350 protein-coding genes, 9 tRNA genes and 3 pseudogenes (1 of these 362 cut by a window edge) are annotated in these 447950 nt (G+C 72.8%); 195 read left to right on the top strand and 167 right to left on the bottom strand.

From position 1 onward, the window contains the following. Positions 1-195 precede the first annotated feature (195 nt). Entirely contained in the window at positions 196-1635 is a 1440-nt protein-coding gene (locus ACGF3H_RS04820; RefSeq protein WP_362500550.1) for a hypothetical protein, read from the bottom strand. A gap of 297 nt (positions 1636-1932) precedes the next feature. Between ACGF3H_RS04820 and ACGF3H_RS04815 the strand changes: the two genes are divergently transcribed. Both ACGF3H_RS04815 and ACGF3H_RS04810 read left to right on the top strand, forming a co-directional pair. Further along, positions 1933-2337 carry a hypothetical protein gene (locus tag ACGF3H_RS04815; RefSeq protein WP_362500551.1) on the top strand — a complete coding sequence of 135 codons (405 nt, stop codon included), beginning with the start codon at positions 1933-1935 and terminating at the stop codon, positions 2335-2337. Positions 2338-2412: 75 nt separating this feature from the next. After that, positions 2413-3282, top strand: coding sequence for a fused MFS/spermidine synthase (locus ACGF3H_RS04810; protein ID WP_362500552.1), 870 nt, complete (start codon positions 2413-2415; stop codon positions 3280-3282). A gap of 13 nt (positions 3283-3295) precedes the next feature. On the opposite strand, the gene ACGF3H_RS04805 is transcribed toward ACGF3H_RS04810, so the two are convergent. Beyond that, the gene (locus ACGF3H_RS04805; RefSeq protein WP_362500553.1) at positions 3296-3874 is read right to left on the bottom strand and encodes a hypothetical protein; all 579 of its coding nucleotides are present in this window, start codon (positions 3872-3874) and stop codon (positions 3296-3298) included. Positions 3875-4004: 130 nt separating this feature from the next. Here ACGF3H_RS04805 and ACGF3H_RS04800 point away from each other — a divergent pair, with 130 nt between their 5' ends. After that, positions 4005-4739 carry a response regulator transcription factor gene (locus tag ACGF3H_RS04800; protein WP_362500554.1) on the top strand — a complete coding sequence of 245 codons (735 nt, stop codon included), beginning with the start codon at positions 4005-4007 and terminating at the stop codon, positions 4737-4739. Beyond that, positions 4736-6157: a HAMP domain-containing sensor histidine kinase gene (locus ACGF3H_RS04795; protein WP_362500555.1), complete on the top strand. Its 1422-nt coding sequence runs from the start codon at positions 4736-4738 to the stop codon at positions 6155-6157. The genes ACGF3H_RS04800 and ACGF3H_RS04795 overlap by 4 nt, the downstream gene beginning before the upstream one ends. A gap of 81 nt (positions 6158-6238) precedes the next feature. Here the strand turns inward: ACGF3H_RS04795 and ACGF3H_RS04790 are convergent, their stop codons facing one another. After that, entirely contained in the window at positions 6239-7666 is a 1428-nt protein-coding gene (locus ACGF3H_RS04790; protein ID WP_362500556.1) for a GH1 family beta-glucosidase, read from the bottom strand. 737 nt (positions 7667-8403) lie between these two features. Continuing rightward, entirely contained in the window at positions 8404-9447 is a 1044-nt protein-coding gene (locus ACGF3H_RS04785) for a LacI family DNA-binding transcriptional regulator (protein WP_362500557.1), read from the bottom strand. Positions 9448-9940: 493 nt separating this feature from the next. On the opposite strand from ACGF3H_RS04785, the gene ACGF3H_RS04780 reads away from it, so the two are divergent. The 5 genes from ACGF3H_RS04780 to ACGF3H_RS04760 all read left to right on the top strand — a co-directional run bounded on the left by ACGF3H_RS04780 (position 9941) and on the right by ACGF3H_RS04760 (position 16652). Beyond that, complete coding sequence (locus ACGF3H_RS04780; protein ID WP_362500558.1) at positions 9941-11260, top strand: ABC transporter substrate-binding protein; 1320 nt, start codon at positions 9941-9943, stop codon at positions 11258-11260. Between the two features lie 597 nt (positions 11261-11857). After that, entirely contained in the window at positions 11858-12850 is a 993-nt protein-coding gene (locus ACGF3H_RS04775) for a carbohydrate ABC transporter permease (RefSeq protein ID WP_239766461.1), read from the top strand. Positions 12851-12864: 14 nt separating this feature from the next. Further along, entirely contained in the window at positions 12865-13791 is a 927-nt protein-coding gene (locus ACGF3H_RS04770; RefSeq protein ID WP_362500559.1) for a carbohydrate ABC transporter permease, read from the top strand. Positions 13792-13952: 161 nt separating this feature from the next. After that, a complete protein-coding gene (locus ACGF3H_RS04765; RefSeq protein ID WP_362500560.1) occupies positions 13953-15410 on the top strand; it encodes a GH1 family beta-glucosidase in 1458 nt (485 codons plus the stop codon). Positions 15411-15587: 177 nt separating this feature from the next. Then, positions 15588-16652, top strand: coding sequence for a LacI family DNA-binding transcriptional regulator (locus tag ACGF3H_RS04760; RefSeq protein ID WP_362500561.1), 1065 nt, complete (start codon positions 15588-15590; stop codon positions 16650-16652). 87 nt (positions 16653-16739) lie between these two features. Here ACGF3H_RS04760 and ACGF3H_RS04755 read toward each other — a convergent pair. The 4 genes from ACGF3H_RS04755 to ACGF3H_RS04740 form a co-directional block, all read right to left on the bottom strand. Continuing rightward, positions 16740-16812, bottom strand: a tRNA-His gene (locus ACGF3H_RS04755). A gap of 99 nt (positions 16813-16911) precedes the next feature. Beyond that, positions 16912-17514, bottom strand: coding sequence for an oligoribonuclease (orn, locus tag ACGF3H_RS04750; protein ID WP_362491804.1), 603 nt, complete (start codon positions 17512-17514; stop codon positions 16912-16914). Positions 17515-17949: 435 nt separating this feature from the next. After that, complete coding sequence (locus tag ACGF3H_RS04745; protein WP_362491807.1) at positions 17950-19149, bottom strand: helix-turn-helix domain-containing protein; 1200 nt, start codon at positions 19147-19149, stop codon at positions 17950-17952. Positions 19150-19535: 386 nt separating this feature from the next. Continuing rightward, a complete protein-coding gene (locus ACGF3H_RS04740) occupies positions 19536-19934 on the bottom strand; it encodes a hypothetical protein (RefSeq protein ID WP_362491810.1) in 399 nt (132 codons plus the stop codon). A gap of 305 nt (positions 19935-20239) precedes the next feature. Here ACGF3H_RS04740 and ACGF3H_RS04735 point away from each other — a divergent pair, with 305 nt between their 5' ends. Further along, entirely contained in the window at positions 20240-20767 is a 528-nt protein-coding gene (locus ACGF3H_RS04735) for a universal stress protein (RefSeq protein ID WP_362491813.1), read from the top strand. Positions 20768-20845: 78 nt separating this feature from the next. Here ACGF3H_RS04735 and glmS read toward each other — a convergent pair whose 3' ends face one another. From glmS to ACGF3H_RS04720, 3 genes are all read right to left on the bottom strand, one after another. After that, positions 20846-22663 carry a glutamine--fructose-6-phosphate transaminase (isomerizing) gene (glmS, locus tag ACGF3H_RS04730; RefSeq protein ID WP_362491816.1) on the bottom strand — a complete coding sequence of 606 codons (1818 nt, stop codon included), beginning with the start codon at positions 22661-22663 and terminating at the stop codon, positions 20846-20848. Positions 22664-22701: 38 nt separating this feature from the next. Beyond that, complete coding sequence (locus tag ACGF3H_RS04725; protein ID WP_351136572.1) at positions 22702-22959, bottom strand: hypothetical protein; 258 nt, start codon at positions 22957-22959, stop codon at positions 22702-22704. 64 nt (positions 22960-23023) lie between these two features. Beyond that, the gene (locus ACGF3H_RS04720) at positions 23024-23923 is read right to left on the bottom strand and encodes a DUF4429 domain-containing protein (protein WP_362491820.1); all 900 of its coding nucleotides are present in this window, start codon (positions 23921-23923) and stop codon (positions 23024-23026) included. Between the two features lie 77 nt (positions 23924-24000). Between ACGF3H_RS04720 and ACGF3H_RS04715 the strand changes: the two genes are divergently transcribed. Continuing rightward, positions 24001-25605: a beta-N-acetylhexosaminidase gene (locus ACGF3H_RS04715; RefSeq protein ID WP_362491823.1), complete on the top strand. Its 1605-nt coding sequence runs from the start codon at positions 24001-24003 to the stop codon at positions 25603-25605. Positions 25606-25672: 67 nt separating this feature from the next. Here the strand turns inward: ACGF3H_RS04715 and ACGF3H_RS04710 are convergent, their stop codons facing one another. The 10 genes from ACGF3H_RS04710 to ACGF3H_RS04665 form a co-directional block, all read right to left on the bottom strand. After that, complete coding sequence (locus ACGF3H_RS04710) at positions 25673-27442, bottom strand: IucA/IucC family siderophore biosynthesis protein (RefSeq protein WP_362491826.1); 1770 nt, start codon at positions 27440-27442, stop codon at positions 25673-25675. Further along, on the bottom strand, positions 27439-27990 hold the full coding sequence (locus tag ACGF3H_RS04705; RefSeq protein WP_362491829.1) for a GNAT family N-acetyltransferase: 552 nt from the start codon (positions 27988-27990) through the stop codon (positions 27439-27441). The genes ACGF3H_RS04710 and ACGF3H_RS04705 overlap by 4 nt, the downstream gene beginning before the upstream one ends. Continuing rightward, positions 27987-29270: a lysine N(6)-hydroxylase/L-ornithine N(5)-oxygenase family protein gene (locus ACGF3H_RS04700; protein WP_362491832.1), complete on the bottom strand. Its 1284-nt coding sequence runs from the start codon at positions 29268-29270 to the stop codon at positions 27987-27989. The genes ACGF3H_RS04705 and ACGF3H_RS04700 overlap by 4 nt, the downstream gene beginning before the upstream one ends. Further along, complete coding sequence (desA, locus tag ACGF3H_RS04695; protein WP_362491835.1) at positions 29254-30720, bottom strand: lysine decarboxylase DesA; 1467 nt, start codon at positions 30718-30720, stop codon at positions 29254-29256. Before desA ends, ACGF3H_RS04700 begins: the two co-directional genes overlap by 17 nt. A gap of 178 nt (positions 30721-30898) precedes the next feature. Further along, positions 30899-31789 (bottom strand): siderophore-interacting protein, encoded by an 891-nt coding sequence (locus tag ACGF3H_RS04690; protein WP_362491838.1) that lies wholly within the window; start codon positions 31787-31789, stop codon positions 30899-30901. A 31-nt stretch (positions 31790-31820) separates the two neighbouring features. Then, a complete protein-coding gene (locus tag ACGF3H_RS04685) occupies positions 31821-32867 on the bottom strand; it encodes an ABC transporter substrate-binding protein (protein ID WP_362491841.1) in 1047 nt (348 codons plus the stop codon). A gap of 120 nt (positions 32868-32987) precedes the next feature. Next, positions 32988-34148 (bottom strand): acyl-CoA dehydrogenase family protein, encoded by a 1161-nt coding sequence (locus ACGF3H_RS04680; RefSeq protein WP_362491844.1) that lies wholly within the window; start codon positions 34146-34148, stop codon positions 32988-32990. Between the two features lie 5 nt (positions 34149-34153). Further along, entirely contained in the window at positions 34154-35107 is a 954-nt protein-coding gene (locus tag ACGF3H_RS04675; protein ID WP_362491847.1) for a hydroxymethylglutaryl-CoA lyase, read from the bottom strand. Then, complete coding sequence (locus ACGF3H_RS04670; protein WP_362491850.1) at positions 35104-37125, bottom strand: acetyl-CoA carboxylase biotin carboxylase subunit; 2022 nt, start codon at positions 37123-37125, stop codon at positions 35104-35106. Before ACGF3H_RS04670 ends, ACGF3H_RS04675 begins: the two co-directional genes overlap by 4 nt. A gap of 38 nt (positions 37126-37163) precedes the next feature. Next, positions 37164-38780 carry a carboxyl transferase domain-containing protein gene (locus ACGF3H_RS04665; RefSeq protein WP_362491853.1) on the bottom strand — a complete coding sequence of 539 codons (1617 nt, stop codon included), beginning with the start codon at positions 38778-38780 and terminating at the stop codon, positions 37164-37166. Between the two features lie 97 nt (positions 38781-38877). Here ACGF3H_RS04665 and ACGF3H_RS04660 point away from each other — a divergent pair, with 97 nt between their 5' ends. From ACGF3H_RS04660 to ACGF3H_RS04650, 3 genes are all read left to right on the top strand, one after another. Next, complete coding sequence (locus tag ACGF3H_RS04660) at positions 38878-39492, top strand: TetR/AcrR family transcriptional regulator (protein ID WP_362491855.1); 615 nt, start codon at positions 38878-38880, stop codon at positions 39490-39492. A gap of 126 nt (positions 39493-39618) precedes the next feature. Next, the gene (locus tag ACGF3H_RS04655; protein WP_362491858.1) at positions 39619-40776 is read left to right on the top strand and encodes an acyl-CoA dehydrogenase family protein; all 1158 of its coding nucleotides are present in this window, start codon (positions 39619-39621) and stop codon (positions 40774-40776) included. A gap of 19 nt (positions 40777-40795) precedes the next feature. Beyond that, positions 40796-41668 (top strand): acyl-CoA thioesterase II, encoded by an 873-nt coding sequence (locus ACGF3H_RS04650; RefSeq protein WP_362491861.1) that lies wholly within the window; start codon positions 40796-40798, stop codon positions 41666-41668. 77 nt (positions 41669-41745) lie between these two features. Here ACGF3H_RS04650 and ACGF3H_RS04645 read toward each other — a convergent pair whose 3' ends face one another. From ACGF3H_RS04645 to ACGF3H_RS04635, 3 genes are all read right to left on the bottom strand, one after another. Beyond that, a complete protein-coding gene (locus tag ACGF3H_RS04645) occupies positions 41746-42537 on the bottom strand; it encodes a phosphatase (RefSeq protein ID WP_362491863.1) in 792 nt (263 codons plus the stop codon). Between the two features lie 351 nt (positions 42538-42888). Beyond that, positions 42889-47784 (bottom strand): helix-turn-helix domain-containing protein, encoded by a 4896-nt coding sequence (locus ACGF3H_RS04640; RefSeq protein WP_362491866.1) that lies wholly within the window; start codon positions 47782-47784, stop codon positions 42889-42891. Positions 47785-47834: 50 nt separating this feature from the next. Next, on the bottom strand, positions 47835-48128 hold the full coding sequence (locus ACGF3H_RS04635) for a trypco2 family protein (protein ID WP_362491869.1): 294 nt from the start codon (positions 48126-48128) through the stop codon (positions 47835-47837). Positions 48129-48218: 90 nt separating this feature from the next. Here ACGF3H_RS04635 and ACGF3H_RS04630 point away from each other — a divergent pair, with 90 nt between their 5' ends. Further along, the gene (locus ACGF3H_RS04630; protein ID WP_362491872.1) at positions 48219-49940 is read left to right on the top strand and encodes a hypothetical protein; all 1722 of its coding nucleotides are present in this window, start codon (positions 48219-48221) and stop codon (positions 49938-49940) included. 51 nt (positions 49941-49991) lie between these two features. Here the strand turns inward: ACGF3H_RS04630 and ACGF3H_RS04625 are convergent, their stop codons facing one another. Both ACGF3H_RS04625 and ACGF3H_RS04620 read right to left on the bottom strand, forming a co-directional pair. Next, positions 49992-50261: a hypothetical protein gene (locus ACGF3H_RS04625; RefSeq protein ID WP_362491874.1), complete on the bottom strand. Its 270-nt coding sequence runs from the start codon at positions 50259-50261 to the stop codon at positions 49992-49994. Positions 50262-50308: 47 nt separating this feature from the next. Beyond that, on the bottom strand, positions 50309-51778 hold the full coding sequence (locus ACGF3H_RS04620; RefSeq protein WP_362491877.1) for a helix-turn-helix domain-containing protein: 1470 nt from the start codon (positions 51776-51778) through the stop codon (positions 50309-50311). Between the two features lie 215 nt (positions 51779-51993). Between ACGF3H_RS04620 and ACGF3H_RS04615 the strand changes: the two genes are divergently transcribed. From ACGF3H_RS04615 to ACGF3H_RS04605, 3 genes are all read left to right on the top strand, one after another. Next, the gene (locus ACGF3H_RS04615) at positions 51994-53463 is read left to right on the top strand and encodes a sodium:solute symporter (protein ID WP_362491880.1); all 1470 of its coding nucleotides are present in this window, start codon (positions 51994-51996) and stop codon (positions 53461-53463) included. Between the two features lie 61 nt (positions 53464-53524). After that, a complete protein-coding gene (speB, locus tag ACGF3H_RS04610) occupies positions 53525-54496 on the top strand; it encodes an agmatinase (RefSeq protein ID WP_362491883.1) in 972 nt (323 codons plus the stop codon). Continuing rightward, positions 54493-56178: a thiamine pyrophosphate-binding protein gene (locus tag ACGF3H_RS04605; protein WP_362491886.1), complete on the top strand. Its 1686-nt coding sequence runs from the start codon at positions 54493-54495 to the stop codon at positions 56176-56178. Before speB ends, ACGF3H_RS04605 begins: the two co-directional genes overlap by 4 nt. A gap of 13 nt (positions 56179-56191) precedes the next feature. Here ACGF3H_RS04605 and ACGF3H_RS04600 read toward each other — a convergent pair whose 3' ends face one another. Then, a complete protein-coding gene (locus tag ACGF3H_RS04600; protein ID WP_362491889.1) occupies positions 56192-57031 on the bottom strand; it encodes a helix-turn-helix transcriptional regulator in 840 nt (279 codons plus the stop codon). A gap of 112 nt (positions 57032-57143) precedes the next feature. On the opposite strand from ACGF3H_RS04600, the gene ACGF3H_RS04595 reads away from it, so the two are divergent. Continuing rightward, positions 57144-57740 carry an NAD(P)H-dependent oxidoreductase gene (locus ACGF3H_RS04595; RefSeq protein WP_362491892.1) on the top strand — a complete coding sequence of 199 codons (597 nt, stop codon included), beginning with the start codon at positions 57144-57146 and terminating at the stop codon, positions 57738-57740. 17 nt (positions 57741-57757) lie between these two features. Here the strand turns inward: ACGF3H_RS04595 and ACGF3H_RS04590 are convergent, their stop codons facing one another. Next, positions 57758-58126 carry a hypothetical protein gene (locus ACGF3H_RS04590; protein WP_362491895.1) on the bottom strand — a complete coding sequence of 123 codons (369 nt, stop codon included), beginning with the start codon at positions 58124-58126 and terminating at the stop codon, positions 57758-57760. A 59-nt stretch (positions 58127-58185) separates the two neighbouring features. After that, entirely contained in the window at positions 58186-58998 is an 813-nt protein-coding gene (locus tag ACGF3H_RS04585) for an endonuclease (RefSeq protein ID WP_362491898.1), read from the bottom strand. Between the two features lie 213 nt (positions 58999-59211). Between ACGF3H_RS04585 and ACGF3H_RS04580 the strand changes: the two genes are divergently transcribed. The 4 genes from ACGF3H_RS04580 (at position 59212) to ACGF3H_RS04565 (ending at position 66322) form a co-directional block, all read left to right on the top strand. Continuing rightward, positions 59212-60498, top strand: coding sequence for a hypothetical protein (locus ACGF3H_RS04580; RefSeq protein WP_362491902.1), 1287 nt, complete (start codon positions 59212-59214; stop codon positions 60496-60498). A 101-nt stretch (positions 60499-60599) separates the two neighbouring features. After that, a complete protein-coding gene (locus ACGF3H_RS04575; RefSeq protein ID WP_362491905.1) occupies positions 60600-64319 on the top strand; it encodes an ABC transporter ATP-binding protein in 3720 nt (1239 codons plus the stop codon). 87 nt (positions 64320-64406) lie between these two features. Next, entirely contained in the window at positions 64407-64802 is a 396-nt protein-coding gene (locus tag ACGF3H_RS04570; protein WP_362492162.1) for a hypothetical protein, read from the top strand. Between the two features lie 95 nt (positions 64803-64897). After that, on the top strand, positions 64898-66322 hold the full coding sequence (locus tag ACGF3H_RS04565; RefSeq protein WP_362491909.1) for a S28 family serine protease: 1425 nt from the start codon (positions 64898-64900) through the stop codon (positions 66320-66322). Positions 66323-66372: 50 nt separating this feature from the next. Here the strand turns inward: ACGF3H_RS04565 and ACGF3H_RS04560 are convergent, their stop codons facing one another. The 3 genes from ACGF3H_RS04560 to ACGF3H_RS04550 form a co-directional block, all read right to left on the bottom strand. Next, positions 66373-67017 carry a hypothetical protein gene (locus ACGF3H_RS04560; protein ID WP_362491912.1) on the bottom strand — a complete coding sequence of 215 codons (645 nt, stop codon included), beginning with the start codon at positions 67015-67017 and terminating at the stop codon, positions 66373-66375. Between the two features lie 118 nt (positions 67018-67135). After that, positions 67136-68980 (bottom strand): glycoside hydrolase family 3 protein, encoded by a 1845-nt coding sequence (locus ACGF3H_RS04555; RefSeq protein ID WP_362491914.1) that lies wholly within the window; start codon positions 68978-68980, stop codon positions 67136-67138. Between the two features lie 365 nt (positions 68981-69345). Next, complete coding sequence (locus ACGF3H_RS04550) at positions 69346-70284, bottom strand: LysR family transcriptional regulator (protein WP_362491916.1); 939 nt, start codon at positions 70282-70284, stop codon at positions 69346-69348. A 113-nt stretch (positions 70285-70397) separates the two neighbouring features. On the opposite strand from ACGF3H_RS04550, the gene ACGF3H_RS04545 reads away from it, so the two are divergent. The 3 genes and pseudogenes from ACGF3H_RS04545 to ACGF3H_RS04535 all read left to right on the top strand — a co-directional run. After that, complete coding sequence (locus ACGF3H_RS04545; RefSeq protein ID WP_362491919.1) at positions 70398-71387, top strand: EamA family transporter; 990 nt, start codon at positions 70398-70400, stop codon at positions 71385-71387. Then, on the top strand, positions 71308-71949 hold the full coding sequence (locus ACGF3H_RS04540) for a GNAT family protein (protein ID WP_362491922.1): 642 nt from the start codon (positions 71308-71310) through the stop codon (positions 71947-71949). Before ACGF3H_RS04545 ends, ACGF3H_RS04540 begins: the two co-directional genes overlap by 80 nt. Positions 71950-72347: 398 nt before the next feature. Next, positions 72348-73205 (top strand): annotated as a pseudogene (locus ACGF3H_RS04535) (DUF2637 domain-containing protein); the annotation flags it as partial. A 134-nt stretch (positions 73206-73339) separates the two neighbouring features. Here ACGF3H_RS04535 and ACGF3H_RS04530 read toward each other — a convergent pair. Both ACGF3H_RS04530 and ACGF3H_RS04525 read right to left on the bottom strand, forming a co-directional pair. Further along, positions 73340-74140: a sugar phosphate isomerase/epimerase family protein gene (locus ACGF3H_RS04530; RefSeq protein ID WP_362491924.1), complete on the bottom strand. Its 801-nt coding sequence runs from the start codon at positions 74138-74140 to the stop codon at positions 73340-73342. A gap of 227 nt (positions 74141-74367) precedes the next feature. Next, positions 74368-75414 (bottom strand): LacI family DNA-binding transcriptional regulator, encoded by a 1047-nt coding sequence (locus ACGF3H_RS04525; protein WP_362491927.1) that lies wholly within the window; start codon positions 75412-75414, stop codon positions 74368-74370. A 248-nt stretch (positions 75415-75662) separates the two neighbouring features. Between ACGF3H_RS04525 and ACGF3H_RS04520 the strand changes: the two genes are divergently transcribed. The 4 genes and pseudogenes from ACGF3H_RS04520 (at position 75663) to ACGF3H_RS04505 (ending at position 79526) form a co-directional block, all read left to right on the top strand. Further along, positions 75663-76814, top strand: coding sequence for a Gfo/Idh/MocA family oxidoreductase (locus tag ACGF3H_RS04520; RefSeq protein WP_362491930.1), 1152 nt, complete (start codon positions 75663-75665; stop codon positions 76812-76814). Further along, the gene (locus ACGF3H_RS04515) at positions 76811-77962 is read left to right on the top strand and encodes a dihydrodipicolinate synthase family protein (protein WP_362491933.1); all 1152 of its coding nucleotides are present in this window, start codon (positions 76811-76813) and stop codon (positions 77960-77962) included. Before ACGF3H_RS04520 ends, ACGF3H_RS04515 begins: the two co-directional genes overlap by 4 nt. A 44-nt stretch (positions 77963-78006) precedes the next feature. Beyond that, positions 78007-78804: a sugar phosphate isomerase/epimerase family protein gene (locus ACGF3H_RS04510; protein WP_362492165.1), complete on the top strand. Its 798-nt coding sequence runs from the start codon at positions 78007-78009 to the stop codon at positions 78802-78804. A gap of 66 nt (positions 78805-78870) precedes the next feature. Beyond that, positions 78871-79526 (top strand): annotated as a pseudogene (locus ACGF3H_RS04505) (M15 family metallopeptidase). A 36-nt stretch (positions 79527-79562) separates the two neighbouring features. Here ACGF3H_RS04505 and ACGF3H_RS04500 read toward each other — a convergent pair. From ACGF3H_RS04500 to ACGF3H_RS04470, 7 genes are all read right to left on the bottom strand, one after another. Then, complete coding sequence (locus ACGF3H_RS04500) at positions 79563-80138, bottom strand: hypothetical protein (RefSeq protein ID WP_362491936.1); 576 nt, start codon at positions 80136-80138, stop codon at positions 79563-79565. 212 nt (positions 80139-80350) lie between these two features. Further along, complete coding sequence (rbsD, locus tag ACGF3H_RS04495; RefSeq protein ID WP_362491939.1) at positions 80351-80740, bottom strand: D-ribose pyranase; 390 nt, start codon at positions 80738-80740, stop codon at positions 80351-80353. Further along, entirely contained in the window at positions 80737-81642 is a 906-nt protein-coding gene (locus ACGF3H_RS04490; protein WP_362491941.1) for a ribokinase, read from the bottom strand. The genes rbsD and ACGF3H_RS04490 overlap by 4 nt, the downstream gene beginning before the upstream one ends. A gap of 159 nt (positions 81643-81801) precedes the next feature. Beyond that, positions 81802-83757 carry a substrate-binding domain-containing protein gene (locus tag ACGF3H_RS04485; RefSeq protein ID WP_362491944.1) on the bottom strand — a complete coding sequence of 652 codons (1956 nt, stop codon included), beginning with the start codon at positions 83755-83757 and terminating at the stop codon, positions 81802-81804. Next, positions 83747-85273 (bottom strand): sugar ABC transporter ATP-binding protein, encoded by a 1527-nt coding sequence (locus tag ACGF3H_RS04480; protein WP_362491947.1) that lies wholly within the window; start codon positions 85271-85273, stop codon positions 83747-83749. Before ACGF3H_RS04480 ends, ACGF3H_RS04485 begins: the two co-directional genes overlap by 11 nt. Then, positions 85270-86352 carry a LacI family DNA-binding transcriptional regulator gene (locus tag ACGF3H_RS04475; protein WP_362491949.1) on the bottom strand — a complete coding sequence of 361 codons (1083 nt, stop codon included), beginning with the start codon at positions 86350-86352 and terminating at the stop codon, positions 85270-85272. Before ACGF3H_RS04475 ends, ACGF3H_RS04480 begins: the two co-directional genes overlap by 4 nt. Before the next feature lie 181 nt (positions 86353-86533). Then, positions 86534-87019, bottom strand: coding sequence for a carboxymuconolactone decarboxylase family protein (locus ACGF3H_RS04470; RefSeq protein WP_362491953.1), 486 nt, complete (start codon positions 87017-87019; stop codon positions 86534-86536). A gap of 136 nt (positions 87020-87155) precedes the next feature. Between ACGF3H_RS04470 and ACGF3H_RS04465 the strand changes: the two genes are divergently transcribed. Beyond that, positions 87156-88142, top strand: a complete 987-nt coding sequence (locus ACGF3H_RS04465) for an RNA polymerase sigma-70 factor (RefSeq protein ID WP_393582642.1) — start codon at positions 87156-87158, stop codon at positions 88140-88142. Between the two features lie 38 nt (positions 88143-88180). On the opposite strand, the gene ACGF3H_RS04460 is transcribed toward ACGF3H_RS04465, so the two are convergent. Further along, positions 88181-88903, bottom strand: a complete 723-nt coding sequence (locus ACGF3H_RS04460; RefSeq protein ID WP_362491959.1) for a TetR/AcrR family transcriptional regulator — start codon at positions 88901-88903, stop codon at positions 88181-88183. A gap of 161 nt (positions 88904-89064) precedes the next feature. Here ACGF3H_RS04460 and ACGF3H_RS04455 point away from each other — a divergent pair, with 161 nt between their 5' ends. From ACGF3H_RS04455 to ACGF3H_RS04445, 3 genes are all read left to right on the top strand, one after another. Beyond that, entirely contained in the window at positions 89065-90582 is a 1518-nt protein-coding gene (locus tag ACGF3H_RS04455; RefSeq protein WP_362491960.1) for an APC family permease, read from the top strand. A gap of 104 nt (positions 90583-90686) precedes the next feature. Then, positions 90687-92369 (top strand): amidohydrolase family protein, encoded by a 1683-nt coding sequence (locus ACGF3H_RS04450; RefSeq protein ID WP_362491962.1) that lies wholly within the window; start codon positions 90687-90689, stop codon positions 92367-92369. 52 nt (positions 92370-92421) lie between these two features. Next, a complete protein-coding gene (locus ACGF3H_RS04445; RefSeq protein WP_362491966.1) occupies positions 92422-93039 on the top strand; it encodes a TOPRIM nucleotidyl transferase/hydrolase domain-containing protein in 618 nt (205 codons plus the stop codon). A 22-nt stretch (positions 93040-93061) separates the two neighbouring features. On the opposite strand, the gene ACGF3H_RS04440 is transcribed toward ACGF3H_RS04445, so the two are convergent. The 3 genes from ACGF3H_RS04440 to ACGF3H_RS04430 all read right to left on the bottom strand — a co-directional run bounded on the left by ACGF3H_RS04440 (position 93062) and on the right by ACGF3H_RS04430 (position 96857). After that, entirely contained in the window at positions 93062-94441 is a 1380-nt protein-coding gene (locus ACGF3H_RS04440) for an ankyrin repeat domain-containing protein (protein WP_362491969.1), read from the bottom strand. A 42-nt stretch (positions 94442-94483) separates the two neighbouring features. Beyond that, positions 94484-96382, bottom strand: a complete 1899-nt coding sequence (locus ACGF3H_RS04435) for a hypothetical protein (protein ID WP_362491971.1) — start codon at positions 96380-96382, stop codon at positions 94484-94486. A 64-nt stretch (positions 96383-96446) separates the two neighbouring features. Then, positions 96447-96857, bottom strand: a complete 411-nt coding sequence (locus ACGF3H_RS04430) for an ATP-binding protein (RefSeq protein WP_362491974.1) — start codon at positions 96855-96857, stop codon at positions 96447-96449. A gap of 221 nt (positions 96858-97078) precedes the next feature. Between ACGF3H_RS04430 and ACGF3H_RS04425 the strand changes: the two genes are divergently transcribed. The 4 genes from ACGF3H_RS04425 (at position 97079) to ACGF3H_RS04410 (ending at position 101949) form a co-directional block, all read left to right on the top strand. Then, positions 97079-97915 carry a Scr1 family TA system antitoxin-like transcriptional regulator gene (locus tag ACGF3H_RS04425; protein ID WP_362491976.1) on the top strand — a complete coding sequence of 279 codons (837 nt, stop codon included), beginning with the start codon at positions 97079-97081 and terminating at the stop codon, positions 97913-97915. Between the two features lie 8 nt (positions 97916-97923). Continuing rightward, entirely contained in the window at positions 97924-98109 is a 186-nt protein-coding gene (locus ACGF3H_RS04420) for a DUF397 domain-containing protein (protein WP_362492167.1), read from the top strand. Between the two features lie 42 nt (positions 98110-98151). Then, positions 98152-100407, top strand: a complete 2256-nt coding sequence (locus ACGF3H_RS04415; protein WP_362491979.1) for an ATP-dependent RecD-like DNA helicase — start codon at positions 98152-98154, stop codon at positions 100405-100407. A 243-nt stretch (positions 100408-100650) separates the two neighbouring features. Further along, on the top strand, positions 100651-101949 hold the full coding sequence (locus tag ACGF3H_RS04410) for a citrate synthase (protein WP_362491982.1): 1299 nt from the start codon (positions 100651-100653) through the stop codon (positions 101947-101949). Positions 101950-102618: 669 nt separating this feature from the next. Here ACGF3H_RS04410 and ACGF3H_RS04405 read toward each other — a convergent pair. Beyond that, entirely contained in the window at positions 102619-104868 is a 2250-nt protein-coding gene (locus ACGF3H_RS04405; RefSeq protein ID WP_362491984.1) for a heavy metal translocating P-type ATPase, read from the bottom strand. Positions 104869-104975: 107 nt separating this feature from the next. Next, a complete protein-coding gene (locus tag ACGF3H_RS04400; RefSeq protein ID WP_362491987.1) occupies positions 104976-105215 on the bottom strand; it encodes a heavy-metal-associated domain-containing protein in 240 nt (79 codons plus the stop codon). Positions 105216-105395: 180 nt separating this feature from the next. On the opposite strand from ACGF3H_RS04400, the gene ACGF3H_RS04395 reads away from it, so the two are divergent. Next, positions 105396-106433, top strand: coding sequence for a zinc-dependent alcohol dehydrogenase family protein (locus ACGF3H_RS04395; protein WP_362491990.1), 1038 nt, complete (start codon positions 105396-105398; stop codon positions 106431-106433). Here the strand turns inward: ACGF3H_RS04395 and ACGF3H_RS04390 are convergent. Then, on the bottom strand, positions 106420-107004 hold the full coding sequence (locus tag ACGF3H_RS04390; RefSeq protein ID WP_362491993.1) for a GNAT family protein: 585 nt from the start codon (positions 107002-107004) through the stop codon (positions 106420-106422). The two genes, ACGF3H_RS04395 and ACGF3H_RS04390, sit on opposite strands and share 14 nt — an antisense overlap. A gap of 50 nt (positions 107005-107054) precedes the next feature. After that, positions 107055-107246, bottom strand: coding sequence for an AlpA family transcriptional regulator (locus ACGF3H_RS04385; RefSeq protein WP_077801771.1), 192 nt, complete (start codon positions 107244-107246; stop codon positions 107055-107057). Positions 107247-107885: 639 nt separating this feature from the next. Here ACGF3H_RS04385 and mmsA (ACGF3H_RS04380) point away from each other — a divergent pair. After that, positions 107886-109388 (top strand): CoA-acylating methylmalonate-semialdehyde dehydrogenase, encoded by a 1503-nt coding sequence (gene mmsA / locus ACGF3H_RS04380; protein ID WP_362491996.1) that lies wholly within the window; start codon positions 107886-107888, stop codon positions 109386-109388. Positions 109389-109457: 69 nt separating this feature from the next. Here the strand turns inward: mmsA (ACGF3H_RS04380) and ACGF3H_RS04375 are convergent, their stop codons facing one another. Next, positions 109458-110315, bottom strand: coding sequence for a hypothetical protein (locus ACGF3H_RS04375; protein WP_362491999.1), 858 nt, complete (start codon positions 110313-110315; stop codon positions 109458-109460). A 342-nt stretch (positions 110316-110657) separates the two neighbouring features. Between ACGF3H_RS04375 and ACGF3H_RS04370 the strand changes: the two genes are divergently transcribed. From ACGF3H_RS04370 to ACGF3H_RS04355, 4 genes are all read left to right on the top strand, one after another. Next, positions 110658-112094, top strand: a complete 1437-nt coding sequence (locus tag ACGF3H_RS04370) for an APC family permease (RefSeq protein ID WP_362492001.1) — start codon at positions 110658-110660, stop codon at positions 112092-112094. A gap of 123 nt (positions 112095-112217) precedes the next feature. Beyond that, positions 112218-114869, top strand: a complete 2652-nt coding sequence (locus ACGF3H_RS04365) for a CocE/NonD family hydrolase (RefSeq protein ID WP_362492004.1) — start codon at positions 112218-112220, stop codon at positions 114867-114869. Next, the gene (locus tag ACGF3H_RS04360) at positions 114866-115750 is read left to right on the top strand and encodes an ABC transporter permease (RefSeq protein ID WP_362492007.1); all 885 of its coding nucleotides are present in this window, start codon (positions 114866-114868) and stop codon (positions 115748-115750) included. The genes ACGF3H_RS04365 and ACGF3H_RS04360 overlap by 4 nt, the downstream gene beginning before the upstream one ends. 243 nt (positions 115751-115993) lie before the next feature. Then, positions 115994-116884, top strand: coding sequence for a chaplin (locus ACGF3H_RS04355; protein WP_362492008.1), 891 nt, complete (start codon positions 115994-115996; stop codon positions 116882-116884). A 185-nt stretch (positions 116885-117069) separates the two neighbouring features. Here ACGF3H_RS04355 and ACGF3H_RS04350 read toward each other — a convergent pair whose 3' ends face one another. After that, positions 117070-118335, bottom strand: coding sequence for an NAD(P)-binding domain-containing protein (locus ACGF3H_RS04350; RefSeq protein ID WP_362492169.1), 1266 nt, complete (start codon positions 118333-118335; stop codon positions 117070-117072). Positions 118336-118337: 2 nt separating this feature from the next. Next, positions 118338-119600, bottom strand: a complete 1263-nt coding sequence (locus ACGF3H_RS04345; RefSeq protein WP_362492011.1) for an ATP-grasp domain-containing protein — start codon at positions 119598-119600, stop codon at positions 118338-118340. 176 nt (positions 119601-119776) lie between these two features. On the opposite strand from ACGF3H_RS04345, the gene ACGF3H_RS04340 reads away from it, so the two are divergent. Further along, positions 119777-121048, top strand: coding sequence for a glycosyl hydrolase (locus tag ACGF3H_RS04340; RefSeq protein ID WP_362492014.1), 1272 nt, complete (start codon positions 119777-119779; stop codon positions 121046-121048). 71 nt (positions 121049-121119) lie between these two features. Here ACGF3H_RS04340 and ACGF3H_RS04335 read toward each other — a convergent pair whose 3' ends face one another. Genes ACGF3H_RS04335 through ACGF3H_RS04300 form a run of 8 tightly spaced genes read right to left on the bottom strand, consistent with a single transcriptional unit; the run spans position 121120 to position 130563 of the window. Continuing rightward, positions 121120-121779, bottom strand: coding sequence for a lipopolysaccharide biosynthesis protein (locus tag ACGF3H_RS04335; protein WP_362492017.1), 660 nt, complete (start codon positions 121777-121779; stop codon positions 121120-121122). Next, positions 121776-122930, bottom strand: coding sequence for a glycosyltransferase (locus ACGF3H_RS04330; protein WP_362492019.1), 1155 nt, complete (start codon positions 122928-122930; stop codon positions 121776-121778). The genes ACGF3H_RS04335 and ACGF3H_RS04330 overlap by 4 nt, the downstream gene beginning before the upstream one ends. A 1-nt stretch (position 122931) precedes the next feature. Continuing rightward, positions 122932-123696, bottom strand: a complete 765-nt coding sequence (locus tag ACGF3H_RS04325; protein WP_362492021.1) for a polysaccharide deacetylase family protein — start codon at positions 123694-123696, stop codon at positions 122932-122934. Beyond that, on the bottom strand, positions 123680-125371 hold the full coding sequence (gene murJ, locus ACGF3H_RS04320; protein ID WP_362492024.1) for a lipid II flippase MurJ: 1692 nt from the start codon (positions 125369-125371) through the stop codon (positions 123680-123682). The genes ACGF3H_RS04325 and murJ overlap by 17 nt, the downstream gene beginning before the upstream one ends. Continuing rightward, the gene (locus ACGF3H_RS04315) at positions 125368-126711 is read right to left on the bottom strand and encodes an O-antigen ligase family protein (RefSeq protein ID WP_362492026.1); all 1344 of its coding nucleotides are present in this window, start codon (positions 126709-126711) and stop codon (positions 125368-125370) included. The genes murJ and ACGF3H_RS04315 overlap by 4 nt, the downstream gene beginning before the upstream one ends. 5 nt (positions 126712-126716) lie before the next feature. Next, positions 126717-128144: a sugar transferase gene (locus ACGF3H_RS04310; protein ID WP_362492027.1), complete on the bottom strand. Its 1428-nt coding sequence runs from the start codon at positions 128142-128144 to the stop codon at positions 126717-126719. Beyond that, on the bottom strand, positions 128141-129430 hold the full coding sequence (locus ACGF3H_RS04305; RefSeq protein WP_362492030.1) for a glycosyltransferase family 4 protein: 1290 nt from the start codon (positions 129428-129430) through the stop codon (positions 128141-128143). The genes ACGF3H_RS04310 and ACGF3H_RS04305 overlap by 4 nt, the downstream gene beginning before the upstream one ends. 50 nt (positions 129431-129480) lie before the next feature. Further along, the gene (locus tag ACGF3H_RS04300) at positions 129481-130563 is read right to left on the bottom strand and encodes a DUF3344 domain-containing protein (RefSeq protein WP_362492033.1); all 1083 of its coding nucleotides are present in this window, start codon (positions 130561-130563) and stop codon (positions 129481-129483) included. 316 nt (positions 130564-130879) lie between these two features. On the opposite strand from ACGF3H_RS04300, the gene ACGF3H_RS04295 reads away from it, so the two are divergent. The 8 genes from ACGF3H_RS04295 (at position 130880) to ACGF3H_RS04260 (ending at position 135545) form a co-directional block, all read left to right on the top strand. Then, complete coding sequence (locus ACGF3H_RS04295) at positions 130880-131641, top strand: hypothetical protein (protein WP_362492036.1); 762 nt, start codon at positions 130880-130882, stop codon at positions 131639-131641. A 147-nt stretch (positions 131642-131788) separates the two neighbouring features. After that, the gene (locus tag ACGF3H_RS04290) at positions 131789-132061 is read left to right on the top strand and encodes a hypothetical protein (protein WP_362492039.1); all 273 of its coding nucleotides are present in this window, start codon (positions 131789-131791) and stop codon (positions 132059-132061) included. A 234-nt stretch (positions 132062-132295) separates the two neighbouring features. Then, positions 132296-132814, top strand: coding sequence for a tyrosinase family oxidase copper chaperone (locus ACGF3H_RS04285; RefSeq protein ID WP_362492042.1), 519 nt, complete (start codon positions 132296-132298; stop codon positions 132812-132814). Next, positions 132798-133664, top strand: a complete 867-nt coding sequence (locus tag ACGF3H_RS04280) for a tyrosinase family protein (protein ID WP_362492045.1) — start codon at positions 132798-132800, stop codon at positions 133662-133664. Before ACGF3H_RS04285 ends, ACGF3H_RS04280 begins: the two co-directional genes overlap by 17 nt. Positions 133665-133898: 234 nt before the next feature. Further along, positions 133899-134156 (top strand): hypothetical protein, encoded by a 258-nt coding sequence (locus tag ACGF3H_RS04275; protein WP_362492047.1) that lies wholly within the window; start codon positions 133899-133901, stop codon positions 134154-134156. Between the two features lie 153 nt (positions 134157-134309). After that, the gene (locus ACGF3H_RS04270; protein WP_362492050.1) at positions 134310-134534 is read left to right on the top strand and encodes a hypothetical protein; all 225 of its coding nucleotides are present in this window, start codon (positions 134310-134312) and stop codon (positions 134532-134534) included. 391 nt (positions 134535-134925) lie between these two features. Then, positions 134926-135177, top strand: coding sequence for a hypothetical protein (locus ACGF3H_RS04265; RefSeq protein ID WP_362492052.1), 252 nt, complete (start codon positions 134926-134928; stop codon positions 135175-135177). Between the two features lie 143 nt (positions 135178-135320). Continuing rightward, positions 135321-135545, top strand: coding sequence for a hypothetical protein (locus ACGF3H_RS04260; RefSeq protein ID WP_362492054.1), 225 nt, complete (start codon positions 135321-135323; stop codon positions 135543-135545). A gap of 137 nt (positions 135546-135682) precedes the next feature. Here ACGF3H_RS04260 and ACGF3H_RS04255 read toward each other — a convergent pair whose 3' ends face one another. Beyond that, a complete protein-coding gene (locus tag ACGF3H_RS04255) occupies positions 135683-136657 on the bottom strand; it encodes an alpha/beta hydrolase (RefSeq protein ID WP_362492056.1) in 975 nt (324 codons plus the stop codon). A 198-nt stretch (positions 136658-136855) separates the two neighbouring features. On the opposite strand from ACGF3H_RS04255, the gene ACGF3H_RS04250 reads away from it, so the two are divergent. Next, positions 136856-137269, top strand: a complete 414-nt coding sequence (locus ACGF3H_RS04250; RefSeq protein WP_362492058.1) for a DUF5958 family protein — start codon at positions 136856-136858, stop codon at positions 137267-137269. Then, positions 137266-137769, top strand: a complete 504-nt coding sequence (locus ACGF3H_RS04245) for an HAD domain-containing protein (protein ID WP_362492060.1) — start codon at positions 137266-137268, stop codon at positions 137767-137769. The genes ACGF3H_RS04250 and ACGF3H_RS04245 overlap by 4 nt, the downstream gene beginning before the upstream one ends. Before the next feature lie 529 nt (positions 137770-138298). On the opposite strand, the gene ACGF3H_RS04240 is transcribed toward ACGF3H_RS04245, so the two are convergent. Beyond that, positions 138299-138371: transfer RNA gene (locus ACGF3H_RS04240), tRNA-Arg, on the bottom strand. A 320-nt stretch (positions 138372-138691) separates the two neighbouring features. On the opposite strand from ACGF3H_RS04240, the gene ACGF3H_RS04235 reads away from it, so the two are divergent. The 7 genes from ACGF3H_RS04235 (at position 138692) to ACGF3H_RS04205 (ending at position 148297) form a co-directional block, all read left to right on the top strand. Next, the gene (locus ACGF3H_RS04235) at positions 138692-140299 is read left to right on the top strand and encodes a dynamin family protein (RefSeq protein WP_362492062.1); all 1608 of its coding nucleotides are present in this window, start codon (positions 138692-138694) and stop codon (positions 140297-140299) included. Between the two features lie 3 nt (positions 140300-140302). Further along, positions 140303-142756 (top strand): GTPase, encoded by a 2454-nt coding sequence (locus tag ACGF3H_RS04230; RefSeq protein ID WP_362492065.1) that lies wholly within the window; start codon positions 140303-140305, stop codon positions 142754-142756. 199 nt (positions 142757-142955) lie between these two features. Next, a complete protein-coding gene (locus ACGF3H_RS04225) occupies positions 142956-143423 on the top strand; it encodes a single-stranded DNA-binding protein (protein ID WP_362492067.1) in 468 nt (155 codons plus the stop codon). A 260-nt stretch (positions 143424-143683) separates the two neighbouring features. Continuing rightward, positions 143684-145096: a Cys-Gln thioester bond-forming surface protein gene (locus ACGF3H_RS04220; RefSeq protein WP_362492069.1), complete on the top strand. Its 1413-nt coding sequence runs from the start codon at positions 143684-143686 to the stop codon at positions 145094-145096. A 433-nt stretch (positions 145097-145529) separates the two neighbouring features. Further along, on the top strand, positions 145530-147194 hold the full coding sequence (ettA, locus tag ACGF3H_RS04215) for an energy-dependent translational throttle protein EttA (protein WP_362492071.1): 1665 nt from the start codon (positions 145530-145532) through the stop codon (positions 147192-147194). 6 nt (positions 147195-147200) lie between these two features. Continuing rightward, complete coding sequence (locus tag ACGF3H_RS04210) at positions 147201-147632, top strand: thioesterase family protein (RefSeq protein WP_362492073.1); 432 nt, start codon at positions 147201-147203, stop codon at positions 147630-147632. Next, complete coding sequence (locus tag ACGF3H_RS04205) at positions 147629-148297, top strand: hypothetical protein (protein ID WP_362492075.1); 669 nt, start codon at positions 147629-147631, stop codon at positions 148295-148297. Before ACGF3H_RS04210 ends, ACGF3H_RS04205 begins: the two co-directional genes overlap by 4 nt. 13 nt (positions 148298-148310) lie before the next feature. On the opposite strand, the gene ACGF3H_RS04200 is transcribed toward ACGF3H_RS04205, so the two are convergent. The 4 genes from ACGF3H_RS04200 to ACGF3H_RS04185 all read right to left on the bottom strand — a co-directional run bounded on the left by ACGF3H_RS04200 (position 148311) and on the right by ACGF3H_RS04185 (position 156283). Then, on the bottom strand, positions 148311-149279 hold the full coding sequence (locus tag ACGF3H_RS04200) for an ABC transporter ATP-binding protein (RefSeq protein WP_362492078.1): 969 nt from the start codon (positions 149277-149279) through the stop codon (positions 148311-148313). Positions 149280-149508: 229 nt separating this feature from the next. Then, the gene (locus tag ACGF3H_RS04195) at positions 149509-152235 is read right to left on the bottom strand and encodes an FtsX-like permease family protein (RefSeq protein ID WP_362492081.1); all 2727 of its coding nucleotides are present in this window, start codon (positions 152233-152235) and stop codon (positions 149509-149511) included. Positions 152236-152362: 127 nt separating this feature from the next. Next, positions 152363-155623 (bottom strand): FtsX-like permease family protein, encoded by a 3261-nt coding sequence (locus ACGF3H_RS04190; RefSeq protein ID WP_362492083.1) that lies wholly within the window; start codon positions 155621-155623, stop codon positions 152363-152365. 246 nt (positions 155624-155869) lie between these two features. Beyond that, complete coding sequence (locus ACGF3H_RS04185) at positions 155870-156283, bottom strand: globin (protein WP_362492086.1); 414 nt, start codon at positions 156281-156283, stop codon at positions 155870-155872. A gap of 89 nt (positions 156284-156372) precedes the next feature. Between ACGF3H_RS04185 and ACGF3H_RS04180 the strand changes: the two genes are divergently transcribed. Then, entirely contained in the window at positions 156373-157347 is a 975-nt protein-coding gene (locus ACGF3H_RS04180; RefSeq protein WP_362492089.1) for a methyltransferase domain-containing protein, read from the top strand. A 15-nt stretch (positions 157348-157362) separates the two neighbouring features. On the opposite strand, the gene ACGF3H_RS04175 is transcribed toward ACGF3H_RS04180, so the two are convergent. The 11 genes from ACGF3H_RS04175 to ACGF3H_RS04125 all read right to left on the bottom strand — a co-directional run bounded on the left by ACGF3H_RS04175 (position 157363) and on the right by ACGF3H_RS04125 (position 173582). After that, the gene (locus ACGF3H_RS04175) at positions 157363-158967 is read right to left on the bottom strand and encodes an FHA domain-containing protein (protein WP_362492091.1); all 1605 of its coding nucleotides are present in this window, start codon (positions 158965-158967) and stop codon (positions 157363-157365) included. Between the two features lie 64 nt (positions 158968-159031). Further along, positions 159032-160378, bottom strand: coding sequence for a VWA domain-containing protein (locus ACGF3H_RS04170; RefSeq protein WP_362492094.1), 1347 nt, complete (start codon positions 160376-160378; stop codon positions 159032-159034). A gap of 131 nt (positions 160379-160509) precedes the next feature. Then, positions 160510-161898 (bottom strand): PP2C family serine/threonine-protein phosphatase, encoded by a 1389-nt coding sequence (locus ACGF3H_RS04165; RefSeq protein WP_362492096.1) that lies wholly within the window; start codon positions 161896-161898, stop codon positions 160510-160512. Positions 161899-161901: 3 nt separating this feature from the next. Continuing rightward, complete coding sequence (locus ACGF3H_RS04160) at positions 161902-164589, bottom strand: tetratricopeptide repeat protein (protein WP_362492099.1); 2688 nt, start codon at positions 164587-164589, stop codon at positions 161902-161904. 22 nt (positions 164590-164611) lie between these two features. Then, positions 164612-165943 carry a hypothetical protein gene (locus ACGF3H_RS04155; RefSeq protein WP_362492102.1) on the bottom strand — a complete coding sequence of 444 codons (1332 nt, stop codon included), beginning with the start codon at positions 165941-165943 and terminating at the stop codon, positions 164612-164614. Between the two features lie 59 nt (positions 165944-166002). Continuing rightward, the gene (locus ACGF3H_RS04150) at positions 166003-167046 is read right to left on the bottom strand and encodes a glutamate ABC transporter substrate-binding protein (RefSeq protein ID WP_362492105.1); all 1044 of its coding nucleotides are present in this window, start codon (positions 167044-167046) and stop codon (positions 166003-166005) included. 59 nt (positions 167047-167105) lie between these two features. Beyond that, on the bottom strand, positions 167106-168557 hold the full coding sequence (locus tag ACGF3H_RS04145; RefSeq protein WP_362492108.1) for a hypothetical protein: 1452 nt from the start codon (positions 168555-168557) through the stop codon (positions 167106-167108). A gap of 246 nt (positions 168558-168803) precedes the next feature. Beyond that, positions 168804-169775, bottom strand: coding sequence for a BadF/BadG/BcrA/BcrD ATPase family protein (locus ACGF3H_RS04140; protein WP_362492110.1), 972 nt, complete (start codon positions 169773-169775; stop codon positions 168804-168806). Next, on the bottom strand, positions 169766-171031 hold the full coding sequence (locus tag ACGF3H_RS04135; protein ID WP_362492113.1) for a 6-phospho-beta-glucosidase: 1266 nt from the start codon (positions 171029-171031) through the stop codon (positions 169766-169768). The genes ACGF3H_RS04140 and ACGF3H_RS04135 overlap by 10 nt, the downstream gene beginning before the upstream one ends. A gap of 75 nt (positions 171032-171106) precedes the next feature. After that, positions 171107-172318: an ROK family transcriptional regulator gene (locus tag ACGF3H_RS04130; protein ID WP_362492116.1), complete on the bottom strand. Its 1212-nt coding sequence runs from the start codon at positions 172316-172318 to the stop codon at positions 171107-171109. 160 nt (positions 172319-172478) lie between these two features. Next, a complete protein-coding gene (locus tag ACGF3H_RS04125) occupies positions 172479-173582 on the bottom strand; it encodes a mechanosensitive ion channel family protein (RefSeq protein WP_362492119.1) in 1104 nt (367 codons plus the stop codon). Between the two features lie 334 nt (positions 173583-173916). Here ACGF3H_RS04125 and ACGF3H_RS04120 point away from each other — a divergent pair, with 334 nt between their 5' ends. Continuing rightward, positions 173917-174453 (top strand): HNH endonuclease, encoded by a 537-nt coding sequence (locus tag ACGF3H_RS04120; RefSeq protein WP_359397602.1) that lies wholly within the window; start codon positions 173917-173919, stop codon positions 174451-174453. A 69-nt stretch (positions 174454-174522) separates the two neighbouring features. Here ACGF3H_RS04120 and ACGF3H_RS04115 read toward each other — a convergent pair whose 3' ends face one another. Genes ACGF3H_RS04115 through ACGF3H_RS04105 form a run of 3 tightly spaced genes read right to left on the bottom strand, consistent with a single transcriptional unit; the run spans position 174523 to position 177112 of the window. Next, positions 174523-175893 (bottom strand): FtsX-like permease family protein, encoded by a 1371-nt coding sequence (locus tag ACGF3H_RS04115; protein ID WP_362492122.1) that lies wholly within the window; start codon positions 175891-175893, stop codon positions 174523-174525. Then, a complete protein-coding gene (locus ACGF3H_RS04110; RefSeq protein WP_362492125.1) occupies positions 175890-176582 on the bottom strand; it encodes an ATP-binding cassette domain-containing protein in 693 nt (230 codons plus the stop codon). Before ACGF3H_RS04110 ends, ACGF3H_RS04115 begins: the two co-directional genes overlap by 4 nt. Then, positions 176579-177112, bottom strand: coding sequence for a PadR family transcriptional regulator (locus ACGF3H_RS04105; protein ID WP_362492128.1), 534 nt, complete (start codon positions 177110-177112; stop codon positions 176579-176581). Before ACGF3H_RS04105 ends, ACGF3H_RS04110 begins: the two co-directional genes overlap by 4 nt. A gap of 244 nt (positions 177113-177356) precedes the next feature. Between ACGF3H_RS04105 and ACGF3H_RS04100 the strand changes: the two genes are divergently transcribed. The 3 genes from ACGF3H_RS04100 to ACGF3H_RS04090 all read left to right on the top strand — a co-directional run bounded on the left by ACGF3H_RS04100 (position 177357) and on the right by ACGF3H_RS04090 (position 180108). Then, on the top strand, positions 177357-177671 hold the full coding sequence (locus ACGF3H_RS04100) for a hypothetical protein (protein ID WP_362492130.1): 315 nt from the start codon (positions 177357-177359) through the stop codon (positions 177669-177671). After that, positions 177672-179762, top strand: a complete 2091-nt coding sequence (gene malQ / locus ACGF3H_RS04095) for a 4-alpha-glucanotransferase (RefSeq protein WP_362492132.1) — start codon at positions 177672-177674, stop codon at positions 179760-179762. 70 nt (positions 179763-179832) lie between these two features. Beyond that, positions 179833-180108 carry a hypothetical protein gene (locus ACGF3H_RS04090; RefSeq protein ID WP_362492135.1) on the top strand — a complete coding sequence of 92 codons (276 nt, stop codon included), beginning with the start codon at positions 179833-179835 and terminating at the stop codon, positions 180106-180108. Positions 180109-180217: 109 nt separating this feature from the next. Here the strand turns inward: ACGF3H_RS04090 and ACGF3H_RS04085 are convergent, their stop codons facing one another. Beyond that, complete coding sequence (locus tag ACGF3H_RS04085; RefSeq protein ID WP_362492138.1) at positions 180218-180739, bottom strand: MarR family transcriptional regulator; 522 nt, start codon at positions 180737-180739, stop codon at positions 180218-180220. A 113-nt stretch (positions 180740-180852) separates the two neighbouring features. Between ACGF3H_RS04085 and ACGF3H_RS04080 the strand changes: the two genes are divergently transcribed. The 3 genes from ACGF3H_RS04080 to ACGF3H_RS04070 are packed head-to-tail and all read left to right on the top strand — an operon-like array spanning position 180853 to position 183750. Beyond that, entirely contained in the window at positions 180853-181863 is a 1011-nt protein-coding gene (locus ACGF3H_RS04080; RefSeq protein ID WP_362492141.1) for an EamA family transporter, read from the top strand. A 33-nt stretch (positions 181864-181896) separates the two neighbouring features. Then, the gene (locus tag ACGF3H_RS04075; RefSeq protein ID WP_362492144.1) at positions 181897-182838 is read left to right on the top strand and encodes a DMT family transporter; all 942 of its coding nucleotides are present in this window, start codon (positions 181897-181899) and stop codon (positions 182836-182838) included. Positions 182839-182847: 9 nt separating this feature from the next. Continuing rightward, positions 182848-183750, top strand: a complete 903-nt coding sequence (locus ACGF3H_RS04070) for a LysR family transcriptional regulator (protein WP_362492147.1) — start codon at positions 182848-182850, stop codon at positions 183748-183750. A gap of 51 nt (positions 183751-183801) precedes the next feature. On the opposite strand, the gene pepN (ACGF3H_RS04065) is transcribed toward ACGF3H_RS04070, so the two are convergent. Then, the gene (gene pepN, locus ACGF3H_RS04065; RefSeq protein WP_362492150.1) at positions 183802-186375 is read right to left on the bottom strand and encodes an aminopeptidase N; all 2574 of its coding nucleotides are present in this window, start codon (positions 186373-186375) and stop codon (positions 183802-183804) included. A 112-nt stretch (positions 186376-186487) separates the two neighbouring features. On the opposite strand from pepN (ACGF3H_RS04065), the gene ACGF3H_RS04060 reads away from it, so the two are divergent. After that, on the top strand, positions 186488-186964 hold the full coding sequence (locus ACGF3H_RS04060) for a DUF1203 domain-containing protein (RefSeq protein ID WP_362492152.1): 477 nt from the start codon (positions 186488-186490) through the stop codon (positions 186962-186964). Here ACGF3H_RS04060 and ACGF3H_RS04055 read toward each other — a convergent pair. Beyond that, entirely contained in the window at positions 186961-187977 is a 1017-nt protein-coding gene (locus tag ACGF3H_RS04055) for an aspartate-semialdehyde dehydrogenase (RefSeq protein WP_362492154.1), read from the bottom strand. The two genes, ACGF3H_RS04060 and ACGF3H_RS04055, sit on opposite strands and share 4 nt — an antisense overlap. 118 nt (positions 187978-188095) lie before the next feature. Next, the gene (locus tag ACGF3H_RS04050) at positions 188096-190384 is read right to left on the bottom strand and encodes a TerD family protein (protein ID WP_362492157.1); all 2289 of its coding nucleotides are present in this window, start codon (positions 190382-190384) and stop codon (positions 188096-188098) included. A 104-nt stretch (positions 190385-190488) separates the two neighbouring features. Between ACGF3H_RS04050 and ACGF3H_RS04045 the strand changes: the two genes are divergently transcribed. Beyond that, positions 190489-191025, top strand: a complete 537-nt coding sequence (locus ACGF3H_RS04045; RefSeq protein ID WP_393816452.1) for a sigma-70 family RNA polymerase sigma factor — start codon at positions 190489-190491, stop codon at positions 191023-191025. 1 nt (position 191026) lies between these two features. Then, entirely contained in the window at positions 191027-191761 is a 735-nt protein-coding gene (locus ACGF3H_RS04040; RefSeq protein WP_393816451.1) for a hypothetical protein, read from the top strand. A gap of 89 nt (positions 191762-191850) precedes the next feature. On the opposite strand, the gene ACGF3H_RS04035 is transcribed toward ACGF3H_RS04040, so the two are convergent. The 3 genes from ACGF3H_RS04035 to pepN (ACGF3H_RS04025) all read right to left on the bottom strand — a co-directional run bounded on the left by ACGF3H_RS04035 (position 191851) and on the right by pepN (ACGF3H_RS04025) (position 199384). Next, positions 191851-195150, bottom strand: coding sequence for a S8 family serine peptidase (locus ACGF3H_RS04035; protein ID WP_362488874.1), 3300 nt, complete (start codon positions 195148-195150; stop codon positions 191851-191853). Between the two features lie 295 nt (positions 195151-195445). Next, the gene (locus ACGF3H_RS04030) at positions 195446-196492 is read right to left on the bottom strand and encodes a hypothetical protein (protein ID WP_362488872.1); all 1047 of its coding nucleotides are present in this window, start codon (positions 196490-196492) and stop codon (positions 195446-195448) included. Positions 196493-196798: 306 nt separating this feature from the next. Beyond that, positions 196799-199384, bottom strand: a complete 2586-nt coding sequence (gene pepN, locus ACGF3H_RS04025; RefSeq protein ID WP_362488870.1) for an aminopeptidase N — start codon at positions 199382-199384, stop codon at positions 196799-196801. Between the two features lie 148 nt (positions 199385-199532). Here pepN (ACGF3H_RS04025) and ACGF3H_RS04020 point away from each other — a divergent pair, with 148 nt between their 5' ends. Then, positions 199533-200171: a DsbA family protein gene (locus tag ACGF3H_RS04020; RefSeq protein ID WP_362488868.1), complete on the top strand. Its 639-nt coding sequence runs from the start codon at positions 199533-199535 to the stop codon at positions 200169-200171. Between the two features lie 207 nt (positions 200172-200378). Beyond that, positions 200379-201164, top strand: coding sequence for an SAM-dependent methyltransferase (locus ACGF3H_RS04015; RefSeq protein WP_362488866.1), 786 nt, complete (start codon positions 200379-200381; stop codon positions 201162-201164). 131 nt (positions 201165-201295) lie between these two features. Here ACGF3H_RS04015 and ACGF3H_RS04010 read toward each other — a convergent pair whose 3' ends face one another. Next, the gene (locus tag ACGF3H_RS04010; protein WP_362488864.1) at positions 201296-201937 is read right to left on the bottom strand and encodes a superoxide dismutase; all 642 of its coding nucleotides are present in this window, start codon (positions 201935-201937) and stop codon (positions 201296-201298) included. Positions 201938-202388: 451 nt separating this feature from the next. Here ACGF3H_RS04010 and ACGF3H_RS04005 point away from each other — a divergent pair, with 451 nt between their 5' ends. The 4 genes from ACGF3H_RS04005 (at position 202389) to ACGF3H_RS03990 (ending at position 209228) form a co-directional block, all read left to right on the top strand. After that, positions 202389-205826, top strand: coding sequence for a hypothetical protein (locus tag ACGF3H_RS04005; protein ID WP_362488862.1), 3438 nt, complete (start codon positions 202389-202391; stop codon positions 205824-205826). Continuing rightward, complete coding sequence (locus ACGF3H_RS04000; protein ID WP_362488860.1) at positions 205823-206212, top strand: hypothetical protein; 390 nt, start codon at positions 205823-205825, stop codon at positions 206210-206212. Before ACGF3H_RS04005 ends, ACGF3H_RS04000 begins: the two co-directional genes overlap by 4 nt. Positions 206213-206479: 267 nt before the next feature. Continuing rightward, complete coding sequence (locus ACGF3H_RS03995; RefSeq protein WP_362488858.1) at positions 206480-206986, top strand: hypothetical protein; 507 nt, start codon at positions 206480-206482, stop codon at positions 206984-206986. A 34-nt stretch (positions 206987-207020) separates the two neighbouring features. Next, positions 207021-209228, top strand: coding sequence for a S1 family peptidase (locus ACGF3H_RS03990; protein ID WP_362488856.1), 2208 nt, complete (start codon positions 207021-207023; stop codon positions 209226-209228). 115 nt (positions 209229-209343) lie between these two features. Here ACGF3H_RS03990 and ACGF3H_RS03985 read toward each other — a convergent pair whose 3' ends face one another. Then, complete coding sequence (locus ACGF3H_RS03985; RefSeq protein ID WP_362488854.1) at positions 209344-210741, bottom strand: amino acid permease; 1398 nt, start codon at positions 210739-210741, stop codon at positions 209344-209346. A 401-nt stretch (positions 210742-211142) separates the two neighbouring features. On the opposite strand from ACGF3H_RS03985, the gene ACGF3H_RS03980 reads away from it, so the two are divergent. Further along, the gene (locus ACGF3H_RS03980) at positions 211143-211724 is read left to right on the top strand and encodes a biotin transporter BioY (RefSeq protein ID WP_362488852.1); all 582 of its coding nucleotides are present in this window, start codon (positions 211143-211145) and stop codon (positions 211722-211724) included. A 101-nt stretch (positions 211725-211825) separates the two neighbouring features. Here the strand turns inward: ACGF3H_RS03980 and ACGF3H_RS03975 are convergent, their stop codons facing one another. Next, a complete protein-coding gene (locus ACGF3H_RS03975; protein WP_362488850.1) occupies positions 211826-213253 on the bottom strand; it encodes an amino acid permease in 1428 nt (475 codons plus the stop codon). Between the two features lie 207 nt (positions 213254-213460). Between ACGF3H_RS03975 and ACGF3H_RS03970 the strand changes: the two genes are divergently transcribed. Both ACGF3H_RS03970 and ACGF3H_RS03965 read left to right on the top strand, forming a co-directional pair. Beyond that, positions 213461-213946 (top strand): ribose-5-phosphate isomerase, encoded by a 486-nt coding sequence (locus ACGF3H_RS03970; RefSeq protein WP_362488848.1) that lies wholly within the window; start codon positions 213461-213463, stop codon positions 213944-213946. 73 nt (positions 213947-214019) lie between these two features. Further along, complete coding sequence (locus ACGF3H_RS03965) at positions 214020-214844, top strand: DNA-formamidopyrimidine glycosylase family protein (protein WP_362488846.1); 825 nt, start codon at positions 214020-214022, stop codon at positions 214842-214844. 25 nt (positions 214845-214869) lie between these two features. On the opposite strand, the gene ACGF3H_RS03960 is transcribed toward ACGF3H_RS03965, so the two are convergent. After that, positions 214870-216147: a GNAT family N-acetyltransferase gene (locus tag ACGF3H_RS03960; RefSeq protein WP_362488844.1), complete on the bottom strand. Its 1278-nt coding sequence runs from the start codon at positions 216145-216147 to the stop codon at positions 214870-214872. 164 nt (positions 216148-216311) lie between these two features. Here ACGF3H_RS03960 and ACGF3H_RS03955 point away from each other — a divergent pair, with 164 nt between their 5' ends. Further along, the gene (locus tag ACGF3H_RS03955; RefSeq protein ID WP_362488842.1) at positions 216312-217499 is read left to right on the top strand and encodes a PP2C family protein-serine/threonine phosphatase; all 1188 of its coding nucleotides are present in this window, start codon (positions 216312-216314) and stop codon (positions 217497-217499) included. Between the two features lie 4 nt (positions 217500-217503). Continuing rightward, on the top strand, positions 217504-217992 hold the full coding sequence (locus ACGF3H_RS03950; protein ID WP_362488893.1) for an HD domain-containing protein: 489 nt from the start codon (positions 217504-217506) through the stop codon (positions 217990-217992). Here ACGF3H_RS03950 and ACGF3H_RS03945 read toward each other — a convergent pair. Next, on the bottom strand, positions 217989-219119 hold the full coding sequence (locus ACGF3H_RS03945) for an acyltransferase family protein (protein WP_362488840.1): 1131 nt from the start codon (positions 219117-219119) through the stop codon (positions 217989-217991). The two genes, ACGF3H_RS03950 and ACGF3H_RS03945, sit on opposite strands and share 4 nt — an antisense overlap. Positions 219120-219685: 566 nt before the next feature. Between ACGF3H_RS03945 and ACGF3H_RS03940 the strand changes: the two genes are divergently transcribed. Next, positions 219686-219880 (top strand): hypothetical protein, encoded by a 195-nt coding sequence (locus tag ACGF3H_RS03940; RefSeq protein WP_029393243.1) that lies wholly within the window; start codon positions 219686-219688, stop codon positions 219878-219880. A 90-nt stretch (positions 219881-219970) separates the two neighbouring features. On the opposite strand, the gene ACGF3H_RS03935 is transcribed toward ACGF3H_RS03940, so the two are convergent. Beyond that, a tRNA-Gly gene (locus ACGF3H_RS03935) sits at positions 219971-220041 on the bottom strand. 173 nt (positions 220042-220214) lie between these two features. Between ACGF3H_RS03935 and ACGF3H_RS03930 the strand changes: the two genes are divergently transcribed. The 5 genes from ACGF3H_RS03930 (at position 220215) to clpX (ending at position 225055) form a co-directional block, all read left to right on the top strand. Next, positions 220215-220291 (top strand) — tRNA-Pro (locus tag ACGF3H_RS03930). Between the two features lie 225 nt (positions 220292-220516). Next, positions 220517-221911, top strand: coding sequence for a trigger factor (tig, locus tag ACGF3H_RS03925; RefSeq protein WP_362488838.1), 1395 nt, complete (start codon positions 220517-220519; stop codon positions 221909-221911). Between the two features lie 330 nt (positions 221912-222241). Then, entirely contained in the window at positions 222242-222847 is a 606-nt protein-coding gene (locus tag ACGF3H_RS03920) for an ATP-dependent Clp protease proteolytic subunit (protein ID WP_362488891.1), read from the top strand. 49 nt (positions 222848-222896) lie between these two features. Beyond that, complete coding sequence (locus ACGF3H_RS03915) at positions 222897-223577, top strand: ATP-dependent Clp protease proteolytic subunit (protein WP_122620117.1); 681 nt, start codon at positions 222897-222899, stop codon at positions 223575-223577. Positions 223578-223768: 191 nt separating this feature from the next. Further along, positions 223769-225055 (top strand): ATP-dependent Clp protease ATP-binding subunit ClpX, encoded by a 1287-nt coding sequence (clpX, locus tag ACGF3H_RS03910; RefSeq protein WP_161162849.1) that lies wholly within the window; start codon positions 223769-223771, stop codon positions 225053-225055. 72 nt (positions 225056-225127) lie between these two features. On the opposite strand, the gene ACGF3H_RS03905 is transcribed toward clpX, so the two are convergent. Further along, complete coding sequence (locus ACGF3H_RS03905; RefSeq protein ID WP_362488835.1) at positions 225128-226096, bottom strand: hypothetical protein; 969 nt, start codon at positions 226094-226096, stop codon at positions 225128-225130. Between the two features lie 137 nt (positions 226097-226233). On the opposite strand from ACGF3H_RS03905, the gene ACGF3H_RS03900 reads away from it, so the two are divergent. From ACGF3H_RS03900 to obgE, 18 genes are all read left to right on the top strand, one after another. Further along, positions 226234-228858 (top strand): valine--tRNA ligase, encoded by a 2625-nt coding sequence (locus ACGF3H_RS03900; RefSeq protein ID WP_362488833.1) that lies wholly within the window; start codon positions 226234-226236, stop codon positions 228856-228858. Between the two features lie 159 nt (positions 228859-229017). Further along, a complete protein-coding gene (locus ACGF3H_RS03895) occupies positions 229018-230532 on the top strand; it encodes a folylpolyglutamate synthase/dihydrofolate synthase family protein (protein ID WP_362488831.1) in 1515 nt (504 codons plus the stop codon). A gap of 6 nt (positions 230533-230538) precedes the next feature. Then, a complete protein-coding gene (locus tag ACGF3H_RS03890; protein WP_362488829.1) occupies positions 230539-230895 on the top strand; it encodes a DUF4233 domain-containing protein in 357 nt (118 codons plus the stop codon). A 76-nt stretch (positions 230896-230971) separates the two neighbouring features. Continuing rightward, complete coding sequence (gene ndk, locus ACGF3H_RS03885) at positions 230972-231385, top strand: nucleoside-diphosphate kinase (protein ID WP_356558081.1); 414 nt, start codon at positions 230972-230974, stop codon at positions 231383-231385. A 318-nt stretch (positions 231386-231703) separates the two neighbouring features. Then, the gene (locus ACGF3H_RS03880) at positions 231704-232723 is read left to right on the top strand and encodes a rod shape-determining protein (protein ID WP_030381728.1); all 1020 of its coding nucleotides are present in this window, start codon (positions 231704-231706) and stop codon (positions 232721-232723) included. A gap of 198 nt (positions 232724-232921) precedes the next feature. Then, positions 232922-233884 carry a rod shape-determining protein MreC gene (gene mreC / locus ACGF3H_RS03875; RefSeq protein ID WP_362488827.1) on the top strand — a complete coding sequence of 321 codons (963 nt, stop codon included), beginning with the start codon at positions 232922-232924 and terminating at the stop codon, positions 233882-233884. 13 nt (positions 233885-233897) lie between these two features. After that, on the top strand, positions 233898-234569 hold the full coding sequence (gene mreD / locus ACGF3H_RS03870; RefSeq protein ID WP_350721303.1) for a rod shape-determining protein MreD: 672 nt from the start codon (positions 233898-233900) through the stop codon (positions 234567-234569). 104 nt (positions 234570-234673) lie between these two features. Beyond that, positions 234674-236923 carry a penicillin-binding protein 2 gene (gene mrdA / locus ACGF3H_RS03865; RefSeq protein WP_362488825.1) on the top strand — a complete coding sequence of 750 codons (2250 nt, stop codon included), beginning with the start codon at positions 234674-234676 and terminating at the stop codon, positions 236921-236923. Beyond that, on the top strand, positions 236920-238119 hold the full coding sequence (gene rodA, locus ACGF3H_RS03860; protein WP_362488823.1) for a rod shape-determining protein RodA: 1200 nt from the start codon (positions 236920-236922) through the stop codon (positions 238117-238119). The genes mrdA and rodA overlap by 4 nt, the downstream gene beginning before the upstream one ends. Before the next feature lie 64 nt (positions 238120-238183). Then, positions 238184-239683, top strand: coding sequence for a CYTH and CHAD domain-containing protein (locus ACGF3H_RS03855; protein ID WP_362488821.1), 1500 nt, complete (start codon positions 238184-238186; stop codon positions 239681-239683). Between the two features lie 71 nt (positions 239684-239754). Further along, on the top strand, positions 239755-241686 hold the full coding sequence (locus ACGF3H_RS03850) for a TIGR03960 family B12-binding radical SAM protein (RefSeq protein WP_362488819.1): 1932 nt from the start codon (positions 239755-239757) through the stop codon (positions 241684-241686). A 207-nt stretch (positions 241687-241893) separates the two neighbouring features. Next, positions 241894-243840 carry a trypsin-like serine protease gene (locus ACGF3H_RS03845; RefSeq protein WP_362488817.1) on the top strand — a complete coding sequence of 649 codons (1947 nt, stop codon included), beginning with the start codon at positions 241894-241896 and terminating at the stop codon, positions 243838-243840. Between the two features lie 38 nt (positions 243841-243878). Continuing rightward, positions 243879-245063, top strand: a complete 1185-nt coding sequence (locus tag ACGF3H_RS03840) for a hypothetical protein (protein WP_393816450.1) — start codon at positions 243879-243881, stop codon at positions 245061-245063. A 48-nt stretch (positions 245064-245111) separates the two neighbouring features. Beyond that, positions 245112-245891: a TIGR03936 family radical SAM-associated protein gene (locus ACGF3H_RS03835; protein ID WP_362488814.1), complete on the top strand. Its 780-nt coding sequence runs from the start codon at positions 245112-245114 to the stop codon at positions 245889-245891. A 273-nt stretch (positions 245892-246164) separates the two neighbouring features. After that, the gene (locus ACGF3H_RS03830) at positions 246165-250295 is read left to right on the top strand and encodes an Rne/Rng family ribonuclease (protein ID WP_362488812.1); all 4131 of its coding nucleotides are present in this window, start codon (positions 246165-246167) and stop codon (positions 250293-250295) included. A gap of 323 nt (positions 250296-250618) precedes the next feature. After that, positions 250619-250939, top strand: a complete 321-nt coding sequence (gene rplU, locus ACGF3H_RS03825; protein WP_004931419.1) for a 50S ribosomal protein L21 — start codon at positions 250619-250621, stop codon at positions 250937-250939. Positions 250940-250953: 14 nt separating this feature from the next. Then, positions 250954-251208, top strand: coding sequence for a 50S ribosomal protein L27 (gene rpmA / locus ACGF3H_RS03820; protein ID WP_003976205.1), 255 nt, complete (start codon positions 250954-250956; stop codon positions 251206-251208). A gap of 103 nt (positions 251209-251311) precedes the next feature. Continuing rightward, positions 251312-252748 carry a GTPase ObgE gene (obgE, locus tag ACGF3H_RS03815; protein ID WP_362488811.1) on the top strand — a complete coding sequence of 479 codons (1437 nt, stop codon included), beginning with the start codon at positions 251312-251314 and terminating at the stop codon, positions 252746-252748. Between the two features lie 109 nt (positions 252749-252857). Here the strand turns inward: obgE and ACGF3H_RS03810 are convergent, their stop codons facing one another. Genes ACGF3H_RS03810 through ACGF3H_RS03800 form a run of 3 tightly spaced genes read right to left on the bottom strand, consistent with a single transcriptional unit; the run spans position 252858 to position 259138 of the window. Then, a complete protein-coding gene (locus tag ACGF3H_RS03810) occupies positions 252858-254003 on the bottom strand; it encodes a glycosyltransferase family 4 protein (protein WP_362488810.1) in 1146 nt (381 codons plus the stop codon). After that, on the bottom strand, positions 254000-256873 hold the full coding sequence (locus ACGF3H_RS03805) for a CDP-glycerol glycerophosphotransferase family protein (RefSeq protein ID WP_362488808.1): 2874 nt from the start codon (positions 256871-256873) through the stop codon (positions 254000-254002). Before ACGF3H_RS03805 ends, ACGF3H_RS03810 begins: the two co-directional genes overlap by 4 nt. An 18-nt stretch (positions 256874-256891) precedes the next feature. Next, entirely contained in the window at positions 256892-259138 is a 2247-nt protein-coding gene (locus ACGF3H_RS03800; protein ID WP_362488806.1) for a bifunctional glycosyltransferase family 2 protein/CDP-glycerol:glycerophosphate glycerophosphotransferase, read from the bottom strand. Between the two features lie 330 nt (positions 259139-259468). Here ACGF3H_RS03800 and galE point away from each other — a divergent pair, with 330 nt between their 5' ends. From galE to ACGF3H_RS03770, 6 genes are all read left to right on the top strand, one after another. Then, complete coding sequence (gene galE, locus ACGF3H_RS03795; RefSeq protein WP_362488804.1) at positions 259469-260440, top strand: UDP-glucose 4-epimerase GalE; 972 nt, start codon at positions 259469-259471, stop codon at positions 260438-260440. Positions 260441-260693: 253 nt separating this feature from the next. Then, positions 260694-261797, top strand: coding sequence for a glutamate 5-kinase (proB, locus tag ACGF3H_RS03790; RefSeq protein ID WP_362488803.1), 1104 nt, complete (start codon positions 260694-260696; stop codon positions 261795-261797). Between the two features lie 113 nt (positions 261798-261910). After that, complete coding sequence (locus ACGF3H_RS03785; RefSeq protein WP_393582756.1) at positions 261911-262450, top strand: hypothetical protein; 540 nt, start codon at positions 261911-261913, stop codon at positions 262448-262450. Between the two features lie 72 nt (positions 262451-262522). Beyond that, positions 262523-263809 carry a glutamate-5-semialdehyde dehydrogenase gene (locus ACGF3H_RS03780; RefSeq protein WP_362488799.1) on the top strand — a complete coding sequence of 429 codons (1287 nt, stop codon included), beginning with the start codon at positions 262523-262525 and terminating at the stop codon, positions 263807-263809. Between the two features lie 131 nt (positions 263810-263940). Then, positions 263941-264510 (top strand): hypothetical protein, encoded by a 570-nt coding sequence (locus ACGF3H_RS03775; RefSeq protein WP_362488797.1) that lies wholly within the window; start codon positions 263941-263943, stop codon positions 264508-264510. Between the two features lie 85 nt (positions 264511-264595). Beyond that, entirely contained in the window at positions 264596-265663 is a 1068-nt protein-coding gene (locus tag ACGF3H_RS03770) for a hypothetical protein (protein ID WP_362488795.1), read from the top strand. Between the two features lie 9 nt (positions 265664-265672). Here the strand turns inward: ACGF3H_RS03770 and ACGF3H_RS03765 are convergent, their stop codons facing one another. Further along, the gene (locus ACGF3H_RS03765) at positions 265673-266800 is read right to left on the bottom strand and encodes a M48 family metallopeptidase (protein ID WP_362488793.1); all 1128 of its coding nucleotides are present in this window, start codon (positions 266798-266800) and stop codon (positions 265673-265675) included. A gap of 140 nt (positions 266801-266940) precedes the next feature. On the opposite strand from ACGF3H_RS03765, the gene ACGF3H_RS03760 reads away from it, so the two are divergent. From ACGF3H_RS03760 to ACGF3H_RS03715, 10 genes are all read left to right on the top strand, one after another. After that, positions 266941-267102 carry a hypothetical protein gene (locus ACGF3H_RS03760; RefSeq protein ID WP_362488791.1) on the top strand — a complete coding sequence of 54 codons (162 nt, stop codon included), beginning with the start codon at positions 266941-266943 and terminating at the stop codon, positions 267100-267102. 144 nt (positions 267103-267246) lie between these two features. Next, on the top strand, positions 267247-267411 hold the full coding sequence (locus tag ACGF3H_RS03755) for a hypothetical protein (RefSeq protein WP_094057638.1): 165 nt from the start codon (positions 267247-267249) through the stop codon (positions 267409-267411). A 50-nt stretch (positions 267412-267461) separates the two neighbouring features. Further along, positions 267462-268148 (top strand): nicotinate-nucleotide adenylyltransferase, encoded by a 687-nt coding sequence (nadD, locus tag ACGF3H_RS03750; protein WP_362488790.1) that lies wholly within the window; start codon positions 267462-267464, stop codon positions 268146-268148. A gap of 16 nt (positions 268149-268164) precedes the next feature. Beyond that, positions 268165-269928 carry an LCP family protein gene (locus ACGF3H_RS03745; protein ID WP_362488789.1) on the top strand — a complete coding sequence of 588 codons (1764 nt, stop codon included), beginning with the start codon at positions 268165-268167 and terminating at the stop codon, positions 269926-269928. Between the two features lie 85 nt (positions 269929-270013). Further along, positions 270014-270460 (top strand): ribosome silencing factor, encoded by a 447-nt coding sequence (gene rsfS / locus ACGF3H_RS03740; RefSeq protein ID WP_362488787.1) that lies wholly within the window; start codon positions 270014-270016, stop codon positions 270458-270460. Further along, complete coding sequence (locus ACGF3H_RS03735) at positions 270457-271128, top strand: histidine phosphatase family protein (protein ID WP_362488785.1); 672 nt, start codon at positions 270457-270459, stop codon at positions 271126-271128. Before rsfS ends, ACGF3H_RS03735 begins: the two co-directional genes overlap by 4 nt. A 119-nt stretch (positions 271129-271247) precedes the next feature. Then, positions 271248-271320, top strand: a tRNA-Ala gene (locus ACGF3H_RS03730). Positions 271321-271533: 213 nt separating this feature from the next. Further along, positions 271534-271707 carry a hypothetical protein gene (locus ACGF3H_RS03725; RefSeq protein ID WP_225635920.1) on the top strand — a complete coding sequence of 58 codons (174 nt, stop codon included), beginning with the start codon at positions 271534-271536 and terminating at the stop codon, positions 271705-271707. A gap of 3 nt (positions 271708-271710) precedes the next feature. Continuing rightward, positions 271711-271944, top strand: a complete 234-nt coding sequence (locus ACGF3H_RS03720) for a hypothetical protein (protein ID WP_003976229.1) — start codon at positions 271711-271713, stop codon at positions 271942-271944. A gap of 113 nt (positions 271945-272057) precedes the next feature. Then, positions 272058-272130: transfer RNA gene (locus tag ACGF3H_RS03715), tRNA-Ala, on the top strand. 55 nt (positions 272131-272185) lie between these two features. Here the strand turns inward: ACGF3H_RS03715 and ACGF3H_RS03710 are convergent. After that, entirely contained in the window at positions 272186-273796 is a 1611-nt protein-coding gene (locus ACGF3H_RS03710; RefSeq protein ID WP_362488783.1) for an NADH-ubiquinone oxidoreductase-F iron-sulfur binding region domain-containing protein, read from the bottom strand. Further along, positions 273793-275034: a cytochrome b/b6 domain-containing protein gene (locus ACGF3H_RS03705; protein WP_362488781.1), complete on the bottom strand. Its 1242-nt coding sequence runs from the start codon at positions 275032-275034 to the stop codon at positions 273793-273795. Before ACGF3H_RS03705 ends, ACGF3H_RS03710 begins: the two co-directional genes overlap by 4 nt. A 518-nt stretch (positions 275035-275552) precedes the next feature. Between ACGF3H_RS03705 and leuS the strand changes: the two genes are divergently transcribed. From leuS to ACGF3H_RS03660, 9 genes are all read left to right on the top strand, one after another. Next, entirely contained in the window at positions 275553-278432 is a 2880-nt protein-coding gene (leuS, locus tag ACGF3H_RS03700; protein ID WP_362488779.1) for a leucine--tRNA ligase, read from the top strand. Between the two features lie 147 nt (positions 278433-278579). Beyond that, the gene (locus ACGF3H_RS03695) at positions 278580-279317 is read left to right on the top strand and encodes a hypothetical protein (RefSeq protein WP_362488777.1); all 738 of its coding nucleotides are present in this window, start codon (positions 278580-278582) and stop codon (positions 279315-279317) included. A 93-nt stretch (positions 279318-279410) separates the two neighbouring features. After that, on the top strand, positions 279411-280256 hold the full coding sequence (locus ACGF3H_RS03690; protein ID WP_362488775.1) for a DegV family protein: 846 nt from the start codon (positions 279411-279413) through the stop codon (positions 280254-280256). A gap of 140 nt (positions 280257-280396) precedes the next feature. Next, on the top strand, positions 280397-281512 hold the full coding sequence (locus tag ACGF3H_RS03685; protein WP_362488773.1) for a ComEA family DNA-binding protein: 1116 nt from the start codon (positions 280397-280399) through the stop codon (positions 281510-281512). Continuing rightward, positions 281509-284205, top strand: coding sequence for a ComEC/Rec2 family competence protein (locus tag ACGF3H_RS03680; protein ID WP_393816449.1), 2697 nt, complete (start codon positions 281509-281511; stop codon positions 284203-284205). Before ACGF3H_RS03685 ends, ACGF3H_RS03680 begins: the two co-directional genes overlap by 4 nt. Before the next feature lie 4 nt (positions 284206-284209). After that, complete coding sequence (locus ACGF3H_RS03675) at positions 284210-285034, top strand: arylamine N-acetyltransferase (protein WP_362488769.1); 825 nt, start codon at positions 284210-284212, stop codon at positions 285032-285034. Positions 285035-285189: 155 nt separating this feature from the next. Then, positions 285190-285435 (top strand): hypothetical protein, encoded by a 246-nt coding sequence (locus ACGF3H_RS03670; protein WP_362488767.1) that lies wholly within the window; start codon positions 285190-285192, stop codon positions 285433-285435. A gap of 67 nt (positions 285436-285502) precedes the next feature. Then, positions 285503-286492 (top strand): DNA polymerase III subunit delta, encoded by a 990-nt coding sequence (gene holA / locus ACGF3H_RS03665; RefSeq protein WP_362488765.1) that lies wholly within the window; start codon positions 285503-285505, stop codon positions 286490-286492. A 104-nt stretch (positions 286493-286596) separates the two neighbouring features. Continuing rightward, positions 286597-286992: a nuclear transport factor 2 family protein gene (locus ACGF3H_RS03660; protein WP_362488762.1), complete on the top strand. Its 396-nt coding sequence runs from the start codon at positions 286597-286599 to the stop codon at positions 286990-286992. Between the two features lie 181 nt (positions 286993-287173). Here ACGF3H_RS03660 and rpsT read toward each other — a convergent pair whose 3' ends face one another. Continuing rightward, on the bottom strand, positions 287174-287440 hold the full coding sequence (gene rpsT, locus ACGF3H_RS03655; protein ID WP_362488760.1) for a 30S ribosomal protein S20: 267 nt from the start codon (positions 287438-287440) through the stop codon (positions 287174-287176). A gap of 251 nt (positions 287441-287691) precedes the next feature. Between rpsT and lepA the strand changes: the two genes are divergently transcribed. The 4 genes from lepA (at position 287692) to hemW (ending at position 295204) form a co-directional block, all read left to right on the top strand. Next, positions 287692-289560, top strand: a complete 1869-nt coding sequence (gene lepA, locus ACGF3H_RS03650) for a translation elongation factor 4 (protein WP_362488758.1) — start codon at positions 287692-287694, stop codon at positions 289558-289560. 281 nt (positions 289561-289841) lie between these two features. Beyond that, on the top strand, positions 289842-291719 hold the full coding sequence (locus tag ACGF3H_RS03645) for an AMP-dependent synthetase/ligase (RefSeq protein ID WP_362488756.1): 1878 nt from the start codon (positions 289842-289844) through the stop codon (positions 291717-291719). A gap of 194 nt (positions 291720-291913) precedes the next feature. Next, positions 291914-293944 (top strand): SpoIIE family protein phosphatase, encoded by a 2031-nt coding sequence (locus tag ACGF3H_RS03640; protein ID WP_362488754.1) that lies wholly within the window; start codon positions 291914-291916, stop codon positions 293942-293944. A gap of 27 nt (positions 293945-293971) precedes the next feature. Continuing rightward, positions 293972-295204, top strand: coding sequence for a radical SAM family heme chaperone HemW (gene hemW / locus ACGF3H_RS03635; protein ID WP_362488751.1), 1233 nt, complete (start codon positions 293972-293974; stop codon positions 295202-295204). A 119-nt stretch (positions 295205-295323) separates the two neighbouring features. Here the strand turns inward: hemW and ACGF3H_RS03630 are convergent, their stop codons facing one another. Both ACGF3H_RS03630 and ACGF3H_RS03625 read right to left on the bottom strand, forming a co-directional pair. Next, positions 295324-296121 (bottom strand): DUF3097 domain-containing protein, encoded by a 798-nt coding sequence (locus ACGF3H_RS03630; protein ID WP_362488749.1) that lies wholly within the window; start codon positions 296119-296121, stop codon positions 295324-295326. A gap of 34 nt (positions 296122-296155) precedes the next feature. After that, a complete protein-coding gene (locus tag ACGF3H_RS03625; RefSeq protein ID WP_362488747.1) occupies positions 296156-296881 on the bottom strand; it encodes an MBL fold metallo-hydrolase in 726 nt (241 codons plus the stop codon). Between the two features lie 163 nt (positions 296882-297044). Here ACGF3H_RS03625 and hrcA point away from each other — a divergent pair, with 163 nt between their 5' ends. The 4 genes from hrcA to ACGF3H_RS03605 all read left to right on the top strand — a co-directional run bounded on the left by hrcA (position 297045) and on the right by ACGF3H_RS03605 (position 301275). Continuing rightward, a complete protein-coding gene (gene hrcA, locus ACGF3H_RS03620) occupies positions 297045-298061 on the top strand; it encodes a heat-inducible transcriptional repressor HrcA (RefSeq protein WP_362488745.1) in 1017 nt (338 codons plus the stop codon). Then, on the top strand, positions 298062-299198 hold the full coding sequence (gene dnaJ / locus ACGF3H_RS03615) for a molecular chaperone DnaJ (protein ID WP_351017751.1): 1137 nt from the start codon (positions 298062-298064) through the stop codon (positions 299196-299198). 245 nt (positions 299199-299443) lie between these two features. Beyond that, positions 299444-300529: a nitronate monooxygenase gene (locus ACGF3H_RS03610; protein ID WP_362488743.1), complete on the top strand. Its 1086-nt coding sequence runs from the start codon at positions 299444-299446 to the stop codon at positions 300527-300529. Further along, complete coding sequence (locus ACGF3H_RS03605) at positions 300526-301275, top strand: 16S rRNA (uracil(1498)-N(3))-methyltransferase (protein WP_362488741.1); 750 nt, start codon at positions 300526-300528, stop codon at positions 301273-301275. The genes ACGF3H_RS03610 and ACGF3H_RS03605 overlap by 4 nt, the downstream gene beginning before the upstream one ends. Positions 301276-301282: 7 nt before the next feature. Here ACGF3H_RS03605 and ACGF3H_RS03600 read toward each other — a convergent pair whose 3' ends face one another. Next, complete coding sequence (locus tag ACGF3H_RS03600; RefSeq protein ID WP_362488739.1) at positions 301283-301669, bottom strand: hypothetical protein; 387 nt, start codon at positions 301667-301669, stop codon at positions 301283-301285. Positions 301670-301769: 100 nt separating this feature from the next. On the opposite strand from ACGF3H_RS03600, the gene ACGF3H_RS03595 reads away from it, so the two are divergent. The 5 genes from ACGF3H_RS03595 to ACGF3H_RS03575 all read left to right on the top strand — a co-directional run bounded on the left by ACGF3H_RS03595 (position 301770) and on the right by ACGF3H_RS03575 (position 308242). Then, positions 301770-302303, top strand: coding sequence for a hypothetical protein (locus tag ACGF3H_RS03595; protein WP_362488737.1), 534 nt, complete (start codon positions 301770-301772; stop codon positions 302301-302303). Between the two features lie 78 nt (positions 302304-302381). Next, positions 302382-305621, top strand: coding sequence for a S41 family peptidase (locus ACGF3H_RS03590; protein ID WP_362488735.1), 3240 nt, complete (start codon positions 302382-302384; stop codon positions 305619-305621). 327 nt (positions 305622-305948) lie between these two features. Beyond that, entirely contained in the window at positions 305949-306302 is a 354-nt protein-coding gene (locus ACGF3H_RS03585; protein ID WP_362488733.1) for a histidine triad nucleotide-binding protein, read from the top strand. Between the two features lie 15 nt (positions 306303-306317). Beyond that, positions 306318-307223 carry a ribonuclease Z gene (locus ACGF3H_RS03580; RefSeq protein ID WP_362488731.1) on the top strand — a complete coding sequence of 302 codons (906 nt, stop codon included), beginning with the start codon at positions 306318-306320 and terminating at the stop codon, positions 307221-307223. Between the two features lie 20 nt (positions 307224-307243). Further along, positions 307244-308242 carry an adenosine deaminase gene (locus tag ACGF3H_RS03575; RefSeq protein ID WP_362488729.1) on the top strand — a complete coding sequence of 333 codons (999 nt, stop codon included), beginning with the start codon at positions 307244-307246 and terminating at the stop codon, positions 308240-308242. Positions 308243-308261: 19 nt separating this feature from the next. Here ACGF3H_RS03575 and ACGF3H_RS03570 read toward each other — a convergent pair whose 3' ends face one another. Both ACGF3H_RS03570 and ACGF3H_RS03565 read right to left on the bottom strand, forming a co-directional pair. Beyond that, positions 308262-309611 (bottom strand): MFS transporter, encoded by a 1350-nt coding sequence (locus tag ACGF3H_RS03570; protein ID WP_362488727.1) that lies wholly within the window; start codon positions 309609-309611, stop codon positions 308262-308264. 173 nt (positions 309612-309784) lie between these two features. Further along, on the bottom strand, positions 309785-310579 hold the full coding sequence (locus ACGF3H_RS03565; RefSeq protein ID WP_362488725.1) for an IclR family transcriptional regulator: 795 nt from the start codon (positions 310577-310579) through the stop codon (positions 309785-309787). Between the two features lie 101 nt (positions 310580-310680). Here ACGF3H_RS03565 and ACGF3H_RS03560 point away from each other — a divergent pair, with 101 nt between their 5' ends. The 4 genes from ACGF3H_RS03560 (at position 310681) to ACGF3H_RS03545 (ending at position 315647) form a co-directional block, all read left to right on the top strand. Further along, the gene (locus ACGF3H_RS03560; protein ID WP_362488723.1) at positions 310681-311646 is read left to right on the top strand and encodes a 5-dehydro-4-deoxyglucarate dehydratase; all 966 of its coding nucleotides are present in this window, start codon (positions 310681-310683) and stop codon (positions 311644-311646) included. Then, on the top strand, positions 311643-312932 hold the full coding sequence (locus ACGF3H_RS03555; RefSeq protein ID WP_362488721.1) for a glucarate dehydratase family protein: 1290 nt from the start codon (positions 311643-311645) through the stop codon (positions 312930-312932). The genes ACGF3H_RS03560 and ACGF3H_RS03555 overlap by 4 nt, the downstream gene beginning before the upstream one ends. Before the next feature lie 63 nt (positions 312933-312995). Then, positions 312996-314381: an MFS transporter gene (locus ACGF3H_RS03550; protein WP_362488889.1), complete on the top strand. Its 1386-nt coding sequence runs from the start codon at positions 312996-312998 to the stop codon at positions 314379-314381. Positions 314382-314462: 81 nt separating this feature from the next. Beyond that, positions 314463-315647 (top strand): PfkB family carbohydrate kinase, encoded by a 1185-nt coding sequence (locus tag ACGF3H_RS03545; protein WP_362488719.1) that lies wholly within the window; start codon positions 314463-314465, stop codon positions 315645-315647. A 256-nt stretch (positions 315648-315903) separates the two neighbouring features. Here the strand turns inward: ACGF3H_RS03545 and era are convergent, their stop codons facing one another. Both era and ACGF3H_RS03535 read right to left on the bottom strand, forming a co-directional pair. Then, positions 315904-316857, bottom strand: a complete 954-nt coding sequence (gene era / locus ACGF3H_RS03540) for a GTPase Era (protein ID WP_362488717.1) — start codon at positions 316855-316857, stop codon at positions 315904-315906. Between the two features lie 146 nt (positions 316858-317003). Continuing rightward, a complete protein-coding gene (locus tag ACGF3H_RS03535; protein WP_362488715.1) occupies positions 317004-320147 on the bottom strand; it encodes a DNRLRE domain-containing protein in 3144 nt (1047 codons plus the stop codon). Positions 320148-320694: 547 nt separating this feature from the next. On the opposite strand from ACGF3H_RS03535, the gene ACGF3H_RS03530 reads away from it, so the two are divergent. Together ACGF3H_RS03530 and ACGF3H_RS03525 are read left to right on the top strand one after the other, a co-directional pair. Then, entirely contained in the window at positions 320695-328482 is a 7788-nt protein-coding gene (locus ACGF3H_RS03530) for a ricin-type beta-trefoil lectin domain protein (protein WP_362488887.1), read from the top strand. A 2-nt stretch (positions 328483-328484) separates the two neighbouring features. Then, positions 328485-329198 (top strand): SMI1/KNR4 family protein, encoded by a 714-nt coding sequence (locus tag ACGF3H_RS03525; RefSeq protein ID WP_362488714.1) that lies wholly within the window; start codon positions 328485-328487, stop codon positions 329196-329198. 70 nt (positions 329199-329268) lie between these two features. Here ACGF3H_RS03525 and ACGF3H_RS03520 read toward each other — a convergent pair whose 3' ends face one another. Further along, positions 329269-329622, bottom strand: coding sequence for a cytidine deaminase (locus ACGF3H_RS03520; RefSeq protein WP_362488713.1), 354 nt, complete (start codon positions 329620-329622; stop codon positions 329269-329271). A 29-nt stretch (positions 329623-329651) separates the two neighbouring features. After that, positions 329652-330473, bottom strand: a complete 822-nt coding sequence (locus tag ACGF3H_RS03515; RefSeq protein ID WP_362488884.1) for a helix-turn-helix transcriptional regulator — start codon at positions 330471-330473, stop codon at positions 329652-329654. A 147-nt stretch (positions 330474-330620) separates the two neighbouring features. Between ACGF3H_RS03515 and ACGF3H_RS03510 the strand changes: the two genes are divergently transcribed. Then, on the top strand, positions 330621-332069 hold the full coding sequence (locus ACGF3H_RS03510) for an MFS transporter (protein WP_362488711.1): 1449 nt from the start codon (positions 330621-330623) through the stop codon (positions 332067-332069). Here ACGF3H_RS03510 and ACGF3H_RS03505 read toward each other — a convergent pair. The 7 genes from ACGF3H_RS03505 to ACGF3H_RS03475 all read right to left on the bottom strand — a co-directional run bounded on the left by ACGF3H_RS03505 (position 332031) and on the right by ACGF3H_RS03475 (position 338148). Beyond that, positions 332031-332390 (bottom strand): MmcQ/YjbR family DNA-binding protein, encoded by a 360-nt coding sequence (locus tag ACGF3H_RS03505; protein WP_362488710.1) that lies wholly within the window; start codon positions 332388-332390, stop codon positions 332031-332033. The genes ACGF3H_RS03510 and ACGF3H_RS03505 overlap by 39 nt on opposite strands. Continuing rightward, on the bottom strand, positions 332387-333691 hold the full coding sequence (locus tag ACGF3H_RS03500; RefSeq protein ID WP_362488708.1) for a hemolysin family protein: 1305 nt from the start codon (positions 333689-333691) through the stop codon (positions 332387-332389). Before ACGF3H_RS03500 ends, ACGF3H_RS03505 begins: the two co-directional genes overlap by 4 nt. After that, a complete protein-coding gene (gene ybeY, locus ACGF3H_RS03495; RefSeq protein WP_077798791.1) occupies positions 333688-334185 on the bottom strand; it encodes an rRNA maturation RNase YbeY in 498 nt (165 codons plus the stop codon). Before ybeY ends, ACGF3H_RS03500 begins: the two co-directional genes overlap by 4 nt. A 12-nt stretch (positions 334186-334197) precedes the next feature. Beyond that, entirely contained in the window at positions 334198-335277 is a 1080-nt protein-coding gene (locus ACGF3H_RS03490; protein ID WP_362488706.1) for a PhoH family protein, read from the bottom strand. A gap of 141 nt (positions 335278-335418) precedes the next feature. Beyond that, positions 335419-336732: a GH1 family beta-glucosidase gene (locus ACGF3H_RS03485; RefSeq protein ID WP_362488704.1), complete on the bottom strand. Its 1314-nt coding sequence runs from the start codon at positions 336730-336732 to the stop codon at positions 335419-335421. Positions 336733-336789: 57 nt separating this feature from the next. Next, positions 336790-337056, bottom strand: coding sequence for a protealysin inhibitor emfourin (locus tag ACGF3H_RS03480; protein ID WP_362488702.1), 267 nt, complete (start codon positions 337054-337056; stop codon positions 336790-336792). 21 nt (positions 337057-337077) lie between these two features. Continuing rightward, the gene (locus ACGF3H_RS03475; protein ID WP_362488700.1) at positions 337078-338148 is read right to left on the bottom strand and encodes a M4 family metallopeptidase; all 1071 of its coding nucleotides are present in this window, start codon (positions 338146-338148) and stop codon (positions 337078-337080) included. A gap of 334 nt (positions 338149-338482) precedes the next feature. Here ACGF3H_RS03475 and leuA point away from each other — a divergent pair, with 334 nt between their 5' ends. Both leuA and ACGF3H_RS03465 read left to right on the top strand, forming a co-directional pair. Further along, positions 338483-340204, top strand: coding sequence for a 2-isopropylmalate synthase (leuA, locus tag ACGF3H_RS03470; protein WP_362488698.1), 1722 nt, complete (start codon positions 338483-338485; stop codon positions 340202-340204). A 184-nt stretch (positions 340205-340388) separates the two neighbouring features. Next, on the top strand, positions 340389-341084 hold the full coding sequence (locus ACGF3H_RS03465; RefSeq protein ID WP_362488696.1) for a TerB family tellurite resistance protein: 696 nt from the start codon (positions 340389-340391) through the stop codon (positions 341082-341084). 6 nt (positions 341085-341090) lie between these two features. Here ACGF3H_RS03465 and ACGF3H_RS03460 read toward each other — a convergent pair whose 3' ends face one another. Continuing rightward, positions 341091-341645: an N-acetyltransferase gene (locus ACGF3H_RS03460; RefSeq protein WP_362488695.1), complete on the bottom strand. Its 555-nt coding sequence runs from the start codon at positions 341643-341645 to the stop codon at positions 341091-341093. A gap of 323 nt (positions 341646-341968) precedes the next feature. Here ACGF3H_RS03460 and ACGF3H_RS03455 point away from each other — a divergent pair, with 323 nt between their 5' ends. The 6 genes from ACGF3H_RS03455 to ACGF3H_RS03430 all read left to right on the top strand — a co-directional run bounded on the left by ACGF3H_RS03455 (position 341969) and on the right by ACGF3H_RS03430 (position 348769). Further along, on the top strand, positions 341969-342718 hold the full coding sequence (locus ACGF3H_RS03455; protein ID WP_362488693.1) for an SCO2525 family SAM-dependent methyltransferase: 750 nt from the start codon (positions 341969-341971) through the stop codon (positions 342716-342718). 68 nt (positions 342719-342786) lie between these two features. Next, a complete protein-coding gene (locus ACGF3H_RS03450; protein ID WP_362488691.1) occupies positions 342787-344631 on the top strand; it encodes an SCO2524 family protein in 1845 nt (614 codons plus the stop codon). 2 nt (positions 344632-344633) lie between these two features. Further along, positions 344634-345551, top strand: a complete 918-nt coding sequence (locus ACGF3H_RS03445) for an SCO2523 family variant P-loop protein (RefSeq protein ID WP_189228532.1) — start codon at positions 344634-344636, stop codon at positions 345549-345551. Further along, positions 345548-346513: an SCO2522 family protein gene (locus tag ACGF3H_RS03440; protein WP_362488689.1), complete on the top strand. Its 966-nt coding sequence runs from the start codon at positions 345548-345550 to the stop codon at positions 346511-346513. Before ACGF3H_RS03445 ends, ACGF3H_RS03440 begins: the two co-directional genes overlap by 4 nt. A gap of 1 nt (position 346514) precedes the next feature. Beyond that, the gene (locus ACGF3H_RS03435) at positions 346515-347492 is read left to right on the top strand and encodes an SCO2521 family protein (protein ID WP_362488688.1); all 978 of its coding nucleotides are present in this window, start codon (positions 346515-346517) and stop codon (positions 347490-347492) included. A 71-nt stretch (positions 347493-347563) separates the two neighbouring features. Then, positions 347564-348769, top strand: a complete 1206-nt coding sequence (locus tag ACGF3H_RS03430) for a hypothetical protein (protein ID WP_362488686.1) — start codon at positions 347564-347566, stop codon at positions 348767-348769. Between the two features lie 26 nt (positions 348770-348795). Here ACGF3H_RS03430 and ACGF3H_RS03425 read toward each other — a convergent pair whose 3' ends face one another. The 3 genes from ACGF3H_RS03425 to ACGF3H_RS03415 all read right to left on the bottom strand — a co-directional run bounded on the left by ACGF3H_RS03425 (position 348796) and on the right by ACGF3H_RS03415 (position 351436). Continuing rightward, the gene (locus tag ACGF3H_RS03425) at positions 348796-350286 is read right to left on the bottom strand and encodes an alpha/beta fold hydrolase (RefSeq protein ID WP_362488684.1); all 1491 of its coding nucleotides are present in this window, start codon (positions 350284-350286) and stop codon (positions 348796-348798) included. Between the two features lie 65 nt (positions 350287-350351). Further along, positions 350352-350624, bottom strand: a complete 273-nt coding sequence (locus tag ACGF3H_RS03420; protein ID WP_362488682.1) for a DUF397 domain-containing protein — start codon at positions 350622-350624, stop codon at positions 350352-350354. Next, complete coding sequence (locus tag ACGF3H_RS03415; RefSeq protein ID WP_362488680.1) at positions 350606-351436, bottom strand: helix-turn-helix transcriptional regulator; 831 nt, start codon at positions 351434-351436, stop codon at positions 350606-350608. The genes ACGF3H_RS03420 and ACGF3H_RS03415 overlap by 19 nt, the downstream gene beginning before the upstream one ends. Before the next feature lie 318 nt (positions 351437-351754). On the opposite strand from ACGF3H_RS03415, the gene ACGF3H_RS03410 reads away from it, so the two are divergent. From ACGF3H_RS03410 to ACGF3H_RS03400, 3 genes are read left to right on the top strand one after another with little or no spacing between them, the layout of a single operon-like run. Then, the gene (locus ACGF3H_RS03410) at positions 351755-351970 is read left to right on the top strand and encodes a hypothetical protein (protein WP_362488676.1); all 216 of its coding nucleotides are present in this window, start codon (positions 351755-351757) and stop codon (positions 351968-351970) included. Positions 351971-351992: 22 nt separating this feature from the next. Then, complete coding sequence (gene recO, locus ACGF3H_RS03405) at positions 351993-352742, top strand: DNA repair protein RecO (RefSeq protein ID WP_362488675.1); 750 nt, start codon at positions 351993-351995, stop codon at positions 352740-352742. Between the two features lie 58 nt (positions 352743-352800). Then, complete coding sequence (locus ACGF3H_RS03400) at positions 352801-353652, top strand: isoprenyl transferase (RefSeq protein WP_362488673.1); 852 nt, start codon at positions 352801-352803, stop codon at positions 353650-353652. A 58-nt stretch (positions 353653-353710) separates the two neighbouring features. Here the strand turns inward: ACGF3H_RS03400 and ACGF3H_RS03395 are convergent, their stop codons facing one another. The 4 genes from ACGF3H_RS03395 to ACGF3H_RS03380 are packed head-to-tail and all read right to left on the bottom strand — an operon-like array spanning position 353711 to position 356878. Then, complete coding sequence (locus ACGF3H_RS03395) at positions 353711-354130, bottom strand: Fur family transcriptional regulator (RefSeq protein WP_077798770.1); 420 nt, start codon at positions 354128-354130, stop codon at positions 353711-353713. Between the two features lie 59 nt (positions 354131-354189). Continuing rightward, positions 354190-355092 (bottom strand): metal ABC transporter permease, encoded by a 903-nt coding sequence (locus ACGF3H_RS03390; protein WP_362488672.1) that lies wholly within the window; start codon positions 355090-355092, stop codon positions 354190-354192. Next, positions 355092-355859: a metal ABC transporter ATP-binding protein gene (locus ACGF3H_RS03385; RefSeq protein WP_362488670.1), complete on the bottom strand. Its 768-nt coding sequence runs from the start codon at positions 355857-355859 to the stop codon at positions 355092-355094. Before ACGF3H_RS03385 ends, ACGF3H_RS03390 begins: the two co-directional genes overlap by 1 nt. Before the next feature lie 38 nt (positions 355860-355897). Next, on the bottom strand, positions 355898-356878 hold the full coding sequence (locus ACGF3H_RS03380; RefSeq protein WP_362488668.1) for a metal ABC transporter solute-binding protein, Zn/Mn family: 981 nt from the start codon (positions 356876-356878) through the stop codon (positions 355898-355900). 150 nt (positions 356879-357028) lie between these two features. On the opposite strand from ACGF3H_RS03380, the gene ACGF3H_RS03375 reads away from it, so the two are divergent. After that, the gene (locus ACGF3H_RS03375) at positions 357029-358411 is read left to right on the top strand and encodes a glycine--tRNA ligase (protein WP_362488666.1); all 1383 of its coding nucleotides are present in this window, start codon (positions 357029-357031) and stop codon (positions 358409-358411) included. 102 nt (positions 358412-358513) lie between these two features. On the opposite strand, the gene ACGF3H_RS03370 is transcribed toward ACGF3H_RS03375, so the two are convergent. The 3 genes from ACGF3H_RS03370 to ACGF3H_RS03360 all read right to left on the bottom strand — a co-directional run bounded on the left by ACGF3H_RS03370 (position 358514) and on the right by ACGF3H_RS03360 (position 362370). Next, the gene (locus tag ACGF3H_RS03370; RefSeq protein ID WP_362488664.1) at positions 358514-359566 is read right to left on the bottom strand and encodes a chitinase; all 1053 of its coding nucleotides are present in this window, start codon (positions 359564-359566) and stop codon (positions 358514-358516) included. Between the two features lie 144 nt (positions 359567-359710). Then, positions 359711-360856, bottom strand: a complete 1146-nt coding sequence (locus ACGF3H_RS03365) for a serine hydrolase domain-containing protein (RefSeq protein ID WP_362488882.1) — start codon at positions 360854-360856, stop codon at positions 359711-359713. 83 nt (positions 360857-360939) lie between these two features. Beyond that, complete coding sequence (locus tag ACGF3H_RS03360; protein WP_362488663.1) at positions 360940-362370, bottom strand: MFS transporter; 1431 nt, start codon at positions 362368-362370, stop codon at positions 360940-360942. 101 nt (positions 362371-362471) lie between these two features. On the opposite strand from ACGF3H_RS03360, the gene ACGF3H_RS03355 reads away from it, so the two are divergent. Beyond that, positions 362472-363401: a helix-turn-helix domain-containing protein gene (locus tag ACGF3H_RS03355; RefSeq protein WP_362488661.1), complete on the top strand. Its 930-nt coding sequence runs from the start codon at positions 362472-362474 to the stop codon at positions 363399-363401. 240 nt (positions 363402-363641) lie between these two features. On the opposite strand, the gene ACGF3H_RS03350 is transcribed toward ACGF3H_RS03355, so the two are convergent. Both ACGF3H_RS03350 and ACGF3H_RS03345 read right to left on the bottom strand, forming a co-directional pair. After that, positions 363642-364703 (bottom strand): hypothetical protein, encoded by a 1062-nt coding sequence (locus ACGF3H_RS03350; protein ID WP_362488659.1) that lies wholly within the window; start codon positions 364701-364703, stop codon positions 363642-363644. Positions 364704-364721: 18 nt separating this feature from the next. Next, positions 364722-365096 (bottom strand): hypothetical protein, encoded by a 375-nt coding sequence (locus tag ACGF3H_RS03345; RefSeq protein WP_362488657.1) that lies wholly within the window; start codon positions 365094-365096, stop codon positions 364722-364724. 31 nt (positions 365097-365127) lie between these two features. On the opposite strand from ACGF3H_RS03345, the gene ACGF3H_RS03340 reads away from it, so the two are divergent. After that, complete coding sequence (locus ACGF3H_RS03340; RefSeq protein WP_362488655.1) at positions 365128-369483, top strand: cation-translocating P-type ATPase; 4356 nt, start codon at positions 365128-365130, stop codon at positions 369481-369483. 230 nt (positions 369484-369713) lie between these two features. On the opposite strand, the gene ACGF3H_RS03335 is transcribed toward ACGF3H_RS03340, so the two are convergent. After that, positions 369714-371153 (bottom strand): MFS transporter, encoded by a 1440-nt coding sequence (locus ACGF3H_RS03335; RefSeq protein ID WP_362488653.1) that lies wholly within the window; start codon positions 371151-371153, stop codon positions 369714-369716. Between the two features lie 105 nt (positions 371154-371258). Here ACGF3H_RS03335 and dusB point away from each other — a divergent pair, with 105 nt between their 5' ends. Then, on the top strand, positions 371259-372425 hold the full coding sequence (dusB, locus tag ACGF3H_RS03330; RefSeq protein ID WP_362488652.1) for a tRNA dihydrouridine synthase DusB: 1167 nt from the start codon (positions 371259-371261) through the stop codon (positions 372423-372425). A 31-nt stretch (positions 372426-372456) separates the two neighbouring features. On the opposite strand, the gene ACGF3H_RS03325 is transcribed toward dusB, so the two are convergent. Further along, on the bottom strand, positions 372457-374328 hold the full coding sequence (locus ACGF3H_RS03325; RefSeq protein ID WP_393816448.1) for a CDP-alcohol phosphatidyltransferase: 1872 nt from the start codon (positions 374326-374328) through the stop codon (positions 372457-372459). A gap of 551 nt (positions 374329-374879) precedes the next feature. On the opposite strand from ACGF3H_RS03325, the gene ppdK reads away from it, so the two are divergent. Together ppdK and ACGF3H_RS03315 are read left to right on the top strand one after the other, a co-directional pair. Next, positions 374880-377600: a pyruvate, phosphate dikinase gene (gene ppdK, locus ACGF3H_RS03320; protein WP_362488650.1), complete on the top strand. Its 2721-nt coding sequence runs from the start codon at positions 374880-374882 to the stop codon at positions 377598-377600. Between the two features lie 280 nt (positions 377601-377880). Further along, positions 377881-379083: an acyltransferase gene (locus ACGF3H_RS03315; RefSeq protein WP_362488648.1), complete on the top strand. Its 1203-nt coding sequence runs from the start codon at positions 377881-377883 to the stop codon at positions 379081-379083. A gap of 15 nt (positions 379084-379098) precedes the next feature. On the opposite strand, the gene ACGF3H_RS03310 is transcribed toward ACGF3H_RS03315, so the two are convergent. After that, positions 379099-379569, bottom strand: a complete 471-nt coding sequence (locus ACGF3H_RS03310; protein ID WP_362488646.1) for an excalibur calcium-binding domain-containing protein — start codon at positions 379567-379569, stop codon at positions 379099-379101. Positions 379570-379755: 186 nt separating this feature from the next. Here ACGF3H_RS03310 and ACGF3H_RS03305 point away from each other — a divergent pair, with 186 nt between their 5' ends. Further along, positions 379756-380688: an oxidoreductase gene (locus tag ACGF3H_RS03305; protein ID WP_362488644.1), complete on the top strand. Its 933-nt coding sequence runs from the start codon at positions 379756-379758 to the stop codon at positions 380686-380688. A gap of 3 nt (positions 380689-380691) precedes the next feature. Here the strand turns inward: ACGF3H_RS03305 and ACGF3H_RS03300 are convergent, their stop codons facing one another. The 6 genes from ACGF3H_RS03300 to ACGF3H_RS03275 form a co-directional block, all read right to left on the bottom strand. After that, positions 380692-381846: an alkaline phosphatase PhoX gene (locus ACGF3H_RS03300; protein WP_362488642.1), complete on the bottom strand. Its 1155-nt coding sequence runs from the start codon at positions 381844-381846 to the stop codon at positions 380692-380694. A gap of 158 nt (positions 381847-382004) precedes the next feature. Further along, positions 382005-382772: a glucose 1-dehydrogenase gene (locus tag ACGF3H_RS03295; protein ID WP_362488640.1), complete on the bottom strand. Its 768-nt coding sequence runs from the start codon at positions 382770-382772 to the stop codon at positions 382005-382007. A gap of 73 nt (positions 382773-382845) precedes the next feature. Then, complete coding sequence (locus tag ACGF3H_RS03290) at positions 382846-383430, bottom strand: helix-turn-helix domain-containing protein (RefSeq protein ID WP_362488638.1); 585 nt, start codon at positions 383428-383430, stop codon at positions 382846-382848. Positions 383431-383476: 46 nt separating this feature from the next. After that, a complete protein-coding gene (nirD, locus tag ACGF3H_RS03285; RefSeq protein WP_362488636.1) occupies positions 383477-383857 on the bottom strand; it encodes a nitrite reductase small subunit NirD in 381 nt (126 codons plus the stop codon). Further along, positions 383854-386463: a nitrite reductase large subunit NirB gene (gene nirB, locus ACGF3H_RS03280; RefSeq protein ID WP_362488634.1), complete on the bottom strand. Its 2610-nt coding sequence runs from the start codon at positions 386461-386463 to the stop codon at positions 383854-383856. Before nirB ends, nirD begins: the two co-directional genes overlap by 4 nt. Next, positions 386463-387680: an FAD-dependent oxidoreductase gene (locus tag ACGF3H_RS03275; protein WP_362488632.1), complete on the bottom strand. Its 1218-nt coding sequence runs from the start codon at positions 387678-387680 to the stop codon at positions 386463-386465. The genes nirB and ACGF3H_RS03275 overlap by 1 nt, the downstream gene beginning before the upstream one ends. A gap of 347 nt (positions 387681-388027) precedes the next feature. Here ACGF3H_RS03275 and ACGF3H_RS03270 point away from each other — a divergent pair, with 347 nt between their 5' ends. Beyond that, positions 388028-388810 carry a TSUP family transporter gene (locus ACGF3H_RS03270; protein WP_362488630.1) on the top strand — a complete coding sequence of 261 codons (783 nt, stop codon included), beginning with the start codon at positions 388028-388030 and terminating at the stop codon, positions 388808-388810. Between the two features lie 22 nt (positions 388811-388832). Here the strand turns inward: ACGF3H_RS03270 and ACGF3H_RS03265 are convergent, their stop codons facing one another. Continuing rightward, positions 388833-389750, bottom strand: a complete 918-nt coding sequence (locus ACGF3H_RS03265; RefSeq protein ID WP_362488628.1) for an NAD(P)-binding domain-containing protein — start codon at positions 389748-389750, stop codon at positions 388833-388835. A gap of 107 nt (positions 389751-389857) precedes the next feature. Between ACGF3H_RS03265 and ACGF3H_RS03260 the strand changes: the two genes are divergently transcribed. After that, positions 389858-390247, top strand: a complete 390-nt coding sequence (locus ACGF3H_RS03260; RefSeq protein WP_362488626.1) for a helix-turn-helix domain-containing protein — start codon at positions 389858-389860, stop codon at positions 390245-390247. On the opposite strand, the gene ACGF3H_RS03255 is transcribed toward ACGF3H_RS03260, so the two are convergent. Continuing rightward, positions 390185-390805, bottom strand: a complete 621-nt coding sequence (locus ACGF3H_RS03255; RefSeq protein ID WP_362488624.1) for a class F sortase — start codon at positions 390803-390805, stop codon at positions 390185-390187. The two genes, ACGF3H_RS03260 and ACGF3H_RS03255, sit on opposite strands and share 63 nt — an antisense overlap. 110 nt (positions 390806-390915) lie before the next feature. After that, entirely contained in the window at positions 390916-391446 is a 531-nt protein-coding gene (locus ACGF3H_RS03250) for a hypothetical protein (RefSeq protein WP_362488622.1), read from the bottom strand. 292 nt (positions 391447-391738) lie between these two features. On the opposite strand from ACGF3H_RS03250, the gene ACGF3H_RS03245 reads away from it, so the two are divergent. After that, positions 391739-392323 (top strand): NAD(P)H-dependent oxidoreductase, encoded by a 585-nt coding sequence (locus tag ACGF3H_RS03245; protein ID WP_362488620.1) that lies wholly within the window; start codon positions 391739-391741, stop codon positions 392321-392323. Between the two features lie 62 nt (positions 392324-392385). Here ACGF3H_RS03245 and ACGF3H_RS03240 read toward each other — a convergent pair whose 3' ends face one another. Further along, on the bottom strand, positions 392386-394029 hold the full coding sequence (locus ACGF3H_RS03240; protein ID WP_362488618.1) for a M4 family metallopeptidase: 1644 nt from the start codon (positions 394027-394029) through the stop codon (positions 392386-392388). Positions 394030-394152: 123 nt separating this feature from the next. Here ACGF3H_RS03240 and ACGF3H_RS03235 point away from each other — a divergent pair. Continuing rightward, a pseudogene (locus ACGF3H_RS03235) lies at positions 394153-394570 on the top strand (gamma-glutamylcyclotransferase family protein). An 18-nt stretch (positions 394571-394588) separates the two neighbouring features. Here the strand turns inward: ACGF3H_RS03235 and ACGF3H_RS03230 are convergent. The 3 genes from ACGF3H_RS03230 to ACGF3H_RS03220 form a co-directional block, all read right to left on the bottom strand. Next, positions 394589-396688, bottom strand: a complete 2100-nt coding sequence (locus ACGF3H_RS03230) for a molybdopterin oxidoreductase family protein (RefSeq protein ID WP_362488616.1) — start codon at positions 396686-396688, stop codon at positions 394589-394591. A 127-nt stretch (positions 396689-396815) separates the two neighbouring features. Then, positions 396816-397217 (bottom strand): DNA-binding protein, encoded by a 402-nt coding sequence (locus ACGF3H_RS03225; RefSeq protein WP_362488614.1) that lies wholly within the window; start codon positions 397215-397217, stop codon positions 396816-396818. Further along, complete coding sequence (locus ACGF3H_RS03220) at positions 397214-397462, bottom strand: hypothetical protein (protein WP_362488612.1); 249 nt, start codon at positions 397460-397462, stop codon at positions 397214-397216. The genes ACGF3H_RS03225 and ACGF3H_RS03220 overlap by 4 nt, the downstream gene beginning before the upstream one ends. Before the next feature lie 133 nt (positions 397463-397595). Between ACGF3H_RS03220 and ACGF3H_RS03215 the strand changes: the two genes are divergently transcribed. The 5 genes from ACGF3H_RS03215 (at position 397596) to ACGF3H_RS03195 (ending at position 404512) form a co-directional block, all read left to right on the top strand. After that, a complete protein-coding gene (locus ACGF3H_RS03215) occupies positions 397596-398375 on the top strand; it encodes a sirohydrochlorin chelatase (RefSeq protein WP_362488610.1) in 780 nt (259 codons plus the stop codon). Between the two features lie 138 nt (positions 398376-398513). Next, positions 398514-399794 (top strand): deoxyguanosinetriphosphate triphosphohydrolase, encoded by a 1281-nt coding sequence (locus tag ACGF3H_RS03210; protein ID WP_362488608.1) that lies wholly within the window; start codon positions 398514-398516, stop codon positions 399792-399794. A gap of 89 nt (positions 399795-399883) precedes the next feature. After that, positions 399884-401149 (top strand): FAD-dependent oxidoreductase, encoded by a 1266-nt coding sequence (locus tag ACGF3H_RS03205; RefSeq protein WP_362488606.1) that lies wholly within the window; start codon positions 399884-399886, stop codon positions 401147-401149. 29 nt (positions 401150-401178) lie between these two features. Continuing rightward, positions 401179-403098, top strand: a complete 1920-nt coding sequence (gene dnaG / locus ACGF3H_RS03200; RefSeq protein WP_393582876.1) for a DNA primase — start codon at positions 401179-401181, stop codon at positions 403096-403098. A gap of 106 nt (positions 403099-403204) precedes the next feature. Continuing rightward, a complete protein-coding gene (locus tag ACGF3H_RS03195) occupies positions 403205-404512 on the top strand; it encodes an RNA polymerase sigma factor (RefSeq protein WP_362488602.1) in 1308 nt (435 codons plus the stop codon). Between the two features lie 32 nt (positions 404513-404544). On the opposite strand, the gene ACGF3H_RS03190 is transcribed toward ACGF3H_RS03195, so the two are convergent. The 4 genes from ACGF3H_RS03190 to ACGF3H_RS03175 all read right to left on the bottom strand — a co-directional run bounded on the left by ACGF3H_RS03190 (position 404545) and on the right by ACGF3H_RS03175 (position 410150). Continuing rightward, positions 404545-406476, bottom strand: coding sequence for an ABC transporter ATP-binding protein (locus ACGF3H_RS03190; RefSeq protein ID WP_362488601.1), 1932 nt, complete (start codon positions 406474-406476; stop codon positions 404545-404547). Beyond that, positions 406476-408209 (bottom strand): ABC transporter ATP-binding protein, encoded by a 1734-nt coding sequence (locus tag ACGF3H_RS03185; RefSeq protein ID WP_362488599.1) that lies wholly within the window; start codon positions 408207-408209, stop codon positions 406476-406478. The genes ACGF3H_RS03190 and ACGF3H_RS03185 overlap by 1 nt, the downstream gene beginning before the upstream one ends. A 125-nt stretch (positions 408210-408334) precedes the next feature. After that, positions 408335-409789 carry an FGGY family carbohydrate kinase gene (locus ACGF3H_RS03180; RefSeq protein WP_362488597.1) on the bottom strand — a complete coding sequence of 485 codons (1455 nt, stop codon included), beginning with the start codon at positions 409787-409789 and terminating at the stop codon, positions 408335-408337. Between the two features lie 55 nt (positions 409790-409844). Then, positions 409845-410150: a YtxH domain-containing protein gene (locus ACGF3H_RS03175; RefSeq protein ID WP_362488595.1), complete on the bottom strand. Its 306-nt coding sequence runs from the start codon at positions 410148-410150 to the stop codon at positions 409845-409847. 147 nt (positions 410151-410297) lie between these two features. Here ACGF3H_RS03175 and ACGF3H_RS03170 point away from each other — a divergent pair. The 3 genes from ACGF3H_RS03170 to ACGF3H_RS03160 all read left to right on the top strand — a co-directional run bounded on the left by ACGF3H_RS03170 (position 410298) and on the right by ACGF3H_RS03160 (position 410731). Continuing rightward, positions 410298-410370, top strand: a tRNA-Asn gene (locus tag ACGF3H_RS03170). Positions 410371-410375: 5 nt separating this feature from the next. Then, positions 410376-410448: transfer RNA gene (locus ACGF3H_RS03165), tRNA-Asn, on the top strand. 209 nt (positions 410449-410657) lie between these two features. Beyond that, positions 410658-410731: transfer RNA gene (locus ACGF3H_RS03160), tRNA-Ile, on the top strand. Between the two features lie 63 nt (positions 410732-410794). On the opposite strand, the gene ACGF3H_RS03155 is transcribed toward ACGF3H_RS03160, so the two are convergent. From ACGF3H_RS03155 to ACGF3H_RS03140, 4 genes are all read right to left on the bottom strand, one after another. After that, positions 410795-410971, bottom strand: coding sequence for a hypothetical protein (locus ACGF3H_RS03155; protein ID WP_362488593.1), 177 nt, complete (start codon positions 410969-410971; stop codon positions 410795-410797). An 80-nt stretch (positions 410972-411051) separates the two neighbouring features. Then, positions 411052-411729 (bottom strand): ANTAR domain-containing protein, encoded by a 678-nt coding sequence (locus ACGF3H_RS03150; protein WP_362488591.1) that lies wholly within the window; start codon positions 411727-411729, stop codon positions 411052-411054. Between the two features lie 168 nt (positions 411730-411897). Continuing rightward, positions 411898-413319 carry a GAF domain-containing protein gene (locus tag ACGF3H_RS03145; protein WP_362488589.1) on the bottom strand — a complete coding sequence of 474 codons (1422 nt, stop codon included), beginning with the start codon at positions 413317-413319 and terminating at the stop codon, positions 411898-411900. A gap of 21 nt (positions 413320-413340) precedes the next feature. After that, the gene (locus tag ACGF3H_RS03140) at positions 413341-414378 is read right to left on the bottom strand and encodes a rod shape-determining protein (RefSeq protein WP_362488587.1); all 1038 of its coding nucleotides are present in this window, start codon (positions 414376-414378) and stop codon (positions 413341-413343) included. A 276-nt stretch (positions 414379-414654) separates the two neighbouring features. Here ACGF3H_RS03140 and ACGF3H_RS03135 point away from each other — a divergent pair, with 276 nt between their 5' ends. After that, positions 414655-418272 carry a S8 family serine peptidase gene (locus tag ACGF3H_RS03135; protein WP_362488585.1) on the top strand — a complete coding sequence of 1206 codons (3618 nt, stop codon included), beginning with the start codon at positions 414655-414657 and terminating at the stop codon, positions 418270-418272. Positions 418273-418504: 232 nt separating this feature from the next. Here ACGF3H_RS03135 and ACGF3H_RS03130 read toward each other — a convergent pair whose 3' ends face one another. After that, on the bottom strand, positions 418505-419869 hold the full coding sequence (locus ACGF3H_RS03130) for a carboxyl transferase domain-containing protein (protein ID WP_362488583.1): 1365 nt from the start codon (positions 419867-419869) through the stop codon (positions 418505-418507). Continuing rightward, positions 419862-421340 carry an acyl-CoA synthetase gene (locus ACGF3H_RS03125; RefSeq protein ID WP_362488581.1) on the bottom strand — a complete coding sequence of 493 codons (1479 nt, stop codon included), beginning with the start codon at positions 421338-421340 and terminating at the stop codon, positions 419862-419864. Before ACGF3H_RS03125 ends, ACGF3H_RS03130 begins: the two co-directional genes overlap by 8 nt. Positions 421341-421556: 216 nt before the next feature. Between ACGF3H_RS03125 and ACGF3H_RS03120 the strand changes: the two genes are divergently transcribed. Then, the gene (locus ACGF3H_RS03120; RefSeq protein ID WP_362488580.1) at positions 421557-422426 is read left to right on the top strand and encodes a hypothetical protein; all 870 of its coding nucleotides are present in this window, start codon (positions 421557-421559) and stop codon (positions 422424-422426) included. On the opposite strand, the gene ACGF3H_RS03115 is transcribed toward ACGF3H_RS03120, so the two are convergent. After that, positions 422410-423009: a hypothetical protein gene (locus ACGF3H_RS03115; protein ID WP_362488578.1), complete on the bottom strand. Its 600-nt coding sequence runs from the start codon at positions 423007-423009 to the stop codon at positions 422410-422412. The genes ACGF3H_RS03120 and ACGF3H_RS03115 overlap by 17 nt on opposite strands. A 162-nt stretch (positions 423010-423171) precedes the next feature. Here ACGF3H_RS03115 and ACGF3H_RS03110 point away from each other — a divergent pair, with 162 nt between their 5' ends. Together ACGF3H_RS03110 and ACGF3H_RS03105 are read left to right on the top strand one after the other, a co-directional pair. Further along, complete coding sequence (locus ACGF3H_RS03110; RefSeq protein WP_362488576.1) at positions 423172-423945, top strand: IclR family transcriptional regulator; 774 nt, start codon at positions 423172-423174, stop codon at positions 423943-423945. After that, positions 423942-424790, top strand: a complete 849-nt coding sequence (locus ACGF3H_RS03105) for an SMP-30/gluconolactonase/LRE family protein (RefSeq protein ID WP_362488574.1) — start codon at positions 423942-423944, stop codon at positions 424788-424790. The genes ACGF3H_RS03110 and ACGF3H_RS03105 overlap by 4 nt, the downstream gene beginning before the upstream one ends. A gap of 214 nt (positions 424791-425004) precedes the next feature. Here ACGF3H_RS03105 and ACGF3H_RS03100 read toward each other — a convergent pair whose 3' ends face one another. The 4 genes from ACGF3H_RS03100 to ACGF3H_RS03085 form a co-directional block, all read right to left on the bottom strand. Next, complete coding sequence (locus ACGF3H_RS03100) at positions 425005-426408, bottom strand: pyridine nucleotide-disulfide oxidoreductase (RefSeq protein ID WP_362488572.1); 1404 nt, start codon at positions 426406-426408, stop codon at positions 425005-425007. 55 nt (positions 426409-426463) lie between these two features. Beyond that, positions 426464-427648 carry an MAB_1171c family putative transporter gene (locus tag ACGF3H_RS03095; RefSeq protein WP_362488570.1) on the bottom strand — a complete coding sequence of 395 codons (1185 nt, stop codon included), beginning with the start codon at positions 427646-427648 and terminating at the stop codon, positions 426464-426466. A 63-nt stretch (positions 427649-427711) separates the two neighbouring features. Next, a complete protein-coding gene (locus tag ACGF3H_RS03090; protein WP_362488568.1) occupies positions 427712-428911 on the bottom strand; it encodes an MAB_1171c family putative transporter in 1200 nt (399 codons plus the stop codon). Continuing rightward, positions 428908-429420: a toxin gene (locus tag ACGF3H_RS03085; protein ID WP_393583273.1), complete on the bottom strand. Its 513-nt coding sequence runs from the start codon at positions 429418-429420 to the stop codon at positions 428908-428910. Before ACGF3H_RS03085 ends, ACGF3H_RS03090 begins: the two co-directional genes overlap by 4 nt. A 448-nt stretch (positions 429421-429868) precedes the next feature. On the opposite strand from ACGF3H_RS03085, the gene ACGF3H_RS03080 reads away from it, so the two are divergent. The 5 genes from ACGF3H_RS03080 to ACGF3H_RS03060 are packed head-to-tail and all read left to right on the top strand — an operon-like array spanning position 429869 to position 435616. Continuing rightward, positions 429869-431227: an extracellular solute-binding protein gene (locus ACGF3H_RS03080; RefSeq protein ID WP_362488564.1), complete on the top strand. Its 1359-nt coding sequence runs from the start codon at positions 429869-429871 to the stop codon at positions 431225-431227. Continuing rightward, a complete protein-coding gene (locus ACGF3H_RS03075) occupies positions 431224-432165 on the top strand; it encodes a sugar ABC transporter permease (protein ID WP_362488562.1) in 942 nt (313 codons plus the stop codon). The genes ACGF3H_RS03080 and ACGF3H_RS03075 overlap by 4 nt, the downstream gene beginning before the upstream one ends. Next, positions 432162-433025 (top strand): carbohydrate ABC transporter permease, encoded by an 864-nt coding sequence (locus ACGF3H_RS03070; RefSeq protein ID WP_362488560.1) that lies wholly within the window; start codon positions 432162-432164, stop codon positions 433023-433025. The genes ACGF3H_RS03075 and ACGF3H_RS03070 overlap by 4 nt, the downstream gene beginning before the upstream one ends. 23 nt (positions 433026-433048) lie before the next feature. After that, complete coding sequence (locus ACGF3H_RS03065; RefSeq protein ID WP_362488557.1) at positions 433049-434101, top strand: arabinan endo-1,5-alpha-L-arabinosidase; 1053 nt, start codon at positions 433049-433051, stop codon at positions 434099-434101. A gap of 9 nt (positions 434102-434110) precedes the next feature. Then, positions 434111-435616 carry an alpha-N-arabinofuranosidase gene (locus tag ACGF3H_RS03060; RefSeq protein WP_362488555.1) on the top strand — a complete coding sequence of 502 codons (1506 nt, stop codon included), beginning with the start codon at positions 434111-434113 and terminating at the stop codon, positions 435614-435616. A gap of 7 nt (positions 435617-435623) precedes the next feature. Here the strand turns inward: ACGF3H_RS03060 and ACGF3H_RS03055 are convergent, their stop codons facing one another. Then, the gene (locus ACGF3H_RS03055) at positions 435624-438371 is read right to left on the bottom strand and encodes a beta-galactosidase (RefSeq protein WP_362488553.1); all 2748 of its coding nucleotides are present in this window, start codon (positions 438369-438371) and stop codon (positions 435624-435626) included. Between the two features lie 97 nt (positions 438372-438468). Here ACGF3H_RS03055 and ACGF3H_RS03050 point away from each other — a divergent pair, with 97 nt between their 5' ends. Together ACGF3H_RS03050 and ACGF3H_RS03045 are read left to right on the top strand one after the other, a co-directional pair. After that, positions 438469-438927 carry an Rrf2 family transcriptional regulator gene (locus tag ACGF3H_RS03050; protein WP_318218418.1) on the top strand — a complete coding sequence of 153 codons (459 nt, stop codon included), beginning with the start codon at positions 438469-438471 and terminating at the stop codon, positions 438925-438927. A gap of 196 nt (positions 438928-439123) precedes the next feature. Further along, positions 439124-439774 carry a DUF4360 domain-containing protein gene (locus tag ACGF3H_RS03045; protein WP_362488550.1) on the top strand — a complete coding sequence of 217 codons (651 nt, stop codon included), beginning with the start codon at positions 439124-439126 and terminating at the stop codon, positions 439772-439774. A 24-nt stretch (positions 439775-439798) separates the two neighbouring features. Here the strand turns inward: ACGF3H_RS03045 and ACGF3H_RS03040 are convergent, their stop codons facing one another. After that, a complete protein-coding gene (locus tag ACGF3H_RS03040; RefSeq protein WP_362488548.1) occupies positions 439799-441349 on the bottom strand; it encodes a substrate-binding domain-containing protein in 1551 nt (516 codons plus the stop codon). A 243-nt stretch (positions 441350-441592) separates the two neighbouring features. On the opposite strand from ACGF3H_RS03040, the gene ACGF3H_RS03035 reads away from it, so the two are divergent. After that, entirely contained in the window at positions 441593-442561 is a 969-nt protein-coding gene (locus ACGF3H_RS03035; protein WP_362488546.1) for an arabinan endo-1,5-alpha-L-arabinosidase, read from the top strand. Between the two features lie 10 nt (positions 442562-442571). On the opposite strand, the gene ACGF3H_RS03030 is transcribed toward ACGF3H_RS03035, so the two are convergent. From ACGF3H_RS03030 to mmsA (ACGF3H_RS03015), 4 genes are all read right to left on the bottom strand, one after another. Continuing rightward, positions 442572-444266, bottom strand: a complete 1695-nt coding sequence (locus tag ACGF3H_RS03030; RefSeq protein ID WP_362488544.1) for a histidinol-phosphate transaminase — start codon at positions 444264-444266, stop codon at positions 442572-442574. Between the two features lie 143 nt (positions 444267-444409). Further along, positions 444410-445558 carry an aldose epimerase family protein gene (locus tag ACGF3H_RS03025; protein WP_362488542.1) on the bottom strand — a complete coding sequence of 383 codons (1149 nt, stop codon included), beginning with the start codon at positions 445556-445558 and terminating at the stop codon, positions 444410-444412. A 63-nt stretch (positions 445559-445621) separates the two neighbouring features. Next, complete coding sequence (mmsB, locus tag ACGF3H_RS03020) at positions 445622-446866, bottom strand: multiple monosaccharide ABC transporter permease (protein ID WP_362488540.1); 1245 nt, start codon at positions 446864-446866, stop codon at positions 445622-445624. Continuing rightward, a protein-coding gene (gene mmsA / locus ACGF3H_RS03015) for a multiple monosaccharide ABC transporter ATP-binding protein (RefSeq protein ID WP_362488538.1) crosses the window boundary here: on the bottom strand, positions 446863-447950 show its 3' portion. It continues 463 nt past the right edge of the window; the window shows 1088 of its 1551 coding nt (coding positions 464-1551); its start codon lies beyond the right edge, outside the window; its stop codon occupies positions 446863-446865. The genes mmsB and mmsA (ACGF3H_RS03015) overlap by 4 nt, the downstream gene beginning before the upstream one ends.

The raw sequence follows: 447950 nt of genomic DNA, 5'->3' as shown, positions 1-447950 counted from the left end.
CCACGCGACGCACCCGCTGCCCGCACCCACGCCGGGCACCCCGCAACGCCGGGCCACGCGACGCACCCGCTGCCCGCACCCACGCCGGGCACCCCGCAACGCCGGGCCACGCGACGCACCCGCTGCCCGCACCCACGCCGGGCACCCCGCCGGCGCCGGGCCACGCGACCCACCCCGCCCCGCGCCCTCGACGCGTCAGGCCGTCCGCGGCAGCGCCCCGTGCCGGTCCAGGAACGCCGACACCCCCGACGCCCGCCGATGCGGCAGCAGCACCCGTGCCGTCCCCGCCAGCATCGTCCGGATCCGCGACGACTGGACCTCGCCCAGCAGATCCAGCACCCGCATTCCCGCCCCCGCCGCCTCGTCGGGCCGCCCGCCGCGCGCCAGGTCGTCGGCCAGTTCCGCCGAGTACAGCGCGAGGTTCCGGGTGAAGTGCGGGTCCTGCAGTTCGGCCGCCCGGCGTGCGTGGCCGGCCGCCCGGCGCCAGTCGCCGAGCGTGGACCAGCACTGCGCCTCCAGCCCCTCCAGCTCCGCCTCCCCGTAGAAGCTCATCCACTCGGGGTCGGCCTCCGAGGGGCCCCGCTCGAAGAGGGCCTGCGCGCGGGTCAGCGCCTGTTCGCAGCCGACGCGGTCCGCCAGCCCCGCCCAGCCGCCCGCCTCGCGCAGCGCCAGCAGGGACATCAGCCGGGGCGACCCCAGCGACCGGGCGGCACGCTGCGCGGCCTGCGCCGCCCGTACCGCCTCGCGTGGCCGGCCGGCGTCCCTGGCGAGGAACGCCGTGTTGCAGAAGGCGTGCGCCTCCAGGCCCTCGTCGCCGTTCATCCGGGCGGTGGCGAGGGCCTCGGCGTAGTGGGAGCGCGCGTCGTCGAAGCGCCCCGAGTCATGAGCCAGCCAGCCCACCGAGATCGCCAGCTCCCCGGCGCCCGAACAGAGCCGGTCCGCCGTCGCCTGCCGGGTCGCACCGGCGTCCAGCAGGGCGTACGCGGCGCGCAGCGGGGCCGCCGCACGCCGGTAGAGGCCGTCGGCGCCGTGCCGGTCGTCGAGCAGCCGGATCCGGCGGACGGCCTCTTCGAGGGCTCCCGCGTCGCTCCGCCCGGCCCGGCGCACACCGCGCGGCGCCGCCATGGCATCGGTGCCGAACCCCAGGGGCCCCAGCGAGACGGCGGCCATGGTGGCGCCGCTCGTCATGAATGCGCGACGCAGCACGTCGCTCTCCTCGTTGTTGTCGTGCGTGTCGTACGGGTTGTGCGTGTCATACGGCTCACCCGCCTCACCTGTCTCATCCGTGGAACACGGCGGCAGGTCGAGGCGCGGCGGCAGCGCGTCCCCGTCCGTGCGCGCCCGGCGTCCGCGTACGGACGAGCGGGGCGCGAACCCCAGGTCGGTGAGCGTGCGGCCGGGGAACATGTGGAGGAACACCCGCTCGTACGCGTAGTTGGGGCAGCGGATCTCGCCCGCCTCCACGCGGCCGATGTAGCGCGCGTCGCAGCTGACCCGCTCGCCGATCTCGCGCGCGGCACGGCGCACCGCCGCCGCGAACTCGGCCGGCGAGCGCTGTCCGCGCAGGCGCCGGAAGGCGAGGTTCGGCCGCGGTGGCCGGTCGGGCTGGGCGGAGGTCACCGTCGACGACGCCATGGCCGGGTCCTCTCGTGCGAACCGTCGAACCACGCCGGAAAAGGTGTGGATTGCGGGGCTTCTCCCGTTTGCCGCACTGTTTCCGGCGAGCAAGAACGTACAGGCTGTGACTGAACCGCCACGCGCTGTTTGGCTACAAAACCGGATATCTCATCCGGGATCTGCCATGAAGTGCCATCCTTTGCGGCGGACTTGTGCCGTAGCTGTTGACGTTCCGCCGCGTTGAACCCTGTGGACCGGGAGGACCCCTGCTCCCGACCCGCTCGTCCGAGGAGGAGTTCCGTGGTGGAGGCCGGGATGAATGCCGACCGGAGCAGCGACTGCGCGGGAGCCCGCGACGCGGGTGACGACGGTGGCTGTGACGTCGTCACCGTGCCGACGCGGCAGGGCCTGGAGGCCGTCGACATTCTCAGGCGGGGGACCGGTGAGGCGGTGGGCCGCGTGCTCCACGACCTCGGCTGCGGCACCCTCGGCTTCCTGGTGCCCCCGGGGACCGCCGCCGCCTGGGACGTGCCGGGCAGCACCTGCACGGAGACCGACGGCCGGGGCGTGAAGCTCGACGTCGTTCCCGAACCCCCGGTGGAGGGATCGGACTGGCTGCTGCCGCCCGGCGACGCCGACCTCGCGACCGACCCCGCCGTCCTGCGGGCCGCGCTGGGGGAGGCGGCCCGGCTGATCGAGGCCGCGGACAGCTGCCGCTGAGCACGTCGCGCGGGTGCACGCCCCCCGGCGGGCGGGGCGGCGACGGGGCCGGCGGAGGCGTTCGATAATGGTCCGATGGGAAAGTCCAGGAACGCCCGCCGCGGGCGCGCAGCCGTGGAGAACGTCGTCGAGGACGTCGACGGCGGGCTCGCCGAGCTGATACCCGACCGGGAGCGGGCGCGGGCCTGGACGCTGCTGATCGATGGTGCCCCGCAGTCGCACGTCGACCTGGACGACCCGGCGTACCTGTCGTTCGAGTACCAGCGCCGCCTCGGGCACGTCATCGACCTGGCCGCCCCGCCCGGGAAGCCCGTCCACGCCGTGCACCTCGGCGGTGGTGCCCTCACCCTCGCCCGCTACGTCGCCGCCACCCGGCCCCGCTCCACCCAGCAGGTCGTCGAGCGGGACGCCGCCCTGGTCCGACTGGTCCGGCGCGAACTGCCGCTGGATCCCGGCGCCCGCATCCGGATCCGGTCCACCGACGCCCGCGCCGGCCTCGCCAAGGTGCCCGACGGCTGGGCGGACCTGGTCGTCGCGGACGTGTTCAGCGGGGCCCGCACCCCGGCGCACCTGACGTCCACCGAGTTCCTCGACGAGGTGCGGCGCGCGCTCGCCCCGGGCGGGGTGTACGCCGCCAACCTCGCCGACGGCCCGCCGCTCACCCACCTGCGAGGCCAGATCGCCACGGCCGCCGACCGCTTCCCCGAACTCGCCCTGATCGCCGACCCGGCCGTGCTGCGCGGCAGACGCTTCGGCAACGCGATCCTCGCCGCCTGCGACCGGCCGCTGCCGATCGCCGAACTCACCCGCCGCGCCGCCTCCGACCCGCACTCCGCGCGCGTGGAGCACGGCAAGACCCTGACCGACTTCGCCGGAGGCGCCCAGCCGGTGACGGACGCGGTGGCGGTGGCCTCACCGGCACCACCGGCCTCGGTCTTCCGGTGACCCGGCGGCCGGCTCAGTAGCTGCCGATCTCCACCCGCGGCGGGCCGTCGTGCCAGGTGCAGAACACCGACACCCGGTCCGCGCCCGAGGTGAACTCCACCCGGATCCACGACTCCGTCTTCCACACCTGCATCGACCAGCCCGCACCCGGAGTCGCCGACACCAGCGACGCGGACGACGTCCCGAGGTCGAACACCGCCCGCCCCCCGTCGGTCTCGTAGCTCCGTACCCGGCCGGAGGCGGTGGGGGATCGGTCCGGGGCGGCGGGAGCGGTGGCCGGCGCGCTCCGCGAAGGCGCCGCCGGACCCGTCTCGCGGGGCGTCCGGCTCGGCGTCGCCGACGGGCCGTCCGACGGGCCGTCCGACGGGCCGCCCGACGGACTGCCCGACGGCGAAGGGCGCTGGGTGGACGACGCCGACGGCTCCGAGTCGTGTGCGCCCCGCGCGGCCGCGTCCGCCGCCGTGACGGGCAGGGCGCGGGGCGCGTCGTAGGCCGTGCCCGCCATCACCGTGTGCACGCCCCACCACGACAGCGTGACCGCCGCGCCGGTGGCGAGCAGCCAGGCGAGTACGTGTACGAGTCCTCTGCGCATCGCGGCCATCCTGCCCCACGAGCCACACGCGTGTCGCCCGGACGGGTTGTCCACAGCCCTGCCCGGAGCCCCGTCCGGAGTTGTCCACAGGCCCGCACCGGCGCCCTCCGCATGGCGTACGGTGCCGCCCATGGCACGTGTGCTCGTGGTCGAGGACGACCAGTTCGTACGCTCGGCGCTCATCCGGCATCTGACCGACGCCTCGCACCTCGTGCGCAGCGTCGGCACCGCGCTGGAGGCGCTGCGCGAGGTCGCCCATTTCCGGTTCGACGTGGTGATCCTCGACCTCGGACTGCCCGACCTCGACGGTTCCGAGGCGCTGAAGATGCTGCGCGGCATCACCGACGTCCCCGTCATCGTCGCCACCGCCCGGGACGACGAGGCGGAGGTCGTCCGGCTGCTGAACGCGGGCGCGGACGACTACCTCACCAAGCCCTTCTCGGTCGAGCACCTGTCGGCCCGCATGGCGGCCGTACTGCGCCGCGCCCGCACCGGCACCGCGGAGGCACCGCCGTCCACGGTCCTGCGCGTCGGCGGCCTGACCGTCGACCCCCTGCGCCGCCAGGCCGACTTGGACGGCGTCCGACTCGACCTGACCCGGCGCGAGTTCGACCTGCTCGCCTTCCTCGCCGGCCGCCCCGGAGTGGTCGTCCCCCGCAAGGAGCTGCTCGCCGAGGTCTGGCAGCAGTCCTACGGCGACGACCAGACCATCGACGTCCATCTGTCCTGGCTGCGCCGGAAGCTGGGCGAGACCGCCGCCCGGCCCCGCTATCTGCACACCCTGCGCGGCGTCGGCGTGAAGCTCGAGCCGCCGGTCCCGGAGCCTCCGGTCGCGCAGCCTCCGGGAGCGGAGCCGCCGCGATGAGGTGGGCCCTGGTCAAGGTGTCGCTGGCGGTCACCGCCATGGTCGTGGTCGCCTTCGCCGTCCCGCTCGGACTCGTCATCCGCGAGATGGCCCGGGACCGCGCCCTCTCGAACGCCGAGCGGGAGGCCGCCGCCGTCGCCCCCGCCCTGTCCATCACCACCGACCGGGACCAGCTGGAACGCGTCGTCGCCTCCGCGGGCTCGGACGCCGGGATGTCCGTGCACATACCGGCGACCGGCGGCAAGGACGCCGGAAGCGGCGGCGGCACCGACATCGGCCGGCAGCGGGCCACCGACGAGGACATCGCCGCCGTGCGCGAGATGGGGCGCGCCTCCACCGCGGAGGTGCCCGGCGGTTCGACGCTGCTCCAGCCGGTCGCGCTCAGCTCCGGCGAGATCGCCGTCGTCGAGGTGTACGTCCCCGAGTCCGAGGTCACCAACGGCGTCGGCACGGCCTGGGCGGTGCTCGCGGCGGTCGGCGCCGCACTGGTCGTCGGCTCGGTCGCCGTCGCCGACCGGCTGGGCGTGCGCATGGTGCGCCCGGCGCGGAAGCTGGTGGAGGGCGCGCGCGAACTGGGGGAGGGCAAGCTGGGGGCCCGCGTGCCCGAGGAGGGCCCGACCGAACTGCGGCTCGCGGCGGCCGCGTTCAACTCCATGGCCGACCAGGTCGTCCAGCTCCTCGCCAACGAACGGGAGCTGGCCGCTGACCTGTCCCACCGCCTGCGCACCCCGCTGACCGTGCTGCGGCTCAACGCGGCCTCCCTCGGTGACGGTCCGGCCGCCGAGCAGACCCGGGCGGCGGTCGAGCAGCTGGAGCGCGAGGTCGACACCATCATCCGCACCGCCCGGGACGCCAAACCGCAGACGGCCGCGGCCGGCCCCGGCGCCGGGTGCGACGCGGCCGAGGTGGTCCGCGAGCGGATGGGCTTCTGGTCCGCGCTCGCCGAGGACGAGGGGCGCAAGTGGCGGGTGGCCGGCGCCGACCGGCCGGTGCGCATACCCGTGGCCCGCGCCGACCTGGCCGCCTCCCTCGACGCCCTGCTCGGCAACGTCTTCCGGCACACCGCCGAGGGCACCGCCTTCGCGGTCGACCTGCACAACGGCGAGGACGCGGTGATCGTGCTCGTTTCGGACGCGGGCCCCGGCATACCCGACCCCGAGGCGGCGATGGCCCGCGGCCGGGGCTCGGGCACCGACGGGTCGACCGGGCTCGGCCTGGACATCGTGCGCCGGCTCGCCGAGTCGACGGGCGGAGACGTACGCATCGGCTCGTCCGTGCTGGGCGGGACCGAGGTGCGGATCTGGATCCAGCTGGACGGGCGGACGGCACCGGCGCGGAGCGGGCACCGGGGCACCGTGCGACGCCGCCGGCAGCCCCGCCGGAGCTCCCCCTTCACCCGGTCCCGAACCCTGCCTTGAGCGCACCCCGAGGGCACGGGCCGCGGCGCCCCCCGTCAGACGCCGCGCCCCGTGCCCGGCCGCTCGCCCCGCCGGGCGGGTCTACTCGGCCGGGTCCAGCGGCGGGAGAGTTCCCGTGCGGGCCGCCCGCGCGTACCACAGGGCGCTGGCCTTGGGGATGCGCTCCTGGGAGGCGTAGTCGACGTAGACCGCGCCGAACCGCTTCTCGTAGCCGTAGGCCCACTCGAAGTTGTCCATCAGGGACCACAGGTAGTACCCGCGTACGTCCGCGCCGTCGGCGATGGCCCGGCGGACCGCCCGGAGGTGGCCGTCCAGGTAGGCGACCCGCTCCGGGTCGTGGACCGTGCCGTCAGCGGCGGGCTTGTCGTCGTAGGCGGCACCGTTCTCGCTGATGTACAGCGGCAGGCCGGGGGCCTCCCGGTGGTAGCGCATGATCAGCTCGTGCAGTCCGGTCGGGTCGACCGTCCAGCCCATCGCGGTGCGTTCGCCCGGCGGCTGGTGGAACGCCACGTCGTCCGCGGCCGGCCAGGGCGAGTGGTCGCTCACGCCGTGTCCGTCGGCGCGGGGGGCGCGGGAGTCCGCGTCGGCCGCCGACACCACGGTGGGCGTGTAGTAGTTGAGGCAGAACGCGTCCAGCGGCTGGCGGATCAGCCCGAGGTCGCCGTCCTGGACGTGCGACCAGTCGGTGACCCCGGCCGTCGCCTCGAGCAGCGTCTCCGGGTAGGCGCCGTGCAGGACCGGGCCGTGGAAGATCCCGCCGGACAGGTCGTCGATCCTCTGCGCCACCGCCAGGTCCGCGGGCTGCTGCGACAGCGGGCGGACGACCGAGGTGTTGAGGCTGATCGCCACCGAGTTGCGGGCCGGCATCACCGAACGCAGGGCCACCGCGCCCAGGCCGTGCGCCAGGTTCAGGTGGTGCGCGGCGCGCAGCGCGGCCACCGGGTCCGTACGTCCGGGCGCGTGCACCCCGGAGGCGTACCCCAGGAAGGCCGAGCACCAGGGCTCGTTGAGCGTGATCCACTGCTCCACGCGGTCGCCGAGCGCCTCGCCGACGATCTGCGCGTACTCGGCGAACCGGTACGCCGTGTCCCGTACCGGCCAGCCGCCCGCGTCCTCCAGCTCCTGCGGCAGGTCCCAGTGGTAGAGGGTGACGGCCGGCTTGATCCCGGCGGCCAGCAGCTCGTCGACCAGCCTGCGGTAGAAGTCCAGGCCGCGCTGGACGGCGGGGCCGCGGCCGGTGGGCTGCACCCGCGGCCAGGAGACGGAGAAGCGGTAGGCGCCCAGACCCAGTTCCGCCATCAGCGCCACGTCGTCGCGGTAGCGGTGGTAGTGGTCGACAGCGATGTCACCGGTGTCGCCACCGGCCGTCTTCCCCGGCGTATGGCTGAAGGTGTCCCAGATCGAGGGGGTGCGGCCGTCCTCCCGCACCGCGCCCTCGATCTGGTACGCCGAGGTCGCTGCGCCCCAGAGGAAGGCAGGAGGGAAGGAGACGTGTGTCGGTTCTGGCATGGAATCGCTCCCACGGGGTCGGGGCCCCCATTATGCATGGGAGCGCTCCCACAGCGAAACCCCCACCACCCGGCCGACTTCAGCGGGACGGGGGCCGCACGGTACCGGTCCGCGTCCGTACCCGGGGCCACCCCCAGCACGGGACCGCATCCGGCGCGGGGCGCACCTGTACCGGGCTGCACCCGCACCGGGCCGGGACCGTTCCCGGGTCACACTCGCACCGGGTCGGAACCTCCACGGGGCGCTCCCATACCGGGTCCCACCGCACCGGGCCGGGATCGTTGCCCGGTCACACTCGCACCGGGTCGGAACGTCTACGGGGCGCACCTGCACCGGGCCGCACCTGTACCGGGCCGGAACCGTTCCCGGGTCACACTCGCACCGGGCCGGGACCGTCCCTCCGGCCGCCCCCCGGGCAGGGCACCGAGCCGGGACCCCCCGGGCAGGGCACCGAGCCGGGACCCCCCCCGGGCAGGGCACCGAGCCGGGACCCCCCCCGGGCAGGGCACCGAGCCGGGACCGCCCCCTCCGGGCAGGGCACCGAGCCGGGCCCCCCCCGGGCAGGGCACCGAGCCGGGACCGCCCCCCCGGGCAGGGCACCGAGCCGGGACCGCCCCCCCCGGGGCAGGGCACCGAGCCGGGACCGCCCCCCGGGGCAGGCCCCCCAGCCGGGGCCGACTCCAACCGGGACCGTCCCCGGCCGGACCCCTCGGCCGTCCTCCCCCGGAGGGAATCGCTCAGGCCGACTCCCGCACGACGAGCCGCGTCGGCAGTACCACTCCCCGGTGTCCGGCGCCGCGGTCGGCGATCTCGTCCAGCAGCAGCCCCGCCATGGTGCGGCCCATCTCCTCCAGCGGCTGCCGGACGCTGGTCAGCGGCGGATCGACGTGCCGGGCCACGATGGAGTCGTCGAAGCCGATGACGGCCACGTCACCGGGCACCCGCCGACCCGCCGCGCGCAGCTCCAGCACGGCGCCCGAGGCCATCACGTCCGAGGCGGCGAAGACCGCGTCCAGGTCGGGGCGGCGCTCCAGCAGTTCCCGCATGGCCGCGCGTCCGCCCTCCTCGGTGAAGTCGCCGTTCGCGACCAGTTCCTCGGTGACGGCGCGACCGGCGTTGCGCAGGGCCTCGCGGTAACCGTCGAGCCGTTCCCGCGCCGCCTCCATGTCCAGCGGTCCGGTGATGGTGCCCACGGTCCGGCGGCCGCTCGCCAGCAGGTGCCGGACCGCGCTCCCGGCGCCGCCGCGGTTGTCCGCGCGGACGTGTCCCACCGGCTCCCGATCACCCCGCCGGCCGGCCAGCACGGTCGGGATGGCGAGCGCCTCCAGCTGGTCGGGCAGCGTGTCGTCGCTGTGCACCGCCACCATCAGCACCCCGTCCACGCGCTGCCCGGACAGGTACGGGGCGAGCCGGGCGTACTCCTTCTCGTCGTGGACCATGACCAGCAGCATGCGCATCCCGGCGTCCGCGAGCCCGGCGCTGACGCCCCGGATGATCTCCGAGAAGTACGGCTCGGAGAACAGCCGGGTCTGCGCGTCGGGGACCACCAGGGCCACGGAGTCGGTGCGCCGGGTGACCAGGGAACGGGCGGCCGGGTTGGGGACGTAGCCGAGTTCGGCGATCGCCCGCTCCACGGCCGCGCGGGAGCGGTCGCTGACCTTCGGGGAGCCGTTGATGACCCGGGAGACCGTGCCGCGGCCCACGCCGGCGCGCGCGGCCACCGCGTTCAGGGTCGGGCGCCGGACGTCCGCGGCGGCGGGCGGCTGTTCGGCAGGGCTCATCGTTCACCTTCCGGCGTTCGGTGGGGGACCGGCTTCATTCTCGCCCAGAAAGCGCGGACCCCGCCCGCACGACCCCCTCCGCGGGGCCTGGCGACTCCCAACTCGCCTGTGACCTGCGGGAATTCGGCATGGAGGCCACGGAAAACCGGCGGTCGGCGCCCAGCGGTGCGACACATTCCCGTGACGCGCGGAACACGCTTGCGCAACAACGCCGTTTTCAAGTCTTGACACCTGGGCCCGGCAGCAACGAGTCTTCGGGGCAAGCCGCGTGGGAGCGGTCCCACGGAGTTCCGGGGCCGGCTTCCGTACGGAACGAAGCACCATCGGCCCTTCCCTCCACCTCGCATGGCACACCGTTGACCAGCATCTTCGCACCGCTTGCCGCGTTGCTCTGGGCTGGCCGCTGCTCGAACCGAGAGGGCAGGTCCGGACCGTCGAACCCGGCGGTCTGATTCCTGAGGTCCCCGTTCCCACTGGAACAAGGAGTAGTGGAATGCGCATCACCCGAACCGGCGGCGTCCGTGGCCGCAGAGCAGCGGCCCTGACCACGTCGGTCCTGACGGCCTCGGCCCTGCTGCTGACCGCCTGCAGCAGCGACAGTGACTCGGACGCCTCGGAATCCGACGGGAAGATCGTCCTCAAGGTGGCCGACTACGGGCAGTTCGGCTACAAGGAAGCCGGCCTGTTCGAGAAGTACCAGCAGCTTCACCCGAACATCGAGGTGAAGGAAGAGACCACCGCCAACGAGCAGGACTACTACCCGAAGCTCCTTCAGCAGCTGAACTCGGGCAGTGGCCTGGGTGACGTCGTCGGCGTCGAAGTCGCCCGCATCAAGGAGGTCGTGGACACCCAGGCGGACAAGTTCACCGACCTCAAGGGCAGCATCGACACCGGCCAGTGGGTCGACTGGAAGGCCAAGCAGGCCACCAGCAAGGACGGTCAGGTCATCGGCGCCGGTACCGACATCGGCCCGATGTCGCTCTGCTACCGCAGGGACCTCTTCGAGAAGGCGGGCCTGCCGACCGACCGCGAGGAGGTCGCCAAGGCGGTCGCGGGCGGCTGGGAGGACTACATCCAGCTGGGTGAGCAGTACAAGGAGAAGGCGCCCGACGGCACCTACTTCATGGACTCCGCCAGCGCCATGTTCAACGGTGTCGTCAGCTCCTCCGAGAGCCAGTACTACGACGCCGACGGCAAGGCGATATACAAGGACAGCCCCTCGGTGCAGAAGGGCTGGGACCTCGCGGCCGAGGCCGCGGAGAAGAAGTTGAGCCAGGGTCTGCCGCAGTTCCAGGACCCGTGGAAGGCGGCGCTGCGCAAGGGCTCCGTGGCCACCGTCGTGTGCCCGGCCTGGATGTCCCTGCAGATCGAGAACTACTCCGGCAACGACTTCGCCGGCAAGTGGGACATCACGCGGGCGCCCGGCGCGACCGCGGCCAACTGGGGCGGTTCCTTCCTGACCGTGCCCAAGAGCGGCAAGCACGTCAAGGAGGCCACCGAGCTGGTCAAGTGGCTGACCGCGCCCGAGCAGCAGGCCGCCGTGTTCAAGGCCGTCGGTGTCTTCCCGTCCAACCAGGGCGCCTACGCGCTCGACGACGTGAAGAACGCGAAGCTCGAGTACTTCAACAACGCCCCCGTCGGCCAGATCTACGCCGAGGAGGCCAAGTCCATCCCGGTGGCCGTGCTCGGCCCGAAGGACGGCGTGATCAAGGACACGATCTCCACGCAGATCAACAACATGGAGCAGCGGGGCACCAAGCCCGACAAGGCCTGGGACGCGGCGGTCGAGACGATCGACAAGGCCATCGGCTGACCCGCGCCGGTGCGGGCGGACCAACCAGCCGCCCCGCACCGCTCGCACCGTGCGCACGGCGGGGGCCGTGGTGGTACGACGGCCCCCGCCCGCAGGCGCGGGTGGCGTCAGCAGCAGACCCGGCCGTCCGCGGCGGGTCTGCTGCGCGGCGTCGGGTCCGGCACCCGGGGCCGTGGGTGACGCACTGACCCGCCGGCGTCCGTCCGCCCGTCCGCCCGTGCGGACGGCGCGGCACGGCCGCGCCCCGCGGCACCGGCACCCCGCGGCGCCGCGCCGCACGACCCGCCCCCGGACACCCCCCCGGCCCGCTGCCCCGCCCCCACCTCGATCCCTCCGACCGGCACCAGCACCCGCCGCCCAGGCCGCCGCCCGGCGTCCGCCGCCCGGGCGGGCGCCCGCCACCGGTGATCCGGCACCACGCGCCGGGTCCGCGCCACCACCGGCCGCCCACACGCACCGCCGGCCGTCGTGCGGGCCGCCCGGCACCGTGCCGAACCGCGCGGGGAGGGACCGGCGGGCGCCCGGCCCGCCGCCCGACCTCCCGCCCCTACCCGGCCCGACCTCCCAGGCCCGACCTCCCAGGGAAGGACTCCCTCCGTGGCAACGACAACCCCCACCCGGGGTGCCAAGACTCCGCTCACCGGCGGCTCCGGCGCCGCGTCCCGAGGACGCAGCCCGTGGCGTTCGCGACTGTGGCGTCTCGACGACAAGGTGTCGCCGTACGCGTACATCGCCCCCTTCTTCCTCATCTTCGGCGCCTTCGGGCTCTACCCGCTCCTCTACACCGGCTGGATCGCCCTGCACCGGGTGGAGATGACGAGCCTCGACCAGTCCGAGTGGGTCGGCTTCGAGAACTTCGCCAAGATCCTCCAGGACTCCGAGTTCTGGACCGCCGTCTCCAACACCTTCATCATCGGCGTCATCTCGACCGTCCCGCAGCTGCTGGTCGCCCTGGGCCTGGCCCACCTGCTCAACTACAAGCTGCGCGCCAGCACCTTCTGGCGGACGATCATCCTCACGCCGTACGCCACCTCGGTGGCCACCGCGGCCCTCGTCTTCGCCCTGGTGTTCCGGGCCGACGGGGGACTCCTCAACTGGGTGCTGGGCTTCTTCGGCGCGGGCGACATCGACTGGGGCAACGGCCACTGGACGTCGAAGATCGCCATCTCGATCATCGTGATCTGGCGCTGGACCGGCTACAACGCCCTGATCTACCTGGCGGCCATGCAGGCCGTGCCGACCGACCTGTACGAGGCGGCGTCGATCGACGGCGCGTCGCGCTGGCAGCAGTTCCGCAAGGTGACCATCCCCGCGCTGCGGCCGACGATCCTGTTCACCATCGTCATCTCGACGATCGGCTCCATGCAGCTCTTCGGTGAGCCGCTGCTGCTGCAGGGCGGCACGCTCGGCGCCGTCGGCGGCAGCGAGCACCAGTACGAGACGCTCAGCATCTACCTCTTCAACTACGGCTGGAAGCTCCAGCACCTCGGCCCGGCCGCCGCCGTGGCCTGGGCCATGCTCGTCCTGCTGCTGCTCATCGCCCTGATCAACTGGATCGTCAGCCGGTTCGTGCGCAAGAGCGCGGCCTGACGGGAGCGACAACGATGACCACGACAAGTACTCCCTACAAGACCGCCCCGGACCCCGCCCCGGTGGCCGAGGTCCTCGGCTCGGGCGGCGGCAAGGGCCGCCGCCTGCGGATCGGCGCCGGCCAGCAGCTCAAGGGCGGCCCCTTCACCTACCTCGCGCTGGCCGTCGTCGGCCTGGGATCCCTCTTCCCGCTGTACTGGACGCTGGTGGCCGCCTCGCACGACCAGCAGCGGGTCCTCGACACCCCGCCGCCGTTCCTGCCCGGCGGCAGGCTGTTCAGCAACCTCGAAGCGGCCTGGGAACAGGCCAACCTCGGCAAGGCCATCGTCAACAGCGCCATCGTGGCCGGCTCCATCACCGCGGCCACGCTGTTCTTCTGCACGCTGGCCGGCTACGCCTTCGCCAAGATGCGCTTCCGCGGCCGGAACGTGCTGATGACCGCGGTCATCGCCACCCTCACCATCCCGCCGCAGCTCAGCGTCGTGCCGCTGTTCATGATGATGTCGGACATCGGCTGGAGCGGAGAGCTGGAGTCGGTGATCTTCCCGACCCTGGTCGGCGCCTTCGGTGTCTTCTTCATGCGCCAGTACCTCATCGAGGCCCTGCCGTACGAACTCATCGAGGCGGCCAAGGTGGACGGGGCGAACAACCTCCGCATCGTGTGGAACGTCGTCCTGCCCGCCGCCCGGCCCGCGATGATGGTGCTCGGCATGCTCACCTTCGTCCAGGCGTGGAACGACTTCTTCTGGCCCTTCCTCGCGCTGAACCAGGAGAACCCCACCATCCAGGTCGCGCTCGGTCAGCTCAGCGCCTCCTACACCCCCGACCAGAGCATCGTCATGGCCGGAGCGCTGATCAGCACCCTGCCGCTGCTGGTCGTCTTCGTCGTCTTCGGCAAGCAGATCGTCGGAGGCATCATGGCGGGCGCAGTCAAGGGCTGACCCCCGTTCGCCCCCTGCGCCGCCCGGCAGGGCCCGGCCCGCACCCGGGCCCTGCCGGACCCCGGGCCCCGGGCGCCCACCCCCGCGCCCACCCCGCCTTCCCCGCACCACCGGGCCGCACCGCCCGGCACCTCCTCACGCCATTTGGGAGCGCTCTCACCATGACCGCCGTACGACCCGAGACCCTCGCCCAGCCGGCCACCGCCACCTCCTTCCCGACGGGCTTCGTCTGGGGCGCCGCCACCGCCGCCTACCAGGTGGAGGGCGCCGCCGCCGAGGACGGCCGCACGCCCTCCATCTGGGACACCTTCAGCCACACCCCCGGCAAGGTCCGCAACGGCGACACCGGTGACATCGCCGCCGACCACTACCACCGCTACCGCGACGACGTGGCGCTGATGAAGGACCTCGGTCTGAAGGCGTACCGCTTCTCCGTCTCCTGGTCCCGGGTCCAGCCCACCGGCCGCGGTCCGGCCGTCGAACGCGGCCTGGACTTCTACCGCCGCCTCACCGACGAGCTCCTCGAGGCCGGCATCACCCCCGTGGCGACCCTCTACCACTGGGACCTGCCCCAGGAGCTGGAGGACGCCGGCGGCTGGCCGCAGCGCGACACCGCCGACCGTTTCGCCGAGTACGCCGCCATCATGGCCCGCGCCCTCGGCGACCGCGTCGGCGTGTGGACCACCCTCAACGAACCGTGGTGCAGCGCCTTCCTGGGCTACGGATCCGGCGTGCACGCCCCGGGCCGCACGGACCCGGCCGCGACCCTGCGCGCCGCCCACCACCTCAACCTGGCCCACGGCAAGGCGGTCGGCGTGCTGCGCGCGGCCCTGCCGTCGACGGCCCAGACCTCCATCACCCTCAACCTGCACCAGGTGCGCCCCCTGACCGACGCCCCCGAGGACGCGGAGGCGGCCCGCCGCATCGACGCGGTCGGCAACCGGATCTTCACCGGTCCCCTCCTCGACGGCGCCTACCCCGAGGACCTGATCGCCGACACCGCGCACCTCGTCGACTGGAACGAGCTGGTGAAGGACGGCGACCTGGCGGAGATCTCCCGCCCGGTCGACGTGCTCGGCGTCAACTACTACTCGCCGACCGTGGTCTCCCTGCCCGCCGACGGCGCGGCCACCACGAAGAACGACGGCCACGGCGCGAGCGACCACTCGCCGTGGACCGGCTCCGAGGACGTCGCCTTCCACCTCGCCAACGACGACGTCACCGCGATGAACTGGGCCATCGACGCGAACGGGCTGCACACCCTCCTCACCGGCCTGGCGAAGTCCCACCCCGGCCTGCCGCTGATGGTCACCGAGAACGGCGCCGCCTTCGACGACTACGTCTCGCCCGAGGGCCGGGTGAACGACCCGCAGCGCATCGCCTACCTCCGTTCCCACCTCGACGCCGTGCACCGGGCCGTCGCCGACGGCGCGGACGTCCGCGGCTACTTCCTGTGGTCCCTGCTGGACAACTTCGAGTGGTCCTACGGCTACTCGAAGCGCTTCGGCGCCGTCTACGTCGACTACGCCTCCCAGCGCCGCATCCCCAAGGCGAGTGCCCACTGGTACGCCGACGTGATCCGGCGCAACGCGCTGCCCGCCGCCGGCGAACTCGGCTGAGCCCGCGCCGCACGTCAGCCGCGAGGGCGCGACCGGTCCCCCCGGTCGCGCCCTCGCGGCTCTCCCACCGCACGGAGGGGGGAATTCCGCCCGCCGCGAGGCACGATGGGGGCGGGGAGTCACGGGCCGGGGCTGTTAGATTCCTGGCCGGACAGCAGCGAGGGAAGGGCGACGACCATGGCGGTCAACGGTGGGCGGAGCCGGGGCGTCAGACGCCCGACCCTCGAGGAGGTGGCCGCCCGGGCCGGCGTCGGCCGCGGCACGGTCTCCCGGGTCATCAACGGCTCGCCCCGGGTGAGCGACGCGACCCGGGCGGCCGTCGAGGCGGCCGTCGCGGAGCTCGGCTACGTCCCGAACACCGCCGCCCGCGCGCTCGCGGCCAACCGCACCGACGCGATCGCCCTGGTCGTCCCGGAGCCCGAGACCCGGTTCTTCGCCGAGCCCTACTTCTCGGACATGCTGCGCGGCGTCGGCGCGGAGATCACCGACACCGAGATGCAGCTGCTGCTGATCTTCGCGGGCAGTGACCGGGAGCGGCGGCGGCTCGCCCAGTACCTGGCCGCGCACCGGGTGGACGGCGTCCTGCTGGTCTCGGTACACGCCGACGACCCGCTGCCCGACATGCTGACCCAGCTGGAGATCCCCGCCGTGATCAGCGGCCCGCGCTCCGCGGCGGAGACGCTGGCGTCCGTGGACTCGGACAACTACGGCGGCGCCCGCTCGGCCGTCGAGCACCTGATGTCCCGGGGCCGCGGCCGCATAGCCCACATCACCGGCCACCTCGACGTCTACGGCGCCCAGCGGCGCGTGGACGGCTACCGCGACGCCCTGCGCGACGGCGGACTCGGCGACGCGGACGAGCTGATCGAGCCGGGCGACTTCACCGAGGAGGGGGGCCGGCGCGCGATGACGGAGCTGCTGCGCCGCTGCCCCGACCTGGACGCGGTCTTCGCCGCCTCGGACGTGACGGCGGCCGGTGCCCGCCAGGCGCTGCGCGAGGCCGGGCGGCGCATCCCGGACGACGTGGCGCTGGTCGGCTACGACGACTCGGCCATCGCCCGCCACCTCGACCCGCCGCTGACCAGCGTCCGGCAGCCCATCGAGGAGATGGGCCGCGCGATGATCGACCTGCTGCTGACCGAGATCGCGGACCGCCGTCCGGCGGGGACGCGGGGAGGGCAGGGAGGGCAGCGGCACCAGGTGGTGCTGGCGACGGAGCTGGTGGAACGCGCCTCGTCGTGAGTGCGGCGGCGCGGGCCCGCCCGCGCCGCCGCACTCAACGCAATCAGCCGGTGACCTTCTTCCGAAGGTCACCGGCTGATGACTCAGGGTGAGTGACGGGACTTGAACCCGCGGCATCCTGGACCACAACCAGGTGCTCTACCAGCTGAGCTACACCCACCATGGCCGGCAGTCGGAACCTCTTGCGGGGTTCCCCGACCGGCTGAGAAAAAGTGTACAGGGTCCGAAGGGGTGCTCGCGCCCGCCTTTCGCGGCGCCCCTACCGGGCGGTCACGACGTGCTTCGCGGCGATCGCCTTGGCGGTGTCGGAGTCGGGGCCGGGCTGCGGGACGAAGACGGCCTCACGGTAGTAGCGCAGCTCGGCGATGGACTCGCGGATGTCGGCGAGGGCGCGGTGGTTGCCGTTCTTCTCGGGACTGTTGAAGTACGCCCGCGGGTACCAGCGCCGGGCCAGCTCCTTGATCGAGGAGACGTCCACGATCCGGTAGTGGAGGTAGTCCTCCAGCGTCGGCATGTCCCGCAGCAGGAAGCCCCGGTCGGTGCCGACCGAGTTGCCGCACAGGGGTGCCTTACCGGGTTCCTTCACGTGCTCCCGTACGTACGCCATGACCTGCGCCTCGGCGTCCGCGAGCGTCGTGCCGCCGTCGAGCTCGGCGAGCAGGCCGGACGCGGTGTGCATCTCGCGCACCACCTGCGGCATCGTCTCCAGGGCCCGCTCCGGCGGACGGATGACGATGTCGACACCCTCGCCGAGCACGTTCAGCTCGGAGTCGGTGACGAGGGCGGCAACCTCGATGAGCGCGTCGTCGGACAGCGAGAGGCCGGTCATCTCGCAGTCGATCCACACCATGCGATCGTTCATGGGGCCACCCTACGGCGGGCGTCCGCCGGATGGGCCCCCGGTGTCGGTGTGGGCCTCGCTGGGGGCTGCCGCCCCCAGGCCCCCGCTTCGGCCTGGACGGCCTCGTCCTCAAACGCCGGACGGGCTGAGTGGGTCTGCCCGCCCGGCGCGGGGGAGGGCCGGACTCTGTTGCGGGGGAGAGCCGGACCCGGCACGGGGAGCCGAGTCCGGCATGGGGAGCCGAGTCCGGGCGTGGAGGACGGCGCCCCGGCATGGGGGAGGGCCGGACCCGGGCCTGGAGGACGGCGCCCCGGCATGGGGGAGAGTCAGACCCGGGCGTGGAGCAGGGCCGGACCCCCGCGTCAGGAGAGAGCCGGACCCCGGTGTGCGGGAGGGCCGGACGGCGCGGAAGCGCCGGGCGGGCTGTGGGCCCGGCCGGCGCTCCCGGAGGTCACGTCACGGTGCGCTGCGTTGGCCCGGCAGGCTGGCCGCGGCGGCCGGGACCGGGGTGCGGCGGGTCTGGAACGGGAGCTGGCTCTCCGCCGGGACGGGGGACGGCTGCGGGCCGCCCTCGTGCGGGGCGGGGGGCCGGGACGCTCCCGCCGTGCCGCCCTCCGCGTCCACCGGCCGGTCGCCCTGCGGGCGGCGGGCCCGGTAGGCGGCCCGGTAGGCGGCCGGGGACGAGCCGAGCTGGCGGCGGAAGTGGCCGCGCAGCGCCACCGGCGACCGGAAGCCGCAGCGGCCCGCGACCTCGTCCACCGAGTAGTCGGACGTCTCCAGCAGCCGCTGCGCCTGCAGCACCCGCTGCGTGATCAGCCACTGCAGCGGCGCGCTGCCGGTCAGCGAGCGGAACCGGCGGTCGAAGGTGCGCCGGCTCATGTACGCGCGGGCCGCCAGCGTCTCCACGTCGAACTGCTCGTGGAGGTGCTCCAGCGCCCAGGCGACGACCTCGGCCAGCGGGTCGGCGCCGATCTCCTCCGGTAAAGACCTGTCGAGGTAGCGCTCCTGACCGCCGCTGCGGCGCGGCGGGACCACCAGGCGGCGGGCCAGCGCGCCGGCCGCCTCGTTGCCGTGGTCCGTGCGCACGATGTGCAGGCACAGGTCGATGCCCGCCGCCGTGCCCGCCGACGTCAGGACGTCGCCGTCGTCCACGAACAGCTCGCGCGGGTCGACGTGCACCGACGGATAGCGCTTGGCCAGCGTCGGCGCGTACATCCAGTGGGTGGTGGCCGGACGGCCGTCGAGCAGGCCGGCCGCCGCCAGGACGAAGGCACCGGTGCACAGCCCGACGATGCGGGCGCCCTCCTCGTGCGCCCGGCGCAGGGCGTCGAGCGCCTCCTCCGGCGGCGGCGAGGTGATCGACCGCCAGGCCGGCACGACGACCGTGCCGGCCCGCGAGATCGCCTCGAGGCCCTGTGGCGCGGTGAGTTCGAGGCCCCCTGTGGTCCGCAGCGGGCCGTCCTCGCCGGCGCACACCAGGAGTCGGTAGCGCGGCACGCCGGCGTCCTGGCGGTCGATCCCGAACACCGACAGCGGTATGGAACTCTCGAAGATGGGACCGCCGCTGAACAGCAGCACCGCGACGATCTCCTTGCGGCGTCGCCCGGAGAGCTTCCGGGCCGCGGCGTCCGGCGCGGCAGTGGAGTCGTGGCTCATCCCGCTAAGCCCCCCTCGGTGGTCGCGGCGCCCTCAACCTTTCGGGTCTGTCGCTCCAACACGTTTCCCCTCGGTCCTGCACGAGTCCCCCGCCGTAGACAGTCAAGATCGAATCTACTGCGTCCCGTCGTACCGAGGTGGCCGGTTCGGCACTTGGGACATTGTCGACATGGCAACTTGGCGTGAAGCAGTCGATCACGAAGCGTCGCACTCCGGGGCGCCGCAGGGAAGTGCGCCTCGTGGCAGTGGCCAATCCACATAGGGTGCGCGGGGCCTCCGAGACCCTGTCCGTGCAGGTGGAACGGGGGTTGGGGGGCGATTCGGGCAGGGGAAGCGACCCCCCTGGAAGTTGGCTGAAAAGAAGCGGGCGCGTGCGCGGAAACCGGTCAACCGACCGGTGTGTTTTCCCCGGTGCGGCGACCGCCCCCGCGTCCGCCCCGTCCGCCCCGTCCGCCCCGGCGGTGCCCCCCGGCCCGGGGCGCGGCGCCCCGGTGGTTCCCGGCGCCCTCCCGGGTCTCCCCGGACTCCCCGGCCCCCTCGCGCACCAGGGCCGCGCCGCGCTCCGAGCGGCGCAGCAGCAGGCGGCAGGCGCCGGTGAGGGCGGCCAGTCCCACGGCGGTACCGGTCGCGCCGGCGAGGGAGGTGCCGTACCAGAGGAGCACGACCGGGACGAGGACGCAGCTGAAGACGGCCCAGCGGACCAGATCGGTGACACCGTCCCGCCCGGGCGCCGCCGGTCCGGGGGTGCCGGACGGCGGCTCGGCGGGCTGGTGCGGTCCGGACATGCGGGCTCCCTGGGGCTGGCTCATGGAGATCAACGTCCGTCCGGTCCGTCGGTCACGAGGGGGCCCCGGCCGGGTGCACGGGCAGTTGAATCCCGTGCAAACCGCCTGTACAGCGCAGCAACCATTGCGTTACGGGCGCCCCCTCGGGCATGCTCCGGGGAACCCGCGGCGGACCCGTCGCGGGATCTGGGCGAAGGAGGCGTGCCGCCGTACCCTTGGGGGTATGGGGTTGGGAAGACCGTTCCCGGACACAGCTCCGCCGCACACTGTTGCCCCCCATAGAGGATACAAACGCCGAGACAGCCATGGCCGGTCACGAATTCTTCGAACCCGCGGACCGCAAGCGGCCCGTCGCCGAACCTACGGCGGCCGAGCCCCTGGCGGCCGGAGAGCCACGCCAGTCGTGCGACCCAGCCTTCAAGCACGGCGTCGTCGTCGGCTTCGACGGCTCCACCTCCAGCGAGCGCGCTCTCGCGTACGCCATCGGCATGGCGTGCCGGCTCGGCTCCGGCCTGGTCATCGTGCACGTCGCCAACCGGCTGCCGACCACGGTGTGGGCCGGCTGCGAACCTCCCGTCTTCGTCGACGTGCCGGACCACCGCACCGAGGTGCTGGGCCTGGAGCTGGCGTGCGCGGACTACCTCACCGAGGTGCCCTGGATCCTCGTCGAGCGCGGCGGCGACATCTGCCACGAACTCGAGGAGGTGGGGCGGGAGTACGAGGCGGACGCGATCGTCGTCGGCTCCAGTCACGGCCTCGTGGGCCGGCTCTTCGGCTCCGTCGCGGGACGCCTCGCCAAGCGGGCGCAGCGGCCCGTGGTGGTCATTCCCTGACGGTCCGGCGGACCCGGGAGACACGCGGACGGCCCCGCACGCGCACGTGCGGGGCCGTCCGGCCGTCGGACCGGTGTACTACTCCACCGTGACGGACTTGGCGAGGTTGCGCGGCTTGTCGATGTCCCGGCCGAGGGCCAGCGCCGTGTGGTAGGCGAGGAGCTGGAGCGGGATGCCCATGAGGATCGGGTCGAGCTCGTCCTCGTTCTTCGGGACCACGATCGTGTGGTCCGCCTTCTCCTGCTCCTGGTGGGCGACGGCGAGGATCTGGCCGCTGCGGGCCTTGATCTCCTCCATGGCCGCGCGGTTCTTCTCCAGCAGGTCGTCGTCCGGCACGATCGCGACCGTCGGCAGGGCCGGTTCGATCAGGGCCAGCGGGCCGTGCTTCAGCTCGGAGGCCGGGTAGGCCTCGGCGTGGATGTAGGAGACCTCCTTGAGCTTCAGGGAGGCCTCGCGGGCGACCGGGTAGCCCCGGACGCGGCCGATGAAGAGCATCGAGCGGGCGTCGGCGTACTGCGCCGCCAGCTTCTTGATCTCCTCCTCCTGCTCCAGCATCTCGGAGATCTGCGCGGGCAGCTTGCGCAGGCCCTCGATGATCCGCTTGCCGTCGCGCACGGACAGGTCGCGGGTGCGGCCCAGGTGCAGGGCGAGCAGCGCGAAGGCGACGCAGGTGTTGGTGAAGCACTTGGTGGACACGACGCACACCTCGGGCCCGGCGTGCACGTACATGCCGCCGTCGGCCTCGCGGGCGATCGCCGAGCCGACCACGTTGACGATGCCGAGGACGCGGGCGCCCTTGCGCTTCAGCTCCTGCACGGCGGCCAGCACGTCGTACGTCTCACCGGACTGGGAGACGGCGATGTACAGGGTGTCGGGGTCGACGACCGCGTTGCGGTAACGGAACTCGGAGGCGGGCTCGGCGTCGGCGGGGATGCGGGCCAGCTCCTCGATCATCTGGGCGCCGATCTGGCCCGCGTGGTACGAGGTGCCGCAGCCGAGGATCTTCACGCGGCGCACGGCGCGCGCGTCGCGGGCGTCCAGGTTGAGGCCGCCGAGGTGCACGGTGGAGAAGCGGTCGTCGATCCGGCCGCGCAGCACGCGGTCCACGGCCTCGGCCTGCTCGTGGATCTCCTTGTGCATGTAGGTGTCGTGGCCGCCCATGTCGTAGGAGGCGGCCTCCCACTCCACGGTGGTGGGCTCGGACGTGGTGCGGGTGCCCTCGGTGGTGTAGGTGCGGAAGTCGTCGGCCTTGAGGGTGGCCATCTCGCCGTCGTCGAGGGTGACTATCTGCCGGGTGTGGGCGACCAGCGCGGCGATGTCGGAGGCGACGAACATCTCCTTCTCGCCGATGCCGAGGACGACCGGCGAGCCGTTGCGGGCGACGACGATGCGCTCGGGGAAGTCGGCGTGCATCACGGCGATGCCGTAGGTGCCCTCGATGACGCGGAGGGTCTCGCGGACCTTGTCCTCCAGCTTCTCCGCCTCGGAACGGGCGATGAGGTGGACGAGGACCTCGGTGTCGGTCTCGGAGAGGAACTCGACGCCGTCGGCCTCCAGCTTGCGGCGCAGGTCGGCGGCGTTGTCGATGATGCCGTTGTGCACGACGGCGACCTTGTTGTCGGCCGACATGTGCGGGTGGGCGTTCACGTCGGAGGGGGCGCCGTGGGTGGCCCAGCGGGTGTGGGCGATACCCGTGGTGCCCTTGAAGCGCGCCGGGACCTTGGCCTCCAGGTCGCGGACCCGGCCCTTGGCCTTGACCATCTTCAGGCCGGCCGTCTTCGGGGACGTGACGACGATGCCCGCCGAGTCGTAGCCGCGGTACTCCAGGCGCTGGAGGCCCTCGAGCAGCAGGGGCGCGACGTCACGCTTGCCGATGTATCCGACGATTCCGCACATATACCGTATTCCTCGCAGGTCTCGTGTCCCACGGCCTCTCAGCCGTAGACGATGCGGCGCAGCTGGCGGAGCGTCAGCTCCGGTGGTGCCACCGCGCGGTACTTCAGTTCCGCCGCGATCCGTTCGAAGATCGTCGCGTTCACCAGGCCCTGGGCCTGGAGCTCGCGGTGGCGGCGACGGACGTACTCCTCGGTCGTCTCGTCGAAGTAGGCGAGCACGTCCTGGATCACGCGCAGTGCCTCGCCCCGGTTGAGGGGGGTGGACCGCGTCAGATGATCAACGAGTTCGTCGTGCACCCGGTAGATCCTGGGGGACGGCCGACGCTTTCGCAAGAATCTTGCCCGATTTCGGGCAGGCTCCTTACATTCGCCGGAGAATCGCCTGCTTGGCGAGGGTGAACTCCTCGTCCGTCAGCACCCCGGAGCGGTGCAGCTCGCCCAGCTCCCGCAACCGCCGCAGCAGCGCGTCGTGGTCGTCCTCGGGAGCGGGAGCGGGAGCGGGAGCGGGTGCGGGAGCCCCGGCGGGCTCGGCCGGGCGCGCCTCCTCCAGGGCCGGCGCTCCCGCCGGGTGCGGGAGCCGGGCCTGGACGGCGGCGGCCACCAGGGCCATCAGCGGGTCCTTCTTGAAGCCCCACAACTCGACCGAATTCGGGTCGTACTTGGGCGGCACCTTGATCGGCGCCGCCCGCACGGTGAAGCGGAGGTGACCGTTCTCCAGGCCCATCGACGGCTGCCACTCCACGGCGGTGATGTCCGCGAGCGGCAGGGTGCGCGGCCCGCCGGCGGACTTCGCGTCCTCCGCCTGCCACTTCCACTCCAGCCGCACCCGCTCGCCGTCGAAACTCGCCGTGCCGTCCCCGGCGGACACCGAGAGCGGCACGGAGGGCCCCGCCAGCAGGTAGGCGTCCACCGGGTCGGACGGGACCTGCTCCAGCAGCAGGGCGTTGCGCACCTCGTCGGCCAGGTACTCGGCGACGCCGTACCGGTCGGAGTCCACGATCAGCTGGTACGGGTCGTGCGGCTCGGTCAGCCGGCCGCCGGTCGCGTGCAGCAGCGGGTCGGCACCGTCCCGCAGCCGCAGCCTGAGCCGCCCGGACTTCTTGCCCTGCTCGAACGATATGCCCGCCAACGCCCGCAGCGGGACGGTCAGTTCACCCAGCTCCCGGCGGAGCAGACCGACGTTCTTGTCACGTCCGGGCGTCAGCCGCAGGGTGTCGCCGTCGAAGACCCACGTTCCGTCCTTCTGGATGATTTCCGCCATGCGGAGATTGTTCCATCGCTTCTGTGCGGGGCGGTTGTACGGGAGAGTGGTCTATACCCATCGTGAAGGGAGAGCACGTGAGACGGCACCAACGGCACCGCGGAACGACTCCCCGCATCACCCGGCTGCTCGGGTCGCTGCTGCTCGTGGCGGCGGCAGGAGCCTTCACCGTCGGGGCGTCCCCGGCCCCGGAGGCGGCCCCGGTCCCCCTGGACCGGGTGATCCCCGCCCCGTCCTCGGCCGACCCCGGCGGATCCCCGTACCGCATCACCCGCGGCACCCACATCCGCGTCGACGACTCCCGCGAGGCGCGCCGCGTCGGTGACTACCTCGCGGACGTCCTGCGCCCCTCCACCGGCTATCGCCTGCCCGTCACCTCCCACGGCGACGGCGGCATCCGGCTGCGCCTGGCGAAGGGCCCCTACGGCGACGAGGGCTACCGCCTCGACAGCGGCCGGTCCGGCGTCACCGTCACCGCCGCGAAGCCCGCCGGCCTCTTCCACGGCGTCCAGACCCTGCGCCAACTGCTCCCCGCGGCCGTCGAGGAGAGGACGGCGCAGCCCGGCCCCTGGCTGGTCGCGGGCGGCACCGTCGAGGACACCCCGCGCTACGGCTGGCGCGGCGCCATGCTGGACGTCTCCCGGCACTTCTTCACCGTCGACGAGGTCAAGGGCTACATCGACCGGCTCGCCCTCTACAAGATCAACAAGCTGCACCTGCACCTCAGCGACGACCAGGGCTGGCGCATCGCCGTCGACTCCTGGCCGCGCCTGGCCGCCTACGGCGGCTCCACCGAGGTCGGCGGCGGCCCCGGCGGGTACTACACGAAGGACGACTACAAGGAGATCGTGCGGTACGCGGCCTCCCGGTACCTGGAGGTCGTCCCCGAGATCGACATGCCGGGCCACACCAACGCGGCCCTCGCCTCCTACGCCGAGCTGAACTGCGACGGCGTGGCGCCCCCGCTGTACACCGGCACCAGCGTCGGCTTCAGCTCACTGTGCGTCGACAAGGACATCACGTACGACTTCGTGGACGACGTGGTGCGCGAGCTGGCCGCGCTCACCCCGGGCCGCTACCTCCACATCGGCGGCGACGAGGCGCACTCCACGCCGCACGAGGACTACGTGAGGTTCATGGACCGGGTGCAGCCGATCGTCGCGAAGTACGGCAAGACGGTGGTCGGCTGGCACCAGCTGACCGGCGCCGCCCCGGCCGAGGGGGCGCTCGCCCAGTACTGGGGCCTGGACGGCACCAGCGCCGCCGAGAAGGCCCAGGTCGCCGAGGCCGCGCGGAACGGCACCGGACTGATCGTCTCGCCGGCCGACCGGACCTACCTCGACATGAAGTACACCAAGGACACCAAGCTGGGGCTGTCCTGGGCCGGTTACGTCGAGGTGCAGCGGTCCTACGACTGGGACCCGGGCGCCTATCTGCCGGGCGTGCCGGCCTCCGCGGTCCGCGGGGTCGAGGCGCCGCTGTGGGCGGAGACCCTGTCCGAGCCGGACCAGCTCGAGTACATGGCCTTCCCGAGGCTGCCGGGCGTCGCCGAGCTGGGCTGGTCCCCGGCGGCGACGCACGACTGGGACACCTACAAGGTGCGGCTGGCCGCGCAGGCGCCGCGCTGGGAGGCGCTGGGGATCGACTACTACCGGTCGCCCCAGGTGCCCTGGACGCCCTGACCCGGCGGCACGCGACGGGCGCCCCGGAGGACCGTCTCCGGGGCGCCCGCCCGTCCGTGCGGGGCCCTCAGAGGCCCGCGAGGGGATTCTTCAGGTTCCCGACCAGCTGCAGCGCGCCGGACGGGTCCGCCAGGTCCACCATCTGCCTGTTGTCGCGCAGCTGGAGCCGGTTGAGGCAGGACAGCGCGAACTCGGGTGCGAACATGTCGTACCGGGCGAACTTGTCCGCCAGCTCCGGCACCGACTCCTGGTACTCCCGGGTGACCTCCGCGACCGTCCGCCAGAAGTCGTCCTCCTCGACGACGCCCTCCTCGGCGAGGTTGGCGGCGAGGAAGCGGAAGAAGCAGTCGAAGACGTCCGTGAAGATCGACAGCAGCTTCTTGTCCTCGGGGACCTCCACGGCGATGCGCGAGACGGCCGGCGGCAGCACCGCGTCGGGGTCCATCACCGCGATCTCCTCGGCGATGTCCTTGTAGACCGCCCGCCGCACCACCCCGTCCTTCAGCACGAGGATCACGTTCTCGCCGTGCGGCATGTACACCAGGTCGTAGGCGTAGAAGCTGTGCAGCAGCGGGACGAAGTAGGCCCGCAGGTAGTGCCGCAGCCACTCGGTGGGCGCGAGGCCCGACCGTTCGATCAGCGCGCCCGCGAAGGACGCGCCCTCGTGGTCGACGTGGACGAGGGAGGCCATGGTGGCGAGCGTCTCGCCGTCCTGGAGCGACGGCACCGGGCTCTCCCGCCACAGCGCGGCCAGCATCTTGCGGTAGGGGGAGTAGCGGTCGGTGGCCTGCTCGTACTCCAGGTGCCGGTAGCCGACGGCCGCCCGCTCGCGGATGATGCTCAGCCCCGTCGACTTCAGCACCGGGTCGCCCTCGATGAGCTGGGCGAGCCAGTCGTTGATGGCCGGGGTGGCCTCCATGTACGCCGCCGACAGGCCGCGCATGAAGCCCATGTTGAGGACCGACAGGGCCGTCTTCACGTAGTGCTTCTCGGGGTGCGAGGCGTTGAAGAACGTGCGGATCGACTGCTGGGCCAGGTACTCGTCGTCGCCCTCGCCCAGGCACACCAGGTGCTGCCGGGCGACCTCGGCGGCGAAGGTGACGGTGAGCTTGTTCCACCACTGCCAGGGGTGGACCGGGATGAACAGGTAGTCGGCCGGGTCCAGGCCCTGCTCGCGCAGCACGCCGTGGAAGCGCTCGACGGTCTCCTCGCCCAGCTCGTCCCGTACGAAGGACTCGTACTCGATGCCGACGCCCGCCGTGAACGCCGCCCGCGAGCGGTGCGCGGCCAGCCACACCAGCCGGACGGGGCTCGCGGTCTCGGGCGCGTACGACAGGTAGTCGTGGATGCCGAAGCCGAGCCGCCCGTTGTTGGCGACGAAGCAGGGGTGGCCCTCGGTCATGCCGGTCTCGACGGCCTGGAAGCCGCTCCTCGCCAGCTCGGCGGAGGTGACCTGCGGCTTGGTGAGCTTGTAGCAGGTGCCGGAGAGGGTGGAGGAGATCTCCTCCAGGTAGACCGGCAGGATGTCGTCGCTCAGCCCCAGGGACTCCTTCAGCTCGATGAGGAAGTCCAGCGCGGCGAGCGGCAGGTCCGCCCCGTCGCGGTGGCGGGTGATCGAGCCGGCGTCCACCTGCCAGTGGTCCAGGGCGCGGACGGTGGCGGTGAAGCGGTACGCGGTCTTGCCGTCGTCGCTGCGGACGACGTACGCGTCCCCGTCCCGCTCGGGCGTGAGCAGCCGCTCGTGGGTGAACTCGGCCAGCGCCTTGCGGACCAGGAGGCGGTTGGCCTGCTCCCAGCGTTCGGGGGAGAGGTGGGTCACGGCGTCGGCGAGGCTCATGCGTGCACCGCCTTCTCGAACTGCTCGCGGGTGCAGAAGCTCAGCAGCGCCTTCTTCTCCGGCTTCTGGATCTCGCGCTCGGGCACGAATCCGACGGCCGCGTTCAGGGCGTGGACGGCCTTGTTGCCCACGTCCGGCTCGACGACGACGCGGGCGGTCGCCGGGTCGGCGAACAGCTCGGTCATCACGGCGGTGATCACGGCCCGGGTGAAGCCGTGCACGGGCCGGTCGGTGGGGGCGACCAGGAAGTGCATGCCGACGTCGCCGGGCTCCGGCTCGTACAGGCCGGTCAGCTCGCGGTGGGCCGGGTCGTACTTCTCCATCAGGAAGGCGGGGACGCCGTCGTGCAGGCCGAGGTACGCGTGGTGGTGCTCGTCGGCGGCTATCTCCATGTAGGCGCGTTCGACGTCCACCAGCGAGGCGTCCTGCATCATCCAGAACGCCGACTTGGGGTGGGTGACCCAGCTGTGCAGCAGGACGGCGTCCTTCAGCGGGTCGAGGGGACGCAGGGTGAGGGCGCCGATCTTCGCGGCGGTGGGGGTGCTCATACGGCGAACTCCTGGAACGCGATGGTCTTCTCGACCGGGTAGTACTCGGTGCCACCGAGCAGCTCTCGGATGATGCAGCTGTTGCGATAGGCACCCATGCCCAGATCGGGGCTGGTGATGCTGTGGGTGTGGACACCCGCGTTCTGCAGGAACACACCCTGGCCCGTGACGTCGACGGCGTAGTTGCGGGCGACGTCGAAGTTGCCCCGGGAGTCGTGGCGCAGCCGGTGGCGGACGGGCTTGAGGAACTCCGGCTCGGTGTACCTGTAGCCGGTGGCCAGGATCAGGCCGTCCGAGTCGATCTCGAAGTCCTTGCCCTGTTCCTCCTGCCGGAAGCCGAGCGTGTACGTGCCGTCGGCGTACCGGGCGCTGGTCAGCGCCGAGTTGGTGAGCAGCCGGGTGGGGACGGGGCCGCCGAGTCTCTTCTGGTAGAGCAGGTCGAATATCTCGTTGATCAGGTCGCCGTCGATGCCCTTGAACAGGCCCTTCTGCTCGGCCGTGAGGCGGTAGCGGGTCGTCTCGGGCAGCGCGTGGTAGTAGTCCACGTACTCCGGGGACGTCATCTCCAGCGTGAGCTTGGTGTACTCCAGCGGGAAGAAGCGCGGGGAGCGCGTCACCCAGTTCAGCCGGTACCCGTGGACGTCGATCTCGCCGAGCAGGTCGAGGTAGATCTCGGCGGCGGACTGGCCGCTGCCGACCAGCGTGATCGACTTCTTCCGCTGCAGCTCCGCCTTGTGCTGGACGTAGCGCGAGTTGTGCAGGAAGTCGCCGGCCAGACCGCGGCAGGCGTCCGGGATGTGCGGCGGGGTGCCGGTGCCGAGGACGAGACGGCGGGCGCGGTAGACGTCGCCGGACGTGGTGGCGACGGCGTACAGCTCGTCCGCCTCGTCGTACGTCACCTCGGTGACCGTCGTGGAGAAGCGGACGCTGCTCAGCTTGTTCGCGGCCCAGCGGCAGTAGTCGTCGTACTCGACGCGCAGCGGGTAGAAGTTCTCGCGGATGTAGAACGAGTACAGCCGGCCCTTCTCCTTCAGGTAGTTGAGGAAGGAGTAGGGGGACGTCGGGTCGGCGAGGGTGACCAGGTCCGACATGAACGGGGTCTGGAGGTGGGCGCCGTCCAGGAACATGCCGGCGTGCCACTCGAAGTCCGGCTTGGACTCCAGGAAGACGCCGTTCAGTTCGGCGATGGGCTCGGTGAGGCAGGCGAGGCCGAGGTTGAAGGGGCCGAGGCCGATCCCGACGAAGTCGTACGGGGCACTGGCTTCAGGAAGCGCGGTCAAGGGACTCTCCCAGGTACTGCTCGGCGTGGCCGGCGATCAGGTCGAGGACGGCGGCGATGTCGGCCGTGGTCGTCTCGGGGTTCAGCAGGGTGAACTTCAGGTAGTGGCGGCCGGCCACCTTGGTGCCCGCGACCACCGCGTCGCCGGAGGCGAACAGGGCCTTGCGGGCGTACAGGTTGGCGCGGTCGATCTCGGCGGGCTCGGTGACGGCCGCCGGGATGTAGCGGAAGACCAGCGTGGACAGGCTCGGCTCGACCACCACGTCGAAGCGCGGGTCGCCGGCGAGCAGCTGCCAGCCCTCGGCTGCGAGGTCGCACACCTCGTCGAAGAGTTCGCCGATGCCGTCGGCGCCCATCACGCGCAGCGTCATCCACAGCTTGAGGGCGTCGAAGCGGCGGGTGGTCTGGAGGGACTTGTCGACCTGGTTGGGGATGCGTTCGCGCACCATGCGGCGTGGGTTGAGGTACTCCGCGTGGTAGGTGGCGTGGCGCAGGGTGGCCGCGTCCCGGACCAGCAGGGCGGAGGAACTGACCGGCTGGAAGAAGGACTTGTGGTAGTCGACGGTGACGGAGTCGGCACGTTCGATGCCGGTCAGCCGGTCCCGGTACTTCAGGGAGGCGAGCAGTCCGCAGCCGTAGGCGGCGTCCACGTGCATCCACGTCCCGTACTGGGCGCAGAGCGCGGCGACCTCCGGCAGCGGGTCGATGGAGCCGAAGTCGGTGGTGCCGGCGGTGGCGACGACGGCCATGGGGACGAGACCGTCGGCGACGCAGCGCTCCAGCTCGCGGGCGAGGGCGACGGTCTGGAGGCGCTTGTCGTGGTCGACGGGGATCGCGACGACGGCGTCGGGGCCGAGGCCGAGCAGTTTCGCCGACTTCTGCACGCTGAAGTGGCTGACCTCGGAGGCGAAGATGCGCAGTTTCGCGAGCTCGGGTCCTCCTTCCCACCCGTCCCGCCCCGGCTTGGCCTCCTCGCGGGCCAGCAGCAGCGCCTGGAGGTTGGACTGCGTGCCGCCGGAGGTGAACACCCCGTCGGCGGCGGGACCGAGACCGACGCGGGCGGTCGTCCAGTCGATCAGTTTCCGCTCGATGAGCGTGCCGCCGGCCGACTGGTCCCAGGTGTCGAGGGAGGAGTTGACGGCGGTCAGGACCGCCTCGGCGAGCACGGCGGGGATGACGACCGGGCAGTTGAGGTGGGCGAGGTAGCGGGGGTGGTGGAAGTAGACGGCGTCGCGGAGGTAGACGTCCTCCAGCTCGTCGAGGACCGCGGCCGTGTCGTGCAGCGGCCGGTCGAGGTCGATCCCGTCGATGCGGGGGGCGAGGGCGTCGACCGTGATGCCGGTGAACGGCCGGTCGGTGGCGGCGAGTTTGGCGGCCACCCGCTCGACTCCTTGGGTCACGGAGTGGCGGTACTGCTCCGCGGTGGTGTCGTTGAGCAGGTGCGAGCGCATGTGGGGGTCCTCCGGTGGGGACGGTCCGAGAGGGACGGGAGAGGGCGGGGCCCGGACTTCGACTTAGGTTAGCCTAACCTAATTAGTGCCGATCAAACGCATGCCTGTGCGTGACGGCCGTCACTCCCGCCTCAACTGCTCGTCACGGACGGTGAGTCGAGGCGTGACGGACGGGTCGTCAGCCCTGTGCGCGGAGCTGTTCCTCCGTCAGTCCCTGCCGCCAGTAGCCGACGAAGGTGACGCGGCGCCGGTCGACGCCGCGCTCGCCCACGAAGTGACGGCGCAGTTCCTTGACGCGGCCGGACTCGCCGGCGATCCAGACGTAGGGGTGCCGGGCGGACGGCAGCCGGGCCGCGCGGAGCGCGGTGAGGGCGAGGCCGGCCGGGTCCCCGGCCTCCTCCCGGACCAGCCAGGTGATCTCTGCGTCCGCCGCGGTCCTCAGCTCCTGCACGTCCGCGGCGTGCGGCACCTCCAGCCACACGCGGGCGCGGGTGCCGGCCGGCAGGGACTCGAGGACGGCCGAGGCGGCCGGGAGGGCGGTCTCGTCGCCCCAGACGACCACCAGGTCGGTGTCCTCGGGCGCCCGGAAACGGATGGCCCGGTTGTCGGCGACCGCCGGGCCCAGCAGCAGGACCCGGTCGCCGGCGGCGGCACGGGCGGCCCAGCGGGAGGAGGGACCCGTCCGGTCCGCGGCGCCCGGCGCGTCCGGCGCGCCGGGCCCTCCGGGTCCGACGCCGTGCAGGACGAAGTCGATGTCGATCTCGACGGTGTTGCCCAGGGCGTCCCGGCGCAGGTCCCGCAGCGTGTAGGAGCGCATCACCGCCCGCACGTCGTCCGGGAGTTCACGCCATCCCTGCCACCATCCGTCGCCCAGCTCGACCGGCACCGCGGGCTCCGTCTGGCCGGGGTGCGGCAGGAACAGCGACAGCGACTGGTCGCGTCCGTCGGAACGGAAGCCGGCGAGGTCGGGCCCGGCGAAGGTGACCCGGGTCAGAGACGGGCCGAGCCGCCTCGTCCGTACGACCTGGAGGGAGAAGAAACGGAACGGGGCGGCTACGGCAGTCGTCACGGATGGCTCCTGCGAGTCGGAGTGGACGGGGTCAGCTGACCTTCTTCGCGTTCTCGATGGCCTCGGCGAGGTTGTCGAGCAGCGGCGTGCACTTGTCGTAGGACAGGATCGGCTCGGGGGAACGGGCGATGACCTGGCCGGCCTTGACCGCGGGGAGCTGCTTCCAGGTGCCCTCGGTGATGTCGGCGGGCTGGATGGTCGAGGAACGGTCGTCCATGATGATGACGTCGGCCGGGTACTTGTCGACGTTCTCCCAGCTCAGGCTCTCGAACCAGCCGCCGGTCGCCTTCTTGGCCTCCTCGGAGGGTTCGACGAAGTTCACGCCGAGGGCCTTGAAGTACTCGAGGTCGACGGACAGGTTGGTGCCGGAGACGTAGAACAGCTCCGGGCTCGCGGAGCCGGCCAGCACCTTGATCTCGGGCCTGGCCTTGGCGGCGGCACGCAGCCGGGCCGCCGCCTTGTCGAAGGCGGCCTTGGCGTCGGTGACCTTCTTGGCCTTCATGTCGGCGCCGAGCGACTCGGCCAGCTCCCACATGCGCTGGAGCGGCTGGGTGAGCTGGCGGTCGAAGACGGAGACCGCGACGCTGGGCGCCAGCTTGGCGATCTTGTCCTTGGAGTCCTCGGGGACGGACCACAGGGTGCCCGCGGTGTCGAACGTCGTGGTGGCGAGCAGCTCGGGCTGCAGGCCCACGTACTTCTCGACGTCGAGCTTGCCCCACTCGTTGCCGAGGACGGTGACCTTGCTGACGTCCATGTCGCCGGCCTGGACGTCGGGCTTGCCGTCCTTGGTCGTGGTGGGGCCGAAGACGCCCTTGACCTGGACGCCGTAGTCCCACAGCGCGGCGGCGACGCCGGTGAAGGCGACGATGTTCACCGGCACCTTGTCCAGCTTCACGGTGGTGCCGCGGTCGTCCTTGAACGTCCACGGGCCGGACTTCGCGGCACCCGTCCGCCCGTCCGAGCCGCCGCTCTTCGCGTCGTCGTCCCCACAGGCCGCGAGCACGGCACCGAGGCCGAGGGCGCCGCCGGCGGCGAGGATTCCGCGACGGGTCGGGTGGGCAGCTCTGGCGTTGGACATGGTGTGGGCCGCTTTCGAACGGGGCGGAACGTCCGCCGGACAGATCGGGGATAGGTTAGCCTAACCTCAGATCTTGTCCAGTGTCCGGGTGCACACCGCCCCGTCCGGCCGGCCCGTCGCTCAGCTCACCAGGCCCAGCTCCCGGGCGATCAGCATCCGCTGGACCTCGCTCGTGCCCTCGCCGATCTCCAGGATCTTGGCGTCGCGCCACATCCGCGCCACCGGGTACTCGTTCATGAAGCCGTAGCCGCCGTGGATCTGGGTGGCGTCCCGGGCGTTGTCCACCGCGACCGTCGACGAGTACAGCTTCGCCAGCGCCGCCTCCTTCTTGAAGGGCTCGCCCGACACCAGCCGGGAGGCCGCGTCCCGCCACGCGAGGCGGGCGGTGTGGGCCTTCATCTCCATGTCGGCGATCTTGAACTGGATCGACTGGTTGGCACCGATCGGCTTGCCGAAGGCGTGACGTTCCTTCGCGTAGGCGACGGACTCGTCCACGCAGCCCTGCGCGAGACCCGTGCCCAGCGCGGCGATGGCGATCCGGCCCTCGTCCAGGATGCGCAGGAACTGGGCGTAGCCACGGCCCTGTTCGCCCAGCAGGTTCTCCGCCGGGACCCGGACGTCCGCGAAGGACAGCTCACGCGTGTCCGAGGCGTTCCAGCCGACCTTGGAGTACGGCGCGGCCACCGTGAAGCCCGGCGTGCCGGACGGGACGATGATCGCCGAGATGAGCGGGCGGCCGTCCGGCTTGCGGCCCGTGACCGCCGTGACGGTCACCAGCCCCGTGATGTCGGTGCCCGAGTTGGTGATGAAGCACTTGGTGCCGTTGATCACCCACTCGTTCGTGTCGGCGTCCAGACGGGCCGTCGTCCGGGTCGCGCCCGCGTCCGAGCCGCCGTCGGGCTCGGTCAGGCCGAAGGCGCCCAGGATCTCGCCCGAGCACAGCCGGGGGAGCCAGGTCCGCTTCTGCTCCTCGGTGCCGAACAGGTGGATCGGCATCGCGCCCAGGGAGACACCCGCCTCCAGCGTGATGGCCACCGACGAGTCGACCCGGGCCAGCTCCTCCAGGGCGATGCCGAGCGCCAGGTAGTCACCGCCCATGCCGCCGTACTCCTCCGGGAACGGCAGGCCGAACAGGCCCATGCGGCCCATCTCGCGGACGATCTCGTACGGGAACTCGTGCCGCTCGTAGAAGTCGCCGATCTTGGGCGCCACGACGTCGTGGGCGAACTCCTCCACCGTCCGGCGCAGTTCCTCGAGTTCGGGGGAGAGCTTGTGGTCCATGGCTGTCACGACTCCTGGTGGGAGAGGGCACGAACGGTGCGGGACGGGCTGGGCCGTCCCAGGTGGGCGGCCATCCAGACGCTTGTGGCGACGAGACGGCCGAGGTCGACCCCGGTGTCGATGCCGAGGCCGCGCAGCATCCACACGAGGTCTTCGGTGGCGAGGTTGCCGGTGGCGGACTTCGCGTACGGGCAGCCGCCGAGGCCGCCCGCGGAGGCGTCGACCGTGGTGACGCCCCGCTGGAGCGCGGCCAGCGTGTTGGCCAGGGCCTGGCCGTAGGTGTCGTGGAAGTGGACGCCCAGCGCGGACACCGGGACGCCCGCCTCGGTCAGCGCGGTGAGCAGGGCCGTCACGTGGCCCGGGGTCGCCACGCCGATGGTGTCGCCGAGACTCAGCTCGTCGCAGCCCATGTCCAGCAGGGCCCGGCAGACCCGCACCACCTGGGGGACCGGGACCGGGCCCTCCCACGGGTCGCCGAAGCACATCGACAGGTATCCCCGTACGCGGACGTCGTCGCCCTGTGCCTTCGCCCGGGTCACCACCGGCTCGAACATGGCCAGCGCCTCGTCCACCGTGCGGTTGAGGTTCGCCTTGGCGAAGGACTCGGTGGCGCTGGCGAAGACCGCGACGCGGCGCGCGCCGAGCGCGAGGGCCCGGTCCAGGCCGCGCTCGTTGGGCACCAGCACCGGCAGCGACACCGGCAGGTCGGAGATCCGCGGGTACAGGTCCTCGGCGTCCGCCAGCTGGGGGACCCACTTGGGGTGGACGAAGCTCGTCGCCTCGACGGTGGTCAGGCCCGTGCCGGCCAGGCGGCGGATGAACTCCGCCTTGACGGCCGTGGGCACGGTCGCCTTCTCGTTCTGCAGTCCGTCGCGCGCGCCCACCTCGTGGATGCGGACGCGGGCGGGCAGGCCCTCGGCCGGTACGGCCATGGGCAGGCCCAGCTCCGGGGTGCTCATGCCGTCTCCTTCCCCTCGTCGGTGGGCGCGATGACCGCCAGCACCTGGTCCATGGCGACCGTCGTGCCGGGGGACACGTCCAGCTCGGTGACGGTGCCGGCGTGCGGGGCGGAGATGACGTGCTCCATCTTCATCGCCTCCACCACCAGCAGGCTCTGTCCGGCCGCGACCTCGTCGCCGACGGCGACCTTCACCACCGTCACCGTGCCCGGCATGGGCGCGGTGAGCGAGTCGGCGCCCGCGTGGGCGGCACGGGTCAGCGAGGCGGCGACCGGGTCGTGGTCGCGCACCTGCCAGGCGTCGCCGTCACGGCCCAGCCAGGTGCCGTCCGGCAGCGCGGCGAAGGTGTGGGTGACGCCGTCGAGCCGGAACGCGTACCGGTGCGCATCGCCCGACCGGGTGACCGGGGACGCGGGCAGGGGGTGCTCCGCGCCGTCCGGCAGCAGCTCGGTCCCGCCGTCCGGTGTGCTGCGCACCCGCACGGTGACCGGGTCCCGGCCCGGCACCCGCAGGTGGTGCGCGGTCCAGGCCCGCTCCCCGCCCAGGCGCCAGCCGTCCCCGGCGCCGAACGGGTCCGACCAGCCGGTGGTGTCCGCGGCCGGCCTCAGCGCCGCCTGGCGCAGCAGCGCCGCCGCCGCGTAGACCTCCGTCGGCACCTCGTCCGGGACGAGCGTGTCCACGTCCCGCTCCACCAGCCCGGTGTCCAGCTCACCCGCCACCACCGCCGGGTGCGCGAGGAGCCGGCGCAGGAACCCGGCGTTGGTCTGCACGCCGAGCGTCACCGTGTCCGCGAGGGCCGCCCGCAGCCTGCGCAGCGCGGTGGCGCGGTCGGGGCCGTAGGCGATCACCTTGGACAGCATCGGGTCGTAGAGGCTGCCGACCTCGGTGCCCTCGCTGAGCCCGGAGTCGGTGCGGATGCCGTCGCCCTGCGGTTCGTGGAGCCGCAGCACCGTGCCGCCGGAGGGGAGGAAGCCGCGCGAGGGGTCTTCCGCGCACAGCCGGGCCTCGATCGCGTGCCCGGTCAGCCGGACGTCCTCCTGCGCGAGCCCGAGCCGCTCGCCGGCCGCCACCCGCAGCTGCCACTCCACCAGGTCCAGGCCCGTGACCAGCTCGGTCACCGGGTGCTCCACCTGGAGGCGGGTGTTCATCTCCATGAAGTAGTACTGGGAGGGGTCGCCGCCGGGGACGATGAACTCCACCGTGCCCGCACCCCGGTAGCCGCAGGAGCGGGCCGCCTGCACGGCGGCCTCGCCCATCGCGGCCCGCGTGGCCTCGTCGAGGAGGACGCTCGGCGCCTCCTCGATGATCTTCTGGTGCCGGCGCTGGAGCGAGCACTCGCGTTCGCCCAGGTGCACGACGTTCCCGTGGCCGTCGGCGAGGACCTGGATCTCGATGTGCCGGGGCCGGTCGATCCACCGCTCCACCAGCAGCGTGTCGTCGCCGAAGGAGGCGCGGGCCTCCCGGCGGGCGGCGGCGATCTCGTCGGCGAGCACGGCGGCGTCCCGCACCAGCCGCATGCCCTTGCCGCCACCGCCCGCCGACGGCTTCAGCAGCACCGGCATGCCGATCTCGCGGGCGGCGTCGGCGAGCTGCGTGTCCGTCAGGCCGCTGCCGCTGGAGCCGGGCACCACCGGCACGCCGGCCGCCTTCACCGTCTCCTTGGCCCGGATCTTGTCGCCCATCAGGGCGATGGCGTCGGCGGACGGCCCGATGAAGACCAGCCCCGCCTCCTCGCAGGCCCGCGCGAAGCCGGCGTTCTCGGCGAGGAAGCCGTATCCGGGGTGCACGGCCTGCGCGCCCGTGCGGGCCGCCGCGTCCAGCAGCCGCTCCACGGACAGATAGCTCTCCGCCGCCGGTGGCGGGCCGATCCGCACCGCGGTGTCGGCCTCCCGGACGTGCCGGGCGTCCGCGTCGGCGTCGGAGAAGACCGCCACCGAGCGCACGCCCAGCGAGCGCAGTGTCCGGACGACACGGACGGCGATCTCACCCCGGTTGGCGACGAGCACGGTGTCGAACATGCGTGAAGCCTCGTGTGTGTTTCCCATGGGTCCCCTCCTCACATCCGGAAGACGCCGAACTGGGGGTCGCCCAGTGGCGCGTTGGCGCACGCGGTCAGGGCCAGCCCCAGCACCTGCCGGGTGTCGGCGGGCTCGATGACCCCGTCGTCCCACAGGCGGGCGGTCGCGTAGTAGGCGTTCCCCTGATGCTCGTACTGTGCGCGGATCGGCGCCTTGAACGCCTCTTCCTCCTCCGCGGGCCAGTCCTCCCCGCGGCCCTCCAGCTGGTCCCGCTTGACCGTGGCCAGCACCGAGGCGGCCTGCTCGCCGCCCATCACGGAGATCTTGGCGTTGGGCCACATCCACAGGAAGCGCGGCGAGTACGCCCGGCCGCACATCGAGTAGTTCCCCGCGCCGTACGACCCGCCGACCACGACCGTCAGCTTCGGCACGCGCGTGCAGGCCACCGCCGTCACCATCTTGGCGCCGTGCTTGGCGATGCCGCCCGCCTCGTAGTCCCTGCCGACCATGAAGCCGGAGATGTTCTGCAGGAAGACCAGCGGGATGCCGCGCTGGTCGCACAGCTCGATGAAGTGGGCGCCCTTCTGGGCCGACTCGGAGAAGAGGATGCCGTTGTTGGCGACGATCCCCACCGGGTGGCCGTGGATGCGGGCGAAGCCGGTCACGAGGGTCTGCCCGAACTCGGACTTGAACTCGGCGAACCGGGAGCCGTCCACCACCCGCGCGATGACCTCGCGGACGTCGTAGGGCGTGCGGGAGTCGACCGGCACCGCGCCGTACAGCCCCTGGGGGTCGGCCTTCGGCTCTACGGCGGGGCGCACCTCCCAGGGCAGCGCCCGGCGCGCGGGGAGGGTGGAGACGATGTTCCGGACGATGCGCAGCGCGTGCGCGTCGTCCTCGGCGAGGTGGTCGGTCACGCCGGACACGCGCGAGTGGACCTCGCCGCCGCCCAGCTCCTCCGCCGTGACCACCTCACCGGTGGCCGCCTTCACCAGCGGCGGGCCGCCCAGGAAGATCGTCCCCTGCTCGCGGACGATCACCGCCTCGTCGCTCATCGCCGGGACGTACGCGCCGCCGGCCGTGCAGGACCCGAGCACGGCGGCGATCTGGGGGATGCCGGCCCCCGACATCCGGGCCTGGTTGTAGAAGATCCGCCCGAAGTGCTCGCGGTCCGGGAAGACCTCGTCCTGCATCGGCAGGAACGCGCCGCCCGAGTCGACGAGGTAGAGGCACGGCAGCCGGTTCTCCAGCGCCACCTCCTGCGCCCTCAGGTGCTTCTTCACGGTCATCGGGTAGTACGTGCCGCCCTTGACCGTGGCGTCGTTGGCGACGATCACGCACTCCCGGCCGCTGACCCGGCCGATGCCGGCGATGACGCCGGCCGCCGGGGCCTGTCCGTCGTACAGTCCGTCGGCCGCGAGCGGCGCCAGCTCCAGGAACGGCGAGCCCGCGTCCAGCAGTGTGTCCACGCGGTCGCGCGGCAGCAGCTTGCCGCGCGCGGTGTGCCGGGCCCTGGCCCGCTCCCCGCCGCCGAGCCGGGCCGCGGCCAGCTTGGCGCGCAGCTCCTCCACGAGGACGCGGTGCGCCTCCTCGTTGGCCCGAAAGGCCTCCGACGCGGGATCGGCCGCGCTCGTCAGCTCCGGTGCCTCGTGCATCCTGCGGTCCCCTCACCCAGTGGTCGACCAGTTAATGAGCGTTAACGCATTTCCTTCAGGTTAACGACCGCTAACCTCCCTGTCTAGAATCGATCCCATGGCCACCAGAACCGACGCCCCCACCCGCCGCGAGCAGATCCTCAAGGAGGCCGCCCGGCTCTTCGCCGAGCGCGGCTTCCACGGTGTCGGCGTCGACGAGATAGGTGCCGCGGTCGGGATCAGCGGCCCCGGTCTCTACCGTCACTTCCCCGGCAAGGACGCGATGCTCGCCGAGCTGCTGGTCGGGATCAGCGGGCAGCTGCTGACCGGGGCGAAGCGGCGGCTGGCGGAGGCCGAGGGGGTGGCGGGGTCCGGCGGCGCGGGTCCCGAGGCGGTCCTCGACTCGCTCATCGAGGGGCACATCGACTTCGCGCTCGACGACCGCCCGCTCATCACCCTGCACGACCGCGAGCTGGACCGCCTCCGGGACGCCGACCGCAAGATGGTGCGCCAGTTGCAGCGGCAGTACGTGGAGCTGTGGGTCGGGGTGGTGCGGGAGGTGTATCCGGGCGTGGCGGAACCGAGCGCCCGCTCGGCCGTCCACTCGGTCTTCGGTCTCCTCAACTCCACCCCGCACCTGGGCCGCCCCGGCTCCCTCCCGGGCCGCGCGGTGACGGCGTCGCTGCTGCACCGGATGGCGCGGGGGGCGTTCGCGGCGGTGGGGGAGGCGTGAGGGTGAGCCGCCTCCGGTCCCCGGAGTGACGAGGGTTACCCGCCCCCCGCTCTGGACGCCTCTCCCTACCCGCCGGTACGGTGAAGTCTGAGCAAGCGCTTAGACACGTACCCTGGAGGTGGCGCCGTGCGCCGTACGGTGTTCAACGAGGACCACGAGGCGTTCCGGGAGACCCTCCGCGCCTTCATCGAGGCCGAGGTCGTCCCCGTCTACGACGAGTGGTTCGCCGCGGGCCAGGCGCCGCGCGAGTTCTACTACAAGCTCGGTGAGCTGGGCATCTTCGGCATCAACGTGCCCGAGGAGTTCGGCGGCGCCGGCATGGACAGCCACAAGTTCGAGGCCGTCCTCTACGAGGAGACCGCCCGCGCGGGCGTCCAGTTCGGCGGCTCCGGCGTGCACGTGCTGCTCGCCCTGCCCTACATCAACATGCTGGCCACGGACGAGCAGAAGAAGCGCTACCTGCCGAAGTTCGTCACCGGCGAGGAGATGTGGGCCATCGCGATGACGGAGCCGGGCACCGGCTCCGACCTCGCCGGCATGAAGTCCACCGCCAGGCTCTCCGAGGACGGCACCCACTACGTCCTCAACGGCGCCAAGACCTTCATCACCGGCGGCGTCCACGCCGACCGGGTCATCGTCTGCGCCCGCACCGCCGCCCCCACGGCCGAGGACCGCCGCCACGGCATCTCCCTGTTCGCCGTGGACACCAAGTCCGAGGGCTACTCGGTGGGCCGCAAGCTGGACAAGCTGGGCCTGCGCACCTCCGACACCGCCGAGCTCGCCTTCGTCGACGTCAAGGTCCCCGTCGAGGACCTGCTCGGCGAGGAGAACAAGGGCTTTTACTACCTCGGCCACAACCTGGCCTCCGAGCGCTGGGGCATCGCCTTCGGCGCCTACGCCCAGGCCAAGGCCGCCGTCCGGTTCGCCAAGCAGTACGTCCAGGACCGCACCGTCTTCGGCAAGCCGGTCGCCCACTTCCAGAACACCAAGTTCGAGCTGGCCGCCTGCCAGGCCGAGGTGGACGCCGCCGAGGCGGTCGTCGACCGTGCCACCGAGGCCCTGGACGCGGGCGAGCTGACCCCCGCCGAGGCCGCCTCCGCCAAGCTGTTCTGCACCGAGGTCGCGCACCGCGTCATCGACCGCTGCCTCCAGCTGCACGGCGGCTACGGCTACATGAACGAGTACCCGATCGCCCGCCTGTACGCGGACAACCGCGTCAACCGCATCTACGGCGGCACCAGCGAGATCATGAAGTCGATCATCGCGAAGAACATGGGCCTGTAGACCGCAGAGTCTCACGGACATGAGCGACGCACTCCAGTCCCTCCTCGATCTGCTCGACCTCGAGCGGATCGAGGAGGACATCTACCGCGGCCACTCCCGCTCCGCCGTCGTCCCCCGGGTCTTCGGCGGGCAGGTGGCCGCCCAGGCCCTGGTGGCGGCGGGGCGCACCGTCCCCGAGGACCGGTTCGCGCACTCCCTGCACGCGTACTTCCTGCGCCCCGGCGACCCCGGCGCGCCCATCGTCTACAACGTCGACCGCCTGCGCGACGGCCGCTCCTTCACCACCCGCCGGGTGGTGGCCGTCCAGCACGGCAAGCCGATCTTCGGCCTGTCGGCGTCCTTCCAGACGTACGAGGAGGGCCTGGAGCACCAGGCGCCGATGCCGCCCGCCCCGGACCCGGAGACCCTTCCCACGGGCGAGGAACGGCTGCGGAGCTACCCGCACCTGCCCGCCGACACCGTGGAACGGTTCCTGGAGGCCCGCGCGGCCGTCGACCTGCGGTACGTCGACGACCCGCCGTTCGGCGACTTCGGCACCCCGCGCGAGCCGCACTCCCAGGTGTGGTTCCGCACCAACGGCAAACTCGTGGACGACCCCCTGCTGCACGTCGTCCTCGCCACGTACGTCTCCGACATGACCCTCCTCGACTCGGTGCTGCTCGCGCACGGCCGGGGCGGCTGGGCCGTCGGGGACGTCGTCGGGGCCTCGCTGGACCACGCCATGTGGTTCCACCGGCCGTTCCGCGCCGACGAGTGGCTGCTGTACGACCAGCAGTCGCCGTCCGCGTCCGGCGGCCGGGGACTCGGCCAGGCCCGCATCTACACGCAGGACGGGCGGCTCGCCCTCTCGGTCATCCAGGAGGGCCTGGTCCGCGTCCCGCGGGAGCGCTGAGCGGCACACCGCACGGACGGGCGGCGGGCACCTCCACGGTGCCCGCCGCCTTCGTCATGCCGTGGCCGGGACCCGCGTCACCGGCCGAGCCCGGCCTCCGCCAGCAGGTACGCCGTCATCGGGTCGTAGTGGCGCGGGCTGACCACGTGGTCGTCCAGCGGCACGGTGACCTGCACGGTCCCCTCGGACTCGGCGAGGAACAGCGCCGGGTCGTTGCAGTCGGCGTAGCCCACGGAGTCGACACCGTGCTGACCGGCGTAACCGGCCCAGCCGTGGTCGGCGACGACCAGGTCGGGCAGCGGGCGGCCGGCGCGCTCCAGTCCCGTCAGGATGGCCTTCATCGGCTCCCCGGAGTGCGTGTGCCACAGCGAGGCGCCGTGCTCCAGGACGGCCACGTCCGCGAACTGCTGGACGTAACCCTCCTCGGTCGTCAGCCCCTCCGGGATCACGACGATCTCGCAGCCGGCGGTGCGCAGCGCGGCGGCGGTCGCGCGGTGCACGTCGAGCAGTCCGCCCGGGTGGCCGGTGGCGAACAGCACCCGCTGCCCGCCGTCGGCGGCCTTGCGCAGCCGCCCGGCCATGCGCTCCAGCGCGGCCACGGTCAGCTCGGGGTCGATGGTGTCCTGGCCGTACCGGTACTCCGGGTCGTCGTTGACGCCGACCCGCTCCGCCATCACCGCGAGCACGTCCTGCTCGTCGGTCCAGCGGTCGCCCAGCTCCAGGCCGAGCCAGTAGTTGCGGTCGCCGTTCGCCAGCTTCCGGTAGTGGGAGAGGTTGTTCTCGCGGGGGGTTGCGACGTCGCCCGCGATACGCGTCCTGACGAGGTGTTCGGCGAGTTCGGCGCGGCTGGGTGTCCCGGGTATCGGCATGGCTCCATTGTGTAGCAGCCCCCGGTGCGCGTCTGCGGAGTATCGCCCGCTGGGACGCGGCTCACCTGCTCGAGCAGATGAGTACAGGCGGACCGGGACCTCGAGAGCCGGCCGGAATCGGTGCAGCAGACACCGATCGGGCCGCCGGGGTTCAGCGCCTGTCACGCGATGACGTTCGGTATCGGCGCTTTCGTCCTCGGTCGGCGACGTCCCCAACCACCGCCCTCGCATCTGCGTCGCTCCTGGCCCGTGCCGTGACGGGCTTCCTGGCGGTCCCCTCGGGTGATGTCCCACCCATGGCGAGTACGGCAACGACCTCACGTTCCTCCCGGCCGCCGTACTGCTGACGGTTCATGCCGAACGACGCGCCTGCGCCCCACCCATCTCCTCGACGACAAGGTCGAACGCATGAGGATCGATCTCACGCAACACCCTCAGTCCGGTTGTCCAGGCCGGACCGGCCAGGACCTCGGCCATCAGCCCACGGGCACGATCCTGATCCACCGCCCCGGCCAGAGTGATCAGGATCTGCGCCGTACGATCCGGCTGCTCGACCGCCTCGGCCATGCCGGCGATCCGGTCCACCAACGCCGCCGCGGCATCCTGGCCACGACTACCGGCGATCGCCACCGCCAGCTCGGCAAAGGCGGGAAGCTGCTCATCCGGGTTCGTCACGCGGCCAAGCCGCTGCTCGGCCAGCGCGATGGCATCCGTCGCAACGTGCTGACGACCACGCCGGGACCTGGCCGGGGCGGTGGAGCCGGCGCGACCGCGGGGGGCGGACTTCGCCGTGACGGCCGGGACCCCACGGCTGCCGGAAGCAGGCTTCGCCGAAGAGGCAGACGTCCTTCGGCCACCGTCGGCAGGAGCCTCCCCCAGGACAGCGGAGGGGCCACGGCTGCCAGGGACGGATCTGGCACGGACAGCGGAGGACCCGCGGTTGCCAGGGGCGGACTCGGCCGCAACGGCGGGTTTCTCCTGATCACCTTCTGCCGCTGCCTTGACCAGGACGGCGAGGGCGCGGGCCAGGTGGTCGGCCGTCGGGACGTGCCGGCGGGCGACCGACAACGCATCGTCCAGTTCGCCGCTCTCCGCCAACGCCCGCACCAGCGCCACGTACGCCCGCGCCTTCTGGTCCGTCGCCTCGATGCCGGCGACCAGGCGCAAGGCCCGCGAGGTCTCGCCGCGCCGCACGTTCGCCACCGCCAGGTCGGCCAGCACCGCTGCCCGGTCCTGCCCGGCCGGTATGCGGTCGATCAGCCGCCTGGCCCGGCCCGGTCGATCGAGGTGCAGGTGAACCCGTACCAAGGACATGAGCAACCGGGTCTGCCGGGCGCCCGCCGGTACGCGGAGGGTCAACTCCTCCGCCTCGTCGGCCAGTTGTGCCGAGAGGTCGAATCTTCCCTGGTCGGCGGCCACCCTGGCGATGGCAAGCAACGCCTGCGCCTGCTGGTCCTTGGACTTGATGTTGCACAGCAGTCCTTTGGCCCGCTTCAACGACTCGCGAGCAGCAACGGCCTCGATCAGCTTCACCCAGACCTGGGCGCGCCTGTCGGCATGCGGGATCCTGCTCGCCACGGCCCTCGCCCGCTTCAACGCGCGAGCACCATCCACCCCTGTGGACGAGCGCTGGGCCGTACGCGTGCCCGTGCCCACAGGTGCGCCCTTACCGGCAGACGTGCCCGTACGCGAGGAGACCGTGTTCGCACCCGTGCCCGTGGGCACATTCGTGCGGGCCGACTGCTTCCGGGCGGAGGACGCGGACGGGTCCTTCGGACCCGCGGATCGCTTCTTCGGGGACGTGGCTCGGTCCTTCAGCTGCGTGGCGACGGCGGCGAGGGCCTGGGGTTGGGTGGTCCCGCCCAGCGAGAGGGCCAGGTGCTCGGCGCGGTCTGCCTCGCCCTGGGCGGCGAGGGCTTCGGCCACGGCCGTCAGCGCTCTTTCCCCCGCCTCGCCGGAGAGAGCGGAGCGGGCCAAGGACACGGCCTTGTCCGGGTCCTGCGCGGCGATCCGCCGAACCAGGTCGGTCACCACCCTGGCTCGGACGTCCGGCTGGGGGATCGCGCCGGCCAGGGTTTCGGCGAGCGACGGGTCCTCGACGGCCTCGGCGAGTGCCACCAGGGTTCGGGTGGACGCTGCCGGCTCGGCGGTACGGGCCCGTGTCTCCGCTTCCTGGGCCAGTGCGAGGGCCTGCGCGGTGTCGCCTCGGTCCAGCGCTGCCCCGCCCATCGCGACCAGGGCCTGTACGTGCCGGGTCCGGCCGTCGATCCCGCTTGCGACGTCCTCCGCTCGGGAATCGCCACACACCGCGTACGCTCGAGCCACGGCGACCATGGCTCGTTCCTCCTGACCCCGTCGTCCCGAGCTATGGGCAGCTTCGCCCTCCGCCGACTTGAGCTGTCGCGTCATGCCCGCCGTGACCTTGGCCCGCGCCGCCTCATCGCGCGACGCCTTGTCCTCGGCAGCCCAGCCAACGGGGTCGTCCACCGCGCCTCCTCGCATGCCGGACGCCGGGCTGATCGGTGCGCTGATGCCGGGCAGGAGGGCCTCGGCCTCTTCGGTGAGCTCGACTGCCCAGTCCACGTCACCGTTGACGGCGATGGCTTCCGCGACGATTGACAGGGCGCGGGCACGGAAGGCCAGGACGGGTACGGACGAGGCGAGGTCGATTGCCTTCGTGTGGTCGCCGTCGCGGGCGAGGGCGGCGGCCAAACTGGTGACCACCTGGCTTCGCTGGTACGGGCTGGGCAGGCTCGTGGCCAGGGCGTGGGCGCGCTGGAGGTCGCCGGTGCGGACGATGGCCTCGGCCAGCTTGGTGAGCGCCGTGCTCCGGTCGCCCGTGATCACCTCGGCCATCGCCTCCGCCTTGCTCAGGACGTCGCGTGCCAGGGCCGGGTCGCCGGTGGTGGTGGCGATGGCGCTGAGCGCCCGTACGCGATGGTCGGCGAGCGGAATGCGGTCGGCCAGGCGCTCCGCGCGTGCCGAATCGCCGCACAGCACCGCAGCCTCTACCAGGGCCGCCAGAATCGATGCCTGGCGTTGCGGGCCCGTCACCGCCCGAACGAGTTCCTCAGCCCGGTCCATCAACCGCGCGGCACGAGCCGGGTCCGCGCCGTTCACTCCTCCGGACCGGTCGGCCGAGCTGATCGGGTCCCGCCGGGTGAGGTCCCCCTCTGGCTGTCGTGTCGCGCCGACCGCTCTGGCGATGGCCGCCAAGGCCCACGCCTGCCGCTCCGGCTGCCCGACGGTCCCGGCAAGCGCCTCCGCCGCACCGAACAACCCACGGGCGGCCATGGCGTCCACCACACCGGCCAGCGCCCAGGATCGCCGGTCGGCCCGCGCGATGGTACGAGCGAGCCTCTCTCCCCGGTCCAGCTCACCCGAGTCCGCCAGGGCCTTGGCCACGGCCGTCAGGGCAGCGGCGCGGACGTCCGGGTCGGGGTGGGAGCGGGCCAGGGACTCGGCGCGGGTGGCACGGCCGAGCCGAACCCACAGGGCGAGCAGGTCGTCGGGCACCGTCGGGGCGGTGTTGCCGACCAGGTCGCGGGCGACGGCCAGCCGGGCGAGGGCGGGCAGGTCGGCACGGTCGCGGGCGACCCGCTGGGCGGCGGCGATCTCGCGGAGTACGGTCGCGTGTCCGCCGGGGAGGCGGGTCATGCGGTCGCGGCGGGCCGGGTCGAGGGCATGCTCCACCAGCAGGCCGCCGGTCAGCAGTGCCCCGTACGAGGTGAGCAGGTAGCGGGGCGTGTCCTCCGGCCATCCCTGCGAACGGTACGAGGCGGCCCAGTCGTGGATGCGGTCGCGGTAGGGGTCGAGGGGGCGAAGTGCGGCCTCGGCCGTCCTGAGCAGGGTCTCGTGCGCGTACCCGTAACTGTCGAAGGTGTCGTCGCCGCCAGCACCCCGGCCACTGCTGACAAGCCCGGCACCGCCGAACGCCTCGCCGCTGATCCGCGTGAACAGGCGGCTGTCGAGCAACGACGCCACCTCTGACGCCGGCATGCCCGTCAGTGCAGCGAGGTCGCGGGCGGTGAGGTCGCCGCCGGCGGCGGCGAGGAGGCCGAGCAGGTCGGCGTTGTGGTGGCCGCGCAGCCACAGCTCCAGCTCGATGCCGGCCTGGAGCTCCAGGCGGGCGGCGTACGGGGTGCGGGTGAGTGTCCTGACGAGGCCGCGGCGCAACGGGTGGTCGGCGGTGAGGCGCGGGTCGAAGTCGGGGCGTGGGCGGCTGGAGACGAGGACGCCGACGTCGGCGGGCGGGTTGAGGGGCAGTGAGCAGGCGACGCCGGGGTCCTCGTCGAGCCCGTCCACGACGAGGACGAGGCGTTCCCCGTCGTTGCGGCAGCGTTCGGCGGCCTTCTCCAGGTGGCTGTAGAGGTCGTTCGAAGTGCAGGGTTCGTCGGCGATGGCGGCGAGTTGCTCGCCCACTACCTGGTCGAAGGGATCCTGGCGGCCCCGGTGGTGTGCGGCGAAGTACGCGGCGACCCGGACGCCGGGCGGCGGGTCGAGCACGAAGGCGGACATCAGCGCGGTCTTGCCCGACCAAGGGTCGCCCTGCCACAGCAGGTACGGTTCGTCGCTCTCGCAGAAGGCGCGCAGCTCGGCGAGTTCACGGTCGCGGTCGCGGAGCCCGCCGGCCGGGGCCATGCTGCGGACCCGGGCCGCGTAGCCGCCGAGGTCGCGGCCGGATGGCGGGTTGACGCTCACGGGCCGGCCGTAGCCGATCTGTTCGCGCTGCTCGGGGGTCAGGTCCCAGTCGGCGGGCACCGCGGTCAGGTGGCCTGGTCCTTCGGACGGGTAGGACAGGTCGACGACGCCGACGAGCCGCTCGCGCACGAACACGGCGGCGCCCGACATGCCCTCCCAGGGCGTGGGTTCCTGCCGCAGCTCCGGCGGCGGGTCGTCGACGGTGACGTCCAGAGTTCCGGTGTAGAGGTTCGACAGGAGGTTGATGCCGCCGACGACGTGGCGGCTGTCCCGCCGGGAGTTCCTGAACTTGAACAGAGGGAAGCCGACCGCCTCGCAGGGCGTCCGGCCGCCGCGCCGCTCCACCAGCCCGTACGGGGTCGGCTCGACCTCGTCGTCGAGGTCGACGCGAAGCGCCGCGACCCGGCCGGTCTGCCAGAGCAGCCGGGCAGGCACCTTGCGCTCCGGGTCGTGGGGGAAACGCACATGGATGGTGTGGTGCCCCTCGATGACATGCCCGGCCGTGAGCACGACGTCCGTGGTGACCCGGTAGCCGGACCCGCGCATGCGTCCCCCGACGACCAGGTCGACGAGGACCTGTGCGATGCGCTCCCGTCTCAGTCTTCGTCCTCCCGTGCCATGCCGCCGATCTCGAAGGGGCGGCCACCGCGGGTGGGTTGCAGGGTGAGCGTGACCCGGTGGGTCTTGGCCTCGATGGCCTTGCCGTCGGCACCGGCCTCCACCACCCAGAACTTGACCCTGCCAGTGGCCGATGCCTCCTCGGTGACCATGAGGGTGACCTCCAACTCGATGGGGCCCAGGCCGAACTGGATCTGCTCACCCTCGGCCGAGCGGCTCGCGCGGTCGAGTTCGCGGCGCAACTCCCGCACCACAGAAGACAGTTCGAGCACCGTTCCTCCAAGTCCCGCTGGTGTCCGTGGCATTATGCCCATAGTCCTGCGATTTAACAGTCGGCACGGGAGGACGCCCTGAGCGCGCGAATGAGCCGAGTGGTCATCACCGAACCGATCGAGTCCGCCGCGCCCGTCACGATCGAGCTGCCGGAAAGTCCCGCCGATCACATCGCCGCATTCCTGGAGGCGTGGGGTGCTCAGGGGCTGTCGGTGGCGGACAGACGTTCCTCGATGCGGCTCGAGGCGGGGTCGTTGCCGGACGCGCTCATCTACTACGTCGTGCTGTCGGAGTTCGTGAACCGGTGGGTGGACGTCACGGTCAACCGGGTGCCGGTGGACTTCGAGCGCGTGTACGAGGAGAGCGGCAAGTTGCCCGACGCGGGAAGGCCGGCCGAGGTGCCGCCATGGGCGCAGGTGGGCGGCGACGACCCGGGGCACATGCCGCACGCGGTGGTGGGGAGCGCCGAGGATCTCGTCCCGGAGACGGTGTCGATGATCCGGTATGCGTACCGGCTGCGGATGGTGCCGCCGCCCGCCCGTACGAAGGCGGCGTTCGTCACGTTCGCCCGGGTGGCGGGGATCCGGCGCGGACGGCAGCGGAGGCTCCCCTTCCTCTCCACCGGCCGGGAGCCCGAGCCGCTCAACAAGAAGGGCGACGACCAGGGCGTCGATCTGGAGCGTCTCCGGCTGCAGGTGATCCCGCACCGCAAGGACGGCCCGCCCCCGACCGACGACGTCGTGCCGCCGCGCCGGGATCGGCGGCAGTACCGGAAGCTGTCCGAGGCGAACGCCGAGCCCGCCACGTCGGTGCTGACGCGGCTGGGCTGCTCGCAGGACGAGGAGTCGGGCGAGTGGACCTGTCCCCGTGCCGCGCGTCGGCCCGGTCACCCGCAGAAGCCGTCCGTCCGGGTGGAGAAGAACCGGGCCCGCTGCCGCAGGTGCGACGCCGCCCCGCTGACGTCCACCGGGCTGGTCGCGGCCACTCTGGACGTGACGCCGGACGAGGCCGCGTCCCTGATCCTCGAACCCGGCCGCGCGGCCATCCGCCCGGATCCGGCGCATCGGCGGCCGGAGCTGGTCGCACCGCCCCGTCCGGGCACGCTGGTCACCGCGTATGTGTCGGCGGGCAGGCCGGACCGGTTCGACTGCGTGATCTACGACGCGGGCGTCGGCCATCCGCGCGAGGCGACCATCTGGCGGCCCGACACCGCGAACCTGCCGGCGGACGTCGCGCCGCTGCACCTGCGGCCGGGCGACGTCGTGACCGCCCTGGTCATGGCGGCCGAGGGACGGACGTACGAGCTGTCGATCGACGCTCCCGAGCTGGCGGCGCGCGCGATCGCCTCGCAAGTGCCGGAGATCGTCGAGGGCGCGGTGGAGGTGGTGGCGGTCGCACGCAAGCCGGGCAGCCGCGCCAAGGTGGTGGTGGCGCCGACGGTGCCGAACCTCAACACGGTCGGCGTGTGTCTCGGCAAGCGCGACAACCACTACCACCTGCAGGCCGCGCACCGCGTGCTGAACCGGCACAGGTGGGACCGGTCCGACCGGACCTGGGAGAGGCTGGAGATCATCGCCTTCGCGGCGGACCGGCGCACCTATCTGACGAACGCGATGCGCCCGGTCATCGTGTCCGACGTGCGGATCCGCGGCAGGCAGGCGGTGGTGGCCGTGTCGGGCCCGCAGTACCGCGGCGGTGTCGGCCGGGGTGGGCTCAACGCAGAGCTGGCCGGGCACCTGACCGACCTGATGGTGCGCGTGGTCGCCGAGGGGGCGGACCTGGACGCGGAGATCCCGCGACGACGGCCGTAGGGCTGTGCCGCGCCTCGCGGCGGCGAGGTCGGCGAGGGGCGTTCCGTCGCCTTACTGGGGTGGAGGCAGCCGCGTACAGTCATGGGACGCGCTCATGCATTCGCTGAGCGCGGGCTGCTTGATCAGCTCGGTGCGACAGCGGGCGGCCCGGGCGACGACCGCGCGGCCGCCGAGCGCGATGACGGCCACCAGCAGCCCCGCGCGGTGGTAGCCGGCGATGAGGTCTCTCCCCCCGGTCTCGCAGTCGAGGAGACGCATGTCGTCCAGGCCGAGTGCGGGCACGCCGAGCGACAGCGGGCGGGAGTCGTGCCGGTCGCCCACGACGTGGGCAGCGGGGCGACGGCTCCGGGTCGGGCTCGGCGCCGGTGCTATGGCGTCCGCAGAGCGAACCACAGCTCCATCCGGACGTCCGGGTCGTCCAGGTCCGTGTCCAGAAGGGCCGCGCACCGGGCGATCCGCTGCCGGACCGTGTTGCGGTGCACGTCCAGGGCGACCGCCGTACGGTCCCAGCTGCCGTGCAGGGAGAGCCAGGTGCGCAGTGTCTCCACCAGGGCCGGGGACCGCTCCAGCGGCGCGAGGAGCGCGCGGGCGTGGGCGTCCGCTTCCGCCGGGGGGACCAGGTCGGTCAGCGCCGTCTGGCGGTCGCCGTGGCGGAGCAGCGGGGCGCGGGTGGCGCGGGCGCGGGCCAGGGCGCGGGCGGCCTGGGTGTCGGCGGCCGGCCAGTCCCGCGGGGCCGCCGTCGCGCTGACGCCGAGCGTCCAGCCCGGCACCCGCTCCACCGCCCGCCCGTCGGGCACCAGCACCCGGACCCGCTCGCCCGCGACGTCCACCAGGGACGAGCCGAGGGCGGCGCCCAGCGCGGAGGCGGCCACCGGGTCCGGCGCCGTCCGCCCCTCCGGCCTGCCGTGCACCACCCGCCACCTGTCCCCGCCGAGCAGCGGCGCCACCTCCGCGGGCGCCGCGCCCAGCAGCAGCCGCACCAGCGCGGACGAGCGGGCCGCGCCCGTGCCGCTCTGGTGCTCGCCGGTGAGCAGGGAGAGCAGCACCGCGGCGACCGAGGCGATGGTGTGGTCCCCGGACTCCCGCTGCGGGGCCGCGACCCCGAGCACGAAACCCTCGCCGGTGCCCAGGGCGTAGGCCGCGAGACGGGTACCAGCGACCGTGTCGGTGGCGGTCGTGGAGGCCCGGCTGGTGACGAACCGGGCCAGCTTCGCCAGGGCCCCGCGCACCTCGTCCGCCGGCTCCCGCCCCGCCGCGGCGATCTCGGCGCCCTCCGGCCCGTACAGCACCGCCCGGCCGTCGAGCCGCGTGGCCAGCCGGCGCAGCACCGACGGCACCGGATCCGGCCGGGAGGCCGCGGCGGCCAGTTGCCGCTGGGCCTCGGACACCCGCCGCAGCTCGGCCAGCCGCGCCCGCGCCATCAGCTGCCACACGGCACGGGCCACGCCGGAGAACGTCGTCTGCGGCGGCACCTCCACCAGCGGCAGCCCGTACGCCTCGCAGGCCGCGACCAGCGTTGGGGGCACCGTGTCGTGCACCGGCGCGACCCCGAAGCCGAGGGCGGCGCCGCCCGCCGCCACGATCCGGGCGACGTACGCGTCGAAGTAGCCCTCCGTCCCCGCCCCGGAGGGGATGTGCACGCCCGCCGTCAGCAGCAGCTCGCCGCCCAGCAGGTACGGGTAGGGGTCGGCCATCTCGGAGGTGTGCGCCCAGTGGACCGCCACCTCCGCCGCCGGGGGCCCGGTGATCTGGCGCAGGGCGAGGTCCTCGCGGGACAGCAGCGCCGCGAGGGGCACGGCGGGCGTGGGGGGAGCGACCGTCTCCTGCACGATGGACATTCCCTCCACTCCGTCGACTCCGAATGGATGGAACGTACACTTCGCAGCTGCTTTTCGGCCACCTAGTGTCGATCCGGACCGGAATCCCCACCGGGATCGGACCGGCTGCCGCGGGTACGGGCGGATGTCCCCGCGAGGCGCCGACCGGACAGTCCGTCCGGGACAACCCCCATCGGCACGACACGCCACCGACGAGTGCGCGAAGGAGGCCCCTCATGGCCGTCGACTACACAGTGATCGTCGTCTATCTCGCCGGCATGCTCGCCATGGGCTGGTGGGGCATGCGCCGCGCCAAGTCCAAGAGCGACTTCCTCGTCGCCGGGCGCCGGCTGGGCCCCACGATGTACTCGGGCACCATGGCGGCGATCGTCCTCGGCGGCGCGTCCACCATCGGCGGCGTCGGCCTCGGCTATCAGTACGGCCTCTCCGGCGCCTGGATGGTCGTCACCATCGGCCTCGGCCTGCTCGCCCTGTCGCTGTTCTTCTCCGCCCGCATCGCGCGCCTGAAGGTCTACACGGTCTCCGAGATGCTGGACCTGCGCTACGGCGGCAAGGCCGGCGTCATCTCCGGTCTCGTCATGTGGGCGTACACGCTGATGCTGGCCGTCACCTCCACCATCGCCTACGCCACGATCTTCGACGTCCTCTTCGACGTGAACCGCACCCTCGCGATCATCCTGGGCGGCACGATCGTCGTCGCGTACTCCACCCTCGGCGGCATGTGGTCCATCACGCTCACCGACATGGTGCAGTTCGTGGTGAAGACCATCGGCGTGCTGCTCCTGCTGCTGCCCATCGCCGTCGTCAAGGCGGGCGGCTTCGCCGAGATGAAGGCCCAGCTGCCGACCTCGTACTTCGACCCGCTCGGCGTCGGCGGCGAGACGATCTTCACCTACGTCCTGATCTACACCTTCGGCATGCTCATCGGGCAGGACATCTGGCAGCGCGTCTTCACCGCGGGCAGCGACCGCACCGCCAAGTGGGGCGGCACCGTCGCCGGCACCTACTGCCTCGTCTACGCCGTCGCCGGCGCGGTCATCGGCACCGCCGCCAAGGTCCTCTACCCCAAGCTCGGCAGCCCCGACGACGCCTTCGCCACCATCGTCAAGGACGAACTGCCCGTCGGTGTGCGCGGCCTGGTGCTGGCCGCCGCCCTGGCCGCGGTGATGTCCACCTCCTCCGGCGCCCTCATCGCCTGCGCCACCGTCGCCAACAACGACATCTGGTCCCGGCTGCGCGGCGTGATGCGCAAGAACGGCGAGGAACACGACGAGGTCAAGGGCAACCGCGCCTTCATCCTCGTCATGGGCGTCGCCGTCATCGTCACCGCCATCGCCCTGAACGACGTCGTCGAGGCGCTCACCGTCGCCTACAACCTCCTCGTCGGCGGCCTCCTCGTGCCCATCCTCGGCGGCCTGCTGTGGAAGCGCGGCACCGCACAGGGCGCCCTCGCCGCCGTCGCGGTCGGCGGCCTCGCGGTGGTCGGCCTCATGGCCGGCTACGGCATCCTCGCCAACGAACCCGTCTACTACGGCCTGCTGGCCTCCCTGGCCGTCTACGTCGTCGTCTCCCTGGCGACCCGGCCCACCGACGCGGCCGTCCTGGCCGCCTGGCGCGACCGCCTCGCCGGCCGCACCCCCGAAGCCCCCGAATCCGCCCCCGGACCGGTACCGGCCCACCAGTAGAGTCGTACCGAGCGGTACAGAGCAGTAAATACGCGAAGAAGCGTAAGAAGGAAGGCAATTCATGAGCAGCAACGAGACGCCCCGCGGCCCCGTCGACTCCTCCCGCGTCCCGCGGTACGCCGGGCCCGCGACCTTCGCCCGGCTGCCCCGCCTGGACGAGGTCGGCACCGCCGACGTCGCCGTGGTGGGCGTGCCGTTCGACTCCGGCGTCTCGTACCGGCCCGGTGCCCGGTTCGGCGGCAACGCCATCCGCGAGGCGTCCCGGCTGCTGCGCCCCTACAACCCGGCGCAGGACGCCTCCCCCTTCGCCCTCGCCCAGGTCGCCGACGGCGGCGACATAGCGGTGAACCCGTTCAACATCAACGAGGCCGTCGAGACGATCGAGGCCGCCGCCGACGACCTGCTCGGCACGGGCGCCCGCCTGATGACGCTGGGCGGCGACCACACCATCGCGCTGCCGCTGCTGCGCTCGGTCGCCAAGAAGCACGGCCCGGTCGCCCTGCTGCACTTCGACGCCCACCTGGACACCTGGGACACCTACTTCGGCGCCGAGTACACCCACGGCACGCCGTTCCGGCGCGCGGTCGAGGAGGGCATCCTCGACACGGAGGCGCTCTCCCACGTGGGCACCCGCGGCCCGCTGTACGGCAAGAAGGACCTGACCGACGACGAGAAGATGGGCTTCGGCATCGTCACCTCCGCCGACGTCTACCGCCGCGGCGCCGACGAGATCGCCGACCAGCTGCGCCGGCGCATCGGCGACCGCCCGCTGTACATCTCCATCGACATCGACTGCCTGGACCCGGCCCACGCGCCCGGCACCGGCACCCCCGAGGCCGGCGGCATGACCTCCCGCGAGCTGCTGGAGATCCTGCGCGGCCTGGCCTCCTGCAACCTGGTCTCGGCGGACGTCGTCGAGGTGGCCCCGGCCTACGACCACGCCGAGATCACGTCCGTCGCCGCGTCCCACACCGCGTACGAACTGACCACGATCATGTCCCGCCAGATCGCCCAGGAGAAGGCAGCGAAGTGACCCACGACCACGACCTGGTGCTGCGTCCGACCGCCGACCAGACGGAGGCGGCCCTCAATCCTCCCCCCGGCCGCAACGGCGGAGACCTGGTCGTGGAGACCCTGGCCGGGCTGGGCGCGACGACCGTCTTCGGCCTGCCCGGCCAGCACGCCCTCGGCATGTTCGACGCCCTGCGCCGCTCGGACCTGCGCTACATCGGCCTGCGGGTGGAGAACAACGCCGGTTTCGCGGCGGACGCCTACGGGCGGATCACCGGCGAGGCCGCGCCGCTGCTGCTGTCGACCGGCCCGGGAGCCCTCACCTCCCTGGCCGCGCTCCAGGAGGCGCGGGCGGCCTCGGCCCCCGTCCTGGCGATCGGCAGCCAGGTCCCGACGGCCGGGCTGGGCGGTGGCCGGCACGGCTATCTGCACGAACTCCCGGACCAGGCGGCCTCCTTCCGGGGCGTGGTGAAGTCCGTCCACACGGTCCGCAGCCAGTCCCAGATCCCGTCGGCGATCGCCGAGGCCTGGACGTCGGCGCTGACCGTCCCGCACGGCCCGGTGTGGGTGGAGATCCCGCAGGACGTCCTGCTGGCCGGGACGTCGATCCCGCAGGTCACCGGCGGCGACACCTTCCCCGAGGAGCTGCCCCCGCGCCCCGAGCTGACGGCGGTCGCCGCCGACCTGCTGACCCGCGCGCAGCGCCCCGCGATCATCGCGGGCGGGGGAGTGGTCCGCGCGGACGCCTCCGGCAAGCTGCGGCAGCTCGCGGAACGGCTCCAGGCCCCGGTCGTGACCACCTTCGGCGGCAAGGGCGCGTTCCCGTGGACGCACCCCCTCTCCCTCCAGTCCTGGCTGGAGGACCGCCACACGACCGACTTCCTGGAGGACGCGGACGTCCTGCTGGTGGTCGGCTCGGGCCTCGGCGAACTCTCCTCGAACTACCACACGTTCGCACCGCGCGGCCGGGTGATCCAGATCGAGGCCGACCTCGGCAAGCTGGAGTCCAACCACCCGGCCCTGGGCATCCACGCCGACGCCCGCCTCGCCCTCCAGGCCCTGCTGGAGACGGTGGCGGAGCGGCACGACCCGACGGCCCCGGAGCGGGTGCGGGCCCTGCTGGACAAGGTCGGCGCACGCATCGCCTCCCAGGAACTCACCCTGGAGCAGGACGTCCTGGCGGCCGTGCGCAGGGCCCTGCCGGCCGACGCCCCCTCCTTCTGGGACATGACGATCCTGGCCTACTGGGCCTGGTCGGCCTTCGACGCGAAGTCCCCCAACACCATGCACTCGGCCCAGGGCGCCGGCGGCCTCGGCTACGGCTTCCCGGCGGCCCTGGGAGCGGCGGCCGCCGACCCCACCCGCCCGGTGCTGGCGGTCTCGGGGGACGGCGGCGCCCTGTACTCCATCGCCGAACTGGCCACCGCCCGCCAGTACGGCCTGAACGTCACGTGGCTGATCGTCGACGACGGCGGCTACGGCATCCTGCGCGAGTACATGACGGACGCCTTCGGGCAGCCGACGGCGACGGAACTGACCCGCCCGGACTACGTGGCCCTGGCCGAGTCCTTCGGCGTGCCGGGGGTGCGGACGTCCCCGGAGACCCTGGAGGCGGACCTGGCGAAGGCCCTGGCCGCCCCCGGCCCCTCGGTGGTCGTGCTCCCGGCCGTGCTCCGCATGTTCGCCCCGACGCACCTGGGCTGAACGGACGCCGGTACTAGGAGATGGCCCGCAGCCGGCCGTGCCCACGCGCGCCGCGCAGCCGTTCGACGGCAAGGGCCGTCTCCTCGTCCGCGGGCAGCAGGACGAGCAACTGCTGCGCGTCCGCGGGCAGGTCGAGCGACTCGCGGCGCAGCCGGAGCCCGCAGCCGGACGGGTGGTCGAGCCGCAGTACTCCGCGCGGCGGCACCACGTGCCGGTTCAGGCGCCCGGTGAAGTCGGGACCTGCGACGGGCGCGAGCTCCGCGATCAGCCACTCCGCGTTCTCGATCGTCGGGCCGAGCCACAGGTCGAAGGCCTGCTCGTCGGCGACGTCGTCCCACGAGGCGAAGAACGTCCTGGCGCGGGCGTCGGTGAAGACGTAGCGGGTGAGGTTCGGTTGCTCCGCATCCAGGAGCCCCGAGCCGTCCGCCACGGCCGCGAAGGCGTCGGTCCACGCGAGCAGGTCGCCCAGCCGGTTGGTCACCACGGCGATGCCCGGTTCGAGGAGGCGCAGGGTGTCCAGGACGGACGGGCGGACCTCCCGGCGCGGCGGCTCGGCCCGTGCGTGGGCGGTGCACTCCCCGCCGGTGATCTTCGCGAGGTAGCGCAGGTGGCCGCGTTCGGCCGGGTCGAGGGAGAGGGCGTCGGCGAGCGCGTTCAGCACGGCGACCGAGGGATTGCGGTCCCGGCCCTGCTCGATGCGGGTGAGGTACTCGACGCTGACCCCGGCCCGCGTGGCGACGTCCGAACGCCGCAGCCCCGGCGACCTGCGACGGCCGTGATCGGGCAGCCCCAGTGATTCGGGCTGGATGCTGTCGCGCCTGGTCCGGAGGAAGTCCCCCAACGGTGTCCCCATGCCTGGAGCTTAGGGCGCCGCCGGCCGCCCCGGCGGAGCTCAGGGTGGCCCTGCCGGGGCCAGCCTGATCGCAGTCTGGCTGCGCCCGCACCGGGGATCGACAGTGGAGGGCATGGAGAACACCAAGCACAGGCTCGTGGTCGTCGTCGGAAGTGTCCGTGAGGGACGGTTCGGTCCCGTGGTCGGCTCGTGGGTCGCCGAACAGGCCCGCGAACACGGCGGGTTCGAGGTCGAGGTCGTCGACCTGGCCGACATCGACATCCCGCTCGCCCTGCCCGCGGCGCCGCCGAAGTACGCCGGTGACGACTACCCCCGCCCGGCCGGCATGGCGGCCCTCACGGCGGCCCTGGACAGCTCGGACGCGTTCATCGTGGTCACGCCCGAGTACAACCACAGCTACCCGGCGTCCCTGAAGGCCGCCATCGACTGGCACTTCACCCAGTGGACGGCCAAGCCGGTCGCCTTCGTCAGCTACGGCGGCGCGGCGGGCGGCCGGCACGCGGTGCTGCACCTGGAGAACGTGCTGACCGAACTGCACGCGGTGACCATCCGCGACGGTCTCGCCTTCCCGAACTACTTCACCGCCTGGCAGGACGGACGGCCGCTCGACCCCGAGGCCTCCGGCTACGCGAAGACCCTGCTGGAGCAGCTGGCCTGGTGGGCGGGGGCGCTCCGCGCGGCCCGCGAGGCCGCCCCCTACCCGGCGTGAGGCAACCGCCGACCGCGTCACCTCAGCAGGTCGCCGAACTCCTTCCGGTCTTGGGCGAGTCGCTCGGCGTAGCCCGTGGAGAAGGCCGCCTGCTCCCCGGGGCTCATGGTGTCCTGGGGCAGGCGGGACGGCGGCAGGAGGTCCGGCAGCTCGCGGTAGACGGCCGCCGCGGCCTTCCAGCGTTCACCTCCCCGGCCTCTCGCCCGTACGAGATGGGACGCCAGGCGGGACAGCTCCTCGTCCAGCAACCGCGCCGGGACCTTCTTCGCGAGGAACTGCCCGGGTTCGGGAGGCGATCCCTGCGACGTGGCGAGGAGTCGCAGCGTCCAGAGTGCCGCCAGCAGTCGTCCCGCCCGTGTGTGATCGCTCGGTGTCGCGTCAGCCATGAGGAAGTCTGCCCAGGTTCCGGCACGGGCCACCGTGGAGCCCGGTACCGGTGCCCGGCCTACCAGATCGCCTCCACCCACTCCGGGTGGTCGACGAACGGGTTGCGGTTGTGCTGGTAGGTGTCGTAGATGACCTGGTTGCGGTGCTCCTCGAAGGCGTCCGGCGGGTCCTCGTCGTTCCACGCCTTCAGTACGGCCAGCTTGCCGATGTACGGGTTGCTGCCGTTGTTGACGCTGCTGTTGACCTCCAGGTCGGCCCAGCCGTCGCCGCCCTCGTAGCGCACCGCCATGTAGAAGATCATGCGGGCCACGTCGCCCTTGACCGCGTCCCGGGGCTCGAAGGAGTCGGAGTCGGTGAGGCTGCCGCCGCCGTTGCTCACGGCGCTGCCGCCGTTGTCGAAGTCCTTGTTGCCCCGGACGCCGTTGACCTGGACGTCCTCGGGGCGCAGGTGGTGCAGGTCGGTGCCGGGCCCGGTGGAGGTGCCGAAGTCGCCGTGCGACTTGGCCCAGACGTGCTCGCGGTTCCAGTCGCCGGTGTTCCCGCCGTTCAGGGACTTGCCGCGGGAGATGCCGGAGTAGAGCAGGACCACGTTGTCGCTGTTGGCCGGGTCCTGGTCGGTGACCTTCAGCGCGTCCCAGACGGCCGAGTACGAGATCTTCGTCTGGTTGCTGACGATCGTGTGGAGGGAGGCCTTGAGGCCGGTCCCCGTCTTGCCGATCGCGTTCTTGTAGTACGTCGCGTCGTAGTCGTTCGCGGTGGCCGTGGCGGGGGTCGCGGTCAGCGACGGGGCGGCGAGACCGGCGAGGACGGCGGCCGCGGCGAGCGCCCCCGCTTTCCGGCGCCTGCCTGCGGATGTGCGTATCGCGAGCATGTGGGGTGTCCGATCTACGCGGGGTCTACGCGGGTTGACGACTGGGTGATACCGCAGACAGTGACATGGACATGCGATCGGCGGCGTGAAGGGAAGGTGGCGATTGCGTGTCGAGCACCCGGCCTCCCGGGCGGACCCCCGCCGACGGGGCGTCAGGTCCGCCGCGGGCATAGTGATCGTCGCCCGTGCACGGATGCGACAGGAGGCGGCGACGTGGAGCTGGTCAGGGAGCTGGGAGACCCGGGGCGGCGGAAGGCCGCGCGTGAGGCCCTGACGGCGCTCGGAGCGGCGGCGGTGCCGCCCCTGCTGCGCGAGATGCTCGACGCGTCCTCGCCGGTGGACTGGTTCCAGATCAAGCTGCTCCTGCACGCCATCGGCCCGGCGGCCTACGACGACGTGCTCGCCGCCCTGGAGACGGCACCCGAGGGGGAGCCGCGGCGGCGCGCGGGCGCGGCGTTCAGCGGTCTGGGCACGGTCGAGCGCTACACCGAGGCCCTGGCCCACCCCTCGGCGGCCGTCCGCGAGGCCGCCGCCTTCGGCATCCAGTCCGCGTGCTCGGTGGCGTACGGCCGCACCCCCGGGTACCGGGGCGACCTCGGCCCGGTGGTCGAGGCGCTCGTCCCGCTCGTCGCCGACCCCGACCCGGGCGTGGCCCAGCGCGCCCGCTGGGTGCTGCCGATGCTGGGGGACGCCGTCCTGGAACCGCTCCGGCGGGTGCGGCGCGAGGGCCCCGGGGCGCTGCGGGCGCGTGCCCTCGCGGTGCTGGCCGCGGCCGGCGGCGAGGAGGCCCTGTCCGAGCGGGACCGGGCGGCCGTCGCCCGGCTGATCCGGATCAAGGCGCTCGACGACCGGGCCGAGCCCCTGGAGAACTGCTCCACCTCGTGGCTGGCGGTCCCCGGCGGCGACCGGGCCGGGATCGCCGAGGTGCTGGGCCTGTCCGGTGAACGGCTCGCCACGTTCGCGCTCGGGTACAGCGTCGTCACCCACGACAGCGAGGACTGGCCCGACCACCGCCGCGTCTACGTCACCCCCGAGGTGGACGGCTGGACGCTGGTGCTGGGGCCCTGGTGCAACCCCGTCGACCCGGACCGCGCCGACGGGGTGCTCGACGCCCTCACCGCGCTGAGCAGCCGCTACGGCCGCGCCCAGGCGTACCACTTCGGCGAGCACGGCGGCGGCTCGGGCTGGGCGCTGGCCGAGGACGGGGCCGTGGTCCGCCGCCTCGACGCCTCCACCTGGGGCGAGGAACCGCTCCCCGAGCTGGGCGAGCCGCTCCCCGAGGAGCTCGCGCTGCACGCCGCCTGGGCCGAGGAGGACGACGAGGACGCCGAGTGGGAGGACACCACCCCCTACATGGCACCGGACCTCGCGCTCCGGCTGGGCGCGACGAACCCCTTCGCCCTGGGCCCGCACACCACGCTCCGCGGCCGGGGCGTCGTCGCCCTCACCCCGCTCGCGGCCGAGGAGGGCGTCCCGGGGACGGGGGCGTACCGCCTCTGATCGCGCCGCCCGAATGTTGCGGCGGGATGAAATCCCCGCTCGCCCGCGTTGGTGCCTTGCGGTAGATCAGGTGAGCAGGACGACCGACCGGAGGACACCGCGTGGACGCGCAACGGGGATGGGCACGACGACTGGCGGGGTACGCCTGGCGGTACCCCAAGGACGTCGTCCTCGCCCTCGGGGCCTCCCTCGGCGGCATGGCCGTCATGGCCCTCGTCCCGCTGATCACCAAGGTGATCATCGACGACGTCATCGGCGACGGAACCCGGGACATGGCCACCTGGGCCGGTGTCCTGACCGGCGCCGCGCTCGCCGTCTACGGCCTCACCTACGTGCGCCGCTACTACGGCGGCCGGCTCGCCCTCGACGTGCAGCACGACCTGCGCACGGACATGTACGACACGATCACCGGGCTCGACGGGCGGCGGCAGGACGAGCTGTCCACCGGCCAGGTGGTCGGGCGGGCGACGAGCGACCTCCAGCTGATCCAGGGGCTGCTGTTCATGCTCCCGATGACCATCGGGAACGTCCTGCTCTTCCTGATCTCCCTGGTGATCATGGCGTGGCTGTCGCTGCCGCTGACGCTCGTCGCCGTCGCCGTCGCGCCCGCCCTGTGGTTCATCGCCCGCCGCAGCCGCACCCGCCTGCACCCCGCCACCTGGTACGCCCAGGCCCAGGCCGCCGCCGTCGCGGGCGTGGTCGACGGGTCGGTGAGCGGCGTCCGCGTGGTCAAGGGCTTCGGGCAGGAGGAGCAGGAGACCGGGAAGCTCCGTGAGGTCGGCCGCCGGCTGTTCGCCGGGCGGCTGCGGACGGTCAAGCTGAACGCCACCTACACCCCCGCCCTCCAGGCCGTCCCCGCGCTCGGACAGGTCGCCATGCTCGCCCTCGGCGGCTGGCTGGCGGTGCGCGGGCACATCACCCTCGGCACGTTCGTCGCCTTCTCCACCTATCTGGCCCAGCTCGTCGGTCCGGTCCGGATGCTCGCCATGGTCCTCACCGTCGGGCAGCAGGCCCGCGCCGGCACCGAACGCGTCCTGGAGCTGATCGACACCGAGCCGTCCCTGACCGACGGCACGAGGGAACTCGCGGCCGACGCTCCCGCCACCGTCGAGTTCGACGACGTGTCGTTCGGCTACGACCCCGGCCGGCCCGTCCTCGACGGTCTCTCCTTCGAGATCCGGCCCGGTGAGACCCTCGCCGTCGTCGGCTCCTCCGGCTCCGGCAAGTCCACCGTCTCCCTGCTGCTGCCGCGCTTCTACGACGTCACGCGCGGCGCCGTCCTCGTCGGCGGCCACGACGTGCGCGAGCTGACCCTGGACTCGCTGCGGGCCGCGATCGGGCTCGTGCCCGAGGACTCCTTCCTCTTCTCCGACACCGTGCGCGCCAACATCGCCTACGGCCGTCCCGACGCCACCGACGAGCAGATCGAGACCGCCGCCCGCGCCGCGCAGGCCCACCGGTTCATCACCGAGCTGCCCGACGGCTACGACACCACCGTCGGCGAGCACGGCCTGACCCTCTCCGGCGGACAGCGCCAGCGCGTCGCCCTCGCCCGCGCGATCCTCACCGACCCCCGGCTGCTGGTCCTGGACGACGCGACGTCCGCCGTGGACGCCCGCGTCGAGCACGAGATCCACGAGGCGCTCGCCCAGGTCATGCGGGGCCGCACGACCCTGCTGATCGCCCACCGCCGCTCCACCCTCGGCCTCGCCGACCGCATCGCCGTCCTCGACCACGGCCGCCTCGCCGACATCGGCACCCACGAGGAGCTCCAGGAACGCTCGGCGCTCTACCGCCGCCTGCTCACCGACCCGGACGAGCTCGGCGGCGTCTCGCCCGGCCACGCCCGCCCCGCCGAGGAGCCGGAGGACACCTCCGTCCGGGACGAGCTGGACGCCGAGTTCGACGCCGAGCGCGGCGTCACCCCGCGGCTGTGGACCGGCGACCGGGCCCCCAAGGACACCGCCCTCGCCGGCACCCCGGCCACGCCCGAGCTGCTCGCCCAGGTCGACGCCCTGCCCCCGGCCACCGACGCCCCGGACGTCGACGAGGCCCGTGCCGTGCTGCCGGAGCGGTCGTACGGCCTGCGCCGCCTCCTGCACGGCTTCGGGCGCCCCCTGCTCGTCAGCCTCGCCCTGGTCGCCGTCGACGCCGGCATGGGCCTGCTGCTGCCGGTCCTGATCCGGCACGGCATCGACGACGGCGTCACCCGGCTCGCCCTCGGCGCGGTCTGGGCGGCCGCGCTGCTTGGCCTGCTCGCCGTGCTCGCCCAGTGGGCGGCGCAGACCGGCGAGATCCGCATGACCGGACGCACGGGCGAGCGGATCCTGTACGCGCTGCGCCTGAAGATCTTCGCCCAGCTCCAGCGGCTCGGCCTTGACTACTACGAGCGCGAGCTGACCGGCCGGATCATGACCCGGATGACCACGGACGTCGACGCGCTGTCGACCTTCCTCCAGACGGGCCTGGTCACCGCCTTCGTCTCGGTCGTCACCTTCTTCGGCATCATGGTCGCCCTGCTGGTGATCGACATCCAGCTCGCCCTGGTCGTCTTCGCCACGCTGCCGCCGCTGATCATCGGCACGTTCTTCTTCCGCCGGGCCAGCGTCAAGGCGTACGAGCTGGCCCGCGAGCGGGTGTCGGTGGTCAACGCCGACCTCCAGGAGTCGGTGGCCGGGCTGCGGATCGTGCAGGCGTTCCGGCGCGAGCGCGACGGCGGCCGCCGGTTCGCCGAGCGCAGCGACAGCTACCGGCAGGCCCGCATCCGCGGCCAGTGGCTGATCTCGGTCTACTTCCCGTTCGTGCAGCTGCTGTCCTCGGCGGCGGCCGTCGCCGTGCTGATCGTCGGCGGCACCCGGATCGACGACGCCACGCTGACCACCGGCGCGCTGGTGGCCTACCTGCTCTACATCGACCTGTTCTTCGCGCCCGTCCAGCAGCTCTCCCAGGTCTTCGACGGCTACCAGCAGGCGACCGTCTCCCTCGGCCGGATCCAGGAGCTGCTGCGCGAGCCCACCTCCACCGAGGCCGCCGACGAGCCGCTGGACGTGCCGTCCCTGCGGGGCGAGATCGCCTTCGAGGACGTGCGCTTCCGGTACGGCGACGAGGAGGAGGCACTCACCGGCATCGACCTGCGCATTCCCGCCGGACAGACCGTCGCGTTCGTCGGCGAGACCGGCGCGGGCAAGTCGACCCTGGTCAAGCTGGTCGCCCGGTTCTACGACCCGACGGCGGGGCGGGTGACCGCGGACGGACGGGACCTGCGCGACCTCGACCTCACCTCCTACCGGCACCGCCTCGGCGTCGTCCCGCAGGAGGCGTACCTCTTCCCCGGCACCGTCCGGGACGCCATCGCTTACGGGCGTCCCGAGGCCACCGACGCCGAGGTGGAGGCGGCGGCCCGTGCGGTCGGCGCCCACGAGATGATCGCCACCCTGGAGGGCGGCTACCTCCACGAGGTCGCCGAGCGGGGACGCAACCTCTCCGCCGGGCAGCGCCAGCTGATCGCGCTGGCCCGCGCCGAACTGGTCGACCCGGACGTCCTGCTCCTCGACGAGGCCACCGCGGCCCTGGACCTGGCCACGGAGGCGCAGGTCAACCAGGCCACCGACCGGCTGGCGGGCCGCCGTACGACCCTCGTGGTGGCCCACCGGCTCACCACGGCCGCCCGCGCGGACCGGGTCGTCGTCATGGACCACGGACGGGTCGTCGAGGACGGCACGCACGACGAACTGCTGGCGCTCGACGGACGGTACGCGCGGCTGTGGCGGACCTTCATCGGGGCGGCCGGACCGGAGGAGCCGGTCGGCGCGTCCCGCTGACGGCCCCGCGCACTCGCGCAACCATTCGACCCGGACCGTGCGTCCGTACATCCGTACGTCAGTGATCGCCGTACGGAAGGGGCCGTGGTGGGCAGGGGTGGTGCCGGACTGCGCCGGCGGCTGGCGGCCGGCGCGGCCGTGCTGACCACGGCGGGACTCCTCGCGGTGGCGGCTCCCCACGACGCGCGGGCGGCCGCGGCGCCGTGCGCGGGCCGCAAGGTCCGCACGCTGCCGTTCGCCACCGGGTCCGTGCTCGTCTACAAGCGCGGCGGCTACGTGTGCGCCGTCACCGTCCCCCAGAGGACCGGCCCGAAGCGGAGGATGAACGTCAGCGTGCAGGCGCGCGGCGGCCGGCCGGTCGTCGACGCGGGGCGCTACACCTACCGGGCCGGGCCGGTGACCGTGCACGCCGGACAGCGGTGCGTGTGGGTGCGGGGCGGGGTGGAGCGGGGCGCCGTCAGCTCCGGCTGGATCCTCTGCTGAGACCGGACCGCGCCGGCCATTTCCTCATCTCCCCTGGTGTACGGGTGTGTTGCTCCGATAGCTTCCGGCGCACATCTGTTTCACAGGGAGGGTGCATGCGCAAGGCGCTCAGATGGCTGCTGGCGCTCGTGGTGCTCATAGGCACCGTCAGCACGGCGGGCGCGGCCACCGCCGCCGAGCCGAAGGCCGTCGACATCAAGGACCGGCTGCTGTCCATACCGGGCATGAGCCTGATCGAGGAGAAGCCGTACACCGGCTACCGCTTCTTCGTCCTGAACTACACACAGCCGGTCGACCACCGGTACCCGTCCAAGGGCACGTTCCAGCAGCGGATCACCGTGCTGCACAAGGACGTGAGCCGCCCGACGGTCTTCTACACCGGCGGCTACAACGTCTCCACGTCCCCGAGCCGGCGCGAGCCGACCCAGATCGTGGACGGCAACCAGGTCTCCATGGAGTACCGCTACTTCACCCCGTCCCGGCCGCAGCCGGCCGACTGGTCGAAGCTGGACATCTGGCAGGCGGCCAGCGACCAGCACCGCATCTTCCAGGCGCTCAAGCCGCTCTACTCCGAGAACTGGCTCTCCACGGGCGGCTCCAAGGGGGGCATGACCGCCACCTACTACGAGCGTTTCTACCCGCGCGACATGGACGGCGTCGTCGCCTACGTCGCCCCCAACGACGTGGTGAACAAGGAGGACTCGGCCTACGACCGCTTCTTCCTGACCGTCGGCACCAAGGAGTGCCGCGACCGCCTGAACGGCGTGCAGCGCGAGGCGCTGGTGCGCCGGGCACCGCTGGAGAAGAAGTACGCGGCGTACGCGGCCGAGAACGGCTACACCTTCGACACCATCGGCAGCCTGGACCGCGCCTACGAGGCCGTCGTCCTGGACTACGTGTGGGGCTTCTGGCAGTACAGCACCCTCGCCGACTGCGCGGACATCCCCGCCGACGCGCGGAACGCCACCGACGAGGCGATCTGGGACTCGGTGGACACCATCTCCGGCTTCTCCGCCTACACCGACCAGGGCCTGGAGACGTACACGCCGTACTACTACCAGGCGGGCACCCAGCTGGGCGCGCCGACGATCCACTTCCCGCACATCGAGAAGAAGTACATCCGCTACGGCTACCAGCCGCCGCGCAACTTCGTGCCCCGGTCCATCCCGATGAGGTTCGAGCCGTGGGCCATGCGGGACGTCGACACCTGGGTGCGGCACAACGCCAGCCACATGCTGTTCGTGTACGGGCAGAACGACCCGTGGGGCGCCGAGCGGTTCCGCCTCGGCCACGGCGCGCGTGACTCCTACGTCATGACCGCCCCCGGCATGAACCACGGCGCCAACGTCGCCGGCCTGGTGCCCGAGCAGAAGGCCCTGGCCACCGCCCGCATCCTCGAGTGGGCCGGCGTCGCCTCCGCCACCGTCCAGGAGAACCCGTCGGCGGCCAGGCCGCTCGCGGCGTTCGACGCCAAGCTGGACAAGCGGGACGTGCGGCACGAGTCGGCGCTGCGTCCGTAACCCCGCCCGGCGAAGCGGCAGCCGCGTCCGGCCGCCGTGGGCGCCGACGCTCACAGCGGCCGGGCGCAGCCGACCGGGCGTTCGCCGGCACCGAGCCGGACGAACAGGGCGGTCCCGGCCGGGCACTGCGCCCGGCGGGCGACCGCCCCGACCAGCTTGTACCGGGGTCTGCGCCCGCCCGCGCCGTCGCAGGCGGTCTCGCGGACCTTCCCGCCCCCGGCGTCCTGGACGCAGTCGCCGACGATGGTGCGCGGCCCGCCCCCGCCCCCCGGGTCACCGGGGTGCGGGGGCTGGAGCGACCGCATGCAGGCGTAACCCTGCGACACGGCCCCGTCCCCGTCCTCGTCGGCGGAGGGCCGCTGCTCGCTGATGTGCAGGACGAAGTCGGTGGTCGCCGGGCAGGGCGGCCCGCCCGACGCCTTCCCGTCGTGCCGGGCCACGACCCGGGCCGCCGCCCGCTCCCCGGCGCACGGCACCTCGGTGAAGCTGACCGTCCCGAACGAGCTGCACTCGTCGACCGCCAGGAACACCGCGCCGTACCCGGACGGCCGGGTGACCGCGGCCGGCGGTGTGCCGTCGCCGAGCCGCCCACTGGTCCCCGTCCCGCCGGGCGACGGGCTCTGACAGCCCGCCAGCAGCCCGGCGAGCAGCGCCGGGAGCGTGCACAGCACGCCCGTGAACCGTCTCCCACGCATCGCCGTCCCCCCGGGGTCCCCCGTCCAGCGTGACCCGCCGCAGCGGGCGCACGCCAGACGCGCGGGGTGCTTTGCGCACGGTGCCGGTCCGCGCTCCCGGCGCGTGGCGTACGCCGTGCTACGCCCGGTACGACAGGCCGTGCCCGAGCGGGTAGAGGACCGTCGCCGGATCGTCCGCCCGCACCACCGGCACGGGCAGCTTCCCGCGCGGCCGCACCCGCCCGGCGATGACCCGGGCCGCCGCCCGCACCTCGACGTCCGTCCACGAGTACGCGGCCAGGACGGCGGGGACGCCGGGGAGCTGGGCCACGTCGTACGGATTGCGGATGGCGACCGCCACCACCGGCTTCCCGGTCGCCAGCAGCCGGTTGACCAGCGTGCGCTGGCTGCTGCCCGCGGTGACGTTGTACGTGGCGACCACCACCGCGTCCGCGTCCCCGGCGGCGGCGACCGCCCGGTCGATGACCGCGGCCGACGGCGCGGTGCCCGTGGACAGCGCGGTGGTCGTGAAGCCGAGTTCGCCCAGCGCGCCCGCGAGCGTGGTGGTCGGCGGGCCCGTCGTGCCCGACGGGGAGGCGGGGTCGGCGCCGACGACGAGCAGCTTCGGCGTCCGGCGGCGGGAGAGCGGCAGCAGGTTCCGCTCGTTGACCAGCAGGGTGGTGCTCCGCTCGGCGATCCGGTCGGCGGCGGCCAGGTGTCCCCGGGTGCCGACCGTGCGGTCGACGTCCCGGCTCCCGGTGTAGGCGTCCTCGAAGAGGCCCAGCTTGGCCTTCAGCCGCAGCACGCGCAGGATCGATTCGTCGAGCCGTGCCTCGGTCAGCTCGCCCTCGCGCACGGCCGTGAGGACCGCGTTCCACGCGAGGTCCAGGTCCGGCGGGTTGAGGAGCTGGTCGACGCCCGCCTTCAGCGCCAGCACCGGCACCCGTTCGTCGCCGTACTTCGTCCGTACGCCCTCCATGCCGAGGGAGTCGGTGACCACGACCCCGTCGTAGCCGAGCTCCTCGCGCAGGATGCCGGTGAGGATCGGGCGGGAGAGGGTGGCCGGGTCGCCGGAGCCGTCGAGCGCCGGGACCACGAGGTGGGCGGTCATGATCGAGTCGATGCCGGCCGCGATCGCCGCGCGGAACGGCGGCGCGTCCAGCTCCTCCCACTGCTCACGGCTGTGCGTGATGACCGGCAGACCGGTGTGGCTGTCGGTGGCCGTGTCCCCGTGCCCGGGGAAGTGCTTGGCGCACGCCGCGACACCGGAGCTCTGATATCCCGTCACCTCGGCGGCCACCAGCCCGGCCACCGCCGCGGGGTCGGCGCCGAAGGAGCGCACGCCGATCACCGGGTTGGCCGGGTTGACGTTCACGTCGGCGTCGGGGGCGTAGTCCTGCCGGATGCCCATAGCGCGCAGCTCGGCGCCCGCGATCCGTCCGAGGGTACGGGCGTCGGACCGCGAGCCGTTCGCGCCGACGGCCATCGCGCCGGGGAAGAGGGTCGCCGGTTCGCCCACGCGGGCCACTATCCCGTGCTCCTGGTCCGTGGAGATGAGCACCGGCAGCCCGCGCGGCAGCGACAGGGACGCCTTCTGGATGCCGTTGGACAGGGAGGCGATCTGCTGCGGATCGCGCGTGTTGTGCGCCCAGGCGAAGTAGATGATGCCGCCCACCCGGTACTTCGCGACGAGTTCGGCGGCCGTGCGGACGCCGATCTCCTTGAGGTTGGCGTCGATGTCGGCCTGGTCGGGGGCGGTGGCGGAATGGCCGTAGACCCGCATCACGAAGAGCTGGCCGACCTTCTCCTCGAGCGTCATGCCGGAGACGACGGCGCGGAGCCTGTCGTCGTCGGGCCGGCGCCGGCCGGCGTACGCGGTGCCGCCTGCCGCGAGCACCGCGGTGACGCCCGCGGTGGCCGCGAGGACGGTACGCCTGGAGGGTCGTGCGGTGCTTCCCGGGCCGGCCGTGCTGCTGTCTTGCACGTGCGCTCCTTCCGGAGTGATCCGCTGCGGAATCGCTGGAGAGCTGCTGAAGGAAACTTCCAAGGAGTCACCAATATCCGGGAAGTTTCTGCCAGTCAAGGGAGTGCACACGAGTCGCCCCACGGGCCGGGGGAGGGAGGGCCGCGCCCTGGGGGCCGCCGCCGGCGCGCAGGGAGGGGGGCGCGCCGACGGCGGCGTGCTGCCGGCCGCGGTGCGGAGGAGAGGGTGGTCGGCGATCGCAGCCGGCGGCGAGGCCGACACCGCACCGTGGAGACTCTTCCGGCAACGTGCGTGTTGGACGAGCGGGACCCGGACCGGGTTCCCGCTCCGGGCCCCGGTTCCCCCAGCCGGCGCCGAGGGGGGGGTCAGCGGGCCGGCCGGACCGAGGACGGGCCGGCGTGCGCGGAGACGGCCGGCCAGTGCGCGCGCAGGGCCTGCACGGTCTCCGCGATCGCCGGACGCCGCGCGGCCCCCGTGCGCCACAGCGCGTACAGCCGCCGCACGGGCATCGGGTCCAGCGGCACCTCCACCACCCCGGCGGGCAGCGGGCCACGCCCCAGCCGGGGGATCACCGCGATGCCGAGCCCGGCGGCGACCAGGGCGACCAGCGTCGGGTTCTCGTCGGCCTGGTGCACGATGTCCGGCTCGTGCCCGGCCGTCCGCAGGGTGCGCACCAGCCAGTCGTGGCAGACCCGGCCGGGCGGCTGGCAGATCCAGCGCTGCCCGCCCAGCTCCTGACGCCGTACGGCCCCCCGCCCCGCGAAGGGGTGCCCCTCGGGGACGAGCAGGTCGCACAGGTCCTCGCCGATCGGCGCCTGCTCCACGCCGGCCGGGGCGGGCAGCGGCGCGATGTCCCAGTCGTGGGCGACGACGAGGTCGACGGCGCCCTTTGCCACCAGGTCCACGGACAGGTGCGGGTCGGCCTCGCTGAGCCGGGTGTCGAGCGCGGGGTGCCGCGCCGCCAGGTCGGCCAGCACCGGCGGCAGCAGTCCGCGCGCCGCCGACGGGAACGCGGCGATGGTCAGCCGCCCCGCGGGTACCCCGCGCCGCTCCTCCAGTTCGGTCTCCGTGCGCTCCACGATGGCCATCAGCTCGCGTGCGGCGGCGGCCAGTTGACGGGCCTCGTCGGTGAGCCGCACGCCGCGGCCCTTCCGCTCCAGGAGCACGGTCCTGGTCTCCCGCTCCAGCTTGGCGATCTGCTGGGAGACGGCGGACGGAGTGAAGCCGAGCGCGGCGGCGGCCGCCCCGACGGTGCCGTGCACGGAGACGGCGTGCAGGGCACGCAGGCGCTGCAGGTCGAGCATGTCGGCTCCCGGGCGTGAAGAGGTGGCGACGCTTCATGAGTTAGCGATGCTTCATCCAACCATGCAGCAATCTTCGCTGGTGCTACACGGTCCGGCGGGGCGATCCTCGACGCATGCGACCTTCCCACCTCGCTCTCGGCGTGCTCGTCGCCGCCGTCTGGGGCGTCAACTTCACGGTCATCGAGATCGGCCTCGACCACTTCCCGCCCCTGCTCTTCTCCGCCCTGCGCTTCCTGGCGGCGGCCCTGCCCGCCGTCTTCTTCGTCGGCCGCCCCAAGGTGGCCTGGAAGTGGATCGTCGCGGTGGGCCTGGTGCTCGGCGTGGCGAAGTTCGGCCTGGTCTTCGTCGGCATGGACGCGGGCATGCCGGCGGGCCTGTCGTCGCTGGTGCTCCAGATCCAGGCGGTGTTCACGGCCGTGATCGCGGCGGCGGTACTGGGCGAACGCCCCACCGGCGTCCGGGTGCTGGGCATGCTGGTGGCCTGCGCCGGCATCGGCGTGGCGGCCGTCGACGAGGGGACCTCCGGCCCGCTGGGCGCCTTCGCGATGGTGGTGGGCGCGGCGGCCGCCTGGGGCGTGTCCAACGTCCTGACCCGCAAGGCATCCCCGCCCGACGCACTGAACTTCATGGTGTGGGTCTCCACCGTCCCCGTCCTGCCGCTCCTCGCCCTGTCCCTGCTGACGGAGGGCCCCTCCCGGGACCTGGCGGCCCTGCGCGGCCTGGACTGGCAGGGCGCGGGCACACTGCTGTTCGTCGCCTGGATCTCCACCGTCTTCGGCTTCGGCGCCTGGGGCTGGCTGCTGCGCCGCCACCCCGCCTCGACGGTCGCGCCGTTCTCCCTCCTGGTCCCCGTCTTCGGGATGACGTCGGCGGCGCTCTTCCTGGGCGAGCCGGTGACCCCGCTGCGGTGGTGCGCGGGAGCCCTGCTGGTGGGCGGGGTGGCACTGACCTCGGTGACCCTCCGCCCACGCCGCCGGGAAAACCCGTTCGACGGCAGCGCGCCCGGGCGGAAGAATCCGGCCGGTGACGTTCACGCTGAAGGCACCGGTCCTCGAAGGCACGTCGGTACGGCTGGAGCCGCTGGGCCCGCAGCACGCCGCTGATCTCGCCCTGGCGGCGGAGGAGGAGCGCGGCACCTACGCGTACACCTGGGTGCCCCGGGCCGAGGAGGTCGGCGCGTACCTCGACGCACAGGCGGCCCGGGCGGCCACGGGACGGCTGGCGCCCTTCGCGCAGATCTCCCTCGCCACGGGACGGGCGGTCGGCGCCACCGCGTACTGGGAGCCCCGGTCGTGGCTGACGGAGGACCGGCTCGACGCCGTCGAGGTCGGGTTCACGTGGCTGGCGCGCTCCGCGCAGGGCACCGGTATCAACGCCGAGGCCAAGCTGCTCCTGTTCCGGCACGCCTTCGAGGTCTGGGAGGTCTCGCGGGTCGACCTGAAGACGGACGCCCGCAACAGCCGCTCCCGCGCGGCCATCGAGTCGGTCGGCGCCCGCTTCGAGGGCGTCCTGCGCAACTGGTCCCGCTCCTGGGCGCCGGGCGAGGAGGGGCGGCTGCGCGACTCCGCGGTCTACTCGGTCACGGCGGCGGAGTGGCCCGGGTGCCGGGCACGGCTGGAGAGCCGGGTCGCGTCCCGCGTACGCCGCACCCTCCACCGTGCGTGAATACGTTCCGGGGACGCCGGACGGATCGGAACGACGGACGGATCGAAACGACAGCAGAATGAAATGACAGGAGGATCGAAAGCCGGGCGGACGGTCGGGCGGACACCCCGACAGGCTACTTGTCTGGATAATCCTTCACTCGTTTGCCGCGCATCCGGATGAGCCGGCCGCCGTTAGTGAGGGCATGACCAAGGTAACTGGGGGGAAGTGTCTCCCTTGGGCTTCCGAGCGGAAGAACACGGCGGGGGACCAGGGCGGGAAAACCGTCGCACTCAGGGAAACCGAGCCGATTCTGCGGGACTTCCTGAATGTCATGGGCGAGCTCCAGGAAGACCTCGCCGGACGGTGGGCCGCGATGCGGGAACGGCCCGTCTTCTCGCGGGCCGAGTGACCGGGCCGTGCACGAAGAAGAACTGTATTACGGACCGGAATTCTCCCCCTACGCGGCTCCTCACCCCGAGGCGGGCCACGGCCGTCACCGGGCTCCCGACGACGACCTCTCGATGCCCCTGCCGGACATGTCCTGGGACCCGGCCGAGGAACTGGCCTTCATGCTCCAGGACGCCCTCGAGGAGCAGCTCCCCGAGCCCCCCTCCGCCCGGGACGAGACACCCGCCGCGGCCCCGGCACCGGGCAGCCCCCTGCAGAACCTGCAGGAGATCACGGCCGAGCTGCCCCCGCTGAGAGCGACCGCCCGCAGCCACCGCAAGGTGCGGGTGCGCCGCGGCCCGCGAGGACTCCAGGCGGTCAGCTACGTCATCGCCGCCGCCATCACCGTCATCGCCTCCGCGGTCAGCCTCTTCGGGGGCATGGTCGCCTACGACCCCCTGCGCGTCGTCGCCCTGACCCGCCTGCAGACGGGCGCCGTGTCGTGGTGGCCGCTGCTCGTCTACGGGCCCTGGCTCGCGGCGTCCCTGTCGGTCCTGCGGGCCGCGCTGCACCAGCGCCGGGCCGTCCACTCCTGGTGCGTCGTCCTGGCGTTCTCGCTCATCGCGATGCTCCTGTGCGTGGCCGCCCAGACGCCCCGGACCGTCGTCGACGTCGCCGCCGCGGCCCTGCCGAGCCTGGCGTCCCTGACCTGCTTCCAGCAGCTCGTACGTCAGATCACCCTGACCCGCCCGCCCCGGCGCGCCACACCCCGGCACCGCCTGCGGTCCCCGTCCCCGGAGGGGGCCGGCGCGGCGCGGACGCCCGATCCGGCACCGGACCGGGCCGCCGGTACCCAGGGCGCGCGGCGCGACGGCTCCCGGCCCGGCGACGGTCACCGGCCGCAGGCGGCCCAGCCGCAGGAGCCCGCACCGAAGACGTACGTGATCAGCGACAACCGGCCGCTGCGGAACCAGGCGCAGCACTCGACCGGCCCGTTCCCGCAGCCCCGGCGCGGCGGTCGTCAGGCCGACTCGTTGAGCAGCCGCTCCAGGTGACGGCGGCCCTCGTCCAGCAGTCCGGGCAGCGGGGCCGCCGCCTCGTACCACCGCTTCTCGTACTCCCAGCACAGCCAGCCGTCCCAGCCCTCGCGGGAGAGCACCTCCACGCACTCGGCCAGCGGCAGCACTCCCGCGCCCAGCGGCAGCGGGGTGGTGTCGTCGACGGAGGCGATGTCCTTGACCTGGACGTAGCCGAGGTGCGGGGACAGCGCCGCGTAGGTCTCCGTGGGCTGTTCGCCGCCCAGCCAGGTGTGCATGACGTCCCACAGGGCACCGACCTGCCGGTGGCCGACCAGGCCGAGCACGCGCATCGCGTCGGCGCCGGTGCGGTGCGAGTCGTGGGTCTCCAGCAGGATGCGCACGCCCGCGTCGGTGGCGTACTCGGCGGCCGTGCCCAAGCGCCGGGCGGCCGTCGCGTCGGCCTCCTCGGGGCTCTGGCCGGTGCCGCCGCCGGGGAAGACCCGCACGTACGGGGCGCCCAGGTCGCGGGCCAGGTCGAGCAGGTCGCGGATCTCGGCGACGACGGCGTCGTCGTCACCGGGCGCGGCGACCCGCGCGTACCCCGCGACGCCGAGCACCTCGACGCCGGCCGCCTTGAACGCGGCGGCGGCGTCGGCCCGTTCACCGGGGGAGAGGCCGGGGTTGACCGGCTCCTCGGGGTGGGCGCGCAGTTCGACGCCGTGGTATCCGTGGGCGGTCGCGAGCCGCAGCACGTCGGGCAACGGCAGTCCGGGCAGTCCGAGAGTGGAGAACGCCAGCTTCATGCCCGGGGACCCTACCCGCGATCGCCTCACGGATTCCCCCTCCGACGAGGTGTCGCGCCCAGCCTGTCCGGAGTTCGAGGACGTTGCCTCTCAGCGGGCGGAACGGCGACTAGCAGCCCGTCCGGCGTCTGAGGACGAGGCCGTCCGGGCCGAAGCGGGGCCCGGGGGTGGCAGTCCCCGGACGACGCCCGCACGGACGCCGGCGCAGCACCCGGGAAACGGCACCGTCACTTCCGCGGAACCCCGGAGGACCCCCGCACCATCAACTCCCCCCGCACCGTGGCGATCTCCCCGGGCGGCGCCTCCTCGCGCCCCATCGCGATCCGCCCCGCCCGCGCCCCCGCCTCCGCCAGCGGCAGCCGGACCGTCGTCAGCGCGGGCACCGCGTCGATGCTGAACGGCAGGTCGTCGAAGCCGGCCACCGACACGTCCGCCGGGATCCGCAGCCCGGAGTCCCGCAGCGCCGCGCACGCGCCCAGCGCCACGGTGTCGTTCGCGGCGACGACCGCGGTCAGGGACGGGTCCCTGCGCAGGAGTTCCAGCGTGGCCTCGTAGCCGGACCGCCGGTCGTAGCGTCCGTGGACCGTCCAGCGGGCGTCCTCCTCGATGCCGTGCGCGGCGAGCGCCGCCCGGTGTCCCTCCAGCCGGTGCCGCGTGGTGGTCCGCTCCTCGGGGCCCGCGATGTAGCCGAGCCGCCGGTGCCCGAGCCCGATCAGATGCTCGGTCAGCTCCCGGCCGCCCCCGCGGTTGTCGAAGGTCAGCGCGATGGCCCCGGTCCCCGGCGCCGGCGGCCGCCCGCACAGCACCACCCGCGTCCCGGCCTCCGACAGCTTCCGCAGCTTCGTCGCCACCGCCGCCTGGTGCGCCGCGTCCTCCATCGCCCCGCCGGTCAGCACGACGGCCGCGGCGCGCTGCCGCTGCAGCAGCGTGAGGTAGGTCAGCTCGCGCTCCGGGGCGCCGCCGGTGTTGCAGACCACGGCGAGTCTCTCGCCGCCGGCTCTGCCGCCCGGCCCGCCGATCTCGGACTGGATCGCACCGGCCATCACGCCGAAGAAGGGGTCGGCGATGTCGTTGACCAGGATCCCCACCAGGTCGGACGTCGCGGCCGCCAGGGCGCTCGCGGGGCCGTTGAGCACGTAGTCCAGCTCGTCGACCGCCTTGAGCACGCGCTCCCGGGTGGAGGCGGCCACGGGATAGTTCCCGTTCAGCACGCGCGACACCGTCGCGGGGGAGACCTGGGCGCGGGCCGCCACGTCCGCCAGTGTCACCGTCATGTCCTCGTCCTCCGGTCGCGCTCTCGTCGTACGCCTTCGTACACGGGCCCGGGTCCGGCCCGGTTCCGTGCCGACCTTACGGCCACCGCCCGTCGTTGTTCGCCCCCTCGAACAACTCGCCCGGGCCCACGGTCTTGTCCGGACCACCGTCCACAGGTTAGCTTCATAGCGAATAGAAAGCGCTTGCTGTGACGCCTGTCCCGAGCTTCGGCGTATGCGGCGCGCGGACCGCGTACGAAGGGAACGACGTGACACGCAAGACGGTGCGTATCGCCATGAACGGTGTGACCGGACGCATGGGCTACCGGCAGCACCTCGTCCGCTCCATCCTGGCCATCCGCGAGCAGGGCGGCCTCGACCTCGGGGGCGGCACCGTGCTGTGGCCGGAGCCGGTCCTGGTCGGCCGCCGCGAGCACGCGCTCAGGGAGCTGGCCGAGCGGCACGGGCTGGAGCACGTCTCGACGGACGTGGACGAGGTCCTCGCCGACGAGAGCGTCGAGATCTACTTCGACGCCCAGGTCACCTCGGCCCGCGAGGAGGCGATCAAGAAGGCGATCGCCGCGGGCAAGCACATCTACACCGAGAAGCCGACCGCCACCGGCCTGGACGGCGCCCTGGAGCTCGCGCGCCTGGCGAACGGCGCCGGCATCAAGCACGGCGTCGTCCAGGACAAGCTGTTCCTCCCCGGCCTGCTCAAGCTCAAGCGCCTCATCGACGGCGGCTTCTTCGGCCGGATCCTGTCCGTGCGCGGCGAGTTCGGCTACTGGGTCTTCGAGGGCGACTGGCAGTCCGCCCAGCGCCCCTCGTGGAACTACCGCGCCGAGGACGGCGGCGGCATCGTCGTCGACATGTTCCCGCACTGGGAGTACGTCCTCCACGAGCTGTTCGGCCGCGTGACGTCCGTCCAGGCCCTGACCGCCACCCACGTCCCGCAGCGCTGGGACGAGAACGGCAAGCCCTACGACGCCACCGCCGACGACGCCGCGTACGGCGTCTTCGAGCTCGACGGCGGCGTGATCGCGCAGATCAACTCGTCCTGGGCGGTCCGCGTCAACCGCGACGAACTGGTGGAGTTCCAGGTCGACGGCACCGAGGGCTCCGCGGTCGCGGGCCTGCGCAACTGCCGCGTCCAGCACCGCTCCGCCACCCCGAAGCCGGTCTGGAACCCGGACATCCCCGCCACCGAGGTCTTCCGCGACCAGTGGCAGGAGGTCCCGGACAACGGCGAGTTCGACAACGGCTTCAAGGCCCAGTGGGAGCTGTTCCTGCGCCACGTCTACGCCGACGCCCCCTACCACTGGGACCTGCTGGCCGGCGCCCGCGGCGTCCAGCTCGCCGAACTGGGCCTGAAGTCCTCGGCCGAGGGCCGCCGTCTCGACGTACCGGAGATCGCGCTGTGACCCTCCACCTGCCCGACGCGAACGGCACCCTGCGTGCCTACGAGCCCCGCTCCGAGCCACTGGCCGTATCCGCGGGAAGCGCTTTCACCTCCCGTACGGTCTTCTCCGCGGCGCACGTCGTCGCCGACCCGTACGCGGACACCACGCCGGACGGGCCCGCCGCCGTCGACTGGGACGCCACCCTGGCCTTCCGCCGCCACCTGTGGTCCCACGGGCTCGGCGTCGCCGAGGCGATGGACACCGCCCAGCGCGGCATGGGCCTGGACTGGGCCGGCGCGGCCGAGCTGATCCGCCGGTCCGCCGCCGAGGCGAAGGCGTGCGGTGGCCGCATCGCCTGCGGCGTCGGCACGGACCAGCTCACCGCCGGCTCCCTCGCCGAGGTCCGGGCGGCCTACGAGGAACAGCTCGCGGTGGTGGAGGAGTCGGGCGCCCAGGCCATCCTCATGGCCTCCCGCGCCCTCGCCGCCACGGCCCGTGGACCCGAGGACTACCTGGAGGTCTACGGCCACCTGCTGCGCCAGTCCGCCGAGCCGGTGATCCTGCACTGGCTGGGCCCGATGTTCGACCCGGCGCTCGAGGGCTACTGGGGCTCGTCCGACCTGGACACGGCCACGGACGTCTTCCTGGAGGTCATCGCGGCCCACCCCGACAAGGTCGACGGCATCAAGGTCTCCCTCCTCGACGCCCAGCGCGAGGTCGACCTGCGCCGCCGCCTGCCGCAGGGCGTGCGCTGCTACACGGGGGACGACTTCAACTACCCCGAGCTGATCGCCGGTGACGACCAGGGCTTCAGCCACGCCCTGCTCGGCATCTTCGACCCGCTGGGCCCGCTGGCGGCCGAGGCGGTCCGCGTCCTGGACACCGGGAACACGGAGGGTTTCCGCGCCCTCCTCGACCCCACGGTCCCCCTGTCCCGCCACCTCTTCCAGGCCCCCACCCGCTTCTACAAGACGGGCGTGGTCCTCCTGGCCTGGCTGGCGGGTCACCAGAGCCACTTCACGATGGTGGGCGGCCTCCAGTCGGCCCGCTCCCTGCCGCACTTCGCCCGCGCCTACGAACTCGCCGACGGACTGGGCCTGTTCCCGGACCCGAAGCTGGCGGAGGAGCGCATGCGGTCCCTGCTCGGTCTGTACGGAGTGAACCAGTGAGCGACGACGACAAGCCGGACCTGTCCCGCTTCAGCATCAACCAGATGACGGTCAAGCAGCTGTCCCTGCCCGAACTGACCGCGGCCTGCCGCGACCTGGGCATCGGCAACGTCGGCCTGTGGCGCGAGCCGGTGCAGGCGTACGGCGTCGAGGCGGCGGCCAAGCTGGTCCGCGACGCGGGCCTGTCCGTCACCACCCTGTGCCGGGGCGGCTTCCTGACGGCGACCGACCCGGACGAGCGCGCCCGGGCCCTGGCGGACAACCGCCGCGCGGTCGACGAGGCGGCCGTCCTCGGCACCGACACGCTGGTCCTGGTCTCGGGCGGCCTGCCGGCCGGCTCGAAGGACCTGCGCGGAGCCCGCGAACGCATCGCGGACGCCCTGGCGGAGCTCGGCCCCTACGCCGAACGGCACGGCGTACGCCTCGCCATCGAGCCGCTGCACCCGATGTTCGCCTCCGACCGCTGCGTGGTCTCCACCCTCACCCAGGCCCTGGACCTCGCCGAACGCTTCCCCGCCCACCAGGTCGGCGTCACGGTCGACACGTACCACATCTGGTGGGACGACCAGGCGCCCGCCCAGATCGCCCGGGCCGGCGCGGGAGGCCGCATCCACACCTTCCAGCTCGCCGACTGGACGACCCCCCTCCCGGAGGGCGTCCTCAACGGCCGCGGCCAGATCGGCGACGGCGCGGTCGACATGCGCGAGTGGAAGTCCTACGTGGAGGCGGCGGGCTACACGGGCCCCATCGAGGTCGAGCTCTTCAACGACGCCCTGTGGGCGAGGGACGGCCGCGAGGTCCTGGCGGAGACGGCGGCTCGGTTCGCCGAACACGCGGCGTAGAGGAGGATGTTCGGATCGTCCGGGCGCCGTCCGGACGATCCGAACACCCCGCGGGATGATCAGGCCATGACCGAAGTCGTACTGATGTCTGATCCGAAGGTCGCGGCCGTGCCTGTGCGGGAGTGCGGCGAACAGCTCGTGGACGTCCGCGGGGACGGCCGCCTGCTGGTCGACGAACGCAAGCGGCAGGACTCCGCCGATGCCTTCGCCCACCTGCGGGCGGGCGTGCTCCGCCGGCTCGTCGAGGCGCAGGACCAGCTGCCCGGCGGCATGCGGCTGCTGTTCGTCGAGGGCTACCGCCCGCCTGCCTCCAACGGCACTACTTCGACTCGTACGCCGACGAACTGCGTGCCGGTCACCCGGACTGGTCCGCGGAGACGATCCGTTCGGCGGCCAGCCGCTACGTGTCCCCGCCGGAGATCGCCCCGCACAGCGCGGGAGCAGCCGTCGACCTGACGCTCGCCGATGCCGACGGCCGCGAACTCGACCTGGGCACCCGTATGAACGCGACACCGGAGGAGAGCGCCGGCGCCTGCTACACGGACGCGGACACCATCGGCGAGGAGGCCCGGACCCTCCGCACCGTCCTGGGCACGGCGCTCGGCACCGTCGGCCTGGTCGACTACCCGACGGAGTGGTGGCACTGGTCCTACGGGGACCGGTACTGGGCGCTGATGTCCGGAGCCCCGGCCGCCCTCTACGGAGCGACGGATCTCGACTGACCGGGTCACCCCACGGCCGGCGCCGAGCGACCTGGATCAGTCCTCCCAGAATGCCCAGAACACCCCGATCTCCGCGTCCGACAGGGCGATGAGGCCGCAGTCGGTGGTGTGGACGGAGAGGCAGTCCCACATCGCCTCGGGATTCAGGAGATCGGCGGCGGGGTCGTCCTGGGCGGCCGACGCGTTGGTGTAGAAGCGGGCCTCCGGGCCGAAGCGCGAGAGGACCCGGCGGGAAGACCCGAAAAGGCTGTCCCTGCGTCGCTCGAAGTCCGGGATGCCGGCGGCCTGGTACCAGTCGCCCTGCAGCGCGACCAGCAGTTGGCCTGCCGACTCCCGTGCGACCTCGTGCAGACACTCCCCGAGCTGTTCCGGGCCCCACGGCACGAAGGGCGATCCGATGCCGCTGCGGTTCTCGTCGTCCTCGGGGGCGTGGTTCAGCGAGGGCCACTTCCTCGGGTCGCTGCTCCGGAGCGCCATGACCGTGGCAGCGCCCCGGCGCCAGTCCTCGTGGCGCCTCGGTCCCACCTGGGCGAAGGTCCAGCCGCCGCCGAAGAGGTCGAGCAGTGCGGCTCGCCAGGAATCGGCATCGAGAGCGGGTTCTTGCAGCGGCATGGCACGGGACTCCTGTCGGTGGCTGCCACGGAGGGCCGTCCGGAAAAAATCTTCGCCGACGCGTACAACCCTCCCCCCACCCCGCCGGTCGTACTGGGCATCAGGACGCCTGCGGGGGGAGATCCGGGGGGATCGCGGGGGGACTGAGGGGGAGGGGAATCCGGGAGGGTCCGGTCGATGACCGGGCCCTCCCGAAGGGTCCGCGGCCCAGGTCAGAAGAAGACCCCGCACCGCAGCAGCACGTTCGCGTACGGGCGGGCCTCGCCGGTGCGGACCACCAGGCGGGTGCCCGCCGAGAGGGCCTTCAGGCGTTCGTGCGGGACCAGGGACAGGTCGGGGCAGCGGGCGTCCAGCAGCGCCGCTGCCTCCGGATTCGCGTCCCGCACCTCCGTCGCCGCCGTCGCGCCCTCGATCACCAGCTCGGCCAGCAGGCCGTCCAGCACCTCGGCGAAGGACGGCACCCCCGCGCGGAAGGCCAGGTCGACGACGCGCGGGCCGTCGGGGATGGGCATGCCCACGTCGCAGACCAGCACGCCGTCGCCGTGGCCCAGTTCGGCCAGGGCACCGGCGAGGTGGCGGTTGAGTATCCCGGCCCGCTTCACAGCGCCTCGACCTCCGCCGCCGTCGGGTACGACACCTGCGCCCCCGCCTTCGTGACCGCGGCCGCGCCCACCCGGGCCGCGTAGGCCGCCGCCTCGGCGAGCGACGCGCCGGTGCCGAGCCGCCAGGCCAGCGCCGCCGTGAACGCGTCACCGGCGCCCGTGGTGTCCACGGCGTCCACCTTCACGGACGGGACACGACGCACGCCCTCCGCCGCGGAGGCGACCAGCGCGCCGTCGGCGCCCAGGGTCACGACCACCGAACGCGGCCCCTTGGCCAGCAGGAGCCCGGCCCAGTCCTCCGGGCGCTCGCTCACGCACGCGTCGCCGAGGATCACCCTCGCCTCGTGCTCGTTGACGATCAGCGGGTCGCAGGCCGCCAGGACCTCCTGCGGAAGCGGCTGCGGCGGCGACGGGTTCAGCACGAAGCGGCTGCCCGGCGCCAGGCTCCGGACCACCTCCACCACCGTGTCCAGCGGGACCTCCAGCTGCGTCGACACGACCCGGGAGGCGTGGAAGAGGCTGGACGCGGCCCGGACGTCGCCCGGGGTCAGGCGGCCGTTGGCGCCCGGCGAGACCACGATGCTGTTGTCCCCCGACGGGTCGACGGTGATCAGCGCGACGCCGGTCGGGGCGCCGCCCACCAGCACGCCGACCGTGTCGACACCGGCCGCGCGCTGCGAGTCGAGCAGCAGCCGCCCGTAGGAGTCGTCACCGACCCGGGCCAGCAGGGCCGTGCGGGCGCCGAGCCGGGCGGCGGCCACCGCCTGGTTCGCGCCCTTGCCGCCCGGATGGACCGCCAGGTCGGAGCCGAGCACCGTCTCGCCGGCACCCGGCCGCCGGTCGACACCGATCACCAGGTCGGCGTTGGCCGACCCCACGACCAGCAGGTCGTAGTCGTACATGGTTCGCTCCCCGATCCGAGTGAGATGCGCGTGAGTCCGAGTGAGATGCGCGTGAGTCCGTGTGAGTCCGAGTGAGTCCGAGTGACCACCGATGACAACGAGCGAGGCGGGCGGACGGTCGCCGGGACCGCCCGCCCGCGCACACTCCGTGCGCCCGTGTCAGCCCTCGAAGCCGGCCACGTTCTCCTTGGTGACCACCTTCACCGGCACCTTCACCGTCTTCTCCACCTTCTTGCCCTCGGCCGCCCGCAGCGCGTTCCGTACGGCGATCCTGCCCAGCTCCTTCGGCTGCTGAGCGACGGAGGCGTACAGCGTGCCCGCCTCGACCGCCTTCAGCCCGTCCGGCGTGCCGTCGAAGCCGACGACCTGGACCGACGTGCCGGCCTTGGAGCCGAGCGCCTTGATCGCGCCGAGCGCCATCTCGTCGTTCTCCGCGAAGACGGCGTCGACGTCGGGGTGCGCCTGGAGCAGGTTCGTCATCACGTCCAGGCCCTTGGTGCGGTCGAAGTCCGCGGGCTGCCTGGCGACGACCTCGATGCCCGGGTAGGCCTTGAGACCGGCCGCGAAGCCCGCCCCGCGCTCCCGGCTGGCGGAGGTGCCGGCCTGGCCCTGGAGGATGACGATCGTGCCCTTGCCGCCGAGCTTCTCGGCGAGCGCCTCGGCACCCAGCCGGCCTCCCTCGACGTTGTCGGAGGCGACCAGCGCCGCCGTGTCCGCCTTGTTGACGCCGCGGTCCACGGCGACGACGGGGATGTCGGCCTTGTTCGCGCCGCGCACCGCGGGACCGGCGGCGTCGGAGTCCACCGGGTTGACGATGACGGAGGAGAGCGAGCCGCTGGTGAAGTTCTGCAGCTGGTTGGCCTGCTGCGAGGCGTCGTTCTGCGCGTCGGTGACCGTCAGGTCCACGCCCAGCTTCTTCGCCTCCTCCTGCGCACCCGCCCGGATCTGCACGAAGAACGGGTTGTTGAGCGTCGACAGCGACAGGCCGATCTTCTGCGACGTGCCCGCCGAGGAGCCGTTGTGCAGCAGCGAGGTCGCGCCGACGACCGCCACGGCGACGACGGCCGCGACCACGTAGGTGAGTGCCTGCTTGCCCCGGCCCCCGTCACCGGACGCCCCGGCCGCCGGAGTGGTCGCGCCCGCCTTGCGGCGCAGCGTGTCCAGCAGCACCGCCAGCGCGATGACGACACCGATGACGACCTGCTGCCAGAACGCGGAGACGGACAGCAGGTTGAGGCCGTTGCGCAGCACCGCGAGGATCAGCGCGCCGATGAGCGTGCCCGACGCCTTGCCGGTGCCGCCCGCGAGCGACGCGCCGCCGATGACGACGGCGGCGATGGCGTCCAGCTCGTAGCCCTGCGCGGCCTGCGGCTGCGCGGAGGCCAGCCGGGAGGCGAGCACGATGCCCGCCGCGGCGGCGAACAGGCCGGAGAAGGCGTAGATGGCCAGCTTCTGCCGCTTCACGCGCAGGCCGGACAGCCGCGCGGCCTCCTCGTTGCCGCCGATGGCGTACATGGACCGGCCGATGTAGGTCCGGCCGAGGACGAACGCCGTGATCAGACCCATCACGATCATCACGAGCACCGGCACGGGCAGCCAGCCGCCGAGCGTGTCGCCCAGGTGGGAGACCGAGTCGGGGAAGGCGATCGGCGAGCCCTGCGAGATGACCAGCGACAGACCGCGGCCCACCGACAGCATCGCGAGCGTGGCGATGAACGGCGGCAGCTTCCCGTACGAGATGAGGAAACCGTTCACCAGGCCGCAGGCGATGCCCGTCGCGACGGCCAGCACCACCGCGAGCACGACCGGCATCCCGGCCTCGGTGGCGCTCCACGCCAGCACGGTGGCCGACAGCGCGGCGACCGAGCCGACGGACAGGTCGATGCCCGCCGAGACGATGACGAAGGTGACGCCGAAGGCGAGGATCGCGGTCACGGCGGCCTGCACGCCGACGTTGAGCAGGTTGTCGGCGGTCAGGAAGTCGCCGGACAGCGCCGACATCGCGACGACGAGGACGATCAGCGCGGTCAGCGCGCCGTTGTCGAGCAGCAGGCGGCGCAGGCCGCCCGTGGCGCCCTGCGCGCCCGGCTTGCTCTTGAGCGTGTCAGTGGCCACGGGAGGCCTCCGTTCCGTTGGTGTGCGTGCTGACGGCGAGCGCCATCACGGCGTCCTGGGTGGCCTGCTCGGCGGGGAGTTCGCCCGCGACCCGGCCCTGTGCCATGACCACGACCCGGTCGCTCATGCCGAGCACCTCCGGCAGATCGCTGGAGATCATGAGCACGGCGGCACCGGCGGCCGTCAGTTCGTTGATGAGCTGGTAGATCTCGACCTTGGCGCCGACGTCGATGCCGCGGGTCGGCTCGTCGAGGATCAGCACCTTGGTGTTCGCCAGCAGCCACTTGCCGATGACGACCTTCTGCTGGTTGCCGCCGGACAGGGTCCGCACGTGCTGGCCGAGCCCGGCCATCCGCACGCCGAGCTGCCCGGCGATCCGCCCGGCCGCCTCGTGCTGTCCCTTGAGGTCGACGAGTCCCGCCCGGGAGGTGGACCTCAGCGTCACCAGGCCGAGGTTCTCCTCGACGGAGGCGTCGAGGACGAGCCCCTGCCCCTTGCGGTCCTCGGGGACGAGCCCGATCCCGGCCGCCATCGCGGCGTTCACGTCGTGGCGGCGCAGCGGCGCGCCCGCGACGTGCACGGTCCCGGCGTCGTACGGGTCGGCGCCGAACACGGCACGCACCACCTCGGTGCGCCCGGCGCCGACGAGGCCGGCGATGCCGACGACCTCGCCGGCCCGCACCTCGAAGCCGACGTCGTGGAAGACGCCGTCCCGGGTCAGGCCCTCGACCTTGAGCAACGCCTCACCGGCGGCGCCGCGCTCGCGCGGGTACTGCTGCTCGATCGACCGCCCGACCATGAGCCGCACCAGTTCGTCCTCGGGCGTGGAGGCGGGCACCTGCCCGACGCTGCGCCCGTCCCGGATGACGGTGACCCGGTCGCCGAGGGCGGCGATCTCCTCCAGGTGGTGGGTGATGAAGACGATGCCGACACCGTCCTCGCGCAGCCGCCGCACGATGGCGAACAGCTTCTCGACCTCCTCGGAGGTGAGCACGGCGGTCGGCTCGTCCATGATGAGCACGCGCGCGTCCAGGCTGAGCGCCTTGGCGATCTCGACCATCTGGAGCCGTGCGATGCCGAGTTCACGCACCCGCGCGCGCGGGGAGACGTCGACCCCCACCCGCTCCAGCAGCACCTCGGCGTCGGCGTCCATCCTCTTCCGGTCGATCATCCCGAGCCGGCGCGGCTGGCGCCCCAGGAAGATGTTCTCGGCGACGGTCAGATCGGGGACGAGGTTGAACTCCTGGTAGATCGTGGCGATCCCGAGCCGCTCGGAGTCCTGCGCACCGTTGATGCGCACCTCCTCGCCGCCGGCCAGGATCCGCCCGGAGTCGGGCGTGTAGGCGCCGGAGAGCATCTTGATCAGCGTGCTCTTGCCCGCGCCGTTCTCGCCGAGGAGCACGTGCACCTCGCCCCGGCGCAGGTCGAAGTCGACGCTGTCGAGCGCCACGACACCGGGGAAGGTCTTGCGGATGCCCTCGATGCGCAGCAACTCGTCGGGATCGCGGCTGCTCACGGCGTACTCCTTCGTACGGGGGAGGGGGACGGGTCCTGCGGGGACAGGGAAAGGCCGGGCGAGGACGGGGACGGGCCGGGCGGGGTGGAGGGCTCGCCGCACGAGCGGCGTACGACGAGCCGCGCCGGCAGGGTGACGGACTCGCCGGTCCCTCCCTCGATGCGGTCGACCAGCGCGCGCACGGCCGCCCGCCCGAGGTCGCCCGTGGGCTGGGCGATCGCGGTGACCGGCGGATCGGTGTGCACGAACCAGCGGATGTCGTCGAACGCGGCGAGCGCGATGTCGTCGGGGACGCGCATCCCCCGCGCGCGTACGGCGTCCAGTGCGCCGAGCGCCATCAGGTTGTCGGCGGCGAAGACGGCGTCGGGCGGTTCGGGCAGGTCGAGGAAGCCCTCGGTGACCCGGCGTCCGCTGTCGGCCTGGAAGTCGCCCTGGCCGATGCAGTCGTCGGGCAGGGGGAGTCCGTACGCGGCGAGCGCCTCGCGGAAGGCGTCCACGCGCTCGCGGCCGGTCGTGGTGGCCGCGGGCCCGGCGATGATGGCGAGCCGCCGGTGTCCGAGCCCGTGCAGGTGCGCGACCAGGTCCCGTACCGCCGCGCGCCCGTCCGACCGCACCACGGGCACGTCCACGCCGGGGATCCAGCGGTCGACGAAGACCATGGGAGTCCCGGCGCGCGCGGCGTCCAGCATGCGGGGGGAGCCGCCGTCGGTGGGGGAGACGAGCAGCCCGTCGATACGGCGGTCCAGCAGCGTCGTGACGTGGTGGTCCTGGAGGTCGGGCCGCTCGTCGGCGTTGCCGATGATGACGCTGTAGCCGAGCGCGCGGGCCTCTTCCTCGACGGAGCGGGCCAGTTCGGTGAAGTACGGGTTCAGCACGTCGCTGATGACCAGGCCGAGGGTGCGGGTCTGCGCGGTGCGCAGCGACCGGGCGACGGCGTTCGGGCGGTAGCCCAGCGCCTCGACGGCGGCCAGGACGCGCGTGCGGGCGTCCGGGCTGACGGACGGGTGGCCGTTGAGGACGCGCGAGACCGTCGCGACGGACACGCCCGCCTCGGCGGCGACGTCCTTGATGCTCGCCATCGTCGTTCCACCTCCTCGTGGAATCGATTACACGGAGGATTGGAATCGATTACACGGGCGGATGGCAAGGGGGTGGAGGGTGGCTGAAATCCAATCGTGACCGAGTCGAGGTTCTGGCCCGACATGCGGTGGCCCGGCCCGGGATCGGAGGATCCCGGGCCGGGCCGGCGCGGCGGTGCGGTCAGTCCATCGCGGCGGCGAACATGCCGGCCTCGTAGGAGCCGCCCTTCTGGTGGGTGATCACGGCGAGCCGGTTGGCCGCGTTGATCATGGCGACCAGGCAGATCAGGGCGGCGAGCTGGTCGTCGTCGTAGTGCTTGCGCGCCAGGGCCCAGGTCTCGTCGGACACCCCCTCGTGGGCGTCGGCGAGCCGGGTGCCCTCCTCGGTGAGTGCCAGCGCGGCCTGCTCGGCCTCGGTGAACACGGTCGACTCGCGCCAGGCGGCTACCAGGGCGAGCCTGACCGCCGTCTCGCCGGCGGCCGCGGCCTCCTTGGTGTGCATGTCGATGCAGTGACCGCAGCCGTTGATCTGGCTGGCGCGCAGTGACACCAGTTCCTGCGTCGACTGCGGCAGCGGCGACTGGTGGAGCAGTTGGGCGACGCCGGCGAATCGCTTGGCGAACCGGCCGGCGAGCTCGTTCTCGAACAGGTTGAATCGGGTGTCCATGGTCTCGTCCTCATCTCGTGCTCGTACGGAACGAACACAAGATGCCGACGCCCCGGACCGTGTGACAGGGCCACCATGTGACGTATGCCACTGCGTGCGGGTGTCACAGGACGGCGGTGACCGGCGTCCTGTGCGCATGACACCGTCGCAGGCGAACGAGCGGGAGCTGCTGGTCATGAGCGAGGACGAGGACCGAGAGGAACAGGGCGGCGAGGCGGGGACCGAGCGGCTCGACGGGCGGCGCCCGGACGTCGCCACGGACGCCTTCGTCACCCATCGCAACCTGCTCTTCACCGTCGCCTACGAGATGCTCGGCTCGGCCGCCGACGCCGAGGACGTGCTCCAGGAGACCTGGCTGCGGTGGGCGGGGGTCGACCTCGCCGAGGTGCGCGACCCGCGCGCGTACCTGGTGCGGATCACCACCCGGCAGGCGCTGACCCGGCTGCGCACGCTCGGCCGCCGCAAGGAGTCCTACGTCGGCTCCTGGCTGCCCGAGCCGCTGCTCACCACGCCCGACGTGGCCGAGGACGTCGAGCTCGCCGACAGCGTCTCGATGGCGATGATGCTGGTCCTGGAGACGCTCACGCCGACCGAGCGGGCGGTGTTCGTGCTCCGCGAGGTCTTCGACCTGGGCTACGACGAGATCGCCGAGGCCGTCGACAAGAGCCCGGCCGCCGTCCGCCAGACCGCGCACCGGGCACGCGCGCACGTCGCGGCACGCCGGCCGCGCGGGGTCGTCTCGCCGACGGAGACCCGGGACGCGCTCGACGCGTTCCAGCGGGCGGTCCGTACGGGCGACCTTCAGCAGCTGCTCGACATCCTCGCGCCGGACGTCGTCCTGCTGGGCGACGGCGGCGGCATCAAGCAGGCCGTCCTGCGGCCGATCACGGGGGCCGACAAGGTGGCCCGTCTCGTGATCGGCGGGCTGATGAAGCAGGGCGATGCCGTGTCCATGGGCGCGGCCCAGGTCAACGGCTACCCGGCCCTGGTCGTGCGGCTCGACGGCGAGCTGGACACCGTGATGGCGGTGCGCTTCGACGAGGGGCGCATCACCGGGCTCTACGCCGTGCGCAACCCCGAGAAGCTGAGCGGCATGCGGCGGGAGACCGTCCTGCACCGCTGAGGAGCCGTCACGGGGGCGCATGGGGGACGCCGGCGCGCTCAGCCGCCGATGCCCCCGGCGGCGCCCCGCCGCCCCTGCGGTGCCCGCGCCGCCAGCGCCTCCAGCATCAGATCCACCGCCTCCTCGAAGGAGCTCTCCGCCATCGCGGACAGCCCGTCGCCCGCCGCGGTCAGCGCCGGGTACGACCGAGGGTCGAGGCCGGCGTACACGGCCCGCCAGGCCGTTCGGTCGGCCTCACGCTGCTGCCCGGGCAGTGCCTGGAAGGCCGCCTCCGTGGCCGCGTGACTGAGCACGGTGTCGATGAACGCCAGGTAGAGCCGCGCCGCCGGGGCGGGCTCGAAGCCCGCGGACAGCAGCAGGCCGATCCCCGTGTCGACGGCCCGGATCTCGTGGGGGCGGCGGGTCACCCGGTACGACGCCATGGCCGCAGCGCGGGGGTGGGCGAGGTACCCGGCGCGGACCCGCAGGGCCATCTCCCGCAACGAGGCCACCCAGTCGTCCCCGGGCACGAACCCGGCCATGGCGTCGCCGATGATCCGGTCGGCGATGGCGAGCACCAGATCGTCGGTGTCGTGGAAGTAGCGGTACAGGGCGCTCGGATCACAGCCCAGGGCGGTGCCGAGCCGGCGCACGCTGAGCGCGTCGGGGCCGTGCTGGCCGATCAGCCGCAGGGCGGTCCCGACGATCAGGTCCTCCGACAGCAGAACCCCGGAGCGAGTGGGCCGCCGCCGGCGGCGCTCCTGCGGAACACGGGACGTCATGGCGGGCTCCCTCGCTTGCCGGCCCGCCGCCCTCCGGCCGGCTCTTCCGCAGTGAACGACCGCCCGTGCCTTATGTCAACAGCATTGACGCAATGCGGCGCCGGTTGTTCCATCACCTTGCCGCGCGGCTCTTCCCCGTCCCGCCTCCCGAGGAGCCCTCCATGCCATCCGTGCCGCCCCCGACCACCGCACCCCCTGCCCGCCCCGCCGCCCTGAAGCGCTCCCTCGGCGTCGTCGACGGTGTCGCCCTCGCGGCCTCCAGCACGGCCGCCACCACCAGCATCGCCATCGGCATGGGTACGGTCGCCTCCGTCGTCGGCCTCCAGGCGCCCGCCCTCCTGCTGCTGGCGTTCCTGCCGGTGCTCGGCATCGCACTCGCCTACTCCCGCCTCAACCGCTCCGAGCCGAACTGCGGCAACGGCTACGTGTGGGTCGGCACGTCCCTCAGCCCCTGGCTGGGCTTCCTGACCGGCTGGGTCACCGTGGTCGGCTCGATCGTCTTCTGCGCCTACACCAGCGCGGTCATGGGCTCGGTCCTGCTGATCCTCGCCAACAGGGCCGGTGCGCACAGCCTCGCCGGATTCGCCCTGGACCCGACGTCCACGGGCACCAGTACGGCGGTCGGCCTGGTGGTCCTGCTCGTCCTCGCCGTCCTGACCGTGACCGGCACCCGCGTCGCCACCCGCTTCCAGTTCGGCCTGCTGGTCTTCGAGTACGCGGTGCTGCTGACCCTCTGCGGCTGGGCGCTGGTCACCGGCGAGCACGCCTTCTCGCTCTCCTGGTTCAACCCGTTCGCGATACCCGACGGCACCGCCTTCGCCCAGGGCATGGTCCTGGCGGTGTTCTTCTTCTGGGGCTGGGACGCGGCCTTCAGCGTCACCGAGGAGACCAGAAGCCCCGGCGACTCAGCCCGGGGAGGCCTCATCGCCCTCTTCGCCATGCTGGGGCTGTTCCTCTTCGCCTCGGTCGCCTTCCAGCGGGAGATGAGCCTGGGCGAGCTGATCCACAACGGTCCCCAGGCCCTGCCCTACCTCGGGGAGAAGCTGGCCGCCGAGCCCTGGGCCACGGTGCCCGTGATCGCGCTGCTGTGCTCCGCCGTCGCCTCCGTCCAGGCGTCGCTGATCCCCATGGCCCGCGGACTGCTCGCCATGGGCCGCGACCGCACCATGGGACCCCTGTGGACGCGGGTCCACCCCCGGTACGGCACCCCCGCCGCCGGAACGGTCGTCCTCGTCGCCGTCGCCGCGGTGACCGCCGTGCTCGCCGTCGCCATCCCCGAGCTGAGCGACATGCTGCTGGCCGCCGTCAGCGCCATCGGCCTGGTCGTCGCCCTGTACTACGGCCTCACCGCGCTGGCCTGCGCCGTCCGCTTCCGGGCCGCGCTGCGCGAGGGACCGCGTGAGGCGCTGCTCGCCGTCGGCGTGCCCGCCGCGTCCAGCCTGGTCCTGCTGGGGCTCGGCGGCTACCTCGGATACTCGTACCTGACCATGAGCGACCACTTCGAACTCAGCCCGGACAACGGCTGGTTCATGTTCTCGCTGCCCGCCGGCATCGTCCTGGCCGGACTCGTCATGGCCGCCGTGGCCAAGTACGGGCGGCGCTCCCCGTACTTCACCACCGGCCGCGGCACCGACGCGGAATCCCTGGCCGCCCTGCCGACGGACCGCGAGACGGTCTGACGCCCCCGCCTGCCCCTCACCTCCCCCGCAATGCCCCGTCTGTCCCTCACCCTCCGATCCCCCCCCGCCCCTCACCCTCCTGCGATCCCCGGAGTTCACACCCCATGTCACACGCCCAGCCCACCACTTCCGCCGGTGCCGGACCCGCCGATCTCGTACTCACCGGAGGACCGGTGCACACCGTCGACCCCGCCCGCAGCCGCGCCACCTCCGTGGCCGTGCGCGGCGGGCGGATCGCGGCCGTCGGCCACGACGAGGTGCGCGAGCTGATCGGGCCGCGCACCGAGGTCGTCGACCTGGCGGGCAAGCTGCTGCTGCCCGGCTTCCAGGACGCCCACGTCCACCCCCAGGGCGCCGGCCTCGAACTCGGCCTGTGCCACCTCGGCGACACCACCGACCCGGACGAGTACCTGCGCCGGATCAGGGCGTACGCCGACGAACACCCCGACGCCGAGTGGATCACCGGCGGCGGCTGGTCGATGGAGGCGTTCCCCGGCGGTACGCCCACCGCCGCGCTCCTCGACGCCGTCGTCCCCGACCGGCCCGTGTTCCTGCCCAACCGCGACCACCACGGCGCCTGGGTCAACAGCAGGGCGCTGGAGCGCGCGGGCATCGACGCCCGCACCCCCGACCCCGCCGACGGCCGGATCGAACGCGACGCCGCGGGGAACCCCACCGGCATGCTCCAGGAGGGCGCGGCCCATCTGGTGGGCGCTCTGGTCCCCGATCCCACGCCGGACGAACAGCTCGCCGCACTCCTGCGCGCCCAGGCCGTCCTGCACGCGCACGGCGTCACCGCCTGGCAGGACGCCATCGTCGGCGCCTACACCAACATGACCGACCCGGCCCCCGCCTACCGGGCGGCCCTCGACCGGGACCTCCTCACGGCCCGCGTCGTCGGCGCCCTGTGGTGGGACCGCGAGCGGGGCGCGGAGCAGATCCCCGAACTCGTGGCCCGCCGCGAGGAGCTGACCCGCGGCCGCTTCCGCGCCACCACCGTGAAGGTCATGCAGGACGGCATCGCCGAGAACCACACCGCGGCCATGCTCGACCCGTACCTCACGGGCTGCGGCTGCGCCTCGGACAACAGCGGCATCAGCTTCGTCGCACCGGCGGACCTCAGGAAGTACGTGACGGAACTCGACGCGGCCGGTTTCCAGGTGCACTTCCACGCCCTCGGCGACCGGGCGGTGCGCGAGGCGCTCGACGCCGTAGAGGCGGCCCGCGAGGCCAACGGGTGGCGGGACACCCGTCACCACCTGGCCCACCTCCAGGTCGTGCACCCCGCCGACGTCCCCCGCTTCCGCGCCCTGGGCGCCACCGCCAACCTCCAGATGCTGTGGGCCGCCCACGAACCGCAGATGGACGAACTGACCCTGCCCTTCCTGGGCGCCGAACGCGGCACGCGCCAGTACCCGTTCGGCGATCTGCTGCGGGCCGGCGCGACGCTGGCCGCGGGCAGCGACTGGCCGGTCAGCAGCCCCGACCCGCTCCAGGCCGTCCACGTCGCCGTCAACCGCATCGCCCCGGAGGCGCCCGAGGGCACTCCGGTCTTCCTCCCCGAGCAGCGCCTCGACCTGGGCACCGCCGTCGCCGCGTACACGGCGGGCAGTGCCTACGCCAACCACCTGGACGACATCACCGGCAGCATCACGGTCGGCAAGGCGGCCGACCTGGTCGTCCTCGACCGCGACCCGTTCGCCGCGCCGCCCGAGGAGATCGCCGACGCCCGTGTCCTGGAGACCTTCGTGGCGGGCCGGCGCGTGCACGCGGCCGCGGACGCGTAGGCGCGGCGAAAACCGCTACCGCGGTGGCCACGAAGGACGCAGACTCGGGTCCATGGCGGACATGGAGGCGTTCCGGGACGCGGTCACCGCGTGGGCGGCCGGCGGCCCCGGCGAGCCCGCGCGCGAGCTGGCCGGGCGCCTGGACGTCCGGACGGCCGTCCTGCTGGAGGGCCTGAGCGACGCGGCCGCGGTCGACGCGCTGACCGGGCGCCGGGGCCGGGACCTGGCCGCGGAGGGGATCTGCGTCCTCCCCATGGGCGGTGCGATGAACGTCGGCCGCTTCGCCGCGCTCCTCGGCCCGGCCGGCCTGGACCTCCGCCTCACGGGCCTGTGCGACGAACGGGAACGGGGCTACTACGAGCGCGCCCTGGACCGTGCGAACGCGGCGCCGCAGGACCTCTTCGTCTGCGCGGCCGACCTGGAGGACGAGCTGATCCGCGCGCTGGGCGTGCCCCGGGTGACGGCACTGGTCGAGGCGGAGGGCGATCTCCGTCCCCTGCGGACCTTCCTCCAGCAACCCGCGCAGCGCGACCGTACGCCGGAACAGCGCCTGCGCCGCTTCCTCGGCACCAAGAAGGGCCGCAAGATCCACTACGGCCGTGTCCTGGTGGAGGCCCTCACCCCCGACGCCGTCCCCGCCCCGCTGGCGGGCCTGCTCGCGCACCTCTGACGGCACCGCCGCGCCGCCGGCGTCACCCGGAGGCCGGATGCTCCTTGTCCCACTTCCACTGCCAGAGCCTGGACCACCGGTGGTCCTCCTCGAACCCGTCACCCAGGGGCCCGACCCGCTCGACGGCGTCGGCGGTGCGCGGGTCGTCGCGCAGGGCGAGGCCGTAGGCGGCTTCCAGGCGGGTGATCTGGTCGTCCTCGTCCAGCAGCGCGAACAGGGCGTCGGCGACAGCGGGCGTACGGTCCCGGCAGGAGGCCAGCAGCACGGCGGCCTCGCCCCGCAGTCCGGCGTCCGGGTCCTCGGCGAGCATCAGCAACGCCCTTACGGCCGGGCCGAGCAGAGGGTCGTCGCCCACGGCGACCCGGCAGGCCTGGAACCGCACGGTGGCGTCCGGGTCACGGACGAGGGCGAGCAGCGCGGCCCGGCCCGGGGGAGTCAGGGTGCCCTCGCCCGGGTGGAGGAGCGCGGGCACCTGCTGCCGCACCCGGACGTCGGGATGCCCGGCGTGGCGCAGCCCGGCGGCCTCCAGGCCGGGGTGCTCGTACTCGCCGAAGGCGTCGAGCACCTTGGCGAGCATCCCGGGGTCGGTCTCCTCCTCGGCCCAGGCGGACAGGAAGTCACCCTCCGCGTCCGCGTACGGGGAGTCGTGCACGACGACGCCCCGCGTCCGGAGGAAGTCGGCCACGAAGCGACGGTGCGCGAGGTCGGGGTGGTGGCGGTGGGCGACCACGGCCGACCAGGTCGCGAAACTGCGGCGGTGGAGAAGGACCAGGGTCACCTGCCACCAGGTGGCATCGTCCTCGTCCGGCCGGTGCGCGGCTCGGGCGATCAGCTCGTCGACGGGGGTCAGGACGCGGAAGGCCCACTCCAGCGCGGTGAGGATGCCGGCGTGCCCGTCCCGCACGACGAGACCGCCGAGCGACACCTGGTCGATCCGTTGGTAGGCGTCCGCGTCGTCCGGAACGCGGACCGTCTCGGCCGGTCCCGACGCACCCGTACGGCGCCGCAACTCCTCGGCGGCGCCCGTCTCGTGCCAGCTCCGGGCGAGGTCGAGCAGCCGCTCGCGCGTCTTGGCCGGCAACCGCAGCCGGGGCTCGCGGCCGAGTACGGCGGCGGCGACGGCCGGCGAGCCCCCGTCGACGGCCCGCCACAGCGGCGTCGTCCCGTCGGGCAGCACCCGGTCGGGGTCGGCTCCGCCGTCGACCAGCGCGTCGGCGACGGCGGAGTCGTACGCGCCGACGGCCGCGCACAGCACGGGCAGCCCGTCGGGTCCCCCCGTGTCGGGATCGGCCCCCTCACCGAGCAGCGCCCGCACGGCGGACTCGTCCCCTGCCCGCACGGCCGCCACGAGTCGCCCGTCGAGCGAACCTCCCCGCATGACCACCAGCCCCCTTCCGTCCACGGGGCCGAGCCTGTGGGGCAGGCCGCTGCGGAGGCAAGTCGATCACCGCGCCGGGGAGCGGAGCGTCGGGTCGCCTTGGTGGAGGGAGAGCAGGCGCCAGGCGACCGCGCGGAGTTCCTCGTCCTCGTGGTCCTCCGAGAAGGGTGTGGCACTGAGCAGGCGGCGCGGGGAGAAGGCGCAGGCCCGCAGGGCGGGGCGCAGTTCCTCGGGCGTCCGGCCGATGGCGGCGAGGGCCTTGAGGGCGTGCAGGCCGACCGGGCTGGGACCGGCCAGCTCGGTCAGGACGGGGACGGCGCGCTCCGGGGAGCCGGTGATCCAGTGGTGCGCGTCGGCGGCGGCCGCCCGTGTCCACTCGTACCGGGCCGCCAGCATCGGTTCGACGAGGGGGAGCAGAGGCGCGGCGGCACAGCCGAGGGGCTGGAGACGGCCCAGATGCCAGTGGACCGGGCCCTGCGCCGTCGTGAGCAGGTCCTCGAAGGTGCGCAGGGCGGAGGCGGCGTCACCGGTCAGCCGGTAGTGGGCGACGGCCGCCGCGGCTCGCAGCGAGGCGTCGCTGCTCTGCTCGGCCTCCCGCAGGGCGGCTGCGACGTCCCCGTTCAGGACGCCGTCCAGGCCGAGCTGCCGGGCCGCCGCGACGGGCGCGCGGCGGGTCCGTAGACAGTCCACCAGTTCGGGCCGGGCCTGCCGCGCGGAAGCACCCAGGTGTGCCAGCGCGGCGATCAGGGCGTTGGCCGCGTTCCCCGTGGCGCCCGCCGACAATTGCTCGCGGATCACGGCGGTGAGCTCGTCGCCCGCCTCCGGGAAGTCCGCCGCCGCGGCTCGGACCGCCTCGGGATCGGGACGGCGCGAGAGCACATCGAGGGCGCGCGGGTCACGCGACCGGACGAGGGCGAGAAGCGCCGGCCGGGCGGTCTCCTCGCCGCTGCGGGCGTAGTCGTGGAGCGTGTCCCGGAGTTCCCCGCCGGGCTCGGGCACGTGGCCGACCCAACGGCCGATGACGCCGAGCGTATGGGCGAGTGAGCGGGTGTCCCGCTGGTGCGGCAGGGCGGCGAGCAGGAGATCCAGCACCTCGGGTTCCCGGTCGCGCCAGATGCCGGCGACCTCCTGGGCCAGCCAGGACCCGCGCGAGCCGAGGTCTCCCGCGTCGATCCAGTGGGCGGCCACGGCGAGGGCGGCGTCCGGGTCGTCGGTCAGCAGCTCGGTGAGGTGGGTGTCCGGGGAGTCGGTGCCCGGCCACGGGAAGCCGTCGTCCCCCGGGTCCGGTTCGGCCCCGTCCTCGGCGATGACCTCCACCACCTCCGGCGGGTACGGCGGGCCGGACCGCTCGGCGGCGAGCGTGGCCGCCGCCAGCCTGACCTCGGGCCACGGACTGTCGAAGGGCAGCGGCTCCCGCCCGCTCCTGTTCAGCACGACCAGGGCGTCCGCCCGCACCGCCGGGACCGGATCACCGGTGTACAGCTCGCCGACCCGCTCCTCCATCGAGGCCCGCGGCTCGGTGGGCAGGACGTCCGCCACGGCCGCGACCACGCGGAGCGCGGCCCGGCGCACCGACCGCTCGGTGTCCGTCAGGCAGGGCAGCAGCTCGGGGAGCACCCGGGCCAGCTCCGTGCAGACCTCGGCGACGGAACTGTGCGGCCAGTGCGGCGACTCGGTGTCCGAGGGGGCGTGGTCGGCGAGCGTCGCGAGCAGCATCAGCAGGTCGGTGCGCCTGCCGGGGAGCTGCCGGGCGGCGTGCGCGAGGAAGGGCACGGCGGGTGCCGACGCCGAGTACACCGTGCCCTGATGATGGATGTTCCCGTAGAGCTCGTGGATCGCCTCGTCCACGGTCTCCTCGTCACCCTGGTACAGCGCCCTGATCAGCTCGGGGACGTCCTCGGCCGAGCCGTAGGCGTGGGACAGGGACTGCCATCGGACGTCGTCCAGTTCGGCCGGGGACTTCATGGTCGGCGCTCCTTCGCTGATCAAGTGAGCCGACCCTACTGACGGGCACCGACAGCGCCGGCCTTCACGCAGCGGTGAGCTCGCACCACACGTATTTTCCCCGGCCGCCCTGCCGGGCCAGCGGCTGCCATCCCCACACGTCGGCACAGGCTCGCACCAACGCCAGCCCCCGCCCGTCCTCCGCCTGGGCCTCCGCCTCGAACGGCCGGGGCGGCAGGGGCGGTTCGGGGTCCCCGTCCCACGCCCCGATCCGCAACGTCCCCGGAGGCGACCAGCGCACGCGGAGTGCGGCGGGCCCCTTAGTGTGCCGTACGGCGTTGGAGACCAGCTCCGTGGCGAGGAGTTCGGCGACGTCGACGAGGCGGATCAGCCCGTGCATGGTGAGGATCAGGCGGAGGGTGCGGCGGCTGACGGTGACGGCACGGAGGTCGTTGGGGATGTGGAGGGAGTACTCCCACGGTTCGTTTTCGGGCATGCGGAACTCCGGTGTGTGGGTGAGGGGTTCAGGACGGGCCAGGTGTCATTGCCGCGGCCGTCATGGCAGGACGGAGCGGTGCGCTTCCGGTGACCCGGTGCCGCACGGTGTGCGTCGCGTCACTGACGGTAGACCTTAAAGTTTCGGCGCGGCAAGCCGATCCCGTAATCTGACCCCCGAACGAGTCGCGCCGTCCGGCGTGTTGGGACAAGGAGCGGTCGATGCCCACGAGACGCGAACCCACGGCGCGGCAGCTGCGCCTGGCGGTGGAACTTCGCCGGCTCCGCGAGGCGGCAGGACTCACCGCTCGGCAGGCCGCAGCCATGCTCGGCGTGAGCAACGTCCAGATCAGCCAGATCGAGGCGGGGCTGTCGGGGGTGAGTGAGGAGCGGCTCCGACGCCTGGCTTCTCACTACGCCTGCACCGACGAGACCTTCGTTGCCGCGCTCGTCACCATGGCCACCGACCGGACACGCGGTTGGTGGGAGGAGTACCGAGGGCTCCTGCCCACTTCGTTCCTGGACCTCGCCGAACTGGATCACCACGCGACGTTTCTGCGAGAGGTGGCGATCCTGTACGTGCCGGGCCTGCTGCAGACGGAGGAGTACGCCCGGGCAGTGTTTTCCGCCCGAGTCCCCGAACTGACCTCCGAGGAGCTTGACCTGCGTGTCCGTCATCGACTGAGGCGTCAGCAGATCAGGCTCCCGTACGAGCTCGTGATTCACGAAGCCGCCCTGCGTTTCAGGGTCAGCGACCGCGTTGCCTCCCGGGCTCAACTCGGCAAGCTTCTGGAGCTCTCGGAAGCGGACGATGTCACCGTGCGTGTCATTCCCTTTGATCTGGACGGCTTCGCCAGGGCAGCCAGCTCCATGACCTACGTGGGCGGCCCTGTTCCCAGGCTGGACACGGTGGTGCGTGACGTGCCCCATGGCTCCGCCTTCATCGACTCCGAAGCACAGCTCAGCGCTTTTCGAACGCGCTTCCGTAAGGTGGAAGCCGTGGCACTCGACCCCGGACGGTCGCGTGATTTCATCAGCAGGCTGGCGAAGGAGCTGTGAGGCACTCCATGGACAACTGGCGGAAGTCCTCTTACTCGGGCCCCGACGACGGAAACAACTGCGTCGAGATCGCGACCCGCGCCCACGAGGTCGCCGTCCGCGACAGCAAGGCCCCCGCGCACGGGACGCTCGTCGTCCCGGCCGAGGCCTTCAGGGTCTTCGTCCGGGCCCTCAAGACGACGGCGATGCCGTAACGCGCCGCAGGCGCTGTCACACCCCACCGGTACCGTCGCCCCATGTCCAACCAGCCCTCCGCCGCGCCCGGTGAACGGCGGCTCGCCACTCTCGAAGGCGTCCTGGAACGCATCACGTACGCCAACGAGGAGAACGGGTACACCGTCGCCCGCGTCGACACCGGCAGAGGTGCCGGTGATCTGCTGACCGTCGTCGGTGCGCTGCTCGGTGCGCAGGTGGGGGAGTCGCTGCGGATGGAGGGCCGCTGGGGGTCGCACCCCCAGTACGGCAAGCAGTTCCACGTCGAGAACTACACGACCGTCCTGCCCGCCACCGTCCAGGGCATCCGGCGCTATCTCGGCTCCGGGCTCGTCAAGGGCATCGGGCCGGTCTTCGCCGACCGCATCACGCAGCACTTCGGCATCGACACCCTCACCGTCATCGAGGAGGAGCCCAAGCGGCTCATCGAGGTGCCCGGCCTCGGCCCCAAGCGGACGAAGAAGATCGCCGACGCCTGGGAGGAGCAGAAGGCGATCAAGGAGGTCATGCTCTTCCTCCAGACCGTCGAGGTGTCGACGTCGATCGCCGTCCGCATCTACAAGAAGTACGGCGACGCCTCCATCTCCGTCGTGAAGAACCAGCCCTACCGCCTCGCCGCCGACGTGTGGGGCATCGGCTTCCTCACCGCCGACAAGATCGCCCAGTCCGTCGGTATCCCGCACGACAGCCCCGACCGGGTGAAGGCGGGACTGCAGTACGCGCTGTCGCAGGCCACCGACCAGGGGCACTGCTATCTCCCCGAGGAGAAGCTGATCGCCGACGCGGTCAAGCTGCTCCAGGTGGACACCGGCCTGGTCATCGAGTGCCTCGCCGAGCTCGCCGCCGAGCCGGAGGAGGACGGGGAGGACCCCGGCGTCGTACGGGAGAAGGTCCCCGACCCGGAGGGCGGCGAGCCCGTCACCGCGGTCTACCTCGTGCCCTTCCACCGCGCCGAGCTGGCCCTCGCCGGACAGCTTCGGCGCCTCCTGCGCACCGACGAGGACCGGATGCCCGCCTTCCGGGACGTGGCCTGGGACAAGGCGCTCGGCTGGCTCCGGCAGCGCACGGGCGCCGACCTCGCCCCCGAGCAGGAGGCCGCCGTCAAGCTGGCGCTGACCGAGAAGGTCGCCGTCCTCACCGGCGGACCCGGCTGCGGCAAGTCCTTCACGGTCCGGTCGATCGTCGAGCTGGCCCGCGCCAAGAAGGCCAGGGTCGTCCTCGCCGCCCCGACCGGCCGCGCCGCGAAGCGCCTCGCCGAGCTGACCGGCGCCGAGGCGTCGACCGTGCACCGCCTGCTGGAGCTCAAGCCGGGCGGTGACGCCGCCTACGACCGAGACCGGCCCCTCGACGCCGACCTGGTCGTGGTCGACGAGGCGTCCATGCTGGACCTGCTGCTCGCCAACAAGCTGGTGAAGGCCGTGCCGCCCGGGGCGCACCTGCTCTTCGTCGGGGACGTCGACCAGCTGCCCAGCGTGGGTGCGGGGGAGGTGCTGAGGGACCTGCTGGCGCCCGGCAGCCCCGTCCCCGCCGTCCGCCTCACCCGTGTCTTCCGGCAGGCCCAGCAGTCCGGTGTGGTGACCAACGCGCACCGGATCAACGCCGGGCAGCACCCCGTCACCGACGGCATGAAGGACTTCTTCCTCTTCGTCGAGGACGACACGGAGGAGGCGGGCCGGCTCACGGTGGACGTGGCGGCCCGGCGGATCCCGGCCAGGTTCGGGCTCGATCCGCGCCGCGACGTCCAGGTCCTCGCCCCCATGCACCGCGGGCCCGCCGGCGCCGGCACGCTGAACGGACTGCTCCAGCAGGCCGTCACCCCGGGCCGCCCCGACCTCCCCGAGAAGCGCTTCGGCGGCCGGGTGTTCCGCGTCGGCGACAAGGTCACCCAGATCCGCAACAATTACGAGAAGGGCGAGAACGGTGTCTTCAACGGCACCGTCGGCGTGGTCACCTCGCTCGACCCGGTGGACCAGCGCCTCACCGTCCTGACGGACGAGGACGAGGAGGTCCCGTACGAATTCGACGAACTGGACGAACTGGCCCACGCCTACGCGGTGACCATCCACCGCTCCCAGGGCAGCGAGTACCCGGCGGTGGTGATCCCCGTGACCACCGGCGCCTGGATGATGCTCCAGCGGAACCTGCTGTACACGGCGGTCACCCGGGCCAAGAAGCTGGTCGTGCTCGTCGGCTCGCGCAAGGCGATCGGGCAGGCGGTGCGCACGGTCTCCGCCGGGCGGCGCTGTACGGCGCTCGACTTCCGGCTCGCGGGCTCCTGACCCGCAAGCTCCACGCCCCGGCGCCACCCTGCCAGGAAAAAAATGATCGATCAAACGAGTCGCAAAGGTCACAGAGCACTTCCGGAACCACGGGAGAGGGGGCAGGATGGGCAAGTTGGCGGCACTCAGTGCCGCCGATAGGCCCGATGGTCGACCCCGAGTGCACTCTCCTGAGCCAAGTGGGGGATGGTAGAGACAGTCAGGGCACCTCGAAGATGAGGCACTACGTCGGTGAGGGAAGACGTGAGCGAGCACACCAACAACTCGGTAGTACTGCGGTACGGCGACGGCGAGTACACCTACCCGGTGATCGACAGCACCGTCGGTGACAAGGGCTTCGACATCGGGAAGCTCCGCGCCCAGACCGGTCTGGTGACACTGGACAGCGGCTACGGCAACACCGCCGCCTACAAATCCGCCATTACGTACCTGGACGGCGAGGCGGGCATCCTCCGGTACCGCGGCTACCCGATCGAGCAGCTCGCGGAGCGCTCCTCCTTCGTGGAGGTCGCCTACCTGCTGATCAACGGCGAGCTGCCCACCGTCGACCAGCTGTCCGCGTTCAAGGACGAGATCACGCAGCACACCCTGCTGCACGAGGACGTCAAGAACTTCTACAAGGGCTTCCCGCGCGACGCCCACCCGATGGCCATGCTGTCGTCGGTCGTCTCGGCGCTGTCCACGTTCTACCAGGACAGCCACAACCCGTTCGACGAGCGTCAGCGCAACCTCTCGACGATCCGGCTGCTCGCCAAGCTCCCGACGATCGCGGCGTACGCGTACAAGAAGTCGATCGGCCACCCGTTCGTCTACCCGCGCAACGACCTCGGCTACGTCGAGAACTTCCTGCGCATGACCTTCTCCGTCCCGGCGCAGGAGTACGAGCTCGACCCGACGGTCGTCGCCGCCCTGGACAAGCTGCTGATCCTGCACGCGGACCACGAGCAGAACTGTTCGACCTCCACCGTCCGCCTGGTCGGCTCCTCGCAGGCGAACATGTTCGCCTCCATCTCGGCCGGCATCAACGCCCTGTGGGGCCCGCTGCACGGCGGCGCCAACCAGTCGGTGCTGGAGATGCTGGAGGGCATCCGCGACGCGGGCGGCGACGTCGACTCCTTCATCCGCAAGGTGAAGAACAAGGAGGACGGCGTCCGCCTGATGGGCTTCGGCCACCGGGTCTACAAGAACTTCGACCCGCGCGCCAAGATCATCAAGGCCGCCGCGCACGACGTGCTCTCCGCCCTCGGCAAGTCCGACGAGCTGCTGGACATCGCCCTGAAGCTGGAGGAGCACGCGCTCTCCGACGACTACTTCGTCTCGCGCAGCCTCTACCCGAACGTCGACTTCTACACCGGCCTGATCTACCGGGCCATGGGCTTCCCGACCGAGATGTTCACGGTCCTGTTCGCCCTCGGCCGCCTGCCGGGCTGGATCGCCCAGTGGCACGAAATGATCAAGGAGCCGGGTTCCCGCATCGGCCGTCCGCGACAGATCTACACGGGCGTCGTCGAGCGCGACTTCGTGCCCGTCGAGGAGCGCTGACACCTGCCGGTGGGGGTGCCCTGCGCCTACTGAGAGGCCGTCGCTGAGGGGTGTGGGCGACTGCGGGCCGGCTGTGGCTGGTCGCGCCCGCGCGGCGGAGCCGCATGTCGGCACCGCCCCGCGCCCCTTCGGGCGCTTGCGGTTCCCCGCGCCCCTTCGGGCGGTTGCGCAACCGTAGAAAAAAAGAAGGCGCCCTGGCGCCGGTCCCCCCACGGGCCGACGACCAGGGCGCCTTCCCATGTCCCGGTGCGGATTCCCCCCACGGGATCCGGCCGGGCGTCTGTGAGGACAGCGCCTGAATCGCTGTGAAACGTGCTGCGGACATCCTGCGGTCTGCCGGGACAGCGCACGCCCGGGAGGGCCGCTCAAAGCTTCCCGGTGTACGTGTCCCGGCAACGCATCTCTGGGAAAGTCCCCCAAGACATCCCCAGATGCCAGGTGGCGCCCCCCAAGACGCTGCCTGACATCGCCAACTTAGACCCTCGAACCCCTTCGATGGTTACGTTCGCGTCACTGTGATCTGCGTCTCTTGCATATGTCCGTTAACTACGCAAGAGCCTCGATACGCCGAACGAGACCAGCGTAAGGAATATGCGCGAGCCTTGTGAAGAGCTTATGTGAGGTACGTGCCGGACTCCAGAGGCACTTCGCCACAGTCCGGACCCGTCGTCAGCGAAACGTGCGCAGCCGGAGACTGTTGGTGACGACGAACACCGAGGAGAACGCCATCGCCGCGCCCGCGATCATCGGGTTCAGCAGCCCCGCGGCGGCCAGCGGCAGCGCGGCCACGTTGTAGCCGAAGGCCCACACGAGATTGCCCTTGATCGTCGCGAGGGTCCGCCGGGACAGCCGGATCGCGTCCGCCGCCACCCGCAGGTCCCCGCGCACCAGCGTCAGGTCGCCCGCCTCGATCGCCGCGTCCGTCCCCGTGCCCATCGCCAGCCCCAGATCGGCCGTGGCGAGCGCGGCCGCGTCGTTGACGCCGTCCCCGACCATGGCGACCGTGCGGCCCTCCGCCTGCAGCCGCCGGACCGCCGCGACCTTGTCCTCGGGCAGCACCTCCGCGATCACCTCGTCGATCCCGACGGACCGGGCGACCGACTCGGCGACCCGCCGGTTGTCGCCGGTCAGCAGCACGGGCGCGAGGCCCAGCCGACGCAGCTCGGCGACCGCCTCGGCACTCGTCTCCTTCACGGCGTCCGCGACGGCGACGACACCCCGTGCCACCCCGTCCCAGCCGACCACGACGGCCGTACGTCCGCCTCTCTCGGCCTCGTCCCTGGCGCGGGCCACCTCGTCCGGGAGGTCGTCGTAGAGGCGCCCCACGGCCACCTCACGGCCCTCCACGCGCCCGCGCACGCCGCGCCCCGGGACGTTCTCGAAGTCCGCCACCTCCGGCAGCGCACCGGCCCGCTCCTCGGCGCCGGCCGCGACCGCGCGGGCCACGGGGTGCTCGGAGGCGTGCTCGACGGCGCCCGCCAGCCGCAGCAGCTGCTTCTCGTCGGTGCCCTCGGCGGCGTACACCTCGTGCAGGGTCATGCGGCCGGTGGTGACGGTGCCGGTCTTGTCCAGGACCACCGTGTCGACGCGGCGCGTGGACTCCAGCACCTCCGGGCCCTTGATCAGGATCCCGAGCTGCGCACCGCGCCCGGTGCCGACCAGCAGCGCGGTCGGCGTGGCGAGGCCGAGCGCGCACGGGCAGGCGATGATCAGGACGGCGACGGCGGCGGTGAACGCGGCGACCGTGTCACCGGTGGCACCCAGCCATCCCCCGAAGGTGGCGGCCGCGATCAGCAGGACGACGGGCACGAAGACGCCGGAGATCCGGTCGGCGAGCCGCTGCACCTCGGCCTTGCCGCTCTGCGCGTCCTCCACCAGCTTCGCCATCCGCGCGAGCTGCGTGTCCGCCCCGACCCGCGTCGCCTCCACCACCAGCCGGCCCCCGGCGTTGACCGTGGCGCCGGTGACGGTGTCGCCGACGGCCACGTCCACCGGCACCGACTCGCCGGTCAGCAGGGAGGCGTCCACGGCGCTCGTGCCCTCGGTCACGGTGCCGTCGGTGGCGATCTTCTCGCCGGGCCGGACGACGAACCGGTCGCCGACGGCCAGCCGGGACACGGGCACGCGCACTTCCCGGCCCTCGCGCAGCACCGCCACGTCCTTGGCGCCCAGCTCCATCAGGGCCCGCAGCGCGGCGCCGGCCCGGCGCTTGGAGCGGGCCTCCAGCCAGCGGCCGAGGAGCAGGAAGGCGGTGACCCCGGCGGCGGCCTCCAGGTAGATGGCGGAGGCGCCGTCGGCGCGGGAGACCGTGAGGTCGAAGCCGTGCCGCATGCCCGGCATGCCCGCGTCCCCGAGGAACAGCGCCCACAGCGACCAGCCGAACGCGGCCAGCGTGCCGAGCGAGACCAGCGTGTCCATGGTGGCCGCGCCGTGCCGGACGTTGGTCCAGGTGGCGCGGTGGAAGGGGAGCCCGCCCCAGACGACGACGGGTGCGGCCAGGGTGAGCGAGAGCCACTGCCAGTTGTCGAACTGGAGCGCCGGGACCATGGCGAGCAGGACGACGGGGGCGGCGAGGACGGCCGACACGACGAGGCGGCGGCGCAGCGCCGACAGCTCGGGGTCGTCGTCCTCCTGCCGCGCTTGCGTCCCGTCGGCCGGCTCCGGGGGCGGCGCGGGTTCCTCGGCGGTGTAGCCGGTCCTGACGACGGTGGCGACGAGGTCGGCCACGGGGATGGTCACCGGGTAGGTGATGCGGGCCTTCTCCGTCGCGTAGTTCACCGTGGCGCTCACGCCGTCCATGCGGTTGAGCTTCTTCTCGACGCGGGCCGCGCAGGAGGCGCAGGTCATCCCGCCGATGAGCAGCTCGACCTCGGCGAGGTCCGGCTCGGTGGCCGTGGGGGTGTCCGCGGTGGTGGTCATGTCCGGGCTCCAGGAGGCCGACCGGGCCGGGCGCGGCCGGCCCGTGAGCCGGTGGGGACGGCCCGGTCGGCGGGGCGGTGGATGCTGCTGGGCGAGGGGAGGTGGGCTCAGGCCTTGCCGGCGAGTTCGAAGCCGGCCTCGTCCACGGCGGCGCGCACCGCCTCGTCGTCGAGCGGGGCCTCGGAGACGACGGTGACCTCACCGGTCGCGGCGACGGCCTGCACCGAGGCGACGCCGGGGATCTCGGAGATCTCGCCGGAGACGGCGCCCTCGCAGTGTCCGCAGCTCATGCCGCTCACCTTGTAGACGGTGGTGACGGAACCCTGGGTGTCGGTCTGGGCGGTCATGTCGTACTCCTCGTCGGGCCGTGCGTGCGGGGGTCGGGTACCCGTGATGTCGCGGGTACCCGCGGGTACCGTGGTCCAGCGCCGGACCACGCACCTCCCACTGTACCCCTAGGGGGTATGAATGCCGCTCAGCCTCCCGCACGGTGGAGGGATTGCCGTACACGGAAGTGAGGACAGCGGATGCGCGCGGTGGTGTTCGAGAGGTTCGGGGAGCCCGCCGAGGTGCGTGAGGTGCCCGATCCGGCGCCCGCACCGCACGGCGTGGTGGTCCGCGTCGAGGCGACCGGACTGTGCCGCAGCGACTGGCACGGCTGGCAGGGCCACGACCCGGACATCACGCTGCCGCACGTGCCGGGTCACGAACTCGCCGGTGTCGTCGAGGCGGCCGGCGACCGGGTGACCGGGTGGCGGCCCGGCGACCGGGTCACCGTGCCCTTCGTCTGCGCCTGCGGAAGCTGCGCCGCGTGCGCGGCCGGCGACCAGCAGGTGTGCGAAGCGCAGACCCAGCCGGGCTTCACCCACTGGGGCTCCTTCGCGCGGTACGTGGCGCTCGACCACGCCGACGTCAACCTCGTCGCCGTCCCCGAGGACATGTCGTACGCGACCGCCGCCTCCCTCGGTTGCCGGTTCGCCACCGCGTTCCGGGCCGTGGTCCAGCAGGGCCGGGTCGCGGCGGGGGAGTGGGTCGCGGTGCACGGCTGCGGCGGGGTGGGCCTGTCGGCGGTGATGATCGCCGCCGCCTCCGGCGCACGCGTCGTCGCCGTCGACGTGTCGCCCCGGGCGCTGGAGCTGGCGCGGGCGTTCGGCGCGGCCGCGTGCGTGGACGCCGGCCGGCACGAGGACACGGCGGCGGCCGTCCGCGACCTGACCGGCGGCGGCGCCCACCTCTCCCTCGACGCCCTCGGCTCGCCCGTCACCTGCGCCGCGTCCGTGAACGGCCTGCGCCGCCGCGGCCGCCACGTCCAGGTCGGCCTGCTGCCCTCGCCGACCGGCACCACCCCGGTCCCGATGGCCCGCGCCGTCGCCCTCGAACTCGAACTGCTCGGCAGCCACGGCATGGCCGCGCACACCTACCCGCCGATGCTGGAGCTGGTCCGCACCGGCGTGCTCCGCCCCGACCGGCTGGTGACCTCCACCATCGGGCTGGACGCCGTACCGGCCGCCCTGGCGGCGATGGGGACGGCACCCGGCGCGGGAGTGACGGTCATCGAGCCGTGACGTCCGCCTCCTCGGGGCGCCCGCCGTGGACGGCCCACTCCCGGTCCAGGACGGCCATGACCACCTCGTCCACCCACTCCCCGTCACGCCACGCCGCCTCCCGGCGCACGCCCTCCACCACGAAGCCGGCCTTCTCGTAGACGCGCAGCGCCCGGTGGTTGTTGCCGTAGACCTCGAGCTGGACCCGGTGCAACCCGGCCTGCTCGAAGCCGTGCCCCACGATCAGCCGGGTCGCCTCGGTGCCGACGCCCCGGCCGCGCCCCCGCGGCCCGATCAGCGTGCGGAAGGTGCAGGAACGGTTCACCGGGTCCCACTCGTACAGCACGACCTCGCCGAGGAGTTCGCCGTCGGCGGGGTCGGTGACGGCGAGGTCGAGGCGGTCGGGCCGCGCGCCGCGCGAGCCGTACCAGTCGCGGAGCCGCTCCGGGGTGAGGGCGCTGTCCGGCGGGAACGTGAAGCGGACGACCTCGGGGTCGTTGACGATCTCCCACATGTGCTCGGCGTCGGCCTCGGTGAACGGCCGCAGTACGGTTCTGTCACCGGTCAGGACCGGTTTCACGGAGAAGTCCATGGGCGGCACTGTGCCCCACGAGGCCGTGGGGCACAGAACGGTTTTCCGCCCTACCGCCCCCGGTTGCGCGGCCGGGACGCCACCCAGGCCCGGACCGTGTCCGCGTACCAGTAGGGCTTCCCGCCCTCCACGTGGTCGGGCGGGGGCAGCAGACCGTGCTTGCGGTACGACCGCACGGTGTCCGGCTGGACCCGGATGTGGGCCGCGATGTCCTTGTAGGACCAGAGCCTTCGGTCGGTCACGTCACGCACCTCCCCGCGCGCACCGCGGCGGCGGCCGGGGACGGCTGCCGGGGGGAGCCGGGTGCTGCGCTGGCGATCACCAAGCCTGTGCCGGGTGAACGACGCCCGGGGGCGGGTGGTCAGGCCCCGTTCCCGGGTGTGACCGAAGGCCCGCGTGCTCGTGACACCCGTGACACGGAGGAGGTGTTTGTGACACGAGTGCCGCAAAGGCGTTCCCCGGGGTTCGTGCGCGGAGGGTTGACCCAGGCGCGCGGGGGCCCCGGGAACGAGCGGGCGACCCGCCACCCGGAGTATGTCGTCCGAATGTCCGGACAAAACATTGACAGGCTCGGTGCGCGGGGCTAGAAACCGGGGGGAGACGCCTCCGGCGCGGGAAGGCCGCTTCGCCCTGGCAGGAGCGAAGGGCGCGCGACGACTCCCCGCCCGCCCCGGCCCCGCGCCGGAGGTTCCGCCGTACTGCCCCACGTGTCCACTCGGACACCCAAACCGCATACACAGTGTCGGGCGCGCGTCCGGGCGCCCGGCTGCTGAGATGGACCCATGGCCGTGACCGCGACCCGACCGTCGCCGGCGCGGCCCGTGAGCTGGACGAACGGCACGCTACGACCCGTCGCCGCCGATGTGAAGGAGTTCTCGGTCATGACGAACATCGTCAACCACTGGATCGGCGGCAAGACCGCCGAAGGCGCCTCGGGCACGTACGGGCCGGTGACCGACCCGGCGACCGGTGAGGTCACCACCAAGGTGGCCTTCGCCTCGGTGGACGAGGTGGACGCCGCCGTCGCCGCCGCCCAGGAGGCGTACCTGACCTGGGGGCAGTCCTCGCTGGCGCAGCGGACCTCGATCCTCTTCAGGTTCCGGGCGCTGCTGGACGCCCACCGCGACGAGATCGCCGACCTGATCACCGCCGAGCACGGCAAGGTGCACTCCGACGCGCTCGGCGAGGTCGCGCGCGGCCTGGAGATCGTCGACCTGGCGTGCGGCATCACCGTGCAGCTCAAGGGCGAGCTGTCGACGCAGGTCGCCACCCGTGTCGACGTGTCCTCCATCCGGCAGCCGCTCGGCGTCGTCGCGGGCATCACGCCGTTCAACTTCCCCGCCATGGTGCCGATGTGGATGTTCCCCATCGCCATCGCCTGCGGCAACACCTTCGTGCTCAAGCCGAGCGAGAAGGACCCGTCGGCCGCCGTGAAGATCGCCGAGCTGCTCTCCGAGGCCGGCCTGCCGGACGGCGTCTTCAACGTCGTGCACGGCGACAAGGTGGCCGTGGACCGCCTGCTGGAGCACCCGGACGTCAAGGCCGTCTCCTTCGTCGGCTCCACGCCGATCGCCCGCTACATCCACACCACCGCCTCCGCCAACGGCAAGCGCGTCCAGGCGCTGGGCGGCGCCAAGAACCACATGCTGGTGCTGCCGGACGCGGACCTCGACGCGGCGGCCGACGCCGCGGTGAGCGCGGCCTACGGCTCGGCGGGCGAGCGCTGCATGGCGATCTCCGCGGTCGTCGCGGTCGGCGCCGTCGGCGACGAGCTGGTGGAGAAGATCCGCGAGCGCGCCGAGAAGATCAAGATCGGTCCGGGCAACGACCCGGCGTCCGAGATGGGCCCGCTGATCACCAAGGCGCACCGCGACAAGGTGGCGTCCTACGTCGCGGGCGCGGCGGCCGAGGGCTGCGAGGTCGTCCTCGACGGCACCGGCTACACCGTCGACGGCCACGAGGACGGCCACTGGATCGGCATCTCCCTGCTGGACCGGGTGCCGACCACGGCCAAGGCGTACCAGGACGAGATCTTCGGCCCGGTGCTGTGCGTGCTGCGCGCCGACACCTACGAGGAGGGCCTGGCCCTCATCAACGCCTCGCCGTTCGGCAACGGCACCGCGATCTTCACCCGGGACGGCGGCGCGGCCCGCCGCTTCCAGCTGGAGGTCGAGGCCGGCATGGTCGGCGTGAACGTCCCGATCCCGGTCCCCGTGGGCTACCACTCCTTCGGCGGCTGGAAGGACTCCCTCTTCGGCGACCACCACATCTACGGCAACGACGGCACGCACTTCTACACCCGCGGCAAGGTCGTCACCACCCGCTGGCCGGACCCGGCCGACGCCCCGGCGGGCGTGGACCTGGGCTTCCCCCGCAACCACTGAGGCGAAGCCCCGGAGAAACACGCGGTGCCCCGTCCCACCCGTGCGGGACGGGGCACCGCCGTGCCCGGGTCAGCCCTGCTGCTGCGCCTTCACCTCGTCGGTCAGGTCGCCGGTCTGGTCGGCGGGCGGGGCCACGATGTCCTTGGTGGCGCCGAACTTGTCGAAGTCCATGGTCACCGTCATGGCGCCGAACTCCTGCTTCAGGCGCACCGGCAGGTCCTTGTCGCCCACCCAGATGTCCATGGTGACGGAGCCGCTGCCCGCACCGGAGCCGAGCAGGCTGTCCTCGCCGCCGAGGGCCTCCTCGAACTTGCCCAGGTCGTCCTGGTCGAGCACGGCCCGGTAGTGCGTCGTGGGCTTGCCGTTGACGTTCTCCTTGCCGAGGTCGTCGACGTCGCTCGCGTACTTGAGACCCTTCATCGAGTCCGCCGGGCTGCCGCCCCCGCCGCCCCCGCTGAAGGCGGCGGCGCCCGACTCGCCGAACACGGCCGACCCGTCGATCTTCATCCACTCCTTGCCCGCGAGCGGGCCGGCGGGCTGCGGGTCGATGTCGTAGTAGTACGCGCCGTCCACGAACAGCGTGCGCACCGTCGGGGAGTCCGTGAGCTCCTGCATCTGGGCGGCCTCGGCGTCCATCTCGACGTCGAGCGCGTAACCGTCGCCCCAGGAGTACGTGCCGTCCATCGCGATGGGCTCGCCCGTGCCCAGGTCGGTCGTCGTCCTGACCTCCGCCGAGCCCAGCTCCTCGGTGCGGTCGGTGGCCCGGGTGAGGGCCGCCATGACGGCGTCCGCCTGGTCCACGGCCTTCGTCGCCGCCTTGTCCGCGGTCTCGGCGGCGTTCTTCGCGCCCTCCGCACCGCACGCGGACGTCGCCACGATCGTCGCCGCCGTCAGCCCCACCCAGACCGCCGTGTACCTCAGCTTCATAAGTCCCCACCCGTTGCCGTGATCCTGTGATTCACCTGTGCCGGGGACTCTACCGGGCACCTCCGACAGCGTCCGGATACCGGAAGGCCGCACGTTTTTTCACCGGTCCGGCTGCGGTTCCCGTACGCCTCAACGGGCCCCAGCAGACGGCCTGTGATGCGCTTTCCCGTCGTTCCATCGACATCGGTCAACGAATTCCGTAGGCAAACAGCCATTGACGTGCTGTTTCCGTCGGGGTTCTATCGTGCGCCGGGAGCGGACGAGAACCACGTACGACCAAGCCGCCGGAGGCGATAGCGCTCCCGCCCGAACCGCACAGCACGAGTCGATCGGAACCGCTCCATGACCGACACGCTCCGCCCCGCCCAGACCGCCACCGCAGCGCCCCCGGACCGGCCGGACCACCCGGAGTCCCGGACGCTCAAGCGTTCCATCGGGGTCGTCGGCGGCACTCTCCTGACGCTCTCGTGCGTGACCCCCGCCTCCACGCTGTTCGTGGTCGTGCCCGACCTGTTCGGCTCGCTCGGCACCGCCACCGCCCTGACGATCGCCATCGGCTCCCTCCTCTGCATCGCCGTGGCGTTCTGCTACTCGGAGCTGGGCACCATGATCCCCAGCGCCGGCGGCGAGTACGCCATGGTGTCGACCATGGCCGGACGGCTGGCGGGCTGGCTGGTCTTCGTGCTGTCCCTGCTGGTCGTCATGATCGTCCCGCCGGTGATCGCGATGGGCACCGCCGACTACCTCGAACCGATCGTGCACCTCGACCCGTCGGCCGCGGGCGCGGGCGTCATGGTGCTCGCCACCCTGGCCGGTCTGCTCGACCTGCGGGCCAACGCCTGGATCACCGGCGTCTTCCTGGTCCTGGAGGTCATCGCCGCGGCCGTCGTCGCGGTGCTGGGCTTCACCCACGGCGAGCGCGGCCTCGGCAGCCTCGCCTCGATGGAGGTGGCCGGCGCCGACGGCCACGCGGACGCCGTGACCGCCATGCTGGTCGTCTCCGGGCTCGCCATCGCCCTGTTCATCACCCAGGGCTTCTCCACCGCCGTCTACCTCTCCGAGGAGCTGGAGAACCCGCGCCGCAACGTCGCCCGCACGGTGCTCGCCACCCTCGCCATCTCCACCGTGATCATCCTGGTGCCGGTCGTCGCCATCACCCTGGGCGCCTCGGACCTCGCCGAACTGACCGGCGGCGACATCGGCTCCATGGTCACCGCCTGGTCCGACTCGGCCGTCGGCACCTTCGTCAGCCTCTGCGTGGCCCTCGCCATCATCAACGCCGGCATCGTGATGGTCATCCAGAACTCGCGCGTGCTGTTCGCCTCCGCCCGCGACAAGGCGTGGCCCCAGCCGGTGAACAGCCTCTTCGCCAAGCTCGGCCGGTTCGGCTCCCCCTGGGTCTCCACCCTCGCGGTCGGCGTGCCCGGCGCGCTGCTCTGCTTCGTCAACCTCGACACCCTGTACGGCGTCACCGGCGTCTCGGTGACCGGCATGTACCTGCTGGTCGCGATCGCCGCCCTGCTGTGCCGGCGCGGCGACCACCGGCACACGCAGGCGTGGCGCATGCCCCTGTGGCCCGCCGTGCCCGTCCTGCTGATCGTGGTCCTCGCCTACATCCTGACCCAGCAGGAGACGAGTTACCTGCTGTGGACCGGCGGCATCACCGCCGTCGCCACCCTGTACTGGGCCCTGTACCTGCGCCCGCGCCGCGACACCCGCTGGCTGGTGACCCTCCCGGAGGACGCCCGCGACGAGGTCCGGGAGCCCGCCGGGGCGTGAGCCGGGCCGCGTGCGCGTACCGCGTCCGCGGTAGGCGGCGGGGACCCGTACGCCCGTGGGAGGGGCGGCGGTTCACTCCCCGGAGGGCCGCCCATGCCGGTGCCGGACCGTACCGTGGGACGCATGGATCTTCGACTGCCCCGCATGCGGGGGCTGCTGCGGCGGCCGCGGCGGACGCTCTCCGCCGCGGCCGCCGTCGTCGTGCTCGCCGGCGCGGGGACGTGGACGGCGGTCGCCTCCGACGACCCGCCCCCGGTACGACGCACCGACACGATGATGTCCGTGGGCGACGGGGTGCGGCTCGACACCTCCTACTTCACGGCCGGTTCCGGCGGCCGCCGCCCCGCCGTCCTGCTCGCGCACGGCTTCGGCGGCAGCAAGGCCGACCTGCGGCAGCAGGCGGAGAGCCTCGCCCGGGACGGGTACGCGGTGCTGACCTGGTCGGCACGCGGCTTCGGCAGGTCCACGGGGAAGATCGGCCTCAACGACCCGGACGGCGAGGTCGCCGACGTCTCCCGGCTCATCGACTGGCTGGCCCGGCAGCCGCAGGTGCGGCTCGACAGGGCCGGCGACCCGCGGGTGGGCCTGGCCGGCGCCTCCTACGGCGGTGCGGTCGCGCTGCTCGCCGCCGGCCACGACGACCGCGTGGACGCCGTCGCCCCCTCCATCACCTACTGGAACCTCGCGGACGCGCTGTTCCCCGACGGCGTCTTCAAGAAGCTGTGGGCGGGCGTCTTCGTCAACACCGGCGGCGGCTGCGAGCGTTTCGAGGACGCGCTGTGCCGGATGTACCAGCGGGTCGCCGAGTCCGGGGTGCCGGACCCGGAGGCCGTGAAGCTGCTGAGCGGACGCAGCCCGCAGGCCGTGGGCGACCGCATCGACGTCCCCACCCTGCTGACCCAGGGCCAGACCGACTCCCTGTTCCCCCTCGACCAGGCCGACGCCGCGGCCCGGGCGATCCGCGCGAACGGCGCGCCCGTCGACGTCGACTGGATCGCGGGCGGGCACGACGGCGGCGACCTGGAGACCGACCGCGTCCAGGCGCGCGTGCACGCCTGGTTCGACCGCTACCTGAAGGACGACGCGGGCACCGCCACCGGCCCCGCCTTCCGGGTCACCCGCACCGGCGGCGTCGACTCCACCGACGGACAGGCCCAGTTGCGGGGCGCGAGCGCGGACCGGTACCCCGGCCTGGCCGGCGGTCCCGCCTCCGTGCCCCTGAGCGGACGCGAGCAGCACTTCGCCAACCCGCCCGGCGCCAACCCGCCGGCCGTCTCCGCGCTGCCCGGCATCGGCGGCGCGGCCGGGCTCGGCCGGCTGTCCTCCCTCGGCCTGGGCGTCTCCCTGGACTTCCCCGGCCAGTACGCCGCCTTCCAGTCGGCCCCGCTGACCGAGGACCTGCGCATCACCGGCTCCCCGACGGCGACCGTCCACGTCCGCTCCACCTCCGACGACGCCGTCCTCTTCGCCAAGGTCTACGACGTCGGCCCCGGCGGCACCGCCCCGGTGCTCCCCGCCCAGCTCGTCACGCCCGTCCGCGTCGAGGGCGCGAAGGCGGGCAAGGACGTCACCCTCACCCTCCCGGCGATCGACCACGAGGTGGAGAAGGGCCACCGGCTGCGCCTCGTCCTCGCCTCCACCGACCTCGGCTACGCCTCCCCGGCCGCCCCGGCGACGTACACCGTCTCCCTCGCGGGCGGCCTGGAGGTGCCGACGGCGCCCGGCGTCACCACGGCCGCGGCCCCGCTGCCCGCCTGGGTGTGGTGGCTGCCGCTCGCCGGTCTCGCCGTCGCCCTGGCCCTGCTGCTGACCGGCCGCCGCCGCACCGCCACGCCCGCCCCGGACCCCGCGCTCGCCGAGGTCCCGCTCCGGATCACCGGCCTCACCAAGCGCTACGCCGGTGCGGCCGACCGGTACGCGGTGCGGGAGCTGTCCTTCCGCGTCGAGCAGGGCCAGGTCCTCGGCCTGCTCGGCCCCAACGGCGCCGGCAAGACGACCACCCTGCGCATGCTGATGGGCCTGATCACGCCGGACGAGGGCGAGATCCGCCTCTTCGGCCAGGCCGTACGGCCCGGCGCCCCCGTGCTGTCCCGGGTCGGCGCCTTCGTCGAGGGCGCCGGCTTCCTGCCGCACCTGTCCGGCCGGGAGAACCTGGAGCTGTACTGGCGGGCCACCGGCCGCCCGCCCGAGAACGCCCACCTGGACGAGGCCCTGGAGATCGCCGGCCTCGGCGACGCGCTGGCCCGCGCGGTGCGCACCTACTCGCAGGGCATGCGCCAGCGCCTGGCCATCGCCCAGGCCATGCTGGGCCTGCCCGACCTGCTCATCCTGGACGAGCCGACCAACGGCCTCGACCCGCCCCAGATCCGCGAGATGCGCGAGGTGATGATCCGGTACGCGGCCGCCGGGCGCACCGTCATCGTCTCCAGCCACCTGCTCGCCGAGGTCGAGCAGTCCTGCACCCACCTGGTGGTGATGGACCGCGGACGCCTGGTCCAGGCCGGCCCCGTCGCCGAGATCACCGGCTCCGGCGACACCCTCCTCGTCGGCACCGACCTCCCCGTGGAGGAACCGGTCGTGGAGAAGATCGCCGCGCTCCCGGGAGTGGCCTCCGTGGTGCACACCGACGACGGGCTCCTGGTCCGCCTCGGCACCGACGGCACGGCGCCCCGCCTCGTGGCCGAACTGGTCCGGCTGGAGGTGCCGGTGGCCTCGGTCGGCCCGCACCGCCGCCTGGAGGACGCCTTCCTCACCCTGATCGGAGGTTCCGCATGAGCGCGCTCACCGAGCGGACCCGGCGGCCCGCCGAGCCGGCCGGGTCCGCGGACGACTACCGGCCGGGCCGCACCCTGCCCCTGCGGGTGGAGCTGCTGCGCCAGCTGAAGCGGCGCCGCACCCTGGTCATGGGCGCCGTCCTCGCCGCCCTGCCGTTCGTCCTGGCCGTGGCCTTCGCGATCGGCGGCGAGCCGGACGGCCCCGGGGACCGCATCACCCTGATGGACACGGCCACCGCCTCCGGCGCCAACTTCGCCGCGGTCAGCCTCTTCGTCTCGGCGGGCTTCCTGCTGGTCGTCCCGGTCGCCCTGTTCTGCGGGGACACCGTGGCCTCCGAGGCGAGCTGGTCCTCCCTGCGCTACCTGCTCGCCGCGCCGGTCCCGCGCGCCCGGCTGCTGGCGTCCAAGCTCGCCGTCGGACTGGGGCTCAGCCTCGCCGCGATGGTGCTGCTGCCGCTGGTCGCGCTCGCCGTGGGCACGGTCGCCTACGGCTGGGGTCCGCTGGCGATCCCGACGGGCGGCTCGCTCGCCCCGGGGACGGCCGCGCTGCGCCTCGTGGTGGTCGTGGCGTACATCTTCGTCTCCCAACTGGTCACCGCCGGGCTGGCGTTCTGGCTGTCCACCCGCACCGACGCCCCGCTCGGCGCGGTCGGCGGCGCGGTGGGCCTGACCATTGTCGGCAACGTCCTGGACGCCGTGACCGCCCTCGGCCACTGGCGTGACTTCCTGCCCGCGCACTGGCAGTTCGCCTGGGCGGACGCCGTCCAGCCGCACCCCGAGTGGTCCGGCATGATCCAGGGCACCGCGGTCTCCGTGACGTACGCGCTCGTCCTGTTCGCGCTGGCATTCAGGGGATTCGCCCGTAAGGACGTGGTGTCCTGAGCGGCCGCGCGCCGCCCCGTTTTCTTTCCGGAAATTTTTGAATACTGCGCGGTCCAACCGGGTGAACCTGCGCAACCGATTCTCACGCGCCGGGTTTATGAAGCAGTAGGCATGCGACGCCGAGAAAGGAACGCGCAGTGCCGAGAAGGCAATGGGCGCCGAGGTCGTCGCCTGCTCCATCCGCGGTACACGGGCCTTTCCCGCAGGAATTCGCGCAGTACTTCAAGCAGGAAGATCACCACATTGCGACAGACCCTGAGCAGGGGAGTGTTCGCGGCGGCCGCCGCCACGGGCATTCTGTCCCTGTCCGGCACCCCGGCACTCGCTGACAGCATCGCGGTGGGAGCCACCGACGAGGCTTCCGGTCTGCTGTCCGGGAACAACGTTCAGGCGCCCATCGACGTGCCGGTGAACGTGTGCGGCAACACCGTCGGTGTGCTCGCGGCGTTCAACGACGCGTACGGCAACGCCTGCGGCAACGTCTCGCACGCGGGCCGGTCCGGCTCCGCCGCCGGCGCCCGGGCGGTGGGCAGCACCGAGGAGGCGTCCGGGATCGCGTCCGGGAACAACGTCCAGGCGCCGATCCACGTCCCGGTGAACGTGTGCGGCAACACCGTCGACGCGCTCGCGGCGTTCAACGACGCGCACGACAACACGTGCGGCAACGTCTCCCACGGGGGCTCGAAGGCCACCTCCTCCGACAGCCGCTCCGGTGACGGCGCGCGGGCCGTGGGACACACCGAGGACTCCTACGGGATCGCGTCCGGGAACAACATCCAGGCGCCCCTCCACGTGCCGCTGAACGTGTGCGGCAACACCGTCGACGTGCTGGCGCTCCTCAACGACACGTACGGCAACTCGTGCGAGAACGCCTCGTACGGCTCCGAGCCGGGCTACGGCACCGAGGAAGTGACGCCTCCGGCGCCCGAGACGCCCCCGACGAGCACGCCCACCGCTCCTCCCGTGCGCACCGTCGACGCGCCGCCCTCGGTCGGCGTCGAGGAGCCCGGCGACACGCCCCACCTGGCCGAGACCGGCAGCGCCGGCATGCTGACGGCCTCGGTCGCCGGTGCCGCGCTGCTCGGTGGCGGAGCGATGCTGTACCGCCGCGGTCGCGTCGCCGCCCGCCGCTAGCGGCTCCCGGGTGCCGGACGCGAACCGTCCGGCACCCGCTGTCCTCCCCGGCGAACGCCCCCGGACCGACCCGGGTCACCCCATCAGGTGGCCGGGCGGACCGGGGGCGTTCCGCCGTGCCGGGGCCGTCGTGAACCCCGCCCGGCGGCGAACGCCCCCGGTCCGCCGCCGGGCGGTACCCGCCGTCAGTGACTCACCGGCGACGGCGACGCGCTGCGGCCGGCCACTCCGGGGACGGGGACCGTCGCGCGGGCCGGGGTCGTCCTGAGCCGGCGCCGCACCCCCTGCACCAGGGTCCTCGCCGTGAACGTCGCACCGTGGACGAAACGCATGGCGGGACCGAAACCGGAGGCCGTCACCAGGCCCGCCAGGAACAGGCCCGGGTGCGACGACTCGAACTCCCGGCCGGTCGCCGGGGAACCGTCGGGCAGCACCGCCAGCGTGCCGCACAGGTCGGCGGCGAGCATGCCCATCCGGTCGCAGCGCGGCTTGAACCCCGTGGCGGCGATGACGTGCTCGGTCTCCAGGGTGCGCACGACGCCGTCGCGGGTCACCGTGTCCAGCCGCACGCCGCCCGGCACCGCGAGGGCCGCCGAGACCTCGTGGCCCGGCATCAGCTCCACCGCGCGCTCCACCCGGTCCCGCACCCACCACGCGCCCGCGGGCCCGAGGGCCGTCGCCGCGATCCGGGTCCGGGTCGCCACCGGCAGCCGCCTGAAGACGCCCGGGCGCTCGGAGTAGAACCAGTTCCGCCAGCCGGGACCGAGCCCGCTGTGCGGCGACCGCACCGTCTGCGTCCAGGGGCGCTCCCAGGGCGGCGGCACGTCGTTCCAGCGCACCTGCTCCGCCCGTGCCAGCACCCGCACCCGGGTGCCCTGTTCGGCGAGCAGCGCCGCGGTCTCCAGCGCCGCCTGACCACCGCCGATCACCGTCACGTCCTTGCCGCGGAACGGCGCGAGGTCGCTGTGCTGGCTGCTGTGCGTCACCAGCGACGGGTGCAGCCCGCGCAGCGCCGGCGGCACCTCGATGAACGGCATCACGCCCACCGCCATCGCCACCGTCCGCGCGTGCAGCATCTCCCCGTCCTCGGTGACCACGGTGAAGCCACCGGGGCCGGACGACACCCGCGCCACCATGCGCTCGTCCACCTCCGGCACGGCGTGACGGGCGAACCACAGGCCGTACGACGCGAACTCCTCCACCGGGATGGGCTGCGCGTGACGTGCCGTCAGCCCCTTCTCGGCGCAGTACGCGTCCAGGCGCCAGCGTCCGTGCGGGTCGGACAGGTTGGACGCCCAGGGCTCCGACTTCAGGTACATGCCCCCGGGCATGTGGTCCCGCCAGGACGCCATGGGCCGGCCGAGCACGCGCAGGTTCAGCCCGGCGGCCGCGGCGTGGGACGCGATCGACAGACCGTACGGACCCGCGCCCACCACCAGAAGGTCGTACATCATCACTTGCTCGCTTTCTCGTTGTCGGTCAGGGAGGACGAGGCCGCCCTGGGGATCGGAGGTGCTGCCGGTGAAGTCCGGGCCGGCGCCGACGGACGCAGCCGCTCTCGCAGCCGGCCCGCGACATGACGGCCCCACAGGGACCACATGGCCCGCCCGGGTGCGGGGTCGTCCCGGGCGTACCAGGCCAGTTCGCGACCGTCCGGGGCCGGTCGCAGGGCGGTCAGCGGGGCGTAGTTCTCCACCACGAACGCCCGTCCGGCCAGGGGGGAACCCTGGGGCAGCGGACGTCCCGTCAGGTCGAGGTGCTGGGCCCGTACGACGTCCAGGCCCGCGCTGTCGGCGAAGAGCCGGAACTGGGCGCCGGGGCGCGGATTGAAGTCGAGCAGGTGGTAGCGGCCCGTCGTGCCGCAGCGGCGGAAGTCGAGGTCGAAGATGCCCCGGTAGCCCAGCTCACCGGTGAGCCGCTCGGCCAGCGTCCGCACCTCGGGGTTGGGCGTCCAGCGGCCCACCGCGGTCAGGCCCGCTCCGCGCGGCCACGCCAGCTGCTTGCGGCCCGGTCCGCCCGCGCGCACGGCACCCGAGCCGTCGGCGTAGCCGTGGACGAACCAGTCCCGGTCGGGCCCCGGCGGCAGATAGGCCTGGAGCAGCAGCGGGCTGCCCGCCTCCGCGGTGCGCAGGTACAGCTCCCGTGCCTGCTCCGGGGACCGCACCAGCTGCGTGCTGCGCAGCCCGCTGCCGGCCGGCAGCAGCCAGGGACGGCTCCACTTCGCCACCACGGGCACGCCGAGCCGCCGCACGTCGTCGGCGGCCCGCGCCGGGCCGTCCGGCACCAGCGTCAGCGGGTGCGGCACGCCCGCGGCGGCGCACACGGCGGCCAGTTCGCCCTTGTCGGCGACGCGTTCGGCCAGCGTGCCCGGCATCGCGGGCAGCAGGTAGGAGGGGGCGAGGGCGTCGCGCAGGCGGGCCACGGCGATCGCGCTCGCGTCGTCCATCGGGATCAGGACGGCGGGTGACGGCACTTCACCGGCGACCCGGCGCAGCACGGCGAGGATGTCGTCCGCGGACGCTCCCGGAAGCGGCGGCGGGTGCATGCGCCGTACGTAACGCGACTTGTTGACGGGGCTTCCGGCCGAGTCGGCGACGACGTGCACCTCCACTCCCGCCCTGCCGAGGGAACGCACGGCGCCCAGCGTTCCGTGGTGAAAGGGATTCGGGTCGATCCGTAGCAGCACCGCGGGGACCCGGGTGTCGAGCAACGACATGAAGTCTCGCTTTCTTCTGGTGATGTCCGGGCCTTTCACCCGCACGGGGGAGTTCGGCACTCGAAAGCCCCAAGGGCAGTGGCGCCCCGGAATGTCCTGTGCCTGAATTCATATGACTGTTCGTCAATAGCGAGAACAGCCGCAGAGGTCGGACGAGAGCGAGGAGAGGGGCAGGCATGGCTCCACAGCACAAGCGGATCCGGTTCGGCAGGCTGGCCGTGGGCGCGGTGGCGGTGGCCGCGTCGGCCGTCCTGGCGTCCGGTCCCGCGGCCGGGGTGGGGGTGGTGCGCGGCACTGATCCACCCGTCCCGCCGCCCGCCCCGACGGTGCCCGCCGGCCTGCTCCCGGCCGCTGCCGAACCGTCGGCGACGCCCTCGGCGGTCACCCCGGCACGGCGACCGGAGGTGCCGGCGTTCGGCGCCTTCCTCGCCTCCGACGCCCGCGGTGTGGCCCGCATGAAGCAGCTCAGCCACTGGCTCGGCGGCGCCGAGCTCCGCGTCGGCCACACCTACCTGCCCGGCAACCGCTGGCAGGACATCGAGGGGGACATCCGCTTCCTCGAGTCGTGGGCGCACTGGCGCAACGCGGAGGACGACCGGATGCTCGTCCTCAACGTGCCCATGCAGGAGCGCAACGAGGAGGGCGTCTCCGACGGCGAGGTCCGGCAGCTGCTGCGGCGGGGCGCGGCCGGGGAGTTCGACCACCACTTCCGTGCCCTGGCCGAGCGGCTGGTCCGGCTGAAGGTGCCGGACACGGTCCTGGTGCTCGGCTGGGAGATGAACGGCGTCACCTACACCCACCGGTGCGGGCCGGATCCCGAGGCCTGGAAGAAGTACTGGAACAGGATCGTCACCACCATGCGCTCGGTGCCGGGCCAGAAGTTCCGGTTCGACTTCACACCGAGCCGCGGCCGGGACGCCCTGCCCTGGACCGAGTGCTACCCGGGCGACGACACGGTCGACGTCATCGGCATGGACTCCTACGACCAGCCGTCCGGCATGTCCTTCGACGAGCAGGTGAAGGAGCCCTACGGACTCCAGGCGCACGTGGACTTCGCGAAGGCCCACCGCAAACCCATTTCCTACCCGGAGTGGGGGCTCTTCCGGAACGGCGACAACCCCGAGTACATGCGGCGCATGCTGGAGTGGATCGCCGAGCACAAGCCGCTGTACAACACGCTGACCGACTACTGCCCGCACGGTGTCTGGCAGTGCGCGGCCAACCCGGACGCCTCCCGCGTCTACCGGTCCGTCGTCTCGCGCCTCGCCGACGGGACGACGCCCACCGCTCCGTCCGTGCCCGAGCCCAGCGCGCCCGACCCCACGCCGACCGCGCCCACCGCGCCGCGGCCCCCGCAGGGGTGCTCGCCGCTGGACCTGGGCAGTTGGGTGGAGTACTGGCTCGGGGGCAAGCTCTGCCTCCGCTTCGAGTGGTGGTCGGGCGACTAGCGCGCCCGCCCCGGCCGGTGGCGGCCGGCCCGTGCCCGGGTCCGCCGCCACCGCCGGGCACCGCACCGCCGTCACCGCTGCCCGTGCACGTCGGCGGCCGGGGCCGGGCCGGGCACCGACGGGACGGGGGCGGAGCCGTCGTCCTCCCGGCGGTTGCGCCGCGGCCGTGCCAGCAGCGCCAGCCCGCCCAGCAGCCCGCCCGCGCTCGCGCCCACCAGGGTGGTCACCGTCGTCGACGCCGACGTCGGGCTGCTCGGCTTCACCGCGCGGGAGAACTGCACGAGCCGCACCTGGGTGCTGCCCTTGGAGTGGTCCGCGTGCTGGGTCAGCGCCCGGGAGACCGCGTTGGCCATGTCGACGGCCAGGGCGGGCCGCGTGGACGTGGCCGAGACGGCGACCATGGGCGCGTCGGGCGAGGTCGCGGTGCGCACCTTGTCCTGCAGCGTGCGCACCGGTACACCCGCCCACACCTGGGCGTCCCCCAGCACCGCGAGCTGGGTGGCCACGCGGCCGTACGCCTGCGCGAAACCGCGGGCGGCCTCCGGGGTGGACTTCGACGTCGGCACGGCGACGACATAGCTGGTGGCCGTATAGGTGGCCGGTGTGAAGAGGCCGTAGGCGCCGCCGAGCAGGGTGCCGGCGAGGGCGCCCGCCGCGAGGACGGACCAGGACGGCAGCTTCTTGACACGCGCCGCGGACGGGAAGCTCCGGCGGGTCGGAGTGTCGGTCATGACGGGCTTGCTCCGAGGGGTGAGAGGGCCGACGGCGAACGGGAGACCGCTGCCGCGTAGACGTCGACGAGGCGGGCTGTGCTGCGGGTGATGCTGTAGCGGTGCGCGACGTCCGGGACGGTGCGGGGCCCGGCGCCCGCCGCGCTGACCTCGGCGATCGCGCGGGCGTACGCGCCGGGACCGCCCCGCACGCGCCGGGCGCCGGCGGTGGCCGACGGCGGCAGGTCCTCGATCGCCGGGCAGGAGGCGTAGAGCACGGGCAGGCCCGAGGCCAGCGCCTCCACGGCCGCCAGGCCGAAGGCCTCGTCCGGCGACGGGGACGCGAACAGGTCCATCGCGGAGGTGAGCGAGGGCAGGTCGGGGCCCGCGGAGCCGTCGGGGAGGTAGGGGCGCTCGCCGGTGAACAGGACCCGCCCGGACACGCCGGCCTCGTGTGCCGTGCGGCGCAGGAGGTGCTCGTCGGGGCCCCCGCCCACCAGCAGCAGCCAGTGGTCCTCCGGCAGCCGGGCGAGCGCCTGGACGAGGACGTCGAACCGCTTCCCCCGGGCGAGCCGGCCGACGCCGCCGACGACGAACGCGTCCTGGGGAAGGCCGAGACGCCGGCGGCAGCGTGCCCGCCGTTCCGGGTCGAAGCGGAAGCGGTCCAGCTCGATGCCGTTGGGGACGACCTCGATGCGGGGAGCGGGCACGCCCCAGTGCTTCAGCCGGTGGGCCACCGCCGAGGAGACGGCGACCGTCTTCGAGCCGAGCCGCTCACTGGCGAGGTACAGCCCGCGCACCCCGGCGGTGAGCCTGCGGCCCTCCATCTGGGAGTCGCCCAGCGAGTGCTCGGTGGCGACGACGGCGCGGACCCCGGCGAGGCGCGCGGCGAGGCGGCCGTACACGCAGGCCCGGTACAGGTGGGTGTGGACCAGGTCGTAACCGCCGGCGCGGATCAGCCGGACCAGCCGGGGGAGCGCGGTCAGGTCCCGGTTGCCGGACATGCCCAGATGCACGACGCGGACCCCGTCGGCGGTGAGACCCTCGGCGACCGGGCCGGGGTTGGTGAGCGTGACGACGTCGCACTCGACGGGCAGATGACGGAGCAGCAGGCGCAGTTGCTGCTCGGCCCCGCCGACGCCGAGGCCGGTGATGATGTGCAGGGCCCTCATCTCACAGGCCTTCCACGGGGCGCCGGCGCAACCGGTGCAGCCGGTGCTTGAGGTACAGCCGCCACGCCGTGTCGTTCTGGCCGACGTGGACGCGGGGCAGGGCGTGCGGACCGGTCAGCGGGCCGGGGTCGATGGCGCAGGCGTAGGTGTATCCGGCGTCGCGCACCGCCTCGACGGCGCGGGCGTCGATCGTGCCGTACGGGTAGCAGAAGCCGTCGGGCCGGACACCGGTCAGCTCCGCCAGCCGCTCGCGGCTCTCGACGACCTCGGTCTTCAGCTCCAGGTCGTCCGCCCGGGTGAGGTCGACGTGGGTCAGCCCGTGCGAGCCGATCTCCACCCCCTGCGCGGCGGCCTGCCGGATGCCGTCGGCGCTGAGCAGCGGCTTGCGGGGGCCCAGCGGGTCCCAGGCGTTGTCGCCGCCGAGCCGTCCGGGCAGCACGAAGAGGGTGGCGCCGCAGTTCCACCGGCGCAGCAGCGGCAGGGCGGTGGTGACGAAGTCGGCGTATCCGTCGTCGAAGGTGAGCCCGACCAGGCCCTGCCCCGCGCCGCGGGCGCGGGCGGCGAGCAGGTCGGCCACGGACACGCCCCGCAGCCCCCGGCGGCGCAGCCACGCCAGCTGCCTGCCGAGCCGCTCGGGCGTGACGGTGATGCGGTACGGATCGTCCGAGCAGTCGCCCACCGAGTGGTACATGGCGACCCAGGGGAGCGGGCCGGGACGCGGGGCGGCGGGTCTGGCGGACGGGACGGAGTCAACGGATGCGGCCATGGGTGAGCTTTCGTGTGACGGTGCGTACGGAACGCACGGCGGATGTGGAACCCCGGACCCCCGAGGCCCAGGCGAGCGGGACGAAAACGGCGACCACGGTCAGGCAGCCGGCCGCGAGGCCCCCCAGCGGGGAGTCGGACCGGCTCGCGGCGAACGCCCCGGTGACGGTCGCGGCGGCCGCCGCGAGCACCGGCCCGCTCAGCTGGGCCAGGACCTGCCGGACCCGGACCGTGACACCGTGCGGGCCGCTCCGGCCCGTTCGCAGCCCGGCGAGCAGCAGGCCGGCCGTGACGGTGATGCCGAAGGCGTTGGCGGCGGCGATCCCCGCCACCCCCCAGTGGCCCACCGTGACGGCGCCGATCAGGGACGTCACGCCGATGCCCGCGGCCATCACGCCGACGGGGTACCAGCTGGGCCGGCCCGCCGAGAAGTACGAGCGGATCAGGGCGCCCACCAGCGTCTGGCCCAGCAGCCCGAGGGCGTACACCCGCATGACGTCCGCCGTCGCCACGGTGTCACCCGCGGTGAAGGCGCCCCGCTGGAAGAGCAGTTCGACCATCTGCGGAGCACAGGCGATCACCGCGCACATGCCCATCAGCACCACGCAGGAGGTGAGCACCAGGTCCCGCTCCACCCGGCTGCGGGCCCGTTCGGTGTCGCCGTCCGCGAGCGCCCGCGCCACCACGGGGAAGGTGACCGTGATCACCATCAGGGACAGCGTCATGGGGATCTGGGCCACCTTCTGCGCGTAGTTCAGGTGCGAGATGGCCCCGGCGGGCAGGGAGGAGGCGAGGAAGCGCTCGACGAGGACCTGCGACTGGCGGCACAGGGCGAAGAGCAGCACGGCGGCGACCAGGGCGAACCGCATCGGCCGCTCCTCGGCCTCCTCGCCCGCCCCGGACCCGTGCGACGCCGGTACGCGTGACGTCAGCTGCCGCCACAGGGAGGGCAGTTGCACCGCCACCATCAGGCAGCCGCCCGCCGCGACACCCGCCGCCGCGGAGCGCACGCCCCACCGGGCGCCGAAAAGGAACATCGCCGCGACGATGCCGGTGTTGTAGGCGACGTAGATCGCCGCGGGCGCGAAGAAGCGGCGGTGCGCCCGCAGCGCGGCGCTGCAGTACCCGGCGAGCCCGAAGGCCAGCAGGCTGATCGCCGTGAGCCGGGTGCAGTCGACGGCGAGGCGGGGGTCGGGCAGTCCGGGCGCCAGGGCCCGGACCAGCAAGGGGGCCGCACCGGCGACCAGCGCGGCCACCGCGGCGAGGGCCAGGCACAGCCGGGGCAGGGTGGCGGCGACCAGGGCCCGGACCGGGTCCCCCGCGGCGCCACGGGCGCGGCGGGCCAGCGCCAGGCTGAACGCCGGGATCAGCACCAGCGCCAGCCCGTCCTCGATCAGCAGCGTGGCGGACAGCTCCGGCACGGTCCACGCGACGAGGAAGGCGTCCGTGTCGCTCCCGGCCCCGAACAGCCGGGCCAGTGACTGGTCGCGCACCAGGCCGAGCAGGGAGCCGGCGATGGACAACGACGCCGTGACGAGCGTCGCCCGGGCGAGGAACTTCCGGGAGGCCGACGCCTGGTCGGCGCCGGCCTGCACCGACGTGGCCGCCCGCGCCGCGGGCACGGGCGCCGCCTCGTCGGTCTCGGACCCGGGAATCTGTGAAGGCATGACGGTCATCGGGCCACCGCCTCCTCGACGCGCTCGCGGACCCCACCGGGTGACAGGGCGTCCCGCCGCTCGCCGCCGGCCAGCGCCCACCAGGCGGCGAGCCCCAGGGCCATCGCGGTCACCACGGTCGAGGGGCCGCCGATGTCGCCGTACAGGAAGTCGGTCAGCACCCAGACCAGCAGCCCGCAGGCCACCAGCGCGCAGTCGAGTCCCGGCCCCCCGCGGCGGACGCGCAGCAGCCGGCGCACCCCGCACAGCAGCAGGGCCAGCCAGCCTCCGGCGAGGGTGAGCAGTCCGACCAGCCCCTGCTCGCTCAGGACCAGCAGGTACATGTTGTGCGGCGACAGCAGCGCCTGCTTGTGGTACTCGGCTCCGGCGCCCTCGATGTCGCTGCCCGACGACAGGGCCAGCGTGGCGTGCCCGTCGCGGTACTCGGGGAAGTTCTTCAGGCCCACGCCGGTCAGCGGGTGGTCGCGCCACATCCCGGTGGCCGACGACCACAGGGTGTACCGGTCGACGACGGACTGGTCGGGGGCGTCGGTGACCTGCGCGATGCTGTCGATCCGCTCCTGCAGCTGCGCGGTGCCGACGCCGAACCCGCCCACCAGGACCACGCCCGCGGCGGCCAGGGCGGCGGCCACCTTCAGCGCGCGGCGCAGCCCGGCCAGCGCCAGTTGCACGGCGCACGTCAGGACGGTCGCGATCCAGGCGCCCCGGCTGAAGGACACCGCGAGCGGGGCGAGCAGCACGAGCGCGCAGCCCGTGGCGGCCGCCCGCTGCCACACCGGTGCCCGGCCCAGCGCGATCCCGGCGGCGCAGACCAGGCCGAGGGCGACCACGGACGCCATGCCCATCACGTCCTGGGCGCCGAACGTGCCGACCGCCCGGATGTCCTCGCCCTGGTAGGAGGCGCCGGTCCGGGTGACGTACTGGTGGACTCCGACGGCGCCCTCGCACAGGGCGAGGCCCACGAACGTCCAGGCCAGCACCCGGAAGTCGCGGCGGTCCCGGAGCAGCAACAGCACCGCCGCCGGGACCAGCACGAAGATCTGCAGATAGCGGGCCATGCCGGCCAGCCCGGCCGCGGGCGAGGACGCCCCCAGCGCGGCGAGCGCGATCCCCACCACCGGCAGGCCGAGCACCAGGGCCGCGGCGGGTGACAGCGGGCGCCGTCCCTCCCGCAGCAGACGGACCACGCAGTACCCCACCACCAGCCCGGAGCACACGTCGGCGGGCCCCGCGCCGTGCCCGGCGGGCGACAGCGCCGGCAGGGCGAGCACCGCCGCCAGGGGCAGGACCGGTCCGAGCACGGCGGCCCGGCGCGGAAGCGGTGCGAGAGGGTGGCTCACGTCGGTCAGCTCCCCGTCGGACGGACCAGCGTGGCCGCGGTGCGCAGCAGGATGCAGATGTCCCGCCACAGCGACCAGTCGTCGATGTAGGCGTTGTCGAACCGGCAGCGGTCCTCGATCGAGGTGTCGCCGCGCAGCCCGTGGACCTGGGCGAGGCCGGTGATGCCGGTCCGCATGCGGTGCCGGGCCGCGTAACCGGGGTGCGCTCCGCTGAACTGAGCGACGAAGTAGGCGCGTTCGGGGCGCGGCCCGACCAGGCTCATGTCGCCGCGCAGCACGTTCCACAGCTGGAGGAGCTCGTCGAGCGAGGTGCGCCGCAACATGCGGCAGAAGCGGCTCATCTCGTTCTCGTTGGCCACGCTCCACCGCGTCGCCGACTCGTGCTCGTTCACCGGGCGGTGCGTGCGGAACTTCAGCAGCGTGAACGGCTTCCCGTCCCTGCCGATCCGCTCCTGCCGGAACACCACGCCCGGGCCCTCACCGAGGCGCAGGACCGCGGCACACGCCAGCAGCAGCGGGCTGACCAGCAGCAGCAGCGTGCCCGACACGACGATGTCGAGCATCCGCTTGCCCGCGCCGCCGTGCCGCGCCGGGGACAGGTCCAGCCGCCGGCAGGCGAACCCGGCCAGCCGTTCCCCCGTGGTGTACGTGGGGGAGTCGGCGTCGAGCTCCCAGATCACGCAGCCCGACTCGGCCAGCGTGCGCAGCAGCGGCGCCTGTTCAGCGCGGACCGAGGGATGCACGGCCAGCACCGCGCGCACCCCGTTCTGGATGACCGCCCGTTCGACCTCCTCGCCGGTCCGCAGCACCGGGATCCCCTCGACGCCCTCCGGCTGATCGGCGACCACGCCCACGGGCCGCACACCGCACCGCGGGTGGCGCAGCAGAGCGGCGGCCACACGGTGTGCGGTCGCCGGCGGGCCCACCACGAGCGCGGCGCGCGGATGGCGCAGCAGTGCCGCGCGCCGCCGCCCGTGCACGGCCGCGCGCAGTGCGCAGCACGCCCCGGCCTGCAGGACGACGCCCGTCAGCACCGTGCCGGCGGACAGGGCGTCCTCCGGCCGGTACGCCGCCCAGAGCGCCGTGGGCACCAGCCAGGCGACGGCGGTGCGGCCGCACACGGCGGGCAGTTCCTCCAGCAGCCCCGGCACCGGCGGCCGGGTGTCGCGGGCGCGCAGCAGGAGGGACACGACGACCAGCAGGGTGGCCAGCAGCGTCTGGCGCTGGGTGCCGGCGAGCGCCAGCGCGCCCAGCACGGCGGCGCCGAGGTCCGCGAGGAGCAGCGGGACCGGCGAGGCGTCGGGCGCCGGGGACCGCGGGGCGGAGATCCGCGGACCGGCCGAGGCGCCGAGCGGCGGCATGACGGAGACGGGTGAGAAGCCGTGCTCCCGTGGCGTTACACCGGGGGAGGACACGGTACGTTCGGCAGTCACGAGTGGATGGACTCCCTGTGCTCGGTGGACTCGACGTCCTGTGTTGTCGGGTCCGCCTCGGAGTCCCGGCCCGTGCCGAGCGGTCGGCCCCGCTCGACGCCGTGGGAGGTGGCGCGCTCGATCGCTGCGAACGGGCGCGCACCGGGTGAGGCGGGCCATGGGCCGAGAAGGTCGCGGTAGACGTCCGCGACGGCCTCGGTGGTGTGTCGTACGTCGTGGAGGGACAGCACGTGCCGGCGGCCCCGGACGCCGAGCGACTCGCGCAGCGGCGCGTCGAGCAGCAGTCCGGTGATGGCCGCGGCCAGCTCCTCCGGGTTCTCCGGCGGGATCACGCACCGGGCGGTGAGGGCGGGCGGCAGGCTCTCGCGGGCGCCGTCGACGTCCGTGACCAGCACCGGCACGCCGCAGGCCATCGCCTCCAGCGGGGCCAGTGCCATGCCCTCCCAGCGGGACGGCAGGACGGCGAGATCGGCGGCCTGGTACCAGACGGAGGTGTCGGCGACGGCACCGGTGAACAGCACGGACCCGGGGGCTTCCTGCCGCAGCCGGTCGCGGTCCGGTCCGTCGCCGACCAGGACGAGCCGGGCGTCGGGCACCCGCCGCACGACGGTGTCCCACGCCCGCAGCAGGACGTCCTGCCCCTTCTGCGGGCACAGCCGCCCCACACAGACCACGAGGGGAGCCGCGGGGCCGACGCCCGCGAGCGGTGCGAGCCCGGCCCGCACGGTGCCGGCCGCGGCGGGGCGGTAGCGCTCGGGATCGATGCCGTTGGGCACGACCGCCCACCTGCCGGTGATCCCGGCCCGGACGCCGGTCGCGCGCTCCGCCTCGCTCACGCACAGCATCCGCGTGGCCCAGCGTGCCCCCCACCGCTCCCAGCGGAGCGCGAGGGCCGCGGTGCTCCCGCCGACCGCCTCGAACGACCAGGCGTGCGGCTGGAAGACCGTCGGGATCCGTCCGCGCACCGCGAGCCGGCCGGCGAGCCCCGCCTTCGCGCTGTGCGCGTGCACCAGGTCGGGGCGTACGTCGTCGATCAGGCGCGCGAGACGCCGTACCTCGCGCAGGAGCGAGGGCCCCGGTGACCGCGTCGCCTGCCAGGGCCGGACGTCCGCCCCGTCCGCCCGCAGCCGGGCGGTGAGCGCGCTGTCGGGGCAGACCGCCGTGACCTCCAGCCCGTCCGCCAGCTGGGCCCGGACGAGGTCCGTCACGACACGCGCGACCCCGCCCTCCACGGGTTGGGTGAGGTGCAGGACCCGGGGCGGACGGCCACGGGGTGACGGGGCCACGGACACGGGTTCCTCGCTGACGCAGGTGCTCGGGACGGGAGGCGGAGCGTTCACTGCCGGGCGTCGACCGCGGCGAAGAGCGCGCCGGCCCACGCCCCGTCCCGTGGGGAGGCGAGGCGGACGGTCGCCTCGTCACCGGCGTTCGGCAGACCTCCCGCGAGATCGAACACGTCGGAGTCGTAGCCGAGGTTGTTCGCGTAGGCGGGCGTACGGGCGGGGGCGTGCCCCGCGGGCCCCGTGATGGTGGAGTTCAGGACGTCGTCGGCGGGGTTGCCGGGGCCGCTGAGCGCGACGGTGCCGGACCCGCTGGTCACGGTGAGCGCGTCGCCTTCGCTGCCGCGGTCGCCGTCGTAGGCCACCAGGCCCACGCTGCCTCCGGCGTTCGCGGGGAAGCGCGAGTCCCGCAGCCGCAGCTCCGCCGCCTGGGCCCACAGCGGCACGAAGCCGTCCCAGAGCGCGAGGTGCCGCAGCGGTTCCTTCGCGTTCTCGTACGCCACGACCAGGGTCCAGCCACCCCAGGCACCGGCCGTCGACCGGCCGGCGGCCACGTTGATCTGCGCCACGGTGTACAGACCCGGTCCGCTGTCCCGCACCAGCCCCGTCACGTCCGCCGAGGCCTGGAAGGCGTCCACCGTGTCGGTCACGCGGTGCCCGACGAGGGTGTCCGCGAGGAGCTCCTTGTACGCGCCGCCCGGTTCGGCGATCAGCACCCGGCCGTTGTCCTCGGACGGCTTCTGCTCACCCACGCGCAGGTTGCCGCCCCAGTACAGGCGCGCGTACGTCACCCGCGAACCGGCGGGCAGGCGGACCTCCGCCCGGGAGGAGTTGTAGGTGTTCGGGTCGTCGTCGACGTCGACGTACGACATGTCGAACGCGCCGTTCACCCCCTGCGCGCCCCCCTGTACGTCCCGGCACGAGGACGCCTGGGCCCGGCAGGTGGCGGAGGTGTTGGCGGCGCGCACGATGCCGCCGTGCTGGAGTGCGCGGTAGCGCTCGGAGAAGGCGAGGCTGTCGGCCTCCGGGGAGGGCGCCGCCGGCGCGGCGGCCGCGAGGCCGCAGGGTGCCCACATCACGGCGAGGGAGAAGACGCCCACAGCCGCATGGCGAAGCATCTGACCCAGGGATTGACGCATGACCGTCGGTGCCTTTCGGAACAGGGTGGCGGTGGCAGTCGGCGGTGACGAGTGCGATGCGGCCGCCCATGAGGATGCTCAGGAGGTCGCAACTCTAGTCACCAAACGGACAAACTCCCTGAAATTCAGCGAAAGCGGCAAGTGTGTTGGAATCGTGAAGCCCTGTTGCGGGAACGGACGGGCCTGCCCTCCCGCCCGGCCGGGGACGCGACGGGGTGGCAGGCGTGTGGCACCGAATGGCGCATCCCCGGTTGCGGAGGTGTCCGGGCGCTTTCACGGTGGGTTGCAAGATCCGAAGCCTGAGAAAGGAACCTCCATGCGCGCTCTGCCCGTCCGGCTCGTCGCCCCCGGCGTCCTGTGTGCCGCCCTTCTCACCGGTGTCACCGGCGTCGCCGGCCCGGCGGCCTCGGCGGCCGACACGGCCCCCGAGCGTCACCGCGCGACGTCCTCCGCCGCACTGCTCGAGCAGGTCGAGGCCGTCGACGCCGACGAGCACGGACTCACCCCGGTGGTCGACCTGCTGAAGGCCGCACTGGAGGCGGACGGTGCCAGGCTGTCCTCGGCGGAGGTCCGCAAGCTGGGCGACGCGGCGAAGGACGCACTGGCGAAGGCGGCCGCCGACGACCCGGCGGCCACGACCGCGACCACCGCCCCGGCCGAGCCGTCCTCGTCGGCCACGTCGACGAACGACACGGTGGTGACCGTCGTCGGCGACGACCTCACCGACGAGGACCTGACCACCCTGCGGGAGGCCGTCGACAACCTCCTCGAACTCCTCCTGTCCGGCACCACGACGAGCACGGACACGGCCACGGACGCCGACGCGGCCACCGGGACCGAGGCGGCGACGGAGACCGACGCGGACACGAACGCCACTCAGGCGCCCTCCCTGATCGGCGACCTGCTGGGCCGCGCGGAGAAACTGGTCGCCGCACTGCTCGGCACCGGGACCACCCAGGCGACGACCCTGCCCGCACCGGCCGGCCTCGTCCGGGCGCCCATCCTCCCCGGGCTCGCGCTCCCGGGAGTCACGCTCCCCGGAGTCGCGCCGCTGACGTCGCTGCTGATGCCGGCCTAGCCACCGAAAGAGCCTCGAAGTCCGCGAAAGACTTTCATATGAGGACTTGTCAATCTTCTGCTCCACGGTTTCCGCTCCGGCCCGGGGTCGTTAGGCACGGCGACACACACTTCCCCTCCGGTGACCCGCGTTGCCGAAGAAAGGAACATGATGAAGTCCCTGAAGGCTGCCGCCGTCCTTGCCGGATCCCTGATCGCCGCCGGCGTCGCCGGCCCCGCGTTCGCCGGTGAGACCGAGCTGGCGTCCACCGGCCTCGACACGGGCCTGCGCACCGCGCTTCCCTTCGAGGTGATGGAGCAGGACTCGGCGCCCCTGCTCGAGACCGGCAAGGAAGGCCCGCTGCTGCACACGACGAAGGACGCGGCGGCCGCAGTGAACGAGGCCAAGCCGGTGCGCGGCGACCTCGGGCTGCACGCCTGACACCGAGCCGCCCCGAAGCCGGCCCCCGGTACGTGTGGGGGCCGGCTTTCGTCTGCCACCGTCGGTGGTGTCCCTGCCGTACGGACGTCGTCGGCCCGGTCCGTGGCGGGTGCCCCGAGTGCTCGCCCGGTGACAACGCCCGCCGGATTCACGCCCTGAGCCGTACGGCGGGTGACCGCCTGCCGCGTCGGTCGGTTACCGCTACCGACAACCCCACGGACGAGGGAGTGGACCATGACGACCGACATGGGCGGGGCACCGGAGCGTGCCGAGGACCGGAACGAAGCGCCGGGCCCCGCGCGACCCCGGCGGACGGGCAGAACGCGGCGGGACCTGGCACGCGGTCTGCGGGCCGGCGCACTCGCCGCCGCCCTGGCCCCGGCGCTCACCGCCTTCCGCTCCGCGCGCCCCCGGCAGCTGTCCGGGAGCGACCGCCGCGCCACCGGATTCGACGTGACCCACCGCGGACGCCACATCAAGGGTGTCCCGAGCTCCGCCTCCGGCACCGCCGGGGACGGTCAGTGGCACGTCACCGTCGACGGCCGCCCCCTGCACCTGATGCGCCGCGCCGACGGCACCTGGCTGAGCATGCTCGACCACTACTGCTCGTACCCCACACCGCTGGAGGCCGCCCGCGCCGCCGTCGACGCGCTCGGCCCCGGCCGGCAGCTCCGCGACGCCCCGGCCTCGGCACCGACGGGCGCGGGACGGGCGCACGATCACGCGGGGGGCCGGCATGGCGTACGTGCGTAAGGACGCCGCCACGCTCACCCGCGCCGAGAAGCGACGGTTCGTCAACGCCCTGCTGGAGGTCAAACGACGCGGCGAGTACGACGAGTTCGTGCGGACGCACATCACGTACTTCGCCTCCGACGGCGAACGCGGACTGCGCGCCGCGCACATGACCCCCTCCTTCCTCCCCTGGCACCGGCGGCTCCTGCTCGACATGGAGGACGCCCTGCGCCGCGTGGACTCCTCGGTCACCCTCCCGTACTGGGACTGGACCCGCGACCGCACGACCACGTCCGCGCCCTGGACGGCGGACCTGATGGGCGGCAACGGGCGGAGCTCCGACAGCAGGGTGATGACCGGCCCGTTCGCCCACGGGGAAGGCCACTGGACCATCAAGGTGGGCGTGACCGACGGGGAGTACCTCACCCGGGACCTCGGCCGCCGGGGAGCCCCGATCGCCCTGCCCGGCAAGAGCGACCTCGAGTGGGCGCTGAAGGACCCCGCCTACGACGTGGCGCCCTGGGACTCGACGGTCACGAAGGGCTTCCGCAACAAGCTGGAGGGCTGGGGCACGGGCCGTGGCAGCGCCTCCTGGCGCAACCACAACCGGGTGCACCGCTGGATCGGCGGCGACATGCTCGGCGGCGCCTCCGTCAACGACCCCGTCTTCTGGCTGCACCACGCCTTCGTCGACCTGCAGTGGCACCGCTGGCAGCGCCGGCACGGCAAGGCCCGCTACCTCCCCGCGACACCCCCGGGCTCCGGCGACACGCAGCACGGCCGCGTCGTGGCCCGCCACGAGAAGCTGCCGCCGTGGGACGTGACGCCGGGCGAGCTGGAGGACGTCAGCCGGATCTACCGGTACGCGTGAGCCGACGGGGACCGGGGCGCCGGACGGACGGCCCGGCCGGCCCCCGTCGTGGCAGACCGACACGTCTGGGCGTTCGCCCGACCGGCAGTCCCGCAAGGCCTGTGAAGTGCACCTTTACAAAAAAGTCACGCGTTGGGGCGGTTCGACTGTCAAAAGCCGCGAATGTCCCCTATGTTGAACACTGTCAGTGACCAGTCCAGCACGGACTGTGTCGACAGGAGAAACGGAGAGGTAATGCGTAAGTACCAGAAGGCCGCGGTCGTCCTGGCCATGCTCGGCAGCGCCGGTTTCCTCGGCACGGGTGTCAGCTACGCCGGTGGCGACCACCCCTCGATCGACAGCAAGCAGAGCCAGAACTGCACGGGCGAGGTCAACAACCAGCAGGCCCTCGTCGGCCTGCAGGACACCAACGTTGCCGCCAACCTGCTCCTCGCGGTCGGCAACCCGGCGGCCGGCAACACCGCCGTGACCTGCTCCCAGGCCTTTGGCTGAGGATCACTGATCAGGTGATCTGAGTGAGTCTCGGGGCTCGAACCCAGTTGTTCGAGCCCCGGGACTTCTCGTCTTGCGGGCCTTTTTCAGTCGTTCCGCGACTCTGCCGCCCCGGGGGGGGCGGAGGGTCGACCGTATAAGGAAAACAGGTAGATGCTCACTTCGAAGAAGATCGCGGCGACGATGGCGGCCGGAATCCTGGGCGGCTTCGCGCTGGTGGGTTTCGGTGCCGTATCGGCATCCGCCGACGCGGGTGTCGACAAGTGCGCCAAGGACGGTGACGGCATCCACTGTGTGCAGTCGCAGACCTGCGCCGGCGGGACCCAGGTCGACTGCACCAGCGTGGCCGTCATCGAGGGCAGGAAGACGGAGTTCTGACGTCCGAAGAGCCGACCCGGCTCAGACGTGTGCCGCTCGGGTCTCTTCGCACAGCGGAGAATGGCCGGGACCCCACACCGGGTCCCGGCCATCGGTGTGTTTCCGGCCTTCTTCGCCGGCACCCGACCGCGACCGGGGCGGGCGCGGGGTGTGGCGCCGTCCGCTCGGACACGCGGCCGTGAGAGGCGGGGGTGACGGCCGGGTTCGGCCATCTGTGGAGCTCCCCGAGGCTCACGCCTCGCCTTGTCTGCCCATGACCTGCCTTGTCCCAAGAAACTTACGCATATGGGTGTTTCAGCTACGACAGTCCACCAGTCGTCGCCTATAGTCATGACTGTCGGTGAGCGACCCAACACGGGGCGTACACGACTGAAACAGGAACGGAGAGGTAATGCGTAAGTACCAGAAGGCCGCGGTCGTCCTGGCCATGCTCGGCAGCGCCGGTTTCCTCGGCGCCGGTGTCAGCCACGCCGGTGAGGGCCCGTCCCTCGAGAGCAAGCAGACCCAGAACTGCACGGGCGAGGTCAACAACCAGCAGGCCCTGATCGGCCTGCAGGACACCAACGTTGCCCTCAACCTCCTGGGTGTCGGCAACCCGTCGGCGGGCAACACGGCCGTGACCTGCTCCCAGGACTTTGGCTGAGGATCACTGACCAAGTGATCTGTCTCGGGGCTCGAACCCAGTCGTTCGAGCCCCGAGGCTTCTCGGCTTGTGGGCCGATTCAGTCGTTCCGCGACTCTGCCGCCGCAGGGGCGGAGGGTCGATCGCATAAGGAAAACAGGTAGATGCTCACTTCGAAGAAGATCGCAGCGACGATGGCGGCCGGAATCCTGGGCGGCTTCGCCCTGATGGGTTTCGGTGCCGTACCGGCGTCCGCCGACGAGGGTGTCGACAAGTGCGTCAAGGACGGCGACGGCATCCACTGCGTGCAGTCGCAGACCTGCGCCGGCGGAGGGCAGGTCGACTGCACCAGCGTCGTCGTCATCGAGGGCAGGAAGACGGAGTCCTGACGTCCGAAGGGCCGATCGAGGCGCCCCTGTTCACGTCGGCATCCGCCGCTCAGACATGTGTCGCTTAGGTCTATTCGCGCAGCGGAGAATGGCCGGGACCCCACGCCGGGTCCCGGCCATCGATGTGTCCGGCCCTCTCAGCGGGGCCCCGGCGCGGGAGCGGGGCCGGTGCTCAGCGCCTCCACCGCGTTGCAGTACGGCAGGTCGTCGACGACGCAGTCGGTGATGAACCGGCCGATCAGCTCCGCGGACTCCTGTCGGCGTTCGACCGTGACCAGGTGGTCCGCCTCCTTGACGGTCGTGAAGAGCGCCGAAGGCATCGTCGCGGCGAGTTCACGCCCCATCTCGGGGGTGCACAGGGTGTCGTACTCCCCCGTGAACACCAGGGTCGGCACGGCGGGGACCGGCAGGGGCCGGTAACAGCCGTGCGACACCAGCCTCGTGTTGTGCTCGACCGCCTTCTCGATCTCGTCCGGCGTCTGGTTCACGAACTGCTGCTGGAGGAGGCGCGCCACGGCCGCGTGCTTGCGGACCCGTCCGGCCTCCGGATTCGACATGAACAGCCGCACCAGCCCGGCGGCGGCCTCGTCGATGTCGCCGGCTTCGAGCGTCCGCGACAGACGCGGTACGGCATCGGTGTAGATCTCGGGAAGTCGCCTCGCCGCGCCGCAGAAGACGATGCGACGGACGTACTCGGGATGGAGCTGCGCGAAGCGGAGACCGACGACCTCACCGAAGCAGCCCCCGAACAGGTTCACGCGCGGCATGCCGAGGGTCTCCAGCATGTGCGCGACCGCGCCGGCGAGGAAGTCGATGCCGTAACGGGCGGGTACGAAGTCCGAGGTGCCGTAACCGGGAAGGTCCACGGTGACCATCGTGCACAGCGGCGACAGCCACTTCTCGTGTCCCTGCCAGGAGTACCTGTTCTGCGACGAGCCGCCGAGCAGTACCAGGGGCTCCGTCCGGGGGGCGTCCTGATGGACGATCCGGCACGTGTACCGGAAGCCCTCGAAGACGAGGTCCCGTTCCTCTGCGTCTTCCGGTACCGGAGAGGCGGACCCGTGACCCTGCGGGCTCGGTGAGTCCTGAGTGCTGATGAAGGTGGTGCGCATGGACGGCTCCGCGACGAATGGAACGACAGCGAACCAGTCCATGATGGCCAACATCATCAGTGATCGACCGTAACCACTCATTTGTGGGCGATCCTGTGAAGACGTGTACGAATAGGGCGCCTCTCGTGGCGCGGCCCGGTGTGTTCGCGAGAGGACGGCGCGGGGCGGGAGTGCGCGCGGCGAGGAGAAGCGGCGACCATGGGAAGCCTCCCGGAGGACGACCAACGCAAGGTCCTGCACGCACTGGTGCTGTTCGGCGGGCAGGCACCCGCCCGCCAGGAGGACGTACCGGAGAGCATCGCACGCTCCGGCATCCGCCCCACTCGGGCGCCGGCGGTGACGCTCACGAAGTGGCGCTTCGGAATGGGCACGATTCCGGCCCACGAACTCACCAAGTCCTTCCGCCCGCTCGTCGCCCCTTTCAGCATTGCCGACACCCGCAGGCGGAGGCTGCACTGTGCCGGCGGATGTGGTCATGCGTGGCACAACCGTGCGCCTGGTGGTCGTCGTCGGTCGTCATCGGCCACTGTCGAGCGACCCCGGGCGGCCCCGAGACGGCCCAGCGATGGAGGAGCCGTCCTCCTACTGCACCGGGCTATCGTGCCGTTGTGACAAGCGCGACGGAGCGTCCCCTCCTTTTCCTCGACGTTGACGGACCACTGATCCCGTTCGGGTCGTCGTCCGGTCGCCCTCAGGACGCTGTCACGGACGCCTCGGGAAACCCGCTGCTGACGCGACTCGACCCTGGGCTCGGATCTCGCCTCACAGCCCTGGGATGCCAACTCGTGTGGGCCACGACCTGGATGGAGGAGGCGAACGAGGTCGTCTCCCCACGCCTCGGACTGCCCAGGCTGCCCCTGGTGGAGTGGTCGGCCTCTCACGCCGACGAGGACCCGCGTGGCCTGCACTGGAAAACCCAGCACCTCGTCGAGTGGGCCGATGGGCGACCGTTCATCTGGGTCGACGACGAGATCAGTGCCATGGATCGTCTGTGGGTCGATGCCAGTCGTTCCGGGCCGTCACTGCTTCATCGCGTCGACCCGGTCAAGGGCCTCACGGACATCGACTTCACCGCGCTCACCGACTGGCTCCGACGCGTCGTACCGAGGTGAGCACCGCTTGAGGAGTTCGGTCTGACAGCGCTGTCGTTGATGTCAGCCTTGGATGTCACCTCACATCGGCTGAGTCACTTGCGACGCTTGCGTGTCTTCGCCTTGCGTTCGGCTTCCTTGCGTTTCTCGATGGTGTACGACGACCACTCTCCACGGTGCAGGTGGCATCGCGACGCACCGACCATCGCCAGCCGCCGGCACCGAGTGCCCTTCTCTGTGAGTGCTCCACACCTGGACTGCGTACGAGCCACGTCTCCCACCCCCGGTCTCGACCGTCGTGCGGACCATTGCAGGATTGCCGGGCGCATGTCCTCTGTGGAAGGCGCACTGCTCCGCGCAGTGGCGCACGGTGACCCAAGGAGGTTGCTCGGGGCGCACGATTTCCCCCGGCCACCCGCGAAAACCCGGTGACAGCCGGACAGCCCCGCCCGCGCTTGATCGTCAGAAGGGCGTCCGGGGCTTCGTCGTGGTGGCTGGTATCCGGCCTGACCAGCAAAAAAGCCCTCCCCGACGGGAGGGCAGAGATGGGCGCCCCCGGCAGGACTCGAACCTGCGGCCAAGCGCTTAGAAGGCGCCTGCTCTATCCACTGAGCTACGGGGGCCTGGTGTGGTGGCCTCGGCCGTGGTGACCGGTTCGGGTCGGTCCACGACGTTGCCGGGGACAAGGATAGGGCTCCCGGTTCCGTGTCCCTGACGCTTCGCCTCCGTGGCTCGATGTGGAGGTTCGGTGAAGCGGAACCGATAATCGCAGGCAGGTACGAATCGTGCATCGCTTTTGGCGTCTCGCGCACCGGGTGTTGTGCACTCGTTATGCCTCGACTGTGCTCGCGTCCCAGTAGTCCCTTCCGTCCGTAGTGTCCGGTCGGCGCGCAGACATGCTCATATGCTTCAGAATTCCCCTAAAATTGGGCATTCTTCCCATGTGGTGACCTTGGACGTACGGCCTCAGCTGCTCGACGCACTTTCCGCCCTGCGCGACCGTGTCGCGGCCGCACGCTTCCCGCTGCCCCTCGCCGGGGCTCCACGCGCGCGTGCCAACCGCGACGAACTGCTCGCCCAGCTCGACGACTACCTCGTGCCCCGGCTGAGAGATCCCGAAGCGCCGCTGCTCGCCGTCGTGGGCGGCTCCACCGGCGCCGGGAAGTCCACGCTGGTGAACTCGCTGGTGGGCCGGCGGGTCAGCGAGGCGGGCGTCCTGCGGCCCACGACCCGGACGCCGGTGCTGGTGTGCCACCCGGAGGACCACCACTGGTTCAGCGGCATGCGCGTGCTGCCCGACCTCACGCGCGTGTGGGTGCCCCACCATGCCCCGGACGACGATCTGCTCCTGCCCGGCGAGAACCCCACCCGCGTGCTGCGCGTCGAGACCGCGGACACCCTGCCGCCCGGCCTCGCCCTCCTGGACGCACCCGACATCGACTCCCTCGTCTCCGACAACCGCTTCCTGGCCGCCGAACTGATCTGTGCCGCCGACATCTGGGTGATGGTCACCACCGCCGCCCGGTACGCCGACGCCGTGCCCTGGCAACTCCTGCGCGCCGCCAAGGAGTACGACGTCACGCTGGTCACCGTGCTGGACCGGGTGCCCCACCAGGTGGTCGCCGAGGTGTCACGGCAGTACGCGGCGCTGCTCACCAAGGCGGGGCTCGGTCACGTTCCCCGCTTCACCGTTCCCGAACTGCCCGAGTCGGCCTGGGGCGGCGGGTTGCTGCCGGCCAGTGCCGTGGCGCCGCTGCGGTCCTGGCTCGTCCACCGTGCCCAGGACCTCACGGCCCGGCACGACGCCATGGCCCGTACGGCCTACGGGGTCCTCGACTCCCTCAAGGCCCGGATGCCCGAACTGGCCAGCGCCACCGCCGCGCAGTACGCGGCCGCGCTGCGGCTCACCGCGGCCGTCGACGGGGCGTACGACGCCGAGCACGCGCGCGTGCGGAGGCGGCTGCAGGCGGGGGCCGTGCTCGCCGGGGACGCCCTGAAGCGGTGGCGGGCCTTCCCGCTCGACTGCTCTCCCGGTGAACTCCTCGACTCGCTGGTGGAGAGCCTCGGCGCGCTGCTGCTGTGCGCCGTCACCGCCGCCGACGAACACGTCGACGAAGCGTGGCGGCGCGAGCCCGCGGCGGGCGCCCCCGAACTCACGAACCGCCCGTGGTCGCCGGAGAGCGCCGAGCACCGGATCGGGATGTCGGTACGGCGGTGGCGGCGCGAGCTGGAGGAGTACGCCGACGAGGAGGTCCGCCGGCTCGACCGCAGCCAGGCACCGGACCCGGACATGGTCGCCGCGCTCGTCGCCACCGCGCTGCTGGGCGGCAGGCGGGCGCGCAGCGCCGGGGAGGGGCTCGCCGAACGCGTCGGCGCCCATGGCGCGCTGCGGCTGCGCGACCGGGGCAGACGGCTGCTCAACGACCACATGGACCGCGTCATGCACACGGAGCGCGAGCGCCGGCTGGCTCCGCTCGACGCGCTGGAGGTCCACCCCGAGCCGCAGGCCGAACTCATCGCCGCGCTGTCCGTACTGCAGAAGGAGAGGTGACCGGTGACCGCCGTCACTGACCAGGACCCCACCGAGCACACCGACCACACGGAGGAAGCGGACCCCCTGAGCGGCCGGGAGGACCGTAGCGGCCTCGGCAGGAAACGGGATGTCGAGGAGCGCGTCCGCGAGAAGAGCGCCGGTGAGCGGCGCGCCGGGGAGGACCGTGCCGCTGAGAACGCGGGACGGGGCGAGCGCGCCCGCGACGACGAGCGTGAGCGTGCGGGGGGTGATGAGGGCGAACGCGCGGCCGGCGGTGTGCGCGAGCGTGCGGGGCGTGCCGAGGGCGGGCGTCCGGCCGGCGGTGGAGGCGAGGGCGAGCGCGGACGGAGCGGCGGCAGCGAGGACGCGCGGAGTGGAGGGAGCGAGCGGGCGGCGCGTGATGACGGTGAGCGCACCCGCGAGTCCCGTTCCCACGCGCGCGTGGCCGACGACGCCGCCCCTCGGCGTACGGACGGCAAGGAGCGCACGGACGGACAGGCACGGGCTGACCGCAAGGAGCCTAGGGACGGGGAGGGGCGGGCGGACCGCAACGAGCGTACGGAGGGGGAGGGGCGGGCGGACCGCAAGGAGCGTACGGACGGACAGGCGCGTACGGACGGACAGGGGCGGGCTGACCGTACGGAGCGCGCGGACAGTGAGGAGCCCACGGACGGCAAGGAGCGGGTGGGCGGCGCGCCGGGCGGTGTGTCGGACGGAGCCGGGGCCCGGGGTGAGGAGGAGGCCTGGGGCGACGGGCTCATCGCGCGGCGGGCGGACGAGCCGGCCGGCGGGGAGCAGTACAGCGCCGCGCCGGGCAGGCCGGCGAGTTCCTCCTCCCTGATGCCCCTGGCCTACGACGGTCACCTCAGGTCGCGGCTGGACGCGCTGCGCGAACTGGTGGGGCTCTCCCGCACCCGGCTCGACGGCGGGACGCTGGCCGAGGCGGGACGGGTCCTCGACGAGGCCGCCGCGCGGCGCAGGCTCTCCGGGCAGCACACGGTCGTCGCCATCGCGGGCGCGACCGGCAGCGGCAAGTCGCAGCTGTTCAACACGCTGGCCGGGGTGACGATCTCCGAGACGGGCGTCCGCCGGCCCACCACCGCCGCTCCCATCGCGTGCAGTTGGAGCGACGGGGCGGCCAGCCTGCTGGACCGGCTCGGCATCCCCGGACGGCTGCGCCGCCGGCCGCTCCAGCACCCGGACGCCGATTCGCCGCTGCGCGGGCTGGTCCTGATCGACCTGCCCGACCACGACTCCGCGGCCGTGCAGCACCGCGAGCAGGTGGACCGCATCCTGGGTCTCGTCGACGCCGTCGTCTGGGTCGTCGACCCGGAGAAGTACGCCGACGCCGTGCTCCACGAGCGCTACCTGCGGCCCATGGCAGGTCATGCGGAGGTCACCTTCGTCGTCCTCAACCAGGTCGACCGGCTGCCCGGGGAGGCCGCCGAACAGGTCCTCGACGACCTGCGGCGCCTGCTCGACGAGGACGGCATCGCGCTGGGGGAGTACGGCGAACCCGGCGCGACCGTGCTCGCGGTGTCCGCGCTCACCGGGGAGGGCATGGGCGAACTGCGCGAGACGCTCGGCCAGTTCGTCGCCGAGCGGCAGGCTCCGGCACGCCGCATCGCGGCCGACGTGGACGCCGCCGCCGGGCGGCTGCGGCCCCTGTACGTCACCGGGCGGCGCACCGGGCTCAGCGAGGAGGCCCGGGAGGAGTTCGCGGACCGGCTCGCCGACGCGGTGGGCGCCACCGCGGCGGGCGACGCGGCCGAGCGCGCCTGGCTGCGCAACGCCAACCGGGCCTGCGGCACGCCCTGGCTGCGGCTGTGGCGCTGGTACCAGGAGCGGCGCGAACCCTCCACGGGACGGCTGCCGCTGCGCGCCCAGGCGGACGAGGAGGCCACGGCCCGGCAGCGCGTCGAGCAGGCGGTGCGTACGGTGTCCGACCGGGCGTCGGCCGGGCTGCCGGCGCCCTGGGCGCAGGCGATGCGCGAGGCGGCCGTCCGCGGCGCCCAGGGACTGCCCGAGGCGCTCGACGAGCTGGCGGTGAGGCAGGGACTGCCGACGGGGCGCCCGCCGCGGCCCGGGTGGTGGCCGGTGGCCGTGCTGGCCCAGGCGGCCATGACCCTGCTCCAGGTGGTGGGCGGCCTGTGGCTGCTCGGTCAGATCATCGGCTTCATGTCGCCGAACCTGGGCGTGCCGGTGCTGCTGATGGTGTCCGGCATCGTCGGTGGCCCCGTCATCGAGTGGAGCTGCCGCATGGCGGCACGCGGACCGGCGCGGCGCTACGGCCACGAAGCGGAACGCCGGTTGCGGGAGGCGGCCGCCGGGTGCGGCCGGGCCCGGGTGCTGGATCCGCTGGCGGCGGAGCTGCTGCGGTACCGGGAGGTGCGGGAGCAGTACGGGCGCGTCGCGGGGACCGGCATGGGCACCGGGGTGGGGGCCGGCGTGGTGGTGGGGGCCCGGATGAGGTAGCGAAGGGGGCCTGCCGGGAGCCCTCACCCCTTCGGGTGGCGGGGTTCTCCACAGGCGGGGGACGGTCCACAGCGCTCTGCGGACCCGGACCGGGCGGAGGCAGTCTGGCCTCACGGCGATCGCGGCGGAAGCGGTCGCCGGCAGGCAGACGCAGCAGCCGTACGGGCCGGGCCCGTACGCGTGGAGGGAGGGACTCGCGATGAACGAGACCATGATCTGTGCCGTGGGCAACGTGGCGACGCAGCCGGTGTTCCGGGACCTGGCGAGCGGGCCGTCGGCGCGGTTCCGGCTGGCGGTCACCGCGCGCTACTGGGACCGCGAGAAGAACGCGTGGACGGACGGCCACACCAACTTCTTCACGGTGTGGGCCAACCGGCAGCTCGCCGTCAACGCGTCGGCGTCGCTGGCCGTGGGTGAACCCGTCGTCGTGCACGGCCGGTTGAAGGTGCGCACCGACGTGCGCGAGGGGCAGAACTGGACCTCGGCGGACATCGACGCGGTGGCGATCGGGCACGACCTCTCACGGGGGACGGCGGCGTTCCGGCGCACCAACAGGGCCGAGACGGTCGCCTCCCCGCCGCGGCCGGAGCCCAACTGGGAGACGTCCCCGGAGGATTCGGCGCCCGCCGGTGCCGAACAGCGGGCGGAGCCCGTCGCGGTGCCGTGACACCGGCGGCCCCGCGGAGGTGACCGAAGTGCGGCTTATCGGCGAAAGCGCGTAGATCAACACGGGTGGATTTGTCGATAAGCCCTGCTCGCAAGGGTGTCGGCCATAACGATTCCGAGTCGGATCACTGTTCGGACCAACATCATCGAGGGGCGCGGCGCGCCAGGTCCTTAGGATGCCGAACATGTCCTACGGGGCTGCTGATTCTGCTGGTGGGACCGTGCCCCCACGCCAACGGGTCCTGCTCGAAGGGGAATTTGGTGTTTTCTTCGCTCTCTGTCCTGTCCCTGCCCGGCCGGGGAACGGCGGCGCGACTCGCCGCCACGGTGCTGGTCTCCGCGCTCGCCGCAGCCGGCGTGACCGCGGGTGCCGCCCCGGCGGCGGCCCAGGGGAAGGCGCAGGGCCAGGGCGGGGCGGCGGCCACCATAGGCAGCCTGAAGACGTACGGCACCGCCGTCATACACGGGGCCGCCGGTGACCAGGAGGTGTCGGCCGGTCTGTTCGAGATGTCCGTCGACGGCGGCGGCATGCTGCAGACCTACTGCGTCGACATCCAGAACCCGACGCAGAAGGACGCCAAGTACCACGAGACGCCGTGGAGCGGGACCTCGCTGGGCACCAACAAGAACGCCGGCCGGATCCGCTGGATCCTGCAGAACTCCTACCCCCAGGTCAACAACCTCGCCGCGCTGGCGAAGAAGGCCGGGGTGCGCGGCGGGCTCTCCGAGCAGGACGCGGCGGCCGGCACGCAGGTGGCCATCTGGCGCTACTCGGACGACGTGGACGTCGAGGCCGCCGACCCGCAGGCCGAGCGGCTCGCGGACTACCTGGAGAAGCACGCCCGGGACCTGACCGAGCCGGCGGCGTCGCTCACGCTGGACCCGCCCGCGGTCTCCGGGCACGCGGGCGAGCGGCTCGGCCCGGTCACGGTGCACACGAACGCCGTCAGCGCGACGCTCACGACACCGGCGGACACCACCACGGCCGGGGCGCGGTTCGTCGACGAGAAAGGCAAGCCCGTCACGCAGGTGACCGACGGCACCCGGATCTTCGTCGACGTGCCGAAGGACACCGCCGCGGACACCGTCGCGCTGACCGTCCAGGCCTCGACCACCGTGCCGGTCGGCCGCGCCTTCGCCTCCGAGAGCCGCAGCCAGACGCAGATCCTGGCCGGGTCCAGCGAATCGACGGTGGCGGCGACGGCGAGCGCCACCTGGGCGGGCCAGGGTGCGATACCCGCGCTGTTCGGGGCGAAGAACTGCGCCAAGGGCGGCCTGGACATCACCGCGGTCAACAAGGGCGACGAGGCGTTCACCTTCGAGCTGCTGGACAGCGAGTACGTCATCGCGGCGGGCGAGACCCGGACGGTCACGGTCCCGCTGCCGGAGGACCGGGCCTACGACTTCGCCGTCCGCGGCCCCGCCGGCTTCGAGCAGCGCTTCACCGGCGTCCTCGACTGCCGCACCCAGAGCAGCCCGGTCGAGAAGACCACCCACACCCTCGGCCGGCCGGCCCCCGCCGCGGTGGTCGACCCCGTCCCCGACACCGACCTCGCCCGGACCGGCAGCTCCGACGCGACGCCCCTGATCGGCGGCACCGCCATCGGCCTGGTCGTGATCGGCGGCGCGGTCCTGCTGTTCGTCCGCAGGAGGAACGAGGGCGGGGAGAGCTGACCGCGCGGGGCGGCACGGGGTGAGCACCGCCGCCCGCCCGCCCGCCGCCGCCCGCCCCGCCGCCTGCCGCCCGCCCCGCCCCGCCGCCTGCCGCCCGCCCGGCCGACGGACCCGGGCCCGCCGCCCGCCCGCCTGGCCGACGGATCCGCGTGGCGCCGTCAGTAGCGGTGGCCGGGCCGGTGCGGGTCCGTCCAGCGGGCCTCGTCGGTGACTCCGGCCAGCCGTATCCGGTCCTGCGGGTCCGCCGGAGCGCCCGACTCGCGAAGCCACGCCGCGCCATGGCCGAGGAGCCGACGTCACCCTGTCTCCGCCGTCGGGCCACGAAAGGCCAGGTCAGGGCAGCGGGAGGGAACGCGTTTCCGCCCAGGGGTGGCGGTACGGCAAGATGGGGTGTATCTGCCCACTGCCTGATTAAGCTGCCGGACGGTTTCTCTTGGCTGAGTTCATTTACACCATGCGCAAGGCGCGCAAAGCGCACGGCGACAAGGTGATCCTCGACGACGTCACCCTGAACTTCCTGCCCGGGGCGAAGATCGGTGTCGTCGGCCCGAACGGTGCCGGTAAGTCGACCGTTCTGAAGATCATGGCCGGTCTCGAGCAGCCGTCGAACGGTGACGCGTTCCTGTCGCCCGGCTACACGGTGGGCATCCTGCTGCAGGAGCCCCCGCTGAACGAGGAGAAGACCGTCCTGGAGAACGTCCAGGAGGGTGTCGCCGAGGTCAAGGGCAAGCTCGACCGGTTCAACGAGATCGCCGAGCAGATGGCGACCGACTACTCGGACGCGCTGCTGGAGGAGATGGGCAAGCTCCAGGAGGAGCTGGACCACGCCAACGCGTGGGACCTCGACGCCCAGCTCGAGCAGGCCATGGACGCGCTCGGCTGCCCGCCCGGGGACTGGCCCGTGGCCAACCTCTCCGGTGGTGAGAAGCGCCGCGTCGCGCTCTGCAAGCTGCTGCTGGAGGCGCCCGACCTGCTCCTCCTCGACGAGCCGACGAACCACCTCGACGCCGAGTCGGTGAACTGGCTGGAGCAGCACCTCGCCAAGTACGAGGGCACCGTCGTGGCCGTGACCCACGACCGGTACTTCCTGGACAACGTCGCCGGCTGGATCTGCGAGGTCGACCGCGGCCGCCTGCACGGCTACGAGGGCAACTACTCCAAGTACCTGGAGACCAAGGCCGCCCGCCTCAAGGTCGAGGGCCAGAAGGACGCCAAGCGGCAGAAGCGCCTCAAGGACGAGCTGGAGTGGGTGCGCTCCAACGCCAAGGGCCGGCAGGCCAAGTCCAAGGCGCGCCTCGCCCGCTACGAGGAGATGGCCGCCGAGGCCGACAAGATGCGGAAGCTGGACTTCGAGGAGATCCAGATCCCGCCGGGCCCGCGTCTGGGCAGCATCGTCGTCGAGGTGAACAACCTCTCCAAGGCCTTCGGCGAGAAGGTCCTCATCGACGACCTCAGCTTCACCCTGCCGCGCAACGGCATCGTCGGTGTCATCGGCCCCAACGGCGCCGGCAAGACCACCCTGTTCAAGATGATCCAGGGCTTCGAGGAGCCGGACTCCGGTTCCATCAAGGTCGGCGAGACCGTCAAGATCTCGTACGTCGACCAGAGTCGCGAGAACATCGACCCGAAGAAGACGCTGTGGGCCGTCGTCTCCGACGAGCTGGACTACATCAACGTCGGCCAGGTCGAGATGCCGAGCCGCGCCTACGTCTCCGCCTTCGGGTTCAAGGGACCGGACCAGCAGAAGCCGGCCGGGGTGCTCTCCGGCGGTGAGCGCAACCGCCTCAACCTCGCGCTCACCCTCAAGCAGGGCGGCAACCTGCTGCTCCTCGACGAGCCGACCAACGACCTCGACGTCGAGACCCTCAGCAGCCTGGAGAACGCGCTGCTGGAGTTCCCGGGCTGCGCCGTGGTCGTCTCCCACGACCGGTGGTTCCTCGACCGCGTGGCCACGCACATCCTCGCCTACGAGGGTGAGTCCAAGTGGTTCTGGTTCGAGGGCAACTTCGAGTCGTACGAGAAGAACAAGATCGAGCGGCTCGGCCCGGACGCGGCGCGTCCGCACCGTGCCACCTACAAGAAGCTGACCCGGGGCTGATCGATCTTGCGGCACATCTACCGCTGCCCGCTGCGCTGGGCGGACATGGACGCGTACGGCCACGTCAACAACGTGGTCTTCCTCCGCTACCTGGAGGAGGCCCGTATCGACTTCCTGTTCCGCCCGGACAAGGACTTCCAGCAGGGGTCGGTGGTGGCGCGCCACGAGATCGACTACAAGCGGCAGCTCGTCCACCGGCACGCGCCCGTGGACATCGAGCTGTGGGTCACCGAGATCAGGGCGGCGTCCTTCACACTCACCTACGAGGTGAAGGACGGCGACCAGATCTACGTCCGCGCGTCCACGGTGATCGTGCCGTTCGACTTCCAGGCGCAGCGGCCCCGCCGGATCACCGCGGAGGAACGGGAGTTCCTCCAGGAGTACACGGACGACGAGAGCGAGAAGGCCGACGACGAGGAGGAGGCCGTCGCCGCATGACGGTCCTCCACCTCGCGGACGAGGGGGAGGCCGCCGACCTCGCGGCCTTCCTCTCCCGCCTGCTCCACTACGACCGCGGCGCCGCCGTACGCCTCCAGGCGCACGGCACGGCGCTCGCCGTCTTCGGCCGGCCGCCCTCCTTCGAGGTGCTGGCCGTGCGGGCGGTACGGCTGGCCAAGCCGTACGAGAACGGGCTCGACGTCACCGTGTCCGCCGGTGAGCTCCTCGAATCGGTGGACGAACCGGCGGCCACCGCTGCCGTGCCCGGCGCGGTCACCGGGCCGCCGTGGGCCGGCGTGCTGCCCCCGCGCGGCGGCTGGCGGCCCGAGCCGGGCCTGCCGTCCCCGGACGCGCTGCGCGCCCTCGTCTCCGCGGCCGTCGCCGAGTTCAAGTCACGGATCGGGGAACTGGCCCCCGAGAAGCGCACCCGGGCCGAGTTCGACCGGATCGGCCGGGAGATATGGTCCCGGACGGTCGCCGACACCGGACTCCCGGTGCGGGCCGTGCACGCGGCCCAGTCGCTGGGCTTCCTGCGGCCCGCGGACCCGGCCGGGGACGGGCCCGCGCTGGTCTCCTCGGGCGCGTGGCTGCGGCTGCGCACCCCGTACGGTTCCGTCGCCCTGCGCCGGGCGGGCACCGGCGCGCTGGGCCTCAGCGTGCGCTGAGCCGCGCGCGGGGTCAGGGGCGTCCGCTGTCGTCCGGCCATACGGCGATGTGGTCGGGCTCCAGTTCCAGGGCGACGCGGTCGCGCATGCCGAGGGCCCGTGTGTACTCGGCCGGCAGCTGGAGGCGGCCGGCCCGGTCGAGCATGGCGTATTCCCTGGCCACCACCGTCTCGTGGCCGGTCGCCGCGTCCACCTCGCTGCGCCGCAGGACCTCCGTGGAGGTGCGGCCGTCGCGGATGGCGACCGTGCGGCGGACCTCGCCGGCCACCGCCTGGTCGTGGGTGACGATGACGATGGTGGTGCCGAGCCGTTCGTTCGCGGTGCGGAAGGCGGCGAAGATCTGTTCCGCCGTGTGGGAGTCCAGCTCGCCGGTGGGCTCGTCGGCGAGCAGGACCGCGGGGTCGTTGGCCAGGGCCACGGCGATGGCGACGCGCTGCTGCTGGCCGCCCGACATCTGGTGCGGACGGCGGTCCCGGCAGTCGGCGACCTCCAGCAGCTCCAGCAGTTCCAGGGCGCGTTCGGAGCGGGCCCGCCGGGCCGCGCGGCCCCGGCCGCGGGTGCCCGCGAGCTGTAGGGGCAGGGCGACGTTCTGGGCCGCCGTCAGGTAGGGCAGGAGATTGCGCGCCGTCTGCTGCCACACGAAGCCGACCACCTCACGGCGGTAGGAGAGGCGGTCCTTCGCGGTCATCGTGAGCAGGTCCCGGCCGGCGACGCGGGCCGCGCCGGCGGTCGGGGTGTCCAGCCCGGCGAGGATGTTCATCAGCGTCGACTTGCCGCTGCCGGAGGCACCGACCAGGGCCATCAGCTCACCCTCCCCGACCAGCAGGTCGAGGCCCTGCAGGGCCTGTACCTCGACGCCGTCCGCGGTGAAGATGCGGACCAGGCGGTCGCAGGTGATGAGGGCGTCGTGGCCGTAGGCGGGGCGGTCACGGGAGGCGGTGGCACGGTCGGCCAGGTCGGCGAGGGTGGGATTCGTCGTCATCGGGGCCTCCTCGGCGGCAGCTGCCCTGGGTCTCTCCGGTCCGGGCGACACGGATGGTGCAGGTGATTCTTGCGGGGCCTGTGGCGGGGCCCGCCAGACTGCGTGTGGTGCATGGGCCGACTCGGGCGGTTCCTGTGGTGGCTGCTGCAACAGCAACTGCTGTGGCTGGTTCGACGCAAGGGGGTGCGGTGGCGCGGGGGCCGCGAGTGCCGGGCCCGGCCGGGGCCGTTCATCCGGAGTCACCCGCCCGCAGCTCCGTGACCGACCCGCGTCGGCCCGACCACCAGGCCTGCACCGCCGCGGCCCCCACCGCGACCACCAGCACCGCGACCGTCGGCACCGCCAGCGACCACGGGTCCGTGCGCAGCGCGGCCCGGGCCTCCGGGGACGACGCCGTCGCCAGCGCGATCGTCGTCACGTCGACGCCGGGGGAGAGCAGCCGGACGGCCGCCCAGCCGGTCAGCGCCCCGCCCGCCGCCGCCAGGGCGGCCTGGGGGAGGGACTCCAGGACGAGCAGGCGCCGGCCCTGGGACCGGGTGAGGCCCATGGTGCGCAGGCGGGCGAGCAGCGCTGCCCGCTCGGGCGCGGCGCGCAGCAGGGACAGCAGCAGGGCGAGCACGGCGTAACCGGCGCCGGCCGCCACGGCCGCCGTGTAGACGCGTTCGGCACCGGACTGCAGGGGTGAGTCGACGTACCGGGCCCGCTCCTGCGCCCGCAGGAGCACGGAGCCGGCGTCACCGGTCGCCCGGCGCAGCGCGCCCCCGTCGATCCGGTCGCCGGTCAGCAGCAGCGCCGCCGGACGGGCCGCCTCCGCGGACAGCCCGGCCCGGTCCACGACCACGAACTCGTCGCCGGAGACGGCCGGGGTGAGGTCGCGTACGAGGGCGATCCGCAGGACGACGGCGGTGCCGTCCTCCATGCGGACCCGGAACGGCTCGGTGCCGAACCGCTCGGCGGCCGTGGGCGAGGCCAGTGCCCGCAGGGGCTCCTCCTGGCCGCCCGGCTGCTTCAGGTCGTCCGCGTCGAAGGCCCCCAGATCCGTACGCGCCGCCAGCTCCGCGTAGGCGGCGGGGTCGACGCCCGCCACCGGCAGCGTCTGGCGGCCGTTGCTGGTCCTGGCCTCGTAGGCGATGCTGACCTCGGCCAGCCCGGCCACCCCCGGGGTGCGGCGGACCCGCTCGGTCAGGGCGGACGGCAGCGGGCCGGTCCCCTCCACCCGGGCGTCGGCGCCGGTGGTGAGCAGGGCGGCCCGGTCCCGGGTGTCCGCCACGCCGGTCAGGACCGAGCCGCCGAAGGCCGCCGTGGTGAGCGCGGTCAGCAGCGCGAGGAGGGGCAGCACCGCCGGGACGGACGTCCGGCCCGCGCGGGCCAGCGCCAGGTGCCCCACCGCGCCGCGCAGCCGCCCGGCACGGCGGGCCAGCCGGCGCAGCGGCAGGGGATAGACGCGCACCAGGACCAGTGCGGCGATCACCCCGACCAGCACCGGCGCGAGCGACACCAGGTCGTCGGCCGAGCTCGCCGCGCCGCGTCGGCGCAGCGTCTCGACCGCGGCCACGGCCAGGACGACGGCCGTGGCTTCGGCGACCGTACGGCGCCGGGACGGGCGGACCGACGCCACGTCGTGCCGGCCGTCGTGGACCCGGACGGTGCGGTGGGCGACGGCGGCCCGCAGGGGCAGCGCGGCACAGCCGACGACGGTGACCGCGACGGCGGCCGCGACGGCCGGGACGGCACGGGGGCCGGGGAGGGCGAGCAGCGCGGCGGCGAGGCCGAGGGCGCCCGCGGGCACCGCCGCCACCGACGTCTCGGCCAGCAGCCGCCCCACCAGTCCCCGCAGCGACGCGCCCCGGGCACGCAGCAGGGCGAGTTCCGCGCGGCGCCGGTCGGCGGCGAGGCCGGCCGCCATCAGCAGGACCACGCCGGCGACCGTGCCGGTGCCGACCGCGGCGACCGTGACCAGCGGGCCGATGCCCGAGCGCAGCCGGTCGAAGGCGGTGAACACCTCGTCCAGGTCGGTGCTCACGTCCACGTCCGGGGCGACGGCCGACCGCAGCTCACGCAGCCCCGGCCCGGACTCCAGCGCGGCGACGGACGAGGTCAGCCGGTCCAGTCGGTGGGCGTGCAGCGCGCCGGTGGCCGGCGCGAACTGCCAGTAGCGCTCGGGGGACCCCGTCGTGGTCAGCAGGACGGGGCCCGCGTCGGGGGCGAGCAGCAGGGTGCCGACCCAGTACGTGTCGGTGTCCGCGCCGGGCGGCCCCGGCACCTTCTCCAGCGAGGGGGTGCGCAGCCCGGGCCGGGTGGCCCAGTAGGCGCCGTCGGGGTCGCGCGGGGCGAGGACTCCGGTGACGCGGACGGCGAGAGGGGCGCCTCCCACGCGGGGCACGTGGATGACCGCACCGGGCTCGATGTGCAGGGCCTCGGCCGTCTCGGCGGTGACGGCGGCCTCGACCTGCCCGGTGGCCGCGGTGACGGGGGCGCCGGACCGCGGCAGCCGGCCGGTGCGCAGCCGGGCGTGGTCGCCGAGACCGTCCTGGGCGGCGAGGTGGACCTGCGGGGCCACCCCGCTGGGCCGGGGCAGCCAGGGCTCCGCGACCTCGATGCTCTCGGTGGTGCGCACCCCGTACGCCGACTGCGCCCGGTCGACGGGGAGCCGGCCGGCCACGATGCCGAGGGCGCTGTCGTAGCGCTCGCGCAGCGCGCCGGGACGCATGTCCCGCTGCCACTGCTCCAGGTCGGCGCCGGCATCGGGCCGCGCGGTGGTCAGCACCACGCCGGTCCGGTCGGGGCGGGCCTGCCGGAGGTCGTGGTGCAGGCTCGCGTCCGCGTACCGGTCCAGCGCCCTCGGGAAGGCGGCGGCCAGGCACGCGGTGAGCGCGACGAGCAGCGCCAGCGCGCAGGCGGCACCGGGGGCGGTGCGCAGCCGGGTCCGCACCCACGGGGCGGCGACGGGGTTCACGTCCGCCCACCTCCTCGTCCCACGACGAGCGGACCGTGCCCCCGTGACGGGCGCCGTGCGTTCACCTGTACCGGGCGAGGGCGGTGGGGCGGCTGCACATCGGCCGACCCCAGCGTGCGCGGTGTCGTCACCGGGTCTCGCCTCCCTGTTCCCTGAGGGCCGACGCCGGGTCCGCCCGGCGCAGGGCGAGGACCGCCGTCACCAGCAGGGGGGTGACCGCCACGGCGGCCAGGAGGACGGCGACGCGGCCCACGGGCAGGTCGACGAGCACGGCCGGCACCGGACGGGCGGCCTCCGGGGTCAGCACGATCAGGGGGATCACCGCCCGGGCCAGCACGGCACCCAGCGCCGTGCCCACCAACAGCGCCAGCACCACCAGCACGCCCTGCTCGACGGCGACCGCGCGGGCCAGCCGGCGGCGCGGGGCGCCCAGGGCGCGCAGCACCGCGAACTCGGCGCCCCGCTCCCGAAGCGACCCCGTCGCGCTCACCGCGAACCCGACGGCCGCCAGCGCCGCCGCCACCCCGGCCGCCGCGGTGAACGCCGTTCCGGGGCCCGCGCCGAACGGGTCGTCGCGCAACTGCCCGGCCAGCTCGTCCCGCGCCACGACCTGGGCCGGATCGACGTCCGGGGAGGCGCGCAGGGCGGCGGCCACCCCGGCCGCCTCACCCGGCGCCGTCCGCAGCCACCACTCGGTGGGCGTGAGGCTCTCGCCGTACCGGGCCTGCAGCACCCGGTTCACCGACCGCAGGTCGACCAGCAGGGCACCGCCGTCCCGCTCGGGGGCGCCCGTCGCGGCGGCGGTCGGCAGGGCGCGGACCGCGTGCACGATCCGCACGGTGACGGTCCGGCCGTCCAGCGCGATGTCCACCGGCTGCCCGGCGCGGGCCCCCGCGGAGTCCAGGAAGCGGTCGGTCGCCACGGCCGTGGGCTGTGGTGGCGCGGGCTGCTCGGCGTCCAGCCGGACAGTCAGCGACGCCGACTCCCAGGGCATGTCGGCCGGGACGTACCCGGTGCCGTACTCGATCACCGGCGGCCCGGATGCCCGCAGCCGGGGCCGGGTCGGGCTGGTGGGCGCGTCCGGGGGCGAGACCTGGCCGGCGCCGCGTGCGGAGGCCGTCCACGAGCGGGGCAGGGCCAGCTGCCGCACGGTGCCGTCGGCCGCCGTGGCGGTCAGCGCCTCCAGGGCGAAGCGGTGCTGCTGCGCGCGGCCGCTCGGCTGGGCCATGACCAGCTCCAGGCCGGTCACGGTCAGCGGGCCGGACGAGACGGCGAGCCGAAGGGTGTGACGGCGGCCGTCGGCGTCCAGCACGCCGGCCGGCAGCCGGTACGGCACGCCGTGAGCGTCCTGCACGGTGACGGTCACGTTCGCCGTGGTGCCCGTGTCCCCGCCGGCGCCCGCCAGACCCAGGGCCGCCGTCAGGCCCAGTCGCGCGGTGCCCTCCGGCACCCTCGCGCCCGCCGCCTCGCCCTCGGGCCCGAGAGGGGCCAGCAGTGACCGCGCGGGCACGGGGGACAGGTCGGGACGCAGCAGCATCGTGTCCACGGCGCCCGCCGTGTCCATCGCCAGCACCGTGGCCGTCCGGTCGCCCGACATCTGCAGCGTCGTGCGGGCGGCGGGGACCGCCTCCCGGACGCCCGGGACCGCCGCGTACGTCTCCGTGCGGCCCAGGCCCGCAGTGCCGGTACCGAGTACCCGCACCGGAGCGCCGGCGCGGAAGTCCGCCTGGTCGTCCTGCGAACGGTCCCAGGAGGCGCCCTGGCCGACGGCCAGCATGCCCAGCGCCGTGGCCAGGACGAGCAGCAGCACCGGGCCGGCCCCGCGCATCGGGCGGCGGCTGAGCTGCCAGCCCGCCAGCGCCGACGCCAGCCCGCGCCCGCCGGCCGCGCGGCGCTCGGCGAGCCGCGCCACCGGGGGCAGCAGGCGCAGCGTCAGCACGGTGCCGGCCAGCAGCGCCAGCGCGGGCGCCGCGACCAGCAACGGGTCGATGCCCAGGGAGCCGCTGTCGTCGCCGGTCACCGCGCCCGAGGTCTGCCGGGACAGCTGCCAGTAGGCCGCACCGGCCAGCACCAGCAGGCCGACGTCCGCACCCGCCCGCAGCGGCGCGGGCAGCGGCCGGCTCCGGCCGCCGGAGGCCAGGGAGGCGGTCAGCGCGGGCAGGGTCACCGCCAGCGCGCACCCCAGGGCGGCCACTGCGGCGACCAGCCACACCCCGGCCTCGCCGGCGACGGGCACCTCGAGCCGCAGCCCGATCCGGGCCAGCGCACCCTGCCCGGCCAGCAGCCGCGTCAGCGGACCGGCGAGCAGCGGCGCGCAGACCAACGCCGGCACGGCCAGCAGCAGTGCCTCCAGCGCGGCGAGCGATCCGAGCCGCGCCCGGGAGGCACCCCGCGCCCGCAGGAACCGCAGTTCGCCCGCGCGTTCGGCGCTCAGCAGCCGGGCCACCAGCAGCAGCGCGCAGCCCGCCAGCAGGGCCAGCTGGAGCGCCACGACGAGGAGCGTCGAGCGGGACACCAGCAGGGAACGGTCGAGCCGGTCCAGCACCTCGGGCAGGGACGTGGTCGCGGCCGTCGTACCGCTGAGGACGGGCCGGCCGCGCAGCCACGCCATCCCGTCCCGGGCCGATGCGCGCAGTGCGTCCGTGCGGTCGGCGGTCACCGTGGAGAAGTCCGCCGTCGCCAGCCACCCGGACGGTCCGGCGCTCACCCGGCCGCCGGTCAGCGCACCGGGGGCGGCGAGCAGCGGCCCGTACGTGGTGAAGCCGCCCTGCTGGACCCCGCGCCCGCCCAGGTCGTCCAGGTCCCAGTACGGGGACGCGGCGTCGGCCGGCCGGTACAGGCCGGTGACCTCGATCCGCACCGCCGGGCCGTCGAACCGGTCGGTGAGGGTGAGGCGGGTGCCGGTCCGCACGCCGAGGCGCTCGGCGGCGGCCGCCGGCAGCGCGGCCTCGGTCACCGGGCCGCCCTCCCGCGGCATCCGTCCCCCGGTGATCCGGACCTGCGACGGGTCGAGCGCCGCGAAGTACGTCAGGTCCGGGTTGTCGCCGGACCGCTCTCCGCGCGGCCGCGGGGTGCCCGGCAGGGCGTACGGGCCCGACCGCACCAGGGTGCGGACGGTGACCGGCAGCCCGCCGAAGGTGTCCCGGGCGCCCTCGCGCACGGTGGCGTCGGCGTCCGCGCGCCCGCCCTCGGGCACGTCCGCCTTGACGATCAGCGCGGTGTCGGCGGCGTCGCGCGGATCGGCGAGGGCGTGCCGCAGGGAGGCGTCGCCGATGGCGCCCGAGTAGGCGGCCAGCGTCGCCAGCACCGCCGTGGTCAGCAGGACGGTGAGCAGTGCGGCGGCGAGCAGCAGGCGGTGCGCCCGCGCGCGCAGCAGCACGAACCGCATCAGTCCCCCGCTCCCCACCGGCCGCCCCCGGCCCCGTTGTCCAGACCTCTCGGCGATGCTGTCAGAGGGGATACGGCAGGGGTAACCGTTCGAGGGGTGGACTTGACCGGATCGTGACTGGATTCCGGCGATGCGGGACCGGAATCCGCTCATCATCGAACACCGGGATCAGTGCTCCCGGTGCATCAGCTCCCTGGCGCACCGAACCCGGTGCACCGAACCCCGGTGCATCAACCCCCTGGTGCGTCAGCCCTGGGTGTTCACCATCGAGGCCGCCGCGTACGTCAGGTACTTCCACAGCGTCTGCTCGTGCTCCTCGGGCAGACCGAGCTCGTCGAGGGCCACCCGCATGTGCTTCAGCCACGCGTCGTGCGCCGCGCGGTCCACGGTGAAGGGGGCGTGCCGCATCCGCAGGCGGGGATGGCCGCGCCGGTCGCTGTACGTCGTCGGGCCGCCCCAGTACTGCATCAGGAAGAGCGTGAAACGCTCCTCCGCCGGGCCCAGGTCCTCCTCGGGGTACATCGGCCGCAGGACCGGATCCTGGGCGACCCCCTCGTAGAAACGGTGGACGAGCCGGCGGAAGGTCTCCTCCCCGCCGACCTGCTCGTAGAAGGTCTGCTCCTGAAGCGTGCCGCGCCGAATCTCATTCACGCCGTCCATGGTCTCAGACGGGGCGGCATAGGCCTCGGGACTTAGGACCTCCCGCCCGCGGAGCACCCACGGCGGCCGCCGGGCCCTACTGTGGAGGCATGGGCGGGCACCGGGACCTGGCAGGCCTCGCCGCCTCCGCGCGGGCGGAGCTGGTGCGCGAGATCGAGCTGAGCGGCGCCTGGGCGGCCGACCCGGTCTGGCGGGAGGCCTTCGAGGCGGTGCCGCGCCACCTCTTCGTACCCTCCTACTTCGTCGGCGTCCGGGGCGGCTACGAGCGCAGGTGGGGCGAGCACCCCGACCCCGCGGCCCGCGAGCGCTGGGTGCGCGGCGCGTACGCAGACGTCCCGCTCGCCACCCGGCTGCGCGACGGCGAGCTGCTCTCCTCCAGCAGCCAGCCGTCGCTGATGGCGATGATGCTGGTGGAGCTGGACGTGACGGACGGCGACCGGGTCCTGGAGATCGGCGCCGGCACCGGCTACAACGCCGCCCTGCTGGCCCACCGGCTCGGCGACGACGACCTGGTCACCACCGTCGACCTGGACCCCGACATCACCGAGTCGGCCCGCCGTCACCTGACCGCCGCGGGCTACCACCCGGCCGTCGTCACCGGTGACGGGGCGCGCGGGGTGCCCGAACGCGCCCCCTTCGACCGGGTCATCGCCACCTGCGCGCTGCCGACGGTCCCGCGGGCCTGGCTCGCCCAGTGCCGGCCCGGCGGACGCATCCTGGCGCCGCTCGCCACCGGTCTGGTCGCGCTGACCGTCCGCGACGCCGGGCACGCCGAGGGGCACTTCCTGCACACGCCGGCCTACTTCGTGCCGCTGCGCGGCACCGGGCGGACCGAGCCGGAGCGGCCGGGCCTCGGCGGGGTGCCGCGCCGGGCCCGCGACGACGACCTGTTCCGGTTCCTGCTGGCCCTGACCCGGGGGAGCCTCGACCCGCAGGAGGCGTACGCGCTGTGGGAGCGCGAGGACGCCCCACGGCGCGAGCGCTACGGCATCACCGTCCGCGGCGAGCGGGCCTGGGCCTGGCTGGACGACCCCGAGGGTCCGTACGCCTGGTCCTTCGCCTGACGGCCCGGGCCTGCCTCAGCCGCGGCGGACCGTGATCGTCGTCCAGGCGCCGACGTGCACCCGGTCGCCGTCCTGGAGCGGCACCGGCACGAAGGGCTGGATCGGCTCCTCGCCGCCGTTGACCGTCGTGCCGTTCGTCGAGTTCTGGTCGACGACCGCCCAGCCGCCGTCCGGCTGCTGCACCAGCATCGCGTGCTGGTGCGAGACGCCCGGGTCCTCCGGCGGCACCGCGAGATCGATGTCCGGGGTGTCGCCGGTGGAGTGCCGGCGGCGGCCGATCGTGATCTGGTTGCCGGTGAGCGTGCGCTGCTGCTCCGGCGAGTACGCGGGCAGGTTCAGGCCGGCGGCCTCGGGGCCGGAGCGCTGCATCATCGCCATGAAGTACTCGCGGTCCGGACCGATGGTCGCCGTCCAGGTCGCCGGCTGCTGGGGACCCGGCGGGAAACCGTGGCCGGGAGGGGCCTGGGTGGCACCGGGCTGCGGGTAGCCGTAGCCGCCGCCGGGGCCGCCGGGGCCGCCGGGGCCACCAGGACCGCCGGGGCCGCCCGGGCCGTGCGGGCCGGGACCGGCAGGGCCTCCCGGGCCACCGGGACCACCGGGGCCGGACGGCGGGGAGAGCACCCAGTCGTCGTCACCGCCGCCGAAGGACGGACCACCGCCCTGCTGCGGGCGGCCGGTCTCCTGCGGGTAGCCGGGCGGGGCCGGCGGCGCGGACTGCTGGAACGCCTGCGGAGGGCCGCCGGGACCGCCGGGGCCACCAGGACGTCCGGGGCCTGCCGGGCCACCAGGCCCGGGCGGGGGCGGGACGGGGCCGGGCGGCGGCGGGACCGGGCGCGACGGGTCGGCACCGAAACCGGGCGGGGCCGGCGGACCGGCAGGACCGCCCTGGCCCGCGGGACCGGGGTAGCCGTAACCGGACGGGCCACCCTGGCCACCGGGACCGGGGTAGCCGGCGGGGCCGTTCGGGCCGCCGGGACCGTGCGGGCCGGGGCCGTTCGGACCACCCGGTCCGTGCGGACCGGGACCACCGGGACCACCGGGACCTGCCTGGCCGCCCTGGCCGGGACCACTGGGCATGCCGGGGCCGCCCGGGCCGTGCGGGCCGGGCACGCCGGGGCCTGCCTGGCCGCCCGGGCCCGACGGGTCGCCGCCGAAGGGCGGGCCCGGCGGGATGGGCTCGGCGGGCCGGTTCATCTGGGACGGGCGGGAGCCCTGGTAGTCGTACGCGTCACCGCCGCCGTAGGACGGTCCGCCCGGCGGCTGCGGGAACCGGGGCCCCGGGCCGGGCGCCGGCGGGCGCGGGGCCGCCGGGGTGTACGAGGTGGCGGTGTTGGTGAGGAAGTTCCACCGGCACTCCTCGCAGAACGGCGCACCGCCCTCGCGGGGCGTGCGGCACTGCGGGCACAGCTGCGGTTCCGCGGCGGGGCCGCCCGGACCACCCGGACCACCCGGACCACCCGAACCGCCCTGACCACCGGGACCGGCGGGCGGCGGGAAGCCGTAGCCCCCGCCCGGGGGCGGTGGCGGGGGAGGGGGCGGCACGGCACCGGCCATGCGGTGACCGCAGACCTCGCACCAGTCGTCGGAACCCGACTGGTGTCCGTTCGGGCAGGTCGGCATGTCGGAGCTTCCCCCTCTTGCGGAGCTTGTCGCTGTGTAGTCCTGCGGTACTGCGTTCACTGCGTCACTTCTTCACGCGAACCGTCTTCGTCGACCGGGTCTCGAGAGTCATCTCGTCGGCCTCCTCGACCTTCGCCTTCAGTCGCACAGTACCTGCCACCGCGTCGACCACGTCCACCACCTTCGCAAGCAGTTTCGCCGTATCCGCGTTTCCGGAGGCTCCGGCCAGCTGGACGGCGCGGCCCAGTTTGGCCGTTGCTCCGTCGATGTCTCCCGCTTTGCGCAGATCCAGTCCCTGCTGGATGACTTGTGCCAGTTCGGCCTGCCCGGTGTAGTGGGCGACCTGGGGGTTGATCGACGTGGACGCGGCTACGTCGTCCGTCCACACGGCGCGGACGAGTCCCTGGGCGCCGAGGTTCCGCACCGTTCCCCCGGGCTCGGGGACGACCAGGGAGACGCGGGCCGCCAGCATCTCCCGGCCGATGTCCGCGGCCGGCACCTCCACGCAGACGTGGTAGTCGCGGGACTCGTCGCCCCAGGACCCGATGGGGTAGTCCCCGGCACGCGGCCCGGCCTCGGTGCGGCGGTCGGTGAGCTCCTCGACGGTGGGGGCGACCTGCTTGACGAACCTCACCGTGGTGCCGACGGGGGTCCACAGGCGCAGGGCCACGTCGGCGACCTCCTTGCCCATGGCCGTCTCCATCATCCGCGTGAAGTCGGCGGCGAGGCCCGCCGGGTCGGCGACGATGTCGGCGGTGCCGAGAAGGGCGGAGGCGATCCCTGTGACTTCTTTCACTTCCCAGTCGATGCCCACGCCACGGGCGTCACAGGTGAACCGCCCGGCGCAGGCGTCGAGCGCCGCCTTCAGGTCCTCGGGCGACTCGTGCTCGTTACGGCCGTCGGTGAGCAGGATGCCGTGCCGGATGGCGACGTCGGCCGTGGACAACAGCCGGTCGGCCAGCCGCAGCCAGGTGCCGATGGCCGTGCCGCCGCCCGCGCTCAGCCTGCGCAGCGCCTGCTTGGCCTGCTCCCGGGTGGTGGCGTCGGCGACCGCGAGGCGGCCGTTGCCGGGATAGACCTCCGAGGCCACGTGCGTGCCGCCGACCACGGTGAAGTGCACGCCGTCGCGCAGGGTGTCGATCGCGGCGGCCGTCGCGTCCCGGGCGTTGCGCATCTTGGCCGGCGGGTAGTCCATCGAGCCCGAGCAGTCGACCATCAGCGCCACGGCGGCGGTCGGCCCCCGGCCCGGCGCGTACAGATGGGGCGCGGCCACCGCGCTGCCCACGGTGCCGCCGCCGGTCGCGGTGACCGTGACGATCGCGTTGACCTCGCGCCCGCCCTCGGGCAGATACTCGTTCTGGTAGACGTCCACCGAGAACTGCGGCACGTTCGGCTTCGAGAAATTGGCCATGCCGGATCGCATCCCCCTCTACGTCCCCCACGGTGGTGGGGTGATGGCTGGTGGCGCGGACCGCCCCCTGCGGTCCGCGAGGCCGCCCCGCCGCCTGCCGGGCCGGGCGTGCGTGGCCCGGCCGCGCGGCCTCAGCCGGATCCTGCCCCCGCGGGCGGGGCGGGGAACGGCACGACGGCCACTGTTACGTTGTCGTGGCCACCGCCGTCCAGGGCGTGGCCGACCAGGACCCGGGCGCTGTGCAGCGGGCGCGCGGCGGCGTCGAGGGGCACGGCGCGGGCCATCTCCTCGGCCGACTCGGCGTAGTTCCACAGGCCGTCCGTGCAGACCACGACGACGCCCGGGCGGTCCGGCTTGAACGACGCGGTGTGCGGCTCCAGTTCGTAGGCGTCGGCGCCGAGCCAGCCGGTGATCGCGTGGGCGCGCTCGTCGGCGTACGCCTCGGCCTCGTTCATCAGGCCCGCGGCGACCATCTGCGCGGCCCAGGAGTCGTCCTCGGTGAGCCGGGCCGGAGGAGTGCTGCGGTCGACCGGCACCCAGTAGACGCGGCTGTCGCCGACCCAGCCGACGACCAGCAGGCCCGAGGTGACCACGGCGCCGACGAGGGTGCAGGCCGGGGCGTTCTGGTGGGGTGCCTGCTCGCGGGCCGTGGCGGGCTCGTCGGCCAGCGCGTTGACGGCGTGCGAGGCCGCGACGATCGCGTCGTGCATGGCCTGTTGCGGGTGCGTGCCGCGCGGCAGGACCGCGAGCAGCGACTCGCCGGCCGCGCGGGACGCGGCGAGGGAGGCGTCGTCCGGGCGGGTCGCGGAGGAGACGCCGTCGCACACGATCGCCACGGTCGCGGGTGTCCCGTCGGGCAGCGCGGTGTGGCCGACGCAGAAGGCGTCCTCGTTGCGGTGGTGACGCAGGCCGCGGTCGCTGACCGCGGCGACGGGGCCCGACTCCTGCTCCATGTGGTCGCGTTCGCGGGGCTGGGCGTGCCCGCAGTTCTCGCAGTAGCCGTCGTCGTCGACGCGTCCCGCGCTGCAGGCCACGCACACCCTGCCGGCAGCGGCCGGGGCGACCGGTGCGGGGGCGGGCCCGGGGGACGGCACGACGGCGGGGGCCGACCGCGGGTCGGGTGCCTGCAGCGGGTACTCGTCGGGCTCGCCCGGACGGTCGAACCGCACACCGGAGGCAGCCGGTTCGGCCTCCGGCCCTCCCGCCGCGGCCGGCGCGGCCGGTGGCGGCGGTGCGGCGGCGGGTGGTGGCGCGGCCGGCCGGGGCGGGGGCAGCGGGGAATCCGCCGCGTCCGGGTCCGGCACGCCGGCCGGCGCGTGCGCGCCCCGGCCGTCGCCGTCGGGCGGCGACGAAGGGGCGGGCACCGCGCCGTTCACGGCGATCGTCGGGCTCTCCTCGGGCCGCGCGGGCACGGCGGACAGGTCGTATCCGCACGCGCCGCAGAAACGGTCGCCCGACTCGAGCGGTTCCTCGCAGCTCGGGCACTTCGACACAGCGGCCTGCTGGGGCATCTGCGACATCAACTACACCCACGTCCGGGGGCGGTAACGATTGGCACGTTCCACCAGGTCGATCCTCTCCTCGCCGCCCCGCGCCAGCCGGGCCAGCGTGCGGTACGAACGCTCCAGGCCGAAACGCAGACCGCGTTCGTCCAGACCGCTGCCGAGCACTGCCCGTTCCCCGGCGGCGTGGGGAACGGAACCCCGGCCCCCGGAGAGTACCCAGTCCAGGGCACAGCCGAGGACCTCGACCGACAACTGCTCGCGGCGCGCAGGGTCCAGACCGTACACGTCCAGCGCCTCGACCTGCCGCGCGGCCGCGGCCAGGTCGTCCAGGAACACCGCGTCGCCCGGGGCCGCCGTGCGCCGGCGCAGCCGTGCCCGGACGGCCGCCACGCGCGCGGCCGTGCAGTGGACGGACGACTCCGGCACCGACTCCAGCGTCCGTACGGCACCGGACCGGTCGCCGCCCGCCAACTGGACCCGGGCCAGGCCGAACGCGGCGCTGACATGGCTCGGGTCGGCCGACCACACCAGGCGGTAGTACTCCGCTGCGTTGTCGAGCTGACCCAGCACCTCCGCGCACAGGCCGAGCGCCAGCTTGGGCGCGATCTCGCCCGGGAAGGCGTCGTAGACGGCGTCGAAGGCGAGCGCGGCGCCCTCGCGGTCGCCGGTCACCAGCGAGGCCAGCCCCCGGTACCAGACCACCCGCCAGTCGTCGGGCCGCTCGTCCTCCAGGGCGCCCAGGGCCTCCAGCGCGCCGGGCGCGTCGCCCTGCTCCAGCCGGGCCCGTATCTCCCGCAGCCGGGTCTCGGCCGACGGCGCCGGCGCGGCGCCGAGCGCGGTCAGCAGCTCACCCGGCGCGGAGGCCACCAGGCCCGCCAGGAAACCGGCGTTGGGGTCCCCGGGGTCGACCCGCGGGACGGGCAGGGCGAGGGCCGCGGCGGGGGCGTCGACGGGCTCGACCAGACCGGAGGCGTCGGCCTCTACGCTGCCGACGGCGCTCACGGCACCCGGCAGCGCGGCGCTCGCGCCCGCTCCGGGGGGCAGGGCGGCGGCGACGCCCGTCCCGGCGTGCGGTGCGGCGCCCGCGACCGTCCCGCCGGGCGCCCCGACGGCCGGTCCGCCGCCGGGCAGCGCGGGACCGCCGCCCCCGCCACCCGCCGGCGGCGCGGACGAGGCGCCGGCACCGCGTCTGCGCGAGCCGGTCACCCGGGCTCCCAGCGGCGACACCTCGCCGTCCAGCCGGGGGAACAACTCCGTGTCCGTGACGCGCACCTCGGGCCCGAACAGCGTGGACAGCGCGGGCCGGGCGCGGCCGGTCTGGAGCGAGACCACCTCGCGCAGCACGCCCGTCAGCTGCTCCGCCATCTCCTGCGCGGAGGCGAACCGGCGGGCCGGGTCGGGATCGGTGGCGCGCACCAGGAGCCGGTAGAACGACTCGTACTGCCGGAACACCTCGATGGTGTCGGGGTCCGGCAGGGAGTCGGCGTAGACGGTGGTGTAGCCCTGGAAGTCGAACGTCAGCACCGCGAGGGTACGGCCGACGGTGTACAGGTCGGAGGCGACCGAGGGGCCGACGTCGGCGACCTCCGGCGCCTGGTAGCCCACCGTGCCGTAGATCGCCGACTCGTCGTCGTCCATGCGGCGCACCGCGCCCATGTCGATCAGCTTGAGCTGGTCCTCGGTCTGGATGGCGTTGTCGACCTTGAAGTCGCAGTACAGCAGGTTGCGGCTGTGCAGGTGGCCGAGCGCCTCCAGCGCCTCGATGCCGTACGCGCACGCCTGCTCCACCGGCAGCGGGTCGCGGCGCCCCTCGGGCGTGCGGCGGGCGTTGGCGATCTCCTTGAGGGACTTGCCGCCCACGTACTCCATGACGATGTAGCCGTCGAGGGAACCGGTGCGCTGGTCGAGGTGCTCGACGAAGTTGTAGATCCGCACGATGTTGGCGTGCTCGATCTCGGCGAGGAAGCGCCGCTCGGAGATCGCCGCCGCCATCGCGTCCTGGTCACCGGTGTCCAGCAGGCCCTTGAGGACCACCCAGCGGTCGGAGACGGCCCGGTCGACGGCGAGGTAGATCCAGCCGAGCCCGCCGTGCGCGAGGCAGCCCACCACCTCGTACTGGCCGTGCACGACGTCCCCGGACCTCAGCTTGGGCACGAAGGAGTACGGGTGGCCGCACTTGGTGCAGAAGCCCTCCGTACGGCCGGGCCGGTCCCCGCGCGCCCGCCCGACCGGCGCCCCGCAGTCCGCGCGCGAGCAGAAGCGCTTGCGCTCGGGCACCTCGGCGTGGTCCAGCACCATCGCGCGCGGGTCGGGCCGCGGGATCGCCGGGACCTCCACCAGGCCTGCGCCGAGCCGCCCCCGGGCGGACGAACCGGCCGGTGTGCCCGAGCTGCGCACCGACACCGAACGGCCCGTGGACCGGCCCGACACGGACTGCGAGAGCCGCCCCGACACCGAGCGCCGGGACTTCGACGACTGCGACGACGTCCGCGCGCTGCGGCCGCTGGAGCGCGCGCTCCCGGTGCCCGCCGAGCCGCGCGAGCCCCGCCCGCCGCCGGTGACCCCGGTCGGCGTCGTGCCCACCGTGCCGTTGGACGCGACGACCGGCGCGAGTCCGCAGGTGTCGCAGTACAGTTCGCCGCCGCCCATGTCCTCGTAGGACCCGCCGCAGCCGGGACGCTGACAGGTCCGCTGCTCCTGGCTCATGCCGTCGCCTCCCCGTTGTCGCTCATGCGCCGGGCCCCGGCCCGTCCACCGGCCCGCCCTGCCCGGGCACGCGCGGCGCGGAGCCCAGCAGTTCGGCCGCCGCGTGCTGGTAGCGCAGGACGGCCTGCTCGGCGACGCGCAGGTCGCAGGGCGCGCTCCACAGCATGCGGCGCGCCTTCTCGTACTTCTCGGCCAGCTCGGGGTCCTCCGCGAAGCCCAGCCGGGCGACCTTCGCCTTGTACGCGTCCAGCCGGCCGCGCAGCTCGGCGCGGACCGCGAGCGGCGCGGTGACCGCCGTCAACGACTCGCGGGCCCGCAGCAGTTCGTCTTCGGCCTTCTCCTCCAGGGCCTCCAGGAGGGGGGACAGGCGGTGCCACTGGGCGTGCCTGCGGTACTCGGCGGCCGTCGCCAGCTGCTCCTGGAGCACGGTCGGCGGCCCGCTGACCACCGGCACCTCCGTCGCGGCGATCTTCGCCAGCACCTCGCCGCGCGCGGTGCGGGCCTCGGCGAGCGTGCGGTCCGCGCGGGAGAGCACGTCCCGCAGCCGCACGATCCGCTGTTCGGCGTCCTGGCGGACGGCCAGCACCGCGTCGATCTCGCGGCGCACGTCCTCCAGGGCGCGCGCCTCCCGGTCGTAGACCGTGGTGTCCGGCCGGCCGCCGCCCGGCGCCGAACTGCCCTCGGTGGGCACCCAGAAGGCCAGCGGGTCGGACACCACCCGTTCTCGCAGCCTCGTCAGGGTGCGGGTGATCCGTTCCAGGTCGTCACCGGCCGGGTGCTCGCCGGGACGCACCCCCACCGAGTGCGCGAGCCGGCGGGTGCGCTGGAGCTCGGCGGCGAGTAAATCGATGCGCGCGGGCAGCGCCGACCACACCGCGTCGGCGGCGACCACCAGGTCGAGGGAGGACGCGTAGAGCTGGTTCATCCGGTCCACCAGCGTGACCAGCGAGTACCGCTCGGCGAGCCGGCCCGGACCGCCGGACGGGGTGGGCGCGTTCGCGGCGGCGGAGCTGCCGGCCACGGTGACCGCCTCGCCCCGCAGCAGCTCCGTCAGTTCCGCCAGGTCCTCGCGGCTGGACCAGCGGCGCCGGGAGCGGATCTCCCGGGCGGTGCGCAGCGCGCCCGCGTACGCGTCGAAGTAGGACCACAGCAGGGTGATCGACGCCTCCGCGGCGGTCCAGCGCTCCTGGGTCACTCCCGTGAGCTCGGCGCCCTCCAGGAGTCTGCGGCCCGCGTGGTCCTGCAGGGCCAGCAGCGAGGTCTCGATCGCCTCGTGCTCCGCGCCGAGCCGCGCCAGCGCACGGTCCACCTCGTCCCGGTCCATCACCGGCCCGGTGGGTCCCGTGTCGCCCATCGATCACCTTTCGCTGTTGCGGACTCGTGCGTGCTCTGCTGCCGTGGCGCGGCGGCCGGTCAGCTCCCGCCCCGGTACTCGGGGGCCGGCGGTTCCGACGTGCGGGAGTCGTCGCCCATGGTCTCCGACAGCCACTGCCCGTACGAGTGCTGCCAGCCCCTGGCCTTGTCGGCGCGCCACTCCACGAGGGTCCGGTTGACCCGGCGTACCAGATCGTCGGCGTCCTTCTTCATCGCCACGCCGTAGTACTCGGTGGTGAAGGGGTCGCCCTTCAGTTCGACCGTGGGGTCCTGGGCGGCCTGGCTCGCGGCGAGCGCGCCGTCGGTGACCACCGCGTCGACCTCGCCGAGCTGGAGCCGCACCAGGCAGTCGAGCTGGTTGGGGACGGTGGTGCCGAGGTCGGCACCGGCCGCCGCCCTGCCCTCCGCCTGGTCCTTCTTCAGCGTGCTCAGCGCGGTCGAACCCGCCGCCGTGCAGATCTTCTTGCCGGCGAGCGTGTCGTCGTACCCGGTGATGTCCGAGGACTTGGGGGCGAGTAGCTGCTGGCCGGTCCTGAAGTAGGGGGCGGAGAAGGCGACGTCGGCCAGCCGGTCGCAGTTGATGGTCATGGTGCGGACCACCATGTCGACGCGGCCGTCCTGGATCGCCGGGATCCGCTGGTCGGTGGGTATCGCCTTGAACTGCACCGCGTCCGGGTCGCCGAGGATGTCCTGGGCGATGCGGTGCACCAGGTCGATGTCGAAGCCCTCCAGCTCGGCGTCGCCGCCCCTGTTCGGGTCGCGGTAGCCCCAGCGGTAGCTGTTCTGGTCGACGCCGACGATCAGCTTGCGCTTGGCGCCCTCGCGGCTGCGGATCGCCTCGATGGTGGGGCCGTCCGCGTCGTCCGGGGACAGGGTCTGCTTCTCCGGGTCCGTGCACTCCTCGGCGGCGCGTGCCTGGCGGCCCTGGGCGGCGCCCCGGCCGCCGGTGCCGGCGGTGCCCTCACCGTGCGAGCGGACCACCGGCAGGAGCAGGGCGAAGAGCAGCGCCAGGGCGCAGGCGAACGCCATCGCACCCACCCCGCCCCAGCCCTTCAGGGCGGTCCGCAGTCGTCGCGCACCCATTCTCACGCCGCCTCTCACCGCCACTCCTTCCCACCCGCTCACCGGGCCCTGGCCCCGCCTCACCGGTACTCCGACAGCCTGCGGCCGATGCCCAGCAGCGCGCCGGCCGCGCCCAGGACGGCGAGGGCGGCGGAGCCCTCGGGCAGCAGGCCCATCGCGTCCAGGCCGTCGCCCGCCGCCCGTTCGAACTCGTCCTTCTCGTGGTCGAGGGCGTCGGCCAGTGAGGCGTCGACGCCGTCGAAGCACTCGACCGTGGCGCCCTTGCCGCCGATCACCAGGTCAAGGGCCTGCTGGTAGTTGCCGTTCTCGTCCTGCTCACGGGCCGACGCGTGGCGCTTCTTCCACTCCGTCATGTTGTCGTCCGCCGCGGCGACCGGCCGGGCGCCCGCCGCGTCGTCGGCGAGCCGCCGTGCCTCCGCCAGGCCCTTGCCGAGGACGGCCATGTTCTTCTCGAAGTCGAAGTCGTAGGCGTCGTAGGTCTCGTCGCCGACCTTCGTCGTCTCCGCGCCGCGCGCCACCAGCGTGAGGTTCTCGTCGCCGCGCGCCTTGAGGGAGGCGATGCGGGCCTCGTGCAGCGCGTTCAGGGAGCGCACGCCGTGGTGGTAGGAGTCGTTCAGGTCGGACCGGGCGACGCTGTGGCCGACGACCAGCCAGAGCAGGACGACCGTCGCGGCGGTCGTGGCGGCGACCAGGCCGTGGTTGAGGACCCGGTTGGTGCGCCGGTAGTCGCGGTGCTGCGCCCAGCCCAGGGCCGCGAGCGCGAGGACGCCGAGGGCGATCGCCGCCCAGGGGTACGGCTCGGCGTCGGCGTAGTCGCCGCTCAGCCGCTGGTTCTCCCGGGTGTAGAGGTCCTCCGCCGCCGGGAGCATCTCCTTCTGCATCTTCTCGTTGGCGTAGCGCAGGTAGGCGCCGCCGACGGGGAAGCCCTGCCGGTTGTAGGTGCGGGCCCGCTCGATCAGGCCCTTGTACTCGGGCAGCAGGCGGTTCAGCCGGGTGATGGTCGTGGCGGCGGGGGAGTCGGCGCCGGAGTTGGCGGCGGCCTCCACGAGCCCCTCGGCGGCCGTGCGGACGCCCTTCTCGTACCGGTCGCGGGAGGCCTTCGTCTCCTGGCCGCCGGCCAGGAACCCGCTGGACGCCGCGGTGTTGGCGTCGGCGAGGGAGCGGTAGATGCCGGCGGCGGCGGAGCTGAGCGGCTGGCTGCGGTTCAGCACGTCGTCGGCGGCCGCGGACCGCTCGTTCGTCTGCCAGGCGGTGACGGCGCCGAAGGCGAGGACGAGCACGGCGAGCAGGGCGCCGATGATGCGCAGCCGGCCGGGTTCGGTGGTGGCGGCGGCGCGCAGGCGGTCCACGCCCTCGGCGAACGCGGTGCGGCGGGGCGCCGGCGGCGGGGACCCGGGCGGGGCGGCGCCGCCCGCACGCTGCTGGGGCAGGGGCCGCGGCGGTACCGCGGGCAGCGGGGGCACGCCCGCGCCCGGCGGCGGCGCCGCGCTGCTCGTCGGCGGTCGAGTCACTCTGACCTCCCCCATGGTCATCCGTCGCCGCAAGTATCGCGCCCCGCACCGGGATTCGCACCGGCCTTCACCCGATCTTGATCGGATCGCGGGTTTTCGCACCCTTGTCACGGCGTCGGTCGACCGGCGGAACCGCCCTCAGCCCCTGCCCATGAATACGCGTTCGGACCCCGTTCGGTTCCCCGCGGTGCCTCGGCGCCGCCGGGCGTCCACAGGCGCGCGGTTCAGGGGTGCTCCCAGGTGCCCTCAGGCGCCGTAGTGCGCCCGCAGCCGTTCCTGCGCCCCCGGGGCCGCTCCCGTCCGGTCCAGCCCCAGCAGCGCCGCGCCCAGCACCGGGGGCGCGGTCACCACCCGCGGCACGGCCTTGGGCGCCCGGGCCGCCAGCAACGCGCGCACGCGGTCGTCGAGCAGGGGGTGACGGGCGGCCAGGACGCTGCCGCCCAGCAGGACGGGCACCGGTTCGTCCAGCAGGCCGAGCCGGGTCAGCGCGACGGTGGCCATCGCCACCACCTCGTCCGCCTGCCGGTCGACGAGCGACCGGGCCACGGGGTCGCCGTCGGCCGCGGTGGTGAACAGGACGGGGGCCAGCTCGTGTCGCCGTTCCGGCGCGATGTGCCGCAGGTGCAGGGCCTCGACGAGGGCGTACGTCGAGCGGAGCCCGAAGTGCGCCGGGAGGGTCCGGGACAGCGCGGTGGGCTCGCCCCGCCCGTCCTCCGCGCGCGCCGCGTGCCACAGCGCCTCCTCGGCCAGCGCCCAGCCGCCGCCCCAGTCGCCGGAGATCCGGCCCAGGGCCGGGAAGCGGGCGGTGCGGCCGTCGGGGAGCATGCCCACGCAGTTGACGCCGGCGCCGCACACGACGGCGACCCCGCGCGGCTCGGTGACACCGGCCCGCAGGATCGCGAAGGTGTCGTTGCGCACCTCCACGGTCGTGCCCCACGCGCGCGCGTGCAGCGCGGCGGACAGTTCCTCCTCCTCGACGGGCAGATCGGCGTTGGCCAGGCACGCCGAGACGTGGTCGACGCCGGTGATCCCGGCCGCGGCGAACGCCCGCGTCACCGCCTCGGCGAGGGCGTCCACCGCCGGCCCGGTGCCCACGGCGGGCGGACGGAAGCCGCCGCCGCGTGCCGTGCCGAGCACCTGACCGTCCGCCGCCACGACCGCCACGTCCGTCTTGCTGTTGCCCGCGTCCACGGCGAGCACGCTCGCGCTCAGGCCCACGCCAGGTGCTCCCGGTTGTGCGCGACCAGCCGGTCGGTGAGCTGCTCGGCGTAGGCGTACTGCCCGACGAGGGGGTGGGCGAGCAGGGCCCGGAACACCCGCTCACGGCCGCCGCGCAGGGCCGCCTCCAGGGCCAGGTCCTCGTAGGCCGTCACGTTCGCCATCAGGCCCGCGTACAGCGGGTCCACGGCCGGGACGGCCAGCGGTGCCGCGCCGTCGCGGCCCACCGCGGCCTGCACCTCGATCACCGCGTCGTCCGGCAGGAAGGGCAGCGTGCCCCCGTTGAGGGTGTTCACCACCTGGTACGGGGAGCCGGTGCCGCCGAGCAGCGCCGCCGCCAGGTCCACCGCCGCCTCCGAGTAGTAGGCGCCGCCGCGCTTGGCCAGCAGCGCCGGTTTCTCGTCCAGGGCGGGATCGGCGTACATCTCCAGCAGCCGCCGCTCCATCGCCGCGACCTCGGCGGCCCGGGACGGCTTGTGGCGCGACTCCTCGACGACCTCGTCGTGCGCGTAGTAGTAGCGCAGATAGTAGGACGGGACGACGCCCAGGCGGTCCAGGAGCGGCCGGGGCAGGCGGAGGTCGGCGGCGACGGCGTCGCCGTGCTCGGCCAGCAGCCGGGGCAGGACGTCCTCGCCCCGCGGGCCGCCGAGGCGGACGCCGGTCTCCCAGGTGAGGTGGTTGAGGCCCACGTGGTCCAGGTGGACGTCGGCGGGCGCCGTGCCCAGCAGCGCGGCGAACTTGCGCTGGAGTCCGATCGCCACGTTGCACAGGCCGACCGCCCGGTGCCCGGCCCGGAGCAGGGCGCGGGTGACGATGCCGACCGGGTTGGTGAAGTCGATGATCCAGGCGTCCGGGTTGGTCCGGCGCACCCGCTCGGCGATGTCCAGCACCACCGGCACCGTGCGCAGCGCCTTGGCCAGGCCCCCCGCGCCGGTGGTCTCCTGGCCGACGCAGCCGCACTCCAGCGGCCACGTCTCGTCCCGCTCGCGGGCCGCCTGGCCGCCGACGCGCAGCTGGAGCAGGACCGCGTCGGCGCCGTCGACGGCCGCGTCCAGGTCCGAGGTGGTCACGACGCGGCCGCCGTGGCCCTGCCGGGCGAGGATGCGGCGCGCCAGTCCGCCGACCAGGTCGAGCCGGTCCGCGGCCGGGTCGGCCAGGACCAGCTCCTCGACCGGCAGGGTCTCCCGCAACCGGGCGAAGCCGTCGACGAGTTCGGGCGTGTAGGTCGAACCGCCGCCGACCACGGTGAGTTTCATTCGGTCATCAACCCTTTGCTCCAGTCGGCGAAGGACTCCGGCCCGTGGGACGGGGTCCGGGGGGCGGTGCGGGTGTCAGCGCGAGGTGTCGAAGACCTCGTCGCGGGTGGTCGCGAGCGCGCTCTCCAGCGCGCCGCGCAGGACGGGGTGTGCGGTGACGGAGCCGAGGACGAGCCGCGGCCGGGACGCGGCCAGTTCCGCCAGCTCGTCCCGGACGAGGCCGCACAGCACCTCGCCGCCCGCACTGAGCGTCGTGCCGCTGAGGACGACCAGTTCGGGGTCGAGGACGGAGACGAGGGAGGCCAGACCGGTCGCCAGGCGGGTCGCGTACGCCCGCAGCAGCCGGCGGTGCGGCTCGTCCCCGGCGCCGGCCGCGCGGGCGAGGAGGGCGGCGGCGGCCTCCGGGGGCGGACCGGCGGGTACGGGGGTGACGCCGAGTTCGCGGGCGAGCGGCGGCACCGCCTGGGAACCGGCGAGCTCCTGGAAGCCGCCGCTGTTGGTCCGGGCGACCTGGCGCACCAGCGGCGCGCCCGGCACCGGCAGGAAGCCGACCTCGCCGGCACCGCCGGTCCAGCCGCGGTGCAGCCGGCCGCCGAGGACCAGGGCGGCGCCGAGCCCCTCCTGGTTCCACAGCAGGACGAAGTCCTCGTGGCCCCGGGCCGCGCCCAGGCGCTGCTCGGCTAGGGCGACGAGGTTCACGTCGTTCTCGTACTCGACCGGCATCGGCAGGGCGGCGGCGAGCTCCTCCAGCAGGCCGGGGGAGTGCCAGCCGGGCAGATGGGCGGCGTAGCGCAGCCGCCCGGTGTTCGGGTCGAAGGCGCCCGGCGTGCCGATGACCACGCGGCGGACGTCGCCCCGGACGAGCCCGGCGGCCCTCACCGCGCCGTCGAGCGCGTCGGTGACCTGCCGGGCGACGGAGACGCCGGGGCGCCGGTGCGGGGTGGGCAGCTCGTACCGGCCGACGGTGCGGCCGGTGATGTCGGCGACGGCGGCGAGGACGCGGGCCCGGGTGACGTCGAGTCCGGCGGCGTACCCGGCGGCCGGGTCGACCTCGTAGAGCCGGGCCCCGGGACCCGGGCGGCCCTCCGTGGTGCCGCCGGCCAGCACCAGCCCCGCGGCCTCCAGGCGGGCCAGCAGCTGGGAGGCGGTCGGCTTGGACAGGCCGGTGAGCGTGCCGATCCGGGTGCGGGACAGCGGTCCGTGCTCCAGCAGGAGGTCCAGGGCGGCCCGGTCGTTCATGGCGCGCAGGACGCGCGGGGTGCCCGGCGTGCCGGCGGTACCCGCCATGAGCCCTCCCGAACTGTAAGGAAACTTTCCTGTCGAACGAGGAACGTAGGCCCGCCCCAGGGAGCCGTCAAGACGCCGCGCTCGGCCGGACCGCCCGCGCACGAAGCCCCCGGGGCGACGCGGTCGTCACCTCCGGGGGCCGGAGAAGGGGCGGGGCCGGCTACTTGGTGGTGCTCGGCGGGGTGATCGGGGAGGCGGCCATCGACTGCGGTGACACGGTGCTCGCGTACGCCGACGGCGCCGCGACGCCCGCCGCCGGGTCGGGGGCCACCGCGGTGCCGTCCACCGGGACCGTGGCGCCGCCCACGATCGGGATGTCGGCCGCGTCGAAGGCCCGCTTGACGCGCCAGCGCAGCTCGCGCTCGACGGTGAGCGACTTGCCCGGCATGGTCTTGGCCGAGACGCGCACGACCATGGAGTCCAGCAGGACGCTGTCCAGGCCGAGCACCTCGATCGGGCCCCAGAGCATCTCGTTCCAGGGCTCCTCCTTGCTCATCCGCTCGGCGACGCCGTCGATGGTCTCCTTCACCTTGTCCAGGTCCTCGCCGGAGCGGACGGTCACGTCCACGCCGGCCGTCGACCAGCCCTGGGACAGGTTGCCGATGCGCTTGACCTCGCCGTTGCGGACGTACCAGATCTCGCCGTCGGCGCCGCGCAGCTTGGTCACGCGCAGCCCGACCTCGATGACCTCGCCGGACGCCACGCCCGCGTCGATGGTGTCGCCGACGCCGTACTGGTCCTCCAGGATCATGAAGACGCCGGAGAGGAAGTCGGTGACCAGGTTGCGGGCACCGAAGCCGATCGCGACGCCCGCGACACCGGCCGAGGCCAGCAGCGGGGCCAGGTTGATCTGGAAGGTGCCGAGGACCATCAGGGCCGCGGTGCCCAGGATGAGGAAGCTGGCCACCGAACGCAGCACCGAGCCGATGGCCTGCGACCGCTGCCGGCGGCGCTCGGCGTTCACCAGCAGCCCGCCCAGCGCGGTGCCGTCGACGGCACCGGCGGTGCGGTTCATGCGGTCTATCAGCTTGGTGATCCCCCGCCGGACCACCGCCCGCAGCACCGTCGCGATCACCAGGATCAGCAGCACGCGCAGCCCGATCGCGAGCCACGTCGACCAGTTCTGCTCCACCCAGCTCGCCGCGTTCGTGGCGTGTTCCTGGGCGTCCTGGAGCGTGGGCACCCCCGGGGCCGTCGTGGAGGGCGACGGCGACGGTGACGGGGACGGACCGGCGGCCGACGGAACGGCGGCGGACAGGGACACGGCGGATACCTCCAGGTGCGGCGGCCCGTCCCGCGGCGCGGACGGCCGGGCGACAGCGGTCCAAGGGTCTGGTCCAAGGTCACGGGAAGGTCACCGGACGGGCAGGACAACCACACTAACGGGGCACGATGTGGGGATCGGCGCGAAGTGCCGAGGAGAGACCGTGCTCACCCGCGCTTGAACTGGTCAGGCTCCGGGGGATGCATCGGGTGTGGTCGAAAACACTCCCAGCCCGTTACCGGGACATGGTGGCGCGTCCACCAGGCATGAGGGGAGACTGACTACGGATCGTCCCGGCGCGAGCCACGCGCCGCCGGCGTACAAGGAGGCATCCGTGCCGCATGTCCTGGTTCTCAACGCGTCGTACGAGCCACTCGGCGTCGTACCGCTCCGCCGCGCGCTCGTCCTCGTCCTCGAGAACAAGGCCGTGTGCCTCGAGGAGTCCGGCGCCTTCCTGCACAGCGCGACCGTCACCGTTCCCGCACCCAGCGTGGTCCGGCTCAAGCGATTCGTGCGGGTCCCCTACCGGGGGCCCGTTCCTCTCACCAGGCGGGCGCTCTTCGCGCGCGACGGAGGCCGGTGCATGTACTGCGGCGGGGTCGCCACCAGCGTCGACCACGTCGTCCCCCGCAGCCGCGGGGGGCAGCACGTCTGGGACAACGTGGTGGCGTCCTGCCGCCGCTGCAACCACGTCAAGGCCGACCGGCACCTCGGCGAGATCGGCTGGCGCCTGCGCCACAAGCCGGCCCCGCCCACCGGTCTGGCCTGGCGCATCATCGGCACGGGCCACCGCGACCCGCGCTGGCTCCCGTACCTCCAGCCGTACGGAGCGGACGACGCGCTGGCCCGCATCGACGGCATCTCGGCCTGACGGCCGGGGGCGCGGGCGACCGTTCGGCCACTCGGCGGAAAGTCTCCCGCGCCCCCGGCCGTCAGGGCGTCACGCGTACCGCAGCTCTCCGGGACTCACCGAGCGGCCCAGCAGGGGCAGGGCCGTCGCCGCGGCGAGCAGGCACGCCGCGTACACCGCGGGGGCGGCCAGCAGGGCCGTCCACGGCACCGAGCCGGCTCCGGTCAGCGCCGCGTACCAGGTGCCGACCGCCATGCCCCCGGCGCAGGCCAGCAGCAGGGCGGGTGCGAGGGGGAGGGCGGTCTCCAGGAGGAGGGCACGGCCGAGGACCGCGCGCGGGACGCCGGCGGCCGCCTGGGCGGCCAGCGTCCGGCGCCGGGTGGCCACGGACTCCGCGGTGCCCACGGCGAGGCCGGACAGGGCGATCGCGAGGGCGACGAGGAGCGCGGCGCCGGTCAGGTCCAGGCCGGTGGTGTAGTACGCCGTGTCGGCCGCCCACGGCCTGTCGGACCGCAGCTCGGTGAGGAACGCGTGCCGGATGCACAGGAAGGCCGTCGCGGCGACCGTCACCACCAGGAGGGCCGCGTGCGTGCGGGCCGGCGCCCACGGGTCGTCGCGCAGCCGCTCCGCGGCGATCAGCGGCGCCGCGCTCCGGGCCCGCCCGGCGATCAGCCGCCCGATGCGCCGAGACGCCGCCCCCGCCAGCCACACGGCACCCGCGCCGAGCGCGAGGACGAGGCAGAACACCGTCAGCGGCGTCTCCCAGTGCAGCCGGTTGCCGGAGCCGCGGCGGCCGGTGTCCATGGCGAACGGCGCCACGGCGGCCAGCAGAGCCAGAGCGGCCAGGAACAGCAGCCCCGGTCCCCGCCCCGTGACCGGCCGCACCCGGCGGACCCGGCCCAGCGGCGACGCCACCACCCGGCGCAGCGCCAGCGCGCCCGCCGCCGCGCCGAGCACCGGCACGCCGACGGCGACCAGCGCGACACCCGCCCAGGTCACCGCGTTCGGCCCGCTCCACAGCCGCAGCAGCGCGAGCACCGAGCCGGTGGTCGCGACCGCCGAGCCCACCAGACAGGCCAGCCCGGTCTCCAGGGCCGCGATCCGCCGCACCTGCCACGGCGTCGCCCCGGCCAGCCGCAGCCCGGCCAGGCGCCGGTCGCGGTGGACGGCGCCGATCCGGGTGCACTGCCCGAGGAAGGCCAGCACGGGCACCAGCAACAGCAGCAGGCCGGCGATCACCCCGGAACGGGTGCCGGGGTCGCTCAGCAGGCCGTGGAGGGCGGACACGGTGTGGACGCCGTCGACGGACGCCAGGGCGACGGCCGCGAGCGCGAAGCCTGTCGCGAGTGCCGCCCCCGCCCCCGTGAGCGTGATCCGCCACCACTCCCGGCGGTCGGAGCCGCGCAGCAGCTGCCGGGCCAGCCGGACATCGGAGAACAGCGGGGAACCGACCGCGCTCACGCCGTCACCCCCAGCGCCGCCACGGCACCGTCCCGCACCTGGACCTCGCGGTCGGCGTACGCCGCCACCTGCGCGTCGTGCGTGACGAGCAGCACGGCCGTGCCCGCTGCCCGGGCCGCGTGCGTCAGTGCCGCCATCAGCTGCTCGCTCGCCAGTGAGTCCAGCGCCCCGGTCGGCTCGTCCGCGAAGACCACCCTCGGCCCGGTGACCAGCGCGCGCGCCAGTGCCGCACGCTGGGCCTGGCCGCCACTCAGCTCGCCCGGCCGCAGCTCCCCCTGCCCGGCCGCCCCGAACCGCTCCAGCCACTCGCCGGCCCGCGCCCGCGCCTCGGCGCGTCCGGTGCCCGCCAGCATCAGGGGCAGTGCCACGTTGTCCAGGGCCGTCAGCTCGGGGATCAGCTGACCGAACTGGAAGACCACGCCGAAGTCGGTGCGCCGCAGCTCGCTCAGCCGCTTCTCCGGCAGCCGCTCCAGCCGCTGCCCGTCGTACGTGACCGAGCCGGCGTCCGGCCGGACGATTCCGGCCAGGCAGTGCAGCAGCGTCGACTTCCCGCTGCCGCTGGCCCCGGTGACGGCGAGGATCTCACCGGCCCGCAGTTCGACACCGGCGCCGCGCAGGGCCCGCGTCCTGCCGTGTGCCTTGACCAGACCGGTGGCCGCCAGCAGCGGCCCCGTCTCCCCGTACGTCATGTCGCGCGAACCTCCGCGGTCAGGGTGGTGAGCCGGGCCGCCGTCGTGGTCATCCAACGGAGGTCGGCATCGAGGTGGTTGAGGGCGTAGTCGGCCGAGAGCACGGTCGTCAGGTCCGCGCCCGGAGCGGTCTTGACCGCCGTGAGCTCCCGCATCCGCCGCATGTGGGCGGCGCGCTGGGCCAGCAGGTAGGCGTCCGCGTCGGCGCCGGTGAGGATCGAGACGAGAAGCTTGACGAAGATCTCGTTCGTGACGAAGGGGGCCGGCGGCGCGATCTCCGCCGCCCAGCGCGTCAGTTCCCGCGCGCCCTCGTCCGTCACCCGGTACGCCGTCCGTTCCGGTCCGCCGTCCGACGCGGTGCCGTCGACCTCCGCGAGGCCGTCCCGGACCAGGCGCTGCAGCGTCGTGTAGACCTGCCCGTAGGCCAGCGGACGGGCTTGCGGCAAGCGTTCGTCGTGGCGCCGCTTCAGGTCGTAGCCATGGCTCGGGCCCGAGGCGAGCAGGCCCAGCAGGAGGTGACGGGTGCTCATGGAGATCAGTATTCACCAGATACATGTACTGAGTGAATAGCGAGAGGGGTGGCAATCGGGCCGCGATCCGGCTCAAGCTCGAACGCGTGACGGGCGCAGAGTGAATTCGCCCGGTTCCTGACCTTATAGCCGGGGCAGAATGTGACCAGGGACACGTTGTCCGGCCCGGGGTGTCTGTCCGCGCGCCGACTGGGTAGGGCTGCCGTAACCCGTCAGAAGCGTGCTCGACACAAAGGAGATCTCCGTGGCTGCATTGGCGCCCCTGCTGCTCCCGGCCCCTTCCAAACCCGTGGCGGAGCCGTCCACACCCTGGGCGGAGCCCTCCGCCGACTCCGGCACCCCGCACTACTGCGTCTTCGGCGCCACCGGCAGCTGCGCCGAGACCCCGCTCACCAGCGAGCCGCCGCTGCCCGACGCCGAGCCCCTCACCAGCGAGTCGCCGTTCGCCGACGCCGTACCGCTGACCAGCGAGTCCTCCCCCGAGCTCACGGCCGATGTGCCGGAGCACGGCGGCCCCTCCTTCGCCGTACCGGAATCCACCCGGTCGCAGAGGCCGTAGATGGCAGCTGCCCGGCCGGCCGAGCCGCCCAGCGAGGACCTGTCCCGGCTCGCCGCCCTGCACGGCGTCGCCACCTCCTACAGCCCGTCCCCGGACCGCACCGTCGCGGCCTCGGTCACCGCTGTCACCCTCGCCCTGTCCGCCCTAGGCGTCGACACCGGCGGCCCCGGAGCGGTGCGCGCCGCCCTCGCCGCCCGCGAGGAGGAACTGCGCGAGCGCCTGCTGCCGCCCACCGTGGTCGCCCGCACCGGCGGAGGCACCCCCGCCGCGCTCACCGCGCTGCCCGAGGGCACCGCCCTGCGTGTCGAGACCGAGCAGGGCGAGATCCGCGCCGACGCCGGGCAGCTGCCCGCCGGGTACCACCGGCTGACCGCCACCGCTCCCGACGGCCGTACCGCCCGGGCCCACCTGATCGTCGCCCCCGACCGGCTGCCCGCCCCGGCCGGACGCTCCTACGGGCTCCTCGTCCAGCTCTACTCCCTCCTGTCCCGCCGCTCCTGGGGCATGGGCGACCTCGGTGACCTCGGGGAACTGGCGGCCTGGGCCGGACGCGCCCTCGGCGCCGGATTCGTCCAGGTCAACCCGCTGCACGCGGCCGTGCCCGGCGCCCCCACCGACCCCTCGCCCTACCGGCCCTCCTCCCGGCGCTTCCCGGACCCCGTCCACCTGCGGGTCGAGGCCGTGCCCGAGTTCGCGTACGTCCCCGGTCCCGACCGCGTGCGCGTCCTCCAGGAGCGGGCCGGGCGGCTGCGGGACGCCGTCCTGGAGAAGGGCGCCCTCATCGACCGGGACGCCGTGTGGGAGCTCAAGCGCGACGCCCTCGAACTGCTCCGCGAGGTCCCCCTCGGACCCGGCCGCCGCGCCGCCTACCGCGACTACCTCGCCGAACAGGGCACGGCCCTGGAGGACCACGCCACCTGGTGCGCGCTCGCCGAGGTGCACGGCTCCGACTGGCGCCGCTGGCCCGAGGGGCTGCGGGACCCCCGCTCGGCCGAGACCGCCCGCGCCCGCGGCGAGCTGAGGGACCGCGTCGACTTCCACTCCCGTCTCGCCTGGCTCACCGACACCCAGCTCACCGCCGCCCAGGACGCCGCCCGCGCGGCCGGCATGCCCATCGGCATCGTGCACGACCTCGCGGTGGGCGTGCACCCGCAGGGCGCCGACGCCTGGGCCCAGCAGGACCACTTCGCCGCCGGCATGTCGGTCGGCGCACCGCCCGACGCCTTCAACGCCCGCGGCCAGGACTGGGGCCTGCCGCCGTGGCGCCCCGACCGCCTCGCCGACTCCGGGTACGCGCCCTTCCGGCGCCTGCTGCGCGGCCTGTTCCGGTACGCGGGTGCCCTGCGCATCGACCACGTCATGGGGCTGTTCCGGCTCTGGTGGGTCCCCGAGGGCCACCCGCCCACCGAGGGCACCTACGTCCGCTACGACGCCGAGGCCATGCTCGCCGTCCTCGTCCTGGAGGCCACGCGGGCCGGTGCCGTCGTCATCGGCGAGGACCTCGGCACCGTGGAACCGGGCGTGCGCGAGACCCTGCGCGAACACGGCGTGCTCGGCACGTCGGTGCTCTGGTTCGAGCGGGACTGGGCGGGCGACGGCCGGCCCCTGCCCCCCGAACAGTGGCGGGCCGACTGCCTGGCCACCGCCACCACCCACGACCTGCCGTCCACCGCCGCCCGGCTCACCGGCGACCACGTCGAACTCCGCGACCGCCTCGGCCTGCTCACCCGCCCGCTGGAGCAGGAGCGGGCCGAGGCGGCGGCGGACACCGCGGAGTGGCTCGGCCTGCTCGCCCGCCTCGATCTGCTGCCCGGCGCCGGCGGCGGCACCGACACCTCCTCGGAGGAGGCCGAGATCCAGGCCGTCCACCGCTTCCTGCTGCGCACCCCGGCCCGCATGGTCGGCCTCTGGCTGCCCGACACCGTCGGCGACCGCCGCCCGCAGAACCTCCCCGGCACCTGGGACCAGTACCCCAACTGGCGGCTGCCCGTCGCCGACGCCGAGGGCCGGCCGGTGACCCTGGAGGAACTGGCGGCATCGCCGCGCCTGCACGCCCTGATCGAGGTGATGCGGGCCCGCTCCGCGCGCTGAACGGGACGCCGGGGGCCCCGTACGGCACCCCGGGCGCGCGCCCCGTTCGGCCGTTCGCTAACTTTGCACCGTGGACAAGAAGAACGCCCTGCGCGCCGGCGCCCTGGCAGCCGGTACGACGCTGATGATGCTGCTCATGTCGTCCCCCGCGCTCGCGCTGACCCGCGACGACGGCGACGACCCCGGCACGGGCCTGAGCGTCATCGAGACGCTGGGCCTCTACGTCCTGCTCCCGCTCGGCCTGTTCGTGGTCATCGCGGGTCTGGTCATGGTCCTGGACAGGTCCCAGGAGAAGCACCGCGTGACCAGCCGCAACGTCAAGACGAGGGCCAACGCCAAGGCCTGACGGCCCACCACCGCTCGACGGAGGGCGCCGGCCCCGCCGTACGCACGCGCATCAGCCGTACGTACGCGGGACCGGCGCCCTCGCGGCGTTTCCGGCGGGGTTCCGCCCGCTACTTCTCGGTGCCGGCGAGGAGTTCGCGCAGCAGGTCGGCCAGGAGGCCGGCGCGGTCGGCACCGAGAGCGGACAGCGCCTCGCTCTGGACGGCGAGACCGGCGCCGACCGCCTCGTCGATCAGCTCCAGCCCCTTCTCGGTGAGCGTGACCCGCAGGCCCCGGCGGTCGTGCGGGTCGGGGGAGCGGCGCAGCAGCCCGGCCCGCTCGAGCTTGTCGAGGCGGCCGGTCATGCCGCCGGTGGTGAGCATCAGCGTGGCCGACAGCTGCCGGGGGGAGAGGGCGTAGGGCTCACCGGAGCGGCGCAGCGTGGCCAGCACGTCGAACTCGCCCCGGGAGATCCCGTAGGGCGTGTACGCCTTCTCCATCCGGTCGCCCATCGCGCGCGAGAGCCGGAAGACGCGGCCGAACACCTCCATGGCGGCCGTGTCCAGGTCCGGCCGCACCGCGGCCCACTGGTCGATGATCGCGTCGACGGGGTCCTCGTGCCGTGGGGGCCGGGTCCGGGGGCTCTCAGTCATGGCACGAGTATCGGCGGCCGTCCGGTCGCCCGCAAGAAAGTGGCTTGACGGAAACTTGCTTAGCGCTAAGCTACATTCAACTGAGCTACTTCGTCGCTACGAAGGGTGCCTCCATGGCCACCGGTCGCCCCGCCCTCATCGCGCTCACCGCCCTCGCCCCCGTCTCCTGGGGCACCACCTACGCCGTCACCACCGAGTTCCTGCCGCCCGACCGCCCCCTGTTCACGGGGCTGATGCGCGCCCTGCCCGCCGGTCTGCTGCTGCTCGCCCTGGCCCGGGTGCTGCCGCGCGGCGTCTGGTGGGTGAAGGCGGCGGTGCTGGGCGCGCTGAACATCGGGGCCTTCTTCCCGCTGCTGTTCCTGTCCGCCTACCGTCTGCCGGGTGGCATGGCCGCCGCCGTCGGCTCGGTCGGCCCGCTCTTCGTCGTCGGGCTCTCGGCGCTGATGCTGGGCCAACGGCCGACGGCCCGGGCGGTGCTCACCGGCCTCGTCGCCGCGTCCGGCGTCAGCCTGGTCGTGCTGAAGGCGGCGGGGGCCCTGGACCCGCTCGGCGTGCTGGCGGCCCTCGCCTCCACCGCGTCGATGTCCACCGGCACCGTCCTCACCAAGCGGTGGGGGCGCCCCGACGGCGTCGGCCCGCTCGCCCTCACCGGCTGGCAGCTGACCGCGGGCGGCCTGCTCATCGCGCCGCTCGCCCTCCTGGTCGAGGGGGCGCCGCCCGCACTGGACGGCCCGGCGGTCGGCGGCTACCTCTACCTCGCGCTGGCGAACACGGCGGTGGCGTACTGGCTGTGGTTCCGCGGCATCGGCCGGCTCTCCGCCACCCAGGTCACCTTCCTCGGCCCGCTCTCCCCGCTGACCGCCGCCGTGGTCGGCTGGGCGGTGCTGGGACAGGCCCTGACGCTGCTGCAGACGGTGGGCATGGCACTGGCGTTCGGCGCGACCGTCGCGGGCCAGCTCACGTCGGGCAGGCGGACCCGACAGACCCCGCAGACCCGGCAGGCTCAGCCGGACCGGCAGAGCACGCAGGCCGGGCGGGCCGAACAGGTCAGACCTTTCAGTTCTCCTTCAAGGAACGGTCGAGAAGATTCGATGGACCTGACGGGTCCGGCCCTGCGACGGTAGCGGCACCAGGCTCCCGACCCGGAAAGGACCTTCGTGGCCGTCGCCGACCGCCGCCCTATCGCCCACCCCGCCGAAACCGCTGCCGACACCACCTCCGGCCGGCCGAGGACGACGACTCCCGCCGCCCTCGGCCTCGCGCTCGCCGTCCTCGCGACCCTCGTCTGGTCCGGCAGCTTCGTCACCTCCCGCGCCCTCGGCGACAGCGTCCCGCCCGTCCAGCACGCCTTCTGGCGCTGGGTGGTGGCCCTCGCCGTCGTCGCCCCCTTCGGCGCCCGGCGGGCCTGGCGGCAGCGCGAGCTGATCCGCCGCCACCTCGGCTTCACGGTCCTCGCCTCGCTGCTCGGCGTCACCGTCTACAACACGCTCGTCAACCAGGCCGGCGTCACCACCCCCGCAGCCAACATGGGCATGATCATGGCCGCGTCCCCCGTGCTGATGGCGGTCCACGAGCGGGCCGGCGGCGTCCGGCTCGGCGCCCGCCGCATCGCCGGACTGCTCGTCGCGTGCGCGGGCGTGCTGCGGCTCGTCGGCGGCGGGGCGTCCTTCTCGGCCGGCGACCTGTGGATGATCGCCGCCGCCTGCTGCTTCGGGTCGTACAGCGCGCTGCTGCGCCGCCGGCCCGCCGGTCTCGACGGCACCGCGTTCCTCTTCACCACCTTCCTGTTCGGCACGCTCATGCTGCTGCCCGCGCAGGGCGTCAGCCTCGCCGTCCAGGGCGGTTTCACCCCGACGGCCGGCACCGTCCTGCCCCTCCTCTACGTCGGCGTCGCCTCGTCGGCCGTGGCCTTCTTCGCCTGGAACAAGGCGATCTCCCTCATCGGCCCCTCCCGCGCGGGCGTCGTCTACTACCTCCAGCCGGTGTGCGTCGCCCTGCTGTCCTGGGTGCTGCTGGCCGAACCGACCGGCTGGGCGCAGGCCGGGTGCATGGCGCTGATCCTGGGAGGCGTCGTCCTCGGCGCGGGGGCGCGCCGGTAGGTTGCCGCCATGGCCGAATGGGACCTCCGCAAGCTGCAGATCCTGCGGACGCTGCGGGAGAGGGGCACGGTGACCGCGACGGCCGAGGCGCTGCACATGACGCCGTCGGCCGTGTCCCAGCAGCTGACCAACCTCTCCCGGCAGCTCGGCGTGGAGCTGCTCCGGGCGCACGGCAGGCGGGTCCGGCTGACGGACGCGGCCCGGCTCGTGCTCGGGCACGCCGAGGCGGTGTTCGAGCAACTGGAGCGTGCCGACGCCGACCTGACGGCCTTTCTGCACGGGGATGCCGGGGAGGTGCGGGTCGGTGCCTTCTCCACCGCCGTGCCCGCCCTCGTCGTACCGGCCGTCACCGCGCTGCGGGCGACGCACCCCGGCATCACGGTGCGGGTGCGGGAGGCGGAGGCGCAGGAGGCGTACGAGCTGCTGGCCGCCCAGGACGTCGACCTCGCCCTGTCCCTGGCGGCCCAGGCGCCCACCGCCGGCGACCCCCGCTTCACCAGCGTGCCGCTGCTCGCCGACCCGCTGGACGTCGCCCTGCCCCGCGACCACCCGCTCGCGACCGCGGCCGGGCTGCGGCTGGCCGACCTCGCCGCCGAGCCGTGGATCTTCGGCGGCAGCGGGCCCTGGTCCGACATCACCCGGACGGCCTGCGAGACGGCCGGCTTCCGTCCGTACCAGGCCCACACGGCGGCGGGCTGGACGGCGATCCTCGCGATGGTCGAGGCGGGCATGGGCGTGGCCCTGGTGCCGCGGATGGCGGCCGGACCGCGGGACGGGGTGGTGATGCGCGACCTGCGCGCGGACCGCCCGGTCCGGCACGTGGTGGCGGCGGTGCGCAGGGGCGCGGGGGAGGGCGCGGCCGTCGGCACCGTCCTCGGGGCCCTGCGCACGGCGGCGGACGCGCGGGTCTGAACACGCCGGGGCGCCCGGTGCGGCACCGGACGCCCCCTGTGCATGTCCTGCCTACTCGGCCGCGGCGGCGTCCGCCGCCTGGGCCTTCAGGGCGCGTTCCACGCCCGAGCGGGACTCCGAGACCAGCCGGCGCAGGGCCGCGTTGGGCCCCGCGGAGGCCAGCCAGGCGTCCGTGCGGTCCAGGGTCTCCTGGGTCACCTGCACCGCCGGGTACAGGCCGATCGCGATCTGCTGGGCCATCTCGTGCGAACGGGACTCCCAGACGCCCTTCAGCGCCTCGAAGTACCGCTCCGTGTACGGCGCCAGCAGCTCGCGCTGGTCGGTCTGGACGAAGCCGGCGATGACCGCCTCCTGCACGGCGTTCGGCAGCTTGTCGGACTCCACGACCGACTCCCAGGCCTCCGCCTTGGCCGCCTCGGTCGGGCGGGCGGCCCGCGCGGTGGCGGCGTGGCGCTCACCGGCGGCGGTCCTGTCCCGCTCGTACTCGGCCGCGATCTCCGACCCTCCGAACCGGCCCACGGCCGCGAGCCGCTGCACGAACGCCCAGCGCAGCTCGGTGTCGACGGCCAGGCCCTCGATCGTCTGCCTGCCGTCGAGCAGCGCGTCGAGCAGGTCCAGCTGCTCCGGCGTCCTGGCCGTCGCCGCGAACGCCCGCGCCCAGGCCAGCTGGTGGTCGCTGCCCGCCTCGGCGGCCCGCAGGTGGGCCAGCGTGGCCTCGGTCCAGCGGGTGAGCAGCGTCTCGCGGGCGGTGGGGGCGGCGTACTGGTCGATGGCCAGCTTCACCTGGCGGTGCAGCGACTGCACGACGCCGATGTCGGACTCCTTGCCGATGCCCGACAGCACCAGCGACAGGTAGTCGCGGGTGGCGAGTTCCGCGTCCCGGGTCATGTCCCACGCCGACGCCCAGCACAGGGCGCGCGGCAGCGACTCGGTGAAGTCGCCGAGGTGCTCGGTGACCACCGCGAGGGACTGCTCGTCCAGGCGGACCTTGGCGTACGACAGGTCGTCGTCGTTGAGCAGCACCACCGCCGGGCGGCGCTTGCCGACGAGCTGCGGCACGGCCGTCAGCTCGCCGTCCACGTCCAGCTCGACCCGGTCGCCCCGCACCAGCTTGCCGCTCGCGTCGAGGTCGTAGGCGCCGATCGCGATGCGGTGCGGGCGCAGGGTCGGCTCGCCCTTCGCTCCGGCCGGCAGCGCCGGGGCCTCCTGGCGGATCGCGAAGGAGGTGACGACACCCTCGGCGTCCGTCTCGATCTCCGGGCGCAGCACGTTGATGCCGGCCGTCTCCAGCCACGCCTTCGACCAGGTCTTCAGGTCGCGGCCGGAGGTCTCCTCCAGCGCGCCCAGCAGGTCGGACAGGCGGGTGTTGCCGAACGCGTGCCGCTTGAAGTACGCCTGCACGCCCTTGAAGAACGCCTCTTCACCGACGTACGCGACGAGCTGCTTGAGCACGCTCGCGCCCTTGGCGTACGTGATGCCGTCGAAGTTGACGAGCACGTCGTCCAGGTCGCTGATGTCCGCCATGATCGGGTGCGTGGACGGCAGCTGGTCCTGCCGGTACGCCCAGGTCTTCATCTGGTTCGCGAACGTCGTCCACGAGTGCGGCCACTTCGAGCCCGGCGCGGCGGCCTGGCAGGCGGCCTCGGCGTAGGTGGCGAACGACTCGTTCAGCCACAGGTCGTTCCACCACTCCATGGTGACCAGGTCGCCGAACCACATGTGCGCCAGCTCGTGCAGGATCGTCGCGGCCCGCACCTCGTACGCGGCGTCCGTCACCTTCGAACGGAACACGTACTGGTCGCGGATGGTCACCGCGCCCGCGTTCTCCATCGCGCCCGCGTTGAACTCGGGCACGAAGAGCTGGTCGTACTTCTTGAACGGATACTGGTAGTCGAACTTCTCCTGGAACCAGTCGAAGCCCTGCCGGGTCACCTCGAAGATGGCGTCCGCGTCGAGGTGCTCGGCCAGCGAGGGCCGGCAGTAGATGCCGAGCGGCACGGACTGGCCGTCCTTCTCGTACACGCTGTGCACCGAGTGGTACGGGCCGACGATCAGCGCCGTGACGTACGACGAGATGCGCGGGGTCGGCTCGAACTCCCAGACGTCGTCCTTCGGCTCGGGCGTGGGCGAGTTGGAGATGACCGACCAGCCCTCGGGCGCCTTCACGGTGAACTGGAACGTCGCCTTCAGGTCCGGCTGCTCGAAGCTCGCGAAGACGCGGCGCGCGTCCGGCACCTCGAACTGCGTGTAGAGGTACGCCTGGTCGTCCACCGGGTCGACGAACCGGTGGAGGCCCTCGCCGGTGTTGGTGTACGCGCAGTCGGCGACCACGCGGAGGACGTTGCGGCCCTCCAGCAGGCCCGGCAGGGCGATGCGGGAGTCCTGGAACACCTCGTCCGGGTCGAGCGCGTCGCCGTTGAGGGTCACCTCGTGGACGGCCGGCGCGACCAGGTCGATGAAGGACTCGGCGCCGGTCTCCGCGACGTCGAAGCGCACCGTGGTCACGGACCGGTAGGTGCCGCCCTCCTGCGCGCCGGTGAGATCGAGATCGATCTCGTACGAGTCAACGGTCAGCAGCTTCGCCCGCTGCTGCGCCTCTTCGCGAGTCAGGTTTGTGCCAGGCACGCGGTCATCTCCTCGTTATGTGTGGGTTGCGCCATCCTTCCACGTGACCCGCACGGAACGCGATGTCCGTTTCCCGCCGGTCGGCGGGCCGCCCGCGCGCGAGCCTGGTGCCATGAGCAGCCACACCGCGCGTCCCATCGCACCGGACGTCCTGAAGGAACTACGCGCCGCCGACGACGCGGGCCGCGTCCCCGTCCCCGTGACCGACCACGAGGGCCACACGCCCCTGCGCTGCTGCCTGCGCCACAGCCGCCCCGGCGAGACGATCACTCTGGTGTCCTACGCCCCGCTGCGCCGCTGGGCGGCGGCGACGGGCGCCGACCCGGGCCCGTACGACGAGCAGGGGCCGGTCTTCGTCCACGCCGAGGAGTGCGCGGGACCGGAGACGGACGGCCTCCCCTTCACCGACTCGCACCGCACCCTGCGCCGCTACTCCGCCGAGGGGAACATCCTGGGCGGGCGGCTGGTCGAGGAGCCCGGCGCCTTCGGACCCGCCCTCCGGGAAGCGTTCGACGACCCGGCCGTGGCGTTCGTCCACGTCCGGGCCGTCGAGTACGGCTGCTTCCTCTACGAGGTCGGGCGGGGCTAGCCCTTCAGCTCCGCCGCGACCAGCTCCGCGATCTGCACCGCGTTCAGGGCGGCGCCCTTGCGCAGGTTGTCGTTGGAGACGAACAGGGCGAGGCCGTTCTCGACGGTCTCGTCCTGGCGGATGCGGCCCACGTACGACGGGTCCTGGCCGGCGGCCTGGAGCGGGGTCGGCACCTCGGTCAGCGCCACGCCGGGGGCACCGGCCAGCAGCTCCTTGGCGCGCTCGACGCTGATCGGGCGGGCGAAGCGGGCGTTGATCTGGAGGGAGTGGCCGCTGAAGACGGGCACGCGCACGCAGGTGCCGGAGACCTTCAGCTCCGGGATCTCCAGGATCTTGCGGGACTCGTTGCGGAGCTTCTGCTCCTCGTCCGTCTCGTGCAGACCGTCGTCGACGATCGAGCCGGCCAGCGGCAGCACGTTGTACGCGATCGGCGCCACGTACTTCTCCGGCTTCGGGAACTCGGCCGCCGATCCGTCGTGGGTGAGCTTCGGGGCGTCCTCGCCGACCTTCTTGACCTGCTCGAACAGCTCGTCCACGCCGGCCAGGCCGGAACCGGACACCGCCTGGTAGGTGGCGACGACCAGCGCCTCGAGGCCCGCCTCGGCGTGCAGCGGACGCAGCACGGGCATCGCGGCCATCGTGGTGCAGTTCGGGTTGGCGATGATGCCCTTGGGGCGGTCGGCGATCGCGTGCGGGTTCACCTCGGAGACCACGAGGGGGACCTCGGGGTCGCGGCGCCAGGCGGAGGAGTTGTCGATCACGACCGGGCCCTGGGCGGCGACCTTCTCGGCCAGCGCCTTGGAGGTGGCGCCGCCCGCGGAGAACAGCACGATGTCCAGCCCGGAGTAGTCGGCGGTGGCCGCGTCCTCCACCGTCACACCGTCCAGCTCCTTGCCGGCCGAACGGGCCGAGGCGAACAGGCGCAGCTCGGTGACCGGGAAGTCGCGCTCCGTGAGGATCCTGCGCATGACCGTGCCGACCTGACCGGTGGCTCCGACGATTCCGACCCTCACGGTGACTCCTTCTGGTGACGTGCGTGCACCCGGCCGGGCGGGCGGGGCCCTTCCATCATGTGCGGAATCCCGGTCGGTGTGTCCAATCGTTTGCCCGAGGGGCGGACGGGCAACCCTCTCAGCTCCGCTTTTCGATCACCCAGTCGCCGATCGCACGTACGTGGTATATCCCTTCCGAGATGTGATACGGGCCGGAAGTTGCGGTGACCTTCCGCCGCGGGAAGAGGTTTTCGTCCAGCTGGTACAGGTGCTGGAGACCGTCCGTGGACACGTACGTCACCTCGGTGGCGGGCCCGGTGTGACGTACGACTCCATAGGCGGTGCCCTGGGTCCGCCGGTCCAGCAGGGGGGCCTCGGTCAGGGCCGTCGGCTCCAGCCGCCACTTCGTGGACTCGGGGCAGAGGACGAGGACGAAGCAGGTGCCGCCCGGGTCGACCCAGAGGGGGCCGAGGGCGGGCCGGTGCCGGTTGCTGACGTCGGCGATGATCACCGACTTCCCGTACGGGTGGTTCCAGGCGCGCGCCACCAGCACGCCGTCCTTCTTCCTGGAGACCCGCCGGACGGTCATCAGCGTCGGCGGTCCCTGGTAGCGCAGCACGGTGGTGCCCCTGCCCTCGACCGCGCCGGTGATCAGCGGCGCCTGCTCCTCGGGCAGCAGCTCGAAGCTCCACGGCCCGGAGTGCTTGACCCGCACGGTCCGCTCGGCGGCTCCCCCGCCGAAGACCAGCGAGGTGCCCCGGACGCCATGGGCGTGGGTGTTCAGCCAGTCGGTCTCGTCGCCGAACTCGTCGACCGAACGCGCCTCGACGCCGTAGCTGTACTCGGCGTCCTTGAACTCGTACCGCACCAGCGACGGCCGGCCCGGACGGGGACCGACCAGCGTGATCTTCTTGTCACCCGTGCCCTCGTACACGCCGGACGCACGCCGCCCGGACCGGCTGGGGGTCTTCTCCGGCTCGACGGTGAGCTCCCACTGGTGCCGGCTCTTGTCGATCACGAGCAGCAGCGGGCCCTCGGGGAGCTTGACGGTCTCCTTGACCCGGCGGCCGTTCCAGGCGTGGACGAGCTCCTCGGAGGGGCGCCTGAGGTCGTAGAAGGTCTCACCCGTGTGCTGGTTGAGCTGGAACCAGCCGCTGTTGCGGTCCGTCGCCCGCACCTTCACCTCGGCCGGGGGGCCCGTGTGGAGGAAGACCTCGCGACCGCTGCCCTCGATGGTGCCGGCGCCGAGCCGGCGGGCCGCCGACAGGGGCAGGACGGTGAGCTCCCACTGCCCGGAGTGGCGCACCTTCAGCTTCAGCGGGCCGCCCTTGCGCGGCGGCACGAGCAGGGCACGGCCGTAGTGGTCGGGCAGGTCGTTGCAGAAGACGTCGTCCTCGCGGCCGGGGATCTCGACGTGGAGGAAGTGGTACTGCTGCACCTTCGCCTCCAGGATCACCGGTCCGGAGTCCACCGGGAACGGCAGGTCCACGGTGATCGTCCGGGACTTCTCGCCGGTGAAGGTGAGCGGCTCGAACTCGAAGGGCTCGCCCTGCCAGGACGGGGTGTCGCCGCCCAGGACGGTGACGCCGGAGGGAACGGGCTCCGCCCCGGCCGCGGGCACGAAGGGGGCGGGCGCGGAGGGCGCGGGCACGGAGGGTGTCGGCGCGAAGGGTGCGGGCGCGGAGGGTGCGGGCGCGGAGGGCGCGGAGGGCGCGGAGGGCGCGGGCGCGGAGGGTGCGGGCACCGAGGGCGTCGTCGAGGGCGCGGGCAGACCGGGCGCGGCGCCCCCCGCCGGCGCCACCCCCGACTTGCCCACGCCCGTCAGCGGCACGGGCCCGGAGACCGGCGCGGCGGCGGCCGGCGCCACCGGGGGAACCGCCTGGGCCGCCGGGGCCGCCGCGGGCTCCGCGACCACCACCCCGAAGTCCGTCGCCAGCCCCGCCAGTCCCGAGTCGTAGCCCTGGCCCACCGCGCGGAACCTCCACGCGCCGTCGCGCCGGTAGAGCTCCCCGAGCACGAAGGCCGTCTCGCTGGACGCGTCCGTCACGTCGTAGTGCGCCAGCACCGTGCCGTCGGGCGCCACCACCTGCGCGTACAGGCCGGGGACCTGCCCGAACACCCCGTCGTCGCAGGACCCGGCGATCAACACCCGCTGGACGGCCGGTTCGATCCGCGGCAGGTCCAGCTCCAGCCACTCGGCGAGCTGCCCGCCGCCCTCCCCGGTGCCCACGTGCCGCACCGTGCCGGACGGATGCGCGGGCTGGCCGTGGAAGACGATGTCCGCGTCGCCGCGCACCGCGCCGGTCGCGTCGAGCAGCAGGGCGGCGGCCTCCACGGCGGGCACCCCCGGCACCCGGTTCCGGCCCACGGCGACCCGCAACGGAGCGGTGGGAACAGGGGCGTTGGCGCCCTTGGTGATGTGCGTCATGGGCACATCGTGACAGTGAAGACGGTGTGAAGAAAAGATCTTCGTCCGGAGCCGAACGTTCCGCCGTGGCCGCGCGTCCTAGGGGAAACGCCGCGAGGGGAGGGGTGGCTGTGCTGCGCGGAAGAGGCCGCCGCGGTCATGGGGACGCTGTACGGGACGACCCCCTGGACGCGGCCCAGGAACGCCGGGTGCGGGCGGTGCTCGCGCTCGGCGGCGTGCCGCAGGCGGACCTGCGGGACGGGGTGCAGCAGGTCCGCCTGCGGCTGCTGGAACGGGCGGCGCGCGGACACGAGGCACCGCGGGACGTGTCCGCGTGGGCGGCGGTCGTCGCCTCCAACCTGGCCATGGACTGGCACCGGGCCCGGCGCCGGCAGGACCGGCTCGGCGAGCGCCTGGCGGCGCTGCGGCAGTCCGACCAGCCGTCGGGGGAGGACACCAGCGTCCTGTCCCTCGCCGTCGCCCAGGGCCTGGACGGGCTCCCCGACACGCAGCGGCAGGTCGTGGTCCTGCGCTTCTACGCCGACCTGCCCGTGCGCGCCATCGCCGACGAGCTCGGCGTCCCGGAGGGCACGGTCAAGAGCCGGCTGCACACGGCGGTACGGGCACTGCGGGCCCGCCTGCACGAGGACGAGGTGGTGTGAGATGGCCGCCGAACAGCACCCCGGTGGGCCCGACGCGCTGATGGCGGCGATCACGGGCGAGCCGCTGCCGCCGGGCTCCGACGCGGACGTCCAGGAGGCGCACCGCTCGGCGACGGCCGACGTGGCGCTGCTGCGGGAGCAGTTGGCGTTCCTCGGGCAGGCCCTGGGCGAGCCGCCCCCGGCACCGGAGGCCGTCCGGCCGGCACCCGTGGCCCGTCCGCGCCCCCGGCGCCGTCCGCTGCGCCTCGCGCTGGGCACGCTCGCCGCGGCCTGCGCCGGTGCGGTGGTCGTCGGCCTCGGATGGCTGGTGGTGCAGGGCCCGGGCGGCAGCACCGACGACGCGGCGGCCGACAGCGCCGCGTCGGGCGCCGAGCGGGGCGGCCCGGCTCCCGGGGCGAAGACCGGTGCCGGATTCGGCACCCCCCGCTACCTCGCCTGTGCCCGTCTGGTCGCCGAGGGCACGGTGACCGCCGCCGAGCCCGTGCCGGGGGCCGCGCGGCACCGGATCACGCTCCGGGTGACCCGCACGTACACACCGCCGGAGGGCACCGGACGGAGCACCTTCGTGCTGGACGACACCACCGCCCGGCTCGCCCCCGGCGACCAGGTGCTGATCGGCGTCCCGGGTGACCGGCCCGCCCCGGACGCCGTGATCACCGGCGCGGCGGACATCGCCACCGCCCGGGCCCAGGTGACCGCCTCCCTGCCCGAGTCCCGCACCCTCACCTGCGACTGAGGGAACGGACGACGGACGACGGACGGCGAAGGGGGCGGGCGCTCCGCGGAGCGCCCGCCCCCTCGGGGACTGCCGTGTGCCGTACCGGACTACGGCACGACCTTGCCGATCCGTACGCTGCCGAGGCCCGCGACCGTGCCGCGCGCGTTCACCAGCTGGACCTGGCCGAAGAACTCACGGCCCTCCGGAGCGGCGGCCAGCGCGGTCGCGCTGCCCGAGACCGTCGCCGACTCGCCCGTGCCGAGCTCCACCGGCGCCGAGTCGTCCACGGTGACCGAGCCGAGGGACGCGGCGAAGTACACGTCCCGGTAGTCGTACTCGGTGGTGCCGGACGGCACCGAGTAGCCCGCGACCTCCACGGTGTACGTACCGGCGGCCGGGGCCGGGATCGACACCGACTCCTCCGAGTCGCCGTCGGCGGACTGGCCGGCGACGTCGCCGTCCTCGTCGTAGACCGTCAGGTCCAGGTCGGAGGCCGCGTCGGAGACGCCCCCGATGGCGACGTCGAGCGACGCGGCGCCCTCGGGCACCTCGACCGTGGTCGTCCGCGTCTCACCCTGCGCGATCGTCGGGCGGGACGTCTCGGCCGAGCCGAGCGGGCCGCCGACCAGCTTGCCCTCGAGGGCGGCGTACTGGTTCGTCACCGTCCAGGTGACGGTGGCCGGGGTGCCCACCCGGGCCTCGGGCACGGTCACGACCGCCGGGTCGAAGACGGCACCGAGGACGTCGACGTCCAGCGTGTACGGGTTGTCCAGCAGCGGCGAGGTGCGCCGCGACTCGACCTCGATCTCCCAGACGCCGGGCTGCGGGTCGGCGTACGCGCGCACGTCCGGTCGGCAGCCGTTGCCGTCGAGGTAGTTGTTGTAGCACTTCGGCGTGGAGGTGTCGTCGACCGCGACGCCGTAGGGGTGGATGGCGATGAACCGGGTCTGGCTCTTGTCCTTCAGTCCGCCGATCGCCACCTCGAGCGTCTTCGCGCCCTCGGGGACGGTCACGAAGTACGACTGGGTGCTGTTGCGCTGCACCGAGTTCTTCGCGGAGAAGGAGTACTTCAGCGGCGTGGAGACCACGACCGTGGTGAGGACCTGCTTGTCGACGCCCTCGGTGCGCGGGTCGTCGACCTCCAGGATCGCGCTCTTGAGACCAGCGGAGTCCGGCCGCGCCTCGACCTTGACGGTCACCGGCTCGTCGAGCGGCAGCTTCACCTCGTCGGAGCCGACGATCCGGAAGGTGCGCCCGGCGTTGTTCTCGAAGTGCAGCTCGTGCCGGATCGCCTTGTCGGCGCCGGACGTACGGGTCAGCGTGATCTCGTACGTCTTCTTCTGGCCCGCCTTCAGGCCGCCCTCGCGGTCGTACAGGCCGGTGCCGTAGCCCGGGGTCTTGAGGAACTGGTCGATCGCGGTGTCGACCGGCGCCTTCACCGTGTAGTCGTGCGCGGTCGCGCCGCGCTCGATGGCGCGCCAGGCGTCGGGCACGTTGACCAGGCCCGCGCCCTCCTCGTACGCCTGCACGCCCTTGATGTGGTCGGCGGTTGAGGTCAGCGCGGTGCGCAGCTTCGCCGGGGTGAGGTCGATGCCCTCGCGCTTGGCGGCGGACAGCAGCAGCGCGGCCGCGCCGGCGGCCTGCGGGGAGGCCATCGAGGTGCCCTGGAGCATGCCGTACCCGGCGGGCAGCTGGTAGCCCGCCTCCGGGACGGGGGCGCCGGGCATCCAGGTCTGGATGCTGTTGATCGCGGCGCCGGGCGCGGTGAGCGTCGGGGTGAACCCGCCGTCCTCGCGCGGGCCGCGGGAGGAGAACGGCATCATCGCGTACTTCGTCCGCACCGCGGAGCCGTAGTTGGCGGCCCAGGTCTCGCGGGAGATGGACGCGCCGACCGAGATGACCTTGTCGGCGAGGCCCGGGTCGCCGATGGTGTTGGCGCCGGGGCCCTCGTTGCCCGCGGAGATCACGAGCTGGACGCCGTAGGTGTCGATGAGGCGCGTGTAGAGCTCGGCGCGTGCGTTGTTGCCGTCGTTCAGCGCCGGGAGGCCGCCGATCGACATGTTCACGATGTCGACGCCGCGCTTGGCGACGAGGTCGATCATGCCCTCGGTGAGCGCGACGTTGGTGCAGCCGCCGGACCAGGAGCAGGCCCGCGAGGAGACGATCTTCGCGCCCGGTGCCGCGCCGTTCATCTTCCCGCCGAACAGCCCGTTGGCGGCGGTGAGGCCGGCCACGTGGGTGCCGTGCTCGGACTCGATGACGCCGATGTTGACGAAGTCGGCCTTGGCGCCCGCGCCGTTGTAGACGACGTCCTTGCGGATCTCGACCACGAACGGCTGGCGCTCGGCCACGTCCGTCTTCGGGTCGTCGGTGCCGAAGTAACCGACCTGGAAACCGTCCTTGTACGGCTTCATCGGGGTGTCGTCGGTGAAGTCGTGGTTGTTGTTCAGGTCGACGCGGACCGTGCCGGCCTGCGCGTCGTACAGGACGCCCCAGGAGTCGGTGGTGTCGCCGTCCCGGTTGGCGTCGCCCTTGGCGTCGCCGCCGGCGGTGACGGACTCGCGGAAGACGTTGACCCGGTAGGAGCCCGCGGGCGCCGTCCAGCTCTGGCCGCCGTAGGTGAAGGCGGGGCCGGAGGCCGCGGTGTCCATGCGCCGCCAGGTGGCGTCCCCGTCGACGACCGGGTCGGTCGCGGTGACCCAGTCGACGATCTTGCGCTCGCCGGTGGTGGTCTTCTGCAGCGCCGGGTGGGCGAGGTCCACGCCCGAGTCGAGGATGCCGATGGTGACGCCGCGGCCGTCCGCCTTCGGGTTCTTCTTCACGAAGTCGACGGCGCCCGTCTCGAAGGACGGGTTGTACGGGTTCTCGGCGGGCGTGTTCCGGTTCGGCGCCGGGTGGGCGCGGCCCTTGGTGGCGGCGCCCCGGGCCGTGTCCGCGCTCGGCGTCGGGTCGTCCAGCGGGATCTCGTCGCGCAGGTCGATGCCGTGCACGGAGGAGAGCTTCGCGGCCGCCGCGATGGCCGCGTCCGCCTCGGCGGTGGGGACGGTGGCCCGGACGTAGCCGAGCTTGTCGTCGGTGCGGCCCACGGCGCCGCCGCCGACGGCGTCCAGCTCCGCGGCGACCTGCTCGGTCTGGCCGGGCGCGGTGGCGACCATCATCGTGACGGTCTTCGTACCGTCGGCCTTCGCCTCGGCGAGCCGGTCCGCGTCGTCCGAACCGAGCTTGTCGTGCGCGGACTTGACGGAGGCGTCGGCCGGCGCGGCGGTCCCGGTGCCCGGACCGTCGGCCGCGAGGGCCAGGGGCATCGGCCCGGCCGCGGAGAGCGCGGCGACGAGACCGGCGGCCGCGGCCATGCGGGCCGCGCGTCTCGCGCCCGGTATCGGTTCGCGCTGGGAGGTGTGGGTCATCTGCATCCCTTGGTGGTGAAGGAACGAGCGTGTACGACCGGGGTCGATCGGCTCTGGCCGAAGCAGTCCGGAATGCGATCCCGGACGACCGCTCAGCTTTACGCAAGGGATCGCTGTTTGGGGAGAGTTGTCCGTGACGTCAGGGAGCCATGGCGTACTTCCGCCATACGCCATCGGGGACGTAAGGGACGGCGTGTGACAATCCCGCGGACACCCGCCGACACGAGGAGGGACCGGCGGGCAGTCGCGCCCGCCGGTCCCTCCTCTCCCCTCCTGGTACGGCCCCGGTCCGTCACTACCGGGGCAGCACCACGACGCAGGCGGCGGGTTCCCTGTCCTCGGCCGTCGTCAACGCCGTTCGGACCACGGCCGCCTGGTGTGCCGGCGACTCCCGCAGCTTGCGCGGCGTGACGTGCACGACCGTGATGCCCAGACGTTCCAAGTGCTCGCGCTTGCGGGCGTATTCCGACCACAGCGCGTCGTCGTCCTGGCGGTGGGCGCGGGTGTCCAGCTCCAGGGCCACCGCCTGCTCCGGCCAGTAGGCGTCCAGGCCGCCGAGGTGGGGGCCGCCGGGCAGTCGCAGGTCGACGTTCCACACCGGGTCCGGCAGCCCGTGCTCGCGCACCATCCGGTACAGGCGCTGCTCCGCGATCGCCCGTCCCTCGGCCACCAGCGAGTCCACGGCGTCCACCACGTGCGGCCGGCCCAGCAGCCGTGCCCGGTTCAGCTCCCGTACCACCGCCGCGGGTTCGCAGTGCCCCCCGCGCACCGCCTCCGTGAGCAGCCGGCGGACGACGCCGGCGTCCTGCAGTCCCGCCACCGCGTCGGCCAGGGCGCGCGCCACCGGCGCCACCGGCACCCCGGTGACCTGCACGGCGGCGGGCAGCGCGGCCGTGCGCACGATCCGCGCGCAGCCCGTCGAGCGCAGCCGGCGCATCCTCGGCACCAGGACGTCGAAGGCGTCCAGGGACGGCAGCGGGGGAGCGCCGGAGAAGCCGTGCAGGGTCAGCGCGGCCAGGCCCGTGATCACGGCCTCCGCGTAGCCGGGGTCCGGCGTCCCCTCCGTGCCGGGCTGGACCGGCACGGAGGGGAGACCGGCGGGACGCTCCCGGGCCGCGTACAGCAGCACGGCGTGCAGCCGCTCGTCGCTGGTGGGCGCGCCCGGATGGAGCAGGACGACGTTCGGCAGCAGCCGCTGCCAGGGCCCGCCGGGACGGCACTGCTCGTCGACCTCGGCGGCCGGGACACCGTGCGCCCGCAACTGGGCGACCGTCATCGGACGGCGCCGGCCGTCGGCCGGCTGGTGGAGGGGGCGGGGGGAGAGCGGGGTGTTGTGCGTCATGACCGGGGACTTCCCGCGCCCGATCCGCCCTTTAACCGCTGTTACACGCCCATCGCCGAATCCGGACAGGCCCGTCCTCAAGGACGGGTGTTCGGATGCCGAAAAGCCCTGGTCCGCGACCGTGCGGACCAGGGGTTACGGCTGCCATTGACCGGATTCCGTAACGATGACGGAGCGCCCAATCATTGGCCAGAGCTAGGTGCTCCCCGACGCCGGGCCGGCGGGTGCGCCCCGAAGGGGCGCGGGGAACCGCCAGACCAGCCGCAGAGCACCCGCGGACAGCGGACGACCTGCGGGAGCTTCCCCTCACCGACCGCCGGCGGCAGCCGCGTCGCACGCCTGTCCCCGCAGCGCCCGGGCCAGGTCGTCGCGGGCCTCCAGCACCAGCCGGCGCAGCGCGGGCGCGGCCTTCTCGTGGGCGGACAGCCAGGCGTCCGTGGCGTCGAGCGTCTCCTGCGAGTCGCGCAGGGACGGGAACAGGCCCCGGACCACGTCCATGCCGATCTGGATCGACCGCTCGCTCCACACCCGCTCGATCGACGCGAAGTACTTCTCCGCGTACGGCGCGATCAGCTCGCGCTGCGAGGCCTGCGCGAAGCCCGCGATGGTCGCCTCCACCAGGGCGTTCGACAGCGCGTCCGACTCCACGACCTGCGCCCAGGCCTGCGCCTTCACCGCCGCCGACGGACGGGCGGCCAGGCAGCGCACCTGGTGCCGCTTGCCGGAGGCCGTGTCGTCCCGGGCCAGCTCGGCCGCCAGCACGCCCTCGTCGGCCTCGCCGTGCGCGGTGAGCGGCTCCAGGAACACCCAGCGCAGCTCCTGGTCCACGTCCAGCCCGTCGATCTTCTCCGTGCCCTCCAGCAGACCGCGCAGCAGCCGCAGTTCCGCCTCGTCGGAGGCGACCGTCGCGAAGAACCGCGCCCACGCCAGCTGCTGCTCGCTGCCCGGCGCCGCGTCGCGCAGTTCCCGCAGCGCGCCCTCGCCCAGCAGCCGCCCGCAGTCCTCGCGCCCGTCGGGGGCCACGTAGTGCACCAGCGCCGAGGCGGCCCAGGCGTGCAGCATCTGGAGCACGCCGATGTCGGACTCGCGCCCCGCGAACCGCAGCACGAGCCCGGCGAAGTCCCGCGCCGGCAGCAGCGCGTCCCGCGTCATGTTCCACAGCGCCGACCAGCACAGGGCACGGGCCAGCGGGTCGGTCAGGGCCCCCAGGTGCTCGCGCAGCGTCGCCAGCGAGGTCTCGTCGAAGCGGGTCTTGCAGTACGTCAGGTCGTCGTCGTTGACGAGGACCAGCTCGGGCGCCTCGGCCCCGGCCAGCTCCGCCACCACCGTGCGCGGCCCGTCGACGTCCACCTCGGCGCGCGCGTACCGCTCGAGGGCGCCCTCACCGGTACGCCGGTACAGGCCCACCGCCACCCGGTGCGGGCGCAGTTCGGGGTGCGACTCGGCGGCCTCCTGCACGACGGCCAGCTCGTCGACGCGGCCCTCGGCGCTCAGCAGCACCTGCGGGGTCAGCGCGTTGACGCCGGCCGTCTGCAGCCAGGACCGCGCCCAGGCCGCCATGTCCCGCCCGCTGGTCTCCTCCAGGACCGACAGCAGGTCGCCGAGCCGGGTGTTGCCGTACGCGTGCCGCTTGAAGTAGCGCCGCGCGCCCTCCATGAAGGCGTCCTGCCCGACGTACGCCACCAGCTGCTTGAGCACACTCGCGCCCTTGGCGTACGTGATGCCGTCGAAGTTGAGCTTGGCGTCCTCCAGGTCACGGATGTCGGCCGTGATCGGATGCGTCGAGGGCAGCTGGTCCGCGCGGTACGCCCACGCCTTGCGGCGGTTGGCGAACGTGATCCAGGCGTCCTTGAACCGGGTGGCGCCGACGTTGGCGAACGCGCCCATGAAGTCCGCGAAGGACTCCTTCAGCCACAGGTCGTCCCACCACTCCATGGTGACCAGGTCGCCGAACCACATGTGCGCCATCTCGTGCAGGATCGTGTTGGCGCGGCCCTCGTACGACGCCCGCGTCACCTTCCCGCGGAAGATGTACTCCTCCCGGAAGGTCACCATCCCCGGGTTCTCCATCGCGCCGAGGTTGTACTCGGGCACGAACGCCTGGTCGTACTTCCCGAAGGGGTACGGGTAGTCGAAGTGGTCGTGGAAGAAGTCCAGGCCCTGCTTGGTGACGAGGAAGACGTCGTCGGCGTCGAAGTGCGGCGCGAGACCCTTGCGGCACATCGCGCCGAGCGGGATCTCCAGCCGCGTGCCGTCCTCGAACACGCGCTCGTAGGAGTCCGTGACGTAGTGGTACGGCCCCGCGACCACGCACGTGATGTACGTCGAGATCGGCTTCGTCTCCGCGAACCGCCACACGCCGTCGGCGCGCTCACCGGCGCCGTTGCTCCACACCGTCCACGCCTCGGGGGCCCGCACCTCGAAGCGGAACGGGGCCTTGAGGTCGGGCTGCTCGAAGCAGGCCATGACCCGGCGCGAGTCGGCCGGCTCGTACTGGGTGTACAGGTACACCTCGCCGTCCTCGGGGTCGACGAAGCGGTGCAGGCCCTCGCCGGTGCGGGAGTACGCGCACTGGGCGTCGACGACCAGCTCGTTGTCGGCGGCCAGGTCCTCCAGGACGATCCGGGCCCCGTCGAAGACCTCGCTCGGGTCGAGGTCCCGCCCGTTCAGGGACACGGCGGTCACGCTCGGTGCGATCAGGTCGGCGAAGCTGCTCGCGCCGGGCTCGTTGCAGCGGAAGCGGATCGTGGTGACCGAACGGAAGGTGCGCGGCCCCTCGCCCTGCGCGTCGCCGAGGGCCGAGCGCACGTCGAGGGACACCTCGTAGCCGTCGACGGACAGCAGGGCGGCCCGCTCCCGGGCCTCGTCGCGGGACAGATTCTCACCGGGCACGGGCGGCACTCCCTCGGGTGGTGTTCAGTATGCGGACAGCACTGATCCTGCCATGTGCCCCTGACACGCGGCAGCCGGGAATGGCCGAGGTCAGCTCTTGCGTTGCCCGGGAAGAACGCTCGGCCGCGCACGCCCCACGAGGAGAGACATGTCGGACAAGACTCCCGTCGACTTCTGGTTCGACCCGCTGTGCCCCTGGGCCTGGATGACCTCCCGCTGGGTCCTCGAGGTCGAGAAGGTGCGGGACATCAAGGTCCGCTGGCACCTGATGAGTCTCGCCGTCCTCAACGAGGACAAGCTCGACACGCTGCCCGAGGACTACCGCGACATGCTGGAGAACAAGGCCTGGGGCCCGGTGCGGATCGTCATCGCGGCCCAGGAGGAGCACGGCTCCGAGGTCCTCGGCGACCTGTACACCGCGCTCGGCACCCGCATCCACAACCAGGGCGAGGGCCTGGGCAAGGAGACGATCGCCGCCGCACTGAAGGACGTGGGCCTGCCCGAGTCCCTCATGGACCACTGGGACGACACCCCCTACGAGCCCCAGCTGCGCGCCTCCCACAAGGAGGGCATCGACAAGGTCGGCCAGGAGGTCGGCACCCCGGTCATCGCCGTCCCCGGCGCCGACGGCGAGCAGCTCGCCTTCTTCGGCCCGGTCGTCACCCCGGCTCCCAAGGGCGAGGAAGCCGCCAAGCTCTGGGACGGCACCCTCGCGGTCGCCTCCGTCCCCGGCTTCTACGAGATCAAGCGCACCCGCACCAAGGGCCCGGACTTCAGCAACCTGTAGTGCGGAAGGACTCCGGCAGACCGAGACCGGGCCTCCGGCCGGACCAGGACCGCACCCGCTCGCATCCGGCGCGGGTGCGGCGCCGGCAGGTGCCCAGGCCGGCCCCGGGCACCTGATCCGCCGCGCGCAAAGGCGGCGATCCGGCCCGCGGACTCCTCCCGCGGGGGACCATGGAGACCCCCCACCACTGGAGGCGAGTCCCACCCCATGACGGAGATCGACACCTCTGTGCCGCACTCGGCCCGGATCTGGAACTACTGGCTGGGCGGCAAGGACAACTACCCGGTGGACGAGGCGGCCGGCGACGCCTACACCGCCGTCTTCCCCGGCATCGTGACCATCGCCCGCAGCAGCCGCGCCTTCCTCGGCCGCAGCATCCGGTACCTGGTGCGGGAGGCGGGCGTCCGGCAGTTCCTGGACGTCGGCACCGGACTGCCGACGGTCGACAACACCCACGAGGTCGCCCAGCGCCACGCCCCCGAGGCACGGATCGTCTACGTCGACAACGACCCGCTGGTCCTCGCCCATGCCCGCGCCCTGCTCACCTCCACCCCCGAGGGCGTCACCTCCTACGAGGACCTCAGCCTCTTCGAGCCGGACCGCGTCCTGGAGGCCGCCGGCCGGACCCTGGACCTGACCCGCCCCACCGCCCTGATCCTCAGCGGCATCCTCGGCCACGTCGCCGACCACGACCGGGCCCGCGACCTGGTCCGCCGCCTGATGGCCGGCCTGCCCTCCGGCAGCCACCTCTGCGTCAACGACGGGTCGCGGGGCACCGACCCGGACTACGAGGCGGCCCAGGACGGCTACAACGAGACCGGCGCCGTCCCGTACTTCCTGCGGCCCGTCGAGCAGATCGAGGCCTACTTCGAGGGCCTCGACCTGGTCGACCCCGGCGTGGTGTCCGTCCCGCTGTGGCGCCCGGACCCGTCCCCCGACGGCACGGCCCCGCGGCCCGTCGGCCAGCACGGCGGAGTCGGCCGCAAGCCCTGACCCACGTCCGGCGGGCACAGGGACACAGGAAGCCCCCGCGAGTCACGTCCTCGCGGGGGCTTCCCTCATTCCGCCTGCCGCCGTGAAGGGTGAGAAGACGATCACGAGGCAGGACGTCGGTGCTCAGGCGCTCACGGCGCCAGCAGCAGCGTGTTCGTCCGGGACCTGGCCGCCTCGTACCGCTTGGCCACGTCCTGCCAGTTGACGACGGCCCACATGGCGTCGATGAAGTCGACCTTCTGGTTCTTGTACTGCAGGTAGAAGGCGTGCTCCCAGGCGTCGAAGACCAGGATCGGGGTGGAACCCTGGCCCACGTTGCCCTGGTGGTCGTAGACCTGCTCGACGATCAGGCGCCCGCTCAGCGGCTCGTACGCCAGCACGCCCCAGCCGGAGCCCTGCGTGGTCGCGGCGGCCTTGGTGAGCTGCGCCTTGAAGCCCGCGAAGGAGCCGAACGACTCGGCGATCGCGTCCGCGAGCTCGCCCGTGCCGTCCTTCTCCAGCGGCTCGCCGCCGCCGTCACCGGTCATGTTGTGCCAGTAGATGGAGTGCAGGATGTGGCCGGACAGGTGGAAGGCCAGGTTCTTCTCCAGCCCGTTGACCGACCCCCACGACTCCTTGTCCCGCGCCTCGGCGAGCTGCTCCAGGGTGTCGTTGGCGCCCTTCACGTAGGCCGCGTGGTGCTTGTCGTGGTGCAGCTCGATGATCTCGGGGCTGATCACGGGGGCCAGCGCGGAGTAGTCGTACGGCAGTTCAGGAAGCGTGTAGACGGGCATGGCGGATCCCCTCCGGCCTGTTATTGCAAACAGCTTGCAAGTGCACGCTAGCAGCAAGAGGGGGTCCGGGGGCGTCCGAGGGCCGGCCGGGCGTGCCGCCGGGGGCCGCCCGGGCGTGCCGCCGGGGGGTCGCCCGGGCCGAGCGGGACACCGGCACCGGAGGGGCCTGCCTCCGAATCGGTCCACGAGTTCTTCACCGAGATCACTACAACCCTTTCCGGTTGTGGTGCACATCACAACTAATACCTGACGGTTACCCGATATCTGCCCGGTTTCTGCGATGGACGAGCCCGCCGACCCCCGGCTTCGATAAGGAACTTGCATTCAGGGGGGCGGCAGATTTCCCCTCGTAATCGAGAAGGGAGTCGTGGTGTCACCATCACGACGAATATTCAGCAGACGTCAGTCTCTGGCCATTTTCGGCGGAATTGCGGCAGGTACCGCCCTGCCTTTGGGGGCATTCGGAACCCGTCCCGCGTACGCGGCGGGCACGGCGGCGGCCGAAACCGGTACGGGGCTGCCCGCCACCGACCGCGGAAAGGTCGTGCAGGCATACCGGACCGGTGGCCGCGCGGTGCGCACGGCCGCGGCGGCGGCGCTCGTGGGCAGTGCGGACGACGTGGCCACCTTCCTCGGTGAGAGGCTGCCCGCGGCCACGGCCGAGGACAACCGGTTCACGCTCACCGAGGCCCTGGTCACCGCGGGCAAGGCCACGCGTGCCGGCATCGGCCAGGCGCTGTCCGGCGGGGACGCGGCGGTCGCCGCCTATCTGGAGGGCGGTTTCGCGGCCGCCGTGACCGAAGACCTCCAAGTGGGCGTGACCACGGTCAACGCGCACGGCGGCAAGGCCGTGCAGCGCGAGTCCTCCGAGGCGCTCGCGGCCGGCACGGACTTCGCGCTGCGGGCCTTCCTCAGCACCGGCCAGTACGACGCCCTCCACGAGGACCGGCGCGTCCAGGTGACCTCCATCCTCGTGACCGCCTCGCCCCAGGTGCGGGAGTACGCGGAGCGGGCGCTCGACGACGGATCCCCGCGGGCGATCCAGTGGTTCCTGACGACGGGGCAGTACATCGCCCGGGCGCGGGACGAGGAGACGGCGGAGATCCAGCAGCTGGTCAAGATCGTGGAGTCGGAGGGCCGGCTCGCCGAGCGCAAGACCGACGAAGCGGTCCAGCTGTCCGAGCAGGCGGTCGAGGCCGCCGACAAGGCCAAGACGGCCGCGCTGGAGGCGAAGGCCGAGGCGCAGGCCGCGGAGCAGGACGTGCAGCGCTCGGCCAAGGCCGCGAACAAGGCGGCACGGGCCGCCCAGGGTGCCGCGGCCGCCGCGTCGACCGCGGTGTCCGCCTCGCGTACCGCGCAGGCCGCGGCCCGGCGTTCCGTGGCCGCCGCGAACGCCGCCTCGGCAGCCGCCGCAGCCGCGGGCCGCGCCGCGTCGCGTGCCTACCACGCCGCGATCAGCGCCTCCAAGAACGCCAACATGGCGGATGCCGCCAACCAGGCGGCGCAGGCGGCGCGGGCCATGGTCGACTGGGTGCGCTCCGTGGCCGCGAAGGCCACGCTCGCGGCCCTCGCCTCCGACGCGGCCGAGGCCGCGGGCAACGCCGCCGCGGGAGCCGCGGTCAACTCGGCCGCCGCCGCGCGCGCGTCCGCCGACGCGGCCGTGTCCGCCGGTGCCGCGCGGTCCGAGGCCGCCGAGGCGCAGCGCCAGGCCTCCGTCGCGGAGGCCGCCGCCGGCCGGGCCACGGCGGCCGCGAGCCGGGCCTCGACCCTGTCCCGCAGGTCGGCCGCCGCCGCGCGCACCGCGTCCGCCGCCGCCGACAGCGCGGCCGACCACGCGGAGAAGGCTGCCGCCGCCGCCGAGGAAGCGGCCCGCAACGCCGGCAAGGCCGTGGACTACGCCAACCGCTCCACCGCCGCCGCGGACGCCGCCGTGGACGCCGCGACCAAGGCGTACGACGCCGTCACCGAGGCGCGTGAGGTCGAGCAGGAGGCCCGAGAGGCGGAGATCGCCCGGCTGAACGAGGAGACCGAGGAAGCGATCGAGGTCGCCCGGCAGCAGCGGAGCGAGGAGACCGACCGCCTGGAGCGCGCCAACCGGGAGCGCACGCAGGAGGCGCGGCTGTCCGAGGAACTCGTCGCGCTGATCACCGCCATGGAGGCGGCGCTCGCGGACGGCCGGACCGGGGAGGCCGTGAGCAAGGGGCGGCAGGCCGCCGTCCGGCTGCTCGACGGGCCGGGGACGTGGACCCGGGAGGCCGCCGCGTACGCGCTGGCCGGAGTGGACGAGGACGTCCTGCGCTGGATCGAGGCCGACCGGCTCATCGCCCTGCAGCAGGACAACGCGGAGTTCGTCGCATCCACCGCCGCGATCTCCACGCAGAACGTGGCCGAGGCGGCCGCGGCGGCGCTGGAGACCGAGGACGCCGCCGCCATCAAGACCTTCCTGGAGAAGGGCGCGGTCGAGGCGGCCAGGGACGACAACGAGGTCGAGATCACCACGCTCCTCGCGGACCCGTCCACCGGCACCGCCGTACGGCGTGCCGCCGAGGCCGCCCTGACGGACGGCTCCGCCGAGGCGCTGCACACCTTCCTGCACGTGACGCGCGCCGCGGCCGTCCACGAGGACGACAAGGTCGCGGCCACCACGCTCCTGGCGAACGGCGGCCCGTACGTCCAGGCCGCGGCGAAGGTCGCCCTCGAAGGCGACACGCACATGCTGCGCCAGTTCATCGGCACGACGCAGCACGAGTTCGCGCGGATCGACCACGACTACGCCACGCACGTCAGCGCCATCCGTGCGGCGATCGCGCGGGCGGCCAAGGTCGCCCAGGACGCTCTGGAGGACGCGGCACGCGCCTCCGAGGCCGCGGCGCTCGCACGCCAGGCCGCCGACAAGGCGACCGAGTGGTCCAACAAGGCCGAGGGCTGGGCCAAGGACGCCAAGGCCTCCGCCGAGGAGGCCCGGCAGAACGCGGAGGCCGCGGAAGCCTCCGCGGACGCCGCCGCCAAGTCGGCGCAGACCGCGGCGAACGCGGCCGCGGCGGCCCGCAAGGCGAGCAGCGTGGCGCGGGACGCGGCGAACCGTGCCGTGCGCTCCGCCGAGACGGCGGCGTCCTACGCCGCGGACGCGCAGGCCTCCGCCACGCGTGCCCGGCAGGCCGAGCTCGCGGCGGGCAAGTCCTACGCCGAGGCGGCCGTGGCCGCGACCGAGGCGTGGGTCGAGGTGGTCAAGGCCGCGATCAAGCAGGCGATCCAGGACTCGATCAACAACTCGAAGGTGCCGATCGACGGCGAGACCGGGCTTCCCGAGGGCGCCGAGAGCTGCCTGACACCGTTCGGGGACCCCATCGAGCACCGCAACAACACCAACCCGTGGGAGCTGGGATGGAGCTGGCTCACCGGCAGCGGTCCCGGAACGCAGTGCTTCGGTCCGAACGACGAGTTCACCCGCATCTACCGCGAGCACGCGCACACGAAGGGGACGCTCGACTACTTCCTCAGGGAGTGGCAGCGGACCGGGAAGTACGAGTTGGGGCACACCTACCTGTACGACTACGCGCTCAGCGGCCCCGAAGGGGTGGGCAAGTACCTCACGGACTACGGGACCCTCACCACGGGCGGGCTCACCGGCAACCTCGCGTACACGTTCCTGGGCTCGCACCAGGTCCGTATGACGCCCATCCGGGAGAACGCGGACGGGTCGGTCACCTGGCGCTACACCGCGTACAACGAGTCGGACATCGAGTCGGCGACGCACCCCCCGGTCATCGGGTACACCGAATGGTGGAGCGACACCGTGGGCGCGTTCGTGGACAAGGTCGTCGGTGACGAGGGGCCGATGTCGCCCAAGACCCAGGTGATCGAGTTCGACGTTACGCTGGGCCCGTGACACGCAAGAGGGCGAGCGAACGGCGGCTCTTCGCCGTACTCGCCGCTTCGGCGGTGCTCGTCTCGGGGTGCTCGGGGGCGATCGACCCGGAGAAGCTGCCCGGTGTGTACCGCTCCGCGGACGGCGGGCGGATCGAGCTCTCGGCGACGGGCACGTTCTCGGCCACCGACGTCACGACGAGCGAGGGTGCGGAGCCGGTCGATTTCCGTGGCAGCTGGAATTACGAGGCTCCGGGAACGTCGAGTGATTTCGTGTACCTGGGGGTCGAGGACGGCGGGCTCGGCAGGACCGCCGGAATCCAGCTCTATGTAGACGATCAGGACACGCTGTATTTCCAGTCCGATCCGGACGGGCCGGTCACGCAGGAGCTCCACAAGACGAGCTGAGTGGTCCGACGACGCAGGGCGGAAAGGGCGCGAGGTTCTCCTTCGCGCCCTTTTCCTCTTCTTCCCGGCACCTCTCGGCGGGCCGCATGACGAGCTATTGCGAAGTCGTTATGGAGATCGCTACAACCCTTCTCTGGTGTGATGCGGATCACGATCCATACCCACCGGATATTCGGTTTCCGTCCGTTTCAGGTATTGGACGCGCTCGCCAAGTGCCCGCTTCGATGAGGGGCTTGAACCTGAGGGCTGTCGAGTTTGAGGACTGTGATGAAGCCACGCAGCGCATTTGTGCGCATTCTGGGTGCCGCGGCCACCGCCGGCGCCCTGGCATGGGCCGTACTGGCCCAGGGCGGCGCGGGTGCCGCCACCGTGTCCGCCACCGACGTCGTCGCCGACGGCACGCCCGGCTACGCCTTCGAGGACTACAACTACCCGAACGCCGAAAGGATCCTGGCCGAGCAGAACGTCGTCCTCAAGCGCGGCGACGGCCACATCGTGCTCGCCGACTGCGCCGGCGAGGGCAACCTCCTGCGGTTCCTCGCGCGCGACCACGAGGACGTCTGCTTCGAGGTCACCGCCGACGAGGGCTTCCTGACCCTCGAACTGCCCGCGGTGCACGGGGTGAAGACGGACGACTCCACCAACACCCACCTCGAGATGACTGCCGAGGGCGACCAGGTCGCGTACGACATACCCGCTGACACGTGGAAGGGCGTCGGCGAGTCCGTCGACGGCCGCGAGCACGTCCTGGTCGAGATCCGCGTCAACAACTAGCCCGGGTCGCCCCGGGAATGAGGAAACCACTCGTATGTCTTCCATCAGACGTCCCCGTCTGGCCGCGCTCGGCGCGGTCGTGGCCGCCGGGTCGCTCGCGCTGAGCGCGGCACCCGCCGTCGCCATCACCGGCGGCACGCCGGTCGCCGGCTCGGACACCACCCATGCCTACACCGCACAGATCACCATCGGCGACCACGACCGCGGCTGCTCCGCCGTCCTCGTCGACGCCGAATGGCTGCTCACCGCGGCCAGCTGCTTCGCCGAGAACCCGGCCGCCTCGCTCGCCGTCCCGGCCGGCGTCCCCGCCAAGGCGACCACCGCCGTCATCGGCCGCTCCGACCTCTCCGGCACGCAGGGCGCCGAGCGCCGCGTCGTCGAGATCGTGCCGCGCACGGACCGCGACGTGGTCCTGGCCCGCCTCAACCGGCCCGTCACCGACGTGGCCCCCGCCCAGCTCGCCACCACCGCGCCCGCGGCCGGTGCGGAGCTGACCTTCGCCGGCTACGGCCGTACGAAGACCGAGTGGGCGCCGCTCCAGCTGCACACCGGCACCTACACCGTCGACTCCACCGCGGCCACCTCCGCGGGTGTCACCGGCAAGGGCGGCGCGGCCGCCTGCATGGGCGACACCGGCGGCCCGGTCGTCTCCGGGGGCAAGCTCGTCGGCCTCAACAGCCAGTCCTTCCAGGGCGGCTGCCTCGGCACCGACGAGACCCAGACCTCCACCGCGGGCGTCATCGCGCGCGTCGACGACCTCGCCTCCTGGATCGACGCGGCGGTCGGCGCGACCCGCATCGTCGACTTCAACGGCGACGCCGTCGAGGACATCGCCATCGGCGACCCGATGGCCACGGTCGGCGGCGACACCACCGCGGGTCTCGTCCGCGTCGTCCACGGCGGCGGCAAGGGCACCGCCGAGATCACCCAGGACCTCGACTGGGTGCCCGGCGGCACCGAGGCCGGTGACCACTTCGGCAACCACCTCGCGACCGTCGACTACAACGAGGACGGTTACACCGACCTCGTCGTCTCCGCGTCCGAGGAGAACGTCGGCACCGCGGTCGACGCCGGCTTCGTCGACATCCTGTTCGGAGGCAAGAACGGCCTCGGCAGCGGCCCGGCCACCCGCCACTTCGAGCAGGGCTCCGGCAACGGCTCCATCAAGGGCTCCGCCCCGGAGACCGGCGACCGCATGGGCGCCTCCCTCGCCGCGGGCACCACCGCCGCAGGCGAGCCGTGGGTCCTGATCGGCACGCCGGGCGAGGCGCTCGGCTCGCTCGCCAAGGCGGGCGCCGCCTTCTACGTGCACGGCGACACCAACATCGCCATCAACCAGGACACGGCGGACGTCCCCGGCGCGGCCGAGGCCAACGACGCCTTCGGCACGTCCGTCGCGGGCGACTCCAACTTCATCGCCATCGGCGCCCCCGGTGACGCCATCGGCGGTGACGCGAACGCCGGCAACCTGGCCGTGCTCAGCCACAAGCTGGACGCCGCCGGACGGCCCACCGTGGTCGCGGGCCTGGACCAGGACAACGAGAAGATCAGCGGCGCCGCCGAAGCCGGCGACAAGTTCGGTCAGGCCCTCGCGCTGGTCGCCTACCGCCCGTCCGGTGCGGCCACGGCGACCGACTCGATCCTCGCCATCGGCGCGCCCGGCGAGGCCCTCGCCCCCGAGACCGGCGCCGCGCAGGCGGCCGGCGCGGGCAACGTCGTCCTCGTGCACTTCGGTGCCAACGGCACCTGGGACTACCTGCACGCGCTCAACCAGGGCTCCGCGACCGACGACCGCTCCGGCACCATCGAGGCCGGCGACTCCGTGGGCGCCGCCCTCAGCGCGGTCAACACCGCTCCCCGTAAGGTCGGCTCGGCCGCCACCCTGAAGATCGCCGTGGGCTCCCCCGGCGAGGACCTCGCGGGCTTCACCGACGCCGGTGCCATCCACACCTTCTCGCTGATGGACTCAGCAGGCGCCAACGACCTGTGGATCGAGGCCGGCGACGGCGACGGCATCCCCGGCTCCCCGGGTGAGGGCGAGAAGCTGGGCACGAGCATCCTCTTCACGCCGCGGAACCTCTACGCCGGTATGCCCTACGGGCCCGCCGCCACCGGAGCCCTGCACGTCCTGCCCTTCCCGAACGCCGTGCCGGGCGGTACGAGCCTGCCCGCCACCACGTACCAGCCGGGCCAGGGCGGACTCCCGGCCAACGGCGACTACTTCGGCTACTCCGTCGGGTAACGGCTGCCGCCGTACGCCATGAGCCCCCGAACCGTCCGGTGACGCTGCCGGTCGGTTCGGGGGCAGGCTCCTCGCGGCCCCGCCGGGCTTCGGCTCGGCGGGGCCGCGAGGGTGACTAGGACGACAGGGTCTGGGCGCGCGCCCGCCGCCGCTGCCAGGCGTAGCCGACCGCGGCCAGGACCAGCGTCATCCCGCCCGTCGAGTACAGCTGCACCCGCGTGTCCGGCTCGCGGGCCATCAGCACGAACACCGTGGCCATGCCCGCCAGCGCCACCCAGGTCAGCCACGGGAACGCCCACATGCGCACCACCAGCTTCTCCGGCGCCTCCCGCTCCAGACGGCGCCGCAGCCGCAGCTGGGAGACGGCGATGAAGATCCAGACGACCAGGATGACCGCGCCGATCATGTTCAGCAGCCAGGAGAAGACGTCGTCCGGCCGCCAGTAGCTGAGCAGCACGCAGCCGAAGCCGAAGAGCGAGGAGACGAGGACCGCGATCCGCGGCACCCCGCCCGAGACCCGGCCCAGCACCTTGGGGCCCTGGCCGCGCTCGACCAGCGAGTAGCCGATGCGCGAGGCACCGTAGATGTTGGCGTTCATCGCGCTCAGCAGCGCGACCAGCACGACGACGTTCATCAGCTGGCCGGCGCCCGGGATGCCCAGCTCGTCGAGGGCGGCGACGTACGGGCCCTTCGCCACGACCTCCTCGGAGTCCCAGGGCACCAGGGTGACGATCACGGCCATCGAGCCGATGTAGAACAGCGCGATCCGCCACATCGCCGTGCGCACGGCGCTCGCCACGCCCTTGACCGGGTTCTCCGACTCGGCCGCGGCGATGGTGACCGTCTCCAGGCCGCCGTAGGCGAACACCGAGGCGAGCAGGCCGATGATCAGGCCGTTGCCGCCGTTCGGCAGGAAGTCGTCCAGGTGGGAGGTCCCGGGGGAGTCGGTGCCGGGCAGGACGCCGGCGATCGCCAGGACGCCGAGCACCAGGAACAGCGAGATCGCGCCGACCTTGAGGGTGGCGAACCAGAACTCGAACTCGCCGAAGTTCTTCACGGCGGCCAGGTTCGTCCCGCAGAACACCACCATGAACAGCGCCACCCACGCCCACTCGGGCGTGCCCGGCAGCCAGCCGTGCACGATCTGCGCCGCACCGATGCCCTCCAGGCCGACGGCCGTGCACAGCAGCACCCAGAACGACCAGCCCGCGGTGAAGCCGGCCCAGGGCCCGATCGCCCGCTCGGCGTGGGCGGAGAAGGAGCCCGACGAGGGATACGCGGCGGACATCTCGCCCAGCATCCGCATCACCAGCATCACGAGGAGACCGGAGAGGGTGTAGGCGACGACGATCGACGGCCCGGCGGCGGCGATGCCGGCACCGGAGCCGACGAACAGCCCCGCGCCGATCACCCCGCCGAGGGCGATCATCGACAGGTGGCGCTGCTTGAGGCCGTGCGAGAGGGAGGCGTCGTCCGAGAGCGGCGGCGCCTCGGTCGTGGTGCTGTCGGGCATCTGGCGGCTCGTCCAATGCGTGGGGGACGGGGGTAAAAACGCCCACAGTCTGGGCGGTGCCGCCACCCTGCGACAGCGGCTGCCCATCATGCGGACGGCCACGATACGGAACGTGACAGTCCAGTAGCTCGCCGGCGTACCGGTCCCGCGGTGGCTCCCCGGCCTCCCGCGGCCCCGCGTGCTTTGGCGGGATCCCACAGCCGGCACCCGCCGCCACGGGTGACGCCCGCCTCCCCACCTCAGTGACCGGTATCACCTCGGAACGCGTGTGCCCGGTGCTCTTTGTCGGGAGCCCACCAAGCTGCCGATCCAGCCTTTGTCGAGCGCTGCTCGTGATCGGCTCCGGCCCGCTGGGATAGCGTCGCGGTGTCCCGACATGTCCACACCACCGCGGAGTCCCCATGAGCACCGCTGCCGTCCCCGCCCGCACCGGGCAGGTCCTCGCCGACCTCATCCCTTCCTCCCGAGTCCGGGACGTCGCGCTCGTGGCGGGCGGTGCCGTGCTCACCGGCATCGCCGCCCAGATCGCGGTGCCCGTCCCCGGCTCCCCGGTGCCGGTGACCGGCCAGACCTTCGCGGCGCTCCTCGTCGGCACCTCCCTCGGCGCCGGCCGCGGCCTGCTGTCCCTCGCGCTGTACGCGCTGGTGGGCATGGCGGGCGTGCCGTGGTTCGCGGAGGGCGGCTCCGGCACCGGCGCCCCGTCCCTCGGCTACGTCTTCGGCATGCTGCTCGCCGCCACCGTCGTGGGCGCCCTCGCCCGCCGCGGCGCCGACCGTTCGATGCTGCGCACGGCCGGCACGATGGTGCTGGGCGAGGCGATCATCTACGCCGTGGGCGTCCCGTACCTCGCCCTGGCCGCCGACATGTCTTTCGGCGCCGCCGTCGCGGCCGGCCTCACGCCGTTCCTGATCGGCGACGCCCTCAAGGCCGCCTTGGCCATGGGCGTGCTGCCGGCCGCCTGGAAGCTGGCCGGCAAGCGGTGACGCCGTAGCAGCCGACGCGCGAAGAGGCTCGCCGGGTCGTACCGCGACCCGGCGAGCCTCTTCGTTGTTCTCCCACCCGTACGGCGACGGGTTCGCCGACGTCAGCTCCTGCGGGCGACGATCCGCTGCTTCACGACGGCGATGACGAGCACGATCGCCGCGACGAGCAGCGTCAGCAGCACCGTCGTGCGCCCGTCGTGCTCGGTGTCGGTCAGCATGTAGCCCAGCACGAAGACGATGACCCCGGCGGTCACCCAGGTCAGGTACGGGTACAGCCACATCCGCACGACCAGCTTCTCCGGCGCCTCGGCCTGGATGATCTTCCGCAGCCGCAGCTGCGAGAAGCAGATGACCAGCCAGACGAAGAGCGCCACGGCGCCCGACGAGTTGAGCAGGAAGAGGAACACCGTGTCGGGGAACTTGTAGTTGAAGAAGACCGCGACGAAGCCGAAGACGACGGAGGAGAGGATCGCCGTCTGCGGCACCCCGCGCCGGGTGGTGCGGGCGAACGCCTTCGGCGCGTCACCGCGCTGACCGAGCGAGAAGGCCATGCGGGACGCCGTGTACAGCCCGGAGTTGAGGCAGGACAGCACGGACGTCAGCACGATGAAGTTCATGACCTCGCCGGCGTTCGGGATCCCGAGGGAGTCCAGGGCGGCTACGTAGGAGCCGAGGTCGACGATCGACTGGGAGTCCCACGGCAGCAGGGTCACGACGACGAAGATCGACCCGAGGTAGAAGACGGCGATGCGCCAGATGATGCTGTTGGTCGCCTTGGTCACGGCCCGCTGCGGGTCCTCGGACTCACCGGCGGCCAGGGTGGGGATCTCGCTGCCCATGAAGGAGAAGACGACCAGCAGCACGCCGGTGAGGATGGCTCCGGGCCCGTTCGGCAGGAACCCGCCGTGCTCGGTCAGATTGGACAGTCCCGCCTGGTCGCTGTCGACCCCCGGCAGCACGCCGAAGACGGCCAGCCCGCCGACGACGATGAACGCGGCGATCGCCACGACCTTGATGCCGGCGAACCAGAACTCGAACTCGCCGTAGGAACCGACGGAGGCAAGGTTGGTGGCGGTCAGCACCACCATCACGATGAGGGCCCAGCCCCACTGGGGCACGGCCGGTATCCATCCTTCGAGGATCTTGGCCCCGGCGGTCGCCTCCACGGCCAGCACGACGACCCAGAAGAACCAGTAGAGCCAGCCGATGGAGAAGCCGGCCCAGGGCCCGAGCGCCCGGTCGGCGTGGGCGGAGAAGGAGCCGGACGTCGGATTGGCGGCGGACATCTCGCCGAGCATCCGCATCACGAACACCACGAGGGTGCCCACGAGGGCGTACGACAGGAGAATGCCGGGTCCGGCCGTGGCGATACCGGAACTGGATCCCACGAACAGCCCGGCCCCGATGACACCGCCAATGGCGATCATCGAAAGGTGGCGGTTCTTGAGTCCGGCCTGGAGCCCGGTCCCGGGGTCTCCGGGCTCTCCGGGGCCGTTCCCGGCCTTGGTCAGGGTCGGCTGCGAAGTCATGGGGTGTTTTTCCTTTGCGCCGGTCGAGCATTTACCCGTACGAGCGGTGTACGAGCCGGACCAGTGAAACGGAGGCCAACGAATTCGGGAACCTTTGATTCCGGATCGTTATCTGAGCTTCCCCTGAGCTTTCATGGTTTCCCCTCCCTCTTTGCGCAGTCGACACCCGGCGCTGCTTCCCCGTGGCCCGCGTGTCACACTCGACGCATGCGCGTGTATCTCGGCTCCGACCATGCGGGCTACGAACTCAAGAACCACCTCGTCGAGTGGCTCGAAGCGGCGGGCCACGAGCCCGTCGACTGCGGCCCGCACATCTACGACGCCCAGGACGACTACCCGCCCTTCTGCCTCCGTGCGGCCGAGCGGACGGCCGCGGACCCCGACGCCCTCGGCATCGTGATCGGCGGCTCGGGCAACGGCGAGCAGATCGCGGCGAACAAGGTCAAGGGCGTCCGTGCGGCGCTGGCCTGGAGCGAGGAGACGGCGTCCCTCGGCCGCCAGCACAACAACGCCAACGTCGTGGCCGTCGGCGCCCGCATGCACTCGCAGGAGGAGGCGACGAAGTTCGTCGAGACCTTCCTCGCGACCCCGTTCTCCGGCGACGAGCGCCACATCCGCCGCATCGACATGCTGTCGTCCTACGAGACGACGGGCGACCTCCCGCCCATCCCCCCGCACCACCCGCAGCAGTAACGCCACCACCCGACCGCCCTTCCCCCGCCGCGCGAGCACGGGGGAGGACGCGGGCACTCCGGAAGGACCCCCCGTGCCAGAGGGGCACACGATCCACAGGCTGGCCCAGGACTACGCCACCGCCTTCGCCGGCACGGCAGTGCACGTCACCAGCCCCCAGGGCAAGTTCTCCGACGCCGCAGCCCTCCTCACCGGCACGGAACTCACCCGCACCGAGGCCCACGGCAAGCACCTCTTCCTCGGCTTCGGCGCCGCCGGGACCGACTGGGTCCACATCCATCTCGGCCTCTTCGGCAAGGTCACCTTCGGCGGGACCCCCGCGCCCCCGCCCACGGACACCGTCCGCCTCCGCCTCGTCAACGACACCGCGTACGTCGACCTCCGCGGCCCCACCACCTGCGCCCTGATCACGGACCCCGAGAAGCAGGCCGTGCACGACCGCCTCGGCCCGGACCCGCTCCGCCCCCCGGGCGACGGCAACGACCCCCGCACCGCCTACGCCCGGATCTCCCGCAGCCGCACCAGCATCGCCGCCCTGCTCATGGACCAGAAGGTCGTCGCCGGCGTCGGCAACGTCTACCGCGCCGAGGTCCTCTTCCGGCACGGCATCGACCCGTACCGCCCCGGCAGGGACATCACCCCGGCCGAGTGGGACGCGATCTGGCACGACCTCGTCGAGCTCATGCGCGAGGGCGTTCGCACCAACCGCATCGACACCGTCCGCCCCGAGCACACCCCGGAGGCCATGGGCCGCCCGCCCCGCGTCGACGACCACGGCGGCGAGGTCTACGTCTACCGCCGGACCGGCGGCCCCTGCCACCTGTGCGGCGACGCCGTCCGCACCGCCGGCCTCGCCGCCCGCAACCTCTTCTGGTGCCCGACCTGCCAGAAGAACTGACCGCTACCCGCGGCAGCCGTCGCCGTCAGAACCCGTGCGGCAGCCACGGCGCCACGTCCGAGGCGAACCCCACCGACGCCTCCGCCAGCGCACCGGACCGCAGCTCCCGCACCCGCCCGGCCGCGCCCAGCGAGCCCAGGGACACGCCCCCGAGGTAGGCCGCCCCCAGCTCCCGCACGGACAGGGCGACATCCGCCGCGTCGGACGTACGCTCGCAGGACGCCCCCTTCGCGTCCCCCGTCAGCCGCCAACGCCCCTCGTTCCAGGGGCAGAAGGCGTCCTCGACCTCGAACACGACGTCCACCGGGGCCTGGTACGTACGAGCCGCCAGCGCGGCCCCCACATCCACCAGCCGCACGTACAGCCCGTCCCGCAACTGCGGCCGGCACCGCCGGATGTCGGACACCTGGTACTGCCACGCCTCGTCGACCGGCCGCCCGCGCATGGCCAGCTTCGTCGTCAGGTCGATGCCGAACAGGAAGCGCCACAGCGCCGTCCGGGTCGCGGCGTCCAGTCCGGCCAGGTCCTGCAGGACCACCGTGCCGTCGGGCCCCCCGGGCCCCCAGTCCGCCCGCACCCGGAACCGCGCGTACCCCGTGACCTCCCCGTCGCGCCGGGCCACCACGCACTGCAGCGGCGACGCGCCGTCCCGGGAGCTCTCCGGGTCCAGCAGCCCCAGCCGCTCCCACCCGGGCCGCCGCTCGAGCATCCCCGGCCGCCCGGGCACCAGCCGTGCGTACACCGCCTCGCACACGTCGAGGACGTCCGCCGGCTCGGCGTACCGCAGCCGTACGTCATCCGTCCCGTCCGGCACCGACAGGCGGACCCGGTCCGTCTCGATCTCGGCGTTCACCTGGAAGGTCGCGGCGCCGTAGCCGAACCGGCCGTAGATCGCCGGTTCCGAGGCCGTCAGCACGGCCAGCGGCTCGCCCCAGGACCGTACGTCGTCCAGCTGCCGCCGCATCATCGACGTCAGCACACCCCGGCGCCGGTGCGTGGCGGCGACGCCCACCATGGTGACCCCGGCGGCGGGCACCGGGGCACCGCCGGGCACGGTCATCCGGAACGCGAACGCGCCCGCCGTCCCGACGCACTCGTCGCCGTCCCAGACGCCGATGGAGCGGTCGCACTGCGTCAGCTCCCGGTACAGTGCCAGTTCCTCGGCCGGTTCCGGGACGCCGCCGAAGGCACGGAGCAGCGTTCCGTACCAGGTGTCCCACTCGTGCGGTCGCAGAACGCGCAGCCCGCTCGTCGCGTCGAACCCACCGCTGTCGCCGGCCCGGCCGGTGCCGTCATTGCCCATGGACCCATGCCTACCAGGGGGCCGCGAGGACGGGCGAGGGAATTTCCGCCAGGTTGCGGCGCGACGGCCGTTCGTGAAGTTCACTGTGAAGTCCGGCCTCGGACGGGGGACAAGCGGGACCTCCCGTGCCAAGCGACCGGTCCGATGGATAGGGTCCCGAACTAATGGCAGCAGGACGACAGCGGCGCGCGGAAGCCGAGACGTTCACGGCACGGTGGAACAAGCAGTGGCACCGGGCCCGCGTCGGCGTGCGCCGGTCCGCCGTCGACTACTTCCGCGGCGACGGCTCGGACTGGGTCGCGCTCGCCGGACTCCTGCTGATGATCCCCGTGATCGCGGCCACCACGATGGTGAACTCCGTGTGGTGCGCACCGGCCGCGCTGGTGCTGCCCATCGTCGCGGGCGGCCTGCTGCTGCGCCCGGCGAGCCTGCTCGGTCTGTACGCGGCGGCGGCCACCGCCCTGATCGTGGAATCGGTGCAGCTGGGCCCCTACACCGAGGGCCCCTCCCGGGTCACCCCCGGTGTGGTCCTCGTCGTCGCGGCCTGCGGCTTCTTCGGGCTGCTGATCGCCCAGTTCCGCAGCCGGGTCGGTGTGCCCTGGCGGCGCGGCGGCACCATGCTCTTCGACCTGCGCGAACGCATCCGCGTCCAGAGCAAGCTGCCCCAGCTGCCGCCGGGCTGGCACCGGGAGATGGCACTGCGCCCGGCCGGCGGCCAGTCCTTCTCCGGCGACTTCGTGGTCGCGGCCCGCACCAACGGCGGCCGGACCCTGGAGGTCGTCCTCACCGACGTGTCCGGCAAGGGCATGGACGCGGGCTCCCGCGCCCTGCTGCTGTCGGGCGCCTTCGGCGGACTGCTCGGCAGCCTCCCCCCGCACGCCTTCCTGCCGGCCGCCAACGGCTACCTGCTCCGCCAGGACTGGGACGAGGGCTTCGCCACCTCCATCCACCTCGTCCTCGACCTCGACTCCGGCGACTACGAGCTGTACTCCGCCGGCCACCCGCCGGGCCTCCAGCTCAGCGCGGGCACCGGCCGCTGGGAGGAGAAGTCCGCCGAGGGGCCGCTGCTGGGCGTGTACGACGGTGCCCAGTTCGACCCGGTGAAGGGCTCGCTGCGTCCCGGAGACGTGTTGATGCTGTTCACGGACGGTCTGGTGGAGACCTCCGACCGCGACATCGCCGAGGGCATCGACCGCCTCACCGGCGAGGCCGACCGCTATGTCGCCGGCGGTTTCCACGGTGCCGCCTGGCACCTGATCGAGGCGGTCGCCAAGGACGTCAACGACGACCGGGCGCTCCTGCTGATCTGCCGGGAGGGCCCGACGGCCCAGTCGGCGACGGCGGCGGACTGACACACTGGCCCCCGTGACTCCCACCCCGTCGCCCGTCCCCGGGCCCGCAGGCCCGCTCTCCCTGGCCGAGGTCGAGGCCCTCGCCCGTGCCGCCCACGCGGGGCAGACCGACAAGGCCGGACGGCCGTACGCCGAGCACCTGCTGGCCGTCGCCGAGGGCGTCCGGCGACGCGGCGGGGACGACGAGCAGATCGCCGCGGCCTGGCTGCACGACGCGGTCGAGGACGACGCCCTGTCGGAGCGCAGGCTGCACGAGACCGCGCTGAGCGCGCGGACGAAGGACATCGTCCTCGCGCTCACCAGACGCACGGGGGAGTCCGCCGAGACGTACGCCGCGCGCATCCTCGCCACGCCCGGCGCGCTGCTGGTCAAGGAGGCGGACCTGGCGCACAACGCGGACCCGGCGCGGCTGTCGGTCCTCGACGGGGCGACCCGCACCCGGCTGACCGAGAAGTACGCCGGGATGCGCGCACTCCTCGGCCTGGGCGGTTAGGCCGGTACTTTCTCGCGCTGCTCCTCGGCCTTCCGGCGTTCCCCGCGCGCGGGCGGGGGCACGACGGCCTCCGGCCTGAACGCCCACGTCATCCCCGGTTCCATCACGCACCGGAAGACGCGCCGTACGGGGGCGGTGCACAGCAGCGTGACGGCGGCCGCCGCCAGGACCGTCACGGCGATCTCACCGAGCGGCCGGTGCAGCGCGGGCCGGTCGAACAGGCCGGTGTAGTAGCCGGTCTTGATCAGGAAGCCGTGCAGCAGATAGCCGTACAGCGTGCCCGTGCCCAGCGCGGTGAACCAGGTGCGCCTGCCCGGCACCCAGGAGAAGAAGCAGGCCGTCAGCAGCACCGAGCAGCCGAAGAGCGCGAGCACCATGACCGGCCCGGTCCACCACGGGGCGCCCATCTCCTGCGCGGACGCGTTGCGGTAGACCCAGCCGAGGTCCATGTGCGGCGACACCCACCAGCCGGCCAGCAGCGCGGCCGCGAACACCGGCACCGACGCGATCCGCACCGAACGGCACCGCACCAGACGGAAGTGCTCGGGCCTCAGGCACAGGCCCAGCACGAAGCACGGCAGGAACTGCAGCAGCCGCTGCATGTCCAGGTCGTCACCGACCTCCGGCGCCATCGAGGCCAGCATGGCGATGCCGAGGGCGACGGGCAGCGGGTGGCGGAGCGTCTTCCACAGCGGGGTGGTCAGACGCCAGACGAACAGCGCGCACAGGAACCATGTGAGGTACCAGGGGTCCAGCAGGCTGATCACGTGCTGCGGATCGTGCCCGGCGAAGCGCTGGAAGAGCGCGTAGGCGGTCTCGAAGACGACGTACGGCACGGCGACGCCGGTGATCAGCCGTCTGACCCGGTCGGGACGCATGTCGAAACTGCGGGAGAAGTACCCGGAGATGACGACGAACGCCGGCATGTGGAAGACGTAGACCACCGTGTACAGCGTCTCCAGGACCCGGCTGTCGTCGTTGAGCGGGTCCCAGGAGTGGCCCATGGCCACCAGCACGATCGCCAGGTACTTGGCGTTGTCGAAGAACGCGTCGCGTCGCGCGCCGGACGGGGCCGTACCCGTCGTCGACCTCGCTGCGTTTGTTGGGGACGAGGCAGCGTTGAACATCTGAGGCACCCTAGCGTTGTCCGAGTGATCTCGTAAAACCTTCCGCGCCCGCCCCGCATTCGGCCCCACGAGCCTTTTCGCGACTACCCGCAATTCCGGGAGAGTTGACCCTCCGAATTGCGTGACAGGCCCCACAGTCCCCGGCGTCCCCTGAGGTCACGGGACGCCCAACACGTCCGTAATGTCAGGACTCTTCGGCATCAAAGCGGGCACGGACCCGCCGGGGACTCCGCTGGAAGCGCCGCGTCCGATCTCATCCGGTGTCCGCGCGCGGAGCCCTCGATGTGCCGGTGAAGACAATTCGACATACCTGCGAACGTGTTGTGCGGGCATCGAAACGAAACGGTTCTAATTCCTCGTGCGAGTGTCGCCTCGAATTCCTGTGCGGAGCGCGCCCGCAAGGTGTTCCGGCGTGCGCGGGGGAGCGCGCCGGGCCGTACGCCGGCCGGACGATGTGTCACCTGCCGCATGACGGGGCCCGGTTGGTGGCACGATGGTTCTGGCGGGGGTGCGCGGGGTCGCATCCCCGGGCCGGGAGAGCCAACCGACCTAGGGTGTGATCAGTTGTGGCCATTTCACTGTCAGTGGTGCTGCTGTTGGCGATCATCCTGGTGGTGTTGCTGCGAGGGGGCTCCATCAAGGCGGGCCCGGCGATCGTCGCGGTCCTCTTCGGCTTCTTCCTGGCCTCGACCGGCATGGCCGACGACATCCAGCGGTTCCTGGACTCGATAGCGGACACGATCAACTCCATCCAGTTCTAGGGCGCGCCCCGCCGCACTCCCGGTGCGCCCCCGCGCGCACAAAGGCCTCCGGCCCGGTCCCTGTGGGGGACCGGGCCGGAGGCCTCTCGGAGCGGGCGACGGGAATCGAACCCGCGTAGCCAGTTTGGAAGACTGGGGCTCTACCATTGAGCTACGCCCGCACAGTGCGCACCGCAGGTCGGCGACCGCGGTACTGGAGGCATCGTAGCGGGTCGTGCCCCCTCCCCGCACACCCCTTCCCTCCGGCAGCGGCGTCCGCGCCCCGCGGGAAACGCACGGGAAAAGACGGCGGACCCGGGCACCCGGGGGCATGTACCCTACGTGTCGCACCAGACGGGGTGTGGCGCAGCTTGGTAGCGCGTCCGCTTTGGGAGCGGAAGGCCGTGGGTTCAAATCCCGCCACCCCGACCACCCACCCGCCGGTCACTCGTGATCATCGGCGGGCCGTGGGCGCATCACCCGCGGGTCACCGGTGGCGATCGTGAGTGATCGCCTTTTGGGACGTGTAGTCGCTGCCGTTACTATGCAAGCTGCACGCCCGTGTGTCTCAGAGTCTGCAGTCTCCGGGCGGCGAAATCCGCCGGACGCCCTCCGCGCCGGCAGAACCCAAGAAGTCAGCCACAAGGAGACCGAACCGTGAAGAGCGCCGTGGAGACCCTGAACCCGACTCGGGTTCGGCTCACTGTCGAGGTGCCCTTCGAGGAGCTCAAGGACAGCCTCGACGCGGCGTACAAGAAGATCAACCAGCAGGTCACGGTGAAGGGCTTCCGCAAGGGCAAGATCCCGGCCCGGGTCATCGACCAGCGGTTCGGCCGCGGTGCGGTCCTGGAGGAGGCGGTCAACGACGCGCTTCCGAAGTTCTACACCGACGCGGTCAACGAGGCCGAGCTGAACCCGCTCGGCCAGCCCGAGGTCGACATCACGGAGCTGAAGGACGGCGAGACGCTGAACTTCACCGCCGAGGTCGACGTCCGCCCGACCGTCGAGATCCCGGACTACTCCGGCATTGAGGTCGAGGTCGACGCCGTCGAGGTCAGCGACGAGGACGTCGAGAAGTCGGTCGAGCAGCTGCGCGAGCGCTTCGCCTCCACCTCCCCGGTGGAGCGCGCCGCCGAGGACGGCGACGTCGTCACCATCGACCTGCAGGCCAAGGTCGACGGCGAGGTCCTCGAGGACGGCGTCGCCGACGGCGTCTCCTACACCATCGGCTCCGGCGAGCTGCTGGACGGCATCGACGACGCCGTGAAGGGCCTGGAGGCCGGGGCCGAGGCCACCTTCACCTCCGAGCTCAAGGGCGGCTCGGCGGCCGGCAAGGAGGCCGAGGTCACCGTCAAGGTCACCCAGGTCGCCAAGCGGGAGCTGCCCGAGCTGGACGACGACTTCGCGCAGCTCGCGTCGGAGTTCGACACGCTGGACGAGCTCAAGGCCGACAGCCGCAAGCGCCTGGCCAACATGAAGCAGTACGACCAGGCCACCCAGGCCCAGGAGCGCGTGCTGGACAAGCTGCTCGAGCTGGTCGAGGTCCCGGTCCCCGAGAAGCTCCTCGAGGACGAGATCAACACCCGCAAGCACAACCTCGAGCACCACCAGCTCGGCCAGATGGGCCTCACCCTCGACAAGTACCTGGAGCTCCAGGGCAAGACCGCCGAGGAGTTCGACACCGAGACCCGCGAGGCCGCGGTCAAGGGCATCAAGACCCAGTTCGTCCTCGACGAGCTGGTCAAGCAGGAGAAGCTCAACGTCAGCCAGGAGGAGCTCACCGAGCACCTCATGCGGCGTGCGGCCTCCTCCGGCATGTCCCCCGACCAGTTCGCCCAGGCCGTGGTCGAGCAGGGCCAGGTCCCGCTCCTCGTCGGCGAGGTCGCCCGCGGCAAGGCCCTGGCCGCCGTGGTCGAGAAGGCCACGGTCAAGGACACCAACGGCGAGGTCGTCGACCTGGACGACGAGGAGGAGGAGACGGAGGCCGCCGAGGCCGCCGCCGAGACCGCCGAGTCGGACGCCGAGAAGGCCGAGGAGAAGACCGAGGGCTGATCCCCTCGCGTCTCCCCAGACGGACGCAGAACGGGCCCCGGACGATTTCGTGCCGGGGCCCGTTCCGCATGCGGCGGGACGGCCCGCCAGGGGCGCGGGGAACTGCGCGAGCGGCCGTGAAGAAGCCGCACCCGGCGACGCACCGGCACCCTCACGGCGCTACGCCCCCGGCGAACACCCGCAGAACCGGGATGGCGCCGCAGCCCCCCCGCGTTAGGGTCCATGAATACGAGGGCAGGGGAGTCCCCGAAAGCGGCTCCAGCCCCGCAGGGAAACGTGAGACGGCCCGGCGCCGTCGTAAGACGAGCAGGTGGATACGTGACGAATCTGATGCCCTCAGCCGCCGGCGAGCCCTCCATCGGTGGTGGCCTCGGCGACCAGGTCTACAACCGGCTGCTCGGCGAGCGGATCATCTTCCTCGGCCAGCCCGTGGACGACGACATTGCCAACAAGATCACCGCGCAGCTGCTGCTCCTTGCCGCCGACCCGGACAAGGACATCTTCCTGTACATCAACAGCCCGGGCGGTTCGATCACGGCCGGCATGGCGATCTACGACACCATGCAGTACATCAAGAACGACGTGGTGACGATCGCGATGGGCCTCGCGGCCTCGATGGGACAGTTCCTGCTCAGCGCGGGCACGCCCGGCAAGCGCTTCGCCCTGCCGAACGCCGAGATCCTGATCCACCAGCCCTCCGCCGGCCTGGCCGGTTCGGCCTCGGACATCAAGATCCACGCCGAGCGGCTGCTGCACACCAAGAAGCGCATGGCCGAGCTCACGGCCCAGCACACCGGCCAGACGATCGAGCAGATCACCCGCGACTCGGACCGCGACCGCTGGTTCGACGCCTTCGAGGCCAAGGAGTACGGCCTCGTCGACGACGTGATCACCACGGCCGCCGGCATGCCGGGCGGCGGCGGCACGGGCGCCTGAGCCCCTCCCGCCCCGAGCCGACCGCCTCAGCCTCTTCCCAGGAGACACTGTGAACGACTTCCCCGGCAGCGGCCTGTACGACCGCTCACGCGCCGAGTACACCGGCCCGTCCGCCGAGTCCCGCTACGTCATCCCGCGCTTCGTCGAGCGCACCTCGCAGGGCGTGCGCGAGTACGACCCGTACGCGAAGCTCTTCGAGGAGCGCGTGATCTTCCTCGGCGTGCAGATCGACGACGCGTCCGCCAATGACGTCATGGCCCAGCTGCTGTGCCTGGAGTCGATGGACCCGGACCGCGACATCTCGGTCTACATCAACAGCCCCGGCGGCTCCTTCACGGCGCTCACCGCGATCTACGACACGATGCAGTACGTGAAGCCGGACATCCAGACGGTCTGCATGGGCCAGGCGGCCTCCGCCGCGGCCGTCCTGCTGGCCGCCGGCACGCCGGGCAAGCGCATGGCGCTGCCGAACGCCCGCGTCCTGATCCACCAGCCGTACAGCGAGACGGGCCGCGGTCAGGTCTCCGACCTGGAGATCGCCGCCAACGAGATCCTGCGCATGCGCTCGCAGCTGGAGGAGATGCTGGCCAAGCACTCCACCACGCCGGTCGAGAAGATCCGCGAGGACATCGAGCGCGACAAGATCCTCACGGCCGAGGACGCGCTGAGCTACGGCCTGATCGACCAGATCATCACCACCCGGAAGATGGACAACTCCTCCCTGCGCTAGGCGGGAGGCTGTAACGTCTGCCGCCCCTTGGCACGGTTTGGCGCGGTTCACGTCAAAGCGAACCGTGCCAAGGGGGGCCCGGACGGGGGGCCCGGCAAGGTACCGTCGGACATAAGGCAGCACCAGGAGTCAGCCGGCCGTCGACGTCGCGTCGACGACCTGGAGTCTCCCAGGCGAAGGGGAAGCACACCGTGGCACGCATCGGTGACGGCGGCGATCTGCTCAAGTGCTCGTTCTGCGGGAAGAGCCAGAAGCAGGTCAAGAAGCTCATCGCAGGGCCCGGTGTCTACATCTGCGACGAGTGCATCGATCTCTGCAACGAGATCATCGAGGAAGAGCTCGCCGAGACCAGCGAGGTGCGCTGGGAGGAGCTCCCCAAGCCCCGTGAGATCTACGAGTTCCTCGAGGGCTACGTGGTGGGCCAGGAGGCGGCCAAGAAGGCCCTCTCCGTCGCGGTGTACAACCACTACAAGCGCGTCCAGGCCGGCGAGAACGGCGGCGCCCAGGGTCGCGAGGACGCCATCGAGCTGGCGAAGTCCAACATCCTGCTGCTGGGCCCCACGGGCTCCGGCAAGACCCTCCTCGCCCAGACCCTCGCCCGCATGCTGAACGTCCCGTTCGCGATCGCCGACGCCACGGCGCTCACCGAGGCGGGGTACGTCGGCGAGGACGTCGAGAACATCCTGCTGAAGCTGATCCAGGCCGCCGACTACGACGTCAAGAAGGCCGAGACCGGCATCATCTACATCGACGAGATCGACAAGGTCGCCCGGAAGAGCGAGAACCCGTCGATCACGCGCGACGTCAGCGGCGAGGGCGTCCAGCAGGCCCTGCTGAAGATCCTGGAGGGCACCACCGCCTCCGTCCCGCCCCAGGGCGGCCGCAAGCACCCGCACCAGGAGTTCATCCAGATCGACACGACGAACGTGCTGTTCATCGTGGGCGGTGCCTTCGCGGGCCTGGAGAAGATCATCGAGGGCCGGGCCGGCGCCAAGGGCATCGGATTCGGCGCCCAGATCCGCTCCAAGCGGGAGATCGAGTCCAAGGACCAGTTCGAGCAGGTCATGCCGGAGGACCTGGTGAAGTTCGGGATGATCCCCGAGTTCATCGGCCGCCTCCCCGTCATCACCTCGGTCCACAACCTCGACCGCGAGGCCCTGCTGCAGATCCTGGTCGAGCCGCGCAACGCGCTGGTGAAGCAGTACCAGCGCCTGTTCGAACTCGACGGCGTGGAGCTGGACTTCGAGCGCGAGGCCCTGGAGGCCATCGCCGACCAGGCCATCCTCCGCCAGACCGGCGCCCGCGGCCTGCGCGCCATCATGGAGGAGGTCCTCCAGGGCGTGATGTACGAGGTGCCGTCCCGCAAGGACGTCGCCCGCGTCGTCATCACGGCCGACGTGGTCCTCTCCAACGTCAACCCGACGCTCATCCCCCGCGATTCGCGGGGCCGCGGCCCGGGCGAGCAGAAGACGGCGTAGCCGTCGCCGACACGCATACGGAAGGGGCCCGGTCGACCGACCGGGCCCCTTCCGTATGCGTTACGCGCCGCGTCAGGCCTTGACGCGGATCTCCTTGCGGAGCTTGGCGGCGATCTCGGCCGCCGCCTCCGGGTCGGAGCTCTTGCCGGAGGCGATGTCCATCAGGTTCATCGGCATGACGAAGCCGAGCGTGCTGTGGTCACCCCAGGCGCAGTACGTCATGTTCATCGACTTCGGCTCGTACTCACCGCCGTCGGAGTTGTCGACCTTGGCCTCCTGGCACTTGAGGACAGCGCCCTCCAGAGCGGAGGGCTTGTACTCCTTCGGCTCACCGACCATGGTGACCTTCTCGCCGTCCTCGTCCTTCTGGCTCTCGGACTTCATGTGGGCGAGCATCGCGTCGACGGTCTTCTCGGGGTCGTCGATCGTGCCGTAGACACCCCCGAACATGAGCTGCTTGCTCGCCAGCGGGTTGTCCTCGTTCTTCGACTCCCAGGAGGCGCTGACGTCCGTCGCGCCCTTCACGCCCCACTTCTCAGCGTCCTTCATGTCGCTGTCCGTCATGGTGTTGGAGTCGCTCTCGGCCTTCTTGTACTCACCGAGCACCGTGGCGGGAGTCGTCAGCTTGTGGGGGCCGTCGTCGGCGATGTCGCCGGCGCCGCCACCGCTGCTGCCACCGAACACGAAGTACGCGCCCACGCCGATCGCCGCCACGACCGCGACCGCGCCGATGATCAGGCCCGTCTTCTTCTTGCCGCCGGCCGGCGCCGGGGGCTGGGGCATGCCGTAGGGCTGCTGGCCGTAGGGTGCCTGCGGCGGCACGCCGCCCTGCGCGGGCTGCTGCGGGTAGCCGTAGCCCTGCTGCGGGCCGGGCGCCTGCTGCGGGTAGCCGTAACCCGGCTGGGCGGGGGGCGTCTGCTGGGGGTAGCCGTAGCCGGGCTGGGGGGCCTGCGGCTGCTGCTGGCCGTACGGTCCCGGCTGGCCGTACGGTCCGGGCTGCTGGGGCTGCCCGCCGTACGGGCCCGGCTGGTTGTGACTCATTGCGGGGTTCCCCTCCAGATGCTTACGTGATGCTGACATCCTGACGCAGACCTGGCGTGCGCAGGTCACCGGGGGCTCGCACCGTTACGAAGGAAAGACGTTTCGGGACAGGCCCGTGACGCCCTTAAACTGAGCGGGTGACCGAGAACGCTCAGCAGCAGCCACCAGCGCCCGACACCGAACTGCCGACGACCTATGCGCCGGCCGACGTAGAGGGGCCGCTGTACGAGCGCTGGGTAGAGCGGGGCTACTTCGAGGCGGACGCCGAGAGCGACAAGCCGCCGTTCACCGTCGTCATCCCGCCGCCGAACGTCACGGGCAGCCTGCACCTCGGGCACGCCTTCGAGCACACGCTCATCGACGCCCTGACGCGCCGCAAGCGCATGCAGGGCTTCGAGACGCTGTGGCAGCCCGGCATGGACCACGCCGGCATCGCCACGCAGAACGTCGTCGAGCGCGAACTCGCCAAGGAGGGCAAGTCCCGCCACGACCTGGGCCGGGAGGCCTTCGTCGAGCGGGTCTGGAAGTGGAAGGGCGAGTCCGGCGGGCAGATCTCCGGCCAGATGCGCCGCCTCGGCGACGGCGTCGCCTGGTCGCGTGAGCGCTTCACCATGGACGAGGGCCTCTCGCAGGCCGTCCAGACCATCTTCAAGCGGCTCTACGACGACGAGCTGATCTACCGCGCCGAGCGCATCATCAACTGGTGCCCGCGCTGCCTGACCGCGATCTCCGACATCGAGGTCGAGTACCAGGACGACGACGGCGAGCTCGTCTCCATGAAGTACGGGGACGGGGACGACACCATCGTCGTCGCCACCACCCGTGCCGAGACGATGCTCGGTGACACCGCCGTCGCCGTCCACCCCGAGGACGAGCGCTACAAGCACCTCGTCGGCAAGCTCATCAAGCTGCCGCTGACCGACCGTTCCATCCCGGTCGTCGCGGACGAGCACGTCGACCCCGAGTTCGGCACGGGCGCCGTCAAGGTGACGCCCGCCCACGACCCGAACGACTTCGAGATCGGCCAGCGGCACGACCTGCCGTCCATCGCCGTGATGGACGAGCACGCCGTCATCACCGCCCACGGCCCCTTCCAGGGCCTGGACCGTCTCGAGGCGCGCTCCGCCATCGTCGCCGCGCTGCGCGCCGAGGGCCGGATCGTCGCCGAGAAGCGGCCCTACGTCCACTCCGTCGGCCACTGCTCGCGCTGCAAGACCACCATCGAGCCGCGCCTGTCCATGCAGTGGTGGGTCAAGGTCGGCCCGCTGGCCAAGGCCGCCGGTGACGCCGTCCGCGAGGGCAAGGTCAAGATCCATCCGCAGGAGATGGAGAAGCGGTACTTCGACTGGGTCGACAACCTCCACGACTGGTGCATCTCGCGGCAGTTGTGGTGGGGCCACCGCATCCCCGTCTGGTACGGGCCGAACGGCGAGGTCGTCTGCGTCGGACCGGACGACGAGGCGCCGACGGGCGAGGGCTGGCACCAGGACACCGACGTCCTCGACACCTGGTTCTCCTCCGGCCTGTGGCCCTTCTCCACGCTGGGCTGGCCCGAACAGACCGAGTCGCTCGCGAAGTTCTACCCGAACTCGGTCCTGGTCACCGGCTACGACATCCTCTTCTTCTGGGTCGCCCGGATGATGATGTTCGGCCTCTACGCGATGGACGGCACCCCGCCGTTCCACACCATCGCCCTGCACGGCATGGTCCGCGACCAGTTCGGCAAGAAGATGTCGAAGTCCTTCGGCAACGCGGTCAACCCGCTGGACTGGATGGACAAGTACGGCTCCGACGCCCTGCGCTTCACGCTGGCGCGCGGTGCCAACCCGGGCGTGGACGTCCCGATCGGCGAGGACTGGGTCCAGGGCTCGCGGAACTTCGCCAACAAGATCTGGAACGCGACGCGCTTCGCGCTGATGAACGGCGCGACGGTGGACGGCCCGCTGCCGGACCCGTCGGCGATGTCCGCCACCGACCGGTGGATCCTGTCGCGGCTGAACTCGGTCGTCGCCGAGGTGGACGCGTACTACGACGACTTCCAGTTCGCGAAGCTGTCGGACGCGCTGTTCCACTTCGCGTGGGACGAGGTCTTCGACTGGTACGTCGAGCTGTCCAAGACCACCTTCCAGGCGGGCGGCGAGGCCGCCGGGGTCTCCCAGCGCGTTCTCGGCGAGGTCCTGGACGTCACGTTGCGGCTGCTGCACCCCGTCGTCCCCTTCGTCACCGAGACGCTGTGGACCACGCTCACGGGCGGCGAGTCCGTCGTCGTCGCCGCGTGGCCGGCCGACAGCGGCTTCCGGGACGCGGACGCCGAGCGGGAGATCGAGACGGTCCAGTCCGTCATCACCGAGGTGCGGCGCTTCCGTGCCGACCAGGGCCTGCAGCCGGGACAGCGGGTTCCGGCCCGGCTGACGGTGGAGGGTACGGCGCTCGCGCCGCACGAGGCGGCGATCCGGCAGCTGCTGCGGCTCCAGCCGGAGGGGGAGTCCTTCACGGCGACGGCGACGCTGCCGGTCGCGGGGGCCGAGGTCGCGCTGGACCTGTCCGGGGTCATCGACTTCGCGGCGGAGCGCAAGCGGCTGGCGAAGGACCTCGCGGCTGCGGAGAAGGAGAAGGCGCAGGCCAACGCCAAGCTCGGCAACGAGGCGTTCCTCGCGAAGGCGCCGGACCACGTCGTGGACAAGATCCGCGGGCGGCTGGCGAAGGCGGACGAGGACATCGCCCGTATCCAGACTCAGCTGGAGAAGCTGCCGCCGGCGTAGGCGCCAAGACGGAATGAAGGCTCCCGGTGCCCTTGCAGGCACCGGGAGCCTTCACGTACCCCAGAGGCGCGGGGAACTGCGCGACCGGCCGCGACGGATCCGCACGCGCTGTACGACCTCAGCCGCCCCACCGTCGGAGACCTCCGTAGACTGGTGTCCGTGAGCGACATCCCCGGCGAGAACGACCAGCCCGACCCCCTGGACTCCTTCGACGAGATCATCGGCGCGGAGACCACCCGCGACCCCGATCTCGCCGTCATCGAGGCAGGCAGCCGCACCCTGCGCACCCAGGGAGGTCCCCCGCAGGCGGACGTTCCAGGGCGGCCCGAGGATCCCGAGGTGGACGCGGCGCTGCGCGGTGTCGAGGCGGAGCTCGCGACCCGTTGGGGCGAGACCAAGCTGGAGCCGTCCGTCGCCCGGATCGCCGCGCTGATGGACGTGCTGGGCGAGCCGCAGCGCTCGTACCCGTCCATCCACATCACCGGCACCAACGGCAAGACCTCCACCGCCCGCATGATCGAGGCCCTGCTCGGCGCCTTCGAGCTGCGCACCGGGCGGTACACCTCGCCGCACGTGCAGTCGATCACCGAGCGGATCAGCCTGGACGGGGCGCCGGTCTCCGCCGAGCGGTTCATCGAGACGTACCAGGACATCAAGCCGTACGTCGAGATGGTGGACGCCCAGCAGGAGTACCGGCTGTCCTTCTTCGAGGTGCTGACCGGCATGGCGTACGCCGCCTTCGCCGACGCCCCCGTCGACGTGGCCGTCGTCGAGGTGGGGATGGGCGGCTCCTGGGACGCCACCAACGTCATCGACGGGGACGTCGCCGTGGTCACCCCCATCGACCTGGACCACACCGACCGGCTCGGTGAGACGCCCGGGGAGATCGCGACCGAGAAGGCCGGCATCGTCAAGCAGGACGCCACCGTGGTCCTGGCCCAGCAGCCCGTGGACGCGGCGCAGGTGCTGCTGAAGAAGGCCGTGGACGTGAACGCCACGGTGGCGCGCGAAGGGCTGGAGTTCGGCGTCGTCGCCCGCGAGGTCGCCGTCGGCGGGCAGATGGTGACCCTGCGCGGACTGGGCGGTGAGTACACCGAGGTCTACCTGCCGCTGCACGGCGCCCACCAGGCGCACAACGCCGCGGTGGCGCTGGCCGCCGTCGAGGCGTTCTTCGGCGTCGGCGCGCAGCGTCCCGAGCCGCTGGACATCGACACGGTGCGCAAGGCGTTCGCCGCCGTCGCCTCACCGGGGCGGATGGAGGTCGTACGGCGCTCGCCCACCGTGGTGCTGGACGCCGCGCACAATCCGGCGGGCGCCCGGGTCACCGCGGAGGCGGTGGGGGAGGCCTTCCAGTTCAGCCGGCTCATCGGCGTGGTCGGTGCCAGCGGCGACAAGAACGTGCGCGGGCTGCTGGAGGCGTTCGAGCCGGTCTTCGCCGAGGTCGTCGTCACCCAGAACTCCAGCCACCGCGCGATGGACGCCGACGAGCTGGCCGCGATCGCCGTCGAGGTGTTCGGCGAGGACCGCGTCCAGGTCGAGCCGCGGCTGCCGGACGCCCTGGAGGCCGCGATCACGCTGGCCGAGGAGGAGGGCGAGTTCGCCGGCGGCGGTGTGCTCGTCACCGGTTCAGTCATCACCGTCGGCGAGGCCCGGCTGCTGCTGGGGAAGGGCTGAGAAAGCGTGCGTACCCTCTGTGCATCGACCCTGATCGGCGAGTTCTTCCTGATCGGCTTCGCCGGGCTGGTCGCGATGAAGGATCCCGACCTGACCATGGGCACCGTGTGGACGGTCAGCGGTGTCGCGATGTTCCTGTGCGTGGTGCTGTGCGGCGTGGTGACCCGGCCGGGCGGTGTCGCCTTCGGCTGGGCCCTGCAGATCGCCCTGATCGCCTCCGGCTTCGTCGTGCCGACGATGTTCTTCATGGGTGCGGTCTTCGCGGCGCTGTGGTGGGCGTCGGTGCACTACGGGCGGAAGATCGACGAGGCGAAGGCGAGGTTCGCGGCGCAGGCCGACGCCTCCGCGCCTGACGCTGCGTGACGGCCGCCGCGACACGCCCGGTAACCTCAGTCCTCACCTCGTTCAACCGCACACTCGTACATTCCAAGGAGCCCTCGTGACCCAGCGCACCCTCGTCCTCCTCAAGCCCGACGCCGTCCGTCGTGGCCTGACCGGCGAGATCATCAGCCGTATCGAGCGCAAGGCCGGCTGGCAGATCACCGCGCTGGAGCTGCGCACCCTGGACACCGAGACGCTGGAGCAGCACTACGGCGAGCACAAGGGCAAGCCGTTCTACGAGCCGCTGGTCGCCTTCATGTCCTCCGGTCCGGTCGTGGCCATGGTCGTCGAGGGCGAGCGGGTCATCGAGGGCGTGCGCGCCCTGGCCGGCCCGACCGACCCGATCGCCGCGGCCCCCGGCTCCATCCGCGGGGACTTCGGTGTCATCGTCCGGGAGAACCTGATCCACGCCTCCGACTCCGAGGAGTCGGCCGAGCGCGAGCTGAAGATCTTCTTCCCGGGCCGGGTCTGAGCCGTCCCCGGGACACGCCGGACGATCTTTTTTCTGACGGAACGTCAGCCGAATGGCCGCGGGCCGACCGGGGCGGTCGCGTAAAAGCGACCGCCCTGTGGCATATGCGCGCCTGATCGGGGGAACGGATCCCACCGTTGGCCCGTCTCCACAAGCGAGGCGATGCGCCATCTGCTGACAATGGCGAAGACCCTCGCGCAGTGTTCGCGAAAGCGCGTCTACGATGGAAGCCTCCACGCGTCACTGCACCCACCTCGCCGACCTGAAAAGCCCTCAAAAGCTCCCGGGAAGGCCAGTCGAATCCTGATGGGGAACTCAATGTCGTTCATCGGCCGTGACATGGCTGTCGACCTCGGGACCGCCAACACGCTGGTGTACGTCAGGGGTCGCGGGATCGTACTCAACGAGCCGTCCGTCGTCGCGATCAACACCAACACCGGTGGCATCCTCGCGGTCGGCGCCGAAGCGAAGAAGATGATCGGACGCACGCCCGGCAACATCGTTGCCGTGCGTCCGCTGAAGGACGGCGTGATCGCCGACTTCGAGATCACCGAGCGGATGCTCCGCTACTTCATCCTGAAGATCCACAAGCGGCGTTATCTGGCTCGTCCGCGGGTCGTCGTCTGTGTGCCCTCGGGCATCACCGGCGTCGAGCGCCGCGCCGTCATCGAGGCGTCGTCCCAGGCCGGCGCCCGTCAGGTGCACATCATCGAGGAGCCCATGGCCGCGGCCATCGGTTCCGGCCTGCCGGTCCACGAGGCCACGGGCAACATGGTGGTCGACATCGGCGGCGGTACCACGGAGGTCGCGGTCATCTCGCTCGGCGGCATCGTCACCGCCCAGTCCATCCGCGTCGCGGGTGACGAGCTGGACAACGCGATCATCCAGCACGTGAAGAAGGAGTACAGCCTTCTGCTGGGTGAGCGCACGGCCGAACAGATCAAGATCACGATCGGCTCCGCGTACGACCTCGACTCCGACGAGCACACCGAAATCCGCGGCCGGGACCTCGTGTCCGGACTGCCCAAGACCGTCGTCATCTCGGCCGCCGAAGTGCGCAAGGCGATCGAGGAGCCCGTCAACGCGATCGTCGACGCGGTCAAGACGACCCTCGACAAGTGTCCGCCGGAGCTGTCCGGCGACATCATGGACCGGGGCATCGTGCTGACCGGCGGCGGCGCGCTGCTGCGCGGTCTCGACGAGCGGCTGCGCCGGGAGACCGGCATGCCGATCCACATCGCCGAGGACCCGCTGGACAGCGTGGCGCTCGGCTCCGGGAAGTGCGTCGAGGAGTTCGAGGCGCTCCAGCAGGTGCTGGACGCCCAGCCCCGCCGATGACGTCACACTTCGGTTCCGCCGTACGAGACGTTCTCCTCTCGTACGGCGGATCGTTGATATAGAGACGTAAGACAAAGGGACACGAGACGCCCACAGTGCCCGGACCGGACGAGACGGGCGTCCGCCTTGGATCCCTCGAATTCCTGAACACCGCAACGTAATTCCCGAATTCCGACGAGGAAGGCACGGCCGCCGCACGTGAGGGACACGAAAGAGAGCCGGCTGCTCCTGGTGCTGCTGATCGCCGTCGCGTTCGCGCTGATCACGGTGGACATCCGCGGCGGGGAGGATTCACCGGTCGACGGCGCCCGGCAGGCCGCGGCCACCGTCTTCGGTCCGATCGAGAACGGGGTGTCGTCCGCGGTCGACCCGGTCGGCAACGCGGTCTCCGCGATCCGCGACTCGGGTGACCGGCACGACCGGCTCGCCGAACTGGAGACGCAGAACGCGGCCCTCAAGGCGAAGCTCGGCAGCGACGAACGCGGCCGCAGCCGCCTCAAGCAGCTCGACAAGATGCTGGGCCTGGCCGGCGCCGGCCAGTACGGCATCAAGGGCGCCCAGGTCATCGCCATAGGAGCGGCCCAGGGCTTCTCCTGGACCATCACGATCGACGCCGGCGCCAACGACGGCATCGAGCGGGACATGACCGTCCTCAACGGCGACGGCCTGGTCGGGCGCGTCACCACCGTCGGCCCCAACACGGCCACCGTGCTGCTCGCCAACGACCCCGACTTCACCGTCGGCACCCGCATGGAGGCCGGTGACGAACTCGGCTTCGCCTCCGGGCAGGGCGACCGTCCGCTGCGCGTCGAACTCCTCAACGGCAAGGCCGACGTGAAGAAGGGCGACCGCCTCGTCACCTTCGGCTCCCAGGCCGACAAGCCCTTCGTGCCCGGCGTCCCGGTCGGCACCGTCAGCCGCGTCGACCCCTCCGGCGGCGACCTGACCCGCACCCTCTACGTCACGCCGTTCGCCTCCTTCACCAAGCTCGACATCGTCGGCGTCGTCGTCCAGGCCCCGGCGAAGGACCCGCGCGACACGGTGCTCCCGGACAAGCCCCAGCCGAAGCCCACGCCCACCGTGACGGTGACCGTGACCCCGTCCGCCGAGGCGCCCGACGGCCAGGCGCAGCCCGAGCAGCCCGAACAGACCGAGCAGTAGGAGCTTTCGTCCCATGCGCGTCAACCGGATCCTGCTGTCCGTCTCCCTGGTCGTCGTCGCCCTGGTCATCCAGGTCTGCGTCCTCGCCCGCCTCCACCTGCCCGGCGCCGTCCCCGACCTGGTACTGCTCACCGTCCTCGGCCTGGCCCTGGTCTACGGGCACGTCGGCGGCGCCCTCGTAGGCTTCGGCGCCGGACTCCTCGCCGACCTCGCCCCGCCCGCCGACCACGCCGCCGGCCGCTACGCGCTGGTGCTCTGCGTCATCGGATACCTGGCCGGCCTCGCCAAACCGGACAACGGCCGGCTCCGGTCGGCCACCGGCCCGATGGTCGTGGTCGTCGCCGCCGCCGTCGGCACCACCCTGCTCTACGCCGGCGTCGGCGCCCTCGTCGGCGACACCGCCGCCCGCCACGTGGGACTGCCCGGCCTGCTGTTCACGGCCGCCCTGTACGACCTGCTGCTGGCGCCCTTCGTGGTGCCCGGCATCATGGCGCTCGCCCGCCGTGCCGAGAACGACCCGCTCGCCGAGGCCGGCTCCACCGCCCAGGCCACGGACATCTCCTCCGGCTGGCTCTCCTCGGGCACCGGACTGCGCATCGGGCAGCAGCGCGGAGGACTGCGGGTGAAGGCGGCGCGGGCCCGGGTGGCCCGGGCCGGACGCATCAAGGGGGTCAAGCGGCTGTGACGACGCGGCAGCACACCACGCAGAGCACGCACTTCGCGAGGGGGAGGCAGTGACCCACTCCCACCCGTCGCCCACCACCACCCTCAACGGAGCGGGCCGCGCCCATGACTAACATTCCGGAGACGGGCCGGAACACCCGCGTTCAGACCCGGCTCGTCGTCATCCAGATCCTGGTCCTCTCCCTCCTCGGCACGCTCGGCGGCCGGCTCTGGTACCTGCAGATCCGCCAGGGCGACGAGTACGCCAAGGAAGCCTCCGGCAACCACGTCCAGCAGGTCGTCCAGCCCGCCACCCGCGGCTCGATCCTGGACGCGCGCGGCGTGGCGCTCGCCGACAACGAGACCCGGCTCGTCGTCTCCGCCTCCCGCACCGACCTGCTGAAGATGAGGGACGACGGCAAGGCCGTCCTCACCAAGCTCGCCGGCGTCCTGGGCATGCAGCCCCAGGAGGTCATGGACAAGGTCCGGCTGTGCGACGCCAAGACGCCCCAGCCCTGCTGGAACGGCTCGCCCTACCAGCCGATCCCCGTCACCGACGAGGCCACCCCCAAGCAGGCCCTGCAGATCCGCGAGCGCGCCGAGGACTTCCCCGGCATCACCGCCGAACCCATGGCCGTCCGCCGCTACGCGGCCCCCGGCAAGTCCAACACCGCCCAGGTCCTCGGGTACCTCTCCCCGGTCACCGACGAGGAGATCCAGAAGGCCCAGGACACCGACTCGCCCTTCCTGCGCTCGGACCAGGTCGGCCGCTCCGGACTGGAGCGCCAGTACGACAAGGCGCTGCGCGGCAAGGCCGGCGTGACCCGCTACGAGGTCGACAACCTCGGCCGTGTCATCGGCGAGGCCGAGTCCGACTCGGGCGTGCCCGGCTCCAACCTCGTCACCAGCATCGACTCCCGCGTCCAGCGCGTCGCCGAGTACGAGCTGAACGAGGCCATGAAGACCGCCCGCAAGGAGATGGACCGCAACACCGGCCGCACCTACGAGGCCGACGCCGGTGCCGTCGTGGTGATGGAGGCCAAGACCGGCCGCGTCGTCGCCATGGCCTCCAACCCGACGTACGACCCGAACGCCTGGGTCGGCGGCATCTCCGCCAAGGACTACAAGAAGCTCACCGGCAAGGACTCCAACTACCCCCTCCTCAACCGGGCCACCCAGGGCCAGGCGGCCCCCGGCTCGATCTTCAAGGTGGTCTCCTCGGCCGCCGCGGTGGAGGCCGGGTACGACTTCGACGGCAGCTACCCCTGCTCCAGCTCCTACTCCGTCGGGGGACAGGTCTTCAAGAACTTCGAGTCGGCCGACAACGGCTCGATCAGCATCGGCCGCGCCCTCGAGCTCTCCTGCGACACCGTCTACTACCGGCTCGCGCACGAGCAGTGGAAGAAGGACGGCGGGATGAACCCGAAGAACCCCAACGACTACTTCTACAAGGCGGCGCACCAGTTCGGCCTCGGCAAGGAGACCGGCATCGACCTGCCGAACGAGGTCACCGGCCGCGTCCCCGACCGCCAGTGGAAGCAGGACTACTGGAAGGCCAACAAGGACGCCTGGTGCAAGACGGGCAAGAAGGACGGCTCCTACGTCGAGCGGATCTCGTACGAGAACTGCCTCGAGGGCAACAAGATGCGCGCCGGTGACTCGATCAACTACTCCATCGGCCAGGGCGACACCCTCGTGACCCCCATCCAGATGGCCACCATCTACGCGGCCATCTCCAACGGCGGCACCCTGTGGAACCCGACCATCGGCAAGGCGGTCGTCAGCCCCGACGGCAAGCAGGTCGACGAGATCCGGCCCCAGTCGCACGGCAAGCTGCCGATAAGCGAGACCACGCTGGCCAAGATGGACGACGCCCTCGCCGGCGTCGCCACCCGCGGTACCGCCGCCTGGCGGTTCGGCGGCTGGCCGCAGGACGAGATCCCGATGCACGCCAAGACGGGTACCGCCGAGGTCTACGGCAAGCAGACCACCTCGTGGTTCGCCACGTACACCAAGGACTACGCGATCGTCATGACGATCTCCCAGGGCGGCACCGGCTCCGGCGCCTCGGGTCCCGCCGTCCGCAACATCTACGACGCCCTGTACGGCGTCTCGGACGACGGGAAGATCGACAGCAAGAAGGCGCTGCTGCCCCAGCCGGCCAACAGCCTGCCGAAGATCAGGACGGACGGCACCATCACCTCCCCGAAGGTCTCCAAGGACCCGGTGAAGGACCTCCAGCCCACCGAGAAGGCCACGGAGGAGGGCGGCGACGCCCCCGCCGGACAGCAGGACCAGGACCAGCAGGCGACCGTGAACCCGCCCGACACCGGGAACCGGCAGACCCGCAGGCGGAAGCGGAGGACACGCGCATGACCGGAGCCAACAGCTTCCAGGTCTCCGGATACGGACCCGAGCGGGCCGGCTGGACGCGCCTGTTCGCCCGCGACTCCCTCGCCCGCCGGCTCGACTGGCCGATACTGCTGGCGGGCGTCGCCCTGTCCCTGCTGGGCTCGCTGCTCGTCTACTCCGCCACCCGCAACCGCACCGAGCTCAACCAGGGCGACCCGTACTACTTCCTGACCCGGCACCTGCTGAACACCGGCATCGGGCTCGCCCTGATGGTCGCCACCGTCTGGCTCGGCCACCGCGCCCTGCGCACGGTCGTGCCGCTCCTGTACGGCGCCTCCGTCTTCCTGATCCTGCTGGTGCTCACGCCGCTCGGCTCGACCATCAACGGCGCCCACTCCTGGATCAAGCTCCCCGGCGGCTTCTCCCTCCAGCCCTCCGAGTTCGTGAAGATCACGATCATCCTGGGCATGGCGATGCTGCTGGCCGCCCGGGTGGACGCGGGAGACCGGCCCTACCCCGACCACCGGACCGTGCTCCAGGCCCTCGGCCTGGCCACCGTGCCCATGCTGATCGTGATGCTCATGCCCGACCTCGGGTCGGTCATGGTCATGGTCATCATCGTGCTGGGCGTCCTCCTCGCCTCCGGCGCCTCCAACCGGTGGGTCTTCGGACTGCTCGGCACCGGCACGCTCGGCGCGCTCGCCGTGTGGCAGCTCGGCGTCCTGGACGACTACCAGATCGCCCGGTTCGCGGCCTTCGCCAACCCCGAGCTCGACCCCGCCGGCGTCGGCTACAACACCAACCAGGCACGCATCGCCATCGGCTCCGGCGGCCTCACCGGCTCCGGCCTCTTCCACGGCTCGCAGACCACGGGCCGCTTCGTGCCCGAACAGCAGACCGACTTCGTCTTCACCGTGGCCGGCGAGGAACTCGGCTTCCTCGGCGCGGGCCTCATCGTCCTGCTGCTCGGCGTGGTGCTCTGGCGCGCCTGCCGCATCGCCCGGGACACGACCGACCTGTACGGCACGGTCGTCGCCGCCGGAATCGTCGCCTGGTTCGCCTTCCAGGCCTTCGAGAACATCGGCATGACCCTGGGCATCATGCCGGTCACCGGCCTGCCCCTGCCCTTCGTCTCGTACGGCGGCTCGTCGATGTTCGCCGTCTGGATAGCGGTCGGGCTCCTGCAGTCGATCACCGTCCAGCGGCCCATGTCGGCGTGAGCCCCGCCGCCGCGGGACCGGAACGCGCCGTTTCCGGCCCCGCGACGGCGGCTACACGACGTACATGACGAAGACACGGCGGGAGACCGAGCGGAAGTACGAGGCCGACCACGACGGCCTTCCCGACCTCACCGGCCTGCCCGGCGTCGCCGGCGTGGCCGACGCGGGCGTCACCCACCTCGACGCCACCTACTACGACACCGCCGACGAACGCCTCGCCGCCGACGGCATCACCCTGCGCCGCCGCACCGGCGGCGACGACGCCGGCTGGCACCTCAAGCTGCCCGTCGCCCCCGGCGTCCGCGACGAGATCCAGGCGCCCCTCGGCGAGGACGTCCCCGAGGTCCTCCGCGCGCTGGTCCGTTCACGCGTCCGCGGCAGCGCCCTGCTGCCCGTCGTCCGACTGCGCACCACCCGGGACGCACGGCGCCTGACCGGTGCCGGCGGCGAGGTGCTGGCCGAGGCGAGCACCGACACCGTGACCGCCGAGCGGCTCGGCCGGACGGGCGCGACCGCCCACTGGACCGAGATCGAGGTGGAACTGGCCGAGGACGGCGGCCCCGCGCTCCTGGACCGGGTCGAGGAACGGCTCCGCGCGGCGGGCGTGAGGCCCTCGGCATCACCGTCGAAGCTGGCCAGGGCCCTGGCGGAGACCGGCGGGACCCGCCCCCGGACCGCCGGCCGCGCCCAGCCCGTGGCCGCCGGCGACCACGTCCTCGCCTACCTGCGCACCCAGCGCGACGCCATCGTCGCCCAGGACCCCGCCGTCCGCCGGGACGTCCCCGACTCGGTCCACCGGATGCGCGTGGCCACCCGCCGGATGCGCGCCACCTTCCGCAGCTTCCCCGAGATCCTGGACCGCGCCGTCACCGACCCCGTCGCGACGGAACTCAAGTGGCTGGCCCGTGAACTGGGCGCCGAACGCGACCAGGAAGTCCTCGCCGAACGGCTGACCGGAGCCCTGGACGGACTGCCGGACACCGTCCCCACCGGCCCGGCGCACCGACGGCTCGCCGCCTGGGCCGACGCCCGGCACCACCGGGACCACGGCCGCCTCGTCGCCGTGCTGGACTCCGCCCGCCACCTCGCGCTGCTCGACGCGGTCGACGCCCTCCTCGCCGAACCGCCCCTGTGCCCGGACGCCGCCCGCAAACCGCGCAAGGTGCTCACCGGGGCCGTGCGCAAGGACGTGGCGAAGGTGTCCCGCCGCGTCACCGGCGCCCTGGCGCTGCCGCCCGGACCGGAACGCGACACGGCCCTGCACGAGGCCCGCAAGAAGGCCAAGCGCGCCCGGTACGCGGCCGAGGCCGCGGCTCCGGCGCTCGGCGGGCCCGCCCGCTCCGTGACCAAGGCCATGAAGTCGCTCACCCAGCTGCTCGGCGACCACCAGGACAGCGTCATGGCCCGCCGCGCCCTGCCGGAGCTGTCCGCCGTGGCCCACGCGGCCGGGGAGGACACGTTCCCCTACGGACTGCTGTACGGCAGGGAGGAGCACCGGGCGACGGCCGGGGAGGAGCGGCTGGCCGGACGCTGGAGGAAGATCCACGCCAAGGCGTCCCTCTGAGCGTACGGGGGACCCGTCCGGCCGGGTTACGCTGAATGGTCACCCCAGCCAGCACACGAAGGTTCCGTGAGATGCCTGCCGAAGCCGCCGAGTCTGTGTTTCCGCAGCTCGAAGCTCTGCTCCCGCACGTGCAGAAGCCGATCCAGTACGTCGGCGGAGAGCTGAACTCCACGGTCAAGCCCTGGGACAGCTGTGACGTCCGCTGGGCCCTGATGTACCCGGACGCGTACGAGGTCGGCCTGCCCAACCAGGGCGTCATGATCCTGTACGAGGTACTGAACGAGCAGCAGGGCGTCCTCGCCGAGCGCACCTACAGCGTGTGGCCGGACCTGGAGGAGCTGATGCGGGAGCACGCCGTCCCGCAGTTCACCGTCGACAGCCACCGCCCGGTCAAGGCCTTCGACGTGTTCGGCCTCTCCTTCTCCACCGAGCTCGGCTACACGAACATGCTCGCCGCCCTCGACCTGGCCGGCATCCCGCTGGAGGCCAAGGACCGCGGCATCGACGACCCGGTCGTGCTGGCCGGCGGACACGCCGCGTTCAACCCCGAGCCGATCGCCGACTTCATCGACTGCGCCGTGATCGGCGACGGCGAGCAGGCCGTCCTGGAGATCACCGCGATCGTCCGCGCCTGGAAGGCCGAGGGCCGCCCCGGCGGCCGCGAGGAGCTCCTGCTGCGCCTCGCGAAGACGGGCGGGGTGTACGTCCCCGGCTTCTACGACGTCGAGTACCTGCCCGATGGCCGTATCGCCCGCGTCGTGCCGAACCGCTCGGGCGTGCCGTGGCGCGTCTCCAAGCACACGGTCATGGACCTCGACGAGTGGCCCTACCCCAAGCAGCCCCTCGTCCCGCTCGCCGAGACCGTCCACGAGCGCATGTCCGTGGAGATCTTCCGCGGCTGCACCCGGGGCTGCCGCTTCTGCCAGGCCGGCATGATCACCCGCCCGGTGCGCGAGCGCTCCATCACCGGCATCGGCGACATGGTCGAGAAGGGCCTGAAGGCCACCGGTTTCGAGGAGGTCGGCCTGCTGTCGCTGTCCTCCGCGGACCACTCGGAGATCGGTGACGTCGCCAAGGGCCTCGCGGACCGGTACGAGGAGGACAAGATCGGCCTGTCCCTCCCGTCGACCCGCGTGGACGCCTTCAACGTCGACCTGGCCAACGAACTGACGAGGAACGGCCGCCGCTCCGGCCTCACCTTCGCCCCCGAGGGCGGCTCCGAGCGCATGCGCAAGGTCATCAACAAGATGGTCTCGGAGGAGGACCTGATCCGGACCGTCGCCACCGCCTACGGCAACGGCTGGCGTCAGGTGAAGCTGTACTTCATGTGCGGCCTGCCGACCGAGACCGACGACGACGTCCTCCAGATCGCCGACATGGCCACCCGCGTGATCGCCAAGGGCCGCGAGGTCTCCGGCTCCAACGACATCCGCTGCACGGTCTCGATCGGCGGCTTCGTCCCCAAGCCCCACACCCCCTTCCAGTGGGCGCCGCAGCTGTCGGCCGAGCAGACGGACGAGCGCCTGGCCAAGCTGCGCGACAAGATCCGCGGCGACAAGAAGTACGGCCGCTCCATCGGCTTCCGCTACCACGACGGCAAGCCCGGCATCGTCGAGGGCCTCCTGTCCCGCGGCGACCGGCGCACCGGCGCGATCATCCGCGCCGTCTACGACGACGGCGGCCGCTTCGACGGCTGGCGCGAGCACTTCTCCTACGACCGCTGGATGGCGTGCGCCGACAAGGCCCTCGCGCCCTTCGGCGTGGACGTCGACTGGTACACCACGCGCGAGCGCTCCTACGAGGAGGTCCTGCCCTGGGACCACCTCGACTCGGGCCTCGACAAGGACTGGCTGTGGGAGGACTGGCAGGACGCCCTCGACGAGACCGAGGTCGAGGACTGCCGCTGGACCCCGTGCTTCGACTGCGGTGTGTGCCCCGCGATGGACACGGAGATCCAGATCGGCCCGACCGGCAAGAAGCTGCTGCCGCTGACGGTCAAGTAGGGCCCGTCGGCCCTGGGTCGAGCGAGGTGACGGACGTCACGAGAGATGTGTGACGTACAGTCAGTTTGCGCTGTTTGGACCTGTGGCGAGATCACCAGGCGCGGTCTTGGATGACCAGGGGCGCGGTCCTTCGATCACCGGAGACGGTTCGGCGGACCGCGGCCCCGAGTCATGACGGCCGGATCGAACCCTAGGACTGCGACAGCGATGACGTCACCTGGCAAGACTGCCCCTTCCCCCCGTCCGAGACGCGGCGCCGCTCTGCGCGCCGCCGCGGTCCGGACCGCGGCGCTGCTCGGCGCGGCCCCGCTGCTCGCCCTGGCCGCCGCCCCGACCCATGCGGTCGTCGGCGCACCCGCCCAGGGAACCGGCTACGGCTTCACCGCCCGGCTGCTGGTGGGTGACTACCAGCGAGGCTGCTCGGGCTCCCTGATCTCTCCCGAGTGGATGCTCACGGCCGCCAGCTGCTTCGCCGACGACCCGGCCGCCGGGCTCACGGTCCCGGCCGGGCCGCCCCGGCTGAAGACCGTCGCGACCCTGGGCGGCGGACAGACCCGGGACGTGGTGGAACTCGTTCCGCACGGCGACCGCGACCTCGTACTGGCCCGCCTCGCGCAGCCCGTGACCGGCGTGACGCCCGTCGGCGTCGCCGACGCCGCGCCCGCCGTCGGCCAGGACCTCACCGTGGCCGGTCACGGCCGCACGGCGCAGGAGTGGGCGCCCCTCGGCGCGCACACCGGGACCTTCTCCGTCGCCTCCGTCGACGGGGGCGACCTCGTCATGAGCGGGAGCGGCGGCGCCGCGGTCTGCCAGGGCGACGCCGGCGGCCCCGTCGTCCGTACCGTCGACGGCCGGCCGGAGCTCGTCGCCGTCAGCAGCCGTTCGAACCAGGTGGGCTGTTTCGGCGTCGACACCCCGGAGGGAGTCGCCGGCAGCGCGGTCGGTGCCCGGGTCGACGACGTGCGCGACTGGATCACCGCCCACGCGGTGCCGACCCCCGCCTCCGACTTCGGCCGTGACGGCCGCAGCGATGTCGGTGTCCTGTACGACAACGGCGCCAACGCCACCGGCGGGTTCAACGCGTCGCTGTGGTCGTTCACCAGCACGGGCTCGGGCTTCGGCGCACCGCAACGGAAGTGGGACAGCGCCGACTTCGGGAGCTGGAACGCGAGCCGCTCCAAGGCGTTCTCCGGCGACTTCGACGGTGACGGCCGCACCGACGTCGGTGTGCTGTACGACAGCGGCGCGCGGCCGGACGGCACCGGCAACCGCACGGCGCTGTGGACGTTCACCAGCACGGGCTCGGGCTTCGGCAAGCCGGTCAAGGTGTGGGACAGCGCGGACGGCGGGAGCTGGACGTGGAGCCGTTCCGAGGTGGTCAGCGGTGACTTCGACGGTGACGGCCGTGACGACGTCGGTGTGCTGTACGACTACGGCGCGCGGGCGGACGGCGGCGGGAACCGCACGGGCCTGCTGACGTTCAGGAGCACGGGCTCCGGCTTCGCCAAGCCGGTGCTGGCCTGGGACAGCGCGGACGGCGGCAGTTGGACGTGGGCCAGTTCGAAGCCGGTGTCCGGGGACTTCGACGGCGACGGCCGCACCGACGTCGGTGTGCTGTACGACAGCGGCGCGCGGCCGGACGGCACCGGCAACCGCACGGCCCTGTGGACGCTGACGAGCACGGGCTCGGGCTTCGCCAAGCCGGTCAAGGCGTGGGACAGCGCGGACGGCGGCAGTTGGAACTGGGCCAGTTCGAAGCCGGTGTCCGGTGACTTCGACGGTGACGGCCGTACGGACGTCGGTGTGCTGTACGACTACGGGGCGCGGGCGGACGGTGGCGGGAACCGCACCGGGCTGTGGACGTTCAGGAGCACGGGTTCGGGCTTCGCCAAGCCGGTGCTGGCCTGGGACAGCGCGGTCGGCGGCAGTTGGAACTGGGCCAGTTCGAAGCCGGTGTCCGGTGACTTCGACGGTGACGGCCGCACGGACGTCGGTGTGCTGTACGACTACGGCGTGCGGGCGGACGGTGGTGGGAACCGCACCGGGCTGTGGACGCTGACGAGCACGGGTCCGGGCTTCGGCAAGCCGGTCAAGGTGTGGGACAGCGCGGACGGCGGCAGCAGCTGGACCTGGGCGCGCAGTGACCTGACCTGACCGGGATCCGACCCCGCCCCTTCGGCGTCCATGGAGGTATGGACCTCGAGAAACGGTCCCCCGACGGGGATCCGCAGCAGCAGCCCCGTACGCCCGGCGCCGAAGGGTGTCTCACCGTCGCGATCCGGATCCCGGTCCGGATCGTCGTCCTGGTCCTGGTCGTACCGGTCCGCCTGGTGTGGGACGCGCTCGTCGTCGGCGGGCGCTTCCTGCGGGACACCGTGCTGCGGCCCCTCGGACGGGCCCTGCTGGTGTGGCCGGCCGTCGGGATGTGGCGATACGTCGTCGTGCCGGCGGCCCGCGCCATCGCCTGGCTCGGCAACGTCCTCCTCGTCGTTCCGGCGACCTGGCTGTACCGGTGGGTCCTGACGCCTGTCGGGCGCGCTCTCCTGTGGTCGGTCAGGGGCGGGGGTGCCGTGCTCGCCGCGGTGGGCCGGGGTCTGTACGCGGCCGGTGCCTGGCTCGGGCGGTGTCTCGTCGTCGTGCCCGTGACCTGGCTGTACGCGTGGGTCCTGACGCCTGTCGGGCGCGCTCTCCTGTGGTCGGTCAGGGGCGGGGGTGCCGTGCTCGCCGCGGTGGGCCGGGGTCTGTACGCGGCCGGTGCCTGGCTCGGGCGGTGTCTCGTCGTCGTGCCCGCGACCTGGCTGTACCGGTGGGTCCTGACGCCCGTCGGGCGCGCGATCGCCTGGTGCGGCAGGGGGATCGCCTGGTGTCTGCGCATGGTCGTCACCGGAGTCGGTGCCGCGCTGTACTGGACCGCCCGGATCCTGCTGGTGCTGCCCGCGCTCGCCCTCTGGCGGTGGGTGCTGGCGCCCGTCGGCCGGGGCCTCGCCGTCGTCGCGCGGGAGGTCGGGGCGGCCCTCGGGCACGCCTGGCGGATCGCGGGCCACGTCTCGCTCGCCGTCGGCCGTTTCCTCGGCACCGTCTTCCGCCTGCTCGTCGGCGATCCGGCGCGCTGGGTGTACCGGACCCTCCTGACCCCGGCGGGGCACGTCGTGCGGGACGCGGTCTGGCGGCCCGCCGCCGAGGCCTCGCGCGCCGTGGGCCGGGCCGTGCGGCAGGCGCTGGCCGATGTCCGCGGCTCGGTGCGGCGGGCCCGTGCCGACGTGCGGCGGGCGCTGTTCGGGGAGCCGGTGAAGGAGCCGCCGGTGGCCCGGCGGGAACCATCCGCGGCCGGGGCACGTACTCTTGGTAGCAGTACGACCGCTCTCACGAAGGACTGAACGACACTGGGCAAGCGACAGCCCGAAGGCCCGCCGCCCGTACCCGCGGTGCAGCGCATCCGACTGCGTTACACCAAGCGCGGCCGCCTCCGGTTCACCAGCCACCGTGACTTCCAGCGCGCCTTCGAGCGTGCGCTGCGCCGCGCCGAGGTGCCCATGGCGTACTCGGCGGGGTTCACCCCGCACCCGAAGGTGTCGTACGCCAATGCCGCACCCACCGGCACGGGCAGTGAAGCGGAATACCTGGAGATCGCGCTCACCGAGGCGCGTGACCCGGAGCAGTTGAGGCTGCTCCTCGACGAGTCGCTGCCCGCCGGGCTCGACGTCGTCGAGGCGGTCGAGGCCCGTACCTCCGGGCTCGCCGACCGGCTGACGGCTTCCGTGTGGGAGCTGCGGCTGGACGGCGTGGAGTCCGCCGACGCCGAGCGCGCCGTGGCGGCCTTCACCTCGGCCGGGACCGTCGAGGTCCAGCGCCGGACCAAGAACGGCGTCCGTACCTTCGACGCACGCTCCGCCGTCGTGACCCTCGAGAACGCGACCACCACCCGTGATACGCCGGCTGATAGGCCGACCGACCGGCCCTGTGCGATACTGCGGCTGGTTGTTCGGCACGTGACGCCTGCCGTACGACCCGACGACGTCCTGTCCGGTCTCCGCGCCGTGGCCGACCTGGCGCCGCCGGTCCCCGCAGCGGTGACCAGGCTGGCGCAGGGGCTGTTCGATGAAGAGACCGGCGCGGTGACCGACCCGCTCGCGCCCGACCGCGAGGCAGCAACGCCCGAGCCGCAACCGGCCGCCGCTGCTGCCGCCGCGAAGGCGTCGGCGTAAGGAAGGTCCCGCACAAGGACGAGCGTCGTAGCGCCGCCCTCGAACTCGGGAGCCACCTGGGTCGGGCAGCGCACCGACCACAAGACTTTCGCCAGGCCGTGCACGACAAGGGGTACGGAACCGGCGAGACAAGACACGGAGAGCTCCCGAGCGGCGCCCGCGCCCCGGACGGCGGCGACGCGCATCGCGCGAGCCGCGGACGTCACCGGCGGTCGACACGGTCGATCCCGGACCGGGTGCGGCGCCCGGGAGCCTGACGGGAGAAACCCCCGCATGCTCGAACCGACCGAATCCGCAGAGTCCGCGACGTCCTCGACGGACTCCGAGCCGAACACCCCCAGCGACACCCTGCCGCCGCGTCGTCGGCGCAGGGCCGCGTCCCGCCCGGCGGGACCGCCGTCCGGCGCCTCCGGCCCGGAGGCCGGGACCGTCACGCCGGCCGAGACGCCCGCCGCGGCCGAGGAGCCGGAAGAGGCAGCCGCCGAGACGCCCGAAACAGTCGCGGAGCCGCGGTCCGCCGGCCGTCCGCGCCGCCGTGCCGTGCGCCGTGCCTCCGCGCCCGCCGGGTCCCCGGCCTCGGCCGAGGCGGCCGAGGCGGCCGAGACCGTCGTTCCCGTCGCGCCCGCCGCCGAGACGCCGGCCGAGCCGGAGCCCGCCGCCACCGACACCACCGGGGACGCCGCTCCCCGCCGTACCCGTCGCCGTGCCACCCGCACGGTGACCTCGCCCACCGCCGACGCGCCCGCCCCCGAGGCGGAGACCCCCGTCGCGACCCCGGAGCCCGCCCCCGTGGAGGAGGCCGCCGAGAGCGCCGAGGACGCCGCTCCGCGGCGTACGCGCCGGCGTGCCACGCGGCGTGTGTCCGCTCCCGCCGGTGAGCCCGCGGCCGCCGAGCCGGCCGAGCCCGCGACCGAGGCCGGTGAGGCTGCTGCGGCCCCCGAGACCGCTCCGGCCGCCGCCGCCCCCGTGGAAGAGGCCGCCGAGGACGCCGCCCCGCGGCGTACGCGCCGGCGTGCCACGCGGCGTGTGTCCGCCCCCGCCGGTGAGCCCGCGGCCGCCGAGCCGGCCGAGACCGCGGCCGAGGACTCGGGCGAGCCCGCGCAGGCCGCCGCCCCGGACACCGCCGCCCCCGAAGCCGCCCGGAGCGCCGAGCCCGCCGCGCCCGTCGAGGAGGCCGCTCCGCGCCGTGCGCGTCGCCGGTCCGCCCGCAAGGCCGCCGGTGGCTTCGCCGAGCCCGCGCGGAGCGCCGCCGGGTCCGACGAGGCGGACGCCCCGAAGCGTCCGGCGCGTCCGGCCGTCGCCGTGTTCCAGGCGCCCGTGTTCGCGGAGCCCAGGTTCCAGACGCCCGAGCGGGCCGCGGCGGAGGCCGCCGCCGAGGCCGCCGAGGCCGAGCCCGAGCAGACGGCCCGGGAGACCGAGGCCGAGGAGTTCCCGGAGGAGACCGCCGGGTCGCGTCGCCGCCGCCGGCGCCGTACCGCGGGCCCGGAGGAGACCACCGAGGACCGCACGCCCGCCCGGGCCGCCGCCGAGGAGCCGGACGCCGACGCCGAGACCGAGGGCGACGAGGCGGGCGACGACCACGGTGACGACGCCGAGGGCTCCGAGGAGTACGGCTCGCGTCGCCGTCGTCGCCGGGGCGGCCGCCGCCGTCGCCGGGGCGACCTGGCCGAGGGCTCCGACGAGTCCACGGACGAGGACGGCGAGCACACCGCCGCCGAGCAGGCCGCCCAGGACGCCGAGGACACCGCCGAGCAGGCGGAGGAGGACGCCGAGGAGGGCGAGGACGCCACCGGCGAGAACGCCGGCTCCAGCAGCAGCCGTCGCCGCCGTCGCCGTCGCCGCCGCGCCGGGGACGCCTCCGGCGAGGCCGACACGTCCTCCGACGACCCCGAGCGCACCGTCGTCAAGGTCCGCGAGCCGCGCCCCGCGCGGGAGAAGAGCGAGCCGTCCGACGAGGTGCAGTCCATCAAGGGCTCCACCCGCCTGGAGGCCAAGAAGCAGCGCCGCCGCGAGGGCCGCGAGCAGGGCCGCCGGCGCGTGCCGATCATCACCGAGGCCGAGTTCCTGGCCCGCCGCGAGGCCGTCGAGCGCGTCATGGTCGTCCGCCAGCACGGCGAGCGCACGCAGATCGGCGTCCTCGAGGACGGGGTGCTCGTCGAGCACTACGTCAACAAGGAGCAGGCCACCTCGTACGTCGGCAACGTCTACCTCGGCAAGGTGCAGAACGTGCTGCCGTCGATGGAGGCCGCCTTCATCGACATCGGCAAGGGCCGCAACGCCGTCCTGTACGCCGGTGAGGTCAACTTCGAGGCGCTGGGCATGGGCCACGGCCCCCGCCGCATCGAGTCCGCCCTCAAGTCCGGCCAGTCCGTCCTCGTGCAGGTCACCAAGGACCCGATCGGCCACAAGGGCGCCCGCCTGACCAGCCAGGTCTCCCTCCCCGGCCGCTACCTGGTCTACGTGCCCGAGGGCTCGATGACCGGCATCAGCCGCAAGCTGCCCGACACCGAGCGGTCCCGGCTGAAGACCATCCTCAAGCGGATCGTCCCCGAGGACGCGGGCGTCATCGTGCGCACCGCGGCCGAGGGCGCCAGCGAGGACGAGCTGCGCCGCGACGTCGAGCGGCTCCAGGCGCAGTGGGAGGAGATCCAGAAGAAGGCCAAGAACGGCAACGCGCCGACGCTGCTGTACGGCGAGCCGGACATGACCGTCCGGGTCGTGCGGGACATCTTCAACGAGGACTTCTCCAAGGTCGTCGTCAGCGGCGACGACGCCTGGCAGACCATCCACGGTTACGTGTCCCACGTGGCCCCGGACCTCGCCGACCGGCTGTCCAGGTGGACCTCCGAGGTCGACGTCTTCGCCACCTACCGGATCGACGAGCAGCTCGCCAAGGCGCTGGACCGCAAGGTCTGGCTGCCCAGCGGCGGTTCGCTGGTGATCGACCGGACCGAGGCGATGGTCGTCGTCGACGTCAACACCGGCAAGTTCACCGGTCAGGGCGGCAACCTCGAGGAGACGGTCACCAGGAACAACCTGGAGGCGGCCGAGGAGATCGTGCGCCAGCTGAGGCTGCGCGACCTCGGCGGCATCATCGTCATCGACTTCATCGACATGGTGCTGGAGTCCAACCGGGACCTGGTGCTGCGGCGCCTGCTGGAGTGCCTGGGCCGGGACCGGACCAAGCACCAGGTCGCCGAGGTGACCTCGCTGGGCCTGGTGCAGATGACCCGCAAGCGGGTCGGCCAGGGCCTGCTGGAGTCGTTCTCGGAGACCTGCGTCCACTGCAACGGCCGTGGCGTCATCGTCCACCTCGACCAGCCGTCCTCCGCCGCCGGCGGCGGAGGCAAGCGCCGCAAGCGGGCGCGTGCGGGTGCCGGTGAGCACGACCACGAGGCCGTGGCCGGCATCGAGACGGCGCCGACGGCGGAGCAGGAGGCGGACACCGAGTCCGAGTCCGAGGTCGCCGCCGAGGTGGCCGAGCCGGTATCGCTGCCGGCGCCCGAGTTCACCCCGGACGAGGAGCTGTACAGCAGCGCCGCCGAGGCCGAGGCCGCCGCCACGCGCGGTCGTGGCCGGCGTCGGGCGAGCCGGCGGGCGTCCGCCCCGGCGGGTGCCCCGAAGGCGCCGAAGGGCGAAGCCGCGCAGGCCGAGGCGCCGGCGCCGACCGCGCAGGACGTCACGGTCGCGGAGGAGATCGAGCGCCCGGTCGTGCACGAGCCGGCCGCCGAGGTGCTGGCCGAGCCCGCGGCCGTCGAGGACGCGGTGTCCGGCGCCACGGCCCCGGCCGCCCCGGAGGAGGCTCCGGCCGCCGACGAGGCGGCGCCCAAGGGCCGTACGCGCCGTCGGGCCACCCGGAAGGTGTCCGCACCGGCCGGCTCGCCCGCGGGTGCCGAGGCCGCCGTGCTGACGGTCCCCGAGACCGCGCAGCCCGAGCCGGCGCCGCAGGCACCGGCCGAGGCACCGGCGGCCGAGGAGGCCGCGCCGGCCGCCGAGAGCGCCGCGCCGGCCCGTCCGCGCCGTCGGGCGGTGCGCAAGCCCACCACCTCGACCGCGTCCGAGGAGGCGGCCGTCGTGGTCGTCCCGTCGGCCCCGGCGGAGGCGGAGACGCAGGCGGAGCCCGAGGCGGCCGAGGCGCAGGCCGTGGACGCGTCCGGCGACGAGTCCGCGCCGGCCAAGAAGGCGGCGGCCCGCAAGACGGCCAAGAAGGCGACGGCGAAGAAGGCCGCCACCAAGAAGACCGCGGCCAAGAAGACGACGACCGCGAAGAAGGCCACGGCCAAGAAGGCGGCCAAGACGACGACCGCCAAGAAGGCCACGACCAAGAAGACGGCGTCGAAGAAGACCGCGGCGGCCGAGCAGGCGGCGCCGTCCTCGGTCACGGCCGCCACCGACGAGGGCTGATCCCGGTCCCTGTTGCACCACGTGTGGCCCTGCCCCTCCGGGCGGGGCCACACGCCTGTGCGGGGGCCTGTCACGGCGTCCACGGGCCTCGCGGGCCGGCCGTCCGGCGGCCCCGCGCCGGTGGCCGGGGGCCCGGTTTGACCCCTGTCGCGTGTCCCCGTAATCTTGACCGTCGGCGTGTCGACTGACGCGTCACATCCCCGTAAACCTCTTCCTTCCGGATGCGGCCGTGACCGGCCACGACCGGGAGAGGCCGGCTCCGGCGTGCCGCCGGGCGGCTGGACTGCGGGGGTGCCGTTCCCGAGCGAGAGAGTGAGATCCGCGTGTACGCCATCGTGCGCAGCGGTGGCCGCCAGCACAAGGTTGCTGTCGGCGACATCGTTGAGGTTGACAAGATTTCCACCGCCAAGGTCGGCGACACGGTCGAGCTCTCGACCCTGCTCGTGGTCGACGGCGACGCTGTGACCAGCGACCCGTGGGTGCTGGCCGGCATCAAGGTCCAGGCCGAGGTCGTGGACCACCACAAGGGCCAGAAGATCGACATTCTGCGCTACAAGAACAAGACCGGCTACCGCCGTCGTCAGGGCCACCGCCAGCAGTACACGGCGATCAAGGTCACTGAGATCCCCGCGGCTGCGAAGTAAGGGACTGAGGAGAGATGGCACACAAGAAGGGCGCATCGTCCACCCGTAACGGTCGTGACTCCAACGCTCAGCGCCTCGGCGTGAAGCGCTTCGGTGGTCAGGCCGTCAACGCGGGCGAGATCCTGGTCCGCCAGCGCGGCACCCACTTCCACCCGGGTGCGGGCGTCGGCCGTGGCGGCGACGACACGCTGTTCGCGCTGCAGGCCGGTGCGGTGCAGTTCGGCACCCACCGTGGCCGCAAGGTCGTGAACATCGTTCCGGTCGCCTGATCGGACACTTGCGCGAGGCGGACCTCACTTCCCGGACGGGAAGCGGGTCCGCCTTTCGCGTGTTACCCAAGAGACAACCCCGTAGTAACTGGAGGCACATTCCATGACCACCTTCGTGGACCGCGTCGAGCTGCATGTCGCCGCGGGTAACGGAGGCCACGGCTGTGCCTCCGTCCACCGTGAGAAGTTCAAGCCGCTCGGCGGACCGGACGGCGGCAACGGCGGCCGTGGCGGCGACGTGATCCTCACCGTGGACCAGTCGGTGACCACGCTCCTCGACTACCACCACTCCCCGCACCGCAAGGCCACCAACGGCAAGCCCGGCGAAGGCGGCAACCGCTCCGGCAAGGACGGCCAGGACCTCGTCCTGCCCGTGCCCGACGGCACGGTGGTCCTCGACCGGGCGGGCAACGTCCTCGCCGACCTGGTCGGCCACGGCACGTCCTACGTCGCGGCCCAGGGCGGTCGCGGCGGCCTCGGCAACGCGGCGCTGGCCTCCGCCCGCCGCAAGGCCCCCGGCTTCGCGCTGCTCGGCGAGCCCGGCGACCTCCAGGACATCCACCTGGAGCTGAAGACCGTCGCCGACGTGGCGCTGGTCGGCTACCCGAGCGCCGGCAAGTCCTCGCTGATCTCCGTGCTCAGCGCGGCCAAGCCGAAGATCGCCGACTACCCCTTCACGACGCTCGTGCCGAACCTGGGCGTGGTGACGGCCGGCGAGACCGTCTACACCATCGCGGACGTCCCCGGACTCATCCCCGGCGCCAGCCAGGGCAAGGGCCTCGGCCTGGAGTTCCTGCGGCACGTGGAGCGGTGCAGCGTGCTGGTGCACGTCCTGGACACGGCGACGCTGGAGTCCGACCGAGACCCGGTCTCCGACCTGGACATCATCGAGGCGGAGCTGCGCGAGTACGGCGGCCTCGACAACCGGCCCCGCATCGTCGTCCTCAACAAGATCGACGTGCCCGACGGCAAGGACCTCGCCGAGATGGTCCGGCCGGACCTCGAGGCGCGCGGCTACCGGGTCTTCGAGGTGTCGGCGGTGGCCCACATCGGGCTGCGGGAGCTGTCCTTCGCGCTGGCCGAGCTGGTGGCGAGGGCGCGTGCCGCCCGGCCGAAGGAGGAGGCCACGCGCATCGTCATCCGGCCCAAGGCCGTGGACGACGCGGGCTTCACCGTCACCCGCGAGGAGGACGGACTGTTCCGGGTGCGCGGCGAGAAGCCCGAACGCTGGGTGCGCCAGACCGACTTCAACAACGACGAGGCCGTCGGCTACCTCTCCGACCGGCTCAACCGCCTCGGTGTCGAGGAGCGGTTGGTCAAGGCGGGTGCCCGCCGCGGCGACGGCGTGGCCATCGGCCCCGAGGACAACGCGGTCGTGTTCGACTGGGAGCCGTCGATGACGGCGGGCGCCGAGATGCTCGGCCGCCGCGGCGAGGACCACCGCTTCGAGGCACCCCGCCCCGCCGCCCAGCGGCGCCGGGACCGGGACGCCGAACGCGACGAGGCGCAGCGCGAGTTCGACGGCTTCGAGCCGTTCTGACGGACGCGCCCGTCCGACCCGCGCGTCCGGCAAAGCGCGCACACGACACAGGAGGCGAGGACCGGCCCGGTCCTCGCCTCCTGTGTCGTACGGCCGTACGGGCGGCTGCTCAGCGCTCCAGGAACGCGAACAGCTCCTCCCACTGATCGGTGATGGCCGACGGCGAGTAGCGCTGCACGTTGGCCCGCGCCTTCTCGCCCATCGTGTCCCGCAGCTCGGCGTCCTCCATCAGCCGGCCCAGCTGCCGCGCCAGCTCCGTGGTGTTGCCGGGCCGGGCGAGGAGCCCGTCCTCCCCGTCCTGGACGATCTGGCGGACACCGGGGGCGCAGTCGAAGGCGGCACAGGGCACCGCGCAGGCCATCGCCTCGAGCAGGGCCAGCGGGAAGCCCTCGCCGCGGGAGGACTGGACGAACACGGAGGCCCCGTGCAGCGCGGCCACGACGTCGTCGGTCTGGCCGGCCCACTCCACCGAGCCGTCCAGGCCGAGCTCCGTGCACTGCCGCTTCAGGGCCTGCTCGTCGGGCCCGGAACCGTAGATGCGCAGCCGCCACCCGGGGTGCTTGGGCGCCGCCTCGGCCCAGGTGTCGAGCAGCATGTCGATGCCCTTCTGGTGACCGAGGCGGCCGATGCTCGCGACCACCTTCTCGGTGCGCCGGGAAGGCGTGTCGGGCATCATCGGCAGCGGGTTCGGCATGAAGCCCACGTTGTTCAGGCCGCGGCCCACCCACAGGTCGGCGTCCTCCTGGGTCAGCAGGAGCAGCCGGTCCACGTCCTTGTAGTACTTCTGGACGCGACCGAAGCGGGAAGAGCCCTTGGAGTACTCGAAGGACTCGTGGCTCATGCCGATCACCGGGTGACCGGCGGTGTCGGCGACGGCCACCCACTCCATGGCCCACACCTGGGTCACGACGATCATGGCGCCCGGGCGGGCGGCCCGGAAGAGGCGCGACAGCCGCTCGGTCGCCTCCCGCATGCCCGCCTCACGGGCGGCCTCCCGGCGCCGGGCCGCGAGGTTGGCCCGGTCACGGAGGTTGCGGGCCTGCCAGCGGCCCGGCGGGCGCTCCTCGTAGAGCGTCACCGTGTCGAAGGGAGGGTTGTCCCCGAGGTCCATCGGCACCTCGGGCGGGGCGATGCCCACGATGGTCACGCGGTGCCCGCGCTCGGCGAGCAGCCGGGCCATCAGCGCCTGCCAGCGGGCCACGCCGCCGAGTTCGTTGACCTCGTTGGCCACGAAGATGATGTCGCGCTTGGTCATCGGGCTTCTCCCTCGGGACCGAAGAAGCGGTCGACGATCCGGGCGGCGGCGTCGCCCCGGTCGTACTCACCGTACTGCGTCATGAATTCCTTGATCCGTCCCTCGCAGCCTGACGCGAGGGCGTCCAGGTCGGACAGCACGTCGAAGAGTTCCTCCGCCGTGCCCGCCAGCGGCCCGGGAGCCTGCTCGGACAGGTCGAAGTAGGTGCCGCGGCTGTTCTCCACGTACTCCTCCCAGTCGTAGGTGAAGAACACCATGGGCCGCTGGAGGAGGGCGTAGTCGAACATCACCGACGAGTAGTCCGTGATCAGCACGTCCGACAGCAGCATGACCGGGGTGATGTCGGGTTCCTCGCTGACGTTGATCACCCGGCCGGCGACCGACGGCGGCAGCGTGACGTTGTTGAGGTAGTGGGTGCGGATGAGCAGGGTGAACCGGTCACCGAAGCGGTCCGCGAACTCCTCGACGTCGAACGGGAACTCGAACTTGCGGACCTTGCCGCCCTGCGCCCGGAACGTCGGCGCGTAGAGGACGACCGGCAGGTCGCGCCGGATGCCCAGCCGCTCGGCGAGCTCCTCCGCGGCCGGGTCGACGGTCGCCGACTCACGAGCCCGCACCAGGGCGTCGTTGCGCGGGTAGCCCGTGCGCAGCAGCTTCTCCTCGGGGATCCGGTAGGCCCGGGCCAGCGTCTTCTCGTCGTGCTTGCCGCGCACCACGAAGTGGTCGAAGCGGTCGATCGCCCGCTGGTAGGCCTGCTGCTCGTGCTCGGGCATGATCCGGTACTGCGGCTCGTCGAAGCCCATGCGCTTGAGCGCGGAGCCGTGCCACGTCTGGATGTACGTCGTCTCCGGCCGCTTGCTGAGCTTCAGCGGGAAACCCTGGTTGTCGATCCAGAACTCGGCCTGCGCCAGCGCCCTGAGGTACGGCCACGACCAGCGGCGCACCAGCTCCGCGTCCTGCGGGAAACCGGTGGGGCGGCTGCCCGCGTACGACCAGATGGGCTTGATCGGCACACCGCGGCGGCGCAGCTCCTCGTAGATGGCGCGGGGGCTGTCGCTGTACTGCTTGCCGAGGTGGCTCTCGAAGACGACGGTGCCCTTGCGCACGGGCAGCACGCGGATCATGCGCTCGAAGGTCTCGATCTTGCGCGGGCCCGAGTTGAGGTCCTTGCGCACCGAGGCGACCTTGCGCACCACCTTCTTCGCCACCTGGGCGGGCGGGCTCTGCATGTTGCGCTGCACGAGCGTCGACGTGCGCTGCGCGAGCCGCCCGTGCTGGGCCAGCCGGAAGGCGAGGTGGCCGTTGGCCGAGGCGTGCGGCCGGATGCGGTCGGCCATCATGCGGCCCAGCCGGGGCCGGATGCGGATCTCGCCCGCGCCCTCCAGGTCGGTGCGGCCGACGGTGAGCCGGCTCGTGGTGCGCTCGCCGTCGACCGTGAGGTGCATGCGCACGTCCCACACGTCGTCGACGATGCCCACGGGGCGCAGCTTGCTCGCCAGCGGCACCGTGGCCTGCCAGGTGACGGAGTCGCCGTCGTGGCGCAGCGTCCCCACCGGGAAGCTGAACGACTGCAGGCTCTTGCGGCGGGCGCGGAACTCCAGCTCCGCCTCCAGACGGGCACCGGGAGGGATCACGCCGAGCGGGTTGACCAGGGCACCCGCGAGGGTCACCCCGGCGGGCTGCTCCGCGTACCGGGTCACCGCGTTGCGCAGGCTGAGACGCTGCACCGGCCTGGCGTGGTAACCGAGGTCGGTCACGTCGAGCACGGCGCGGCCCATCGGGTCGTCCAGGTGCTCCGCGCACCAGTAGACGCGGCCGTCGCGCTCCAGCAGCGGGCTGGAGACCTTGTTCTTGTTGATGAGCGTGTCGATGGCCGGCATGAGGTGTTCCCAGTCCTCCTGCAGCAGCAGGTAGGCACAGAGCCGGTGGATCGGGGACAGCTCCGCGTAGGCCTCCTCGGGGAAGTCCTTGATGTAGCCGTTGGCCATCTCGGCGAAGTGGTGCCGGTAGTCGTCGTCCAGGAAGGGCAGGTCCCGGAGGTAGAGGATCAGGTCGTGCTTGAGGAACTTCGTGTCCTTGTGCAGCTTCAGCTCGTCGTGGCCCTGCTCGGCGAGGATGCGGTCGATCCTGCGGTGGATCTCCAGCCGGTCGGCGAAGTTGTTGATCTCGTGCCGGCGGTTGCTGATCGACTTCTCTTCGGTCTTCTCGACGACGTTCCAGTGGTAGACCGTGTTCGGGATCAGGGTGATCCGCGACGCGGCCAGGTACGCCTGGGCGGAGAAGAGCAGGTCCTCGTAGTGGATGCCACGGGGGAAGGTCAGGCCGCTCTCGACGAGGAACTCGCGCCGGTAGCACTTGTTCGTGGACAGCGTGTCGAAGACCAGGAGGTCCGGGATCTCCGCGATCGAGTCGAAGGTGCGGGTCTGCCGGTACAGCCACTGGTACCACTTGGCCGTCTTGCCCGTCCGGCTGTCGGTGTGGACGCGCAGGCACAGGCCGGACACGAGGTCCGCGCCGGTGCGCTCGGCGGCGTCCAGCATGTTGCGGCAGGCGTTCACCTCGAGAGTGTCGTCACTGTCGAGGAACATCACATAACGGCCGCGCGCGATGGCGATGCCCTGGTTGCGGGGCTCGCCGCAGCCGCCGCTGTTCTCGGCCAGCTGGATGGCCCGCACCCGGTCGGAGGCGGCCGCCAGCCGCTGCGCGACCTCGAAGGAGCCGTCGGTGGAGTGGTCGTCGGCGACGATGACCTCGACGTTCTGCAGGGTTTGGTCGAGGACCGACTGCACCGCGGTCGGAAGACGGTCCGCGTCGTTGTAGACGATGACGACGACACTGATGTCGGGCGTTCTGTCGTGGCGCTGGGACACAGCAGCAGCTACCTCTGGTTAAAGAACGGATATCGGGTCGGACGCGGCGACGTCCGGGCCGGGTGACGGAGCAGGCACCCGCTCGTCCAACGGCACGATCGGCGGCAGGTCTGCGAGCGGCTCACCGAGGAAGACGTGCCGGACTACGCGTTCGGCTGCGTGCCCGTCGTCGAAGTCACAGAATCGTTGCCGGAAACGGGACCGGGCCTCGGTGGCCCGGGCGTCGCGCCAGCCCTCGGAGCAGAGCAGGTCGGTCAGTTCCTCCTGCGTCGTGGCGACGGCACCCGGAGGCTGCCGCAGCACGTCGAAGTAGGTACCGCGGACCACGGAGTAGGTGTCCCAGTCGTCGGCGAAGACGACTATGGGACGGTCCAGGTTGGCGTAGTCGAACATGGCCGACGAGTAGTCGGTGATCAGGCCGTCGGAGGCGAGGTACAGCCGCTCCACCGACGGGTGCGCCGACACGTCGACGATCCGTCCGGCGGACTGCAGCTCGGCGAGCCGGGAGGACCCGCCGTAGAAGTAGTGGCCCCGCACCAGCAGAGTGACGTCCGGCCCCAGCCGTTCGGCCAGCCGCTCCAGGTCCAGGCGGGGCACGAACCCGCTCTGGTACTCGCGGTGCGTGGGCGCGTAGAGGAACGCCGTGGTGCCCTCGCGCAGCCCCAGCTCCTCGCGGGCCGCGCGCACGTCGTCGGCACCGGCGGTGAGCAGGATGTCGTTGCGCGGGTAGCCGGTCTCCAGCGTGGTGTACGCGCTGGGGTAGACCCGCTCCCACACGCTGGTCGAGAAACGGTTGGAGCTGATGCTGAAGTCCCAGCGGTCGCAGCGCTTCAGGAGCTTGGCGAAGTCCATCTTGGTGGACGCCGGGTACTTCTGCTGGTCCAGGCCCATGGTCTTGAGCGGGGTGCCGTGGTGGGTCTGCACATGGATCTGGCCCTCCCGCTTCACCACCGAGTCGCCGAAGTTCACGTTGTTGACGAGGTACTTGGCGCGCGCCACGGCGGCCCAGTAGGCCCGTGAGCCCACCCGTACGTACTCCACGCCCTCGGGCACCTGCTTCACCGCGTCCGGCCGCACGGCCCACACCCGGCGGATGTGCGGGGCCAGACGGCCCAGTTCGGCGTCGATGGCCGCGGGGTTGCAGGAGACGCTGCGGCTCCAGTAGGCGGAGAAGACCGCGAGGTTCTCGTCGAGCGGCAGTCGCAGCTGCGACCGGTGGAAGACGTCCATCGCGCCGCGCTTGGACCGGGTGAGCGTGCGGCGCGTGCGGCCGCGGACGCTCTGGCGCACCCGCAGCGCGGTCAGCGCGCTCGCCATGACCGGATACGTGTCGCGCTGCAGCAGCATGTACTTGTGACGGCGACGGCCGGCCGGCGGCTCGAAGCCCCGGGGCAGGCGCGCGCGGTAGTCGGCGGCGGCCTGGTGGAAGAACTCCGCACGGGCGTCACGCGGCAGCCGGCCCGGACGCTCCAGGATGGTCAGGTAGTGGTCGACCATCTTGCGGAACAACGGCCCGCGCCACCGGTCGAGTTCCGGGTGCGCGTCGAGGAAGTCGAAGACGCGCCGGTACTGCTCGAAGACGTCGAAGTGCTTGCGGCTGACCGTCTTGAGGATGTTGCCGCCCTCGCGGCGCTGCCGGTAGAAGACGCAGACCCGGTCCAGTACGGCGATCCGCTCGGCGGTGATCATCGAGGAGAACGTCCAGGGGGCGTCCTCGTAGTACCCGGGCGGGAAGGTGAAGCCGGACCGGGTGACGAAGTCGCGGCGGTACGCCTTGTTCCAGACGATCTGCAGCAGGTCGAGCAGGTGGGGGCGGTCGGCGAGGGAGAAGCTGCCGGGGCCGTCCTGCGCCAGCAGGTCCGCCCGCGCGTTGCGGCGGACGCTGCCGTCCCAGTAGGTGCGGGCGTAGTCGTAGACCAGGATCTCGGGATTCCCGGTGGCCTCGAGACGGTCCGCAATGGCCTTGAGGGCTCCGTCGGACAGCGTGTCGTCGCTGTCCAGGAAGAGCACGTATTCGCCCCGCGCCTTTTCCAGTCCCGCGTTGCGCGCGCGTCCCAGGCCGACATTCTCCGTGAGATGAATCACATGAATGCGGTCGTCGCGTTGCGCGTATTCGTCGAGGATGGCGCCCGATCCGTCCGGCGAGCAGTCGTCGACCGCGACGATCTCGAAGTCCGTGTAGTCCTGCCCCAGCACGGAGTCGAGGCACTCGGGGAGATACCCCCGCACCTTGTACACGGGAACGACGAGAGAGAGCTTGGGCATCCTTACAACCTGTTCCGGAGACTGGACCACGGGAGCGCGGGCTGGGGCCGGAGCGCGCTCCGGGCGTCGGTGGCCCGAGCGCGCCGCCGCATCAGCGTAAAGGATTCACATGAAGTTTCCGTGGGCACGGTGGTCTGCCGACGTGGGCCGCGCACCGCACGGAATGCGGGGCGGCGGCGGGGTGGTCCGGCCGGTCGGTGTCAGGTTTGAACTTCCTCACGTTCGGTTTGTATGCACCCTTTCCTCGCTACTGTCCTTTGTGCCCGACTCGATTTTCCGTTGCGCACGGACGAGTCTGCATCTCGAGACGGAAATCAGGGAGGCATGAGGATGAGCTGGCTGGTCACGGGCGGAGCCGGATACATCGGTGCGCATGTGGTGCGTGCGCTGGTCGAAGGCGGCGAGAGCGTGGTCGTGTACGACGACCTGTCCACCGGTTCCGCCGAGCGGGTACCCACCGGAGTGCCGCTGGTGGTCGGCAGCGTGCTGGACGCTCCCCTCCTGGAGAGCACGATGCGCGACCACGCCGTGACCGGTGTGGTGCACATCGCGGCCAAGAAGCAGGTGGGGGAGTCGGTCGAGCAGCCGCTCCACTACTACCGCGAGAACGTCACGGGTCTGCAGACGCTGCTGGAGGCCATGACGTCCTGCGGCGCCGACCGTCTCGTCTTCTCCTCGTCGGCCGCGGTGTACGGCATGCCGGACGTGGACCTCGTCACCGAGGACACGCCCTGTCTGCCGATGAGCCCCTACGGCGAGAGCAAGCTGGTCGGCGAGTGGCTGATCAACGCCACCGCCCGGGCCCACGGCATCCGCACCGCCAGCCTGCGCTACTTCAACGTGGCCGGCGCGGCCGGTCCCGAGCTGGCCGACACCGGCGTCTACAACCTGATCCCCATGGTCTTCGAGCGCCTGGAGGCGGGCGAGGCCCCGCGCGTCTTCGGTGACGACTACGCCACGCCCGACGGCACCTGCGTCCGGGACTACATCCACGTCCAGGACATCGCCTCCGCGCACCTCGCGGCCGCCCGGCGCCTGACGGACGCCCCGCAGGGCACGGCGCTCACCCTCAACATCGGGCGCGGCGAGGGCAGTTCGGTCCAGGAGATGGTGGACCGCATCCTCAAGGTCGCCGGCCGGGAGGACGTCGCCCCCCTGGTGACGGAGCGCAGGCCCGGCGACCCGGCCCGCGTCGTGGCCTCGGCCGACCGTGCCCGGGAGGAGCTGGGCTGGACCGCCCGTCACGACCTGGACGACATGATCGAGTCCGCCTGGCAGGGCTGGCGCCACCGGCACGGCTGAGCGTGCGGGGCGCCTCCGGGCGGCGGCGGCTTCCCGCGCCGGGGGTTCGTCCGGTCGCGCGCGTGCGGGGTGTGCCGGCCTCCCGTTCGCGGCGCGCGGTGTGCCGTCCCGGCCGGGTGTCGCGGGGGGCTGTCCGGAGCCTGGACCGGGGCGCGGCGGGCGATCCGCTTCGCGTAGATTGCCTGGCGGGCGTCCGAACCGGCGCCGCGGACGCGAGAGGGCGGACGGCACAGTGGCAGGGGCAAGGCAAGCCGTGGGCGAGGCCCGCAGGATCGTCGTCAAGGTCGGTTCCTCCTCGCTGACCACAGCGGCGGGCGGCCTGGACGCCGACCGCGTCGACGCGCTCGTCGACGTCCTCGCCAAGGTGCGGGGCGCCGACAAGGAGGTCGTCCTCGTCTCCTCCGGTGCCATCGCAGCCGGCCTCGCCCCGTTGGGCCTGCGCCGCCGCCCGAGGGACCTGGCCCGGCAGCAGGCCGCCGCCAGCGTCGGACAGGGCCTGCTGGTGGCCCGCTACACCGCCTCCTTCGCCCGCTACGGCGTCCGCGTCGGCCAGGTGCTCCTGACGACCGACGACATGAGCCGCCGCTCCCAGCACCGCAACGCCTCCCGCACCCTCGACAAGCTCCTCGCGATGGGTGCCTTCCCGATCGTCAACGAGAACGACACCGTCGCCACCGACGAGATCCGCTTCGGCGACAACGACCGGCTCGCCGCCCTCGTCGCCCACCTGGTCCGCGCCGACCTGCTGGTGCTGCTGTCCGACGTCGACGGCGTCTACGACGGCGACCCGAGCAGACCGGGCACCTCGCGGATAGCGGAGGTGCGGGGCCCGGCCGACCTCGCCGACGTCGAGATCGGCAGCGCCGGCAAGGCCGGGGTCGGCACCGGCGGCATGGTCACCAAGGTCGAGGCGGCCCGGATCGCCGCCGCCGCCGGCATCCCCGTGGTGCTGACCAGCGCGGTCCACGCCGCCGACGCCCTGGCCGGCGGGGACACCGGCACCTATTTCCACGCCACCGGCAAGCGCTCCACCGACCGGCTGCTGTGGCTCCAGCACGCCTCCGCCCCGCGCGGCGCGCTCGTGCTCGACGACGGAGCGGTGCGCGCGGTCGTGCAGGGCCGCAAGTCGCTGCTGCCGGCCGGCATCGCCGGCGTCGAGGGCGAGTTCGCCGCGGGCGACCCGGTGGAGCTGCGGAACGGCGAGGGGCACGCGGTGGCCCGGGGGCTCGTCGGCTTCGACGCCAAGGAGATCCCCCGGCTGATCGGCCGCTCCACCCGGGAACTGGCGCGCGAGCTCGGACCGGCGTACGAACGCGAGGTCGTACACAGGGACGATCTGGTGATCCTGCACCCGTAATGGGCCGATACGTCCCCGAATCGGTGGTGGACGTTCCGTAAAACCGGCACAGGATCTCTTGGGGCCTGCTCAACTTTCCTCAGGACAAGCCCGGCCGACCACCGGGCCCAGCCGTGTGCGTGAAGGAGGCCGTCGTGAGCGGAGTGCGCCCTGGCACGCCGGCGTCCCGCGGTGGTACCGGCTCCCGGGGCGGTACCGGACCGCGCGGCGCCACCGGCGCCCGTGGCGGCGGCGCCCGCCCGGCCGGCGAGGAACGCGCCCTCACGAGCGTCGCGGCCGGCGACCGGTACCGGGGCGAGGAACCGGCCCACACCCCGCGCCTGTGGCACGTCACCCTCAGCGTCTCCGGCGCCCGCGCCCCGCTCCCGGAGGTGCGCCGCGCCCTGGAGCAGCTCGCCCACGACCACCCCTTCCTGCTGACCAGCCGGTACGCCGACGACCACGCCGAGATCCGGTACTGGGAGGAGGCCCGCGACCTGCACGACGCCGCGGCCGTCGCCCTGCGCCTGTGGGGCGAGCACCGGCAGACCGCGGGGCTGCCGCCCTGGGAGATCGTCGGGCTCGAGGTCATCGACCGGTCGACCTACCACCAGCGCATCGCCGCGGGGTACGGTCCCGCGCCGGCGACCCCGGTCGGCGTTCACCCGTTTTGACCCCGTCCGTCGCATGTCTCGCGGTGTGGGACGGCCGGTGAAGGGCCCCGTCCGGCCTACTACGCTTCCCCCATGACCACGCTCTCGCCGTACGACTCGATGTCCCCGGTCACCCGGGCCGCCTACCGGGCCAAGGCCGCCGCGGCCGACCTCGCGCCGCTGCCGCGGGCCGCGAAGGACGACGCGCTGCTCGCCGTCGCGGACGCGCTGGAGGTCCGTACGAGCGAGATCGTGGAGGCCAACGCCGAGGACGTGGCCAAGGCCCGCGCCGCCGGGACCAGCGAGGCCCTCATCGACCGGCTCACGCTGACCCCGGAGCGGGTCCGCGCCATCGCCTCCGACGTGCGGGACGTCGTCGCGCTGCCCGACCCGGTCGGCGAGGTCGTGCGCGGCTCCACCCTCCCCAACGGCATCGACCTGCGCCAGGTCCGCGTACCGCTCGGCGTGGTCGGCATCATCTACGAGGGCCGGCCCAACGTCACCGTCGACGCCGCCGCCCTGTGCCTGAAGTCCGGCAACGCCGTCCTGCTGCGCGGCTCGTCCTCCGCCTACCGGTCGAACACCGCCCTCGTCCGCGTCGTCCGCGACGCCGTCGGCGGGGCCGGGCTGCCGGCCGACGCCGTGCAGCTGGTGCCCGGCGAGAGCCGGGACAGCGTGCGCGAGCTGATGCGGGCCCGCGGCCTGGTCGACGTGCTCATCCCGCGCGGCGGCGCCTCGCTGATCAACACGGTCGTCCAGGAGTCCACCGTCCCGGTCATCGAGACCGGCACCGGAAACTGCCACGTCTACGTCGACGCGCAGGCCGACCTCGACATGGCCGTCGACATCCTGATCAACTCCAAGGCGCAGCGCGTCAGCGTCTGCAACGCGGCCGAGACCCTCCTCGTCCACCAGGACATCGCCGCCGAGTTCCTGCCCCGCGCGTTGGACGCCCTCGCCGAGGCCGGCGTCACCGTGCACGCCGACGAGCGGGTGATGGCGCACGCCAAGGACACCGAGGCGACCGTGGTGGAGGCCACGCCGGAGGACTGGGAGACCGAGTACCTCTCCTACGACATCGCCGCGGCGGTCGTCGACTCCCTCGACAAGGCCGTCGAGCACATCCGGCTGTGGACCTCCGGCCACACCGAGGCCATCGTGACGACCTCGCAGCAGGCCGCCCGCCGCTTCACCCAGCTGGTCGACTCCACCACCGTCGCCGTGAACACCTCCACCCGGTTCACCGACGGCGGCCAGTTCGGCTTCGGCGCGGAGATCGGCATCTCCACGCAGAAGCTGCACGCCCGGGGCCCGATGGGCCTGCCGGAGCTGACCAGCACCAAGTACATCGTCACCGGCGACGGGCACGTGCGGCGCTGAGCGTACGCCTGGGGCATATGTGAGTGGCATGCGCCGCACCGGGCGCCGTTGATCCGAACGGGGCATCTCACCCACCGGATGAATTTCCCCACCGTCTGCCCAAATCGACCCCCCAGGTCTACTCTGGATCCGTGCCGGAGGACGTGGGGGGTAGGCCGTTCCCTGACGGCTGGGAGCCCGACGACGAACACGACCGCGGGGTGTCGGACGAAGAGTTCGCCTCCGTGGTCTTCGACGAGGCCTTCGTACAGGCGGCCGCGGTGCACGAGCCGACCGCCGTCGAGCGCCTCCTGGCAGCCGCGGAGGCCAGAGCCGCGGCCACCGAGGCCGAGGCGGCCCGCCGCGGCCGTTCCCGGGCCGAGCGCTACGACGACGGGTACGGCGATTTCGGCCATGATCCCGACCTCGACGACCCGGACGACGACCGCGACCTCCTCGACCGGCCGTACGGCGCACCGCCGGCCTCCGGCAAGCAGGTCCGCTGGCACCGTCCCGTCGCCTGGATGCTCGCCCTGGTCATGGGCGTCGGCATGGTCGCGCTGGCCTTCGCGGCCGTCTACCGCGGCGCATCCTCGGGCAGCAGCCCGGAGCAGGTGCCGCCGCCCGCCTCGACGGGACCCGAGCGGGGCGGCAGGGTGACCCCCTCGGTCTCCGCCGACTACTCCGGGCCCCCGGTCCCGGTGATCCCGCGCAGCCCCTGACCTGCCGGTCCGGCGGCCCGAACCTGTCCCAACTTGACCTGCGCCACCGCGTTTACGCGACTCTCCGCAGACCTACCCTGAAGGTATGGCAGGGCCTGGCGACCCGCCCGGAGGGACGCCCGAGGGCGCCCCCGGAGGCGGAGAGGACGAGTACCGATCCGTCGTCTTCGACGAGTCGTTCGTCCGCGCTGCCCGCCTCCAGGAGTTCTCCGCCCGGGAGCGCATCGCCGACCACGCCCCCGCCGTGCGCCGCCGCCCGCCGCTGCGCCGCGGCCTGTCCCGGCAGGTGCTGATCCTCTTCGTGCTGATCACCGTCGCCTTCGGCACCGCGATCTACATGGGCGTACGGCACCCCTACCAGAGTCCCGCCGCACGGCAGCCGACCGAGCAGGTACGGATGACCGTCGTCCCGCTCGCCCCCCGGGGCAAGGTCCCCGGCGCGGGCGATCCCGCGTACCTGTACGCGCACAGCCCGGCCGCCCACTTCGCGGCGGGGGCCGAGGGCGTGCCGCTGCCGGGCGCCCGGCGCACCGCGCACTTCTCGGACGACCAGGTGCTGAACGCGCTGACCACCGCCAAGAACTACATCGTCCGCTCGGCACTCGACCCGGCGGTGCTCGGCGGCGACGACGTCCGCTCGGTGCGGGTGCTGCTCGACCCCGACCAGCTCGGCCAGTTCGACGAGAGCTTCGCCCACCCCGCGGCCGACGGCCGGCACGCGCCCACCGGGTGGCTGGTGCGCTTCGACCCCTCCCGGGCCGAGCTGGCGGGCGACGAGATCAAGGCGCGGGGCAGTCTGACGGTGGCGGAGAGCGACGCCTCCACCCTCGAGGTCACCGCCGACCACACCCTCGTCTACGCGCTGCGGCCCGCCGGGGACGCGCGGGCCGAGGCCTCGCTGTTCACCGTCCGGCGCGAGCTGCACTTCCGCTTCGACCGGGACGACCTGCGCCTGCACCAGACCCAGCTGGTGGCCTCCTCCGTGCAGGCGGGGCCGCTGTCGTGCGCCGAGGACTCGGCGAACCACCTGCGCCCGCTGCTCGCGGGCCAGGCCGCCAGGGCCGGCGGCCCCGCCGGCACCGACCCGTACCGCACCGGCGGCGCCGCGGCCCTGTGCGGCACCCTGGCGACGGGCGCCCAGCCGGCGGTCTGAGCGGCGGGCTCAGGCGCCGTCGCGCGGCGGACGGTCGTCCGGCGCCCCCGGGCCGCCCGGCCCCGCGGAGCCGTCAGCGCCGTGCGCGCCGTTCGCGCCCTTCGTGAAGCCGCCGAAGCCCCGCCGCATCCGGTCGCCCAGGTCGCCGGCGCCGCCCGCGATGTCGCTCACCAGCTTCATCAGCGGGTCCTTGGAATCGCGCACATGGGTGGCGTAGCCGGCCGCCGACTCGCGGAAGGAGTCCCGGACCGAGGCGTCCTTGTCCTCCTCGCGGCGCGGGTAGTGGCCGTCCATGATCCGCTGGAAGTCCCGGGACGCCTCCCACTTCTTCAGCTCGGCGGCCCGCACCGTGCTGAACGGGTGCGTGCGGGGCAGCACGTTCAGGATCTTCAGCACGGAGTCGCGCAGGTCGCCCCCGGCCTCGTACTCGTCGGCCTGCTCCAGGAACGCGTCCACGTTCATCTCGTGCAGGTGGTTCCCGCCCGCGATCTTCATCAGGCCCCGCATCGACGCCTGGAGGTCCTGGCCGACCAGCAGCCCCGCGCGGTCGGCGGACAGCTCCGACTTGCGGAACCACTCGCGCAGCGCGGTCACGACCGCCATGATCGCCACGTTGCCCAGCGGGATCCAGGCGACGCGGACGGCGAGGGACGTCAGGAAGAGCAGGACGGTCCGGTACACCGAGTGGCCGGACAGCGCGTGGCCGACCTCGTGCCCGACGACCGCCCGCATCTCCTCCTCGTCCAGCAGTTCCACGAGCCCCGTGGTGACGACGATGATCGGCTCGTCCAGGCCGATGCACATCGCGTTCGGGACCGGGTCCTGGTTGACGTACATCGGCGGGACCTTCTCCAGGTCCAGGATGTAGCAGGCGTCGCGCAGCATGTCGTGCAGATGGGCGAACTGCCGGTCCGAGACGCGCACCGAGTCGGACAGGAACAGCAGGCGCAGGCTCCGCTCGGGCAGCAGGCCGCTCAGGGCCTTGAACACCGTGTCGAAGCCGCTCAGCTTGCGCAACGCCACCAGGGCACTGCGGTCGGCCGGATGCTCGTACGCACGCGAGGAGATCCCCGGGAAGCGCCTGCGCTGCCTGCCCGGCACCCTCTCGTGCCCGTTGTGCTGGTGGCCGTCGGACATGTCTTCCCCCATGTGCGTCTGTGGGCCTGTGCGTGGGAAGGCCCTTTGCGAACCCTTGTGCGGCCCTTTGCGCCCCCGGAGCCGAGCCCAGCCTAGGCGGAGATACCGTGGACGGGCAGTACAGCGAAGGAGTCACCGTCATGGACCACACCCCCCACACCGCCTGGCTCGCCGAGGCGGCGACCGCGGCCGAGCAGCAAGGGGCGGGCAATCTGCTCCGGGTCGTCCTGATCGTGATGGTGCTGGGCTGTGTGCTGACCGCGTGGTTCCTGCTGCGGGGGTACAAGCGGAAGGACGACTGAGGCGGGCGGAAGGTTCCCCGGCCACGGCCGCCCAGGGCCGCGGCCGTCCCCAACGGCGGAGTCGGCGTGATCGTCCGCGGCGGGCCCGCATACGATGAGCCGCGACGTCTTTATCCCGCCCACACCGGATAGGTCCTGCCGAAGATGAGCTTCCACAGCACTGCTGCCCAGTTGGTCACTCTCGCTGCCGAGGGCGAGGAGCACGGCGGCAACCACGAGAGCCTCAGCCCCTACCTCACCGGCGGCGCCGCGCTGTTCATCCTGCTGCTCCTGCTGTGGATCACCACGCGCTTCAACCGCGACCGCTGAGCGCGAGGGGGGAGCGGGGGGCCTGGACCGGGCCGGTAGGGTCTGCACGCATGGGAGAGCAGGACATGCCTACCGGTCCGGCGCACGACGCGGCGAGGGGCACACAGGACCGCTCGTTGCCCGCCCCGGGCAACGGCGCGGCGCGATCGGGCAAGCGCCGCCTCGGCGTCATGGGCGGCACCTTCGACCCGATCCACCACGGGCACCTGGTCGCGGCCAGCGAGGTCGCCGCGCAGTTCCACCTCGACGAGGTCGTCTTCGTCCCCACCGGGCAGCCCTGGCAGAAGAGCCACCGCGTGGTCTCCGCGGCCGAGGACCGCTACCTGATGACGGTCGTCGCCACCGTCGAGAACCCGCAGTTCTCGGTCAGCCGCATCGACATCGACCGCGGCGGCCCCACCTACACCGTGGACACCCTGCGGGACCTGCGCGCGCTCAACCCGGACACGGACCTGTTCTTCATCACCGGCGCCGACGCCCTCGCCCAGATCCTCACCTGGCGCGACAGCGACGAGCTGTTCTCCCTCGCGCACTTCATCGGCGTCACCCGGCCCGGCCACACACTGACGGACGCCGGGCTTCCCAAGGGCGGTGTCTCGCTGGTCGAGGTCCCCGCCCTCGCCATCTCCTCCACCGACTGCCGTGCGAGAGTCGCCAAGGGCGACCCCGTCTGGTACCTGGTGCCCGACGGAGTCGTGCGCTACATCGACAAGCGCCAGCTGTACCGCGGCGACTGAGCCGAGAGGGGCACCGGTGAACGACCCATACGACGCGGGCTACGGCAACGGCCAGGCCGACCCGTACGAGCTCGTCGGTTACGACGAGTACGGCCGGCCGGTGCACCGCCAGGCCCAGGACCCGGGCGGGCCCGGGCAGCAGCAGACGTACGACCCCTACGCACAGCAGCAGTACGGGCAGCAGCAGTACGCGCAGCAGCAGGACCAGTACGGGCAGGGCTACGGCTACGACCCGTACGCCGCCGGCGCCCCGCAGACCGCCACGCCGTACGACCCCTACCCCGCCCAGGGCGGCCAGGACACCGGGCAGCAGCCGCCCGTCCCCGACGCCGGACACGGCCCGTACGGCGGCCACGGCCACGCCGGACAGCCCTCGTACGACCCGTACGGCCGGGCCGCGGCGAGCGGCCGGCAGCCGCTCGTCACCGAGCAGACCGCCTACATTCCGCAGCAGGCCGGTCCGCCCGAGGCGCCGGACCCGGAGGCCCCCGGCGAACCGGAGCGGGAGTACAGGACCGAGCAGTTCGCCTTCGTCGAGGAGCCGACCGACGACTCCGAGGACGTCATCGACTGGCTCAAGTTCACCGAGAACCGCACCGAGCGCCGTGAGGAGGCCCGGCGCCGCGCCCGCACGCGCGTCGTCGCCCTGGTCGTCGTCCTGGCCCTCGTCGCCGTCGGCGGCGTCGGCTACCTCTGGTACGCCGGGAAGCTGCCCGGCCTGTCCTCGTCGGACTCCGAGACGGGCGGCACGACGGCCGCGGGCGCCCAGAAACGCGACGTGATCGCCGTCCACCTGCACGACACCGCGGGCGGCGGCACCTCCACGGCGCTGCTCGTCGACAACACCACCACCGAGCGGGGCACCGCCGTACTGCTGCCCAACTCGCTGGCCCTGACCGGCGACGACGGAACCACCACCACGCTCGCCAAGTCCGTCGGCGACGACGGCCCCGACGCCACCCGGACCGCGCTCGACTCGGCCCTCGGCACCGACATCGAGGGCAGCTGGCGGCTGGACACCCCGTTCCTGCAGATCCTGGTGGACCTGGTCGGCAACATCGAGATCGACACCGACACCGATGTGCCCGACCCGGCCGCCAAGGACAAGGGCACGGCGCCCCTCGTGCACAAGGGACCCAAGCAGACCCTCAGCGGCAAGGCGGCCGTCGCCTACGCCACCCACCGCGGCACCGGGGAGTCCGCCGACGCCCAGCTCCAGCGGTTCGGCCAGGTCCTGCACGGCGTGCTGCGCAAGATGTCCTCCGATCCGCAGGCCGCGACGACCACGGTCCAGACGCTGGGCCTGGTCCTCGACCCGCCGCTCACCGAGAGCGACCTGGGCTCGTTCCTCGCCGGGCTCTCCGAACGCGCGAAGGGCGGCGACTTCGGCACCACGCTGCTGCCCGTCGGGAGCGACGGCCGGCTCAGCGCCGAGACCGGCGACAGTGTCGTCAAGGACATCCTGGGCGGCACCGCCAAGAGCCCCGACGAGGACGCGGCCGTCAGCGTCGCCGTCCGCAACGCCACCGGCGTGGAGGACCGCACCGGCAAGGCCCGCGTCTCCCTCCTCAACGGCGGCTTCACCTTCGTGGAGGGCGGCACCGCCTCCGGCACCGAGGCCACGTCGCAGGTCCTGTACGCGGAGGCCGCCGACAAGGAGAACGCCGTCCAGGTCGCCAAGACCCTGGGCCTGCCCGACGGGTCCGTCACCCAGGGCAAGGTCGCGGCGAACGCCGACGTCTCGGTGGTCCTCGGCCAGGACTACGAGCCGGCGGCGTAGGCCGGACACCGGCGTCGTCCCGTGGGGCACCGTCGGCGGTCGTGAGACCCTTGAGGTCAACCGACCGCCGACCGAAAGCCACGCAGTGACCGCGACCGACCGCTCCATCGAACTCATCAACGCCGCCGCGCAGGCGGCAGCCGACAAGCTCGCGCACGATGTCATCGCCTACGACGTCAGCGACGTGCTGTCGATCACGGATGCCTTTCTGCTGGCCTCCGCCCCCAACGACCGCCAGGTCAAGTCGATCGTCGACGAGATCGAGGAGCGGCTGAACAAGGAACTCGGCGCCAAGCCGGTCCGCCGCGAGGGCGACCGCGAGGCCCGCTGGGTCCTGCTCGACTACGTCGACATCGTCGTCCACGTCCAGCACAGCGAGGAGCGCGTCTTCTACGCGCTGGAGCGCCTGTGGAAGGACTGCCCCGAGCTGGAGCTGCCCGCCGACGCCAAGGAGACCCGCGGCAAGGCGGAGGAGCACGCCCGGCTCCAGGCCGCCGAGGAGGCGACGGAGACCGACGGGGACTGGCGATGAGCGCCACCGGTGAGGCGACGGCCGGGAAGGCGGGCCGCGGCAGGCGCGTCATCCTGTGGCGGCACGGCCAGACCTCGTGGAACGTGGAGCGCCGCTTCCAGGGCTCCACGGACGTCGAGCTCACCGGGACCGGCGTCGCCCAGGCCCGCCGCGCCGCCCGGCTGCTGGTCGGCCTGGGACCCGACGCGATCGTCGCCTCCGACCTCAGCCGCGCCGCGAACACGGCCGCCGAGCTCGCCGCGCTCACCGGCCTCGAGGTGACCCTCGAGGAGGGCCTGCGGGAGACCTACGCGGGCGTCTGGCAGGGCCTGACGCACGAGGAGATCATCGCCCGGTACGGCGAGGAGTACGCGGCGTGGAAGCGCGGGGAGCCCGTCCGCCGCGGCGGCGGTGAGCTCGAGACCGAGGTGGCCGACCGGGCCGCCCCGGTGGTGCTCCGGCACGCCGAGAAGCTCCCCGAGGACGGCACCCTCGTCGTGGTCAGCCACGGCGGCACCATCCGCACCACCATCGGACGCCTCCTCGGACTGGAGCCGCGCAGCTGGGAGAGTCTCGGCGGCCTGACCAACTGCTGCTGGTCCGTCCTGGGCGAGGGCGCCCGCGGCTGGCGGCTGCTGGAACACAACGCCGGCACGCTGCCGGAACCGGTGCTCGGCGACGACGACTGAGCGGCGGGCGGCGGGCCGGGAACCCGGATTTCACTTTCCGGCAGGTCGCAGGCTAAAGTTCTTCTTGTTCGCCCCGCCGAGCGGGGCGAAACCCACACGGCATCGCCGAGTGGCAGCAAGGGGCTATAGCTCAGTTGGTAGAGCGCCTGCATGGCATGCAGGAGGTCAGGAGTTCAATTCTCCTTAGCTCCACAGCCCACGGACGAATCCCGTCCCCCTCGGGGGGCGGGATTTTTCGTTGCGCCCGCGGTTGAGCAGCAGCGCCCCCGGGGGCGTATACCCCCGTGAGGCGCGGCGAGGGCTCCGTGTCCGGACCGGTACCGAGGCGTCGCTGACCGTGTTGGCCCGGTCGTGGCAGAATCAAACGGCCGGAAGGGGACCGCGGCCCGACGGGAGGGAGTGGCGATGCCTGCGAGCATCCTCGAGGAGGTCGGTCACCTCCTCGGTGGAGCGGTGACACGGAACGTGGCCACCCGTCTCAGCTGCCCTTCCTGCGGTTCCGCGCACGTTGCCCAGGTCCTCGGTGACAACGGCGGCATCTCCTACGTGTGCACGGCCTGCGGCCACAGCTGGAGCTGACCGATGGGTGCACACAGGCGGAAGTGCGACTGGTGCGGCAGCGGCACCCCGATCGTCCGGGACATGGAGCCGGTCAACCCGGACTACCAGTACTGGTGCGAGGAGTGCGCGCGGGCGCTGATCATAAAGGGCGACCCGATCGAGACGTACCGCGAACTCGAGGGCGAGCCGATCTACGGCCGGCTCCTGGAGGAGCACTGCACGCTCAAGCGGTTCTACTCGTTCGTGACGGCGTAACGGCCGTCACAACAGGGCAAAACGGGCAAACTGGAAACGATTTGGTGTTTGGCCCGGTGGACCGTGTAATGTTGGCGTCGCCGCCGGGGAAACCGGGCGGAACGCAGGAACAAGGGGCTATAGCTCAGTTGGTAGAGCGCCTGCATGGCATGCAGGAGGTCAGGAGTTCAATTCTCCTTAGCTCCACAGGGAAACCCCCCGGATCACCGATCCGGGGGGTTTGTTCGTGTCCGGCCTCCGCTCAGCGTCCGAGCGCCCGGCGGCCCCGGCCCTGGGAGAGCACCGGCAGATTGGCGCGCGAGGCGGGAGCCTGCGCACGGGTGTCCTCCTCGATGCGCAGGGCGAGCGCCGGGCAGCGGCGCACCGCGCGCACCGCCTTGTCCTCCGCGAAGCGCGGCACGTCCGCCTGTGCCACCGTCGGGAAGCCGTCGGCGCCGAGCTCGAAGACCTCGGGGAGGATGTCCGCGCACAGGCCGTGGCCCCGGCACAGCGTCCAGTCGACGTAGATCTTCTGGCGGCTGGGGCCGTTCTCCTCCCCGCCGCCCGGGACGCCCGTCGGGGACGCGCCGCCCTCGAAGAGCGGCAGGACGCCCTCCACGGGCCGCCCACAGCCGTTGCCGAGGACGTGGGCGGCGAGGTCGTCCGTGAAGGCCTTGACGGTCGACTCCAGGAACATCGCCGAACCGTCGGGGTGCGAGCAGGCGCCGCGCCGCTTGACGTTCCTGGCGACCTGCTTGAGCGCCTCCAGGGCGGCCGGTCCGCCGCCGTTCAGGATGTCCTCCATGCCGCGCGCCGCGGCCGGCAGACCCAGGTAGCAGGGGCCGCACTGGCCGGCGCTCTCCTGTGCCAGCCATTGCGCCACCCGCAGCGACTCGCCCAGCGGGCAGGTGTTCTGACCGATCGGCAGGATCGCGCCCGCGCCGAGCGAGCCGCCCACCTGCTGGAGCGAGTTGCGGGAGACGACCGCCTCGTCGACGGTCGCCGCGTCGATCCACTTGCCGTGGTAGCCGCCGGTCAGCACGCCCTGCGGCACCGGCGGGGCGCCGGCCAGCTGGAGGACGTAGCGCAGGGGCACGCCGGTGGGCACCTCGATCACCATCGGGCGGGCCACCGCGCCGGAGACCGTGAGCATGACGGTGCCCGGCTCGTCGTACAGGCCGGTGTTGCCGTAGCGCTCGGGGCCGATGCGGGCGGCGATCGCCAGCTGGGCGAAGGTCTCGGCGTTGGACAACAGCGTCGGGGCGCCGCCGACGCCGCTCCTCGACGCGCTGACCTTGCGGCCGGGCGGGATCGCCGGGCCGCCGTCGATGGAGCGGATCAGCGAGGCCGCGGCACCGGTGACCATCCGCACCGGATTGCGCTGCACCCGGGCGCGCAGGGCGGAACGGCGCCCGTTGCTCAGGCCGCGTTCGGCGAGGGCGGCCTCCATGGAGCGCTGCGTGGACTCCCGGGTCACCCCGATGACGAGGGTGCGGGCGCCCATGGCCTCGGCGCACAGCAGCGCGCCGTCCAGGATCAGGTGCGGGGCACGGTTGATCAGCACCGTGTCCTTGCGGCAGGCCGGTTCGTCCTCGCTGCCGTTGACGACGACGACCGGCCGCACGCCGCGCTTGATCGCCGCTTCGGCGACCGAGCGCAGCTTCTTGTGGAAGGGGAAGCCCGCGCCGCCGCGGCCCCTGAGGTTGATGCGTTCGGCGAGCTGGGCGAGCTGCTCGCCGCCCAGGGGTTCGAGTGGCCCGTGCACCTTGAGGTGCATGGGCAGATCCAGTCTTTCGACAAGGTCGAAGCCCGACGTGAGCTGGGGAAGCCCGACCACGCGGACTTCGGGGACGTCGGGCAGGGCCTCGTTCACCAAGAGCCTCCGGAAGGCGTGTTCCAGGGTTCGCCGGAACCCGGTGCGTCGAAGTCGCGGGACCTGGGGGACGCACCGGGGGTCGGTTCAGTGGCGGGACCGCTGTTGTACGTGTCGTGCGGGTAGTACGTGCCGTAGGGGTCGTTTGTCTCACCGGTGTCGTACACGTCACTCCCGGCGTGCCGGGGCGTGCCCGGATTGCCGTAGGCCGGGATGGTGTGTCCGGTGTCCTGGAACGGGTCGTAGGCGGACGGAGGTGCCTCGCCGACCGGGGGCGGCGACGGTACCGGCCAGCTGCCCGAGGTGCCGGCGCCGCTGTCGACGAGGGGCATCGCCTCGGTGGGCCGCAGGTCCGGCGGCAGCTCGGCCTGCACGGTCCGGTCGGCGGTCAGGGGCCGCTGCCGCGCCCGGGAGGAGCCGGAGACGGCACGGTAGGCCGCGGCGAAGCCGCTCGGCGGCTCCTGGGCCGGGGGAGCGAGGCGTTCCGCGGGCTCGTACAGCGGTGCGGTCGGGTACGCCCCGCGCGGTGCGGGGGCCTCGCGGCTCTCGCGGCCCGGCCGTGCGGCGCCGGCCGTCGCCCGGGTCCGGAGCTCCGCCGCCTCCTCCCGGACCGCCCGGCCCTCCGTCCCGAGGAACCCGGCGATCCTGTCGGCGACCCGGCGCTTGACCGGGCGGGGGGCCGCGCGCAGCGCCAGGGCCGCCATGACGCCCAGCAGCGAGAGTCCGTACAGGACCGTGAAGAGCGGCTTCGCCGCGCGACCCGCGTAGAGCCCGTGCAGCAGTGCGGCGCACCAGGCCGGGTAGGCCAGCATGTGCATGGCCCGCCAGCGGGCGGCCACCGGGGCGGGTGAGGCGAAGCGGTTGCGGAGGGCACCGGTGACGCCCACGAAGATCATGAGCATGCTGGCCAGGGTGCCGAGGCCGATCAGGACAGCCCTGCCGCCGAACTCCTCGTCCTCCGTCGCCAGGAGCCCGAACGGGATCACCGCGGCGACCCACGTGGTGTGGTCCAGCACCAGCTTGACCACGATGTGGATCAGGAGGAACACGACGGAGGCGACGGCGGTGCTCCGGTGCACCGCCTGGGCCAGGATGCGCCGGCGGGCGTCGAGGACGATCCGGTCCTGGGCGACCAGACCCCAGATCACCGAGCAGCTCAGGAGGACGAGGGAGAGGACGCCGGCGCCGAAGTTCAGGAACTGGGCGAAGGTGTCGTCCGCCGTGCTGTCGTTCGTCACCGCGGCACACCTCCGCGCGTCACGGCGGCGGGGGACGGGGACGGACTGTCACCACGGGGGTCGTGCAGGGGAGGGTTCATGGGGGCAACTCCGAAGCGGTTCGGGAAGGCGGTCCCGCAGCCGCACTCTAGGTCGCGCCGTACTCACGAGTATGAGGTTTGAGTTATTGCGTTGTTATCAAATGACAATGCGCTCGTTGTGATGCCCCTTAGTGGTCGTTACGCGAAGTAACCTTTGACCTTGGTTCAGGTTTCGCGCGGATCCGGGCGGCATTCCGGGCCGCCGGGAAGCCCGTCGCGGCCAGATCGGCGACTGCGGTACCCTGACGCCATGCGTGCCGTACGCCTTCTGCTTAGCGAGCCGCGCTGATCAGTCCCGACCCCGGTCGTAGCCCGGTGGCCGGAATCGGCGCGGCGTCCCCTCCTGTGCGAGGGGATTTTTCATTTCCCGGCAATCGCAGCCGCTGGTCATGAATGTCGCAGCCGCTGGCAGAGACGATCGATGGAGCTTTGAGGATCATGAGCGAGACGAACCCCGCGGCGACCGCCCCCGTGACGGCGGACGCCGCGCCGCACCGCTACACGGCTGCCATGGCCGCCGAGATCGAGGCACGCTGGCAGGACTTCTGGGACGCCGAGGGGACGTACGCCGCGCCGAACCCCAAGGGTGACCTGGCGGGCGACCCGGAGCTGGTCGCCAGGCCCAAGAAGTTCATCATGGACATGTTCCCGTACCCCTCCGGTGCGGGCCTGCACGTCGGCCACCCCCTGGGCTACATCGCCACCGACGTCTTCGCCCGCTTCCAGCGGATGACCGGCCACAACGTCCTGCACACGCTGGGCTTCGACGCCTTCGGCCTGCCCGCCGAGCAGTACGCCGTGCAGACCGGCACCCACCCGCGGGTGTCGACCGAGGCCAACATGGAGAACATGAAGTCCCAGCTGCGCCGGCTGGGCCTGGGCCACGACAAGCGCCGGTCGTTCGCCACGATCGACCCCGAGTACTACAAGTGGACCCAGTGGATCTTCCTGCAGATCTTCAACTCCTGGTACGACGACGAGGCGAAGAAGGCCCGTCCGATCAGCGAGCTGGTCGCGCAGTTCGACTCCGGTGAGCGGGCGGTGCCCGGCGGGCGCACCTGGAGCACGCTGAGCGAGGCCGAGCGCGCCGACGTCCTGGGCGAGTACCGCCTGGCCTACGCCTCCGACGCGCCCGTCAACTGGTGCCCCGGCCTGGGCACCGTGCTGGCCAACGAGGAGGTCACCGCCGACGGCCGTTCCGAGCGCGGCAACTTCCCCGTCTTCAAGTCCAAGCTGCGCCAGTGGAACATGCGCATCACCGCCTACGCCGACCGGCTGCTGGAGGACCTGGACGCGCTGGACTGGCCCGAGGCCATCAAGCTGCAGCAGCGCAACTGGATCGGCCGCTCCGAGGGCGCCCGCGTGGACTTCCCCGTCGACGGCGAGCGCATCACCGTCTTCACCACCCGCCCCGACACCCTGTTCGGCGCGACCTACATGGTGCTGGCGCCCGAGCACCCGCTGGTCGAGAAGTTCACCCCGGACGCCTGGCCCGAGGGCACCCACCAGGTGTGGACCGGCGGTCACGCGACCCCCGCCGAGGCCGTCGCCGCCTACCGCGCGCAGGCCGCCTCGAAGTCGGACGTCGAGCGCCAGGCCGAGGCCAAGGACAAGACGGGCGTCTTCATCGGCGCGTACGCGACCAACCCGGTCAACGGCGAGCAGGTCCCGGTCTTCATCGCCGACTACGTCCTGATGGGCTACGGCACCGGCGCGATCATGGCCGTGCCGGCCGGTGACCAGCGCGACTTCGAGTTCGCCCGCGCCTTCGAGCTGCCGATCCGCTGCATCGTCGAGCCGACCGACGGCCGCGGCACCGACACCTCGACGTGGGAGGACGCCTTCGCCTCGTACGACGCGAAGATCATCAACTCCACGAACGACGCGGTCTCCCTGGACGGCCTGGGCGTCGTCGACGCCAAGGCCCGCATCACCGAGTGGCTGGAGCGCACCGGCACCGGCGAGGGCACCGTCAACTTCCGCCTGCGCGACTGGCTGTTCAGCCGCCAGCGCTACTGGGGCGAGCCCTTCCCGATCGTCTACGACGAGAACGGCATCGCCCACGCCCTGCCCGAGTCGATGCTGCCGCTGGAGCTGCCCGAGGTCGAGGACTACTCCCCGCGCACCTTCGACCCGGACGACGCCGACACCCGGCCCGAGACGCCGCTGTCGCGCAACGAGGACTGGGTCAACGTCACCCTGGACCTGGGCGACGGCCCGAAGAAGTACCGCCGCGAGACCAACACCATGCCCAACTGGGCCGGTTCCTGCTGGTACGAGCTGCGCTACCTGGACCCGCACAACGGCGAGCGGCTGGTCGACCCCGAGATCGAGCAGTACTGGATGGGTCCGCGCGAGGGCCTGCCGCACGGCGGCGTCGACCTGTACGTCGGCGGCGCCGAGCACGCCGTGCTGCACCTGCTGTACGCGCGCTTCTGGTCCAAGGTCCTGTTCGACCTGGGGCACGTGTCGTCGGCCGAGCCGTTCCACAAGCTGTTCAACCAGGGCATGATCCAGGCCTACGTCTACCGCGACAGCCGCGGCATCGCCGTGCCGGCCGCCGAGGTGGAGGAGCGCGACGGCGCCTACTGGTACCAGGGCGAGAAGGTCTCCCGGCTGCTGGGCAAGATGGGCAAGTCCCTGAAGAACGCGGTCACCCCGGACGAGATCTGCGCCGAGTACGGCGCCGACACGCTGCGCCTGTACGAGATGGCGATGGGCCCGCTGGACGTCTCCCGGCCGTGGGACACCCGCGCGGTCGTCGGCCAGTTCCGGCTGCTGCAGCGGCTGTGGCGCAACGTCGTCGACGAGGACAGCGGCGAGGTCACCGTCGTGGACGCCGAGCCCGACGAGGACACGCTGCGGGCGCTGCACAAGGCGATCGACGGGGTGCGCCAGGACCTGGAGGGCATGCGGTTCAACACCGCCATCGCCAAGGTCACCGAGCTGAACAACCACCTGACGAAGGCGGGCGGCCCCATCGCGCGCTCGGTCGCCGAGCCGCTGGTGCTGATGGTGGCGCCGCTGGCCCCGCACATCGCCGAGGAGCTGTGGCGCAGGCTGGGCCACACCGGCTCGGTCGTCCACCGGGACTTCCCGGTCGCCGACCCGGCGTACGTCGTGGACGAGACCGTGACCTGCGTCGTGCAGATCAAGGGCAAGGTCAAGGCGCGGCTGGAGGTCGCCCCGTCCATCTCCGACGAGGAGCTGGAGAAGGTGGCGCTGGCCGACGAGAAGGTCGTGGCCGCGCTGGACGGGGCCGGGATCCGCAAGGTCGTCGTGCGGGCACCGAAGCTGGTGAACATCGTCCCGGCGTGACCGGCTGACGGCTCGGGGTGGTCCCCTACGGGCAGGTTCGGGGTTCTGTCGGAACCCTGGGCCTGCCCGCTGCGTTTACCGTGGAAGAGCGGCGCGGCCGGCGCCGTGGCCCCCGGTGGGCGGCCGGACCGTTCGAGGAGGAGCTTCGTGGAAGCAGTGATCACCGTCATCGCCCTGCTCTTCCTGCTCGCCGTCGTGCTGGGCGTCTACGCCACCGTGAAGGCGGTCGGCGCCGCCAAGCGCAGCGTGGACCGCGGCATCACCCAGGCCCGCCGGAGGGTCGAGGACCACACACTGCGGGCGAAGTCCCTCGTCCAGGCCGGGCCGGCGGCGGAGCTCGCGCAGCTGCGGCTGACGCTGCGCACGTCGATGCGGGCCACGCAGGACGCGCTCCACGCGGGCGTGGCCGAGGACGAGTCCCTCAAGGAGTCCCTCGCCCTCTTCGAGCGGCTCAGCGCGCACGGCTTCGAACTGGACGGCGAGCTCAGGCGGCTGGAGACCGAGCCGGACCGGGCCACGCTCGCCGAGCGCCTGCCCGCGCTGCGCGAGCGCACCGAGCGCATCACGCGGTCCGCGGAGTCCCTGCGCTGGGCGGCCCGCGACCGCGCCCGCCGCTTCGCGGACGACGACCTCGACTCGCTCAGCGCCCAGATCGACGTGGAGGCCGGTGCCCTGCGGCACTGGACGGAGACCGAGCCGTCCGCCGCGCCGCCGTCCTGGCCCCAGGCTCCGGCCGACGACGCCCCGGCCGCCCGGCAGAGTTGGCCCGAGCCGCCGCGGCAGGACGAGGCCTCCCAGGAGTCGGCCCGGCCCGCCATCACCCCGCCCGGACCCCGGCCCGTGCACCCCTGGCAGAAGCAGGCCCGCCCGGAGAACACGGCCTGACCGGGGCCCCGACCCCGCTCGACGGCGCCCGGTGTCGCCCGGTCGTCGGGGCCGGTCTGCCGTATGGGCACTACGCCAGGTAACCTCCAGCTCATGTCCCGCCATGTCGCGATCGTCACGGATTCAACGGCCTACCTCCCGGCCACGACGATGGAGCGGCACCGCATCACCGCGGTACCCCTGACGGTGGTCCTGGGAGACCGGGCCCTGGAGGAGGGCACCGAGATCTCGACCCGTTCGCTGGCACAGGCCCTGCAGAAGCGACGCCCGGTCACCACCTCACGCCCCGGCCCCGAGCTCTTCGCCGAGACCTACCGGAAGATCGCCGAGTCGGGTGCCGACGGCATCGTTTCCCTCCACCTGTCCGCCGAGCTCTCGGGCACCTACGACGCCGCGGTCGTCGCCGCGCGCGAGGCGCCGGTCCCGGTGCGGGTCGTGGACACCGGAATGATCGCGATGGCCCTCGGGTTCTGCGCGCTCGCCGCGGCCGGGACGGCGGAGACGGGCGGCACGGTGGACGAAGCCGTCACGGCGGCGGAGAAGCGCGCCGCGGGCACGGCCGCCTTTTTCTACGTCGACACCCTCGACTATCTGCGCCGCGGCGGCCGGATCGGGGCGGCACAGGCGCTGTTCGGTTCCGCGCTCGCGGTGAAGCCGCTGCTCCAGCTGAGCGGCGGCCGGATCGAACCGCTGGAGAAGGTGCGGACGGCGTCGAAGGCGATCGCCCGCCTGGAGGAGATCGTCGCCGAGCGTGCGGGCAGCGCTCCGGTCGACATCGCCGTCCACCATCTCGCCGCCCCCGACCGGGCGTCGGCGCTGGCGGACCGCCTGCGGGAGAGGGTGCCGGGGCTGGCCGACCTGCATGTGAGCGAGGTCGGCGCGGTGATCGGGGCGCACACCGGGCCCGGGTTGCTGGGAGTCGTGGTCTCGTCGCGGTAGCGGCCGGGCGGGTCGAACCGCCGTCGCCGCGCCGTCCTCCGTCACCCGTGTGGGTGGGGGAGATATCCACAACCCGATGACGGTCCACGGATCTCGACCATGATCATCTCGGGTCGGACGACGTGTCCGATGCTCGGCGCATGGCTCTTCGATCACGCACCCGCACAGCAGCCCCGAGCAGCGGACCGGGCCGTGGACCGGCGTCCGACGGCCGCACCCGCCCGGACCGGCGCCGCCCGCACCCTCGCGGCCGGGCACGGCACCGTCACGCGCCGCAGGAGGAAGTCCGCCGGCGCGCGGAGGCACTCTTCGCCGGACGAGCGGGACGAGCCGTAGGTGCCGAACGTGCCGAGCGCGCCGAACCCGCCGGGAAGTGGCGGGAGTCGGGGACGGGGCCGCCCGGCGGTCCGGCCGCCGACGCTGCGGACCGGCCCCCGGGGGTCAGGGCCGGCGCCGGGTCCGTCGGGTTCGCTGCGCCGGCGGGGTGCGGCGAACCGGCCGACACCGCCGCGCCGACGTGGCGGGAGCGGGTCGGGCCCGCGCTGCGCGAGCGGATGCCGGTGTGGCTGCAGAACCGGTGCGCGATGGAGCGGCGCAGCGTGGCCGCGCTCGCGGCACTGCTCGTCGTCGCCGCGGTCCTCGCCGTGCAGCACTTCTGGGCCGGCCGCACCGAGACGGTGGCGGCCCCGGACGTGGTGCGGGCCGTCGCGGCTCACGGCACGCAGGGGCAGGGCGGTGCCCCGGCCGGCGAAGGCACGGCGAACGGTCCGCGCCGGTCCACGGCGACGCCCTCGGCCGGGGCCGAGATCGTCGTGGACGTCGGCGGCAAGGTCCGAGAGCCGGGGATCCACCGCCTGCCGGCCGGGTCCCGGGTCGAGGACGCCCTGCGGGCGGCCGGAGGCGTGCGGCCGGGTACGAAGACCGACGGACTGAACCGGGCGCGCTTCCTGGTGGACGGCGAACAGGTGATCGTCGGCGCGCCCGTGCCTCCCGGCGCGGCGACAGGCGCGGGCGGCCCGGTGCCGGGTGGCCCGGCCGGCCCGGTGGCGGGCGCGGCCCCGGCGGCCCCGGTCTCCCTCAGCACGGCGACCGTGGACCAGCTCGAGACACTGCCGGGCGTCGGCCCGGTCCTCGCCCAGCACATCGTCGACTACCGCACGCAGCACGGCGGTTTCCGGTCGGTGGACGAGTTGCGGGAGGTCAACGGCATCGGCGAGCGCCGCTTCGCCGATCTGCGCGACCTCGTCCGGCCATGAGCACGTCGACGGGGGCGCCCGCCGCCGCCCGCGCTGCGGTGCACGCCGCGTCCGGGCATCGGCTCGGTGCCGCTCGTCCCCGGCAGGAAGGGCCCACGGACCTGCGGCTCGTGCCGCCCGCGGCGGCTGCCTGGGCAACGGCGGCACTGACGCTGGACGCGGCGCCGGAGTGGTCCCTCGGCGTGGTGCTCGGTTGCCTGGCGACGGCCGGCGCCCTGCTGCTGGGGACGCGGGGGCGCGCCGCTCGCGGGTGGGCGCCGGTGTCGGTCGCCGCCGTGTTCCTTTGCGTGGCCGCGTCCGCCGCCTCGGCGGCGCTGCACGGAGCGGACCTGCGCCGGGGCCCCGTGCCCGCACTGGCCCGGCAGTACGCGACCGTGACCGCCGAGGTGGAGATCACCGCGGACCCCCGGCTCACCCGGCCCCGCGTTCGCGGGGACCGCATGACGCCGCCGGCCGTGGTGATCGAGGCCGACGTACGCCGGGTCGAGCAGGCCGACGGAAGGACGGTGTCGACGCGTGCGCCGGTGCTGGTGATGGTCGACGCCGCTGAGGGCGCTGCCGGGAGCGGTGACCGTGGTGCTGGTGCTGGTGCTGGTGCTGGTGCTGGTGCTGGTGCCGGAGGCCGAGGCGGAGGCGGTGCAGGTGCCGGGGGCGGTGACCGTGTCTCCGGTGCGGGGCCGGCTGCCGGACCCTGGCTCGCCCTGCTGCCGACCACGCGGTTGCGCGTCGTCGCGCGGACGGCGCCTCCCCGGGTGAGCGGCGACCGGGTCGCCGCCGTGCTGCGGGTGCGCGGCCGGGAGGCACCGGACGTGGTGGCCGGGCCGTCCGGGCCGCAGCGGCTGGCCGGGCGGCTGCGCGCCGGACTGCGGGAGGCGACCGACGGGCTGCCGGCGGACGCGCGGGCGCTGCTGCCCGGCCTGGTCGTCGGGGACACCTCCCGCGTCACCCCCGACCTGGACGAGGCGTTCAAGGAGACCGACCTCGCGCACACACTGGCGGTGTCCGGCGCCAACTTCACCATTCTGCTCGCCCTGCTGCTCGGACCGCCGGGGCTCGCCCAGCACAGCGAGCGCCGGGGCCTGGCGCCCCGCCTCGGCATCTCCCTGCGCGCCACCGCCCTGCTGGGCGGGGTGCTGGCGCTCGGCTTCGTCATCGTGTGCCGGCCCGACCCGAGCGTGCTGCGGGCCGCCGCCTGCGGCTCCGTCGCCCTGCTCGCCCTCGCGACCGGACGCCGCAGGTCCCTGATCCCGGCGCTGGCGACGGCCGTCCTGCTGCTGGTGCTGTACGACCCGTGGCTGGCCCGGAGTTACGGCTTCCTGCTCTCCGTGCTGGCCACCGGCGCCCTGCTCACGCTCGCGCCCCGGTGGAGCGCGGCGCTGCGCCGACGCCGGGTCCCTCCCCGGCTCGCCGAGGCGCTGGCGGCGGCGGGGGCCGCGCAGGCCCTGTGCGCACCGGTGGTCGCCGTGCTGTCGGCCCGGGTGAGCCTGGTGGCGGTGCCGTGCAACCTGCTCGTGGAGTTCGCGGTGGCGCCGGCCACGGTGCTGGGTTTCGCGGCCCTGGCGACGGCCCCGTTGTCGATGCCGGTGGCCAAGGGGTGTGCCTGGTGCGCGGGTTGGCCGGCCGAGTGGATCGCGAGGATCGCCCGGGCCGGGGCCGCGCTGCCCGGAGCGGGGGTGGACTGGCCGGGCGGCTGGACGGGGGCGGCGCTGCTCGCCGTCGCCACGGTGGGCGTGCTGCTCGCCGGCCGGCGGTTGCTGAGGCATCCGTGGTGGTGCGGTGTCTGCGTACTGCTGCTGGTGCTGGCGGTGGTGCAACCGGGGCCGCTGCCACGGGTGATCACGGGGTGGCCGCCGCCGGGCTGGCGGATGGTGATGTGCGACGTGGGGCAGGGGGACGCCATGGTGCTCGCGGCCGGCCCGGGCACGGGAGTGGTCGTGGACGCCGGACCCGATCCGGCGCTCGTCGACCGCTGTCTGCGCTCGCTCGGCATCACCAGGGTCCCGCTGGTGGTACTGACCCACTTCCACGCCGACCACGTGGCCGGACTGCCCGGGGTGCTGCGGGGACGTCCGGTGGGCGCGATCGAGACGACGGGGCTCGAGGAACCCGCGGACCAGGCCGAATTCGTCCGCAGAGAGGCGGCGGCACGACGGATCCCCGTGCGGCAGGCCGCCGCCGGTGAAGAGCGGAGGACCGGTCCGCTGTCCTGGAAGGTGGTCTGGCCACCGCCACCGCCACCGCCACCGCCACCGCCGCCGACGCCGGGGCGGGGCGCGGCGCCGGGCGCGCCGACGGCCCCGGCACCGGGCCCACCGGCGAGCACGGACGGCCCCAACGACGCCAGCGTCACCCTGCTGGTGCGGACGGCCGGGCTGCGCCTGCTGCTGCTCGGCGACCTCGAACCCCCGGCCCAGCGGGAGCTGGCGCGGTCGCCGGCGGCAGCGGAGCTGGCGGGTGTCGACGTGCTCAAGGTGGCCCACCACGGCTCCGCCCACCAGGACCCGGACCTGCTGCGGCGGGTGGCACCGCGCCTGGCGCTGATCAGCTGCGGCGAGGACAACACGTACGGGCACCCGGCGCCCGCCACGGTCGCGGCACTGCGGGCCGGCGGCGCGGCGGTACTGCGCACGGACCGGGACGGAGCGCTGGCGGTCACCGGCACCGGTGAGGCGCTGCGGGTGGCGGGAGACTGAGGGCATGGACAAACCACAGATCGACGCCTACCTCCAGCGGCTGGGAGCCGAGCACCCGGCACGGCCCACCGTCGACGCCCTGCGCGACCTGCAGCTGCGCCATCTGCGGACGGTGCCTTTCGAGAACCTGTCCGTCCACCTGGGCGAGGAGATCGTGCTGGAGCAGGAGCGGCTGCTGGACAAGGTCGTGGGCGCCCGGCGCGGCGGTTTCTGTTACGAGCTCAACGGTCTGTTCGGCGCGTTGCTCGGTTCGCTCGGGTACGGGGTCACGCTGCTCGCGGCCCGGGTGTACGGGGACGGAGGCGTGCTCGGGATTCCGTACGACCATCTGGCGCTGCTCGTGCGGACGGTGGACGGGGGCGACTGGCTGGCGGACGTCGGGTTCGGGGCGCACAGCCACGGTCCGCTGGAGTACGGGGAGCGGGGCGAGCAGAAGGACCCCGGCGGGACGTTCCGGATCGCCGGAGCCGGTCCGGACGCGGCCGGGGCGCGTGGCGGCGGCTCGGGGGCCGACCTGGACGTGGACGTGCTGTGCGACGGGAAGCCCGTGTACCGGGTGGAGCCGCGTCCGAGGGTGCTCGGCGACTTCGTGTCCGGCGCGTGGTGGCACAGCACCTCGCCCCGGTCGCACTTCCTGAAGGCGCCGGTGTGCTCACGGCTCACGGAGGACGGCGGACGGATCACGCTCAGCGGGCGCAGGCTGACGACGACGGCCGCCGACGGGGGACGGGAGGCACGCGAACTGGAGACGGACGAAGAGGTCCTGGCTGCGTACCGGGACTTCTTCGGCATCCACCTCGACCGGGTGCCGGCCCTGCCCAGCCACTAGAGGTCGCGGGCCGGGCACGAACGAGGGTGCGTGCCGGGCTCGAATGCGGGGGCGGGCCGGGCACGGGGCAGGGAGGCGGGCGGTCCGGCGTACCGTTCCCGGGCCGGGCCCCACCTGGCGGTCCGCTCGTCGTGCCGTGTCCGACAATGGGGCGTGTGAGTGACGTGAGACATGTCCTGGTGCTGCCCGACCGTGACGCCGCGGAAGAGGTGGCCCGGGAACTGGGGGAGAGGTTCGGGCTCGCCGAGGAGCCGCAGCTCGTGCGGGACGCCCTGGCCGGCGAGGACGACGCCGAGGACGCCCAGTGGCTGGTCGTCCTGCGGGACGAGGGCGAACGGCTGGACCCCGGTGCGCTCGACGAGTTCGCGCGCGAGTGGGACGGCTGGCGCGAGGAGCCGTAGCCGCCGGGACCGCGGCGGAGCACGGGACGGGGGCTCGCTGTCGGTGGTGCGTGCGATGCTTGTCGCGATGGCCAGGAAGACTGCGAACGACGACCCTCTCGCCCCGGTGACCCTCGCCGTGGGCCAGGAGGACCTCCTGCTCGACCGTGCCGTGCAGGAGGTGGTGGCCGCCGCGAAGGCCGCCGACGCCGACACGGACGTCCGCGACCTCACTCCCGACCTGCTGCAGCCCGGCACACTTGCCGAGCTCACCAGCCCCTCGCTCTTCGCCGAGCGCAAGGTCGTGGTCGTGCGCAACGCGCAGGACCTGTCCGCCGACACGGTCAAGGACGTCAAGGCGTACCTGGGCGCACCCGCCGAGGAGATCACCCTCGTCCTGCTGCACGCGGGCGGCGCCAAGGGCAAGGGCCTGCTGGACGCCGCGCGCAAGGCGGGGGCGCGCGAGGTGGCGTGCGCCAAGATGACCAAGCCCGCGGACCGGCTGGCGTTCGTGCGGGCGGAGTTCCGTACCGCCGGGCGGTCGGCCACCCCCGAGGCGTGCCAGGCGCTGGTCGACGCCATCGGCAGCGACCTGCGGGAGCTGGCGTCGGCGGTGTCCCAGCTGGCCGCGGACGTCGAGGGGACGATCGACGAGGCGGTCGTCGGGCGGTACTACACCGGACGCGCCGAGGCCTCCAGCTTCACGGTCGCCGACCGGGCGGTCGAGGGACGGGCGGCGGAGGCACTGGAGGCGCTGCGCTGGTCGCTGGCGACCGGAGTGGCGCCGGTGCTGATCACCAGTGCGCTCGCCCAGGGTGTGCGGGCCATCGGCAAGCTGTCGTCCGCGCGCGGCGGACGCCCCGCCGACCTCGCCCGCGAGCTGGGGATGCCGCCGTGGAAGATCGACCGCGTCCGGCAGCAGATGCGCGGCTGGACGCCGGACGGCGTCTCCGTGGCCCTGCGCGCGGTGGCCGAGGCGGACGCCGGGGTAAAGGGCGGCAGCGACGACCCGGAGTACGCGCTGGAGAAGGCCGTGGTGACCATCGCGCGGGCGGCGCGGTCGAGGGGACGGTCGTAGCCCCGGACGCACGGGTGCTGATCGAGTCGCTCCGGCGATCTCCGAAGAGGACAATGAGATGCGTCAGCCATGGAACGCCCAGGTATGGAGAGGTGGCGAGCGTGATGGCTGAACACGCGAACGCACGGCTGGTCCGCAAGGGCTACGAAGCCTTCGTCCAGGGGGACATGGAGTCCCTGCGCACGATGCTGGCGGCGGACGTCACGCACCACGTGCCGGGGACCGGCGTACTGGCCGGTGACTACAAGGGCCAGGACGAGGTCATCGACATGTACCGGCGGCTCGGTGAGGAGACCGGCGGGACGTTCAGGGTCGAGCTGCGGCAGGTCCTGGTCGACGGCCGGGGGCACGCGGTGACCCTGCACCACCTCACGGCCGACCGGCAGGGCAAGCACCTGGACGCGGACGGAGGCATCGTCTTCCGGATCGTCGGCGACAAGTTGACGGACCTGGACGAGTGCATCGCGGACATCGACGCGATGAACGACTTCTGGTCCTAGACGATGCCGAAGGCCCCGGTGTCCGTCCTGGGGAGGACGGGCACCGGGGCCTTCGGATCAAGCTCGGGGACCCATGCCCGCGTGGCGAACGCAGGCCGCGCACGGGTCCGGGGTGCCGGCCGGGAGCGGATGAGAGAGGGCCCGCTCTGGGTCCGTCCGGCGATCAGACCAGATGTGAGGTTCAGCCCTGGAGGGCGCCGACCTTCTGCGCCAGCGCCGACTTCTTGTTGGCGGCCTGGTTCTTGTGGATGACGCCCTTGGAGACGGCCTTGTCGAGCTGACGCGCGGCGACGCGCTGGTACTCGGTGGCCTTCTCGACGTCGCCCGCGGCAGCGGCCTCACGAGCCTTGCGGATCGCGGTCTTCAGAGAGGACTTGACGGCCTTGTTGCGCAGCCGGGCCTTCTCGTTGGTCTTGTTCCGCTTGATCTGGGACTTGATGTTCGCCACGAATGAGCCTTTTCAGGTTCAGGCACGGGGCCGCACGGGTCCCGGGCCGGTGATTTCTTGAGGTGTGCCTCGCGCTGAGAGGGCATGAGACACAGCCCCCCACACTACCAGCGGCCCGATGACTGGCCCAAACCCGTCCCCAACCCCTCCCAAACCCCTCCATGGTCCCCGCCCGTGGGACCATGGAGGCTACGTAACGATCCGACCCGAGACCGCAGACACTGCGGACGCCTCAAGAATCAGGACCCTGCGTGCCCGCGATCCCTAGCCATGTGCCCGAGCCGAGCCGTACCGACCCGGCTCTGATCCGCAATTTCTGCATCATCGCGCACATCGACCACGGCAAGTCCACGCTCGCCGACCGGATGCTCCAGCTGACCGGTGTGGTCGAGCAGCGGCAGATGCGCGCCCAGTACCTCGACCGCATGGACATCGAGCGCGAGCGCGGCATCACGATCAAGTCCCAGGCGGTGCGGTTGCCGTGGGCCCCCACCCACGACAAGAGCGACACGCACATCCTCAACATGATCGACACCCCCGGGCACGTCGACTTCACCTACGAGGTCTCGCGGTCGCTCGCCGCGTGCGAAGGCACGATCCTCCTCGTCGACGCCGCCCAGGGCATCGAGGCGCAGACCCTCGCCAACCTGTACCTGGCGATGGAGAACGACCTCACGATCATCCCCGTGCTGAACAAGATCGACCTGCCGGCCGCGCAGCCCGAGAAGTTCGCCGAGGAGCTCGCCAACCTGGTCGGCTGCGACCCCGACGACGTGCTCAAGGTCTCCGCGAAGACCGGTCTCGGCGTCGACGCGCTGCTGGACAAGGTCGTCGCCGAGATCCCCGCCCCGGTCGGCGTCAAGGACGCCCCCGCCCGTGCGATGATCTTCGACTCGGTCTACGACTCCTACCGCGGCGTCGTGACGTACGTCCGTGTCATCGACGGCCAGCTCAACAAGCGCGAGCGCATCCGGATGATGTCCACCGGCGCCACGCACGAGCTGCTGGAGATCGGCACCAACTCGCCGGAGATGCTCTCCGCCGACGGTCTCGGCGTCGGCGAGGTGGGGTACCTGATCACCGGCGTGAAGGACGTCCGCCAGTCCAAGGTCGGCGACACCGTCACCACCCAGCACAAGGGCGCCGAGGAGGCGCTCGGCGGTTACAAGGACCCGCGGCCGATGGTCTTCTCCGGCCTGTATCCGCTGGACGGCTCGGACTACCCCCTGCTGCGCGAGGCCCTCGACAAGCTCCAGCTCAACGACGCCGCCCTCGTCTACGAGCCGGAGACCTCCGCCGCCCTCGGTTTCGGCTTCCGCGTCGGCTTCCTCGGCCTGCTCCACCTCGACGTGATCCGCGAGCGGCTGGAGCGCGAGTTCGGGCTCGACCTGATCGCCACCGCCCCCAACGTGGTCTACCGCGTGGTCATGGAGGACGGCACCGAGCACACCGTCACCAACCCGAGCGAGTTCCCCGAGGGCAAGATCAACGAGGTGTACGAGCCGGTCGTGCGCGCCACGATCCTCGCGCCGACCGAGTTCATCGGGGCGATCATGGAGCTGTGCCAGACGCGGCGCGGCACCCTGCTCGGCATGGACTACCTCTCCGAGGACCGCGTCGAGATCCGCTACACCCTCCCGCTCGCGGAGATCGTCTTCGACTTCTTCGACCAGCTGAAGTCCAAGACCCGCGGGTACGCGTCGCTGGACTACGAGCCCACCGGCGAGCAGACCTCCAGCCTGGTCAAGGTCGACATCCTGCTGCACGGCGACAAGGTGGACGCCTTCTCGGCGATCACGCACAAGGACGCGGCGTACGCGTACGGCGTGCGGCTCGTCGCCAAGCTGCGCGAGCTGATCCCGCGGCAGGCCTTCGAGGTGCCCATCCAGGCCGCCATCGGCTCCCGGGTCATCGCCCGCGAGACCATCCGCGCCATCCGCAAGGACGTCCTCGCCAAGTGCTACGGCGGTGACATCTCCCGCAAGCGGAAGCTGCTGGAGAAGCAGAAGGAAGGAAAGAAGCGGATGAAGATGGTGGGTTCCGTGGAGGTTCCGCAGGAAGCCTTCATCGCCGTCCTCTCCAGCGATGACAGCGCGGGGTCGGCCAAGCCCAAGAAGTAACCGCGCCACTTCCCGTGACAACGGGCAAAACAGACACGAAGGGGCTCGCCGTGCGAAAGTGCGGCGGGCCCCTTCGCATGTCACGGGCGGGCCTTTGTGTGAAGTGACAGGGCGCGGAGTCTTACGCGGGGGCCGGTCGCCCTTTACTCTGATGCCTGCCCCATAGTTACTCGCGAGTTAAACAACGGCCGGAAACGGTCGTGCGAGCACCCCGAACACCGCCCGAGAGTGAATCCAGCCGCACCTGAGCCAGCCGCACCGTCGCGGGCCCGGAGGATGTCGTGAGCGACACACAGACACTGATCGAGAACCGTCCGCCCTCCGTGGCGGGACTCTTCCTGGAGCGTGTGGCGGCCACGCCGGACGCCGAGGCCTACCGCTACCCGGTCCCACCGGCCTCCGGCGAGGGCCCGGACGACTGGAAGTCGCTCACCTGGACACAGGCCGCCGAGCGGGTCTACGCGATCGCGGCCGGACTGATCGAGCTCGGCGTGCAGCCCGAGCAGCGCGTGGCGCTGGCCTCCTCCACGCGGCTGGAGTGGATCCTCGCCGACCTCGGCATCATGTGCGCCGGCGCCGCGACGACCACCGTCTACCCGCAGACCAACGCGGAGGAGTCGGCGTACATCCTGTCCGACTCGGAGAGCCGGGTGCTGGTCGCGGAGGACGCCGCCCAGCTCGCCAAGGCCAGGGAGAAACGGGCCGAGCTGCCCGACCTCACCCACGTGGTGGTGATCGACCCGGCCGGCGCGGACACCGGCGAGGACTGGGTCCTCACCCTCGAGGAACTGGAGCGCCGGGGCGCGGCCCGTCTGGAGAAGGACCCGCAGCTCATCAAGGAGCGGGTCGGCGCGCTCACCAAGGACCAGCTCGCCACCCTCATCTACACCTCCGGCACCACCGGCCGGCCCAAGGGCGTCCGCCTCCCGCACGACAACTGGTCGTACATGGCGAAGGCGATCGCCGCGACCGGCCTGGTCACCAAGGACGACGTGCAGTACCTGTGGCTGCCGCTCGCGCACGTCTTCGGCAAGGTCCTCACCTCCGGCCAGATCGAGGCCGGTCACGTCACCGCCGTCGACGGCCGCGTCGACAAGATCATCGAAAACCTGCCGGTCGTCCAGCCGACCTACATGGCGGCCGTCCCGCGCATCTTCGAGAAGGTCTACAACGGCGTCGCCGCCAAGGCCCGCGCGGGCGGCGGGGCGAAGTACAAGATCTTCCAGTGGGCCGCCGGCATCGCCCGGGAGTACGCCAAGGTCACCCAGGACAACTTCAAGCGCACCGGCACCGCGAGCGCCCCCACCGGCCTGCGCACCAAGCACGCCGTCGCCGACCGGCTCGTCTACGCCAAGATCCGCGAGGCCTTCGGCGGCCGGCTGCGGGCCTGCGTCTCCGGCTCGGCCGCCCTCGCGCCCGAGATCGGCTACTTCTTCGCCGGTGCCGGCATCCACATCCTGGAGGGCTACGGCCTCACCGAGTCCTCCGCCGCCTCCTTCGTGAACCCCGGCGAGGCCTACCGCACCGGCACGGTCGGCAAGCCGCTGCCCGGCACCGAGGTGCGCATCGCCGACGACGGCGAGGTCCTGCTGCGCGGCCCCGGCATCATGGAGGGCTACCACAAGCTGCCCGAGAAGACCGCCGAGGTGCTGGAGTCCGACGGCTGGTTCCACACCGGCGACATCGGCGAGCTCTCGCCCGACGGCTACCTGCGCATCACCGACCGCAAGAAGGACCTGATCAAGACGTCCGGCGGCAAGTACATCGCGCCCGCCGAGGTCGAGGGACAGTTCAAGGCGGTGTGCCCGTACGTCTCCAACATCCTGGTGCACGGCGCCGACCGGAACTTCTGCACGGCCCTCATCGCCCTCGACGAGGCCGCGATCACGGAGTGGGCGAAGGAGAACGGCCTGGAGGGCAAGCCGTACGCGGACATCGTCGCGGCACCGGGGACGGTCGAGATGGTCGACGGCTACGTCAAGCAGCTCAACGAGGGTCTCCAGCGCTGGCAGACCATCAAGAAGTTCCGCCTGCTGCCCCGCGACCTCGACGTGGAGCACGGCGAGATCACCCCGAGCCTGAAACTGAAGCGGCCGGTGGTGGAGCGCGAGTACAAGCACCTGATCGAGGAGATGTACGAGGGCTCGCGCGAGGCGTAGTGCCCGGACGGCACGGTGCTCACGGCCGGATGTTCGAACCTGTCCGTCTTCCGGCCGTGTTCGGGCATTCGCGTAGCACGGTTATCACCCATGGCGGCTCACTTCGGTAACTCCACGCGTCCGAGCGGGTCCGGTCTGTCACTCTGTCGGCAACGACTGCGAAGTATTCGCACGAACTGCCCAGGGAGCCGTCCATGGGGGCCATTCCGACGCAACGGGAGACCGTCTCCTGTGCCGGCGGGGCGTCCGCGCCCGCCGGCGAGGTGTCCGCCCGGGAGTGCGCGCGGGCGCACGTGACCCTGCTCGGCAGTTCCCTCGCGCCGGGCGCCGCCCGTGCGACGGTGCGGGCCGCGCTCGCCGACTGGGCCGCGCCCGGCCTGCCCGGGGCGCAGCACCTGACCGGCCACCTCGTCGCCGACGCGCTGGTGGTCGTCAGCGAGCTGGTCACCAACGCCGTCGTGCACGCCGGGACCGACGTCGAGGTGGTCTGCCGGCTGGAGGAGACGGGCGCGCTCGTCGTCGAGGTCACCGACCACCACCCCGCCCGTACGCCGAGGGGCGGCGACCGGGAGACACCGGACGAGACCCCCGAGTACGGGCGCGGCCTCGGTCTCGTCGCCGCGCTCTCGGAGGCCTGGGGCATCACCTACCGGCCGGGCACCAAGACGGTGTGGGCCCGGCTGACCGCGGCGAGCGGCGAGGCCGCCGAACGGGGCGAGGCGCACGCCGGAGAGCGGGGCCCGCGACGCGGTGCGCGATCAGCCGCCGGCGCGGAGCCCCCGGCGAGCCCCGGCGACCCCGCGGGCACCGTGTGCGCGGCCGACGGCGCGGACGGGCCGGAGAGGCCGCGCTGGCCGGACTGGGGGGACGGCACGGCCGGGCCCGGACGGCGCGGCGTCCACGACCGGGAGTGGCTGGGCCGCGGCGCCCTGTCCTTCCTCGCCGAGGCCTCCGACCTGCTGGCCGGACAGCTGGACGAGGACCTGGTCGCCTCCCTCACCGGACAGCTGATCGTGCCCCGCCTCGCCGACTGGTGCGCCGTGTGGCTCGACGACGAGTCCCTGGGCCGGGGAGCCTGGGGCGACGACGGCGGAGCGGCCGTCGGAGCGCGGCTGGCCCGCGTCTGGCACAGCAGCGAGAGCCGCGTCGACGACCTGTGGCTCGCCCTGGAGAAGGACCCTCCCCGCGCCCGCGACCCGTGGCGGTCCGGACCCGTCGCCCATCCCTGGCCGGGCGACGCCCTCGGCCCGCACGCCGCGCACGGCGCCGCGCTCGCCTACCGCCTGGTCGCCGGCGGCCGGCCGCTGGGCACCCTGGTCATCGGGCGGGCCGGCACCGCCCGCTTCCCCGACGAGATCAGCGGCCTGGTCGAGGACCTCAGCCGCCGGGTGGCGCTCGCCATCGGCGCCGCCCGCCAGTACGCCCGCCAGGCCACCATCAGCGCCGTCCTCCAGCGCGGCCTGCTCCCCGGCGCCGTCGCCGAGATCCCGGGAGTGCGCAGCGCCCTCGTCTACGAACCGTGCGACAAGGGCGGACCCAGCGGCGACTTCTACGACCTCTTCCCGGCCGGCGACGGCCGCTGGTGCTTCACCGTCGGCGACGTCCAGGGCAAGGGCCCCGAGGCCGCCGTCGTCATCGGGCTCGCCCGGCCCTGGCTGCGGCTGCTGGCCCGCGAGGGGTACGGCGTCCCCGACGTCCTCGACCGCCTCAACCAGCTGCTCCTCGACGACGCCACCGAGGCCGCGGACGCCGCCGCCCGCGCCCTCATCGCCGCCGGCGGCCGTCCGGTTGCCCCGGGCGACGGACCGCAGACCCGCTTCCTGTCCCTCCTGTACGGCGAACTCGTCCCGGTCGGCGACGGCGTCGTCCGCTGCACCCTCGCCTCCGCCGGCCACCCGCTGCCGCTGCTGCTCTCGCCCGACGGCTCCGTCCGTACGGTCGCCGAGCCGGGAACCCTCCTCGGCGTCCTGGAGGACGCGACGTACACCAGCGAGACCTTCGAGCTGCGCTCCGGCGAGACCCTGCTGTGCGTCACGGACGGCGTCACCGAGCGGCGCAGCGGCTCCCGCCAGTTCGACGACGGCGACGGCCTCGCGGCGGCGCTCGCCGGGTGCGCGGGGCTGGACGCCGGGCTGGTCGCCGAGCGCATCCGGCGGCTGGTGCACGAGTTCGGCGCCCGTCCCCCGGAGGACGACCTGGCACTGCTGGTGCTCCAGGCGGAGTAACCGCGGCGGTACGGGACAATGGAACGCATGCCCTCCGCACTCCCCGACGGCGAGCCCGTCCCCGCCGACGGTGCCCTGCCCGCGTCCGCGCTCGCCGGGGCCGCCGACCGCCCCCTCGGCTTCTACCTGCACGTCCCGTACTGCGCGACCCGCTGCGGCTACTGCGACTTCAACACCTACACCGCGACCGAGCTGCGCGGCACCGGCGGCGTCCTCGCCTCCCGCGACAACTACGCCGAGACCCTCGTCGACGAGGTCCGCCTGGCCCGCAAGGTGCTCGGCGACGACCCCCGCGAGGTCCGCACGGTCTTCGTCGGCGGCGGCACGCCCACCCTGCTGGCCGCCGGTGACCTGGTGCGGATGCTGGGCGCGATCCGCGACGAGTTCGGCCTGGCACCGGACGCGGAGGTGACGACCGAGGCCAATCCGGAGTCGGTCGACCCGGCCTACCTCGCCACCCTGCGCGAGGGAGGCTTCAACCGGATCTCCTTCGGCATGCAGAGCGCGAAGCAGCACGTCCTGCAGATCCTCGACCGCACCCACACCCCCGGCCGCCCCGAGGCGTGCGTCGCCGAGGCCCGCGCGGCCGGCTTCGACCACGTCAACCTCGACCTGATCTACGGCACCCCGGGCGAGTCCGACGACGACTGGCGGGCCTCGCTGGACGCGGCGCTCGGCGCCGGACCCGACCACGTCTCGGCGTACGCGCTGATCGTCGAGGAGGGCACGCAGCTCGCCCGGCGCATCCGGCGCGGCGAGGTCCCGATGACCGACGACGACGTGCACGCCGACCGGTACCTGATCGCCGAGGAGACGCTGTCCGCGGCCGGCTTCGACTGGTACGAGGTGTCGAACTGGGCGACCTCCGACGCGGGGCGGTGCCTGCACAACGAGCTGTACTGGCGGGGGGCCGACTGGTGGGGGGCCGGCCCGGGGGCGCACTCGCACGTGGGCGGGGTGCGGTGGTGGAATGTGAAGCACCCGGGGGCGTACGCGGCCGCCCTCGCCGGGGGCCGCTCGCCCGGCGCGGGCCGGGAACTGCTGTCGGACGAGGACCGGCGCGTCGAGCGGATCCTGCTGGAGCTGCGGCTGCGGGAGGGCGTACCGCTGTCCCTGCTGCGCCCGGCGGGCCTGGAGGCGTCCCGGCGGGCCCTGTCCGAGGGGCTGCTGGACCGGGCCCCGTACGACGACGGCCGCGCGGTTCTCACCTTGCGCGGACGGCTGCTTGCGGACGCGGTGGTGCGGGACCTGGTGGACTGACCCTGGTTCCCTCTCGCCCCCGCCGCCCCTTCCCGTCCCGACCCGGGGGCGCCGCCCCCGGACCCCCGCTCCTCAAGCGCCGGAGGGGCTGAGATCAGCCCGTCCGGCGCTTACGGTTCTCAGGCCGTCACGAAGTCGATCAGTTCTTCCACGCGGCCCAGCAGTTCCGGCTGGAGGTCCTTGTAGGACCGCACCCGGCCCAGGATGTGCTGCCAGGCGGCACCCGTGTTCTCCGGCCAGCCCAGCGCGCGGCACACCCCCGTCTTCCAGTCCTGGCCGCGCGGCACCCGCGGCCAGGAGGCGATGCCCAGGGAGGACGGCTTCACCGCCTCCCAGATGTCGATGTACGGGTGCCCCACGACCAGCGCGTGCTCGCTCGTCACCGCCTCCGCGATCCGCCACTCCTTCGACCCCGGCACGAGGTGGTCCACCAGGACACCCAGCCGCGCGTCCGCGCCCGGCGCGAAGTCGGCGACGACGGACGGGAGGTCGTCGACCCCCTCCAGGTACTCGACGACGACGCCCTCGACGCGCAGGTCGTCGCCCCAGACCTTCTCGACCAGTTCGGCGTCGTGCCGCCCCTCGACGTAGATGCGCCCGGCCCGCGCCACCCGCGCGCGGGCGCCGGGGACGGCCACCGAGCCCGATGCGGTGCGGGTGGGCCGTACCGGGCCCGCGGCGGGCCTGACCAGGGTCACCACCCGCCCCTCCAGCAGGAAGCCGCGCGGCTCCATCGGGAACACCCGGTGCTTGCCGAAGCGGTCCTCCAGCGTCACCGTGCCCGCCTCGCAGCGGATCACCGCGCCGCAGAAGCCGGTGCCGGGCTCCTCGACCACCAGACCGGGGTCGGCCGGCACCTCGGGCACCGGCTGCGGCTTCTTCCACGGCGGGGTCAGGTCGGCGGAGTACTGGCGCATTCTGCCGACGATACGAGGAACGCGCCGACCGTGATCAGCGCGACACGCCGAAGCGGGCGGCCAGCGCGTCTCGTTGGGCCCGCACGAACGCCGCGTCCACCACCGCGCCGTGACCGGGAACGTACCGCGCGTCCTCGCCGCCCAGGTCGAGCAGCCGGTCCAGCGCGGCCGGCCAGTGCGACGGCACGGCGTCGGGGCCAGCCTGGGGCTCGCCGGACTCCTCGACCAGGTCGCCGCAGAACACGGTCTCCGGGTCGCCCGGTACCAGGACCGCGAGGTCGTGACCGGTGTGGCCGGGGCCCACGTTGGCCAGCAGCACCTGAAGGCCGCCGCCCAGGTCGAGCGTCCACTCGCCGCACACCTCGTGGCGCACCGCGACGAGGGCGTCCACGGCCTCCTCCGCGAGCCGGGCGTCCAGGCCCTCGGCCACCGCGTCCGCCCGCAGCGCCTCCCGGCCGTCCGTCAGGAGCGCGGCCGTGCCCACCGCCCCGAACACCTCCGCGCCCGCGAACGCCGGAGCGCCGAGGACGTGGTCGAAGTGCGGGTGGGTCAGAGCGAGATGTGTCACACGCTGTCCCGCGAGCTCCTGGGCCGCCACGCGCAACCGCGCGCCCTCGGCGAGGCTCGACCCGGCGTCGACCAACAGTGCCGCGTCCCCGCCGACGACCAGCCCCGCCGTGCAGTCCCACACCGGCAGGCGGCACCGCCCCACCCCGGCCGCCAGCCGCTCCCACCCCAGGTCTTCCCAAGTCACCGTCACAACGGCGACGCTAGCGCCGGGACGGTCCCCCGGCACGACGGCGGCGCCCCGGCCTTGCCGGGGGCGTACCCCACGGCCGTACACTGGGCCGGGGAAGTCTGGCACTCGTACACGGTGAGTGCCAGGGAGAACACCGGGCGGACGGCTTCTGGAGGTGTGCGCGATGCTCAGTGAACGCAGGCTGAAGGTGCTGCGCGCGATCGTCCAGGACTACGTCGGCACCGAGGAGCCCGTCGGCTCCAAGGCCCTCACCGAGCGGCACAACCTCGGCGTCTCGCCGGCCACCGTGCGCAACGACATGGCGGCCCTGGAGGACGAGGGCTTCATCGCCCAGCCGCACACCAGCGCGGGGCGGATCCCGACCGACAAGGGCTACCGGCTCTTCGTCGACAAGCTGGCCGGCGTCAAGCCGATGACCGCGCCCGAGCGGCGCGCCATCCAGAACTTCCTGGAGGGCGCCGTCGACCTCGACGACGTGGTGGCCCGCACGGTGCGGCTGCTCGCGCAGCTGACCCGGCAGGTCGCCGTCGTGCAGTACCCCTCGCTGACCCGCTCGACCGTGCGGCACGTGGAGTTGCTCTCCCTGGCGCCCGCGCGCCTGATGCTCGTGCTGATCACGGACACCGGGCGGGTCGAGCAGCGCATGGTCGACTGCCCGGCGCCCTTCGGGGAGTCGTCCCTCGCGGATCTGCGCGCGCGGCTCAACAGCCGGGTCGCCGGCCGCCGGTTCTCGGACGTCCCGAGCCTGGTCGAGGATCTGCCGGAGGCGTTCGAGGCCGAGGACCGCGGTACGGTCTCCACCGTGCTCTCCACCCTGCTGGAGACACTGGTCGAGGAGAACGAGGAGCGGCTGATGATCGGCGGCACCGCCAATCTCACCCGCTTCGGGCACGACTTCCCCCTCATGATCCGGCCCGTCCTGGAGGCCCTCGAGGAGCAGGTCGTGCTCCTCAAGCTGCTCGGCGAGGCGAAGGATCCGGGCGTGACCGTCCGTATCGGTCATGAGAACGCCCACGAAGGACTCAACTCCACGTCCGTCGTGTCGGTGGGCTACGGTTCGGGCGGCGAGGCGGTTGCCAAGCTCGGCGTGGTCGGACCGACCCGCATGGACTACCCGGGAACGATGGGAGCGGTACGCGCAGTGGCACGGTACGTCGGACAGATCCTGGCGGAGTCGTAGGTGGCCACGGACTACTACGCCGTACTCGGCGTACGCCGCGACGCGTCCCAGGACGAGATCAAGAAGGCGTTCCGGAGGCTCGCCCGCGAGCTGCACCCGGACGTCAACCCCGATCCGAAGACCCAGGAGCGGTTCAAGGAGATCAACGCCGCCTACGAGGTGCTGTCGGACCCGCAGAAGAAGCAGGTCTACGACCTCGGCGGCGACCCGCTGTCCCAGGCCGGCGGCGGTGGCGCGGGCGGCTTCGGCGCGGGTGGCTTCGGGAACTTCTCGGACATCATGGACGCGTTCTTCGGCACGGCGTCGCAGCGCGGTCCGCGCTCGCGCACCCGCCGGGGCCAGGACGCGATGATCCGCATCGAGGTCGAGCTGGACGAGGCGGCCTTCGGCACGACCAAGGACATCCAGGTCGACACGGCGGTCGTCTGCAACACCTGCAACGGCGAGGGCGCGGCCCCCGGCACCACGGCCCAGACGTGCGACATGTGCCGTGGCCGCGGTGAGGTGTCGCAGGTCACCCGGTCCTTCCTGGGCCAGGTCATGACCTCCCGGCCCTGCCCCCAGTGCCAGGGCTTCGGCACCGTCGTCCCGACCCCGTGCCCCGAGTGCGCGGGCGACGGCCGGGTCCGCTCCCGGCGCACGCTGACCGTGAAGATCCCGGCCGGTGTGGACAACGGCACGCGGATCCAGCTCGCGGGCGAGGGCGAGGTCGGCCCCGGCGGCGGCCCCGCCGGCGACCTGTACGTCGAGATCCACGAGCTGCCGCACTCGACCTTCCAGCGCCGCGGTGACGACCTGCACTGCACGGTCACCATCCCGATGACGGCGGCGGCCCTCGGCACGAAGGTGCCGCTGGAGACCCTGGACGGCATGGAGGAGGTCGACATCCGCCCGGGCACCCAGTCGGGTCAGTCGATCCCGCTGCACGGGCGCGGCGTCACGCATCTGCGCGGCGGCGGCCGGGGCGACCTCATCGTCCACGTCGAGGTCACGACCCCGACCAAGCTCGACCCCGAGCAGGAACGCGTCCTGCGCGAGCTGGCCAAGCTCCGCGGCGAGGAACGGCCCCAGGGCCAGTTCCAGCCGGGTCAGCAGGGGCTCTTCTCCCGCCTGAAGGACGCCTTCAACGGGCGCTGACTAGTTGGGCGGGGTCGAGTGGTCCTCTGCCGGGGGGCCGGGGGTCGTCCCCCGGGTGGACACAGTCAGCCGGGTCAGCAGGGGCTGTTCTCCCGCCTGAAGGACGCCTTCAACGGGCGCTGACCGACGTTTCGGTGAGCGTCGGCACGGGCCGTCGGCACGGGCTTCGTGGCGCCAGTGCTCCTGGCCTGTGCAGACGGAAGCCCGGATTCGGACTTGTGCGGAGGACGTGACAACATGCGCTCATGTCCTCCGCACTGACCGATCTTTTCCCCTACCCGATCGTGCAGGCGCCCATGGCGGGCGGCGTCTCCGTGCCGCAGCTGGCCGCCGCGGTCGGCGAGGCGGGAGGGCTGGGATTCCTGGCCGCCGGGTACAAGACCGCGGACGGGATGTACCAGGAGATCAAGCAGGTGCGGGGGCTGACCTCCCGCCCGTTCGGCGTCAACCTCTTCATGCCGCAGCCGGAGACGGCCGACCCCTCGGCCGTCGGCGTCTACGCCCACCAGCTGGCCGGCGAGGCCGCCTGGTACGAGACCGAGCTCGGCGATCCCGACTGCGGCCGGGACGACGGCTACGACACCAAGCTCGCGGTGCTGCTGGACAACCCGGTGCCCGTCGTGTCGTTCCACTTCGGCGTGCCGAGCCGCGAGGTCGTCGACTCGCTCCACCGCGTCGGCACGTTCACCCTGGTCACGGCGACCACCGCGGACGAGGCCCGGGCCGTCGAGCAGTCCGGCGCCGACGCGGTGATCGCGCAGGGCGTCGAGGCCGGCGGGCACCAGGGCACCCACCGCGACAACCCGGAGACCGGCGGCGCCGGCATCGGGCTGCTGTCGCTGGTCGCCCAGGTCCGGGAGGCGGTGAGCCTGCCCGTCGTCGCCGCCGGCGGCATCATGCGCGGCGCCCAGATCGCCGCGGTGCTGGCGGCCGGCGCGAGCGCGGCCCAGCTGGGCACCGCGTTCCTCGCCACCCCCGAGTCCGGTGCGCACGCCCTGCACAAGCAGGCGCTGACCAACCCGCTGTTCGTCCGCACCGAACTGACCCGCGCCTTCTCCGGCCGGCCCGCCCGCGGCCTGGTCAACCGCTTCCTGCGCGAGCACGGCCCGTACGCCCCCGCCGCCTACCCGGAGGTGCATCACCTCACCTCGCCGCTGCGCAAGGCCGCGGCGAAGGCGGGTGACGCGCAGGGCATGGCGCTGTGGGCGGGGCAGGGCCACCGGCTGGCCCGGGAGCTGCCCGCGGGACAGCTGGTGGAGGTGCTGGCCGCCGAGATCGCGTCCGCGGGGACGGCGTTGTCGCAGTACGTGACGGGAGGTACGGGCCGATGACGGCTCCGGTGTTCGTGGTCGACTCGCTCGGCCCTGGGGACCTGCCCGGCGGTGAGCACGTCCTCGACGGTCCCGAGGGACGGCACGCCGTCTCCGTGAAGCGGCTGCGGCCCGGCGAGGACGTCGTCCTCACCGACGGGCGCGGACGGTGGGCCGAGGGTGTGGTGAAGGCCGCCGAGGGCAAGGACCGCCTGGTCGTGACCGGCCTGGACAGCGTCCACGAGGAGCCGCCGGGGCAGCCCAGGATCACCGTCGTCCAGGCGCTGCCCAAGGGCGACCGCGGAGAGCTGGCCGTCGAGACGATGACCGAGGTCGGGGTCGACGGGATCGTGCCGTGGGCGGCGTCCCGCTGCATCACCCAGTGGAAGGGCGACCGCGGTCTCAAGGCGCTCGGCAAGTGGCGGGCGACGGCCCGGGAGGCCGGCAAGCAGTCCCGCCGGGTCCGCTTCCCCGACGTCGCGGACGCGGCGACGAGCAAGCAGGTTGCCTCACTTCTGGCCGACGCGGCCTTCGCCGCCGTGCTCCACGAGAGCGGCGACGAGCCGCTGGCCGCCGCCGAACTCCCCACCTCGGGCGACATCGTGCTGGTCGTCGGCCCCGAAGGGGGCGTGTCCCCGGAGGAGTTGGAGCTGTTCGCGCAGGCGGGCGCCAAGCCGTACCGTCTGGGCCGCAGCGTCCTGCGCACCTCCACCGCGGGCACCGCCGCCACCGCCGTCCTCCTGGCCCGTACCGGCCGCTGGTCCTGACGGCCCGTCAGGCGGCCTGCTCGTCGAGCGCCGACGCCACCGCCGGGAAGAGCTCCCAGCCGTCCAGCTCCACCGGGCGCCCTCCGGCGCCGGGCAGCAGACCGCGCCGCCCGGCCTCGTCCACGAAGGCCCGTACGACACCGGGTTCGCGCAGGTTGAGCAGGTTGCCGCGGCCGTCGCCCGCGCAGCCCTCGAACCAGGGATGCCCCTCGGTGGTGTACCGGCCCGAGCCCGGTCCGCCCGCGAGGAAGACGAACCGGACGCGGACGCCGTCGCGGTACAGCGTGAGGGCGTCGCGCCAGACGCCGCCGCGGCCCTTCTTCTGCCGGTGGCTCCAGAGGTACGCCGTCCGGTCGTCCACGACGAGCCTGCGCTGCCTGCGGTCGTTGCCCATGTGCGGAAACGGTAGTGAGGAGTGGCCGTATGCGCCCTACCGCCGTCCCCGCACCGGTGGCACGATGCCCTCCATGGGGGCATTGAGGCGGATTTGGCGCATGCCGAGCGTCAGCAGCGGTCCGGCCACGCGGGGCGCCCGGCGCATGGTGCCGGTGGCCGTCGGCGCGGTGGTCGCCGTCGGTGGACTCGTCGCCTGCGACCCGGGCGGACTCGGCTCCGCGTCGGTGGCGTACACGACCGACCGGACCGTGACGCACGAACTGGACAGGCGCGACGCGGGCGTGCGGTGGCTCAACTGCACCGCCTCCTTCGAGGGCGACGGCGCCACCGCCTCGGCGGGCGAGGACACCGTCGCCTCCGTCGACTGCGAGGGCAGGACGGACGACGGCGAGGACATCACCGTCCACGGCAAGGTGACCCGGGTCGTCAACGGCGCCTGTGTGCGCGGCGATCTGACCGCCGAGGTGGGCGGCAAGGAGTGGTTCCACGTCAAGGGGCTGGGGAACTGCGACGCCAGGACCACCCCGCCCGCGAACCGGCCCGGCCAGGACCGGCCGGGCCCCACGGTCACCGTCACCCGGACCGTCTGGTGCCCGGACGATCCGCACTGCCGGCCCGTCGAGGGCAAGTAGCGCGCCCGTCGCCCTCCCACGCGCCCGGCGAGAAGTGATCCAAACCCCTGTCGATCGACCCCCGCCCCTGCATAGGCTGTGAGGGTGACTCAGCCCGCAGCGCCTGCCTACCTCCGCTTTCCGCACCCGCACGGCGAGTTGGTCGCCTTCACCGCCGAGGACGACGTGTGGCTCGCCCCGCTCGACGGCGGCCGGGCCTGGCGGGTCAGCGCCGACAACATGCCGGTGAACCACCCGCGCATCTCGCCCGACGGCACCACCGTCGCCTGGACCTCGACCCGCGACGGCGCCCCCGAGGTGCACATCGCACCCGTCGACGGCGGCCCGGCGAAACGCCTCACGCACTGGGGCAGCCCGCGGACCCAGGTGCGCGGCTGGACCCCGGACGGACAGGTCCTCGCGCTCAGCACCTACGGCCAGGCCAGTCTGCGCCGCAGCTGGGCCCGTGCCGTCCCGCTCGACGGCGGACCCGCCGCCACCCTGCCGTACGGACCCGTCGGCGACGTCGCGTACGGCCCGCACACCGTGCTGCTGTCCGCGCCCATGGGCCGCGAGGCCGCCTGGTGGAAGCGGTACCGTGGCGGCACGGCGGGCAAGCTGTGGATCGACGCCGAGGACGACGGCGAGTTCGTCCCGCTGCACGGCGACCTCGACGGCAACATCGAGTACCCGTTCTGGGTCGGCGAGCGGATCGCCTTCCTCTCCGACCACGAGGGCACCGGCGCGCTCTACTCCTCCCTCGCCGACGGCTCCGACCTGCGCCGCCACACGCCCCTCGGGGGCACCTCCCGCTCGGGCGATGCCGAGAGCGGGGGAGGCTTCTACGCCCGGCACGCCGCGACCGACGGCACCCGCGTCGTCTACTCGTCCGCCGGGGAACTGTGGACGCTGGACGACCTGGACGGCGCCGAGCCCCGCCGGCTCGACATCCGGCTCGGCGGTTCGCGCGCCGACCTCCAGGCGTACCCGGTCGACGCCGCCCGCTGGTTCGGCTCCGCGTCCCCCGACCACACCGCCCGCGGCAGCGCCGTGGCCGTGCGCGGCGGGGTCCACTGGGTCACCCACCGCTCCGGTCCGGCCCGCGCCCTCGCGGCGACGCCGGGTGTGCGCACCCGGCTGCCGCGCACCTTCCGCGCCGACGGCGAGGAGTGGGTGGTGTGGGTGACGGACGCCGAGGGCGACGACGCCCTGGAGTTCGCGCCGTCCACCGGCCTCGCGCCCGGCGCCACCCCGCGCCGCCTCGCCGCCGGACAGCTCGGCCGGGTCCTGGGCCTGGCCATGGCCCCCGACGGCAGCCGGGCCGCCGTCGCCTCGCACGACGGGCGCGTCCTGCTCGTCGAGCGCGAGACCGGCGAGGTCCGCGAGGTGGACCGCAGCGAGGACGGCGACGCCTCCGGACTCGTCTTCTCGCCCGACTCCGCCTGGCTCGCCTGGTCCCACCCCGGCCCCGAACCGCTGCGGCAGCTCAAACTCGCCAACACCACCGACCTGTCGGTGAGCGAGGCGACCCCGCTGCGCTTCCGGGACTACTCGCCCGCCTTCACCCTGGACGGCAAGCACCTCGCCTTCCTCTCCACCCGCTCCTTCGACCCGGTCTACGACGAGCACGTCTTCGACCTGGCCTTCGTCGAGGGCGCCCGCCCGTACCTGATCACGCTGGCCGCGACCACCCCGTCGCCCTTCGGCCCGCAGCGCCACGGCCGCCCCTTCGAGACCCCGGACCGCGAGGAGACCCCCGACAGCGAGGGCACCCCGACCACCCGGATCGACATCGAGGGCCTCGCCGACCGCATCGTGCCCTTCCCGGTGGAGGCCGCCCGCTACTCCCGGCTGCGCGCCGCGAAGGACGGCGTCCTGTGGCTGCGCCACCCCGTCATCGGCGTCCTCGGCGCCTCCCGCGCCAACCCGGACGACCCCGACCCGCACACCGAGCTGGAGCGCTACGACCTCGCCCAGCAGCGCGTCGAGCACCTCGCGGGCGACGCCGACCACTTCGAGGTCAGCGGCGACGGCAAGCGGGTGCTGCTGTGGACCGACGGACGCCTCAAGGTCGTCCCCAGCGACCGGCGGGCCTCCGGCGACGAGGACAGCGACACCAACATCACCGTCGACCTGGGCCGGGTCCGGCAGACCGTCGACCCCGCCGCCGAGTGGCGCCAGATGTTCGACGAGACCGGCCGCATCATGCGGGACAACTTCTGGCGGCCCGACATGAACGGCGTCGACTGGGACGGCGTCCTCGACCGCTACCGCCCCGTCCTGGACCGCCTCGCCACCCACGACGACCTGGTCGACCTCCTGTGGGAGGTGCACGGCGAGCTCGGCACCTCGCACGCCTACGTCACCCCGCGCGGCGGCCACGGCGGCGGCGCCCCGCAGGGCCTGCTCGGCGCCGACCTCTCCCGCCACGAGGACGGCACCTGGCGCATCGACCGCGTCCTGCCCTCGGAGACCTCCGACCCGCACGCCCGCTCCCCGCTCGCCGCGCCCGGCGTCGCGGTGCGCGCCGGTGACGCGATCGTCGCGGTCGCCGGGCAGCCCGTCGACCCGGTCACCGGGCCCGGCCCGCTGCTCGTCGGCACGGCCGGCAAGCCGGTCGAGCTGACCGTCTCCCCGGCCGGCGGCGGCGAGCTGCGGCACGCCGTGGTCGTCCCCCTCGCCGACGAGGAGCCCCTGCGCTACCACGCCTGGGTCGCCGACCGCCGCGCCCACGTCCACGAGAGGTCCGGCGGCCGGCTCGGCTACCTGCACGTGCCCGACATGGTCGGTTCCGGCTGGGCCCAGCTCCACCGCGACCTGCGCGTGGAGGTGGCCCGCGAGGGCCTGGTCGTCGACGTCCGCGAGAACCGCGGCGGGCACACCTCCCAGCTCGTCGTGGAGAAGCTGGCCCGGCGCATCGTCGGCTGGGACCTGCCGCGCGGCATGCGGCCGACCAGCTATCCGCAGGACGCGCCCCGCGGCCCGGTCGTCGCCGTCGCCAACGAGTTCTCCGGCTCCGACGGCGACATCGTCAACGCCGCGATCAGGGCACTGGGCATCGGGCCGGTCGTCGGCACCCGCACCTGGGGCGGGGTCGTCGGCATCGACAGCCGCTACCGGCTGGTCGACGGAACGCTGATCACGCAGCCGAAGTACGCGTTCTGGCTGGAGGGCTACGGGTGGGGGGTGGAGAACCACGGCGTCGACCCGGACGTCGAGGTCCCGCAGCGCCCGCAGGACCACGCGGCGGGCCGCGACCCGCAACTGGACGAGGCGATCAGGCTCGCGCTGGCGGCACTGGAAGAATCCCCGGCGAAGACACCGCCGCCCCTGCCTTGACCTGCGGCGCCTGCCGCCGAAGCAGCGGGCTGTCGTGAACCTGCGGCGCCTGCCGCCGAAGCTGCGGGCAGTCGTGCCGCTTGGGGCGGCACGGGTGGGCGCAGGCGGCACCCCGTGCCGCCGGGCCGCGCTCCCCACCCCGGGGCGACACGGGCGCCGTGCACCTGGTGGGCCCCGGGTGGGTGCGCCCGCCGGCGCTTGCCGGGTGCCGCCGCGCCCATCCGTACCGCCCCAGCGGCACGACTGCCCGCAGCAATGGCGGCACGACCGCCCCCGGTTGCGCGGATACCATGCCCCCTAGAAGATCACCGGCGTGAGGAGAGCCAAGTGGCTGGCGAACCCCAGGACGACTGCCTGTTCTGCAAGATCGTCGCGGGTCAGATCCCGGCGACGATCGTCCGCGAGACGGACACCACCGTCGCCTTCCGCGACATCAACCCCCAGGCGCCGACCCACGTCCTGGTGATCCCCAAGGCGCACTACCGCGACGCCGCCGCCCTCGCCGCCGGCGCCCCGGAGCTCGCCGCGGACGTGCTGCGCGAGACCCAGGCCGTCGCCGACGACGAGAAGCTGGAGAGCTACCGCATCGTCTTCAACACCGGCACCGGCGCCGGCCAGACCGTCTGGCACGCGCACGGCCACGTCCTCGGCGGCCGCGGCCTCGAATGGCCCCCCGGATAACCCGGCCGCACCACGATGTCCGTACGTGAACTCGTCGTCCTCGGCACCGCCAGCCAGGTCCCGACCCGACACCGCAACCACAACGGCTACCTGCTGCGCTGGGACGGCGAGGGCATCCTGTTCGACCCCGGCGAGGGCACGCAGCGCCAGATGCTGCGCGCCGGGGTCGCCGCCCACGACCTGAACCGGATCTGCGTCACGCACTTCCACGGCGACCACAGCCTCGGTCTCGCCGGCGTCGTCCAGCGCATCAACCTGGACCGGGTCCCGCACGAGATCACCGCGCACTACCCGCGCTCCGGGCAGCGCTTCTTCGACCGCCTGCGGTACGCCACCGCCTACCGCGAGACGGTCGGCATCACCGAGGCGCCGGTCGACGCGGACGGGCCGCTGGCCCTCACCCCGGCGTACACCCTGGACGCCCGCAGGCTCTCCCACCCCGTCGAGTCGTACGGCTACCGGCTCACCGAGCCGGACGGCCTGCGCATGCTGCCCGACCGTCTGGCCGCGCACGGCATCAAGGGCCCCGACGTGGGCCGCATCCAGCGCGAGGGCGTGCTGGACGGGGTGTCGCTGGACGAGGTCAGCGAGGTCCGCCGCGGCCAGCGGTTCGCGTTCGTCATGGACACCCGGCTCTGCCCGGGGGTGCACGAGCTGGCGCAGGGCTGCGACCTGCTGGTCATCGAGTCGACGTTCCTGGACGAGGACGGGGAACTCGCCGCCGACCACGGCCACCTCACCGCCGGGCAGGCCGCCCGGGTCGCCCGGGACGCGGGCGTGCGGCACCTGGTCCTCACCCACTTCAGCCAGCGCTACCCGGACCCGGAGGAGTTCCGGCGGCAGGCACGGGCCGCCGGCTACGACGGCGAGCTGACCGTGGCCCACGACCTGCTGAGAGTCCCGGTTCCGAAACGTCGGTGAAGTCGCCGTACGATGCTCTGATGCCCCTGCCCATAGCGGAACTGCACCTCCATATCGAAGGCACCCTGGAGCCGGAGCTGGCCTTCGAGCTGGCCGCCCGCAACGGTGTCGCCCTGCCCTACGCGGACACGGACGCCCTGCGCGAGGCGTACCGGTTCGAGGACCTGCAGTCCTTCCTGAATCTGTACTACGAGCTCATGGCCGTCCTGCGCACCGAGCGGGACTTCGAGGACCTGGCCGACGCCTACCTGGCCCGCGCCGCCGCGCAGGGCGTACGGCACGCTGAGATCTTCTTCGACCCGCAGGCGCACCTCGCCCGGGGCGTGGAGATGGGCACGGTCGTGGAGGGCCTGTGGCGGGCGCTGGGCCGCAGCCGGGAGAACCACGGCGTCTCCACCCGGCTGATCATGTGCTTCCTGCGCGACGAGGCCGCCGAGTCGGCCCTCGCGACCCTCGACGCGGCGAAGCCGTACCTGGACCGCATCACCGGCGTCGGCCTGGACTCCGCCGAGGTCGGCCACCCGCCGGTGAAGTTCCGCGAGGTGTACGAGGCCGCCGCCGCCCTCGGGCTGCGCCGCGTCGCGCACGCGGGCGAGGAGGGGCCGCCGGCGTACGTCACCGAGGCCCTGGATGTGCTGGGCGTCGAGCGGATCGACCACGGTCTGCGCTCGATGGAGGACCCGGCGCTGGTCGAGCGGCTGGTGCGCGACCGCGTTCCGCTGACCCTGTGCCCGCTGTCCAACGTGCGGCTCCGCACGGTCGACACCCTCGCCGACCACCCGCTGCCCGCCATGCTCGAAGCCGGGCTGATGTGCACGGTGAACTCCGACGACCCCGCCTACTTCGGCGGCTACGCGGGCGACAACGTCGACGCCGTGCGCGCCGCGCTCGGCCTCACCGACGAGCGGCTGCGGGAGCTGGCCCGCAACTCCTTCCTCGCCTCCTTCCTGGAGGACGACGAGGAGCTGCGGGCGCGCTGCCTGGCCGAGGTGGAGGCGTACGAGTTCCCCACGGCGTAGGCCGTCCCCGGCCCCGGACTCAGCCCGTCCCGGACCCCGGTGTGGCCGCTGCCGCCCGGGGTCCCGCCGTGTCGTAGGCGCGCTGCACCGGCACGGCCTGCGCGTCGACGTCGATCTCCACGACCGGCTGTTCCAGGGCGCCGACCTCGGGCACGGCACCACTGGGCGTACCGGTGGCGGCGGCGACCAGGGCGGCCGGGGTGCCGCCGCGGCGGCGGATCGCGCCGGGCACCAGCGGGCGCCCGCCGGTGTGCAGGGCGACGGCCGTCATCGGCACGGCGGCCAGGAGCAGACCGGCGCCGAGGACCAGGCCCATGCCCCCGTAGCCGGCCTGCGCCGAGAGCACACTGCCGGTCAGCGGCCCGGCCGCCGTGCCCAGCGAGGACGCCGATCCGACGAGCACCGCCCACCGGCCGCGCGGGTCGAGCGAGGCGGCGAGGCCGATCAGGTACGACAGGACGACCGGGTACAGGGTGTTCCAGGCGATCTCCCCGGTCGCGAAGGTCCCGGGCGTGGTCGCGGACGCGCTCACCGCGATGCAGCCCGCGATCAGCACCGTGCCCGCCCCGATGGGCATCGCCCGGCCCAGCCGCGGGCCGAGTGCGCCGGCCACCAGCACGCCGACCAGCCCCGCGCCCAGGGCGACGGCGAAGACGACCCCGAGCGCGGCGTCGCCCAGGCCCGCCTGCGTGAGCCCGATCCGGCCGCTGACGCCCCACAGGGAGTTCTGCGCGAGGGACCAGCACAGCACGGTGGCGGCGAGGACCAGCCCCGAGCGGCGGCGGGGGAGCGGAGTGATGGGGTCCGTGTCGTGCGCGGCCGGCGAGGTGGCCGTCCCGCCCGGCAGCCGGGCGGTCAGCGGCCACACCGCGAGGGCGGTCAGCGCGATCGCGGCCAGCGGCAGGCCGTGCGCCCGGCCGAGGTGCGGCACCGTCAGATACACCGCGCCGGCCAGCGCGGACACGGTCAGCAGGCCCAGCGTGGAGGCCCGGTGGGGGTCGCGCTCGGCGGCGATCCGGGTGGCGGCGACCGTGGTGGCGGTGCCCGACCCGAAGCCGCCGAGGACCGCGCCGGCGACGACGGCCGGGACGGCGGTGGTGAGCGCGGCGGAGCCGTAGCCGACGACGGCCAGGACGAGCCCGAGGCGGGCCAGCGTCCGGGCGCCGATCCGCTGCACCCGGGAGGCGAGCAGGAAGCCCGCGGTCGCCGAGCTCAGCAGCAGCGCGCTGCCGACGGCGCCCGCCTGGGTGGCGGTCAGCGGCAGGCCGGTGTCCAGTCTGCCGACGGTGGTGGGGAGCAGGTAGGGAGGCAGGTACCCGGCCGTGAAAAGGGCGACGAGGGGCCAGGGAGTGGTGCGGGGGGCGAACACGGGCGTTCCCAGGGCATGCGAAAGGAAGGCGGGAGGGGGAGGGGCGACGACCGTCGACGGACAGGAACGCGCGCGCAATTTGTATCAAGCGCGGGGAGGCGGAAAACAGGCGAGGGGGTGTGATCCGAACCACACTGGCGTTTGGGGTTCCGGCACCCGGGTAGGAGGGCGCGTCACCGCCAGTGGACCGAGCCGCCTCCGGCCGGAATCGTCGCCTCCACCTTGGCCCGGATCTCCCGCATCACCGCGACGATCCGCGCCTCGTGATCCGGCGTCAGGCGGGCCACCGGCACCGAGCAGCTGATCGCGTCCAGGGCCGGGACCTCGTAGCGCAGCGCGAAGCCGAAGCCGACGATCCCCGCCACGCCCTCCTCGCGGTCGACGGAGTACCCGCGCTCGCGGATCTCCGCGAGGTCGGCCGCCAGGGACGCCCGGTCGGCGTGGGTGTTCGGGGTCAGCACCTCGTACGGGCCCTCGGGCAGGTCCGTGTCCGGCCGCTCCGCCAGCAGCGCCTTGCCGAGGGCGCCCACGTGGGCGGGCAGCCGGCGCCCCACCCTGCTGATGGTGCGCAGGTACTCGTGCGACTCCCGGGTCGCCAGATAGGCCACGTCGTGCCCGTCGAGCCGCCCCAGGTGGATCGTCTCGCCCAGGGCCTCGGACGCCTCGTCGAGATACGGCCGCACCACCCGCACCCGGGGGTCGGAGTCGAGGTAGCTGGTGCCGGTGAGCAGGGCGTGGATGCCGATGCCGTACAGCGAGCCGGTGACGTCGGTGCGCACCCAGCCGCGCGAGATCAGGGTCTGGAGCAGCGCGTACATCGAGCTGCGCGGCACGCCCAGTTCGTCCGCCAGCTCCTGGAGCCGGGCCGGGCGGTCCCCGCGCGCGGCCAGCACCTCCAGCAGCTCCACGGTGCGCGCCGCCGACTTCACCTCACGGACGCCGCCCGCCGCGCCTGCTGTCTCCGACATGTGCCGATCGTAAACGGGCGCCGCCGACCCATTGACGCCTGACGTGCGCCTCTCTAGTCTCCATCTTCATACGTGGACGGCATCTACATACGGAGACAGCGATGACGAGCGTGGGTTCCGCAACCGGCACCGGCCCCGGAACGGCCGTGGTCCGGCGGTTGCGGGAGGGCATGGCGGACAGGGTGCTGTCCTTTCCCCTGACGAGCTTCCGCGACGACGGGTCGTTCGACCCCGACGGCTACCGGGCCTACGTCGCCGAGCGCGTCGCCGCCGGACCCGGCGCGGTCTTCCCCGCCTGCGGCACCGGCGAGTTCTTCTCCCTCGACGAGGACGAGTACCGCCGGGCCGTCACCATCGCCGTCGAGGAGACGGCCGGCCGGGTGCCCGTGGTCGCCGGCGCCGGATACGGCTGGGCGCAGGCCCTCCGGTTCGCCCGCATCGCCGAGGACGCCGGCGCCGACGCCCTCCTCGTCATGCCGCACTACCTCACCGCCGCCCCGCAGGAGGGCCTCGTCGCCCAGCTCGAGCGGATCGCCGCCGGCACCCGGCTCCCGCTGATCGCCTACCAGCGCGGCCAGGTCACCTACACCGCCGAGTCGGTCCGGCGCATCGCCCGCATCCCCGGCGTCGTCGGCCTCAAGGACGGCCACGGCGACCTCGACCGCCTCCAGCGCATGGTGCTCGCCGCCCCCGAGGACTTCCTGTTCTTCAACGGCGCCGCCACCGCCGAGGTGCAGGCCCGCGCCTACGCCGCCGTCGGCGTCCCCGCCTACTCCTCCGCCGTGCACGCCTTCGCCCCCGAGATCGCGAACGCCTTCCTCGCCGCCCTGCGCGACGGCGACAGCGGCACCGTCGACAAGCTGCTGCGCGACTTCTACGTCCCCCTCGTCGAACTGCGCGACCGCGTCCCCGGCTACGCCGTGTCCCTCGTGAAGGCCGCGGCCCGGCTGCGCGGCTGCCCCGTCGGCCCCGTGCGCGCCCCGCTCACCGACCCGTCGGCCGCCGACCTGGCCGAACTCAAGACCCTGCTCACCGCCGGACTCGCCCTCGTAGGAGCCGCCCTGTGAACCTCACCATCACCGACGTCCGCCTGACGCCGATCCTCGTCGCCGATCCGCCCCTGCTCAACACCCAGGGCGTCCACCAGCCGTACACCCCCCGCCTGATCGTCGAGGTGGAGACCGCCGACGGGATCACCGGCGTCGGCGAGACCTACGGCGACGCCAAGTACCTCGAACTGGCCCGCCCGTTCGCCGACAAGCTGCTGGGACGCCGGGTGAGCGACCTCAACGGCCTGTTCACCACGGCCGACGAGGTCGCCGTCGACTCCTCCCGGGTCTCCGGCCAGGTCGACGTCGGCGGCCTGCGCGGCGTCCAGACCGCCGACAAGCTGCGCCTCTCCGTCGTCTCCGGCTTCGAGGTCGCCTGCCTCGACGCCCTCGGCAAGGCGCTCGGCCTGCCCGTGCACGCGCTGCTGGGCGGCAAGGTCCGCGACGCCGTCGAGTACAGCGCCTACCTGTTCTACAAGTGGGCCGGCCACCCCGAGGGCGTGGCGTGCGAGAAGGACGACTGGGGCGCCGCCCTCGACCCGGCGGGCGTCGTCGCACAGGCCCGCACCTTCACCGAGCGGTACGGCTTCACGTCCTTCAAGCTCAAGGGCGGCGTCTTCCCGCCCGAGGAGGAGATCGCCGCGATCAAGGCGCTCGCCGAGGCCTTCCCCGGCCACCCCCTCCGCCTCGACCCCAACGGTGCCTGGTCCGTGGAGACCTCCCTGAAGGTCGCCGCGGAGCTCGGGGACGTCCTGGAGTACCTGGAGGACCCCGCGCTCGGCACGCCGGCCATGGCCGAGGTCGCCGCGAAGACCGGGGTGCCGCTCGCGACCAACATGTGCGTGACGACGTTCGCCGAGATCCGGGAGGCGTTCACCAAGGGCGCCGTCCAGGTCGTGCTCTCCGACCACCACTACTGGGGCGGGCTGCGCAACACCCAGCAACTCGCGGCCGTCTGCCGCACCTTCGGCGTCGGCGTCTCGATGCACTCCAACACCCACCTGGGCATCAGCCTCGCCGCCATGACCCACGTGGCGGCCACCGTCCCGAACCTCCACCACGCCTGCGACTCCCACTACCCCTGGCAGTCCGAGGACGTGCTCACCGAGCGGCTCACCTTCGACGGCGGCAAGGTCACCGTCTCCGACGCCCCCGGCCTCGGCGTCGAACTCGACCGTGACCGGCTGGAGTTCCTCCACCGCCGCTGGCTCGACGACGACGGCACGCTCCGCGACCGCGACGACGCGGCGGCGATGCGGGTCGCCGACCCGCAGTGGGTCACCCCGTCCGTGCCGCGCTGGTGAGACCCGCTTTCTCCCCCTTCCCTGCCACGACCGGAGCCGCTCGTGTCCGCAGTACTCCCCGAGGTGCATCCCCCCGCCGTACAGTCCGCCGTCCGCAAGATCTTCCGCCGCGTGGTCCCCCTCTTCTTCGTCATGTTCGTGGCGAACTACATGGACCGCGTCAACCTGGGCTTCGCCCAGGACGAACTGAGGGCCGACGTGGGGCTGTCGGCCGCCGCGTTCGGACTCGGCGCCGGCATCTTCTTCATCGCGTACGCCATCTTCGAGGTCCCCTCCAACATCCTCATGGAGCGGTTCGGGCCCAAGGTGTGGCTCACCCGCATCATGATCAGCTGGGGTGTCGTCGCCACCGCGATGGCCTTCGTCGACAGCGTGGAGATGTTCTACGCCCTGCGCTTCCTGCTCGGCGTCGCCGAGGCCGGCTTCTTCCCGGCCGTCATCTACTACTTCAGCCGCTGGCTGCCCGACTCCCACCGGGGCCGCGCCACCTCGGTCTTCCTGATGGGCTCCGGCACGGCGACCGTCGTCGTCGGCCCCGTCTCCGGCGCGCTGCTGGAGATGCACGGCATCTGGGGGCACTCCGGCTGGCAGTGGATGTTCTTCGTGGAGGGCGTCTTCTCCGTCGTCCTGGGCTTCGTCGTCTACCGCTTCCTGGACTCCGGGGTCGAGCAGGCGACCTGGCTGACCGACGAGGAGAAGACCGGCCTGATCGCGGTCATCGACGCCGAGCAGGACGAGCGGGACGCGCGGCGCGGCGAGAAGGCGGCGAAGATCTCCCGCTGGAAGCTCCTCGCCGATCCGCAGATGCTGCTCTTCCTGTGGATCTACTTCGCCATCAACGTCGCCCTGTACGCGGTGACCTTCTGGCTGCCGTCGATCGTGGACGACATCGGCGGGCTGAGCGACTTCCAGGTGGGGCTGCTGACGTCCGTGCCGTGGCTGTGCGCGATCGGCGCCCTCTACGTCAGCGGGCGGATCTCGGACCGCATCGGCAAGCGCCGGCCCGTCCTGGTCACGCTGCTCGTCCTCGGCGGCTGCGGCACCCTGCTGGCCGTGTTCGTCTCGCCCTGGGCCGGTCTGGGCGCGCTGTGCGTGGCCGCGATGGGCTTCAAACCGGCCTCCCCGGTCTTCTGGACCATCCCCCAGAGCTATCTCGACGCCCGGGCCGCCGCCCCCGGCATCGCGCTGATCAACTCCATCGGCAACCTCGGCGGGTTCGTCGCCCCCACGGCCTTCGGGATCATCGAGGACACGACCGGTTCCACCAAGGGCGGCCTGGTCGGACTCACCGTCGTCGGCTTCCTGGCCGCGGTCAGCGTGCTGCTGGTGCGGGGCGGCGGCCGCAACGACCGGGTCCGCACCCGGGCGGCGAAGACACCGGCCGCCACGGCACCGGAGGCGACCCCCGGCGCGGCCCGGACCGCGCACCCCGGGCCCGCGACGGCCTGACACCCACCGGCGTGCACGCCACCGGGTTGTCGGCGCCGTGGTGCACACTGGCCTGATCCGCACCATGCCAGGGAGCGCACCGTGACAGCGTCCACCGTGTCCGCGGCGTCCGACGGGACCGTCATGACCGCCGTGTCCGCCGACGAGAGAACACACCGCCACCCGACGGACGAGGGGGCGCTCCGGCACCCGCAGGCCGACCCCCTGGCCGCCCTGCGCACCGCGCAGGACCCGCCCTGGGACGTGTATCTCACTGGCACCGTCTTCCTCGACGTCATCTTCACCGGGCTCGACTCCGCCCCGGTGCGCGGGACCGAGTCCTGGGCGCGCGGGATGGGGTCGAGCCCGGGCGGCGTGGCCAACATGGCGACCGCGCTGGCCCGTCTCGGCCTGCGCACCTCGCTGGCGGCGGCCTTCGGCGACGACCACTACGGCGACTACTGCTGGGACGCGCTCGCCCAGGGCGAGGGCATCGACCTGACGCCCTCGCGCACCGTGCCCGGCTGGCACTCGCCGGTCACGGTCTCCATGGCGTACGAGGGGGAGCGCACGATGGTCTCCCACGGCCACGAGCCGCCGCCGGAGGAGCCGTCCCCCGCCTGCCCGCCCCGTGCGCGGGCCGCCGTCGCCTCCCTCACGCCCGGCGTCAGAGCCCCGTGGATCGCGCAGGCCGCCGCGCAGGGCACCCGCATCTTCGCCGACGTCGGCTGGGACGACACCGGCGCGTGGGACCTGGCCGGGCTGGCCGACCTCGCGCACTGCGAGGCGTTCCTGCCGAACGCGGAGGAGGCCATGCGCTACACGGGCGCCACCAGTCCCCGCGCCGCCGCGCACGCCCTGACCGAGCACGTGCCGCTCGCGGTGGTCACCCTCGGCGCGGAGGGCGCCTACGCGGTGGACCGGAGGACGGGGGAGAGCGCCGAGGTCCCGGCCATCGCCGTGGAGGCCCTGGACCCGACCGGCGCGGGGGACGTCTTCGTCGCCGGGTTCGTCACCGGCACCCTGGCCGGCTGGCCGCTCGCCGACCGCCTCGCCTTCGCGGGCCTGACCGCCGCCCTCTCCGTCCAGGAGTTCGGCGGCTCCCTGTCGGCGCCGGGCTGGTCGGAGATCGCGACCTGGTGGCGCAAGGTCCAGTCGGTGGAGGGGCAGGACCCGACGGCCCTGAGCCGGTACGCGTTCCTGGCGGACCTGGTCCCGGACGAACCGGTCAGGCCCTGGCCCCTGCGGCGCGCGGTCCCCACCATCGGCTTCCGCCGCCCGACCTGATCAGAACCCGAGCCGTCGCAGCTGCTTGGGGTCGCGCTGCCAGTCCTTGGCGACCTTCACGTGCAGGTCCAGGCTGTGTCGACGTGCGGCTACCGCCGCGTGGCGGGCGGGGGTCCTGCCGGGGCCCCTCAGAACCCGAGCCGCCGCAGCTGCTTGGGGTCGCGCTGCCAGTCCTTGGCGACCTTCACGTGCAGGTCCAGGCTGTGTCGACGTGCGGCTACCGCCGCGTGGCGGACGGGGGTCCTGCCGGGGCCCCTCAGAACCCGAGCCGCCGCAGCTGCTTGGGGTCGCGCTGCCAGTCCTTGGCGACCTTCACGTGCAGGTCCAAGAAGACGGGGGTCCCCAGCAGGGCCTCGATCTGCTTGCGGGACTTGATGCCGACGTCCTTCAGGCGCTTGCCCTTGGGGCCGATGATGATGCCCTTCTGGCTGGGGCGCTCGATGAAGACGTTGGCGTGGATGTCGAGGAGCGGCTTGTCGGCGGGGCGGTCCTCGCGCGGGAGCATCTCCTCCACGACCACCGCGATGGAGTGCGGCAGCTCGTCGCGCACGCCCTCCAGCGCGGCCTCGCGGATCAGCTCGGCCACCATGACCTGCTCGGGCTCGTCGGTGAGGTCGCCCTCCGGGTAGAGGGCGGGGCCCTCCGGCAGCAGCGGGACCAGCAGGTCACCGAGGAGGTCGACCTGCTGGTTCGCGGTGGCCGACACCGGGACGATCTCCGCCCAGGTGATGCCCAGCTCCTCGCCGAGCCGGTCGATCGCGATGAGCTGCTCGGCCAGCGTCTTGCCGTCGACCAGGTCCGTCTTCGTGACGATCGCGACCTTCGGCGTCTTCTTGATCCCCGCCAGTTCCTTGGCGATGAAGCGGTCGCCCGGCCCGAGCTTCTCGTTCGCCGGCAGGCAGAAGCCGATCACGTCCACCTCGGCCCACGTCGTGCGCACGACGTCGTTCAGCCGCTCGCCCAGCAGCGTGCGCGGCTTGTGCAGCCCCGGGGTGTCCACCAGGATCAGCTGGGCCTCCGGGCGGTGCACGATGCCACGCACGGTGTGCCGCGTGGTCTGCGGACGGTTCGAGGTGATCGCCACCTTCTGCCCGACCAGAGCGTTCGTGAGGGTGGACTTGCCCGCGTTGGGGCGGCCCACGAAGCAGGCGAAGCCGGCCCGGTGGACAGCCTCGGCCGGCTTTTCGGATGACTGGGTACGCACGCTCATGGCGCCCATTGTCCCTGATCCCCGGAGCCCCGCCGTACCACGGCCGTCCGTGCCTGTCCGGCCGGCGACCCGGAGGGACGGCCGAGCCCCGACCGCCTCCCGAGGGGAGAGAGGGCCGGGGCTCGGCGGGTGAGGTGCCGGCGGTGTCAGCCGAAGGCCTTGACCGCGTTCCAGTCCACGGACAGGACGATCTTCACGGGTGCGCCCGTGTTGGTCCGGGACGGGTGGTAGATCCGCGTCTGGCCGTCGGAACGCAGGCGTGCCCAGATGTCGGGGATGCCGTCGCCGCTGACGTCGGGGATGCCGATGGCCGTCGGTACGTTGCTGTCCGTCCAGGACGTGCCGTAGGACACGTCGCCGTTCAGGGAGCCGGTGGCCAGCTTGAGCGAGACCAGGTCGACGCTGCCGCTGACCGGGCCGGGCCTGCCGTGCCGGACGTACATGTTGCCGTTGTCCAGGTTGCGCCAGAGCAGGTCCGGGGTCTTGTCGCCGTTGATGTCGGCGACGTTGACGATCTCCCGGCGCGCCCAGGCGTCGTCGTTCATCAGCGTGGCCGTCTGGAAGGAGGCACCGGTGTAGCCGGACAGCGTCCAGAACTCCGCGCCGGCCCGCAGGACCAGATCGGGGTGCCGGTCGCCGGTGATGTCGCCGACCGCCTTGATCTGCGTCCAGGTCGACGGGGCCGGGACGCCCGCCGGAAGCCGGATGCTCAGCCGCTCGCTCACGTCGAAGCTGCCGTAGCCGTCACCCGGGTAGAGCCAGAACCTGCCGTCGGGGGTGACGGCGAACAGGTCGGTGGCGCCGTCGCCGGGATAGGCGTCCGCGTAGTGGGTGATCAGCGATGCCTTGCCGGTCGCCGCGTCGTACCAGTGGCCGGCGGGGTGCAGCTTCGTCTCGCCGGACTTCTCGTCCTTGGTGTAGGCGGCTCCCAGGCAGCCGTACAGCTCGCCGCCCTCGTTGCCCACGCAGTTGAACAGGTTGCCGTTGGCGTCCACCATCAGCAGGTCGGGAATCCCGTCACCGCCGGTGTCACCGGGCGCGTCGGCCGTGTCCCGAGGCGGCACGTAGAAGGCGTAGTCGGCCCGGACACTGCGGTTGCCGTGCGCGTCGTAGGCGTACACGTTGAGCCAGTTCGGGCCGGCGTGCGGCGGCTTCAGCGCGGGGACGGTGGCCTTGCCGGAGGCGTCCGCCGTGACGTAGACCCAGTCCAGGCCCTCGACCGCGTACTGGAACTTCGCGGCGCCCGGGGACGTGAAGGTCACCGAGCCCGTCGAGCCGAACTTGACCGTGGACCAGGTGTTGCCGTTGGACGTGGCCTCCAGGAAGACCGGGCTCTCGACCTCGGGCTGCGGGGGAGCGCTGCCGTCGACGGTCAGCCGGCAGGGTTCGGTGCCGGGCGGGAAGTACGTGGAGACCGCGTTCGAGGAGTCGACGGCCCGCACGTCCCACGAGTAGGTCGTCTTGTCGTCGAGGGGCAGGGTGGCGGGGATGACCTGGCGTGCGGTGCCGCTGGAGTCCGGCTTCACGCTGTAGGTCTTCACCGTGCCGCCGGTCTTCCAGAAGCGGAACTCGAGCGCTTCGAGGTTGCCGTCCGCGTCCTTGGCGTTCGCGGACAGGGTGACGTTGGTCTTGCCGATGGTCACGCCCCCGCCCGGCCCGGGGGAGCAGTTGCCGCCCGGGGACGACTTGCCGCCGGTGGGCTCGCTCGGCTTGCGGTTGTAGTCGACGGTCAGCGTCGCCGAGGTGGCCCGGAACTTGCGCCAGGTCTGGGTGTCGGACTCGGTGGTGGCCCGCATGCCGAAGGTGATGTTCGACCAGCCGTTGTCGGCGCCCTTCTGGGCGGCGGCGTCCACGTCGAAGGACTCGTACTCGTCCTTGCAGTCGCTGGAGTAGCCGTGGGCGAAGGAATGCTTGTCGAGCAGCGTGGCCCAGCTGGGCTGCTTGTTCCACGTGGTACCGGAGGAGATCGCCCCGGTCAGGTAGAACTGGTACTGGCGCTCGACGCAGGACCAGGAGTGGTTGTTGAGCACCTTGAACTTCGCGTCGGATACCGTCGCTCCCTTCAGGCTGCTGCTGAACTTCATGCGCCAGAAGGAGCGGGCGGTGCCGTTCGTCTCGTTCTCGTGGCCGACCCGGGCGTCCGAGGTGCCGGAGCTGAAGTTGGTCCCGTTCCAGAAGTTGCTGTTCGGGTACGGCTTGTACGCCACCGTCCACGCCTGCCAGGGCCCGTTGAGGGTCGGGTCCACGAACACCGGGAAGCGGGTGTCCGCGCCCGAGAGCAGGTCCGAGTCGCCCAGGCCGAGGTCCATCCGGGCCGAGCCCGTCCGGTCGCCTGCCAGCCGCACCGGCAGCTGCGTCTGGCGCGCACCGGGCTCGATGCCGCTCAGCCCGGACAGCTTCAGCACGTCGGCCGGCGTGGCGACCGACGTACGGCGTTCGCCCGCGGGGAGTTCGGGGTCGCGCCCGCTGGAGTCCCAGGCGAACGGCGTAGGAACGGAGCCGATCTCCTTGCCGGAGTCGTCGAGCACCATGACGCGGCCGCCGTCCCCGGCGTACTGGAACACAGCCGTCCGGGAGCGCAGTCCGTAGGAGACCTCCGCCAGCGCCTTGCTGCGCGCGGCCTCGCGGTTCTTCACGATGAGCAGCTGGGCGAACCCGCCCTCCTCCCGGGCCACCAGGAGCAGGTCGACGCCCTTCAGCACCTCCGGGTACAGGGCCCGGGGGCCGTCCAGCACCGGCTCGGGCAGCTCGCCCGGCCAGGTGTAGGCGACGGTGTGGCCGTCGATGTCCAGCTCTGCCAGCACGGTCTCCCGCTCGGCCGAGCCGTCGACCAGCGGCAGCCGCGCGTAGGAGCGGTCGGCGCGGTCCTTGCCGGAGGTGCCGCTGGAGAAGCGCACCGGCATCGCGGGGTTGACCGGACGGACGCCGAGGGTGTCGCCGGCCTTCCCGGTACGTCGCAGCCGGTTGTCGATCGGTGCCCACGCCCCCTCGGCGTTCTTGGCTCGCCTGGGCAGCGCGGTCATCTCGGTGCGCATCCGGCCGTCGGGCAGCGCCCAGGTCTGCGAGGTGGGTGTGGTCGCCGTGTCGACGAGCACCTGCCTGCGGGTGCGACGGGCCTCGGACGCGGCGGCGGCCTCGTCGCGGGGACCGATGGCCGCAGGCTCGGCCTTGGCCGGCCGGTTCGCCTGAGGGCCCGGCGAGTCGTCGGGCAGCCACCAGGGCAACAGGGTTGCGGTCAGGGCGGCCAGGACGAGGCCGAGAGTGAGGGCCAGTCTGGTGCGCGTGCGCACGAGGGGGCTGAGGAAACGGGGCGGCGCGGACACGGCGGTGGTCACTCCCGTGTGGACCAGGCGGATGGGGGCAGCACGGACAGCCCCGAACGGCGGGCCGCGGGGCATGGGCGCGCACACGATCACACGTTCCGCACGTGCCGTCCACGTATGAAGAATTTATGAATTTGTGATGCTCGTTCCGTGACCGCGCGCCGTGGAGACGACGGTGTCGCATGTACGGCTTTTGATCACCTGTTGTGCGGCGATGAGCAGGGTTTTTCGCCATAGATCTGAACGGTCGCGAGAAGTCACGTTCTGATGCGACATCAGGCGTGTCGGCTATCACAGGAGTTGGGGCAATTGTCGATTTGTCGATCTTGAAGGCTGTGGCGCTCCTGACAGAGGGTGCGGGCACATTCGTTTGCCTGGGTGGGAGTCGACGCGCATGCGTGCTCAGAGTCCGCTGTCCTGGCTGGGGCGTAGACGCCCGGCCCTGACGGAGTCACAACGACGGCGTCGTCGGCACGGCCGAGCGGCGACCGTCCTTCTGTTGTCCTCGTCGTTGATGGTCACGACCCTCAACGCCGAGGCGTGGGCGGTGCCGGGTCCCGGCATGAGCCGCCAGGGATCGGTCGACCTCCCCGACCTGCCGAAGAACACCTTCCTCGAAGGGGACGAGGAGGCGGAGAAGAACCTCACGACCGCCCCCGTGGTGCCCGTCGACCCGTACGCGCCGAAGGCCGTGACCCCCTGGGCCGACGGCAGCGGCACCGCCACCCTCGGCCCGGACGCCGAGGCCGGCACCACGGTCCCGGTCTCGGGAGGCCTGCCCGTCGCCGTCGGCGTGCCCGAGGGCACCGACCCCGCTGCCGTCGCCGGCGAGTGGAAGGTCGACCTGGCCGCGCCCGCCGCGTCCCAGGAAGCCGGTGTCTCCGGCCTGATCATGCAGGTCACCCCGCCGGCCACGGCCGACCCGGCCGCGCAGGTGGCGCTCGCCGTCGACACCACCTCCTTCGCCGACCTCTACGGCCCGCAGGCCGCCGACCGGTTCGGCCTGGTCCTGCTGCCCGAATGCGTCCTGACCGCCCCCGACAGCGGCGACTGCGCCGCCGGGGGCGGCACCCAGACCATGTCGGGCAAGGCCGACGGCAAGGCCGAGCGGCTGTCCAGCACGGTCGAGGTGGTGCCGGCTAAGGAGGCGCCCACCAAGGCCAAGGCACCCGCGAATGCCACCACCCACAAGATCCTCACCGGTTCCGTGCCGGTCGCCGACCTGCTCGGCGGCGACGCGGCCGCCCGCCCGGTCCCGGAGTCCGGAGCCGGGGCCGCCCCGAAGCCGTCCGGCGCTTTGGCCCGCACGGCCTCCGCCCGCACCGGCGCCCTCCAGGCGGTCGACGCCTCCGGCCCGCAGGTGATCGGCGCCATGGACACCGGTGCCTCGGCCGCCGGCGACTTCACCGCCACACCGCTGCTGTCCTCGGGTTCCTGGTCGGCGGGAGCCTCCTCCGGCGCCTTCACCTACGGCTACGACGTCCAGGTCCCGGAGACCGCGGGCGGACTGATGCCGAAGATCTCGCTGGGCTACTCCTCGCAGTCCGTGGACGGACGCACCTCCGCCACCAACAACCAGGCCTCCTGGATCGGCGACGGCTGGGACTACAACCCGGGCTCCATCACCCGCACCTACGCGAACTGCCGCGAGGACTCCAAGAAGGCCGGGTCGAACAACGCCACCCACCGCACGGCGGACCTGTGCTGGGGTTCCGACAACGCCACCCTCTCGCTCGGCGGCACGACCACCGAGCTGGTGTGGGACAAGGACCAGGGCAAGTGGTTCACCGCCAACGGTGACGGCTCCAGGATCGAGCGGATCGAGGACCCCGACACCAAGAACGGCGCCAGGAACGGCGAGTACTGGGTCGTCACCACCCGCGACGGCACCCGCTACCACTTCGGGCTGAACACGCTGCCGGGCCACACCGAGGGCCAGCCGGTCACCGACTCGGTGCTGACCGTGCCGGTCTACGGCAACCACCCGGGCGAGGACTGCTACAAGGCCGGTGACTGGGCGGGCTCCGGATGCGAGCAGGCCTGGCGCTGGAGCCTCGACTACGTCGAGGACGTCCACGGCAACGCGATGTCCCTGTGGTGGAAGAGCGAGCAGAACTACTACGCCCGCAACTTCAACTTCAAGGCCCCCGTCGTCTACGACCGCGGCGGATACCTGACCCGCATCGACTACGGCCAGCGCAAGGACAGCATCTTCTCGAAGCCCGCGCCGGCCCGCGTCGACTTCACGGTCGACGAACGCTGCTTCACCGAGGGCTCGCTCACCTGCTCCGAGGAGAACTTCACCGACAAGGACCCGGGCAAGTACCGCATCTGGTACGACACTCCGGGCGACCTGCGGTGCTCCTTTGGCAAGCCCTGCTGGAACGCCGGCCCCTCCTTCTGGAGCCGCATGCTCCTGAAGGAGATCCAGACCTCCGCCCAGCGGCGCACCGACACCGACGCCCGCCAGGTCGTCGACCGGTACGCGCTCGAGCAGAGCTTCCCGGTCCTGAAGACCGGCCCGAACACCGCCCTGTGGCTGGAGTCGATCCAGCGCACCGGCTTCGGCCGCAACGGATCCTCCGACGCCAGCGTCGAACTCAACGCGGTGCGCTTCGAGTCCAACGCGGACGACATGCCCAACCGGGTCATGCGCCCGAACGACCCCCGCCCCGGCTTCTCCCGCCTGCGCATCGCGCGCGTCATCAACGAGTACGGCGGCGAGACCGTCGTCACCTACAAGCCGACCGCGGGCGACTGCGCCACCGGCACCGGGCTGCCCGGCAAGTCGGACACCGCCGCGCTGAAGTCCAACACCCGCCTGTGCTACCCGCAGTTCTGGAGCCCCGATCCCGAGGCCGAGGAGATCGACTGGTTCCACAAGTACGTCGTCGACTCCATCGAGGAACTGCCCAACGTCGACGGCTCCTTCGGCACCCGCACGGCCTACGCGTACAAGAACGCCGGCTGGAAGCTGGCCGAGTCGGAGTTCACCAAGAAGTCCACCCGCACGTACTCCCAGTTCGCCGGGTTCGAACAGACCACGGTGATCACCGGCGCCGACGAACCGTCCATCGGCAGCAAGAAGTCCAAGGCAGTCACTCGCTACTTCCGCGGCATGGGCGACACCGTCCCGGTCAAGGACATCACCGGCGCCGAGATAGCCAAGGACCGCGAGCCCTTCGCCGGGCGCATCGCCGAGGAGCTGACCTACACCAACGCCTCCGACGCCGACACCGACTGGCTCTCGCGCAGCGTCACCGTCCCCGCCGCCACCGAACTGGCTCGGCGCGACCGCGACGACGGCCTGAGCCCGCTGCGCGCCTGGCGCGTCACGGAGCCCAGGGAGATCGCGTACACCAAGTCCTCCGGCACCGGCGATGACGACCGCACCCAGCGGGTCGTCGAGACGAAGACGGAGTACGAGTCGACGTACGGCCTGCCCACCCAGGTCGAGTCCCTGGGCGACACGGGCAAGACGGGCGACGAGTCCTGCACCCGCAGCGACTACCTCCACCACCCCGGCAAGAACCTCATCGGCCTGACCAAGCAGGTCCTGGTCTCCCCCACCACCTGCGCGAACGCCGACTTCGCCGACCTGTCCACGCTGAGCGGAGCCACCCGTACCGCCTACGACGCCACGGACTACGGCACCGCGCTGGCCGGCACGACCCGCGGCCTGGCCACCCAGACCTGGTCCCTCAACGGCGCAGGCACCGGCTTTCAGACCAACGGCACCAGCCAGTTCGACGCCGTCGGCCGGGTCGTCAAGCAGACCGACCCGGACGGCAAGTCCGGCACGATCACGTACGCCCCGGCCACCGGGCAGGTCTTCGAGGTCACCGAGACCAACGCCGCCGGCCACACCCAGAAGACGGTGCTGGAGCCCGGCCGCTCCACGACCCTGAAGACCACCGACGCCAACGGCCACACCAGCGAGGCCAAGTACGACCCGCTGGGCCGCCTCCTGGAGGCGTGGGGCCCGGGCCGCACCCCGTCCGGCTCGTCCGTGCCGGACCTCAAGGTCGTCTACACCGTCCCCAAGTACGACCCGGAGAACCCGGACCGCAAGCCCCCGTTCGTCACCAGCTACACCCGCGGTCACAACGACCGCGTGGAGACCTCCGTCACCCTCTACGACGGCCTCGGCCGCGAACGGCAGACGCAGGAGGAGGCGGACGGCGGCGGTCACCTGATCACCGACACGCTCTACAACAGCTCCGGCGAGATCTGGCAGACCAACAACGCCTACCTCACCCACGAGGCCAAGACCGGCGAGCTGTTCACCCCGCTCGCCGACACCGCCGTCCCCAACATCACCCGCTACACCTACGACGGCCTCGGCCGCGTGGTGGAGGAGACGCCGGTCCTCAAGGTCATGGACCCGGAGACCGGGGAGGCCACCTCGCAACCGGTGCCGGCCAAGGCGACCCGCTACGAGTACGGCCAGGACTGGTCCAAGGTGATCAACCCGGCCGGGACCTCCTCCTACCGCGTCTACACCGACGCGCTCGGCCGCACCTCCCGCGTGGACACCTTCAACTCGGCGCCCAGCGGCTTCACGTCGATGCGGTACGCGTACGACAACCGCGGCCAGCTGGTGAAGGCGACCAACTCCGCCGACCCCACGCACCCCTACACGTGGACCTACGACAACCGCGGCCGGCAGACCAGCGCCACCGACCCGGACACGGGCACCACCCGCACCACCTACGACCACCGCGACCGGACGCTGACCACCACCAACGCCCGCGGCGTCACCGTCTGGAACGGCTACGACATCCTGTCCCGCCCGACCCAGCAGCGCCTGGACAACTCCACCGGCAAGCTGCTCTCCGACCTGGGCTACGACTCGGCCCCGGGCGGCAAGGGCATGCCGGCCACCGCCACCCGCTACACCGATGGCGAGGCCTACACCCAGCGCGTCGACGGCTACACCAAGGACTACGACCCGACCTCCACGACGCTGACCCTGCCGCAGTCGCTGGCCGACACCTGGGGCCTGAAGACCTCCTACACCTACGGCTACACCTACGACGACACCGGCGCCCTCAAGGAATCCACGCTGCCGGCCGTCGGCCGCCTCGGCGCCGAGAAGCTCGTCGTCCGCTACAACAAGTACGGCAAGCCCCTCTCGGTCTCCGGCAAGGACTGGTACGGCGCCGAGACCGTCTACGACTCCTACGGCCAGGTACTGCGCTCGACGCTGGGCGCCCAGCCGTACCGGGTGTGGACGCAGAGCTCGTACGACGAGTCCACCGGCGAACTGAAGGACCAGTCGGTCTACCGCGAGCAGACCGGTGACCAGAGCGTCGTCGCCGGCAACCTCGTCTCCAACCGCTCCTACACCTACGACCCGTCCGGCAACGTCACCTCGATCCGCGAGCACTCCGACGGCATCGCCGAGCGCCAGTGCTTCGCCTACGACCCGCTCGGCCAGCTGAAGACGGCCTGGACCGCCAAGGACCAGACCGCCTGCGCCGGCCCGAAGAAGACCGACGGCACGCTCGACGTGGCCGCGGGCAAGGACGGCTCCGGCTACTGGCAGGAGTACGAGTACGACCTGGTCGGCAACCGCACCAAGCTGACCGAGAAGGACCTCACCGGCGCCACCGCCAAGGACGCCACGACCACCTACTCCTACGGCAAGGCCGACGGCACCCAGCCGCACACGCTGACCAAGGTGTCGAAGTCCTACACCACGCCGCAGGGCGCGCAGGTCAAGGCCGAGGCGGAGCGCCTGTACGAGCTGACCGGCGAGACCAAGTCGGTCACCTCCCTGGAGAACGGCGACAAGCAGGACCTGACCTGGACCTACGACGGCAAGATCGACCGCATCAAGGGTCAGGGCACCGGCGGTGAGACCCCGTACGTGGGTCTGGCCGACAAGTGCCTCGACCTCAGGAGCGGCACGGCTGCGGCCGCGCAGCCCATCCAGCTGTACGCGTGCAACGCCACCACGGCCCAGAACTGGCGCTTCGCCCCGACCCCCGGAGCGGCCCAGACCGACCCGGACCGGGGCACCCTGGTCGTCCACGACGACTGGTGCCTGCAGCCCGCCGGCAACACCGCCGGCTCCGCCGTCCAGCTCCAGAAGTGCAACGGCTCGGCCGCCCAGGAACTCAAGCGCAACGCCTCCGGCCAGCTGACGCATGTCGCGTCAGGCCTGTGCGTCGCGGTCAAGGACGCGAACTCGGCGGACTCGACCCCGGTCGTGCTCGCCGCCTGCGCCGCCGGCAAGGCCGAGCAGCAGTGGTCCGCGCAGAACGACACCCGCTACATCTACGGGCCCGACGGCTCGCAGCTGCTGCGGATCAAGGACAAGCAGGCCACCCTCTACCTGGGCGAGGCCGAGGTCACCGTCCGGCCGGGCGGCGCCCTGGTCCACACCCAGCGCACCTACTCGGTGCCCGGCGGCGCGGTCATGCGCTACGCCAACGGCAACGGCAGCGAGGCTCTGGTCGCGCTCGCCGGCGACCACCAGGGCAGCACCTACGCCGAGGTCGCCCTCTACGGCGACATGGCGGTCCGTATCCGCAAGCAGGACCCGTTCGGCAACCAGCGGGGCACCGGCGCGATCGGTAACGACCTTCAGACCCACTCCGGGTTCCTCGGTGCCACCCGCGACGACTCCTCCGGCTACCAGCCGCTGGGCGCCCGGCTCTACGACCCGGTCGTCGGGCGCTTCCTGTCCGCGGACCCGGTACTGGACCTGAACGACCTGCTTCAGTCCAACGGCTACTCCTACGCCCACAACAACCCGGTGACGATGTCCGACCCGACGGGTCTGGCCATCTCTCTGAGCGCCTCCGAGAAGGCTGCGGCCCTCGCGGGAGCGGGCCTGTCGGCGGCGGAGGTCTCGCAGGCGCAGGCCACCATGGGCAAGTCCCTGACCTCGGTGATCCTCGGCGCGGCCTGGAGCACGCTGAGTGACTTCATCGGCCTCAGCGACGCCATGGCCTGCTTCGGCGGTGACATGTGGTCCTGCGCCGGCATGGTCCTCGGGGCGATCCCGTGGTTCAAGGCCGGCAAGATCCCCGGCGTCCTCAAGGCCATCGACCGCACCATCGACGCCATCCAGGCCTTCCGCAAGGCCAAGAAGGCGGCCGAGGCCGTGCTCAGGGCCGCGAAGATGGCCGAGGCGGCGGCGCTGAAGGCCAAGAAGGCGGCGATCGCGAAGGCGAAGAAGGAAGCCGCGCAACGCGCCAAGAAGAAGGCGGCGGAACAGGCGAAGAGAACCGCCGACAGGGCGGCGGCCCAGGCCAAGAAGACCGGCAACGCGGTACAGAAGCGGGCCCAGGCCAAGGCGGCCCCGAAGGTGTCGTCCGTCAGTAAGGCATCGGGCGGCGGCAAGAAGGCGGCGTCCAAGCCCGGCGGCAACTCCGGCGGCTCCTCCCGCAGCAAGGGCGGCAGCAGCGGAAGCGGCGGCTCGGGCAAGGCCGACGGCGGCGGATCGTGCCCGGTCAGCAACAGCTTCGTGCCGGGCACCCGCGTCCTGATGGCCGACGGCACCACGAAGCCGATCGAGCAGGTGAAGGCCGGCGACAAGGTCGTCGCCACCGACCCGAAGACCGGTGAGCGCCGGATCGAGACGGTCACCGCCGAAATCAAGGGCGAGGGCCTGAAGCACCTGGTCAAGGTCACGATCGACACCGACGGCAAGGCGGGCACGAAGACCGCCGACGTCACGGCGACCGACGGCCACCCCTTCTGGGTCCCGGAACTGGACAAGTGGCTCGACGCCACCGACCTCCGCCCGGGCCAGTGGCTCCAGACCAGCGCGGGCGCGTACGTCCAGGTCGCCGCGGTGGAACGTTGGACCAGTACGGGGGCGACGGTCCACAACCTGACGGTCGGGAACACCCACACGTACTTCGTGCTCGCCGGGAATCAGCCGGTCCTGGTTCACAACTGCACCGGGGGCTACGACGCCTCCGGCGCGGCGTGCGACTGCCCGAGTCCGCGCCCGGCGGTGTGGGAGATCGACGCGATCCAGCACCCGGACAGTGCCATCCACGCTGCCGAAGAGGGCGGCGAGGGCATGATGGTCACCCTGGACCGACCGGGTGCCGAAGCTCGGCGGGCAGATAACCTGCGTGGTATTGCGACAAGTCCTGGGCAGGACCGCGACGAGTTCCCTCCCGCCATGTTCAAGGAGGGCAGGGGAGCTCACGTGAAGCACATCGGGGCAGGAGACAACAGAGGTGCCGGATCTTCGATGAAGAATCAGTTGGTGGACATACCGGACGGTGGCCGGGTGATGGTCACGATCGTCAGCCTCGGCTACATTCTGGGGCGCTGACAGTGGACCGTTTGCTGAAGCTCTCAGGCCCTGCGCTCTCGGACGAGCAGCCCGCCCCGGAGGACTGGTCCTCACTGGGATCCGTCGGTGCGGAGCTGCACCAGCTGTTGACGCGGCGCAATGGTTTCTACGCCTTCGAATCCGCCCTGCACGTCTTTCCGTCGGCTGTGGAGGTGCGGGGAACGCGTTCCTTCGGCGACTGGAACGAAGGGCGGCGCTGGCTGGACTGCTACGGAGCGCTCCGGCCCGAGTTGTCCTTCTTCGCCGAGGACGTCTTCGGCGGCCAGTTCGGCACCGACGGGAAGGGCGTCTACGCGTTCAATCCCGAAACGGCCGCCCTGACACCCGTCGGGGACTCCTTGGCCGACTGGGCGCACCGGGTGCTGGACGACTACGCGTACCTGACCGGGTATCCGGTGGCTCATGAATGGCAGTCGCTGCACGGGGCTCTCCCCGCCGGACACAGATTGATCCCGCGGATTCCGTTCGTGTTCGGCGGGACGTACTCAGCCGAGAACATGGTCCTCGTGGAGTCCACCGCAGCCATGCGGTACTCGGGTGGGATCGCCCTCTCCATCTCGAAAATGTCGGACGGAGTGCAGCTGAAGTTCGATCCCTCGGTGGTGGGACGGTTGCGTTGTGCCGCGGACCGTCCGGAAGGCCTGGGGATGTGCCGTTGTTTCGAGCAGTGCGGCACCGACGGCGTTTCGCTCTAGTCTCGCCCGGTCGGCTGGAGGTCTCCCCACGAGACCTCCGGCCGACCGGCAGTTCGAGAGACCTGGAGCGTCAGCCCGCGCTGACCGTCCCCCGCACCGTCCCGTCCGGCGCGGCCACCAGCACCGGTGTCCCCGCCCCGCCGAGGTCACGCACCGCCGCCAGGTCCTCGGCCGACGCCGACTGCGCCTCGGTCACCACGGCCGCCGCCTCCAGCGACGTCGCGCCGGACGCCACCGCCATCGCCACCGCCGTCCGCAGGGCGCTGAGCTCCAGGGACTCCAGGGCGACGGTCCCGGCGACGTACGTACGGCCGGTCTCGTCGCGCACGGCCGCGCCCTCGGGGACGCCGTTGCGGGCGCGAGCGGAGCGGGCCAGGGTGACGATCTTGCGGTCCTCGGGGTCGAGGTCGGTGGTGTCGGTCATGGTCAGAGCATACGGAGGCACCGGGCCGGTCATCCCGCCACCGGGTACATCGCCCCGCGCCGCCCCTGGGGCGACGCCAGCCACTCCAGCTTCGCGGCGGTGTTCGCCTCGTCCAGCGGAGTGTGCAGGACGATCGTCAGGTCGGGCCGTGCGGGCACCTTCAGCGCCGTCGACTCCACGCACAGCAGACCGACCAGCGGATGCTCCAGCTCCTTGCGGATCTGCCCGGCGTCCTCGATGTCCCGCTCCTCCCACATGCGGACGAAATCATCGCTCTCGTCCCGCACCTGGGCCAGGACCGCCTGGAACCCCTCGTCGTCGGGGCTGGCCGAGCACGCCGCGCGGAACTGGGCGACGACCGTACGGGCGTTGCGTTCCCAGCTCTGCGAACGGGCGCGGTACAGCGGGTCCGTGAAGAAGTCGACCAGGCAGTTCTGCGTGGCGTCGGGGCGCATGCCCAGCACGATCGCCGCCGCGTCGTTGTACATCACGCAGTTGTAGTACCGGTCCATGATGTGGGCCGGATACGGCATCCACGTGTCGATCAGCCGCCGCAGCCCCTCGCACATGTCCCGCTTGGCGGGCTCCACCTCGGGCGCGGGCGGGTTGAGCCCGGCCAGCAGGTACAGGTGCCGGCGTTCGGCGTTGCTCAGCCGCAGCACGCGGCCGACCGCGTCCAGCACCTGCGGGGAGACGGAGATGTCCCTGCCCTGCTCCAGCCACTGGTACCAGGAGGCGCCCACCCCGGCGAGCACGGCGACCTCCTCACGGCGCAGCCCCGGCGTGCGGCGACGCCCCCCGCCGTCCGGCAGCCCGGCCTCGGCCGGTGTCACCCGCGCGCGGCGGCTCATCAGGAACTCCCGCAGTTCGCTCCGCCGATGGGTCTTGAGCCCGGTTCCCGTCACGTGCCGATTCCCCCCTGATTCCGGCTGGTGGTGCCACCACCAGGACAACCGCCCGCTCCCCACGATCATTCCGGCGCCCGCAGGCTCTTGTCCATGGCGATCGACACCTCCACCTCCACCCCGCCGGTGCCCGCCGGCACGACGGCCGCTCCCCGGCTCTCGGCCCGCGACCGGCTCGTCCTGTTCGTGCTCTGCGCCGCCCAGTTCATGGTCGCGCTCGACTTCTCCGTCCTGAACGTCGCGCTGCCCGTCCTCGGCGCGGACCTCGGCATGGACCAGTCGGCCCTCCAGTGGGCGGTCACGGCGTTCGCGCTGCCGTCCGGCGGCTTCCTGCTGCTCTTCGGCCGCATGGGCGACCTCTACGGCCGCCGCCGGCTGTTCCTCGCCGGCCTCGCGCTCTTCGGCGCCGCCTCGCTGCTGGCGACCTTCGCCTGGGACCCGGCCTCCTTCCTCGCCGGACGCGCCCTGCAGGGCCTCGGCGCGGCGGCCATCGTGCCGACCGGCATGTCCCTGCTGACGACGACCTTCCCGGAGGGCCCGGCCCGCGACCGCGCCCTCGGCATCTCCGGCACCCTGCTCTCGCTCGGCTTCACCGTCGGCATGGTGGCCGGCGGAGTCCTGACCGACCTGCTGAGCTGGCGCTCCACCATGGGCCTGCTGGCGCTGTTCGCCCTGGTCGTGCTGCCGCTCGCGCCGGGCCTGCTCCCCGAGTCGCGCACCCCCGACCGCCCCCGCCTGGACGTGCCCGGCGCGGTCACCGTCACCGGCGGCCTGCTCGCCCTGATCTACGCCCTGTCGACGGCCGCCGAGCACGGCTTCGGCCGCGCCGACGTCCTCGTCACCCTCGTCGCGGGCCTGCTGCTCCTGGCCGCCTTCGCGGCCGTCGAGTCCCGCTCCGCGGCCCCGCTGGTCTCCCTGCCGATGCTGCGCCGCCGCACGGTGGCCTGGGGCAACCTGGGCGGACTGGTGACCTTCTCGATGATGTCCACGGTGATCTTCGTGCTCACCCTGTACCTCCAGGAGGTCCTGCACCTGACCGCCTTCGAGACCGGCCTGGTCTTCGGCGTGCAGGGCGTGCTGTCGGTGGTGGCCGGAACGTACGCGCCCCGCGTCATCGGCCGCTTCGGCGCCCGCCGCACCCTGGTCGGCGCGCTCGCCGGGCAGGGCGCCCTGGGACTGCCCCTGCTGGCACTGGGGGAGGGCGGCTGGTCGGTGTTCCTGGCCACGGCCGCCGTCTCCCTGGCCAGCATGTGCCACCTGGGTGCGATCATCTCCTACGGCCTCACCGTGACCTCCGGCGTCCCCGACGAGGAGCAGGGTCTGGCGACCGGCCTGGTCACCTCCACGCAGCAGGTCGGCATCACCGTCGGCATCCCGCTGCTGGGCGTGCTGGCCACCACCTCCGCGGACCTGCGCTCCGGTGTGCACACGGTGCTGGTCCTGGACGCGGCGATCGTTCTCGCGGCGGCCGCCCTGATCGCGGCCGGACTGCGCCCCCGCCGCTCAGGGACGGTCGAGGCGGAGCCGCTCGGCGCGCGGTAGACCGGCGACGACCAGGTCGTACGAGTCCTCGACCAGCTCCCGGACGACGCGGTCCGGGAGCTCGCCGTCGGCGGTCACCGTGTTCCAGTGCCGCTTGTTCATGTGCCAGCCGGGCACGATCAGGCCCGCGTGCTCGGAGCGCAGCCGGATCGCGTCCTCCGGGTCGCACTTGAGGTTGACCGTGAGGGGGAGCGCGTCGAGCGCGGTCAGGGCGAACATCTTCCCCAGCACCTTGAAGACCGAGGTCTCCGGATTGAAGGGGAAGTCCTCCACGGCCGCGTTGAAGGACAGGCAGAGCGCGCGCAGTTCCCCGGGAGTCACTCCGCCACCTCTCCGGCACCGGACTTCTCCGGGGCCACCGGCTCCGCCAGCACCGTCACGATCTTGTTCCGGCGGCCCGCGGCGGCCTCCGCCGTCAGCCGCAGCTCGCGGCCGTCGGGCAGCTCGACGATCGACGTGGCCCCGGCGATCGGCACCCGGCCGAGCGCCTTCGCCAGCAGGCCGCCGACGGTCTCCACGTCCTCGTCGTCGAACTCCTCCAGCCCGTACAGCTCGCCCAGGTCCCCGATGTCCAGGCGGGAGGTGACCCGGAAGCGGTCCTCGCCCAGCTCCTCGACGGGCGGCAGCTCACGGTCGTACTCGTCGGTGATCTCGCCGACGATCTCCTCGAGGACGTCCTCGATGGTGACGATGCCGGCCGTGCCGCCGTACTCGTCGATGACGACGGCGACGTGGTTGTGCTCCTTCTGCATCTCGCGCAGCAGGTCACCGGCGTTCTTGGTGTCGGGCACGAAGAACGCCGGGCGCATCGCCGTGGACACCAGGTCGCCCTCCGCGTCCCGGCTGATGTGCGTCTTGCGCACGAGGTCCTTCAGGTACACGATCCCGACGATGTCGTCCTCGCCGTCACCGGTGACCGGTATCCGGGAGAAACCGGAGCGCAGGGCGAGGGTGAGGGCCTGGCGGATGGTCTTGTACCGCTCGATGACGACCAGGTCGGTGCGCGGCACCATGACCTCCCGCACGAGCGTGTCGCCCAGCTCGAACACCGAATGCACCATGCGGCGCTCCTCGGCCTCGATCAGCGACTCCTTCTCGGCGAGGTCGACCAGCGCCCGCAGCTCCGCCTCGGAGGCGAAGGGGCCGCGGCGGAAGCCCTTGCCGGGGGTGAGCGCGTTGCCCAGCAGGATGAGCAGCGACGGGATCGGGCCCATGACCCGGCCCAGCGGCACCAGGACGTACGCCGCCGCGGTCGCCGTGTTCAGCGGGTGCTGGCGGCCGATGGTGCGCGGGGACACCCCGACGGCCACGTACGACACCAGCACCATCACCGCGATGGCGATCACCAGCGCCTCGCCGGTGCCGTCGAACTCCTTCAGGCAGGCGTAGGTGACCAGCGCGGCGGCGGCCATCTCGCAGGCCACGCGGACCAGCAGGGCGACGTTGAGGTAGCGCGTCGGGTCGGCGGCGACCTTGGCCAGCCTGGCGCTGCCGCGCCGCCCGGAGCGCACCGCTTCCTCGGCGCGGAAGCTGGACACCCGCGCCAGGCCCGCCTCCGCGCACGCGGCGAGCCAGGCGACGACGACCAGGGCGACGGCGCCGGCGACGAGCGGGAGGCTCATGAGACGGTCGGGGCCGGGGACGGGCCGGTCAGGCCCTTCTCCGCACGCCAGCCGTCCACGATGGCGGCCTGCAGGCCGAACATCTCGGCCTTCTCGTCGGGCTCCTCGTGGTCGTAGCCGAGCAGGTGCAGCACCCCGTGGACGGTGAGCAGCTGGAGCTCCTCGTCCATGGAGTGCTGTGTCGGTGCCTCCTTGCCCTGCTTCTCGGCGACCTCGGGGCAGAGCACGATGTCGCCGAGCAGGCCCTGCGGGGGCTCGTCGTCGTCCTTCGACGGCGGACGCAGCTCGTCCATCGGGAAGGACATGACGTCCGTCGGACCTGGCAGGTCCATCCACTGGATGTGGAGCTGCTCCATGGCGTCGGCGTCCACGACGATCACCGAGAGCTCGGAGAGCGGGTGGATGCGCATCCGTGCGAGCGCGTAGCGGGCGATGTCGAGGATCGCCTGCTCGTCGACCTCGGTTCCTGACTCGTTGTTGACGTCGATCGACATGGTCGTGCTGGTCTACTTCCCCTTGGCCTTGGCACCGCGCCCCGGGGCGTGGCCGCCCTTGTGGGCGCCGTTCTCGGTGCCGTTCCTGCTGTCGTACTGCTCGTAGGCGTCGACGATACGGCCCACCAGCTTGTGCCGGACGACGTCCTGGGACGTCAGCCGGGAGAAGTGGACGTCCTCGACGCCCTCCAGGATCTCCTGCACCTGCCGCAGACCCGACTTGGTCCCGCCGGGCAGGTCGACCTGCGTCACGTCACCGGTGATCACGATCTTCGAGTCGAAGCCGAGCCGGGTCAGGAACATCTTCATCTGTTCGGGGCTCGTGTTCTGGGCCTCGTCCAGGATGATGAAGGCGTCGTTGAGGGTCCGGCCGCGCATGTACGCCAGCGGCGCGACCTCGATCGTCCCGGCCGCCATCAGCCGCGGGATCGAGTCCGGGTCGAGCATGTCGTGCAGCGCGTCGTACAGCGGGCGCAGGTAGGGGTCGATCTTCTCGTAGAGCGTGCCCGGCAGGAAGCCCAGCCGCTCGCCGGCCTCGACCGCCGGACGGGTCAGGATGATGCGGTTGACCTGCTTGGACTGCAGGGCCTGCACCGCCTTGGCCATCGCCAGGTAGGTCTTGCCGGTGCCAGCCGGGCCGATGCCGAAGACGATGGTGTGCTTGTCGATCGCGTCGACGTACCGCTTCTGGTTCAGCGTCTTGGGGCGGATCGTGCGGCCGCGCGAGGACAGGATGTTCTGCGTGAGCACCTCGGCCGGGGTCTCCTGGCCGTCGCTCTCCCCGTTCTCGCTCGCCCTGAGCATGGCGATCGAGCGTTCCACTGCGTCCTCCGTCATCGGCTGCCCCGTGCGCAGCACCAGCATCATCTCGTCGAACACGCGCTGGACCAGGGCGACCTCATGGGCGTCGCCGACCGCGCTGATCTCGTTTCCCCGGACGTGGATGTCGGCCGCCGGGAAGGCCGTCTCGATCACGCGCAGAAGGGCGTCGCCGGATCCCAGTACGGTCACCATGGGGTGCTGGGCGGGGACGGTGAACTGTGCTCTCGCCTGCCCCTGCGCGGGGGTGTGAGCTGAGGGTGTCTGAGTCATGGGCCGGCGCTCGAGGCCTGCACGTCCTCCTCTGCGGCGTGCGCCGCGTGACGGGTGAGTCTGCTGTCTCCAGCGTACGACTCCCCGCCGACAGCACCCAGGTCTTTTATCCCACCGGCCCGGGGGTATGCCCGCGGGCGGTCACCGCTGGGCGCGGATCAGGTCCCGGAACCAGCGGTACGACGTCTTGGGCGTCCGCGCCTGGGTGGCGAAGTCGACGTGCACCAGCCCGAACCGGCGGGCGTAGCCCTCCGCCCACTCGAAGTTGTCCAGCAGCGACCACACGAAGTAGCCGCGCACGTCCACGCCCGCCTCCAGCGCCCGGTGCAGGGCGCGGACGTGACCGTCGAGGTAGGAGACGCGGTCGTGGTCGTCGAGGCCCTCGTAGGAGCAGCCGTTCTCCGTGATGACGACCGGCGGCAGCCGGTCGCCGTACCGGTCGCGCAGACCGGTGAGCAGCTCGGTGAGCCCCTCGGGGACCACGGGCCAGCCGAAGTCCGTCAGCGGCCGGTCCTCGATCGCGCGCACCGAGAACGGCAGCCCGGACGGCAGCCGCACCCCGCCCCACTCGCTCTCCGTGCCCTGCGGGGCGCCCACCCGCGCCGGGGCGTAGTAGTTCACGCCGTACCGGTCCAGCGGCTCGGCGATCACCTCCAGGTCGGCGTCGATCCGTCCGGCGGAGCCCGGCATCAGCTCGCCGACGCCCTCCGGGTACCGGCCCAGCAGCAGGGGGTCGGCGAACAGGCGGTTCAGCAGGACGTCGTAGAAGTCCGCGGCCTCCCGGTCGGCCGGCTCGTCCGAGGCGGGCCAGGTCGGTCCGTGCGAGTTGGCGATCCCGACGTCGCCCGCGCCGACCGCGCGCAGGGCCCGCACCGCGAGCCCGTGCGCGAGGAGCTGGTGGTGCGCCACCGGGAGCGCGTCGAACAGCAGTTCCCGGCCGGGGGCGTGCGTGCCCAGGGCGTGGCCGAGGAGGGTGTGCTCGGCGGGTTCGTTGAGGGTGAGCCAGCTGCCGACCCGGTCGCCGAGCCGCCGCGCGACGGCCGACACGTACTCCGCGAACCGGTACGCCGTGTCCCGTTCGAGCCAGTCCAGTTCCGCCGGGAGGTCCCAGTGGAAGAGGGTCGGCAGCGGGCGGACGCCCGCCGCGCACAGCTCGTCGACCAGGCGGTCGTAGAAGTCGAGGCCGCCGGGGGAGTCCACCCGGGGCCAGGAGACCGAGAACCGGTACGCGTCCACGCCCAGGCCGGCGAGCAGGGCCACGTCCTCGCGGTAGCGGTGGTAGTGGTCGCAGGCCACCGCCGCCGTCGAGCCGTCCTTGATCCGGCCGGGCTCGGCCGTGAAGGCGTCCCACACGGACGGCCCCCGCAGATCGGCCGCCCCCTCGATCTGGTGCGCGGACGTGGACACGCCCCACAGGAAGCCGTCCGGGAAGCGCGGCATCGCGTCAGTCGCCATGCGCGGATCATCCGTACCCCCGGTAACGGAAGTCAACGCCCTTGCGCGCCACGCGCGTTACGCGCCCTCCTTCAGCACCCGCGAGATCAGCCGGCGCTGCTCGTCCGTCAGCCGGGGATCGGCCGCGTACACCGTCTTCCCGTCCACGGTGATCTGGTAGCTGAACCCGTCCGGCACCCCGACGGGCGGCGTGGCCCGCCCGTCGGCGACCGCCCGCTCGGCCAGGGCGTGCCACTCCTCCGCGTCGGGGCGTCCCGCGGTCTCGATCTCCGCGTGGCGTTCGACGCCCGCGAAGCCTCCTGTGCGCCTCACCTGAATCCGCATGGGACCGTGTCTAGTACGGAACTACAGCGTGCGCACCCCGACCTGTTCCCAGCCCTTGCGCACCGCCTCCAGTTCGTCCGCGTCGCCGTAGCGCTCCCGGGCGGCCTTCACCGTCAGCGTCGCGAAGTCCGTGAACGACGCGTCCTCCTGCAGCTCGCCCCCGGTCAGCACGTCGTACCAGACCTGTCCGGCCCGCTCCCAGGCGTTGCCGCCCAGCTCCGTGGCGACGAGGTAGAAGGCGTGGTTGGGGATGCCGGAGTTGATGTGCACGCCGCCGTTGTCGCGGCCGGTGCGCACGTAGTCGTCCATCGTGGCGGGCTGCGGGTCCTTGCCGAGGACGTCGTCGTCGTACGCCGTGCCCGGCGCCTTCATCGAGCGCAGCGCCTCCCCGGTCACGCGCGGGGCGAGCAGCCCGGCGCCGATCAGCCAGTCGGCCTCGGCGGCGGTCTGGCCGAGCGAGTACTGCTTGATGAGGGAGCCGAAGACGTCCGACACCGACTCGTTCAGCGCGCCGGGCTGGCCGTAGTACGTCAGGTTGGCGGTGTGCTGCGTGACGCCGTGGGCCAGCTCGTGGCCGATCACGTCCACGGGGATGGTGAAGTCGAGGAAGATCTCCCCGTCCCCGTCGCCGAAGACCATCTGCTCGCCGTTCCAGAAGGCGTTGTTGTACTCGCGGTCGTAGTGCACGGTCGCGTCCAGCGGCAGTCCGGCACCGTCGATGGAGTCGCGCCGGTACGCCCTGAGGAACAGCTCGAAGGTGGCGCCGAGCCCCGCGTAGGCGCGGTTGACGGTGGCGTCCTGGCCGGGCTCGTCGCCCTCGCCGCGCACCTTGCGGCCGGGCAGGTCGGTGCCGTGCCGGGCGTCGAAGACCGTGCGGTGGGGCCTGCCCGCCTCGGCGCCGGCGCGCGGGGTCACGGTGGGGGCGCCGACGACGGTGGTCAGACCGCGGCGGGTGCGCTCGGCGGCGTCGCGCTGGATGGTGCGGCGCGCGGGCCCGGCGAGCACGGGGTCCTCGTTCCGGGCGAGCTTGTCGAGGACGTGGGGCGGCACGATGGTGCAGAAGACGGGCTCGAAGCCCCCGTTGGTCGTCATGCCCGGAACCATCGCACTGCGTGACTTCCCTGTCACTACAAGCAACCATGATCGGTGAAATGCGACGCCAAGCGGGCCCGGTGAGCAGCCGGAAGTGGTATACGGCACTTTTTGTCCTGGTTCCCTCCGTGATCCCGCATACTGATACGGACCCGCGTGACCGGCGTGGCTCGGCTAAGGTGCTGGGCATCATGCGTTTCGGGCTGCTTCTCCTTAGCTGCCGCGGCGAGGGCCTGTAAGAGGCCGACTCCCTCCCCGCGGTGCTTGGTGTTGCGCGTCGGCCGTCCTTCCGGACACGCGGACACCGCGGACATCACGAGGAGCCCACGCGATCATGGCCAACCGCCAGCAGCCCAGTTCCATGCCGACCACCAAGTACCGCGGCTACGAGCAGGTCGACATCCCCGACCGCACCTGGCCCGACCGGCGCATCACCCAGGCCCCCCGCTGGCTCTCCACCGACCTGCGCGACGGCAACCAGGCCCTGATCGACCCCATGTCGCCCGCCCGCAAGCGCGCGATGTTCGACCTGCTGGTCAAGATGGGCTACAAGGAGATCGAGGTCGGCTTCCCCGCCTCCGGCCAGACCGACTACGACTTCGTACGGTCGATCATCGAGGACCCGGACGCCATCCCGGACGACGTCACCATCTCCGTGCTGACCCAGGCCCGCGAGGACCTGATCGAGCGCACGGTGGAGTCCCTGAAGGGCGCCAAGCGCGCCACCGTCCACCTGTACAACGCCACCGCCCCCGTCTTCCGCCGCGTCGTCTTCCGCGGCTCCAAGGACGACATCAAGCAGATCGCGGTCGACGGCACCCGCCTGGTCATGGAGTACGCCGAGAAGCTGCTGGGCCCCGAGACCGAGTTCGGCTACCAGTACAGCCCGGAGATCTTCACCGACACCGAGCTGGACTTCGCCCTGGAGGTCTGCGAGGCGGTGATGGACACCTACCAGCCCGGTCCGGGCCGCGAGATCATCCTCAACCTGCCCGCCACGGTGGAGCGTTCGACGCCGTCCACGCACGCGGACCGCTTCGAGTGGATGGGCCGCAACCTGTCCCGCCGCGAGTACGTGTGCCTGTCCGTCCACCCGCACAACGACCGCGGCACGGCGGTCGCCGCGGCCGAGCTGGCGGTCATGGCCGGCGCCGACCGCGTCGAGGGCTGCCTGTTCGGCCAGGGCGAGCGCACCGGCAACGTCGACCTGGTCACCCTGGGCATGAACCTGTTCTCCCAGGGCGTCGACCCGCAGATCGACTTCTCCGACATCGACGAGATCCGTCGCACGTGGGAGTACTGCAACCAGATGGAGGTCCACCCGCGCCACCCGTACGTGGGCGACCTGGTCTACACGTCCTTCTCCGGCTCCCACCAGGACGCCATCAAGAAGGGCTTCGACGCCATGGAGGCCGACGCGCGGGCCAAGGGCGTCACCGTCGACGACATCGAGTGGGCCGTCCCGTACCTGCCCATCGACCCCAAGGACGTCGGCCGCTCCTACGAGGCGGTCATCCGCGTCAACTCGCAGTCGGGCAAGGGCGGCATCGCCTACGTCCTGAAGAACGACCACAAGCTGGAACTGCCGCGCCGGATGCAGATCGAGTTCTCGAAGATCATCCAGGCGAAGACGGACGCCGAGGGCGGCGAGATCACGCCGACGGCGATCTGGGACGTCTTCCAGGACGAGTACCTGCCCAACCCGGAGAACCCCTGGGGCCGCATCCAGGTCAGGAACGGCCAGACCACGACCGACCGCGACGGCATCGACACGCTCACCGTCGAGGCCACGGTCGACGGCGAGGAGACCACCCTGGTCGGCTCCGGCAACGGCCCGATCTCGGCGTTCTTCCACGCCCTGCAGGGCGTCGGCATCGACGTCCGCCTGCTGGACTACCAGGAGCACACGATGAGCGAGGGCGCCTCCGCGCAGGCCGCCTCGTACATCGAGTGCGCCATCGGCGACAAGGTCCTGTGGGGCATCGGAATCGACGCGAACACCACGCGCGCCTCGCTGAAGGCGGTCGTCTCCGCCGTCAACCGGGCGGCTCGCTGACCAGCCGAATCGGTGACAGGAGGCCCCGCACGCCGGATCACGGCGGGCGGGGCCCCGTCGTATACCGGCCATCTCCACACCGAGGTCACGGAAAGGTCTCGTCCCGGGTGCTGACTCCACGTCGGTGATGTGGCTAACATCACGCCAGCGCGGCGATGCTGCCGCGCGGTTACGGAGGTGCGACGTGCTGCCTGGACGGGGACGAGACGACCGAGCTGCCCGGCTGCCGCGCATCCTGGGCACCCGCACCGCATGGACGCCCGTCGGCGACGGCGAGTTCTTCTGCCCCGGCTGCGGGGGCGACCGCAACTACCAGCGCCTCACCGGCCGCCGCCGCTTCACGCTGCTCGGGGTGCCCGTGCTGCCGCGCGGCGAGTCGGCGCCGACCGTGGAGTGCGCGGCCTGCCGCCGCCACTACGGCACCGACGTCCTCGACCACCCGACCACCACCCGCTTCTCCGCGATGCTCCGCGACGCCGTCCACACCGTCGCCCTCGCGGTGCTCGCCGCGGGCGGCACCTGCTCCCGCACGTCCCTGGAGACGGCGGTCGCCGCGGTGCGCGCGGCCGGCTTCGAGGACTGCACCGAGGAGCAGCTCGCCGCGCTGGTCGAGGCGCTCGAGGCCGACACCGGGCGGGTGCGCGACGAGCCCTGCGTGCCGGGCCTGGCCATAGAGCTGCACGAGGCGCTGGACCCGCTGGCCCCGCACCTCGCCGCCGTCGGCCGTGAGTCGATCCTCCTCCAGGGTGCCCGCATCGCCCTGGCCGACGGCCCCTACACACCCGCCGAGCGCGACGCCCTGGCGACGGTCGGCGCGGCGCTGACCATCTGCTCCGACGACGTGACCCGGCTGCTGGAGTCGGCGGGCACCCCTTCCTGACGCCGCTCAGCGGTCCCCGGTGAGGTCCAGGCGCAGCACGTGCCGGTCCATGCCGGGCCCGAAGTAGTCGCGGCGCAGCCCGGCCTCGGGCTCCTCGGGGGCGAAGCCGAGGGAGCGGTAGAGCAGGATGGCGGCGTGGTTGGCGGGTTCCACGGTGAGGCGGACCCGCTCTATGCCGTCCCGGCGCAGCCGGGCCAGTATCTCCGTCATCAGTTCCCGGCCGAGTCCGTGCCGGCGGCGGTCCCGGGTCACGCACAGCCCCAGGATCCAGCTGTCCCTGCCGAGCGCCGGGGTCGTCGTCGCGGCCAGCACATAACCGCGCAGCCGGCCCCCGCCGCCGTCGAGGACCAGGAAGTGCTCCGCGTACATGTCGAAGAGCTGGCGCAGCAGGAAACCCGGATAGGCGACCTCCTGGAAGACCTCCTCGTCGAGTCGTCGCAGTTCGGGCAGGTCGGACTCGCGCGCCGTCCGCAGGACCGGCGGCAGGGCGTCCGGGAACGGCCTCCGCTGCGTGAGGTGCTCGTGGCGGTCCAGGGCGCGTTCCAGTGGTTCGGCGGTCATGCCACCCCCAGTCAGGATGTGCGGACGTCAACTCGACGGACGCCGGAGCCACACTCGATGGAATGAGGGGTCCCGCTGGCGGCCGGTGCTCCTTCTGGCTAGAGTGAGCGCCCAACTCCCGCTGTGCAAGGGAGAGTTAGGGTGTGCAACGGTGCGCCTGACGTGCGCCCGGGAGTGAGGACTGGCGGGTTCCCGGCTGTCCGGATGCGCCGTGGCGTCCTATCTTGCGAACAAGGAGACGCCTCTCTACCGGTCGGCGTCCACAGGACCGCGCGCGGGCGCACGGCCCTGTCCACAAGCGAACGGAACGCGGCAGGGTGACTATGGACCGTAATGCCGACGCGCCTTGGTCGAAATTCGATCCCGAGGTGTATGTCGACAACAACTACCGGACCCCGCTCGAAGTCGACCGGCTGATCGTGCGCCTGATGCGCGACCACTTCAGCCGCTGCTTCGCCGGGGCCGTACCGGATTCCGTCCGGGGTGTCGACGTCGGTGCCGGTGCGAACCTCTACCCCGCCCTGTCCATGCTGCCCTGGTGCGAGAAGATCCTCCTCCTCGAGTACGCCGGCCCGAACGTCGAGTACCTGAAGAGGCAGACCTCCGCCCAGGGATACGACACGGCCTGGGACGCCTTCTGGGAGGAGCTCCGGCAGGCCCCCGCCTACCGCGACCTGGAGCCGAGGACCCGCTTCAGCGACATCGTCCGGGTGGAGCGCGGCAACCTCTTCGACCTCGACGGGCAGCGCCGCTGGGACCTCGGCACGATGTTCTTCGTCGCCGACTCCATGTCCGAGTGCCCCGAGGAGTTCCAGCGGGGCGTGCGGTGCTTCATGAACGCGCTGAACGAGGGAGCCCCCTTCGCCGCCGCCTTCATGAAGGAGTCGGTCGGCTACCAGGTGGGAGAACACCAGTACCCGGCCTACCGGGTGAACGAGGAGCGGGCCCGGGAGAGCCTGAGCCCCTTCTGCAAGGAACTGGAGATCCACGACCTGCACCACGTGGTGCGGCCGGGACACGAGGGAATTCTCCTCGCCCTGGGGCAGCGGAACGCGGAGATTGCCGCCCCCTGAGAACGGGGACCATCTCCGAGCACGCGGTCCGCACACAGGGCAACGAGATCTGTACGAGGGGTACGGGGATGCAGATCAAGCCACGCCAGCACCTGCTGGACATCTGGCAGGCCATGGCCCGCCATTCGTTCGACGACGGCAAGCTGGTCCAGGGGCCCACCGACGGGCTGAGCAGCGTCGCGGACGCCGAGCGGCTGCTCTGCCTGCTGTATCCGGCGACCGAGGTGCCCGCCTTCCGCCTCGACCAGCCCGACACGACCGAACGGGACGTGCTGCGCGCCCTGGAGCGGGTCGGCACCCGGCTGGAGATCCCCGCCAATCTGATCACCGCGCTCGCCCAGTTCATGCGCACCCACACCGGACCGGACGACAGCCCCACCTTCGCCGGCGGGCACTACTTCAAACCGGCCGACCCCCAGGGGCAGATCACCCACGAACAGAGCCAGCTGGGCGTGGTGGACTCCTACTCCATGTCCGTCACGCTCTCCCTCGCCACCCTCGGGTACCTCAAGGTCTACGAGACCACCACCACCCGCCCCGAGGTCCTCAGGGCGATCGCCGAGCTGCGCGAGGCCACGAACGCCCGGCTGACCTCCGCCATGATCAGCCTGCTGCGCTCCTTCACCGTCAACGTCTTCGACGCCGAGTCCGAACAGGGCCGCAGGCTGATCCAGGTCATCGGCCAGGGCAAGCAGTCCGACCGGATCGCCCTCCAGCAGTTCTCCCGGAGATTACGGCCCCTGCGCGCCACCATCATCGAGAGCCTCACCCGCGGCATCCAGTTCGACGAGGGCATCCGGGACGAGAGCCAGCTCTTCGAGTGCGGCTGGGCCTGGGGCATCGTCCAGGACGCGCCCAAGGTCACCGACCTGGACGAGCAGGTGCCCGGCCAGCCCGACGGCATCGCCGACCGGCTGCCCTACGTGTACTTCACCGTCGTCGCCCTCGACGGCATCCAGGACCTGTTCTCCGAGCGCACCCTCACCCTCGGTCTGCTCGACGCCGACCAGCAGAAGCTCGCCGAGGCGCTGCGCCTGCGCTGGGAACTCAGCCAGCAGTACTGGTCCGCCATCGCCCGCTTCGGCACCGAACGCTGGCCGCTGGAGGACCTGCCCTGGCAGACCACCGGCCTGAGGCTGGAGTCCGAGTACTTCTCCCTCACCGTCGCCGCCATCCTCGTGCACGACCTGGTCCGCCGGAAGGCCACCGACGACGACCTCACCCGCACCGTCGCCATCATGGAACGCCTCGCCGACCGCGGCCGCGTCTCCAGCCGGATGACCCGCGACGACCCCACCATCCGACTGCACAACCCCGGGGTCACCATGCCACTCGCCGGATCCGAGCGCTCCGGCAGCCTCCTGCTGTGGCGGATGACCGACTTCTCCGCACAGCTCCTCAAGCGGATCATCCAGCTCGCCGAACTCTCCCGGAACATCGGCGCCCAGGACCGGCTGCTCCGCCTCGCCGAGCAGACCTTCGAACACCTGTGGAACCGGCGGATAGAGGACGACGACGGCGCCGGACTCTGGGACAACGTCCGGGCCGTCTACCCCGACGCGCACGACGCCGAACTGCGCATGTCCTGGAGCATCACCGAGCGCGTCACCGAATGCCTCGTCGCCGCCCGCAACCTGTACGAACAGCAGCCCATCCGCAGCCCCGAACTCGCCGAACTGGCCCGGGAACTGCTCAGCGAGGCCACCCACCTGTTCGGCAAGGAACAGCTGGAGGCGTCCGCCGCCGCCGACGGAAGCAGAGCCCGGGCGATGCGCAGCATCGAGAGCCGTCTCGACCACGCCCGCAGCCTCGTCGACGAACGGCCCGCCACCGCCTTCGCACTCGCCCTCCCCGTCCTCCAGGAACTCGACACCCTGGCCCAGGCCAGGGGCGCCGCCGCACAGGAGGTGTGAGCGTGCTCGTCTTCGCCGCCTCCGACAAGGGGGGCACCGGCCGCTCGGTGACCAGCGCCAACCTGGCCTACCAGCGCGCCCTCACCGGGGACCACGTGGCCTACGTGGACTTCGACTTCGGCTCGCCCACGGCCGCCGCCGTCTTCGACGTGCCCGGCGCCATGCGCGGCACCGAGGAACGCGGACTCCACTCCTACCTGGAGGGCGAGACCGCCGAACCCGCCAGGATCGACGTCTGGCGGCAGACCGAGCACCCCCTGCTGCGCTCCCGCCCCAACCAGTCCGGACGGCTGGTCCTGTTCCCCGGCGACGCGGGCGGCGGCGAGTTCGCCACCGGCGAGGACGCCCTCGAACGCTGCGTCGACCTGCTGCTGCGCCTCAACGGCGAGTTCGACCTGATCGTCGTGGACCTCAGCGCCGGCCGCAGCTACGCCGTCGACATGGTCCTCGCGGCGACCGCCCACCCCCGGATGCAGTTCGTCCCCTTCCGCTGGCTGGTCTTCCACCGCTGGACCCGCCAGCACGTGATCGCCGCCTCCGGACTGGTCCACGCCGAGCACGGCATCATCCGCGGCGGCGTCGAACGCGGCCACGACGAGGAGGCACTGCGCGCCGCCACCCGCTTCGTGCGAGCCGCCGTACCCGACCCCGAGTCGCCGCTGTGGTCCCAGGGCTCGCCCGCCCAGGCCGCCTGGATGCAGGCCTGCGACGAGGCGCTGCGCCGGCTCGCCGCCGAGCACCGCATCGGCGACAGCGTCGTCCTCGGCATCGTGCCGCTGGAACCCATACTCCAGTGGCGCGAGCAGCTGATCACCGAGGAGGACGTGCTCTCCACCCAGATCGCCAACAAGGAGACGCTGGAGGCGCTGGAGGAGATCGCCCGGCGCCTGACGGACGACACGTACTGGGGGCGGCCGTGACGGAGACCGGGTTCCGCGAGACCGCCGCCGAGCCGCGCACCGAGTCGGTTCCGCTGGCCCATCTCTCCCTGGAGCTGGGCCACCTCTACATGGAGGACTTCGAGGCCGGCCCCGAGCGGCTGCGGGACCACTTCACCCAGGTCCGCCCCTGGGTGGAGGCCGCCCGCGCCGCCGCCGTCGCCCGCGCCGGCGGCAAACGCGCCCGGATCAGCACCTGCTTCCTCATCGACGACTACTTCACGCGCTTCTCCACCCCCGCCGAGGTCGTCCCCATGCTCCTGGCGGAGGCCGACCGGGCCGGGCTGACCGTCGACTACCTGGCCCGCGAGTCCGGCTGCGCCGTCACCGGCAAGGTGCCCGTCGCCGAGGCGGTGGCCGGCCGCATCGTCGAGTCGCCGCCGCCCGGCAGCTACGGCATGCGGCCGCCCACCGCGCAGACCGGCTGGCTGGCCAACGGGGAGCGCAGCCCCGTCGCCCGCGCCCCGCAGGCGATGAAACGCGCCGCCGCCTGGCAGCCGCCCCGGGAGACCGCGGCCCGCCGCCACTCCGTCTTCCTGGACGTCGAGCTCTGGAGCGACGACCCCGACGGGCAGCGCACCTGGTCCTGCCCCTTCCTCGCCGCGGTGTGGCAGCTCGCCCGCCTCGGCCTGCTGCGCAACCAGGGCGAGGCCGTCCTCGTGCCCCAGCCGCACACCACCACCGGCTTCCCCGACGACTGGGACGATCTGCCTTCGCTGCTGCGGCTCAACCCCCGGGCCGACCCGTTCGCCGCCTACCGCACCTGCTCGGTGCTGCCGACCCGGTTCCTGCCCGTCGAGCACGCCGTCCGCGTCATCCTGGACCAGATCGAGGTCGACCCCCAGGCGCTGGACCAGGTCGCCCGGCGGTCCGCCGCCGAGCGGGCCGCCGTCCCCGACTCGGTGGCCGACCGTCTCTCCTACGTCTACTACGCGGGGCTCTGACATGGCGCCGCGGAAGGTCGCGCCCGCCTCCGTACTCGCGTGCGGAGAGGTCCGCACCTGCCTGCTGCCCACCCGGCAGGCCCTCGACATCCGGGCGGCGGCCCAGCTCCTGGGCCTGCGCGCCGACGAACGCGTCCTGCTCTCCGAGCGCCCCAACCTCTACGCGCGTTCCCCCGACACCCTCACCGGCGTCGACTGCCACCTCCCCAGCGCCAACGGTGCCCGGATCCGCGCGGTCGGCACGGTCGTCGCGCGGGCCGCGCTCACCGAGGGCCGGCTCCTGCAGACCTCCGCCCACTTCCACGTCCCCGCCGCCGGCCCCGACCAGCGACGGCCCTGGGGCCACTACCTGGTGCGCCCCGGCGTGGTCGAGCCGCTCGGCAGGCTGCCCCGCGAGGCGGTCGCACAGGGCGTGCTCGGCGGCGGACGGCACGGCGACCTCGACGTGGGACTGGTCGCCGACGGACTGCTCACCCGGCTGCTGCGCCACCCCCTCCTCGACCACCGGCCGCCCCTGCGCTCCCGGCCCACCCGGCTGCGCTGGGCGGCCCTGCCCGCCGCACCGGGCGAGGGCCCGACGATCGAACGCTTCACGCTCGCCGAGGACGAACTGCGCACCGTCCTGCTGCGGGTGCCCGAGGACACCGCCGGCGGCGACCTCGCCGCCCTGTGCGACGACCTCGCCCTGCACGACTGGCTGCTCACCACCCTGGTCCGGATGCTCGACGGCATCCGCCTGGGCGCGGGTCCGGAACACGGCTCCGCCGTCGTCGAGGCACTGCGCCCCGCCGTCAACCACCTGCTGCACCTGTGGATGCCGCGCGCCCGGGTGCCCCAGGAGCTGGCCGCGCTGTGGGAACCCCTGGAGGAGCGGCCCGGCTTCACCCGTCAGTGGAGGACGCTGGTGCAGCGCATCCGCGACCAGTTGACGCTGCACGCGATCCCCTCGGCCCACCGGGAGGTGGAGCCGGCGTCCTGAGCGGACGGCACGACCTCCCACGCACATCCCCGCCCCGATCCGACGCGTATCCCAACGGGGGGAGAAGCGAGATGAGCACGGCACAGTCACCCCAGCCCGACGACACGGAGGTCCCGCCGGGCCGTTCGAGCGGCCCGGCGTTCCCCGGCCTGACGAGCGAGTCCCCATGGCCGCGCCGCCTGCTGGTCGGCCTGCTCCTCGGCGCCCTGGCCTGGGGCGTCACCGCGCTGCTGAGCCCGGACAGCGGCCCGCTGCGGCAGTTCGCCACCGCCGCGCTGTGCGCCGTCGCCGCGGTGCTCGTCCCGTACGTCCACGGCCTGGGCCGGCGGGCCGACGAGGTGCGTACGGCGGAACGGGACAGCCACGACCAGCGGGTGGAGGAGCACACCCGGCTGGTGGAGGAGCACACCCGGCTGGTGGAGGAGCACACCCGCCGGGTGGAGAGCGCGCTGGCCGAGCACGCCGCCGCCGTCCGTGACGGCCTGAACCAGTACGACGACGAGCTGCGGACCGGCCTGGTCCGGCACACCGAGGACGTGAAACAGCTCGTCGAGAACCACCTCGTCCAGGCGGGCCACGGCACCGAGCAGCCCTATCCTCCGCTCGACCGGGCCCGCATCGAGGGCGTGCCCGAACTGGCCAAGAGCTTCGCCGAGGTCCTCGCCCCCGGACCCTCGATCCTCTACACCTTCGTACGCCTGGAGATGACGCGGGTCGTCGGCTACATGGCGGACCTCACCAACCTGACCGCGGAGTGCCCCGGCGAGAACCACGACTGGATGCTCGCCCTCACCCGCGCCGCCGAGCAGTCCATCTGCGCCACCAGCACCTCCGTCGACCGCGAGTTCTGGAACAGCGAGCCCGCCAGCCGCTACCTGGAGGCCCAGCAGGACGCCGTCGACGAGCAGGGCGTGACGGTGCGCCGGCTGTTCCTGCTGGAGAGCGCGCGCGAGCTCGACGACCGGCTGCTGCGGCTGTGCGAGGAGCAGGAACTGCGGCACATCGAGGTCCGTGCGGCGGTCCTGCCCGAACTGCCGCCGCACCTCCAGCGCGGCACCACCAACGACTTCATCGTCTTCGACGAGGAGGTGTCCTTCGAGATCGAGCAGGATCTGCGCGACGTGAACGTGCGGACCCGGCTCATCGCCCGCCAGGACCACGTACGGGACCGGATGAAGCGCTTCAAGGAGCTGTGGGAGGCGAGCATGAGCCTGCGCGAGCTGGAGGTGCGGGTCGACGCCGAGGAGGACGGCAACTGGATGGTCGACCGGGCCTGAACCGGCCCGGTCACGCCGGGCGGCCGTCAGGCGCAGTAGGTGTCCGTGCCCGGCCGCTGCCCGGTCGCCAGGAAGCGGGAGACCGTGCGGTCGCCGCAGGCGTTGCCGTTGGCGAGGTAGGCGTCGTGCCCGGTGGAGTTCACCGTCACCATGACCGCACGCCGGCCGAACGCCTCCCGGAGCTTGCGGGCGCCGCCGAGCGGGGTGGCGACGTCCCGCTCGTTCTGCACGAGCAGGATGTTCGACGGCCCCCGGCCGGTGATCCGCACGGGCGCCTCGCGCGGCGGGAACGGCCAGGCGGCGCACGGCATCGCGTTGCGGGGCATGCCGGCGGTGAGCGGGTACTTCGCGCGGCTCTCGGCGACGTCCTTCTGGTACACGGCGGCCGAGGTGGGCCAGGCGACATCGTTGCAGAGGACTCCGGCGCCGACGGCGGCGACGTTCTGCAGGACGGCCTCGGGCGGCGCCGCCGGCGCGGGCGGCACGGTGCCCTGCTCGGCGGCCCGCATCAGCTTGGCGAGCGTGGGGTAGCGGCTGGGGGAGTAGAGGCTGTCCAGCATGGTCTGGCGCAGCACGTTGCCGTTGAGTTCCTCCGGGTTGGCGCCGGGCCAGGGGATCGGTTCCCGGTCGAGGCGGGCGGCCAGCCGCAGGAACAGCGGCCGGACGTCGGCGGCCCTGCTCGCGACGCGGTCCGGGTTGTCCGGCTCGGACGCCCACGCGGCGAAGTCCGGGAAGGTGTCCTCCACGCCCTGCTCGTGCCCGGCCAGCCAGGCGCGGGCGACGCGGGCGGGGTCGGGGTTGTCGTTGCTGTCCAGCACGATGCGGTCGGTGCGGTGCGGGAACAGCTGCGCGTACACGGCTCCGACGTACGTCCCGTACGACACCCCCCACGCGGACAGCCTGCGCTCGCCGAGCGCCGCGCGGAGGCGGTCGATGTCGCGGGCCTCGTTGGCGGTGGTGAGGTGCCCGATCAGTTCGCCGCCGTTCGCGGCGCAGGCGTCGGCCATGCGGCGGGCGGTGGCCATGTTCCCGTCCACCGAGCCGTCGGCGGCGGGCCAGGGACGGAGTCTGGAGGTGGCGAGGTCGCCGTGGTCCAGCCCGCAGTCGACGGGCGTGGACGGGGCGAGCCCGCGCGGGGCGAAGCCGACGAGGTCGTAGGCGTCCCGGACGTCCTGCGGCAGTTTCTGCCCCTTCCCCGAGGGGTCGTTCAGGCTGGAGCCGCCCGGTCCGCCGGGGATCAGCAGCAGGGTGCCGCGCCGTGCGCCGGGATGCTCGCTCGGGATGCGCGAGACGGCGATGTCGATGCGGGGGCTGTCGGGGTCGGCGTAGTCCATGGGCACCTGGAGGGTGGCGCACTGCTGGCGGGGGTCGATGCCGGAACCCTCGCAGGCGGTCCAGGCGAGGCCCGCGGAGGGGCTCGCGGCCAGGGAGGCGGTCACGGGGGCGGTGACGGCCAGGAGGGCGGTGGAGACGCCGACGATGGCGGCGTTGCGGATGGTGCGCGTGCGCTGCGTCATGTGAGGAGCCTCGCGGATCGGCGTGCGCCGCCCCATCCGGGCAACAACCTGAAACGCCTTGGGGTTTACCCCAGCAGACCCCTGACGAACGCCCCCCAGGCGGCCGGCCCGACGAGGACCACGGACCCGTCGCCCACCTTGCTGTCCCGCACGGGCACGACCCCGGGGACGCCGTGGGCGACCTCGACGCAGTCTCCGCCGCTGCCGTTGCTGTAGCTGCTCTTGCGCCAGCGGGCGGCGCCGGGGAAGTCGTATGCGACCTCGACGCAGTTGCCGCCGTCGCCGTTGCTGTAGGGGCTCCTGCGCCAGCGGGCGCCGCTCAGGTCGTACTCACGCATCGTCTGAAGTCCTCAGCCGCCGATTGGACCAGGGCGAGGGACGCCTCCGGCGACAGCGCGGCGCCCCTGAGCAGATCGTAGGCTCGGCGTGCCCGCTTCACCACCGCCGGGTCGTCCAGGAGGCTTCCCGAAAACGACGTCTCTGTATAAGCGGTGGGCGGCGCGTCCTCGAACTCCATGAGGCGCAGGGATCCGTTGTTGGCGGGTGCTCCCGCCGAGAACGGGAACACCTGGAGCAGCACCTTCCGCTGGCCGGCCAGCGTAGCCAGGTTCTCCAGAGCCTGTGCCGTCACCTTGGGGCCGCCGACGGTGACGCGGAGCACGGCTTCGTGCACGACGACCCAGTACACCGGCCTTGTAGCGTCGTCCAGAATCCGTGACCGCTCCATACGGGCGGTGACCCGGTCTTCGACGTACTCGTCGGTCGCGAAGGGATGCGTGGCCAAAGTGAGCGCCCTCGCGTAGTCCGGTGTCTGAAGGAGTCCCGGGACGACGGACGGCTCGAAGTCGAGGATGGCCACGGCCATCCGCTCCAGCTCCACCACCCCCGCGAAGTAATCCGCATACCGCGGGTCATCGATCAGCTTCCGGCACAGTCGCTCGAAAATACCGTCGGTTTGCAGTACCCCGTCGATCCGCTGTGCCACGTCCAACTGTGGTTTGCGAATCGCCTGTTCGAACTGGCCGATGTAGCCGCCGGACACGAATACGCGTGACCCCAGCTCCACTTGGGTGATCCCGGCGTCCTCCCGACGCCGCTTGAGTTCCGTGCCGAAGAACTCCCAGGCCGCCTGCCGTGAACCATTGGCCATGACCAAACCCCCTGCGCTGACCTGCACTTGTAGTGCACAGACTCCTGCTGAGTGTAGGTGCGGAAGGGCATGCTGGAGGTGCGAAGAGTGAAACAGGAAACAGGAGGGGAACACGGTGGAGCCAACACACTCGGCGCACTGCGCCGAAGAAGCGGAGGACACGGTGAAAGAATTGCGCGCGGCACTCGTGAAGGCCGGAATTTCCCTGCCGTCACTCGGGATCGACCCGGTGAGTCTCGCACGGGAGGCACCTTGTCCACTCATCGAATTGGGGCGATGTTCCGTGGAGACCGCGCGGCGGCTCGCGGCGGTGCTGCGATGATGCCGGCGATCGGTTCCTACGCGGTCGACACCCGCACCGGACGGGTCGGCATCGTCATGGGGCACGAGGGCCCGTACGTCCAGCTGCGGCCGTTCGGCGGGGGCCGCGAGTGGGACGCCGAGCCGGGTGACGTACGCCACGCCACCCCGGCCGAGCGGCTCAGCGCGGCGACCGCGTACACCAACGCACGAAGTCGTGGCGAGGTGCCTTGAGGCATGCGCGAGAATGGACCCCATGAGTCTGTTCCGCGACGACGGCATCGTGCTGCGCACCCAGAAGCTGGGTGAGGCGGACCGGATCATCACCTTGCTCACGCGCGGTCACGGACGCGTACGCGCCGTGGCGCGTGGGGTGCGGCGCACGAAGTCGAAGTTCGGGGCGCGGCTGGAGCCGTTCTCGCACGTGGACGTGCAGTTCTTCTCGAAGGGCAGCGAGCTGGTCGGGCGCGGGCTGCCGCTGTGCACGCAGAGCGAGACCATCGCGCCGTACGGCGGCGGGATCGTCACGGACTACGGCCGGTACACCGCCGGGACGGCCATGCTGGAGACCGCCGAGCGGTTCACGGACCACGAGGGCGAGCCGGCCGTGCAGCAGTACCTGCTGCTGGTCGGTGCGCTGCGCACCCTCGCCCGGGGCGAGCACGCGCCGAACCTGGTCCTGGACGCGTTCCTGCTGCGTTCCCTCGCCGTGAACGGGTACGCGCCGACCTTCGGGGACTGCGCGAAGTGCGGCATGCCGGGACCCAACCGGTTCTTCTCGGTCGGATCGGGCGGTTCCGTCTGCGCCGACTGCCGGGTGCCCGGCAGCGTCGTACCCTCGCCACAGGCCCTCGAACTGCTCGGCGCGCTGCTCACGGGAGACTGGGGGACCGCGGACGCCTGCGAGGCGCGGTACGTCCGGGAGGGAAGCGGGCTGGTGTCCGCGTACCTGCACTGGCACCTGGAGCGCGGCCTGCGTTCCCTGCGGTACGTCGAGAAGTCCTAGACGGTCCTGGACACAGGCCGAGCACGACACAGGCAGAGCACGAGGAGACGAGAGACACATGGCCGTACGCGGTTTCCTGGGGCGTCAGCGCCGGGAGTACAGGACGCCGGAGCCGCACCCGTCCGGCGCGCGGCCGCCGAAGCTCGGCGAGCTGGTGCCGGAGCATGTGGCGATCGTCATGGACGGCAACGGACGCTGGGCCAAGGAGCGCGGGCTGCCGCGCACCGAGGGGCACAAGGTCGGTGCCGAGCAGGTCATGGACGTCCTGCAGGGAGCGATCGAGATCGGCGTCGGGAACATCTCCCTGTACGCCTTCTCCACCGAGAACTGGAAGCGCTCGCCGGAGGAGGTGCGCTTCCTGATGAACTTCAACCGCGACTTCATCCGCAAGTCCCGCGACACCCTCGACGAGCTCGGGGTGAGGGTGCGCTGGGCGGGGCGGATGCCCAGGCTGTGGAAGTCGGTGGCCAAGGAGCTCCAGGTCGCCCAGGAGCAGACCAAGGACAACGACCGGCTCACGCTGTACTTCTGCATGAACTACGGCGGCCGCGCGGAGATCGCCGACGCGGCGCAGGCCCTCGCCGAGGACGTGCGGGCCGGGAAGCTCGACCCGTCCAAGGTCAACGAGAAGACCCTCGCGAAGTACCTGTACTACCCGGACATGCCGGACGTGGACGTGTTCCTGCGGCCGAGCGGGGAGCAGCGGACGTCCAACTACCTGATCTGGCAGAGCGCGTACGCCGAGATGGTCTTCCAGGACGTGCTGTGGCCGGACTTCGACCGGCGTGACCTGTGGCGCGCGTGCCTGGAGTTCGCCTCCCGGGACCGCCGCTTCGGCGGCGCGATCCCCAACGAGGAACTGCTGGCCATGGAGGGCCGGACGGAAGGCTCCAGCCCGTCCGGCGTCTGAGGACGAGGCCGTCAGGCCGATGAGGGGGCCCGGGGCTCGGCCCCGGGCCCTCGGCGGCTCAGCCGCCGGAGGCACTCGCGCAGTCCGCGCAGGTGCCGAAGATCTCCACGGTGTGCGCCACGTTGACGTAGCCGTGCTCGGCGGCGATGGCCTCCGCCCACTTCTCCACCGCGGGGCCCTCGACCTCGACCGCCTTGCCGCAGACCCGGCACACCAGGTGGTGATGGTGGTCGTCGCTGGAGCAGCGGCGGTAGACGGACTCGCCCTCCGCGGTGCGCAGGACGTCGACCTCGCCGGCGTCGGCGAGGGACTGCAGGGTGCGGTAGACCGTGGTGAGCCCCACCGAGTCGCCCTTGTGTTTGAGCATGTCGTGGAGCTCCTGCGCGCTGCGGAACTCCTCGACCTCCTGGAGGGCCGCCGCCACGGCGGCCCGCTGCCGGGTGGCGCGGCCCTTCACGGGCGGTCCAGCGGTCGTCACGGGGTGCCTCCTCACGTCTGCACTGCCGGGGCCATTGTGCCAGCCCGGGCTGTCAGCGGTCAGGCTCCGACTTCGTCGCCGGACCCCCGGGAGGCCGGAATCCTGCACTCTGCCGGGTCCCCGGCGGACCGGGCGAGGGCGGCCGCCCGCGCGCGTCGCCGGGCCAGGGGGGTGGCCAGCGCGGTCAGCACGACGAACGCTCCGATGGTGAGGAGCACGATGGTCGCGCCGGGCGGCACGTCCTGGTAGTAGGACGTCACCGTGCCGCCGATGGTCACGGTCACGCCGATCGCGACGGCGATCGCGAAGGTCGCGGCGAAGCTGCGGCTGAGCTGCTGGGCGGCGGCCACCGGGACCACCATCAGCGCGGACACCAGCAGCAGGCCGACGACGCGCATCGCGACCGTCACCGTGACCGCGGCCGTGACCGCGGTCAGCAGGTTCAGCGCGCGCACCGGCAGGCCGGTGACCCGGGCGAACTCCTCGTCCTGGCTGACCGCGAACAGCTGGCGGCGCAGCCCCAGCGTGACCAGGACCACGAAGGCGGCCAGGACGCAGATCGCGGTCACGTCGGACTCGGAGACCGTCGACAGCGAGCCGAACAGGTACGAGGTGAGGTTGGCGTTGGAGCCCGTCGGCGCGAGGTTGATGAACATCACGCCGCCGGCCATGCCGCCGTAGAAGAGCATGGCGAGGGCGATGTCGCCGCGGGTGCGGCCGTACCAGCGGATCAGCTCCATGAGCACGGCGCCGAGGACGGAGACCAGGGTCGCCATCCACACCGGGGACCAGGAGAGCAGGAAGCCGAGGCCGACGCCGGTCATGGCCACGTGGCCGATGCCGTCGCCCATGAGGGCCTGGCGGCGCTGGACGAGGTAGATGCCGACGGCGGGGGCGGTGATGCCGACCAGGACGGCCGCCAGCAGCGCCCGCTGCATGAAGGCGTAGTTCAGGAGTTCCATCAGCTCAGCAGTCCCGTGCGGATCGGTTCGGCGCCCGCGGGTGCGTGCGGGTGTACGTGGTCGTGGCCGGGCAGCGCGTGCTGACCGACGGCCTCCGGGGGCGGGCCGTCGTGCAGGACGCAGCCGTCGCGCAGGACGACGGCCCGGTCGATCAGGGGCTCCAGCGGGCCCAGCTCGTGCAGGACGAGGAGGACGGTGGTGCCGGCCGCGACCTGCTCGCGCAGCGTGGCGGCGAGGACCTCCTGGCTGGCCAGGTCGACGCCCGCCATCGGCTCGTCCATGATCAGCAGCTCGGGTTCGGAGGCGAGCGCGCGGGCGATCAGCACCCGCTGGTGCTGGCCGCCGGAGAGGGCGTTCACGGAGTCCTTGGCCCGGTCCGCCATACCGACCAGGTCGAGGGCCCGGCGCACCGCCTCGTGGTCGGCCCTGCGCAGCACGCCGAAGCGGGCGCGCGAGAGCCGGCCGGAGGAGACGACCTCGGTCACCGTGGCGGGCACGCCGCCCGCGGCCGTGGTGCGCTGCGGGACGTAGCCCACGCGGGCCCAGTCGCGGAACCGGCGCCGCGGGGTGCCGAACAGCTCGATCTCGCCGGCGACGGGCGCCACCTGGCCGATGATCGTGCGCACGGCCGTGGACTTGCCCGAGCCGTTGGCGCCGAGCAGGGCCACGACCTCGCCGCGGCGCACGGTGAGGTCGATGCCGCGCAGGACGGGGCGCGAGCCGAGGTCGGCGCGGACGCCGCGCAGTGAGATGACGGACTCGGTCATGCCGTCCTCCGTTCGGTCGGTCCGGTCTGTCCGGTCGGTCACTTGGCACCCAGGGCCGTCTGGAGGGCCTTGAGATTGGCCTCCATGACCTGGAAGTAGTCGTCGCCCCGGGACCGGCCGGTGATGCCCTCGAGCGGGTCGAGGACGTCGGTCCTGAGGTTCGCGTCCTTGGCGACGGTCTTCGCGGTCCTGTCGCTGACGAGCGTCTCGTAGAAGACGGTGGAGACGCCGTCGGCGGCGGCCATCTTCTCGAGGTCCTTGATCCGGGCGGCGCTGGGCTCGGACTCGGGGTCGAGGCCGCTGATGGCCTCCTCGGTGAGGCCGTAGCGCTCGGCGAGGTAGCCGAAGGCGGCGTGCGTGGTGATGAAGACCTTGGTCTTCGTGTCCTTCAGCCCCGTCTCGAACGCCGTGTTCAGGTCGCCGAGCCTCTTGACCAGGGCCGCGGTGTTCTTCCCGTAGTCGGCGGCGTGGTCGGGGTCGGCCTTCTCGAAGGCCTTGCCGACACCCTCGGCGACCTCGGCGTACTTCACCGGGTCGAGCCAGATGTGGGGGTCCTTGCCGCCGGTCTCCCCGCCGTGGTCGTGGCCGTCCTCCTCGGCCGCGTGGTCGTGCTCGGCCGCGTGGCCGCCGACCTCGTTGCCGTGCTCCTCCAGGGAGGTCAGGGAGGCGGCGTCGATCTTCGTCCCGATCCCGGACTGGGTGACGGCCTCGTCGACGGCGGGCTGCAGGCCCGCTAGGTAGAGCGCCGCGTCGGACTCCTCGAGCTGCGCCCGCTGCTTGGTGCTGACCTCGAGGTCGTGCGGCTCCTGGCCGGGACCGGTGAGGCTGGTGACGTTGACGTGGTCCCCGCCGATCTGCTCGGCGAGGAAGGCCATCGGGTAGAACGACGCGACGACGTCGAACTTGTCCGTGTTGCCCGCCGCCACGCTGTCGCCGGAGCAGGCCGAGAGGGTGCCCAGACCGAGTGCGGTGGCCGCGGTGACCGCTATGCCGGATATGCGGCGTCGTCGTACGTTCATGACACTCATTTTCAACAAATCTGGAAACCGTTGTCAACAAGCTCTCGAACGGCCCCCGATTTGGCCGGGGGGCGTCCCGCGCCGGTAACCTGAGGCAATTCTCTGGAAGCATCTCGCTTCGTCGCCCGTCGTCGTAATGAAGAGAGCACCGTGGCCGCCGACAAGATCGACACCATCGTCAGCCTGAGCAAGCGCCGTGGCTTCGTATTCCCCTGCAGTGAGATCTACGGCGGCCAGCGCGCCGCCTGGGACTACGGTCCGCTGGGTGTCGAGCTCAAGGAGAACCTCAAGCGCCAGTGGTGGCGCTACATGGTGACCTCGCGCGAGGACGTCGTCGGTCTCGACTCCTCCGTGATCCTGGCCCCCGAGGTCTGGGTCGCCTCCGGTCACGTCGCCACCTTCACGGACCCGCTGACCGAGTGCACCTCCTGCCACAAGCGGTTCCGCGCGGACCACCTGGAGGAGGCGTACGAGGAGAAGAAGGGCCACGCCCCCGAGAACGGCCTCGCCGACCTCAACTGCCCCAACTGCGGCAACAAGGGCACCTTCACCGAGCCCAAGCAGTTCTCCGGTCTGCTCTCCACCCACCTCGGCCCGACCCAGGACAGCGGCTCCGTCGCCTACCTGCGGCCCGAGACCGCCCAGGGCATCTTCACCAACTTCGCCCAGGTGCAGACCACCTCGCGCCGCAAGCCGCCGTTCGGCATCGCCCAGATGGGCAAGTCCTTCCGCAACGAGATCACGCCCGGCAACTTCATCTTCCGCACCCGCGAGTTCGAGCAGATGGAGATGGAGTTCTTCGTCAAGCCGGGCGAGGACGAGAAGTGGCAGGAGTACTGGATGGAGCAGCGCTGGAACTGGTACACCGGCCTCGGCATGCGTGAAGAGAACATGCGCTGGTACGAGCACCCCAAGGAGAAGCTCTCCCACTACTCCAAGCGCACCGCCGACATCGAGTACCGCTTCCAGTTCGGCGGCAGCGAGTGGGGCGAGCTCGAGGGTGTCGCCAACCGCACCGACTACGACCTCGGCGCGCACTCCAAGGCCTCCGGCCAGGACCTCTCCTACTTCGACCAGGAGGCCGGCGAGCGCTGGACGCCGTACGTCATCGAGCCGGCGGCCGGTGTCGGCCGGGCGATGCTCGCCTTCCTGCTCGACGCGTTCGTCGAGGACGAGGCGCCCAACGCCAAGGGCAAGATGGAGAAGCGCACCGTGCTGCGCCTCGACCCGCGCCTGGCGCCGGTGAAGGTCGCGGTGCTGCCGCTGTCCCGCAACCCGGAGCTGTCGCCGAAGGCGAAGGGGCTCGCGCAGGCGCTGCGGCAGAACTGGAACATCGAGTTCGACGACGCCGGTGCGATCGGGCGCCGCTACCGTCGCCAGGACGAGATCGGTACGCCGTTCTGCGTCACCGTCGACTTCGACACGCTGGACGACAACGCGGTGACCGTCCGGGAGCGGGACACCATGAAGCAGGAGCGCGTGTCGCTGGACCAGATCGAGGGCTACCTCGCCGCTCGGCTGGTCGGCTGCTGACGTTCGTCCGGTCGAGGCAGCAGGGGGCTCCGCCCCCCTGGACCCCCGGCCTTCGCCCACCCTCCGTCCGACTCGGTCGGCCGGAGGGTGGGCGTTGTCACGTCAGCGGCGCTGCAGGGACCTCACGTTGTCGCCGAAGGACCAGTTCTTCGAGCCGTCCCAGTTGAGGGACCAGGTCATCAGGCCCTTGAGGGCGCCGTTGTAGTGGTTCCAGGCCTGGGCGACCTGGGACGGGGTCATGTACCCGCCGCCCGCGCCCGGTTGGGCGGGCAGGCCCGGGGCCTGCTTGTCGTAGGGGACGCGGATCGTGGTGCCCTGGACGACCAGGCCCTTGTTCAGGCAGTCGGTCTGCGCGGTGAAGCCCTGCACGGTGCCGGCGGCGTAGGAGTCGCCGGAGCAGCCGTACATGCTGCCGTTGTAGTACTGCATGTTCAGCCACCACAGGCGGCCGTTGTCGGCGTACTTCTTGATGACGGGCAGGTACGCGCCCCAGATCGAGCCGTAGACCACGCTGCCGCCGGTGACGTAGGCGGTCTCCGGGGCCATGGTCAGGCCGAAGTTCGAGGGCATGCGGGCCAGGACCCCGTCGATGATGCGGATCAGGTTGGCCTGCGAGGCGGACAACTGGCTGATGCTGCCGCTGCCGGTCAGACCGGTCTCGATGTCGATGTCGATGCCGTCGAAGTTGTACTTCTTCAGGATCGGCACGATCGTCTCGACGAAACGGTCGGCCACGGCGGTCGAGTTGAGGTCGATCCCGGCCGTCGCGCCGCCGATGGAGAGCAGGATCGTCTGCCCGGCCGCCTTGGCCGCGCACATCTCCGCGGGCGTCGCCACCTTGACGCCCGTGTCCATGCCGTCCTCCCACAGGGCCGTTCCGTCCGAGCGGATGACCGGGAAGGCCGCGCTGAGCACGTTGTAACCGTGCGCGGCGATGCGGGAGTCGGTGACCGGGGTCCAGCCGAAGGGCGGGTGGACGCCGTTGGCGGCGCCGTCCCAGTTCTCCCAGTAGCCCTGGAGGACCTTGCCGGTGGGCTTCGACTTCACGGCGCAGGTGTCGGCGGCGGGGGCGGCGGACGAGCCGGCGGCTGTCAGGGGAGTGAGGACGACGGCCGCGAGTGCGGCGGCGAACAGGCTGAATCGGCGGCGGATCATGCGGCTTGCCTCCTGTGTGGGGTGAGGTGGCGCAGGCATGACAATCCTCTGGTCCAGACCATTCGTCAAGGGAGGGCGGACCGCGTCGGGGTCAGGACGTGGAGACGTCCTGACCCCGACGTACGCGTCCGGCAGGTCCGGTCGTCAGACGCCGGCCGCGCACCGCCAGAAGGCCCGCATCAGCGGCGTCGGGTCCGGGCCCGTCATGGCCACCTGGGTGAGCAGGATCGCCGTCGTCCCGTCGGCGGGCACCAGGTGGGCGGAGGTGCCGCTGCCGCCGACCCAGCCGTAGCGGCCCGGCACGTTCCACGGCTCGCTCCGGTCCACGTCGACCTGAGCGCCGTAGCCCCAGCCCTGGCCGAGAAGGAACAGACGCCCGGCCTCGCGCTGTCCGGCCGTCAGCCGGTCGGTGGTCATGCGCCGGACCGCGGCGGCGGAAAGGACCCGCCGGCCGTCCACCGCGCCCTCCGCGAGCAGCATGCGCGCGAAGGCCAGCCAGTCGTCCGCCGTCGAGACCAGCCCGCCCGCCCCGGAGGGGAACGGGGGCACCGAACTCCACTGCCCGTCGGGCGAGTCGGCCACTTCGAGGGTGCCCTCGGGGGTGGGCGTGTACAGGGTCGTGAAGCGGTCCCGCTTCGCGGGCGGCACCTCGAACGCGGTGTCCTTCATGCCCACCGGCTCCAGCAGGCGCTCCGCCAGGACGTCCGGCAGCGGCCGCCCGGTGACCCGGGCGATCAGCACGCCCTGCAGGTCGGAGCAGGTGTTGTACAGCCAGGCCGCCCCCGGCTGGTACAGCAGCGGCACCCGGGCCAGGCCCGCCAGCCACGCGTCCGGCTCCGGTGCCCGCCGGGGTTCGAGCCCGCCCTGGTGCGCCGCGAACAGCGCCTGCACGCCGGGCAGCGAGAAGTCCGACGGGAAGCCCCAGCCCGCCCGGGAGCTGAGCAGGTCCTCGACGGTGATCGCACGCTCGGCCGGCACCACGTCGTCCAGGGCGGCGGACGGGGTACGCAGCACCATCGGCTTCGCCAGCTCCGGCAGCCACGCGTCCACCGGGTCGTCCAGCCCCAGCAGCCCGTCGTCGACCAGTGTCAGCACGGCCGCGGCCACGACCGGCTTCGTCAGCGACGCGATCCGGAACAGGGTGTCCCGTGCCATGGGGGCGGTGCCGTCGGTGTCCACGTGGCCCACGGCCACCGCTTCCACGTCGTCGCCGCGGGCCACCAGCGCCACGGCGCCCGGCACCGTGCCGTCGTCCACGTGCCGTCGCAGGGTGGTGCGCAGTGCGCTCACGTCGTTCATGGGCGGGCCTCCGGTTCGTCGTTGTCGCGGTGACGACTCCGGTCGCGTGCGGAACTCATCGGCGGCCGGCCGCCTCAGCCGATCGTCCGCGGCAGCCGCAGGCTCAGCAACCCCGTCAGCGCCACCGCCGCCAACTGGACCAGCAGCGTCGTCACCAGCGCGTCCCGCATGCCGTGGCCGGGCACCAGGGACAGGAACAGCGTGCCGAGGACGGCCACCCCGAGCGCCAGCGACGACTGCTGCGTGGTCATCATGACGCCGCTGCCGACGCCCGCACGGGCGGGCGGCACCTCCGACAGGACGACCCGGAACACCACGGGGAGCTGGAGCGCCTGCCCGGCCCCGGCCACCGCCGCGCCCGGCATGAGCTCGACCAGGCCGAGGTCCGGCCAGGAACGCCAGGCGGCCAGCGCCATCAGGGCCAGGCCCACGCCCTGGAGCACGGCACCCGCCGGCACCACACGGGTGCCGTACCGGGCGACCAGCCGGGGGCCGGCGAGGGAGACGAAGAAGAAGACCACCGCCAGCGGCGCCAGCGCCGTCCCCGCCGCCACCGGGCCGAGGCCCGCGCCCTGCTGCAGCGCGACCGCGATGACGAACATGAAACCGCTGAAGCCGACCGAGAACGGCACGATCAGCAGCAGTCCGCGCCGCAGCGAGGTCAGCGCGAACAGGCTCGGCGGCACCAGCGGCGTACGGCCCGCGCGGTCCGCCCGGCGCTCCACCGCGTAGAACGCCGCCGCCACGAACGGGAACGCGGCGAGCGACAGCCACGTCCACAGCGGCCAGCCCGCCGCGCGGCCCTCGGTCAGCGGGACCAGCAGCGTGAGGAGCGAGGCGGCCAGCAGGACCGTGCCCGGGCCGTCCACCGGCTCCGGACGCGCCGAGCGGGTCTCCGGGACCGCGCGGGCGGCCAGCAGCAGACCCACCAGCACGACGGGGACGTTCACCAGGAAGACGGAACGCCAGCCGGTGCCCGCGACGTCGGCGGCCACCAGCACGCCGCCGAGGATCTGGCCGGCCACCATCGACAGGCCGGCCGTGGCCCCGTACAGGCCCATGGCCCGGGCCCGCCGGGCACCGGAGGTGGTCGCCTGGACGGTGGCCAGCACCTGCGGCAGCATCGCGGCGGCCGAGGCGCCCTGCGCCACCCGCGCCGCCACCAGCGTCCAGGCGTCCGGCGCGAGGCCGCACGCCAGCGAGGTCAGGCCGAAGGCGGCCATACCGCCGAGGAACATCCGCCGCCGGCCGAACAGGTCGCCGAGCCGCCCGCCGAGGACCAGCAGGACGGCGTAGGCCACCCCGTACCCGGCGACGACGAGTTCGAGGACCGACTCGCCGGCGGAGAGGTCGGTGCCGATGGAGGGCAGGGCGACGTTGACGATGAAGAAGTCGACGAGGGGGAGTGCCGCGCCCAGCAGCACCGTGAACAGCCCGGGGCCGCTCAGCGCGGGAGGCGCCGAGGCCGCCGGACGGACGGGACGTGAAGTGATGGTTTCGGTCACGTCACCGAGACTGCGACGCTCCCCAGACCGGTACCAGAGTCTCCTTGTCCTGGTACAAGGAACACCTGGCAACAGGATGCGGCGGGCGGCACCCTGGAGACATGACGACGACGGCTCAGGAGAGCGCGGGGACGGCGGTCAGGGCGGCGGCCGCCGCACAGGCACGGCCCCCGGAGGGGGCGTCGCAGGTCCGGCGGCACGAACTCGCCGCCTTCCTGCGCAGCCGCCGCGAACGCATCGCCCCCGAGAAGGTCGGGCTGCCCCGCGGACGCCGGCGGCGCACACCGGGGCTGCGCCGCGAGGAGGTCGCCCAGCTCTCGGCCGTCGGCGTCACCTGGTACACGTGGCTCGAGCAGGCCCGGGACATCCAGGTCTCCGTGCAGGTCCTCGACGCCCTCGCCCGCGCGCTGCTGCTCGACCCGACCGAGCGCGCCCACCTCTTCCAGCTGGCCGGGGCCGTCGACCCGACCCCCGCGACGGTCTGCCCGTCGATCTCGCCGGCGGTGCGCGCCCTGCTCGAGCAGTTCGAGCCGTACCCGGCGTGCGTGCAGAACAGCCGGTACGACATCCTCGCCCACAACCGCACCTACGGGCTGCTGCTGTGCGACCTGGACGCGGTGCCGCCCGAGGACCGCAACTGCATGATCCTGTGCTTCACCCACGACGACTGGCGGTCCTCCATCGTCCACCTGGAGGAGACCCAGCGGCTGATGGCCGCCCGGTTCCGCGCCACGATGGCCGGTCATCTCGCCGAGCCCGCCTGGAAGATGCTGCTGAAGCGGCTGCGGGCGGAGTCCGCCCAGTTCCGGGAGGCCTGGGAGCGGTACGAGGTGGTCTCCCACCGCAGCAAGCGCAAGGAGTTCCTCAACCGGTACGTGGGCCGGGTCAGCGTCGACCACACCGACCTGTGGCTCGGACCGGAGCCCGGGCCCCGCATGGTGACGTACGCGCCGGCCGACGAGACCTCGCGGGAGCGGCTGGAGAAGCTGCACGCGATCGCCCTGGAGCGCGGAGCGGCATCGCCGGGATGACCGCCCGAGGTGCGGGAACCCGGGGATGTGCGGAAGGTGATGTTCCCAGGGTTTCGTCAGTTCGCACAGGGCGAGGACAGTCATGGCTGAGCAGAAGTCGGCGCAGACGCTCCCGCGGCCGTTGCACGCGGCCGCGTCGGTGCTGCGGAAGGTGCCGGGCGCCGGGACGGTCGGCCGTGCGGCCGAGGGCGCGCTGGACATGATCGGGGCCGTGTCGCCGCGCGGGCGGCGGCTGGTCGTCTACACCGGCGCCGGGGTGCTGGGCGTCGCCGGTTTGGTGGAGTGGCCGGTGGCGGTCACCGGAGCGGCGGTGGCGTGGCTGACGCGTCCGCGGCAGGAGCGGTCCGAGGAGGCGGCGGAGGCAGCGGTCGCCGAGGGGACCGCGGGCAGCACGGCGGCGCAGCGGAACGCCATGACGGCCACGGGTGCCTCCGGCGGGAGCGCGGCGTCCGCGGGCAGCGTCGCCGCACAGCGCAACGCCGCGACCAGGACCGCGACGAGGAGCGCCGCCACGGAGGCCGGGGCCACCAGGAAGAGCGCCGCGGCGAAGCGGGCGGCGAGCAGGACGGCGGCGGGGAAGACGGCGGCGGAGAAGAGGGCGGCGAGCAGGACGGCCGCGTCTAAGTCGACACGGAGCGCGCCGGCGGCGAGGAAGACGACCGGGACCGGGTCGGCGGCGACGGGGACGGCTGGGACCGGGGCGGCGGCGACGAAGACGGCCGGGACCGGATCGACCGCGACGGGAACGGCAGGAACGGCGACGCCCGGGTGGAAAGCGGCGGCGGGCGGGTCGGCCGCGACGGGGACGGCCGGGACGGGGACGGGGACGGCCGGGAGTGGGTCGTCCGCGACTGGGGCGGCCGGGAGGAAGGCGGCCGGAACAGGGGCGGTCGGGACGAAGGCGGCGGCGAGCGGGACGGCCGGGAGTGGGTCGTCCGCGACTGGGGCGGCTGGGAGGAAGGCGGCGTCGAGCAGGTCGGCCGGGACGAAGGCGGCCGGGACGAAGGCGGCCGGGACCGGGTCGGCCGGGGCCGTCGCGAAGGGCAGTGCGGCCAGGGTCGCCGCGCAGCGGGGTACCGCGACCGGGAGCGCCGTGCGGAAGGGCACCACCACAAGTGCCGCGGCACGGAAGGGTGCCGCCGCGCGCAAGAGCACGGCGACCGCCACCGCCACGCGGAAGTCCGCCACCGCGAAGTCCGCCGCCAAGGCGGTCGCGGACAAGGCCACGCCGTCCGAGACCGCCGCGCAGAAGAGCGCCGCCACCCGGTCCGCCGCGCAGAAGGCCGTTGCGCGCAAGAGCACGGCGACCAAGGCAGCGGCTCAGAAGGCTTCGGCGACGGGGACCGCCGCGCGCAAGTCGGCTGCCGGGAGGACCAGCGCGGCGAAGGCCGCGGCGACGGGGACCGCCGCGCGGAAGTCCGCCGCCGGGAAGACCAGCGCGGCGAAGGCCGCGGCGACGGGGACCGCCGCGCGGAAGTCCGCCGCCGGGAAGACCAACGCGGCGAAGGCCGCGGCCACCGGCACCGCCGCGCGGAAGTCCGCCGCCGGGAAGACCAGCGCGGCGAAGGCCGCGGCGACGGGGACCGCCGCGCGGAAGTCCGCCGCCGCGAAGACCAGCGCGAACAGCCCCGCGAAGGGCTCCGCGGGCGGGGCGGCCGGGCGGAAGTCCGCCCCCGCGAAGCGCGCCGCGGGCACCCGCACGCGGAAGGCGGACTGAGAGGCAGCGATGGGCGGTGGACTTCTGACGCGTTCCCAAGGCGCCCTCGCCGGCATCGTCCTGGCCGGGCCCCGCCTGGTCGCGCGCGGCACCGCACCCGCCGTGGGCGCGGCGGCCGGCGCGGCCGCGGGCACCGCACGGGCCGGTGTGCGCGGCGCGGACTTCGCGGCGCGGGCGGCCCGGGTCGCCCGCGCCGCACTGCCGGGCGGCCCCCGCCACTGGCGGGCCGGCCCCCGGGCGCACATCGCGCTGCGGCCGGCCGCGGCCGAGAGGGTCCACCGCGCGGGCGGCACGGAACACGTCGCGCGCCGCGTGGCGGCGGCCCTCGCCGAACACCCCGACGTGGCGCTCGCCTACTGGGACAACGGGCTGGCCCGGCTGGTGGTGACCGCCACCGAGGAGGAACTCACCGACCGGGTCGTGGACCACGCGACCGACCTCGCCGCGCAGCACGGGCTGGCCCGCGCCGACGACGAGGTCGAGGAGCTGGCCCACCCCGGCGACCCGGTCGCCGTGCGCGTCGCGGCGACGGCCCTCGGCGCCGACGTCCTCGGCATCGCCGCCGCCCTCACCGCGTCGTCCCTGCGGCTGCCGCCCTCGCCCCGCCTGGTGACCGCCGTGGTGACGCTGCTGCGCGAGAACCCCAGGTTCCGCGCCTGGCTGCGCGAGCGGCTCGGCCCCCACCGCATGGACCTGGCGCTGGCCGCCGCCAACGCGGCCGCGCACGGCGCGGGCCAGAGCCCGACCTCGCTGGTGCTCGACGGCGCGGTGCGCGCCTGCCAGCTGGGCGAGGCGGTGGCCCGGTCGGCGGCCTTCGAAGCCGTGCACGACCGGCTCTGCGACCCCGGCCGGGGCAGCCTGCCCGCCGACCCCGCCCTGCGCCCTGCGCTGCGCACCTCCCCGGCCCACGACTACGCCACCCACGCCTCGACCGGCAGCGTGGCGGGCGCGGCGGCGACCCTGCTCGTCAAGCACGACCTGGCGGAGGCCGCGGAGGCGGTGCTCGCCGGCTCGCCCAAGGCCGCGCGCTACGGTCCCGCCGCCTTCCACGCCGTACTGAGCGCCGCACTGTCCCGCACCGGGGTGCTGGTGCGCGACCCGGAGCGGCTGCGGCAGCTGGAGATGACCCGCACGGTCGTCCTGCACCCGAGCGCGCTGCGCACCCCGAACGCGGGGGCGGACCCGTGGACCGAGGACGTCCTGGACGCGGCGCGGCGCGCGGGGCTGCGCGTGGTGATGGTGGAGGACCCGGCGCTGGCCGACTTCACCGGCCTCGCGGACCAGGTCGTCAGCGCCCGCCGCCCGCTCGGGGACGTGGTGGAGGGACTGCGCGCCGAGGGCGGCGGCGTCATCACCGTCGTACGGCCCCTGCCCGGCGACGACGAGACGGTGCTCGCCGGGCTGTTCGGCGGCGACGTGGCCATCGCGCTGGCCGACGCGGACACCCCGGTGGCCTGGGGCGCCGACGTGCTGGCCTCGCGCGGTCTGGCCGACGTGTGGCGGGTGCTGCGGGCGGTACCGGCGGCCCGCGCGGTCGGCAGCCGCTCGCAGACGCTGGCCCGGGCCGGTGCCGCGCTGTCCGGGCTGCTGGTCGCCGTCGGCGAGGCGCGCGGCAGGGGCGTCGGATCGCCGCTGCCCGGGCTGCGGCACGCGCCGGTCGACGCGAGCGCGGCGGCGGCCCTGCTGTCCGGGGCGCGCGCCGCCCTCGGCGTGGCGGTGGCCCGTGCGCCGCACCCCCGGCCGCGGGTGGCATGGCACACGCTGGACGTGGCGGACGTACGCGACCGGCTGGAGCGCGAGGGCGAACCCGAGCCGACCGTCGTCGAGCAGGCCACCGGCCGGGTGCGCGAGGTGGCCGAACGGGCGGGCCGGGTGCGGGCACTGGCGCCGGTGCGGTGGTCGTGGCAGCTGGCCCGGGCCGTGCGCGGCGAGCTGGACGATCCGCTGACCCCCGTACTGGCGGTCGGTTCGGCGGCCTCCGCGATCCTCGGCTCGGTCGTCGACGCGGCGCTGGTGGTCGGCGCGCTGGACCTCAACGCGCTGGTCGGCGGCTTCCAGCGGCTGCGGGCCGAACGGGCGCTGTCCGGGCTGCTCGCGGAACAGAAGCAGAAGGCGCGGGTGAGCGAGGAGCCCGGAGCGCAGGGCGCGGAGCCGTCCGTGGAGGGCGCGGATACGCCTGCGGCGGGCGAGCCGCGGATCGTGGACGCCGCCAAGCTGCACCCGGGGCACGTGATCGAGCTGAAGGCGGACGACGTCGTGCCCGCCGACGCCCGGCTGCTGTGGGAGGACGGCCTGGAGGTGGACGAGTCCGCGCTGACCGGCGAGTCGCTGCCGGTGGACAAGAGCGTGGACCCGGCGCCGAAGGCCCCCGTGGCCGAGCGGCACTGCATGGTCTTCGAGGGCACGACCGTGGTGGCCGGCCGGGCGCGGGCCGTCGTCGTGGACACCGGCGAGCACACCGAGGCCGCGCGGGCGGTGGCGCTGGCCGCCCGGACGCCGTCCGCCGCGGGCGTGCAGGCCAGGCTCCAGGAACTGACCCGCAAGGCACTGCCGTTGACGCTGGCCGGCGGCGCGGCGGTGACCGGTCTCTCGCTGCTGCGCGGCACGCCGATCCGGCAGGCCGTCTCCGGTGGCGTGTCGGTGGCGGTGGCCGCCGTGCCCGAAGGGCTGCCGCTGGTGGCGACGGTGGCCCAGCTGGCGGCCGCCCGCCGGCTCAGCCGGCACGGCGTCCTGGTGCGCACCCCGCGCACGCTGGAGGCCCTGGGCCGCATGGACACCGTGTGCTTCGACAAGACCGGCACGCTCACCGAGAACAGGCTCCGGCTCACCCGCGTCGCGGGCGCCGACGGCACCGTCCGCAGGGCGGGCGACCCGGACGCCGCCGGCGCCGTACGGGTCGCCGCGCGCGCCTGCCCCCGGCTGGACGGCGACGGGGCCCGGCCGACCCACGCCACCGACGAGGCCGTCCTGGACGCCGCCGGGCCCGACCCCGGGTGGACGCAGGACGAGGGCCTGCCCTTCGAGACCTCCCGCGGCTACGCCGCCGCCGTCGGCCGGGACGCGGACGGCGCCCCCGTACTGGTCGTCAAGGGCGCCCCCGAGACCGTGCTGCCCGCCTGCGCCGGCCTGCCGTCGCACGCCTCCGAGGCGGCGCACGACCTGGCCCGTGCCGGACTGCGCATCATCGCGGTGGCGAGCCGGCCGCTCGGCACCGGCGAACGGGCGGCCGGCGTGCTCGAACAGCCGCTGTCCGGGCTGGAGTTCACCGGGCTCCTCGCACTCGCCGACGTGGCGCGCGAGACGTCCCCGGCGCTGGTGCGCGGGCTGCGCGAGGCGGGCGTACGGCCCGTGGTGCTGACCGGCGACCATCCGCAGACCGCCCGCGCCATCGCCGTCGACCTGGGCTGGCCCGAGGACGCGGTCGTCGTCACCGGCGACGAACTCGCCGCCGCCGACCGCTCGGCGCGCTCCCGGATGCTGCGCGACGCGGACGTGGTGGCCCGGGTGGCGCCCGAGCAGAAACTGCAGGTCGTGGAGTCACTGCGGGACGCCGGGCGGGTCGTCGGCATGGTCGGCGACGGCGCCAACGACGCCGCGGCGATCCGCGCCGCCGACATCGGCGTCGGCATCAGCGCCCGCGGTTCGGCCGCCGCGCGCAACGCCGCCGACCTGGTCGTCACGGGCGACGACCTGCTGGTGCTGGTGGAGGCGGTGCGGGAGGGCCGGGCGCTGTGGCACAGCGTCGCCGACGCCATCGCCATCCTGATCGGCGGCAACGCGGGCGAGGTCGGCTTCGGCATCCTCGGCACCGTCCTCGGCGGTTCCGCCCCGCTGTCCACCCGCCAGATGCTGCTGGTCAACCTCTTCACCGACCTGTTCCCGGCGATGGCCGTGGCGGTGACGGAGACGGGGGACGCCGAGCAGGAGAAGGACGACGCGGGCGCGCCGCTCGGTACGGCGGTGCTGGGCGCGCCGCTGATCCGGCAGATCCGGCACCGGGCCATGACCACGGCGCTCGGGGCGACCGCGGCCTGGCTCTTCGGCCGCTTCACGCCGGGCACGAGGCGGCGCTCGACGACCATGGCCCTGTGCGCCGTGGTCGGTACGCAGCTGGCCCAGACCCTCGCCGACCGGCGCGGGAGCCGGCTGGTGCAGGTGACGTCCGTCGGTTCCGCCGCCGCGCTGGTGGTGCTGGTGCAGACGCCGGGGGCGAGCCAGCTCTTCGGCTGCACGCCGCTGGGGCCGGTGGCCTGGGCGGGCGTGGCCGCGGCGATCGCGCTGGCGCTGACGGGGCAGCGGGCGCTGCCGCGGGTGGAGGCGGCGGTGGTGAGGTACTGGCCGCGGGTGCCTTCGGCGATGAGGTGAGGGCGGGGCGCGGGTCGGGCCGGTGGTTTTTGGGTGCGGGTGGGTGGGGGCTCTCCGCGCAGTTCCCCGCGCCCCTGAGGGGCGTGTGGTGGGGCTTGGGGAGGGGTGGCGGTCGGGTGGCTCTGGGTAGGGGGCGGTCCGGTGGTGTGTCGGGTGCGGGTGGGTGGGGGCTGGGCGCGCAGTTCCCCGCGCCCCTCAGGGGCGTGTGGTTCCCCGTGTCTCTCGGGGTGTCAAGCGTGTGCTGCCTCTTTGACTTCCGGTGACTTCAGGCGCTCGGCGGTCAGTTCTGCTGTGTGGTGGGCCCAGCGGCCGGTGGTCACGGCGCCGAGGACGAGGACCGCCAGGCCGCAGGCGGCCAGGATCCACCAGCCGGGGCGGGCGGCGGAGACGAACGCGGAACGGTACGACGACGTGCCCACGCCCGCCGCCAGCACCGCGCCGATCACCGCGACGCCCAGGGTCTGGCCCAGCTGGCGGCTGGTGGAGGCGACGGCCGCGGCCACCCCCGCCTGGGCGCGCGGCATGCCGGAGACGGCCGTGTTGGTGATGGGCGCGTTGACGAAGCCGAAGCCGACGCCGAACAGGACGTACCCGATGAAGAGGGTGACGTCGGACGTCTCGGCCTCGAAGGCGGCGAACAGGACCCCGCTCACCGTCAGCGCGCCGCCCGCGATCAGCAGGGGCAACCGCGGCCCCCGGCTGCCGACCAGCCGCCCGGACAGCGGGGCGCACAGGAACGTCGGGACGGCCATGGGCAGCATCCACAGCCCGGCGTGCAGGGCGCTCAGCCCGCGCACGTTCTGCAGGTACAGCGTGGAGAGGAACAGGAAGCCGCCCAGCGCGGCGAAGGCGCAGACCGCCGTGACGGTGGCCCCGCTGAACGGCACCGACCGGAAGAAGCGCAGGTCGATGAGAGGCTCGGCGCGGCGCGGTTCGTAGCGCAGCAGTCCGAGCAGCGCGGCCAGCGCCAGCACGGCGTAGGGGAGTACGGACAGGAACCCGGCGCTCGGGGCCTCGATGATCGCGTAGGTGAGGGAGCCGAACAGCACGATCACCATCAGCTGGCCCAGCGGGTCGGGCCGGCGGGCCCTGGGGGCGCGGGACTCGGGCACGAAGCGCAGGGTGAGCAGCAGCGCGGCGAGCCCCACCGGCAGGTTGACCCAGAAGATCGAGCGCCAGCCGACCGACTCCACCAGCAGCCCGCCCACCAGGGGACCGGCGGCCATCGAGATGCCGACGACCGCGCCCCACACGCCGATCGCGCGGGCGCGCTCGCGCGCGTCGGTGAAGGTGTTGGTGATGATCGACATGGCGACCGGATTGAGCATCGAACCGCCCACCGCCTGCACCGTGCGGAACACCACCAGCGAGGACAGGTCGGGTGCCAGCGAGCACAGCAGCGAGCCGGCGGTGAAGACCACGAGGCCCGTCATGAAGACCTTTTTGCGGCCGATCCGGTCGGCCGTGGAGCCCGCGAGCATCAGCAGCGCGGCCAGCACCAGCGTGTACGCGTCGATCGCCCACTGGAGCCCCGACGTGCTCGCGTGCAGATCACGCTGCATCGAGGGCAGGGCGACGTTCAGGATCGTGTTGTCGATGCTCACGATCAGCAGGCTCATGCAGCAGATGGCGAGCACGAGCAGACGTCGGCGGTGGGTGAGCTCGGGCATGGGATCCATGGTAGCCCGCTTCGATAGTGCGGTTAACTAATGACCAGTACACGATTGTGCGGACGGGGACGCCGAGCACGGTCGCGCGTGCGGGACAATGGAGGAATGTCCACGCCCACCGCGCCCGCCCCCGCCACCGCGAACCCGTCGTTGCAGATCGGCCCGCACACCGCCGCACCGCCCGTGGTGCTGGCGCCGATGGCCGGGATCACCAACGCGCCCTTCCGCACCCTGTGCCGGGAGTTCAGCGGCGGCAAGGGCCTGTTCGTGAGCGAGATGATCACGACCCGGGCGCTGGTCGAGCGCAACGAGAAGACCATGCAGCTGATCCACTTCGACGCGACCGAGACCCCGCGCTCGATCCAGCTGTACGGCGTCGACCCCGCGACCGTCGGCAAGGCCGTCCGCATGATCGCGGAGGAGGACCTCGCCGACCACATCGACCTGAACTTCGGCTGCCCGGTGCCCAAGGTCACCCGCAAGGGCGGCGGCTCGGCCCTCCCGTACAAGCGCAACCTGCTCCGCTCGATCCTGCGCGAGGCCGTCAGCGGCGCCGGTGACCTGCCCGTCACCATCAAGATGCGCAAGGGCATCGACGACGACCACCTGACCTACCTCGACGCCGGCCGCATCGCCGTCGAGGAGGGCGTGACCGCCGTCGCCCTGCACGGCCGCACCACCGCCCAGCACTACGGCGGGACCGCCGACTGGGAGGCCATCGCCCGGCTGAAGGAGCACGTCCCGGAGATCCCGGTGCTCGGCAACGGCGACATCTGGTCCGCCGAGGACGCGCTGCGCATGGTCCGCGAGACCGGCTGCGACGGTGTCGTGGTCGGGCGCGGGTGCCTCGGCCGGCCGTGGCTGTTCGCCGACCTGGTCGCCGCCTTCGAGGGGCGTACGGACGCCTTCGTGCGGCCCACCCTGCGCGAGGTCGCCGACGTGATGGTCCGGCACGCCACCCTGCTGGGCGAGTGGATCGGCGACGAGGCCCGCGGCGTGATCGACTTCCGCAAGCACGTCGCCTGGTACCTCAAGGGCTTCGCCGTCGGCTCCGAGATGCGCAAGCGCCTCGCGATCACCTCCTCGCTCCAGGAGCTGCGCGCCGGGCTCGACGAGCTCGACCTCGACCAGCCCTGGCCCACCGGCGCCGACGGCCCCCGCGGCCGCACCTCCGGCAACAACCGGGTCGTCCTGCCGGACGGCTGGCTGAAGGACCCGTACGACTGCGCGGGCGTCGGCGAGGAAGCGGAGCTGGACACCTCCGGCGGCTGACCGGCGGCGGATCCCCTCCGACCCGCCGCGTTCACCCCTCGGACGGATGCGGGGTCGAGCCGTACGCCGTCAGGAAGCGGTCGCGGAAGGAGCTCATCCTCCACACCGGGGCGTCGTGGGCGGGCCGGAGGCCGTCGGTCCAGTTCCAGTCGTCGATCGCGTCGAGCACCTTCGGGTCCTTCGCGACGATCGAGACGGGCACGTCCCGGCTCGCCCCGGTGCCGCTGACCCGGGCGATCGGCTGGTGGTCGCCGAGGAAGACCAGGACGGTGTCGTCGGTGCCGTAGCGCTCCAGCCACTGGGTGAGGCAGGTGACCGAGTACTGGATCGACTTGCCGTACTCCTCGCGGGACCTGTGGGAGTCGGCGATGACGTCCGCGGACTTCTCGCCCGCCGCCTCGATGCCGTCGAACACCGAACCGTCGCCGAGCTCGTCCCAGCCGACCATCCGCGGGATCGGCGCCCACGGCTGGTGGCTGGAGGTCAGGATGATCTCGGCCATCAGCGGCCTGTCGCGCTTCCTGCCGTGCTCCAGCCGCTGGAAGGCCTCGAGCGCGTACTGGTCCGGCATGGTCGACCAGCTGAACTTCGGGCCCTCGTACCCGAGCCCGTAGGCGTCGTAGACCTTGTCCAGCCCGTGGAACCGGGCCTCCGGCCAGGCCTTCTGCACGCCGGGCATGATGCCGACCGTGTCCCAGGCCCCCGTCTCGCCGAACATCCCGGTCAGCGTGCGGTGCTCGCCCGACGTCACCGTGCGGTAGCGCTGCTGGTTGTCCACCCACAGGCCGGACACGAAGGTGGAGTGGCCCAGCCAGCTTCCGGCGCCGTACGTCGGGGAGGTCAGCCAGCCGCTCTTCGCCCGGTAGCCCGCCGCGGCCAGCGCCTTCGTGCTCGCGTCGAGCGTCCGGTCCACGCCGGGGGCCATCACCGGGTCCTCGACGGCGCTGCGGCCGTAGCTCTCGATGAAGGCGAAGATCATGTCCTTGCCGCGCAGGTCCGGCACCAGCTGCCCGCCGGGCGTGGCACCGAAGGCGTCGGCCTTCGCCTCCTCGGCGAAGGCCGCCTCGTCCCGCACCGTGTCCACCACCCGTTCGGTCTGCGCCCTGAGGGCGTACGCGGCCCGGCCCGAGGCGAGCGGCATGCCGAAGGCGTGCAGGCCGAGGATCGAGCAGGTGATCCACACGGTGCCGGCGGCCAGCACCCCGCGCATCGCCCGCTCCCGGTGCCCGGCCAGCACGTCGCCCAGCCGGACCGCAGCCAGGGCCAGGGACACCAGCAGCAGCAGCGCGAGGGCGACGGCGCCGAGCGCGGCGAGGGTCGCGACCGTCCCGCCCAGCGAGTCCTCGACGTAGCTGCGCGCGTCGTCGAGCAGTCCCCAGTCGAGCACGACGTTGAAGCCCCGGCCCAGGTACTCGCCGAAGCCCATGTCCAGCAGGTTCAGCAGGGTCAGGACGCCGAGACCGCCGCCGTAGAGCACGGCCACGACCCGCCGGGGCCGGCGCGGCAGGCCGAGCAGGACGGCGGCGCCGACGATCGCCTCGGCCGGGATCTGCGTGAAGCGGTTCGGTTCCAGGGCGATGTACGTGTTCGGCAGCAGCAGCGCGGTGAGGACCAGGGCGGCGGCCAGGGCCGTGGTGGTCCGGCGCAGGACGCGCGCGGGGACGGGGTGACGGGTCCGCCAGGCACGCCAGTGGGCGACGCGGGCCGTGAAGGGGCGGGGCGCGGGTCCGGCCGCCGGGGCGGTGGGTCGCGGAGCGGGCTCGCGGGGAGGTGGCTCGGGGCCCGGCTCGGTGGCGGCCCCGGGCGCCGTCTCCGTCGCCGTCTCCGTTCCCGTGAGGCCGGTGTCGGCGTCGGCGTCGGCGGCCGTGTGCGGTGGCCGGCGGAAGCGCGTGAAGACAGGCACCCGAAGGTCCTTCCCTGTGGAACCCGGTGGACGGCGGACCCGGCGTGGGGGTCCGGGTCCGCCGCACTGTCGTACGTCCCGTGCGCGGAGTGCGTTCAGCCTGGTGCGATCACGTCTCCGGTCACGTCTCCGGTCACGTCTCCCGTCACGTCCGAACGCGCCCCGGAACGCGTCCGCATGGTGAAATCCGGCGAGCTGTGGCAGCGTGATTCTCGCCACCTCTGATAAAGGCGGTGCTCAGATGAGCGGATCTTGGGCGAGTCCACTTCCTCAAACAGTGGCACTGAGTGCCAGGTGATGATCGTTCATCGATCGAACTCACTTGTCCCGAATCCCGCTCATGTGAGCGCATTAGGGCGGTGCGGAGACCGCTTGAGTTCAAGAAGTGAAAACACGGCGCCCCCGTCGCTTGCCAAGCTTTGACTTTCGATCCGCTGGCGGACGAGTGGTTACAGGCGCATGACGCGCAAGTGGACGTACCCAGGTGCCTTTGATCTGGGTAGATTCCTCGCCGTCAGGGCAGCCACCGCGTCTTCGAGGAGTCGAGACCCGTGTCGGAAAACAAAGATCCCCACGTAACGAAGTTCGTCTACGACTTCACCGAGGGCAACAAGGACCTCAAGGACCTTCTCGGCGGCAAGGGTGCCAACCTCGCCGAGATGACCAACCTGGGCCTCCCGGTTCCTCCCGGCTTCACCATCACCACCGAGGCCTGCAAGACCTACCTCGACAGTGGCGAGGAGCCGGCGGCACTGCGTGACGAGGTGAGTGCGCACCTCGACGCCCTCGAGGCGAAGATGGGCAAGAAGCTCGGCCAGGCCGACGACCCCCTCCTCGTGTCGGTCCGCTCCGGGGCCAAGTTCTCCATGCCCGGCATGATGGACACCGTCCTCAACATCGGTCTCTCCGACAAGTCGGTGCAGGGCCTGGCCAAGCAGGCCGGCGACGACCGCTTCGCGTGGGACTCCTACCGCCGCCTCATCCAGATGTTCGGCAAGACCGTCCTCGGCGTCGACGGCGACCTCTTCGAGGACGCGCTGGAGAAGGCCAAGGAGGCCAAGAAGGTCACGGTCGACACCGACCTGGAGGCCGCCGACCTGAAGAAGCTGGTCACCGCCTTCAAGAAGATCGTCAAGAAGGAGGCCGGCCGGGACTTCCCGCAGGACCCGCGCGAGCAGATGGACCTCGCCATCAAGGCGGTCTTCGACTCCTGGAACGGCGACCGCGCCAAGCTCTACCGCCGCCAGGAGCGCATCCCGCACGACCTCGGCACCGCCGTGAACGTCTGCTCCATGGTCTTCGGCAACCTCGGCCCGGACTCCGGCACCGGCGTCGCCTTCACCCGCGACCCCGCCTCCGGCCACCAGGGCGTCTACGGCGACTACCTCCAGAACGCCCAGGGCGAGGACGTGGTCGCGGGCATCCGCAACACCGTGCCGCTCGCGGAGCTGGAGCAGATCGACAAGAAGTCGTACGACCAGCTGATGCAGATCATGGAGACGCTGGAGAACCACTACCTGGACCTGTGCGACATCGAGTTCACGATCGAGCGCGGCCAGCTGTGGATGCTCCAGACCCGCGTCGGCAAGCGCACCGCGGGCGCGGCCTTCCGCATCGCCACCCAGCTGGTGGACCAGGGTCTGATCGACGAGGCCGAGGCGCTCAGCCGCGTCAACGGTGCCCAGCTCGCCCAGCTGATGTTCCCCCGCTTCGACGAGAGCGCCCGGGTCGAGAAGGTCGGCCGGGGCATCGCGGCCTCCCCGGGCGCGGCGGTCGGCAAGGCCGTCTTCGACTCCTACACCGCCGTCAAGTGGTCCCGCTCCGGTGAGAAGGTCATCCTCGTCCGCCGCGAGACCAACCCCGACGACCTGGACGGCATGATCGCCGCCGAGGGCATCCTCACCTCGCGCGGCGGCAAGACCTCCCACGCGGCCGTCGTGGCGCGCGGCATGGGCAAGACCTGTGTCTGCGGCGCCGAGGAGCTGGAGGTCGACACCAAGCGCCGTCGGATGACCGTGCCGGGCGGGCACGTCGTCGAGGAGGGCGACGTGATCTCGATCGACGGCTCCTCCGGCAAGGTCTACCTGGGCGAGGTCCCGGTCGTCCCGTCCCCGGTCGTGGAGTACTTCGAGGGCCGCATGCACCCGGGCGCCGACGACGCCGACGAGCTGGTCGAGGCCGTGCACCGCATGATGGCCTTCGCCGACCGCAAGCGCCGGCTGCGCGTGCGCGCCAACGCCGACAACGCCGAGGACGCGCTGCGCGCCCGCCGCTTCGGCGCCCAGGGCATCGGCCTGTGCCGCACCGAGCACATGTTCCTCGGCGACCGGCGCGAGCTGGTCGAGCGGCTGATCCTGGCCGACACGGAGGCCGAGCGCGAGGAGTCCCTGAAGGAGCTGCTGCCGCTCCAGAAGCAGGACTTCGTCCAGCTCTTCGAGTCGATGGACGGCCTCCCGGTCACCGTCCGCCTGCTCGACCCGCCGCTGCACGAGTTCCTGCCCGACATCACCGAGCTGTCGGTCCGCGTCGCGCTCGCCGAGTCCCGTCAGGAGCCGCACGAGAACGAGCTGCGCCTGCTCCAGGCCGTGCACCGCCTGCACGAGCAGAACCCGATGCTGGGTCTGCGCGGCGTCCGCCTCGGCCTGGTCATCCCCGGCCTGTTCACCATGCAGGTCCGGGCGATCGCCGAGGCCGCGGCCGAGCGCAAGGCGGCCAAGGGCGACCCGCGCGCCGAGATCATGATCCCGCTGGTCGGCACCGTCCAGGAGCTGGAGCTCGTCCGCGACGAGGCCGATCAGGTCATCGCCGAGGTCGAGGCGGCCACCGGCGCGAAGCTCAAGCTGTCGATCGGCACCATGATCGAGCTGCCCAGGGCCGCGCTGACCGCCGGTCAGATCGCCGAGGCCGCGGAGTTCTTCTCCTTCGGCACCAACGACCTGACGCAGACCGTGTGGGGCTTCAGCCGCGACGACGTCGAGGCCAGCTTCTTCACGGCCTACCTGGAGAAGGGCATCTTCGGCGTCTCCCCGTTCGAGACGATCGACAAGGACGGCGTGGGCTCGCTGGTAGCCTCCGCCGCCAAGGCCGGCCGCGCCACGCGTCCCGACCTGAAGCTCGGCGTCTGCGGTGAGCACGGCGGCGACCCGGAGTCGGTCCACTTCTTCCACGAGGTGGGTCTGGACTACGTCTCCTGCTCCCCGTTCCGCATCCCGGTCGCCCGCCTGGAGGCCGGCCGTGCGGCGGTCACCTCGAAGGGCAGCGACCACCGCTGATCCCACGCGGGGCACGCAAGACCCCGGAGCCGCCGTCTGTCACCCGACCACCCTCACCGATCGGCGGCGGCTCCGGCTCACGAGAAAGGGCGGCACCCTTGTGCGGGGGTGCCGCCCTTCGGGTTTTCGCGCGTCCGCTGTCCGTTGTGCGGCGGCTGTGTGCGGGGTGTGACGCATCTTTCAAAGACGCACCACAACCATCGGGTTCACTTGGTGGTCATCTGCACGATGGTCCTACGCCCACGACAGTAGGAAACACGACGCCGGAAATGGTGGACGGATGTCCCAGACGGAACAGGCAAGGCCGGTCGACAAGGCCTCGGAGGGTGACGACGGTGGGGTGACGGCGCCCGAAGCGCCGCCCGCTGCCGGGGCGCGCGTGGAGGTCCCGGCCGGACCGGTCGTCCGCGGCAACCGGCTCGCCGCGCTGGACGGGCTGCGGTTCCTGGCGGCCCTCGCGGTGGTGCTCTTCCACTTCGTGGGCCAGACCCACGGGGCCATGATCGCCGTCTGGGGCCGCCCGTATCAGGAGCTCTTCCCCGACGCGCACCGCTACTTCGCCTTCGGGCGGCTCGGCGTCGACCTGTTCTTCCTGATCAGTGGCTTCGTCATCTGCATGAGCGCCTGGGGGCGCACGCCACGCGACTTCTTCATCTCCCGTGTGACCCGTCTGTACCCCATGTACTGGGTGGCGATCGCGGTGTCGGCGAGCGTCGTCTATCTCTTCGACACCCCGTTCGGGCACCCCAACCCACGGGTGCTGTTCGCCAACCTGACGATGCTGCAGACCCCGCTCGGCGTGGCCAACCTCGACTCGGTCTACTGGACGCTCTGGCCGGAGCTCTGCTTCTACCTCACCTTCGTGGTGGTGGTGTGGAAGGGGCTCACCTATCAGCGCGTGGTCATCTTCTGCGGGATGTGGACGGTCGCCGCGGTGCTGGCGCCCAGCGCCCACATCCCGCTGCTCACCCTGATGGTCAACCCGACGTCCGCGCCGTTCTTCATCGCGGGCATGGCCTTCTACCTCATGTACCGCTACCGGCCGACGCCGCTGCTGTGGGGCATCGTCGCCATGTCGTGGCTGCTGGCGCTGCACTTCCTGCTGACGCCGCGCGGGGGCCGCAACAACTGGGAGACCTGGGCGCCGTGGCGCGGCTGGCTGGTCCTGGTCATCACGGTGTTCTTCCTGCTGATCGCGGTGATAGCACTCGGCTGGACCAGCAGGATCCGCTGGCGGGGACTGACCGTCCTGGGGACGCTGACCTTCCCGCTCTACCTGCTGCACGACGTCATCGGCATGTCCGTCGCCCATCACTTCGCCGACCGGGTCGATCCCCGGCTCCTGGTCGGAGTCAGCGTGGCCGGCCTGATCCTGCTGTCGTACGTCGTCCAGCGGTTCGTGGAACGCCCGATCGCGCTGGCCATGCGGCGGCTGCTGAGCAGCGCAGCGTTCAGTCTGGAACCGCCGAAGCCACGCCGCTGAGCGAGCGGAGGCGGGTCAGCGGGTGCCGGTGTCCCGGCGCCTGCGGGCCGCCAGGAGCAGGCCGCCGCCGGCGAGCACGACGACGGCGCCGCCCGCCGCGAGGTACGGGGTGCTGTCGTCGCCGCCGGTCTCGGCCAGGTCGGTGCCCTGCTGACCGGCGGCCCGGTCGCCGGCCTTCCCGCCGGCCTTCCCGGAGCCGTCGACGGCGCCCGTGCCCGAGTCCGTGTCCTTCCCGGCGCCGGTGTCCTTGCCGTCGGCGGGGACGAAGTCCGCGGGCGGCTTGTCGCAGCCGACGCCGTCCTTGTCCCGGTCCAGGTGGGCGCCGTAGTGCTCGTCGCCCTTCTGGATGTCGGAGTACCCGGCGGCGTAGGCCTCGGTGCAGTTCTTGAAGGGATGGGTGCCGTCGTGCGCCTCGGCGACGGCCGGCAGGGCGGCCAGGGCCAGTGCGGCGACGGTCACGGCGGCCGGCTTGCGGAGGAGGTTCATCGCGTGTCCCGGGAATGGTGTGGAACGGCTGGGTCGAGGTGCCGAAGGTAGTCACGTGACGCGAGTGCGGCGGCGATATGGAGGAGCCGTGACGGGAACGTGACGTGACCGGAAGGTAACTCTCCGCACCCGGCCTCGCGGCGCGTACGGTGAGGTGGGGTCCGGGAGATCGGGAAGGAGTCGTGGATGACCGGCTGGAGTGTGCGCGACGTCCCCGCTCAGGACGGAAGGACCGCCGTCGTCACCGGGGCCAACAGCGGACTCGGATACGTGGTCGCGCGGGAGCTGGCGCGCAAGGGGGCGCGGGTCGTGCTCGCGTGCCGCAGCGAGGCGCGGGGCGCGGCGGCCCTGGAACGGCTGACCGGCGAGGTGCCGGGCGCCGACGTGGAACTGGCCCGGCTCGACCTCGGCGACCTGGCCTCCGTGCGCAAGTTCGTGAGCGCACTGCCGTACGGGCGGGTCGACCTGCTGGTCAACAACGCCGGGGTGATGGCCCTGCCCTACGGCACGACGGCGGACGGGTTCGAGACGCACTTCGGCGTCAACCACCTGGGGCACTTCGCCCTGACCGGCCTGCTGCTGCCGGCGCTGCTCGCCGCTCCGGACGCGCGGATCGTCACCGTCTCCAGCATGATGCACGCGCTGGCCGACGTCGATCCGCGCGACCTCAACAACGTACGGCGCTACGGGCGGTGGACGGCCTACGCCCGCTCCAAGTCCGCCAACCTGCTCTTCACGCACGAACTGGCGCGCCGGCTGGCGGCGCCGGCCGGCGGGCCGGCCGTCACGGCCGCCGCCGCCCACCCCGGGTACGCGGAGACCAACCTCCAGACCGCCGGGCCGCGTGCCGAGGGGCGGCGGTTCGCCGAGCACCTGATGCACCTCGCCAACCGGGTCGTCGCCCAGCCCGCCGAGGCGGGTGCGCTGCCCGTCCTGTACGCGGCCACCGCACCCGCCGTGGCCCCCGACTCCTTCACCGGCCCGGCCTTCGCCCTGTGGCGCGGAGCGCCCGCACCGTCCTGGCGGGCGCCCCGGACACGCGACGACGCGATGGGGGAGCGGCTGTGGGCCGCCTCCGAGCGGCTGACGGGGGTCACCTACGAGGCGCTGCGGGCCTGAGCCCTAGGCCCGGAACGGCCCGCGTACCTCGTAGGTGATCCCGCCGGACGAACTCCCGCTCGTGCCCCGCTGGCTGGAGAAGTACAGCCGCGTGCCGTCGGGGGAGAACGCCGGGCCGGTGATCTCCGAGCCCGACTGGCCGTCGACCCGCAGGAAGGGGGCGATCACGTCGTCCGGCGTGATCACGCAGATCTCCATGTTGCCGCCGTCCTCCGCCACGAACAGGTCACCGGAGGAACTGCCGGTGACGTTGTCGACACCGGTCAGCGGTGCCGTGCCGGACGTCACCATGGAGTCGTCGTAGGCCAGTTCGATGGTCTGGGCGGACGCGTCGTACTGCCAGACGCGGTTGTCGCCCTTGGTGGTGAACCAGCAGGTGTCGTCCGCGTAGTAGCAGCCCTCGCCGCCGTTGAAGCGCTTCGCGCCGGAGACCTGGTTCCGGGTGGCCGTGGCGCCGGACGGGTCGGGGACCCGCGCCCACGTCACCGGGCCGCTGGTGGCCGCCCCCGCGACCAGCACCTCCAGCGTGCCGGAGGACAGATCGCCCCAGGTCGTCGGGCGGAAGCGGTAGAAACAGCCGTCGGTGACGTCCTCCGTCAGGTACACGACCCCCCGGGCCGGGTCGGCCGCCGCCGCCTCGTGCTTGAAGCGGCCCATGGCGTCCCGCCGCACCGCGGCCTTCACGCCCCAGGGGTCGGTCTCGTAGACGTAGCCGCGGTCCACCTCCTCGCAGGACAGCCAGGTGTTCCACGGGGTCCGGCCGCCCGCGCAGTTCTGCCGGGTGCCGGAGAGCACGCGGTACGCCGAGGTGATCGCGCCGGTGGACGAGAACCGCACGGCGCTCGCGCCCCCGGAGGGGTTGATCTCCGAGTTGGAGACGTAGATCCAGCCGGAGCCGTCCGCGTAGCAGGCGCCGCCGTCCGGAGCGCTGTGCCAGGTGTACGAGGTGCCGGCGACCTTCTGGCCGGAACGGGCGATCACCCTGCTGGTGAAGCCGGCGGGCAGGCGGATGCCGTTGGCGTCGGGTGAGCCGAGCGCTCCGTAGGGCCCGCCGCCGGGCTGGGCGGGCGCGGCGTACGCGGCACCGCGCCACAGGGTTCCGCCGAGGACGGCCGAGCCGCCGACGACGGCCGTGCGCAGGAGGGTACGACGATCCACTGCTGCCTCCGGGTGTCATGACCTCTCCCGCCGCCGGCCGGCGGCGGGAGCGTGCGGTCACGGACCCTAGGGCAGCCGGGTTGACGGTCCATGGACAACTCGTGACGCCTGGACGGCGCCCCGTACCCCGGGCGGACGGGCACCGCCCGGGCAACGGCTCAGGCGGTCTGGCCGCCGTCCACGACCAGGTCGGTGCCCACCACGGACGACGCGTCGTCCGACGCCAGGTACAGCACGGCCGCGGTGACCTCCTCGACCGACGAGACCCGGCCGAGCGGCGTCTCGGCCCGCATGCGCTCCGCCCGCCCCGCCTCCGTCTCGCCCGGCCGCAGGGACATGGTGGTCGCCGTGGCGCCCGGGCTGACGGCGTTGATGCGGACGCCGTCGGCGATGTGGTCCAGGGCGGCGCCCCGCGTGAGCACCGAGACCGCCGCCTTGGTGGCGGCGTAGGCGGTGGCGCCCGGGCTGCGCTTGTGCAGGCCGAAGGTCGAGGCGATGTTCACGATCGCCCCGCCGGCCGGCTGGGTGCGCATCCGGCGGACCTCCGCCCGGAGGGCGTGGAACACGCCGGTGACGTTGATGCCGAGCTGCGCCTGCCAGTCCTCCTCGGTCAGGTCGGCCAGCGGGGCCCCGCCGCGGAAGACACCCGCGTTGTTGACGGCCACGTCCAGCGAGCCGAAACGGTCCACGGCCGCGTCCACGACGGCCTGTACGTCGGCGGCCCGGGACACGTCGGCGGTGACCGCCAGCGCCTTGCCGCCCGCCTCCTCGATCAGGGCCACCGTCTCGTCGAGCGGCTCCCGCCGGCGCCCGGCGACGACGACGTGCGCGCCCTCCCGGGCGAAGGCGAGGGCGACGGCGCGTCCGATGCCGGAGCCCGCGCCGGTGACAAGGGCGGTCCTGCCGGTGAAGCGCTGGGTGGTCATGAATCTCCCCTTTTTCTTGACCGAACGGTTCATTATGAGGGCGGGAAAGACACCCCTCCGGCGGAGGGGTGTCTCAGTCGAGCAGTGCCAGTGCCTGTTCCGCCGCGTCCCGCACCCGCGCGGGGTCCGCCGACGCCTTGCCGACCACCCGCATGCCCTGGAGCAGTACGAGCAGCATGCGGGCCAGGGTGAGCGGATCGCGGCCGGCGGGCAGTTCGCCCTGGTCCCGGGCGCGGGCGAGCGACGAGTGCAGCACCGTTTCGAGCTGGTCCCAGTTGTCCTCGACCCGCCGCGCGGCGACCGGGTCGTGCGGGGCCAGTTCGGCGGCCGTGTTGGTGACGAAGCAGCCGCGCCCCCGCAGGTCCTCGGCGGCCGACTCGGTGGCGTAGCGCCGCACCAGGGACCGCACGCCCGGCAGGGCGGGGCCCGGCCGGGCCAGGTCCGCCAGCAGGTCCGGCAGCAGCCCCTGCTCGTAGCGCTCCAGCGCCTTCAGGTACAGCTCACGCTTGTTGCCGAAGGTCGCGTAGATGCTGGCGCGCCCGACGCCGAGGTGCTCCACGAGGTCGGACATCGACGTGGCCTCGTAGCCGCGCCGCCAGAACAGCTCCAGGGCTGCCCGCAGTGCGGCGTCCGGGTCGAACTCCTTGGTCCTGGCCATGGGCCGCAGCCTAGGCTCGACTAGAACGATCGGTCAAGAAAACCGCTCAGGCGGCCTTCACCTCGTACGTCGCCACCCGCACCGTCTCGTCGTCCAGGCACTGCCCGGTCGCGAGGTCGAAGCGCTGCTTGAGCAGCGGGGAGGCGACGAAGGGGCGGCCCGCGTGGCTGCCGGTCAGGCCGCGGGAGAGGACGGCCGCGCCGGTGAAGGGGTCGCGGTTGTCGATGGCGTACAGCTCGCCGCGGCGGTCGCGGAACAGGGCCACCTGCCCGCCGTCCGGCAGCAGGGCCGCCACGCCGCGGCCCGGGAGCAGGGCGCCGAGGTCGCAGGCCGCGAACCAGTCGTCCGTCAGCCTCAGTCGGACCTGCGGGCCGGCCGTGTCGGGCGAGAGGGTCCGGGGGGACACGGTCTGGGGTGCCAGGGTCATCGCCGGGTGCTTCCTTCCAGGACGTCTTCCTCGGTGCGCCGCCTGCCGATGGCCAGCAGCGGCAGGTCGGGCTTCATCTGGTCGCGTTCGGGCACGAAGCCCACGACCGGGTCGGGCGTGTCCGGCGCGTTGACGAAGGACACGAACCGGGCCAGCTTCTCGGGGTCGTTGATCGTCTCGGCCCACTCGTCGCGGTAGTGGGACACGTGCGCCCGCATCAGGGACTCCAGCTCGTCGCAGATGCCGAGCGAGTCGTGCACCACCACGTCCCGGACGTGGTCCAGGCCGCCGGGGATGCGCTCCAGCCAGGTGGAGGTGCGCTCCAGCTTGTCGGCGGTGCGGATGTAGAACATCAGGAACCGGTCGATCAGGCGGACCAGTTCGGCGTCGGAGAGGTCCTGCGCCAGCAGATCCGCGTGGCGCGGGGTGGCGCCGCCGTTGCCGCCGACGTACAGGTTCCAGCCGTTGGACGTGGCGATCACGCCGAAGTCCTTCGACTGGGCCTCCGCGCACTCGCGGGCGCAGCCCGAGACCGCCGACTTGAGCTTGTGCGGGGACCTGAGCCCCCGGTAGCGCAGCTCCAGGTCGATCGCCATGCGCACCGAGTCCTGGACGCCGTAGCGGCACCAGGTCTGCCCCACGCAGGACTTCACGGTGCGCAGCGACTTCCCGTACGCGTGCCCCGACTCGAAGCCGGCGTCCACCAGCCGCGCCCAGATCACCGGGAGCTGCTCCACGCGGGCACCGAACATGTCGATGCGCTGACCACCGGTGATCTTCGTGTAGAGCCCGAAGTCGCGGGCGATCTCGCCGATGACGATGAGCTTCTCCGGGGCGATCTCGCCGCCGGGGATGCGCGGCACCACCGAGTACGAGCCGTTCCTCTGGAGGTTGGCCAGGAAGTGGTCGTTGGTGTCCTGCAGGGCCGCCTGCTCGCCCTCCAGGACGTAACCGCTCGCGCCGATCGCCGGGGCGAGGGAGGCGATGATCGAGCCGACCGCCGGCTTGCAGACCTCGCAGCCGTCGCCGCCCCGGGCGCCCTCGCGGCCGTGCCGGTCGAGGAGCTCCTGGTAGGAGGTGATCCGCAGGGCGCGGACGATCTCGTACAGCTCCTCGCGGGTCTGCGCGAAGCAGCCGCACAGGCCCTTGTCGACCTCGACGCCGCTCGCCTCCAGCTCGGCGGTGACGAGCTGGCCGAGCACCTTGACGCAGGAGCCGCAGCCGGTGCCGGCCCTGGTGCACTTCTTCACCTCGGGCACGGTCGTGCAGGAGTGCTCCGTCACCGCGCCGCGGATGGTGCCCTTGGTGACGTTGTGGCAGGAGCAGATCACCGCGTCGTCGGGCAGCGCGGACGGCCCCAGCCGGTCCGGGGCGCCGGCGCCGGCGGGCAGCACCAGGGACTCGGGAGAGACGGGCGGGACCGAGCCGGTGAAGGCGCGCAGCGTGCCGTAGGCCTCCGCGTCGCCCACCAGGATGCCGCCGAGCAGGGTGCCGTCGCGGCCGACGACCAGCTTCTTGTACAGCCCGGCACGGGAGTCGGAGTAGACGACGTCCAGGCAGTCCTCGGCGGTGCCGTGCGCGTCGCCGAAGGACGCCACGTCCACGCCGAGCAGCTTCAGCTTGGTGGACAGGTCGGCGCCCGTGAACGCCGCCTCGTCGCGGGCGATGGTCGCGGCGGCCGTCTCGGCCTGCTCGTACCCGGGGGCCACCAGGCCGTACACCCGGCCGTCGGCGGCCAGCGCGCACTCGCCGATCGCGAACACGTGCGGATCGGTGACGGTGCGGCACTGCTCGTCGACGCTGATGCCGCCGCGCTCGCCGACCGCGAGCCCGCAGTCGCGGGCCAGCTGGTCGCGGGGGCGGACACCGGCGCTGAACACCACCAGGTCGGTGGCGAGTTCGGAGCCGTCGGACAGCTTCATGCCGGTGACGGCGCCGTCGTCGCCGGTCACGATCTCCTGCGTGCCGACGCCCGTGTGGACGGACAGGCCCATCTCCTCGATGGTGCGCAGCAGCGCGGCACCGCCGCCCTCGTCGACCTGCACCGGCATCAGGCGCGGCGCGAACTCCACGATGTGCGAGGTGAGGCCCAGTCCCTTGAGCGCGCCGGCCGCCTCCAGGCCGAGCAGCCCGCCGCCGACGACCGCGCCGGTCGTCGCGTTCCTCGCGTACTCCTCGATGGCGAGGAGGTCCTCGATCGTGCGGTAGACGAAGCAGCCCTCGGCGTCCTTGCCGGGGACCGGCGGGACGAAGGGGTAGGAGCCGGTCGCCAGCACCAGGACGTCGTAGCCGACGCTCAGCCCCGAGCGGGCGGTCACCCGGCGGGCCTCGCGGTCGATCGTCTCGGCCGGGTCGCCGACGTGCAGCTCGATGCCGTGCTCGGCGACGAAGGCCGGGTCGGTCATCGACAGGTCCTCGGGGGTCTTCCCCGAGAAGTACGAGGTCAGCTGGACGCGGTCGTAGGCCGGGCGCGGCTCCTCGCACAGCACGACGACGCGGTGCGTGGCGGTCAGTCCGCGCTCGGCGAGCGCCTCGAGGAAGCGCTGGCCGACCATGCCGTGGCCGACGAGCACGATGGTGGGGGTGGGCCCCGGGGTGGCGGTCATCAGGAGCCTCCGTCGTTGGTGAGCAGGTGGAGCAGGGGGCCGCCGGCGGAGGGGAGCGGCTCTGCTCCCTCCCAGGCGCGCGCCAGCGCGCCGACGGTGCCGAGTTCGCCGACCAGGACCCCGCCCACCAGCCGGTCGTCGCGGACGACGACCTTGCGGTAGGTGCCGCGGGTGGCGTCGGCGAGCTGCACGACGTCGTCGCCGGGGCGGGGGTCGGTCTCGCCGAACGCGGCGAGGTCGAAGGGGCTGTCCGGCCCGGTGAGGGTGAGCCGGGTCAGGGACCGGGTGCCGGTGTAGCGGGCGGCGCGGTCACCGGCCAGCAGGGCGGCCAGCGCGCCGGCCTGTTCGAGGGCGGGCGCGGCCAGCCCGTACACCGTGCCCGCGTGCTCCGCGCAGTCGCCGACGGCACGGATCCGCGGGTCGGAGGTGCGCAGCTCGTCGTCGACGACCACGCCCCTGGCGACCTCCAGGCCCGCCGCCCGCGCGAGCCCGGTCCGGGGGCGCACCCCGCAGGCGAGGACGACCAGGTCGGCGCCGAGGGCGTATCCGTCGGCCATCTCGACCGACCGCACCGCCCCGCCGACCGACCGCACGTCCCGTACCCGGCACTCGGTGTGCACCTCGACGCCGAGGTCCTCCAGGTGGCGCCGGACGAGCGCGGAGGCGGCCGGGTCGAGCTGGCGTTCCATCAGCCGCTCGGACTGCTGGGCGAGGACGACCTGTGCGCCGCGCACGGCCAGCGCGCGGGCGGCGGAGACACCGAGCAGCCCGCCGCCGACGACGACCGCCCGCACCCCCGGCCGCACCGCCTTGGACAGGCCGAGGCAGTCGTCCATGGTGCGGAAGGCGTGCACGCCCTCGGGCAGCTCGCGGTCCGGGGTGAACAGACCGCGCAGCGGCGGGAGCACGGCGTTGGAGCCGGTGGCGAGGACCAGCGTGCCGTACGCGATCACCGAGCCGTCGGCGCAGCGCACCGTCCGCCCGGCCCGGTCGATGCCGGTGACGCGGGCGCGGGTCAGCTCCGCGGGCGCCGGCAGGGCGGTCACCTCGGGGCCGAACCGTCCGGCCAGCACCTCGGCGAGCAGCACCCGGTTGTACGGGCGGTGCTCCTCGTCGCCGACCAGCAGTGCGGGCGTGCCGAGCTCACCGAGCCGCCGGGCGAGCGTCACACCCGCGAGCCCGGCGCCGATCACCACCACACGCGCATTCGAGGTCATGGCAACGAGCGTGCGGTGCGGGTGTTACCCGACGGCATCTCCTCTGTTTCCCACGGGGAACGCTGCCCTCAGCGGGGGCGGGCGAGGGGTGTGAGGGCCACGGCACCCTCCGGGCGGGGCGGCCGGGGGTGTCGGGCCTGTCTGGGCGGGGCGGCCGGGGGTGTCGGGCCTGTCCAGGCGGGGCGGCCGGGGTGCCGGGTCCGTCCGGGTGGGGCGGCCGGGGACGTCGGGCCTGTCCAGGCGGGGCGGCCGGGCAGGGCCCGGCGGGGATGCGGGGCCCGCCGCGAACCTCAGAAGTCCCTCATCTCGATGGACGGCACAACCATCTCGTCCATAGGGTCGCGATCATGCCCGACATATCGCTGACCACGGTCGTCCTGCTGTGCCTCGCCGCCTTCGCGGCCGGTTGGATCGACGCCGTGGTCGGCGGCGGCGGCCTCCTGCTGCTGCCGGCCCTGCTGCTCGGGCTGCCCGCCGGGACCCCGGCCGCGCAGGCCCTCGGCACCAACAAGGCGGTCGCCATCGTCGGCACCACGGGCGCGGCGGTGACCTACGCCCGCAAGGCGCCCGTGGACGTCCGCACGGCCGTACGCATCGGCCTGGCCGCCCTCGCGGGGTCCTCCGGAGGGGCCTTCTTCGCCGCCGGGATGAGCACCGAGGTGCTGAAACCGGTGATCATGGTGGTGCTGCTCGCCGTCGCGGCCTTCGTGATCCTGCGCCCCGCCTTCGGCACCGCACCGGCGCCGGGCCCGGCCACCCGCCGCCAGGTCCTCGCCGCGATCGGCCTCGCGGGTCTCGGCATCGGCTTCTACGACGGCCTGATCGGCCCCGGCACCGGCACCTTCCTGGTCCTGGCGCTCACCGCCGTCCTGCACCTGGACCTGGTGACGGCCTCCGCCACCGCCAAGATCGTCAACTGCTGCACCAACGCGGGCGCCCTCGCCACCTTCGCCTGGCAGGGCGCGGTGCTGTGGCAGCTCGCCGCCCTGATGGCCGTCTTCAACCTCGCCGGCGGCATGTTCGGCGCGCACACGGCGCTCAAGAAGGGCAGCGGCTTCGTCCGCGTCGTTCTGCTGACGGTCGTCTTCGCCCTGGTGGCGAACCTGGCGTACGAGCAGTGGCTGGCCTAGTCCCCAGGGCCTGTCGTTCGGATCACGCCGGCGTCGCGGGGCCCTGGGCGTCCCGCCGCAGGGCCAGCAGTTCCACCACCCCGGTCGTGTCCTCCTCCCCGTGCCCCTCGGCGAGCCGCCGCTCCATCAGCGTCATGTACGGCGCCAGCAGCTCCGTGCTCACCCCCTGCTCCTCGGCCGTGCCCAGCAGCGTCGTGTTGCCCGCCACCTGCATCGCCAGGTTCGAGACGACGTCCTTGCCGTAGTCGCCGCTCTCGATCTGGTCGGCGGCCTTGTGGACCGCGCCGGACATCGCGCCGAGCCACGACACCAGCAGCGGCGCGAAGTCCTTCGGGGCGATGTCCTCGGGGCGGATCAGCGCGAAGGCGTGCATGACGCCCGCGAACATGCCGTTCATCGCGCTCAGCAGGGCCACGTCGTGCAGCGCCGCGAAGCCCGCGTCCTCGCCGACGAAACGGGTGCCGGCCGGGACGGCGAGGGTGTCTTGATGCTCCTCGAACACGGCGGGGGAGCCGCTGTAGAACACGTACCCGCCGGAGCCGGGCTCCCCGATCATCGGCGGTACGGCCATGATCCCGCCGTCCAGGAAACGGGCCCCGCGCGCGGTCGCCCACGCGGCACGGGCACGGCCCTGGGCGGGCGTCCCGGTGGTGAGGTTCACCAGGTCCCGTCCGGTCAGGTCGGCCCCGTCGAGGGCCTCGCCCACCGAGGCGTCGTCGAGCAGGCAGACGATCACCAGACGGCTCGCGGCCACCGCCGCGGCGGCGCTCGGAGCCGGAGTCGCGCCGTCGGCGGCGAGAGCCTCGGCGCGGGCGGGGGTGCGGTTCCAGACGGTCACGGGGTGGCCGGCGGCGAGCCAGGCACGGACGAGGGCGGTGCCCATGGCGCCGGTGCCGAGGACGGTGAGCGGAATACGGGAAGCGGATGCCTTGTCAGTCATGGTGATCAGGCTCCGCCGAGGAGTACGGCCGCTCAAGTACGTACTTCTGAGTGGGTGGTTACCTCGGGGGAAGAGTGCAGGCAGCGGCAGGAAGCGGGGGGCGGGGCATGGGGACGGCACGGCGGCCGGGGGCGTACGTCTGTGGGGTCGACGCGGCGATGGACGTCATCGGCGGCAAGTGGAAGGTGCTGATCCTCTGGGCGCTCGGCGAAGGGACGTGCCGTTTCGGTGCCCTGCGCCGCGAGCTGCCCGGCGTGACGGAGAAGGTGCTCGCCGCGCAGCTGCGGGAGCTGGAGGCCGACGGCATCGTGCACCGCGAGGAGTACGACGAGGTGCCGCCGCGCGTGGAGTACTCGCTGACCGCACGGGGCGCCGCCCTCAACGAAGCGCTGGCGCCGCTCGGCGCCTGGGGGAGGGCGAACGTCCTCGGCGTCTCACCGGCTGCCGGTGAGGTGGGCGAAGACGACCACGTTCCCCTGGTAACCGGTACCGCGTGACCAGCCGCCGCCGCAGGTGATGACGCGCAGTTCCGGCCGGTCCGCCGCCCCGTACACCTTGTCGTCGGGGAAGTCCGTCGCCGCGTACACCTCCACCGCGTCCACGGTGAACACCGCGACGCCGCCGTCGCGCCGGTCGACCTCGATCGCGGCGCCCTTCTCCAGCGCGCCGAGCCGGTAGAAGACGGCGGGGCCCTGCGCGTTGTCGACGTGCCCGGCGACGATCGCGGTGCCCGTCTCGCCGGGTGTGGTGCCCGCCTCGTACCAGCCGGCGAGGTTCTTCTCCTCGGCGGGCGGGACGTCCAGGCTGCCGGCCGGCGTCAGTCCGAGGCCGGTCAGCGGGGCGTCCACGCCGATCACCGGGATGCGGACGCGGTCGGGCGGGGACGGCGGCAGGGCCGGTGCGCCGGGTGCCTCGCGTGCCTGCCCGGTGCCGGCCTGCGCGGCCGACGGCTGAGGCGGCGCCCCGGTCTCCGAGCCGCCGACGAGGAGGAACGCCCCGGAGCAGAGGGCGACCGCGGTGACGGCCGCTATCGCGGTGTTTCCGACCCTGCGCATGACGACCACTCTCCCTCGGGGATCCCCGGCCCCCTCCGGGCCGCGAGGGGCATCGGACCCGGAGGGGGTGGGGAAGTGCGGTACCGCGGACGGGCAGCGGAGGGTGCCCGTCAGATCCCGTCGCCTCTCGCCCGGCGATGCAGGAGCCAGGTACCGCCCGCGGCGGCGACGGCGAGAGCCGCCACGCCGGCCGCGGTCTGCACGGGGTCGGGGCCGAGTGCGCCGCCGACCCCCGTCTTGACGCTTCCTCGGGGGTACACCTGCTCGCGGACCGAGGTCAGCGTGACCACCAGGTCACCCGTCACCCGACGGCCGCTCTCCGCGCACGTGGTGACGATCTCGTACGTCCCCGGCTGCGCGCTCGGCGGTACGTCGAACCGCCCGGTCACCTCGCCCCCCGGCGTGTCCGGCGCCAGCGGGAACCGGCCCGCGCCCACCGCGCCGGCGTCGCCCGTCGCGGAACCGTCCTCGCCGCACGCCGAGGTGGTCACCACGGCCTCCTCACCGGGCACGACCGAGGAGGGGTACACCTCCAGTCGGCCGGTGGCCGCGGCGTCCCCGCCGTACGCGGGCGCGGTGGCGAGTCCCGCGGCCGCGACGGCGAGCGCGGTACCGGTCAGCAGGCGGGCGGTACGTCGCATCGGTGCTCCTTCGAGCTCTTCGGTGGCCCCTGCCCTACCGAGGAAAATGGCAGCGGACGCGCCCCGCTTGTCGAGCGGGGCGCGGGAATGGGATGAACGGGTGTCACCGGCGAGCCCGGCGAGCTCGCCGGTGATCGCGTTCTCGCAGGTCATCACGGCGGTGCGGGGCACCGGAGGAAAAGATCCGGAAGGGTGCGCGGCGCGCGTGTGAACGGGTGATCAGGCGTCGGCCGACGGATGCCGCGGAGACGGACTTGACCTCGAGTTAAGTTGAGGTACCAAGGTGTTCCGCATGACCACAGAGACCGCTCCCCTGCACGTGACCCTGATCGTCGGAAGCAACCGCCACGGCCGTTTCGGCCCCGTCGTCGCCGAGTGGCTCCTGGACCACCTCCGCGACCGCGACGACCTGGTCCCCGAGGTCGTGGACGTCGCCGGGACCGACCTGCCCACGGACCTGGCCCGGACCCCGGAGGCGACCGCCGCGCTGGCGGACGTCACCCCCAAGCTGGCGGCCGCCGACGCGTTCGTCGTCCTCACCCCCGAGTACAACCACTCGTTCCCGGCGGGCCTGAAGAACCTCGTCGACTGGCACTACGGCGAGTGGCGGGCCAAGCCCGTCGGCCTCGTCTCCTACGGCGGCGTCTCCGGCGGCCTGCGCGCCGTGGAGCACCTGCGTCAGGTCTTCGCCGAACTGCACGCAGTGACCGTCCGCGACACCGTCTCCTTCCACAACGCGGGCGCGGCCTTCGACGACGCGGGCACGCTGCGGGACCCCTCCGGGCCGGACGCGGCGGCCAAGACCATGCTGGACGAACTGGTCTGGTGGGGCCGGGCGTTGAAGGAGGCGAGGGAGAAGCGCCCCTACGGCGCCTGACCACCGCGCGGCGGCCGGCGCCCCGGGAAGGGTGCCGGCCGCCGCCGGGTGCCGGTGAGCGCTCAGCCCACGTTCACCGCGCTCCACGCCGCGCCCACCGCGGCGTACTCCGTGCTGTCCGTGCCGTACAGCTCCCCGGCCGCGCTCAGCGTGGCGGCGCGCGCCCCCGCGTAGTCCGTGGACGAGGTCATGTGCACCGTCAGCGCCCGGTACCAGATGGCGCCCAGCTTGTCCCGGCCGATGCCGGTCACCGTGGAGCCGTCGCACGTGGGGGAGTCGTAGGCGACCCCGCCCACGGTCCGCGCGCCGCTGCCCTCGGCCAGCAGGTACGCGAAGTGGTTCGCCACCCCGGACGAGTAGTGGACGTCGAGGTCGCCGACCGAGGAGGTCCAGCAGTCCGCCGAGGCGCCGTCCCGGCTCGGCCGGTCCAGGTAGCGCAGGGCGGTGCGCCCGAAGCCGGAGCGGACGACCTTCTCGCCGATCAGATAGTCCCCGGAGTCCGCGGAGTTGCCCGCGTACCACTCCACCAGCGTGCCGAAGATGTCGGAGGTGGCCTCGTTCAGGCCGCCGGACTCGCCCGAGTAGGCCAGCGCCGCCGTCGACGACGTCACCCCGTGCGACATCTCGTGCCCGGCGACGTCCAGCGACACCAGCGGGCCGAAGGTCGTCCCGTCACCGTCGCCGTACGTCATGCAGAAGCACGTGTCGTCCCAGAAGGCGTTGTTGTACCGGGTGCCGTAGTGCACCCGGTTGTAGGAGCCCTTGCCGTCGCCCGCGATGCCGGTCCGCCCGTGCACGTCGCGGTAGTAGTCCCACGTCACGTCGGTGCCGTACTGCGCGTCCACCGCGGCGGAGGCGCGGTCGGCGGCCGCGCCGGTGCCCCAGTGGTTGTCGGCGTCCGTGAACACCGTCGAGGGCGCGCGGCTGAGGCAGATGGTCAGGAAGCACAGATCGGTCTTGTTCGCCGCGTCGCCCGTGTACGTGCCGCCGCGCGTCGCGTCCTTCAGCTGGTACGCCGAGCCGGACTGCGTCGTCTGCAGCGGCACCGTGCCGCCGTAAAGCGACCTGCCGTCCCCCGAGGCCGACTCGATGGTGTCCCAGGCGTCGATGCGGGCGCCCGTGCCCGCGTCGGTCAGCACCGTGCGCGCGACCGGGTTGCCGAGGGAGTCCAGTGCCGCCGCGTTCGTGCGCCAGGCCAGCTTCGGGGTGCCGTGCAGGGCGTCGACGACCAGTTCGGGCTTGGCGGTGAGGCGCTTCAGGAGCTCGCCCGGATTGGCGGCGCGCAGCGCGTTCGCGGCCAGGTCGGCGGCCCGGGGCGCCGACAGCTTCGGCGTGACGGTGGCCGGGGAGACGGACGTCCGCGTCGCGCGGTCGGCGCCGCGGTAGCCGCCGTCCGGGTCGAGGTGGACGACGAAGTCGCCGCCGAGCACCGGCAGTTCGCGGTAGGTGCGGTCGTAGCGGACGTGCTGGGTGCCGTCCGCGTCGATGATGACGTCACGGACCCGGGTGTCCTGGGCGCCGGTCAGGCCCAGGGCCGTGGCGTGGTCCGCGAGGGCCGCCGCCGCGTGGCCGAGGGCGGCGGCGGGAGTCGGGCCGTCGGCCGCGCCCGCGGTGGGGGCGAGGGCGGTGACCAGGAGGGAGGCGGCGGTGGCGGCGATGCCGACCGTGGCGGGGCGGGATGCTCTGACGCGCCGTATTCGGCTCATCGATCTCCTCGGGACAGGCGCTCTCGGCGCGTGGGGACGCTGGTGCTGACTCGGATTCAAGAGCCCGTCGTATGTCATGTCCATAGCGCTCACGTGGAGATCGTGAGGGGAGAGAATGACCCCGTGGATGCCGAGCACCTGCCGTTCTTCGTCTACGGGACGCTGCGCCCCGGCGGCCCCCACCACGCGCGCTTCCTCAGCGGGCGCACCCGGGCCGAGGGAACCGGCCCGCCTCACCGGCGCCGCGCTGTACCCCGGCCCCGGCTACCCCTACGCCGTCGAGGACGACGGCGTGGTCCGCGGTGACCTGGTCACCCCTCGCCCCGAGGCGTACGACGACCTGCTGGCCGCCCTCGACCGGCTGGAGGAGTACGTGCCGGGCGACCCGCGCAACCTGTACGACCGCGTCGCGAGGGACGTCGTCCGGGACGCCGACGGGACCTCCGTGCGCGCCTGGGTCTACCTCGCCGCCCCGGCGGTCGCCGCCCGGCTGCGGGCACGCGGCGTCCCGATCGAGAGCGGGGACTGGCGGGCCCGGTGACCCGCGCGCCCGGCGGCGCTAGCGCGCCACCGTCTCGACCCGCACCGCGCACACCTTGAACTCCGGCATCCGCGAGGTGGGATCCAGCGCCGGGTTGGTCAGCGTGTTGGCACGGCCCTCTCCGGGCCAGTGGAAGGGCATGAACACGGTGTCGGGACGGATGCCGGTGGTGATGCGGGCCGGCGCCACCGCCCGGCCCCGCCGGGAGACGACGGCCAGCGGGTCGCCCTCCGCCGCCCCGAGCCGCGCCGCGAGCCTCGGGTGCAGTTCCACGAACGGGCCCGGCGCGGCGGCGTTCAGCTCGTCCACGCGCCGGGTCTGCGCGCCGGACTGGTACTGCGACACGACCCGCCCCGTGGTCAGCAGCACCGGGTACTCGTCGTCGGGCTCCTCGGCGCTCGGCCGGTGCGTGACGGTGGCGAAGCGGGCCCGGCCGTCCTCGGTGGCGAAGCGGTCCAGGAAGAGGCGGGGGCTGCCCGGGTGCGGCCGCGTGCCGTCGGTGTCCGGCGCGGGCGCGGGGCACGGCCAGAACACGCCGCTCTCCCGCGCGAGCCGCCGGTAGCTGATTCCCGAGTAGTCCGCGGGCCCGCCCGCGCTGGCCCGGCGCAGCTCCTCGAAGACCTCCTCGGGGTCGACCGGGAAGCCCTTCTCCACGCCGAGCCGCCCGGCCAGCCCGTGCAGCACCTCCAGGTCGCTGCGCACCCCGTCCGGCGGCGTGAGCGCGCGCCGGCGCAGCAGCACCCGTCCCTCCAGGCTGGTCGTCGTGCCCGTCTCCTCGGCCCACTGCGTCACCGGCAGCACGACGTCCGCCAGCGCCGCGGTCTCGGAGAGCACCACGTCGCACACGGCCAGGAAGTCCAGCGACCGCAGCCGCCCCTCGACGTGCGCCGCGCGCGGCGCCGACACCACCGGGTTGGAGCCCATCACCAGCAGCGACCTGACGTCCGTGCCGAGCGCGTCCAGCAACTCGTACGCGCTGCGCCCCGGCCCCGGCAGCGCGTCGGGGTCCACCCCCCACACCTCGGCGACGTGCCGCCGCGCCGCCGGGTCGGTCAGCTTGCGGTATCCCGGCAACTGGTCGGCCTTCTGCCCGTGTTCGCGCCCGCCCTGCCCGTTGCCCTGTCCGGTCAGGCAGCCGTACCCCGACCGGGGCCGCCCGGCCCGCCCGGTCGCCAGGCACAGGTTGATCCAGGCACCCACGGTGTCCGTCCCCTTGGCCTGCTGCTCGGGTCCGCGGGCGGTCAGCACCATCGCCGCCTCCGGCGCGCAGAACAGCCGCACCGCCTCCCGCAGTTCGGGAACGGACACCCCGGTGATCCGTTCCACGTACTCCGGCCAGTGCGCCATCGCCGCCGCCCGCGCCTCCTCCCAGCCCGCCGTGCGCTCCTCGACGTACCGCTCGTCGACCCGCCCCTCGGCGACGACCAGGTGCAGCATGCCCAGCGCGAGCGCCAGGTCGGTGCCCGGCCGGGGCGCCAGGTGCAGGTCGGCCTGCTCCGCGGTCCTCGTGCGGCGCGGGTCGACGACGATCAGCGTGCCGCCGTTCTCCCGCAGCTCGTGGAAGTACCGCAGCGACGGCGGCATCGTCTCCGCCGGGTTCGACCCGACGAGGATCACGCACCCGGTGCGCGGGATGTCCTCCAGCGGGAACGGCAGTCCCCGGTCCAGCCCGAACGCCTTCGTGCCGGCCGCCGCCGCCGACGACATGCAGAACCGCCCGTTGTAGTCGATCTGCGAGGTGCCCAGCACCACCCGGGCGAACTTGCCCAGCGCGTACGCCTTCTCGTTGGTCAGCCCGCCCCCGCCGAAGACCCCGAGCGCGTCCGCGCCGTACTCCTCCCGCGTGCGCGCCAGGTTCCCGGCGATCCGGTCCAGCGCCTCGTCCCACGAGGCCGGCGCCAGCGCGCCGTCACCGCCGCGGACCAGCGGCGAGGTCAGGCGGACCCGCGACGAGAGCAGGGCCGGCGCGGTACGGCCCTTGCCGCACAGCGCGCCCCGGTTCACCGGGAAGTCCGCGCGCTCGGTCACCTCGACGCTCCCGTCGGCGGCGGACGTCAGATTCATCCCGCACTGCAGCGCGCAGTACGGGCAGTGCGTGGGCGTCGAGGTGTTCTGCATGCCGACCAGCCTGCGTCGCCCGTGTTACGCGACCGGGCGGCCGCTTGTTACGCCGCCGGGACGGCGACCTCCCCGCCGCGTCCCGGCCGCGGTGAGGATCGGGCCGCGTCCGGCGGAGCTGCCCTGCTCAGATGCCGACGAGCCGAACACGGTCACCGCACAGACGGGACATGTCATCGACGTCGGAGGTCAGTATGGCAACCGGCCCCGGTTGCCGCAGCGCCATCTCCGCGACCGTCGCGTCGATCGCGTATTTGTGGCCATGCAGACCCGCGGTCCTGAGCAGCTCCGCGGACGCCCTCGCCGCCGCCTCGGTCACCGGCTCGACCCTGACACGCGACAGCGCCCACCGCATCCGAGGCAGGTTCATCCGCGCGTGGCTGACTTCCACAAGGGTGTTGGCTCCGACGACGACGTCGGCGCCCATGGCATGGAACACCTGGAACATCGCGAGGATCTTGCGGTCCTGCGCGACCCAGGCGGAGAGCCCCTCGGAGTCCAGGACAACGGTCTCCACGTGCCCGTTCACGCAGCACTCACCGATCCGTCGGCATCCGTGGTCCCGAAGATCCGGGAGCGGGCCTCCGCCAGTTCCTCCTCGGTGAAGGCCCCGTGCTCCTCCTGATGACGCAGGAGATCGGCGCCGAGCAACTCATGCCGCAGCTGACGCGCCACCGCTTCGGCGACATAGCCCGAGACGTTGTCCGTGAGCTTCTTCAGCTCGGCGACCTGTTCGGTCGGGAGCGTCACCGTGATGCGCGTCGTATCCGCCATGACGCAAGCATACTGCGGTATGCGTGCCGTGGGTCCGCTTCTCACCCTCCGGTGGCCCGCACCGTGAGCCGCCGGAAAACGCCTGTCACCGGCGCGCAACGGTGAAGCAACGTCCGACCGCCACCCTCGGTGCATGACGGCGACGACACTCATGGGCAGAGCGACGAGCACGGCGACCCCCGGCGGCACCCCCGCCCTGGTCGCCGTCGCCCACGGCAGCCGCGACCCGCGCGCACTGAGCACCGTATGGGCCCTCCTCGACCGGGTCCGCGCCCTGCGCCCCGGCCTGCCGGTGCACCTCGGTCACATCGAGCTCAACGCCCCGCTGCTCCCGGACACGCTGACCGCCCTCGGCGACGGGGAGGCGGTCCTCGTCCCCCTCCTCCTCACCCGCGGCCACCACGTCGAACGGGACATCCCCGACATGGCGGCGGCGTGCCCGGCCCGCACCCGCGTGGCCGCCCCGCTCGGCCCGCACCCCCTCCTGGTGGACGCCCTGCACGACAACCTCCTGGAGGCGGGCTGGCCGCTCCACGCCCCCCGGGACGCCGCCGTCGTCCTCGCCTCCGCGGGCTCGCGCGCCCCGGCCTCCCGCGCGGACACGACCCGCACGGCGGCGCTCCTCGCCTCCCGCCTCGGCGTCCCGGTCGTGCCCGCGTACGCCTCGGCGGCCGCCCCGACGGTGCCGGAAGCCGTCCGCACGCTGACCGCGCGGGGCTACCGCCACGTCGCCGTCGCCGCGCACTTCACCGCCCCGGGCCGCTTCGCCACGGAGTGCGCGGCCCACGCCCCCTGGATCGCGTCCGCCCCGCTGGCCACCCACCCGGCGATGGCCCACCTCCTCCTGCACCGCTACGACGAGGCACTGAGAGCGGGCAGCGCTTCCGAACGCCGGGCGCCGGCGACCCCCTAGGGGGCGCGGGACCGTATGGATGTGCGGCTCCGCCGCGTGGGCGCGACCAGCCACAACCGAACCCGCACGCGCCCGGCAGCCGAACCGGGCAGGCCCATGGGCGCCCGACTGTCACACCTTCCGCATACTGTTCACGACATGGAAGGCACCGCATCCCCCACCCCGTACGACCCCACGTCAGTCGCCCGCTGGGCCCCGGAGCCGGACAAACGCCCCGGACGCACCGCCTTCCAACGCGACCGCGCCCGCGTCCTGCACTCCTCGGCCCTGCGCCGCCTCGCCGGCAAGACACAGGTCGTCACGCCGGGCGAGGGCAATCCCCTGTGGGACGCCAGCCCCCGTACCCGCCTCACGCACTCCCTGGAGTGCGCCCAGGTCGGCCGCGAGCTCGGCGCCGCCCTCGGCTGCGACCCGGACCTGGTGGAGGCCGCCTGCCTCTCCCACGATCTCGGCCATCCGCCCTTCGGGCACAACGGCGAGACCGCGCTGAACGAGTTCGCCGAGGACTGCGGCGGCTTCGAGGGCAACGCGCAGTCCCTCAGGCTCCTCACCCGCATCGAGCCCAAGCGCTTCACCGACGAGGGCTCCGTCGGCCTCAACCTCACCCGCGCCGCCCTCGACGCCGCCACCAAGTACCCGTGGTCGCGCGGCGACCACCCCACCGACCCGGCGTCGCCCAAGTTCGGGGTCTACGAGGACGACCGCCCCGTCTTCGCGTGGCTGCGCGAGGGCGCCCCCGCCGGCCGCACCTGCTTCGAGGCGCAGGTCATGGACTGGTCCGACGACGTGGCGTACTCCGTGCACGACGTCGAGGACGGCCTGCACGCCGGTCACATCGACCCGAACTGCCTGCTCGCCGACCCCGAGCGCGAGGCGGTCTTCGAGGTCGCCGTCGGCCGCTACGTCCCCGTCGGCACCGACCACGCCGAGCTGGCCGCCGCCCTCGACCGCCTCCTCGCCCAGGACTGGTGGCCGCACGGCTACGACGGCTCGGCCGTCGCCCAGGCCCGCCTGAAGGACGCCACCAGCCAGCTCATCGGCCGCTTCTGCCTGGCCGCCGAGACCGCCACGCGGGCCGCGTACGGGGGCGGCCGCCTCACCCGGTACACCGCCGAACTGGTCGTCCCCCGCGAGACCCGCATGGAGTGCGCCGTCCTCAAGGCCGTCGCCAACCGCTACGTCATGCAGCGCGACGAGCAGGCCCGGCTCCGCGCCGACCAGCGCGTCGTCGTCGCCGAACTGGCCGAGGCGCTCACCGCCCGCGCGCCCGACGGCCTCGACCCGCAGTTCCGTGCCCTGTTCGACCGGGCCGGCGACGACAAGGCGCGCAAACGGGTGATCGTCGACCAGATCGCCTCCCTCACGGACGCCTCGGCCCGCTCGCTTCACGCCCGCCTGACGGGGCATCAGAGAGACTGACGATGGCCTGATCGGGTCACTCCCCCTTCCCGCGCCACGCCGTGTGCGGGACGCTCGCATCTGGCGGCACCCTGACGAGGAGGCAACAAGTGGTCGACGCGGATCAGACATTCGTCATCGTCGGAGGAGGCCTGGCCGGCGCCAAGGCGGCCGAGACACTCCGCACGGAGGGGTTCACCGGCCGGGTGATCCTCATCTGCGACGAGCGCGACCACCCCTACGAGCGCCCGGCGCTGTCCAAGGGCTACCTGCTCGGCAAGGAGGAACGCGACAGCGTCTTCGTGCACGAGCCCGCCTGGTACGCGCAGCACGACGTCGAGCTGCACCTCGGCCAGACCGTCGTCGCCGTCGACCGTGCCGCGAAGACCGTGCACTACGGCGACGACGGCACCTACGTCCGGTACGACAAGCTGCTCCTCGCCACCGGTGCCGAGCCCCGCCGCCTCGACGTGCCCGGCACCGGCCTGGCGGGCGTCCACCACCTGCGCCGCCTCGCCCACGCCGAGCGGCTCAAGGGCGTCCTCGCCTCCCTCGGCCGGGACAACGGCCACCTCGTGATCGCCGGCGCCGGCTGGATCGGCCTGGAGGTCGCGGCGGCGGCCCGCGAGTACGGCGCCGAGGTCACCGTCGTCGAGCCGGCGCCCACCCCGCTGCACGGCGTCCTCGGCCCCGAGCTGGGCTCCGTCTTCACCGAGCTGCACGAGGCGCACGGCGTCCGCTTCCGCTTCGGCGTGCAGCTCACCGAGATCGTCGGCCAGGACGGCATGGTGCTCGCCGCCCGCACCGACGACGGCGAGGAGCACCCCGCGCACGACGTGCTCGCCGCGATCGGCGCCGCCCCGCGCACCTCGCTCGCGCAGGCCGCGGGCCTGGAGATCGCCGACCGCGCGCACGGCGGCGGCATCGTCGTCGACGAACGGCTGCGCACCTCCGACCCCGACATCCACGCGGCCGGCGACGTCGCCTCCTTCCCGCACGCCCTGTTCGACACCCGGCTGCGGGTGGAGCACTGGGCCAACGCCCTCAACGGCGGTCCCGCCGCGGCCCGGGCGATGCTCGGCAAGGACGTCACCTACGACCGCGTGCCCTACTTCTTCTCCGACCAGTACGACCTGGGGATGGAGTACTCCGGCTGGGCGCCGGCGGGCTCCTACGACCAGGTGGTGATCCGCGGGGACGCCGCGAAGCGCGAGTTCATCGCCTTCTGGGTGAAGGAGGGCCGCGTGCTGGCCGGGATGAACGTGAACGTGTGGGACGTCACGGACCCGATCCAGCGGCTGATCCGGACCCGGGCCCAGGTGGACACGGAGGCGCTCGCGGACCCGCACGTCCCGCTGGAAAACCTCGTCGCCTGAGTGTCCGGCCGCCCCCGTAGAATTCACACGTGGCAGGACGGATCAACGACGAGGACGTGAAGGCGGTACGGGACGCGGTCCCGATCGACGCCGTCGTCTCCGAGTACCTCCAGCTGCGCAACGCGGGCGGCGGCAACCTGAAGGGGCTGTGCCCGTTCCACGACGAGAAGTCGCCGTCCTTCCAGGTCAGCCCGAGCAAGGGACTCTTCCACTGCTTCGGCTGCCAGGAGGGCGGCGACACCATCACGTTCGTGATGAAGATCGACCACCTCACCTTCTCCGAGGCGGTCGAGCGCCTGGCCGGTCAGGCCGGCATCACCCTGCGCTACGAGGAGGGCGGCTACAACCCCGCCCACCAGCGCGGCGAGCGCATCCGCCTGGTCGAGGCCCACAAGATCGCCGCCCAGTGGTACGCGGAGCAACTGGCGACCGGCCCCGAGGCGGACGCCGGCCGCGCCTTCCTCGCCGAGCGCGGCTTCGACCAGTCCGCCGCCCAGCACTTCGGCGTCGGCTACAGCCCCCAGGGCTGGGACCACCTCACCCGCCACCTGCGCGGCAAGGGCTTCAGCGACAAGGAGCTGATCCTCTCCGGGCTCGCCCAGGAGGGCCGCCGCGGCCCCATCGACCGCTTCCGCGGCCGGCTGATGTGGCCCATCCGCGACATCGGCGGCGACGTCGTCGGCTTCGGCGCCCGCAAGCTCTACGAGGCGGACAACGGCCCCAAGTACCTGAACACGCCCGAGACGTCGATCTACAAGAAGTCCCAGGTCCTCTACGGCATCGACCTCGCGAAGAAGGACATCGCGAAGGCCTCCCGCGCGGTCGTCGTCGAGGGCTACACCGACGTCATGGCCTGCCACCTGGCCGGCGTCACCACCGCCATCGCCACCTGCGGCACGGCGTTCGGCGGCGACCACATCAAGATCCTGCGGCGCCTGCTGATGGACAACGGCTCGGCCCGCGTGATCTTCACCTTCGACGGTGACGCGGCCGGCCAGAAGGCGGCCCTGCGCGCCTTCGAGGACGACCAGAAGTTCGCCGCCGAGACGTACATCGCCATCGCGCCCGACGGCATGGACCCCTGCGACCTGCGCCTGGCCAAGGGCGACGACGCGGTCGCCGACCTGGTCGAGCCGCGCACCCCGCTGTTCGAGTTCGCGCTGCGCCAGATCGTCGCCCGCTACGACCTGGACACCCCGGCCGGCCGCGCGGCGGCCCTGGACGAGGCGGCGCCCGTGGTCGCCCGGATCAAGAACAGCGGTGCCCAGCACGAGGTCGCCGTGCAGCTCGCCGGCATGCTCGGCATCCTCGACACCCAGTTCGTGGTCAAGCGCGTCGCCCAGCTGGCCCGCTGGGCCCGCGACCGCGGCGGCAAGGGCCCCGCCCCCGACCAGCGGCAGCGCGGCGGCGGCGACGGCCCGCAGCAGTACGTTCCCGCCGTCCCGGCGGCCCCCCGCGGCCCCGCGCTGAACCTGCGCAACCCGGTCTTCGCCACCGAGCGCGAGCTGCTCAAGCTCGCCCTCCAGCGCCCCGAGCTGGTCTCCCCGGCCTTCGACGCGTACGGCGTGGACGAGTTCACCGCCCCGCCCTACGCGGCCGTGCGCCAGGCGATCCTGGAGGCGGGCGGCGCCGAGTTCGGCGTCCAGGACCCGCAGGACTACCTGGTCCGCGTCCGCGAGGCCGCCCCCGACGACGCCGTCCGCGCCATGGTCACCGAACTCGCCGTCGAGGCGATCATGCGCCGCGTCGTCGACGAGATGTACGCGGGGGAGGTGCTGGTCCGGGTCCGGCGCCGCGCCGTCGAACGGCGTATCCGCGACGTCAACGGCCAGCTGGCCCGCGTCTCCGGCCACGGGGACCCGGCCCAGTACGCCGCCGTGCAGAACGAGCTGTGGGTCCTCCAGCAGTACGACCAGACCCTGCGCGCACACGGCGCCGCCGCGCTGTAGCGCCGCCCCCGGGTCACCGCCGATCAGCAGGCGGTCACGGACCGGACGCAAAAAGTCACCGCACGCCCCTCGTGGCGGCGATGTGTCGTACCCCACACTAAGGGCGGTGCCCGAGTCCTCGGAGCGCGGCCGCTCCGTCCCCGACGGTTCCCACAACCCTCCGGCTGCGTTCAACACGAACGGGACGGACAGCGGCGAGCGCGCCGACTCCGCCCCCGAAGCACCGCTGCCGCCCCCGCCGGCAGCGTCCCTCCTGGAGGTCGCCCCCGTGCAGACCCAGACCCTCGCCCAGACCGACGCGCACCCCGACGGCGCGGAGCCGGACGCGGACACCGGCGCCCTCCTCGCCATGCCTCCCCGGCACCGCGCCGCGCCCGACCCGGAGCCCGCGTCCGTCGACGAGCCGCCCGTCGACGAGCCGCCGGCCGGCGGTGCCGAGGCCGACGAGCCCGAGGAGCACGAGCCGGCCGAGCCGCCGGCGCCCACCCGCACCGAGACCGGCGGGCCCTCCGCCGACCTGTTCCGCCAGTACCTGCGCGAGATCGGCCGGATCCCGCTGCTCTCCGCGGCCGAGGAGGTCGACCTCGCGCGCCGCGTGGAGGCCGGGCTGTTCGCCGAGGAGAAGCTGCGCCTCACCCCCGACCTGGACAGCAGCCTGGCCGTGGACCTGGACCGGCTCGTCGTCCTGGGCCGCCTCGCCAAACGCCGCCTGATCGAGGCGAACCTGAGGCTCGTCGTGTCGGTCGCCAAGCGGTACGTCGGGCGCGGGCTGACCATGCTCGACCTGGTCCAGGAAGGCAACCTGGGCCTGATCCGGGCCGTGGAGAAGTTCGACTACGCCCGCGGCTACAAGTTCTCCACGTACGCCACCTGGTGGATCCGCCAGGCCATGTCCCGCGCGCTGGCCGACCAGGCCCGCACCATCCGCGTCCCCGTGCACGTCGTCGAGCTGATCAACCGGGTCGTCCGCGTCCAGCGCCGCATGCTCCAGGAACGCGGCTACGAACCGACCCCGCAGGAGGTCGCCGCCCACCTGGACCTCCCCCCGGAACGCGTCGGCGAGGTGCTGCGCCTGGCCCAGGAGCCCGTCTCCCTGCACGCCCCCGTCGGCGAGGAGGACGACGTCGCCCTCGGCGACCTGATCGAGGACGGCGACGCCACCAGCCCCGTCGAGTCCGCCGCGTTCCTGCTGCTGCGCGAGCACCTGGAGGCCGTGCTCTCCACGCTCGGCGAACGCGAACGCAAGGTCGTCCAGCTCCGCTACGGCCTGGTCGACGGTCGCCCCCGCACCCTGGAGGAGATCGGCCGCATCTTCGGCGTGACCCGGGAGCGGATACGCCAGATCGAGTCCAAGACCCTCAACAAGCTCCGCGACCACGCCTTCGCGGACCAGCTCAGGGGCTATCTGGACTGACCGGGGGCCCGGACGGCCGGGCCCCCGCCCGCTCAGCCGTCCACCTCGGCCACGGCCTCCGCGAACTGCGCCTTGTACAGCCGCGCGTACGCCCCGTCGGCCGCCAGCAGGTCGGCGTGCGCGCCCTGCTCGACGATCGACCCGTCCTCCATGACGAGGATGATGTCCGCGTCCCGGATGGTGGAGAGCCGGTGCGCGATGACGAACGAGGTCCGCCCGTGCGCCAGCTTGGCCATCGCCTTCTGGATCAGCACCTCGGTACGGGTGTCCACCGAACTCGTCGCCTCGTCCAGCACCAGGATCACCGGGTCGGACAGGAACGCCCGCGCGATGGTGATGAGCTGCTTCTCACCGGCGCTCACCCCGGTGCCCTCGTCGTCGATCACGGTGTCGTAGCCGTCGGGCAGCGTCCGCACGAACCGGTCCGCGTGCGCGGCCCGCGCGGCCTCCTCGATCTCCCCGCGGGTGACCTCGCGGGACGCGCCGTACGCGATGTTCTCCGCGATGGTGCCGCCGAACAGCCAGGTGTCCTGCAGCACCATCCCGATCCCGGCCCGCAGCTCGTCCCGGGACATCCTCGCGATGTCGACGCCGTCCAGGGTGATCCGCCCGCCGGACACCTCGTAGAACCGCATCAGCAGGTTGACCAGCGTGGTCTTGCCGGCGCCCGTCGGGCCGACGATGGCGACCGTGTGACCCGGCTCCACCTTCAGCGACAGGTCCTCGATCAGCGGCTTCTCCGGGTCGTAGCGGAAGGACACGTGCTCCAGCTCCACCCGCCCGCGCAGCTCCTCGGGCCGGACACCGGGGACCGGGTCCGCCGACTGCTCGTCCGCGTCCAGCAGCTCGAAGACCCGCTCCGCCGACGCCACGCCCGACTGCACCAGGTTCGCCATCGACGCGACCTGCGTCAGCGGCATCGAGAACTGCCGGGAGTACTGGATGAAGGCCTGCACGTCACCGATCGACAGCGAGCCCGAGGCCACCCGCAGACCGCCGACGACCGCGACGAGCACGTAGTTCAGGTTCGACACGAACATCATCAGCGGCTGCATGATCCCGCTGTTGAACTGCGCCTTGAACCCGGCCTCGTACAGCGCGTCGTTCTGCTCGGCGAACTGCTTCGCCGACTCCTCCTGGCGGCCGAACACCTTCACCAGGGCGTGCCCGGTGTACATCTCCTCGATGTGCGCGTTCAGCTGCCCCGTCGAGCGCCACTGCTGCACGAACTGCGGCTGCGAGCGCTTGCCGACCCGCGTGGCCACCACGAAGGACAGCGGCACCGTCACCAGCGCGACCAGCGCGAGGATCCAGGAGACCCAGAACATCATGATCAGCACGCCGATGATGGTCAGCAGCGAGTTGATCAGCTGGCCCATCGACTGCTGGAGCGTCTGCCCGATGTTGTCGATGTCGTTCGTCGCCCGGGACAGCACCTCGCCGCGCTGGCGCTTGTCGAAGTACGACAGCGGCAGCCGCGACAGCTTCGTCTGCACGTCCTCGCGCATCCGGAACATCGTCCGGTTGACCGCCCGGTTCACCAGCCGGGTCGCCACCGCCATCAGCAGCCCTGCCGCGCCGAACACCGCCAGCGCCAGCAGCAGCACGTGGCCCACGGCGGTGAAGTCGATGCCCTCGCCCGGGTGGAAGTCCGTGCTGCGCAGCATGTCGGCGACCTCGCCGTCGCCGCGCTCCCGCATGGACGCGAGGACCTGCTCCTTCGTCGCCCCGGACGGCATGTTCCGTCCGACGATGCCCGCGAAGACCAGGTCGGTGGCCCGGCCGAGGATCTTCGGCCCGACCACGCTGAGGCCGACGCTGACCACCACACAGGCCAGCAGCGCGTAGATCGTCACCCGCTCCGGCCGGAACCGGGCGACGAGCCGTTTGCCCGACCCCTTGAAGTCCATCGAACGCTGGTCGGGACCGCCCCCGGCCATCATGCGACCGCCAGGCCCCGCCATCAGGCAGCCTCCGCTTCCGTCAGCTGGGAGAGCACGATCTCCCGGTAGGTCTCGTTGTCCGCCATCAGCTCGTGGTGCCGGCCCACGCCGACCACCCGCCCCTCGTCCAGCACGATGATCCGGTCGGCGTCCCGGATGGTCGCCACGCGCTGCGCCACGATCACCACGGTCGCCTCGGCCGTCTCCCGGGCCAGCGCGGCGCGCAGCGCGGCGTCGGTGGCGTAGTCGAGCGCCGAGAACGAGTCGTCGAAGAGGTAGATCTCCGGGCGCTGCACCAGCGTCCGGGCGATCGACAGCCGCTGCCGCTGGCCGCCCGACACGTTGGTCCCGCCCTGCGCGATCGGCGCGTCGAGCCCGCCCTCCAGCCGCTCCACGAACTCCTTGGCCTGCGCCACCTCCAGCGCGTGCCACAGCTCCTCGTCCGTGGCGTCCGGATTCCCGTAGCGCAGATTGGTCGCGACCGTGCCCGCGAAGAGGTACGGCTTCTGCGGCACCAGGCTCACGACCTTGGCCAGCACCTTCGGGTCGACGGTGCGTACGTCCACCCCGTCGACCAGCACCTCCCCGTCCGTGGCGTCGAACAGCCGGGGCACCAGGCCCAGCAGCGTGGACTTGCCGCTGCCGGTCGAGCCGATGACGGCGGTCGTCTCGCCCGGCAGGGCCGCCAGATCGATGTTCCTCAGCACCGGCTCCTCGGCCCCCGGATACCGGAACCCGGCACCGCGGAGCTCCAGGTGCCCGTGCCGGCGCAGCTCGGTCACCGGCGCCGGCGGCGGCACCACGCTGCTCTCGGTGTCCAGGACCTCCTGGATCCGCTCGGCGCACACCTCCGCGCGCGGCACCATCATGAACATGAAGGTGGCCATCATCACGGACATGACGATCTGCATGAGATAGGCGAGGAACGCGGTCAGGTCGCCGATCTGCATCCCCCCGCTCTCGATCCGGTGGGCGCCGAACCACACCACCGCGATCGACGACAGGTTCACCACCGTCATGACCACCGGGAACATCAGCGCGAGCAGATTGCCGGTGCCGAGCGCCACCTCGGTCAGGTCGGAGTTGGCCTTCCGGAACCGCTGCTGCTCGTAGTCGTCCCGCACGAAGGCGCGGATGACCCGGTTGCCGGTGATCTGCTCGCGCAGCACCCGGTTCACCGTGTCCAGGCGCACCTGCATGGACCGGAACAGGGGCCGCAGCCGCCGCACGATCAGCGTCACGCAGATCGCCAGCACCGGAACGACGCCGACGAGCACCCCGGACAGCGGCACGTCCAGGCCGAGCGCCATGACGATGCCGCCGACACACATGATGGGCGCCGACACCATCAGCGTGAACGTCATCAGGGCCAGCATCTGGACCTGCTGCACGTCGTTCGTCGTCCGAGTGATCAGCGAGGGCGCGCCGAAGTCGCCGACCTCCCGCGCGGAGAAGGACTGCACCCGGTCGAAGACGGCGCCCCGCAGGTCGCGCCCGAGCGCGGAGGCGGTACGGGCGCCGTAGTAGACGGCTCCGATGTTGCACACGACCTGCACCAGCGAGATGCCGATCATGAGAGCGCCGTAGCCCAGGATGTAGCCGGAGTCGCCGTTGACGACACCGTTGTCGATGATGTCCGCGTTCAGGGTCGGCAGGTAGAGGCTGGCGCAGGTCTGCAGGAACTGCAGCGCCACCAGCAGGGCGATGGGTTTCTTGTACGGCCTCAGACAGGTCCGCAACAGTCGTATGAGCACGCTGGGTCTCTCGGGGTCGGCGACAGGGGCGATTGGTTGCCCCTGGCCCCTATCGTCGGACACTCCACCCGCGTTACCTCAACCGATTAAGCCGACAGCGTCGCGTTTCCGGCCGCACCGGTGACCTACGCGCGCAGCGCCCCCGGATGCGTCTGCTCCCGCACCGACACGAACTGCTGCCGCACCGCCTGACCCACGGCCAGCTCCTCGCCCGGCTCCAGCACCTGCGCCACCGCGCCCTGCCAGGCCGGGGGAGTGCGCGGGTCCAGCGTGCCCTGCGACACGCCCAGCGCCCAGGCCGCCTGCCGGGCCGCGCCGATCGCCGCGTAGTCCGCGGGCTGCGGGACGACGACCTGCACCCCGAACAGCGCCGGAGCCACCGCCTGCACGGCCGGCAGCTCGGCCGCCGCGCCCAGCAGGAACACCCGCCGTACGTCCACACCCCGGCCGCGCAGCACGTCCAGGGCGTCGGCGAGGCCGCACAGCATGCCCTCGAACGCGGCCCGCGCCAGGTGCTCGGGCTTCATCGACTCGCGCCGCAGCCCGGCCAGCGTCCCGGCGGTGTGCGGCAGGTTCGGCGTCCGCTCACCCTCCAGGTACGGCAGCAGCACCAGCCCGTGCGCGCCCGGCGTCGACTTCATCGCCAGGTCGGACAGGCTCTCCAGGTCCGGCAGGCCGAGCAGTTCGGCGGTGCCGCGCAGGGTGCGTACGGCGTTCAGGGTGGTGACGACCGGCAGGTGCATGCCGGTGGCGTCCGCCAGGGAGGTGATCATGCCGTTCCGGTCGAGGAGCGCCTCGGGGTGCACGGCCATCACCGACCCGGAGGCGCCGAGGGAGACGACCGCGTCCCCCAGACCGATGCCGAGCCCGAAGGCCGCGGCCATCGTCTCGCCGGTCCCCGCGGAGATCAGCAGGCCCTCCGGCGTCGTACCGGCCGCGTCGGCCGGGCCGATCACCTCCGGCAGCATCGCCTGGTGCCCGAGCGCCAGCTCGACCAGGTCCGGGCGGTAACCGCCGGTCGCCGCCGACCAGTACCCGGTGCCGGAGGCGCCGCCCCGGTCGGTGGTCCTGCGGGCAGGCCGCCCCAGGAGCTGCCACACCAGCCAGTCGTGGGCCTGGAGCAGAACGGCGGTCCGCGCGGCCGCCTCGGGCTCGGTCCTGGCCAGCCAGCGCAGCTTGGTGACCGCCTGCGGGGCCTGCGGCACACAGCCCACGGCCTGCGCCCACGCCTCGCGCCCGCCGAGCGCGTCGATCAGGTCGGCCGCCGCCACCTGCGAGCGCTTGTCGCCGCCCACCATGGCCGGGCGCACGGTGTTGCCCTGGGAGTCCAGCGGTACGACCGAGTTGGCCTGTGCCGAGACCCCGATGGCCTGCACGCCCTCCAGCAGCCCGCCGCCGGCGGCCTCCCCGAGGGACAGCAGCCAGGCCTGCGGGTCCACGTCGGAGGGACGGCCGCCGCCCTCGGGGTTCTCGACCGGATGCGGAGCGTATCCCTGCCGGAGCACGGCACCCGTGTCCGCATCACAGACGACGATACGAGTGAAATCGGGCGCACTGTCCAACCCGGCGACTATCCCCATGCGGAAAATTCTGCCGCACGGGGAGCGGTGTCCGTACCGGGTGGGGGCACGTGCCTCAGGTGTTGCTGGTGCCCCAGTCGTCCGACGCGGTGCCGTCGGCGTTGCGTTCGCGCAGGGACCGCACCCGCTGGGCGACCGAGTCGGGCATCCGGTCGCCGACCTTGTCGCTCACCGCGGTGTAGGCCCTGTCCGCGAAGTGCCGCCCCTGCTGGGCCGCCGACTCGGCGGTGTTGCGGACGGCCGGGTTCTGTGCGACCTGCCGCGCGGACTTCCTCAACTGCTCGTAGCGCTCGCGCCCGGCCTTCGTTCCGAGCACGTAACCGACGGCGAGTCCGACGACGAATGTGAGCCGGTAACGCATGGCGGCCACCTTCCCTTGCGTAGCTCTGACAGTGCCGGGGAGTACCGATTGGCGAAGCACCCCCCTGCTTGCGCTAATGTATGTGTCGCAGCGAGCGCGCGCCCCCTGGCGAATACCCAGGTGGGTGCGTTCGATGCAACGAGGCATTCCTCCGTAGCTCAATTGGCAGAGCAGCCGGCTGTTAACCGGCAGGTTACTGGTTCGAGTCCAGTCGGGGGAGCTCGGTCCTCCGTAGCTCAATTGGCAGAGCAGCCGGCTGTTAACCGGCAGGTTACTGGTTCGAGTCCAGTCGGGGGAGCATGGTGAACGAGGGCCCTTCGGGGTCCTTTTTCATGTCCGGACACATGCCGGGAGATCTTCCGGGCACTCGCGGGAACCGCGCGGCACGCTGCGGAGTCCTCAAGGTCGTGAAGGCGTCGCGGTGAGCCGACCAGCCGAGGCAGGAGATCGTATGAGCGGCTATGCTGCGGCAGACGGCGCGCACACATGTACGCGACACGCCGTTATGGGGCGGTAGCTCAGCCGGTTAGAGCAGCGGACTCATAATCCGTCGGCCGTGGGTTCGAGTCCCACCCGCCCCACTCCGGGCCACCCGCGCAGAGACCTTCTGGCCGGTGTGGCGGCACGAGGCGAGGGAAGCCGGGTCACCGGCCGCCCTCGTCGTCGTCGTCGCCGTCCCCGTCGTCCCTGTCGTCCTCGTCCTCGTCCTCGCGTTCGCCCTCCGCCTGGGAGGGCGTGGTCTGCGACGGATTCTGGCCGCCCGCGGTCTCCTGCTCGTCGTCGCGCTCGCCCTCCGCCTGGGACGGGGTCTGTCCGTTCATCGTGGCACCTCCTGCCGGACCGGGTTCCCGCGCCGAGTACCCAGCCCGCGCCGACGGCACCACGCCGGCGGGACCGGGGCTCAGCGGCCGGCCCGGTCCAGGGCCGCACGCAGGGCCGAGCGCACCTCGGGCGGTGGCGGCGGGCCGTCGCCGCGGGTGCCGGCCGTCACCGCCGCCGCCACCGTGCGCAGCTTGGTGTTGGACAGCTGCGAGGCGTCCCGCAGGATGTCCCACGCCTCGTCCGGCGTACAGGCGTGCAGGGCCATCAGGACGCCCCTCGCCTGGTCGATGACCGGGCGGGTGGCGAGGGCCCGCCGGAGCTGCTCCACCTCCTCCTGCAGCACGGTCAGCCGCTCGGACCGCTCCGCCGCCACCGCCGAGCCCACCGGTCGCGCGGCGACGGGGTGCGGCGGCACCTGCAGGGGAGCGGTGGTGTCCAGGCCGAGCAGCTCGAGGATCCTGCGCGGCTGGCCGGTCCAGTTGCCTGCCGTCACCGGCACCGCACACCGGTCGCCGTAGCCGCGCAGCAGCTCCAGGAACCGCAGCCCGGCCGTGTCCATGAACACCACGTCGCCCATGTCCACGTCGACCCGCCCGACGTCCGCCGGCAGAGCGGCCAGGGCCTCGGCCAGGGTGTCCGCGCACCCGTGGACCAGCTCCCCCCGCGGGACGAGCAGCGCCCTGCCCGCCTCCACACGGCCGTCGATCACCAGGGTGGCCCGCCGCCCCGCCGGACGCGGTGGTGCCGCTGAGCTCATGTCACCGCCTTGTCCGTCCTCGTTCCGATCCCCGACGACGTTCGCGACGTCACCCGGCCCCCGTCTGCCGGTGCGCCTGCCCGTCGCCCGGCGGGAGTACACCCGGCCGCGGGGAATGACCCGTCCATGGAGGGGTAAAGGCATGGCCGGACGCGGCCGGGCGGTCCCTCACAGGGGTGACTGCCAGGTGGCCGCCGGCCGTGTGCCGTCGGCCGCGCCGTCGTGCGAGACCGTCAGCCGCACCGCGTCGCGGCCGTCCGGCAGGGACGCGGTGGCATCGACGGAGACCTCCACGCGGGAGACGTCCCGGCCGCGTGACGCGGCGGCCAGGGCGCGGCGCAGGGCGGCGAGCAGGCGGTCGGCGACCGGGTCCGGTACGCGGCTGTCGACGGCGCCCGTGAAGTGGACGGAGGGCGGGAAACCGAGCAGGGCCGCGGCGGACGCGGTCTCGCGCAGCACCCGGCCGCGCAGGCCGGCCGGCGGCCCCGGCGGGGGCTGCTGGAGCGCGAAGATCGCCGTACGGACCTCCTGGACCGTGGAGCGCAGCTCGTCCACCGCCTGTCCGAGGAGGTCGTCGACCTCGTCCGCGCCCGGGCGGCGCTGCGTGGACTCCAGCATCATGCCGGTGGCGAACAGCCGCTGCACCACCAGGTCGTGCAGGTCGCGGGCGATGCGGTCGCGGTCCTCGTACACCGCGAGGCGCTCGCGGCCGTTCCGGGCGTCGGCGAGGACGAGGGCCAGCGCCGCCTGGGAGGCGAACTGGGTGGCGAGCAGCCGTTCGACCTCCGTGTAGGGGCGGCCACCGCGGCCGCGGGGCAGGGCGAGGGTGCCGATCAGCCGGCCGTTCGCCTGCAACGGCAGCATCATGCTGGGGCCGAACCGGTGCCGTACGTGCGTCGTCATGCGCGGGTCGGTCGCCGAGTCCGCGAGGAACACCGGCTCGCCGCCGAGGAGCTGCTCGAGGACGGGGCTGCCCGGGGCGATGGTCGCGCCGACGATGCCCTCCGGGTCGTCGGGCGCCGAGGCGGTCACGATCTCCATGCCGCCCTCGGCGGTCGGCTGGAGGATCACACCGGCCGAGGCGCCGGCGAGCAGCCGGGCCCGCTCGGCGACCGTCGTCAGGGCGTCGTCCGCGCTCTCCCCGGTGAGCAGCGCCGTGGTGACGGCCGCCGCGCCCTCGATCCAGCGCTCGCGCTGCCGGGCCGTCTCGTACAGCCGGGCGTTGCCGATCGCGATGCCGGCCTGGGTGGCGAGGACCCGGAGCAGCTGCTCGTCCTCGGCCGTGAAGGGGCCGCCGCCGGGGGGCCCGGTCAGACACAGCTCGCCGAACTCCTCGTCCCCCACGTGGATCGGCACCCGCAGCCGGTGCGCGGTCCCGGCCTGGGCGGGGTCGTCCCGGTGCGGTGCGCTGATGCGCGGCAGGACGGACGCGTCGGGGTCGGTCGTGGTCAGGGACGCGCGGGCGGCGCCCGTCAGTTCGGCGGCGCCGTCGACGACGTGCTGCAGGGTGCCGCGCAGATCCAGGTCGGTGCCGACGCCGAGGACGGCGTCGAGCAGACGGGTCAGCCGTGACGCGGGCCGCGCGGTCATGCCGTCGGGTTCCTCGGCGGGTCAGTCGGCCAGCGGATCCAGCACCAGCGGCTCCACCCGGCCCTCCAGCATCGTGCCGAGACCCTGGACGGCGCACACGTCGGGCCGCTCCGCGATGTGCACCGGCATGCCCGTCGCCTGACGCAGCATCTGGTCGAAGCCGGGCAGCAGCGCACTGCCGCCCACCATCATGATCCCGCGGTCGGCGAGGTCCGCGACCAGGTCCGGCGGGCAGTCGCGCAGCACCTTGCCGATGCCGTCGAGCACGCCGGTCAGCGGCGTCTGGATCGCGTTGCGCACCGCGGCGGTGTCGATCTTCACGCTCCGGGCCAGGCCGGTCGCCACGTCCCGTCCGTGGATCTCGGTGGACGCCGGGCCCTGCGGGGTGAGCCCGTTGCCGGACAGGGCGAGCTGGAGCGGGCGTACCGACTGGCTGGGCAGCACCAGCTCGTGCTGGTGGCGCAGGTGCTGCACGATCGCGTGGTCGACGGCCTCGCCGCCCACCGGGATGCGCTCGGCGGTGACGATCGAGCCGAGGGAGAGCACCGCGACCTGCGTGGCGTGCGCCCCGCACACCATGATCATCGTCGCCTCGGGCTGTTCCACCGGCAGCCCGCAGCCGACCGCCGCGGCGATCAGGGTGTCGACGAGCTCCACCCGCCGGGCGCCGAGCCCGACCAGCGTCTCGATCGCCGCCCGCTGGGCCAGCGGATCGGCGTCGTGCGGCGTGCAGACGGCGGCGCGCAGCCGGGGCTTGCGGCGCAGCGTCCGTCGGATCCTGTCGCCGAGCAGGTGCCGCAGCATGCGCTGGGCCATCTCGATGTCGACGATCGTGCCGCCGGAGACCGGCCGGACGACACGGATGTAGCCGGGGGTGCGGCCGGTCATCTTCTCCGCGAGCTCGCCCACCGCGATGAGCGCGCCGGTGCGGGTGTTGACCGCGGCGGCGGACGGCTGGTCGACGACCAGCCCGGAGCCCTTCACATAGACCCGGGTTCTCGACGCGCCGAGGTCGACGCCGAAATGGCAGCGGCGCAGCTGCTCCAGAGTGGCGGTCATGGCAGTTCCTCCCGAGAGCGCAGACCGTGCGGGGGCCGGCGGGTGTCCGGTCTCCTAGGCATCGTGCGCGTGCGCGGAGGCGGGCGCCTTCCGGAGGGGGCCGGGCGGGGGGCCGCTGAATGGGGGTCATGTCCCGGGGGCGGTGCGCGGCCGGCCGCCGGCCGGCCGGCCCTGTGGCGGGAACCTGCCGAGGCGCCAACCCGCCACGCCCGGGCAACTCCGTTGTCACACATGTCCCCTGAGACTCTTCGCAGCACTTCACGGAGAGAGGCGAGGATGAGCAGAGGACCAGTCAGACGTGGGGCGACCCTCCTGTCGGCCGGGCTTGTGATCGGGCTGTTGCCGATCGGGCCGGCCGTGGCGGCGGCGCAGCAGGAGGCTCCCCAGGGCACGCGCACCCAGGCGGCCACCCGTACCGTCACCCTCGTCACCGGGGACCGGGTGACCGTCGCCGACCTCGGCGGCGGCAGGAAGACCGTCACCGTCGAGCGCCCGGCGGGCGCCACCGGCGCCGTACGCACCCGGAACGCGAACGGCGAGATCAGCGTCGTACCGGACGAGGCCCTGCCCTACCTGCGCGACGGGCGGCTCGACGAACGGCTCTTCGACGTCGACGAGCTGATACGCCAGGGGCTCGCCGACGGCGAGAGCGGCGAGCTGCCGCTGATCGTGACGTACGACAAGAACGCGCGGACCGTCACCCCGCGCGGCGCCGAGCGGACGCGGGCGCTGCCCAGCGTGCGGGGCGCCGCCGTCGAGGCGGACAAGGGGCGTACCTTCTGGCGGGCGTTCACCGGGCAGGCCGGCATCGACGGCGTGTGGCTCGACGGGCGGGTCACCGCCGCCATGGCCGAGAGCAACGCGCAGATCGGCACCCCCGAGGCCTGGCAGGCCGGACTGACCGGCAAGGGCGTCACCGTCGCCGTGCTGGACAGCGGCGTGGACGCCGGCCATCCCGACCTCGCCGGCCGGATCGCGCAGAGCCGCAGCTTCATCGCCGGGGAGGAGGTCGCCGACCGGCACGGCCACGGCACGCACGTCACCTCCACCGTCGGCGGCAGCGGTGCCGCCTCCGACGGCAAGGAGAAGGGCGTCGCCCCCGGCGCCACGCTCGCCGTCGGGAAGGTCCTGAACGACCAGGGCTCGGGCAGCGAGTCCGAGATCATCGCCGGGATGGAGTGGGCCGCCCGGGACGTGGACGCCGACATCGTCTCGATGAGCCTCGGGTCGACCGAGGCGAGCGACGGCACCGACCCCATGGCGCAGGCCGTGAACACCCTCTCCCGGGAGACCGGCGCGCTGTTCGTGATCGCCGCCGGGAACACCGGCGCGCCCTCCTCCATCGGCTCGCCCGGTGCCGCCGACGCGGCACTGACCGTCGGCGCCGTCGACTCCGCCGACGAGGCGGCCTGGTTCACCAGCGCCGGCCCCCGCTACGGGGACAACGCCCTCAAGCCCGACCTCTCCGCCCCCGGCGTCGGCATCCTCGCCGCCCGGTCCCGGCTCAGCGAGGGCACCGGCGACTACACCTCGATGGACGGCACGTCGATGGCGACCCCGCACGTCGCCGGGGTGGCCGCCCTGCTCGCCGAGAAGCACCCCGACTGGAGCGGCGCGCAGCTCAAGGACGCGCTGATGTCCACGTCGAAGCGGCTCGACGCCTCCGCCTACCAGCTGGGCGCGGGCCGGGTCAGCGTGCCCGACGCCATCGGCGCGCGGATCACCGCGACGGGCAGCGCCGACCTGGGCTTCTACTCCTGGCCCTACGACGGCAACGAGCCGGTCACCCGCACCGTCACCTACACCAACTCCTCCGACGCCCCCGTCGAACTGAGCCTGTCCGTGCAGGGGGCGCCCGACGGCGTCGCCGCACTCGCCGACACCACGCTCACCGTGCCCGCGCACGGCACGGCGTCCACGACCGTGACCGGCGACGGCGCCAAGGCACCGGTCGGCGGCACCAGCGGGCAGATCGTGGCCTCGGCCGGCGGCACACCCGTCGCGCACACCGCGTTCGGCCTGGTCAAGGAGGAGGAGCGGTACACGCTCACCGTCCACGTCAAGGACCGCGCGGGCGCGGCGACCGCCGCCGACCTCGCCGTCCAGCGGCTGGCCGAGGGCGTCGACACCGTGCCCGCCCACGTCGGTGACTCCGGCACCCTCCAGCTGCGGCTCGTGCCGGGGACGTACAGCCTGACCTCCTTCCTCGACGTGCGGGGCAGCCACGGCGCCGACTCCCTCGGCCTCGGCTTCCTCGCGGCGCCCGAGGTCGTCCTCGACCGGGACCGGGAGATCACCCTCGACGGCCGGAAGCTGCGTGAGGTCCGCGCGGACGTCGGCCGCCGCACCGAGACCCGGCAGCTGCTCATGGAGTTCGACCGCAGCGCCAACGGCTCCGACCTCTTCGGCGCGGTGCAGGTGCCCCTGACGTACGACAGCGTCTTCGCCGCGCCCACCGGGAAGGTCACCCAGGGCGGCTTCGAGTACCGGACCGTGTGGCGGCTCGGCAAGCCCCTGCTGGAGGTCAAGGGGCTCGGCGAGGCCACCGTGCAGTCGGGCGGCACGCTCACCGAGGGCCGGACCAGGCTGCCGCTCGTCGACGTCGGCGCCGGCCCGTTCACCGGGGTGAAGGGCAAGGCGGTCCTCGCCCGGCTCACCGAGGGCACCGAACCGGCCGACCTCGCGCAGGCCGCCCAGGACGCGGGCGCGAAGGCGCTGTTCGTCACCGACGACGCGCCGGGCCGGCTGATGGCGTGGTGGGGCACGGACGACAACGCCGACCGGCCGCTGCCGATCGCCACGGTGAACACCGCCGACGCCGCCCGGCTGCGCGCGGCGGGCCGCGTCGACATGACCGGCACGCGCAACACGCCGTACGTGTACGACCTGTCCGAGGGACACTCCGGCGCGGTGCCCGACCGGGACCTGACGTACGAGCCGGGCAAGCGGGACCTGGCCACCGTGCACACGACGTACCACGCCGCCCGGCCGGTGAGCGGGGGCGAGTTCCGGTACTCGATCACCGACACCTTCCCGGTCGGCATCGGCTTCAAGGAGCGGATCGACTACCCGGCCGAGCGGACCGAGTACGTGTCGACCGGGCGCGGCCAGCTGTGGCACGAGTCGGTGGACGTCGCCGACGGCGCGCTGGAGCAGCGCAGCGGGCTCGTGCGGTACGAGGGCGGATCGCGTCCGGAGCTCGACTGGTTCGGGCCCGTCTGGCACCCGTGGCTCGGCACCGGGCTCGGCTGGGGCCAGCAGCGGGCCGGTGACCGGCTCCAGTTCAACGCCCCCGGCTGGGGCGACTCCGGTCCCGACCACACCGGCTTCGGCGACGTGTGGAGCGAGGGCAGCGGGATGACCCAGACCACGGCGGTGTACCTGGACGGCGAGCTGGTCGACGAAGGGGTGTCGTCCACCGCCTACGTGTCGGACGCGCCCGCCGACGAGCACACGTACAAGCTGGTGACGGACACCGCGCTGGACGCGGACCGCTGGGGGACCGGGACGCGGGGCCACGCCGAGTGGACCTTCCGGTCGGCCGCGACCCCCGGGGACCGCTGGACCTTCCTGCCGCTGATCAACCTGTCCTTCGACGTGGACACCGACCTCGCGGGCGAGGTGCGCGGCGGGCGGAAGCTGCCGGTCTCGATCGGCGCCGAGTACGTGGCGGGTGCCCCGGGCACCGGGACGCTCGGCGGCGGCACGCTCCAGGTGTCCTACGACGACGGCAGGACCTGGAAGTCGGTCCGGCTGAGCGGCAAGGGCGCCTCCTGGCACGGGACGCTGGACGTGCCGCGCGGCGCCGGGCACGTCTCGCTGCGGGCCTCGGCGCGCGACGACCGGGGCGGCTCGGTCACGCAGGAGATCGTGCGGGCCGTGGGCGTCCGGTAGCACGCGGACGGCGCCGCCTCCCTGGGACGGGGAGGCGGCGCCGTCGTGTTTCCCCGACCGTCAGACCAGCCAGCCGACGAAGTGGACGAGGCCGGCGAGGATGTCGGTGAGAAGGTTCATGATCGTGCAGCTCCTTGCGCATTGCATCGTGTGGGACCAGCGCTCGAACACGGTCTGCAGCCCGTCGCTCGCGCACCGTAAGTATCTCGGGGCGCACCGGCCTCGTGCGATCTCATGAGCGACGATCACCTGTTCCAGGGAACACCTGATCCCCTGTTCGAAGCCGCAGTATGCCGAGGTCGGCCAAGTCCTGTGGTCTCAGGCGCAGTTGGTCCGCCGTCGTCTCCACCTCCGCCGGTGCGCGCTTCAGGATCGCCGCGGCGAGCTCCGGCGCGATGACGGAGAAGTAGCTGTCCGGCGTGGCCCAGGTGTCGCCGGGCGCGGCCAGGGCCAGCGCGCCGCCCGAGCCGCCCTCCCCGATCACCAGCGTGGTCACCGGCGTCCGGGCCGAGGCCACGGCGGCGAACAGATCGGCGATCGCGGCACCGGCCCCCTGCCGCTCGGCCTCCGCGTCGTTCGCCGCGCCCGGCGTGTCCACCAGGGTCAGCACCGGGATGCCGAGCCGGTCCGCGAGCCGGATGAGCCGGGCGGCGGTGCGGAAGCCGGCGGGCCTGGTCGCCGTGCCGGTCTGGGCGGCGTACGCGACCGTCCGCCCCGCGTGCCGGCCGAAGCCGCACAGCATGCCCTCGGTGTCCGTGCCGCCGCAGCGGTCGCCGGACAGGGCGACGCGGTGGGTGAAGTACGCGTCCAGGTAGGCGCCCGCGCGGGGCCGCCCGGGCGACCGGGCCCGCCGGACCGCGTCCCACCCGGTGGCCGGCAGGTCCGTCGCGCCCAGCGGCCCGGGCACCGGGGCCGGGGCGTCCGACGGCGCCGTCAGCAGCCGCAGCCAGCGCCCCAGCGTCCCGCGCAGCTCCCCGGGCGGCACGACGGCGTCCGCGCTGCCCGCCGCCACCTGCGCCTCGGCCGTGTACGCCGCCGGGTCGGCGTCCGCCGGCCGGACCCGGGAACCGGCGAAGCCCACCTGGGCGCCGGGCAGCGCGAGGACCACGTCGGCGCCCGCGCCCAGCGTCGCCCAGCCGCCTCCGGTGGCCGGGTCCCGCAGGACGGCGACCTGCGGGAGGCCGGCCCGACGCGTGAGCGCCGACTGCCGGGCCACGCGCTGGAGCTGGGCCAGCGCGAGCATGCCCTCCTGCATCCGGCTGCCCCCGGTGGCGACCAGCGGCACGACCGGCAGCCGGTGCTCCCGCGCGTAGGTGTACGCCGCCTCCAGCCGGTCGCCGGTGCGCCGGCCGAGCGAGCCGCCGAGGAAGGCGAACTCGAAGGCGAGCAGTACCGCCCGCACCCCCTCGACGTGTCCGGTGCCGCAGACGACGGACTCCGTCTCGCCGGTGCGCTCGGCGGCGCGGGCGCGCAGGGCGCCGTAGCCGGGCCAGCCGAGCGGGCCGTCGGGCTCCCGGTCGCCGCCCGGGTGGGGGAGCTCGGTGAAGTCGTCGGTGAGGAGGGCGAGGAACGCGCGCGCGGAGAGCCGGTCAGCCATGGTCCAGCGCCCGCTTCATGATCTTCCCCATGTCGTTGCGGGGCAGCGCGTCGAGGTACCTGACGACGCGGGGCCGCTTGTGCGGGGCGAGCCGGCCGGCGACGTGCCCGGCCAGCTCCTCCAGGGAAGGCGGCGCCTGCGGACCGGCCGGCACGATCCAGGCCACGATCCGCTCGCCCAGGTCCGGGTCGGGCTCACCGGTGACGGCCGCCTCCCGCACCCCCGGGTGTTCGAGCAGCGCGTTCTCGATCTCGCCCGCCCCGATCTTGTACCCGCCGCTCTTGATCAGGTCGGTGGCCTTGCGGCCGACGATGCGGACACAGCCGTCCGGATCGCGCACCGCCATGTCGCCGGTGCGGAAGAACCCGTCCCCGGTGAAGGCGGCGGCGGTGGCGTCGGGACGGTTGAGGTACTCCGTGAACAGGTTCGGTCCGCGCACCTGGATCTCGCCGACGGTCTCCCCGTCGTACGCCGTGACCGGCGTGCCGTCCTCCTCCACAAGCCGCAGCTCCACCCCCGGCAGCGGGACGCCCACGGTCCCGGCGCGGGGCTCGCCGTCGGCGCGGACGCTCGGCCGGGGGTCCGGGGGTGTCCACCGGGACGAGCACAGCATGAGGGTCTCCGTCATGCCGTACCGCTCGATCACGCGCCGTCCGGTCGCGGCGGCGATCCGCTCGTGGTCGTGCACCGGCAGCGCGGCCGACCCGGACACCAGCAGCCGGGCCCCCGCGAGCGCCTTGGCCAGCTCCGGGTCGCCGGGCAGGTCCTCGGCGATGCGGTGGTACATCGTCGGCACCCCGAACAGCATGGTCGCGCCGGTGCGCAGCTCCCGCGCGACGCCCTCGGTGCTGAACCTGCCGAGGTGGCGTACCGATCCGCCGCGCCGCAGGGGGCCGAGGATCCCGAGCACCAGCCCGTGGACGTGGAACAGCGGGAGGCCCTGCACCAGCACGTCGTCGCCGGTCCACCGCCAGGCGTCGGCGAGCGCGTCCAGGGTGGAGGCGAGTGCCCGCCGGGGGATCACGGCGCCCTTGGGCGGGCCGGTGGTGCCGGAGGTGTAGACGACGAGGGCGGGGTCCTCCGCACCGCCCTCGTCCACGGGGGCGGGCCCGGCGGCGCGCACGTCGACGTCCACGCGCGGCAGCCCGGCGAGCGGCTCGGGCAGCTCGTCGCCGGGCGCGGCCAGCACCAGGGACGGGGCGCTGTCGGACAGGATGTGGCCGAGCTCCTTCGGACCCGACTTCGGGTTGAGCGGCACGGCGGCGACACCGGCGAGCAGCGTGCCCACCACGCCGACGGCGGTCTCCATCGCGGGCGCCGCCCACACGGCGACCCGGCCGGCTCCGCGCACCCGCTCACCGACGGCCCCGGCCGCCGCGGCCAGCTCCCGGTAGGTCAGGGAGCGTTCGCCGAACCGCAGGGCGACGTGATCACCCGGGTCGCTGGTGAGGGCGGGGAAGAGGGAGGACACGCGGCACTCCTGAGGACTCGGGGGAACGGACACCCCGTTCTTACCCCGGCCCCAGGGTGTTCCGACGCCGGACGGGGGCGACACCGGTCACGTCCACCCCCCGGCGCCCCGGCGGCTTCACCGGAGGTGAAGGTCGAGCACCGGGTTCCGGTTCCGGTGGCCGGCGTTGTTAGCCTCCCGGCAGTCGAGCAGCCGTACGAAGAAGAGGAGCCCGCCGTGCCCCGCATCGCCCTTGTCACCTGTCGTCCCGGGCCGCAGGTCGCTGTCGATCGGGATCTGCCGGTGCTGGTGGGGGCGTTGCGGGACGCGGGGGCCGAGGCGTCCGTCGCGGTGTGGGACGACGACGCGGTGGACTGGGGGGCGTTCGACCTCGTCGTGATCCGGTCCACCTGGGACTACAGCTGGCGGGCGGCCGAGTTCACGGCCTGGGCCGAGGCGTGCGGCCAGGTCACGCGGCTGGCGAACCCCGCGGCGGTGGTGCGCTGGAACACCGACAAGCGCTACCTCGGGGACCTCGCGGCGGCCGGGGTGCCCGTCGTCCCGACCCGGTACGTGGCCCACGGGGACCCGGTCGACCTGCCCGCCGACCACGAGTACGTCGTCAAGCCGACCTCCGGCGCCGGTGCCCGGTTCGCGGCCCGCTACACGCCGGACCGGCGCGCCACCGCCGTACGGCAGGTGGAGCGGATGCACGCCGAGGGGTTCACGGCGATGGTGCAGCCGTACGTGCGCAGCATCGACACGGCCGGGGAGCGCGCCCTGCAGTACCTCGGCGGAACGCTGCTGCACGCCAGCCGCAAGGGGGCCGTGCTGACGCCCGGCACGCCCTACGACGAGCGCAAGGTCGCGCATCCCGGTCTGGAGCCCTGGACGGCCACCCCGGCCGAGCGCGCCGTCGCCGAACGCGCCCTGGCCGCCGTGCCCGGCGCGCCCGGACTGCTGTACGCCCGGGTCGACCTGGTGGACGGGGAGGACGGGCAGCCCCGGGTGATGGAGCTGGAGCTGGTCGAGCCGAACCTGTTCCTGTGGCTGCACGAGGGCTCGGTGCCGCGGGTCGTCGAGGAGGTCCTCAGGGCCGCCGGGTGACGGCCGCCGTCCGCTGGAGCAGCCCCCAGGTGAACTCCGCGGTCACCTCGTGCCGCCGGCCCTCCGCGTCCGGGGCGGTGAAGGCGAGCCCCCACCGGGTGGGAGCCGAGCCCTGGAGCGGGCGGGCGGGTGCGAAGGCGCGGGCGGCCTCGTCGACCGTGCAGGACCATGGGGTGAGGTCGTCCAGGGTGCGCAGCCGCGGGCCCTCGGCGCCCGGGGCGCGGACCAGCCACTCGTTCCAGACGACGCCCTTCTCGGCCACGAGCACCTCGAACCGCAGGTCCGGCCAGAGCGGAAGCCGCCACTGCCGGGCCTCGCACTCCAGGTCGCCGATCCGGCGCGGGGCCGCCGACTCGGGCTCGCCCAGGACCGAGCGGTAGCGGGAGGCGGCCGAGCGGGACCGCGGGGAGCGGATCATCGCCTGCCAGCGGCGGTTGGCCTCCCGCATGTCCGCCGTCGAGGCGCCCAGCTCGCGGCGGGCGTCCTCGACCGGACCCGGGTTGTGGTCGGCCATGCGGCGCAGCAGCACCAGCTGGAAGTCGAGCGGCGTGAACGGGCCGGCGGGGCGCGGGGACGAGGGCATGCGTCCATCGTCGCTCAGCCGGGCAGGCACCACCCGCGTACCCATTGCCCCGGCAAACGCAGTATGAGTAGCCTGTGTTCGCCATTCCGATCGCCTGTTGATATCTCGAACATCGGGTATCGCGACCGCAGGCGCCTGAGACACCTAGGGAGGGGGCCGGACATGGGACGTCTCGTACCAGCCGTGACCCGGGCTCTCGACATACTGGAGCTCTTCCTCGACGGGGACGGCACGCTCTCCGCCCCCGACATCGTGCGCCGGCTCCAGCTGCCGCGCACCACCGTGCACGAACTGGTCACCACGCTCGCCGCCCGCAAGTACATCGTCCCCGTGGCCGGCCAGCCCGGACGGTACCGGCTCGGGGTGCGTCCGTACCAGCTCGGCGCCCGCTACGCCGAGCACCTCGACCTGGCCGCCGAGGGCCAGCAGGTCGCCCGGAGCGTCGCCGAGACCTGCGACGAGACCGTCCACGTGGCCATCCTGGAGGACACCGACGTCATCTACATCGCCAAGGTCGACTCCACGCACGCGGTGCGCATGGTGTCGGCGGCCGGGCGCCGGCTGCCCGCCCACTGCACGTCCGTCGGCAAGATGCTGCTGGCCTCCCTGCCCGAGGCGGAGCTCGCCGCCCGCTTCCCCGACGGCGCCGAGCTGGCCGCGATGACGCCGAACAGCATCACCGAACCGGCGTCGCTGCGCGCGGCCCTGGCCGGGATCCGCGAGCGGGGCATCGCGGTGGAGAACCGCGAGTCCAACCCGGACGTGTCCTGCGTGGCCGCCCCCGTCCGGGACCGCACCAGCAGGGTCGTCGCCGCACTGTCGATCTCCGTGCCCATGATCCGCTGGAGCGAGGAGCGCCGCGCCGAGCTGGAGGAGCTCGCCGTCAAGGGTGCCGCCGACCTGTCCGAGCGCCTCGGCCACCGGAGCGTGGCATGACGTACGAGGTGGCGGTACGGGCCGAGGCGGCCCTCGGCGAGGGGCCGACCTGGGACGCGGACGCGGGCCGGCTGCTCTGGGTGGACATCCTGGGCTGCCGCGTGCACACCTACGACCCCGTCTCCGGGCGGCGGACGGTGCGCACGACCGAGCAGCACGTGGGCGCGGCCAAGCCGCGGGCCGGCGGCGGGCTCGTGCTGAACCTGCGGGACGGCGTCGGCGTCGTCGACCCCGACGGCACCTTCCGCCTGCTGCACCACGACCCCGCCCCCGGCCGCCGCGCCAACGACGCCGCCGTCGCCCCCGACGGCAGCCTCTGGGCCGGCACCATGCGCTACGACGAGGCCCCCGGCGGCGGCACGCTCTCCCGCGTCACGGGCGACGGCACCGTGACGACCGTCCTGGACGACGTGGCGGTCAGCAACGGCACCGGCTGGAGCCCCGACGGGCGGCTGATGTACTACATCGACTCGCCGACCCGCCGGATCGACGTCTTCACCCACGACGCCGCGCGGGGCCGTGTCGCGGACCGGCGCCCGTTCGTCACCGTCGAGGAGGGCGCCGGCTTCCCCGACGGGCTCACCGTGGACGCGGAGGGCGGCGTGTGGGTGGCGCTGTGGGGCGGCTCGGCGGTCCGCCGTTACACGCCGGACGGCGCGCTGGACCGGGTGATCGACCTGCCCGTGCCGCTCGTCACGGCCTGCGCGTTCGGCGGCGCCGGCCTGAGCGACCTGTACGTGACCACGGCCCGCACCGGCCTGACCGCCCCGCACCCGCTCGCCGGGTCGGTGCTGGTGGTGCCCGGAGCGGGCCGGGGGCTGCGGCAGCCGGCGTTCGCCGGCTGACCGGGGCGCGCGCCCGGCGGCCCGGCACGGACCTGGCCGCCGTGGGGCGCAGACGAGCGCCGGGTGGCGCGGCACGCGTGGTCAGGAATCGGTGGGGTGCGGGGGGCGCGTCGGGCGGTCCGGTCGGTTGTGGGGGCGCGTCGGGCGGTCGGTCGGGTGTGGCCCGGTGTTCGGCGGCCGGCCGGGGAAGGTGGCCGGCCGCCGTGCGGCGGGTTCAGGTGCCGGTGCGGTCCAGGGTGCGCAGGGTGGCCCGTTCGGACGGGGTCAGCGGGGGCTCGGTCGCCGGGGGCAGCGGGGGGCCGGCCAGTGTGGCCAGCAGGGTGGCCGGGCGCAGGACGCGGGCCGGGCCGGTCAGGATGCTGGTCACGTCCCACAGGGCCGCGGCCGCCGGGTAGGACCCGGCCGCCGTCCTCGTCAGGCGCCGGGTGTACGCGGTGACGAGCCGGTCCGCGGCGTTCGGCCGCCCGCCGCGCGTGCCCGGGTACCTGACGTCCTGCCCGACGGCCATCGCCCACGCCGCGTCCACCGACCGAGCCGCCCCGCGCTGCACGCGGCGGGCCAGGCCGGGCGCGGTGGGGCCGGCCCGCCGCACCTCCCCGGCGAGCACCCGGGCGCCCAGCGCGGCGACCGACATGCCCTGCCCGTAGGCCGGGTTGAAGGCGGCCAGCGCGTCGCCGAGGACGACGAACCCCTCCGGCCACCGCCGGGCCTTCTCAACGTGGCGCCGCACATTGCTGGTGCTGCGGCTGACGTGTACCCCGGTGAGCGGCTCGGCGCCCGAGATCAGCCGGCCGACGATCGGGTCGGGCAGCCCAAGGGCGTACGTCAGGAAGCCCTCCGGGTCCGCCGGCGGCCGGCCGCCCCGCGTGCCGCCGAGGCTGACCATCCAGCGGTCGCCCTCGATGGGCAGCACCATGCCGCTGCGCCCCGGCCGGGACGCGTACGGGTCGGCGTGCACGACGGTCAGCGGGAACCGCCCGGCACCCTCCGGCACGCGGTAGACGCGGGTGGCGTTGACCAGACCCGAGTCCACGGTCCGCTCCCGGACGCCGGTCACGCCGAGGCCGTCCAGCCAGGTGAGCAGGCGGGTGCCGCGACCGCTCGCGTCGACGACGAGGCCGGCGTCGATGACCTCGTCCCCGGCCCCGTCCGCCGCCGCGACACGGACACCGGTGACGCGCCCCGGACCGCCCGTCAGCTCCAGCACGTCGGCCCTGCGGATGCCCACCCCGGCCCGTGCGAGCACCGCCTCGCGCACCGCCCAGTCCAGCAGCGCCCGGCTGCACGTGATCATGGCGGGGCCCTCGTGGCGCCAGCGCCGCAGCCAGCCGTCGGGCGTGAGCGCCAGCATGCCCGAGCTCAGGGATATCTCGTGCGCCCCGGCCGCGAGCAGCCGCGCGCGCATGCCGGCGCCGGGCACGAGGTCCTCCATGGCGGCCAGGCCCCCGGCCATCAGCAGATGCGCGTGCCGCCCCTGCGGCAGGCCGCGGCGATCTTCCGGTCCGTCCGGGAGTTCGTCGCGTTCCAGCACGACCACCTCGTCCACCGCGGTGGACAACGCGGCCGCGGCCAGCATGCCGGCCAGTCCGGCACCGATGACGACAGCTCTACGGGACACGGTTCTCCTCCGGTTCGGCCGAAGCGCGGTCAACTCCCGCCGGACCCGGCCCGGTTCAGCGGGTCCAGCCGTGGGCGGCCCTCACCGTACCTTCACACGCGGTGTCGCCGGCGGGGGAGGCCGCCAGCGTCCGGGCCAGCTCCACCAGCCCGCCCGGGCCGGAGACCTCCGTGGCGTGCAGCCGGTACGTGCTCGGGGTGTCCAGGGGAGCCTCCCGCGCGGCGGCGCGGCGCGCGGCGTCGGCGAGCATCGCCGCCTCCGCGGCCAGCCGGGCCTGGTGGGCGGAGCGGCCCGCGCGCAGGGCGGCGTCCCGTTCCCGTTCCCGTACCCGGTCGTCGAAGTACGGGGCGAGCGCGAGCAGCGCGTCGTGGATGGACACCTCGCGCCACTGGAGCCGCTCGCGGGGCAGCTGCCACCAGGCGGCCGGCGGCTTCGGGGCGGTCGGCACGAACCGCAGCAGCGCCCACAGCGGACCGAGCCCGCGGTAGTCGTCCAGCCCCCGCCACTGGGCCAGCACCGCCGGCAGCAGCCGCGGCAGCACGAAACCGGCGGAGCAGGTCAAGGCGCCGAGCGAGGCCATCGGCGGGGCGAGCGTCGTGGACAGGAAGTCAAGGTCGTGCCCCGACCAACGAGCGGCGACCGCGGTGTACTTGGCCAGCTGGAAGCCGACCACGTCCAGCAGGCTGCCGGTCAGGATCAGCCGCAGCCCGGTCCGCAGCAGCCCGTCGACCTCCCGCAGCCACCGGACGCACACGGCGCACATCACCAGCGTCGCGGTGCTGTGCCCGAGCAGGTACAGCAGGATCATCTCGCGCATGTACGGGGTGTTCGCGTAGTACGTGTCGAGGTCGGTCAGCCGCTCCGTGTGCGCGTCGGCGAGCACGAACAGCACGACCAGCGCGCCGATCAGCAGTCCGTAGGCGGCCATGCTGCGCAGCACCCGGCGCCGGATCCGGGCGCGGGGACCGCCCCGCCAGTTGATCAGCAGGACGAGCAGCGAACAGCTGTAGGCCGACAGCATCCCGTACGTCAGGGGCGCCCCGAAGTTCGGTACGCCCGTGAGGTCGTTGACGGCGGCGAGGGTCAGCGGAGCCGCGCAGACGAAGACCAGGGCACCGAGGACGATCGCCGCGCACGTGGACAGGGCCAGCGGGCTGCGCACCGGGCCGCGCGGCCGGCGCAGCAGCACCAGGCACGACAGGCCGAACACCCCGGCCGCCAGATACACGACGAGACTCATGCCGGAGAACTCCGTTCGCTCGGCGCCCGCTCCACACGCGCCCGGTCCACACCCTCTCCCCGTTCATACCCCGCCCGTGGTGGCCGTGGCACCGCGCTCCCGGGCCACGGCGACGGGGCGGGCGGTGGCCAGGGCGTCGGCGATGCGCACCAGCGCGGCCGGGCCGGGCAGCCGGTCGGGCAGCCGGTCGGCCGTTCCGGGGCGGGGGCCGCCGTACGGCCCGCCCGGGGGAGTGTCCCAGAGTTCCCTGTCCCGCGCCGCCGAGGCCACGGCCACCGCCCACGCGTGCGCCTCGGCCCGCTCGCGGTCACCGCCGGCCCGCAGCACGGCCTCGCGCGTGCGCTCGTACAGGGCGCCGTCGAGATGCGGGGCGAGATGGCTCAGCGCGTTGTGGATGCTGGTCTGCCGCCACACCAGCCGGGTCGCCGGGGAGGACAGGCGCGGCCGGGGCAGCCGCAGGGAACGCCGGGTGAGGACGTCGTCGAGCACCCGCTCCAGCGGCGCCAGCCGCGCGTACGCCCGCCCGGCCCGCCGCCACTCGGCGGCCCGCGGGGCGACCAGCGGGATCAGGATCCCGGCGACCGTCAGGAAGGCGCTCACCGCGGCCGCCGCCGGGGAGATGCCGGTGACGAGCACCGGCCAGTCCCGGCCGCTCCAGCGTGCGGCCACCGCCGCGAGCTTGGCGACGCTGTACCCGGCGTTGCACAGCGTGCCGGCCCCCAGGACCGTCAGCCCCACCCGCAGCGGGCCGCGCACCTGACGGGCCCAGCGCAGCGCCGAGACCGTGGTGACCGTGACCGCGGTGAGGTGCCCGGCCAGGTACAGCACGATCATCTGGCCGATGTACGGCGTCGTCGCGTAGTAGGTGTCCAGGTCGGTCCGGCGCTCCACGGGGGCGTCGCCCAGCGCGAAGGTGACCGCGATGCCGAGGATCACGAGCGAGTGGGCGAGGATCCAGCGGCGGGCGACGACGCGCACCCGCGGTCCGCCCCGCCAGTGGACGACCAGCACCTGGGCGGCGGCGCCGTAGGCGGTGATCGACGCGTACGTGAGCGGCGCGGCCAGGTTCGGGACGCCGCTGAGCCGGTTGACGGCGCCGACGGTCGGCGGGGCGCCGAGGAGGAAGCAGAGCCCTGCCAGCCCCAGAACCGCGCACAGCGAACGCAGGTAGGGGTCGTGCCGGTGGCGCACCAGGTCCGGGGCCTTGGCCGCCAGGCCGAGCCACAGCACGGCGCAGCTGACGTAGTTCGCCGCGCCGTTCACCGGTGGGGCCCCCGGTAGTTGAGTGCGGCGCCGATGCGTCCGGCCAGGCCCTCGGCGTCGTCGTCCCGCGCCGCGTACACGGAGTCCTGCGGGGCCTCCAGCCAGCCGCGCAGCCGACGGCCCATCAGCATCCCGAAGCGGTCGGCCTCCTGCTCCTCGGTCAGGCTGAAGTCGGTGCGCGCGGCGACGGGGCGGGGCAGGCCGTCACCGGCCGGTGACGGGTCCGCTTCCGGGTCCACCGTGTGCCGGCTCATGTGCCAGACCTCGTGGCAGAGGATCACGATCTGGTGCCACACGGCCGCCCGCCGGTCGACCACCACGACGTCGTGCGTACCGGCCTCCAGCCACAGCCCGCTGGCGGTGTGCGGCGGGAAGGTCTCCCGGCGGACGACGATCTCGCGGCCCCGCCACGCGGCGACGGACGCGACGAGCGCCTCGAACAGGGCCTCCGGGTCCGCGGGGACGGGTACGCGGATGGGGTCGATGAGCGCGTCGGCGAGGCGACGCATCTGCCTGCTCGTACGCACCGTTCTCCTCCCGGTCCCGTTCCGCTCGCGGGGTGCCGCGCGGGCCGTCCGTGCAATATGCCAAGACTCCGGCCCGCTCAGCCACCCCGGGCGGTGACGCGGCGACCCGCACGCCCCGGTCCGCCCGGGCGGGGCGGCACTCCGCCCGCGGGCCGCGGGAGACGGCCCCCGTACGGGGCGGGTTCGCGCAGCGCCGGTCCGCGGCCCTGCCGAGGTTACGCGCCCGCGTGCGCCCGCGTCCGGTGAACCGGAGACCGCCGTTCCATGAGAAAAGCCCTCCGTCGCCGGAAAGTGCTGCGCGACTTATTGACGTGTGCGCGCTCCCACCTTACGTTCCCGTTCGAAGTTACGAGCGTGATCCGAAATATCGAACGAGTCGTGAGGGCTCTTCCCTCGCGCGCCGGTACATCACCGACAGATGGGGCAGGGCATGGGACGACCTGGCCTGGATCGCAGGCACTTTCTGGCCGCGGCGGGCGGCCTGACGGTCGCGGGCAGCTTCGGCTTCGCGGCCCTCGGCACGGGCGCCGACGCCCTGGCCTCCGACGCCGGCACACGGGTGCGCTACTGGAACCTCTTCAGCGGCGGCGACGGCTACAACATGATCGCGATGCTGGACGCCTTCCGCAGGGACAACCCCGGCATCGACGTGAAGGACTCCACCCTCCAGTGGGGCAGCCCCTTCTACACCAAGCTCGCCATGGCCGCGGCCGGCAACCGCGCACCGGACCTCGGCGTCATGCACCTGGGCCGGGTGCCCGGCTTCTCGCCCGGCCGCCTCCTCGACCCCTGGGACGTCGAGCTGCTCGCCGAGTACGGCGTACGGGAGGCGGACTTCAACCCCGCCCTGTGGAAGCGCGCCGTCGTCGACGGCAAGCTCTACGCCCTGCCGCTCGACATCCACGTCCAGCTCTGCTTCTACCGCAAGGACGTGCTGAAGAAGGCGGGCCTGCTCGGCGCCGACGGGCGGATGGTGTCGCCGACGTCGACCGACGAGTGGTTCGCCATGCTGAAGGAGGCGAGGGCGGCCACGAAGAAGGGCCTCCAGACCATCGGCCTGTGGCTCAACGACCAGAACTTCCAGTGGTGGTTCTTCGTCGCCTTCTACACCCAGCTCGGCGGCACCTGGTTCGACGACGCGAAGACCGAGGTCACCTTCGACACCGACAAGGCCACCCAGGTCCTCGAGTTCCTGCGCCGGCACATCACCGACGGCTACGCGGACCCGGGCTTCGGCGGCAACGCGGGCGCCGAACAGTTCGTCAACGGCTCCCCGTTCGTGTGGGAGGGCAACTGGTCCGTGCCGGTCTTCGACGGCGCGAAGGTCGACTACGGCGCGGTCCCGCTGCCGCCCGTCTTCGGCAGGCAGGCCACCCACGCCGAGTCGCACTCCTTCGTGCTGCCCCACCAGGCCGGCCGCGGCGGCGCCACCAACGACGGCGCGCACCGGCTCGCCGCCTACGTCGTCAGGCACGCCCGGCAGTGGGCCGCCGGCGGACACATCCCCGCGTACACGCCGACCCTGTCCACGGCCGAGTACAAGAAGCTCCAGCCCCAGAACGAGTACGTCTCCGCGATGGACCACCAGGCCACCGAGCCCAAGGTGTGGTTCGCCGGCTCCACCGGCATCCTCGCCCAGCGCGTCGGCCCGATCGTCGTCTCCTCGACGATGGGCTCCGCCAAGCCGGACGCCGCCGCCCGCCGGATGAAGAGCATGCTCGCCCAGTTGCTCGCCACCAAGAACCCGATGGACGGCCTCACCGCCGCGCAGGGAGGTGCGGTCGCATGACGACGACCAGCGCTGAGACCGTCATCCGTCCGGCACGCGCCGCGGCCGCGGCCGGCACCGCCACCGTCCGCCGCAGGCAGGGCTTCCAGCACGGCGGCTGGTTCGTCGCCCCCTTCCTCCTGCTGTTCGCCCTGTTCGTGATCTGGCCCCTGCTGCGCGGCGTGTGGCTCAGCTTCACCGACGCCAACATCTCCGGCGACGGCGCGGTCTTCATCGGCCTCGACAACTACCGCGAGGCGTTCCAGGACCCGCTGATGTGGGACGCGTTCGGTCACAGCGCCTTCTTCACCCTGCTCGTCGTGCCCTGCATCACCGTCCTCGCCTTCCTCCTCGCGATGCTCGCCCACCACATCGAGCGCGGGAAATGGCTGTGGCGGCTGTGCTTCTTCCTGCCGTTCCTGCTGCCGTCCACCGTCGCGGGCAACCTGTGGCAGTGGCTGTTCAACCCCGGCACGGGGATGATCAACCACGTCTTCGGCATCGACACCCCGTGGCTGACCGACAAGTCGTACGCCATGCTCGCCGTCGTCGTCTGCACCCTGTGGTGGACGGTCGGCTTCAGCTTCCTGCTCTACCTCGCCGCACTCCAGGGCATCCCCGCCCACCTGTACGAGGCCGCCCGGCTCGACGGCGCGGGCGCCTGGCACCGCATGGTCCACATCACCCTGCCGATGCTGCGCAACATCACCGGCCTCGTCGTCGCCCTGCAGATCCTCGCCTCGCTCCAGGTCTTCGACCAGGCCGTCGTGATGCAGGACTTCGGGCCGGGCCCCGAGGAGTCGACCCGCACCTTCGTGCAGTACACGCTCGAACAGGGCTTCACCAGCTACCGCGTGGGCTACGCCTCCGCGGTCTCCATCATCTTCTTCGTGCTCATCGCGGCCGTCGCCCTCGCACGGATGTGGCTGCTGCGCAACCGTGAGGAGGGCGGCCGATGACCACCGCCGTACCGCAGACCCGGGCCAGGCCCCGCAAGCCCTGGACGCCCAGCCAGATCGCGCTCACGCTGGCCGGCGCGGCCGTCTCCGCGGTGATCCTCTCGCCCCTCGCCTGGGCGCTGTTCACCTCCCTGAAGTCGGAGACCGAGGCCGTCGAGGTGCCGCCGCACTGGCTGCCGGAGGACTGGACCGGCCAGGCCTGGACGGCCATCTTCGAGAGCGGCAACCTCACCGACTGGTTCGTCAACTCGGTCGTCGTCTCGGTGTGCGTGACGGCCGTCGTGCTGGCCGTGAGCGCGCTGGCCGGATACGGCTTCGCCCGCACCGAGTTCCGCGGCAAGGGCGTCCTGATGGGCGTGGTGATGGCGGGGCTGATGGTCTCCCCGGCCGTGCTCGGCGTCCCGCTGTTCACGACCGTCCAGCAGATGGGGATGGTCGACACCTACTGGGGCATGATCCTGCCGCAGTGCGCGCCCGCCGCGATGGTCTACATCCTCTACAAGTTCTTCCAGGGCGTCCCGCGCGAACTGGAGGAGGCCGCCTTCATCGACGGGGCGGGCCGCTGGCGGGTCTTCTTCACCGTCGTCCTGCCGCTGTCGCGCTCCTCCCTCGCCGCGGTGGGCATCTTCACCTTCATCGCGTCGTGGAACAACTTCCTGTGGCCCTACATGGTCACCAACAACCCCGACCTGATGACCATGCCGAACGGCATCGCGACCGTCATGAACTCCTACGGCATCCAGTGGGCCCAGCTCATGGCCGGCGGACTCATGGCGGGCCTGCCGCTGATCATCGTCTTCGTCTTCTTCCAGCGCCAGATCGTGGCGGGTGTCGCGCACACCGGCCTCGCCGGCCAGTGACCGGACCGACAGGAACCCGCCGCGTGAAGCGCCTGAGACTCGCCACCGTGCTCGCCGCCGCCGTCCTGGCCTTCCTCCCGGCCACCGCGCGGGCGGACACCGCCTACCCCGACCCCGCGCCGGTCACCGGCCAGGAGATCATCCACGACCCCACGGTCGCCCGCCTGAAGTCCGGCGGCTACGTGGCCTACTCGACCGGCGGCGTCATCGGCGCCCGCACCTCGAAGGACCGCGTCCACTGGAAGGACGCCGGCAACGCCTTCGCCGAGCCGCCGAACTGGTGGTACGAGTACAACGCCACCGGCGACCCCTGGGCCCCCGACCTCTCCTACCGCGACGGCCGCTACTGGCTCCACTACGCCGTCTCCTCCTGGGGCACCAACCACTCCGCGATCGGCGTCGCCACCTCCCGCACGGGCCTGCCCGGCACCTGGACCGACCACGGCAAGGTGTTCACCTCCGACACCACCGACACCTGGAACGCCATCGACCCGGCCGTGATCCGGGCCGACGGCAGGCTGTGGATGGCGTTCGGCTCCTACTGGTCCGGCATCCGCATGGTCGAACTGGACCCGGCCACGGGCAGGGCCGTCGAGGACGCGCCGGTCCACCACCTGGCCACCCGCCCCGACGAGCCGTACGCCGTCGAGGGTCCGTACATCGTGCAACACGGCCGCCACTACTACCTGTTCGCCTCCTACGACGCGTGCTGCTCGGGCGTGGACAGCACCTACAAGATCAAGGTCGGCAGGTCGACGTCGGTCACCGGTCCGTACGTCGACAGCGCGGGCAAGCCGATGCTGGAGGGCGGCGGCGACCTTCTCCTCGCCGGCCACGGCCGCTACACCGGCCCGGGCGGCCAGTCGGTCTTCCGGGACAAGGGCCGGGACTGGCTGGCCTACCACTACTACGACGCCGAGGACGACGGCACCCCCAAGCTCGGGCTGAACGCCCTGACCTGGAAGAAGAACGGCTGGCCGGTCGTCCAGCAGGGGCGCGGGGCGGTGTCCGTGCGCGGCTCCGCCGCGTGGGCGCGACAAGCCCCCACCGAGCCACGGACGACAATGAACCCCTGAGAGGAACCCATGCGAACCGCCCGCTTCACCCTCGACCCCGCCTTCACCGTGGGCACGGTCGACCCCCGCCTCTTCGGCTCCTTCGTGGAACACCTCGGCCGCTGCGTCTACACCGGCATCCACGAGCCCGGCCACCCCACCGCGGACGCGGACGGCATCCGGCAGGACGTGCTGGAGCTGGTCCGGGAGCTCGGCGTCACCGCCGTCCGCTACCCCGGCGGGAACTTCGTCTCCGGCTACAAGTGGGAGGACTCCGTCGGCCCGGTGGAGGACCGCCCCCGCCGCCTGGACCTGGCCTGGCGCTCGACGGAGTCCAACCGCTTCGGCCTGTCCGAGTACATCTCCTTCCTCAAGAAGATCGGCCCCCGGGCCGAACCGATGATGGCGGTCAACCTCGGCACCCGCGGCGTCGCCGAGGCCCTCGAACTGCAGGAGTACGCCAACCACCCCTCCGGCACGGCCCTGTCGGACCTGCGGGCCGAGCACGGCGACAAGGACCCCTTCGGCATCAGGCTCTGGTGCCTCGGCAACGAGATGGACGGCCCCTGGCAGACCGGTCACAAGACCGCCGAGGAGTACGGCCGCCTCGCCGCCGAGACGGCCCGCGCCATGCGCCAGATCGACCCGGACGTCGAACTCGTCGCCTGCGGATCCTCCAGCCAGGCCATGGAGACCTTCGCCGAGTGGGAGGCGACGGTCCTGAAGGAGACGTACGACCTCGTCGACTACGTCTCCCTGCACGCCTACTACGAGCCGCTCGACGGCGACGTCGACTCGTTCCTGGCCTCCGCCGTGGACATGGAGTCGTTCATCGAGAACGTCGTCGCCACCTGCGACCACGTCGGCGCCCGCCTCAAGTCCAGGAAGAGGATCAACCTCTCCTTCGACGAGTGGAACGTCTGGTACATGGCCAAGACGCAGGCCGAGGTCAGCGCCCTGGACTGGCCCGAGGCGCCCCGCCTCCTCGAGGACAACTACAGCGTCATGGACGCCGTCGTCTTCGGCTCGCTCCTCATCGCCCTGCTGCGGCACGCCGACCGCGTCACCGTGGCCTGCCTCGCCCAGCTCGTCAACGTCATCGCCCCGATCATGACCGAACCGGGCGGCCCCGCCTGGCGCCAGACGACGTTCTTCCCGTTCGCCCAGGCCTCGAAGCACGGCCGCGGCGAGGTCCTCGACGTCCGGGTGGACTCCCCGACGTACGAGACGAAGAAGTACGGCGAGGCCGACCTGCTGCACGCCACCGCCGTGCGCGCCGAGGACGGCACGGTGACCGTCTTCGCCGTCAACCGCTCCCGCAGCGAACCGCTGCCGCTGGAGGTGGCGCTCGGCGGCCTCGGCCTGACCGACGTCGTGGAGCACACCGCCCTCGCGGACGCCGACCCCGACGCCCGCAACACGCTCGCCGAGCCGGAGCGGGTCGCCCCGCACCCGGTCGAGGGCACCGCCCTGGCGGACGGCAGGCTGACCGCCGTCCTGGAGCCGCTGTCCTGGAACGTGATCCGGCTCGGCTGAGCCGGGGTCAGGGCGTCCCGCGGCCGGGGGAGGCGACCGGTGTCACCGGCACCCCTCCGGCCGCGCTGCCCAGCAGGGTGAGCCGTACCGCCCCCGGCCCCGCCGGGGTGCCGCCGCCGGACAGCACCGCCAGCGCGAGGGTGTTGGCGGCGGCACGGGTGCGCAGGACCCCGTTGGGCAGGACGAGCGTGCGCCGGGCGCCCGGCCCGCCGTTGACGTGCTCGCCCATGTTCCAGCCGTTCAGGAAGACCTGGACGCGGTAGTCGCGGTCCGGGTCGTCGTCGAGGGTCAGCCCCACCGAGGCGTCGACGTCCGGCGGGACGTCCAGCCGGAACGTGGTCCGGTACCAGGTGACGCCCTGCCGCCGGTCGGCGCGCGGGAAGGACACGGACTCCCAGCCGCCGTCGTCGTACCCGGGCAGGTGCCAGCCGTTGCGCTCCCCGTACAGCCCGCCGGTGTTGAGCGGCCCGCGCACGGGGTCGGGCGCCGCCGCGCCCCGCACCCGCCAGTGCACTTCCGGCGAGACACCCCGGAAGGCGACGGACGTGAGCCCCCGGGCCCTTCGGTAGTCGTCCTGGTCGTGCTGCGTGCGCCGGACCAGGACGGACAGGACGGGGGAGTGCGGGCGCCCCTCGGACGCCTGGTCCCGCAGCCGTTCGCGCAGCCGCTGCGGCACCCGGAAACCGGCCGTGCCGGTCCACGTGCCCTTGCCGTCGTCCCCCTGCCCCGCGTCGTGGGTGCCCAGCGGCTCCCCGTCCAGCCAGGCCATGAGCATCCCCCGCGCGCCCGTGCTGTACGCGAGGGAGACGGACTCCAGGCCGGCGGCGCCGGTGAGCCGGCCCCGGTACCAGACGTCGCCGTAGTGGAAGCCGTAGTCGTCGGCGAAGAGCACGGGCTGCTCGGCGGGCACGGGCGTCGTGCTGTGCGACGTCCGGCGGTCGGCGACCGTCCAGCCCGAGTCGTCGTGACCGGGATCGGCCTCCGGGTTCTCGTCCCGGCGCCGCCAGCCGTCCAGCGACGGCAGCGACGGCTGCGTGACGCCGGGCAGCGGCCGCCTCGACCGCAGGCTCCGCGCCCGGCTGACCGACGTGGCGACCGCGCGGCCGTTCCAGGTGACGCCGGTGATGCCGCGCGGCGTCCACACCTCGAGCCCGTACGCGTCGACCATGTCACCCGTCAGCCGCACGGTGTCGCCGTCCAGGACGGCGCCGCGCAGCAGCGCCGGGCCGTACACGAGCCCCTTGCCCGACGGGGTCTCGTACGGCCACAGCCGCAGGGAGACGGCGTCGTCCGCGAAGAGCAGCAGCAGCGTGCGGTCGGAGCCGCCGCTGCGCACCCGCACCCGGGTCAGGCCGCCCGCCCCGAGCGGCACCGTGACGTGCAGCCGGTCCTCGTCGTACGCCCAGGCCGCCTCCTCGTCCAGCCGGGTGGGCCACGGCTCGTCGGGGCAGTCCAGCACGACGTGCGCCATCTCGCCGGTCCGGCCCACGAAGACGGCGATGTCCAGCCGTCCGGCACTCAGGGTCAGCATGGGCTGCACGGTGGCGTAGGCCAGCTTCCGTCCCCCGCCCAGGTCGAGCCCGGCGGTGAGCAGTCTGGCGTCCCCCGCGGGCACGGTGACCGGTACGTCCGTCCCGTCCAGCGGCAGCCTGGCCGTCACGTCCGCGGCGGAGTCGTTGCGCAGGACGTACACGTGGGCGCCGGTGTCCGGGTTGGTCAGGTGCCGCACCTGGATCCGGGCGTCGTCGGCCGGGACGGCGGGCGCCGGGTCCAGCCGCGCGAAGTCGGGGACGTGGCGCAGGAGGTGCCCGGTCTGGTGGAGCGGGGCGATCCCGTCCGTGGGCCTGCGCGCCTCGTCGAGCGCCGCCGCGGGGTCGTACGTGGGCGTGGGCGCCGACGGCGCGGCCAGCCAGCCCCACGAGGTCCCGCCGAACACCGCGCCGGCGTCGTGCAGCGTGACGCCGTGCGCGAGGTGGGTGAGGTGGACCCGCCGTGCCTCGGCCGCGTCCGCGGTTCCGTGCGCCTCCCCCCAGGCGACCGGGGTGTCGCCGTGGAGGAGGGGTACGTCGACGCCGTCCGCGCGGACCTTCTCGCGCAGGTGGCTCAGCAGGTCGCGCCGCTGGGCGTCGAGGCGGTAGAGCAGGACCGTGCCGGTGCCCCGCGTGTACTGGTGCCGGGCGGCGATGGCGTCGACGTGGGTCAGCCACTCGTCGGCGTGCCGCAGAAACGCCGGGTCGGTGGTCCGGGCATCGCCCTCGGCCGTCGTCAGCCAGCCCGGCAGACCGCCGGCGTCGACGTCCGCGCCGATGTACGGACCCGGCCGCAGGACGACGTACAGACCGGTCTCGGCGGCCGTGCGCAGGAACAGGTCCAGGTCGCGGACGCCGCTGAAGTCGTACCGCCCCGGGGCGGGGGAGTGCTGGTTCCAGGCGACGGGCACGACGACCGCGTTGAAGCCGTAGGCCCGCATCTTCTGCAGCACGTCCCGCCACAGGGAGGGGCTCGGCAGCCGGAAGGGGTGCAGCTCGCCGGCCCACAGCACGAGGCGCCGGCCGTCGACCAGCAGGGAGTGCCGGTCGAAGGCGACCCGGTGGCGCACTCCGTCGGCGCCGGGCGGCGCCGGCGGCGGACCGGTGGGGACGGGGCCGGACGCGCCGGAGGCCGGCACCGCTCCGCCGCTCACGCTGCCGCCGAGGGCGAGACCGAGGACGGTGGTGCCCGCGAGGGCGCTGAAAACTCGTCTGCTGAGCTCCAAGGGAGCCTCTCCTGATTGCCTGTACCGCTGGTGCCGGTGGGTCCCCCGGGTCACCTGTGCCGGGCCCATTGTCCACAACGCCCCGCACAATGGACGCATGAGGATCTCGGCACGGGCGGACTACGCGGTACGGGCGGTCCTGGAGCTCGCCGTGCGGCAGGACGACTGCCCCGTGAAGGCGGAAGCGGTCGCCACCGCCCAGGACATCCCGCACAAGTTCCTGGAGGGCATCCTCGGAGACCTGCGCCGGGGCGGCATCGTCGAGAGCCGGCGCGGCGGGGGCGGCGGGTACCGGCTGGCCCGCGAGGCGGCCGAGGTCACGGTGGCGGACGTCATCCGGGCGGTGGACGGCCCGATCGTCTCGGTGCGCGGCGAGCGGCCGACGGGGCTCGTGTACACGGGCACGGCCGGGCCGCTGCTGCCCCTGTGGGTGGCGCTGCGCGCCAATGTCCGCCGGATCCTGGAGGGCGTGACCATCGCGGACCTCGCAGCGGACGCGCTGCCGGACCCGGTGCGTGAGCTGGCGGCGGAACCGGCGGCGTGGGAGAACCCGTAGGGAACCGGGGGCTCACGGCCCGGGGCTTGCGGCTTTCGGCCACCGGCTCGGTCATCGGCCTTTGGCCGGAGTGCCACCTGTCCGGGGCGGGCGGGGGCCGCATACGATGCCTCCGCTTGTGCATGTCATGCACACGACTATCACATGGCACGCACATTCAACCAACGCCACCCCCCACTGACCGGATGGGAGACCCATGGCCACCGGCCTGCTCCTGAGCGGCACGATCGCCGCGCTCCTCACCTCCGCGCTGCCCGCGCAGCACCAGCCCTCCGGCGGGTTCGAGGACCCGCCCCCGGACAAGATCGTCATCAAGGTCGCCACGGTGAACGGCTCGGGCTGCCCCCAGGGCACGGCCGCCGTCGCCGTCTCCGAGGACAACACGGCTTTCACCGTCACCTACAGCGACTACCTGGCCCAGGCCGGCGGCGACTCGGCACCCACCGCGTACCGCAGGAACTGCCAGCTCAACCTGCTCGTGCACGTCCCGCAGGGCTTCACCTACGCCGTCGCCAGCGCGGACTACCGCGGTTTCGCCGCGCTCCAGCCGGGGGCCAAGGGCACCCAGCGGGCCTCGTACTACTTCCAGGGCTCCCCGAACACGGAGTACCGCACCCACCCCTTCAGCGGCCCCTACGACGACAACTGGCAGGCCACGGACTCCACCGACTGGGCCCAACTGGTCTGGGCCCCCTGCGGAGTCCAGCGCAACTTCAACATCAACACGGAGCTGCGCGTGAGCGCCGGGACGGACGCGGACCAGGTCAGCTTCATGACGATGGACTCCACGGACGGTGACATCAGCACGGTGTACCACCTGGCGTGGAAGGAGTGTCCGGAGTCCTGACCCGGGCGACGGGGCACTCGGCCCTCAGGGACGGCACAGGAGCGGTCTGTCCAGCTCCGCGCAGGGCCGGTGGCCCTTGGAGCGGATGACGTCCTTGCCGACCTCGTCGGCGAGGTAGCGCAGGAAGCCCGCGGCGACCGAGTCCGCCGGGGGCTCCCCGTAGGTGTAGGCGATCTCGGTCTCCCAGTACGGATACGCGCCCTCGTCGGCGCCCTCGAGGGTCGCCGGATAGCCGTCGATGCGGACCGGCCGTACGTCGTCGCGGGCGGCGGCGGCGCCGACCTCGCTGTGGCCGAGGGCACCGGGTGTGGCGGCCACGGTTTCCAGCAGGGCCGGTGTGCCGCCGACCTCGCAGCGGCCCGGCTTCTTCGGGTCCAGGCTGCTGCAGTCGTTGGCGGTGGTGGCGAGCAGCGGCCTGCCGTCCAGCACCTGCTTCTGCAGCGTGGTCCGGGTGCCGGAGCCGGGGTTGCGGCTGACGAGCTGGATGGGCAGGTTGCTGCCCCTGACCTGCCTCCAGTTGGTGATCTCGCCCGCGTAGATGCGTCGCACCTGATCCAGCGACAGGTCGCGGACCCCGGCGTCCCTGTTCACCACGAGCGTGAACAGGGACAGGGCGACGGGTCTGGGCAGCAGCTGGGCGCGGCCGTCGGACTTGGGGCCGTCGCTGAAGGACAGCCGGTCGCCCAGACCCTCCGTGGGCGCCGCCTTCCGGCCTGCCGCCGCCAGGGCGTCCAGACCGGGGACGCTGCCCTCGAAGGAGTCGTCGGTCAGCGGTATCCGGGCGTCGGGACAGGTCTTCGTGTACTGCCTCGCCGCCTCTTCCAGGACCGGCCGGAACGCGGTGGAGCCCGACAGGTACAGCGTCCCGGCGGCGCAGTCCAGCGGTGCCGCCCGACGGTCGTCGTCCCGGGCGAAGGAGGACACGGACTGGGCGGCGCTCACCAGGACGAGGACGGCGAGCAGCCAGCGGACCGGCCGCGAGGCGAAGGGGTAGTACTCGGTCCGCTTGATGGACCCGCCGCGCACCCCGCCGACGACGCCCGCGGTGACCTCCGGGTCGGGGAAGTCGGCGTCGGTGAACTCCGGCACGCGGTCCAGGACCGCCAGCACCTTGTAGTGCGCCCGGCGGTTGAGCTTCACCTTGGGCAGCCTGATGACACCGTCGGTGGACCCGAGGCCCGGCGATCCCGGTGCGAAGAAGTCGCGCAGCACGGTGTGGCTGCACTCCGTCACGACCATCCCGACCACACGGCGGCCCGGGAACGCCACGCGTATGCCCACCGGGTCGTTGGCGGGTGCCACGTAGTCGTCCTCGACGATCGGGGTCCAGCCGACGTTCTCGATGCGCAGCAGGACGACCGACGGGTCGCGCAGCACGGTGCCGTCCCACTGCAGCCGCCGCAGTATCCCGGCCGCCGGGCCGGACGACGTGGCCGAGTCCCGGGCGGTGGTGTCCATCTGCACGCGGTAGCCGAGCCGTTTGCGGCCCGCGAGGAAGAACTCCCACAGGGCGGCGGTCACGGGCACGGCGAGGCCGAGCACGGCGATCGCCGACTCCCACGTAACACCGTTCATCACCGGCTCCAGGGGCAGGGCGGGCGGACAGAGGGAGGCCATGGTGACCCGGGGGAGGGCCGGGCGGCGGGGGATGCGCCGACCGTCCGTCGCGCATTCACCGGTGTGTCACCCGTGGCCCGCGGTGTTTTCCGGACGTTGGTTGCGGTTGCTGCGCGGGCCGTTGACGCGCAAAGGGTTCGATTCTACGTTCCCGTCCGACAAGACGATCGGCGTTCGACATGAAGAACAGGAGTCCCTCACGTGAGCCGCAAGCGAACCGCACTCCTCGCCCTCCCCGCCGCCGCCCTGCTCGCCCTCCTCCCGACCACGGCGTCGGCCTACCCGAACCCCGGCCGGGTCACCGGCTCCGTCGTCACGCACGACCCGACGATGATCCGCACCGCGTCCGGGCAGTACCGGCTCTACGCCACCGGCGGCGGCATCAGCAGCAAGGCGTCCACCGACCGCACCGCCTTCTCCGCCGGCGCGGACGCCTTCGGCACCCGGCCCGGCTGGTGGTCCCGGTACTCCTCCGTCCCGGAGGCCTGGGCGCCGGACATCTCGTACCACGGCGGCAAGTACCTGATGTACTACTCCGTCTCGAAGTTCGGCACCAACACCTCGGCCATCGGCCTCGCGGGCTCCACCACCGGGCAGCCGGGCAGCTGGAGCGACTACGGCATCGTCCTCACCTCGAACGCGTCCAGCGACCACAACGCCATCGACCCCAACCTCTTCGTCGACGACGACGGCAAGTGGTGGCTGTCCTTCGGCAGCTGGTGGACCGGGATCAAGATGATCCGGATCGACCCGGCCACCGGCAAGCAGCTCGCCTCGGACACCGCCCGCCGCTCCCTCGCCTCCCGCCCGACCGGCACCAAGGCCGTCGAGGCCCCGTACGTCGTCAAGCGGAACGGGTACTACTACCTCTTCGCCTCGTACGACACCTGCTGCGCCGGCACCAGCTCCACGTACAAGGTCAAGGTGGGCCGGGCGAGCAGCGTCACCGGGCCCTACTACGACAGGAACGGCGTCTCGCTGATGAACAACGGAGGGACGCCCGTGCTCGAGTCGCACGGAAGCGTCATCGGCCCCGGCGGACAGTCGATCATGAACGACGTCGACGGCGACCTGATCGTCTACCACTACTACGACGGCGACGACAACGGGACGCCCAAGCTCGGCATCAACCTGCTGGACTGGAGCAGCGGCTGGCCCGTCGCCCGTTGAGCGCCGGCGGTCAGCCCGTGCGGCCCATTCCCGCCGCGTTCGGCCAGGCCCGCGGTCCCGGCCGGCCCGCCGCCGGGACCGGGTCGAGGCCGTCGGTGCCCCGGACCTGGGCGGCCGTGAGACCCCCGCGGGCCGGGACACCGGGCGGGGTGGGGCCGGTGGGCACCGGGTGACCGGGCGCCGCGGCGGCCGGCGCCGGGGCGGGCACGGGTGCCGGTACGGGCGTGGGCTGCGGGACGGGTTCGGGGTAGGGGGCCGGCACCGGGCCGGGGACCGGCACCGGTTGCGGATACGGCGCGGCAGGCTGGGGGAACGGCGTCGGCTCCGGATACGGCGTGGCCGGCTGGGGGAACGGTGTCGGCTGCGGGGTCTGGCCAGGTGCCGTCGGCACCGGCATCGAGCCGGGGGCCGTCGCCGCGGGGGCGACGGGCACCGCGGCGGGGAGCGGCATGCCGGTGCCGACGGCCGGAGCGGCGAGCTGCCGCAGGCCGGCCCCGTTGGTCTCGCTCATCAGGCGGTCCACCGCCGCCGTGCCCGAGCTGTAGCCGGTCCCTGTGGCGGGCCCGGGCACGGCGGCTCCCCTCCCGGTCCCGTAGAGCACCTGTTCCAGGCCGGACACCAGGCGGCGCACGTCCACCTGGGGGCGCACCACGAGACGCAGGAAGCGGCTGGAGGACCCGATCTTGTTGCCGCACTCGCGGACCAGGATCCGGTGCTCGGTGAGCATGCGGTCCCGGACGACGGTGCCCTCCGCGCCCACGGGGAGGCGGACGAAGAGGAAGTTGCCCTGGGAGGGATACACGGTCAGGCCGGGCAGCGCCGACAGCCGGGCGGCCATCTCCAGGCGGTCGCGGCGGACCTGGTGCAGGCTCTGCGCGTACTCGGGTCCGTGGTCGCGCAGCATGAACACCACGTGCTCGGCGAAGGAGTTGAGGTTCCACTTGGGGAGCATCGCGCGCACCCGCCCGGCGAGCGCGGGGTTGGCGACCAGGTAGCCGAACCGGATGCCGTGCAGCCCGAAGTTCTTGCCGAGGCTGCGCAGGACGACGACGTTGGGCCGCAGCATCGCCTCCTGGACCACGCTGGGCTCGGCCTCCGCGTCGGCGAACTCCAGGAACGACTCGTCGATCACCACCAGGTCCCGGTCGGCCATCGCGTCCATGAACTGCACGAGCGCCTGCCTGTGCAGATAGCCGCCGTCGGGGTTGTTGGGGTTGCAGACCACCACCGCCCGCGTCCCCCTGGCCCGGACGAACTCGGCGTACCGGGCGAGGTCGAGGGCGAAGCCGCCGGCCTCCTGGAGGGGGAACATGTCGACCCGCTTGCCGGTCTCCATCGGCTGGTCGGTCCAGCGGCCGAAGGTGGGGACGGGGACGGCGAGGGAGTCGCGGACCAGGAGGTGGTCGAGCCAGGTGATCAGCTCGGTGGAGCCGTTGCCCATCGCCACGCACTGCGGCGGGAGCTGGAGCAGGCCGCACAGCTCGGCGGTGATGGTGTCGGCGCTGCTCGGGTAGTACGTGACGATCTCGCGCAGCCGGCCGGCCATCTCCTCGAACATCGCCGGGGTGGGGAAGTACGGGTTGCAGGGGATGCAGAAGTCCACCGGCCCCGCGCCCGCCCCGTCGCCGCTCTCCCGCGTCAGCGCCGCCATCGAGGGGCTGTGCGCCGCGGTGCTGCGGAACAGCGAGGTGACGTTGCCGGACAAGGGGACCTCCGTCGGTGGGCGGCCCGCGCGGGGGAGCGCGGGCCGCTCTCACATACGGAGACGGACGGGACGCCGTTCAACCCGTGTGAAGAAAGTGTGTCTTCCGCACGGCGTGACGCGTGACGGCGGCACGCGTCAGGACCTCACGCCTCGAACGAGTGCACCGTCGTCGTCCGGTACGTCTGCCCCGGCCGCAGCACGGTCGACGGGAACGAAGGGTGGTTCGGCGAGTCCGGGAAGTGCTGGGTCTCCAGGCACAGCGCGTCACCCTGCCGGTAGACGGAGCCGCCGGGGCCGGTCAGGGTGCCGTCGAGGAAGTTGCCCGAGTAGAACTGGAGGCCCGGCTGGTCGGTGGCGATGCGCAGGGTGCGGCCGGAGGCCCCGTCGCGCAGGGTGACGACGTGCTCGGGGCGGTCGGTGATGCCCTTGTCCAGCACCCAGTTGTGGTCGAAGCCCTTGGCGGTGACCAGCTGCGGGTGCCCCTCCCGGATGTCCCGGCCGATCGGCTTGGCGCGGCGGAAGTCGAACGGGGTGCCCGCGACCTTCGCCAGCTCGCCGGTGGGGATCAGCCCGGCGTCGGTGGGCGTGAACCGGGAGGCGGCGATCGACAGCTCGTGGTCCTCGATCGTGCCGCTGCCCTCGCCGGCCAGGTTCCAGTAGACGTGGCTGGTGAGGTTGACGACGGTGGCCTTGTCGGTGGTGGCCTCGTAGTCGATGCGCCACTCGCCGCGCCGGGTGAGCGTGTACGTCACCGTCGCCCTGAGCGTGCCCGGGTAGCCCATCTCGCCGTCGACGCTGGTGTAGTGCAGGACCAGGCCCACGTCGGAGCCGCGGGTGAACGGCTCGACGTCCCACACCCGGTAGTCGAAGCCCAGGGCGCCGCCGTGCAGGGAGTTCTCGCCGTCGTTCACGGAGAGCTGGTACTGCTTGCCGTCCAGGGTGAAGCGGCCCTTGGCGATGCGGTTGCCGTACCGCCCGATCAGGGCGCCGAAGTGCGGGCTGCGGGCCACGTAGTCGTCGAGGTTGTCGAAGCCCAGCGAGACGTTCTCGTACCGGCCCCGGCGGTCGGGTATCTCCAGGGACTGCACGACGCCGCCGTACGACAGCACCTTCATCCGCGTGCCGCCGTTCTCCAGCGACCACCGGTACACCTTCGTGCCGTCGGCGAGCTTGCCGAAGAGCTCCTTCACCGGCTTCCTGCCTCCCGTGGCGTGTGCCGTGCCGCCGAGCGTGGTGGCGGCGATGCCCGCGGCCGCGGCGGATGCCATGACCGTGCGTCTGCTCAGTTCCATTGCGGCTCCTGTACTTCCGTGGAAGAAGCGGGCCCCGCCACGAGCGGCGGGGCCCGGAGTGACCTACGAACCGACCTTGCGCTTGTTCCACACGTCGAACCCGACCGCCGCCAGCAGCACCAGGCCCTTGATGACCTGCTGCCAGTCGGTGCCGATGCCGACGAGGTTCATGCCGTTGTTCAGCACGCCCAGGACCAGGCCACCGATGATCGCGCCGAGCACCGTGCCGACACCGCCGCTCATCGACGCGCCGCCGATGAACGAGGCCGCGATGGCCTCCAGCTCGAAGTTGAGGCCGGCCTTGGGAGAGGCCGCGTTGAAGCGGGAGGCGAAGACGAGACCCGCCAGGGCCGCGAGCATGCCCATGTTCAGGAAGACCAGGAAGGTGACCTTCTTGTCCTTCACACCCGACAGCTTGGCCGCGGGCAGGTTGCCGCCGATGGCGTAGATGTGACGGCCGATGATCGCGTTGCGCATCAGGTAGCCGAAGCCGACGACGAGCACGCCCAGGATGAGCAGCACGATCGGCGCGCCCTTGTAGCTGGCCAGCAGCAGCGTGACCACCAGGACGGCGGCGACCAGCGCGACCAGCTTCAGCAGGAACAGCTTGGCCGGCAGCACGTCCAGGGAGAACTCCTGCTGGCGCTTGCGGTCACGGACCTCCTGGAAGACCACGAAGGCGATCAGCGCGAGGCCGAGCAGCAGGGTGAGGTTGTGGTAGTTGGTGTTCGGGCCGACCTCGGGCAGGAAGCCGTTGGCTATCTTCTGCAGGTCCTTCGGGAACGGGCCGAGCGTCTGCCCCTTCAGGAAGATCTCCGTCAGACCGCGGAAGAGCAGCATGCCCGCGAGGGTCACGATGAACGACGGTATGCCGAGATAGGCGATGAAGAACCCCTGCAGGGCCCCCGCGACGGCGCCGATGGCCAGGCACAGCACCACCGCGAGCGGCCAGGACAGGTCGTGTTCGACCATCAGGACGGCGGCCATGGCGCCGATGAACGCCGTCAGCGAGCCGACCGACAGGTCGATGTGGCCCGCGATGATGACGAGCATCATGCCGATCGCGAGGATCAGGATGTAGCTGTTCTGCAGCACCAGGTTGGAGACGTTGCGCGGCAGCAGCAGGTCGCCGTCGGACCACACGGCGAACAGCGCCACGATCAGGCCGAGGGCGATCAGCATGCCGTACTGCCGCATGTTGCGGCGCATGCCGTCGAGCATCAGCTGCAGCAGGCCGCCCCCGTCGGCCGAGGCGCCCTTGCCCGGTGGTGCGGGGGCCGGGGTCTTGGCGGTCACGTCCGTGCTCATCGGGTTACCTCTTTGTCCTTCGTCATCTGACGCATCAGCGCTTCCTGCGACGCCTCGGCCCGCGAGAACTCACCCGTCAGCCGCCCCGCGGCCATCGTGTAGATGCGGTCGCACATGCCGAGCAGCTCCGGCAGTTCGGAGGAGATGAAGACGACCGCCTTGCCCTGGGCGGCCAGCTGGTCGATGACCGTGTAGATCTCGTACTTGGCGCCCACGTCGATGCCGCGGGTGGGCTCGTCCAGGATCAGCACCTCGGGACCCGCGAAGATCCACTTGCTGAGGACGACCTTCTGCTGGTTGCCGCCGGACAGCTTGCCCACCGGCTCGAAGACGGTCGGCGCCTTGATGTTCATGGAGGTGCGGAACTCCTCGGCGACCTGCCGTTCCCCGTGCTCGTCGACGACACCCCGCTTGGCGACCTTGCCCAGCGCGGTCAGCGAGATGTTCCGGTTGATGGTGTCGATGAGGTTGAGGCCGTAGTGCTTGCGGTCCTCGGTGACGTACGCGATGCCGTGCCCGACCGCCTCCGGGACGGTCTTGGTACGGATCTCGGTGCCGTCGCGCAGGACCGTGCCGCCCGCGTACCGGCCGTAGGTGCGGCCGAACACGCTCATCGCCAGTTCCGTGCGGCCGGCGCCCATGAGACCGGCGATGCCGACGATCTCACCGCGCCGCACCTCGATCGACACGTCGTCGACGACCTTGCGCTGCTGGTCGAGGGGGTGGTGCACGGTCCAGTTGCGGATCTCCAGGGCCGGCGCGGAACCCGCCTCGGGCTGGTGCGGGGTCCGCTCCGGGAAGCGGTTCTCCAGGTCGCGGCCGACCATCCCGCTGATGATCCGGTCCTCGGTGGTCTCCGCCGCCTTCACGTCGAGCGTCTCGATGGATCGCCCGTCGCGGATGATCGTGACCGAGTCGGCGACCCGGCGGATCTCGTTGAGCTTGTGGGAGATGATGATCGAGGTCATCCCCTGTTCCTTCAACTGAAGGATCAGGTCGAGGAGTTTGCCGCTGTCCTCGTCGTTGAGCGCCGCCGTCGGCTCGTCGAGGATGAGCAGCTTCACCTTCTTCGAGAGCGCCTTGG

It is taken from the genome of Streptomyces sp. NPDC048185, assembly GCF_043202495.1.
Taxonomy (GTDB): Bacteria; Actinomycetota; Actinomycetes; order Streptomycetales; family Streptomycetaceae; genus Streptomyces.
Note: the sequence above shows the minus strand (reverse complement) of the source record. Positions and strands in the feature narration are given on the sequence as shown.

What these genes read in the sequence shown, in the direction of transcription:
- ACGF3H_RS04445 (WP_362491966.1), top strand. Translation starts at nt 92,422, where the DNA reads ATGGCGGACATGGAGGCGTTCCGGGACGCGGTCACCGCGTGGGCGGCC.
- ACGF3H_RS03675 (WP_362488769.1), top strand. Translation starts at nt 284,210, where the DNA reads ATGGACAAACCACAGATCGACGCCTACCTCCAGCGGCTGGGAGCCGAG.
- ACGF3H_RS04105 (WP_362492128.1), bottom strand. Translation starts at nt 177,112, where the DNA reads ATGAGCACCCGTCACCTCCTGCTGGGCCTGCTCGCCTCGGGCCCGAGC.
- ACGF3H_RS04660 (WP_362491855.1), top strand. Translation starts at nt 38,878, where the DNA reads ATGGCCACCAGAACCGACGCCCCCACCCGCCGCGAGCAGATCCTCAAG.
- ACGF3H_RS03530 (WP_362488887.1), top strand. Translation starts at nt 320,695, where the DNA reads ATGGTCACGACCCTCAACGCCGAGGCGTGGGCGGTGCCGGGTCCCGGC.
- ACGF3H_RS04545 (WP_362491919.1), top strand. Translation starts at nt 70,398, where the DNA reads ATGCGACCTTCCCACCTCGCTCTCGGCGTGCTCGTCGCCGCCGTCTGG.
- ACGF3H_RS03765 (WP_362488793.1), bottom strand. Translation starts at nt 266,800, where the DNA reads ATGTCCGACGGCCACCAGCACAACGGGCACGAGAGGGTGCCGGGCAGG.
- ACGF3H_RS04375 (WP_362491999.1), bottom strand. Translation starts at nt 110,315, where the DNA reads ATGAAGCTGAGGTACACGGCGGTCTGGGTGGGGCTGACGGCGGCGACG.
- ACGF3H_RS03990 (WP_362488856.1), top strand. Translation starts at nt 207,021, where the DNA reads ATGTCTTCCATCAGACGTCCCCGTCTGGCCGCGCTCGGCGCGGTCGTG.
- ACGF3H_RS03305 (WP_362488644.1), top strand. Translation starts at nt 379,756, where the DNA reads ATGACCGGCTGGAGTGTGCGCGACGTCCCCGCTCAGGACGGAAGGACC.
- era (WP_362488717.1), bottom strand. Translation starts at nt 316,857, where the DNA reads ATGAGCGTGCGTACCCAGTCATCCGAAAAGCCGGCCGAGGCTGTCCAC.
- malQ (WP_362492132.1), top strand. Translation starts at nt 177,672, where the DNA reads ATGGCAGCTGCCCGGCCGGCCGAGCCGCCCAGCGAGGACCTGTCCCGG.
- ACGF3H_RS04325 (WP_362492021.1), bottom strand. Translation starts at nt 123,696, where the DNA reads ATGGCCGCATCCGTTGACTCCGTCCCGTCCGCCAGACCCGCCGCCCCG.
- ACGF3H_RS04350 (WP_362492169.1), bottom strand. Translation starts at nt 118,335, where the DNA reads ATGTACGACCTTCTGGTGGTGGGCGCGGGTCCGTACGGTCTGTCGATC.
- ACGF3H_RS03770 (WP_362488795.1), top strand. Translation starts at nt 264,596, where the DNA reads ATGGCAGGGCCTGGCGACCCGCCCGGAGGGACGCCCGAGGGCGCCCCC.
- ACGF3H_RS04265 (WP_362492052.1), top strand. Translation starts at nt 134,926, where the DNA reads ATGCGTAAGTACCAGAAGGCCGCGGTCGTCCTGGCCATGCTCGGCAGC.
- ACGF3H_RS04050 (WP_362492157.1), bottom strand. Translation starts at nt 190,384, where the DNA reads ATGACGCACATCACCAAGGGCGCCAACGCCCCTGTTCCCACCGCTCCG.
- ACGF3H_RS03115 (WP_362488578.1), bottom strand. Translation starts at nt 423,009, where the DNA reads ATGCCCTCGTCCCCGCGCCCCGCCGGCCCGTTCACGCCGCTCGACTTC.
- ACGF3H_RS04260 (WP_362492054.1), top strand. Translation starts at nt 135,321, where the DNA reads ATGCTCACTTCGAAGAAGATCGCAGCGACGATGGCGGCCGGAATCCTG.
- ACGF3H_RS03025 (WP_362488542.1), bottom strand. Translation starts at nt 445,558, where the DNA reads ATGGAACTGAGCAGACGCACGGTCATGGCATCCGCCGCGGCCGCGGGC.
- ACGF3H_RS03450 (WP_362488691.1), top strand. Translation starts at nt 342,787, where the DNA reads ATGCAGATCAAGCCACGCCAGCACCTGCTGGACATCTGGCAGGCCATG.
- ACGF3H_RS04455 (WP_362491960.1), top strand. Translation starts at nt 89,065, where the DNA reads ATGCCATCCGTGCCGCCCCCGACCACCGCACCCCCTGCCCGCCCCGCC.
- ACGF3H_RS04590 (WP_362491895.1), bottom strand. Translation starts at nt 58,126, where the DNA reads ATGGCTGACGCGACACCGAGCGATCACACACGGGCGGGACGACTGCTG.
- ACGF3H_RS04530 (WP_362491924.1), bottom strand. Translation starts at nt 74,140, where the DNA reads ATGAAGCTGGCGTTCTCCACTCTCGGACTGCCCGGACTGCCGTTGCCC.
- ACGF3H_RS04205 (WP_362492075.1), top strand. Translation starts at nt 147,629, where the DNA reads ATGACGGTCCTCCACCTCGCGGACGAGGGGGAGGCCGCCGACCTCGCG.
- ACGF3H_RS04785 (WP_362500557.1), bottom strand. Translation starts at nt 9,447, where the DNA reads ATGAGCCCTGCCGAACAGCCGCCCGCCGCCGCGGACGTCCGGCGCCCG.
- ACGF3H_RS04300 (WP_362492033.1), bottom strand. Translation starts at nt 130,563, where the DNA reads ATGCGTCAATCCCTGGGTCAGATGCTTCGCCATGCGGCTGTGGGCGTC.
- ACGF3H_RS03735 (WP_362488785.1), top strand. Translation starts at nt 270,457, where the DNA reads ATGAGCGCCACCGGTGAGGCGACGGCCGGGAAGGCGGGCCGCGGCAGG.
- ACGF3H_RS03135 (WP_362488585.1), top strand. Translation starts at nt 414,655, where the DNA reads ATGAGCAGAGGACCAGTCAGACGTGGGGCGACCCTCCTGTCGGCCGGG.
- ACGF3H_RS04200 (WP_362492078.1), bottom strand. Translation starts at nt 149,279, where the DNA reads ATGACGACGAATCCCACCCTCGCCGACCTGGCCGACCGTGCCACCGCC.
- ACGF3H_RS03995 (WP_362488858.1), top strand. Translation starts at nt 206,480, where the DNA reads ATGAAGCCACGCAGCGCATTTGTGCGCATTCTGGGTGCCGCGGCCACC.
- ACGF3H_RS04360 (WP_362492007.1), top strand. Translation starts at nt 114,866, where the DNA reads ATGAGCGCGCTCACCGAGCGGACCCGGCGGCCCGCCGAGCCGGCCGGG.
- ACGF3H_RS04295 (WP_362492036.1), top strand. Translation starts at nt 130,880, where the DNA reads ATGCGCGCTCTGCCCGTCCGGCTCGTCGCCCCCGGCGTCCTGTGTGCC.
- ACGF3H_RS04190 (WP_362492083.1), bottom strand. Translation starts at nt 155,623, where the DNA reads ATGCGGTTCGTGCTGCTGCGCGCGCGGGCGCACCGCCTGCTGCTCGCC.
- ACGF3H_RS04160 (WP_362492099.1), bottom strand. Translation starts at nt 164,589, where the DNA reads ATGAGCCAGGAGCAGCGGACCTGTCAGCGTCCCGGCTGCGGCGGGTCC.
- ACGF3H_RS03310 (WP_362488646.1), bottom strand. Translation starts at nt 379,569, where the DNA reads ATGAACCTCCTCCGCAAGCCGGCCGCCGTGACCGTCGCCGCACTGGCC.
- ACGF3H_RS03565 (WP_362488725.1), bottom strand. Translation starts at nt 310,579, where the DNA reads ATGTCGGAGACAGCAGGCGCGGCGGGCGGCGTCCGTGAGGTGAAGTCG.
- ACGF3H_RS04155 (WP_362492102.1), bottom strand. Translation starts at nt 165,943, where the DNA reads ATGGGCGACACGGGACCCACCGGGCCGGTGATGGACCGGGACGAGGTG.
- ACGF3H_RS03245 (WP_362488620.1), top strand. Translation starts at nt 391,739, where the DNA reads ATGACCACAGAGACCGCTCCCCTGCACGTGACCCTGATCGTCGGAAGC.
- ACGF3H_RS04020 (WP_362488868.1), top strand. Translation starts at nt 199,533, where the DNA reads ATGTCGGACAAGACTCCCGTCGACTTCTGGTTCGACCCGCTGTGCCCC.
- ACGF3H_RS03980 (WP_362488852.1), top strand. Translation starts at nt 211,143, where the DNA reads ATGAGCACCGCTGCCGTCCCCGCCCGCACCGGGCAGGTCCTCGCCGAC.
- ACGF3H_RS04550 (WP_362491916.1), bottom strand. Translation starts at nt 70,284, where the DNA reads ATGCTCGACCTGCAGCGCCTGCGTGCCCTGCACGCCGTCTCCGTGCAC.
- ACGF3H_RS03490 (WP_362488706.1), bottom strand. Translation starts at nt 335,277, where the DNA reads ATGACTCAGACACCCTCAGCTCACACCCCCGCGCAGGGGCAGGCGAGA.
- ACGF3H_RS04270 (WP_362492050.1), top strand. Translation starts at nt 134,310, where the DNA reads ATGCTCACTTCGAAGAAGATCGCGGCGACGATGGCGGCCGGAATCCTG.
- ACGF3H_RS04565 (WP_362491909.1), top strand. Translation starts at nt 64,898, where the DNA reads ATGCGCAAGGCGCTCAGATGGCTGCTGGCGCTCGTGGTGCTCATAGGC.
- ACGF3H_RS03145 (WP_362488589.1), bottom strand. Translation starts at nt 413,319, where the DNA reads ATGACCGCGCGGCCCGCGTCACGGCTGACCCGTCTGCTCGACGCCGTC.
- ACGF3H_RS03175 (WP_362488595.1), bottom strand. Translation starts at nt 410,150, where the DNA reads ATGCGTTACCGGCTCACATTCGTCGTCGGACTCGCCGTCGGTTACGTG.
- obgE (WP_362488811.1), top strand. Translation starts at nt 251,312, where the DNA reads ATGACCACCTTCGTGGACCGCGTCGAGCTGCATGTCGCCGCGGGTAAC.
- murJ (WP_362492024.1), bottom strand. Translation starts at nt 125,371, where the DNA reads ATGACCGTCATGCCTTCACAGATTCCCGGGTCCGAGACCGACGAGGCG.
- ACGF3H_RS04615 (WP_362491880.1), top strand. Translation starts at nt 51,994, where the DNA reads ATGGCCGTCGACTACACAGTGATCGTCGTCTATCTCGCCGGCATGCTC.
- ACGF3H_RS03560 (WP_362488723.1), top strand. Translation starts at nt 310,681, where the DNA reads ATGACGAGCGTGGGTTCCGCAACCGGCACCGGCCCCGGAACGGCCGTG.
- ACGF3H_RS04390 (WP_362491993.1), bottom strand. Translation starts at nt 107,004, where the DNA reads ATGGACTTCTCCGTGAAACCGGTCCTGACCGGTGACAGAACCGTACTG.
- ACGF3H_RS04070 (WP_362492147.1), top strand. Translation starts at nt 182,848, where the DNA reads ATGGCCGAATGGGACCTCCGCAAGCTGCAGATCCTGCGGACGCTGCGG.
- ACGF3H_RS04330 (WP_362492019.1), bottom strand. Translation starts at nt 122,930, where the DNA reads ATGAGGGCCCTGCACATCATCACCGGCCTCGGCGTCGGCGGGGCCGAG.
- ACGF3H_RS04085 (WP_362492138.1), bottom strand. Translation starts at nt 180,739, where the DNA reads ATGACTGAGAGCCCCCGGACCCGGCCCCCACGGCACGAGGACCCCGTC.
- ACGF3H_RS04175 (WP_362492091.1), bottom strand. Translation starts at nt 158,967, where the DNA reads ATGCCGACCTGCCCGAACGGACACCAGTCGGGTTCCGACGACTGGTGC.
- ACGF3H_RS04060 (WP_362492152.1), top strand. Translation starts at nt 186,488, where the DNA reads ATGAGCAGCCACACCGCGCGTCCCATCGCACCGGACGTCCTGAAGGAA.
- ACGF3H_RS04800 (WP_362500554.1), top strand. Translation starts at nt 4,005, where the DNA reads ATGGCACGTGTGCTCGTGGTCGAGGACGACCAGTTCGTACGCTCGGCG.
- ybeY (WP_077798791.1), bottom strand. Translation starts at nt 334,185, where the DNA reads ATGTCGATCGACGTCAACAACGAGTCAGGAACCGAGGTCGACGAGCAG.
- ACGF3H_RS03255 (WP_362488624.1), bottom strand. Translation starts at nt 390,805, where the DNA reads ATGCGCAGGGTCGGAAACACCGCGATAGCGGCCGTCACCGCGGTCGCC.
- ACGF3H_RS03215 (WP_362488610.1), top strand. Translation starts at nt 397,596, where the DNA reads ATGACGGCGACGACACTCATGGGCAGAGCGACGAGCACGGCGACCCCC.
- ACGF3H_RS03275 (WP_362488632.1), bottom strand. Translation starts at nt 387,680, where the DNA reads ATGACCTCGAATGCGCGTGTGGTGGTGATCGGCGCCGGGCTCGCGGGT.
- ACGF3H_RS04595 (WP_362491892.1), top strand. Translation starts at nt 57,144, where the DNA reads ATGGAGAACACCAAGCACAGGCTCGTGGTCGTCGTCGGAAGTGTCCGT.
- ACGF3H_RS03485 (WP_362488704.1), bottom strand. Translation starts at nt 336,732, where the DNA reads ATGGCGACTGACGCGATGCCGCGCTTCCCGGACGGCTTCCTGTGGGGC.
- ACGF3H_RS03270 (WP_362488630.1), top strand. Translation starts at nt 388,028, where the DNA reads ATGCCCGACATATCGCTGACCACGGTCGTCCTGCTGTGCCTCGCCGCC.
- ACGF3H_RS03880 (WP_030381728.1), top strand. Translation starts at nt 231,704, where the DNA reads ATGTCGTTCATCGGCCGTGACATGGCTGTCGACCTCGGGACCGCCAAC.
- ACGF3H_RS04395 (WP_362491990.1), top strand. Translation starts at nt 105,396, where the DNA reads ATGCGCGCGGTGGTGTTCGAGAGGTTCGGGGAGCCCGCCGAGGTGCGT.
- ACGF3H_RS04685 (WP_362491841.1), bottom strand. Translation starts at nt 32,867, where the DNA reads ATGTCCAACGCCAGAGCTGCCCACCCGACCCGTCGCGGAATCCTCGCC.
- ACGF3H_RS03435 (WP_362488688.1), top strand. Translation starts at nt 346,515, where the DNA reads ATGGCGCCGCGGAAGGTCGCGCCCGCCTCCGTACTCGCGTGCGGAGAG.
- ACGF3H_RS03595 (WP_362488737.1), top strand. Translation starts at nt 301,770, where the DNA reads ATGCCGAGCGTCAGCAGCGGTCCGGCCACGCGGGGCGCCCGGCGCATG.
- ACGF3H_RS03085 (WP_393583273.1), bottom strand. Translation starts at nt 429,420, where the DNA reads ATGCGTCGCCTCGCCGACGCGCTCATCGACCCCATCCGCGTACCCGTC.
- ACGF3H_RS04405 (WP_362491984.1), bottom strand. Translation starts at nt 104,868, where the DNA reads ATGACCACCACCGCGGACACCCCCACGGCCACCGAGCCGGACCTCGCC.
- ACGF3H_RS04585 (WP_362491898.1), bottom strand. Translation starts at nt 58,998, where the DNA reads ATGCTCGCGATACGCACATCCGCAGGCAGGCGCCGGAAAGCGGGGGCG.
- ACGF3H_RS04150 (WP_362492105.1), bottom strand. Translation starts at nt 167,046, where the DNA reads ATGGGTGCGCGACGACTGCGGACCGCCCTGAAGGGCTGGGGCGGGGTG.
- ACGF3H_RS04790 (WP_362500556.1), bottom strand. Translation starts at nt 7,666, where the DNA reads ATGCCAGAACCGACACACGTCTCCTTCCCTCCTGCCTTCCTCTGGGGC.
- ACGF3H_RS03045 (WP_362488550.1), top strand. Translation starts at nt 439,124, where the DNA reads ATGGCCACCGGCCTGCTCCTGAGCGGCACGATCGCCGCGCTCCTCACC.
- ACGF3H_RS03755 (WP_094057638.1), top strand. Translation starts at nt 267,247, where the DNA reads ATGAGCTTCCACAGCACTGCTGCCCAGTTGGTCACTCTCGCTGCCGAG.
- ACGF3H_RS04280 (WP_362492045.1), top strand. Translation starts at nt 132,798, where the DNA reads ATGGCGTACGTGCGTAAGGACGCCGCCACGCTCACCCGCGCCGAGAAG.
- mmsB (WP_362488540.1), bottom strand. Translation starts at nt 446,866, where the DNA reads ATGAGCACGGACGTGACCGCCAAGACCCCGGCCCCCGCACCACCGGGC.
- ACGF3H_RS04815 (WP_362500551.1), top strand. Translation starts at nt 1,933, where the DNA reads ATGAATGCCGACCGGAGCAGCGACTGCGCGGGAGCCCGCGACGCGGGT.
- ACGF3H_RS04710 (WP_362491826.1), bottom strand. Translation starts at nt 27,442, where the DNA reads ATGAGCCTCGCCGACGCCGTGACCCACCTCTCCCCCGAACGCTGGGAG.
- ACGF3H_RS04640 (WP_362491866.1), bottom strand. Translation starts at nt 47,784, where the DNA reads ATGCGCGGGTCCGGCTACCGGGTCACCACGGACGTCGTGCTCACGGCC.
- ACGF3H_RS03140 (WP_362488587.1), bottom strand. Translation starts at nt 414,378, where the DNA reads ATGACCGCCACTCTGGAGCAGCTGCGCCGCTGCCATTTCGGCGTCGAC.
- ACGF3H_RS04135 (WP_362492113.1), bottom strand. Translation starts at nt 171,031, where the DNA reads ATGAAACTCACCGTGGTCGGCGGCGGTTCGACCTACACGCCCGAACTC.
- ACGF3H_RS03060 (WP_362488555.1), top strand. Translation starts at nt 434,111, where the DNA reads ATGCGAACCGCCCGCTTCACCCTCGACCCCGCCTTCACCGTGGGCACG.
- ACGF3H_RS04450 (WP_362491962.1), top strand. Translation starts at nt 90,687, where the DNA reads ATGTCACACGCCCAGCCCACCACTTCCGCCGGTGCCGGACCCGCCGAT.
- ACGF3H_RS04400 (WP_362491987.1), bottom strand. Translation starts at nt 105,215, where the DNA reads ATGACCGCCCAGACCGACACCCAGGGTTCCGTCACCACCGTCTACAAG.
- ACGF3H_RS04500 (WP_362491936.1), bottom strand. Translation starts at nt 80,138, where the DNA reads ATGCCGCTGCAAGAACCCGCTCTCGATGCCGATTCCTGGCGAGCCGCA.
- rpmA (WP_003976205.1), top strand. Translation starts at nt 250,954, where the DNA reads ATGGCACACAAGAAGGGCGCATCGTCCACCCGTAACGGTCGTGACTCC.
- ACGF3H_RS04795 (WP_362500555.1), top strand. Translation starts at nt 4,736, where the DNA reads ATGAGGTGGGCCCTGGTCAAGGTGTCGCTGGCGGTCACCGCCATGGTC.
- nirB (WP_362488634.1), bottom strand. Translation starts at nt 386,463, where the DNA reads ATGACCGCCACCCCGGGGCCCACCCCCACCATCGTGCTCGTCGGCCAC.
- ACGF3H_RS04630 (WP_362491872.1), top strand. Translation starts at nt 48,219, where the DNA reads ATGAGCCGAGTGGTCATCACCGAACCGATCGAGTCCGCCGCGCCCGTC.
- ACGF3H_RS03970 (WP_362488848.1), top strand. Translation starts at nt 213,461, where the DNA reads ATGCGCGTGTATCTCGGCTCCGACCATGCGGGCTACGAACTCAAGAAC.
- ACGF3H_RS03985 (WP_362488854.1), bottom strand. Translation starts at nt 210,741, where the DNA reads ATGCCCGACAGCACCACGACCGAGGCGCCGCCGCTCTCGGACGACGCC.
- ACGF3H_RS03605 (WP_362488741.1), top strand. Translation starts at nt 300,526, where the DNA reads ATGACGGCTCCGGTGTTCGTGGTCGACTCGCTCGGCCCTGGGGACCTG.
- ACGF3H_RS04420 (WP_362492167.1), top strand. Translation starts at nt 97,924, where the DNA reads ATGGACAACTGGCGGAAGTCCTCTTACTCGGGCCCCGACGACGGAAAC.
- ACGF3H_RS04460 (WP_362491959.1), bottom strand. Translation starts at nt 88,903, where the DNA reads ATGACGTCCCGTGTTCCGCAGGAGCGCCGCCGGCGGCGGCCCACTCGC.
- ACGF3H_RS04720 (WP_362491820.1), bottom strand. Translation starts at nt 23,923, where the DNA reads ATGGCGGAAATCATCCAGAAGGACGGAACGTGGGTCTTCGACGGCGAC.
- ACGF3H_RS04665 (WP_362491853.1), bottom strand. Translation starts at nt 38,780, where the DNA reads ATGCACGAGGCACCGGAGCTGACGAGCGCGGCCGATCCCGCGTCGGAG.
- dusB (WP_362488652.1), top strand. Translation starts at nt 371,259, where the DNA reads ATGTCCACGCCCACCGCGCCCGCCCCCGCCACCGCGAACCCGTCGTTG.
- rodA (WP_362488823.1), top strand. Translation starts at nt 236,920, where the DNA reads ATGACCGGAGCCAACAGCTTCCAGGTCTCCGGATACGGACCCGAGCGG.
- ACGF3H_RS03905 (WP_362488835.1), bottom strand. Translation starts at nt 226,096, where the DNA reads ATGAGTCACAACCAGCCGGGCCCGTACGGCGGGCAGCCCCAGCAGCCC.
- ACGF3H_RS03500 (WP_362488708.1), bottom strand. Translation starts at nt 333,691, where the DNA reads ATGAGCCTCCCGCTCGTCGCCGGCGCCGTCGCCCTGGTCGTCGTCGCC.
- ACGF3H_RS04165 (WP_362492096.1), bottom strand. Translation starts at nt 161,898, where the DNA reads ATGTCGCAGATGCCCCAGCAGGCCGCTGTGTCGAAGTGCCCGAGCTGC.
- ACGF3H_RS03760 (WP_362488791.1), top strand. Translation starts at nt 266,941, where the DNA reads ATGGACCACACCCCCCACACCGCCTGGCTCGCCGAGGCGGCGACCGCG.
- ACGF3H_RS04185 (WP_362492086.1), bottom strand. Translation starts at nt 156,283, where the DNA reads ATGGACGGCGTGAATGAGATTCGGCGCGGCACGCTTCAGGAGCAGACC.
- ACGF3H_RS03680 (WP_393816449.1), top strand. Translation starts at nt 281,509, where the DNA reads ATGAGCACGTCGACGGGGGCGCCCGCCGCCGCCCGCGCTGCGGTGCAC.
- ACGF3H_RS03460 (WP_362488695.1), bottom strand. Translation starts at nt 341,645, where the DNA reads ATGACCGCCGAACCACTGGAACGCGCCCTGGACCGCCACGAGCACCTC.
- ACGF3H_RS04820 (WP_362500550.1), bottom strand. Translation starts at nt 1,635, where the DNA reads ATGGCGTCGTCGACGGTGACCTCCGCCCAGCCCGACCGGCCACCGCGG.
- ACGF3H_RS03725 (WP_225635920.1), top strand. Translation starts at nt 271,534, where the DNA reads ATGCCTGCGAGCATCCTCGAGGAGGTCGGTCACCTCCTCGGTGGAGCG.
- ACGF3H_RS03040 (WP_362488548.1), bottom strand. Translation starts at nt 441,349, where the DNA reads ATGAACGGTGTTACGTGGGAGTCGGCGATCGCCGTGCTCGGCCTCGCC.
- holA (WP_362488765.1), top strand. Translation starts at nt 285,503, where the DNA reads ATGGCCAGGAAGACTGCGAACGACGACCCTCTCGCCCCGGTGACCCTC.
- ACGF3H_RS04670 (WP_362491850.1), bottom strand. Translation starts at nt 37,125, where the DNA reads ATGTTCGACACCGTGCTCGTCGCCAACCGGGGTGAGATCGCCGTCCGT.
- ACGF3H_RS03080 (WP_362488564.1), top strand. Translation starts at nt 429,869, where the DNA reads ATGGGACGACCTGGCCTGGATCGCAGGCACTTTCTGGCCGCGGCGGGC.
- ACGF3H_RS04705 (WP_362491829.1), bottom strand. Translation starts at nt 27,990, where the DNA reads ATGAGCACCCCCACCGCCGCGAAGATCGGCGCCCTCACCCTGCGTCCC.
- ACGF3H_RS03385 (WP_362488670.1), bottom strand. Translation starts at nt 355,859, where the DNA reads ATGACCGAGTCCGTCATCTCACTGCGCGGCGTCCGCGCCGACCTCGGC.
- ACGF3H_RS03130 (WP_362488583.1), bottom strand. Translation starts at nt 419,869, where the DNA reads ATGGCTGACCGGCTCTCCGCGCGCGCGTTCCTCGCCCTCCTCACCGAC.
- desA (WP_362491835.1), bottom strand. Translation starts at nt 30,720, where the DNA reads ATGCGCTCGCACCTGCTCAACGACACCACCGCGGAGCAGTACCGCCAC.
- ACGF3H_RS04015 (WP_362488866.1), top strand. Translation starts at nt 200,379, where the DNA reads ATGACGGAGATCGACACCTCTGTGCCGCACTCGGCCCGGATCTGGAAC.
- ACGF3H_RS03240 (WP_362488618.1), bottom strand. Translation starts at nt 394,029, where the DNA reads ATGAGCCGAATACGGCGCGTCAGAGCATCCCGCCCCGCCACGGTCGGC.
- ACGF3H_RS03425 (WP_362488684.1), bottom strand. Translation starts at nt 350,286, where the DNA reads ATGACGCAGCGCACGCGCACCATCCGCAACGCCGCCATCGTCGGCGTC.
- ACGF3H_RS03600 (WP_362488739.1), bottom strand. Translation starts at nt 301,669, where the DNA reads ATGGGCAACGACCGCAGGCAGCGCAGGCTCGTCGTGGACGACCGGACG.
- ACGF3H_RS03455 (WP_362488693.1), top strand. Translation starts at nt 341,969, where the DNA reads ATGGACCGTAATGCCGACGCGCCTTGGTCGAAATTCGATCCCGAGGTG.
- ACGF3H_RS04510 (WP_362492165.1), top strand. Translation starts at nt 78,007, where the DNA reads ATGACGGTCAAGCAGCTGTCCCTGCCCGAACTGACCGCGGCCTGCCGC.
- ACGF3H_RS04810 (WP_362500552.1), top strand. Translation starts at nt 2,413, where the DNA reads ATGGGAAAGTCCAGGAACGCCCGCCGCGGGCGCGCAGCCGTGGAGAAC.
- ACGF3H_RS04340 (WP_362492014.1), top strand. Translation starts at nt 119,777, where the DNA reads ATGGCTCCACAGCACAAGCGGATCCGGTTCGGCAGGCTGGCCGTGGGC.
- ACGF3H_RS03685 (WP_362488773.1), top strand. Translation starts at nt 280,397, where the DNA reads ATGGCTCTTCGATCACGCACCCGCACAGCAGCCCCGAGCAGCGGACCG.
- ACGF3H_RS04525 (WP_362491927.1), bottom strand. Translation starts at nt 75,414, where the DNA reads ATGACGGTGACACTGGCGGACGTGGCGGCCCGCGCCCAGGTCTCCCCC.
- ACGF3H_RS04765 (WP_362500560.1), top strand. Translation starts at nt 13,953, where the DNA reads ATGACCGCCGTACGACCCGAGACCCTCGCCCAGCCGGCCACCGCCACC.
- ACGF3H_RS04680 (WP_362491844.1), bottom strand. Translation starts at nt 34,148, where the DNA reads ATGGACCACAAGCTCTCCCCCGAACTCGAGGAACTGCGCCGGACGGTG.
- ACGF3H_RS04760 (WP_362500561.1), top strand. Translation starts at nt 15,588, where the DNA reads ATGGCGGTCAACGGTGGGCGGAGCCGGGGCGTCAGACGCCCGACCCTC.
- ACGF3H_RS03390 (WP_362488672.1), bottom strand. Translation starts at nt 355,092, where the DNA reads ATGGAACTCCTGAACTACGCCTTCATGCAGCGGGCGCTGCTGGCGGCC.
- mmsA (WP_362491996.1), top strand. Translation starts at nt 107,886, where the DNA reads ATGACGAACATCGTCAACCACTGGATCGGCGGCAAGACCGCCGAAGGC.
- ACGF3H_RS04010 (WP_362488864.1), bottom strand. Translation starts at nt 201,937, where the DNA reads ATGCCCGTCTACACGCTTCCTGAACTGCCGTACGACTACTCCGCGCTG.
- ACGF3H_RS03510 (WP_362488711.1), top strand. Translation starts at nt 330,621, where the DNA reads ATGGCGATCGACACCTCCACCTCCACCCCGCCGGTGCCCGCCGGCACG.
- ACGF3H_RS03690 (WP_362488775.1), top strand. Translation starts at nt 279,411, where the DNA reads ATGTCCCGCCATGTCGCGATCGTCACGGATTCAACGGCCTACCTCCCG.
- mreD (WP_350721303.1), top strand. Translation starts at nt 233,898, where the DNA reads ATGCGCGTCAACCGGATCCTGCTGTCCGTCTCCCTGGTCGTCGTCGCC.
- ACGF3H_RS03415 (WP_362488680.1), bottom strand. Translation starts at nt 351,436, where the DNA reads ATGGCCAATGGTTCACGGCAGGCGGCCTGGGAGTTCTTCGGCACGGAA.
- ACGF3H_RS03800 (WP_362488806.1), bottom strand. Translation starts at nt 259,138, where the DNA reads ATGCCCAAGCTCTCTCTCGTCGTTCCCGTGTACAAGGTGCGGGGGTAT.
- ACGF3H_RS04180 (WP_362492089.1), top strand. Translation starts at nt 156,373, where the DNA reads ATGGGCGGGCACCGGGACCTGGCAGGCCTCGCCGCCTCCGCGCGGGCG.
- glmS (WP_362491816.1), bottom strand. Translation starts at nt 22,663, where the DNA reads ATGTGCGGAATCGTCGGATACATCGGCAAGCGTGACGTCGCGCCCCTG.
- ACGF3H_RS03850 (WP_362488819.1), top strand. Translation starts at nt 239,755, where the DNA reads ATGCCTGCCGAAGCCGCCGAGTCTGTGTTTCCGCAGCTCGAAGCTCTG.
- ACGF3H_RS03810 (WP_362488810.1), bottom strand. Translation starts at nt 254,003, where the DNA reads ATGACCAAGCGCGACATCATCTTCGTGGCCAACGAGGTCAACGAACTC.
- ACGF3H_RS03150 (WP_362488591.1), bottom strand. Translation starts at nt 411,729, where the DNA reads ATGAGCTCAGCGGCACCACCGCGTCCGGCGGGGCGGCGGGCCACCCTG.
- ACGF3H_RS04415 (WP_362491979.1), top strand. Translation starts at nt 98,152, where the DNA reads ATGTCCAACCAGCCCTCCGCCGCGCCCGGTGAACGGCGGCTCGCCACT.
- ACGF3H_RS04110 (WP_362492125.1), bottom strand. Translation starts at nt 176,582, where the DNA reads ATGACGTACGGGGAGACGGGGCCGCTGCTGGCGGCCACCGGTCTGGTC.
- ACGF3H_RS04805 (WP_362500553.1), bottom strand. Translation starts at nt 3,874, where the DNA reads ATGCGCAGAGGACTCGTACACGTACTCGCCTGGCTGCTCGCCACCGGC.
- ACGF3H_RS04170 (WP_362492094.1), bottom strand. Translation starts at nt 160,378, where the DNA reads ATGGCCAATTTCTCGAAGCCGAACGTGCCGCAGTTCTCGGTGGACGTC.
- ACGF3H_RS03095 (WP_362488570.1), bottom strand. Translation starts at nt 427,648, where the DNA reads ATGAGTCTCGTCGTGTATCTGGCGGCCGGGGTGTTCGGCCTGTCGTGC.
- ACGF3H_RS03340 (WP_362488655.1), top strand. Translation starts at nt 365,128, where the DNA reads ATGGGCGGTGGACTTCTGACGCGTTCCCAAGGCGCCCTCGCCGGCATC.
- orn (WP_362491804.1), bottom strand. Translation starts at nt 17,514, where the DNA reads ATGAACGATCGCATGGTGTGGATCGACTGCGAGATGACCGGCCTCTCG.
- ACGF3H_RS04080 (WP_362492141.1), top strand. Translation starts at nt 180,853, where the DNA reads ATGGCCACCGGTCGCCCCGCCCTCATCGCGCTCACCGCCCTCGCCCCC.
- ACGF3H_RS04600 (WP_362491889.1), bottom strand. Translation starts at nt 57,031, where the DNA reads ATGGGGACACCGTTGGGGGACTTCCTCCGGACCAGGCGCGACAGCATC.
- ACGF3H_RS03400 (WP_362488673.1), top strand. Translation starts at nt 352,801, where the DNA reads ATGGCCGTACGCGGTTTCCTGGGGCGTCAGCGCCGGGAGTACAGGACG.
- ACGF3H_RS03945 (WP_362488840.1), bottom strand. Translation starts at nt 219,119, where the DNA reads ATGTTCAACGCTGCCTCGTCCCCAACAAACGCAGCGAGGTCGACGACG.
- ACGF3H_RS03610 (WP_362488743.1), top strand. Translation starts at nt 299,444, where the DNA reads ATGTCCTCCGCACTGACCGATCTTTTCCCCTACCCGATCGTGCAGGCG.
- ACGF3H_RS04470 (WP_362491953.1), bottom strand. Translation starts at nt 87,019, where the DNA reads ATGGACACCCGATTCAACCTGTTCGAGAACGAGCTCGCCGGCCGGTTC.
- galE (WP_362488804.1), top strand. Translation starts at nt 259,469, where the DNA reads ATGAGCTGGCTGGTCACGGGCGGAGCCGGATACATCGGTGCGCATGTG.
- ACGF3H_RS03370 (WP_362488664.1), bottom strand. Translation starts at nt 359,566, where the DNA reads ATGATCCGCCGCCGATTCAGCCTGTTCGCCGCCGCACTCGCGGCCGTC.
- ACGF3H_RS03190 (WP_362488601.1), bottom strand. Translation starts at nt 406,476, where the DNA reads ATGGCGGGGCCTGGCGGTCGCATGATGGCCGGGGGCGGTCCCGACCAG.
- ACGF3H_RS04275 (WP_362492047.1), top strand. Translation starts at nt 133,899, where the DNA reads ATGCGTAAGTACCAGAAGGCCGCGGTCGTCCTGGCCATGCTCGGCAGC.
- ACGF3H_RS03840 (WP_393816450.1), top strand. Translation starts at nt 243,879, where the DNA reads ATGGACCTCGAGAAACGGTCCCCCGACGGGGATCCGCAGCAGCAGCCC.
- hemW (WP_362488751.1), top strand. Translation starts at nt 293,972, where the DNA reads ATGCCCTCCGCACTCCCCGACGGCGAGCCCGTCCCCGCCGACGGTGCC.
- ACGF3H_RS03575 (WP_362488729.1), top strand. Translation starts at nt 307,244, where the DNA reads ATGCCCCTGCCCATAGCGGAACTGCACCTCCATATCGAAGGCACCCTG.
- ACGF3H_RS04620 (WP_362491877.1), bottom strand. Translation starts at nt 51,778, where the DNA reads ATGTCCATCGTGCAGGAGACGGTCGCTCCCCCCACGCCCGCCGTGCCC.
- ACGF3H_RS04675 (WP_362491847.1), bottom strand. Translation starts at nt 35,107, where the DNA reads ATGAGCACCCCGGAGCTGGGCCTGCCCATGGCCGTACCGGCCGAGGGC.
- ACGF3H_RS03075 (WP_362488562.1), top strand. Translation starts at nt 431,224, where the DNA reads ATGACGACGACCAGCGCTGAGACCGTCATCCGTCCGGCACGCGCCGCG.
- ACGF3H_RS03380 (WP_362488668.1), bottom strand. Translation starts at nt 356,878, where the DNA reads ATGAACGTACGACGACGCCGCATATCCGGCATAGCGGTCACCGCGGCC.
- ACGF3H_RS03335 (WP_362488653.1), bottom strand. Translation starts at nt 371,153, where the DNA reads ATGCCCGAGCTCACCCACCGCCGACGTCTGCTCGTGCTCGCCATCTGC.
- ACGF3H_RS04465 (WP_393582642.1), top strand. Translation starts at nt 87,156, where the DNA reads ATGACACCGTCGCAGGCGAACGAGCGGGAGCTGCTGGTCATGAGCGAG.
- ACGF3H_RS03515 (WP_362488884.1), bottom strand. Translation starts at nt 330,473, where the DNA reads ATGAGCCGCCGCGCGCGGGTGACACCGGCCGAGGCCGGGCTGCCGGAC.
- ACGF3H_RS04345 (WP_362492011.1), bottom strand. Translation starts at nt 119,600, where the DNA reads ATGTCGTTGCTCGACACCCGGGTCCCCGCGGTGCTGCTACGGATCGAC.
- ACGF3H_RS03220 (WP_362488612.1), bottom strand. Translation starts at nt 397,462, where the DNA reads ATGGCGGATACGACGCGCATCACGGTGACGCTCCCGACCGAACAGGTC.
- ACGF3H_RS03475 (WP_362488700.1), bottom strand. Translation starts at nt 338,148, where the DNA reads ATGACGACCAACGGGGGCTTCGAGCCCGTCTTCTGCACCATCGTGCCG.
- ACGF3H_RS03355 (WP_362488661.1), top strand. Translation starts at nt 362,472, where the DNA reads ATGACGACGACGGCTCAGGAGAGCGCGGGGACGGCGGTCAGGGCGGCG.
- ACGF3H_RS03050 (WP_318218418.1), top strand. Translation starts at nt 438,469, where the DNA reads ATGAGGATCTCGGCACGGGCGGACTACGCGGTACGGGCGGTCCTGGAG.
- ACGF3H_RS03110 (WP_362488576.1), top strand. Translation starts at nt 423,172, where the DNA reads ATGGGACGTCTCGTACCAGCCGTGACCCGGGCTCTCGACATACTGGAG.
- ACGF3H_RS03640 (WP_362488754.1), top strand. Translation starts at nt 291,914, where the DNA reads ATGGGGGCCATTCCGACGCAACGGGAGACCGTCTCCTGTGCCGGCGGG.
- ACGF3H_RS03410 (WP_362488676.1), top strand. Translation starts at nt 351,755, where the DNA reads ATGATGCCGGCGATCGGTTCCTACGCGGTCGACACCCGCACCGGACGG.
- ACGF3H_RS03315 (WP_362488648.1), top strand. Translation starts at nt 377,881, where the DNA reads ATGTCCCAGACGGAACAGGCAAGGCCGGTCGACAAGGCCTCGGAGGGT.
- ACGF3H_RS03265 (WP_362488628.1), bottom strand. Translation starts at nt 389,750, where the DNA reads ATGACTGACAAGGCATCCGCTTCCCGTATTCCGCTCACCGTCCTCGGC.
- ACGF3H_RS04740 (WP_362491810.1), bottom strand. Translation starts at nt 19,934, where the DNA reads ATGTCCGGACCGCACCAGCCCGCCGAGCCGCCGTCCGGCACCCCCGGA.
- ACGF3H_RS03920 (WP_362488891.1), top strand. Translation starts at nt 222,242, where the DNA reads ATGCCCTCAGCCGCCGGCGAGCCCTCCATCGGTGGTGGCCTCGGCGAC.
- ACGF3H_RS03580 (WP_362488731.1), top strand. Translation starts at nt 306,318, where the DNA reads ATGTCCGTACGTGAACTCGTCGTCCTCGGCACCGCCAGCCAGGTCCCG.
- ACGF3H_RS04335 (WP_362492017.1), bottom strand. Translation starts at nt 121,779, where the DNA reads ATGACCGACACTCCGACCCGCCGGAGCTTCCCGTCCGCGGCGCGTGTC.
- ACGF3H_RS03975 (WP_362488850.1), bottom strand. Translation starts at nt 213,253, where the DNA reads ATGACTTCGCAGCCGACCCTGACCAAGGCCGGGAACGGCCCCGGAGAG.
- leuS (WP_362488779.1), top strand. Translation starts at nt 275,553, where the DNA reads ATGAGCGAGACGAACCCCGCGGCGACCGCCCCCGTGACGGCGGACGCC.
- recO (WP_362488675.1), top strand. Translation starts at nt 351,993, where the DNA reads ATGAGTCTGTTCCGCGACGACGGCATCGTGCTGCGCACCCAGAAGCTG.
- ACGF3H_RS04365 (WP_362492004.1), top strand. Translation starts at nt 112,218, where the DNA reads ATGGATCTTCGACTGCCCCGCATGCGGGGGCTGCTGCGGCGGCCGCGG.
- ACGF3H_RS04435 (WP_362491971.1), bottom strand. Translation starts at nt 96,382, where the DNA reads ATGAAGTCCCCGGCCGAACTGGACGACGTCCGATGGCAGTCCCTGTCC.
- ACGF3H_RS04030 (WP_362488872.1), bottom strand. Translation starts at nt 196,492, where the DNA reads ATGACGCACAACACCCCGCTCTCCCCCCGCCCCCTCCACCAGCCGGCC.
- ACGF3H_RS04650 (WP_362491861.1), top strand. Translation starts at nt 40,796, where the DNA reads ATGAGCGACGCACTCCAGTCCCTCCTCGATCTGCTCGACCTCGAGCGG.
- ACGF3H_RS04560 (WP_362491912.1), bottom strand. Translation starts at nt 67,017, where the DNA reads ATGCGTGGGAGACGGTTCACGGGCGTGCTGTGCACGCTCCCGGCGCTG.
- ACGF3H_RS03960 (WP_362488844.1), bottom strand. Translation starts at nt 216,147, where the DNA reads ATGGGCAATGACGGCACCGGCCGGGCCGGCGACAGCGGTGGGTTCGAC.
- nirD (WP_362488636.1), bottom strand. Translation starts at nt 383,857, where the DNA reads ATGACCCTGGCACCCCAGACCGTGTCCCCCCGGACCCTCTCGCCCGAC.
- ACGF3H_RS03260 (WP_362488626.1), top strand. Translation starts at nt 389,858, where the DNA reads ATGGGGACGGCACGGCGGCCGGGGGCGTACGTCTGTGGGGTCGACGCG.
- ACGF3H_RS03070 (WP_362488560.1), top strand. Translation starts at nt 432,162, where the DNA reads ATGACCACCGCCGTACCGCAGACCCGGGCCAGGCCCCGCAAGCCCTGG.
- ACGF3H_RS04745 (WP_362491807.1), bottom strand. Translation starts at nt 19,149, where the DNA reads ATGAGCCACGACTCCACTGCCGCGCCGGACGCCGCGGCCCGGAAGCTC.
- ACGF3H_RS04735 (WP_362491813.1), top strand. Translation starts at nt 20,240, where the DNA reads ATGGCCGGTCACGAATTCTTCGAACCCGCGGACCGCAAGCGGCCCGTC.
- ACGF3H_RS03180 (WP_362488597.1), bottom strand. Translation starts at nt 409,789, where the DNA reads ATGGGGATAGTCGCCGGGTTGGACAGTGCGCCCGATTTCACTCGTATC.
- ACGF3H_RS03630 (WP_362488749.1), bottom strand. Translation starts at nt 296,121, where the DNA reads ATGCGCCAGTACTCCGCCGACCTGACCCCGCCGTGGAAGAAGCCGCAG.
- ACGF3H_RS04290 (WP_362492039.1), top strand. Translation starts at nt 131,789, where the DNA reads ATGATGAAGTCCCTGAAGGCTGCCGCCGTCCTTGCCGGATCCCTGATC.
- ACGF3H_RS03105 (WP_362488574.1), top strand. Translation starts at nt 423,942, where the DNA reads ATGACGTACGAGGTGGCGGTACGGGCCGAGGCGGCCCTCGGCGAGGGG.
- ACGF3H_RS04225 (WP_362492067.1), top strand. Translation starts at nt 142,956, where the DNA reads ATGAACGAGACCATGATCTGTGCCGTGGGCAACGTGGCGACGCAGCCG.
- ACGF3H_RS04645 (WP_362491863.1), bottom strand. Translation starts at nt 42,537, where the DNA reads ATGCCGATACCCGGGACACCCAGCCGCGCCGAACTCGCCGAACACCTC.
- ACGF3H_RS04425 (WP_362491976.1), top strand. Translation starts at nt 97,079, where the DNA reads ATGCCCACGAGACGCGAACCCACGGCGCGGCAGCTGCGCCTGGCGGTG.
- ACGF3H_RS03430 (WP_362488686.1), top strand. Translation starts at nt 347,564, where the DNA reads ATGAGCACGGCACAGTCACCCCAGCCCGACGACACGGAGGTCCCGCCG.
- leuA (WP_362488698.1), top strand. Translation starts at nt 338,483, where the DNA reads ATGGCCAACCGCCAGCAGCCCAGTTCCATGCCGACCACCAAGTACCGC.
- ACGF3H_RS04040 (WP_393816451.1), top strand. Translation starts at nt 191,027, where the DNA reads ATGGCCGCCGAACAGCACCCCGGTGGGCCCGACGCGCTGATGGCGGCG.
- hrcA (WP_362488745.1), top strand. Translation starts at nt 297,045, where the DNA reads ATGCTCAGTGAACGCAGGCTGAAGGTGCTGCGCGCGATCGTCCAGGAC.
- ACGF3H_RS04475 (WP_362491949.1), bottom strand. Translation starts at nt 86,352, where the DNA reads ATGGCGAGCATCAAGGACGTCGCCGCCGAGGCGGGCGTGTCCGTCGCG.
- ACGF3H_RS04035 (WP_362488874.1), bottom strand. Translation starts at nt 195,150, where the DNA reads ATGACCCACACCTCCCAGCGCGAACCGATACCGGGCGCGAGACGCGCG.
- ACGF3H_RS03720 (WP_003976229.1), top strand. Translation starts at nt 271,711, where the DNA reads ATGGGTGCACACAGGCGGAAGTGCGACTGGTGCGGCAGCGGCACCCCG.
- ACGF3H_RS04285 (WP_362492042.1), top strand. Translation starts at nt 132,296, where the DNA reads ATGACGACCGACATGGGCGGGGCACCGGAGCGTGCCGAGGACCGGAAC.
- ACGF3H_RS03290 (WP_362488638.1), bottom strand. Translation starts at nt 383,430, where the DNA reads ATGGCCAGGACCAAGGAGTTCGACCCGGACGCCGCACTGCGGGCAGCC.
- speB (WP_362491883.1), top strand. Translation starts at nt 53,525, where the DNA reads ATGAGCAGCAACGAGACGCCCCGCGGCCCCGTCGACTCCTCCCGCGTC.
- ACGF3H_RS04130 (WP_362492116.1), bottom strand. Translation starts at nt 172,318, where the DNA reads ATGGCGGGTACCGCCGGCACGCCGGGCACCCCGCGCGTCCTGCGCGCC.
- nadD (WP_362488790.1), top strand. Translation starts at nt 267,462, where the DNA reads ATGGGAGAGCAGGACATGCCTACCGGTCCGGCGCACGACGCGGCGAGG.
- ACGF3H_RS03480 (WP_362488702.1), bottom strand. Translation starts at nt 337,056, where the DNA reads ATGCGGATTCAGGTGAGGCGCACAGGAGGCTTCGCGGGCGTCGAACGC.
- mrdA (WP_362488825.1), top strand. Translation starts at nt 234,674, where the DNA reads ATGACTAACATTCCGGAGACGGGCCGGAACACCCGCGTTCAGACCCGG.
- ACGF3H_RS03520 (WP_362488713.1), bottom strand. Translation starts at nt 329,622, where the DNA reads ATGACCGACACCACCGACCTCGACCCCGAGGACCGCAAGATCGTCACC.
- ACGF3H_RS04370 (WP_362492001.1), top strand. Translation starts at nt 110,658, where the DNA reads ATGACCGACACGCTCCGCCCCGCCCAGACCGCCACCGCAGCGCCCCCG.
- ACGF3H_RS04780 (WP_362500558.1), top strand. Translation starts at nt 9,941, where the DNA reads ATGCGCATCACCCGAACCGGCGGCGTCCGTGGCCGCAGAGCAGCGGCC.
- ACGF3H_RS03830 (WP_362488812.1), top strand. Translation starts at nt 246,165, where the DNA reads ATGCTCGAACCGACCGAATCCGCAGAGTCCGCGACGTCCTCGACGGAC.
- ACGF3H_RS04255 (WP_362492056.1), bottom strand. Translation starts at nt 136,657, where the DNA reads ATGCGCACCACCTTCATCAGCACTCAGGACTCACCGAGCCCGCAGGGT.
- ACGF3H_RS03210 (WP_362488608.1), top strand. Translation starts at nt 398,514, where the DNA reads ATGGAAGGCACCGCATCCCCCACCCCGTACGACCCCACGTCAGTCGCC.
- ACGF3H_RS03230 (WP_362488616.1), bottom strand. Translation starts at nt 396,688, where the DNA reads ATGCAGAACACCTCGACGCCCACGCACTGCCCGTACTGCGCGCTGCAG.
- ACGF3H_RS03660 (WP_362488762.1), top strand. Translation starts at nt 286,597, where the DNA reads ATGGCTGAACACGCGAACGCACGGCTGGTCCGCAAGGGCTACGAAGCC.
- ACGF3H_RS03780 (WP_362488799.1), top strand. Translation starts at nt 262,523, where the DNA reads ATGACCACGCTCTCGCCGTACGACTCGATGTCCCCGGTCACCCGGGCC.
- ACGF3H_RS04770 (WP_362500559.1), top strand. Translation starts at nt 12,865, where the DNA reads ATGACCACGACAAGTACTCCCTACAAGACCGCCCCGGACCCCGCCCCG.
- ACGF3H_RS04250 (WP_362492058.1), top strand. Translation starts at nt 136,856, where the DNA reads ATGGGAAGCCTCCCGGAGGACGACCAACGCAAGGTCCTGCACGCACTG.
- ACGF3H_RS03420 (WP_362488682.1), bottom strand. Translation starts at nt 350,624, where the DNA reads ATGCGTGAGTACGACCTGAGCGGCGCCCGCTGGCGCAGGAGCCCCTAC.
- ACGF3H_RS03855 (WP_362488821.1), top strand. Translation starts at nt 238,184, where the DNA reads ATGACGAAGACACGGCGGGAGACCGAGCGGAAGTACGAGGCCGACCAC.
- ACGF3H_RS03845 (WP_362488817.1), top strand. Translation starts at nt 241,894, where the DNA reads ATGACGTCACCTGGCAAGACTGCCCCTTCCCCCCGTCCGAGACGCGGC.
- ACGF3H_RS03955 (WP_362488842.1), top strand. Translation starts at nt 216,312, where the DNA reads ATGGCAGCAGGACGACAGCGGCGCGCGGAAGCCGAGACGTTCACGGCA.
- ACGF3H_RS03155 (WP_362488593.1), bottom strand. Translation starts at nt 410,971, where the DNA reads ATGAACGGACAGACCCCGTCCCAGGCGGAGGGCGAGCGCGACGACGAG.
- ACGF3H_RS04490 (WP_362491941.1), bottom strand. Translation starts at nt 81,642, where the DNA reads ATGTACGACTACGACCTGCTGGTCGTGGGGTCGGCCAACGCCGACCTG.
- ACGF3H_RS03250 (WP_362488622.1), bottom strand. Translation starts at nt 391,446, where the DNA reads ATGCGACGTACCGCCCGCCTGCTGACCGGTACCGCGCTCGCCGTCGCG.
- ACGF3H_RS04430 (WP_362491974.1), bottom strand. Translation starts at nt 96,857, where the DNA reads ATGCCCGAAAACGAACCGTGGGAGTACTCCCTCCACATCCCCAACGAC.
- ACGF3H_RS03295 (WP_362488640.1), bottom strand. Translation starts at nt 382,772, where the DNA reads ATGACCACCCAGCGCTTCACCGGCAGGACCGCCCTTGTCACCGGCGCG.